The 461,373-nt window shown below is 27.6% G+C and carries 477 protein-coding genes, 1 other RNA gene and 1 pseudogene (2 of these 479 cut by a window edge); 174 read left to right on the forward strand and 305 right to left on the reverse strand.

What is annotated here, in order from left to right; translation table 11 throughout:
• The 5 genes in view from ACNI3D_RS08960 to mobB are tightly spaced (at most 13 nt apart) and all read right to left on the reverse strand, a layout consistent with a single transcriptional unit that may run on beyond the window.
• On the reverse strand, positions 1–469 hold the beginning of the coding sequence (locus tag ACNI3D_RS08960; RefSeq protein ID WP_375723793.1) for a peptidoglycan synthetase. Its footprint begins 521 nt before the window's first position; only the first 469 of its 990 coding nucleotides appear in the window; the start codon lies at positions 467–469; the stop codon falls past the left edge of the window.
• 8 nt (positions 470–477) lie between these two features.
• Entirely contained in the window at positions 478–2,421 is a 1,944-nt protein-coding gene (gene metG / locus ACNI3D_RS08965; RefSeq protein ID WP_419766751.1) for a methionine--tRNA ligase, read from the reverse strand.
• Between the two features lie 13 nt (positions 2,422–2,434).
• Positions 2,435–2,635, reverse strand: coding sequence for a hypothetical protein (locus ACNI3D_RS08970; protein WP_419766752.1), 201 nt, complete (start codon positions 2,633–2,635; stop codon positions 2,435–2,437).
• Entirely contained in the window at positions 2,625–3,470 is an 846-nt protein-coding gene (locus ACNI3D_RS08975; protein ID WP_419766753.1) for a class 1 fructose-bisphosphatase, read from the reverse strand. The genes ACNI3D_RS08970 and ACNI3D_RS08975 overlap by 11 nt, the downstream gene beginning before the upstream one ends.
• Positions 3,470–3,973 carry a molybdopterin-guanine dinucleotide biosynthesis protein B gene (mobB, locus tag ACNI3D_RS08980; RefSeq protein WP_129099280.1) on the reverse strand — a complete coding sequence of 168 codons (504 nt, stop codon included), beginning with the start codon at positions 3,971–3,973 and terminating at the stop codon, positions 3,470–3,472. Before mobB ends, ACNI3D_RS08975 begins: the two co-directional genes overlap by 1 nt.
• A gap of 78 nt (positions 3,974–4,051) precedes the next feature.
• On the opposite strand from mobB, the gene ACNI3D_RS08985 reads away from it, so the two are divergent.
• On the forward strand, positions 4,052–4,561 hold the full coding sequence (locus ACNI3D_RS08985; RefSeq protein ID WP_419766754.1) for a hypothetical protein: 510 nt from the start codon (positions 4,052–4,054) through the stop codon (positions 4,559–4,561).
• On the opposite strand, the gene ACNI3D_RS08990 is transcribed toward ACNI3D_RS08985, so the two are convergent.
• Genes ACNI3D_RS08990 through bamA form a run of 6 tightly spaced genes read right to left on the reverse strand, consistent with a single transcriptional unit; the run spans position 4,527 to position 12,135 of the window.
• A complete protein-coding gene (locus ACNI3D_RS08990) occupies positions 4,527–5,918 on the reverse strand; it encodes a transglycosylase SLT domain-containing protein (RefSeq protein WP_419766755.1) in 1,392 nt (463 codons plus the stop codon). The two genes, ACNI3D_RS08985 and ACNI3D_RS08990, sit on opposite strands and share 35 nt — an antisense overlap.
• A 9-nt stretch (positions 5,919–5,927) precedes the next feature.
• Positions 5,928–6,206 (reverse strand): YggT family protein, encoded by a 279-nt coding sequence (locus tag ACNI3D_RS08995; RefSeq protein WP_013135523.1) that lies wholly within the window; start codon positions 6,204–6,206, stop codon positions 5,928–5,930.
• Positions 6,203–7,492 (reverse strand): glutamate--tRNA ligase, encoded by a 1,290-nt coding sequence (gltX, locus tag ACNI3D_RS09000; protein WP_419766756.1) that lies wholly within the window; start codon positions 7,490–7,492, stop codon positions 6,203–6,205. Before gltX ends, ACNI3D_RS08995 begins: the two co-directional genes overlap by 4 nt.
• A 1-nt stretch (position 7,493) precedes the next feature.
• Complete coding sequence (locus ACNI3D_RS09005) at positions 7,494–8,732, reverse strand: M16 family metallopeptidase (protein WP_419768986.1); 1,239 nt, start codon at positions 8,730–8,732, stop codon at positions 7,494–7,496.
• 52 nt (positions 8,733–8,784) lie between these two features.
• Positions 8,785–9,855: a dehypoxanthine futalosine cyclase gene (locus ACNI3D_RS09010; RefSeq protein ID WP_419766757.1), complete on the reverse strand. Its 1,071-nt coding sequence runs from the start codon at positions 9,853–9,855 to the stop codon at positions 8,785–8,787.
• Between the two features lie 18 nt (positions 9,856–9,873).
• On the reverse strand, positions 9,874–12,135 hold the full coding sequence (gene bamA / locus ACNI3D_RS09015) for an outer membrane protein assembly factor BamA (protein ID WP_419766758.1): 2,262 nt from the start codon (positions 12,133–12,135) through the stop codon (positions 9,874–9,876).
• 108 nt (positions 12,136–12,243) lie between these two features.
• On the opposite strand from bamA, the gene ACNI3D_RS09020 reads away from it, so the two are divergent.
• Complete coding sequence (locus tag ACNI3D_RS09020; RefSeq protein ID WP_419766759.1) at positions 12,244–13,074, forward strand: prephenate dehydrogenase; 831 nt, start codon at positions 12,244–12,246, stop codon at positions 13,072–13,074.
• On the opposite strand, the gene folP is transcribed toward ACNI3D_RS09020, so the two are convergent.
• The 5 genes from folP to ACNI3D_RS09045 are packed head-to-tail and all read right to left on the reverse strand — an operon-like array spanning position 13,071 to position 16,815.
• A complete protein-coding gene (gene folP / locus ACNI3D_RS09025) occupies positions 13,071–13,880 on the reverse strand; it encodes a dihydropteroate synthase (RefSeq protein ID WP_419766760.1) in 810 nt (269 codons plus the stop codon). The genes ACNI3D_RS09020 and folP overlap by 4 nt on opposite strands.
• A gap of 25 nt (positions 13,881–13,905) precedes the next feature.
• Entirely contained in the window at positions 13,906–14,529 is a 624-nt protein-coding gene (locus tag ACNI3D_RS09030; protein WP_129099288.1) for a DNA polymerase III subunit delta', read from the reverse strand.
• Positions 14,530–14,531: 2 nt separating this feature from the next.
• Positions 14,532–15,083 (reverse strand): HobA family DNA replication regulator, encoded by a 552-nt coding sequence (locus ACNI3D_RS09035; RefSeq protein WP_129099289.1) that lies wholly within the window; start codon positions 15,081–15,083, stop codon positions 14,532–14,534.
• 2 nt (positions 15,084–15,085) lie between these two features.
• On the reverse strand, positions 15,086–16,294 hold the full coding sequence (locus ACNI3D_RS09040) for an aspartate kinase (RefSeq protein WP_419766761.1): 1,209 nt from the start codon (positions 16,292–16,294) through the stop codon (positions 15,086–15,088).
• 17 nt (positions 16,295–16,311) lie between these two features.
• Positions 16,312–16,815 (reverse strand): RNA pyrophosphohydrolase, encoded by a 504-nt coding sequence (locus ACNI3D_RS09045; RefSeq protein ID WP_419766762.1) that lies wholly within the window; start codon positions 16,813–16,815, stop codon positions 16,312–16,314.
• A gap of 55 nt (positions 16,816–16,870) precedes the next feature.
• On the opposite strand from ACNI3D_RS09045, the gene hemW reads away from it, so the two are divergent.
• From hemW to ACNI3D_RS09225, 36 genes are all read left to right on the forward strand, one after another.
• On the forward strand, positions 16,871–17,932 hold the full coding sequence (hemW, locus tag ACNI3D_RS09050; protein ID WP_419766763.1) for a radical SAM family heme chaperone HemW: 1,062 nt from the start codon (positions 16,871–16,873) through the stop codon (positions 17,930–17,932).
• 59 nt (positions 17,933–17,991) lie between these two features.
• Entirely contained in the window at positions 17,992–18,816 is an 825-nt protein-coding gene (gene prmC / locus ACNI3D_RS09055) for a peptide chain release factor N(5)-glutamine methyltransferase (protein ID WP_419766764.1), read from the forward strand.
• A gap of 10 nt (positions 18,817–18,826) precedes the next feature.
• On the forward strand, positions 18,827–20,794 hold the full coding sequence (locus ACNI3D_RS09060) for a M3 family metallopeptidase (protein ID WP_419766765.1): 1,968 nt from the start codon (positions 18,827–18,829) through the stop codon (positions 20,792–20,794).
• Between the two features lie 46 nt (positions 20,795–20,840).
• Positions 20,841–21,317: a hypothetical protein gene (locus tag ACNI3D_RS09065; protein ID WP_419766766.1), complete on the forward strand. Its 477-nt coding sequence runs from the start codon at positions 20,841–20,843 to the stop codon at positions 21,315–21,317.
• A gap of 20 nt (positions 21,318–21,337) precedes the next feature.
• Positions 21,338–21,613 carry a hypothetical protein gene (locus tag ACNI3D_RS09070; RefSeq protein ID WP_419766767.1) on the forward strand — a complete coding sequence of 92 codons (276 nt, stop codon included), beginning with the start codon at positions 21,338–21,340 and terminating at the stop codon, positions 21,611–21,613.
• A gap of 4 nt (positions 21,614–21,617) precedes the next feature.
• Positions 21,618–22,673 carry a tyrosine-type recombinase/integrase gene (locus ACNI3D_RS09075; protein ID WP_129099297.1) on the forward strand — a complete coding sequence of 352 codons (1,056 nt, stop codon included), beginning with the start codon at positions 21,618–21,620 and terminating at the stop codon, positions 22,671–22,673.
• A gap of 244 nt (positions 22,674–22,917) precedes the next feature.
• Complete coding sequence (tssA, locus tag ACNI3D_RS09080; protein ID WP_419766768.1) at positions 22,918–24,396, forward strand: type VI secretion system protein TssA; 1,479 nt, start codon at positions 22,918–22,920, stop codon at positions 24,394–24,396.
• A gap of 11 nt (positions 24,397–24,407) precedes the next feature.
• Complete coding sequence (tssB, locus tag ACNI3D_RS09085; RefSeq protein WP_129099299.1) at positions 24,408–24,896, forward strand: type VI secretion system contractile sheath small subunit; 489 nt, start codon at positions 24,408–24,410, stop codon at positions 24,894–24,896.
• 9 nt (positions 24,897–24,905) lie between these two features.
• Positions 24,906–26,381 carry a type VI secretion system contractile sheath large subunit gene (gene tssC, locus ACNI3D_RS09090; protein ID WP_419766769.1) on the forward strand — a complete coding sequence of 492 codons (1,476 nt, stop codon included), beginning with the start codon at positions 24,906–24,908 and terminating at the stop codon, positions 26,379–26,381.
• Position 26,382: 1 nt separating this feature from the next.
• On the forward strand, positions 26,383–26,799 hold the full coding sequence (tssE, locus tag ACNI3D_RS09095; protein ID WP_419766770.1) for a type VI secretion system baseplate subunit TssE: 417 nt from the start codon (positions 26,383–26,385) through the stop codon (positions 26,797–26,799).
• A complete protein-coding gene (gene tssF / locus ACNI3D_RS09100) occupies positions 26,789–28,561 on the forward strand; it encodes a type VI secretion system baseplate subunit TssF (RefSeq protein WP_419766771.1) in 1,773 nt (590 codons plus the stop codon). The genes tssE and tssF overlap by 11 nt, the downstream gene beginning before the upstream one ends.
• 9 nt (positions 28,562–28,570) lie before the next feature.
• Positions 28,571–29,560: a type VI secretion system baseplate subunit TssG gene (tssG, locus tag ACNI3D_RS09105; RefSeq protein WP_129099303.1), complete on the forward strand. Its 990-nt coding sequence runs from the start codon at positions 28,571–28,573 to the stop codon at positions 29,558–29,560.
• 2 nt (positions 29,561–29,562) lie between these two features.
• Entirely contained in the window at positions 29,563–32,097 is a 2,535-nt protein-coding gene (gene tssH, locus ACNI3D_RS09110; RefSeq protein ID WP_419766772.1) for a type VI secretion system ATPase TssH, read from the forward strand.
• Between the two features lie 12 nt (positions 32,098–32,109).
• Entirely contained in the window at positions 32,110–32,241 is a 132-nt protein-coding gene (locus ACNI3D_RS09115) for a hypothetical protein (protein ID WP_258238581.1), read from the forward strand.
• Positions 32,242–32,244: 3 nt separating this feature from the next.
• Positions 32,245–33,519: a type VI secretion system-associated FHA domain protein TagH gene (gene tagH / locus ACNI3D_RS09120; RefSeq protein ID WP_419766773.1), complete on the forward strand. Its 1,275-nt coding sequence runs from the start codon at positions 32,245–32,247 to the stop codon at positions 33,517–33,519.
• 10 nt (positions 33,520–33,529) lie between these two features.
• The gene (gene tssJ / locus ACNI3D_RS09125) at positions 33,530–33,979 is read left to right on the forward strand and encodes a type VI secretion system lipoprotein TssJ (protein ID WP_419766774.1); all 450 of its coding nucleotides are present in this window, start codon (positions 33,530–33,532) and stop codon (positions 33,977–33,979) included.
• Entirely contained in the window at positions 33,979–35,310 is a 1,332-nt protein-coding gene (tssK, locus tag ACNI3D_RS09130) for a type VI secretion system baseplate subunit TssK (protein WP_129099307.1), read from the forward strand. The genes tssJ and tssK overlap by 1 nt, the downstream gene beginning before the upstream one ends.
• 17 nt (positions 35,311–35,327) lie before the next feature.
• The gene (icmH, locus tag ACNI3D_RS09135; protein ID WP_419766775.1) at positions 35,328–36,194 is read left to right on the forward strand and encodes a type IVB secretion system protein IcmH/DotU; all 867 of its coding nucleotides are present in this window, start codon (positions 35,328–35,330) and stop codon (positions 36,192–36,194) included.
• Positions 36,191–39,658, forward strand: a complete 3,468-nt coding sequence (tssM, locus tag ACNI3D_RS09140) for a type VI secretion system membrane subunit TssM (RefSeq protein WP_419766776.1) — start codon at positions 36,191–36,193, stop codon at positions 39,656–39,658. The genes icmH and tssM overlap by 4 nt, the downstream gene beginning before the upstream one ends.
• Positions 39,658–40,335, forward strand: coding sequence for a PP2C family protein-serine/threonine phosphatase (locus tag ACNI3D_RS09145; protein WP_129099310.1), 678 nt, complete (start codon positions 39,658–39,660; stop codon positions 40,333–40,335). The genes tssM and ACNI3D_RS09145 overlap by 1 nt, the downstream gene beginning before the upstream one ends.
• The gene (locus tag ACNI3D_RS09150; RefSeq protein ID WP_129099311.1) at positions 40,332–41,210 is read left to right on the forward strand and encodes a serine/threonine-protein kinase; all 879 of its coding nucleotides are present in this window, start codon (positions 40,332–40,334) and stop codon (positions 41,208–41,210) included. Before ACNI3D_RS09145 ends, ACNI3D_RS09150 begins: the two co-directional genes overlap by 4 nt.
• A gap of 48 nt (positions 41,211–41,258) precedes the next feature.
• Entirely contained in the window at positions 41,259–41,783 is a 525-nt protein-coding gene (locus tag ACNI3D_RS09155; RefSeq protein ID WP_129099312.1) for an Hcp family type VI secretion system effector, read from the forward strand.
• Positions 41,784–41,907: 124 nt separating this feature from the next.
• The gene (locus tag ACNI3D_RS09160; RefSeq protein WP_419766777.1) at positions 41,908–44,835 is read left to right on the forward strand and encodes a type VI secretion system Vgr family protein; all 2,928 of its coding nucleotides are present in this window, start codon (positions 41,908–41,910) and stop codon (positions 44,833–44,835) included.
• On the forward strand, positions 44,832–45,929 hold the full coding sequence (locus ACNI3D_RS09165; RefSeq protein ID WP_419766778.1) for a tetratricopeptide repeat protein: 1,098 nt from the start codon (positions 44,832–44,834) through the stop codon (positions 45,927–45,929). The genes ACNI3D_RS09160 and ACNI3D_RS09165 overlap by 4 nt, the downstream gene beginning before the upstream one ends.
• Positions 45,922–48,576, forward strand: a complete 2,655-nt coding sequence (locus ACNI3D_RS09170; protein ID WP_419766779.1) for a T6SS phospholipase effector Tle1-like catalytic domain-containing protein — start codon at positions 45,922–45,924, stop codon at positions 48,574–48,576. The genes ACNI3D_RS09165 and ACNI3D_RS09170 overlap by 8 nt, the downstream gene beginning before the upstream one ends.
• A gap of 83 nt (positions 48,577–48,659) precedes the next feature.
• Complete coding sequence (locus ACNI3D_RS09175) at positions 48,660–49,805, forward strand: hypothetical protein (protein WP_419766780.1); 1,146 nt, start codon at positions 48,660–48,662, stop codon at positions 49,803–49,805.
• Between the two features lie 10 nt (positions 49,806–49,815).
• The gene (locus ACNI3D_RS09180; RefSeq protein WP_419766781.1) at positions 49,816–50,352 is read left to right on the forward strand and encodes an ankyrin repeat domain-containing protein; all 537 of its coding nucleotides are present in this window, start codon (positions 49,816–49,818) and stop codon (positions 50,350–50,352) included.
• Positions 50,353–50,372: 20 nt separating this feature from the next.
• The gene (locus ACNI3D_RS09185) at positions 50,373–52,901 is read left to right on the forward strand and encodes a type VI secretion system Vgr family protein (RefSeq protein WP_419766782.1); all 2,529 of its coding nucleotides are present in this window, start codon (positions 50,373–50,375) and stop codon (positions 52,899–52,901) included.
• Between the two features lie 27 nt (positions 52,902–52,928).
• Positions 52,929–54,764 (forward strand): hypothetical protein, encoded by a 1,836-nt coding sequence (locus tag ACNI3D_RS09190; protein ID WP_419766783.1) that lies wholly within the window; start codon positions 52,929–52,931, stop codon positions 54,762–54,764.
• Positions 54,761–55,786 (forward strand): leucine-rich repeat domain-containing protein, encoded by a 1,026-nt coding sequence (locus tag ACNI3D_RS09195; protein ID WP_164969697.1) that lies wholly within the window; start codon positions 54,761–54,763, stop codon positions 55,784–55,786. The genes ACNI3D_RS09190 and ACNI3D_RS09195 overlap by 4 nt, the downstream gene beginning before the upstream one ends.
• A gap of 80 nt (positions 55,787–55,866) precedes the next feature.
• Positions 55,867–57,177 (forward strand): bacteriophage T4 gp5 trimerization domain-containing protein, encoded by a 1,311-nt coding sequence (locus tag ACNI3D_RS09200; RefSeq protein ID WP_419768987.1) that lies wholly within the window; start codon positions 55,867–55,869, stop codon positions 57,175–57,177.
• Positions 57,167–57,556: a hypothetical protein gene (locus ACNI3D_RS09205; RefSeq protein WP_419766784.1), complete on the forward strand. Its 390-nt coding sequence runs from the start codon at positions 57,167–57,169 to the stop codon at positions 57,554–57,556. The genes ACNI3D_RS09200 and ACNI3D_RS09205 overlap by 11 nt, the downstream gene beginning before the upstream one ends.
• Positions 57,471–58,118, forward strand: a complete 648-nt coding sequence (locus tag ACNI3D_RS09210; RefSeq protein WP_419766785.1) for a hypothetical protein — start codon at positions 57,471–57,473, stop codon at positions 58,116–58,118. Before ACNI3D_RS09205 ends, ACNI3D_RS09210 begins: the two co-directional genes overlap by 86 nt.
• Positions 58,119–58,189: 71 nt before the next feature.
• The gene (locus ACNI3D_RS09215) at positions 58,190–58,498 is read left to right on the forward strand and encodes a hypothetical protein (RefSeq protein WP_419766786.1); all 309 of its coding nucleotides are present in this window, start codon (positions 58,190–58,192) and stop codon (positions 58,496–58,498) included.
• A gap of 162 nt (positions 58,499–58,660) precedes the next feature.
• The gene (locus ACNI3D_RS09220; protein ID WP_419766787.1) at positions 58,661–58,852 is read left to right on the forward strand and encodes a hypothetical protein; all 192 of its coding nucleotides are present in this window, start codon (positions 58,661–58,663) and stop codon (positions 58,850–58,852) included.
• Positions 58,853–58,923: 71 nt separating this feature from the next.
• Entirely contained in the window at positions 58,924–59,232 is a 309-nt protein-coding gene (locus tag ACNI3D_RS09225; protein ID WP_419766788.1) for a hypothetical protein, read from the forward strand.
• Positions 59,233–59,308: 76 nt separating this feature from the next.
• Here the strand turns inward: ACNI3D_RS09225 and ACNI3D_RS09230 are convergent, their stop codons facing one another.
• Positions 59,309–59,992, reverse strand: coding sequence for a hypothetical protein (locus tag ACNI3D_RS09230; RefSeq protein WP_419766789.1), 684 nt, complete (start codon positions 59,990–59,992; stop codon positions 59,309–59,311).
• A 131-nt stretch (positions 59,993–60,123) separates the two neighbouring features.
• On the opposite strand from ACNI3D_RS09230, the gene ACNI3D_RS09235 reads away from it, so the two are divergent.
• Both ACNI3D_RS09235 and ACNI3D_RS09240 read left to right on the forward strand, forming a co-directional pair.
• Entirely contained in the window at positions 60,124–61,194 is a 1,071-nt protein-coding gene (locus tag ACNI3D_RS09235; RefSeq protein WP_419766790.1) for a hypothetical protein, read from the forward strand.
• Between the two features lie 12 nt (positions 61,195–61,206).
• The gene (locus ACNI3D_RS09240; protein WP_419766791.1) at positions 61,207–61,605 is read left to right on the forward strand and encodes a hypothetical protein; all 399 of its coding nucleotides are present in this window, start codon (positions 61,207–61,209) and stop codon (positions 61,603–61,605) included.
• 96 nt (positions 61,606–61,701) lie between these two features.
• Here ACNI3D_RS09240 and cheB read toward each other — a convergent pair whose 3' ends face one another.
• The 18 genes from cheB to ACNI3D_RS09330 all read right to left on the reverse strand — a co-directional run bounded on the left by cheB (position 61,702) and on the right by ACNI3D_RS09330 (position 83,411).
• On the reverse strand, positions 61,702–62,778 hold the full coding sequence (cheB, locus tag ACNI3D_RS09245; protein WP_419766792.1) for a chemotaxis-specific protein-glutamate methyltransferase CheB: 1,077 nt from the start codon (positions 62,776–62,778) through the stop codon (positions 61,702–61,704).
• A gap of 10 nt (positions 62,779–62,788) precedes the next feature.
• Entirely contained in the window at positions 62,789–63,466 is a 678-nt protein-coding gene (locus tag ACNI3D_RS09250; protein WP_419766793.1) for a chemotaxis protein CheD, read from the reverse strand.
• Complete coding sequence (locus ACNI3D_RS09255; protein WP_419766794.1) at positions 63,463–64,305, reverse strand: CheR family methyltransferase; 843 nt, start codon at positions 64,303–64,305, stop codon at positions 63,463–63,465. The genes ACNI3D_RS09250 and ACNI3D_RS09255 overlap by 4 nt, the downstream gene beginning before the upstream one ends.
• A 2-nt stretch (positions 64,306–64,307) precedes the next feature.
• Positions 64,308–66,356: a chemotaxis protein CheA gene (locus ACNI3D_RS09260; RefSeq protein WP_419766795.1), complete on the reverse strand. Its 2,049-nt coding sequence runs from the start codon at positions 66,354–66,356 to the stop codon at positions 64,308–64,310.
• A 12-nt stretch (positions 66,357–66,368) separates the two neighbouring features.
• Positions 66,369–66,737, reverse strand: coding sequence for a response regulator (locus ACNI3D_RS09265; protein WP_013135570.1), 369 nt, complete (start codon positions 66,735–66,737; stop codon positions 66,369–66,371).
• Positions 66,738–66,807: 70 nt separating this feature from the next.
• Positions 66,808–68,985: a polyribonucleotide nucleotidyltransferase gene (locus ACNI3D_RS09270; protein ID WP_419766796.1), complete on the reverse strand. Its 2,178-nt coding sequence runs from the start codon at positions 68,983–68,985 to the stop codon at positions 66,808–66,810.
• Positions 68,986–68,987: 2 nt separating this feature from the next.
• Positions 68,988–69,659, reverse strand: a complete 672-nt coding sequence (locus tag ACNI3D_RS09275) for a phosphoribosyltransferase (RefSeq protein WP_129099327.1) — start codon at positions 69,657–69,659, stop codon at positions 68,988–68,990.
• On the reverse strand, positions 69,660–71,753 hold the full coding sequence (locus ACNI3D_RS09280; protein ID WP_419766797.1) for an LPS-assembly protein LptD: 2,094 nt from the start codon (positions 71,751–71,753) through the stop codon (positions 69,660–69,662).
• On the reverse strand, positions 71,746–72,189 hold the full coding sequence (locus ACNI3D_RS09285; protein WP_419766798.1) for an RDD family protein: 444 nt from the start codon (positions 72,187–72,189) through the stop codon (positions 71,746–71,748). Before ACNI3D_RS09285 ends, ACNI3D_RS09280 begins: the two co-directional genes overlap by 8 nt.
• 4 nt (positions 72,190–72,193) lie before the next feature.
• Positions 72,194–73,462, reverse strand: a complete 1,269-nt coding sequence (gene purD / locus ACNI3D_RS09290) for a phosphoribosylamine--glycine ligase (RefSeq protein WP_419766799.1) — start codon at positions 73,460–73,462, stop codon at positions 72,194–72,196.
• A 240-nt stretch (positions 73,463–73,702) separates the two neighbouring features.
• Positions 73,703–74,335, reverse strand: coding sequence for a uroporphyrinogen-III synthase (locus ACNI3D_RS09295; RefSeq protein WP_129099331.1), 633 nt, complete (start codon positions 74,333–74,335; stop codon positions 73,703–73,705).
• Positions 74,328–75,911, reverse strand: coding sequence for a SulP family inorganic anion transporter (locus ACNI3D_RS09300; protein WP_419766800.1), 1,584 nt, complete (start codon positions 75,909–75,911; stop codon positions 74,328–74,330). The genes ACNI3D_RS09295 and ACNI3D_RS09300 overlap by 8 nt, the downstream gene beginning before the upstream one ends.
• 16 nt (positions 75,912–75,927) lie before the next feature.
• Positions 75,928–77,370, reverse strand: coding sequence for a ribosome biogenesis GTPase Der (gene der, locus ACNI3D_RS09305; RefSeq protein ID WP_129099333.1), 1,443 nt, complete (start codon positions 77,368–77,370; stop codon positions 75,928–75,930).
• Positions 77,371–77,463: 93 nt separating this feature from the next.
• On the reverse strand, positions 77,464–78,006 hold the full coding sequence (gene hpf, locus ACNI3D_RS09310; RefSeq protein WP_129099334.1) for a ribosome hibernation-promoting factor, HPF/YfiA family: 543 nt from the start codon (positions 78,004–78,006) through the stop codon (positions 77,464–77,466).
• 84 nt (positions 78,007–78,090) lie between these two features.
• Positions 78,091–80,292, reverse strand: a complete 2,202-nt coding sequence (locus ACNI3D_RS09315) for an FtsK/SpoIIIE family DNA translocase (RefSeq protein WP_419768988.1) — start codon at positions 80,290–80,292, stop codon at positions 78,091–78,093.
• Positions 80,246–81,187: a UDP-3-O-(3-hydroxymyristoyl)glucosamine N-acyltransferase gene (lpxD, locus tag ACNI3D_RS09320; RefSeq protein ID WP_419766801.1), complete on the reverse strand. Its 942-nt coding sequence runs from the start codon at positions 81,185–81,187 to the stop codon at positions 80,246–80,248. Before lpxD ends, ACNI3D_RS09315 begins: the two co-directional genes overlap by 47 nt.
• A gap of 39 nt (positions 81,188–81,226) precedes the next feature.
• Positions 81,227–81,724, reverse strand: coding sequence for an acetolactate synthase small subunit (gene ilvN / locus ACNI3D_RS09325; RefSeq protein WP_013135582.1), 498 nt, complete (start codon positions 81,722–81,724; stop codon positions 81,227–81,229).
• A complete protein-coding gene (locus ACNI3D_RS09330; protein ID WP_129099336.1) occupies positions 81,717–83,411 on the reverse strand; it encodes an acetolactate synthase large subunit in 1,695 nt (564 codons plus the stop codon). The genes ilvN and ACNI3D_RS09330 overlap by 8 nt, the downstream gene beginning before the upstream one ends.
• Before the next feature lie 147 nt (positions 83,412–83,558).
• Here ACNI3D_RS09330 and ACNI3D_RS09335 point away from each other — a divergent pair, with 147 nt between their 5' ends.
• Positions 83,559–84,368 (forward strand): flagellin family protein, encoded by an 810-nt coding sequence (locus ACNI3D_RS09335; protein ID WP_129099337.1) that lies wholly within the window; start codon positions 83,559–83,561, stop codon positions 84,366–84,368.
• Here ACNI3D_RS09335 and ACNI3D_RS09340 read toward each other — a convergent pair.
• From ACNI3D_RS09340 to ACNI3D_RS09350, 3 genes are read right to left on the reverse strand one after another with little or no spacing between them, the layout of a single operon-like run.
• Positions 84,357–85,274 (reverse strand): Ppx/GppA phosphatase family protein, encoded by a 918-nt coding sequence (locus ACNI3D_RS09340; RefSeq protein WP_419766802.1) that lies wholly within the window; start codon positions 85,272–85,274, stop codon positions 84,357–84,359. The two genes, ACNI3D_RS09335 and ACNI3D_RS09340, sit on opposite strands and share 12 nt — an antisense overlap.
• On the reverse strand, positions 85,274–85,831 hold the full coding sequence (locus ACNI3D_RS09345; protein WP_129099339.1) for a CDP-alcohol phosphatidyltransferase family protein: 558 nt from the start codon (positions 85,829–85,831) through the stop codon (positions 85,274–85,276). Before ACNI3D_RS09345 ends, ACNI3D_RS09340 begins: the two co-directional genes overlap by 1 nt.
• A gap of 9 nt (positions 85,832–85,840) precedes the next feature.
• Positions 85,841–86,938 carry a diguanylate cyclase domain-containing protein gene (locus ACNI3D_RS09350; RefSeq protein WP_129099340.1) on the reverse strand — a complete coding sequence of 366 codons (1,098 nt, stop codon included), beginning with the start codon at positions 86,936–86,938 and terminating at the stop codon, positions 85,841–85,843.
• 104 nt (positions 86,939–87,042) lie between these two features.
• Here ACNI3D_RS09350 and ACNI3D_RS09355 point away from each other — a divergent pair, with 104 nt between their 5' ends.
• Positions 87,043–87,291 (forward strand): hypothetical protein, encoded by a 249-nt coding sequence (locus tag ACNI3D_RS09355; protein WP_129099341.1) that lies wholly within the window; start codon positions 87,043–87,045, stop codon positions 87,289–87,291.
• Positions 87,292–87,295: 4 nt separating this feature from the next.
• The gene (gene trxC, locus ACNI3D_RS09360; protein WP_258238585.1) at positions 87,296–87,727 is read left to right on the forward strand and encodes a thioredoxin TrxC; all 432 of its coding nucleotides are present in this window, start codon (positions 87,296–87,298) and stop codon (positions 87,725–87,727) included.
• Here the strand turns inward: trxC and ACNI3D_RS09365 are convergent.
• Positions 87,724–88,476 (reverse strand): tRNA 2-thiocytidine biosynthesis TtcA family protein, encoded by a 753-nt coding sequence (locus tag ACNI3D_RS09365; RefSeq protein WP_129099342.1) that lies wholly within the window; start codon positions 88,474–88,476, stop codon positions 87,724–87,726. The genes trxC and ACNI3D_RS09365 overlap by 4 nt on opposite strands.
• Positions 88,477–88,624: 148 nt before the next feature.
• Between ACNI3D_RS09365 and ACNI3D_RS09370 the strand changes: the two genes are divergently transcribed.
• Positions 88,625–88,813: a hypothetical protein gene (locus ACNI3D_RS09370; RefSeq protein WP_129099343.1), complete on the forward strand. Its 189-nt coding sequence runs from the start codon at positions 88,625–88,627 to the stop codon at positions 88,811–88,813.
• Between the two features lie 44 nt (positions 88,814–88,857).
• Here ACNI3D_RS09370 and ACNI3D_RS09375 read toward each other — a convergent pair whose 3' ends face one another.
• The 11 genes from ACNI3D_RS09375 to ACNI3D_RS09425 all read right to left on the reverse strand — a co-directional run bounded on the left by ACNI3D_RS09375 (position 88,858) and on the right by ACNI3D_RS09425 (position 102,735).
• Positions 88,858–90,726 carry a methyl-accepting chemotaxis protein gene (locus tag ACNI3D_RS09375; protein ID WP_375723838.1) on the reverse strand — a complete coding sequence of 623 codons (1,869 nt, stop codon included), beginning with the start codon at positions 90,724–90,726 and terminating at the stop codon, positions 88,858–88,860.
• A gap of 13 nt (positions 90,727–90,739) precedes the next feature.
• Positions 90,740–92,437, reverse strand: coding sequence for an FMN-binding glutamate synthase family protein (locus ACNI3D_RS09380; RefSeq protein WP_129099345.1), 1,698 nt, complete (start codon positions 92,435–92,437; stop codon positions 90,740–90,742).
• A gap of 96 nt (positions 92,438–92,533) precedes the next feature.
• A complete protein-coding gene (locus ACNI3D_RS09385; RefSeq protein ID WP_419766803.1) occupies positions 92,534–96,100 on the reverse strand; it encodes a proline dehydrogenase family protein in 3,567 nt (1,188 codons plus the stop codon).
• Positions 96,101–96,258: 158 nt separating this feature from the next.
• Positions 96,259–96,981 (reverse strand): ABC transporter ATP-binding protein, encoded by a 723-nt coding sequence (locus ACNI3D_RS09390; RefSeq protein ID WP_129099347.1) that lies wholly within the window; start codon positions 96,979–96,981, stop codon positions 96,259–96,261.
• On the reverse strand, positions 96,981–97,760 hold the full coding sequence (locus tag ACNI3D_RS09395; RefSeq protein WP_129099348.1) for an ABC transporter ATP-binding protein: 780 nt from the start codon (positions 97,758–97,760) through the stop codon (positions 96,981–96,983). The genes ACNI3D_RS09390 and ACNI3D_RS09395 overlap by 1 nt, the downstream gene beginning before the upstream one ends.
• Entirely contained in the window at positions 97,760–98,716 is a 957-nt protein-coding gene (locus tag ACNI3D_RS09400; protein WP_129099349.1) for a branched-chain amino acid ABC transporter permease, read from the reverse strand. The genes ACNI3D_RS09395 and ACNI3D_RS09400 overlap by 1 nt, the downstream gene beginning before the upstream one ends.
• Positions 98,716–99,618, reverse strand: coding sequence for a branched-chain amino acid ABC transporter permease (locus ACNI3D_RS09405; protein ID WP_129099350.1), 903 nt, complete (start codon positions 99,616–99,618; stop codon positions 98,716–98,718). Before ACNI3D_RS09405 ends, ACNI3D_RS09400 begins: the two co-directional genes overlap by 1 nt.
• A gap of 18 nt (positions 99,619–99,636) precedes the next feature.
• A complete protein-coding gene (locus ACNI3D_RS09410) occupies positions 99,637–100,758 on the reverse strand; it encodes a branched-chain amino acid ABC transporter substrate-binding protein (protein ID WP_129099351.1) in 1,122 nt (373 codons plus the stop codon).
• A gap of 24 nt (positions 100,759–100,782) precedes the next feature.
• Positions 100,783–101,445, reverse strand: coding sequence for a hypothetical protein (locus tag ACNI3D_RS09415; protein WP_129099352.1), 663 nt, complete (start codon positions 101,443–101,445; stop codon positions 100,783–100,785).
• Positions 101,438–101,677, reverse strand: a complete 240-nt coding sequence (locus ACNI3D_RS09420; RefSeq protein WP_129099353.1) for a hypothetical protein — start codon at positions 101,675–101,677, stop codon at positions 101,438–101,440. The genes ACNI3D_RS09415 and ACNI3D_RS09420 overlap by 8 nt, the downstream gene beginning before the upstream one ends.
• Before the next feature lie 176 nt (positions 101,678–101,853).
• A complete protein-coding gene (locus ACNI3D_RS09425) occupies positions 101,854–102,735 on the reverse strand; it encodes a DMT family transporter (protein WP_419766804.1) in 882 nt (293 codons plus the stop codon).
• Positions 102,736–102,870: 135 nt separating this feature from the next.
• Between ACNI3D_RS09425 and ACNI3D_RS09430 the strand changes: the two genes are divergently transcribed.
• Positions 102,871–103,719 (forward strand): universal stress protein, encoded by an 849-nt coding sequence (locus ACNI3D_RS09430; protein WP_164969699.1) that lies wholly within the window; start codon positions 102,871–102,873, stop codon positions 103,717–103,719.
• A 23-nt stretch (positions 103,720–103,742) separates the two neighbouring features.
• Here ACNI3D_RS09430 and ACNI3D_RS09435 read toward each other — a convergent pair whose 3' ends face one another.
• The 14 genes from ACNI3D_RS09435 to soxC form a co-directional block, all read right to left on the reverse strand.
• Positions 103,743–104,903, reverse strand: coding sequence for an HD-GYP domain-containing protein (locus tag ACNI3D_RS09435; RefSeq protein ID WP_419766805.1), 1,161 nt, complete (start codon positions 104,901–104,903; stop codon positions 103,743–103,745).
• Positions 104,903–105,691, reverse strand: coding sequence for an alpha/beta hydrolase (locus tag ACNI3D_RS09440; RefSeq protein ID WP_129099357.1), 789 nt, complete (start codon positions 105,689–105,691; stop codon positions 104,903–104,905). Before ACNI3D_RS09440 ends, ACNI3D_RS09435 begins: the two co-directional genes overlap by 1 nt.
• A gap of 23 nt (positions 105,692–105,714) precedes the next feature.
• The gene (locus ACNI3D_RS09445) at positions 105,715–106,152 is read right to left on the reverse strand and encodes a DsrE family protein (RefSeq protein ID WP_129099358.1); all 438 of its coding nucleotides are present in this window, start codon (positions 106,150–106,152) and stop codon (positions 105,715–105,717) included.
• A gap of 1 nt (position 106,153) precedes the next feature.
• Positions 106,154–106,603, reverse strand: coding sequence for an MOSC domain-containing protein (locus ACNI3D_RS09450; RefSeq protein WP_129099359.1), 450 nt, complete (start codon positions 106,601–106,603; stop codon positions 106,154–106,156).
• A complete protein-coding gene (locus ACNI3D_RS09455) occupies positions 106,600–107,007 on the reverse strand; it encodes a thioredoxin family protein (RefSeq protein WP_129099360.1) in 408 nt (135 codons plus the stop codon). The genes ACNI3D_RS09450 and ACNI3D_RS09455 overlap by 4 nt, the downstream gene beginning before the upstream one ends.
• Before the next feature lie 90 nt (positions 107,008–107,097).
• Positions 107,098–108,867: a thiosulfohydrolase SoxB gene (soxB, locus tag ACNI3D_RS09460; protein ID WP_129099361.1), complete on the reverse strand. Its 1,770-nt coding sequence runs from the start codon at positions 108,865–108,867 to the stop codon at positions 107,098–107,100.
• Between the two features lie 20 nt (positions 108,868–108,887).
• On the reverse strand, positions 108,888–109,529 hold the full coding sequence (locus ACNI3D_RS09465; RefSeq protein WP_129099362.1) for a rhodanese-like domain-containing protein: 642 nt from the start codon (positions 109,527–109,529) through the stop codon (positions 108,888–108,890).
• A 76-nt stretch (positions 109,530–109,605) separates the two neighbouring features.
• On the reverse strand, positions 109,606–110,037 hold the full coding sequence (locus ACNI3D_RS09470) for a hypothetical protein (RefSeq protein ID WP_419766806.1): 432 nt from the start codon (positions 110,035–110,037) through the stop codon (positions 109,606–109,608).
• A 12-nt stretch (positions 110,038–110,049) separates the two neighbouring features.
• Positions 110,050–110,976, reverse strand: a complete 927-nt coding sequence (gene soxA / locus ACNI3D_RS09475) for a sulfur oxidation c-type cytochrome SoxA (RefSeq protein WP_129099364.1) — start codon at positions 110,974–110,976, stop codon at positions 110,050–110,052.
• A gap of 45 nt (positions 110,977–111,021) precedes the next feature.
• Positions 111,022–111,321 carry a thiosulfate oxidation carrier complex protein SoxZ gene (soxZ, locus tag ACNI3D_RS09480; RefSeq protein WP_129099365.1) on the reverse strand — a complete coding sequence of 100 codons (300 nt, stop codon included), beginning with the start codon at positions 111,319–111,321 and terminating at the stop codon, positions 111,022–111,024.
• A 60-nt stretch (positions 111,322–111,381) separates the two neighbouring features.
• Positions 111,382–111,834 (reverse strand): thiosulfate oxidation carrier protein SoxY, encoded by a 453-nt coding sequence (gene soxY, locus ACNI3D_RS09485; RefSeq protein WP_419766807.1) that lies wholly within the window; start codon positions 111,832–111,834, stop codon positions 111,382–111,384.
• 18 nt (positions 111,835–111,852) lie between these two features.
• Complete coding sequence (gene soxX, locus ACNI3D_RS09490) at positions 111,853–112,209, reverse strand: sulfur oxidation c-type cytochrome SoxX (RefSeq protein ID WP_419766808.1); 357 nt, start codon at positions 112,207–112,209, stop codon at positions 111,853–111,855.
• Positions 112,210–112,220: 11 nt separating this feature from the next.
• Positions 112,221–113,309, reverse strand: a complete 1,089-nt coding sequence (locus tag ACNI3D_RS09495) for a c-type cytochrome (RefSeq protein ID WP_419766809.1) — start codon at positions 113,307–113,309, stop codon at positions 112,221–112,223.
• Entirely contained in the window at positions 113,290–114,612 is a 1,323-nt protein-coding gene (soxC, locus tag ACNI3D_RS09500) for a sulfite dehydrogenase (protein WP_419766810.1), read from the reverse strand. Before soxC ends, ACNI3D_RS09495 begins: the two co-directional genes overlap by 20 nt.
• A gap of 303 nt (positions 114,613–114,915) precedes the next feature.
• On the opposite strand from soxC, the gene ACNI3D_RS09505 reads away from it, so the two are divergent.
• Together ACNI3D_RS09505 and ACNI3D_RS09510 are read left to right on the forward strand one after the other, a co-directional pair.
• On the forward strand, positions 114,916–116,136 hold the full coding sequence (locus tag ACNI3D_RS09505; RefSeq protein ID WP_419766811.1) for a molybdopterin molybdotransferase MoeA: 1,221 nt from the start codon (positions 114,916–114,918) through the stop codon (positions 116,134–116,136).
• Positions 116,136–116,657: a hypothetical protein gene (locus tag ACNI3D_RS09510; RefSeq protein ID WP_419766812.1), complete on the forward strand. Its 522-nt coding sequence runs from the start codon at positions 116,136–116,138 to the stop codon at positions 116,655–116,657. The genes ACNI3D_RS09505 and ACNI3D_RS09510 overlap by 1 nt, the downstream gene beginning before the upstream one ends.
• Before the next feature lie 2 nt (positions 116,658–116,659).
• On the opposite strand, the gene ACNI3D_RS09515 is transcribed toward ACNI3D_RS09510, so the two are convergent.
• The 7 genes from ACNI3D_RS09515 to ACNI3D_RS09545 all read right to left on the reverse strand — a co-directional run bounded on the left by ACNI3D_RS09515 (position 116,660) and on the right by ACNI3D_RS09545 (position 123,481).
• Positions 116,660–117,199 (reverse strand): hypothetical protein, encoded by a 540-nt coding sequence (locus ACNI3D_RS09515; RefSeq protein ID WP_419766813.1) that lies wholly within the window; start codon positions 117,197–117,199, stop codon positions 116,660–116,662.
• A gap of 9 nt (positions 117,200–117,208) precedes the next feature.
• Positions 117,209–118,333 (reverse strand): SO_0444 family Cu/Zn efflux transporter, encoded by a 1,125-nt coding sequence (locus ACNI3D_RS09520; protein ID WP_419766814.1) that lies wholly within the window; start codon positions 118,331–118,333, stop codon positions 117,209–117,211.
• Positions 118,334–119,584 carry a DNA recombination protein RmuC gene (locus ACNI3D_RS09525; RefSeq protein ID WP_419766815.1) on the reverse strand — a complete coding sequence of 417 codons (1,251 nt, stop codon included), beginning with the start codon at positions 119,582–119,584 and terminating at the stop codon, positions 118,334–118,336.
• The gene (locus ACNI3D_RS09530; RefSeq protein ID WP_419766816.1) at positions 119,577–120,824 is read right to left on the reverse strand and encodes a M48 family metallopeptidase; all 1,248 of its coding nucleotides are present in this window, start codon (positions 120,822–120,824) and stop codon (positions 119,577–119,579) included. The genes ACNI3D_RS09525 and ACNI3D_RS09530 overlap by 8 nt, the downstream gene beginning before the upstream one ends.
• Positions 120,825–120,895: 71 nt before the next feature.
• The gene (locus tag ACNI3D_RS09535) at positions 120,896–121,375 is read right to left on the reverse strand and encodes a phospholipase D-like domain-containing protein (RefSeq protein ID WP_419766817.1); all 480 of its coding nucleotides are present in this window, start codon (positions 121,373–121,375) and stop codon (positions 120,896–120,898) included.
• Positions 121,368–121,736, reverse strand: a complete 369-nt coding sequence (locus ACNI3D_RS09540) for a YbgC/FadM family acyl-CoA thioesterase (protein ID WP_375723879.1) — start codon at positions 121,734–121,736, stop codon at positions 121,368–121,370. Before ACNI3D_RS09540 ends, ACNI3D_RS09535 begins: the two co-directional genes overlap by 8 nt.
• 32 nt (positions 121,737–121,768) lie before the next feature.
• Positions 121,769–123,481 (reverse strand): cation:proton antiporter domain-containing protein, encoded by a 1,713-nt coding sequence (locus ACNI3D_RS09545; RefSeq protein ID WP_419766818.1) that lies wholly within the window; start codon positions 123,479–123,481, stop codon positions 121,769–121,771.
• A 153-nt stretch (positions 123,482–123,634) separates the two neighbouring features.
• Between ACNI3D_RS09545 and ACNI3D_RS09550 the strand changes: the two genes are divergently transcribed.
• Positions 123,635–124,783 carry an iron-containing alcohol dehydrogenase gene (locus ACNI3D_RS09550; protein ID WP_419766819.1) on the forward strand — a complete coding sequence of 383 codons (1,149 nt, stop codon included), beginning with the start codon at positions 123,635–123,637 and terminating at the stop codon, positions 124,781–124,783.
• 528 nt (positions 124,784–125,311) lie between these two features.
• Here the strand turns inward: ACNI3D_RS09550 and ACNI3D_RS09555 are convergent.
• The 3 genes from ACNI3D_RS09555 to ACNI3D_RS09565 form a co-directional block, all read right to left on the reverse strand.
• Positions 125,312–127,855, reverse strand: a complete 2,544-nt coding sequence (locus ACNI3D_RS09555; RefSeq protein ID WP_419766820.1) for a methyl-accepting chemotaxis protein — start codon at positions 127,853–127,855, stop codon at positions 125,312–125,314.
• A gap of 135 nt (positions 127,856–127,990) precedes the next feature.
• Entirely contained in the window at positions 127,991–129,010 is a 1,020-nt protein-coding gene (locus tag ACNI3D_RS09560; RefSeq protein ID WP_419766821.1) for an aldo/keto reductase, read from the reverse strand.
• 47 nt (positions 129,011–129,057) lie between these two features.
• Positions 129,058–130,029: an SLAC1 anion channel family protein gene (locus tag ACNI3D_RS09565; protein ID WP_129099383.1), complete on the reverse strand. Its 972-nt coding sequence runs from the start codon at positions 130,027–130,029 to the stop codon at positions 129,058–129,060.
• A gap of 31 nt (positions 130,030–130,060) precedes the next feature.
• On the opposite strand from ACNI3D_RS09565, the gene ACNI3D_RS09570 reads away from it, so the two are divergent.
• Positions 130,061–130,273 (forward strand): hypothetical protein, encoded by a 213-nt coding sequence (locus ACNI3D_RS09570; protein ID WP_129099384.1) that lies wholly within the window; start codon positions 130,061–130,063, stop codon positions 130,271–130,273.
• Between the two features lie 43 nt (positions 130,274–130,316).
• Here ACNI3D_RS09570 and ACNI3D_RS09575 read toward each other — a convergent pair whose 3' ends face one another.
• The 8 genes from ACNI3D_RS09575 to bluB are packed head-to-tail and all read right to left on the reverse strand — an operon-like array spanning position 130,317 to position 137,002.
• Positions 130,317–131,057 (reverse strand): adenosylcobinamide-GDP ribazoletransferase, encoded by a 741-nt coding sequence (locus ACNI3D_RS09575; protein ID WP_419766822.1) that lies wholly within the window; start codon positions 131,055–131,057, stop codon positions 130,317–130,319.
• Positions 131,050–132,444: a cobyric acid synthase gene (locus ACNI3D_RS09580; RefSeq protein WP_419766823.1), complete on the reverse strand. Its 1,395-nt coding sequence runs from the start codon at positions 132,442–132,444 to the stop codon at positions 131,050–131,052. Before ACNI3D_RS09580 ends, ACNI3D_RS09575 begins: the two co-directional genes overlap by 8 nt.
• Positions 132,445–133,431: a hypothetical protein gene (locus ACNI3D_RS09585; protein WP_419766824.1), complete on the reverse strand. Its 987-nt coding sequence runs from the start codon at positions 133,429–133,431 to the stop codon at positions 132,445–132,447.
• Entirely contained in the window at positions 133,432–133,926 is a 495-nt protein-coding gene (locus ACNI3D_RS09590) for a bifunctional adenosylcobinamide kinase/adenosylcobinamide-phosphate guanylyltransferase (protein WP_419766825.1), read from the reverse strand.
• On the reverse strand, positions 133,926–134,525 hold the full coding sequence (locus tag ACNI3D_RS09595; RefSeq protein WP_129099389.1) for a MarC family protein: 600 nt from the start codon (positions 134,523–134,525) through the stop codon (positions 133,926–133,928). The genes ACNI3D_RS09590 and ACNI3D_RS09595 overlap by 1 nt, the downstream gene beginning before the upstream one ends.
• A 4-nt stretch (positions 134,526–134,529) precedes the next feature.
• Entirely contained in the window at positions 134,530–135,588 is a 1,059-nt protein-coding gene (locus tag ACNI3D_RS09600) for a nicotinate-nucleotide--dimethylbenzimidazole phosphoribosyltransferase (protein WP_419766826.1), read from the reverse strand.
• Between the two features lie 8 nt (positions 135,589–135,596).
• Positions 135,597–136,379 (reverse strand): phosphotransferase, encoded by a 783-nt coding sequence (locus ACNI3D_RS09605; RefSeq protein WP_164969701.1) that lies wholly within the window; start codon positions 136,377–136,379, stop codon positions 135,597–135,599.
• The gene (gene bluB, locus ACNI3D_RS09610; RefSeq protein WP_419766827.1) at positions 136,379–137,002 is read right to left on the reverse strand and encodes a 5,6-dimethylbenzimidazole synthase; all 624 of its coding nucleotides are present in this window, start codon (positions 137,000–137,002) and stop codon (positions 136,379–136,381) included. Before bluB ends, ACNI3D_RS09605 begins: the two co-directional genes overlap by 1 nt.
• Positions 137,003–137,068: 66 nt before the next feature.
• On the opposite strand from bluB, the gene ACNI3D_RS09615 reads away from it, so the two are divergent.
• A complete protein-coding gene (locus tag ACNI3D_RS09615; RefSeq protein ID WP_419766828.1) occupies positions 137,069–138,094 on the forward strand; it encodes an aminotransferase class I/II-fold pyridoxal phosphate-dependent enzyme in 1,026 nt (341 codons plus the stop codon).
• The gene (gene cbiB, locus ACNI3D_RS09620) at positions 138,091–138,978 is read left to right on the forward strand and encodes an adenosylcobinamide-phosphate synthase CbiB (RefSeq protein WP_419766829.1); all 888 of its coding nucleotides are present in this window, start codon (positions 138,091–138,093) and stop codon (positions 138,976–138,978) included. The genes ACNI3D_RS09615 and cbiB overlap by 4 nt, the downstream gene beginning before the upstream one ends.
• Here the strand turns inward: cbiB and ACNI3D_RS09625 are convergent.
• The 6 genes from ACNI3D_RS09625 to ACNI3D_RS09650 are packed head-to-tail and all read right to left on the reverse strand — an operon-like array spanning position 138,947 to position 144,660.
• Positions 138,947–140,206 carry a cobyrinic acid a,c-diamide synthase CobB gene (locus ACNI3D_RS09625; RefSeq protein WP_419766830.1) on the reverse strand — a complete coding sequence of 420 codons (1,260 nt, stop codon included), beginning with the start codon at positions 140,204–140,206 and terminating at the stop codon, positions 138,947–138,949. The genes cbiB and ACNI3D_RS09625 overlap by 32 nt on opposite strands.
• A gap of 4 nt (positions 140,207–140,210) precedes the next feature.
• On the reverse strand, positions 140,211–141,167 hold the full coding sequence (locus ACNI3D_RS09630) for a FecCD family ABC transporter permease (RefSeq protein WP_419766831.1): 957 nt from the start codon (positions 141,165–141,167) through the stop codon (positions 140,211–140,213).
• The gene (locus tag ACNI3D_RS09635; RefSeq protein WP_419766832.1) at positions 141,164–141,862 is read right to left on the reverse strand and encodes an ATP-binding cassette domain-containing protein; all 699 of its coding nucleotides are present in this window, start codon (positions 141,860–141,862) and stop codon (positions 141,164–141,166) included. Before ACNI3D_RS09635 ends, ACNI3D_RS09630 begins: the two co-directional genes overlap by 4 nt.
• A complete protein-coding gene (locus ACNI3D_RS09640) occupies positions 141,846–142,673 on the reverse strand; it encodes an ABC transporter substrate-binding protein (protein WP_419766833.1) in 828 nt (275 codons plus the stop codon). Before ACNI3D_RS09640 ends, ACNI3D_RS09635 begins: the two co-directional genes overlap by 17 nt.
• Before the next feature lies 1 nt (position 142,674).
• Entirely contained in the window at positions 142,675–144,456 is a 1,782-nt protein-coding gene (locus ACNI3D_RS09645) for a TonB-dependent receptor domain-containing protein (RefSeq protein WP_419766834.1), read from the reverse strand.
• Positions 144,457–144,471: 15 nt separating this feature from the next.
• Positions 144,472–144,660, reverse strand: a complete 189-nt coding sequence (locus tag ACNI3D_RS09650; RefSeq protein ID WP_419766835.1) for a hypothetical protein — start codon at positions 144,658–144,660, stop codon at positions 144,472–144,474.
• A 127-nt stretch (positions 144,661–144,787) separates the two neighbouring features.
• On the opposite strand from ACNI3D_RS09650, the gene ACNI3D_RS09655 reads away from it, so the two are divergent.
• From ACNI3D_RS09655 to ACNI3D_RS09665, 3 genes are all read left to right on the forward strand, one after another.
• Positions 144,788–145,207: a hypothetical protein gene (locus ACNI3D_RS09655; RefSeq protein ID WP_129099401.1), complete on the forward strand. Its 420-nt coding sequence runs from the start codon at positions 144,788–144,790 to the stop codon at positions 145,205–145,207.
• 152 nt (positions 145,208–145,359) lie between these two features.
• Positions 145,360–145,989: an HAD family hydrolase gene (locus ACNI3D_RS09660; RefSeq protein WP_129099402.1), complete on the forward strand. Its 630-nt coding sequence runs from the start codon at positions 145,360–145,362 to the stop codon at positions 145,987–145,989.
• Between the two features lie 10 nt (positions 145,990–145,999).
• Positions 146,000–146,428: a GNAT family N-acetyltransferase gene (locus ACNI3D_RS09665; RefSeq protein WP_419766836.1), complete on the forward strand. Its 429-nt coding sequence runs from the start codon at positions 146,000–146,002 to the stop codon at positions 146,426–146,428.
• A gap of 9 nt (positions 146,429–146,437) precedes the next feature.
• Here ACNI3D_RS09665 and ACNI3D_RS09670 read toward each other — a convergent pair whose 3' ends face one another.
• The 7 genes from ACNI3D_RS09670 to ACNI3D_RS09700 form a co-directional block, all read right to left on the reverse strand.
• Positions 146,438–147,124, reverse strand: coding sequence for a pseudouridine synthase (locus ACNI3D_RS09670; protein ID WP_419766837.1), 687 nt, complete (start codon positions 147,122–147,124; stop codon positions 146,438–146,440).
• Positions 147,125–147,157: 33 nt separating this feature from the next.
• Positions 147,158–147,820 (reverse strand): energy transducer TonB, encoded by a 663-nt coding sequence (locus ACNI3D_RS09675; protein WP_419766838.1) that lies wholly within the window; start codon positions 147,818–147,820, stop codon positions 147,158–147,160.
• A complete protein-coding gene (exbD, locus tag ACNI3D_RS09680; RefSeq protein ID WP_419766839.1) occupies positions 147,820–148,200 on the reverse strand; it encodes a TonB system transport protein ExbD in 381 nt (126 codons plus the stop codon). Before exbD ends, ACNI3D_RS09675 begins: the two co-directional genes overlap by 1 nt.
• Positions 148,181–148,609 carry a TonB-system energizer ExbB gene (exbB, locus tag ACNI3D_RS09685; RefSeq protein WP_419766840.1) on the reverse strand — a complete coding sequence of 143 codons (429 nt, stop codon included), beginning with the start codon at positions 148,607–148,609 and terminating at the stop codon, positions 148,181–148,183. The genes exbD and exbB overlap by 20 nt, the downstream gene beginning before the upstream one ends.
• 14 nt (positions 148,610–148,623) lie before the next feature.
• Positions 148,624–150,726, reverse strand: a complete 2,103-nt coding sequence (locus ACNI3D_RS09690) for a TonB-dependent siderophore receptor (RefSeq protein ID WP_419766841.1) — start codon at positions 150,724–150,726, stop codon at positions 148,624–148,626.
• Positions 150,727–150,881: 155 nt separating this feature from the next.
• Positions 150,882–151,730 carry a sensor histidine kinase gene (locus ACNI3D_RS09695; RefSeq protein ID WP_419766842.1) on the reverse strand — a complete coding sequence of 283 codons (849 nt, stop codon included), beginning with the start codon at positions 151,728–151,730 and terminating at the stop codon, positions 150,882–150,884.
• A complete protein-coding gene (locus ACNI3D_RS09700; protein WP_258238588.1) occupies positions 151,720–152,376 on the reverse strand; it encodes a response regulator transcription factor in 657 nt (218 codons plus the stop codon). Before ACNI3D_RS09700 ends, ACNI3D_RS09695 begins: the two co-directional genes overlap by 11 nt.
• Before the next feature lie 90 nt (positions 152,377–152,466).
• Here ACNI3D_RS09700 and ACNI3D_RS09705 point away from each other — a divergent pair, with 90 nt between their 5' ends.
• The gene (locus ACNI3D_RS09705; protein WP_129099410.1) at positions 152,467–154,230 is read left to right on the forward strand and encodes a Na/Pi cotransporter family protein; all 1,764 of its coding nucleotides are present in this window, start codon (positions 152,467–152,469) and stop codon (positions 154,228–154,230) included.
• Entirely contained in the window at positions 154,217–154,450 is a 234-nt protein-coding gene (locus ACNI3D_RS09710) for an exodeoxyribonuclease VII small subunit (RefSeq protein ID WP_129099411.1), read from the forward strand. The genes ACNI3D_RS09705 and ACNI3D_RS09710 overlap by 14 nt, the downstream gene beginning before the upstream one ends.
• On the opposite strand, the gene ACNI3D_RS09715 is transcribed toward ACNI3D_RS09710, so the two are convergent.
• From ACNI3D_RS09715 to pgeF, 4 genes are all read right to left on the reverse strand, one after another.
• A complete protein-coding gene (locus tag ACNI3D_RS09715) occupies positions 154,443–154,907 on the reverse strand; it encodes a tRNA (cytidine(34)-2'-O)-methyltransferase (RefSeq protein ID WP_129099412.1) in 465 nt (154 codons plus the stop codon). The genes ACNI3D_RS09710 and ACNI3D_RS09715 overlap by 8 nt on opposite strands.
• Positions 154,907–155,740 carry a formyltetrahydrofolate deformylase gene (purU, locus tag ACNI3D_RS09720; RefSeq protein ID WP_419766843.1) on the reverse strand — a complete coding sequence of 278 codons (834 nt, stop codon included), beginning with the start codon at positions 155,738–155,740 and terminating at the stop codon, positions 154,907–154,909. The genes ACNI3D_RS09715 and purU overlap by 1 nt, the downstream gene beginning before the upstream one ends.
• 59 nt (positions 155,741–155,799) lie before the next feature.
• Positions 155,800–157,059 (reverse strand): malic enzyme-like NAD(P)-binding protein, encoded by a 1,260-nt coding sequence (locus ACNI3D_RS09725; protein ID WP_129099414.1) that lies wholly within the window; start codon positions 157,057–157,059, stop codon positions 155,800–155,802.
• A 149-nt stretch (positions 157,060–157,208) separates the two neighbouring features.
• Entirely contained in the window at positions 157,209–157,880 is a 672-nt protein-coding gene (gene pgeF / locus ACNI3D_RS09730; RefSeq protein WP_419766844.1) for a peptidoglycan editing factor PgeF, read from the reverse strand.
• A gap of 99 nt (positions 157,881–157,979) precedes the next feature.
• Here pgeF and ACNI3D_RS09735 point away from each other — a divergent pair, with 99 nt between their 5' ends.
• Positions 157,980–158,786 (forward strand): shikimate dehydrogenase, encoded by an 807-nt coding sequence (locus ACNI3D_RS09735; protein WP_419766845.1) that lies wholly within the window; start codon positions 157,980–157,982, stop codon positions 158,784–158,786.
• A gap of 9 nt (positions 158,787–158,795) precedes the next feature.
• Here the strand turns inward: ACNI3D_RS09735 and ACNI3D_RS09740 are convergent, their stop codons facing one another.
• The 6 genes from ACNI3D_RS09740 to ACNI3D_RS09765 all read right to left on the reverse strand — a co-directional run bounded on the left by ACNI3D_RS09740 (position 158,796) and on the right by ACNI3D_RS09765 (position 164,239).
• Positions 158,796–159,443 (reverse strand): helix-turn-helix transcriptional regulator, encoded by a 648-nt coding sequence (locus ACNI3D_RS09740; protein ID WP_129099417.1) that lies wholly within the window; start codon positions 159,441–159,443, stop codon positions 158,796–158,798.
• Between the two features lie 48 nt (positions 159,444–159,491).
• Entirely contained in the window at positions 159,492–160,586 is a 1,095-nt protein-coding gene (locus ACNI3D_RS09745; protein WP_419766846.1) for a threonine synthase, read from the reverse strand.
• Between the two features lie 11 nt (positions 160,587–160,597).
• Complete coding sequence (locus tag ACNI3D_RS09750; protein ID WP_129099419.1) at positions 160,598–160,975, reverse strand: RidA family protein; 378 nt, start codon at positions 160,973–160,975, stop codon at positions 160,598–160,600.
• 382 nt (positions 160,976–161,357) lie between these two features.
• Complete coding sequence (locus ACNI3D_RS09755) at positions 161,358–162,254, reverse strand: peptidylprolyl isomerase (protein ID WP_419766847.1); 897 nt, start codon at positions 162,252–162,254, stop codon at positions 161,358–161,360.
• A 64-nt stretch (positions 162,255–162,318) separates the two neighbouring features.
• Positions 162,319–163,668: a multiheme c-type cytochrome gene (locus ACNI3D_RS09760; RefSeq protein WP_419766848.1), complete on the reverse strand. Its 1,350-nt coding sequence runs from the start codon at positions 163,666–163,668 to the stop codon at positions 162,319–162,321.
• A 25-nt stretch (positions 163,669–163,693) separates the two neighbouring features.
• The gene (locus ACNI3D_RS09765) at positions 163,694–164,239 is read right to left on the reverse strand and encodes a cytochrome c3 family protein (RefSeq protein ID WP_419766849.1); all 546 of its coding nucleotides are present in this window, start codon (positions 164,237–164,239) and stop codon (positions 163,694–163,696) included.
• 420 nt (positions 164,240–164,659) lie between these two features.
• Between ACNI3D_RS09765 and ACNI3D_RS09770 the strand changes: the two genes are divergently transcribed.
• Both ACNI3D_RS09770 and ACNI3D_RS09775 read left to right on the forward strand, forming a co-directional pair.
• The gene (locus ACNI3D_RS09770; RefSeq protein ID WP_129101959.1) at positions 164,660–165,298 is read left to right on the forward strand and encodes a UPF0323 family lipoprotein; all 639 of its coding nucleotides are present in this window, start codon (positions 164,660–164,662) and stop codon (positions 165,296–165,298) included.
• Positions 165,299–165,301: 3 nt separating this feature from the next.
• A complete protein-coding gene (locus ACNI3D_RS09775; RefSeq protein ID WP_419766850.1) occupies positions 165,302–166,480 on the forward strand; it encodes a glutathionylspermidine synthase family protein in 1,179 nt (392 codons plus the stop codon).
• Positions 166,481–166,497: 17 nt separating this feature from the next.
• On the opposite strand, the gene ACNI3D_RS09780 is transcribed toward ACNI3D_RS09775, so the two are convergent.
• The 8 genes from ACNI3D_RS09780 to ACNI3D_RS09815 are packed head-to-tail and all read right to left on the reverse strand — an operon-like array spanning position 166,498 to position 171,284.
• Entirely contained in the window at positions 166,498–166,980 is a 483-nt protein-coding gene (locus tag ACNI3D_RS09780; protein WP_129101957.1) for a hypothetical protein, read from the reverse strand.
• Positions 166,977–167,936, reverse strand: coding sequence for a tetraacyldisaccharide 4'-kinase (locus ACNI3D_RS09785; RefSeq protein WP_419766851.1), 960 nt, complete (start codon positions 167,934–167,936; stop codon positions 166,977–166,979). The genes ACNI3D_RS09780 and ACNI3D_RS09785 overlap by 4 nt, the downstream gene beginning before the upstream one ends.
• A 3-nt stretch (positions 167,937–167,939) precedes the next feature.
• Positions 167,940–169,076: a DegT/DnrJ/EryC1/StrS family aminotransferase gene (locus ACNI3D_RS09790; protein ID WP_129101955.1), complete on the reverse strand. Its 1,137-nt coding sequence runs from the start codon at positions 169,074–169,076 to the stop codon at positions 167,940–167,942.
• Between the two features lies 1 nt (position 169,077).
• Positions 169,078–169,836: an NAD+ synthase gene (locus tag ACNI3D_RS09795; protein ID WP_375153690.1), complete on the reverse strand. Its 759-nt coding sequence runs from the start codon at positions 169,834–169,836 to the stop codon at positions 169,078–169,080.
• 20 nt (positions 169,837–169,856) lie between these two features.
• Positions 169,857–170,072, reverse strand: a complete 216-nt coding sequence (locus tag ACNI3D_RS09800) for a SprT family zinc-dependent metalloprotease (RefSeq protein WP_013135675.1) — start codon at positions 170,070–170,072, stop codon at positions 169,857–169,859.
• Complete coding sequence (locus ACNI3D_RS09805) at positions 170,072–170,305, reverse strand: (2Fe-2S)-binding protein (RefSeq protein WP_129101954.1); 234 nt, start codon at positions 170,303–170,305, stop codon at positions 170,072–170,074. Before ACNI3D_RS09805 ends, ACNI3D_RS09800 begins: the two co-directional genes overlap by 1 nt.
• On the reverse strand, positions 170,298–170,528 hold the full coding sequence (locus ACNI3D_RS09810; protein WP_129101953.1) for a (2Fe-2S)-binding protein: 231 nt from the start codon (positions 170,526–170,528) through the stop codon (positions 170,298–170,300). Before ACNI3D_RS09810 ends, ACNI3D_RS09805 begins: the two co-directional genes overlap by 8 nt.
• Positions 170,529–171,284 carry a TerB family tellurite resistance protein gene (locus tag ACNI3D_RS09815; RefSeq protein ID WP_419766852.1) on the reverse strand — a complete coding sequence of 252 codons (756 nt, stop codon included), beginning with the start codon at positions 171,282–171,284 and terminating at the stop codon, positions 170,529–170,531.
• An 82-nt stretch (positions 171,285–171,366) separates the two neighbouring features.
• Here ACNI3D_RS09815 and tatB point away from each other — a divergent pair, with 82 nt between their 5' ends.
• From tatB to ACNI3D_RS09845, 6 genes are read left to right on the forward strand one after another with little or no spacing between them, the layout of a single operon-like run.
• Entirely contained in the window at positions 171,367–171,831 is a 465-nt protein-coding gene (tatB, locus tag ACNI3D_RS09820) for a Sec-independent protein translocase protein TatB (RefSeq protein ID WP_419766853.1), read from the forward strand.
• Positions 171,831–172,562 carry a twin-arginine translocase subunit TatC gene (gene tatC / locus ACNI3D_RS09825; RefSeq protein ID WP_129101950.1) on the forward strand — a complete coding sequence of 244 codons (732 nt, stop codon included), beginning with the start codon at positions 171,831–171,833 and terminating at the stop codon, positions 172,560–172,562. The genes tatB and tatC overlap by 1 nt, the downstream gene beginning before the upstream one ends.
• Positions 172,549–173,586, forward strand: coding sequence for a tRNA preQ1(34) S-adenosylmethionine ribosyltransferase-isomerase QueA (gene queA / locus ACNI3D_RS09830; protein ID WP_419766854.1), 1,038 nt, complete (start codon positions 172,549–172,551; stop codon positions 173,584–173,586). The genes tatC and queA overlap by 14 nt, the downstream gene beginning before the upstream one ends.
• Positions 173,587–173,602: 16 nt before the next feature.
• Entirely contained in the window at positions 173,603–174,361 is a 759-nt protein-coding gene (locus tag ACNI3D_RS09835; RefSeq protein WP_419766855.1) for an exonuclease domain-containing protein, read from the forward strand.
• Positions 174,348–175,028, forward strand: coding sequence for a response regulator transcription factor (locus ACNI3D_RS09840; RefSeq protein WP_419766856.1), 681 nt, complete (start codon positions 174,348–174,350; stop codon positions 175,026–175,028). The genes ACNI3D_RS09835 and ACNI3D_RS09840 overlap by 14 nt, the downstream gene beginning before the upstream one ends.
• Complete coding sequence (locus ACNI3D_RS09845; RefSeq protein WP_419766857.1) at positions 175,021–176,337, forward strand: ATP-binding protein; 1,317 nt, start codon at positions 175,021–175,023, stop codon at positions 176,335–176,337. Before ACNI3D_RS09840 ends, ACNI3D_RS09845 begins: the two co-directional genes overlap by 8 nt.
• A gap of 1 nt (position 176,338) precedes the next feature.
• Here the strand turns inward: ACNI3D_RS09845 and ccoG are convergent, their stop codons facing one another.
• Positions 176,339–177,643: a cytochrome c oxidase accessory protein CcoG gene (gene ccoG / locus ACNI3D_RS09850; protein WP_419766858.1), complete on the reverse strand. Its 1,305-nt coding sequence runs from the start codon at positions 177,641–177,643 to the stop codon at positions 176,339–176,341.
• 199 nt (positions 177,644–177,842) lie between these two features.
• On the opposite strand from ccoG, the gene ACNI3D_RS09855 reads away from it, so the two are divergent.
• A complete protein-coding gene (locus ACNI3D_RS09855) occupies positions 177,843–179,177 on the forward strand; it encodes a sodium-dependent transporter (protein WP_419766859.1) in 1,335 nt (444 codons plus the stop codon).
• A 21-nt stretch (positions 179,178–179,198) separates the two neighbouring features.
• Here ACNI3D_RS09855 and ACNI3D_RS09860 read toward each other — a convergent pair whose 3' ends face one another.
• The 6 genes from ACNI3D_RS09860 to ACNI3D_RS09885 form a co-directional block, all read right to left on the reverse strand.
• A complete protein-coding gene (locus ACNI3D_RS09860) occupies positions 179,199–180,434 on the reverse strand; it encodes a ComEC/Rec2 family competence protein (protein ID WP_419766860.1) in 1,236 nt (411 codons plus the stop codon).
• Between the two features lie 48 nt (positions 180,435–180,482).
• Positions 180,483–182,576, reverse strand: a complete 2,094-nt coding sequence (ovoA, locus tag ACNI3D_RS09865; protein ID WP_419766861.1) for a 5-histidylcysteine sulfoxide synthase — start codon at positions 182,574–182,576, stop codon at positions 180,483–180,485.
• Between the two features lie 88 nt (positions 182,577–182,664).
• The gene (locus tag ACNI3D_RS09870) at positions 182,665–183,735 is read right to left on the reverse strand and encodes an ADP-ribosylglycohydrolase family protein (RefSeq protein ID WP_419766862.1); all 1,071 of its coding nucleotides are present in this window, start codon (positions 183,733–183,735) and stop codon (positions 182,665–182,667) included.
• A gap of 73 nt (positions 183,736–183,808) precedes the next feature.
• The gene (locus ACNI3D_RS09875) at positions 183,809–184,288 is read right to left on the reverse strand and encodes an RraA family protein (RefSeq protein ID WP_419766863.1); all 480 of its coding nucleotides are present in this window, start codon (positions 184,286–184,288) and stop codon (positions 183,809–183,811) included.
• Between the two features lie 12 nt (positions 184,289–184,300).
• Complete coding sequence (gene ltaE / locus ACNI3D_RS09880) at positions 184,301–185,323, reverse strand: low-specificity L-threonine aldolase (protein WP_419766864.1); 1,023 nt, start codon at positions 185,321–185,323, stop codon at positions 184,301–184,303.
• 12 nt (positions 185,324–185,335) lie between these two features.
• On the reverse strand, positions 185,336–186,028 hold the full coding sequence (locus ACNI3D_RS09885; protein ID WP_419766865.1) for an alpha/beta fold hydrolase: 693 nt from the start codon (positions 186,026–186,028) through the stop codon (positions 185,336–185,338).
• Positions 186,029–186,127: 99 nt separating this feature from the next.
• Here ACNI3D_RS09885 and glmS point away from each other — a divergent pair, with 99 nt between their 5' ends.
• The 7 genes from glmS (at position 186,128) to ACNI3D_RS09920 (ending at position 193,864) form a co-directional block, all read left to right on the forward strand.
• Complete coding sequence (gene glmS, locus ACNI3D_RS09890) at positions 186,128–186,538, forward strand: methylaspartate mutase subunit S (RefSeq protein ID WP_129101936.1); 411 nt, start codon at positions 186,128–186,130, stop codon at positions 186,536–186,538.
• On the forward strand, positions 186,535–187,899 hold the full coding sequence (locus ACNI3D_RS09895; protein WP_419766866.1) for a methylaspartate mutase: 1,365 nt from the start codon (positions 186,535–186,537) through the stop codon (positions 187,897–187,899). The genes glmS and ACNI3D_RS09895 overlap by 4 nt, the downstream gene beginning before the upstream one ends.
• The gene (locus tag ACNI3D_RS09900) at positions 187,896–189,086 is read left to right on the forward strand and encodes a glutamate mutase L (RefSeq protein ID WP_419766867.1); all 1,191 of its coding nucleotides are present in this window, start codon (positions 187,896–187,898) and stop codon (positions 189,084–189,086) included. The genes ACNI3D_RS09895 and ACNI3D_RS09900 overlap by 4 nt, the downstream gene beginning before the upstream one ends.
• 10 nt (positions 189,087–189,096) lie before the next feature.
• Positions 189,097–190,674, forward strand: coding sequence for an AMP-binding protein (locus ACNI3D_RS09905; protein ID WP_419766868.1), 1,578 nt, complete (start codon positions 189,097–189,099; stop codon positions 190,672–190,674).
• A 133-nt stretch (positions 190,675–190,807) separates the two neighbouring features.
• Entirely contained in the window at positions 190,808–191,083 is a 276-nt protein-coding gene (locus ACNI3D_RS09910) for a c-type cytochrome (protein ID WP_129101932.1), read from the forward strand.
• 147 nt (positions 191,084–191,230) lie between these two features.
• Positions 191,231–191,506, forward strand: coding sequence for a c-type cytochrome (locus ACNI3D_RS09915; RefSeq protein WP_419766869.1), 276 nt, complete (start codon positions 191,231–191,233; stop codon positions 191,504–191,506).
• A gap of 78 nt (positions 191,507–191,584) precedes the next feature.
• Positions 191,585–193,864 carry an EAL domain-containing protein gene (locus ACNI3D_RS09920; protein ID WP_419766870.1) on the forward strand — a complete coding sequence of 760 codons (2,280 nt, stop codon included), beginning with the start codon at positions 191,585–191,587 and terminating at the stop codon, positions 193,862–193,864.
• Here the strand turns inward: ACNI3D_RS09920 and ACNI3D_RS09925 are convergent.
• Complete coding sequence (locus ACNI3D_RS09925; protein ID WP_129101028.1) at positions 193,850–194,692, reverse strand: GGDEF domain-containing protein; 843 nt, start codon at positions 194,690–194,692, stop codon at positions 193,850–193,852. The two genes, ACNI3D_RS09920 and ACNI3D_RS09925, sit on opposite strands and share 15 nt — an antisense overlap.
• A 121-nt stretch (positions 194,693–194,813) precedes the next feature.
• On the opposite strand from ACNI3D_RS09925, the gene ACNI3D_RS09930 reads away from it, so the two are divergent.
• Positions 194,814–196,121, forward strand: a complete 1,308-nt coding sequence (locus tag ACNI3D_RS09930; RefSeq protein ID WP_419766871.1) for an SH3 domain-containing protein — start codon at positions 194,814–194,816, stop codon at positions 196,119–196,121.
• A gap of 4 nt (positions 196,122–196,125) precedes the next feature.
• Here ACNI3D_RS09930 and ACNI3D_RS09935 read toward each other — a convergent pair whose 3' ends face one another.
• Genes ACNI3D_RS09935 through rsmH form a run of 3 tightly spaced genes read right to left on the reverse strand, consistent with a single transcriptional unit; the run spans position 196,126 to position 200,355 of the window.
• Positions 196,126–199,209 carry an efflux RND transporter permease subunit gene (locus tag ACNI3D_RS09935; protein ID WP_419766872.1) on the reverse strand — a complete coding sequence of 1,028 codons (3,084 nt, stop codon included), beginning with the start codon at positions 199,207–199,209 and terminating at the stop codon, positions 196,126–196,128.
• Positions 199,206–199,460, reverse strand: coding sequence for a hypothetical protein (locus ACNI3D_RS09940; protein WP_129101031.1), 255 nt, complete (start codon positions 199,458–199,460; stop codon positions 199,206–199,208). The genes ACNI3D_RS09935 and ACNI3D_RS09940 overlap by 4 nt, the downstream gene beginning before the upstream one ends.
• Complete coding sequence (gene rsmH / locus ACNI3D_RS09945; RefSeq protein ID WP_129101032.1) at positions 199,453–200,355, reverse strand: 16S rRNA (cytosine(1402)-N(4))-methyltransferase RsmH; 903 nt, start codon at positions 200,353–200,355, stop codon at positions 199,453–199,455. Before rsmH ends, ACNI3D_RS09940 begins: the two co-directional genes overlap by 8 nt.
• Positions 200,356–200,415: 60 nt before the next feature.
• Here rsmH and ACNI3D_RS09950 point away from each other — a divergent pair, with 60 nt between their 5' ends.
• Both ACNI3D_RS09950 and ACNI3D_RS09955 read left to right on the forward strand, forming a co-directional pair.
• A complete protein-coding gene (locus ACNI3D_RS09950) occupies positions 200,416–200,997 on the forward strand; it encodes a class II aldolase and adducin N-terminal domain-containing protein (protein ID WP_129101033.1) in 582 nt (193 codons plus the stop codon).
• 121 nt (positions 200,998–201,118) lie between these two features.
• On the forward strand, positions 201,119–201,394 hold the full coding sequence (locus ACNI3D_RS09955; protein WP_129101034.1) for an HU family DNA-binding protein: 276 nt from the start codon (positions 201,119–201,121) through the stop codon (positions 201,392–201,394).
• Positions 201,395–201,456: 62 nt separating this feature from the next.
• On the opposite strand, the gene ACNI3D_RS09960 is transcribed toward ACNI3D_RS09955, so the two are convergent.
• The 6 genes from ACNI3D_RS09960 to ACNI3D_RS09985 all read right to left on the reverse strand — a co-directional run bounded on the left by ACNI3D_RS09960 (position 201,457) and on the right by ACNI3D_RS09985 (position 204,811).
• Positions 201,457–202,020: a glycine zipper 2TM domain-containing protein gene (locus tag ACNI3D_RS09960; RefSeq protein ID WP_419766873.1), complete on the reverse strand. Its 564-nt coding sequence runs from the start codon at positions 202,018–202,020 to the stop codon at positions 201,457–201,459.
• Positions 202,021–202,058: 38 nt separating this feature from the next.
• Complete coding sequence (locus ACNI3D_RS09965; RefSeq protein WP_419766874.1) at positions 202,059–202,364, reverse strand: c-type cytochrome; 306 nt, start codon at positions 202,362–202,364, stop codon at positions 202,059–202,061.
• Positions 202,365–202,436: 72 nt separating this feature from the next.
• Positions 202,437–202,769: a hypothetical protein gene (locus ACNI3D_RS09970; protein ID WP_419766875.1), complete on the reverse strand. Its 333-nt coding sequence runs from the start codon at positions 202,767–202,769 to the stop codon at positions 202,437–202,439.
• On the reverse strand, positions 202,763–203,785 hold the full coding sequence (locus ACNI3D_RS09975) for a sensor histidine kinase (RefSeq protein WP_419766876.1): 1,023 nt from the start codon (positions 203,783–203,785) through the stop codon (positions 202,763–202,765). The genes ACNI3D_RS09970 and ACNI3D_RS09975 overlap by 7 nt, the downstream gene beginning before the upstream one ends.
• A 124-nt stretch (positions 203,786–203,909) precedes the next feature.
• On the reverse strand, positions 203,910–204,581 hold the full coding sequence (locus ACNI3D_RS09980; protein ID WP_419766877.1) for a response regulator transcription factor: 672 nt from the start codon (positions 204,579–204,581) through the stop codon (positions 203,910–203,912).
• A gap of 2 nt (positions 204,582–204,583) precedes the next feature.
• On the reverse strand, positions 204,584–204,811 hold the full coding sequence (locus ACNI3D_RS09985; RefSeq protein WP_129101040.1) for a DUF1104 domain-containing protein: 228 nt from the start codon (positions 204,809–204,811) through the stop codon (positions 204,584–204,586).
• A 196-nt stretch (positions 204,812–205,007) separates the two neighbouring features.
• On the opposite strand from ACNI3D_RS09985, the gene ACNI3D_RS09990 reads away from it, so the two are divergent.
• Both ACNI3D_RS09990 and ACNI3D_RS09995 read left to right on the forward strand, forming a co-directional pair.
• On the forward strand, positions 205,008–205,781 hold the full coding sequence (locus ACNI3D_RS09990) for a hypothetical protein (RefSeq protein ID WP_419766878.1): 774 nt from the start codon (positions 205,008–205,010) through the stop codon (positions 205,779–205,781).
• Positions 205,782–205,818: 37 nt separating this feature from the next.
• Positions 205,819–206,109, forward strand: a complete 291-nt coding sequence (locus ACNI3D_RS09995; RefSeq protein ID WP_129101041.1) for a hypothetical protein — start codon at positions 205,819–205,821, stop codon at positions 206,107–206,109.
• Here the strand turns inward: ACNI3D_RS09995 and rnpB are convergent.
• Positions 206,105–206,427: RNase P RNA component class A (gene rnpB, locus ACNI3D_RS10000), an RNA gene on the reverse strand. The genes ACNI3D_RS09995 and rnpB overlap by 5 nt on opposite strands.
• Before the next feature lie 28 nt (positions 206,428–206,455).
• Positions 206,456–206,983: a LolA-like outer membrane lipoprotein chaperone gene (gene lolA, locus ACNI3D_RS10005; RefSeq protein ID WP_419766879.1), complete on the reverse strand. Its 528-nt coding sequence runs from the start codon at positions 206,981–206,983 to the stop codon at positions 206,456–206,458.
• A gap of 57 nt (positions 206,984–207,040) precedes the next feature.
• On the opposite strand from lolA, the gene secA reads away from it, so the two are divergent.
• Positions 207,041–209,653, forward strand: a complete 2,613-nt coding sequence (gene secA / locus ACNI3D_RS10010; protein WP_419766880.1) for a preprotein translocase subunit SecA — start codon at positions 207,041–207,043, stop codon at positions 209,651–209,653.
• A 1-nt stretch (position 209,654) separates the two neighbouring features.
• Positions 209,655–210,863 (forward strand): ABC transporter permease, encoded by a 1,209-nt coding sequence (locus ACNI3D_RS10015; RefSeq protein WP_419766881.1) that lies wholly within the window; start codon positions 209,655–209,657, stop codon positions 210,861–210,863.
• A gap of 4 nt (positions 210,864–210,867) precedes the next feature.
• Here the strand turns inward: ACNI3D_RS10015 and ACNI3D_RS10020 are convergent, their stop codons facing one another.
• On the reverse strand, positions 210,868–213,660 hold the full coding sequence (locus ACNI3D_RS10020; RefSeq protein WP_419766882.1) for a YhdP family protein: 2,793 nt from the start codon (positions 213,658–213,660) through the stop codon (positions 210,868–210,870).
• Position 213,661: 1 nt separating this feature from the next.
• Here ACNI3D_RS10020 and mltG point away from each other — a divergent pair, with 1 nt between their 5' ends.
• The 4 genes from mltG (at position 213,662) to ACNI3D_RS10040 (ending at position 218,570) form a co-directional block, all read left to right on the forward strand.
• Entirely contained in the window at positions 213,662–214,750 is a 1,089-nt protein-coding gene (gene mltG / locus ACNI3D_RS10025; RefSeq protein ID WP_419766883.1) for an endolytic transglycosylase MltG, read from the forward strand.
• A gap of 120 nt (positions 214,751–214,870) precedes the next feature.
• Positions 214,871–217,063 (forward strand): NADP-dependent isocitrate dehydrogenase, encoded by a 2,193-nt coding sequence (locus ACNI3D_RS10030; protein ID WP_419766884.1) that lies wholly within the window; start codon positions 214,871–214,873, stop codon positions 217,061–217,063.
• A gap of 71 nt (positions 217,064–217,134) precedes the next feature.
• Entirely contained in the window at positions 217,135–218,082 is a 948-nt protein-coding gene (gene mdh, locus ACNI3D_RS10035; RefSeq protein WP_419766885.1) for a malate dehydrogenase, read from the forward strand.
• 107 nt (positions 218,083–218,189) lie between these two features.
• Positions 218,190–218,570, forward strand: a complete 381-nt coding sequence (locus tag ACNI3D_RS10040) for a SpoIIAA family protein (protein WP_419766886.1) — start codon at positions 218,190–218,192, stop codon at positions 218,568–218,570.
• A 31-nt stretch (positions 218,571–218,601) separates the two neighbouring features.
• Here the strand turns inward: ACNI3D_RS10040 and ACNI3D_RS10045 are convergent, their stop codons facing one another.
• From ACNI3D_RS10045 to ACNI3D_RS10065, 5 genes are all read right to left on the reverse strand, one after another.
• Complete coding sequence (locus tag ACNI3D_RS10045; RefSeq protein ID WP_419766887.1) at positions 218,602–219,663, reverse strand: ADP-ribosylglycohydrolase family protein; 1,062 nt, start codon at positions 219,661–219,663, stop codon at positions 218,602–218,604.
• Positions 219,664–219,750: 87 nt separating this feature from the next.
• Positions 219,751–220,326 carry a superoxide dismutase gene (locus ACNI3D_RS10050; protein WP_129101051.1) on the reverse strand — a complete coding sequence of 192 codons (576 nt, stop codon included), beginning with the start codon at positions 220,324–220,326 and terminating at the stop codon, positions 219,751–219,753.
• A gap of 139 nt (positions 220,327–220,465) precedes the next feature.
• Positions 220,466–221,056 carry a hypothetical protein gene (locus ACNI3D_RS10055; protein ID WP_419766888.1) on the reverse strand — a complete coding sequence of 197 codons (591 nt, stop codon included), beginning with the start codon at positions 221,054–221,056 and terminating at the stop codon, positions 220,466–220,468.
• A gap of 67 nt (positions 221,057–221,123) precedes the next feature.
• Entirely contained in the window at positions 221,124–222,281 is a 1,158-nt protein-coding gene (locus tag ACNI3D_RS10060; protein ID WP_419766889.1) for an NAD(P)/FAD-dependent oxidoreductase, read from the reverse strand.
• Positions 222,268–222,615 carry a hypothetical protein gene (locus ACNI3D_RS10065; RefSeq protein WP_419766890.1) on the reverse strand — a complete coding sequence of 116 codons (348 nt, stop codon included), beginning with the start codon at positions 222,613–222,615 and terminating at the stop codon, positions 222,268–222,270. The genes ACNI3D_RS10060 and ACNI3D_RS10065 overlap by 14 nt, the downstream gene beginning before the upstream one ends.
• A 133-nt stretch (positions 222,616–222,748) precedes the next feature.
• Here ACNI3D_RS10065 and ACNI3D_RS10070 point away from each other — a divergent pair, with 133 nt between their 5' ends.
• Together ACNI3D_RS10070 and ACNI3D_RS10075 are read left to right on the forward strand one after the other, a co-directional pair.
• On the forward strand, positions 222,749–223,627 hold the full coding sequence (locus tag ACNI3D_RS10070; protein ID WP_129101054.1) for a DnaJ C-terminal domain-containing protein: 879 nt from the start codon (positions 222,749–222,751) through the stop codon (positions 223,625–223,627).
• 11 nt (positions 223,628–223,638) lie between these two features.
• Positions 223,639–224,019, forward strand: coding sequence for a heat shock protein transcriptional repressor HspR (locus ACNI3D_RS10075; protein WP_375723980.1), 381 nt, complete (start codon positions 223,639–223,641; stop codon positions 224,017–224,019).
• 7 nt (positions 224,020–224,026) lie between these two features.
• Here ACNI3D_RS10075 and ftsZ read toward each other — a convergent pair whose 3' ends face one another.
• From ftsZ to arsC, 6 genes are all read right to left on the reverse strand, one after another.
• Positions 224,027–225,163: a cell division protein FtsZ gene (gene ftsZ, locus ACNI3D_RS10080; RefSeq protein ID WP_419766891.1), complete on the reverse strand. Its 1,137-nt coding sequence runs from the start codon at positions 225,161–225,163 to the stop codon at positions 224,027–224,029.
• Positions 225,163–226,551, reverse strand: coding sequence for a cell division protein FtsA (gene ftsA / locus ACNI3D_RS10085; protein WP_419766892.1), 1,389 nt, complete (start codon positions 226,549–226,551; stop codon positions 225,163–225,165). The genes ftsZ and ftsA overlap by 1 nt, the downstream gene beginning before the upstream one ends.
• A 3-nt stretch (positions 226,552–226,554) precedes the next feature.
• The gene (locus tag ACNI3D_RS10090; RefSeq protein WP_419766893.1) at positions 226,555–228,021 is read right to left on the reverse strand and encodes a peptidylprolyl isomerase; all 1,467 of its coding nucleotides are present in this window, start codon (positions 228,019–228,021) and stop codon (positions 226,555–226,557) included.
• Between the two features lie 68 nt (positions 228,022–228,089).
• Positions 228,090–230,372 (reverse strand): AAA family ATPase, encoded by a 2,283-nt coding sequence (locus ACNI3D_RS10095; protein ID WP_419766894.1) that lies wholly within the window; start codon positions 230,370–230,372, stop codon positions 228,090–228,092.
• Positions 230,372–230,728, reverse strand: a complete 357-nt coding sequence (locus ACNI3D_RS10100) for a hypothetical protein (RefSeq protein WP_258238681.1) — start codon at positions 230,726–230,728, stop codon at positions 230,372–230,374. The genes ACNI3D_RS10095 and ACNI3D_RS10100 overlap by 1 nt, the downstream gene beginning before the upstream one ends.
• Entirely contained in the window at positions 230,728–231,075 is a 348-nt protein-coding gene (gene arsC, locus ACNI3D_RS10105) for an arsenate reductase (glutaredoxin) (protein WP_419766895.1), read from the reverse strand. The genes ACNI3D_RS10100 and arsC overlap by 1 nt, the downstream gene beginning before the upstream one ends.
• Positions 231,076–231,153: 78 nt before the next feature.
• Between arsC and fliK the strand changes: the two genes are divergently transcribed.
• The 3 genes from fliK (at position 231,154) to mrdA (ending at position 236,041) form a co-directional block, all read left to right on the forward strand.
• Positions 231,154–233,478, forward strand: coding sequence for a flagellar hook-length control protein FliK (gene fliK / locus ACNI3D_RS10110; RefSeq protein WP_419766896.1), 2,325 nt, complete (start codon positions 231,154–231,156; stop codon positions 233,476–233,478).
• Position 233,479: 1 nt separating this feature from the next.
• Positions 233,480–233,755, forward strand: a complete 276-nt coding sequence (locus tag ACNI3D_RS10115) for an EscU/YscU/HrcU family type III secretion system export apparatus switch protein (RefSeq protein ID WP_129101062.1) — start codon at positions 233,480–233,482, stop codon at positions 233,753–233,755.
• Between the two features lie 501 nt (positions 233,756–234,256).
• A complete protein-coding gene (gene mrdA, locus ACNI3D_RS10120; protein WP_129101063.1) occupies positions 234,257–236,041 on the forward strand; it encodes a penicillin-binding protein 2 in 1,785 nt (594 codons plus the stop codon).
• Positions 236,042–236,079: 38 nt separating this feature from the next.
• On the opposite strand, the gene ACNI3D_RS10125 is transcribed toward mrdA, so the two are convergent.
• Positions 236,080–236,829 (reverse strand): substrate-binding periplasmic protein, encoded by a 750-nt coding sequence (locus ACNI3D_RS10125; protein ID WP_129101064.1) that lies wholly within the window; start codon positions 236,827–236,829, stop codon positions 236,080–236,082.
• 135 nt (positions 236,830–236,964) lie between these two features.
• On the opposite strand from ACNI3D_RS10125, the gene fliP reads away from it, so the two are divergent.
• The 6 genes and pseudogenes from fliP (at position 236,965) to ACNI3D_RS10155 (ending at position 244,569) form a co-directional block, all read left to right on the forward strand.
• Entirely contained in the window at positions 236,965–237,693 is a 729-nt protein-coding gene (gene fliP, locus ACNI3D_RS10130; protein WP_129101065.1) for a flagellar type III secretion system pore protein FliP, read from the forward strand.
• A 311-nt stretch (positions 237,694–238,004) separates the two neighbouring features.
• Positions 238,005–239,780, forward strand: a pseudogene (locus ACNI3D_RS10135) (methyl-accepting chemotaxis protein); the annotation flags it as partial.
• Between the two features lie 9 nt (positions 239,781–239,789).
• A complete protein-coding gene (locus ACNI3D_RS10140; RefSeq protein ID WP_419766897.1) occupies positions 239,790–240,194 on the forward strand; it encodes a PAS domain-containing protein in 405 nt (134 codons plus the stop codon).
• A gap of 94 nt (positions 240,195–240,288) precedes the next feature.
• Positions 240,289–241,638 (forward strand): TolC family protein, encoded by a 1,350-nt coding sequence (locus ACNI3D_RS10145; RefSeq protein WP_419766898.1) that lies wholly within the window; start codon positions 240,289–240,291, stop codon positions 241,636–241,638.
• Between the two features lie 123 nt (positions 241,639–241,761).
• A complete protein-coding gene (locus tag ACNI3D_RS10150; RefSeq protein ID WP_419766899.1) occupies positions 241,762–243,078 on the forward strand; it encodes a tetratricopeptide repeat protein in 1,317 nt (438 codons plus the stop codon).
• A gap of 9 nt (positions 243,079–243,087) precedes the next feature.
• Positions 243,088–244,569 carry a FecR family protein gene (locus ACNI3D_RS10155; protein ID WP_419766900.1) on the forward strand — a complete coding sequence of 494 codons (1,482 nt, stop codon included), beginning with the start codon at positions 243,088–243,090 and terminating at the stop codon, positions 244,567–244,569.
• A 5-nt stretch (positions 244,570–244,574) separates the two neighbouring features.
• Here the strand turns inward: ACNI3D_RS10155 and ACNI3D_RS10160 are convergent, their stop codons facing one another.
• The 14 genes from ACNI3D_RS10160 to ACNI3D_RS10225 all read right to left on the reverse strand — a co-directional run bounded on the left by ACNI3D_RS10160 (position 244,575) and on the right by ACNI3D_RS10225 (position 254,156).
• On the reverse strand, positions 244,575–245,036 hold the full coding sequence (locus ACNI3D_RS10160; protein ID WP_419766901.1) for an N-acetyltransferase: 462 nt from the start codon (positions 245,034–245,036) through the stop codon (positions 244,575–244,577).
• Positions 245,026–245,634: a ribosome biogenesis GTP-binding protein YihA/YsxC gene (yihA, locus tag ACNI3D_RS10165; RefSeq protein ID WP_129101071.1), complete on the reverse strand. Its 609-nt coding sequence runs from the start codon at positions 245,632–245,634 to the stop codon at positions 245,026–245,028. Before yihA ends, ACNI3D_RS10160 begins: the two co-directional genes overlap by 11 nt.
• Entirely contained in the window at positions 245,634–246,161 is a 528-nt protein-coding gene (gene lptA, locus ACNI3D_RS10170) for a lipopolysaccharide transport periplasmic protein LptA (protein WP_419766902.1), read from the reverse strand. The genes yihA and lptA overlap by 1 nt, the downstream gene beginning before the upstream one ends.
• A complete protein-coding gene (gene lptC, locus ACNI3D_RS10175) occupies positions 246,158–246,688 on the reverse strand; it encodes an LPS export ABC transporter periplasmic protein LptC (protein ID WP_129101073.1) in 531 nt (176 codons plus the stop codon). Before lptC ends, lptA begins: the two co-directional genes overlap by 4 nt.
• A complete protein-coding gene (locus ACNI3D_RS10180) occupies positions 246,679–247,176 on the reverse strand; it encodes a KdsC family phosphatase (protein WP_419766903.1) in 498 nt (165 codons plus the stop codon). Before ACNI3D_RS10180 ends, lptC begins: the two co-directional genes overlap by 10 nt.
• A complete protein-coding gene (gene hisB / locus ACNI3D_RS10185; protein ID WP_419766904.1) occupies positions 247,173–247,745 on the reverse strand; it encodes an imidazoleglycerol-phosphate dehydratase HisB in 573 nt (190 codons plus the stop codon). Before hisB ends, ACNI3D_RS10180 begins: the two co-directional genes overlap by 4 nt.
• A gap of 11 nt (positions 247,746–247,756) precedes the next feature.
• A complete protein-coding gene (locus ACNI3D_RS10190; RefSeq protein WP_419766905.1) occupies positions 247,757–248,572 on the reverse strand; it encodes a septal ring lytic transglycosylase RlpA family protein in 816 nt (271 codons plus the stop codon).
• Complete coding sequence (locus tag ACNI3D_RS10195) at positions 248,553–249,929, reverse strand: lytic transglycosylase domain-containing protein (RefSeq protein WP_129101076.1); 1,377 nt, start codon at positions 249,927–249,929, stop codon at positions 248,553–248,555. The genes ACNI3D_RS10190 and ACNI3D_RS10195 overlap by 20 nt, the downstream gene beginning before the upstream one ends.
• A 37-nt stretch (positions 249,930–249,966) precedes the next feature.
• A complete protein-coding gene (locus tag ACNI3D_RS10200) occupies positions 249,967–250,755 on the reverse strand; it encodes a TatD family hydrolase (RefSeq protein WP_419768989.1) in 789 nt (262 codons plus the stop codon).
• Complete coding sequence (locus ACNI3D_RS10205) at positions 250,752–251,054, reverse strand: hypothetical protein (protein ID WP_375724005.1); 303 nt, start codon at positions 251,052–251,054, stop codon at positions 250,752–250,754. Before ACNI3D_RS10205 ends, ACNI3D_RS10200 begins: the two co-directional genes overlap by 4 nt.
• 55 nt (positions 251,055–251,109) lie before the next feature.
• On the reverse strand, positions 251,110–252,438 hold the full coding sequence (gene hslU / locus ACNI3D_RS10210; protein WP_375724006.1) for an ATP-dependent protease ATPase subunit HslU: 1,329 nt from the start codon (positions 252,436–252,438) through the stop codon (positions 251,110–251,112).
• Positions 252,439–252,443: 5 nt separating this feature from the next.
• Positions 252,444–252,980 (reverse strand): ATP-dependent protease subunit HslV, encoded by a 537-nt coding sequence (hslV, locus tag ACNI3D_RS10215; protein WP_375724007.1) that lies wholly within the window; start codon positions 252,978–252,980, stop codon positions 252,444–252,446.
• Positions 252,981–252,983: 3 nt separating this feature from the next.
• Positions 252,984–253,430 (reverse strand): 50S ribosomal protein L9, encoded by a 447-nt coding sequence (gene rplI / locus ACNI3D_RS10220; RefSeq protein ID WP_375724008.1) that lies wholly within the window; start codon positions 253,428–253,430, stop codon positions 252,984–252,986.
• Positions 253,431–253,514: 84 nt separating this feature from the next.
• Complete coding sequence (locus ACNI3D_RS10225) at positions 253,515–254,156, reverse strand: recombinase family protein (protein WP_375724009.1); 642 nt, start codon at positions 254,154–254,156, stop codon at positions 253,515–253,517.
• A 236-nt stretch (positions 254,157–254,392) separates the two neighbouring features.
• Between ACNI3D_RS10225 and ACNI3D_RS10230 the strand changes: the two genes are divergently transcribed.
• From ACNI3D_RS10230 to ACNI3D_RS10260, 7 genes are read left to right on the forward strand one after another with little or no spacing between them, the layout of a single operon-like run.
• Positions 254,393–254,953: a UbiX family flavin prenyltransferase gene (locus ACNI3D_RS10230; RefSeq protein WP_375724010.1), complete on the forward strand. Its 561-nt coding sequence runs from the start codon at positions 254,393–254,395 to the stop codon at positions 254,951–254,953.
• Positions 254,946–255,440: a pantetheine-phosphate adenylyltransferase gene (gene coaD / locus ACNI3D_RS10235; RefSeq protein WP_375724011.1), complete on the forward strand. Its 495-nt coding sequence runs from the start codon at positions 254,946–254,948 to the stop codon at positions 255,438–255,440. The genes ACNI3D_RS10230 and coaD overlap by 8 nt, the downstream gene beginning before the upstream one ends.
• Positions 255,431–255,997 carry a dTMP kinase gene (gene tmk / locus ACNI3D_RS10240; RefSeq protein ID WP_419766906.1) on the forward strand — a complete coding sequence of 189 codons (567 nt, stop codon included), beginning with the start codon at positions 255,431–255,433 and terminating at the stop codon, positions 255,995–255,997. The genes coaD and tmk overlap by 10 nt, the downstream gene beginning before the upstream one ends.
• Positions 255,990–257,213, forward strand: coding sequence for a histidine--tRNA ligase (gene hisS, locus ACNI3D_RS10245; RefSeq protein WP_419766907.1), 1,224 nt, complete (start codon positions 255,990–255,992; stop codon positions 257,211–257,213). Before tmk ends, hisS begins: the two co-directional genes overlap by 8 nt.
• Complete coding sequence (speA, locus tag ACNI3D_RS10250) at positions 257,213–259,021, forward strand: biosynthetic arginine decarboxylase (RefSeq protein ID WP_419768990.1); 1,809 nt, start codon at positions 257,213–257,215, stop codon at positions 259,019–259,021. Before hisS ends, speA begins: the two co-directional genes overlap by 1 nt.
• Positions 259,014–259,778, forward strand: coding sequence for a serine O-acetyltransferase (gene cysE, locus ACNI3D_RS10255; RefSeq protein ID WP_375724014.1), 765 nt, complete (start codon positions 259,014–259,016; stop codon positions 259,776–259,778). The genes speA and cysE overlap by 8 nt, the downstream gene beginning before the upstream one ends.
• A complete protein-coding gene (locus tag ACNI3D_RS10260; protein WP_419766908.1) occupies positions 259,778–260,512 on the forward strand; it encodes a sulfite exporter TauE/SafE family protein in 735 nt (244 codons plus the stop codon). Before cysE ends, ACNI3D_RS10260 begins: the two co-directional genes overlap by 1 nt.
• On the opposite strand, the gene ACNI3D_RS10265 is transcribed toward ACNI3D_RS10260, so the two are convergent.
• Together ACNI3D_RS10265 and acnA are read right to left on the reverse strand one after the other, a co-directional pair.
• Positions 260,505–261,743: a DEAD/DEAH box helicase gene (locus ACNI3D_RS10265; protein ID WP_419766909.1), complete on the reverse strand. Its 1,239-nt coding sequence runs from the start codon at positions 261,741–261,743 to the stop codon at positions 260,505–260,507. The two genes, ACNI3D_RS10260 and ACNI3D_RS10265, sit on opposite strands and share 8 nt — an antisense overlap.
• 37 nt (positions 261,744–261,780) lie before the next feature.
• Positions 261,781–264,273: an aconitate hydratase AcnA gene (acnA, locus tag ACNI3D_RS10270; RefSeq protein ID WP_419766910.1), complete on the reverse strand. Its 2,493-nt coding sequence runs from the start codon at positions 264,271–264,273 to the stop codon at positions 261,781–261,783.
• A gap of 101 nt (positions 264,274–264,374) precedes the next feature.
• On the opposite strand from acnA, the gene ACNI3D_RS10275 reads away from it, so the two are divergent.
• The 3 genes from ACNI3D_RS10275 to ACNI3D_RS10285 all read left to right on the forward strand — a co-directional run bounded on the left by ACNI3D_RS10275 (position 264,375) and on the right by ACNI3D_RS10285 (position 269,577).
• The gene (locus tag ACNI3D_RS10275; RefSeq protein ID WP_129101092.1) at positions 264,375–266,294 is read left to right on the forward strand and encodes a mechanosensitive ion channel family protein; all 1,920 of its coding nucleotides are present in this window, start codon (positions 264,375–264,377) and stop codon (positions 266,292–266,294) included.
• A 167-nt stretch (positions 266,295–266,461) separates the two neighbouring features.
• Positions 266,462–269,275 carry an excinuclease ABC subunit UvrA gene (gene uvrA, locus ACNI3D_RS10280; RefSeq protein WP_419766911.1) on the forward strand — a complete coding sequence of 938 codons (2,814 nt, stop codon included), beginning with the start codon at positions 266,462–266,464 and terminating at the stop codon, positions 269,273–269,275.
• Complete coding sequence (locus ACNI3D_RS10285) at positions 269,272–269,577, forward strand: DUF309 domain-containing protein (RefSeq protein WP_419766912.1); 306 nt, start codon at positions 269,272–269,274, stop codon at positions 269,575–269,577. The genes uvrA and ACNI3D_RS10285 overlap by 4 nt, the downstream gene beginning before the upstream one ends.
• On the opposite strand, the gene ACNI3D_RS10290 is transcribed toward ACNI3D_RS10285, so the two are convergent.
• Positions 269,570–269,926 carry a flagellin gene (locus tag ACNI3D_RS10290; RefSeq protein ID WP_129101095.1) on the reverse strand — a complete coding sequence of 119 codons (357 nt, stop codon included), beginning with the start codon at positions 269,924–269,926 and terminating at the stop codon, positions 269,570–269,572. The two genes, ACNI3D_RS10285 and ACNI3D_RS10290, sit on opposite strands and share 8 nt — an antisense overlap.
• Before the next feature lie 190 nt (positions 269,927–270,116).
• Here ACNI3D_RS10290 and ACNI3D_RS10295 point away from each other — a divergent pair, with 190 nt between their 5' ends.
• Complete coding sequence (locus tag ACNI3D_RS10295; protein ID WP_419766913.1) at positions 270,117–271,178, forward strand: CNNM domain-containing protein; 1,062 nt, start codon at positions 270,117–270,119, stop codon at positions 271,176–271,178.
• Here the strand turns inward: ACNI3D_RS10295 and ACNI3D_RS10300 are convergent.
• Entirely contained in the window at positions 271,175–271,891 is a 717-nt protein-coding gene (locus ACNI3D_RS10300; protein WP_419766914.1) for a hypothetical protein, read from the reverse strand. The two genes, ACNI3D_RS10295 and ACNI3D_RS10300, sit on opposite strands and share 4 nt — an antisense overlap.
• Positions 271,892–272,027: 136 nt before the next feature.
• Here ACNI3D_RS10300 and ACNI3D_RS10305 point away from each other — a divergent pair, with 136 nt between their 5' ends.
• A complete protein-coding gene (locus ACNI3D_RS10305; protein WP_419766915.1) occupies positions 272,028–272,654 on the forward strand; it encodes a tRNA-uridine aminocarboxypropyltransferase in 627 nt (208 codons plus the stop codon).
• 3 nt (positions 272,655–272,657) lie between these two features.
• Here the strand turns inward: ACNI3D_RS10305 and ACNI3D_RS10310 are convergent, their stop codons facing one another.
• The 7 genes from ACNI3D_RS10310 to ACNI3D_RS10340 form a co-directional block, all read right to left on the reverse strand.
• Positions 272,658–273,782, reverse strand: a complete 1,125-nt coding sequence (locus ACNI3D_RS10310; protein WP_419766916.1) for a protein kinase family protein — start codon at positions 273,780–273,782, stop codon at positions 272,658–272,660.
• Positions 273,783–273,864: 82 nt separating this feature from the next.
• Positions 273,865–275,103, reverse strand: coding sequence for an L-lactate MFS transporter (locus ACNI3D_RS10315; protein WP_419766917.1), 1,239 nt, complete (start codon positions 275,101–275,103; stop codon positions 273,865–273,867).
• 55 nt (positions 275,104–275,158) lie between these two features.
• Positions 275,159–275,377 (reverse strand): cysteine-rich CWC family protein, encoded by a 219-nt coding sequence (locus ACNI3D_RS10320; protein ID WP_419766918.1) that lies wholly within the window; start codon positions 275,375–275,377, stop codon positions 275,159–275,161.
• Complete coding sequence (locus tag ACNI3D_RS10325) at positions 275,370–276,290, reverse strand: class I SAM-dependent methyltransferase (protein ID WP_419766919.1); 921 nt, start codon at positions 276,288–276,290, stop codon at positions 275,370–275,372. Before ACNI3D_RS10325 ends, ACNI3D_RS10320 begins: the two co-directional genes overlap by 8 nt.
• 89 nt (positions 276,291–276,379) lie before the next feature.
• Complete coding sequence (gene rbp, locus ACNI3D_RS10330; protein WP_129101103.1) at positions 276,380–276,658, reverse strand: RNA-binding regulator; 279 nt, start codon at positions 276,656–276,658, stop codon at positions 276,380–276,382.
• 191 nt (positions 276,659–276,849) lie between these two features.
• Complete coding sequence (locus tag ACNI3D_RS10335) at positions 276,850–277,815, reverse strand: polysaccharide deacetylase family protein (RefSeq protein WP_419766920.1); 966 nt, start codon at positions 277,813–277,815, stop codon at positions 276,850–276,852.
• A 64-nt stretch (positions 277,816–277,879) separates the two neighbouring features.
• Positions 277,880–278,233, reverse strand: coding sequence for a DHCW motif cupin fold protein (locus ACNI3D_RS10340; protein ID WP_419766921.1), 354 nt, complete (start codon positions 278,231–278,233; stop codon positions 277,880–277,882).
• 95 nt (positions 278,234–278,328) lie between these two features.
• Here ACNI3D_RS10340 and ACNI3D_RS10345 point away from each other — a divergent pair, with 95 nt between their 5' ends.
• A complete protein-coding gene (locus tag ACNI3D_RS10345) occupies positions 278,329–279,177 on the forward strand; it encodes a YitT family protein (RefSeq protein ID WP_419766922.1) in 849 nt (282 codons plus the stop codon).
• A 105-nt stretch (positions 279,178–279,282) separates the two neighbouring features.
• Positions 279,283–280,518 carry a dicarboxylate/amino acid:cation symporter gene (locus tag ACNI3D_RS10350; RefSeq protein WP_129101107.1) on the forward strand — a complete coding sequence of 412 codons (1,236 nt, stop codon included), beginning with the start codon at positions 279,283–279,285 and terminating at the stop codon, positions 280,516–280,518.
• Positions 280,519–280,528: 10 nt separating this feature from the next.
• Here ACNI3D_RS10350 and ACNI3D_RS10355 read toward each other — a convergent pair whose 3' ends face one another.
• From ACNI3D_RS10355 to ACNI3D_RS10370, 4 genes are all read right to left on the reverse strand, one after another.
• Positions 280,529–281,419 carry an EamA family transporter gene (locus ACNI3D_RS10355; RefSeq protein WP_419766923.1) on the reverse strand — a complete coding sequence of 297 codons (891 nt, stop codon included), beginning with the start codon at positions 281,417–281,419 and terminating at the stop codon, positions 280,529–280,531.
• 60 nt (positions 281,420–281,479) lie between these two features.
• Complete coding sequence (locus tag ACNI3D_RS10360) at positions 281,480–282,439, reverse strand: C-terminal binding protein (protein WP_164969770.1); 960 nt, start codon at positions 282,437–282,439, stop codon at positions 281,480–281,482.
• A 121-nt stretch (positions 282,440–282,560) separates the two neighbouring features.
• Positions 282,561–282,848 (reverse strand): cupin domain-containing protein, encoded by a 288-nt coding sequence (locus ACNI3D_RS10365; RefSeq protein ID WP_419766924.1) that lies wholly within the window; start codon positions 282,846–282,848, stop codon positions 282,561–282,563.
• Positions 282,849–282,893: 45 nt separating this feature from the next.
• The gene (locus ACNI3D_RS10370) at positions 282,894–284,189 is read right to left on the reverse strand and encodes an APC family permease (protein WP_419766925.1); all 1,296 of its coding nucleotides are present in this window, start codon (positions 284,187–284,189) and stop codon (positions 282,894–282,896) included.
• A gap of 101 nt (positions 284,190–284,290) precedes the next feature.
• Between ACNI3D_RS10370 and ACNI3D_RS10375 the strand changes: the two genes are divergently transcribed.
• Together ACNI3D_RS10375 and ACNI3D_RS10380 are read left to right on the forward strand one after the other, a co-directional pair.
• Entirely contained in the window at positions 284,291–284,683 is a 393-nt protein-coding gene (locus ACNI3D_RS10375; RefSeq protein WP_419766926.1) for a hypothetical protein, read from the forward strand.
• A gap of 74 nt (positions 284,684–284,757) precedes the next feature.
• Positions 284,758–286,125 (forward strand): dihydrolipoyl dehydrogenase family protein, encoded by a 1,368-nt coding sequence (locus ACNI3D_RS10380; protein WP_419766927.1) that lies wholly within the window; start codon positions 284,758–284,760, stop codon positions 286,123–286,125.
• A 19-nt stretch (positions 286,126–286,144) separates the two neighbouring features.
• Here the strand turns inward: ACNI3D_RS10380 and ACNI3D_RS10385 are convergent, their stop codons facing one another.
• The 13 genes from ACNI3D_RS10385 to ACNI3D_RS10445 all read right to left on the reverse strand — a co-directional run bounded on the left by ACNI3D_RS10385 (position 286,145) and on the right by ACNI3D_RS10445 (position 293,765).
• Positions 286,145–286,762 (reverse strand): MarC family protein, encoded by a 618-nt coding sequence (locus ACNI3D_RS10385; protein ID WP_419766928.1) that lies wholly within the window; start codon positions 286,760–286,762, stop codon positions 286,145–286,147.
• A gap of 20 nt (positions 286,763–286,782) precedes the next feature.
• A complete protein-coding gene (locus tag ACNI3D_RS10390; RefSeq protein WP_419766929.1) occupies positions 286,783–287,121 on the reverse strand; it encodes a DsrE family protein in 339 nt (112 codons plus the stop codon).
• A gap of 27 nt (positions 287,122–287,148) precedes the next feature.
• A complete protein-coding gene (locus ACNI3D_RS10395; RefSeq protein WP_419768991.1) occupies positions 287,149–287,772 on the reverse strand; it encodes an NAD(P)H-dependent oxidoreductase in 624 nt (207 codons plus the stop codon).
• A 256-nt stretch (positions 287,773–288,028) separates the two neighbouring features.
• Complete coding sequence (locus tag ACNI3D_RS10400; protein ID WP_129101116.1) at positions 288,029–288,319, reverse strand: putative quinol monooxygenase; 291 nt, start codon at positions 288,317–288,319, stop codon at positions 288,029–288,031.
• Positions 288,320–288,342: 23 nt separating this feature from the next.
• A complete protein-coding gene (locus ACNI3D_RS10405) occupies positions 288,343–288,951 on the reverse strand; it encodes a LysE family translocator (protein ID WP_419766930.1) in 609 nt (202 codons plus the stop codon).
• Positions 288,952–289,008: 57 nt separating this feature from the next.
• Positions 289,009–289,767: a class D beta-lactamase gene (blaOXA, locus tag ACNI3D_RS10410; protein ID WP_419766931.1), complete on the reverse strand. Its 759-nt coding sequence runs from the start codon at positions 289,765–289,767 to the stop codon at positions 289,009–289,011.
• A 22-nt stretch (positions 289,768–289,789) separates the two neighbouring features.
• Positions 289,790–290,569: an AraC family transcriptional regulator gene (locus tag ACNI3D_RS10415; RefSeq protein WP_419766932.1), complete on the reverse strand. Its 780-nt coding sequence runs from the start codon at positions 290,567–290,569 to the stop codon at positions 289,790–289,792.
• Between the two features lie 10 nt (positions 290,570–290,579).
• On the reverse strand, positions 290,580–291,164 hold the full coding sequence (locus tag ACNI3D_RS10420) for a LysE family translocator (protein ID WP_419766933.1): 585 nt from the start codon (positions 291,162–291,164) through the stop codon (positions 290,580–290,582).
• 151 nt (positions 291,165–291,315) lie between these two features.
• Positions 291,316–291,558: a GlsB/YeaQ/YmgE family stress response membrane protein gene (locus tag ACNI3D_RS10425; RefSeq protein WP_129101121.1), complete on the reverse strand. Its 243-nt coding sequence runs from the start codon at positions 291,556–291,558 to the stop codon at positions 291,316–291,318.
• A gap of 141 nt (positions 291,559–291,699) precedes the next feature.
• Positions 291,700–291,984 carry an encapsulin-associated ferritin-like protein gene (locus ACNI3D_RS10430; protein WP_419766934.1) on the reverse strand — a complete coding sequence of 95 codons (285 nt, stop codon included), beginning with the start codon at positions 291,982–291,984 and terminating at the stop codon, positions 291,700–291,702.
• Between the two features lie 176 nt (positions 291,985–292,160).
• Positions 292,161–292,478: a thioredoxin gene (gene trxA, locus ACNI3D_RS10435; RefSeq protein WP_419766935.1), complete on the reverse strand. Its 318-nt coding sequence runs from the start codon at positions 292,476–292,478 to the stop codon at positions 292,161–292,163.
• A gap of 9 nt (positions 292,479–292,487) precedes the next feature.
• Complete coding sequence (locus ACNI3D_RS10440) at positions 292,488–293,084, reverse strand: peroxiredoxin (RefSeq protein WP_419766936.1); 597 nt, start codon at positions 293,082–293,084, stop codon at positions 292,488–292,490.
• A gap of 114 nt (positions 293,085–293,198) precedes the next feature.
• Positions 293,199–293,765: a pentapeptide repeat-containing protein gene (locus tag ACNI3D_RS10445; RefSeq protein WP_419766937.1), complete on the reverse strand. Its 567-nt coding sequence runs from the start codon at positions 293,763–293,765 to the stop codon at positions 293,199–293,201.
• Positions 293,766–294,033: 268 nt separating this feature from the next.
• Between ACNI3D_RS10445 and ACNI3D_RS10450 the strand changes: the two genes are divergently transcribed.
• Positions 294,034–294,252, forward strand: a complete 219-nt coding sequence (locus ACNI3D_RS10450) for a cold-shock protein (RefSeq protein WP_013135808.1) — start codon at positions 294,034–294,036, stop codon at positions 294,250–294,252.
• A 72-nt stretch (positions 294,253–294,324) separates the two neighbouring features.
• On the opposite strand, the gene ACNI3D_RS10455 is transcribed toward ACNI3D_RS10450, so the two are convergent.
• Together ACNI3D_RS10455 and ACNI3D_RS10460 are read right to left on the reverse strand one after the other, a co-directional pair.
• Positions 294,325–295,410, reverse strand: a complete 1,086-nt coding sequence (locus ACNI3D_RS10455) for a methyltransferase (protein ID WP_419766938.1) — start codon at positions 295,408–295,410, stop codon at positions 294,325–294,327.
• Between the two features lie 130 nt (positions 295,411–295,540).
• Complete coding sequence (locus ACNI3D_RS10460) at positions 295,541–295,678, reverse strand: hypothetical protein (RefSeq protein ID WP_419766939.1); 138 nt, start codon at positions 295,676–295,678, stop codon at positions 295,541–295,543.
• A gap of 230 nt (positions 295,679–295,908) precedes the next feature.
• Between ACNI3D_RS10460 and ACNI3D_RS10465 the strand changes: the two genes are divergently transcribed.
• Entirely contained in the window at positions 295,909–296,511 is a 603-nt protein-coding gene (locus ACNI3D_RS10465) for an HD-GYP domain-containing protein (RefSeq protein WP_129101129.1), read from the forward strand.
• Here ACNI3D_RS10465 and ACNI3D_RS10470 read toward each other — a convergent pair.
• The 5 genes from ACNI3D_RS10470 to pnuC form a co-directional block, all read right to left on the reverse strand.
• Complete coding sequence (locus tag ACNI3D_RS10470; RefSeq protein WP_129101130.1) at positions 296,508–296,975, reverse strand: HAD family hydrolase; 468 nt, start codon at positions 296,973–296,975, stop codon at positions 296,508–296,510. The genes ACNI3D_RS10465 and ACNI3D_RS10470 overlap by 4 nt on opposite strands.
• Positions 296,972–297,847, reverse strand: a complete 876-nt coding sequence (locus ACNI3D_RS10475) for a DMT family transporter (protein WP_419766940.1) — start codon at positions 297,845–297,847, stop codon at positions 296,972–296,974. Before ACNI3D_RS10475 ends, ACNI3D_RS10470 begins: the two co-directional genes overlap by 4 nt.
• 147 nt (positions 297,848–297,994) lie before the next feature.
• On the reverse strand, positions 297,995–298,276 hold the full coding sequence (locus ACNI3D_RS10480) for a high-potential iron-sulfur protein (protein ID WP_419766941.1): 282 nt from the start codon (positions 298,274–298,276) through the stop codon (positions 297,995–297,997).
• 188 nt (positions 298,277–298,464) lie between these two features.
• Positions 298,465–299,226 (reverse strand): choline kinase family protein, encoded by a 762-nt coding sequence (locus tag ACNI3D_RS10485; RefSeq protein WP_419766942.1) that lies wholly within the window; start codon positions 299,224–299,226, stop codon positions 298,465–298,467.
• Positions 299,189–299,803, reverse strand: a complete 615-nt coding sequence (pnuC, locus tag ACNI3D_RS10490; protein ID WP_419766943.1) for a nicotinamide riboside transporter PnuC — start codon at positions 299,801–299,803, stop codon at positions 299,189–299,191. The genes ACNI3D_RS10485 and pnuC overlap by 38 nt, the downstream gene beginning before the upstream one ends.
• Before the next feature lie 198 nt (positions 299,804–300,001).
• Between pnuC and ACNI3D_RS10495 the strand changes: the two genes are divergently transcribed.
• Both ACNI3D_RS10495 and ACNI3D_RS10500 read left to right on the forward strand, forming a co-directional pair.
• Positions 300,002–300,823 (forward strand): phosphate/phosphite/phosphonate ABC transporter substrate-binding protein, encoded by an 822-nt coding sequence (locus ACNI3D_RS10495; RefSeq protein WP_419766944.1) that lies wholly within the window; start codon positions 300,002–300,004, stop codon positions 300,821–300,823.
• Positions 300,824–302,320, forward strand: coding sequence for an ATP-binding protein (locus tag ACNI3D_RS10500; protein ID WP_419766945.1), 1,497 nt, complete (start codon positions 300,824–300,826; stop codon positions 302,318–302,320).
• A gap of 14 nt (positions 302,321–302,334) precedes the next feature.
• Here ACNI3D_RS10500 and ACNI3D_RS10505 read toward each other — a convergent pair whose 3' ends face one another.
• The 3 genes from ACNI3D_RS10505 to ACNI3D_RS10515 all read right to left on the reverse strand — a co-directional run bounded on the left by ACNI3D_RS10505 (position 302,335) and on the right by ACNI3D_RS10515 (position 303,965).
• Complete coding sequence (locus ACNI3D_RS10505; protein WP_419766946.1) at positions 302,335–302,619, reverse strand: YrhK family protein; 285 nt, start codon at positions 302,617–302,619, stop codon at positions 302,335–302,337.
• 72 nt (positions 302,620–302,691) lie between these two features.
• A complete protein-coding gene (locus tag ACNI3D_RS10510) occupies positions 302,692–303,255 on the reverse strand; it encodes a pseudouridine synthase (protein ID WP_129101136.1) in 564 nt (187 codons plus the stop codon).
• Between the two features lie 140 nt (positions 303,256–303,395).
• Positions 303,396–303,965 (reverse strand): hypothetical protein, encoded by a 570-nt coding sequence (locus tag ACNI3D_RS10515; RefSeq protein ID WP_419766947.1) that lies wholly within the window; start codon positions 303,963–303,965, stop codon positions 303,396–303,398.
• 198 nt (positions 303,966–304,163) lie between these two features.
• Here ACNI3D_RS10515 and ACNI3D_RS10520 point away from each other — a divergent pair, with 198 nt between their 5' ends.
• Together ACNI3D_RS10520 and ACNI3D_RS10525 are read left to right on the forward strand one after the other, a co-directional pair.
• A complete protein-coding gene (locus ACNI3D_RS10520; RefSeq protein WP_419766948.1) occupies positions 304,164–304,595 on the forward strand; it encodes a MarR family winged helix-turn-helix transcriptional regulator in 432 nt (143 codons plus the stop codon).
• Positions 304,588–306,834, forward strand: a complete 2,247-nt coding sequence (locus tag ACNI3D_RS10525; protein ID WP_419766949.1) for an ATP-binding cassette domain-containing protein — start codon at positions 304,588–304,590, stop codon at positions 306,832–306,834. The genes ACNI3D_RS10520 and ACNI3D_RS10525 overlap by 8 nt, the downstream gene beginning before the upstream one ends.
• A gap of 52 nt (positions 306,835–306,886) precedes the next feature.
• Here the strand turns inward: ACNI3D_RS10525 and ACNI3D_RS10530 are convergent, their stop codons facing one another.
• From ACNI3D_RS10530 to ACNI3D_RS10540, 3 genes are all read right to left on the reverse strand, one after another.
• Positions 306,887–307,261 carry a DUF6622 family protein gene (locus tag ACNI3D_RS10530; protein ID WP_419766950.1) on the reverse strand — a complete coding sequence of 125 codons (375 nt, stop codon included), beginning with the start codon at positions 307,259–307,261 and terminating at the stop codon, positions 306,887–306,889.
• Positions 307,262–307,390: 129 nt separating this feature from the next.
• On the reverse strand, positions 307,391–308,191 hold the full coding sequence (locus ACNI3D_RS10535; RefSeq protein ID WP_013135826.1) for a sulfite exporter TauE/SafE family protein: 801 nt from the start codon (positions 308,189–308,191) through the stop codon (positions 307,391–307,393).
• Positions 308,192–308,316: 125 nt separating this feature from the next.
• Positions 308,317–309,315 carry an Lcl C-terminal domain-containing protein gene (locus ACNI3D_RS10540; protein ID WP_419766951.1) on the reverse strand — a complete coding sequence of 333 codons (999 nt, stop codon included), beginning with the start codon at positions 309,313–309,315 and terminating at the stop codon, positions 308,317–308,319.
• A 182-nt stretch (positions 309,316–309,497) separates the two neighbouring features.
• Here ACNI3D_RS10540 and ACNI3D_RS10545 point away from each other — a divergent pair, with 182 nt between their 5' ends.
• On the forward strand, positions 309,498–312,023 hold the full coding sequence (locus ACNI3D_RS10545; protein WP_419766952.1) for a glycosyltransferase family 2 protein: 2,526 nt from the start codon (positions 309,498–309,500) through the stop codon (positions 312,021–312,023).
• Positions 312,024–312,031: 8 nt separating this feature from the next.
• Here the strand turns inward: ACNI3D_RS10545 and ACNI3D_RS10550 are convergent, their stop codons facing one another.
• The 16 genes from ACNI3D_RS10550 to nadB form a co-directional block, all read right to left on the reverse strand.
• Positions 312,032–312,379, reverse strand: a complete 348-nt coding sequence (locus tag ACNI3D_RS10550; protein ID WP_419766953.1) for a hypothetical protein — start codon at positions 312,377–312,379, stop codon at positions 312,032–312,034.
• Positions 312,380–312,381: 2 nt separating this feature from the next.
• Complete coding sequence (locus ACNI3D_RS10555) at positions 312,382–312,771, reverse strand: hypothetical protein (protein ID WP_419766954.1); 390 nt, start codon at positions 312,769–312,771, stop codon at positions 312,382–312,384.
• A 93-nt stretch (positions 312,772–312,864) separates the two neighbouring features.
• The gene (locus tag ACNI3D_RS10560; RefSeq protein WP_419766955.1) at positions 312,865–313,212 is read right to left on the reverse strand and encodes a rhodanese-like domain-containing protein; all 348 of its coding nucleotides are present in this window, start codon (positions 313,210–313,212) and stop codon (positions 312,865–312,867) included.
• Between the two features lie 26 nt (positions 313,213–313,238).
• Complete coding sequence (locus ACNI3D_RS10565; protein WP_419766956.1) at positions 313,239–314,051, reverse strand: DUF1853 family protein; 813 nt, start codon at positions 314,049–314,051, stop codon at positions 313,239–313,241.
• A 168-nt stretch (positions 314,052–314,219) separates the two neighbouring features.
• Positions 314,220–316,484 carry a methyl-accepting chemotaxis protein gene (locus ACNI3D_RS10570; protein WP_419766957.1) on the reverse strand — a complete coding sequence of 755 codons (2,265 nt, stop codon included), beginning with the start codon at positions 316,482–316,484 and terminating at the stop codon, positions 314,220–314,222.
• 420 nt (positions 316,485–316,904) lie between these two features.
• On the reverse strand, positions 316,905–317,651 hold the full coding sequence (locus tag ACNI3D_RS10575) for an acyl-[acyl-carrier-protein] thioesterase (RefSeq protein ID WP_419766958.1): 747 nt from the start codon (positions 317,649–317,651) through the stop codon (positions 316,905–316,907).
• The gene (locus tag ACNI3D_RS10580; protein ID WP_419768992.1) at positions 317,618–317,845 is read right to left on the reverse strand and encodes a transposase; all 228 of its coding nucleotides are present in this window, start codon (positions 317,843–317,845) and stop codon (positions 317,618–317,620) included. The genes ACNI3D_RS10575 and ACNI3D_RS10580 overlap by 34 nt, the downstream gene beginning before the upstream one ends.
• 220 nt (positions 317,846–318,065) lie before the next feature.
• Positions 318,066–318,539: a hypothetical protein gene (locus ACNI3D_RS10585; RefSeq protein ID WP_419766959.1), complete on the reverse strand. Its 474-nt coding sequence runs from the start codon at positions 318,537–318,539 to the stop codon at positions 318,066–318,068.
• Positions 318,529–318,891, reverse strand: a complete 363-nt coding sequence (locus ACNI3D_RS10590) for a hypothetical protein (RefSeq protein WP_419766960.1) — start codon at positions 318,889–318,891, stop codon at positions 318,529–318,531. The genes ACNI3D_RS10585 and ACNI3D_RS10590 overlap by 11 nt, the downstream gene beginning before the upstream one ends.
• A gap of 85 nt (positions 318,892–318,976) precedes the next feature.
• The gene (locus ACNI3D_RS10595) at positions 318,977–319,987 is read right to left on the reverse strand and encodes a hypothetical protein (protein ID WP_419766961.1); all 1,011 of its coding nucleotides are present in this window, start codon (positions 319,985–319,987) and stop codon (positions 318,977–318,979) included.
• A gap of 742 nt (positions 319,988–320,729) precedes the next feature.
• Complete coding sequence (locus ACNI3D_RS10600; RefSeq protein ID WP_419766962.1) at positions 320,730–321,287, reverse strand: hypothetical protein; 558 nt, start codon at positions 321,285–321,287, stop codon at positions 320,730–320,732.
• Between the two features lie 209 nt (positions 321,288–321,496).
• On the reverse strand, positions 321,497–321,748 hold the full coding sequence (locus ACNI3D_RS10605) for a hypothetical protein (RefSeq protein WP_419766963.1): 252 nt from the start codon (positions 321,746–321,748) through the stop codon (positions 321,497–321,499).
• 131 nt (positions 321,749–321,879) lie between these two features.
• Positions 321,880–323,415: a glutamine-hydrolyzing GMP synthase gene (gene guaA, locus ACNI3D_RS10610; protein ID WP_419766964.1), complete on the reverse strand. Its 1,536-nt coding sequence runs from the start codon at positions 323,413–323,415 to the stop codon at positions 321,880–321,882.
• Positions 323,416–323,514: 99 nt separating this feature from the next.
• Positions 323,515–323,703, reverse strand: a complete 189-nt coding sequence (locus ACNI3D_RS10615; protein WP_129101602.1) for a hypothetical protein — start codon at positions 323,701–323,703, stop codon at positions 323,515–323,517.
• A gap of 80 nt (positions 323,704–323,783) precedes the next feature.
• A complete protein-coding gene (gene nhaD, locus ACNI3D_RS10620) occupies positions 323,784–325,175 on the reverse strand; it encodes a sodium:proton antiporter NhaD (protein WP_129101603.1) in 1,392 nt (463 codons plus the stop codon).
• On the reverse strand, positions 325,175–326,626 hold the full coding sequence (gene nadB / locus ACNI3D_RS10625) for an L-aspartate oxidase (protein ID WP_419766965.1): 1,452 nt from the start codon (positions 326,624–326,626) through the stop codon (positions 325,175–325,177). The genes nhaD and nadB overlap by 1 nt, the downstream gene beginning before the upstream one ends.
• A 95-nt stretch (positions 326,627–326,721) precedes the next feature.
• Here nadB and ACNI3D_RS10630 point away from each other — a divergent pair, with 95 nt between their 5' ends.
• On the forward strand, positions 326,722–327,138 hold the full coding sequence (locus tag ACNI3D_RS10630) for a DUF721 domain-containing protein (RefSeq protein WP_129101605.1): 417 nt from the start codon (positions 326,722–326,724) through the stop codon (positions 327,136–327,138).
• Here the strand turns inward: ACNI3D_RS10630 and ACNI3D_RS10635 are convergent.
• Positions 327,125–327,712, reverse strand: coding sequence for a M48 family metallopeptidase (locus ACNI3D_RS10635; RefSeq protein WP_129101606.1), 588 nt, complete (start codon positions 327,710–327,712; stop codon positions 327,125–327,127). The two genes, ACNI3D_RS10630 and ACNI3D_RS10635, sit on opposite strands and share 14 nt — an antisense overlap.
• 79 nt (positions 327,713–327,791) lie before the next feature.
• Between ACNI3D_RS10635 and ACNI3D_RS10640 the strand changes: the two genes are divergently transcribed.
• From ACNI3D_RS10640 to ACNI3D_RS10655, 4 genes are read left to right on the forward strand one after another with little or no spacing between them, the layout of a single operon-like run.
• Positions 327,792–328,964, forward strand: coding sequence for a pyridoxal phosphate-dependent aminotransferase (locus ACNI3D_RS10640; protein ID WP_129101607.1), 1,173 nt, complete (start codon positions 327,792–327,794; stop codon positions 328,962–328,964).
• 4 nt (positions 328,965–328,968) lie between these two features.
• The gene (locus tag ACNI3D_RS10645) at positions 328,969–329,865 is read left to right on the forward strand and encodes a cation diffusion facilitator family transporter (protein ID WP_419766966.1); all 897 of its coding nucleotides are present in this window, start codon (positions 328,969–328,971) and stop codon (positions 329,863–329,865) included.
• A 14-nt stretch (positions 329,866–329,879) separates the two neighbouring features.
• Positions 329,880–332,054 (forward strand): CHASE2 domain-containing protein, encoded by a 2,175-nt coding sequence (locus ACNI3D_RS10650; RefSeq protein ID WP_419766967.1) that lies wholly within the window; start codon positions 329,880–329,882, stop codon positions 332,052–332,054.
• Between the two features lie 49 nt (positions 332,055–332,103).
• Positions 332,104–332,256, forward strand: a complete 153-nt coding sequence (locus ACNI3D_RS10655; protein ID WP_419766968.1) for a hypothetical protein — start codon at positions 332,104–332,106, stop codon at positions 332,254–332,256.
• 6 nt (positions 332,257–332,262) lie between these two features.
• Here the strand turns inward: ACNI3D_RS10655 and ACNI3D_RS10660 are convergent, their stop codons facing one another.
• Entirely contained in the window at positions 332,263–332,886 is a 624-nt protein-coding gene (locus tag ACNI3D_RS10660) for a CBS domain-containing protein (protein WP_419766969.1), read from the reverse strand.
• A gap of 104 nt (positions 332,887–332,990) precedes the next feature.
• On the reverse strand, positions 332,991–333,512 hold the full coding sequence (locus ACNI3D_RS10665) for a hypothetical protein (RefSeq protein ID WP_375724088.1): 522 nt from the start codon (positions 333,510–333,512) through the stop codon (positions 332,991–332,993).
• A gap of 148 nt (positions 333,513–333,660) precedes the next feature.
• Here ACNI3D_RS10665 and abc-f point away from each other — a divergent pair, with 148 nt between their 5' ends.
• Genes abc-f through ACNI3D_RS10680 form a run of 3 tightly spaced genes read left to right on the forward strand, consistent with a single transcriptional unit; the run spans position 333,661 to position 337,377 of the window.
• Positions 333,661–335,619 carry a ribosomal protection-like ABC-F family protein gene (gene abc-f / locus ACNI3D_RS10670; RefSeq protein ID WP_419766970.1) on the forward strand — a complete coding sequence of 653 codons (1,959 nt, stop codon included), beginning with the start codon at positions 333,661–333,663 and terminating at the stop codon, positions 335,617–335,619.
• 45 nt (positions 335,620–335,664) lie between these two features.
• Positions 335,665–336,108 carry a GatB/YqeY domain-containing protein gene (locus ACNI3D_RS10675; protein WP_013135871.1) on the forward strand — a complete coding sequence of 148 codons (444 nt, stop codon included), beginning with the start codon at positions 335,665–335,667 and terminating at the stop codon, positions 336,106–336,108.
• A 12-nt stretch (positions 336,109–336,120) separates the two neighbouring features.
• The gene (locus tag ACNI3D_RS10680; protein WP_419766971.1) at positions 336,121–337,377 is read left to right on the forward strand and encodes a diguanylate cyclase; all 1,257 of its coding nucleotides are present in this window, start codon (positions 336,121–336,123) and stop codon (positions 337,375–337,377) included.
• Between the two features lie 53 nt (positions 337,378–337,430).
• On the opposite strand, the gene ACNI3D_RS10685 is transcribed toward ACNI3D_RS10680, so the two are convergent.
• From ACNI3D_RS10685 to ACNI3D_RS10725, 9 genes are all read right to left on the reverse strand, one after another.
• Positions 337,431–339,098, reverse strand: coding sequence for a ShlB/FhaC/HecB family hemolysin secretion/activation protein (locus ACNI3D_RS10685; protein ID WP_419766972.1), 1,668 nt, complete (start codon positions 339,096–339,098; stop codon positions 337,431–337,433).
• Complete coding sequence (locus ACNI3D_RS10690) at positions 339,095–343,354, reverse strand: beta strand repeat-containing protein (RefSeq protein WP_419766973.1); 4,260 nt, start codon at positions 343,352–343,354, stop codon at positions 339,095–339,097. Before ACNI3D_RS10690 ends, ACNI3D_RS10685 begins: the two co-directional genes overlap by 4 nt.
• An 83-nt stretch (positions 343,355–343,437) precedes the next feature.
• Entirely contained in the window at positions 343,438–344,868 is a 1,431-nt protein-coding gene (locus tag ACNI3D_RS10695) for a TIGR03032 family protein (RefSeq protein WP_419766974.1), read from the reverse strand.
• Positions 344,865–345,473: an adenylyl-sulfate kinase gene (cysC, locus tag ACNI3D_RS10700; protein WP_419768993.1), complete on the reverse strand. Its 609-nt coding sequence runs from the start codon at positions 345,471–345,473 to the stop codon at positions 344,865–344,867. The genes ACNI3D_RS10695 and cysC overlap by 4 nt, the downstream gene beginning before the upstream one ends.
• Positions 345,474–345,516: 43 nt before the next feature.
• The gene (locus tag ACNI3D_RS10705; protein ID WP_419766975.1) at positions 345,517–346,344 is read right to left on the reverse strand and encodes an alpha/beta hydrolase family protein; all 828 of its coding nucleotides are present in this window, start codon (positions 346,342–346,344) and stop codon (positions 345,517–345,519) included.
• A 24-nt stretch (positions 346,345–346,368) separates the two neighbouring features.
• A complete protein-coding gene (locus tag ACNI3D_RS10710; protein WP_419766976.1) occupies positions 346,369–348,756 on the reverse strand; it encodes an autotransporter family protein in 2,388 nt (795 codons plus the stop codon).
• Positions 348,757–348,856: 100 nt separating this feature from the next.
• Positions 348,857–351,919: a two-partner secretion domain-containing protein gene (locus ACNI3D_RS10715; protein ID WP_419766977.1), complete on the reverse strand. Its 3,063-nt coding sequence runs from the start codon at positions 351,917–351,919 to the stop codon at positions 348,857–348,859.
• Positions 351,920–352,055: 136 nt separating this feature from the next.
• On the reverse strand, positions 352,056–353,369 hold the full coding sequence (locus tag ACNI3D_RS10720; RefSeq protein ID WP_419766978.1) for a hypothetical protein: 1,314 nt from the start codon (positions 353,367–353,369) through the stop codon (positions 352,056–352,058).
• A 61-nt stretch (positions 353,370–353,430) separates the two neighbouring features.
• Positions 353,431–355,311 carry a 7TM diverse intracellular signaling domain-containing protein gene (locus ACNI3D_RS10725; RefSeq protein WP_419766979.1) on the reverse strand — a complete coding sequence of 627 codons (1,881 nt, stop codon included), beginning with the start codon at positions 355,309–355,311 and terminating at the stop codon, positions 353,431–353,433.
• 90 nt (positions 355,312–355,401) lie between these two features.
• Between ACNI3D_RS10725 and ACNI3D_RS10730 the strand changes: the two genes are divergently transcribed.
• Positions 355,402–356,088, forward strand: coding sequence for a response regulator (locus ACNI3D_RS10730; RefSeq protein WP_419766980.1), 687 nt, complete (start codon positions 355,402–355,404; stop codon positions 356,086–356,088).
• Between the two features lie 12 nt (positions 356,089–356,100).
• On the opposite strand, the gene ACNI3D_RS10735 is transcribed toward ACNI3D_RS10730, so the two are convergent.
• Together ACNI3D_RS10735 and ACNI3D_RS10740 are read right to left on the reverse strand one after the other, a co-directional pair.
• Complete coding sequence (locus ACNI3D_RS10735) at positions 356,101–356,961, reverse strand: nucleotidyl transferase AbiEii/AbiGii toxin family protein (RefSeq protein WP_419766981.1); 861 nt, start codon at positions 356,959–356,961, stop codon at positions 356,101–356,103.
• Positions 356,954–357,367 (reverse strand): hypothetical protein, encoded by a 414-nt coding sequence (locus tag ACNI3D_RS10740; protein ID WP_419766982.1) that lies wholly within the window; start codon positions 357,365–357,367, stop codon positions 356,954–356,956. The genes ACNI3D_RS10735 and ACNI3D_RS10740 overlap by 8 nt, the downstream gene beginning before the upstream one ends.
• Before the next feature lie 281 nt (positions 357,368–357,648).
• Here ACNI3D_RS10740 and ACNI3D_RS10745 point away from each other — a divergent pair, with 281 nt between their 5' ends.
• Complete coding sequence (locus ACNI3D_RS10745) at positions 357,649–358,833, forward strand: tyrosine-type recombinase/integrase (protein WP_419766983.1); 1,185 nt, start codon at positions 357,649–357,651, stop codon at positions 358,831–358,833.
• A gap of 86 nt (positions 358,834–358,919) precedes the next feature.
• Here the strand turns inward: ACNI3D_RS10745 and ACNI3D_RS10750 are convergent, their stop codons facing one another.
• From ACNI3D_RS10750 to ACNI3D_RS10805, 12 genes are all read right to left on the reverse strand, one after another.
• Positions 358,920–361,796, reverse strand: a complete 2,877-nt coding sequence (locus ACNI3D_RS10750; RefSeq protein WP_419766984.1) for a KGGVGR-motif variant AAA ATPase — start codon at positions 361,794–361,796, stop codon at positions 358,920–358,922.
• Between the two features lie 9 nt (positions 361,797–361,805).
• Positions 361,806–362,255, reverse strand: a complete 450-nt coding sequence (locus ACNI3D_RS10755) for a hypothetical protein (RefSeq protein ID WP_419766985.1) — start codon at positions 362,253–362,255, stop codon at positions 361,806–361,808.
• 637 nt (positions 362,256–362,892) lie between these two features.
• Positions 362,893–363,342 carry a hypothetical protein gene (locus ACNI3D_RS10760; protein WP_419766986.1) on the reverse strand — a complete coding sequence of 150 codons (450 nt, stop codon included), beginning with the start codon at positions 363,340–363,342 and terminating at the stop codon, positions 362,893–362,895.
• A gap of 4 nt (positions 363,343–363,346) precedes the next feature.
• Complete coding sequence (locus ACNI3D_RS10765) at positions 363,347–363,766, reverse strand: hypothetical protein (protein ID WP_419766987.1); 420 nt, start codon at positions 363,764–363,766, stop codon at positions 363,347–363,349.
• 29 nt (positions 363,767–363,795) lie between these two features.
• Positions 363,796–364,566 carry a hypothetical protein gene (locus ACNI3D_RS10770; RefSeq protein WP_419766988.1) on the reverse strand — a complete coding sequence of 257 codons (771 nt, stop codon included), beginning with the start codon at positions 364,564–364,566 and terminating at the stop codon, positions 363,796–363,798.
• 190 nt (positions 364,567–364,756) lie between these two features.
• Positions 364,757–365,950 (reverse strand): hypothetical protein, encoded by a 1,194-nt coding sequence (locus ACNI3D_RS10775; protein WP_419766989.1) that lies wholly within the window; start codon positions 365,948–365,950, stop codon positions 364,757–364,759.
• Between the two features lie 247 nt (positions 365,951–366,197).
• Complete coding sequence (locus tag ACNI3D_RS10780) at positions 366,198–368,741, reverse strand: hypothetical protein (RefSeq protein ID WP_419766990.1); 2,544 nt, start codon at positions 368,739–368,741, stop codon at positions 366,198–366,200.
• The gene (locus tag ACNI3D_RS10785) at positions 368,738–369,532 is read right to left on the reverse strand and encodes a hypothetical protein (RefSeq protein ID WP_419766991.1); all 795 of its coding nucleotides are present in this window, start codon (positions 369,530–369,532) and stop codon (positions 368,738–368,740) included. The genes ACNI3D_RS10780 and ACNI3D_RS10785 overlap by 4 nt, the downstream gene beginning before the upstream one ends.
• Complete coding sequence (locus ACNI3D_RS10790; protein WP_419766992.1) at positions 369,529–369,738, reverse strand: hypothetical protein; 210 nt, start codon at positions 369,736–369,738, stop codon at positions 369,529–369,531. The genes ACNI3D_RS10785 and ACNI3D_RS10790 overlap by 4 nt, the downstream gene beginning before the upstream one ends.
• Positions 369,735–370,460: a Lin1244/Lin1753 domain-containing protein gene (locus ACNI3D_RS10795; protein WP_419766993.1), complete on the reverse strand. Its 726-nt coding sequence runs from the start codon at positions 370,458–370,460 to the stop codon at positions 369,735–369,737. Before ACNI3D_RS10795 ends, ACNI3D_RS10790 begins: the two co-directional genes overlap by 4 nt.
• A 157-nt stretch (positions 370,461–370,617) precedes the next feature.
• Positions 370,618–370,893: an excisionase family DNA-binding protein gene (locus tag ACNI3D_RS10800; RefSeq protein WP_419766994.1), complete on the reverse strand. Its 276-nt coding sequence runs from the start codon at positions 370,891–370,893 to the stop codon at positions 370,618–370,620.
• A gap of 543 nt (positions 370,894–371,436) precedes the next feature.
• Positions 371,437–372,216: a TIGR02757 family protein gene (locus tag ACNI3D_RS10805; RefSeq protein WP_419766995.1), complete on the reverse strand. Its 780-nt coding sequence runs from the start codon at positions 372,214–372,216 to the stop codon at positions 371,437–371,439.
• Between the two features lie 65 nt (positions 372,217–372,281).
• Here ACNI3D_RS10805 and ACNI3D_RS10810 point away from each other — a divergent pair, with 65 nt between their 5' ends.
• On the forward strand, positions 372,282–373,103 hold the full coding sequence (locus tag ACNI3D_RS10810) for an SDR family NAD(P)-dependent oxidoreductase (protein ID WP_419766996.1): 822 nt from the start codon (positions 372,282–372,284) through the stop codon (positions 373,101–373,103).
• A gap of 23 nt (positions 373,104–373,126) precedes the next feature.
• On the opposite strand, the gene ACNI3D_RS10815 is transcribed toward ACNI3D_RS10810, so the two are convergent.
• From ACNI3D_RS10815 to rsmD, 4 genes are all read right to left on the reverse strand, one after another.
• Positions 373,127–374,794, reverse strand: coding sequence for a Na+/H+ antiporter NhaC family protein (locus ACNI3D_RS10815; protein ID WP_419768994.1), 1,668 nt, complete (start codon positions 374,792–374,794; stop codon positions 373,127–373,129).
• Positions 374,795–374,882: 88 nt separating this feature from the next.
• Positions 374,883–375,434 carry a manganese efflux pump MntP gene (locus ACNI3D_RS10820; RefSeq protein ID WP_419766997.1) on the reverse strand — a complete coding sequence of 184 codons (552 nt, stop codon included), beginning with the start codon at positions 375,432–375,434 and terminating at the stop codon, positions 374,883–374,885.
• Positions 375,435–375,442: 8 nt separating this feature from the next.
• A complete protein-coding gene (locus tag ACNI3D_RS10825) occupies positions 375,443–376,243 on the reverse strand; it encodes an ABC transporter permease (RefSeq protein ID WP_419766998.1) in 801 nt (266 codons plus the stop codon).
• A gap of 1 nt (position 376,244) precedes the next feature.
• Positions 376,245–376,835, reverse strand: coding sequence for a 16S rRNA (guanine(966)-N(2))-methyltransferase RsmD (gene rsmD / locus ACNI3D_RS10830; protein ID WP_419766999.1), 591 nt, complete (start codon positions 376,833–376,835; stop codon positions 376,245–376,247).
• A gap of 209 nt (positions 376,836–377,044) precedes the next feature.
• Between rsmD and ACNI3D_RS10835 the strand changes: the two genes are divergently transcribed.
• The gene (locus ACNI3D_RS10835) at positions 377,045–377,878 is read left to right on the forward strand and encodes a hypothetical protein (RefSeq protein WP_419767000.1); all 834 of its coding nucleotides are present in this window, start codon (positions 377,045–377,047) and stop codon (positions 377,876–377,878) included.
• Positions 377,879–377,934: 56 nt separating this feature from the next.
• Positions 377,935–378,747 carry an aldo/keto reductase family protein gene (locus ACNI3D_RS10840; RefSeq protein WP_419767001.1) on the forward strand — a complete coding sequence of 271 codons (813 nt, stop codon included), beginning with the start codon at positions 377,935–377,937 and terminating at the stop codon, positions 378,745–378,747.
• A gap of 22 nt (positions 378,748–378,769) precedes the next feature.
• On the opposite strand, the gene rny is transcribed toward ACNI3D_RS10840, so the two are convergent.
• Positions 378,770–380,311: a ribonuclease Y gene (rny, locus tag ACNI3D_RS10845; RefSeq protein ID WP_375153689.1), complete on the reverse strand. Its 1,542-nt coding sequence runs from the start codon at positions 380,309–380,311 to the stop codon at positions 378,770–378,772.
• A gap of 17 nt (positions 380,312–380,328) precedes the next feature.
• A complete protein-coding gene (locus ACNI3D_RS10850; RefSeq protein WP_129101628.1) occupies positions 380,329–380,871 on the reverse strand; it encodes a 5-formyltetrahydrofolate cyclo-ligase in 543 nt (180 codons plus the stop codon).
• Positions 380,872–380,930: 59 nt separating this feature from the next.
• Here ACNI3D_RS10850 and ACNI3D_RS10855 point away from each other — a divergent pair, with 59 nt between their 5' ends.
• The 6 genes from ACNI3D_RS10855 (at position 380,931) to ACNI3D_RS10880 (ending at position 386,102) form a co-directional block, all read left to right on the forward strand.
• Complete coding sequence (locus tag ACNI3D_RS10855; RefSeq protein WP_419767002.1) at positions 380,931–381,473, forward strand: TlpA family protein disulfide reductase; 543 nt, start codon at positions 380,931–380,933, stop codon at positions 381,471–381,473.
• Positions 381,474–382,406 (forward strand): signal recognition particle-docking protein FtsY, encoded by a 933-nt coding sequence (ftsY, locus tag ACNI3D_RS10860; RefSeq protein WP_419767003.1) that lies wholly within the window; start codon positions 381,474–381,476, stop codon positions 382,404–382,406. It begins immediately after the preceding gene.
• A gap of 22 nt (positions 382,407–382,428) precedes the next feature.
• Positions 382,429–383,313, forward strand: a complete 885-nt coding sequence (locus ACNI3D_RS10865) for a cache domain-containing protein (RefSeq protein WP_419767004.1) — start codon at positions 382,429–382,431, stop codon at positions 383,311–383,313.
• The gene (locus ACNI3D_RS10870) at positions 383,310–383,972 is read left to right on the forward strand and encodes a response regulator transcription factor (RefSeq protein ID WP_129101632.1); all 663 of its coding nucleotides are present in this window, start codon (positions 383,310–383,312) and stop codon (positions 383,970–383,972) included. Before ACNI3D_RS10865 ends, ACNI3D_RS10870 begins: the two co-directional genes overlap by 4 nt.
• The gene (locus ACNI3D_RS10875) at positions 383,959–385,092 is read left to right on the forward strand and encodes a sensor histidine kinase (protein ID WP_419767005.1); all 1,134 of its coding nucleotides are present in this window, start codon (positions 383,959–383,961) and stop codon (positions 385,090–385,092) included. Before ACNI3D_RS10870 ends, ACNI3D_RS10875 begins: the two co-directional genes overlap by 14 nt.
• 83 nt (positions 385,093–385,175) lie before the next feature.
• Entirely contained in the window at positions 385,176–386,102 is a 927-nt protein-coding gene (locus ACNI3D_RS10880) for a c-type cytochrome (RefSeq protein WP_419767006.1), read from the forward strand.
• Between the two features lie 40 nt (positions 386,103–386,142).
• Here the strand turns inward: ACNI3D_RS10880 and ACNI3D_RS10885 are convergent, their stop codons facing one another.
• The 6 genes from ACNI3D_RS10885 to ACNI3D_RS10910 form a co-directional block, all read right to left on the reverse strand.
• A complete protein-coding gene (locus ACNI3D_RS10885; protein ID WP_129101635.1) occupies positions 386,143–386,772 on the reverse strand; it encodes a LysE family translocator in 630 nt (209 codons plus the stop codon).
• 11 nt (positions 386,773–386,783) lie between these two features.
• Positions 386,784–387,248 (reverse strand): ribonuclease HI, encoded by a 465-nt coding sequence (locus tag ACNI3D_RS10890; RefSeq protein WP_419767007.1) that lies wholly within the window; start codon positions 387,246–387,248, stop codon positions 386,784–386,786.
• Positions 387,245–387,796: a YqiA/YcfP family alpha/beta fold hydrolase gene (locus ACNI3D_RS10895; RefSeq protein WP_419767008.1), complete on the reverse strand. Its 552-nt coding sequence runs from the start codon at positions 387,794–387,796 to the stop codon at positions 387,245–387,247. The genes ACNI3D_RS10890 and ACNI3D_RS10895 overlap by 4 nt, the downstream gene beginning before the upstream one ends.
• A 43-nt stretch (positions 387,797–387,839) precedes the next feature.
• The gene (locus ACNI3D_RS10900; RefSeq protein ID WP_419767009.1) at positions 387,840–388,469 is read right to left on the reverse strand and encodes a LysE family translocator; all 630 of its coding nucleotides are present in this window, start codon (positions 388,467–388,469) and stop codon (positions 387,840–387,842) included.
• 15 nt (positions 388,470–388,484) lie between these two features.
• Complete coding sequence (locus ACNI3D_RS10905; protein WP_419767010.1) at positions 388,485–389,108, reverse strand: LysE family translocator; 624 nt, start codon at positions 389,106–389,108, stop codon at positions 388,485–388,487.
• A gap of 115 nt (positions 389,109–389,223) precedes the next feature.
• The gene (locus ACNI3D_RS10910) at positions 389,224–391,137 is read right to left on the reverse strand and encodes a methyl-accepting chemotaxis protein (protein ID WP_490715538.1); all 1,914 of its coding nucleotides are present in this window, start codon (positions 391,135–391,137) and stop codon (positions 389,224–389,226) included.
• 165 nt (positions 391,138–391,302) lie between these two features.
• On the opposite strand from ACNI3D_RS10910, the gene ACNI3D_RS10915 reads away from it, so the two are divergent.
• Positions 391,303–392,169 (forward strand): aldose 1-epimerase family protein, encoded by an 867-nt coding sequence (locus ACNI3D_RS10915; protein WP_419767011.1) that lies wholly within the window; start codon positions 391,303–391,305, stop codon positions 392,167–392,169.
• Position 392,170: 1 nt separating this feature from the next.
• Here the strand turns inward: ACNI3D_RS10915 and ACNI3D_RS10920 are convergent, their stop codons facing one another.
• The 3 genes from ACNI3D_RS10920 to ACNI3D_RS10930 all read right to left on the reverse strand — a co-directional run bounded on the left by ACNI3D_RS10920 (position 392,171) and on the right by ACNI3D_RS10930 (position 394,119).
• Entirely contained in the window at positions 392,171–392,608 is a 438-nt protein-coding gene (locus ACNI3D_RS10920; protein ID WP_419767012.1) for a nucleoside deaminase, read from the reverse strand.
• A gap of 11 nt (positions 392,609–392,619) precedes the next feature.
• A complete protein-coding gene (locus tag ACNI3D_RS10925; RefSeq protein WP_419767013.1) occupies positions 392,620–393,540 on the reverse strand; it encodes a sialidase family protein in 921 nt (306 codons plus the stop codon).
• Between the two features lie 129 nt (positions 393,541–393,669).
• Entirely contained in the window at positions 393,670–394,119 is a 450-nt protein-coding gene (locus ACNI3D_RS10930; protein ID WP_419767014.1) for a DUF2059 domain-containing protein, read from the reverse strand.
• Positions 394,120–394,318: 199 nt separating this feature from the next.
• On the opposite strand from ACNI3D_RS10930, the gene ACNI3D_RS10935 reads away from it, so the two are divergent.
• Positions 394,319–395,419: an SPM autocatalytic domain-containing protein gene (locus ACNI3D_RS10935; RefSeq protein WP_419767015.1), complete on the forward strand. Its 1,101-nt coding sequence runs from the start codon at positions 394,319–394,321 to the stop codon at positions 395,417–395,419.
• Between the two features lie 115 nt (positions 395,420–395,534).
• On the opposite strand, the gene ACNI3D_RS10940 is transcribed toward ACNI3D_RS10935, so the two are convergent.
• The 6 genes from ACNI3D_RS10940 to ACNI3D_RS10965 all read right to left on the reverse strand — a co-directional run bounded on the left by ACNI3D_RS10940 (position 395,535) and on the right by ACNI3D_RS10965 (position 397,784).
• Positions 395,535–395,774, reverse strand: coding sequence for a type II toxin-antitoxin system RelE family toxin (locus ACNI3D_RS10940; protein ID WP_419767016.1), 240 nt, complete (start codon positions 395,772–395,774; stop codon positions 395,535–395,537).
• Complete coding sequence (locus ACNI3D_RS10945; RefSeq protein WP_419767017.1) at positions 395,771–396,019, reverse strand: hypothetical protein; 249 nt, start codon at positions 396,017–396,019, stop codon at positions 395,771–395,773. Before ACNI3D_RS10945 ends, ACNI3D_RS10940 begins: the two co-directional genes overlap by 4 nt.
• A 146-nt stretch (positions 396,020–396,165) precedes the next feature.
• Complete coding sequence (locus tag ACNI3D_RS10950) at positions 396,166–396,459, reverse strand: type II toxin-antitoxin system RelE/ParE family toxin (protein ID WP_419767018.1); 294 nt, start codon at positions 396,457–396,459, stop codon at positions 396,166–396,168.
• Positions 396,453–396,632 carry a hypothetical protein gene (locus tag ACNI3D_RS10955; RefSeq protein ID WP_419767019.1) on the reverse strand — a complete coding sequence of 60 codons (180 nt, stop codon included), beginning with the start codon at positions 396,630–396,632 and terminating at the stop codon, positions 396,453–396,455. Before ACNI3D_RS10955 ends, ACNI3D_RS10950 begins: the two co-directional genes overlap by 7 nt.
• 86 nt (positions 396,633–396,718) lie before the next feature.
• Entirely contained in the window at positions 396,719–396,886 is a 168-nt protein-coding gene (locus ACNI3D_RS10960) for a YodC family protein (RefSeq protein ID WP_419767020.1), read from the reverse strand.
• Between the two features lie 334 nt (positions 396,887–397,220).
• The gene (locus ACNI3D_RS10965; protein ID WP_419767021.1) at positions 397,221–397,784 is read right to left on the reverse strand and encodes a hypothetical protein; all 564 of its coding nucleotides are present in this window, start codon (positions 397,782–397,784) and stop codon (positions 397,221–397,223) included.
• A gap of 297 nt (positions 397,785–398,081) precedes the next feature.
• On the opposite strand from ACNI3D_RS10965, the gene ACNI3D_RS10970 reads away from it, so the two are divergent.
• A complete protein-coding gene (locus ACNI3D_RS10970) occupies positions 398,082–399,044 on the forward strand; it encodes an integron integrase (RefSeq protein WP_419767022.1) in 963 nt (320 codons plus the stop codon).
• 9 nt (positions 399,045–399,053) lie between these two features.
• Positions 399,054–400,403 (forward strand): DNA repair protein RadA, encoded by a 1,350-nt coding sequence (gene radA / locus ACNI3D_RS10975; RefSeq protein WP_419767023.1) that lies wholly within the window; start codon positions 399,054–399,056, stop codon positions 400,401–400,403.
• 14 nt (positions 400,404–400,417) lie between these two features.
• On the opposite strand, the gene ACNI3D_RS10980 is transcribed toward radA, so the two are convergent.
• Entirely contained in the window at positions 400,418–400,822 is a 405-nt protein-coding gene (locus ACNI3D_RS10980; protein ID WP_419767024.1) for a thioesterase family protein, read from the reverse strand.
• 117 nt (positions 400,823–400,939) lie between these two features.
• Here ACNI3D_RS10980 and ybeY point away from each other — a divergent pair, with 117 nt between their 5' ends.
• Positions 400,940–401,359 (forward strand): rRNA maturation RNase YbeY, encoded by a 420-nt coding sequence (gene ybeY / locus ACNI3D_RS10985; protein WP_419767025.1) that lies wholly within the window; start codon positions 400,940–400,942, stop codon positions 401,357–401,359.
• On the forward strand, positions 401,360–402,280 hold the full coding sequence (locus ACNI3D_RS10990) for a calcium/sodium antiporter (protein ID WP_419767026.1): 921 nt from the start codon (positions 401,360–401,362) through the stop codon (positions 402,278–402,280).
• A gap of 1 nt (position 402,281) precedes the next feature.
• Here ACNI3D_RS10990 and ACNI3D_RS10995 read toward each other — a convergent pair whose 3' ends face one another.
• On the reverse strand, positions 402,282–402,686 hold the full coding sequence (locus ACNI3D_RS10995) for a Fur family transcriptional regulator (protein ID WP_419767027.1): 405 nt from the start codon (positions 402,684–402,686) through the stop codon (positions 402,282–402,284).
• 160 nt (positions 402,687–402,846) lie between these two features.
• Here ACNI3D_RS10995 and ACNI3D_RS11000 point away from each other — a divergent pair, with 160 nt between their 5' ends.
• The 13 genes from ACNI3D_RS11000 to ACNI3D_RS11060 all read left to right on the forward strand — a co-directional run bounded on the left by ACNI3D_RS11000 (position 402,847) and on the right by ACNI3D_RS11060 (position 415,599).
• Entirely contained in the window at positions 402,847–403,284 is a 438-nt protein-coding gene (locus ACNI3D_RS11000) for a Dps family protein (protein WP_419767028.1), read from the forward strand.
• Between the two features lie 78 nt (positions 403,285–403,362).
• Positions 403,363–404,016, forward strand: coding sequence for a ferritin family protein (locus ACNI3D_RS11005; RefSeq protein WP_419767029.1), 654 nt, complete (start codon positions 403,363–403,365; stop codon positions 404,014–404,016).
• 80 nt (positions 404,017–404,096) lie between these two features.
• Entirely contained in the window at positions 404,097–405,650 is a 1,554-nt protein-coding gene (locus tag ACNI3D_RS11010) for an endonuclease/exonuclease/phosphatase family protein (RefSeq protein WP_419767030.1), read from the forward strand.
• Positions 405,640–406,941, forward strand: a complete 1,302-nt coding sequence (gene murJ, locus ACNI3D_RS11015; RefSeq protein ID WP_419767031.1) for a murein biosynthesis integral membrane protein MurJ — start codon at positions 405,640–405,642, stop codon at positions 406,939–406,941. The genes ACNI3D_RS11010 and murJ overlap by 11 nt, the downstream gene beginning before the upstream one ends.
• Positions 406,942–407,007: 66 nt before the next feature.
• On the forward strand, positions 407,008–408,717 hold the full coding sequence (locus ACNI3D_RS11020; RefSeq protein WP_129101890.1) for an ABC transporter ATP-binding protein: 1,710 nt from the start codon (positions 407,008–407,010) through the stop codon (positions 408,715–408,717).
• 55 nt (positions 408,718–408,772) lie between these two features.
• Positions 408,773–409,834 (forward strand): quinone-dependent dihydroorotate dehydrogenase, encoded by a 1,062-nt coding sequence (locus ACNI3D_RS11025; protein ID WP_419767032.1) that lies wholly within the window; start codon positions 408,773–408,775, stop codon positions 409,832–409,834.
• Positions 409,835–409,904: 70 nt separating this feature from the next.
• Positions 409,905–411,185 carry a M16 family metallopeptidase gene (locus ACNI3D_RS11030; RefSeq protein WP_419767033.1) on the forward strand — a complete coding sequence of 427 codons (1,281 nt, stop codon included), beginning with the start codon at positions 409,905–409,907 and terminating at the stop codon, positions 411,183–411,185.
• On the forward strand, positions 411,166–411,630 hold the full coding sequence (locus ACNI3D_RS11035) for a globin domain-containing protein (RefSeq protein WP_419767034.1): 465 nt from the start codon (positions 411,166–411,168) through the stop codon (positions 411,628–411,630). The genes ACNI3D_RS11030 and ACNI3D_RS11035 overlap by 20 nt, the downstream gene beginning before the upstream one ends.
• 9 nt (positions 411,631–411,639) lie before the next feature.
• The gene (gene dapA / locus ACNI3D_RS11040; RefSeq protein WP_419767035.1) at positions 411,640–412,527 is read left to right on the forward strand and encodes a 4-hydroxy-tetrahydrodipicolinate synthase; all 888 of its coding nucleotides are present in this window, start codon (positions 411,640–411,642) and stop codon (positions 412,525–412,527) included.
• On the forward strand, positions 412,527–413,306 hold the full coding sequence (locus tag ACNI3D_RS11045) for an enoyl-ACP reductase (RefSeq protein WP_375724166.1): 780 nt from the start codon (positions 412,527–412,529) through the stop codon (positions 413,304–413,306). The genes dapA and ACNI3D_RS11045 overlap by 1 nt, the downstream gene beginning before the upstream one ends.
• Complete coding sequence (pgsA, locus tag ACNI3D_RS11050; protein WP_375724167.1) at positions 413,306–413,848, forward strand: CDP-diacylglycerol--glycerol-3-phosphate 3-phosphatidyltransferase; 543 nt, start codon at positions 413,306–413,308, stop codon at positions 413,846–413,848. The genes ACNI3D_RS11045 and pgsA overlap by 1 nt, the downstream gene beginning before the upstream one ends.
• Positions 413,849–413,857: 9 nt before the next feature.
• On the forward strand, positions 413,858–414,910 hold the full coding sequence (gene rseP, locus ACNI3D_RS11055; RefSeq protein WP_419767036.1) for an RIP metalloprotease RseP: 1,053 nt from the start codon (positions 413,858–413,860) through the stop codon (positions 414,908–414,910).
• An 8-nt stretch (positions 414,911–414,918) separates the two neighbouring features.
• A complete protein-coding gene (locus tag ACNI3D_RS11060; RefSeq protein WP_375724169.1) occupies positions 414,919–415,599 on the forward strand; it encodes a YggS family pyridoxal phosphate-dependent enzyme in 681 nt (226 codons plus the stop codon).
• A 7-nt stretch (positions 415,600–415,606) separates the two neighbouring features.
• Here the strand turns inward: ACNI3D_RS11060 and ACNI3D_RS11065 are convergent, their stop codons facing one another.
• The 6 genes from ACNI3D_RS11065 to ACNI3D_RS11090 form a co-directional block, all read right to left on the reverse strand.
• Entirely contained in the window at positions 415,607–416,155 is a 549-nt protein-coding gene (locus tag ACNI3D_RS11065) for a hypothetical protein (RefSeq protein WP_419767037.1), read from the reverse strand.
• A 79-nt stretch (positions 416,156–416,234) separates the two neighbouring features.
• The gene (locus ACNI3D_RS11070; RefSeq protein WP_375724171.1) at positions 416,235–416,942 is read right to left on the reverse strand and encodes a ZIP family metal transporter; all 708 of its coding nucleotides are present in this window, start codon (positions 416,940–416,942) and stop codon (positions 416,235–416,237) included.
• 1 nt (position 416,943) lies between these two features.
• Positions 416,944–417,735, reverse strand: a complete 792-nt coding sequence (trpC, locus tag ACNI3D_RS11075) for an indole-3-glycerol phosphate synthase TrpC (protein ID WP_419767038.1) — start codon at positions 417,733–417,735, stop codon at positions 416,944–416,946.
• The gene (locus tag ACNI3D_RS11080) at positions 417,732–418,991 is read right to left on the reverse strand and encodes a tetratricopeptide repeat protein (RefSeq protein WP_375724173.1); all 1,260 of its coding nucleotides are present in this window, start codon (positions 418,989–418,991) and stop codon (positions 417,732–417,734) included. Before ACNI3D_RS11080 ends, trpC begins: the two co-directional genes overlap by 4 nt.
• A complete protein-coding gene (locus tag ACNI3D_RS11085; protein ID WP_419767039.1) occupies positions 418,967–419,350 on the reverse strand; it encodes a YkgJ family cysteine cluster protein in 384 nt (127 codons plus the stop codon). The genes ACNI3D_RS11080 and ACNI3D_RS11085 overlap by 25 nt, the downstream gene beginning before the upstream one ends.
• Positions 419,347–420,057, reverse strand: a complete 711-nt coding sequence (locus ACNI3D_RS11090) for a tRNA1(Val) (adenine(37)-N6)-methyltransferase (protein WP_419767040.1) — start codon at positions 420,055–420,057, stop codon at positions 419,347–419,349. The genes ACNI3D_RS11085 and ACNI3D_RS11090 overlap by 4 nt, the downstream gene beginning before the upstream one ends.
• A 157-nt stretch (positions 420,058–420,214) precedes the next feature.
• On the opposite strand from ACNI3D_RS11090, the gene ACNI3D_RS11095 reads away from it, so the two are divergent.
• The 4 genes from ACNI3D_RS11095 to ACNI3D_RS11110 are packed head-to-tail and all read left to right on the forward strand — an operon-like array spanning position 420,215 to position 423,064.
• The gene (locus ACNI3D_RS11095; protein WP_013135938.1) at positions 420,215–420,529 is read left to right on the forward strand and encodes a 4Fe-4S dicluster domain-containing protein; all 315 of its coding nucleotides are present in this window, start codon (positions 420,215–420,217) and stop codon (positions 420,527–420,529) included.
• A 2-nt stretch (positions 420,530–420,531) separates the two neighbouring features.
• Positions 420,532–421,662, forward strand: a complete 1,131-nt coding sequence (locus ACNI3D_RS11100) for a 2-oxoglutarate synthase subunit alpha (protein ID WP_419767041.1) — start codon at positions 420,532–420,534, stop codon at positions 421,660–421,662.
• A gap of 1 nt (position 421,663) precedes the next feature.
• On the forward strand, positions 421,664–422,497 hold the full coding sequence (locus ACNI3D_RS11105) for a 2-oxoglutarate ferredoxin oxidoreductase subunit beta (RefSeq protein WP_375724177.1): 834 nt from the start codon (positions 421,664–421,666) through the stop codon (positions 422,495–422,497).
• Between the two features lie 9 nt (positions 422,498–422,506).
• Entirely contained in the window at positions 422,507–423,064 is a 558-nt protein-coding gene (locus ACNI3D_RS11110; RefSeq protein ID WP_419767042.1) for a 2-oxoglutarate:acceptor oxidoreductase subunit OorC, read from the forward strand.
• Positions 423,065–423,234: 170 nt separating this feature from the next.
• Here ACNI3D_RS11110 and ACNI3D_RS11115 read toward each other — a convergent pair whose 3' ends face one another.
• The 5 genes from ACNI3D_RS11115 to rpe form a co-directional block, all read right to left on the reverse strand.
• Positions 423,235–423,894 (reverse strand): hypothetical protein, encoded by a 660-nt coding sequence (locus ACNI3D_RS11115; protein WP_419767043.1) that lies wholly within the window; start codon positions 423,892–423,894, stop codon positions 423,235–423,237.
• A 388-nt stretch (positions 423,895–424,282) separates the two neighbouring features.
• A complete protein-coding gene (locus ACNI3D_RS11120; protein ID WP_419767044.1) occupies positions 424,283–424,825 on the reverse strand; it encodes an HD domain-containing protein in 543 nt (180 codons plus the stop codon).
• The gene (locus tag ACNI3D_RS11125; protein ID WP_419767045.1) at positions 424,825–425,673 is read right to left on the reverse strand and encodes a 3'-5' exonuclease; all 849 of its coding nucleotides are present in this window, start codon (positions 425,671–425,673) and stop codon (positions 424,825–424,827) included. Before ACNI3D_RS11125 ends, ACNI3D_RS11120 begins: the two co-directional genes overlap by 1 nt.
• Positions 425,663–426,253, reverse strand: a complete 591-nt coding sequence (locus tag ACNI3D_RS11130) for a phosphoribosylanthranilate isomerase (protein WP_419767046.1) — start codon at positions 426,251–426,253, stop codon at positions 425,663–425,665. The genes ACNI3D_RS11125 and ACNI3D_RS11130 overlap by 11 nt, the downstream gene beginning before the upstream one ends.
• Position 426,254: 1 nt before the next feature.
• Positions 426,255–426,896, reverse strand: coding sequence for a ribulose-phosphate 3-epimerase (gene rpe, locus ACNI3D_RS11135; protein WP_419767047.1), 642 nt, complete (start codon positions 426,894–426,896; stop codon positions 426,255–426,257).
• A gap of 136 nt (positions 426,897–427,032) precedes the next feature.
• Between rpe and ACNI3D_RS11140 the strand changes: the two genes are divergently transcribed.
• From ACNI3D_RS11140 to ACNI3D_RS11150, 3 genes are all read left to right on the forward strand, one after another.
• Positions 427,033–428,643 (forward strand): hypothetical protein, encoded by a 1,611-nt coding sequence (locus tag ACNI3D_RS11140; protein WP_419767048.1) that lies wholly within the window; start codon positions 427,033–427,035, stop codon positions 428,641–428,643.
• 48 nt (positions 428,644–428,691) lie between these two features.
• Positions 428,692–429,705, forward strand: a complete 1,014-nt coding sequence (locus ACNI3D_RS11145) for a phospholipase A (RefSeq protein WP_129101866.1) — start codon at positions 428,692–428,694, stop codon at positions 429,703–429,705.
• A gap of 62 nt (positions 429,706–429,767) precedes the next feature.
• Positions 429,768–430,004 (forward strand): restriction endonuclease, encoded by a 237-nt coding sequence (locus tag ACNI3D_RS11150; protein ID WP_129101865.1) that lies wholly within the window; start codon positions 429,768–429,770, stop codon positions 430,002–430,004.
• Between the two features lie 47 nt (positions 430,005–430,051).
• Here ACNI3D_RS11150 and ACNI3D_RS11155 read toward each other — a convergent pair whose 3' ends face one another.
• Genes ACNI3D_RS11155 through ACNI3D_RS11170 form a run of 4 tightly spaced genes read right to left on the reverse strand, consistent with a single transcriptional unit; the run spans position 430,052 to position 432,408 of the window.
• Positions 430,052–431,086 carry a sensor histidine kinase gene (locus tag ACNI3D_RS11155; protein ID WP_419767049.1) on the reverse strand — a complete coding sequence of 345 codons (1,035 nt, stop codon included), beginning with the start codon at positions 431,084–431,086 and terminating at the stop codon, positions 430,052–430,054.
• Positions 431,073–431,717, reverse strand: a complete 645-nt coding sequence (locus ACNI3D_RS11160; RefSeq protein WP_419767050.1) for a response regulator transcription factor — start codon at positions 431,715–431,717, stop codon at positions 431,073–431,075. The genes ACNI3D_RS11155 and ACNI3D_RS11160 overlap by 14 nt, the downstream gene beginning before the upstream one ends.
• Positions 431,714–431,971 carry a hypothetical protein gene (locus ACNI3D_RS11165; RefSeq protein ID WP_419767051.1) on the reverse strand — a complete coding sequence of 86 codons (258 nt, stop codon included), beginning with the start codon at positions 431,969–431,971 and terminating at the stop codon, positions 431,714–431,716. The genes ACNI3D_RS11160 and ACNI3D_RS11165 overlap by 4 nt, the downstream gene beginning before the upstream one ends.
• Positions 431,968–432,408, reverse strand: a complete 441-nt coding sequence (locus tag ACNI3D_RS11170) for a hypothetical protein (protein ID WP_419767052.1) — start codon at positions 432,406–432,408, stop codon at positions 431,968–431,970. The genes ACNI3D_RS11165 and ACNI3D_RS11170 overlap by 4 nt, the downstream gene beginning before the upstream one ends.
• A 246-nt stretch (positions 432,409–432,654) precedes the next feature.
• Here ACNI3D_RS11170 and ACNI3D_RS11175 point away from each other — a divergent pair, with 246 nt between their 5' ends.
• A complete protein-coding gene (locus tag ACNI3D_RS11175) occupies positions 432,655–432,897 on the forward strand; it encodes a hypothetical protein (protein ID WP_419767053.1) in 243 nt (80 codons plus the stop codon).
• A gap of 70 nt (positions 432,898–432,967) precedes the next feature.
• On the opposite strand, the gene ACNI3D_RS11180 is transcribed toward ACNI3D_RS11175, so the two are convergent.
• On the reverse strand, positions 432,968–433,543 hold the full coding sequence (locus ACNI3D_RS11180; RefSeq protein ID WP_419767054.1) for an NUDIX hydrolase: 576 nt from the start codon (positions 433,541–433,543) through the stop codon (positions 432,968–432,970).
• Between the two features lie 95 nt (positions 433,544–433,638).
• On the opposite strand from ACNI3D_RS11180, the gene ACNI3D_RS11185 reads away from it, so the two are divergent.
• Entirely contained in the window at positions 433,639–434,229 is a 591-nt protein-coding gene (locus ACNI3D_RS11185) for a hypothetical protein (protein WP_419767055.1), read from the forward strand.
• A gap of 8 nt (positions 434,230–434,237) precedes the next feature.
• Here the strand turns inward: ACNI3D_RS11185 and ACNI3D_RS11190 are convergent, their stop codons facing one another.
• The 7 genes from ACNI3D_RS11190 to ACNI3D_RS11220 form a co-directional block, all read right to left on the reverse strand.
• Positions 434,238–435,410: a sensor histidine kinase gene (locus tag ACNI3D_RS11190; protein WP_419767056.1), complete on the reverse strand. Its 1,173-nt coding sequence runs from the start codon at positions 435,408–435,410 to the stop codon at positions 434,238–434,240.
• Positions 435,397–436,062 carry a response regulator transcription factor gene (locus ACNI3D_RS11195; protein WP_129100608.1) on the reverse strand — a complete coding sequence of 222 codons (666 nt, stop codon included), beginning with the start codon at positions 436,060–436,062 and terminating at the stop codon, positions 435,397–435,399. The genes ACNI3D_RS11190 and ACNI3D_RS11195 overlap by 14 nt, the downstream gene beginning before the upstream one ends.
• A gap of 13 nt (positions 436,063–436,075) precedes the next feature.
• Positions 436,076–436,576, reverse strand: coding sequence for a YajQ family cyclic di-GMP-binding protein (locus ACNI3D_RS11200; RefSeq protein WP_129100609.1), 501 nt, complete (start codon positions 436,574–436,576; stop codon positions 436,076–436,078).
• Between the two features lie 82 nt (positions 436,577–436,658).
• On the reverse strand, positions 436,659–437,060 hold the full coding sequence (locus ACNI3D_RS11205) for a DUF423 domain-containing protein (protein ID WP_129100610.1): 402 nt from the start codon (positions 437,058–437,060) through the stop codon (positions 436,659–436,661).
• Positions 437,061–437,107: 47 nt separating this feature from the next.
• Positions 437,108–437,377, reverse strand: coding sequence for a hypothetical protein (locus tag ACNI3D_RS11210; protein WP_129100611.1), 270 nt, complete (start codon positions 437,375–437,377; stop codon positions 437,108–437,110).
• A gap of 75 nt (positions 437,378–437,452) precedes the next feature.
• Positions 437,453–437,902, reverse strand: coding sequence for a phosphoribosyltransferase (locus ACNI3D_RS11215; RefSeq protein ID WP_419767057.1), 450 nt, complete (start codon positions 437,900–437,902; stop codon positions 437,453–437,455).
• Positions 437,903–437,905: 3 nt separating this feature from the next.
• Entirely contained in the window at positions 437,906–439,204 is a 1,299-nt protein-coding gene (locus ACNI3D_RS11220; RefSeq protein ID WP_419767058.1) for an NCS2 family permease, read from the reverse strand.
• A 166-nt stretch (positions 439,205–439,370) separates the two neighbouring features.
• Here ACNI3D_RS11220 and ACNI3D_RS11225 point away from each other — a divergent pair, with 166 nt between their 5' ends.
• Positions 439,371–440,228 carry a damage-control phosphatase ARMT1 family protein gene (locus tag ACNI3D_RS11225; protein ID WP_419767059.1) on the forward strand — a complete coding sequence of 286 codons (858 nt, stop codon included), beginning with the start codon at positions 439,371–439,373 and terminating at the stop codon, positions 440,226–440,228.
• Here the strand turns inward: ACNI3D_RS11225 and ACNI3D_RS11230 are convergent, their stop codons facing one another.
• Positions 440,229–440,576, reverse strand: a complete 348-nt coding sequence (locus ACNI3D_RS11230; protein ID WP_419767060.1) for a DUF6172 family protein — start codon at positions 440,574–440,576, stop codon at positions 440,229–440,231.
• 81 nt (positions 440,577–440,657) lie between these two features.
• Between ACNI3D_RS11230 and aat the strand changes: the two genes are divergently transcribed.
• A complete protein-coding gene (gene aat / locus ACNI3D_RS11235; protein ID WP_419767061.1) occupies positions 440,658–441,323 on the forward strand; it encodes a leucyl/phenylalanyl-tRNA--protein transferase in 666 nt (221 codons plus the stop codon).
• Between the two features lies 1 nt (position 441,324).
• Here the strand turns inward: aat and pdxR are convergent, their stop codons facing one another.
• Positions 441,325–442,692, reverse strand: coding sequence for a MocR-like pyridoxine biosynthesis transcription factor PdxR (gene pdxR / locus ACNI3D_RS11240; RefSeq protein ID WP_419767062.1), 1,368 nt, complete (start codon positions 442,690–442,692; stop codon positions 441,325–441,327).
• Positions 442,693–442,780: 88 nt separating this feature from the next.
• On the opposite strand from pdxR, the gene ACNI3D_RS11245 reads away from it, so the two are divergent.
• The 4 genes from ACNI3D_RS11245 to ACNI3D_RS11260 are packed head-to-tail and all read left to right on the forward strand — an operon-like array spanning position 442,781 to position 446,166.
• Positions 442,781–444,358 carry a molybdopterin-dependent oxidoreductase gene (locus ACNI3D_RS11245; RefSeq protein ID WP_419767063.1) on the forward strand — a complete coding sequence of 526 codons (1,578 nt, stop codon included), beginning with the start codon at positions 442,781–442,783 and terminating at the stop codon, positions 444,356–444,358.
• A 13-nt stretch (positions 444,359–444,371) separates the two neighbouring features.
• Positions 444,372–444,953 carry a DJ-1/PfpI family protein gene (locus tag ACNI3D_RS11250; protein WP_419767064.1) on the forward strand — a complete coding sequence of 194 codons (582 nt, stop codon included), beginning with the start codon at positions 444,372–444,374 and terminating at the stop codon, positions 444,951–444,953.
• Positions 444,954–444,962: 9 nt separating this feature from the next.
• On the forward strand, positions 444,963–445,562 hold the full coding sequence (locus ACNI3D_RS11255) for a pyridoxamine 5'-phosphate oxidase family protein (protein WP_419767065.1): 600 nt from the start codon (positions 444,963–444,965) through the stop codon (positions 445,560–445,562).
• Positions 445,563–445,593: 31 nt separating this feature from the next.
• Positions 445,594–446,166: a class I SAM-dependent methyltransferase gene (locus tag ACNI3D_RS11260; protein WP_419767066.1), complete on the forward strand. Its 573-nt coding sequence runs from the start codon at positions 445,594–445,596 to the stop codon at positions 446,164–446,166.
• A gap of 9 nt (positions 446,167–446,175) precedes the next feature.
• Here the strand turns inward: ACNI3D_RS11260 and ACNI3D_RS11265 are convergent, their stop codons facing one another.
• The 13 genes from ACNI3D_RS11265 to ACNI3D_RS11325 form a co-directional block, all read right to left on the reverse strand.
• Positions 446,176–446,955: a precorrin-3B C(17)-methyltransferase gene (locus tag ACNI3D_RS11265; RefSeq protein ID WP_419767067.1), complete on the reverse strand. Its 780-nt coding sequence runs from the start codon at positions 446,953–446,955 to the stop codon at positions 446,176–446,178.
• Positions 446,955–447,971: a cobalt-precorrin 5A hydrolase gene (locus ACNI3D_RS11270; RefSeq protein ID WP_419767068.1), complete on the reverse strand. Its 1,017-nt coding sequence runs from the start codon at positions 447,969–447,971 to the stop codon at positions 446,955–446,957. Before ACNI3D_RS11270 ends, ACNI3D_RS11265 begins: the two co-directional genes overlap by 1 nt.
• Entirely contained in the window at positions 447,965–448,708 is a 744-nt protein-coding gene (cobM, locus tag ACNI3D_RS11275) for a precorrin-4 C(11)-methyltransferase (RefSeq protein ID WP_419767069.1), read from the reverse strand. The genes ACNI3D_RS11270 and cobM overlap by 7 nt, the downstream gene beginning before the upstream one ends.
• Complete coding sequence (cbiT, locus tag ACNI3D_RS11280) at positions 448,705–449,877, reverse strand: precorrin-6Y C5,15-methyltransferase (decarboxylating) subunit CbiT (protein ID WP_419767070.1); 1,173 nt, start codon at positions 449,875–449,877, stop codon at positions 448,705–448,707. The genes cobM and cbiT overlap by 4 nt, the downstream gene beginning before the upstream one ends.
• Positions 449,871–450,893 (reverse strand): cobalt-precorrin-5B (C(1))-methyltransferase CbiD, encoded by a 1,023-nt coding sequence (gene cbiD, locus ACNI3D_RS11285; protein ID WP_419767071.1) that lies wholly within the window; start codon positions 450,891–450,893, stop codon positions 449,871–449,873. The genes cbiT and cbiD overlap by 7 nt, the downstream gene beginning before the upstream one ends.
• Entirely contained in the window at positions 450,893–451,360 is a 468-nt protein-coding gene (locus ACNI3D_RS11290) for a (2Fe-2S) ferredoxin domain-containing protein (protein WP_419767072.1), read from the reverse strand. Before ACNI3D_RS11290 ends, cbiD begins: the two co-directional genes overlap by 1 nt.
• Complete coding sequence (locus ACNI3D_RS11295) at positions 451,332–452,042, reverse strand: precorrin-8X methylmutase (protein WP_419767073.1); 711 nt, start codon at positions 452,040–452,042, stop codon at positions 451,332–451,334. Before ACNI3D_RS11295 ends, ACNI3D_RS11290 begins: the two co-directional genes overlap by 29 nt.
• Positions 452,042–452,734 carry a precorrin-2 C(20)-methyltransferase gene (locus ACNI3D_RS11300; protein WP_419767074.1) on the reverse strand — a complete coding sequence of 231 codons (693 nt, stop codon included), beginning with the start codon at positions 452,732–452,734 and terminating at the stop codon, positions 452,042–452,044. Before ACNI3D_RS11300 ends, ACNI3D_RS11295 begins: the two co-directional genes overlap by 1 nt.
• Positions 452,724–453,542, reverse strand: coding sequence for a sirohydrochlorin cobaltochelatase (locus ACNI3D_RS11305; protein WP_419767075.1), 819 nt, complete (start codon positions 453,540–453,542; stop codon positions 452,724–452,726). Before ACNI3D_RS11305 ends, ACNI3D_RS11300 begins: the two co-directional genes overlap by 11 nt.
• Complete coding sequence (locus tag ACNI3D_RS11310; RefSeq protein WP_419767076.1) at positions 453,529–454,227, reverse strand: energy-coupling factor ABC transporter permease; 699 nt, start codon at positions 454,225–454,227, stop codon at positions 453,529–453,531. The genes ACNI3D_RS11305 and ACNI3D_RS11310 overlap by 14 nt, the downstream gene beginning before the upstream one ends.
• A 307-nt stretch (positions 454,228–454,534) precedes the next feature.
• Positions 454,535–455,188: an amino acid ABC transporter permease gene (locus tag ACNI3D_RS11315; protein ID WP_419767077.1), complete on the reverse strand. Its 654-nt coding sequence runs from the start codon at positions 455,186–455,188 to the stop codon at positions 454,535–454,537.
• Complete coding sequence (locus ACNI3D_RS11320) at positions 455,189–455,914, reverse strand: transporter substrate-binding domain-containing protein (RefSeq protein WP_419767078.1); 726 nt, start codon at positions 455,912–455,914, stop codon at positions 455,189–455,191.
• Complete coding sequence (locus tag ACNI3D_RS11325; protein ID WP_419767079.1) at positions 455,911–456,462, reverse strand: CD3072 family TudS-related putative desulfidase; 552 nt, start codon at positions 456,460–456,462, stop codon at positions 455,911–455,913. The genes ACNI3D_RS11320 and ACNI3D_RS11325 overlap by 4 nt, the downstream gene beginning before the upstream one ends.
• Before the next feature lie 509 nt (positions 456,463–456,971).
• On the opposite strand from ACNI3D_RS11325, the gene ACNI3D_RS11330 reads away from it, so the two are divergent.
• Positions 456,972–459,095, forward strand: a complete 2,124-nt coding sequence (locus ACNI3D_RS11330; protein ID WP_419767080.1) for a methyl-accepting chemotaxis protein — start codon at positions 456,972–456,974, stop codon at positions 459,093–459,095.
• 39 nt (positions 459,096–459,134) lie between these two features.
• On the opposite strand, the gene ACNI3D_RS11335 is transcribed toward ACNI3D_RS11330, so the two are convergent.
• Together ACNI3D_RS11335 and ACNI3D_RS11340 are read right to left on the reverse strand one after the other, a co-directional pair.
• Complete coding sequence (locus tag ACNI3D_RS11335; protein WP_419767081.1) at positions 459,135–459,965, reverse strand: bifunctional helix-turn-helix domain-containing protein/methylated-DNA--[protein]-cysteine S-methyltransferase; 831 nt, start codon at positions 459,963–459,965, stop codon at positions 459,135–459,137.
• 51 nt (positions 459,966–460,016) lie between these two features.
• Positions 460,017–460,511 (reverse strand): protein disulfide oxidoreductase, encoded by a 495-nt coding sequence (locus tag ACNI3D_RS11340; protein ID WP_419767082.1) that lies wholly within the window; start codon positions 460,509–460,511, stop codon positions 460,017–460,019.
• 162 nt (positions 460,512–460,673) lie between these two features.
• Here ACNI3D_RS11340 and ACNI3D_RS11345 point away from each other — a divergent pair, with 162 nt between their 5' ends.
• Both ACNI3D_RS11345 and ACNI3D_RS11350 read left to right on the forward strand, forming a co-directional pair.
• The gene (locus ACNI3D_RS11345; RefSeq protein ID WP_419767083.1) at positions 460,674–461,135 is read left to right on the forward strand and encodes a MarR family winged helix-turn-helix transcriptional regulator; all 462 of its coding nucleotides are present in this window, start codon (positions 460,674–460,676) and stop codon (positions 461,133–461,135) included.
• Positions 461,136–461,189: 54 nt separating this feature from the next.
• Positions 461,190–461,373, forward strand: the beginning of a protein-coding gene (locus tag ACNI3D_RS11350; protein ID WP_419767084.1) for an NAD(P)H-dependent oxidoreductase. The gene runs 416 nt beyond the window's last position; only the first 184 of its 600 coding nucleotides appear in the window; its start codon is at positions 461,190–461,192; the stop codon falls past the right edge of the window.

Consider the following 461,373-nt stretch of genomic DNA (forward strand, 5'->3'; position numbering starts at 1 on the left):
AATTTGGATATATTTTTTTGATAAGCTCTTCATCTGCACAAAAAAATATCTCTTCTTCACTTAGATTTTCCATAATTTTTGTACTTCTTAATAAATTAGAAGAGATAAGATGAATCTCTTTTTTTGAAGACTTATATATGTTTATTAAGTCATAAGTAACTTTATCACAATAATAAACTTCTAAATTAAGCGTAGAAAACTTAAATCTAAAAAGTTTGACTAAAGCTTGATAAACTGAGGGTACTTTTATCCAAGCAATTTCTTTATCTAACACTTCAATTTCAAAATCATAAACAATAGCAAAAGCACCATTTTGCATAGCAATTTCTATATCATCTTTATTTTTAACTAAAAATAAATCACCTTCAATTACTTTTTTTGGATCAGTTTTAATATTGTATATAAAAGAAATAGATGGAGAGTTTTGAAGCTCGCCATCTATAATATCAATGATAGAAGAAATATTCACAATATTTCTTAAGAGATTTTCGTTCCAGAAACTTTTGGTTTTTCAGGACGAACTAAATTTAAACCATTTTCATCACGAGCAGCTAGAAGCATACCTTCACTTATCATTCCCATTAGTTTTGCAGGTTTTAAGTTTGCTACAACACAAGCTTGTGTTCCCACAAGCTCTTGAGCACTGTAAGATTCTTTTATTCCAGCTAAAATTTGTCTATTTCTTCCTTCTCCTAAATCAACTTGAAGTTTTAAAAGTTTTTTAGATTTGGGAACTTCTTGGGCTTCTACTATAGTACCAATTTTTAAAGTAGTTTCAAAAAACTTATCAATTGTAATTAAATTATTTTCTTCTATAACTTCTTTTACTTCCTCTTTTTTAGTAGGTTGTGTAGCTACATCAGCAGGTTTTGCTTGCTCTAATAATAACTCTTCAATTCTTGGAAAAAGCTGTTCTATTTTTGTAATAGTAACATCTTCAAGTAATTCTTTATTTTCTATAATTTTTGTATAGTTTTCAGTATTTATTTCTACTCCTATACATTGAGCTATCTTAGAAATCTTTTCAGGCATAACTGAGTCTAAAAGTAGGGCAACTTTAGCCATAATATTAGTAATCAAAGCAACTAAAGCCATAGCTTCATCAACTTTTCCTTCTTTCATTTTACTCCAAGGTTCATAATCAGCAATTGCTTTGTTTGCAATAGTTAAAACCTTCCAAATTTCTTCAAGATATCTATTTAATTGCATATTGTAAATATAATCTTTAAGTCCAGCTAAAATCTCATTTACTTCATCTAATTCTTTATTATGAAATTTAACTACATCTTTTGAAGTAACTTTATGTTCAAAATATTTTCCACTCATACCAATGATTCTATTAAGTAAATTTCCTAAGTCATTTCCTAAATCAGAGTTAATTCTATCCATCAAAGCTTTTTGAGAGAAATCACCATCTTGACCAAAAGGTACTTCTCTAAGCATAAAGTATCTAAAAGCATCAAGACCATAAGCATCTGCTACTTCTTTAGGATTTACCACATTCCCTTTTGATTTTGACATTTTATCACCATCTCTTGTCCACCAACCATGAGCTGCAATGTGTTTTGGCAATGGTAAATCTAATGACATCAAAAATGCTGGCCAATAAATAGCATGAAATCTTAAAATATCTTTTCCAACTAAATGAATATTTGCTGGCCAATATTCCATATTTTTATCATCTGTCCCATATCCAAGTGCTGTAATATAATTCAATAAGGCATCTAACCACACATACATAACATGTTTTGGTTCATTTAATGATTCTGGTAATTTAACACCCCAATCAAATGATGTTCTAGATATAGACAAGTCTCTTAGTCCACTTTTTACAAAATTTATAATTTCATTCTTTTTAGAACGAGGTAAGATACAGTCTGGATTTTCTCCATACCATTTTAGAAGTTTATCTTCATAAGCAGATAATTTAAAAAAATAACTCTCTTCTTTTACTATATTTGTAGGTTTTCCACAATCAGGGCAGAACTCATCTTCTATTAATTGTTTTTCAGTAAAAAATGTCTCACATGACACACAATAATAACCTTCGTACTCACCCTTGTAAATATCACCTTTGTTAAACATCTTTTCAAAGGCAAATTGAACACCAGTTTTATGTTCTTCATCAGTTGTTCTTATAAACTTATCATAAGAAATATCAAAATCATCCCATAAAGCTCTAAATTTACCAGAAACTTCATCTGCATACTCTTTAGAAGTTTTACCTCTTAATTTTGCACTCTCTTCGATTTTTTGTCCATGTTCATCAGTACCTGTAAGTAAGAAAGTTTTATTACCAGTTAATCTTGAGTATCTAGCCAACATATCAGCGATGATTGTAGTATATGCATGTCCTATATGTGCAACATCATTCACATAATAAATTGGAGTAGTAATATAAACATTTTTATGACAATTCATTTTTTACCTTTAATTAAAATTCAAATCCACCTGTAGAACCTTTGTTCATAGATTCATACACGGCTATAACATATTTTTTTCTTATTTCACAATCGAAAAACTTCTCACAAGGATTACAAGAATCTAAACCAAAAGACTTTTGACACTCTTTTAATCCAACTATTCGCTCTTCTAAAGCTTCTTCCCAATGATCAGGATTTTGATTATTTTCCATTTTCACTATAAACTTTTAAAACTCTATTAATCTCTTCTTTTGAACCAAAAAAACAAGGAGTTGTATCATGAATATGAGTAGTAGAAACTTCTAAAACTCTTTTAAAACCATCAACTGCTCCACCACCTGCTTTTTCATAAGTAAGGGCAAAAGGGAAAACTTCAAAAAGTTGTCTTAGTTTTCCTTTTGGTCTATCAGTAGTTCCTGGATATGAGAAAAGTCCACCACCTTTAAGAAGTATTTGATGAAGATCAGGAACCATTCCACCACTATATCTTAATCTATAACCATCATTAAAAATATCATCAATCAATTGTTTATGAAAAGGAGCCCAGCAATTTTGTGTAGAACCTGGAGCATTTAATTTCCCTTTTTCATTCAACTTAATATCTTGAATAAATTTAAATTCCCCATTAAGTAATCTATACATTTTTACATCATCTGTTGTAATTACCATTTCAACTCTAGGTCCAAACACTACATAAACAGAAGCTACTATATTAGCAGCATTAAACTCATTTGAATAAATACCAAAAATAGAACCAACTGATAAGTTAACATCAACTAAAGAAGATCCATCTAAAGGATCATAAGCAATTAAATACTTACCATCATCATGTAGATTTACAATATTTTCTTGTTCTTCGCTAACTATCGCTTTTATTGATTTAACTTTTGAAAATATCTTTTCAATAATTACATCACTTTGGATATCAAGTTTTAATTGAGTATCTCCAGTTGAATTTTCTTGTTCACTTTTTCCTGTATCACCTGTCTCTATAAGATATTTTATCTTTATAGCTGATTCTTTTATAGCATCAAAAATTTCATTCATCACTTTACTCTTTTCGCATTTTGTTCAATCCATTCAATTATCTCTTCTGGATTATTTAAATCTAATTTTTTCATTCCTTCAGGAATATCTTTTATACTCTCATCAGTTGCAATTACATCTGTTACTTCAAAATAAGATTCTTCAATTTTATCCCTAAATATTGCTATTCTTGGAAGAGGTAAAGTCTTAAGACCTTCAACTAACAAATAATCAAATTCTTCAAACATATTTATAATCTCTTCCAATGAAGAAGTTGTCTGTTTAAACATTGTAGTTCTAGTAGGCCCTACAACTGCAACATCTGCACCTGTTTGAAAAAACTTGAAAGAATCTTTTCCTTCTCTATCAAAGCTAGCCTTATCTTTAGGATCATGCTTTACTATGCAAACTTTGTATCCCATATCTTGAAGAATACTTGATACTTTTATTACTAATGTTGTTTTCCCACTATTTGAGGGACCTGTAAATGCTACAGCCAAATGTTTTTTTGTATTTAATTTCATTTTGGGATTTTATCTAAATGATGGTTAAAGTATCTTTAGTGTAAAATCACGAACTTATTATATAAATTTGGAGAATTTATGAACAAACTTTTGTCGATTATTTTATTTACTTATTTACTTTTTATAACTGGTTGTAGCTCTTATTCTATAACAAAATATTTTAATAAAGATGAATTTTTTCTTAAATCATTACAATATACAAAGAAAGCAGATGTTGTTGAAAATAATGAAGTTATATCTATATTTACTGCAACATATTTAAATAAAGTTGATGATAAATATGATGATAAGTACGAAAATTTCATAGTTTCTGTTTATGTTGCAAATAATAAAAAAGCTGGAACACCTAATATAACTTTAGATAAACAAAGTTATTCAAAAGAGGAAGAAGAAAATAATATAAGTTATAAAGAAAATTATATAAAAATGGAAGAGATAAGAAAAGGTTCAAAAATCATTGAATCAATACCTTTAAAAAATCCATGGGCAAAATATTATTTAATCAAATTTGAAAAAAATAAGAATATAGAAAGTCCAGTATTAACATATAGTCTTAATGAGAAACAGAAAGTTGAGATAAATTTTTAAAAAACTCATCTAAACTTAGTTCTTTTTTATCTATAATCTTAGTATAAACAATAAAGTTTACAATAAAATCTTTTGCTTTTTCACTATCCATAAGCTCTAAACTTAAGTATGGTTCATACAAATTCTTTGTATTAAACAAATCAAATTTTAATTTATCTTTTAAATATTCTTTATTATTAGAATATGAATAAAAGTACATTAAAGGATGAAAAAAATCAGTTTTTAAATCATCTAATATATAAGTAAAATAATCAATATTTATCTTAGTGTCAAGAAGTTCTTCTTTTTTTGTAGATAACTTATTTAAAACAATTATCTTTTCAGCTTTTTTTAGATTTATTTGCATTAAACCTAAGTTAAAATCAGGTGAAACTTTATTTTCATCAAAAGAGCTTAAAGTCTTAGCAAAGGAGTTAATCAACACTTTTTTATCATCAGGATATTTTTTTAAAAAATCATAATCTAATACTTTAAAATCATCACCAAATTTTATTTTCTCTTTCAATTGTTGCTTTATATATAAAGTATAAATATTTAAGTCATTTGATTCTTTTAGTGCATTTAAGCTTTTCTCATCTTTGTTTAATAAATAAAGCCAAAAGTTAGCTTTGTCTTTATCTTTTTGATTAATAGCTTTTAATAGAGCATTCTCAAAGTATATATTTGTTTTAAGATCATACTTTTTATTTAAAACTCTATTTAAACCCAATAAAAAGGATACTTCATAATTATAATTTGAATCATCAAATTCTAAAAAAGTAGATTGTAAGAAGTTTAACTTGGGATTTGAAATAACTACTGATAAAAACTTTTTAAACCTTTTGTCATCTTTTATCTTTTCTATAGTCCTAGGGGGAAGTCTATAGTTTAGTTTTTCATTTAAAAAATTATTAGTAACATTTAAATATAAATCATAAATTATATCCTTAGAAGAGGAAACAACTTTAGTAAAAGGAATAGGGGAATTTATTATTTTTAACTCTTTTGCTAAAAGAGGATAAGTACCTTCTATCTTTTGTATTATTGAATTTAACTCTAAAGCATTTAATTTAAGAGCTTTTTTTAGAGTAAGTCCAACAGCAATACAATCACTATATGAATCAACTAACTCTTCTACTTTTGCATTTAGGCACTGAGAGACAGCTAGCGTCTCATCAAGATCTATTTTCTTTGCATATTCATCAAAAATAATTTTATTCACATTTGAGATATGTTCTAATATATTTATAGTATTTTCATATGATTTTTCACTATTTGATAGTTTGACATAATTGTCAAAATCATTTTTTAAAATATTCTCAGAGGAATAGACATAAGAATTTATGAGAAAAAAGCACAGAACAGTCTTAAATCTCATAAAAAATCCTTACATTCCCATAAATAATCTTCCTAAAAATGTTTCTAGGAAAATAAGTACTAAAATAAGAATCATTGGCGCTAAATCCATACCACCAAATACTGTAGGAATATACTTTCTTATTAAAGCATAAGCAGGTTCTGTTAGTCTATATAACATTTGAACTATTGGATTATAAGGATCTGGTCTAACCCAAGAAATAAGTGCCGAAATAATCACAACCCATTTATATAAAAATATAACGCTCATAACAACTGTAGCTATTGAACCTATTAGTGCATCTGTCATTTTATAATCTCTCCCATGTAGTTTTTAATATGTAAATAAATATCTGATAAATCTGGACCATTATTTGTACCTGTTAAGATATATCTCAAAGGTTTAGATAATGATTTATCTTTTAATTTTGTATTTTCTATAATATATTTTTTTAATTCTTCAAAATATTCTATAAAAGGAGCAGTTGATAAACACTTCTTTACTTTAGAAAATTCATCTTCAAATCCTTCTAAAGAATCTTTTGAACTAAAGATTACATCTATTTTAGATTTAATCTCATTTATTGTACTTGCTTCTTCTAAATAAAGTTTCCCAAGTTTTCCAATATCAGTATCTGCAAAACCTAATATTTTAGATAATCTCATTTCATCTAAATTAGCAATATGTTTTTTGTTGATATATCTTAATTTTTCCATATCAAAACTAACGGTAGCCTTTGATACTTTTTTAATATCAAACCACTCAATAGCTTCTTCAATTGTAAAAATTTCACTTGGAGTTTCACTTCCTAATAATACTAAATAATTGGCAATAGCACTAGGTAAAAAGCCTTGTTCTATAAGCCATCTAACACTATTCTCATCATCATCTTTATTATTATTTACATTTAAAATACTAGGAAGATGTATATAATCAATATTTCTAGTATAACTTAATTGATTTCTTACATGTATTTGTTTTGCTGTATTTATAATATGTTTTTCATCTCTAATTACTAAAGAAATATCATAAAGCATATCATCAACTGAAGAAGCAAAGTTGTAAGTTGGTGTTTTATCATGTTTTAATATAATAAACGAATCAACATTAGAAGGTTCATACGAAAAACTTCCCTTAAGTAAATCAGAAAATTCAATAGCTTTTTCTGGCTTTTTAATTCTAACTGTAAAGGGTGCATTACAGTTTAAAACTGTTTCATCAGATAAAGTTTCGCAAAAGCCATCATAGCTATTTGCTTTTCCTTCTTCTTTACATTTAGCGCTTATCTCTTCTAACTTTTCATCAGAACAAAAACAAACGAAAGCTTTTTTTGAACTCAATAATTGCATCGTTAATTTTTGATGATATTTAAAATTCTCACTTTGATAAACAACAGCTTTATGATCAATAGAAAAAAGAGTTAAAAGTTCAAGGATTTCTTTATCATTTCCCTCAATGATTTTTTCTTTATCTAAGTCTTCTATTCTTATTAAGAGTTCTTCATTTAATTGTTTAGCAACAATGTAGTTAAATAAAGCAACTCTTAGATTTTCTAGGCTCATAACCTCTGTAAGACTTTGTGAGAACCTTAACAAATTATTTCCTTACTATTGAAAATGATAAATTTTCTATCTCTGCATGAGATTTAATATAACTATTAATTTGTTTTAAACTTAATTTTTCTATTTTTTCTAACTCTATAGTTGAATAATCTTGATTTAATCCTCTATAGTAAAGAGTAAAAGCTCGATTTAATCTTTGGCTTAGAGTTTCTACTCTTAAAGGCTCACTTCCTGTTAAGAAGTTTTTAGCAGCTTCTAATTCATCTTTAGTGATACCTTTATTTACAAATTCATTTACAATTTTAACTACTAAATCTTTTGCTTCATTTGCTGTTTCATTTTTTGTTTGTAAATAACCTGTAAAGTATGTATGAGATTTATTTATAGAAATTTGACCATAAGCACTATAGGCTAGACCTCTTTTTACTCTTATCTCTTCCATTAATCTAGAACCAAAACCACTTCCACCTAAAATAAAAGAAGCTACTTTTGCAATATAATTATTTTCATCATCTACTTTTACATTAAAAGGACTTCCAAAATAGATATAGGCTTGTTCAGTCTCTTTTATTTGCTCTTTTACAATTTTTTTGTCAGAAGCTTCAATATCTATCATTTTTGATTCTTTTCCATGCTTTAAAGAGCTTAAAATAGGTTCTAAATTAGTTTTTAACTCCTCTAAAGAGATATCTCCACCTGCAACAATAATTAAATTCTCTAAAATCAAATTTGAATTAATAAAATTTTTAACATCTTCAAGTGAAATTTTTGAAATAGACTCTACTGTTCCATTTGATGGATTTTCTAAAGCAGTACCTTTAAAAAGTATTTTATTTAATTCATTTCTCGCTACATAATCATAATCATTCTCTTTTCTTTTTAAAGAACCTGTTAAAATTGTTTTTATTTTTTCTACTGTTTCATCTTTATAATTAGGTGATTTTAATAATTCACTTAATAATTCTAAACCATTTTTATAAACATCTTTAATAGATGATAATTCAATAACAAATGTTTCAAATCCATGAGAAACATTTAATGAAATTGCTAAGTTTTCTAATTTTTGTGCAAACTTTGTACTTCCATCTTTTAAAGTACCTTCATTTAATAATCTTGCAGATAAACCTGCTAAACCATTTTTATCATTATCTTTTATTGAACCACTATTTTTGAAAACTAATTGTAAATTAAAAGTTGGTAAAGAGTGTTGTTCTTCAAAAATAACTGGTATATTTGTATTTTCTATTTTAATATGCTCTATTTGGGCACCCATTAAAAATCCTTGTATTATAAATAAAATTAATGCTATTTTTTTCATATTAGAATTAAAACCTTTCTAATATCTCATATGCAGTATTTCTTTTTGCTGGGTTTTCACCTATATCTCGAATTAATTCAATCATCTCATCTTGATTCATACAATTACTAGCACCTGCAGCAGCAACTACATTTTCTTCCATCATTGTACTTCCTAAGTCATTTGCACCAAATTTAAGTGCCATTTGACCGATATAGCTTCCTTGAGTCACCCAAGAACTTTGAATATTAGGGAAGTTATCTAAAAAAATTCTTGAAACTGCTAAAAGTCTTAAATATCTATTTGATGATTGAGGTTTCAAATCAGGAATATCTTCTAATAGTTTAGTATTACTACTTTGAAAAGACCACATAATAAAAGCTCTAAAACCACCTGTTTCATCTTGTAGTTGTCTAATTAAATCCCAATGTTCTATAATTTCTTCATCTGTTTCAACAGTTCCAAACATCATAGTAGCAGTTGTTTTCATACCAATTGAGTGAGCAAGTCTATGAACTTCTAACCATTTACTTGCATCTATTTTTTTAGGAGCAATAATATCCCTTACTCTATCACTTAAAATTTCAGCTCCAGCTCCAGGAATAGAACTTAATCCTTTTGCTTGCAATCTTTTTAAAACTTCTAAAATAGTTATTTTAGAAACCTTTGCAATATAAACAATTTCTATTGCAGAAAAAGAGTGTAGGGTGATTTGCGGGAATTTAGTATGAATATGTTCTACTAAATCTTCATAATAATCAATTTTCAATTTTGGATGAACTCCACCTTGCATAAGTATTTGAGTTCCACCAATTTCTAATAATTCTTCTATTTTTTTGTCAATTTCTTCATATGTTAATACATATGAATCACCATCTTTTCCATGTCTATAAAAAGCACAGAACTTACAATCTACCCAACAAACATTTGTATAGTTGATATTTCTATCAACTACAAATGATGTAATTCTATCTGGATGTAATTGTTCTTTAATTTTAGAAGCCATTTCTCCTAATTCAACTAAAGAGATATTTTGAATTAAAGCTAAAGCCTCTTTTTTTGTAATTCTATTATTTATTGTACTCATTTTTTTTACCATAATTTACTCTTTATATTTTTAAAAAGATGACCCTAAAGCAAATTCAAATGAAGATGTTTTATCCCCAGCTTCATCATCTAATGCTTGAGAGAAGATAAATTGAAGTGGCCCAAATGGAGATATCCATTCAAATAAAGCTCCAGCACCACTTCTTTTTATTTCTGAAAAGGAATCTTTCCCTATCATACCATAATCATAGAAAACTCCCCATCTCATTTTAGACTTAGGGATTAAAGGGAATGACAACTCTATACTATTTGTAAACATTTGTTTATAAACTGTTTCATTTATTAAATTATCATCTGGACCAAAGGCATATGATTCATATCCTCTTAATGATTTTGGTCCACCCATATATAAAGAATCCCCTCTATTTAGATGTCCATTATCAATTAAGAAGTTTAAGTTTGCTCTATATCTAAAAATCCAGTCATGATTAGTCAAATCTTCCAATGAATGAAAATATTTAAAGTTTGTTAAACTTTTCATATATTCAGAATCACCACCAAGTCCTGCATATTCAAAAGAAGTTCCAGCTTTAATACCACTTCTTGGTATTAAATAGTCATCAGTATTATCAAAATTTAGATATGGAGTAATTGAACTTGTAATATATTCTTGATCAACATCGTCTGGTAAAGGCTTTCCATCATTTTTATCTTCGTCAGAATATTCTTCTTCAATCATGTCAAATCTATATCTTGCACCTGCATATAAATTTCGGACAATTTCTCTACCAGCTGATACAGAAAAACCTTTTGAAGTTTTATTTAATTCATAATCACCATCATCTGTATCTCTATAATCAATTTCATCTTCAGATTGATGTACTTCTATTTTTCCATTATATTTACTATCTTTTATAGCTGGATTAGAGACTGAAACACTAAAATTATGATTTTTTTCTGAAAAATCAACATTTACACCAAGTGCTAAACCAGATCCAAATACATTTTTTTCATTAACTCCTGCACTAACTAATAATCCATCATAAGAACCATATCCACCACCAAGAGTAATATTTCCAGTTGGAGTCTCTTTTACATTTACTATTAAATCCATTGTTGTATCAGTAATTCTTTTTTGTTCAATTGTTACATCATCAAAGAAACCTGTTCTTTTTAATTTATTTTTAGATTCTGTTAAATCTGTAAGTGAAAATAAATCACTAGGTGCTAGATAAACATCTCTTCTTATAACTCTATCTAATGTTCTACTATTTCCTGAAATAATTACATCATTTATATAAACTTTTTTACCAGGAATTATGTTAAATATTACATCAGCTGTACCATTTTTTTCATTTTTGTTTATATCATACTTAACTTGTGTAAATGCATATCCTAAATCAGATACCTTTGTTTTTAAGAATTCAACATCTTTTCTAAGTTTTTCAATATTAAAAATATCATCTTTTTCAAGTTTTAAGTCACTATATAAAGTTTTAGGATCGATTATTGAAGCATCAACATATATTTTAATATCATTTGTTTTGTACTGTTCACCTTCATGAATAAAGAAATCTAAAACAGCATCATTTGATGCAAAATTAACTTTCATAAAAGGATCTTTTACCACAGAATCTAAATAACCATTTTTAAAATACTGATCTCTAATTCTTGGAGCATCATAATCTAGTTGTTCTAAATTAACTTCTCCACTATTATTTCCAAACCACCAAGGAATAAAATCCCGTTCATTATTTGCAGTTACTTCTGTAAAATCATCTGAGTCTAATTTAGTTGCACCATAATAATTTACTTTTTTAATTAGAATTTCATCACCAACATTTACATCAAAAGTAACTGCCACTGCATCATTATCTAAGTTTTCAACATTAACTTCAACAACAGAATTTACATATCCTTCTCTTTCTAAATTTTTGAGTAAAATTTCTTTTGCATGCTTAATTTTAGAAGGAGTATACATATTCCCTTTTTTTATACCCATTCTTGAATATAATTCCTCTTTATCTTCATCTCTACTTTTGTAGTTATTCATTTCTATATTAGCAATAGATGGTTTTTCTTTAAATATAAACTCAATATTTCCATTGTTATTATTAACTTTTATATCATCAAAGTATCCAAATTTATAAAACTTTTTAATTGCATTATTAATTAATTTATTATTTATATCATCACCAACTCTGAGGTCTATTGTTTCATCCGCGATATCTTGAGAAATTCTAGATAAGTTAATATATTTTATTGACTGTATCTCTTGCCCATGTAAAAATGTAGCAAGCATTAAAGATGTATATAAAGCAGTTTTTTTCACGTGTATCCTTATAACTATTCTTATTAAAGCAGATAATATAACTAAATAAACTTTATAGGATGATTAAGATATAATCTTTTTTCATAATAAATAACAAGAGGTAATATAGTGAATATTGGAATTATTGGTTTAGGTCTTATGGGTGGTTCTATTGCGAAAGCTGTAAAAAAATATGCAATTGCAAAAAATGTATATGGTTATGCAAGAAATGAACAAACTGCAAAAGAGATAGAGGATTTAAAACTAGTCGATAAACTAATGAGTTTAGAAGATTTAAAAAAGAACTCAGATGTAATTATTTTAGCTATTCCAGTTGATTCAATAATTTCTATGTTTGGTGAACTAAAAGATACATCAAAAAATACTACTATAATGGACTTAGGTTCAACAAAAGAGTATATTGTTAAAAATATTCCAAAAGAAATAAGAAAAAACTTTATTGCAGCACACCCTATGACTGGAACTGAAAATTTTGGTCCTAAAGCTGCAATTGATGGTTTATATGAAGGTAAAACTGTTGTTTTGTGTGATTTAGAGGAAAATGATGAAATACATAAAAATAGAGCAATAAAAATATTTCAAAATATTGGTATGAGACTTGTATTTATGAAAGCCTCTGACCATGATATTCATGCTTGTTATATGTCACACTTGCCACATGCCATATCTTACTCTCTAGCTAATACAGTGATGAGTCATGAAGATCCAAAATCAATTATTGCCTTAGCTGCTGGTGGTTTTAAAGATATGAGTAGGGTAGCAAAATCAAGTCCCAGTATGTGGACTGATATTTTTAAACAAAATAGAAAAAATCTACTTAAATCAATAGATTTATTTGAAACACATATGAAAGAAGTAAGAGATATGGTTGAAAAAGAAGATTATGAAGCATTAGCTCTATGGATGAAAAAAGCTAATAGCTTACATGAGATACTTTAAAGTCTCTCTACAGCGTTAATAGCTTCTTGAACTTTTATCGCTTGAAAATGTTCTTTTACATCATGACATCTCACAATTGAAGCACCATTTTTAATTGATTCCAAGTGAATAGCTAAAGTACCAGGAAGTCTATCTTCTGGAGTTGACTCTACAATAGAATTTATCATAGACTTTCTACTTGCTGCCATTAATAACTCAAATCCAAAATGACTAAAATAATTTAAGTTTTTGATAAGTGATAAATTGTGTTCTAAATTTTTTCCAAAGCCAATACCTACATCTAAAATAATATCTTTTATTCCAAAACTTTTTGCTTTTTCAACTCTTTTTTTAAAAAAATTATCAATATCCAAAATCACATTTTTGTATTTTGGACTTTGTTGCATATTTTCTGGATTATTTTGCATATGCATGATAATTACCTCTGCATTATATTTTGAAGCTACCTTACAAACTTCATCATTTTCTAGTCCTGTAATATCATTAACTATACTAAAGCCTTTACATAATGCATAATCTAACACTTTAGGTTCATATGAATCTAAAGAAAACTTAACTTTTTCATATAACTTTTCTTCATAGATTAAATCAATAATTGGTTTTACTCTACTTAATTCTTCTTCAACTGAAACGGCAATACTTCCTGGACGACTTGAAACTCCACCTAAATCAATTATATTTGCTCCATCACTTATCATTTGTTCTATTTTTAAAATTGCACTTGAACCGTAAAATCTACTATTTTTGAAAAAAGAGTCTTCATTAGCATTAATAATACCCATAATTTTTGTTTTATTAGTTTTCATGAAATCTCACTTTTTTGAAGTTTTATTATCTGTGTTTTCTATGAATAATTGTAAGAAGTAGAGTAGTTAAGATGTTAATGGGTCTTGAGTTTAACTCCAAAAGTTTTATTCCATTTGAGAAAACATCTAACTCTTTTTGAGTTAATTTTATTTTTTGTAAATTAATTTTAATCATTACTGATTCTATAATAGCTTTTGCTTCTTTTTTACCAATTTTTTGATTATCCTTTAAAAATTGATATAAACTTTTTAAATCCATTCGAAAAAAATCAAAATCAATATCAACTCTATCTATTTTACTTTTAAGATATTTATGTGGCATTCGTGAAAGAATAGTAGGTAAAATATTAGATTTTGATGTTGTGATAATAACAAAAACTATATTTCTGGGTGGTTCTTCTAATACTTTTAGTAAAGAGTTTTGAGCCTCAACTCTAAAACTATTGCCACAAAGAACTATATATTTTGTTTCATTTGATGAAATATAAGCTTCTTTAATAACTTGTTGAGCTTGAGCTGTTAAAAAATCATCTTTTTCTTCATTTCTTACAATCCTATAACTATGTGAAGGAAAGGAAGGAATTAGACTATTTAAAGTTTCATCTATATTATTAACAATTAGTATACTTGAACTATTAATATTAATCAATTTTAACTCTCAACATTAATCTCAGCAAAAAGAGCTGCACTTAAGGTTTTATTATATAATCTAAACATCTGTAAAAGTTTCATATCTAAAGCTATATCGCTACTTTTTAAATTAAAAGCATCTTGTTTTTCTTCATCAAAAAGCCAAAGAAAAGAGTATTTAGAAACTTTTGGTATAAAAGCTCTTGCATCTTGACTTCTTCCTATATACCAAAAACAATATCCATTTGGAAAAGAGATATTTAACATATCTTTTAAATAATTTACATCATCTTCATTTTGAACATTGTCCATTAATTTATAAAATGATTTAAAATCATAAAAAGGCAAATATGGCCTATTTAAACTTTTTTTATTTATATTTGTAAGAATGTACTCTAAAAACCAATTTCTCTCATCATCACTTATAACAATAACAGAACAACCTTTATCTAAAATACTTAATACAGACTTAGCAACTAAAGGTGTCCATTCATATTTTTTTTCTTCTAACCAAGGAGATAATAACTTATCATCCCTGATTGTATCAACAGTCCAATTTAAAAACTCTTGCACTTCTATTTATCCAAATCATATGCATCATGTAAAGCACGAACTGCTAACTCTGCATATTTTTCTTCAACTATCACTGAAATTTTTATCTCACTAGTTGAGATTATTCTTATATTAATATTTTCATTAGCTAATGCTGTAAAAGCTTTAGAAGCAACACCCGTATGAGACTTCATACCAACACCCACTATTGAAACTTTACAAATTTTTTCATTGTAATCAAATTTTTCAACTTCATCTTCAAATTTATGCATAATCGTTTTACAAATTTCTAAATCAGTTGTTGGAATTGTAAAGTCCAAAGATGTTTTTCCATCTACTGCAACTGTTTGAACTATCATATCAACATTAATATTTGCATCTGCTAGTGCTGTAAAAATATATGATGCAATTCCAGGTCTATCTGTAACTCCATACATACCAACTCTTACTTGATTTTTATCCAAAGCAATACCACTTACTATTGGCTGTTCCATTATATTCTCTTCCTTTGTTATTAAAGTACCTTCTACTTCTGGAGTAAAACTACTTCTTGATATTAAATTTACATTTAATTTTTTTGCCATTTCTACAGATCTATTTTGTAAAACTTTTGCACCTAAACTTGCTAACTCCAACATCTCATCATATGAAATTTTATCAAGTTTTCTGGCTTTAGGCTCTATTCTAGGGTCTGTAGTATATATACCATCAACATCTGTATATATCTCACATACATCTGCTTCTATTGCACCCGCAATCGCAACGGCTGTCAAATCTGAACCACCCCGTCCAAGTGTAGTTACTCTACCTTTTTGCGTAACACCTTGAAAACCAGCAACTACAACAACTTTACCTTCAGATATTGATTCTTTCATATTTTTTGTATCTATATACTCAATTCTAGCTTTTGTATGTCTTTCATCTGTTACGATTCCAGCTCTCCCACCACTCATTGAAATAGCACTATAACCAGCTTCATTTAAAGCAATAGATAGTAAAGCTGATGTGACTCGTTCACCTGAACTTAATAACATATCCATTTCAGAAGGACTAGGCATTTTTGAATAACTTTCAGCATATTCAATTAACTTATTAGTTTCACCACTCATTGCAGAAACTACTGCAATAACATCATGACCTTCATCTTTTATTTTTTTTATAATTGTTGCAACATTTTGAATTCGCTCTAAGGTACCAACACTCGTACCACCAAATTTTAATACTTTTAACATTTAATTCATAATCCTTTTTAAATATAACCTTCTTTTTTAAAATACTTCAATACTTGCTTATAAACTGTTCTTTTGAAAAAAGTTATATAATCATAAATATTTTTTGTTGGAACAAATTTATATTCACTAAATTCAGGTGTGTGATGTGTATAAATATCTATTTTCGCACCGTCATTTAATTTTACTAAATAATACTTTTGTATTTGACCATCATATGGTTTCATTTTCTCAGCAATTGCTGGAGGGAAATCATAACTTACCCACTCAGGATACTCTGCAATTATTTTAATATCATTAGTACCAATTTCCTCTTCTAATTCTCTAAATAAAGCTTCTTTAGCTGTTTCACCATCATCAATTCCACCTTGAGGAAATTGCCATGCATTTTCGACATCAGTTCTTGAAGCTATGAAAAGTTCGCATTTTTGAGGATACTTTGCTGATAAAACAATTGCTGCTACATTAGGTCTATAATTTTTACCACTCACATTTGTAGGTATATTCTCACTTTTATCAATCATAAATATCTTTTCCCTTATAATAAGGGAAATATTATAATAAACTTAGGATTAAAAATTGCTTTTATACATACATATTCCATTTTGTGATAGTAAATGCTTTTATTGCGCATTTAACTCATATGTAGATAGATTTCACTTGAAACAAACTTATATGAAAGCTATTGAGAAACAACTAATTTACGACATTGAACACTATTTAAAAGATGAAAAGATAGAGACAGTATTTATAGGTGGGGGGACTCCTAGTTGTGTAGATTTTAAAGAGTATGAAAATATTTTTAGAATCATATCACCATATTTAATTGAAAACTGCGAAATAACAAGTGAAGCCAACCCAAATTCTGCAACAAAAGAATGGCTTCAAGGTATGAGAGATTTAGGTGTAAATAGAATCAGCTTTGGAGTACAAAGTTTTAATGATAAAAAACTAAAATACTTAAATCGAGCGCATAATAGTAATAGTGCTATAAGTGCTATACAAAATGCTAAATGTATAGGTTTTAATAGTATTAATTGTGATATTATTTACGGTGTACAAGGTGATAACTTTGAAAAATTAAAGTACGATTTTAATATGATAAATGAACAAAATATTGATCATATAAGTGCATATTCTTTAACCTTAGAAGAAGGAACAAAGTTCTTTAATAAATCCCATGTAAAAATAGATGATGAAGAGCTATCTTACAAGCTATTTGAGTATCTAAAAGGCTTAGGCTATGAACAATATGAGATTTCTAACTTCTCAAAGTCTAAAAACACTCAATCTAAACACAACTTTGGCTATTGGGAGTATACAAACTACTTAGGAATTGGAACAGGTGCTGTTGGCTTTGTAGATAATTTCAGATACTATCCCAATAAAAATATAGAAAAATATATAGAAAACCCTATTTCTTATGAAAAAGAGTATATGGATGAAGTAGATATTAAAACAGAGAAAGTACTATTAGGTCTTAGATCTAATGTGGGAGTAAATTTAGCTATTTTTAATGAAAATGAATTAAAAAAAGTAGAAATATTAATCGAAGAAAAAAAGCTATACAAAGTAGATAATAAAATCTATAATTACAATTTTTTACTCTCAGATGAGATATCTTTATTTATATTAGATTAGCTTCTATTAAAGAATAATTTATACTCTATATGTATAATACGGTTTTCAAAGGAGTTTAATTGACAATAAAAGAGACCATTAAAAAATATTCACAAGAGCTAAAAGAAGTAACACATATACCAGCAAAAGAAGTAGAAATATTGATTATGTTTCTACTAGAAAAAAATGTTATCTGGATGCATTTAAATGGTAATATGGAGTTCAAAAAAGAGGAAAAGCTGAAAGCTTTAGTAAAAAAAAGATCCACTCATTTTCCTTTAGAATATCTTACAAATAGGGTTTCATTTTATGGTGAAACATTTATTATAAAACAGAATGTTTTAATACCTAGACCAGAGACTGAAATATTAGTTGAAAAAGCATTCGAAAAATTAAAACAAATAGAAAATCCAAAAGTAGTAGAAATTGGAACAGGAAGTGGAATAATTTCAGTAATGCTTTCTAAACTACTTCCCCAACTAAAAGTTACTGCCGTTGATATAAATGATGATGCCTTAGAATTGGCAAAAGAAAATGCAAAAAAACACTCTGTAGAAAATCAAATTTCTTTTATAAAATCTGATTTATTAAAAGAGGTAAGTGGAGATTTTGACATGTGTATTTCAAACCCTCCCTATATTTCAAATAATTATGTTTTACCACATAATGTTAAATATGAGCCTAAAAATGCCCTTTTTGGAGGAGAAATTGGTGATGAACTTTTAAAAGATTTAATTGAAGAAGTTACATCAAAAAATATAAAATATCTATATTGTGAATATGGATATGATCAAAGAGAATCTATAAATAATTATATGAAAAAATTCAATGTAAAATCACTAGAGTTTTATAAAGACTATTCTGATTTTGATAGAGGATTTTTGATTGAATTTAATACTAAATAAAAGGAATAATATGTTTGAAGAATTTAATGTAAATAATTTAGATAAAACGAAAGAGTTGTTAGAAATAAAATTAAAAGAGTCAAAAGAGCAAATAGAAAAGTTTTTAGAAATAGAAAATAAAACTTACGATAACTTTGTAAAGCCATATCAAGAAATAGGGGAGTGTATAAATGAATTCTTAACTCCTATGTTTCATATTGATTCTGTAAAAAATACAGAAATAACGACAAAAGTGCATGAAGAATGTCTTCCCTTGATTTCTAATTACTCAACTGAGATAAGCCAAAATGTAAATATTTATAGAGCATTAAAAGATATACAAGATAATGGTAATACCTCTTTAAATAATATACAAAAAAAAGTCTTAGAAAATGAAATTAGAGACTTTGAATTATCAGGTTGTCATTTAAATAATAATTTAAAAAATAGACTTAAAGAGATAAATTTAAGACAAAGTGAGTTATCACATAAGTTTTCTCAAAATCTATTAAATGCAACAAACTCATATGAAATGATAATTGAAGATTATGAAGATGTAAAAGAAATACCAGAGTCTGACCTAGAACTTGCCAAATTTGAAGAAGATGGTAAAATAAAATATAAATTTACTCTACAAATGCCTTCTTATATCGCTTATATAACATATGGTAGTAATAGAGATAAAAGAGAAGAGATATATAAAGCATACTGCACTAGAGCCCCAGAAAATGGAAAAATCATTGAAGAAATACTTACATTAAAAGATGAAAAATCTAAAATACTGGGATTTGGCTCATATGCACAGTATTCACTAAGTACTAAAATGGCTAAATCAGAGGATGAAGTAATAGATTTCTTATATGAATTAGCTAAAAAAGGAAAAGAAGGTGGTAAAAATGAAGTTGAAGAGATAAAAGAATTCGCTAAAAAAGATGGAATTGAAGAATTAAAATCTTTTGATTTATCTTATTATTCTGAAAAATTAAAAAAAGAAAAATATGATTTAGATGAAGAATTATATAGACCATATTTTGAAAAAGAATCTGTTTTAAAAGGATTTTTTGAATTTCTAAATTCTATATTTGATATTGAATTTAAAGTATCAAATACTCCTACTTGGGATGAAAAAGCAACTGCTTATGATATCTATGAAAGTGGAAAATTATCTTCTAGAATTTACATAGATTTAGAATCAAGAAAAGATAAAAGAGGTGGTGCATGGATGAACAATTGGCACTCTTATTATGTTGATAAACATAATAATATTCATTTACCGACTGCTTACATTGTTTGTAACTTTCCTCAATCAACAAAGGATACCAAATCACTGTTAAGACACTCAGATGTTGTAACACTTTTTCATGAAATGGGACATGCTTTACATCACTTATTAAGTAAAGTTCCTGAACCTTTTGTTAGTGGAATTTCTGGTGTTGCATGGGATACAGTTGAGTTCCCTTCACAGTTTTTAGAATACTTTTCTTATGATAAAACTGTATTAAAACAGTTTGCAAAACATTATAAAACAGGTGAAATATTATCAGATGAAGCAATAGATAAAATCATAAAAGCTAGAAATTTCCAATCTTCATTAAATATGATTAGACAAGTAGAATTTGCTCTTTTTGACTTTAAACTTCATCAAAAATTATACAAAAATGAAGATGATGTGCAAAAATTATTAAATGAAATTAGAGATGAAATCTCGATCATAAAACCACCAGTTTACAATAAATTTCAGAATGGATTTTCCCATATTTTTGGAGGAGGATATGCAGCTGGATATTACTCTTATAAGTGGGCAGAAGTTTTAAGTGCAGATGCTTATTATATGTTTATAGAATCAGAAAATACATTCAATAAAGAACTAGCTTTAAAATATAAAAAAGCAATTTTAGAAAAAGGGGGTTCTTCTGATATGAATGAACTTTTTTATGAATTTGCTCAAAGAGAGCCAAGTGTTGACTCTTTATTAAAAATTGATGGAATTATTAGCTAATTTTTGGCACAATACGACTTGATATAATATCAGATAAGGATAGTTAATGAGTAATAATAGTGATACAATTTCTAAATTGAGCGATGCTCTTTCTAATTTAATAAATGCATATGAAACTTTACAAAAAGAAAAAGAAGATTTAGAAAAAGAAAACCAAGGATTAAAAAATACAATTGAAGATTTAGAATCTTCAAATGGAGATTTAAAAAGTAAATTAAATGATATAAACTCTACAAATGAAAAACATGGAAGTAATATAAATTCAATGTTACATAAAATTGAAAATATACTAAAAGTAGGTGATAAGAAAAAGGATAATTATTCTAGTAATAACTATAATAATGATTCTTTATCAAAGGATGAAGATGAAGAATTTTCAACTACACCTACTATTTCTAGCGACACCTTTCCTAAACAAAAGGCAGAATCAGTTAGTGTTGATGATATTCAATTGGAAAAAAAATCAGATGATAAAATTGATTTAAATAGAATGGCTTCATTACTAAATGGATTTAATAAATAAAGGTGATTTAATATAATAATATGACACTACTTCTAAATAAAATATCTTTATATTCTACTTTTGGGGTAGATGATTTTAATTCATTAGATAAGGCAATAAATAATATGGCACCATCTATGGTAGAATACTATTTATCTGATTTATCTGATGGCTTTGAAAATGTATATTTAAATAAAAGAAATATACAAAATAGTCTAATAATAGGTGACTTTGCCATATATTTAGATTATGCAGATGAAGTTTATTTAGAAATTGATGATAAAAAAGAAGATTTAGAAACTTCAAGTTTATGGTAAATAGATGAGATATCCTTTAGACTGTGAAATATCTTTTAATAAAACCTTTTTATTTTGGCTAAGTAGATTTGTTAGAAATAAGATTACATCTCTTTCAAATAGACAAGTTACAAATAAAGATCGGCTTGCAGAAATAATTCAAGAATTAATTAATGGATTCAATGATATTAATGATTTAAAAAACTTAATTAAAGAAGTCAGAAATATCGGGATGAATGGTATTTCTGTTTATTATTTGCCCTTAGAAAAACTATATTTTTATCTAATGAAATTTGGTGCTTCTTCAATGCGTGAAATAGACGAAGAAATATTAAGTGATTTTTTAGCATCACAAACTGCAAATTTATCAGATGCGAGTAAAAAAAATCATAGAATTGCATTAATTTCTTTTTTTGGATATATAGATAAACAAAATGAAGAAGAAAATGGTAATGCATATAGATATGGAATAGAATTAAAAAACTGGGGTGGATTATCAGGTAAAAGTGGAACAAAACTGCCATCTTATATGAATAAAGAAGAAGTTAACAAATTTATAAATGCTATTGAAGAATTCCCTTTTAAAAATCCTATTATTGGTAGCAGAAATAGGTTAATTATAAAAATCATTTTATATACAGGTATTCGAGTAGGTGAAGCAATTAGTATTAAAATAAAAGATATTAATAAAGATGGTGATGCTTATATTGTGCAAGTTAGAGGAAAAGGTAACAAGCCAAGAATTGTTATGATAAAAGAACATATAATAAAAAATGATCTTTTAATTTGGTTGGAAAACAATTGTTGTGAAGAAAATTTACTTTTTTGTAATCAAAAAAACAAAAAAATCACTCAAGCGTACATAGGTCGATTGGTTGAACAAATCTTAATAAGTTGTGGAATAAGAAAAGAAAAAAATGGACCACATATGTTAAGACACTCATTTGCTACATTACTATATCAAAATAGTCATGATTTAATACTAGTTCAAGAATCACTTGGTCATGCAGATATTAATACTTCAAGAATATATACACATTTTGATAAAAATAGGTTAAATAGGACTACAGATATATTTTAAATATTGATATATACATTCATATACTCTTTTTTACTACAAATCTAATTTATAATAAGTCTCTTTTCATCATAAAATTTTTGCCCAAAATCTTTAAATGTCATATTAACACATTTTAAAATGTCATAAAAGTTTCAATAAATTTTAATATTATAATAATAATGAAATAAATTATTCATTTTAAAGTACTATTAAAGAATTAAAATAGTAGAATCCGAAATTATAAAAATAATAAAGGGAAACTATATTGAACTATTTAATTCTAAATCAAATTAATTCTTCTTTTGTTTGTGGTCAAGATTGCAAATATGATGACACCTTTTTATTAATTGAACAAGAAATTGACAAAAGTCATAGTGCAAATCAAGAAGAAGGTACTAATTGGGAATATGTAGTAGAACACTGCGAAAAAATTTTATTAGAAAAAACAAAAGATATAAAAATTTCCTCATGGTATTTATATGGAATTATTAAACAAAATTCATTTAATAATTTTGAAAATTCTTTAAAAATTTATATTGAACTTTTAGAGACTTTTTCAACTCAAATGTATCCAAGTTCTAAAAAAGCAAAAAAAAATATTTTCTTATGGATTGAAGAATTACTTAGTACCGAGTTATTAAATAATATAGGAAAAATAAAAAAAGAAGATTTTTCTAATTTTTCTAATTATTTTATCAGATTAGATTCTGTTATTAAAATAATACTAGAAGATAATTCAGAAAGTTATTTTAAAAAGATTATTAGATATTTAGAAGATAATAAAATAAAAGAAATTTCTCCTATTACTTCTAATAATAAAACAAGTTCTACAAAAGAACAAGAAATTAAAGAAATAACAAATAAAGATGAAGAACTAAAAGTTATGAGAAGCTTTAAAAAATATGCTTCTTTGTTGACAAAATATTATAGAGATAATGATATCTCTGATTTAAAAGCTATAAGAATCACAAGACTTTTATCTTTTTTAGAAATAGAGGGTTTACCGCCATCTGAGAAGAATATTACACTTTTAAATCCACCTTCAATATTAGAGATAAATGAAATAGAAGATAATTATAAAAATAAAAATTATGAAGAGGCTTTTGTACTAGTAGAAGAGATTTTAGAAGTGTGCCCCTTTTGGTTAGATGGACATTATTATGCTTTCAATATTTTAGAAAAAACAAATAATAATTTAGCATCTTTTGAAATAAAAAAGACTTTCTTAAACTTTATAGAAATAAATGAGAATATCGAAAAATTATATTTTAATGATGAGACTCCTTTTGCTTCAAATAAAGTAAAAAATTGGTTAAAAGAAAATCTAGTATGCAAATTAGAAGACTCTGAAAATATATTAATTCAAACCTCGAAAAATCAAAATGATTTGGATAAAGCTTATGAGTTGGCAGAAGAAAATAAAATAAAAGATGCAATGCGACTATTAGAAGAAAATTATAATAATGCATCATCTTTTGAAGATAAATTCAATTGGCGTTTAAATCATGCAAAACTATCTTTGCAATATGATAAAAATGATATTGCATTAATTTTATTAGAAGATTTGGAAAAAGAAATTGATAGATTTTATCTATATGAATGGAACCCAAAATTAGCTGCAAATGTCTATTCTTTAATTATAAATTCTTTTAACAATACAGATATAGATACTGAAAAAATAAATACTATTTATACCAAACTATGTAAAATTGATATAAATAGTGCATATGAACTTAAAATTTAATAGGAGAAAAAATGAATAAACAGTCAGAATCACCAAAAGAGAGAATCAATGTCACATATAAACCTGCAACAGGAGATGTGCAAGAGGATGTAGAAATTCCTTTTAAAATAACATTATTAGGTGAATATAATCCAAATGAAGAAAAAAAACCAGTTGAAGAAATAAAAGCGATAAAAGTTGATAAAAATAATTTTAATGATGTATTAAAAGGACAAAATTTATCTGTTTCATTTAATGTTGAAAATAAATTGGTTAAAGAAGAGGATAGTTCTTTAGGTGTAAATTTAAAAATTAATACAATTAAAGATTTTTCACCAGAAAATGTTGTTGAAAATGTTCCTGAAATGAAAGTTTTAATGGAATTAAGAAAATCATTGATGGCACTAAAAGGGCCATTAGGTAATGTTCCAGCATTTAGAAAAGCTATTGAAAGTGCTATTTCTAACAAAGAAGAAAGAGACAAATTAATGTCTGAATTAAATTTAGATTCAAAAGAATAAAGGAATTTTATGTCAACAAATGAAATTTTAGAACAAAATAATAATAGTACTACAAATAGCTTATTAGATACAATTGTTGCACAAACAAAATTAACTCAAGATGATGATACATATGATGTGGTCAAATCAGGAGTAGGTGCTTTAATAGAAGAACTTATAAGTTCAAACAATGATGATGAAAAAGTTAATAAATCAGTTATTGATAAAATGATTGCAGAAATTGATAAAAAAATATCTGCACAAATGGATGAAATTCTACATAATAAGCAATTTCAAGCATTAGAATCAAAATGGCGTGGATTATATATGTTAGTTGAAAGAACTGATTTTAGACAAAATATTCTTATGGAATTTATCAATGTTTCAAAAGAAGATTTAATTGAGGACTTTGAAGAAAGTTTAGATATCACTCAATCTGGTTTATATAAACATGTTTATACATCAGGGTATGGTCAATTTGGTGGAGAACCAGTTGGTACAATAATCGCAGATTATGAATTATCACCTTCAAATGTTGATATTAAATTTTTAAATAAAGTTGCATCGATTTCGGCAATGGCTCATGCCCCATTTATAGGAGCAGCTGGCCCTAAATTTTTTGGATTAAATAGCTTTGAGGGTTTACCTGATTTAAAAGATATAGAAGATGTAATGAGTTCTCCTCAATTTGCAGCTTGGAGAGGATTTAGAAAAAATGAAGACTCAAGATATGTAGGTCTTACTTTACCTAGGTTTTTACTAAGAGCACCTTATGATCCAGAAGATAATCCAATCTCTAACTTTGTTTATAAGGAAGATGTATCAAAAGATCATGAAAATTATTTATGGGGGAATACTGTTTATGCATTTGCAAGTAAATTAACTGATAGTTTTGCAAGTTTTAGATGGTGTACAAATATTATTGGTCCTAAAGCAGGAGGAGAAGTAAGAGATTTACCTGTTCATACTTTTGAAAGTATGGGAGATATTGAGATGAAAATTCCTACAGAAGTTTTAGTGTCTGATAGAAGAGAGTATGAATTATCTGAACAAGGCTTTATTCCTTTAATTATGAGAAAAGGAAGTAATACTGCTGCATTTTTTGCTGCAAGTTCTGCTCAAGAACCAAAAATTTTTCCAAATACTCCAGAAGGAAATGAGGCTCAACTAAATTATAAATTAGGAACTCAGTTACCATATTTATATGCAATTACAAGAATGTCTCACTATATAAAAGTTTTACAAAGAGAACATATTGGTTCATGGAGAGAAAGAGCTGATTTAGAAAGAGAATTAAATAGATGGGCTAAACAATATGTTGCAAATCAAGAAAATCCTACTGCAGAAATAAGAAGTAAAAGACCATTTAAAGATATTGCAATTAATGTTGAAGATGTGAGTACTGATCCAGGTTGGTACAAAGTAAGAATTTCTTTAAGACCTCATTTTAAATATATGGGTGCAAGTTTTGAATTATCTTTAGTGGGAAAACTAGATAAAGAATAATATGTATAGTGGTAGTTTATTTGAAAGATTATCTTCTAATTTTAATCCTAATGATTATGACAATGAAGATGAAGCGATATATGCATCAATAGCTAATAATTTATCAAAAATATTTTCAACAAATGCTGGAAGCTCAGAAATATCAAAAGATTATGGGCGTCCAGATTTAAACAATATTGATTTTAGTATGAATGATTCTATTGAAATTATTGAGAAAAGTTCAGAATTGTGTATAAAAAAGTATGAACCTAGACTTTATAAAGCAAAAGTTGCGGTATCAAAGCAAAAACTAATTTTAAATGAAATGAATATCTATATAGAAGGTCATGTATTTATTAACGGAAAAAGTAAAAGAATCAATTACAGAGCAGATTTATTAAAAAATGGAAAAGTGAAGATATATAAAGATGGCATTTAACGATTATTATAAAGAAGAATTAATAAAACTTAGAAATGATGGTGCAGAATTTTCCAAAAAAAATCCTGGACTATCAACTTATCTTTCAAAAGAAGGGCAAGATCCTGATGTAGAAAGGTTATTAGAAGGGTTTTCATTTTTAACAGGAAGATTAAAACAAAATTTAAATGAAGAACTACCGGAAGTTGCACATACTTTAGTTCAATTGCTTTGGCCAAATTATGTAAAGCCAATACCTTCATATTCTATTATCCAATATGACGCCATAAAAGACTCAACTGAAAATGTTCAAATTAAAAAAAATACTGAAGTTTTAAGTAAACTTAATTCAAGTAAAACTCAATGTAAATTTAGAACTATATATGATATTGATGTGATGCCATTTATGTTAAAAAATATTAATTATTTTATTCATGGTAAAAAAAGTACATTAGAATTAAATATGAATATGACTGCATCAGGAACTTTAAAAGATTTAATTTTTAAAGATTTAAGAATTTATTTAAGTGGTTCTAAGTTTATTGCACAAAATTTATATTTATTTTTAACAAAATTTATCGAAAGAATAGAAATATCAATAAATAATGTCGATAATAAATCTATTTATAATATCAATATAGATAATAATTCAATTGTACCTGTTAGTTTTGATTTAAAGAATAATATGACACCTTATTCTTCAAATTTATTTGATGGTTATATTCTGTTGCAGGAATATTTTTCATATAAAGATAAATTTCTTTTTTTAGATTTTAGAAATCTTTCACAAATAGAGAATATTCCAACCGAAATACTTGAAAATAGCAAAAATTTTACAATAAAAATTGAATTTAAAGAATCACTTTCTAGATCAGAGATACCAGATAAAAGTAACTTCTCTTTGTATTGTACTCCAATTATAAATTTATTTGAAACAGATTCTATACCTATTCGAAAAAATGAAGAAATAGAAGAGTTTTTAGTTGTACCTTCAGATTTAAATAAAGATGCATGTGAAGTCTTTTCTATACAAAATGTAAGAGGATGGATTAGTAATAAAAAAACTTACCAAGACTACTTACCTTTTGAATCATTTGAACATATAGATGAAGAAAATGAATACTATTCATCAAGAGTAAAATTAACTTCTGATGGAAAAAGAACAAATACATATCTTCGTTTTTCAACAGCACAAGGAAGAGAAAACAGTTTTTTAACTAGTAACTCTACAATTTCAGTAAAAATATTATGTACAAATTTAAATATACCATCTTCTCTTTTGTTAGGAGATATTTGTGTTCCAAGTGCTTCTTCATCAAATAGTTTGGCTTTTAAAAATATAACCATACCGACAATAAGTTATCCTCCTCCAATAAAGGGAGATTTTTTATGGAAAATTATTTCAAATATGTCATTAAATTATTTATCTCTAAAAGATATTAAAGCACTTAGAACGATACTTGAAACACATGACTTTTTTGGTGCATTTGATGTAAAACAAAAAGATAAAACAAATATGATTTTAAAAGGAATTGAGTCTATTTCTTTTGATACTGCAGAACTTATAGATAAAGGATTACCAATAAGGGGAATGAATATAAATCTTATTATTGAACCAAGTAATTTTTCATGTATAGGGGAAGCATATTTATTCTGTTGTGTATTAAATGAATTTTTTTCATTATATGGAAATATAAATTCATTTCATAGATTAACAGTTAATATGAAAAATGAATATTTGATTGAGTGGGTACCTAGAATGGGTAGCTTAACACTAATTTAAAGGTTATTTATGAGAATTGATGAAATAAATTATAATATAAAACCTTCTACTTTTAAATACACTTTACCTCAAGCAATAAGAATTTGTTATGGATATTTAAAAATAATTTACAAAAATAAGAATTCTGATGATTTATATGACAATCATATAGTTTTTAAATCAAATCATAGTTTATCTTTTCAAAGATCAGAATTATCAAATATTGAATTTATAGAAACAAAAGAAAAAATATATGTAGAAATCACATTAAACTTTTTAGGAATATTTGGAAGTGCATCTCCTCTTCCTGTTCATTATAGTGAATTAGTATTAGAAAGTTTTGATTCAGATAGAGTTTTATATGATTTTTTAAACTTATTCAATCACAATTTGCAAAAATTCATTTATCCAATTTGGGAAAAACATAGATACTATGTTCAATACAAAAAAGGACTAAAAGATAGATTTTCAAAATATATTTTGTCTTTTCTAGGCTTGTATGGACATCTTGAAAACTCATCTTCTTTAAACTTAGAAAAATTAATACCTTATATGGGTATTTTAATAATGAAACACAAATCTGCAGGAACATTAAAATCAATACTAAGACACTATTTATCTCATAATGAAATTGAAATTATTCAATGTATACCTGCAAACTATAATATACCTTCATTTCAATATTCTTCACTAGGAGAAAAAAACATATCTCTTGGAAGTGACTTTCTAATAGGGGAATCAATTCTAAGCAAAAATATTAAATTTAGAATACTTTTGGAAAATGTCACTTCTGAAGATTTAATAAAATTTAGTATCAAAGGGGATAAATTAACTCAGATAAATGATTTAATATCTTTTTCTCTCAATGAACCACTTGAACACGAAATTTGTTTGAAAATAAAAAAAGAAAATAAGGTTAAATTTTTACTGAATAAAAAACAAAATAGATACTTAGGTATAAATACTTGGTTAGGAATATCTGATTATGATGAAGAAATTATAATGGCACAAGAAGGATAATAATGAAAATTGAATTAAATGAAATAATAAATGCACTAGATGTTCAAACAAAGTTTTATATAGAAAGTTCTGCACAAAGATGTATAGAAAGAAGTGGAAATGAAATATTAATAGAAGATATTCTATATACAATGTTAGAAAAAGAGGATAGTCTTTTCAATAAACTATTAGAACATTATGAGATAGATGTGCAAGAAATGCATAATCAATTACAAAAAAGTTCAAAAACAACAAATACAGAAAGTACAAACCCTATCTTTTCTACTATGTTAGTACAATGGTTAGAAGAGGCATTTTATACTTCTAAAATGTCATTAGCTTTAAATAAAATAACAGAATCATCTTTAATTCTATCATTATTTGATAACTCTGTAAAGTATTCAAATACTTCATATTTTAAACTTATTAAAAATATAAATACTAATGAATTAAAAGAATTGATTTTAGGATTAAATGAAAAGAAAAGAAAAAATACCACTAAACAAAAAATTGAAACAAATGAATTAGATAAATACACAACAAATCTAACTAAACTAGCAAAAGAAGGGAAAATTGACCCTGTTTTATGTAGAGATGATGAGATAAAACAAGCAGTTGATATCTTATTAAGACGAAGAAAAAACAATCCTATTTTAGTAGGAGAAGCAGGTGTTGGAAAAACGGCAGTAGTTGAAGGGTTAGCTTTAAAAATCATAAATAAAGAAGTTCCCAATTATTTATACGAAGCACAAATTTTATCTTTAGATTTAGGAGCTTTACAAGCAGGAGCAAGTGTAAAAGGTGAATTTGAAAGAAGATTACAAGCTGTAATAAAAGAAATACAATCAAGTACTCAAAATATTATACTATTTATTGATGAAGCACATACACTTATAGGTGCAGGTGGAAATGAGGGAGGAGGCGATGCAGCAAATTTACTAAAGCCTGCTTTAGCAAGAGGTGAGTTAAAAACAATTGCGGCAACAACTTGGCTTGAATATAGAAAATATTTCGAGAAAGATCCAGCATTATCAAGAAGATTTCAAAAGATAAACCTGCTTGAACCAAGTGTAGAACAAGCAATTACAATATTAAGAGGTCTTTCAAAAAAATATGAAGATGTTCATAATGTCTATATAGAAGATGATGCTTTAAAATCTGCTGCGATTCTTTCTGCTAGATATATCACAGGGAGACAATTACCAGATAAGGCAATCGATGTTTTAGATACTGCTTGCGCTAATGTAAAAATAAGTAAAACAAATATACCTCATACATTACAAAAAATCAATACAGAGATTATAGAAAAACAAAGGGAAATTGATTTTCTAAAAAGAGATCATGAAAATGAAATTAAAGATTACCAATCAGTTATTTTAATACTTCAAGAAGATTTAAAAGAATTAGAAAGAGAGCGTGAAGTTATAACAAATTTATGGAATGAACAAAAATTATTATTAAACAAAATATACGAAACAAAAGATAAAGAAGAGTTAAGTCTTTTAAATATCAAATTAAATCAATTGCAAAAAGAATATTCATATATTTATAAAAATGTTACAAAAGAACAAGTAGCTGAAGTTATTGCTTCATGGACAGGGATACCTTTAGGAAATATGGTTCAAGAACAAATAAAGAATATTATGAAACTTGAAGATAATATGAAAGAGAGAATAATAGGTCAAAATGAAGCAATATCTTATTTAACTACATTCTTACAAATATCAATGGCAGGATTAAAAAAAGAGGATGCTCCAAATGGAGTGTTTTTGTTAGTTGGACCAAGTGGTGTAGGTAAAACTGAAACTGCAAGAGCAATTGCTGATTTAATGTATGGTGGCGAGCGCTTTATCACTACTATAAATATGACAGAATTCCAAGAAAAGCATACTGTTTCAAGGTTAATTGGTTCACCTCCTGGTTATGTTGGATATGGAGATGGAGGCCAATTAACAGATCCCGTTAGAATTAAACCATATTCTGTTGTATTATTAGATGAAATTGAAAAAGCACATCCTGATATTTTAAATCTTTTTTATCAAATATTTGATAAAGGAGTGGCAAATGATGGAGAGGGTAGAGTAATAGATTTTAAAAATACAACTATTATAATGACTTCAAATTTAGCAACAGAAAAAATAACTGAGTTATGCGTAAATACACCTAATTTAACTATGGATTTTTTAACAAAAGAAATTGTACCAACTCTTTCTTCTTATTTACAACCCGCCTTATTAGGAAGAATGAATGTAATTCCATATTTTAATTTAAAAGATGAATCTTTATTAAAAATTGCAAATCTAAAATTGGATGTAGTAAAAAAGCAATTAATGAAAAAAAACATCTCATTACAAATAGATAATAAACTTTTAGAGTACATTGTTACCCTAAGTAATGCAGTAGATACTGGTGCGAGAAATATTGATTTAATAATTAATATCAATATTATGCCAAAACTATCAAAATATATTTTAAATTGCATAGTTAACAATATACCTATTGATAAATTAAGTGTGTCAATTAATTTAGACAATGAAATATTAATATCTCATGATTAAAAAGGATACAAAGTGATAAAAAAAAGTTTAATTATTTTAAATATTATAATCGTATTAATGGCAAGTGGTTGTGCTTCTTTTAAAGAAACATATAAACCTCTATATCAAGTAAAACCAGAAACAGAAACAATTGATGGATTTTAATAAATGAAACTTACTTTTGACATAATAAAAAGCGGAAGAGATATCCCAAGTAGAAATAACTTTCATTTTGATAGAAATGATGGAATTATAGGTCGTTCTAGTGAATCTGATTGGCAATTACCAGATAGACAAAATTATATTTCAAGCAAGCATATTTTAATAAAATATATTGATGAATCTTATTTTATTCAAGATGAAAGTACAAATGGTACATACCTAAAAGAGCCTTATAGAAAGCTGCCAAGAAACAAGCAAATAAAAATCAATCCTAATGATATTTTTATCGTAGGTGAATATGAAATTCAAGCTAGATTTATTGATAATGATTATTCAAAAAAAGATATTTTGCAATCAAACTATAATAACTCCTCTTCTAGTAAATCCATGGGAACAATTATTCCTGACGATTTTGAAATAATTGAAGATATGAATAGTTCTTTTGTTAAAGAAGATTCTAAAATAGAAATAAATGATAGTCTTTTTAATATATTTGATCAAGAAAATAAGCATAATTCAGAAGTAATTTATGATTTTGAAAAAGAAGAAGTTTTATTTACTATTGATGAAGAAGATAGTGTAACTAGAAATCCGATGCAAGAGCACATTATTGTTCCTTCTTTTAACAAAAAAGAAGAGCAAAAAGAAAATAAAATTGTAGAAGATATTCAAATAGAAGATACTATTCAAGATCATAAAAAAAATAATAATATTATGAAAGAAGATAAAAGTTTAAAATTTTTGGAAGAAAAATTAGGTATTAAGCTCTCTTCTTTAAGTGATATTGAACAAAAAAGAATACTAAATGAAATAGCTAATATCGTCACCTTTTCCCTAGATGGATTAAAAAATTCATTAAAATTAGTTGATAAAGTAAAAAATGATTTAAATATTGAAGATTCTTTTTCACATCAAAATTCTAATAATCCCGTTTTATTAGGGCAGTTTGCATTAAATACAGATAATAAAATAAGTTTATCAGATGCTGTTAAAAAATCATTTAAACAACTGGATAATCATAACATTGCACTACATATGTCAAGTAAAAACCTTGTAAATATTACATTAAATAAATTTAACCCAAAAAGCTTAGAACATCATTTTAACAAGCAAGGTGAAATAAATTCAATTCTACCTAAAAAGCCTCAATTATGGGATTCATATGAAAGAATGTTTGACAAATTAACTAATAATTCTACTCTTGGCATAGATTTAATTTCTGAAGATTTTTCTAAAGAGTACAACAAAATTGTTTATACAATTAAATTAACATCAATTTAAAAGGAAAAAAATGAATATTAAATTTAGTATATTTATGTTAATAAGTTTTATTATACTTATTACAGGGTGTGCCTCTAAACCTACTCATTTAGAGTTAGTAATAAAATCTGCAAAAGATTTAAATCCAGATATTGATACTGTCTCTTCTCCTCTTATGTTAACTTTTTACGAACTAGAGAGTGCTGAGAAGTTCTTAAAATATGATTTTTGGAGGATAGTAGATGATTCTGGTAAAAATCTTGAACCTGAATTGATTTCACAATCAAAACAAATCATTACTCCTTTACAAGAACAAACTTACAATATAGTTTTTGATAATAGAGCAAAATTTTTAGGAATTATTGCAAAATTTAGAAATATTGATGGAAATAATTGGAGACAAGTAATCAATTTAGAAAAAGACTCTTACAATTTTTCTGAGTTTGAAATAAAAAAATTTACTATAAAGAGAGTTGAATAATGCAAAATAATGTTGTATGGAAAGAGGGATTATTTATTAGACCCCAACATTTTCAACAAAGTGATAGATACTATAATAATGAGATAATAACAAGAACGTTGAATGCAAGACCTAATAATTGGGGTTTTTATAATTTAGAAATTGATGAACATTTACTCAATACAGGGAAAATTGTTATAAAAAGAGCATCAGGAATAATGCCAGATGGTACACTTTTTAATATAGACCCAAAAGTTAATAGTCTGATTTTAAATATTGAAAAGATAGACAGTGGAAAAAATGTTTACTTGGCTTTGCCAATATTTATTGACAGAAGCGATACTGTGCATTTTGAAGACCAAAAAAATTTATCTACTCGACTAAAAGCTGTAAATAGTTCAAATATACCAAATACCAATGCAGGTGAGAATAGTAGTTGTGATATTTTAACAGCAGAATTAAATTTCAAACTTTTATTAGAAGATGAATTAAATGAAAATTATACATTTTTAATAATAACAAAAGTAGGTTCTGTTTCTACAAGCAATATTGTTTCTTTGGATACAAATTTTACTCCTACATTTTTGCATTTAGATTCTGCATCAGTGTTATCATCAAAAATAAAAGAAATAATATCTATGATTTCATATAGAATTAAAAAGTTATCTGAAAAAATTAGTGATTCTTCTTTACAAGCAACTGAACTCTCTAATTATTTGATGCTTCAACTATTAAATAAATCAGAAAATAAGTTTCATTTTTTAATTTCACAAAATAAAGTTCATCCTGATATTTTATTTTATGAATTAAGTAATTTAGTAGCTGAACTAGCTGTTTTTATGAAAAAAGAAAAAAGAATCATCAATCACATTACTTATCTTCATTTAGAACAAAATGAATCCTTTGATAAAATAATTGCAGAACTTAAAGATATGCTTACTTTAGTTCTTGATGAAAATAGTATTTCTTTACCTATTGAAAAAAGAAAATTTGGTATTTATATATCTGCTTTAAAAGATAAAAAAATTATTCAAGATTCAACATTTATTTTTTCTGTTTCGACAAGTATACCTTCTAATAAAATCAAAGAAATACTAGTTGCAAGTCTTAAATTAGGGACAATTGAAACAATAAAAAACCTTGTAAATTTTCATTTAATTGGATTTAAAATCAAGCCTCTTTCTACACCACCAAAAGAGATTCCATATAGAGTAAATTTACTTTATTTTAAAATCGAATTAACTCAAGAAAATAGAGATGAATTAATGAAATCTGCTGGTTTTGCTTTTCATTTAGGTTCTGAAATACCAGATATAAGTTATTCACTATGGGCAATAAAAAACAACAATTAAAGGTTTAATGAATATTTATGAATAATAAAACAATATTAATATCAAATAATCAAAATAGAAATTTTTCTAATAATTTGACTTCAAATCAAAGAAAAACTATCAATAGGGATAATATAAATAATTATCAAAGTAGGTTTAAAAGATCAAAACAATCAAAATTTAAGAATTATGAAATAAGTTTTAATCCATTTATTACAGCAGCAATGCCAATCTTCAAATTAGTCTTTGAAATTAAAGAAGATATAGAAGATGCAAGTATAAATGATATAAGAGAAGAGTTTATAGACAAAGTAAATACTTATACAGAAACTGCTTCTTCTCTTGACATAGATGAAAATGAAATATTAGTAATTCGTTATGTTCTTTGTTCTTTTGTCGATGAATTTATGAATTCACATTTTTTAAGTAAAGATTATAATTGGTCAAATAATAGTTTGCTAAGTATATTTCATAATGAGACTTATGGTGGAGAAAATTTCTTTCATCTATTAAATAGATTTTTAAAAACTCCTGCAAAATATATCCACATACTTGAATTATTATATGCTTGTCTTGCATTAGGGTTTGAAGGGAAATATAGAGTAATAAGTAGAGGAGAAGTTGAATTAAACAATATAAAAGATAGTCTATTTAAACAAATCAAAATTGTACAAGGGAGAGAACCTTTCCCTTTTTATAGTAAACAAACACCGGCACAAGAGAGTTATAAATTATTTAATAAAATCCCTTATTCAACTTTATTTTTTAGTGTGTCTGTATTAGTATTAATCATTTATTCTGGATTAACTTTTAGTTTAGCTAGTCAAAATAATGAATTTATTGATTTAATTAATAATAAAACAACTATAGAAATAGATGATTTATATGCAGGAGATAAAAAATGAAAAAACCTTTTTACAAAAATATTATATTTTGGATAATATTTATTTCATTTATTATTTCATTGTTAATTATATTTCTATTCCCTTATTTATTTGATTCTTTTAAAGAATTAAATTTTAGATTATTACTCTCTTTTAGTCTATTTTTTGGCACAATAATAGCAATATTACTTTATATTGTATTTAAAAAAGAAGAAACCCAAGAAATACTAAAAGAAAGAGCTGAACAAAAAGAGTTAGAAAATGAATACAAAAAAGTCATTTCAGAAAAAGTCAAAGATTTAAAAACAAAATTTAAAGATGCAGTAAGAATAATCAAAAAATCTTCTCTTTATAAAAATAGAAGCAAAATTAATTATGAGTTACCTTGGTATCTTGTAATAGGTGATAAAGCAGAAGGAAAATCAACATTATTAGAATCTTCAGGATTAAACTTTCCTTTAAATGTAAATTTTGAAAAAAGAATAGCAATAGAAGAGACAACTACAAAAGCTTTTCAATGGTATTTTTCTGAAAAATCTGTTTTTGTAGATATTCCAGGAAATTATATTGAATTAAATGAGAATCCAGAAGATAAAATCATTTGGAAAGAATTTTTAAAACTATTTACAAAAAAAAGATGGAGAAGACCAATCAATGGAATCATCTTAACAATTAGTGTTGATAGATTATTAAAAAATGAAAAAGAACTAGAAAAATATGCGAAAGACTTAAGAGATAGATTTGATGAGTTATCCGTATCATTTATGTCTAGTATCCCTATTTATTTGATGATAACAAAGCTAGATAAAATAGAAGGATTTAGTGAATATTTTATTAATTTATCAGAAAATGAAAAAGATGAAATATTAGGAGTTACATTTGATGAAAATAAAAAAAATATTGATTCAAATACTTCAAAAATTGAACTTGAAAGTCTACTAAAAAAACTAAATAGTTCAGTATTAGAAAAGATGCATTTTGAATGGGAAAAAGAAAATAGATCTAAAGTATTTTTATTTACAGAATATTTATCTGACTTATTTGATAAAACAAACCTTTTTGTTGATATTTGTTTCTCACAAACAAGATATAGAAAACCGTTACTTTTAAGAGGTATTTATTACACAAGTACTCCGTGTAGTGATAATCATCAACAATTAGTTTCAATTGACAATTTAGAATCTGCAAGAGATAAAAAAGGTCTATTTATTAGAAAAGTCTTAAGTGATATTATTTTCCCTGAATCAGAAACAATAAAAATGGATGATAACTATCGAAAAAAAGTAAAAAAGAATCAAACTATTGCGTTGATAGTTTCATTTGTATTTACAGCACTTGTTAGTACTTTTTATATTAATGATTTCCTCAATCAAAATAACAGTTTAAGAAAGATGGAAAAAACCTTTGAAGTATATAAAGTCGCTAAAAATAAATTTCTACCTTCAGATAAAGTTGATGATATTTTAATTTTATTAAATAATATAGAAAGAATTAGAAAATATAATGATATTCAAGATAAAAATTTTTGGAATTTGTTATTTTATAAATCAGAAGAGAGACATGATGAACTAACAAAAATTTATTATAATGATCTATTAACTTTTTTACTACCAAGAATAGCTACAGTTATGGAACAAAATATTTCAAAAGACTTAAATGATTTTGATTCAACTTGGGATAATACAAAAGCATATGTAATGCTTGAAAATAAACAACATCGAAATAGTAAGTTCTTATCTAAATATATGGCAGAAGAGTGGAGTAACCGATACCCTTATAACACTAAAGTACAAAGTGAATTAAACTATCACTTCTCACAATTATTAGATTTTGGGTTTAGTCCTTATTCTCTAAATGTAGATATATTAAAAGTAGCAAGAGATAGACTTACAAAAATAGGCGCAGAGAGGTTAACATATAAAGAATTAATTTTAAAATCAAAAGAGATGAAACTAGAACCTTTTAAATTTTCTTCTGTTATGTTAAATAATATAAATGAATTCAAAAGAAATGACTATGAAATACCTGGTTTTTATACAAAAAATGGGTTTAATATTTTGATGAAAGAGGGTATGTCTCTGACAAAAAACATATTATTAAATAATTGGGTTATAGGTAAAAAAACAAATCTTAGTCCTATTGAGATTAGTAAACACTACCAAAAAGTTTTAGGTTTGTATTTTTTAGATTATAAAGAATACTGGCTAAATGCACTTAGTAATCTTGCTATTCCTATTAAGACTAATACCTCAAGTTTAAATGCCCAATTAGCTGTATTTTCATCTTCAGATTCACCAGTATTATCTGTATTAAAAGCTTTAAAAGAAAATACTGATATTTACACTCCAAGTGAAATTATAAAAATGAAATCAAGTAAAAGTAATGTTTCTAGTCAAATTATAAATGCAACGGTTAGTGGTCAAATTGGAAAAACTATTGCAAAAGAAGCACTAACTGATATTGAAAATGATATAGATAATAGAAGCATAGAAAGCATGAGAAACTTTTTCAAAGATTATACAGCCTTAATAAATAAGGAAAATTCACCTGATGCTATTTTACAAAATTCAATTAATAAATTAAGTAATATTTATCAATTGATGTCGTCAATTTATAGTAGTATAAATCCAGATTTTGATGCTTATAAAATAATAAATAATAGGATAAATGGAAATACTACCTCTTTTACAAATGATTTAAATAAACTGCCTTTATATGTTAAAAACTGGTATTTACAATTACTTCGTTCAAATTGGGATAATATTTTAAGATATGGTAAAAACTACATCGAAAAAAGATTTAAAGAGGATGTCTATTCTTTCTATAAAAATAACTTAATAAATAAATATCCAATAGATAGGAAAAGCTCTACTTATGTAAGATTAGATGACTTTAGTGAATTCTTTAAACCAAAAGGAATTCTTGATTCATTTTATAATGATTATATTTCAAATATGGTTTCTATTAATTCTCAATTTAATAGTTATTCACCTAAAGTCTTAGATGGAAGTATCATGAATTTCAATAAAAGTTTCATGATTGGATTATTAAAATCGCTTAAAATAAGAAATCTATTTTTTACAAACTCAGGTATTCTAAAAATAGAAGGGAATATTAAACCTTATGTTTTAGCTTCTAATTTAGCCACTATGGACTTCTTTTACGATGATGACTCTATTATTTATGAACATGGACCAATAAAAACTACTAAAATTGTTTGGCCACCAAAATCATCAAATTATATTGTGAAGTTTGATTTATTTGATTTATCAAATAATTCTGTTGTTGAACACTATTTAGATAATGAATGGGCTTTATTTAAAATAATAGATACATTTAGAATTTCAAGAAATCTAAATAATTCAATAATATTGAAATATTCAAATAAAAAATTCACAGGTTCATATTATTTAAGTGGAGATTTAAGTAATATATTTGGTACAAGCAATTTATTGTCTAACTTTAATTTAAGTGAAAAACTATAATGGGTTTTAAAAGTTATTGCTTTACTCACCCTGGACACTTGAGAACATTAAACGAAGATTCTTTTTATATAAATGATGAAAAAAAACTTTGGGTTGTATGTGATGGAATGGGAGGACATGAAGAAGGAAATTTTGCAAGTCACTTAATAACTGATATTTTTGAGTACTTTCCCTTAGAAGGCAGTTTTGAAAATAAAATTGAGATGATAAACAAACAGATAAAAATTATTCATAATTTGTTAGAAAATAAAGTAGAAAAAATGGGTGGAAATATAACTATTGGTTCAACTTTAATGTTATTACATATTGAAGATGATAAAGGTGTTTGTATTCATATGGGAGATACTAGATGTTATTGTTTACAAAATGGCACTTTAAGAACTATTACTAAAGATCATGCTATTCAAATAAATGATTTTTATGGATCAAGAAGATATTTAACATCTGCACTTTCTGCTCCTGGAAATTTGATTATTGAAACTACCAGATTTACTGTTTATAAAGAAGATGTTTTTTTAATTTGTACTGATGGATTATATGATTATATTTCAAATAAAATTATAAAAGAAGCAATGTCTCAAGAGAATAAAGAAGAGGCTTTGTTCAAGCTAAAACAAAGTGTTTTAATAACTTCTGCAGAAGATAATATTACAGTAACAATAATTGAGAATATATGAAAAGTACATTCAAGAAAAACTTAACATATATAAAGAAAGAAAAAATATTTATATTAAATAATAGATATATAATAGAAGAAGAGATAGGAAGAGGGGGATTAAGTATTGTGTATAAATCATTAGATTTATACAATGAATACTTTAATATAAAAAGTAATATTGCAATAAAAATGCCTACAAAAGAGTTATTATCAAAAAATCATATAGAAGACTTTGTATTTTCTGAATATTTATTCTTAAAAGAGATTGACAATGAAAATATTGTAAAAGTATTAGATTTTGGAATTGATAAAAAGTCTAATATCCCATATTTAGTCCTAGAGTACCTCGAAGGAAAACTATTAAGTCAAATAACAATACCTGATTTAAGTAAAAAATTTAAAATAAATCTATTCTTAGATTTATTTACTTCTTTATTATATATTCATAAAAAAGGAATAATTCATGCGGATATTAATCCTTCAAATATAATAATTAATGAAAATCAAAAATCAAAAATTTTTGATTTTGGAATATCTCAATATCTTGATGCAACAGATAAAATTCAGCTTGATTATAAACAATTTAAAGGTTTTAGTCCTCAATATTGTGCACCTGAAATTTTAAATGGAGATAAACCTTCTTTTGAATCTGACATTTTTTCTTTTGCGGTTATGATGTATGAACTTTTCACACTTAGATTACCTTATTCAAAAAACTCATTAGAATTAATAAATCATAAATTTACAAATAAAGAACTTCTTGGAATTCCATTTTTTTTAAGATTTTGGTTTAAAAAAGCACTAAATAGTAATCCACAAAAAAGAAATAATAATAAATTTATTTATTATTTAGCAAAAAACAAATTCTTAAGTGATTTTTTAATTATTATTTAATTATCTTTTAGATATTATTTTGTGCATTTAAAATAATAAGGAAAAAAAATGAACAACCCAATATTTATTTCGATTGAAGGCAGTACTCAAGGATTAATTACCGAAGGTACATTCACACCAGAGTCTGTTGGAAACTCTTATCAAAAAGGCCATGAAAATGAAGCTTTGTTAAAAGGTTTTTCTCATAATATCAGAATCCCAAGAGATCCACAGTCTGGTCAACCATCTGGACAAAGAGTACATGAACCAGTTGTTATCACTAAATTAATTGATAAATCTTCACCTCTTTTATACAATGCACTAACGAAGGGTGAAACACTTACAAATGTTGAATTAAAATGGTACAGAACAAGTTATGCAGGTAAACCTGAACATTACTTAAGTATTGTACTTGAAGATGCTGTAATTGTTGATATGCATACTTCTCTTGATACTGAAGAAGGTCTAGCAAAGACTCAAGTTGCTCCTTTAGAAACAGTTTCATTTGCGTATAGAAAAATCACATGGAGACATGAGATTGCAAGTACTTCTGGAGAAGATGATTGGAGAATTGGAGTAGGATTAAACGCTTAATCTTATTTTCTACTAATAGTGACATATAAGTTACTTTTATATGTCACTATTTATATTTAGTTTATTCTAAAAAGATTAATACTTATTAATTATTTTAGAGTAAATTCTAACAAAAAGAGAATCAATGTCAAAAGAGATAATAAAAAAGAATGTAGAAGAGATAGAAGAGGCAATAAAAAGTGGATTAAACTTAAAAGAGCTTAGACGTGAAGTTAAACAAGATATAAGTGCAAGGATAAAACTATTAAATTATAAACCAAATGCTACAGTTGGCATTACAGATGGAAGTTTTAATGTTTATAAACTTTTAGGTTCTAGTAGTGTTAATACTCCTTACTCTTTTACTATTACTTTTGTTAGTGATGATTTTATTAATATTGAAGATATTGTTGATACTGATATTGAGTTAAGTATTAAAGATAATGTTAATCCTTTAATTAAAAAAACAATATATGGTAAAATATTTAAAGCTAGTGAAGATTCTATTGTTGCAAAGAAACATCTTTATATTATAGAAGTTGTATCTCCTATTTATTATCTTAGTTTAAATAATAAATATGAGATATTTCACAATAAAAAAACATCTGATATTATTGTTGAGATAATAAATAGATATAACCAATTATTAAATTTAAAAATAGATATTAAATTAGATTTAATTAAAGCTCCAACTAAAGAGTATACAACTCAATATAATCAAAGTGATTTAGAGTTTATTCAAATGCTTTGTGAGAAGGAGGGTTATAGTTTAATTCTTGATTACTCTTCTAATGATCCATATACTATAACTCTTTGTGAGTTAAATGAGCATGCTATTGTAAATACTTATTCTTCTACTTGTAGTTTTAATCATAGTAAAGAGTTTAAATCTACAAACTATATACAAGATTTTTATGATAAAGATAAACCAAGTTTACAATATAAAATCCAAACAGGTTCTAGTATAACTTCTAGTGTTGAAGACAATGAAAGTACTAGACAGTTAAGAATGGATATAAAAAGAGAGAAATTTAGAGATAAACTAAATATATTAGATGAGTCTTATTATAAAGACTTAAATAGATACAGTAAAATAGACTCTCAAAGGGAATATGTAAAATCAAATATTATAAAAGGAACTTCTGAGGAGTTAAATATAAATGACTCATTATGTATAACATTAGAAGATGAAAAAGCAAATAAGCATATTGATTCTATTATCTTAGAAGTAAAATATGAAGGCTTCTTTCCAAATGCTTTAGATGAGTATAAACAAAATATAGATGAGAGTAAAAAGCATCAACTTCAATATGAAGTTGAATTTACAGCCATTCCAAAAGATATAATATATAAACCACCATATAAAATAAAAAAGCCTAAAATAAACTCAATACAAACAGCAATAGTATCTAATGGCAATTCTAATACAAAAGATTATACTAATACAATAGATGTGGATGAACAAGGTAGAATAAAAGTATTGTTTCACTTTGAGAGTAATCAAATAACTTCTTGTTATTTAAGATTATCAAATATGTTTAGTGGTGATGGATATGGTTCTCAATTTCTCCCAAGAGTTAACTCTGAAGTAATAGTAAGCTTTATAAATGGTGATCCAGATTTACCTATTATAATAGGAACTTTACATAATGGTGAAAATAAAAATCCATATAACCTTCCAAAAGAGAAAACAAAATCTTTTATAAAAACCCATTCTATTCCACAATATGAAGACAAAATAGGGTACAACGAAATAGCCTTTGAAGATAAAAGAGGAGATGAGAATCTCTCTTTAAGAGCACAAAAGGATATGAATACCCTTGTACTTAATGATGAGTTTAAACATATAGAGAATAATTCAAAAACAATAATAGATAATGATAAAGAAGAAACTGTAGAAGCTAATTCTATTTTAACAGTAAATAAAGACTATACACAAAATATAAAAGAAAACCAAATAAATACTGTAGAAAAAGAAAAACTTACTACTGTTAAAGAAGATTATGAAATTCACGTACTTAAAGATTTGAACACTATTGTTAAGAATGACATTAAGACTATTGTGGAAAAAGACATGATAACAAGAGTAAAAGGAACTTCAACAGAGTATATAGAAAAAGATGTAAAGAAAAAATATTTAGAAAATCTCTTTACTCAAGTAGGAAAAGACTATAGACTTGATGTTCAAAATAACTACCATCTTAAAAGTAATAATATAAAATTAAATGCAGATATTATAGAACTAATAGCAGAAACAGGAGTTACTTTAAGATGTGGGGGAAATGTATTAACAGTAAATCAAAGTGGAATACACCTAAAATCAGGAAATATCGATACAACTTCAAGTAATGGTGGAGTAAATGCACAAGATGTTGCAAAACCACTTATTAAAAAACCATTGTATGAAAAGATAAGAGTAATCTCTTTAGATGCTACAGTTACAAAACAAAATACTATAGATGAAGTATTGACTTTCACAGCAACAGTAGAAAAATATGAAAATGATGCATGGAGTCAAACAACTGATTTAAACGAAACCCAATTAGCTCAGCTGCAATGGTACTTCATAAAAAACAATGATGAAAGTGATACTGACATCATAACAGATAATTCAACAAATGATAATATCACAATAAATGGTCTTACTCTTACTGTAAATGTGCAAGAAGACAACATATATAAATGGGGACATGGACATTGTTATGTTGTAAATAGTGAAGAAGAAGGTTATGCAATAAGTGAACTTAAAAGATATTTAGAAGTTGAGGATATAGTAAGTTCTCATATATCAAAAAAAGAGGGTGAATGTATTGCTGTATTAAATATAGAAGAACCAAGATCTGAAGAGTTATCACAAATAAGATGGACAGTTGAAGGAAGAGAAGAATCAAAATATGATGGGAAAGAAACCATTGTCCATAATCTTAAAGAAGAAAAAGTACATGAAATCAACTTTGTATCATATATAGATGGTAGACCTGAAGATGGTGCAAATGCAAGATTGACTTTTGATGAAAGAAAAAATCAAAAAGTAAAAAATAATACAAAAACAAATGAACAGGAATCGAAGTGAAATATTTAATAAAACTTATACTCTTAATATCGTTTTTAATTAATTTAAATGCCCAAGAGCTAAAGAAAAGTGATTATGACATAACCCAATGTATAAAAGTAAAATATACAAAAGATGATATAAATGACTATAAAAAACTAATAGAAGAGGGTGAACTACAAGGATATAGTTGTGCAGGTATATACTATATGCGACAAGGGGATTTTAAAAAAGCAATAAACTACTTTAATAAAGGGAAAGAAAAAGGAAGTATAGAAGCATATGCACAATTAGGAAGCTTATATTCTAGCTTTTTACATGATGATAAAAAAGCAGTAGAGAATTATAAAGTAGCAGCAAATGCTGGAGATGGAAAATCAGCACATAATTTAGGTGTATATTATTATAAAAACTTTAAATATGATAAAGCATATAAATGGTTTATGAAATCATATGAAACGGGTGATTTGAATTCACTATTATCAATTGGATTGATGTATATAGATGAGAAAAAATATGATGATGCAATAAGTACTTTTAAAAAAGTTGGAGAATTAGGTGAGCCAAGAGGATATCGTAGTTTAGGAATTTTATTTATAAAAAATAAAGATGTAAAAAATGATATAGAAGGAATAAAGTATTTAAAAAAATGTTATGAGATGGGATATGGAAAATGTGCTTCATCTATTGGTGAGTATTATGAAGAAGATAAGAAAGATTATAAAAAAGCAATAGAGTGGTATAAAAAAGGTTTTAATCTTAAATATAAAGGAGCTGTTCAAAAATTAGGTTTATTATATGAAAAAATATTAAAAGATTATGATAAAGCAATTTATTGGTATGAAAAAGGATTTAATAAACTTAATTGTATGAATTGTGCTTTTAATTTAGCTATGTTATATAATATTGATATAAAAGATTATAAAAAAGCTGAAGAGTGGTACAAAAAAGCTGCTGATTTAAAAGATATAGATGCAATGTATAACTTAGCTTATATGTTCGAGTATGATTTAAAAAATAAAAAAAATGCAATTATATGGTATCTAAAAGCTGCTAAACTTGGTGATAATGGAGCAAAAAGAAGACTAAAAAAATTAGGAGTATCATATGAGTAATGATATAACTAAAGGAAATGCATTTCATAAAGCAGGTGAAGTAGTACACTTAAATGAATATTGTACCAAAGAAAATGAAGCAATAGAAGAAGATATAAAAACTAGAATTGCTTATATGGTTATATCAAATAAAGATATAGAAGAGTTATTAAACTCAAATGACGATAAACAAATAATCTTAGATAAAGTAGTAGAAGAATATAAACCTTACTTGATAAAAGCTGTAAAAAAAGAGAGTATTAAAAATAATAAACCCTTAATTTTTGATGACTTAAGTGGTGTAAATGAAGAGATAATTGATAAAAAATTGGTAAAACTTTGTACTACACAATTGTATAATTCAAAATCTTATGGAAGTGTATTAAAAGCAAAAAAATATCATCATGCATATAAAAAAGTACTAAATAAAGACTTTAAAATAAATGATGAAAAGAAAAGTACTTCTGCTTTGACTTTTACTAAAGATAGTTGTAATGAAATTATAAAAAAAGAAGTAAATAATACTTCAAAAAAATTAGCTGAAGATGAACAAGCATATATAGTCCTATCTATGCCATATGTTTATAATATAAAAGATGGTTATAAAACAAAAGAGTTAGAACTAATATCTTATGAAGATAAGATAATAGCATCTTTTATGCCCGAACTAATAGTTGAATATGGAATATTTTTTGATGGTACAATGAACAATATATATAATGTAGATTTTTATACAAATTTTGTAGCGTTTTTAAAAGAACCTGCAAAAGATATAGAAGATGGATTAAATGAATTATCTTCAAGAAGAAAAACAAAAACATTAAAAGAAAATGAACAAGAAACTATTCAGTACCATATCCGTTCAACAGATAATCCAGAATTTACTGACAAAACAAAAAAAATGATAATAAAACAAATGAATAATGCTTCAAAAGAATTAAGATACTTTGATAGTAAATTAGTTCTTAAATTAGATCATGATGAAATTATAACTACTAAAAAAGCAGAAAAAGATTCAAAAAAAGTATTTGATTATTTACTTGATGTAAAAAACAAAAAAAAAGATGCCCAAGAAAAAACAATTTCTGAATATATAATAAAAGAAATACTTCCAGATGATGACGAAGATAGTAGCTTTACAAATGGTGAAACAAATGTTAGTAGATTATATAGACTTTATGATGGTGATGATGTAAAGAAAAATGTAGATAACCTTCCAAATACAAGATTTAAACTTTATGAAAGTGGTTCTGGTACATTTAATCCTTTTCTACAAAAAGATTATGAAGATGATTCTGTAATAGGATTAGGTCTTGGAATGGGAGTAAGTGGTGTTATAGGGCATTGTATATTTGCTTGTGTAAAAATAGCAGAACAATTAAGAAGTTCATCAATTTCTCATATAGATGAACTTGTTTTAGATGTTTTTGGTTTTTCACGAGGTTCTACAAGTGCAAGGCATTTTATTTGTTCAATATTAAATAATGCAGAACTAATCAAATGTGTAAAAAGAGATTATACTGTAAAAATGAAAGATAATAAGGATATTTTTTCTGCTTTATATGGAGATAAGGGTTATATATCAATCTCTGATAAAGTATTTTTCAATCCACTAAGAACAGATATAAAATATATACATAGAAATAAAAGAAGAGTAGAAAATCCATATTACAATATGAAGAGAATAATTATTGATTCTTTATCTTTTAGATTTGTAGGAATTTATGACACTGTAACACACTATGGACTTAAGCAATCAAATGATTTTGAAGATTTAAATATCAACTTTTTTAAAAATGAAAATAACACAAAAGTAGGTCATATAGTTCATCTAATGGCAGATGATGAGTTTAGATATAACTTTGAAGCATACTCTATTTTTACAAGTATAAATAAGCATTATTATAAAGATAGTACAGAAAAAAGAAAAGATGGTGGTGCAAAATTTGAAGAATTTTACCTTCCTGGCGCTCATGCAGATGTGGGAGGAGGGTATAATGAAAAAGCGGAAACTATATATTTAGGTAAGTTTTTTGTTGAAAATAGAAAACTGCCTAAAGAATTAGAAAATAAAATAATAAAATGGAATGAAAAATATAATTGGATAGAGACTAGTACTATAAAAGAAATAAAATCAAAAGATGAACTTGAAAATGTAAAAGAAGAAGGTTTTTATTATTGTATAAAAAAAGAATACAGTCTTGAAGCAAAAGAAGATATTTTTGGAAATAGAACTAATTGGCTTGATTATTTATACCTTTATATGTATAAGCCAAAAGTATCAAATAAATATGAACATGTAACAATGAAAATAATGTATGACAAAGCTATATATGTGGATTCAAAAACTCAAGAAAAGAAAAAAGATGAATTTGAGATGGTTCCTCTTGGAAGTTTTAAACCTTACATGTTTAATAAAGAAAATGATACCTTAACCAAAGAAGATGTTGATACATTAACTAACGCATATAAGTGTTTAAAAAAACATGAAGTTTTAAAAACATCAAATAAAGAAGCTTATAAAAAGTTAAAAGACAAATATATCCATCATTCTGCACAAAAAGGCAATTTTGTAAATGATGCATCATATAAAGACAATGATAAAACAGATTTTTATGGTAAGAGAGTGATTTATAATGCAATAGGAAAAGAATTTATTAGATCTTAATAAAAACTTAAAAAAGGCAGAACATTACACTAGTTCAGTTATTAAATTTATTTTAAAATTATAACAAGGAGTTTACTTATAAAATGAGACGATTAATACTTTTAATTAGTGCAATAATTTTTTTTAAAGGTTCTATTTTTGCAGCTTGTGAAAGAAATATTCACAAAGAATATTTGTCTATAGATATTCTAAAACAATCTTCACATGAACAAAATTTCAGAGCACATGATTGTAAACATTTAGATTCAAGTATCTTTATAAAAGAAAAAGACAAAGCTATATTGAGAAGTGAACAATTTTTTAAATATTTTAAAAATGATAATTTAAATGATGCATGGATTTTAATTTATGAAAATAATATGTGGTTAGATATTGATAAGGAAGATTCTTTTATAAACTATAATAAAGAAGATAATCGATGGGAATGTATTCAAAACTTAGGGTATGATTTTTTTGAAGCTTATGAACGCAATCCAAGTTTTATCGATAAAATAATATCTGTAGATAGTAATTTTAAATTAGAAAAATTTCGTCAACCTTCTATTTATTATCTTTTAAGTGAATTACCTTCGTATAACAATGAATTCAAGTTGAAAAATATTAATGGTACTTCAATGAGGCACCCAATGCTAGGTAAAGTATCAGGATGGGAAATATTAGCCCATTATAAAAAATTTAAAAAACTTGAAAAGTATTATATAGAATATTTGAAATCTGACTATAGACAAAGGCCTGCAAATCCATATAAAAGTGCTATTTATTATAACAATGAGAATGAAATTAAGAAATTAAAAGAAATTGGTTTTGAATTTTATAATGAAGATAATTTATTATATGCAATAAAGGTTAAATCTAAATATGTAGAAGATATATTAAATAAGTTAATTGAGTATAAAGTTGTAACTAATAAATATGCATTAAGTGAGTACATATATTTAGCAGCAAAATACAATAATTTGAATGCAGTTAAAGTTATTTTAGAACAAGGGATAAATATTGAAGGTAACTATAAAAATAAAGCAGATACAAACAGTTGTAATGCGGATTATTTAAATCCAATGGGATATGCTAAAAAATACCATAATGATAAAATGTATGATTTATTAAATAAAAATGGCTTTGAAATTCCAGTAATGGCAAAAGTTCATGATGCTGGAAAATCAATAAGTGATGTAACAAGTGGCATTCTATATTTATTCGGAATTGCTACTGAAGGATATTCTAATTAAAGGTTGTATATTGATTAAAATAGTAATAATTTTTATATGTTTAGTTGTAAGTTTAAATGCATTTGAGCGTGAAGTTTATGACAATATACATAATGCAGTAAAATATAAGAAGCTAGAGGTATTAAAAAAATTATCTTCTGAAGAATTAACTGATTCATTGGTGTATGCAGTAAGAGCTGGTGATTTTAATGTGGTTAAATCACTTGTTAAAGCTGGATCTAATATAAATGCATATAATGATAGTGACACTTCTGCACTTTATGAAGCTTTTAGAAGTGAAAGATTTAATATAGTTGATTATTTACTAACTAAGGGTGCAATACTAAATATAAAAGCTAACTATACTGGTGAATATCATAAAATTGAACCTTATTTATTTAAAGCCATTCACAATAATAATATTAGGTTAGTGAAAAACTTACTTAAATATGGAATTAATATAAATGTCAAAAATAAGTATAACAAAACTCCTTTAGAGTATGCAATTGAAAGAAAAAAAATAAGTATTAGTGAATATTTTAAGAAATTAAAGAATATGAATAAATAGATAATAAAAAAAGAGAATCAATGTCAAAAGAGATAATAAAAAAGAATGTAGAAGAGATAGAAGAGGCAATAAAAAGTGGATTAAACTTAAAAGAGCTTAGACGTGAAGTTAAACAAGATATAAGTGCAAGGATAAAACTATTAAATTATAAACCAAATGCTACAGTTGGCATTACAGATGGAAGTTTTAATGTTTATAAACTTTTAGGTTCTAGTAGTGTTAATACTCCTTACTCTTTTACTATTACTTTTGTTAGTGATGATTTTATTAATATTGAAGATATTGTTGATACTGATATTGAGTTAAGTATTAAAGATAATGTTAATCCTTTAATTAAAAAAACAATATATGGTAAAATATTTAAAGCTAGTGAAGATTCTATTGTTGCAAAGAAACATCTTTATATTATAGAAGTTGTATCTCCTATTTATTATCTTAGTTTAAATAATAAATATGAGATATTTCACAATAAAAAAACATCTGATATTATTGTTGAGATAATAAATAGATATAACCAATTATTAAATTTAAAAATAGATATTAAATTAGATTTAATTAAAGCTCCAACTAAAGAGTATACAACTCAATATAATCAAAGTGATTTAGAGTTTATTCAAATGCTTTGTGAGAAGGAGGGTTATAGTTTAATTCTTGATTACTCTTCTAATGATCCATATACTATAACTCTTTGTGAGTTAAATGAGCATGCTATTGTAAATACTTATTCTTCTACTTGTAGTTTTAATCATAGTAAAGAGTTTAAATCTACAAACTATATACAAGATTTTTATGATAAAGATAAACCAAGTTTACAATATAAAATCCAAACAGGTTCTAGTATAACTTCTAGTGTTGAAGACAATGAAAGTACTAGACAGTTAAGAATGGATATAAAAAGAGAGAAATTTAGAGATAAACTAAATATATTAGATGAGTCTTATTATAAAGACTTAAATAGATACAGTAAAATAGACTCTCAAAGGGAATATGTAAAATCAAATATTATAAAAGGAACTTCTGAGGAGTTAAATATAAATGACTCATTATGTATAACATTAGAAGATGAAAAAGCAAATAAGCATATTGATTCTATTATCTTAGAAGTAAAATATGAAGGCTTCTTTCCAAATGCTTTAGATGAGTATAAACAAAATATAGATGAGAGTAAAAAGCATCAACTTCAATATGAAGTTGAATTTACAGCCATTCCAAAAGATATAATATATAAACCACCATATAAAATAAAAAAGCCTAAAATAAACTCAATACAAACAGCAATAGTATCTAATGGCAATTCTAATACAAAAGATTATACTAATACAATAGATGTGGATGAACAAGGTAGAATAAAAGTATTGTTTCACTTTGAGAGTAATCAAATAACTTCTTGTTATTTAAGATTATCAAATATGTTTAGTGGTGATGGATATGGTTCTCAATTTCTCCCAAGAGTTAACTCTGAAGTAATAGTAAGCTTTATAAATGGTGATCCAGATTTACCTATTATAATAGGAACTTTACATAATGGTGAAAATAAAAATCCATATAACCTTCCAAAAGAGAAAACAAAATCTTTTATAAAAACCCATTCTATTCCACAATATGAAGACAAAATAGGGTACAACGAAATAGCCTTTGAAGATAAAAGAGGAGATGAGAATCTCTCTTTAAGAGCACAAAAGGATATGAATACCCTTGTACTTAATGATGAGTTTAAACATATAGAGAATAATTCAAAAACAATAATAGATAATGATAAAGAAGAAACTGTAGAAGCTAATTCTATTTTAACAGTAAATAAAGACTATACACAAAATATAAAAGAAAACCAAATAAATACTGTAGAAAAAGAAAAGCTTACTACTGTTAAAGAAGATTATGAAATTCATGGTTTGAAAGATATTAATACTATTGTTAAAAATGATATGAAAACTATTATTGAAGAAAACCTATCTTTATCAATAAGAAATATACTCTTAAAATATGTAGAAAAAGATGCAAGTGATAAATACCTAGAAAACCTTTTTATCCAAGTAGCAAATGAGATGGGAGTAGATATAAAAGATAGCTTTCATCTAGATACCACAAATGCTTTGTATGAAGCTTCAAATGAGATAACACTAGAAGCAAAAACAGGTATAAGCCTAAGATGTGGAGGAAATGTAGCTACAATAGATAGTTCAGGAATATTCTTTCATACTCCTAATTATGTTAAGAATTCTACTGATAACGGGGTTGATGGAAATATAGTTGGTAAAGAAGGAGATGTTATAAATATACGAATCAATAATATTAATAATGAATTTATAACTAAAAAGATTGCAAAAGATATTGTTCTAAATGCAGATACAAGTTTAAAAGAGGGGACTAGTGTAGAAACAACTATTTTTATTTTAGATAATAATGAAAAAGAGTTAATAAAAGAAACAAAAACTACAACTGTTAAAAACTCTAAAATATCTCAGGAGTATGATATTGATAAATTGATAGAACAATACAATATTTCTATTGAGGATATATATGAAATAGAAGGTGAAATGCAATGGTAAATATTTTTGATGAAAAAGGCTTGTTATATGGCTGCTAGTGGAAAAACATTAAATAGAGTAAAACAACCAAATGATATTTTAAATATATTGGTTTTAGTAGCTGGAACTACTGATCCTGTTAATGCATCTACTGCAAAAAGTAAACATGCAAATAGTTATACAAAAGACACTTCACAAGATTTAGCTTTACAAAATCATGAGAGTTATACTCAAGTACCAGTAAACTATTGGGATAAAAAGTTTAAAGAACAAATAGAAGCTTTTGATGATAAGTATGTAAATTTAGTGTTGTTTTCTTTTCATGGATGGAGCGGAGACAATTCTAAAGAAAATAGAGAAATAGCTGGGGCATATTTAATTAATAGATTTTGTGGTGCAAATGGAGAAAAAGCATATTATGAAGAAACTTGGCAAAATAAGCCTATACATTTTCATCTTTTAGGGCATTCTCATGGTGGAAATGTTATCAATGAGATGACAAAACAAATAGAAGCATTAGGTTCTAAATGGCCAAAAGAATGGAAGATAAAATCTCTTACTTACCTCTCAACACCATTTTTTAAAAAACTTCATCAAGTAAAAGTGAGTGAAAAATTTTTTCATAAAGATGCAGAAGTATTAAGTTTATATAATGACTTTGATATGACACAAAGAATGTTGGCAGATTTTTCGATGGAAACACTTTCTGCTGAGTTCGAGAAATTAAATACTAGTGCTTTATCTGAAGTTATAAATAAATTTAAGACCTATATTGAGTCTTTTCCCATTGAGAATCTTACTGGTGGGTTTAGTAAACTTAAAACATTTATAAGTCCAGCTTGGGGAATTTCAGATTATAATCAAATGGATTATAAAGAAGGACTAGAACTCTATACCTTTACTACAGAAAAACTTTTACTAGAATTGAAAAAAATTTTAGCTGAAATTATAAACATAATAGACCAACTCTCAGAGCAAAAAACTTACGAAGTAAATCATAAAGATTTAAAAAAGAAGATTGATAAAAAAGAGCATACGATTATAGAGGCAACTGAAAATAAAAACTTAAAATCTTTTATAAAGAGTATTGATAAAGATGTAGATAAAATCATTAGAGACCTTAATCAAATTGTGGCTAAAAATACAAATCAATCCAACTTTTCTAAACTAGAATATTTACTTTTATTATTAAATGAAAATGAACTTATTCCTCATCTAATAGCATTTTTAAATATCAATCCTGAAACATTACAAGGTACAGGCAATCCTTTATGGAATATTCTTTATAAAATACTACAACATAATATTGCTTATTATGATAATACTTATGCTAAGCCAAATATTCAGTTTGAAAATAGTTTTTTAAAAGATAGAATAAAAAATGTTGCTGTAACAAGTGATGATATATATAGCTCTAAAAAAGAAACTAAAAACTATTATGAGTTTATAAAATATATTGAAGATGTAGAGGAGAGATATGAAAAAAACAAAACTCAATTTAATCTATTAGATTTACTCTTGACTCTTATATCTAATGATAAAAAAGCTCAAGAACTACGAAGTACCTTACCAGATATTATATCTAAAATAGATAAGGCAGAATATATTGCGACAGGTGAAGTTGATGTGAAATTAAAACTTCTTAGAAATTTATTGACTAATATTAATTCAGTGTTTGAGTTTAGAAATTTTGGAGAGCTAGAAGATAGTACTCATAAACTTACCCCTAAACAAGAAAAATTTAATGAAGATAAAAATCCTTATAATGATACTCTCAAAAGGGGAAGTTTAATGTATCTTCTTATAGAATCCCACTCCACAAGTAGAAGATGGCTACACAAAGAAGTAAAAGATTTTTTGCAAAGATTAGGAGCAAAAAGATGAAAAAAATACTATTAGGATTTTTTATAACAAGTAGTTTTTTATTTGCAGGAGAATTGGCAAATGAAGAAGATTTTATGAAGATGTGTAATAATCCAACACCTTCTCAAAAAATTACATTTGAAGCTATTGCAAAATATAAATCTATAAAACATGATAAAGATATGTGTGCGTATCTTTATGCTCGAACTGGTAGTAAATATTTTTCAGCAGATGCAGATATTTACAATGTTACAGATTTATCTCCTTTAAAATTTTTTGTAAGTCTTACCTCTCTTTCCCTACCAAGAAGTAAAGTAAAAGATATTTCAATTTTAAAACATCTTACAAAACTAAAAGAGTTAAATTTATCAGATAATCCAGTCAGTGACTTGAGTGCTTTAAAAGATTTAAAATATTTAGAGGAGTTAGATCTTTATAATACACAAGTTAAAGATTTAAGCCCAATAAATAATATTAATGCTTTACAACAATTATCTTATGGTTACATTAAAAATATTGATACTATAGATATATCTCAAATAAAAGATTTAACAAATTTAGAGTTTTTAGTATTAGGAGGTATCAAAGTTAAAAATTTTCATATGATTAATAATTTTAAAAATCTAATAGTATTTCTTCCTCCTAAAACTACTACTATGCAAGATATGAATTCTTTAACAAATCTTAAAAAACTAGAAAGATTAAGTTTAAGAAATAACAAGTTTATAACAAACGTTGACTTTATACTTAACTTTCCAAATATGCAAGAGTTATTTATTAACAATACAAGGATAAAAGATATATCTGTTTTAAAAAAACTATCTAAGTTAACTATACTCAATATATCAGGTACGCAAGTTACAGATGCAAGCGGAGTAATGGCAGACACAGATAGAGATCCAAAGTATTTAACATTTACTGCAAGTAATACACCACTAAGATGGTGTTCTCCAAAAAACACTCAAGATATACGAGACCGTAAATCATGCTTTGAAAAAGATGGCACTTTAAAAACTTTTTGGAAAAGATGGTTAGGGTTATAGAATTTATATAATAAAATCTCACAATTTCTATAAAGACCCATTCTATTCCACAATATGAAGACAAAATAGGGTACAACGAAATAGCCTTTGAAGATAAAAGAGGAGATGAGAATCTCTCTTTAAGAGCACAAAAGGATATGAATACCCTTGTACTTAATGATGAGTTTAAACATATAGAGAATAATTCAAAGACTATTATTAATAATGATAAAGAAGAGACAGTAGAAGCTAATTCTATTTTAACAGTAAATAAAGACTATACACAAAATATAAAAGAAAATCAGATAAATACTGTAGAAAAAGAAAAACTTACTACTGTTAAAGAAGATTATGAAATTCACGTACTTAAAGATTTGAACACTATTGTTAAGAATGACATTAAGACTATTGTGGAAAATAATGTAATAACTTCGATTAAAAATATACTTTTAAAATATGTAGAAAAAGATGCAAGTGATAAGTACTTAGAAAATCTTTTTATCCAAGTAGCAAATGAACTAGGACTAGATATAAAAGATAGCTTTCACTTAGATACAACAAACGCTTTGTATGAAGGTTCAAATGAGATAACACTAGAAGCAAACTCAGGCATAAGTTTAAGATGTGGAGGAAATGTAGCAACTGTGGATAGTTCAGGGATATTCTTTCATACTCCTAATTATGTTAAGAATTCTCCTAATAATGGGGTTGATGGGATAGATGTTATCAAACCACTTATTAAAAAACCATTGTATGAAAAGATAAGAGTAATCTCTTTAGATGCTACAGTTACAAAACAAAATACTATAGATGAAGTATTGACTTTCACAGCAACAGTAGAAAAATATGAAAATGATGCATGGAGTCAAACAACTGATTTAAACGAAACCCAATTAGCTCAACTGCAATGGTACTTTATAAAAAACAATGATGAAAGTGATACTGACATCATAACAGATAATCCAACAAATGATAATATCACAATAAATGGTCTAACTATGACAGTAAATGTTCAAGAAGACAATATATATAAATGGGGACATGCACATTGTTATGTTGTAAATAGTGAAAAAGAAGGTTATGCAAAGAGTGAACTTAAAAGGTATCTTGAAGTGAAAAATATTATTTCAAGCCATTCTTCACAAGAAGAAGGTCAATGTATCGCAATATTAAATGTAGAAAATCCAAGAAATGAAGAATTAGCACAAATTAGATGGCATATAGAAGATACACTAAGAGAAAATTATAATGGAAAAGAAATAATAACTCATAATCTAAAAGAAGAGAAAGTACATGAGATCAATTTTTTTGCATACATAGAAGGCAAAACTCAAGATGGGGCTAATGATAGATTAACACATAATGAAAAAGGAAAATATATAAGTAGTTTAGGATTTGAAGATGATAACTAAAAAGCTAAATGATAAAATAAAACTAACTGCAAGAACAGTAAATGTACCAATAGGAATAGAAGTAAAAGTAATCCTAAAACTTTATGATGAAAATAAAAAAGTATTAGCACAAAAAGAGTATAAAGAGAAAGTACAAGAAAACACAAAAATAGAGAAAAAATTTACAGTTTTACATTTAACAAATGAGTTAAATGTAGATTCTTCAAAAGTTAAATATGTTTCAGGATGGATTGATGCAGATAATGATGGTGAAATAACAAGAGAGTATGAAAAAGAAGTTTGGATAGAAGTAATTGAAGGGGAAGAGAAAATTACTATATTCAAAAGAGACAGGATGGGGAGCAAAAGGTTTAGCTGGACATACGGCAATGGCAATTGAAAACCAATTTTTTGATTATGGTCCTGATTACGATAATAGCAAAATATTTGATGAAAGAAAATATCAAGCAGATTTAAACCAAGATGGAGATATGGAAGATAAAGTTAAAATTAATAATATACCAAATGCTGGATTTTATTTTGCTCCGGGTCGTCCATGGTGGGCTGAAATGATTTCAAAAGAACCTAAAAATGTAACTTTATCTCAAGTGTTAAGTTTCATATCCTCAAATTGGAGAAATAATAATGTGTATGGAACAGTATATAAAATAGAGTTTTATGTAAAAAAATCTCAATCAGATAAAATACTTGAATGGTGGGAAGATAGATATAAACATTTAAAAATATATAGTGTTAAACCTTGGATAGGAGAACAGTGTACAACAACGGTTAAAAAAGCTTTAGCTTATGGGGGTATTGATGATATTGATTGGGATACTTTAACTCATGATGGAATTCTTGAAGATTTACAAACAGAGATAAAAAGTACATCAATACAACATAAAAATGAAAAAGCTATAATAACACTTGTTAAAAAGGAGGCAGAAGATTGGAAGCCATAAAATTAAAAAGCTATTTAGCTATAATATTAATAGTTTTAATACTAGCATCTTGTACTAAAGGGGAAGACAAAATGGAAATAATCGCATATGGGACACCAGAGTTTGAAGAATTTGTTAAAAAAGCTCCTATTAGTTTAGAAAAGGCTTGGGAACTGCAATTAAAATATTATATAAAAAAAGGAGAAGAAGTTATTGGTTCTCCTCTATTTTTTATTATAAATGGTAAATATATTTTTACTCCATATTATAATTCAAAGATTCCAGAAGTAAAACTTTCAGGAGTAAGTATTGATTCTCAAACAGGTGAATCTATTTATGTGGATATGAAAGATAAACTTAAACCAAAATCTCAGTTTGGTTGGCGAAAACCTAATAATTAAAGAATAAAAGAAAAGGTTGGTGGAAAACAAAATGGAAAATCATCTGGTGGTAATGTTAATTGGAGAAATGATAATGTGTATGGAACAGTATATAAAATAGAGTTTTATGTAAAAAGATAAAATACTTGAATGGTGGGAAAATAGATATAAACATTTAAAAGTTTGCAGTGTACTACAACAGTCAAAGAAGCTCTAGCTTATGGAAATATTGACGATGTTGAGTGGAATACCTTAACTCCTGATGGATTACTAGAAGATTTAAAAACAGAGATAAAAAGTACCTCAATACAACATAAAAATGAAAATGCTATAGTAACACTTATTAAAAAGGAAGCAGAAGATTGGGAACCATAACAATAAAAAATTATTTAACTATTATATTATTAATTTTAACATTAACATCTTGTGGTAAAGGAGAAGAGAAAATGGAAATAATAGCCTATGGAACACCTCAATTTGAAAAGTTTGTAAAAAATGCTCCAATTAGTTTAGATGAGGCTTGGGATATACAACTTAAGTTTGCTAAGAAAAATACTGATAATGATTTAGCATATAATATTCATATTTTCGTACTTGATAGATATTATATCTTTACAATGGCTCACATTAATAATAAGGCATTAGAAGGATATTTTCTTGACGGTATTTGGGTTAATGCAAATACCGGTGAGGTTTTAGAGAAAAACATACATGTTAAAATCAAATCACAAAAAGCATGGAGTAAAATTAAATAAAGTTAATTTATAATAAATGATTTAAGAGGTTCAAAATAAACTATATTAGATATAGTTTATTTTTTCTATTTTCATATTATTTTTTTTCAATTCTTAAATTAATTTCTTTTATTATATTTGTCCAATCTTTTGCAAATCTTTTATATTCTTTCTTTAAGTCATCATTTAAAGATAGATATGTTCTTAGGTATGTCCTTTTTTTTGCGAAAGACTCTGTGATAATTTGATTACACTTTGATAAACCTAGTACTTTTAGTTTTTCAAAATTTGGGTATTTACTTTTTATTTTATTAAACTCAAACATTGTATCTTTTAATCTATCATTTTCTACTCCAGTTGTAATAAATAATATATTTGGATTCAAATCATACAGGTTATTTGCTGTAATTAAACAACCTGTGTGATCTAAATATGGATTTTCGCCAGTAGGCAAAATAATTAAGTTTGATTTTTCTATAAGTCTTAAAATAGTTCTATCTAAAACAAAACACCCCGCTAAATCAATCATTACGATATTTGATTTAGCAAGTTTTTCATCTACTTTATAATCATAAGTATAATATGTATTTTTATAAAACTGAATACCACCAGATAGGGCAGAGCCTTCATCATTTGTAATATAGGGAATATCAAGTTCTTTTGCTATTCCTAATGAAATTATAGTTTTACCTATACCACCTTTATATCCTGCACTAAAAATTACAAACTTATTTTTTAGTGAATTTAATAGTTTTGTATTAGTTCTAAAAAAATCAATCAAAGGAATCCTTAAATTATATAATATTAAAATAACAATTATATAATTAATTTGATTATATTTTACTTTATTTAAACTAACTTTAACTAATTTTAAGCAATAATTTCCCTATTATTTTAAAGGAGTAAACTAAAGTGAATTATGAAAACTATAATAATATTTATAAAGAAATACTCGAAGATAAAGAAGGGCAGTTGTCTGCAAATTATTTATTAAATAAATACAACATAATTCATGATGAAGAATTAATCAATATTCTAAATCAAATTAAAAAGAATGAATATATTAATAGTGATAATGAATTAATTAGTAAGTTAATAAATGAATTAGATGAAAATGAAGATATTTTAAATATTAATGAAATAATTGATTTAAAAAATAAAATTATAAATTTAGAAGAGTTAAATGAAAACTATATAGAAAAATATGAGTCAATAAAAATCAATGAAAATAAAAATGTAAGTGAAAATGATAGAGAGAAGGGTAGAGATAAGGGTAGAAAAAATCAATATCTTGATAAGATTATAAAAAGTATTAGTCAATTTATAAAAAACCTTAAAATGATTCTTTTTAAATATTTTTCCAAAATCAATTACAAAGAAATAAAAAAGTATTTTTCTAAGATTGATATAAATTATATAAATAGCTTAGGTACAAAAAAATATATTTTGCTAATAATTCCTATATTTATTTTATTAGTTTCTTTCATCTCTTTTAATAACAAAACATCGAATCCTTCTGATATTCAATTAGCAAATAAAGATATTATTTCTTTACCAATTGTAGAAGAAACATTTGAGAAAAAAGAGATTGAATCATCTCCTAAAGATAAAATTATCATGCCAAAAGAAAAAAATCTAGCAAATTCAGAAAAAATTCTTAATGCACTAGATGAAACAACAGTAGATGTAGTAAATAATGATGAAACAACAATAGATGAAACAATTAGCCAAGAAGATAACATATCAAAAGAGCAAAATCAAGAACAAGTTGCTTCTAATGCTACTGTAAAACTTGAAGATTTAAATGACATATCAAAATATATGAAAAATATAACATATAATGATAATAGTATTATTTATAAAGATAAAATATTCAAAGAAGGAGAAGATATGTTTGGATTTACTATCTATAAAATATCTTCAGCATATGTAAAATTTGAAGATAAAATAACAAAAGTAAGAAAAAGATACTTATATAAATAGAAAGAGGGGAATATGAAAAAATTTAATTTATTAGTATTATTATCAGTTTTAATAATTTCAGGTTGTGCAAATGTATTTCAAGTTAAAAAAGATAAACCAAAAGAAGAAGTTGTAACTACAAATGTAGAGGAAAAAGACAATAAAAAAGAAGAAGCAGAAAAAAAACTTAATGAAAAATGGATATATTACACAATGATAAATCCAAAAACTGAAATATTTGTTTATAATGGTAATTATTCAAAAAATAATAGTTTACTAGAAGATAGACAAATAAAGAGTTCATTTTATTTGAGTGGTAAATCAGTTAGAATTTCAAAAATATTTGACACTAAGCTTGGAGATAGATATGGGAAAATAGCTAATAAGTCTCTTTTTATTTCTATGGATGACTTAACAACATACAAAAAGTAAGGTTTTCTTTTTGTATGATATAGCTTAGAAGTAAATATACAATTAGTTTGAAAATTATAGTTTTCAATACTAAATAATATAAGTATATTATTAAATCTATCTTTTTAAGTTCTTAGAAAAATCTACTATATATTGAGCTATTTCATCTAAATGTACAATATCTTTTACAGCACCAACTTCGATTGCTTTTTTAGGCATTCCAAAAACTACACAGCTTTCTTCATTTTGAGCGATTGTATAAGCACCATTGTCAAATAACTCTTTTATCCCTATCATTCCATCATCTCCCATTCCTGTCATCATCACAGCCATAGCAGAACTTCCTATAACATTATTAACGGATCTAAACATAATATTTACACTTGGTTTATGATGTGATATTCTTATTCCATCAATAAGTTTTGTATAATATTCATTCCCTCTTTTTTCTATACTTAAATGCATATTACCAGGAGCTAAAAAAGCTTTTCCTTTCTCAAGTTTCATTCCATCAGTAGCTTCAAAAACTTCAAGAGCTGATTCAGTATTTAATCTTTGGGCAAAAGACCTTGAAAAACCATATGGAATATGTTGTGTAATAACTATTGGAGGTAAATCATTTGGCAAAGATTTAAAAACTTTAAGTAGTGATTCAACACCACCTGTTGATGAACCTATTGCAATAACTTTAGAACCTCCTAATCTTGCTGGACTTGAGAGAAGTAACTCATCAGGATGATTTTTTGTATTTGTTTCTATCTTTGTTTTGTTCTTTTGGATAAATTGTGCTTTAGGCTTTTTAAGTGTATATTGTTTTAATAAAAAAGTAAGATTTAGTAAATTGTCTTTTACTCTTGATTGAAATGACATCATTGATTCACCATTCGCAGGCTTTTCTATATATCCAACAGCACCATCATCAAAGATATCATTTCCTCTTGCACCCTCACCTGATACTACAACAGCTGGCATAGGATGAAGTCTCATTAGGTTTCTTAAAAAAGTAACTCCATCCATTTTTGGCATATTTATATCAATAGTTACCATATCTGGTTCAAACTTCTTGATTTTTTCTCTTGCATCAAAGGCATCAACTGCTTCATCAATAACTTCAAATTCATCAATAGAATTAATAATATCTTTTAAAATTCTTCTCATTGATAATGAATCATCAATTACTATTACTGTATACATTTAAATAGCCTTAAAATAGTTCAATATCCATCTCAGGAGCTGGTTCTGGATCATTGCCAAATAAATCCACACCACCAACATACTCTTTGAGAACTGGTGCTTTTGTAATTTCCACTTGTAAAGATTTTTCTTCTTGAATAACTTTTGAATCTGTTTCATTTTTATTTGTAACTTTTATAAATGTTTCAAAATCATTAGTCATCAAAATTAATCTTGCATGATCACCTCTTGTATGTTCAGAAAGTATTTTAAAACCTTCTGATTTACAAAAATCTTTAGCGAATTCAACATTTCTATGTCCAATAGAATTAATACTACTAGCCATTAATTGCATAATATCTGCACCACCAGAAATCTTTGCTCTTAAATCTTTCTTTTGGCATCCTAATTTATACATTTCATTTAACATAGCCTCAACTGAATAAAGCCCATATTTCATATCTTCATTTGAATTATTAGTCGTCGGAAGTAAAAAATGGTTCATAGCTTTTATTTTTTTAGCTGTATCATAAAACATAATAGCAACACAAGAGCCAAGTAAAGTCTTAAAAGCTATATTATCATTATCTGAACTAACTGCAAATTCTCCACCAATTACAGTATGTGCCCGATATCCTTTTATTACTTGAGTAGAAAGGTTATTAGAAATTTTTTCAATGCTTCCATCTTTATGACCTAAAATTATCAAGATACTTCCTTCTCTTTAATAAAAATATTTTGCCCTATTCTTCTAACATAAGCCTCAAGTTTACCAGGACTTTCGGAATGCCCAATATATAGCGTTCCTCCAATTTTTAGATGTCTAAACAACCTAAATAAAATCTTTTCTTGGTCTATTGCAGAAAAATAAATTAGTACATTTCTACAAAATACTACATCAAATTGATTTTTTGCAAAAGGATAATTTGCATCATTTAAATTCATAACTTGAAAAGTAACCATTTTTTGAAGTTCTGGTTTTACTTTTATAAGAATCTCTTCCGATGCTAAATTTTTTTCAACTCTTTTTTTAAAGTATTTTTGGGGTTTTAACCAACTGGGAAACTCTTTTGAACTTTTTGAAAATCGGTATATCCCATTTGCTGCATATTGTAGTACATTAGTATCAATATCTGTTGCGATTATTGATGCATTTATTCTTTTACCTAATTCTTCTTGAGTTTCTAAAATTGTCATCGCCATTGAATAAGGTTCTTCTCCAGTTGATGAAGCAGAACAATATAATTTTATATCCTGACTATGCTTTAACAACTCAGGTAAAACCCTATTTTTCAAATCAGCAAAATGGAATTCTTCCCTAAAGAAATGTGTTTTATTAGTTGTAAAAGCATTTATAAATTCTGTTTTATAATTACCCTCTTTAATAGCATCCAGTAAATCATCTAAAGAACCTTGAAATGAAGCATTCCTCTTTAATTTATGAAGTCTATTTGAAATCATAATATCTTTATTTTCAGTAAGAGTTATCCCAGTAAAAGAGTATAACAACTCTTTTACTTTTTCATGTAAATGTAAAGTATCATCCATTTTTATGAAGCTTTAACTATACCTAATTCTTTTTCTTTTTTGATTTGTGCATTTATTATTCCTAATACATCTAAAATCAAGCCAATACTTCCATCACCTCTAACAGTTGCAGCACCTATACCTTGAACTGGTCTAAAATTTTTATCCAAAGGTTTAACAACTACTTGATATTGATTTAAGAATTCATCAATAGCAATTGCAATTTTTGTGTTACCTTGTTTAACGACTATTAACATTCCATCTTCAAGTTTAGGATATCCTGGTTCTACTCCAAAAAGTTTATGAAGTTTTACAATTGGAATGAATTCTTCTCTTAACATTAATAAATCTTGCGCACCATCACCAATCTTTTTAATCATTTCAGAAGTTGGTTGTAATGATTCAACAATAGAGTTTAAAGGTAAGATATATCTTTCTTCACCAACTGCTATATCAAGACCATCAAGAATTGCAAGTGTTAATGGCAACATAATAGTAATAGTTGTACCACCACCAATTGTAGTATCTAAATTAATTGCTCCACCTAATTTATGAATATTAGTTTTAACAACATCCATCCCCACACCACGTCCTGAGATATCTGTAACTTGATCTGCTGTTGAAACACCTGCTCCAAATACTAACATTGCTTTTTCATTATCTGTCATTTTTGATAATTGATTTTCATCAATCAATCCATTTTCTAGAGCTTTTTGAGCAACTCTTTCTCCATCAATTCCTTTACCATCATCTTCAATTGTAATAATCATTTGACCATTAGCTTGTTCTGCAGAAATAATTATCTCACCCATTTCATTTTTTCCAGAAGCTACCCTATTTTCAGGAGTTTCAATACCATGGTCTAGTGAATTTCTAATAATATGCATTAAAGGATCTGTCAACCCCTCAATCATAGCTTTATCAATCTCAACATTATCACCGAAATGTTTGAAATCAACTTTTTTATTTAATTTCTTAGAAATATCTCTTACAACTTTTGGGAACTTAGAATAAATTGATTCCATAGGTACCATTCTTATACTCATAATAGAATCTTGCATATCTCTAATATGTCTTTCAAGTTGTTCTAATCTTTCATATACTGAATTTTGTACTTTATTATCTTCGATAGAAGAAGTAAATTGTTTTAACATTGCATTTGTAATAACTAAATCACCAACATTATTCATTAATAAATCAATTTTGTCAAGATTTATTCTAATGTTATTAGTTGCAGCTGCAGGTTTTTTTTCTTCTCTATTTCGTGCAGCAGCAGCTGGTCTAGTAGCAGTTGGTGCACTTGCAGGAGCAACTGCTTTTGAATTTGGTGTTGAAGACTCTTGTTGTTTTTCTACTATTGGTGTTTCTTCTTTTTCTGGCGCTTTTATAGTTGCAGTTGGTGTAATCTCTTGGGCATCATCAAAAAATCCAAAATTCTCATTATCTAAACTTTCAGTAGATACATTTGAAATTTTAATATTATCATTGAAAAATCCAAAAGAATCATTTTCCAATGAATCTTCAACATCAATATCATCTTCAAATATTCCATAAGAATTAGAATTTAAGTTAATTTTTTCACTAGAAGATTCTATTGGAATAACTTCAGGATGTATCTCTTCTTGTTGAATAACCTCAATTGGTGTTTCATTTTGTTGAGAAATAGATTCTCCATTAATATATGCTCTTATTTGGATTAAAAGCTCTGAAGTCATTGATTCAAAAGTATTTCGATCAATATCTTCTGCAACTTCTAATTCCAAAATCTCTTTCATAACATCCATGCAGTCAATTAAAACACCTGCCATTTCAGGAAGATATTCTATTTGATGGTTTCTCAATTTATCCATCATATTTTCAACATCATGAGTAAATTCTGCAAATATTGGAAGTTCTACAGAAGCTCCACTTCCTTTTAGAGTATGTACATCTCTAAAAAGCTGACCCATTTCTTCTTCAGTAAGTGAGCCATTTGTCTCAGCTTCTAATAAAACATTATCAGCTGATTCAAAAAGTTCTACAGCTTCTTCTAAAAACATTTCTCTATATTTTGATATATCAAAACCAGACATAATAACACCTTTCTATCTATTTAAAACTATATTAACAGCTTTTAGTAATTGATCTGGAACAAATGGTTTTACAATCCAACCAGTAGCTCCTGCCGCTTTCCCTTTTGCTTTCATGTCATCACTTCTTTCAGTTGTTAAAACTAAAATAGGTTTTGTTTTATATTTATCTACTTTTCTTAGTTCACCAATTAATGTCAATCCATCCATATTTGGCATATTAACATCAGTAATAATTAAATCAAAGTTATTTCCATTTGCTTTTTCTAAACCGTCTACACCGTCTACTGCTGCAATTACATCACTATATCCACCCTCTTTGAGAGCGTATGTTAACATGTCTCTTAACATAGTCGAATCATCCACTATTAAAAGCTTTGCCATAGTATTTCCTTAATACGAAAAAATAATATTCATAAATAATAACTAAAGAACTATTAAATTAGTATAAAAATTAAATATTAGCCGAAGCTAATTCAATTCTATCTCTACTAACTTTTAATACTTTTAATTCAACTTTATCACCAACACTTAAAACATCAGATACATTTTTAACTCTTTCTTTTGATATTTTAGAGATATGTAATAAACCTTCACCACCTTTTGGTAGTTTCATAAATGCACCAAAATCAACTATTCGCTCAACAATCCCCTCTAAAACTTCTTCTTCTTTATATAAAGAATCAAAAATAATTTTCTCATTTTGTTTTCTTGAAGGAGCATTATCTGAAATTGTTTTAATATGTGCACAAGCGTCTAATACATTTTGTTTATTATCACCAGCTACTTTTACATTACCACTATCTCTATCTAAATCAATTGAAACAGAAAATTTTTCTATAATCTCTTTTATTGTAGACCCTGCTTTTCCAATCACTACCATAATTTTGCTAGGATCAATTGCAAATTGTTCCATTAATGGTAAAGCTGGGCTTGGAACGATTTCAACGGCTGCTTCTTCCATAAGAGTTAAAATATGCTCTCTCCCCTCTTTTGCTTGTAAAAGAGCTTCTTTTAAAACACTTAATTCTATTCCACCAAGTTTTATATCCATTTGTAAAGCGGTAATTCCTGTTTTTGGACCAGCAACTTTAAAGTCCATATCTCCATCATGATCTTCTAGTCCCATGATATCAGTTAATACACAATATTTATCACCTTCAACAACCATACCCATAGCAACACCTGCAACTAATCCTGATATTGGTATTCCTGCTGCTTTTAAGGCTAAAGAACCACCACATACTGTTGCCATAGAAGAAGAACCATTTGATTCTAAAATTTCAGATACTAATCTAACAGTATCACCAAAATCTCTATCAATAGTAGCTTCCAATGCTCTTTTACCTAAATTACCATGTCCTAATTCTCTTCTTCCTACACCAAACATAGGTTTTGCTTCACCTACAGAAAATCCAGGGAAATTATAGTGAACCATAAAATTTTCCATAGAAGTTGATTTTTCATTTAATGTTTCAAACATTTGTCCATCTTTAGCACCTGCTAAAGTTGCCACAACCAAGGCTTGTGTTTCACCCCTTGTAAATAAACAAGAAGAGTGAGCAGATGGCAGAATATTTGTATCAATAGATATAGGTCTAACAGTTTTTAAACCTCTCCCATCAGCTCTTACATGCTCATTTACGATCATTGCTCTTACAACTTCTTTTTTTACAATTGAAACAGCTTCATAAACATTTTCAAAAGGAAATTCATTTGAAGTACAATATTCATCTTTTGCAATTTTTTTAGCCAAATCTTTTAATTCAGTTGCTCTTTCACTTTTAGCTAATTTTTTAACAGCACCTTTTACATCATCTAAATATGTGTTTTTTACATGTGTTATCAAATCTTCTGGAATTGTAAATTCTACTAATTCAACATCGAATTTTTCTTTACAAACATTTTCAAATCCAGTCTCATATGTTGAATTAGCTTCTTTTAAAGCAGTTTGGGCAACTGAAATAGCCTCAACTAATTCTTCTTCTGTCATTTCATTTGTTTTATGAACTTTTGAAAAAGCTTCAATATCTACTTCTACCATCTCTTCAGATGAAATAGATCTCATTTCAATCATAAGAAGCTCATCTTTTGATCCAGCTACATATAAGTCTAAAGTTGAATTTAGCATATCTGTAACATTTGGATTAACTACATATTTACCATCAATTCTAGCAACTCTAACACCAGCAACTGATTTTTTCACAGGAATATTAGAAGTATATAAAGCAGCACTTGCCGCATTTAAAGCTAAAGTTTGTAAGTCAACATCTTTATCCGCACTTAAAACCATTACTGTAATTGTAGTAGGATAAACATAACCTTTTGGGAAAAGTGGTCTTAAACTTCTATCTATAATTCTTGATGTTAAAGTTTCTAATTCACTTGGTTTACTTTCTCTTTTGAAAAATCCACCAGGTATTTTTGCTGCTGCGTATGCTTTTTCTATATATTGTACTGTTAGTGGAGTAAAATCTTCAGAAACAGGATTATCAAACTCACTTACAACTGTTGCTAAAACAACTGCATTACCACATTTTGCTAAAACTGACCCATTAGCTTGTTTTGCAACTTTATTAAACTCAAAAATCTCATCTTTTCCATTTAATTCAAATTCGCATACTGTTGACATAATTATTTATCCTTTATATTTTTAATATCTTCAAATGTTACCTCTTCTAATTCATTATAATAATAATTAATGGAGATAAAATGATCTAAACTCTCTACATAATACAAATCATCAGCAATAGATTCAATCGTTTGTATACTAGCATTTGGTAGTATAGGAATTGCAACTGAAACTGATTTTGCACCTAAATTAATAGCTGTTTTAATACAAGCCATCATGGTAAGTCCTGTATTTAACCCCTCATCAACAAGAAGAATATTTTTATCTTTTATATCTTTTATTCTTTCTCCTGATCTAAATTTACTTAGTTTATTTAAAATCATACTCTCATAAATATATTTTGACTTTGAATAAATAAAATCTAAACTTAAATCAAAAGAACGAGCTAGTTCTTCATGAATTACAACCTCTTCACTTTCTGTTACAATTGCAATTTCACACTCTTCATTATTTGGGGCTAATACTTTTTCTGTAAAAAGTATTTTAAATTGAGCATCTAGTTTTTTAGCAATTATTTTAGCAATTGAAAATCCACCAAAAGATGAGGCAACAACTGTCCAATCTTCTAACCTCATTTTTTCTATTGGTAAGATTTCTATTAATTTATTTGCTGCATCTTCTCTATTTTTGAAATATATTTTACTACCACTGCATCTTACTTCAAAATCATCCAACTATTTATCCTCTTTAACTGTATATTGTTGTTTAAACCCACCAATTGGTTTTAGTGTTAATTCCAGAAAAACTATATCTTGTTTTTTTGAGTTAACTCTTGTTGAAGAACTTGGTTTAATCTCTTTTATATAACTTAAATTTAAATCCCAACATTTATCAAAAATACCTAAAATAAAAGATTGTTTATTTCTAAGTTTTTCTTTTATATTATAATCTTCTTGATATGTAAACTTATAATCCTTATAAAAAGTAAAACCAGTATTTATAGTATATGATTCTAAATCTTCTTTACCTGAATTAGGAGTATCTTTTGACATATAATGTGTTGCATTAAAAAAATAATTTTCATAGTTAAATGAAAAACTTGTAGATGATTCTGTCAACTTATTATCTAAATTACCATATACAATTCTATTTGAAATAGATCCTAGAAAATAATTATATCTTATTTCATTTTCCAAATCACCTAATTCAGTATTATTAAAATCATCGTAAATTATTGATTGGCTAATCTTATGATTAATTATCTCTTTTAAATCTTCAATATCAGTCCAAGATTGATTTACTGAAAAAGTTATAGTTTTAGTTGTTTTTGATAAAGGAAATGAAGATAATTCTGTTGATGTTGAATTTAATGGATATATATCACCTTTTGACTTAACAACATTTGGTATAACAAATGCAGTGTCAAAATTAATTGTATGTATTCCTGTATCATATTTTTTTACTAAATTGGTATTAAAAGTTACCTTATGTCTATTTTCAATAAAAGTTGCATTTTTATAATTAGCATCTCCTTTTGAATAATCAATTTTTGATAAAGAAACTTCTTCTTCCAAAATCACTTTAATATAATCATCAAACATTGAAAAGCTATAAGAGATAGGAATATTTAAATCTGTTTTTACAGCATTTAGTCCTGTATCTCTTGTATAGTTTGTTGTTTGCAAGTCTGTTGAATATAAAAGTTTATCAAAAAATAAATTATTAGAAAAAGAGTGCAACTGCACTTGTGGTAATTGTTGAAGAGTAGTTTTATTTGATTCTAAAGAAGTATCAATATAGTGTCTTAAATATGTACCAAAATAATAATCATTATTTTTATAGTAATAATTAATTTTTGATTCAACTTTTTTTTCATCAGAGTTATTTTGACTATCATCTTCTAAATTATAATATTCTATATCATTTAGCCATTTGATTGATGCATATAATCCATCATCACTATTATTTCCACTAAATAATTTATTTCTTGAATAATCAATATTCCATCCAAAATGGCTATCATTTTCTAAAGAATTTTCATCAGCATAATCATTTTTTTCTTTAAAATAACCACTTCCTATTTTTAAAATAGAATCTGGAGAATCAGCATATCTATAATATGCATACATTCCATAACCTCTAGTTGTTCTTATTTGAGGAATAAGTTCAACATCATAATTATCAGCAGGAGCTATAAAAATTGGTTGAGAATAAACAAAGCCCTCAGATGAAGAATATCCAACCGTTGGTCTTAAAAGTCCAGTTCTTCTTGTGGTATCGGTTGAAAATCCTATATAAGGAGTATACATTACGGGGATATCTTTTATATAAAGTCTAGCATTATATGCATTTAACCATTGATCTTTTGTATCATAATCTGCACTAGAAAATCTTATATTCCAAGCTGGATCAATACAATCACAACTTGACATAATTGAATCTTGGAAATGATAAGAATCCTTTTCTTTGTTTGCTTCATGAGAAGTTACCCATAATTGTGATTTATTATCTAAAAGAAGTATTGGATTTTCTGTTACATTTTCATCATTTAAATCAACAAAAGCATAATCACTTTGAGTTTGAATTATATTATCTTTTAATATTACAACATCATCAAACAGTTCTAAAGTACCCTTTTCCTTATCATAAATTACTTTTTGTGCAGATATATAATACTTAGGAGAAAATATTACTACATCACCATTTGCTATTACTATATTATCTTTACTATTTAAATCATTAGACAATATCTGAAGTTTTTCTTTTTGAAAATCTTTTGAATATAAACTACCAAGAAGTATTGGCAAAATTAGAAGTGTTTTATGCATTTACAACCAATGTTTTTGAAATTTTATCATGAAATGTTTGTTTACCCTCGTTAAAAAATGCGAATATAAAGCCAATATAAAAAAACATTTCACTTAAAATTCTACCAAATGATCTTAACGCAGATTGTACCAAACTAACTTTAGAAAAGTCATCATAATCGATAACTCTTATCTTTGCTACTATTTTACCAAGTGTAGCACCATAATACCACACAAAAAATGTTTGATAAACAAATTTTAAAACTAAAACTTGAAAAACAAATTTATTCATTAAAATTAAAACTGTAGTTAAATCACTTCCATTATTAGTAATTGTATCCCAAAATATGGCTAATACAATAAAGGTAATTAGCATATCATCAATTATAAATGCTATTATTCTCGAATTAATTGTTGCAAGTTCAAAATTATCGTTATTCGTTTGTTCATCTATCATCTAACTACTTTAATGCTTGATAAGCGATATCTGTTCTACATTTTTTGCCAGCAAAGTGAACTTGCCCACAAAGTGCATAAGCTCTATCTCTTGCTTGTTTTATTGTTGTCCCAAACCCCACACAAACTAAAACTCTTCCACCTGTTGCAAAAAGTTTATCATCTTCTTTTTCAACTCCAGCATATGAGATATGTGTATTATTTAAAATATCTTCATCTACTATTTCATCTACTATTATTTCAGCAGGCTCACTTGAACTATATGGATAATTTTTACTAGCCATAACAACACCAACACTAAACTCATCTTTTATTTTAATATCAAGTGATTTTAAGTTTTTTGTTGCACCTTTATAAAAAAGTTCAGAAACAGGAGTTTCTAATAATGGCATCAAAATTTCACACTCAGGATCACCAAATCTTACATTATATTCTAAAATAATGGGTTCACCTTTTACTACCATAACACCTATAAAAAGAACACCTTCATAAGCAGCTCCTTCTTTTTTCATTCCTTCTAGAGTTGGTTTAATAACTCTTTCTTCAACTTTCTTATAAATGTCATCATTTACTAAAGGAGTTGGAGCATATGCTCCCATTCCACCAGTATTTGGTCCTGTATCACCATCCCCTATTCTCTTATGATCTTGGGCAGCTGGTAATACTTTATAGTTTTCTCCATCACAAATAGCAAAAATTGATAATTCATAACCATCTAAAAATTCTTCTACAACAACACAATTCCCAGCATCTCCAAAAGATTCACCACTTAGCATATCAGAAACTGCTTTTTTTGCTTCATCTTTTGATTGGGCAATTATTACGCCTTTTCCAGCACATAATCCATCAGCTTTTACTACTATTGGTGTATTTTCCATGTTATCAATGAAACTATAAGCTTCATTTTCATTACTTGTTTCTATAAATGCAGCTGTTGGAATATTATATTTTTTTAATATATTTTTCATATAAACTTTTGAACCTTCAAGTCTAGCAGCTGCTGCACTTGGTCCAAAAATAGTTAAATCATTCTCTTTAAAAATATCTACAACTCCATCTACTAAAGGAGCTTCTGGTCCTACAATTGTTAAATCTATACTATTTTCTTTTGCCCATAAAGCTAATTTTTTATAATCTTTAATATTTATATTAGTACCTAAATTCTGCGTAGCCCCATTTCCTGGCATAAAATATATATTGTGTTTATTCTCTTTAGATATAGCTAATCCAATAGAGTATTCTCTACCACCGCTACCAAGTATTAAAATATTCACTATGATTTTCCTTAATAATTGTAAGTTATCCAAGTAGCCGTTAACCATCAAACCGGCCCTAAAAGCCAACTCTAGCACATAAGAACTGATACTTTAGGAGCAGAAATACTAAAAGTAAACGCTGCACACCATATCGTTACATTACGCACAAAAAAACAGTATCGGACCCTCAACGATGGAAATCCCGAACTACTTAGATAGTATTATTTTACCTAATTATGATTGAATTAAAGATTAATTTTATTGAAATGTTTTTGCAAGTTCAATACATGCTTCAATTGATTGAGTAGGAGAGACTTTATATTTTACATTTTTTGGCATATATTTTGCAGTTGTATTTCCTATTACTATAGCTTTATAACTCTCATCCCAAGCTATTTTGTCAAAAAAACATTTTATACAAGAAGGTGAAGTAAAAATAATAGTTGAATTTAAAGAAGGAACTTTTAGCTTATTTTTATTACAAATAGTTTTATACACTATTAATTCATTAATATCTATTTTATTCTCTTTTAAAATATCAAATAGTTTTGATACACTTTTCTCACCTTTTACATATAATACTTTTTTATTTTTCAAATAAGGAATTAATTCATAAGCAAAAGCATCTCCATGAGAAGAGATACCAGAATAAACTACATTTGAGTTATATTTTTTTAAAATATCAGAAGTCTTTTTTGCAATAGCATATGAATCTAAATTAGTCCAAGGCAAAGAATTTTTATCAAGGGCATAAATAGCATTTTTTGATGTAAAGATCAAAGAATCATACTTTTTTAAATCTATATTTATATCTAAATATTCTATATCAAATACAGGAAGATTTTCTATTCCTTTATATTTTGCATTTGAAAGTAAAACTATATTATTCATTTATTTGTAGCTTCTCTCTTTGAATTTTATTTATTGCTAAATCCATATTTTTATATATATGTGTATTTTTAAATATCGCACTGTCTTCTATTTTTGTAATTCTTCTTCTATCTCTTTCTTTTAAAACTAATGAAACATCAATATTATAATCTTTTAATAAATTTATAATTTCTTCAATTGTAATAATTGCAGAAATATCTAAAAAAACTATATCTCTACAATCAATAATAATATATTTAGCTTTTAAAACTTTTTTAATTCTTCGTTCAAGTATCATTGCACTTCCAAAGAAAAAAGCTCCATCAATTCTTAATATTCTTATTTCACTATTATCTATATCTATATCAAAAGGGCTATCTTTAAAGGCTTTTATTGTTTGAATTCTGGTCTCTTTTGATATTTTATAAACAGCTGATATTGCAGCAAAAGTGATACCTGCACCAACTGCCATTATTAAATCTACAAATACAGTTAACAATAAAACTGTAACCACAATAAGTAAATCATTTTTATGCAAAACTTTCATGATTCTAAAAAATCTATAATCAATAATATCAACACCAACTTTTATCAAAATTCCAGATAAAACAGCTAATGGAACTTGCGAAGCATATTTAGCAAAAAATACAACAGTAATTAAAAGCATTATAGAATGAGTCATTCCAGAAATTCTACTAACTCCTCCACTTTTTATGTTAATTACAGTTCTCATTGTAGCCCCAGCACCTGGAATTCCTCCAACAAAAGAACATAAAGAGTTACCAATTCCTTGCCCTATTAGCTCTTTATTTGGTCTATGTTTAGTTTTTGTCATGGAATCTGCTACTAATGATGTTAATAAAGTATCAATTGTTCCTAATAAAGCTAATGTTAATGCATATACAAAAATATCTTTTAACTTTAAAATGTCAAAATTAAAAGGTAAAACAAAATTAGGCAAAGATGTCGGAATCTCACCTATTACTTTTATATCATACCCATAATAGATACTAAAAGATGTCATAACAATCAAAGCTACCAAGGCAGAAGGTATAATTTTTGTAATAAATTTAGGAGTAAAAAACATAATTATTAGAGTAATACAAGCAATAACTAAAGAGTCATTATTAACTAAATGAAAAGTATTGGGGATCTCAATTAAAGTATGAAGTACAGAACCATAACCATCAACTCCTAAAAAAGGGTTGATTTGTAAAATAATTATAATTATTCCAATTCCAGTCATAAATCCAGAAATAACAGGATAAGGAATAAATTTAATCCACTTCCCAATACCAAAAAGACCAAAAGAAATTTGAATTATTCCTGCTAAAAATATCACTGTCATAACAGAGGCTAAGTCATCTTTAAAAGCTACTATAGCAGCAGCTGTAATAACTGTCATAGGACCAGTGGGTCCTGATATTTGAGTTGGTGTTCCACCAAATAAAGCTGCAAAAAAACCAAGTATAATGGCTCCATAAATACCAGCTTGAGCCCCAGCTCCACTTGCAACCCCAAAAGCTAAAGCTAGTGGTAAAGCAACAACTGAAGCTGTTACTCCACCTAAAATATCATTTTTTATATTTTTAAACAAAAAGTTCCTTTGTTTATTAATTTGTCTCTTCGTCTTCTTCTCTTTGACCTTTTTTTCGAGTTAAAATATGAATAGGTGTTCCCTCAAAATTTAATTGCTCTCTTAAAATATTGATCAAATATCTTTTATATGAAAAGTGTAATAAATTTGGTTTATTCATAATAAGCGCAATTCTTGGAGGTTTAGTCTCAAATTGAGTTGTATAATATATTCTTAAATATGCACCATTTGGACTTGGAAGAGCATGTCTAATTAGTGCATATTCTATAATTCTATTTAATTCAGATGTAGATATTCTTTGACTATAATTTTCATAAATTTCAATTAATTTATCTTTTAATTTATCAATACTTCTACCTGTTTTTGCAGATACTGCAATTATTGGTGCATAATATAGAAATTTAAATTTACTTCTAATTGTTTCTTGTATTTTTTGGAATGTATCCATATTTTCATCCCATTTATTTAAAACAATTATTGTTCCTAATCCATATTCATCAACCAACCCAGCAATTTTTTCATCTAAATCAACTAATTCAGAAGAAGCATCTAAAACAACTAAAGCTAAATTTGCTTTTTGTAGCATTTCTTTAGTTCTCATTAAAGCAAACTTTTCTATCCCTTCAATACTTCCTCTTCTTCGTAAACCTGCGGTATCAACAAAAGTAATATTCTTATCTTTATATTCAAATGATTCATCTACAGGATCTATTGTTGTTCCTGCTATTGGAGAAACAACTGATCTTTCTTGACCAATTAAAGCATTAAGTATAGATGATTTACCAACATTAACTCTACCAATAATTGCTACTTTAATATTATTATCATCTACTTCTTCTTCAACTATCTCTTCTTCTAAAGGATATTCACCTTCTTCATATTCAGAATCATCTTCATCTAAAATTTCTCTATTTATAATTACTTCACTCTCCGGTAATTCAGGTAAAACATTATAAATCCAATCAAATAAATCTTTTGTTCCTCTATTATGAGAAACAGATATTCCAAAAAGATTTTCATCCTTAATACCAAACTCAAAAAAGTCCCAAAGTCTTTCTTTCTCTTTGTCATTATCAATTTTATTTACAACTAAAGCTAATTTCTTTCCTAAAGCTTGAAGCTCATAAAATAATTCTTTATCTTTTTCATCTGGAAGCTTTTTACCATCTACCATAAAAAGTATTATATCAGCCTCTTTTGCAGTCTCAACAGCTTTTCTTTTTACTGTTGAAAAGATTGCATCATTTGTCTCATCAATACCGCCTGTATCTAACATCAATGCTTTTTTATCAAATATTTCTACTTCATGTTTTCGAATATCTCTTGTTGTTCCTGCTTGATCTGATACTATGGCTATTCTTTGTTTGGCTATTCTGTTAAATAGTGAACTTTTACCAACATTTGGTTGTCCCACTAATGCTATTTTTTTCAATTCATCTTTATTATTAATTACTTGCATCTATTTCCTAATTTTTTCAATTTTGTATTATAACAAAAAAAAGGGCGTTAGCCTCAAGACTAACACCCTTTTTTAATAATTCTTTAAAAAATTTTAGTATAAACCAAATTTTCCTTCATCACTTGTTTTGTATAATACTCTCATATTATCATCTTTATCATAGAAAACTTTAAATGCAGAACCAGATGATTTTAGATCAATTAATGCTTCTTCAATATCAATTGGTTTGTATGAAGTTAATCTAACTGGAACTATTTCAGCTTCAAGTCTATCTAATTCATTTGCAATTGCATCTTCAATTTCTGTAGAAACAACTTCAGAAAGTTTAGTAGCTTTGTGAGTACTTACTTTATCATGATGTCTTCTTAATACTTTTGAAACTCTATCAACTGCAATATCAACCGCAGAATATAAATCTTTATCTTTTTGTTTTACAACAATTGTATCTAAATGTGCTACATTGATTGTAAATTCGAAAACGAATACAGGTTTACTATTTCTCTCTTCTTTATCAATAATAGAATTAACTGAAATAATATCTAAGTTATACTTTTTAAAAATTTCTACTGAACTATTTACATAGTCTTTTATCGCATCTGTTAATTCTATGTGTCTTCCTACAATACTTGTATTCATAACATACTCCTTAGTCTTAATATAATTAATATAATAACACAATGATTATTAAAATAATAATAAATTTCAATTATTATTTAATAATTAAAGTAATATCTCACGATTACCTTTTGCATTAACTTCTGATAAGACACCTGTCATTTCAAGTTGTTCTACAATTGTAGCTGCTCTGTTGTAACCAATTCTTAGTTTTCTTTGTATATATGAAATAGAAGTTTTTTTATCTGTTAATACAACTTGTTTTGCATCTTCATAAAGTTCATCTAAAGATGACATATCACCACTTGAAATTGCAGTTCCATTTCCATCTTTATCTTTTACAAAGTTCATATCATATTCAACTTCTCTTTGTGATTTTAAGAAATCAACAACTTTTTCTATTTCATCTTCTTTTGACCATGGAGCATGAAGTCTTACAAGCCCTGAACTTCCAGGAGGAGTAAATAACATATCTCCTCGTCCTAGTAAAGACTCTGCACCCATTGCATCAAGTATGATTTTAGAATCTACTTTTTGCCCTACTTTGTATGAAATCCTACTTGGTAGGTTTGCTTTAATTAAACCCGTTACAACATCTACAGATGGTCTTTGGGTTGCAACAATCAAGTGAATTCCACTAGCTCTTGCCATTTGTGCAAGTCTTGCAATAGAAAGCTCAACATCTTTTCCACTTGTCATCATAAGGTCAGCTAACTCATCAATAATAACTACAATATATGGTAAAGGATCAAATATTTCTTTTTTTGATTTTTCATTATAGTTTTCGATATTTTTAGTTTTTGTTTGAGACATTAATGTATATCGTCTTTCCATCTCTAAAACCATATTAGATAAAGCGGTAATTGCCTCTTTTGGTTTTGTTATAACAGGAGTTAATAAATGAGGAATATCATTATAAATAGAAAACTCTAACATTTTTGGATCTATCATAATTAATTTCAAGTTATCAGGTGAATTTTTATATAAAAGTGAAAGAATCATTGCATTTAATCCAACTGATTTTCCAGAACCTGTAGTTCCAGCAATAAGTAAATGAGGAAGTTTCTTTAAATCTGTAATAAAAGGTTTACCAACTATATCTTTCCCTAAAATCATAGTTAAGGGAGAAGTTGCTTTATTAAATATTTCGCTATCCAATAACTCTTTTAAATAAATTACATGCATGTTTTCATTTGGAACTTCTATTCCAATTACATCTTTTCCAGGAATTGGAGCTTGGATTCTTATAGTTTCAGCTTTAAGAGCCATTGCTAAATCATCTTGAAGATTTAATACTTTTGATACTTTTACATGGGGTGCAGGTTTAAACTCAAAAGTTGTAACCACAGGACCTGTATAAGTTCTAACGACATCACCCTCAATTTTGAACATCAAAAGTTTTTCTAATAAATCAGCAATTTTTCTATCAATTATCTCTTCATTAATTTTTGAAGTTGAAATTTTAGGAGGTGTTTGAAAGAAGTTACTACTTGGAAGTTTAAAGTCCTTTGGTTTTTCTGATTCTCCAACTTCTATTTCATCTTGTAATTTTTTATTTTCTTCTAATTCATCAACCATTATAGAGTGTTTTTCTTCTATATTCTCATTAACTTGTGGTTCTGTTATATTTTCAACATTATCATTTTTAGATTTTTTATCTTCTTTATTATCTTCTTCAATAATTAAAATTTCAGCTGTATCACCTACTTCTTTAACTGTTATTTTTTCTCTTCTTTTTTCTCTTCTAGAATCATTAGTTTTGGGTTGAAATAAGACTACATCTTTTTTTATATTTGAAGCTATTTTTTGTACATTGACTGTTTTAATCTCTTTTCCATCTATAAATATTAAAAATGTAATCAAAAAGCCTATTAGAACTAATAGCCATAAACCTGCAAAACCAATAAAAGGGAATAATACATCAATAATCCCATCACCGATTAAACCTGAGAGTCTATCTGCTTTTGTGAAAACTAAAGATTGAAAAATAAGTGCAGATAAAAGAAAAATAAATATTCCAAAATACTTCAAGTATTCTTTTGTTGGTTCATGTTTAAAATTAATTTTATATATAGGATATAAAATCAAGAATAAATAAACATAAGATAAATAACCAAAATATAGATGAGAATATGAAGCGAAAATAGAGCCTACTTTTCCAACAGTAACCTTATCAGATACAATTGTTGCATACTCAAAATATACTATTAAAAATAGTGATATTAAAGATAATATTTTCTTAACTATTTGAGACCCTTTATTATAATAATTTAGAAATTTTAGCTTGTACTTTAAGCCAAGTTTTATGTTCAAACAAAGGGAACCCTGCCCATTGTTTTTTTGGTTCTTTTATACTTTTTGTAACTCCACCACGAGCAGCAATTGTAGTAAAAGGTGCAACTTCTAAATGTCCTGCCGTTGCACTTTGTCCACCCATAATAACATATTCATTTAATGTTGTTGTTCCTGATAACCCAACTTGTCCTGTTAATATACATCCAACTCCCAGTTTACAGTTATGAGCAATATGTACTAAATTATCAATTCTTACCCCATCACTTATAATTGTTGATTTAAAAGCAGCTCTATCAATAGAAGTATTTGCACCAATTTCAACATCATTTCCAATTTCAACATTACCATTTTGATAAATTTTTATATATTTACCTTTACTTTGGGCAAAACCAAAACCATCACTACCTATTACAGTTCCTGCGTGGACTATACAATCATTGCCTATATTACAATCTCTATATACAGAAACATTTGGATAAATAATAGTATTATTTCCAATAGTAACATTATCTCCAATATAAGCACCAGTCATAATAGTACAACCTATACCAATACTAGAGCCTTTACCTAAATATACATTTGGCATTATTGTAGTATTTTCACCTACAATACAATCTTTCCCATCACTTTCTACAACTTTAGGTGCAAATAGTTTTGAAGCAAGAGCTAGCTTAACATAAGGTTCATCACATACAAGAGCAACAGTATTTGTAGGAACTCTTGAGATAAAATCTTTTTTAACTAAAACAGCTGCTGCTGTAGTTTTTTCTAAATCATTTGCATATTTATTATTTTCTAAAAATGTTAGTTCTTCTGAAGTTGAATCAAGTAATGTATTTAATCCACTTATCTCTATGTCGCTGTTGCATTTTATATCTAATGCTACTGCTATATCTTTTAATTTCAAATCATTATCCTTTATTCAAAAAACGAAAAGAGAAAACTCTTATCGTTCCATTGCAACTACACCACTTTTAACTATTTCTATTGGGTTGTAGTTTTTGATAACTTTTACAAAGTTTGCAATTCTGCTTGGTTCATCTGTTGCAGAGATAATAATACAATCTTGAGTTACATTTTGAATTGAACCATTATAAGCACGAGCGAGTACATCTACATCACTTAAATTTTGATCAACTGGTATTTTTACAAGAACTGTCTCTTTTTCTACAACATCAAAATGCTCATTTACTCTTAAAACAGGAATTAATTTATTCAATTGCTTAACAATTTGGTCAATCACTCTTCTATCACCTGTTGTCACAATTGTCATTCTTGAGTATTCTGAATCACTAATAGGGGCAACGGTTAAAGAGTCAATATTATATCCTCTTGCAGAAAAAAGACCTGCGATTCTAGATAAAACATTATTTTCATTTAAAACAATTACAGAGATAACTTTTCTTGCATTTTCTGAATCATAGTAGTGATTAAAATTATTCATTGTTATCTCCTAAAAGCATCATTTCATTTAGTGCATGTCCATTTGGAACCATTGGTAAAACCTCTTCATTTCTATCAACTATAACTTCTATCATTGCAACTACTTTTTTCTTCATTGCATCTTTTAATGCTTCATCAAACTCTTTTTTAGTAGTAACTCTATACCCTATTCCACCAAAAGCTTCAACAAGTTTTACGAAATCAGGTTGTGCACTTAAATCAGTTTCAGATAATCTATTTTCATAAAACATTGTTTGCCATTGTCTTACCATTCCAAGATAATTATTATTTAAAATAATATTAATAACTGGAAGTTTTTGTTCAACACAAGTCATAAGTTCTTGAATATTCATCAAAATAGAACCATCACCTGTAAAATTTATAGAAACTTTATCAGGTCTTGCTTTTGCAACACCCATAGCACCTGGTAATCCAAATCCCATAGTTCCTAATCCACCTGAAGTATTCCATTGTCTAGGATAAGAGAATGGATAAAATTGAGCTGACCACATTTGATGTTGTCCAACATCAGTTGAGATAATTGCTCTATCTCCAACAAGTTCACCAACTCTTACTATTGGCCATTGTGGTTTAATTTTTACATCAGAGTCTTTAAATGCTAAGGGATGTTGAACTCTATAATCTTGTAATAGGGCTACCCAATTAGTATAATCATTAAATTCGAATTCCCCTATTGAATCAATCATTCCTTGAACAGTAACTTTTAAATCTCCAACTATTGGAAAGTTTGTATGTACAAGTTTTGCAATAGAAGCTGGATCAATGTCCACATGAATAACTTTTGCTTTTTTAGCAAATTCATCAAGTCTTCCAGTAACTCTATCGTCAAATCTTGCACCTAAAGAAATAAGCAAATCTGTTTCATGTGCTGCCATATTAGCTGCATATTCTCCATGCATTCCTAACATACCAAGTAGTAATGGATTTGTATGTCCCATAACTCCTCTTGCCATAAGAGTTTCAACAGCAGGGATATTTAGTTTTTCTGCTAATTCCCTTATCTCATATGCACAATTTGATAAAATGGCTCCACCACCAATATAAAGCAATGGTTTTTTAGCTTTTGCAATAGCTTGCATTGCTCTTTTTAGTTGCTTTTTATTGTAATTAACTGTTGGTTTATAAGTTGGTAAATTAACCTCTGCTGGATATAAGAAGTCCCCAACTTCAGCTGTAATATCTTTTGGAATATCAACATGAACTGGCCCTGGCCTTCCAGTACTAGCTATATGAAATGCTTCTTTAATAATTCTTGGTAAATCTTCAAGTTTATTAACTAAATAGTTATGTTTAGTACAAGGTCTAGAGATTCCAACTGCGTCAATTTCTTGAAAACCATCAGTACCAATGATTGTTGTTGGTACTTGTCCTGTAATTACAACTAAAGGAATAGAATCCATATAAGCATCAGCTAATCCTGTAACTGCATTTGTAAACCCAGGTCCAGAAGTAACTATAGAAACACCTACTTTTCCTGTTGCTTTTGCATATCCTTCAGCTGCGTGAATAGCTGCCTGTTCATGTCTAGTCAATATATGTTCAAAATGTGTTTGTTTGTAAATTTCATCGTAGACATTCATAATAGCGCCGCCAGGGTAACCGAATACAACTTCTACCCCTTCATTTTTTAATGATTCTGTTACCATTTTTGCGCCTGTCATTTTCATTATAATTTTCTCCGTTGTAAAATAGGTATTTATTCTACAAAAATTTAGTTTAATACATCTTTAAAGCGCACTTTCTAGCACTTTTGTATTTAATGGCAAATTTATTATTTTTCTAATATAATTTACAATAATCTAAGGAGTCTAAAAGTGGATGTAAATAATCTTACTAATGTAAGTAATGTTGGCGTAAACAATATACCTAAACAATATGTTGATAAAGCACGGTTTAATGGTTCAGTTAATGCAGTTGATAATGAAGATGCATTAAAAGTCTCTATCCATGAAGTTTACAATAAAAAAAGAGATGAATTATCTCATTCACTTAGAAATTTAAATGAAGGTATCGCAATTACTCAAATTTCTATGAACTCCCTCTCAAAACAACAAGACAACTTAAAAAATATCGGAAATGCTTTAGTAAAACTAGATAGTAGTGGAGATTATGAAAATAAAAGATTTGAAACAGCAGAAGAGATTTCAAATCAATTAAATAGTTATAATCAAGAAGCAGAAAAAGCAAGATTTAATAAAAAACTACTTTTAGATGACCAATATGGTGATGAAATAATAAATGTAGTTACAGCAGAAAAAGATTTTAAGATAACTGGCGTAAATACAAAAGAAATATCTCAAACACTAGTTAATAGTTTGCAGTCTAATTCTTTATCTTCAAGTGAAGATGTAAATAGTGCCTTGGAAAATCTAGATACAGCATTAAGTAAAAGTGAAGCATTTACAGAAAATTTTTCAAAAATGAATAATGAGATGAAACAAGTGGCAAGAGGGACATTAAATGAACAAATAAATTTACTAAAAGAAAATAGTAAATTAAAAGATTTGAGTTTTGGCTCTGATTTTAATAATTTTTCAAAAACAAATATAATGAGCCAATTAGGAAATTTAGCAGCATCACAAGCACATATTATTCAAGAACAAACTTCAAAATTAATTGGATAATTTTAAAGCATGATCTATTGCTACACCTTCTCTTAAACCATCGTCAAAAACTATTGACTTGTCTTTATTCAAAATAGTATAAAACAGTTTAAAAATAAATACTCCAGACTCAATAAAATCGATTCTTCCACCACCTACTAAATCAAATATTTCTTCTTTTGATAATGTTCTAAATTTATATAAAAAATCTTCTATTTCTTCAAGTGATAATTGGGTTCCATTTATAAGATTTCTATCATAATTATTAAAATTAAGTCCCAATTTTACTGCAGCAATAGTTGTAGGTGTTCCAGCAGTTGCCACAAAATTAAACTTATCTAAGTTGATATTTAAACTTTTTATAAAAAGAGAAATCTCTTTTTTTCTTCCATCTAATTCTATTAATAATTTATTTTGATTATTTTTATACTTTTGAGATAAAGTTACAATTCCAATATCAAAACTTTTTGCAAAGTATTCGTTCCCATTATTAACAATTAACTCTGTAGAACCACCACCAATATCAATTAAAGCAAAATGTTCAGACTCTTTTTTTTCTCTTTTTAAAGCATATTTAACAGCTAGAAGAGTCAATCTTGCTTCTTCATCACCATTTATTATTTTAAATTCAAGACCACATTCATCTTTAAATCTTTTTAATACTTCTTTAGAATTATCTGCTATTCGCATAGCTGCAGTTGTTACACAAATTGCATCTTTTGGATTAAATTTTAGCTTTTCAATCGATCTTTTAACAGCTGCTATTACTCTATTTTGAGCTTCAATTGAAATTTTTCTAGTATCAATCAATCCATCAGCCATACCTACAACTTCTTGATATTCATCTATGATTTTATGATTTAAACCATCATAAAGTAAGGTTCTAAAAGAATTAGAACCCAAATCTACGGATACAATATTTCTCATTAAGGATGTGGAATTTTAATTTTTGAATTAAGTAAATAACCTATAATAATCATAGATATTAAAACTATAGTTTCAGGTAAAATTCCTGTTAACCAAATAAGATACACAACAAAAAGTAAAATAGCACCAAGGGGTGTAGGAATACCTGTAAAATATTTTTCTACTTGACCTTCTTGTGCATCGATATTAAATTTTATCAATCTTCTAAGTCCTGAAATAATGTAATATATAAAAGTAAATAATACAAGTATTGTATTTAACTCTAATTCTTTACCATCAATTATCGCAAAATAAATAAACATACTAGGCACAATAACAAAAGATAAAAAATCAGCATAAGAATCTAACTGTATTCCAAACTCTGTTGATAAGTTATATTTTCTTGCGATTTTTCCATCAACGATATCAAATGCTCCTGCAATCCAAGCAAAAAGCGCCGCACCAAAAAACTGTCCATGTGTTATAAAATATATTGCTAATATACCAGCACCTATATTAAAAAATGTAGCTAAATTAGCTAGATTAAAATGATTATATTTATTAAATAAAAAACCCAAAATTTTCCTTTATATTGTATATTGGTTTCTACCATTTTGTTTAGACTTATATAACTTTTCATCAGCAAGTTTATACAATCTATTTGTAGATATATTTGAACCTGGTTCATAAATAACAGCTCCAATAGATACTGTTACATATTTATTTGCTTTACTCTCTTTGTGTTCAATTTTTAAAAACTCAACTAGTTTTAAAATTGCACTTAAACAATTTTCTAAAATTTCTTTGTCAACATCAAATAATATAGCACCAAACTCTTCTCCACCTAACCTAAAAACATACTCATACTCTTTGTTAAAGTATTTTTTCAATTCATTTGCAACAGCTTTTAGGGTTTTATCTCCCATATCATGACCATAAGTATCATTATACTGTTTGAAAAAATCAATATCAAACATTATAAAAGCAGTTTGCCATTTATTTGAATTTGATACAACTGGAATACTATCAAATATTGTATCAAAATATCCTCTATTATATAACAATGTCATTGAATCTGTTATAGATTCTATTTTATATTTTTTGTTCAATATTGTTAGATGGTTATCTTTTTTTATAATACTATATGTTAAATAAATAAAAATAGCAAAAGAGAAAATAACTAAAGCAATGATATTATAAAAAAGTAGTTTTTTCATATTCTCATATCTATTTAAAAACTCTTTTCTTTGTTTTCTAGCATTATTTATTTCATATTCAATTAAAAAATTTATTTTTTGAATCATAATTGTATATTTCATGTTATTCTTATCCATAAATGAAACTTTTATATCTTCATCTATAGAATCAACAACTTTTCTCTCTTGTATAGTTTTATAAGCTTTAAAATATGCATTCCAATTTGATTGAATTATTCTTTGACTTTTTTTGATTGAACAAAGTTTTTCTCTATTTTGAAGACAGATAATCATATCTTTGTAACTTGAAGATATGTTTTGAAGATTTGTAACAGGAATAAAGTTGCCAAAATATATTTTATCTATTTGTTTTTTTAGGTTTTCAATTTGTGAGTTGAATATAAAACTAGCCATTACGAGCATCATTATTATAGTTATTAACAATAATACCAATTTAAAACTAACTGAGTCAAAAATACGTTTTTTCATTATTTCTATTATATTAAAATAATTATTAAACCAAGTAAAAATTATATTTGCTATTTATTAGAAAATTTAGATAAAATTAAGAATATCCTTCGAAAGGACACATTATGGAAATAAATAGCAATCTTGGGGCAATGAAAGTAGAAGAACTTAAACTTAATGATTCTGCTAAAAATATTGCAAATCCAAGAACTAATGCAAAGTCAAGCAATGAAGAAGTTACACAAGAAGTTACTCCTGATTTAATAAAATCTATTACAGAACAAATACCTATTCCTATAGCATATCAAGCAAATGCTACTAGTATAAAAGTGCAAAATGAGATTTTTGCATCAATAATAAATATAAAAGCATAAAATAATGGATAAGATAAAAGTAGTTTGTTCTTTTTGTAATAGTGTAAATTCTATTCCCAAAAAAGATAGTTATAAAGTAGCTAATTGTGGTAAATGCAAAGAATCACTTCTAAATACAAAACCACTTGATTTAAATGACTCAAACTTTGATTTACAAATTGTAAATTCTGATATTCCTGTAGTTGTAGATTTTTGGGCACCTTGGTGTGGACCTTGTAAAATGTTTGCACCAACATTTGAAGAAGTTAGTAGTAAATACCCTTTAAAAGCAAAGTTTGCAAAAGTAAATACAGAAGTTGAACAAAAATTAGGCTCTAAGTATCAAATACGCTCAATTCCTACTTTAATTATTTATAAAGCAGGAAAAGAGATGGAAAGAGTATCAGGAGCATTGGATTCTGCAAGATTAAATATGTTGATTAATAAATATATTTAATCTAATAACTCTTTATCAAAAAAAGTTGAAGTTTGGATGTTTTTAAATGCTGCTTTCATAGAAACAAACATTTGAGGATTTTCTTCTTCCATTTTTTCCAATAATTCTTTTGTTGCAGCTCTTGCATGTGGCATTTTAATATCAAATCTCATAGCAGGACAAGCTTCATCACCTATTACACTTATTTCATTTGTTGTTGCAAAAGCTCTTAATTGTCTCTCTCTACAAAAAATAAGAGGTCTTATTACTTCTAGTCCATTCTCAGCTTTATATCTAGGAGGCATAGATCTCAAAGCTCCATTATATAAGAAATTCATAAAAAATGATTCCATTGCATCATCTAAGTGATGTCCTAAAGCCAATTTATTATATCCTTGTTCTTGTGCAGTTGAGTATAAATACCCTCTTCTCATTCTTGAGAAAAATGAACAAAAAGAAGAGTTTTTTCTTATTTTTTCTTTTGATAATTCAAAAATTTCTGTATCAATAATCTCATGTTCTATTCCATGCTTGGCACAATGTTTTGACAAGAACTCAACTTGTTCTCCCATACCATAAGTTACAGTAACTGCTTTAAATTCAAAATCAAATGGTGTAACTCTTTTTATATGATTTAATGCATGAATTAATGTAGTAGAGTCTTTTCCACCTGAAAATCCAACTAAAACTCTATCACCTTCTTTTATTAAACCATACTCCGCATTTGTTCGTCCAACTACACTTGAAATTTTTTTACTTAATTCAATCAATTTTTTTTATCCTAAACTTTTTTCGCGATTATATCATAATTTATATTTATTTATATATTTAATATTCATCGATAAAATATATAAAAATTAACTACAATTTTAGAAAAAGTTACTATAATTTGAATATAATTTAAAATAAAGATAAAAAATGACAACAGAAGAAATAAGCCAATTTAGACAAAAAATAAGTGAAACAATCATGCCTCTTGCTGCAAATATGAAAGATGTCGATATAAAAGAGTTAATAGAACATATTGAAAAAGAAAATCCCGAACTTCCTGAAGGCTTTGGAAATATGCTTTATGAGCAAGTTCTTATATTAAAATATAAAAAATAAATTTATTTTTTATATTTTAACCTTCAATATCCTAAATACAAATATCAAATTTCTTCGTGAAATTCTTTTTTATTTGTATTTTCTACAACTTTCTCTGCTATTTTATTTACTTCATTAGCTACATGATTAGCCTCAGATGCAACAACTGCATTTTGTTGAGTTACTTGATCTAATTTGTTAATCGTACTATTAATTTGTTCCATCGCACTAAATTGTTCTTTTGAAGCATTCGAAACTTCTGAAATAAGAGATAAGGTATTATGAATATTTTTATTTAATCTTTCATATCCATTTATCATATCAGTTGATATTTTTTTACCTTCATTTGTTTTTTCTGTTGCATTTTCAACCAACTCTTTTATTTCATGTGCTGCTTCAGCGCTTCTTGAAGCTAAATTTCTAACCTCTTGCGCAACTACAGCAAAGCCTTTCCCCGCTTCACCAGCAGTTGCTGCTTCAACTGCTGCATTAAGACTTAAGATATTTGTTTGAAATGCTATTTGATCAATTATTGTAATTGCTTCTGCTATTGATTGAGTTTGTTCATTTATTTTATCCATAGAAGAAGCTGTTCTTGAAGCTAATTCTTCTCCTTGTGTTACTGAATCAGAAACTTCATTTGCATAAGTGTTCATTTGTACTATATTATTTGAACTATTTTTCATATTTGATGTTATCTCTTCAATTGCAGCAGCAGATTCTTCTAATGATGCAGCTTGGTTATTTGCTGAAATAGTTAAGCTATCTACACCTTTTGACAATTTATGTGCATTTGTTGATAAATCTACTCCCATCTTTTTATTTTCAATTAACATAGTCGTTATTGCAAGCCCTAAATTATTTATATCATCACAAAGTGCTTTTAAATCACCTTCCATATGAGTTGTATCTATTTTAGCTCTATAATCATAATTTGTATAAGAAGATAATACATTCATTGCATTTTGAATATTCTCTTTTACTACAAAAAGCATTTGGTTAATAACTTCTTTTAACTCATGTAAAGTAGGGTTTGGAGTATCTCCACTAATAGATACATCTAAAATACCTTTTTTTGCCTCATTTGCACAATGAATTGCACTATCAACTAATACTCTATCTTTTTCAATAGTAATTTTTGTTTTTGTAATACTATTATTTATAATCTTAGCCATAGTTCCTAACTCATCAGAAGAATTTAATTGAATCTCTTTTGCATCACTTTTTTCTTGGTTTAGATACTGGAAAAAATCTAATAATCCATCTTGAAATATAACAAGAGGCTTTTTAATTGAATTAGTAACTCCAATAATAATAAAAAATAATAAACTTATAACCACAGCAACAAGTGTATATAGAGTATATCTAGTCTTTTCTATCTTCTTTAAAGCCAATTCATAACTTAAATTATTTTGTTTATATGCAAATTCATTGATACTATTTAAATCTTTAGAAATTTTAGTAAAAGGAATATCACTCTCTAAAATTTTATCTAAGTAAATATTCATAACATCATTCATTGCATCAGTAATTTGTCCATTATAATCTTTTAAATTAACATCAATGTCTTTAATTAATTTTTTTATTTTTTCATCATGTACAACTGATTTTAATAGTTTTTTATAATCTTCATCAACTACTTTTCTAATATCATTTAGTTTTTTTATTTCTGCATTAATTTCTGGTTCATCATATGCACCAGTTACATAATTAAAAACTTTGTATAAAATTCCATTATATAACTCAATATCAGCCAAAAACTTACTACTTGTTTGATAAAGTTCAAATTTAACTTCAACAATTTCTTTTAATGTATTTTTATTTGAAGTTAAAGAGTTATTTGCAAATATTGCTAATGTTAATAAAAATAGTAAAGCAATACTTGGTGCAATTAGAACTTTAGAACCAATTTTTAGATTTTTTAGTCCAAACATAAAAATTTCCTTCTTATTTTTTGATTAATATTCTTCTCTCAAATAAAGCATCCATATCATCATGAATAATTGAATCTTTATCTAAGAAAATTAATTTATCTTTATTTAGTTGATTGACATTTTTCAATCCCATTACTGCAAGTAAACTTTTCATACTTTTTAAAATATTTTTATGATAGTTTTTAACATTACTAGCATGTTTTTTTACAAAATAATGCTTTCTTTTTTTAATGTCTTGTGTTGCTAATCCAACAGGACATTGATGTTCTCCAGCACCTGAACAATATCTTGCACGAATACACCCTGCACTCATCATAAAACCACGAGCAATTTGTACAAAATCAGCACCTAAACAAAGTGTAATTATTACATCATCCGGAGTCAAGATTTTACCACTTGCTGATAATTTAACTTTGTCTCTAACTTCATAATCTTTTAAAACTTTATCAACTAAGTATAAAGCATCTCTAATATCCATACCAATTCTTTCCATCATATCTAATGGTGCAGTAGCACTACCTCCACTTCCACCATCAATAGAGATATAATCAGGATAAGGTAAACCTAACTCTTCTCTTCTTTTTATCTCTTTTGCAATTGGAACTATATTGTCATAATCAGAAATAACTATTTTTATTCCTACTGGTTTTTTTGATGCTTCTTGTAGTTCACCTATAAAATCAAATAACTCTTCAGTAGTATTAGCATAAGGAAATCTATTAGGAGAAAAAGCATCTTTGTGTGCTTCAATATTCCTATAATAAGCAATTGAAGGAGTTACTTTTTCAGCGATTAATTTACCACCTGTTTGTTTAGCACCTTGAGCAATTTTTATCTCAGTCATTTTACAAAAACTCATTTGTTTTTTATAACGCTCTTTATCAAACTTTCCATCTCTTGATCTAACACCATATAAACCTGAACTTATTTGTAAAATAATATCTGGCATATCTTCAGGTACTTCATTTGGGAAAGCTTCAATAGGTGCCTCCCAATTAGGTCTAAAAAAACACTCTTTATCTTTATTAAAAACATAAGTATCTGCTTCTAAGTCCTTTTTAAATAGACCTCTTCTATAAAAATCAATAGCTACTGGTTCATTGAATAAGATTTTCGATAATCTAAAAATCTTATGCTGTAAAGCATTACCAGTAACTTCTTTCATATACTTTGTATCATAATTATAATGTGTTACGAAAAAGTTTGAAGTCAATCCACCCTCACCTGAATTTATTGGAAAATCACCATCTTTTGCTCCATAAACAAAAGCTCTAGTCCCCTCAGGAGAAATAGACCCATCACTCATCGGCCCACGACCTAAAATCGAATTTGCCACAAAGGGTTTTTCTCTATTTTCACCAAATGTAACTGAAAACTCATTATCAATTTCATCTTCATTTAATACAATGTTCGTGTGTCTTAACATAAATTTTGGTTTAGGTAATGGCTGAGAAGGTGAAAAAGATGCAAAATTGACTTTATCCCTTGAAGCACTATATACCCAATCTAGTTTATCCATTGATTCATAAAATTTTTCATCACCAAAATATTGTCTAAAAGGTTCTCTAAACTCTTGGAAAACAAATCTCAAACGGCCAACAATTGGATAATTAACTAAAATTTGATGTGTTCTTTGAACATATTTATCATGGACATACCACATAAATATACCTAAACCAAAAACTACTAATACTATAAACCAAGTTTCCATATATAATTCCTATTATATTTTTTAGGGCTTTAACATCACGAAATGTATAAAAGTGGGGTTAAAATTAAAAGTGGCAATAAGAAGGAAAATTCCTTCTTATTTTAAACCTCTTGCACCAATATTTCCATATCTATGGAAAGAGTGAGAGATTGATTGCTCAATGAAATAGTTAAGAAGTTCTAGTCTTCCTTCCATCATTGGAGCTTGTCTTACTATATATGTAAGAGATTTTGATGCAGCTTCAAAAATTGAAGAAGGAACTTTACTAATATTTGAGTAAATAACTCTTTGATAATCTTTTATTGTATTTGCAAAAGATTTATCATCTTCTTCAACAACTTTATTTGTTCCTAATAGAATAGCAGATTTAGCTAAGAAATCTTTAATAGTATCATTGCCATTAATTGAAACAGTAAAGCTTACATTTGAAATTCTTGCTCCTAAGATTCTAGATACTACTTCAAAAATTGTATCATCAGAGCTTACTCTAATCACAATTTTATCCAATGGTAAATATCTAAAGTGATTATCTTCACCTCTTACTTCACAATAATCTTTTGCTTTACTAAATTCATTTTCATAGTTTTCATAATATGATTGAACAGCAACTGCTAATTTTTCGAACTCTTCTTTATTTTCACCTTTTGATTTACAAGATTCAATAAATTTAACTAAATCAGAGTTGTATTTTTTACTAACAGTTGGATTTGATTTTTCAGTAAAATTAACAAATTGAGTAACATAGTTGAAAATACCAACTTTTCTTCCTGCTCCAATTGCAGATTTACCCATACCACCAAATGGTTGTCGCAGAACAATCGCACCAGTTGTTCCTCTATTTACATAAAGGTTACCAGCTTTAAGATTTGCTTTCCAATAAGAAACTTCTCTTTCATCAAGAGATTCAATACCAGAAGTCAATCCATAACCTGTATCATTTACAATTTTTACAGCATGTGCTAAATCTTTTGCTTTAACAACGGCAAGAACTGGTCCAAATAACTCATTCATATGAATAAAGTTACCCTCCTCTACGCCCCATTTAATTGCTGGTTTTAACATATACTCATTACCCTCTGCATATTCAGGAGCAACCAACCACTCTTCTTTACCTTCTAATTCACTAATTGCTTTTTTAAGATTTCCAGATACAGGATTTGCTAAAGTTCCAATTCTATTTTTTAAATCCCAAACAGAACCAACACTCATAGACTTAGCAGTATCAATTAAAGCTTTTTTAAATGACTCATCATTATAAACTTCTTCTTCTAATACTAAAAGTGATGTTGCAGAACATTTTTGACCTGAGTTTGCAAATGCACTTTGACAAACATTTTTAACAGCTTGTTCTCTATCAGCCATATTTGTTACAATTGTTGCATCTTTACCACCAGTTTCAGCAGTCAATAATAAATCAGGTCTAGTTTTTAACATAGCAGCAGCTGTATCTTCACCACCTGTTAAAATAACAAAATCAACATCTTTATTAGCAATTAAATGCTCACCTGCAAGTGCACCTGGACAAGGAACAAATTGAAGAACATTTTTAGAAATACCAGCATCCCAAAAACATTTACACATCTCATATGCTGTTAATGCTGCAGCTGATGCTGGTTTAATAATAACTGTATTTCCAGCAGCTAAAGATGAAGCAACTCCACCTAAAGGAATAGCAACTGGGAAATTCCATGGTGGAATTACAACACCTACACCTTTTCCTGAAAACTCTAAGTTTTGATATTTTTCAAAATAATGTGTACTATATGGATAAAATTCTAAGAAATCAACCGCTTCAGAAACTTCAACATCTGTTTCAGTAAATACTTTACCAACTTCAGCAGCAGCAACACCGATTAAATCATCTCTTCTCTCTCTCACCTTTATAGCTACAAGTTTAAGTGCAGCATGTCTTTGTTCATGAGTTAAACTTCTCCAACCATCTTTGTCAGCCTTTGCAACTTCTACAGCTTTTTTAAGATCATCAGCATTTGCATTTGCAAATTTACCTGCTAAAACACCATCTTTAATTTGAGATTTATCAATTGCATCTACTACTTTTCTATCTTCTGAAATATCAACTCCCCCAACAACTATTGGAGTAATTTTGTGTTCTGTATCTTTAGAAAATTGCCATTTTTTAATAATATTTCTAGCCCACTCTTGATTAGCTGCTAATACGAAATCTGTATCAGCTTCAGCATGATACTCTTTTGTATCATATGATGAGTGTGAAAAATCATCCCATTTTTCTGTAAGTCTATTTTGTGTTCTATGAGCACCTACAAATGAAGTTTTTTCATTTTCAAAAGATTTTAAAAATAATTCTTTTTGCATATTCCAATCTTTTGAACCAACTGTAAGACCAAAAGAGTATCTAATAAAGTTATTTGGACCTGTATTTTCATCAAGTCTTCTCACTAAATATGCAATTGCATTTGTGAATTGTTCTTTTGCAGCAGTTGGTGCATATAAAATAACAGATTTAGAAATTTCTCTAATTGCTAATCTTGCAGCTTCACTCATACCTTCTAACATCTCTAAAGTATGATATTCGCTTGTTTTATTTTCTTGAGCTAATGTTGTAGCAAATGCTAATTCAAATAAGTTATGAGAAGCAGTTCCTATATGCATAAATGGAGCATTATCTGGTTGTAATGCAAATCTAGCCATTCTTTTATAATTTGAATCTGTATCACTTTTATCTGTATAAGTTACCATTTCCCAGTGTTTTTGGCTTGCTTCAGTTTCTTCCATCTCCATATTAGCACCTTTTACAAGTCTAAACTTCATAGGAGAACCACCATTTTCTACTCTTTTTTTAGCCCAAGCTAATAAGTCTTTTTGTACCAAAAATGAATCAGGAATATATGCTTGTAATACAATACCAGCATAAAAATCTTTAAACTGTGGTTTATCCAATGTTCTTTTGAATACTTCAACTGTAATAGCTAAATCCCTATACTCTTCCATATCAAGATTTATAAATTTATTTGATTTAGTTCCATCTGGAGCTATGTAAGGATACTTAATTGCTTGTTCATATATTTTAGTTAATTTTTCAACAAGCACTTCAACTGTGTGCTCAAAATTCAAAGGACTGATTTGAGAATAAATAGTTGATATCTTAATAGAAATATAGTCAATATTTGGATTAGATAAAGCTTTTAAATATTTTTCCATTCTCTCACTTGCTTCTTCTTCACCAAGAACAACTTCACCAATAAGGTTAATATTGACTCTAGTACCCTCTTCTTTTCTCATAATTAAGTGTTTATTAAAAGGCTCTTCTTCTCCTTTAATAACTACTGTCTTAGTATCTTCTCTTATTTGATTTACAAACATAGGAACAGATAAGTTTGGTAAAAATTTTCCAAAATTTTGGAATAACCATAAAAGTGTCTTATCTTTTGTTGTAAAAAAGTGAGCCATCCCATGCTTTTCTAATAAGAAAATAATTTGATCAGCGACTCTTGCATTTGAATCACATCTAAAACATTGATCCATTAATTCTATTAAAAGAGCTTTATCTTTTGGATGATCAAGCATTTTATTCATTTTTACATAAAATTCTCTATCCCAATCGCTAACAAGTTCTGTTGCTCTATTTTGCCATTTTTCAGCTAGTTTAACTGCTGATTCTACAATTTCTGTTTCATTTTTCATTTATTGTCCTTAAAATTTATTGTTTTTTAATTAATTTTGAGTAGTTTTGAGCACATTATTAATTGTGCTCAACTACTAACTTGCTACTTTAATTAAGGATTCCCTGGCCTTTATGTAAATCTTGTACTTTTGATTGCAATCTACGTTTATGTCGCATATTAATGCTTTTTACCCAAGTAAGCTTCTTGTATAGTCTTAGAATTTAATAGTTCTTCCGCTGTACCTTCGTGTGTGATTTTCCCAACTTCTAGTACATATGCTCTATCTGCTAATTTAAGAGCTGCTTTTGCATTTTGTTCAACTAATAAAACTGTAACACCATTTAAGGCAATCTCTTTTATAGCTTTAAAAATCGCTTTAATTAAAATTGGTGCTAAACCTAATGAAGGTTCATCCAAAATTAAAAGTTTGGGTTTACTCATAATTGCTCTACCAATTGCAAGCATCTGTTGCTCGCCACCACTTAAAGTTCCAGCAAGCTGTTTTTTTCTTTCTTTAAGTCTTGGTAAAATATCATAAATCCAATCCAAAGTCTCTTTATCATGTCCTTTTAATGTATATGCACCCATCATAAGATTTTCTTCAACAGTTAATGTTCCAAAAACTCTTCTTCCTTCTGGTGAGTGAGACATACCAAGTGATACAATATCATGTGCTTCACATTTTGTAATATCATTTTTATCAAAAATAATATTCCCTGATTTTGGTTTCAAAAGTCCAGAAATTGTTCTTAAAGTTGTAGTTTTACCAGCACCATTAGCACCAAGAATTGTTACAACTTCCCCTTTTAATACTTTTAAATCTATACCTTTAATAGCAGATATTGCTCCATATGACACATGAAGATCTCTAACTTCTAGTAATATTTCATTATTTACCATTATTCATCCTCCTCATCATCATCTGTTCCAATATAAGCTTCAATAACTTTTGGATCATCTTGTACGAATGATGGAAGACCTTGTGAAATCTCTTTTCCAAAGTTGATAACAGTGATATAATCAGTTAACTTCATAACCATATCCATATCATGTTCAATCATCATAATTCCAAGACCCATTTCTTTTATTTTCAAAATTATGTTAGTAAGTTCTATGGTCTCATTTTCATTAAGTCCGGCTGCTGGTTCATCTAAGATTAAAAGCTCAGGTTCAGCCGCAAGTGCTCTTGCCATTTCAATTTTTCTTTGATTTCCATAAGATAAATCTCCCGCAGGAGTTTTAGCATATTTTGTTAAACCAAAAAAGTCCATAAGTTCTCCAACTTTTTCCCATTGTTTCTTTTCATCTGTTCGATAAAAAGGTGTATGAACAATAGCGTGATACCATTTTTGTTTTGATTTTGTATGACATCCCGCAATAATATTCTCTGCAACACTCATCTCTTTAAAAAGTCTAATATTTTGGAATGTTCTTAAAACTCCCCTTTGGGCAATTTTATGTGGCTCCATTCCTGTAATATTCTCACCTTTATATTTTATACTTCCTTGCTCAGGAGTATAGATACCTGTTACACAGTTAAAAAGTGTAGTTTTACCAGCACCATTAGGACCAATAATTCCATATATTTGACCAGGCTTTACTTTAATAGTTAAATCATCAATTGCAACTAATCCATGGAAAAACTTTGAAACATTTTCTATTTCTAATACATATTTCATTATTTTGCCTCCCTAGCTTTCTTTTTAAGAAAATTTGGAATATTTCCAAAAGTTGCAGGCCATACACCATTTGGTCTTAAAATCATAGTAAGAACCATAGCGGCACCAAAAATTAAGTATCTTGATTCTTTAAACTCTGTAAATAGTTCAGGTAATACAAACATAACAAATGTTCCAATAATAATTCCAGGAAGTGAAGCAGATCCACCAACTAAAACGATTGCAAAGAACATAACTGATTGCATAAAGTTAAATGATTCAGGACTTACAGCTGAATACTGAATAGCAAAAACACATCCAGCAGCACCTGCAATAGCAGCACCTAAAGCAAAAGCAAAAAGTTTATAATATGAGATATTTATTCCCATAGATTTTGCTGCAATTTCATTTTTGTTTATATAATATAAAGCTCTTCCATATCTTGATGTATCTAGATTTCTAATTATTAATAAAGTAACAATTAATAAAGCAAAGGCGATATAATAAACACCCGTATCACTAGTTATTTCATATCCAAAAACCCTAAAGAAATCAATTCCAAAAATACCATTAGGACCACCAGTTAACCCAAATACATCATTAGATAATACTTGTTCAAATATGATATTAAATCCAATAGTTGCAACAAGTAAATAATCACCTCTTAAATGGATAATTGGACCAGCAAGTAAAACTGAAAAAACAACTGGAACTAAAATTGCAAAAGGAATAGTTTCAATAATTTCAAGCCCAAAATGTACATTTAAAATAGCTGTTGTATATGCACCCATCCCAAAGAAAATTGCATGTCCCATATTAAATACACCAGCACGACCAAGAATAATATCTTGAGAGAAGGCAACAACGGCAAATACTAAAAATGTAATACCAATACTTAACCAAGCAGAATCAACTAAAAATGGGAAAACTGCCATAACTACTAAAAATAAAGTAGCAATAATTGTAGTTCTATTCATTATACTTTCTCCGCTGTGTTTTCACCAAGAAGTCCAGTTGGTTTTACAATTAAAATTATAATTAATAAAATAAATGTAAATGTCTCTGCCCATTCTGTTGAAATATATCCTGATATTAGTGCATTAAATAATCCAAGTAATAATCCACCAAGCATAGCTCCTGGAATACTCCCAATACCACCAATAATTGCTGCAATAAATGCATTTAAACCATAAAGCCATCCCATGTCAAATGTCAAACCTCTATAGTAAAGCCCAATAAATAAACCACCAATAGCACCTAACATAGACCCTATTATAAAAATAGTCATAATTACTCTATTAACATTGATACCCATAAGCTTTGCAGCATCTTGATCTATAGCAGTTGCTCTAATGGCTGTTCCCATTTTTGTTTTATTGATGAAAAGATAAAGTGCAACCATTAACACACCTGATAATGCTAAGATTACCAATTGAGTAAATGAAATTATAACTCCACCAAAATTCCATGAAGTAGCAGGGAATACATTTGCTGGGAATATTTCCATATTTGGTCCCCAAATTAACATTATTGCATTTTGTATTACAAGTGATGCACCAAGAGCAGAAACAACTGCACTTAATCTTGGTGCCGTTCTTAAAGGTCTATAGGCTAGACGCTCAAGAAGAACACCTACAAAAGCCACAACGATTGCTGTTAAAGTAAATACTATAACAATATTCACTAACGTCAATGCATTTGAACCATAAAACTGTGTAAACAAAGTAAGTCCTACATAAGCAGAAAAGGCAACAAGGTCACCGTGTGCGAAGTTGATTAACTTCATCACACCGTAAACCATTGTATAACCTAATGCTACTAATGCATACAGACTTCCTACTGTTAAACCATTAATTAACTGTTGAAGAAGAGTATCCATTATTTTAAAACCTCATTATTATTCAGTAACAACTTGTTTTGTACCATCATTTTTCATTTTGTAAACAACAAATTTAGCACCAACTCTCTCACCATCTTCTCTAATATTAAATGGTCCAGTAATTCCTGGAAAATCTTTCATAGATCTAATGTATTCAGCAATTTTTTTGGTGTCAAAAGATTTTGTTTTTTCAACACCTTCAATAACTGCTCTTAAACCATCTGCATTAGTTACTGGCCAAATTGATGGAGGATCCATTTTAAATCTAGCTTTGTAAGCTGCAAGATATTTTTTAGCTTCAGGGTATGGTAAAATTTCAGGTGTGGGGAAGTTAATTAAAACTGTTCCAGCAGCTGCTTTACCTGCTAATTTATAGAAATCAGGGTTATCATTTGAATCACCACCAACAAAATCTGCATCTATTTGTAATTGTTTTTGTTGAGCTCTTAATAATCCACCATCAGTATAATAACCTGAATAATAAATTACATCTGGGTTCATTTCTTTTATTTTTGTTAAGATTGCTGAAAAGTTTTGAGTTCCAGATTTAATTTTCCCTCTATAAATAACATTTCCACCAATAGCTTTGATTGAAGCTTCAGTTGCGTCACCAAGTCCTTCTGAGTAAGAAGAATAATCAGATAAAACTACAATTTTTTTGTATTTTTTAGTTTTCACCATATACTCTGCTGTAAAATCACTTTGAGAAGAGTTTGGAAAAGAGTTTCTAAAGAAAGTCCAATATTTTTTAGCAATTAAAGAATCACTTGTACCATCAGAAGTTTGTAAAACATTTTTTCTATAATATGTAGTTTGAGCAGCTTCTGTAGCACCTGAAGTATAAGAACCAATTACAGCAATAACACCTGCATTAGTTAATTTTTTAGCACAAACAGCAGCTTTTTGAGCTTTTGCTTCATCATCACAAGTAATAACTTCGATTTGTTTACCTAAAAGCCCACCTTCTGCATTTTTTTCATCTGCAATAAGTCTTACAAAGTTTTCTATACTTTGACCTTCATTAGCATATTGTCCTGTAATTGGCGCTTGTACACCAATCTTAACTGTATCAGCTGCAAACAATAGTGTTGAAACAGCAGCACTAAGTGCTAATGCACTAGCAATTTTTGTTAATTTCATTCATTCTCCTTTTTTTTGATAAATCTATTTTAAAGCAGGTTCAATTACATAGCAACCCACACACCATTCTCCGATGTTTTGAACAACGTGTATCTCTCCTCCTTTAAAATAAGATTTTAAATTATTATAATCACTTACTATATTATCAAATGTTTCAATGATTTCATCAAGTCTTTTTTGTGTCTTTTTTCTTGCACTATTTGAAATATCTAAATAAAATGCAAAAAGGCCATAATCTAAAGTTGAGTCCTCTATTTTATCTCTATCTAACATTTTGCACATTTTTTCAATTTCACTTTTATACTCTTCTTGAACATTTCGTACACCATTTTTTATACTCATAATTACTCTTGATATAGAATCATTATCTGATTTATGTTCAAATCTTTCATCAAGTGTTAAAGATAAAATATCTTGTGTTAAATATTTTTCTTTCATAAAGCTTCTAAAATCATCTCTTTTTGGTAATGAACACCTTAATATATCTGCAACTGTTGCATCTATATAAATTTCTGGTGCATTTTCTAATTTAGCAATTTCTTGAGAAACATGAATTGATAAAAACTTTGGTGGTGCATAAGATAAATATAACTCATCTGCTGTCCAAAATGAATAGTTCTTTTTAGCAATGTAAATACCACTTATAACAGCATTTATAACATCAACTTGTAAAGGAAAATTAGTCATTTTTTATTCCTACAAAATTTTCATCCACTTCTTCTAAAATACCACTTTCATATAAAATATCTTCAATAAGTCTGTTTTTTGATATGCTAAGTTGAGTTGATAAAACAACTAAGGCTTGATCCAATTTTTTATCAATCTTAATTGTTAGTTGTGAAATCTCTTTTTTTGAGCTATTAGTATGTTTATTTATTACATTCTTTATTATTGTTCTATTGTTTTTTTGCTTAGCCATCTTTTCTCTTTTTATATTTCTTTTTTAGTAGTATAAAAGGTACTACTAAATTATAGTTATAAATTATTGCATGCGAAAAATTAAATTAAACTTAAGATTTCACTAAAAACTGTATATTTTTTATACAATTTTAAATAATAATGAGAATTGCTATGTTAATGCTATTTTAGAGAGAATTATTTGAGTTTTTGTTGAAAAACAAGACCAAAAATTATTAATATTAATCCTACTATTGTAGATAACAAAATTGGCTCCCCTAATATAAAGTAAATAAAGATTAAAGACAAAAATGGTGAAATAAAAATTAAATTCGCAATTTTAGAAGTATTTATAGTACTTTGCATAGCTTTTAACCAAAATAAAAATGTAATTCCCATTTCAAATAGTCCTACATAAATTGCACTTAATAAGCCTGAAATATCAGGTAATGTTAAAGGTTGAGTATAAATAAAATAAATAATTATCAGTGGAAAAGAAAATAAAAAGTTACAAAATAAACTTACTGTAGAGTCAGATTTAGATTTTGTATTAAATATCCAATACAAAGACCAAAGAACAGTACTGGCAAGTGCTAGTATCAATCCCTCGATATTTGAGAAATTTAAACTAAAAGGTGCACCTTTTGTAGCAATTATTAAAACACCAAAATAACAAATTATTCCAGCAATTATGTCATATTTACTTAATTTATGTTTTAAAAAAGGAACTGATAATAAAGATAACATTAAAGCCCATGTATAATTTATAGATTGTGCTTCTTGTGCAGGTAAGAGATCATAAGCTTTAAATAGTACTAAATAATATAAAAAAGGATTAATTGTACCTAAAACAACTATTAATAAAGAATTATTTTTTATATGAACAATAACTAAAGGTAATTTTTTTTCAATAACTAATATAACAAAAAGTACAATTAATGATGTAGTTGATGCATATAACACAAGTGCTTCTGGGGTTAAATAAGATAAGGATACTTTAAATGCTGTTGCAACAGTTGACCATAAAAAAACAGAAATAAGTGCATATTTGTATGCTGAAGTTAAATTATTTTTATACATTTACCAATTCTAACATCTATTAATATAATATATCTTAAATACAAACAGAAAATTTAATATAATTAAATTCTGCACTTTTAATTTTGATGTATTTGTGTTAGAATCTATATGTAAAAATATACAAAAGGAATGATGATGGAATATAAAAGAATATTTTTCCCTCTTGGGGGAGGTGGAGAACTTAGATCTAGAATTCATGGAGCATTACTAATAGGAAAATACTTTAATGCTCATTTGGAAATCTTTAAATCTCAAGCAAGACCAAGTCAAATAATGAAGTTTGATAATAGTTTACCAGATACTGTACTAAAAGAGTTAAATGCAATGACAAAAGATAGATTAAAAGAAGAGATAAATGAACATGAAACTATTTTTAAAGAAGAAATTAAAAAAGTTGGAAGTTCATCTTCATCAAAATCTAAAAAGAATGCAGCAACAGCTACTATTATAACAGGAGAAGGATTTAGGAGTAAATTAGTGGAAGAAGAGTCTAAATATTGTGATTTAGTAATAGTTTCAACTCCACATGAATCTAGAATAACAGCTACATTTGAAACAGCTGTTACAAAAAGTGGGAAACCTGCTTTAATGTTCCCAAGAAAGATGAAAAAATTTAGTGCTGAAAAGATATTAATTGGTTGGAATAATTCACCAGAAGCTGCAAGAGCAGTATCTGAGTCTATACCTTTATTAAAAAATGCAAAAAAAGTACATATAATTTCATCTAAGAAGTATGGAAAAGATTTAAATCAAGTTTCAAAATTACAAAACTATTTAGAAGATCATGGTATTGATACAAGTTATGAAATTGTTAAAACTACAAAAACACCAGGACAAGCACTTTTAAAATATGCAAAAGATGGTAAATTTGATTTGATAGTTGCAGGTGCATTTGGACATAGAGGCTTAAAAGAATTAATGTTTGGGGGAACAACTAAATATATGTTAAAAAATAGTGATATTCCAATATTTATGGCACATTAATAAAGAAGGTTTTAATTCCTTCTTTATAAAACTTTTTTTAAATCTTCAATAATAGACAAATCATAACTATCATCTTTTTTTGCACTATTTTTCAATATTTCTATTGCTTCTTCTTTATTATATGCATTTCTATAAGTTTTATTAGAAGTTAAAGCAGAAAAACTAACAATTACTTCTAGCAGTCTATCTTTTAAACTTAAATCTTTACCTTTTAAACCAAATGGATAACCTTTTCCATTTGGTTTTTCTTGCACTTTAGATGCCCAAGAAGCTATCTCTGAAAAGCCCATAATATTTGATAATACTTTTTTTGTATAGTATGGATAAGATTTTATCTCTTCATATTCCCAAACTTCCAACTTGGCTTTTTTCTTAATAATTGAAGAAGGCACACATAGTTTTCCAATATTACATAAAGATGCAGCAATAAGTAGTGTAAATTTATCTTTATATTCAAAATTATAAAAATCAAGCATTTTTTCCAAATTAATGAGCAATTTGGAATCTATATTATCTATCAAATAAAAAGAAGAAGTGATTTTAAATAACTCTTCATACGTTAAAATAGTTGTAAAATCATGTAAATTAGTAAAGATAAAAAATAATATTTCATTTTCATTTTGTAAATCAAGCCAAAAACTAGTTTTTTGAGATATTTTAAAAAATATTTCTGCTAACTCTTCAGAAAAAAGTTCATTTTTACTATTCTCAATGAAATTTAAAACATTATTTCTATCTTGAACTTTAATAGTTGAAAGATTAAATCTATTTTCAATAGCAATAGCAATAGATAAAATTTGTGAAAATAGTGGTATTTCTTGAGCTTTTAATCCAAAAAAACCACTTCCGTCATAATATTCATTTTGATATTTTAAAATATCTTCTTTTTTTTCATCTAAAAAAGGCAATTTTATTGCAATTTTATTAGAAGATTCACAATACTCTTTTGATACATGTGAAATATTAAGTAAACCTATTGAATGAACCAAAGAAAAAGAACATAAATCACTCATCTCTTCAGGAGTGAACTCTAATTCTTTTGCTATATTTAAAGCAATATATGCAATTCTTTTTGAATAGTTTAAACTATTTGAGTACTTATCTTTTCTCAAATAATCTAAACTAAAAGATACTGCCAATAAAAAATTATTAAGATTAAAACTAATTTCTCTTTTTTTATCCATTATTCTTCTTCAAGAAGTTTTGTAATAGCTTCCAGAGAAGTATCCGTCATATCTAAGTCTAAATGCACTCCTTTTTTTACTTCTACAAGTTTCGCATCAAGACCTTTTTTTATAGCTAGTTTATAAAAATTTTTTGTAATTTCAGGAGGTGAGATCTTATCATTTTCTCCATAAATCAATATAAACTTAGTTTTTTTACTAACTTTATTGATAACATCAACCATCGAAATCAACCCAGGAGATTTATCTTCTTCATGAATATCATATCTTCCACCAACTAAAACAGCATTATTTATCAATTTTGGTTCAATACCTGTAAGAGTTGCTCCCATCATTGCTCCAGCACTGTGACCAATGTAGGTTATTGTTTTGGCTTCAAATCTATCTTTTAATTCACTTATTAACTCACCCAAAAACTTTATATATTCTTCTTTTGCAGCTAAATTTTTAACACCTTCATGGGCTAATGCTGTAAAATTATTTGTAGAAGATTCTGAATACCCAGGAAGAGCAACAGCAACTGTTGTAATATCTGTATTTAAAGTAAGAGTTTCAGCAAAAGTAGAATATCTACCTAATGTATTTGTACCATCTGGCCAAGTACCATGAACAATTATATTTAAATAACCACCTCTATCACCATTACTTTTAAAATATTGAATACACTCTCCACCTGCAAATATATAATTATCACCTTTTTCTAAGCACTCTTCATGACTTACTTTTTGTCCATATAAATTTAAAGTTAAAAAAATCAAACTTATAAATATAAAAACTTTATTCTTCATTTTTCTATCCCCCTTTTATTTTATTAGTATGCTAGAACTCCAACATATCCAGCAATTTTTCTTTCAATCAACTCTACTATTCCAGCTTGAACATAACTTACATCATCAATAAAATCATCTTCTTTCCAATGCATACTTTCCATAGTATTTTTACAACCTATAAACTCTACATCATATTCCATCAATGATGATATTCTTATCAATGTTTTTTTATCATAATCCTTTTTTAATGCCCTCATTCCATTTCCATATACAACTACTGCTATTTTTACAGTATCACTTGGATACTCTTTTAAAATATTATAAATTCCATTTAAATTATTATTAACAACAACCAAATCAGAATTATATATTTGAAATACTACTTTTCTAGGCTTATCAAAAGTAGGTTGAGGATCGCTAAAAGTTGAATTTGCATAAGAAAAAACAGTTAATAAAACTACTAAAATAATTTTTTTCATATTACTCCTTTATATATACATCAAAGTCTATTTTAATTGTACCATTTTTTAATATTTTACAATACAATCCTCTACAATCTTTTACAATTTTGGGTAATCGTTTGTGGAAAATACTCAAATGATCACACATCGTACATTTTTGCATTATTTGGATTTGACACTCCCCTATTTGCAAAACTGTTCCTATGGGTAAAATATGTGGATTAAAATCAAAAATGATATTTTCGCCTAAACTACCAAACTTTAAATTAACACCATTTTGAAATGATATTTCATAACTATTTAATCCCAAAATCATAACGGTTTTATCCAAATCTTTTTGTGCAAACTTATCATTTTCAATACCAAAATCTTTTATAAGATTTAAACTTTCCACTTTCGGTCTTGGAGTACTACTTTTTGATTCTTTTGTTGCACTAAAAGTACCAATTACTTTCCCTATTTTCTTCATTTTTTAATATTCTCATTTAAAATAAATATAAAATCTTTTTTTGTCCAAGCACCTAAATATCTATTTAGTATTTTTTTATTCTTTGAGATAAAATAAAAAGTAGGAGTCATTCCTTGAAAATTTTTATCTAATCCAAAAGGTAAAGAAGCATGGTCAATATTAACTTCTAAAAATATGAAATTATTATCTATTATATTTTTAACTTCTACTGTTGGAAAAACTTTTTCTTTCATTATTTCACAATATGGGCAATCATCCCTTGAAATAAATACAAGTATTTTTTTATCCGATTTTTTTACTTCTTTTAAAATCTTATTTTCATCATAATTATTTTTGGATATATTTTCTGCTAATAAATTTGAAGTGAATAAAAAAATAAAAAATATCAAAAGTCTAAGTATCATTGGAACTTCCTAATTTCTTAATTTAAAATAGAGTTCAATAACTCTATTTTAAATTGAGAAAAGTACAGTTTAACTGTACTTTTTCAATTTTTATGAAACAATTCCAGGATTGCCTTTTATTCCTATGATATCGGGAGTATCAATTTTTAAGTTTTTCACATGTTTTACACTATTTAAATATGTTTCAACTGTTTCCCATACTGGCTCACCTGGTGATTTAGCACCAACAGTTGACCAACCAGCAACTTGGTACTCTTTACCTGCTTGAAGTTTTTCACCATTTCTTGTAAGTGTAATATCTGAAATTCTATTACCCATTTGGGCTGTAGGATTGATTTTATAAGAGATTCCACCTGTTCTTACCATATCACCACCTTGTTGATAGAATGGATCTGGATTAAACAAGTTATCAGCAACATCTTCTAAAATAGCTTTAATATCTTTTCCTGTGATTCCTCTTCTATAAGTTTCAGGATAAGTCATAGCAGTTTGAGTAGCTAAATCATCAAAAGTAATTGCTTGACCAGGCATAACAGATGTTCCCCATCTAAATCCAGGAGATAGTGCTATCTCAGCATCTTTTACATCAACTAATGCATCACAAATAATTTGATCCCAAGAACCATTAAAATTTCCTCTTCTAAATAGAGTTTCATCAGTAGTTGCAATTTCTCTAGTTAACTCTTTTTTAAATGGAGCTCTTACATCTTCGATATATTTTTTCATCTGTTTATCTTCTGGAATCAAATCAGAAAAAATAGGTAATAAAGTAAATTTGAAATCTTTAATTTTACCATTTTGAATATCTAAATCTAAAACATTTAAGAACTTACCATTACTTCCTGCGTTACAAACATAAGTTGTACCTTCTTTATTTTTAACAGGAACAGCTTCAGGAACACCATCATGAGTATGTCCACCCATAATAAAGTCAATCCCTGTACAAACTTGTGCCATTTTTCTGTCTGTATCATAACCATTATGAGATAATACAATTACTGCATCTGGTTTTTCGCTCTCTTTTATTTCATTAACTAACTCTTGCATTCCATCTTTATTAATAGAAAAAGTCCAATCAGGAATAAATCTTTGAGGATTTGCAATCGTTGTATAAGGAAAAGCTTGTCCAATAATAGCAACTCTTGAACCATTAATCTCTTTGATTGTATATGGTTTAAAAGCATAACCTTTATCTTCATCATAAGCTTCTGCCGTACCATTAAATAAAGCATCTTCTTTTACTTTTACATTTTGAGCAAGGAACTCTGCATTTAGAAGTTTTACATTTTCTAATACTTCTTTAGCAGTATAAGTAAACTCCCAATGCCCAACAGCAATATCAACACCAAGTAAATTCATAGCACCAACCATATCTTTACCTCTTGTTTGTAAAGCTGTCCATGAACCTTGCCAAGTATCGCCACCATCTAATAAAAGAGTTTTATCAGCCCCAAAACTATTTTTCAAAAAGTCAACAACAGTTTTTATTTGAGCAAAACCACCTGTTCTTCCCATAGCTTTCGCATGTTTTTCAAAATTAACACATGTGTAAGCATATTCTAATCTTGGATTATCTTTTATTCCATAGTAATCTAAAAATTTTTCACCTACTATATGTGGTGGTTTACCTAAATTATCAAAAAAACCAAGATTTACACTTGGTTCTCTAAAATATACAGGTACTAATTGTGCATGACAATCTGTCAAATGAAGAAGTCTAGTATTCCCAAATGGTTTTAACTTATAATAATCTTCTAACTTATTTGTATTTGTCATTCTTGTGTGAGAATTAGCAAATACAGGAGCAGCACCTAATACTGCCATCATATAAACAAATTCTCTTCTACTTAGCTTACTCATATACCCCACCCTTTATATATTTATTTACCATCACCAATTACAGTGAATCCTAAAGAAGTCCATGCTTGCATTCCACCTCTATAGTATTTGATTTTTGAAGCTGGATAGCCCATTTTCAATAATGAATATTTTGCATTATTTACCATTGCAGGAGTTTGTCCACACCAATATCCATTACAATATAAAGCCAAAGTTTTTGCATTTGAAAAATCAAGTGTCCCATTATCTTTTTGAACAACTCCCATTTCATCTTCCATCATCTCAATTGCACTTTCTTTTTCATTAAAATTTGTATATGGAACATTTACAGCTCCTGGTATTCTTAATCTTACAAACCATCCTGGAGTTCTTGTATCAATAATTGCAATACTTTTATCAGTTTGTGCTTTTTTCATATAATCAATAAGTTCTAACTCTCCCAAAGTCTCTACCCCTTCTGATAAAATCATCGGTTGAGGCACTCCATTATCTGTTCTATTATAAAGTGATGTAATTTTATTTCCAACAGTTTGATTTCTCATTAGAGTAAATTTTTCACCATTTAAATTCATCTCAATAGATTTTACACCCTTTGAAATAGGCACAACACTTTCTGCAAATACCGAACTTATACACATAGTTGAAACTAGTGTAGCAATAGTTATTTTTTTTAAAATTGTCATACTACATTCCTTTGTTATTAATTAAATGAGAATACTAAAAAAAGTCAAGAAAAACTTGACTTAATTTATTTGAGAATTAATATTTAAGTCCATCACCTGGAACAGCTTTTCTCCAAGTTGATTTAGCTTCAACTGATTCCATTAAAGGAACGATTGCAAATCTACAAGCTCTCTCTGCTGCAAAATTTGTATCTAATACAGTTTTAGAAACTTTTCCTTTAAAATCTTTAGGATTAACTTCTTTTGCACCTGTTTTAATTGCTTCTTCTACTGAAGTAATTAAAGCACTATTATTAACATCTAATCTTCTAAATTCTAAGCCATTTGCTTGTGCAATAGGATTATAAGTAGCAGCTGTTTTAATAACACTCTCAATTCCACTTTTTTCAACACTACAAACACTATTTAAGTCTATTTTTGTAGCTGTTGCAATACTTGGTTCAGATGTACAACCACCTAATATTGCAGCAATACTTGCCATTACAATTAATGTTGTTAATTTTTTCATAGTAAATACCTCCTACTTTCTTATATCTGGACCATCTAATTTCATACCATTTGACATGTATGACATAAAGAATAGCAACTCTTTCATATCTTTACTTGTATCTCCTGGTGGAACTTGCCCTTGATCTTTAATACATCCAGACATTCTTCGCTCTAAAGTTCCTACGCCTTTCCATTTTAATCTATAAACTGGGAAATGAGTAACTTGTCCTAAAAATGGAGATAACTTTTCATTTCTAACTCTTTTACCTGATCCAGTCACATGACATTCAGCACAATTAAGTTTTAAGTAACCTCTTTGTGTATAATAATATTCTTTACCTCTTTCATATGCATCAGCTGCAGCTTGGCTATCAATTTTTACATCAATAATTTTATCTTCATCTTGAGCCGATTTTGCCATATAAGCCTGAAGTTTAGCCATATCACCTTTTTTTGTATTCCATGCTTTTTCACCATTTGAAGTTAGACATTCATTAACAGCTTGTGTTAGTGTAACAACTTGATTTCTTGCATCATCAAAATATGGATATTTAGATAAAGCATCAGGAGTTCCAAAACATGTTGAAAATGATTTACCATTTGCAAATGCCTTATTCCACAATACTTCACCTGCATCTATATCATAATCATAAGGTGGCATTTCTCTTAAGTCTTCATATTGAGCTTTTCCATCGATATTATAAGAGTAATTTCCTTTTGCAAAATCTTGAAACTTCAAATTTTTTGCAATTCCATGTTCCAGCTCATCATCAGTTGCATAAGGAAAGAATTCTGCTCTATTTTGTAATGGATCTTTAAATTTAGTTTCAAAATATTTAACTAATTCTATTCTATCTTTCTCAGCTTGTGCAGAAAAACTTGTTGCACTTAAAGTACTTTGAAATGTACCAACAGTTAAAGCAACTAAAGCTGTAGTTTTTGCAATTTTTAATAACATTTATATCTCCTTGTCATTTTTGATAACTACTCAGAAGAGTAGTTATTATTTAATCTCAACTGTATCAGTTTGTGTTTTACCTTTTAAATCAATCCATGTAAAAGTCAAATCATCCCCTGCTTTACCTTTAAACATAAATTTAACATATGGATTTTTAGATAAAAATTGACTTGTTGATACTTCATATACAACTTTTCCATTTGAAGTTGCTGTAATATTAGTAATAAAATTCACCTCTTTTTTAGCATTTTTTGCTTCTATATAACTTAACATTTCATGTTTAGCCATAGCTTTTACAGTAACTATACCGTTTTTCTCTTTTGCTTTTATTCTAGTTTTAGCCATTTTAATTCCTTTGAATCTTTTTATATTTTTTTATTTATTATTTGTGTAGTTGGAATAAAATCACCCACCACATCCACCAATAGTTACTTTAACTTCTTTAGAAGCAGAATATAATTTTCCACCAGATTCTACAACAGCTTTAACAGTTCCTGTTTTAGCTAATTTTATTCTAATTGAATAGTCAATAATACCACCTTCTGGTACAGTAAATACAGCAACTGTTGTTTCAGGATTTGCATCTTGAAATATTGCAACTTTTGAACCAGCTAGTTTTGAAGAAACTGTTACAGGAATTACCGCCCCATTTTCTGCAATATCAGGAGCTTTAAGTTTAACTTTTCCTTCAGTAGTTGAACTTGTTCCAAAAACTTCTTTAATCCCCTCATCTAATTTAACAGCAGTCCATGCTTTAGGTAGCGTTTTTCTAAAATCAACTGCACTTAATGTACTTGGTGCTAGAGAAGCTACAGCAACGGCACCAAATCCTAAACTTAAAAAATCTCTTCTATTCATGTTATTTCCTTTTAAATACTAATTAATTGTTTTTAAATAAGCAACTACTGCTTTTATTTGAGTATCACTTAACCACCCAGCTTTTCCAAATGCTGGCATTGATGTATTTGTTAATCCCCTTGCACTATAAATGTCAAATACTGTATCGTAAAGTGTTTTATCATCCCAATAAGATAATCCAGTCAATTTCGGCCCCATACTCCCTGGTCCATCAATATTTTTACCATTAACAGCATGACAGGCTAAACAATTTCCTAAATTCTTAGTATTAAAGATTTTTTCACCTTGTTCTACTAAATCAGCATTAGCAAGTACACTTGAAGCAAGTATACCAGTAACAGCTGATGCCATTAAAAAATTTCTAATTAATTTCATCTATTCTCCTTTTATTTACTTGAGTTAACCATATAGTCAACAACTGCTTTAAACTTTTCATTAGATAAGTCAGTACCACCTTTTGGAGGCATTGCATTTATTCCATTGATAGCATTTTTATAAACAGCTTCCATACCTTTTTTCATAACATTTGTCCAAGCTTCTTTGTCGCCAAGTAATGGAGCACCTATAGCTTCATTACTATGACAAGTACTACAAGAAGTTTCATAAACAGTTTGTGCCACAGATTTTTCTTTTCCTTTTTCTTCAGGTAAAGACTTTTCTGTAGAGATTGGTGGAACAAAGCCTGTAATATTTTGTTTTATATGAACAGGTTCTGGTTGTATACAGTTTGACATACATCTCTCCCCTTGTGCTAAAGGGGGTCTTTGCTCTTTTAAGTCATGTCTGTCTGGACTAACAGGATAAAAGCCATCCGTATTGTTCATTTTAATACCATTAAAGTTATGTTTACCTAAAATAAATTCATCATCCATTTCTTTTCCACTAACTTTAATATCATTAACTGATAATAAATAAGCAGTGATAGCATAAACTTCATCATTACTTAAACTTTTTGGAGCTGGAAATGGCATAGCCGTTTTTATATACCAAAATAGTGTACTAGCATATGGCCAATAAGAACCAATTGTTTTTCTTGGAGCTTCATTACCCGTTAATCCTAGTTGGTATTTTAAAGTTCCCATTCCACCTTGTAATGGAGGATAACCTTTTCCACCCACACCAAAATCACCATGACAAACAGCACATTGAGAATCATAAAGTTCTTCACCTTGAGAAACTGAACCCTCACCTTCGGGTAAATCTTTATTATCCGGTTTAATATCAACATTCCATGCTTTTACTTCATTTACACTTGGAGTTCTTCCATACTTTGAAAATCCACTTTCATCTTGAGGATTTATATGATATTGAGTATATTTATTATTAACAACTGGATAAATAACTGCACCATCTACATTCTTTTTTAAAGTAGTAGAATCAGAACTTGGAGTATCTAATTCTACACATCCTGTTAAAATTACTGCAGTTGCTACGCTTAATCCTATTAATGTTTTTTTAACTTCTAATGTGAACATTATTAACTACTCCTTTTGATGTAACTTCCCAACCTACAATAGGATTTCTGTGATAAATTCCTTCAACGCCAACTTTTGATACTAATTTATCAATAGAGGGTTGAATATGTCCAGAATCATCAATTGCTCTACTTAATAAAACTTTCGGATTTCCATCCCAAGTTATGATATAAGAAAATCTTGTCCAAGATTTAGGCAATATCAATCCTTTAAAATGAGCTTCCAGCCAATTTTTACCACCATCTAATGAGATATCAACAGTTTTTATTGTCCCTCTTCCTGACCATGCAATACCAGTGATTTCTACTTTATCACCTATCTTTAAATCAGTCCAAGGAACCTCAGGACATGGAGAAGTTATTATTGAATTTACTTCCATTGGCCAGAAAAATTCAATTGCCTTACCACTTGGTTGTAGCATTGTATATTTAGAAGTTTCTTCTTTTGAATGCCATGGTTTACTATCGAACTTAAGTCTTTTTAACCATTTAACATTTAGATTACCTTCCCAACCAGGAACTAATAATCTTACTGGATAGCCTTGTTCTGGTCTTAAAGGTTCACCATTTTGTCCCCAAACAATCATTGCATCATCTAAAACTTTTTCAATAGGAATACTTCTTGCCATCTCAGAGTCATCACTTCCTTCAGCCAACATCCATTGTGCTTCAGGTTTTAAACCTAAATCTTCTAAGATAACAGATAGTCTTACTCCCGTCCATTCGGCACTACTCATCATACCTTTTACAAATTGTAAATTATTAAATTGTGGTCCTCTCCATCCTGTAGATCCATTTGCAGGACACTCAATAAAATAAATTCTTGACTCACTTGGATATCTTTTTAATTGTTCTAAAGTTAAAACTAATGGTTTTTCAAGAAGACCATGGAGCATAAGTCTATATTTACTTGGATCAACTTGTGCAATACCACTATGACTTCTACAAAAAAATAAACCGTTTGGAGTGATTATTCCTTCTTGTTGATGTAATGGTGACATTGAAACTGTTGCATACCTATCACCTGAAGATAATAAATCATGAATTCTTCTAATATTATTATGTTCATATGGTGAAGGAAAACCATAAAGATTTTTATCAAGTCTATCCCCTAATTTTGTTCCCCACTCTACTTGATTAACTATATTCAAATCATCAGCTTTAAGTTTAACTGGAGCTAAAACATTAGCAGCAGTAATTGCACTAGCAGAATATATAGCAGTTTTTTTAAAAAAATTCCTTCTACTTATTTTATCATCTTTTTCAAATGGAATTTTTTCTAAACTGTCAGTCTTAGTTGTCATTCATACTCCTTAATATAATTATCAAGTATAAATAATAATTATCTATAAATAAAATTTATAAATAAAATTACTTAACCTTATACATATCGTAAATAATAATTATATAACTTTTGGTTATATAATACTTATCACATTATTGCTCATTTTTTTTGCTATGTCAATTATTTTTATGGAATTTCATAAAAAAATGTAATATGCTATGCTAATGCTATGTTCGGGCTTAAAAACAACTATTTTTCGACTTATAAAGTTGTTTTTTCTCTTCATTATGTTACTATTTCTTTTCAAAATTTGGAGGGATAAATGAAAAATATAATAAATTATGAAGATTCTTTAAATACATTAAATAATATTTTTTTAGAAGAAAAAATTAAGGAAAAATTATTTTTAACAAACTCATTAGGAAGAATACTAGCAGAAGACATCATTGCAAGTGAAAACTCACCAGCTTTTGTTACATCTGGAATGGATGGCTATGCCATCAAAAGTGAAGATCAAAAATTAAGCACTATCAAAATAACAGATGATAACCCAGCAGGAAGTGTTATTGAATCAAAAGTTGAAAATGGAACTTGCATAAAAACGTTTACTGGCTCTTTGATGCCAGAAGGTGCAGATACTCTTATACCAGTTGAAAATATTGAAGTAATAAATAATTCTATAAGAATCAATCAAAAAGTACCCAGAGGTTTTGCAGTAAGAGATATTGGTGAAAATTATAAAGAAAATGAAGTTTTATTAAAAAAAGGTACTCAAATAGGTTTTGCAGAGATTGGAGTAATAGCTTCACTTAATATATCACAAGTAAGTGTTTATTCTCAAGTGGTAGTAAGTATTGCAAGTACAGGAAGTGAAATACTAGATATTGGAGAAGTTCAAACAAATATATCACAAATAAGAAGTTCAAATCATCTTACCGTTGAAGCCTTAGCTAAAAGAGCTGGTGCAAAAACTATTCAAATGGGAACAATTAAAGATGATATGGATTCAATTACTCAAATGATGAAAACAGCTTTAAATAATTCTGATATAGTTGTTACCACGGGTGGTGTATCAAAAGGTGATTATGACTTTGTACAAGATGTTGTAAAAGAAAAACTTGGAGCTGAAGTTTTATTCCATGGTGTAACTATTAAACCAGGAGGTCCAATATTAATAGCTAAAAAAGACAATAAGCTAATTATCTCTCTTCCTGGATTTGCATATAGTTCAACTGTATGTGCTATTTTATATCTACTTCCTATGATTTATAAATATGAAGGTTCTAAAAAAGAACTTCCTATAGTAAAAGCCAGAATAAATCAAGACTTTCCTGTAAAAATAAAAAAGACTGTGTTTACAGCTTGTAATGTAAAATATGAAAATGGTGAATATCATATTGATTTTGAGGGAAAAAAACAAGGAACTAGTGCTATATTAACAAATCTTTTAGGTAGTCCTGCTTTACTTATACAAGCAAAAGATAGTGAGGATATAAAAGCTGGTGATTTGGTTGATATATTATTATTAAATGAGTTGAACTAATGTTTGAGCACTTAATAATTATACTAATGGGAATAGTATTTTTAATAATACTTCCTATCATGTCAACAATTAAATACTGGAACCACAAGCCATATATGAAGTATGCACTCTCTTTAATATGGATATCATATATTGTTATATCTTATGAAGTTTTTTTTCCAAGAGAAAGTTATTATATTAATAATCTAAATAAATTCTCAAATATAACATTTAGTAAAGAGATAAAAGTAATCAAAAAATACACTTCTTTTTTAAATATAGAAGGTGAATATTCTTCTTGTGCAATATTTGAAATACCAAATAATGATAAAGCACTTTTAAATAATCTAATAGAAGATAAAGTAACTACTTTACCAAATATGAACAATAAATGCTCTAACATTATAAATAAAGAGTTTAAGAATAATAATCTAGTAACTTTTAAATCAATTGATGAAAAAAATTATAGACAATGGGGTTTTTTGAAAAACTCTAATAAAGCCTTTGTTTATTACAAATCATTTGGGATGACTAAAAAATAACTCTACTCCAACTCTATCAATGCTTCTATTAAAGAAGCATTGATAATCGAACAAATAAATTTAACTGTACCACTCCAACCTATATATTCAACCAAATCATCCACTTTTTCATATTTTTCTTCAACACTTGGGTCAGAATTTATTAATTTAAGTATCAAATTGAAAATATCATTATCATTTATTTTACAAAGTTCTAAAATATTTGTTTGAACTTCTAAATTCCCATATGCATTATTCTCTTCTTCTTTTGTAAAGTTTTCAACCAGATTTCCAAAAATTTGTAAAGTTCTTCTTAAGGCACTTTTTATTAATTCCATTTTATAACACAAATCAACTTTTGAGGAATAAGACATTTGAGGTAGTTCAGCTTTTGCTGATACTTGTGCTAATTTAACTTTGAGCAATTTATCCAAGGTATCTTCCAAAATATCCACAGATACAATCATAACCTCTCTATCGTTCTTATTTGCTATTTTTTTTGTATATATTTTCATATTTTGTGCAAATCTTCTATTTACATCTAAGCCCTTGTCATATATCATATTATTTTACTATGAGCAACATGTTGCTCCTTTTTTAGGAAACTTGATTCTATATAAATGATAAACTATTAATATTAACATAAATAAAGAAGCTAAAGATTTCAAAAGGCTTGTCTCATCCACATCATTAGAAATAGATAGTAATTCTAAGTGTTCAAAATAAAAATCAAAAGCAAATCCAAAAACTAATGATAATATTGCAATAACACTTACATAAATTATCAATGATCTTCTACCTAACATTTTATAAACTATACTCATAGTAACAGCACTAGTAGCAGGCCCTGCTGTTAAAAATATAAATACAGCTCCTGCACTCATTCCTTGAAGCATAAGTGCAGCTGCAATTGGTAAAGATGCTGTTGCACAAGTATATAAAGGAATAGCAAAAAGTAAAATCACAAAATAAGTCAATATTTGATTGTCAAACAGAAGTTTTGCATACTCTTGAGGAATAAATGTTGTAAAAAGAGCCCCTAAAATCAATCCAATCAATAAGGATTTTGCCATATCAGAAAAAAGAGTTCCATATCCATAAGAGAAGGCTTTTTTCACAGAAAAACCTTCCTTAGTCTTTGATGAACTAGAACAACAACTAGAACCACTACAACAAGAACTTTCACTCTCCTTCATTTCTTGTGCTTTAAAAGTAGGATTAACTGCAAAACTTGAGTTTGGAGTAAAAGCTTGAAATTTTGGTTTCTCAATAACCGCTTCCTCTTTTTTCTCAAAAAAGTTTTGTATAAGTCCTACAATTATGGCGATAACTACAGAAGAGACAACTCTAAAAATAGTAAATACAATACCAAAAAAAGAAAAAGTAGCTAATATAGAATCAACACCAGTTATTGGAGTTGAGATTAAGAAACTCTGAATTGAGCCCTTACTTGCACCCTCTTTTTTTAATCCTTGTGCCAAAGGAATAACAGAACAAGAACAAACAGGTAATGGTATTCCAAAAATTGTTGCTTTTATAACTGACATAGTTGAGTTTTTACCCAAATGAGAAGATATAAAATCATCAGGGATTAATTGTTTTAAAATCCCTGCTATAAAAAGTCCAACTATTACATAGATACTCATTGCATCTAATAGTTTTAAAAAATTTGTTGTAAATTCTAATATTAAGTCCATTTATTCACCTAACAGTTTACTTTCATCAATAGTTTTCTTAGCTTTTACACCCAGCTCCTCAAACTCTTGAGCCCTTCTTAGAAGATTTCCTCTTCCAACACTTAACTTATTGATAGCTTCATCATAAGATTTTTTACTTCTATCGATATGTATACCTATATTTTCTATATCTTTTACAAAAGAGGCAAATTTATCATATAAATCAGCTGCTTTTTTTGAGATAATTAAAGCATTTTCATTTTGATGCTCATATCTCCAAATATTCTCTATTGTTCGTAAAGTCACAAACAAAGTTGAAGGAGAAACAAGCATAATATTACTTTCAAATGCTACTTTAAAAAGATTGCTATCTTTAGAAGCTGCTAACATAAAAGCCCCCTCAATAGGAATAAAAAGCAAAACAAAGTCTAAAGTTTTCAAATCACTTATTTCATCATAGTTTTTAGAACTTAGTCCTTTTATATGAGCATAAATAGATTTTGTTAAATCTTTTGCATATTTCTCTTTTTCTATTTCCTCTTCACTTTCTACATAATTTGTATATGCAAGAAGTGAGACCTTTGAGTCAATTATTACATCTTTATCCTGAGGAAGATGCACTATTACATCTGGTCTTAGCCTTTTTCCCTCAACATTTGTAAAACTTCCTTGTGTTGAGTACTCTACTCCTTCTCTAAGCCCTGTTTGTTCTAAAATCTTGGATAAAATCATCTCACCCCAATCACCTTGGGTTTTATTTTCACCTTTTAATGCTTTGGTTAGATTAACTGCATCTTGGGATATCTGATTATTTAAATCTTTTAGATTTTTAATCTCTGTTAATAATGTAACTCTTTGTTGTGTTTCATCATTATAAATATCATTTACCCTCTTCCCAAAACTATTCAGTTGTTCTTTAAAGGGATTTAATACTTGATTTAGATTTAGTGATGACTTCTTTGAATTCTCTTCAAAAAGCTTATTTGCCAAAGATTCAAACTCTAATTTCATTTGTTTTTTAGAATCTTCCAAAAGCTGAAGTTTTTCATCATAAGACTCTACTCTTATTTTAAACTCACTATTCATAGCCTTTTTAGACTCTTCATATCTAATCTTTTCGAACTCTAATCTTTGAAGTATCTCTTTTTGCATAGACTCTTTTTCATAAACTAAAGTTGATAATCTTTTCTCATAAACTAATCGCACTACAATGTATGTGATTAGTATTGATATAAAAACTACAGTCAAAAAGATTAGAATTTCATTAGACATTTAAATTAAATTCATCTTTCAAAGCACTATTGGATTCTGAATGTACATCATAACCCAACTCTTTAAATCTCTCTACCAATGGTGGATGAGAATAATAAAAGAAGATATATAAAGGATGAGATAAAGGAAATGACTTATTCTCATTTGCAAGTTTTAATAAAGCACTTACTAAGTCCTCTTTTGTTTGAAGATTTGAACCAAACTCATCAGCTGCATATTCATTATGTCTAGAAATCAAAGACATCAAAGGCATAAGGAAAAACGAAAGTATAGGTGAAAACATCAAAAATACTGTAATAATCGCATATGGTTCATTTGAAATATTAAGCCCTAAAAAGATTTCATCTCCAAGATTTCCAAATATTGCAAAAAATATAAACATAATAAAGCCCATAATTCCAATATTTTTCAAAATATCACCATTTTTAAAGTGTCCTAATTCGTGACCTAAAACTGCCAATAATTCATTATGAGAAAGTTTTTCAATCAAGGTATCAAATAAAACTACCCTTTTAGTACTTCCCAAACCTCCAAAATAAGCATTTAGTCGATTGTCTCTTTTACTTGCATCAACTGAAAATACACCAGAACTTTTAAATCCTACTTCATTTAGAAGGTTATTGATTTTTTCTTCTAGTTCTTTATCTTTCAAAGGTTCAAATTTATCAAACATCTTATCTCTAATCACTGGATAAAGCATATTTATTAAAATAATTACTGCAAAAATAAAAATAAAACCCCAAATCCACCACATAGGAAAAGATTGGATTATAAAAGAAATCGCAGCAATAACAATAGATCCAAAAACTAAAAATAAAACACCTGTTTTAAGCGTATCCATAATATATAATTTTGCTGTCATATTAGAAAAACCATATTTTTTATTTAATTTAAACGTTGAATATAAGTCAAATGGCAAGCCTAAAATCCAATTTATGATAATAAACGCATCCACAAAAATAATAGCTTTTAACCAAAGTTCTTGAGTGGTAATGATTGAATCTAAAAATCCTAATCCAAACTTTATCCACAAAAAGAAGATGACAAAGTCATATAAAGTAGAAAGAATTGCAACTCTTTCTTTTTCAATAGTATAGTTTGCTGCTGTTTTATATTTATCATCTGAAAGTATTACAGGTTTCAGATTCTTTGCATTTTGTACAAATCCAACTTGCATAAATGAAGTATAAATATTAAATAAAAAATAAAAACAATAAGCAATAACAAAAGTTCCTAACACAAAATATCCTTTTATAATTTTAGATATTTTATCTACTTGTAACTTGCATAGTAGTAAAAAAAATATAGTAGTTAATAATTTTTTTCCAAGCTATTAAATATCTCATTTATTTGATTTATATCTTTGTGTTCATCAGTCATATAAATAATTTCAAAATTGTCTCCAAAAGACTCTTTTGTCCAATTTGCACTTCCGAAAACTGCTGTACTTTTATCAAACAATGCCAGCTTTAAATGATTCTTTTTCTCTAATACTTTGTATTTAATACCACTATTTTTCACTAAATTATTGATTTTATCACTTTTCTTAAATTTAGATTTATCTAAGTACAAGTTTATAACAACTCCTCTTTTTGAAGCTTTATTTAAGCTATTTATAAGCTTTTTATACGACAAATTATACATAGAAATATCTATCGAACTCTTAGAATTATCTATTAATGAGATAATTTTTTCACTTGATATTTTTGCATCTTTAGGCAAAAAATAAATTTTACTACTAGCAAAACTAGAAGAAAAAAGAAGAAATAAAACTAAAAATATCTTACTCATTTTTAAATACCTCATACATTTCATTTGGAATTTTTGATGGCTTTTTATTTTTTAAATATACAACTTTTACATTCATTTCAAATATGATTTTTTCATCTCTTATTATCTCTTGATGTAAAACTAATGATGCAGATTTTTGTTCAATAAGTTTAGTTTTAACAAAAAGCTCATCTCCAAAAACTGCTGAACTTATGTAATTAGCTTCAAGTGATTTTACAACAAAATATTCCGTTTCCTGATGAGGAGTCAAACCCTTTTTAAAAAACAACTCACTTCTAGCTCTTTCACAAAAGCTTAAATAATTTGAGTGATAAACAACCCCACCACAATCCGTATCTTCATAATAAACTCGTATTTTCAATTTTACTTCCTTATTTTATTTTCATGCTCTATTTACTTTTTCTCATCTTTTTCATGAAGTTCTTTGATTGTTTCATAATCATTTTTTCTAAAGTAAGTTAAGATATCAATTACATCTTCTCTTGTTCTTCCAAGACCTAGTAAAGTTTCTGCCCCTAGTCTTAGAGCTCCTTCAGAAGATACTGGCATTGCCCAAGATACTCCATGTTTGACTAATAAGTCTCTTGTTTTCATACTTTTTGTTCTTGAAAGTATACGTAAATATGGATATTCATTTCTAATATGCGAAATAATTTTTACTGTTGTATGGTGATTTTCGATTGTAAGAATAACTGCTTTTGCATTTTCTAAGCCTATCCTTGTAATAAAGTCTAAATCACTCAACTCCCCATAATATACAGCTCTTCCCTCTTTTTCACCTATTTCGACTCTTTTTGCATCTATATCAAAAGCCACAAAAGGTATATTTGCATAATCAAGCATAGTAGCAGTTAATCTTCCAACTTCTCCATATCCTGCGATAATCACACCTTCCCACTCTGTTTTAGGCACATATGCTGATTTTATTTTTATAGGAGATGTATCAAATTTAAGTGCAAGTTTTTCACTTAAATTTACAAGAAGAGGAGTTAAAAGCATACTAATAGAGATAATTGTAATACTTGCTACAAAAAGTTCATCACTTATTCCCCCAACTGCTTTCATTGCACCAAATACTACAAAGCCAAACTCTCCACTTTGTGCTAAGAGAAAGGATACTGATATCGCAGTTGATTTTTTATATCCCATAAAAACCATAAAAGCAAAAAGTGCTACAATCTTTATTGACATAATAACAACTAAATGTTGTAGTAAAATTAAAGGTTTATCAACCATAGCTTCTAAATCTATAGACATACCAACAGCAACAAAAAACATAGCCATAAGTAACCCTTTATAAGGCTCCACATATGCTCTAATTTGATAATGATATTTAGAATTTGATAAAATCATACCCATAATAAATGCCCCAAGTGACATAGAAAGACCAGAATGTTCCATAGCCCAAGCTGCAAATACTACAGCTGTTATCACAAAAAAGAAAAAAGCATCTTTATTTTGATGTTTTGCCAAATAATCTAATAATTTTGGTACAACATATTTACCAAATAAAGTTAAAGCAACAATTGAACCAATCGCAATCAATACTTCTATCCAAATTGACTCACTTGATGATACTTGATTAACTGCTACAATAGGAACTAAGGCTAAAAGAGGAACCACTGCTAAATCTTGCATCAGTAAGATAGAAAAACTAGTTTGCCCTTCTGGAGTGTGAGTTATCCCTTTGTCTTGTAATATTTGCATTACAAAAGCTGTTGAGGAAAGAGCAAATGTAGGAGCAATAAGTAAAGCTATTTGCCAAGACTTTGCGTAAAAAATAGAATATAAGAATATAAAAAAAGCTGAAAATAATATTTGTGCACTTCCTAATCCAAAAACCTCTTTTCTCATACTCCAAAGTTTTTTAGGTTGCATTTCTAAACCAATGACAAAAAGTAAAAGCACTACACCAAATTCTGCGATATTACGAACAGATCCTACTTCTTTTGTCAAAATTGGTCCAGGAGAAAATGGTCCAACAATTATACCAGCTATTAATAGACCTAAAATACTACCAAGCCCTAGTCTTTTGGATAGAGTTACTAAAATTGCAACTATAGTAAAAAGATATAGAAGAGAGCTTAATAAATGACCATTTGACATTAATTTCCTTATTAAAATTTTTATTTTTTTTCTTATTTAATATTTAGGTATTGTATTATAAATAAAGTTTCTTCAACTTTAAAATATATTCTTATTATATACATATATTTTAGTCATGATATAATAAGAATATAATTTTTTATAGGAGATTTTATGGAAGACTTTAGTTATTGCAATCCTACTCAAGTTGAGTTTGGCAAAGATAAAGAAAAAAATATTGGTGAATATATTATTTCAAATAATGTTAAAAAAGTATTAATATGTTATGGAAGTGAACGAATAAAAAAAGATGGTTTATTTGACCTAGTAGTAATTAGTTTAAAAGAAAATGGTATTGAGTATATTGATTTTAGAGGAATTATTAGTAACCCAACTTTATCAAAAGTAAAAGAAGGAATAAAAATTACTAAAGATAATTCTATTGATGGTATTTTGGCTATTGGGGGAGGTTCTGTTCTTGATAGTGCTAAAGCCATCGCAGCAGGAGCTTTTTATGATGGAGATGTTTGGGATTTTTTTATAAAAAAAGAAGTTATTAAAAAGGCTTTACCTGTATTTGATATTATGACATTAGCAGCAACGGGTAGTGAAATGAACTGTTTTGCTGTGATTACAAATGAAGAGACAAAAGAAAAGTATTCAATTTTTTCTTCACATGTTTACCCAAAAGTATCAGTTATAAATCCATTACTTATGCAATCAATTTCAAAAGAATACTTAGTATATTCAGCAGCTGATATCATAGCTCATAGTATAGAAGGATATTTTACTGCAAGTGCTCAACCAGCTTTTTTAAATAGACAAATAGAATCTATAATTAAAACAGTTATTGATACAACAGAAGTTTTAATAAACAATCCAAAAGATTATGATACAAGAGGGGAATTTGCTTGGGCAGCAACTAATGCATTAAATGGTACTACTTTTTTAGGAACAGCGGGATATACTTTTCCTAATCACATGATTGAGCATACTTTATCTGCACTTCATAATGTGCCTCATGGAGCAGGATTGTCTGTTGTTATGCCAGCATGGATGAAATGGTATTATAAAAGAAATGAAAACCAATTTACTAGATTTGCAAAAGAAATTTTTGGTTTATCAACTGCAATTGAAGGCATCGAAGCCTTAGAAAATTGGTTTAATAAAATTGGAACTCCTACCAAATTAAGTCAACTAAATATTAAAGAATCTGATTTAGAGAAAATCATAGAAAACACTAATAAAAGTGCAGAACATTTTGGCCTTGGCGATATTTATACAAAAGAAGCATTAAATAAAATAATGTCTACTGCATTATAAAAAAGGGGGAAGGGATAATATTCCTTTCCAAAATTTTCACCTAAATACTTTTAATTAAATTGAGTTTATAATTTATTTGAGTCAGAATAGACTATAAGTCTAACTTTATAGTGTTGTCTTTTAAGATTTTATATTTAATGCTATTTTCGTGTAGTACATTAATGATTTTTTTTACTTCATCCATAAGTGAATTAATATCAGTTTTAAAGTAATTACTGATTTGGAAACATTCTTTTGCGTAGCTGTATTTATAAATGTCACAGTCTAAAAATTCTAAGATTTTTTTGTCTAACATGAATAACTCCTTTTTTGATTTTTTACTATTTAATTTTAATACAATAACAAAAAGAAAGCAAATTTTTTAATTAATTTTCAAGATATATTTTGATTTTTATATTTATATTCTGTTAATAATATAGCAAATAAGTAGAAGTTATGTATAAAGTATTATATTTTTTACATAATTTAACCTTTTTTGATTTTATAAAACTTATAATAATCAAAAAGGTTAAATATTATTTTTTAAGTCTAATTGTTTTTACAATTTTCTTCTCTTATAGTATTAAGAGATTCAAATACTATATTAATATTATTTTCTACTGATTCAGTTACTTCGAAAATCTCATCATTAGATGCACCTCTAGCATATAAGTCTACTGTTTTTTGTACAAGTTCATGAACATGTTTATGCGCTTCTTTTAAATTAGCCCAATCTTTCGTCTGATTAAAAGAGGTATCTTCATGTTCATCAATCCATTTTCCAAGATTACATTCATGATGGGTTTTAACTTTAAAATCATTACCTTTTCTACACTCTGAAAAATTAATATTTTTAAATACCAAATGGTCAGATTTTAATTTATTTACATCAAAAATAAGGTTTTCATCACAAATCCTTTTACTGGCATTTTTGTCAAAACTAGTTCTATTAATAGCATTTTGTAATTGTGAAGCAAGGTCTGATGTCACTTTTGACATCTCATTTATTGATGTTGCTAAAGCTGCATTTTGTTGTGTTGCTTGATCTAAAGAGTTAACAGTATCACTTATTTGACTCATAGCTGATTCTTGCTCTTTTGTTGCAGTTGCTACATCTTCAATAAGTTCTATTGTATAAGTTATGCTCTCATTTAATTGATTATAACCAGTAATCATTTGATTTGAAATATCTTTACTTTGACTTGCTTTTAAAGTTGCATCTTCCACTAAAGTTTTTATCTCTTTTGCTGCTTCTGCACTTCTTGAAGCTAAGTTTCTAACCTCTTGAGCAACTACTGCAAAGCCTTTTCCTGCTTCACCCGCAGTTGCTGCTTCTACTGCTGCATTTAGACTTAAAATATTTGTTTGAAAAGCTATTTGATCAATTATAGAAATTGATTCATTAATCGCACTTACTTTAGAACTTAACTCTTCCATTGCTGCAGCTGTTTTAAAAGCAAGTTGTTTTCCATTCTCATTTGATTCACTTACATTTTTTGTATATTGTGACATTTTAGTTGCTGTTTCACTACTGCTTTGAATAGTTGAAGATATCTCTTGAATAGCAGCTGCTGTTTCTTCTAAAGAAGCTGCTTGTTCATTTGAAGAAGTACTAAGTTTACTTGATGCACTTGATAATTCAAAAGCACTTGATGTTAATTTATTATTTGCATTATCAATTAAACACATTACTTCATTGATTGTTGATTGAGTTACTTTTATTCCATCAAAAATAGAACTAAGAGTTCCTGTTAGTTTTACATCTGGTATTTTTGCATCATAATTAGCATGTGAAAGATTAATCAAAACATCAGAAACCATCAATAAATTAGTTTGAAATACACCAATCATTGAATTCACTTCAGCTACAAGCTTATTAACTGATGTTGAGTGAGCTTTTGTTAATACTCTTTCATTCAATAAACCTCTATTAACTTTTTCGATGATTAAATTAGTTTCATCAATTACTTTAATATCAAGTTTATTACCCCTATCTAAATCGTCTAAGTAGTTATTGAAACTAGTTACAACACTTCCAATTTCATCATTTGATTTAACTTCTATTCTTGTTGTTTCATTTGTAGTATGATTAACTAAACTATCAATAGAATTTTTTAAATTACTTATAGGAGAAAGAACAGTATATCTCAAAGTAAAATAACTTCCTATCATTGATAAAAATAAAGAAATAAACAATAAAATTAAAGCTTGCCAAATAATATCAGAAGCTCCATCTATTGATACATTAACTACATCATGTTTTCTACCAAGTAAAGCTATTCCTAAATCTTTGCCTTTGAAATCCTTTATTTGACTAAAAGTATAAAAATACTTTGAGTCATCATAATAACCATTTTTAAGAAGTTTGTTAAAATCTATATTTTTAGAATCTTTATAAAATTCTTCATTTAAGAATTTTTGAGAAACTATGTAATTACTTATTTTTTGTAATTTCGAAGTATCTGCAACTGCTAATTTTGAGTCCATAAGTAAAATAAAAGCATCACCATTTTTATCAAAAGCTTTTGCAACAGAGTTAATTCCCTGCATAAATTCTAATGAACCAACATGTTCATTATCTTTTGTAAAAATAGGAACAACAGATCTTATGCTTAGACCAGCTTTCCCTACTTCTAAAGTATTTACAACTTTTTTATTTTTATTTACTTCGACAACACTATCTCTAAAAGAAGATAAGTCGTCTCCAAATTTATTTGGAACCCAAGATCTTACAAAAGATTTATTATCTTTTGTATGAATATGTACCTTTATATTTTTAAAAGGTGTTGATTCTTTCATCTTTTTTGATAGACTTGATAAGGCACTTATTGCTAATTCTCGATTATTATCAATAAGTGACTGTTGAATCATAGAATCATTTGCTATTGATATCGCATTTGAAATACCAACTTCTAACTTTCCTTCAATTTTTAAATCAGAGGTTTGTCTCAAATCACTTATGGTCGTATTAAGTACATCATCTTTTATAGAGTTTTTCTTTATATTCAAGATGAAGAAACTAATACTAATCATAATAATAGCTAATCCAATCGTCATAAATAAGAATTTTTTTGAAATTGTCAACTTATTCATTATTATACTTCCTTTAAAAAATTATTTATTTGGATTGTACACTTTTTAATAATAATTATTACTTATAATACTAACTAATAATTTTAATTTTTTTAATTCTTTTTAATTTTTTTTCAATAATAATCTCTTATATTATTATCCCATTGGATATAAAATATCACTTTGAATTGTTTTGATTTCTTCTAAAGTATTATTATCTAAAACAATATCTAATGCTTTTAAGGAATCATCTAATTGTACTAGTTCTCTTGCACCTATAATAGTTGAAGCGACAAAATCATGTTGTTTTGACCAAGCAACTGCAAGTGTTACTGGACTCATACCAAGTTTTTTTGCTAAATCCATATATTTAGCTGTTGCTGCCATAGTTTTATCATTTACAAATCTATTTGCCATTGCTTGTACTCTTTTATTCTTATTTTGAATATATGAAGAGAATCTAGCACCTTCAGGGTAAAATCCTGCATTATACTTACCACTTAGAACTCCACCAGCCATTGGAGAATATGGAAGTAAAGAGATTTGTTCTTTTCTACAAATTGTGCTAAGTTCATCTAAAAATCTTGGATTTAGAAGAGAAAAATTATTTTGAATTGATTCAAATCTAGTTAAATTATTATACTTTGAAGCTTCATTTGCTTTTGTTAAACCATAGGCACTATCATTTGAAGTTCCTATATATCTTACTTTTCCTTCTTTAACTAACTCGTCAAAAGCCTTTAAAGACTCTTCAATAGGTACAATAGTATCTGGCCAATGCATTTGATAAAGATCTATATAATCAGTTTGAAGTCTTTTTAAACTTCCCTCTATTGCTTTTTTAATATGAAAAGAATCAATTGCTGTTAAACCATGTCTTGTAGGTGGGACAAACCAACCAGAAGCTGCTCCTGCAACTTTTGAAGCTAAGATAACAGAATCCCTAGGTTTTGTTTTTAACCATTCCCCTACTATCTCTTCAGTTAATCCACCTAAATCAGCGGTTGGTGGCACAGGATATATTTCTGCTGTATCAAAAAAGTTTATTCCTCTTTCATAAGCTTTATCCATGATTTTAAAAGCTTCTTCTTTATTAGTAGTTGTACCAAAAGTCATAGTTCCTAAACAAATATCAGTTACTCTAAGTCCTGTTTTTCCAATGTATTTATAATTCATAGTAATACCTTTTAAAATTTTAAACTATTATATTACCATTAAAATTACTATTCCATTATGCATATCTCATTTTTAACAATATCTTTGATGGTATTTATCGCTACAATGCCTACAACACAAGTAGTACAAACAATGAAAAAATATGATAAATAATAATAAATAATCTCTTTGTTTATAGAATAAAGTAACAATGTAGAAATTGTCATAGAAGCAAGAGGAAAAGTAAATGCCCACCATGAGATAAAAAACTTTATTTTTAAAAAATTTTTATACATAAAAAAAAGTAATAAAGTAAAAAATAGTCCTAAATTGAATAATACAATAGAAAAGACATCTAAACTACTAGTCAATTTATAATAGGCTAAAAATCCTACACTAGGAGGAGCTATAAGTATAAAAAGTGTTGGCATAAACTTCTGAGTAAATTTGTCATGAAAAATGATTCTATTTAGTATTATAGAAAACATGATTATCCAGAAAAAAATCCCAATAGAGAAAAAATACATTAAAACATTTTCACTAAGAAAATCAATTCCTGCAATAGGAATTACTAAATTTCCAATAATAGGGATAAACCAAGCTGGACTTGAGTGTTTTATATTTAAAGGTGTATTTATCCAAAACTTGAAAGTATAAAATGTAAAAAATAGTTGTAAAACTGTTCCAATAGTAAATAAACTATGTGAAACTTGAATATTAAAAGGTTTAAATAACATAGATACAAGAATAAAAGATATAGAAATAGCTGTAAAAAAGTTTATTCTAGTGGGATGTGAAAATTCTGCTTTAACTTCTTCATCATATTTCATCATTTTTATAAAATATATAATTAATATTATAAAAAAAATTATAATTGTAAAAAATGAAAATATTTCATAAAATATTTTGTTTATTCCTAAAACTTCATTTGCTTTGCTATAAACTAAACTTAGTCCCGATAAACCCATAATAATGGCAAACATTGTTACAGGAAAAGACTTCAATCTGTTTGGAACAAATTTTATAGTTTCATTATCCATTTTTAGCTACCCTTCTTTTTAAGGAATGATTATGGCAAAGAAAAAAGAGATTATAGATTTTCGAAATAAAGATATAACTTATAATATAGAAGGTATAAAATACAAAGTTTTACTTCTAAATAAAGCTAATATGAATGTTGAATTATCTTGTTTTGAAAAAGAAAAACTTACACAAAATAAAACAATCCCTTTCGCTCATCTTCCAAAATCTATTAAGTCCTTAATAAAACCAAATAATAAATAATTATAATATAATTATAAGATAATTACAAGGTTATTACAAATAGTCATTTAATAATAAGAATGATTATTAAAAAAAGTTCAGATAGCTCTAAAATTGTACCTAATGCATCACCATTTAAAAAACCTACATTTTTTCTTATAAATAGCGCAATTAAATATGAAAAAATAAAAGCAAAAAGAGTAAGAGATAAAGTTTTAAATCCCACGAGTATAATATTTGTCAAAGTAAAAACTAAAAGTGCTACAAAAAAAATGTTTGTAGAGAGTGAGTCTTTTAGTTGATTTACAAATGAAGATTTAAATTCAAAGTTTTTAATCACAAACAAAAGCATCAATCTACTTATGACTATAATTGATACGAACTCTAGAAGATAGCCATTTAAAAACAGATATACAATCCCAGCAATTTTTAAAGTAAAAAAAGCAAAAGCATACAAAACTCCCATGGCACCAATAGTTGGTTCTTTGATAACTTCATAGGCATCTTTCCCACTATGTTTTGCATAAATAGCATCTACCACATCTATGATAGCTTCTGTATGAATAAATCCATAAAGAATCATATAAAACACAGCACATATAACAGCTCCAAACCAAGATAAATCAGATAAAAAATGGTATAAAACAAGAGTAATAAAACCAAGTATTAATCCAATTAGAGGAAAAGAAAAAAGCATAAAAGATAAAATCTCTTTTTTTGATAAGTCATCATCTTCTTTAAACTTCACAGGAAGTATTGTAAAATAGCTAAGAGCAAATTTAAAACCTAAGATAAAATTATTCATTTATATTTTCCAATATTTTATTTACATCAAGTCTATTTCTCATATTTGAAATAAAACTATCAATTGTATCTTTTTTATATACTTTAAAATCAAACTCTTTATAATCACTATTTATTGTTTTAAACAGTTTGGTTCTGATATTGTCATTGTCAAATATAGCATGGATAAAAGTACCTTTTATATTATCTGTTTCATATGATATTTCATATTTTTTTGAAACTCCGTGGTGTATTTCAAAACCTTCAATTTCACAATTAAAGATTTTATAACTAGCTTTTTTAAGAACTTTCTCTTTTTCAAAGATTATCTCATCATCAATAAAACCAAAACCCTCTTCTATACAAGCTTCACTATTTTCCAATGCATACTTATCATCAAGTGTTTTAAACATCATCTCATAACCACCACAAAGCCCTAAAATAGTTTTTTGGTACTCTTTTATTCTATCAAATAAGCCGTTTGATTTAAGCCACTGGAGGTCTTTTATCACTAACTTTGAGCCTGGCAAGATTATCATATCAAACTTATCAAGAGAAATACTGCTTTCTATAAATTCTAAGTTTATATTACTATCAGCAATCAAAGGTTCGAAGTCATTGTAATTGCTCATATAAGGATATGAAATAACCCCTACTCTTATAATACTATCTTTGCTATTTTGAGCATAATTTTTCAAACTTTGTGAATCTTCAAAACCTAGATTAAATGGCACATAAGGAAGCACTCCAAGAACTGGTATCTTAAAATCATTTTCTATGATTTTTATGCCCTCATCAAAAAGGGATAAATCCCCACGAAACTTATTTACAATCACACCGATTACATTTTTTTGTAACTCTTTTGGAAGAAGATTATAAACCCCATAAATCGAAGCAAAAACTCCACCTTTTTCGATGTCTGCTACGAGTATGATTTTTGTATTGTATTTTGTAGCGATGTAGATATTTGATAAATCTTTATCCATAAGATTAAGTTCCACAGGACTTCCAGCTCCCTCACAAACAAGACAATCATACTTCTCATCAAGATAAGAAAAACATCTATCAACTGCTGGTTTTAGTAGGTCTAAATCTTTATAATAAGTAAGTACATCCTTAGAAGCTACTACTTGCCCCTCAACTATTACAGAAGCATTACTTCCTCTCCCTGATTTTAATAGGACAGGATTAAGATGATAAGAAGTAGGCACACCCAAAACCTGAGCTTGAAAATACTGAGCAACAGCAATCTCACTACCATCATCACATACATAGGCATTGTTTGATACATTTTGAGCTTTAAAAGGTGCTACATTTACACCTAAGTCTTGTAAAATCTTAGCTATAACAAAAGTAATAGTAGATTTTCCAGCATCACTTGATGTTCCAAAAATAGAGATATTATTCATCTAATTATTATCCTTGTAGTCAGATATGCCATTATTTGAGATATTATTAATAATTAATTTATCAAAAGGTCTTTTTAAATTCTTCATACAAAAATCATTTATTTTATTTTTTGCAAATTCTACTACTTTTAATATTTCATCTGTATAGTAATCTTTATTTAAATTTTCAAACCAAAGGATAAAATGAGCAAAAACTCTCAATTCCATTTCTTCAATATACGACTTCTCCGTTGGACAAATCTCTTCCATTATATATTCTACTATATAATATAAATACAACATAAGATAAGGTAATCTACTATATAAATAAGCCCATTGAGTTAATTTAGAATCCCAACCCGAAAAAATAAAGTTTACATTTAATTTTTCTGTTCTTATTGCCTCATGTTCTGTAAACAAATGCATAGCATGATTACAAATACCATCAAAATTATCATCACATTTTTTGTTGTATCTTAAATTTGTAAGATATAAAGAAGAAAATAAATCAGATAGTCCAAGTTTATTAAGTACAGTATTTATTCTTTTTTGATGTCCTTCAATTCCACCTGCATTACTCGGTCTTAACTTTAAAGGATTTTCAGACATACTTTCTCCAAATGTAAATTCATCAATAACTATTGATTCTAACAAATATAGAGTTTCTTGGATTGGCTTCCTTATCAACATATATGTAACATTTAGTTTTGCTTTTTTTGATGAAATCAAAGCTTCATAAATACAATGTAATGTATCAGATAAAAGTGCTGGTAAAATAAAAGTTTTTAATACTTTATTTCGCTCTTCATATAATTTATATTTAGATAAAAAACTTAAAATATCTTCATCATCTGTAAGATTATTAGCAATTTCTTCTTTTAAAGCAAATTCATAATTAAAAATATTTTCTTTTTCTCCATACACTAAAACATTTGCCAATATATCATGAATAAAAAAACATAATTCATGACCTGATTCAAATTCTCTTGGCAAAAAAACATTTTTCACTTATTTCAACCTTTGAGCAAGTCCAAGTTTCACTTCATAAACTTCATCACAGATACTTGCTAACTTTTGTCCTATGATTCCACTTAGGTCTACATATTTACGGCTAACTTTTTCAAAAGGTATAACTCCACTACTTACGTCATTTAGTACAAAAACTATATTTGCATTTATTGATGCTAGTTTTTCTATTTCTTCTAAAAGTTTTTCTTCTTCTTTTTCAAGTCCATTTAAAAGCCACATGGAGATACAATCTATCAAATAAGTATTATCATCTTTGATGACTTTTGATAAATCAAATTTCTCTTCTATGGTTTCAAACTTATCTTTTCTTTGATTTTGATGTTTTAAAACCCTGTTTTGCATCTCTTTATCGCCATAACTATTATCATAGGTTGCTATATAATATGGCTTTTTATTTTTTGAGAGTTCTATTGCTTTTGCTTCTGCAAGTTTACTTTTTCCTGATTTTTGTCCGCCGTAATATAGTATCTTCATTATAGTCCTAAGAAGTTTTTGATACCAGTAAATACAATCTGTGCTGCAAGTGCTGATAAAAATAGACCTGTGATTTTTGATATTACTAATAAACCTTGTTTCCCAATGATATTTTCAATGATACTTGAGGTATAAAGCATAATTCCTATAACTAAAACAGCACTTATCAATGCTAAACTTCCCATTATCATTGATGATGTGCTATCAAAAGTTGCACCCATCACAAGTAAGATACCAATAGTTCCTGGTCCTATTGTAACAGGAATTGCTAAGGGTACTACTGCAAGCTGAGAGATATCTTTAGTCCCTACTTTGCCACTATCTTTATTACCTTTTATTAAATCAACTGCTGATAAAAATAATAAGGCACCAGCACCTATTCTAAAAGCATCTAAAGTTATACCAAAAACTGCAAATATATGTTTTCCAAAAAAAAGTAAAATCAAACTCATAATAATCACTGAAATTGTAACTTTGATAGCTAAAGCTTTTCTCTCTTTTGCTGTTGCCTCATTTGCTACGGTTAAAAAAACAGACAATACAAAAAATGGTGTCATAATAAAAAACATTTTTAAAAATGTTGCTATAAAAATATCCATACTATTATCCTAAAAAGCTTTCAACTTGTTTGGTTATATCAGCTTTTGACAAACCATTTAAAAGCCCATACATTAAAGCTGCTCCTGCACCAACACCCTCTTTTGCTTCACCTTCATCATATAATTTTAAAGCAGGATGAGATGAAAGTGAGAAATCAAAATCCACATAATAAGCATCAATTTTAAAATCAAGTAGTTCTAATAGTGCTTTTATATCACTTTTTTCATCTTCTTGAACCCATTTTGTAGTGCATATTGCTAAGTTTGAAGTTTCAAATTCTCCACCCATGGTTCTTAAAATTGAGTTTACTATTAGAAGTACTGAAGCCATCTGAGTTCCACCTGCTAGGACTACCTTTATTTTATTATTTAATCCTAAAATAAAACCAGCATTAAATATTTGCATATTGTCTGACACTCGTCCAAGTTTTGCAAAGATATCATCGTCACTTCTTACATAAGATAATGCATTTTTAACTGTTTCATCTCTTATTGTTGTAGGAGAGTCTTTAAAAGAACTTGAAAAGAACTCTTTACAATCATAATCCAAAGCTTGGCAAGTAGCTCTAGCTGTTGTAGTACCACTTGGAACACTTTCACCTAAAATTATATAGTCATCTTGGCACTCATAAGTTTGACCAAAAGCTAATCCCTTTTGAAAAATATCAAGTGCATCTATTTTTGCATCAAGAGCGATTGATTTTGAGGGAGATATTCCAAAAGTATGTGTTTTAAAATAATCTACTTTGGGAGAGACTTCAAGTCCTAAATCTAGAAGTTCTATATTTGAATAAGGCTTTAAAAGATGCACAGCTCTTGTAATAAGAGCAGGAGTTGGAACTCCACTTGGAGTTGTAGCTATTTCACCTAAACTTCGTAGTTCCCCTGTACATAAAAACTCACTATCAAGGGTGGGAGTTAAGTGTATCTTTCCTGGGATTCCAGCTTGTGTTAGACCAGCTATATTTACCGTTTGTGTATTGCTAAGGCTTAACATAAAAGTAGCCTTTTTGCCCCTTAAAAATTCTGCAAAATCAATCTTACCTATAATATTTTTTACCAAGTTCTTTCCTATATCAAATCTATAAATTTATTTTTGAAAATAATGTTATCATAATCTCTATTAGTCAAATGCCTTTTAACACAATAATAAAGTGAAGCATATCTTAAATAGACAATAAAATCATCTAGTTTTATCTCTTTATTATAAGCATTTAAAAGTATATTTATCTCTTCTTTATTGCTACACCAAGATAAAGCTACAACTGCCAAATCAAAGATAAAGTCGCCCTCACAAGCATCACTAAAATCAAAGACACAAGTTAGTTTATCTTCACAAAAAGTTGCATTATCTAAAAAGAGATCTCCATGAATAATACCATCATTTTTAAGCTCTATTTTTAAAGAATCAAACTCCTCTTGAAATGCTTTGTTTCCAGTTTTTTCTATCAATACTCTTAATTGCGACTTACCAAAAGCAGAGAGATTATTATGTTTTTTATTTTTTGTCATTTTGTGAAAAGAGCTTAAAAATTGCCCTATTTGCTCCAAATGAGTTGATTTTACAAACTCCACTACACTCTCACCCTTTGCTTTAGAAAAAACAAGACCTCTTTTTCCTTTTATGAAAATATTATCTTTTATGACTTTTGGCACACAAAGATTTCTTGTGTAGTTTAAAAGTTCGATTTCAGCATCGATATTAAAAAGATTTTCTTCTTCATATATCTTTAAAATATAATCATTATCCAAAATATAGACAGTATGACTTTCACCATTTTTTGTCTCTTGTAAAGATTTTATATCAAAAAAAGGTTTTATATCTTCATAAAAAAGTTTAGTTTTTACTCCCACTATATGACCTTGATATCTTTCATTGATTTTCTTTTTTCCCACTCTAGGGTTAAAAGTTCTGGCTCATCTAAAAACTCATCAACATAACCAACTGTCAAATAAGCTATAAGTTTATGATTTTTTTCTATATTTAAAATCTTTTTTACTTTTTTTGGTTTTAAAATACTCACCCAACCAACACCAATATTATGAGCCCTTGCCATCAACCAAAAGTTTTGGATGGCACAAACTACACTATACTCACCCATCTTTTTTTGACTTGTTTGCCCTAATACTCTTTTATCACTTTTTTCATATAAAACTGCGATATTTAAGTAAGACTCTTTTATACCTTCAAGTTTTAGTTTACTATAGAGTTCTTTATCTTTAAAAATCTCTTTTGCTTTTTCATTCTCTTTTAGGAAGTCTTGATATATCTCATCTCTTTTTTTAGCATCTATTACTATCACAAATTTCCAAGGTTGTGAGAAACCAACTGAGGGAGCATCGCAAGCAGCTTGAAGGAGTTTATCGAGGGTTTTATCATCTATTTTTTTATCTAAAAATCTATTTCCTCTCACATCTCTTCTAGCTTTTATAATCTCATCTAAACATGCTATATCAGCAGATGTAAACTCTCTCATAACTCTTTTTTCCTCTTATTTGTTATATATAAACTTTATAGTACCATTGCATAAAAAAGAGAACTTTTGAAATCAAATAATCAATTTAGTCATGGTGGTGATATTTTAGCTTTTAGCAAAAAAATAGGCTCAAAACCAAAAGAAATAATAGACCTATCTTCAAATATCAATTTTCTAAAACCAAATATAAAAACAGACCTAAATAATTTAGATATTTCAAACTATCCAACATATGAAAAACTATATAAAATAATAGCAAAAAAATATAGTGTAAAAGCTGATGAAATAGAACTTTTCAATGGTGGAAGTAGCGCAATTTTTTCATTCTTTAGATATAGCGATTTAAAGCACTGCACAATATATTCTCCTGCTTACTTAGAGTACAAAAAAGCAGCACAAACTTTTGGATTCAAAATTGATTTGATAAATAGATTTGAGCAGATAAACAAAAAAGTAAAAAAGAACTCTTTAGTTATCTTTGTAAACCCCTCAACTCCTGATGGGGAATATTATGATTTGGACAAACTATTTAACTCTTGGCTTGAAAAAAACTGCACTATTTTTGTAGATGAAAGTTTTTTAGACTTTACAAATAAAAAATCTATCATAAGTAAATTAAAAAGCTATGATAAGCTATATATTTTAAAATCCATGACAAAAATATATAGTAGTGCAAGTATAAGAGTTGGTACTATTATTTCAAACTCTGAAAATATAAAAAGACTAAAAGAAAAAGAGCCTTTGTGGAAGCTATCTCACTTTGATTCTATTTACTTGCGAAATGCTATCAAAGACAAAAATTTTATTAGTAAAACTATTAAAATAACTCAAAAAAACAAAGAATATACTATCAAACACTTGGAAAGATTTAATTTCATAAAAAAAATATATAAAAGCCAAGCAAACTATTTATTACTAGAGCTTCAAGACTGTGATGCTCAGACCTTACAAGAGAAGCTAATCCCTTACAAAATCATGATAAGAGATTGTTCTAACTTTGATTTTCTAAATAAGACTTTTGTAAGAGTTGCTATAAAAGATAAAACTGCCATGCAAAAATTTATAAAAGCTTTGAAAAAAGAGTTTAGATGATGCATTTTACCACTGTCTTAGTTGCATATTTTATTGATTATTTTTTTGGAGAATTAGAGAAAGTAAAATTCTTCAAACACCCTGTTATTTTCATGGGTAATTATATAAAATGGTTTGAAAAAAGTTTTTATAAGGACTCTATTGTAAGAGGTGCTACTTTGACACTTTCATTGATTAGTATAGTTTTTATTATCACATATTTTCTAAGCCTTTTTGATAATATTTTAGTTCAAGGGTTCTTATGTTCTTTTGCCATCTCATCAAAAATGCTTTATGATAGTGTAAAAGAAATTGTTCATTCCAGTGACCCTAAATACGCTATTTCTATGTTGGTTAGTAGAGACACAAAAGATATGAGTGAAAGTGATATAAATAAAGCTGCAGTTGAGACTTATGCTGAAAATTTAAGTGATGGAGTAATAGCTCCCATGTTTTATATCTTGCTTTTTGGTGTCATTGGGGCTTTTGTTTATAAAGCAATTAATACTCTTGATTCTATGGTTGGATATAAAAATGAGAGATATGAAAACTTTGGTAAGTTTTCTGCAAAACTTGATGATGTGGTAAATTATATACCTTCTCGAATAACTGCTGTTTTGATAGCTTTATTTTTTAACTCATTTAATGCTTTAAAAAACTTTAATTCATATGGTAAACTTCATGATAGTCCAAATGCTGGGCACCCTATTTCTGCTATGGCTTTAGCTTTAGGAGTAAAACTTGGAGGTCCGACTTCTTATTTTGGTAAAATAAAAGAAAAAGCTTATTTTGGTGAGGGAAGAGAAGAGATATTAAAAGAAGATGTTCTAAATGCACTTAATTTTAAATCAAAATTTGATTCACTACTTTTACTTATGGCAATAATCTTTTTTTTATTAGTTTAGCATTTCCTCTAAACATACAATGTAAATATGTACCAAAGACTTTGTTCTTTTCCCAAGAACCATATTTCCCAATAAGCGCTTTTGATTTAGACAATCTATCAAACCCACTATTTTCATCAAGGGGTTTTGTATAGTGAAAAGCATGACCATTTATGCCATCTTCATTGAAATAGTAACCCATCCTTTGAAATCTTTTCTCTTTTGTAAAACTTACACCTAGAATAGAGCTCATAGGTTTATCATCAACAGCAACTCCCAAATATAAAAGTCCAGCACACTCAGCATATATGGGCTTTTCTTGTGCATGTTTTATAAGTGATGCTTTAAAATCATGAGAGTTTTTAACTCTTTCATAAGCACTATCTGTTTCCACATATCCCCCACAAATATAAACAATATCTGCATCACTTGGAATAACTTCATCCTTTGTAGAATCGACGATAACTACTTCCTCAAATACCTCTTTTAAAAAAACTAAATTATCATGATACAAAAAAGAGAAGTTTATATCATGTACTATGGCTAATTTTTTATTCTGTTTTGGTATTTTTTCAAAGGGATAATTAGATTTGACCTTTTTATGGACTTTTGATATCTTTTCTAATCTTTTCATATCAATATATTCTAAAACATCTTGGCTTATTTTCTCTATCTTTCCTAAATCTTTTAAATCAAGTCCCAGATGTGTCTCATCTAAGGATTCCAAACCTTTTTTTATCCAACCTAAAACAACAATATCTTTAAAATCTTTTTCTATTATCTTTTTTATTAGTTCATAGTGGGATTGTGAAGAGATTTTATTTAAAATTACAGCTTTTATTGTATTGTGTTTTTTATAGGTTTTTAATCCTTGTAAAAGGGCACTTACGGTTATATAACTTCCACTTCCATCAAGTAAGATAACTGTAGGAATTTTTAAAAGTCTTGATATATCATAAGCACTACTTTTTTTATCATGTCCATCATAAAAGCCCATAACACCTTCACAAATAGAGATTTTTTTATCACTATATTTTTCAAAAATCCATTTTATTTCATCTTTGCTCATCATATATCTATCAAGGTTTATACTAGGAGTTTGGCAAACTATTTTATGAAATTGAGGATCTATAAAATCAGGTCCCATCTTAAAAGGTCGAACTGATTCTTTGAAGTGATATAATAAAGCTGTCGTTAGGACTGTCTTGCCTTGGTTTGAAGCACTTGCACTGATACATAAAGCTTTCATCTTATTACCTTTTATTTCTTTTTAACAATAAATACACAAAAAATGGAGCTCCAATAAAAGCAGTCACAACTCCAATAGGTAAAGTTGAAGCTGTATTTAAATTTCTTGCAATCAAATCAGAAGCTACTAGAAAAACTCCCCCATAAAAAAATACTGGGAAAATAAGCTTATCTGCACTCTTTTTATAAATCAGTTTAATAATATGGGGAATCACCAATCCCACAAAACCTATTGGTCCAACAAAACTTATACTTATCCCCACACTTAAAGATATAACTATTAATAAAAGAAGATTTAACTTATGTACATTTAAGCCTTTTAAAAAAGCTGTATCATTTGATATAAGCAAAAGTTTTATTTCTGATTTTTTCCAATAAATAATACCATATAAAATCACACTTACAAGTAACAATATTGTTACACTTGTAAATCCAACAGTATCTAAACTCCCTAAAGTAAACCGAACAATAGAATAATTTTGTTGTAAATTACTCATATAAAAAACTAACATCAAAGCCGATGAATAGAAATATGATAAAGCAATACCTATAAGTAAAATAGAGTTTGTAGAGACTGAGATGGAGTTTTTATTTATTCTTTTTGAGATAAAATACAAAATTATAATCGTCAAAAGTGAACCAAAAGCTGATGAAATAGACATAATAATAGCTGGAAAAAATACAATAGAAATAGCTGTAAAAAGTGTGGTTCCACTTGCTATTCCTAGAGTATAAGGAGTAATAAGTGAGTTTTTAAATACTATTTGAAAAATCAAACCACCCAAAGCTAATATTCCACCAACAAAAAATGCCAATAAAACCCTAGAAACTCTCAAGTCCCAAAAAACTTGGTTAGTCATAGTATTACTATTAAATATATCATTTATATTTAGAGTTATTTCCCCTAAAAATGGAGCTATTAATAAAATAACTAAGGCTAATAGAAAAAGTAGTTTTTTCATAGATTAACTACTAAGTGTTCGTTGATTTTTATAATTGAATTATTATAAAATTTTTCTAAATTTTCATTTGAAAAAAACTCGTCATTTTCTCCAAAAAACTCAATTTTTCCTGAATCCATATATAAAATCTTGTATTTTAAAGCATGAGCTAAATCTAAATTATGAGTTATGATAATTTTTTGTTTCAAAAAGTCAGATTTAAAGATATCAAAGACCTCTTTTATTCTACTTATATCTAAATTTGCTGTTAGTTCATCAAAAATTGTAATTTGTGCATCATGCATAATACTAGAACCCAATAATAAAAGTTGTTTCTCTCCTGAACTAAAAGTTGTACAATATTTATTTTCTAATTTTTTTAAATTTAATAGTTCAATGACCTTGTCAATCTTTTCATTATCCACATAAGCTATACAAGAAAGTTCTAAAAATTCTCGTAAGGTTATATACTCATCAAATATCTCAAATTTTGGTGGAATATAATTTATTAGAGTTGCTCTTTGTTTATCACTTATATCTTCAAGATTTTGATTAAAGATTTTTACACTATTATTTTCTATTAGAGTAGACAATACTTTTGCTAAAGTTGATTTTCCAGCACCATTGTGTCCAAGAATTATTAAGTTTTCATTCTCTTTTATATGAAAAGAGATATCTTTTAAAATAGAACTTGTGTAGTTATTTATCTCTAACATTCTCTAATATCTTCTTAAAATCTTGTATAAAATAGACAACCCTTTGACTAGGAATTCCTGCATATAGTTTATCTACTGTATATACATTTTTATTTTTTGCTGCATTTATTGGTAAATCTAACCATAGTTTTTTCACCTCTTCTAGCTCTTTAGTTTTACCTTCAAAAAATGGTGCAAGTAAAACTATAATATCAGGGTTCATTTTGATTATCTTTTCTGTATTTACAACTGGTTGTGCTTTGCTTTTAGATTGAAAAGCATTTACATTTCCACTAGCTTTTATAATATCTTCAAAATACAAATAATTACCTGATACATAGATTTGATTTGAAAGGGTTTTTTTAGGACTTATTACTATTAATATTTTTTTATCTTTTATTATTTCTTTTAATGAAGCCAAAGAGTTATTTATATTTGAAATCAACTCTTTGGCTTTTTCTTGTTTATCAAAATAATTTCCTAAACTAAAAATAGTATTGTTTATATCTTTTATACTATCTGTTTTGAAACTCAAAGTTTTGATATTAAGTCTTTTTAGATTTGAAAGTAGTTTTTCATCATAATTTTGAGCAATCACAACACTAGGATTTACCAATAAGATTTTCTCCAAAGAAATAGAAGCATATCCTCCTACTTTTTTAACCTTTTTTGACTCTTTTGGAAAATCACAATATCTAGTATTTGCAACAACATCTTTACCAACACCTAAGGCATAGACTATTTCATTTATAGAAGGAGTTAGAGTAACTATTCTCTCTTGTGAATACAAATTTACTGCTAAAACAATAAGTATTGATAAAAACTTTTTCATATTAGAAACTAACCTTTAAACCAATATATGCACTTCTTCCAGGTGTAGCATAATTGTAAACTGTTTGATAATATTTATTAAATATATTATCAACTTTTACATAAGTAGTTATATTTCTTTTAATCTCATAGTTAATTACACCATTCCAAATAGTGTAATTCCCAGTTTCTTTTGTTTTTTCTGCATCATCATATCTTTTTCCAATATATGAACTATTTAAATTGATATGTGTATTTTTAATTCCATAATAATCAACAGATGCATTAAACTCATTTTTTGCTCTTCTTGGTAAATCATTTCCTTTATTATCTTTAGCAGATAAATGAGTATAATTAAATCCTAATAAAATATTCTCAAATATATTTTTAATATAACTTACTTCATAACCTTTAAAAGTTGACTCACCAGTAAGATTTTCATACCGTGTATTTGGATATGAATTTGGAACATATCTAATCATATCTTTAATTTTATTTTCAAAATAAGTAATCTTAAAATCTTTATATTCAAAATTAAAATCAAAAGATTTTGTAGTTTCAGGAGATAAGCTAGGAGTATAATTTAAATTCCCTAATGTTGGAGCATTATAAGCTGTACCATAATTTGAAGAAACGGCCATATCATTATTAATATTATATTTAATACCTATTTTACCTGTAAATTTATCATCGAACTTACTATTATCATCATACCTTAAAGTTTCATTGATGATAAACTTATCAAAAGTATTTGTATTTGAAACAAAAATTGCTTGTGTATTATATTTATCTTTAGAATCTATATTTTCAAAATTTTGTTTGTCTAAACCCAAAATTATTGCATCACTTTTTCTATATGAATAATCACCTTGAACAGAGAATTCATTTACTAAACTTTTATAAATAGAATTGTCTTGATTTCTGTCAAATTTTGATTGTTGTGCATTTAATTTTAATTTATAAGAATCATCTTTATGTATATAATTTGCAGATTTGAAATAATGTTTAATTTTTGTTAGTTTATCATCCCTATCTTTAGTTGAACTATCATAATCATATTCTGAACCAATTTTCTTAAAAGTCAAACCTAATTCATCAGAATCAGTTAAATATACGCCACCTGCAATATTATAAGTATTATTGGAATATCCATCTCTTTCATATCCTAAATCTTTCCATTTTGATCCATTTGGTTCATAAGAACTTATTCCATCTGTAGATATTCTACTTGCATCAAATTTTAAATAACCCAATTTATTTTTATTTGAAACTGAACCATATAATTTTTTTGTATTATAACTTCCAGCTTCCATACCAATATTTCCATGAAATCCTGCCTTGGCTTTAGATGTAATTATATTTATTACTCCACCACTAGCATCAGCTCCCCAAATACCAGATTGAGCCCCTTTAACCACTTCAATTTGCTCTATATTTTCTATATTTAATTGAGCTAGTGGAGCACCACTTAATCCAGCTGGTTCATTATATCTTATCCCATCAATTAAAATTAAAATTCTTTTTGAATCTATACCTCTTACGAATAATGAGTCTAATTGTCCAACTCCCCCATTACTTACTATACTTACACCAGATATAGTTTTTAAAGCATCACTTACATTTGTAAAATGTCTCTCTTCAATCTCTTCTTTAGTAATAACATCAACATCTGAAGTTACATCTTTGATTGATTGTTCTGATTTTGTAGCACTTACGACTGTGATTTGTGATAGTTCTTCTGAATGAAGATTGGATGTTGCTATTAGAAGGCTTGCAACTAAGCTTGTAGTTAATTTCTTGTTCATATTTTATTTTCCTAATTATTTTATTTTATTTGTTGAATATAGTTTTGCAGGTTTTAACTGTCTTGATATAAGTATATTTACTATTTTTGGCATATCAATAGATATTAAAGAATGAATTAAACTATAAATAGATGAGATTTTTCTATCAACAGTTGCAGCTAACATTCCAAATAGTGTAAAATATTTTTTGTTCTTACTAATCATAAACTCTCCTTTCTTTGTATTGTTTGTATTATAATTCGCGTATTATAATCAAAAGAATATAAATCTTTTATTTCAAGGTAAATTAAAGCTATTTTAATACAATACCCCCAATTTTAAAGGAGATACTTTGACTTATAATGAATGGTTTGAGAAGCATGCCACAAGACATCAAAATATCATGGAAAGATTAAAAGACTTGAGTGATGAAGAAGTTATAAAGTATTTTAGGTTTGATAATATGGTTAAAAAAGAGCCTGATTTCTGTCCACTTTATAAAGATAATAAGAAGTGCCATGATTATGAAGAGTTAAATTGTTACTTATGCGCCTGTCCAAACTTCAGATTCGATGACAATGGATTTAAAAAGATCGAAGAAAAAACTCTTTACTCATACTGTAATATAGATAGTAAAGATGGAGCTCAATATAAAGGTGATGATTATATTCATCAAAACTGTGCTGGATGCTTAGTACCTCATAAAGAAACTTATATCAAAAAACATTTTTCGAGAAATTGGAAAGAGATTATGAGGGATGTAAGACCATAAAAAAAGTTCAACTTCTGGTGTTTGAAGTTGAACTTTAGTGGTGTTGTGTTATTCTTTTGTATAAAATGTAGGAGAAATACAAAATGTGTATTGGAATTCTACCTATTCAGTGTTAATTGATTGTTAATCAAAAAATTTAGTTTGGAGAATTTATGAAACTTATAATGTTTGATATGGATGGAACCTTAATCAATAGTGGTGGAATGATTGCAAATACTATTAATTATGTTAGAGAAAATTTAGGATTTGAAACCTTAGACAAAAAATATATTTTAAAAAATGTAAATGATCCAAATATAAACTCATCTGAATTTTTTTATGGAACAAAACACTTTACAGAAGAACAAGGTAAACTTTTTGAAACTTATTATTATGACCATTGCTTAACTGACTTAGAAATTTATGATGGAATAAAAGAGTTATTGGAAGACTTAAAAAGTGATTATATTTTTACAGTTGCCACAAATGCCAATAGTGAATTTGCAAATAGAATGTTAAATCATTTAGAAATAGGCAAATACTTTAAAACAGTAGTTGGTTATAACGATGTATTAAAACCTAAACCACACCCAGAGATGGTTTATAAAATACTTGAAGAGATAAAAACTACAAAAGAAAAATCCCTTTTAGTAGGAGACAGCCACAAAGATGTCCAAGCAGCAACAAATGCAGGGATAGAATCTGTTTTAGTAAATTGGGGATTTTCAGACCATGAAGAAAATGCAATAGAAAATGTAAAAGAGTTAGAACAAAGAATATTTAAAAAGTTTTCAATATTTTAAAAGAGTTAAGATGAATATACGTCTGGCAAAAATTGATGACTTAAAAGATATTTATGATTTGATTTGTGATATGGAAAGTACCCAATTAGATTATAAAAAATTTGAACAAATATTTATTAGATATTTAGAAAATGAAAACTTTTACTCAATTGTTGCAGAAGAAGATGATTTAACAATTGCTTGCTTAAATTTAAGAATAGAATACCAACTTCATCATGTGGAAAAAATAGCAGAGATTATGGAACTTGCAGTTAAAAAGGGATACCGTTCAAAAGGTGTGGGTAAAGAACTTTTAGACAAAGCAAGAAAAATATCAAAAGATAACAACTGTTTACAAATGGAAGTTTGCTGTAATCAAATAAGAGAAAAAGCTCATATGTTCTATCAAAGGGAAGGTATGAAAAATTCACACTTTAAGTTTACTATAGATTTAAATTAGCATAAGCCTTTACAAACTTATCTGTTTATATTCACCCTCTTTTAAATCTTCAACCGTAAAGTTATCAAAACTTATTCTATGAAGTTTTACAACCCTATTATCAACTGCTGCAAACATTCTTTTTACCTGATGATATTTGCCCTCAACAATCTCTAATCGGACACAAGTAGGAGAAAGAACTTCTAATTTTGCTGGAAGTAAGGGTTTATCTTCTCCATTTAAAAGAAGTTCTCCACTAGCAAAAATTTTTTCTTCATCACCTTTTAAAGGCACTTTTAAATGTGCTTCATAAATTTTAGAAATCTCTTTTTTAGGATTTGCAAGTTTATGATTTAAAGTTCCATTATCAGTCAATATTATTGCACCTGTTGTATCAACATCAAGTCTGCCAACAGTGGAAATTTTTGGATTTCGTTGAGTCCATCTATATGGAAGTAACGAGTATATCAATACTCCTGCATCATTGTGAGAGCATATAACACCAGAGGGTTTATTAAGTAGTATTGTTAAAGTTTCAGGATCAAGTTTTTCACCATTGATTGTTATGTCATCATGATAGGCTTTTGTTGAGGGATTAAATACTCTATTTTCATTTACTAAAAGCTCATTTATTTTTAAAAACTTTTTAGCATCACCTCTTGTACAATAACCTAAACTTGATAAATGTGCATCTATTCTTTTATAACTATTTTTCATGAAGCGCATAGTAGCATTTTTTTATTAATAAACTTATGTAAGAGTATATTCTATTGGAACTTTTATGACTATCTCTTTTTTGACCTTTGGGAACTCTTTTGATGCTTTTTCAATAGCCTCAAGTGATGATTTTATAAGTAATCTATGTCCAGAGATAGAGGTTACATCTTTAATTTCACCATTAATTAAAATTTTAAATTTTACTAGTACTTTTCCTTGAATATTTAATCGTTTTGCTCTTTTTGGATAATTTATATTTTTTTGAATTAGTGCTACTATTTGTTTAAGATGTTCTTCTAAAAAGTCTTGCTCATAAGTTCTTTTTACACTTTTTTGTATAAATTCTTGCTCTTTTTTTACTATCTTTTTTTCTTCTTTTTCAGTTTTTTTTCTAATAGTCTTTTTTTCAACTACTTTCTTAACTGCTTCTTTTTTAGGCACTTTCTTTTTTGTGGCTTTTTTTGATATCTTTGTTTCTTTTATTTCTTTTTTAGGAACTTCTTTTTTTACAGCAGGCTCTTTTTTTACTATCTTTTCTTGTTCAAATAGAGAGACAAAATTTAGATTTATAGATTTTTCTTTTACTTTATTTTTAATAATTAAACTATCATAACTATATAATATCCCTGTAAAAACCAATCCATATAAAAAACTTGTCAGAAAAAAAGAATAAAAATATCTTTTAAAGTTTAACATTAGTTTTTCTTTGTGATTATAGAGATATTAGAAAAATCATTTGATTTTAATAAATCAAGAACAGTAACAAAAGATTCAAAATCAGCTTTTTTATCGCTTTTAATAAAAATATGAGAATCTTTATTTATCTTATTTACTTCCAAACTAAGGTTTTCAAAGCTTATATGTGATTTATTTAAATATAAGCTATTATCCTCTTTGATTGTAATAATAAACTCTTTTTTTATCTCTGATTTTTTTGCACTTGCTGCTTTTGCCAAAGATACAGCAATATCACCACGGGCTATAAAAGTTGAAGTCAATAATACAATAGCTAATAATACTAATAACACATCAATAAAGGGAATTACATTTATTGAATTAAATTTCTGTAATTTCATCAAATTTACTTTCAATTACTTCTGCATATCGAGCTAATACATTATAAAAAACTTGAGAAAGAATTGCCACAACTAAACCAACAGCTGTTGCTTTTAGGGCTAAGGCTAAAGAACTCATTATCATAGTTGCTTCAATATCACCTTCACTCATAGTCATAAAAGTAAGCATAATAGCTAATACAGTTCCCAATAAACCTATATAAGGAGCATTTGAAGCAATTGTTCCAATAACAGATAAATGTTTTGTAACAGCTATCTCTAATGTTTTTTTTGATTTGTAAAACTTCACTTCAATATTTTTGTAAAAAAATATTCTCTCAATAAAAAACCAAAAAGATAAAAAACTCATAAAAACTAAAAGAGCTATCACTCCATAATCAACTAGATTTTTTAATAATTCAATGTTCATTTATTCTTCTCCTTTTAAAACTTAACATTAAAATTAATTAAATATGTTCTTTCCATTCCAGCAGTCACTCTTCCACCGTAATAGTCTAATCTTTCATAGTAATCTTTATCTGTCAAATTTTTAACTACAAAAGATGTTTCATAAGATTTATGTTTATATCCAATTTTTGCATCGTATGTATAATAACTTGGTATTTTATATTTATTTTCACCATCTAGCTGAGTTGATGATTGTGCATAAATTCCAGCTCCTACACTAAAACCCTTTAAAGCAAGTTGATTAAATTTATAATTTGCCCAAATTCTAGCTGAATGATTAGGAACTCCACCCAATTTATTACCTGCAAATATTTTACTTGAAGCATTTTTTGTATAACTAGCATGTGTATTTGTATAATTTGACAATAAACTAAAATTTGTTGTTGGTTGCCAAAGTAAATCTAATTCTATTCCTTTACTCTCTTCTTCTCCATTTGGTATAGTAGTTAATCCATTAGTAGCAGGATTAGCAACACTAATATTTTTTCTTTCTATTTTAAATACAGCCAAAGAACCTGATAATTGACTATTCGTATCAAATTTTATCCCTGCTTCATATTGCTTTGATTCCATAGGTTTTGGAGATTTCTCATAATTAGACCATCCTGGAGCTTTCATTCCCTCACTGTAACTTGTAAATAGTGTAATATTGTCATTTATATCGTATGCAAATCCACCTTGTAACAATAATTTTGTTTTATCTGTTTTATTGTCACCTCCATAAGTGTCTTCAAAATCTACAACAACTTTTGATAATTTTGTACCAATTAATAAATGTAATTTATCAAATAAATTTTGTTGAATTTGTGCATAAATACTTGATGTTCTATTTCTCACTTCTCCTGACCAAATCCCTCTTTTCTCATCTTTATAAGGAATTGAATATATTGGATTTAAAAGATCAATAGATTGCACACCAGAAGACATATTCATATTATCCATAAATCCTTTATCATTTAAAGAACTCATTTCTGCTCCAAAAACTAATTTTGTATTCATAGAAAATTCTGCTTTTACATCTGCACTTAAACTTCTAGCTTGTTGTTCTTGATACATTCTTGTATTTAAAAGCATAAAAGTTGAACCAAACATAGGTTCATTACCTAAATTTAATTGTAATCTTTCATCAAATTCACTATTTGCTGCATATAATTTTGTATTTACAGACCAAATATCATTAAATCTATGTTCAACATTTGTAGCAATACTATCTAGTGAAGTTTTAGAATCTGGTAAATTTTTTTCACCTACAAATAAATCTTTATCAATTTTAAAATCACCAGCAATTGTACCAACTGCTGGTAATCCTTGATAGTCTTGACCTTTCCATCTTGATGTTTTACCTTGAAATATGACTGTAGTATCATCATCAATTTTTAATTTTACAGTTGGATTAATATTGTAATTATTTCTTTCAATTACATCATTTTGACTTTTAGTTTTTGTATATTCACCTGTAACTCTTAATAATACTAATTCAGCTATAGGTTGGTTAATATCAAATGAAGGCTTAATTAAATTATTACTTCCAATAGTTATTCCTAATTGTGAAAAAGATATAGGCTCTGGTAACTTTGATATTAAATTTACCGAACCTCCAACGGGTGTTCCAGAGTTACCACCATAAAGAATGGCATTTGGACCTTTTAACACTTCAATTCTTTCAATATTAATTGTACTTTCTCTATCTCCTGTATTGTAAACTAAACTTGTCCCATCTTGTAATTGTTCAGCAGCAAATCCACGAACTAATGTTCCATCCCAACCTGAAGTAGTTAATGGATTATTAGTAACTATGCCACTTGAGTTATGAAGTGCTTCACTAACTGATTGAACTTGTTGATCATTCATAATTTCACTATTTATTACTTGAATAGATTTTGGTATTTGTTTTAGAGGTGTTCTTGTTTTAGTTGCACTATCAGCAGTTAAAGATTTATATCCTTTTGTTTCTCCAGCTGTTGTTTCCATAGAGTTATCACTAGTTACTAAAATACTTTCTAGATTGATACTATCAGTTGCATTCAAATTTACTAAAACAGTACAAGTAGTTATAAATATCTTACTTATTTTTCTCATCTTTATCCTTCTTTTAACACCAATTTTAAAAGAAAAATTTAGTGTGAGAGTAATAAGTTTTCTTTATATCCAAACATTTTTCAATAGAAAACTTTGATTATGAATAATATAACTTTAATGTTAATTTTTTGTTAATTTATATTTTTAAGATATTTTTAAGATATTATTTTTGAGAGATTTAATTTTATTTGTGTTCCATTATCTTTTGGTTCAATTTTAATATCAATTTGATTTTTATCACAAAACTCTTTTACAATATTTAAACCTAAACCAAAACCAGTTTTACTTGAATCTTCTTGAAAATATTGATCAAATACAATAAAAAGATTTTTTGTATCTATTATATTTCCTGTATTAAATATACATAAAAGATTATCTTGCATATTTATTTTGATAATTCCATTTTCGCAGTTATATTTTATAGCATTTGACAAAAGGTTATCAAAAACTTTTTGAAACCCATTTTTATCACTTATAATAGATATATTTTTAATATCATTTTCTATCGTGATATTGCCTTTCATATCTTCAAATTTATCAATTGAATCCTCAATTATATCATCAAGCAGGAATTCAAACTTATCGATCCTTCCAATCTCTTTTTTTATCTCATATTCCATTTGTTCATAAAGCTTTAAAAGTTCATTTGTAGCTAATTTTATTCTATTTAACCTTCTTATATCTTTTTCATCTTTTAGATTCTTTTCTAACATTTGAGCATTAGATTGTATTGTAGAAGCAGGAATATTGAGTTCATGGATAGTCTCCTTAATAGCTTTTTCTAAATTATTGTCACTTTCAAATAAAGGATCAAAAAGTGGTTTACTCAAGAAATAGTTTAAAACAACAGCAAAAATAATAAGTACTAAAGTAATAACTATGAAAGTATCTTTATTAAAACCCAATAATGCTACTAAATAATAATTTGCAAGTAAAACCATAATCACAATAAATGATACTAAAATAGAATTAGAGATTATAAAGTTCTTTTTTTTAATATTCAAGCTTATAACCAACTCCTTTTATATTTACTACTTTTTCTTTTACAAATATTTTCTTTACAGCATTTATATAGACTCTAATTGAACCTTCACTATAATCTTCTTCACAATGCCAAAGTCTATTAACTATCATCTCTTTTGTTACAATTTTATCTTTATTTTCTAAAAATAATTCCAATAAATCCACTACTTTCATTGGCAAATTCATATCTTTGTTATTTTCATATACTCTTTTATCATTTGGACTAAAAAATAGATTTTCCCCTAATTGTATTTTCTCAATTTGTTTTCCAGATCTTTTTAAAAGCGATTTTATTCTCAAAATAAGTTCATCTAAGTCAATTGGCTTTTTCAAATAATCATCGGCACCTGATAAAAAGCCTTGTTCTAAACTCTCTTTATCTTTATAAGATGTTAAAAACATCGTTGGAGTATTATCCCCTGATTCTCTTAAATCTTTTAAGAGTTCTAATCCATTTATTTTAGGAACATTTATATCAAACAGATATAAATCATAATTCTTTTCATAATTTAAAGCTAGTGCTTCTTCTCCATCTTTAGCAATATCAACTAAAAAGCCCTCTTCATCTAGAAAATCTTCAATTGTTTGTGCAAATAGTTCGTCATCTTCAAGTAGTAATATTCTCATTATAAATCAAGTTTCCAATGTTTTTTGCAAAATTTTACACTAATATATATAAAAATGTTGTTTTTCCAAAATTTTTATATATAATTACTTATGATAAAAAAACTACTTATACCAATTATTTTACTTTTTTTAGCCTATTTTATAATTTCAAGCGAAAATATAAAAACAATATCTGCAGGAATTGCCATATTTATTATAGGCATGTATTTTATGGAGAATGGCTTTAAACTTTTTTCTGGGGGATTATTAGAAAAAGTTTTAGAAAAGTTTACTTCTACTAGTTTAAAATCAGTAATTACAGGTTTTATTAGCACCTCAATAGTTCAAAGTTCATCATTGATTTCTGTTATTGTTATATCTTTTTTAACAGTTGAAATTATATCCTTAACTCAAGGTATGGCAATAATCTTTGGAGCAAATCTAGGAAGTACAACAACAGCATGGATAGTATCATCTTTGGGTGTTGATATTAAAATATCTTTATATGCAATGCCAATGATCATTTTTGGAGTTATTTTTAGATTCTCAAAAGAACAAAGGTATATAGGTCTTGGGAATATTTTATTAGGTCTTGGTTTTATATTTTTAGGTATTTCATACATGAAAGATGGCTTTGAGACTTTAAAAGATTCTATTGATTTGGCTTCATACTCTGTTGGTGGGTTTTTAGGTATTTTTGTTTATATCTTAATAGGAGCAATTGCTACAGTTGTAATACAATCAAGTGGTGCAACTATGGCAATTATTATTACTGCACTTGCAGGGGGAAATATAATTTACATTGATGCAATAGCTTTAGCTATTGGAGCAAATATTGGTACAACAGTAACTGCTATTGTAGGCTCTTTAACATCAAATGAAAATGGTAAAAGACTTGCTTTTGGACATCTCGTTTTTAACATGATTACAGCTTTAATTGCGGTTATTTTTATATATGCTTTAAAAGATTTTGTTGATTATCTTGCACCACTAGTTTCAATTGATAATAATAACTACAGTATGAAATTAGCTCTATTTCATACTATATTCAATATAGTTGGAATAGTTGTTTTATTTCCTTTTATTCCTCTTATTGTTTCCATGTCAAAAAAAGTAATAAAAGATAAAATAAAAAAAGCATCAAAACCTATATATTTAGATGAATCAAATATAAAAATACCATATAATGCAATGGTTTCAATCCAAAAAGAAGTAATACATTTATATGAAAATGCCCAAAAGGCAATATTACACTCTATGTCAATTCATACTTCTGATTTAAAAGAAGAAAAAGATATAGATAATATACTTTCAACCCCTGCAAAAATTGATACAAATTTAGATGATATATATCATAATGACTTAAAATCCTTATATAGTGAAATCATTGATTATCTTTTAAAATCACAATCTCATATGAACTCAAATCAACTCTTTTATATAGGTCAATTAAGGCTCTCATCAAATATTATTGTAAAAATATTAAAAGATACTAGAGATATTCAAAAAAATATGAATGCATACCTTTATAGTAAAAACGAAGATATAAAACAAGAGTATTTAACCTTAAAAAAAGAGTTTGCACTAAATATTTTAAGAACAAATTTACTGAGAAATAAAGATATAGATGATGTAGAAACTTCAACGCAAATTCAAATGTATAAAGACAATATTGACGCTTTAGAGATTCAAACCAATAAAAAGATTGATGAGTTAATTAGAAATGATAAAATCACACCTAAAATGGGAACCTCTCTAATCAATGATTCCACAAGTATTTTTAATATGAGTAAAAATTTATTTAGAATTGCAAATATCTTATTTGTAAATGATATTAAACTAAGATCACTAGGAGAATTAAATGAAACTGTCTAAACTAGTAAAAACATTCGAAAGTTTCCTTCTTTGGGACAAAGAAGAGATAAAAGAAAATGAAAATGAAATTAATGAAATTATAGAAAAACTCTATGAAAAAAGAACTAAAATTGAAGAAAAAATAAGAAGATGTGATGATAAGAAAGAAGAAGATAAATTAAAAGAAAAATTAAAAGCTGTAAAAAAACTTATAAAAAAAGCAAAAAAAGAGTTTATTTAAACTCTTTAAAATTTTGTCGTAAAGCCTCATAAGCTACGATTGATACAGAGTTTGCCATATTTAAACTTCTTGCATCATTTGTCATAGGAATAGTAATGCATCCCTTTTCATTTTTTGCTAATAAATTTTCAGGTAAACCAGCATCTTCCCTACCAAAATAAAAATAATCTCCTACTTCATACTTAGCATCAAAATATACTTGTTTTGTTTTGGTTGTCGCAAAAAAATGTCTATCATTTAAAGGATTTTTTGACCAAAAATCTTCTATATTTTCATATTCAGTTACATCTAAATCAAACCAATAATCAAGCCCTGCTCGTCTTACTTCTTTTTCAGTAATTTCACCAAAACCATAAGGCTTTATCAAATGTAATCTACAATTCATAGCAAAGGCAAGTCTTCCTATTGTCCCAACATTTCCCGGAATTCTTGGTTCTAATAAAACAATATTAAACATTACAAAATTACCGTCTTATTTCCAAAAACGAAAACTTTATCTTCTAGTAACAGTTGAAGGGCATTTGATAATACTACTTTTTCAACATTACGCCCTGCAGTTCTCATATCTTGCCAAGAAAAGTTATGGTCAATTCTTACAACTTCTTGAGCAATAATTGGACCTTCATCCAAATCATTTGTAACATAATGAGCAGTTGCTCCTATAATTTTTACACCTCTTTGATGTGCTTGTTTATAGGGGTTTGCTCCAATAAATGCTGGTAAGAAAGAGTGGTGAATATTTAAAACTTGTTGTGGAAATTCTTGAACAAATTTTGAAGTTAATATTCTCATATACTTAGCTAAAACAATAAGTTCTGGTTCATACTCTTTTATTTTAGCAATAAGTAAGTCTTCATGAGGTTCTCTTTCCATCCCTTCTGCACTAATACAATGGAAAGGTATACCAAATTTTTCTACTAAATCTTTCAAATAATCATGATTTGCAATTACAGCTTTTATATTTGCTTCTAATTCACCATCAAAATATCTAATAAGCAAATCACCTAAAACATGTGATTCTTTTGTCACAAGTATAACTATGTCTTTTTTTGATTTTTCTCTTAATTTAACTTGTGTATCTTTAGGTAAAACTTCAGTTAATTCTTTAAGAAGTATCTTATCATTTACATTACCACTGATAACTGTTCTCATAAAAAATTTATTTGTTTCCACATCCACAAATTCAGCATTTTGTTCGATATTAAGATTATTTGCAAAAAGAACCTTTGATACATTGTATACAAGTCCTTTTGAGTCAGAAGTATTAATTAATAGTATGTATTCTTTCATTTTTTATCCATATAATAGTATTATTCCAATTTAAAAGTGGAATAATACCATTATTTTGATTAAATCATTTGTGATAACTCTTCTTTATAAGCTGTTAAATCAAAATCTTTTATTCTTGCAACCCCAGATTCTACAGCCGCATTTGCAACTGCACTAGAAATTTCAACAATAAGTCTTTTATCAAATGGTTTAGGAATAATATAATCTTTTGAAAATGCTAAATGATCTCCAAATATTGCTTTTACTTCAGCAGGTACTGTTTTTTTAGCTAAATCAGCAATAGCATATGCTGCTGCTTTTTTCATTTGCATATTTATTTTTTTAGCTTGAACATCAAGTGCTCCTCTAAAAATAAATGGAAAACCAAGTACATTGTTTATTTGGTTATTAAAATCACTTCTTCCTGTTCCAACAATTGCTTTATCTCTGATTTTTAATATATCTTCAGGAAAAAGTTCAGGTGTTGGATTTGCTAGGGCAAATACAATTGGTTCATCAGCCATAAGAGCAATATGTTCTTGGGTAAATGTTCCAGGTTTAGATAAGCCTAAAACAACATCCGCATCTCTAAAAGCTTCTAATTTAGTCATTGATTCTTTTATAGAAAATTCTTTTTTATACTTATTTAAATCACTTCTACCATCATGAATAACTCCTTTAGAATCACACATAATAATATTTTGTACTCCAACTGCTTTATACATTCTCGCACAAGAAATAGCAGCTGCCCCAGCTCCCATAACTATAACTTTTAAGTCTTCTAGTTTTTTATCAATAATTTCACAAGCATTTATTAACCCAGCTGTTGTAATAATAGCTGTTCCATGTTGATCATCATGCATTACAGGAATATCAACTTCATCAATAAGTCTTCTTTCTATTTCAAAACACTCAGGTGATTTTATATCTTCAAGATTTATTCCCCCAAAAGTTGGCGATATAGCTTTACAAATAGATACAAACTTTTCAACATCAGTTTCATCAACTTCAATATCAAATGAATCAACAGCTGCAAATTTTTTAAATAATACAGACTTTCCTTCCATTACTGGTTTTGATGCAACTGCCCCAATGTCACCAAGCCCAAGTACAGCTGTACCATTTGATATTACAGCTACAAGATTCTTTTTAGCTGTATATTTAAATGCATTATCTGGATCTTTTTCAATTTCCAAACAAGGAAAAGCAACTCCAGGTGTATATGCTAAAGCCAAATCTCTTTGTGTCCCAAGTTTTGTTGTAGTCCCAATTTCTAATTTTCCTGGTTTAGGAAATTGGTGGTAATCTAAAGCTTCCTCTTTAGTTACAGGTTTACTCATAAATAACTCCTTTATCTATTTCGATGAAATTGTAACCTATCGAAACTTAAAAATTATATTTTCTAGTTCTTAATATGATTTTTATCTACAATTAAGCTATTTTTACATTATTTATACATAATTACTACATTATTTTTACACATTCAGTTTTATTTTATAATTCCGATTATTGAAAACCTTCCACAATTTTTATCTTTTCTATATGAAAAAAAATCTTCTCCGGAACACTTTGTACAAATATTTGATACTTCAATATTAAAAATTCCAATATCATTTAATTGTTTTATATTTATTCCTTGTAAATCTAGATATCTATTTTGGCAAAATTCTTTTCCAAAAGATTTTATGGCAATAGTTTCTAGTTCTTCTGATACTTCATAACAACATTTTTGTATAGAAGGTCCTAAATATACAAAGATATCTTTAGCCTTGCAACCTAACTCTTCTATCATCTTAATTGCTGTTTTTTGAACTATATTTAAAAAAGTAGAATTTCTTCCAGCATGTACAACTGCTATTATTTTTTTATTTTCATCACTTAAAAATATAGGAATACAATCAGCAACCATAACCATAATTGGGAGATTTTTTTCTTTTGTAATCAACGCATCACAATTATCAATTAATAAAGGAGAATTCAAATCTACAATTTCAATATTATCTGCATGCACCTGATTCATATATCTAAGTTTTGAGATATCGAAATTATGTTTTTTAGATAATTTTAATCTATTATTATCAACACAGCTTTTTTTATCATTTACATGATATGCCATATTCCCGTCTATTATTGTAGTTGTAAACTTTAAAATAGTGTTCATATTTTCCCCAAATTCTTTTTATATCAATTTATCATAATTTTTTTAATATCCTCTTATTTTTCTTTGGGTAGAATGTCCCTCTTTATTTTAAGGAAATCAATGTCACAAGAAAAAGAAAAATTTTTAATATTTGGTAACCCTGTTGAACACTCAAAATCTCCTCAAATGCACAATAGTGCTTTTGACCATCTAAACATTAACTCTTATTATGATAAATATTTATTAACAGATGGAAAAAAGATAAAAGATACATTCAACCACGAAAATGCGAAAGGAGCTAACATAACAGTTCCCTTCAAAGAAGAAGCATTTAGACAAGCAGACGAAGTTGTTGGAATAGCAAATGAAATTGAAGCTGTAAATACTTATGTAAAAAAAGACAATAAAGTATTTGCTTACAATACAGATGCTCCTGGATTTATGAAAGCCATAAAAGATTTTGGTAAAATCAATTCTGTTCTTATTTTGGGTGCAGGTGGCACGGCAAAAGCCATTGCCATGGCTTTAAAAGAAGAAAATATAGAAGTTAGAATTCTAAATAGAAGTGCAGAAAAACTTGTATTTTTTAAAACACAAGGTTTTAAAACATATACGTGGGGTAACTTTCAAATGAATCATTATGATTTAATTGTAAACTCAACAAGTGCTGGATTAAAAGATGAAGATTATCCAATCAAAAAAACTACCTTAGAAAGTATATTTTTAAATGCAAAATTTGCTTTTGACTGTATTTATGGAAAAGAAACTCCATTTTTAAAACTTGCACAATTAGAAGGATTAAAAGTAAAAGATGGTGAAGATATGCTTCTTTATCAAGGTGTTTTAGCCCTTGAACTTTTTACTGATACTACTTTAGATAATCAAACTATAGAAATTATGAGAAAAGCACTTAAAGAAGAAAATTAGTTTTCTTCTTTATCTTTTCCCTTTTATAGTATCTAAATAACTATATACGGTTACTTTTGAAACACCCATAAAGTTTGCAACTTTATCTATAGAGCCTTTTACTAAAAAAATACCTTTCTCATCCATAAATCTAATAATTTCTAAGCTTTTTTTTCTTGTTAGTTTTTCATTATTTTTAACTGTGTTTTTAAATATTTGTTCTATGATATTATCAAGTGTACTCATAATATCTTGATCAAGTATATATTCTTCTTGTTTTTTCATATTTTCAGTTGAAGATGTATTTCCCAAAAATCCTTGTAACTCTTCTTGTAAAAGATGAGATAAAGTCAAATCATAATTAAGACATAACATACCTATTACTGCATCTTTTTCATCGCGAATCAAGGCTGATGAAGATTTGATCTTTTTCCCATCTTCTGTTTCAAAAAAATAATTAACTACATAATCATCTTTAAAATCTTTATTAAGCAAAACCATTTTTATAAGGTGGTCAAAACTTTGACCAACTTTTCTACCTGTAACATCTCCATTTGCTGCATAAACTACAGAATTTTGAGGTTGTGTTAAATCATGTAACACAACTTCACAACTTTTTCCAAAAGTTTTTACAATTAAGTTTGCGATTGGTATATAAGCTTTAAGAATTAAATTCATAAAAGTCTCCTTCTCAAAATGTAATATATCAAAAAAATACTAAATTATTTAATGATCAGATTTTAAACCAGCACCACACATAGAGATTAAACAATCACTTAAAATTTCATTATCTTTACAATATTGTAAATAAGCAGCATATGAAGCAGCTGTTGTGTGCTCACAATAAATTCCTTTTGATGCAAGGATTTCTCTACTTCTAACAATCTCATCTTCTGGTGCAATAATTGTCTTTACGTTATACTTATAAATGTATTCCAAAACTTCTTCTCCTCTCATTGGTACACCAATTGCTATACCTTCCGCTAATGTAGACTTTGGAACTATTTTAGAAGGTTTTGATTCACTATTTTTTGTAGCTAATACAAAAGGGGGACAATACTCACTTTGTATAGCATAAATATTTGGCATTGATTCAATCAACTTACTTTCAAATAATTCTTCTAAAGCTTTAATCACACCAATAAATAAAGTCCCATTTCCTAAAGGAACAAATATATTTTTAGGAATTCTATTTAATTGTTCATATACTTCATAAATATATGTTTTTGTTCCTTCATAAAAAAATGGATTATAGACATGATTTGCATAATATTTCTTCTCTTCACTAACTTTCTTTCTACAAATGTCTGCACAATCATCTCTTGAACCAGGTGTTATATTTACTTTTGCATTATGAGATTTAATCATATTTATTTTTTTAGGTGAAGTTCCTTTGGGAACAAATATTTCACACTCTATATCAGCTTTTGCACAATAAGCAGCCACACTATTTCCTGCATTTCCACTACTATCTTGAACTACACTTTTTACTCCAATTGATTTACAATGAGCTATTAACATAGCTGCACCTCTATCTTTAAAAGATAATGTTGGCATAAAATAATCCATTTTTAATAATACATTTTCATCAAATTTAATTACAGGAGTCATTCCTTCACCAAGAGTGATATCTTTCCAGCTATCATCGATTATTGGCATAAACTTTCTATAACGAAATAGTCCCCATGTATTTTTATCTACAAGTTCCAAATCAAATTTAGGTGCGTTAAACTGCAACTTCCATAATCCACCACAATCGCATTTTGATTTTTGAGATGTTACATCTTCTATTTTTTTACATTTGCTACAAATATATTTCATTAAGTACTCCTTTATTTACAAGTAGCTATAACATCAACTTCAACTTTAAATCCAAAGTGAAGTCTTGGCAAGGCAATAATAGTACGCGCTGGTGTATGCTCTGCAAAGAAATTACTATAAATTTCATCAACAGTAGACCATTTGTCTAAATCATTAATATAAACATTCACTTTTAAAACTTTTTCTTTACAAGAACCTGCTTCTTTTAGAATTAATTCTATATTACTCAAAACTTGTTTTAGCTCTTCAGACATTGTTCCAAATTTCTTTTCACCAGTATTTGGATCAATTGAAAATTGTCCTGATAAATATACTCTATTGTCTTCTATTAAGCTCAAAGCATAATGACCATTTGCCTTTAAACTTTTAATTTTATTTATAGTTTTCAAAATAATTCCTTTTAAATTTTATTCTAATTGTATAATTTTTTATACAAAATGTCAATTTTATATAAAAAATTATACATTAAATAAATAAAATAGGATGTAAAATGTTTGATTTAAATTTGACTTAAATCTAAAAAAATTTGGACAATAATTTTAGATTGATTTATAGTATATCTGCAACAACCAGTTATATTATAATGGGATGGAATATTAAAAATCTATCAATTTAATAAACATGTTATATCTTAATAACTGTATTGCTTATATTATTTAGTTAGTGTCAAGGAGAATGTTTTTACACCATATGGAGTAAAATTAGCTTATAAATTAAATATAAATAGTTAAAATGGTATTAGGTTAAACCCAATACCATTAAATATTTTTACTAATTTAAGATCTTTATAGTTGCGCTTTCTTTAAGTTCTCTTATTTTATTCATTGCCCAAGCTTTTACACTTTTTTGCACATATTCTTCTTTTACTTTATCTTTTACCCCTTCAAAAGTACTATTATATTCAGGGATATCATTTAATACATAAAAGATTTCATAACCAAATTCAGTTTTTACTGCATTGTCAGTGAAAAAACCTCTTTTCTTATCTTTTAAAATTGGACTTAATTCACTATTTAATACAGACAAAGGTATTTTTCCAAAATAACCACTATTTTTAGCAGTTGGAGCCAATGAATATTTTTTTGCAAGTATTGAAAACTCTTGAAGTATATCTTTTGCATTTTGTAATTTTTTTATAATTTCTTTAGCTAAAGATAGTTTTTCAACTACTATACTTAAAAGTTCAATTTGTGCTGGCGTATCATATTTATATTTTGTATCCATGTAATATTTTTCTAGTTCTTTATCACTTGGTGCTAATTGTTCAGCTCTTTGAGTGAGTAAAAAATCAAATGCCAATAAACCTTTTTTACTGTTTAGTTGCTCTTGAGTATAACCTTTTACATTTTTTTGTTTAATTACATCTGCAAGATTGTTATTATCTTTTTTATTATCATTCTCATCTGACATTTTTAAAATATGATTTAGTACTTTTTTAAACTCTTCACTTTTTATAATATCAGTTTTTAGGGCATAATCACTTGCCAATCTTTTTTCAATTAGTTTATTGACAATATTTTTTTGTGTTTCTTTATCTAAAGTTTTAAAATTACTTGGAGCAACTTGTGTTGTAACATTTTCTCCATTTACAACAGCCAAAATATCATTTCCATAAGTTGATGATATAAAAGACAAAATTATAGCTATAATATATATTAATTTTTTCACATTTTACCCTTTTAGAATATGTAGAAGGAGAATTTTCATCCTTCTACACTAAATAAAAATCAATTTATTCTTCGATTTTACCTGATTTAATTCTTTTTTCATAAATAATTTTAAGTTCTCTTATATCTTGTTGAACTTCAAATACTCCATGCCAATGAGCATAATCAGGAGCTCCCATTAGTGCACCTTGTCTCATTCTTCTACCTTCATGATGCCATAAATGATACCAAATTTTAAATGCTTTATCAGACCATTTATCTTTATGCATTAAACCTTTTTTAGTTAATTCATCTATCATTTTTTTAGCATCAATTGCATAAGTGTTATATAACTCAACATGTTTATCTGCCATATTGAAAAAGTTTTTAGTATGTGTTTTTGTATGACAAGAGACACAAACTTGTTCCATTTCAGTACGCGCAGCAGTACTTCCATCTGGATTACCAGCTAAAGGATTACCTTTTGTGATTTTTCCATTCTCAAAATCTTTTACAGCAGTTTCATATCCACCTTCTCTTGTTTTAGAAATTGGCATCCATACATTCCATTTAAGTCGTTTACTCACATTATGAGTTGTTTTTAAATTACCAATACCACTCATATGACAAGTAGCACAAGTAGGTGCTCTATAATCACCTGGTTCCCAAGCATCTGGTGCTGAATCATATTTCCATTTACTACCTTCACTATTAAAGATATGTCCATGCATTGAATTATTATATATTTCTATATCTGGATGATCAGGCCCTAAGTGACAAGATGCACAAGCGGCTGGTTTTCTTGCTTCTTCGATAGAAAATTTGTGTCCTGAGTGACAAGATTTACAATTACCTACACCACCATCTGGATAAACATTTCCAATACCATAATTTGGCCATGTTTCAGCAGTTGGTCTTTTATCTTTTCCAAGTTTAATAATTGAACCATGACATTGCATACAACCTGTTGCTTCTGGAGAGTGTTTTAAATCTGGATGATTTCTACCCTCAAAGTACTCCATAAGTGATTTCATACCTTCTTTAGCTTGAATCTGAATAGCAGCTCTTGCATGACCACTTTGTTGAAACTCTTTTACTTCATTTGGATGGCATCTTTCACATGTTTTTGGACTTACCAATGATGATACAAAAATATCAGTACCTTTTATACCTTCACAATTTTGTGCTGCCATTGGATTATCTTTTTTAACACCATGACAGTCAATACAGCTCACACCTACATGTCCATGTCTACTCTCTTTCCAGTCATTTATATGACCAGGAGTTATTTTTGCATGACATTCAACACAACTTTTTCCAGTCTCTGTTAAACCACGATCAACTTTTAAAGTTTTAACATTTGTTATATCTCCAACATTTGCTGCAAATGATAATAGTCCAAATGAAAGAAATATAAATAACATTCTTTTTAACATTTTACTTCCTTTTTGTGTATCAAATTTATTTTTTAATATAATCACCTAAAATATGATGACCAACATTTTTATGACATTCAACACATTTTTTATCTGTTCTTTTTTCAAAATACTCTTTATGTGCAATAAAAGCTTTTGTATTACTTGATGTAGCATTTTGTAAATTTGTATGACAATTCATACACCCCGAATCAAAAACAAATCTTTTTGCGTGTTTTCTTTTTTCTTCCCAATCAATTGATTCTAAGTCTCCAAAATTTTGTACTCTAACATCATGTAAACCAGTTTTTGCTTTTTCAAAAAGATAATTAGCAAGTGAGTCATGAGGCAAATGACAATCAACACATTTAGCTCTCACACCGTTAACATTATTACCACCATGAGCATCACGATAATATGAATTGGCCATTGGTTGCATCGTATGACACATTGTACAAAACTTATCATCTGAAGTTTTGTGTACTCCAACTGCTACACCAAAGGAGAAAAGTAGACCTATAATTCCACCTAAAACAAATATTCCTATAATTAACCATAAAGACTTAATTTTTTTTTCTTTATTACAGGACATAAAAACTCCTAATTATTATAACTTTGATTAATCAAAGTAAAGATGATAATTAAATCATCTGACTCAAAATTTATTCATTTCAAAATGAATAATGTTTGCATTTATATACCTAATTTACGAAATTTAGTTTTATAATAGTAAAGGGAAACTAATCAATTTAAACTCCTTTTATTTATTATAATCTTAATAATAATTAATCAATTTTATTTTATAAGTATAAAATTTATAAATTAATATTATTATTAAAGAATATTTTAACTAAATGAAAGAGTGAAAAAATTGACCAAGGTCAAGAAATGAATAATAATTCACTAAAGTTAAATTTTTTAAAATATAAAATCTGTTCACCTATTATTAACACAATTTCGATAAAATGACTACACTACTATAAATAATTTTTAAATGATGCGAAGGAACTAGATGAAACATATAAAAAAAATATCAGACTATGCAGTTGTTGGTGGATTAGGTGCTATACTAATCACTGGGCTAGTAGGATGTGGAGATAATTCAAATAATAATCAAGAGGGACAAAACAGTGCTTTTACAAATGCTAGCCAAAAACAAGCTGCCTTTGTAGTTATTGAAGAGAGTAAAGAAGGAAAATATAAGATTGTAGATGAATTTCCCTCTTCAAAAACAACAATTGTATTAAGAAAACCAGATGGAAGTGAAAAGATTCTTAGTCAAGCGGAAATACAAAAACTAGTAAAAGAAGAAGAAATGAAGATTGACAATGGAACTTCTGCTTTAACAAATCCTGAAATGTCAAGTGGGGGAATGGGACTTGGTGGAGTTTTATTATCATCAATTGCTGGAGCAATGATTGGTTCATGGATTGGAAATAAACTATTCAATAACCAAAACTTTCAATCTCAAAGAAGAACACAATACAAATCTCCTCAAACATACTCTAAAAGTCAAAGTTCATTTACAAAAGCTGCGAATACAAGCAAAACTTCAACTTCAAGTAAAAAAAGTGGTTTTTTTGGTGGAGGAAGCTCTTCAAAATCTAGTTCATCTTTTGGCTCTAGATCTTCTGGCTTTTTTGGTGGTTGATAAATGAAATTACAAAAACTAAAACCTCTTACAAATGAATACTTAGAATCAATAGGATTTGTTTGGCATACAGATGAAGATGAAACTTCATATATATCAGATGAGATAGTTCAAATAAGTGAAGAAGAAGCTAATGCTTACTACGAAGCTACAAATGAACTATATGACATGTTTTGTGAAGCTGGGGATTATGTTATAGAAAATAATCTATTTCATGAGATAAATATTCCATTTAACTTAGTAAATCTTATAAAAGAATCTTGGGAAAATGATGTGCATTGGCATTTATATTCAAGATTTGATTTAGCTGGTGGAATAGATGGGAAGCCTATAAAACTAATCGAATTTAATGCAGATACTCCAACTGCTGTTTTTGAAACAGCTATTATTCAATGGGCTATGCTCAAAGCCAATAATTTAGATGAAGCAAGTCAATTTAACAACTTATATGATGCACTAAAAGACAACTTCAAAAGAATCATTACAATGGAAGATGATATAGAGAAGTTTGAAGAGTTTTATAAAGATTTAGGTTGGAAAATACTTTTTTCTTCTATTGCTTCTATCAGTGAAGATATTAATACAACCAAGCTTTTACAGCATATTGCAACAGAAGCTGGCTTTAATACTGATTTTGAATATATTGACAAAGTTCAATTCAATGATGAAGGTATTTTCAAAGATGATGTAAATTTTGAATTTTGGTTTAAACTTATACCTTGGGAAAATATTGCCATAGATGAAAGTGAATTAGCTTTGATTTTAGAAGATATAGTTGCTAACAAAAAAGCAATTATTTTCAATCCTGCTTATACTTTAATGTTCCAATCAAAAGGTTTTATGAAAATTCTTTGGGACTTATACCCAAATCATCCACTTTTACTTGAAACTTCATTTGAACCACTTATTGGTAAAAAACAAGTTGAAAAAAGATGTTTTGGAAGAGAAGGTGCAAATGTTGCTATTATTAATAGTGACAATTCACTAGATATGAAAACTGATGGTGATTATGAAGGTTTTAAAGCTATCTATCAAGAGTATGTAGAACTTCCAGTAGATGAAAGTGGAAATTCATACCAAGCAGGAGTATTTTATGCTTATGAAGCTTGCGCATTAGGATTTAGAAAAGGTGGCAAGATTTTAAATAATATGTCAAAATTTGTAGGTCATATTATAAAATAAACAAGAATTTTTCTTGTTTATTTAAAAGAACTTTTATTATCTCTTTCTTCCATATATTCTAATAGAATCTTAAAACTTTTTTCTATATTGTCAAAAACTTTTAACAACAAAACAGGAGTATGAGAAAGCTTTTTACTTAAGTCTTCTTTTCTAGCACTATCATCTCTTATATCTATTTCCCCGTTTGTTAAAACAATATCATATTTTCTTTTTCCATCTGTAAAACAAATACTAAAAGGAATATAATAATCATCTTCATCGTCACAATACCAACTAGGATCTCTTCTTAAAAAAACATAAGGTAAATCTCCATCAATTTGACAATGTAAGAGTTTACTTTTATTAAAAACTATTTTTCTCATATTTACTATATTTATTATAGATTTTTTTAGCCTTTTTTGTACTCTTTTATGTAACATTTTCCAAAGAAATGAATTAATCTTTTTTGAACCATCAAGATGTCCTAAATTATCTTCATTCATATAATATATATTTGTCATCGTTGTTCTTTATAGTTTATATAGTTTTCTAAAGTAGAAAAATCAATCTCATTTTTAAATTCTATTTCTAAATCCATCAAAACTAAATTTTTAATATGAAATTTTTCTAATTTAACAAAGTCTTTTGCAGTAGTTAAAATAGTAAAATCTTTATAAGACTTTTCAACTACCTCAATATCTAGTTTTGTGAAATTGTAATGGTCAGGGAAAGAGACTAATTCACAAGTAGTTGGAACAAAGTCTAAAAGTCTTTTTGCCTTTGAAATTGCTGTTAAAATAACTATTTTGGAAGGTAGTTCTTCTAATAACTTATCTTCTTTTTTAAATTTTACAACTCTTTTAAAATCAACACCCTCTTTTAAAACCATATTAGCAGTTGCATACATCATTTTAGGTTCTCTATAACCACCACTTGGCAGACAAAATATATTTTCAGGCTCTTTATAAGGTCTTAATAATATATCAAATTTATTTATATGATATTTTGAAAAACCATCATCTAAAAAAACTAATTTACATCCAAGCTCTTTTGCTTTTAAAATAGCTTTTACTCTATCTTCACTAACTATTACTGAAGCCTTTGTTAAAGAATTTGCTAAAAGCATAGCTTCATCGCCACTTACACTTACATCTTCTAAAATTTTTCCATTCTGACTTATTACATAAAGTCCTTGGGATTTTCTTCCATAGCCTCTTAATATAACTGCTACATCTTCTTTATCTTTTGCAAGGGCAATTGTTATGGGAGTTTTTCCACTTCCACCTACTACTATATTTCCAATTGAAATAATTGATATACCAAAATCTAATTTTCGAGAAGATGACATACGCTTAAAAGCTATAATTATCATATAAATTAAAGTAAATGGAATAAGTAAAAAAGAGATGATTTTTTGAAAAGGTGTTGGAAAGAAGAGATACTCTTCTATCCAAATATTAAATTTTTGTTTTATCAACTATTAAATCCAAGAAGAAGCAATATCAATGATTTGATCACAGATATAATTTACCTCTTCATTTGTAAGTCCTGGATAAATAGGAATAGATAAAATTTGTTGATAAGATGTTAAAGCACTTCCATAAGTAGTAATTTTAATATTATATTTTTGTTTATAATAATTTAATAGATGTAAAGGAATATAATTTAATCCAGTATTAATACCTCTCTCTTTTAACTCTCTAGCAAAAGCATCTCTATTTCTTGAGATTTTAATGATATAGTGAGTAAAGATATGTTCTTCTTTTTGTTTAGGTATTTCTATATGTTTTACACCTGTAAGTCTCTCTTTATAGATTTTTGCAATCTCTTTTCTTCTTTTTATAAAACTATTTGTTTTTTTTAGTTGCGCCAAAGAAAATGCTGCATCTAGTTCACTTAAGTCATATTTATGTCCAATATCAACAACGTCATAAATATAATCTAAATTTCCATAATCATCATATGTAGTTGTAACAGCATGCGTTCTAAGTAATTTAGCACGAGATGCTAATTCTTCATCATTTGTAACAATAACTCCACTATTACTTACATCTGTTTTACCATTTGATGGATTTGTTGAAAAAACTGTCATATCAGCATTTAAAGAACCAACTGTTTCATCATTGTATGTAACTCCAAGAGCTGAAGTACAATCTTCTATTAAGATTATTTCATATTTTTTACATATAGCATATAATCTATCTAAATCAGGAGTTTGTCCTGCAACAAAAGAGATAATAGCACCTCTTAGTTTTTTAGAATTATTCTCTTCCAATGCTTTTTCAAACTTATTTAAATCGATATTCATATCATCTATATTTATATCAATAAAAATAGGCTCTGCATCAAAGTGTCTTACAACTTCAGGTACATTTACAAAAGAGTTTACAGACATTAATATTTTGTCACCTCTTTTTAACTTAATCGCACTAAGAGCTAGATGCAAAGCAGATGTTCCATTACATGTAGAAATAGCATACTTTGCACCAATAAATTTAGCCATATTCTCTTCAAATTCAAGTACCTTTGAACTATCTTTTTTAAGTTCCAAAACTGTTTTTAACTGTGCTAGTTCTTCTTCACCAACCGATGATTTATAAAATGCTATTTCTTTCATATTAACTCCATTTAATTTTTGCTATTGTTGGAAGCTTACCTTTGAATGCGTTAGCTTTCATTCTATAAATAATCATGTCAATAAGTTCTTTATCAACACCATTGTTTATTAACTCATCAGCTGAGATTTCCTCATCAACTAATTTTTTAAGTACTTCATCCATCTGTTTATAAGAGTATCCTAGTTCATCTTCATCACTTTGACCTTCCCATAAATCAGCACTTGGTCTTTTTCCTAAGATAGATTCAGGAACTCCTAAAAATTTACCAAATTCGTATTCATCACTTTTATACATCTCCCCTATTGGATTAATAGCACAAGCTACATCTCCAAATATAGTTCCATACCCTAAAAGAATTTCACTTTTGTTTGAAGTACCAACAACTAAAGATTTATCTCTAGCACTTACATCATATAAAACTGACATTCTCATTCTTGCACTAAAGTTACCAATTCTTAGTTTATCACCATCCATAAATTTTTCATGGGCTTCAACCATAGGAGCAATTTCAACTATTTCATAAGCTATGTCAAACTTTTTGCATACTTCTAAAGCATGGCTTACACTTCCTTCACTTGAATAATGAGAGGGCATAAGTACACAACTCATATTTTTTCCAAATGCTTCTTTAGATAAAATAGCTACTATTGCAGAATCTAAACCACCAGATAATCCTACAGTAACTCTTTGTAGACCAGCTTTTTTGACTTCGTCTTTTAGAAATACTATTAATTGTTCTTTTATATTATTCCATTCCATAATCATTATCCTTTAATAAATTATATCTCATTTATTTTTGTTTTTTCATAAATTTGTTCAAGAAAATCCTTATTATTTTCCCTAAAATTCTCTTTTTTACTTAATAAATTTTCTTTAATATCATATAGCTCTTCTAAATCAAAATAATCTAAAAACTTTGGGTTAATATCAATTTTTTCACCAGTAGATGAAATAAGAGTTTTTATTTCATCTATAACATACTCTTTTTCTTCCATTAATTTACTTTCACAAACTTATCTAATATTGTAGTTAAATATAGTTCCATTTTTTCTTCTCCAAAATCTTTTTCTTTACTTACACAACAACCACAACAAGTTCCTGCATCAGTTAATTGACCTATTTTTTCAATTGTATCAGCATTTTTTTCTTTAATGGCATACAAAATTTCTCCAAGTGATACATGCTTACAAGCACAAACTTCATAAGAGCGAGAAAAACTCTTAGCCATTAAAAAATTCTCCTAATATATCTTTACAATAAATCTTTTTTTTGACTTTCCCAAAATCACCTTCGTTCATTAAACAGTATCTACACTCAGTACCTGCTCTAGTTTTTTCTTGCAAATCCCCCAGTGATTTTATACCTTCATTTATAATCGAATTTTTTATATCACTAATTGTAACTTTAATACAATTACAAACTTCATAATTCTTATCAAAATTTTCTAACAATTATATATTCCTACTTTTTTTAATCATTTCATATGCTTCATTTATCTCTTGTAACTTTTTAGTTGCTTCATCAATAATATTTTGACTAGCACCCTGCCCTGATATAATATCAGGATGATGTTTTTTTACCAATCTTCTATAATTATTTTTAATTGTCTTATCATCATCTTCTTTTTTTGATTCTAAAACTTCATATGCTTGTTCAAGCGTAGTTGCTTGATTTTGAGCCTGAGAAGCATAAAAGTTTTCAAAGGCATTAATCATATGATTAAAATCATTAGTTTTAATTTGTAAAGCATTTGATATATCTTCACAAATCATTTTCTCTGCATCGCTAAAAGTTTTATCAATAAAAGCAAGATTTAATAGGTATTCTAAAATTTTGAGTCTTTTTTGGTAGTCACTTTTTGTTAGTTTATAAAGTTTTTGGGAAAGCTCCATTGTATTATCAAAACTTTTTTTCTCTTCATTATATATATTTTTTAACTTTTCTCTTATATCTTCACTATTTTCAAAATGACTAGAAATATCAGTAAAGGTGTGTTTTAACATTTCTGCTTCTAATTCACACACACTTCCATCAGCTTTTGCAACTTTTGCCATAAGGGCAATTAAAAGACCTGCTTCATGATGGAGTAAATCTCCTTGAAAATTTTCTTTAATATTAAATTTAATATTTTCAAACTTTTCTGTTTTATAACCTCTTGCTATAAAATATAAAATAATTCCCACAAAAAGTAAAACTAATAATTTCATTTAACACCTTTTTAAATAATTAGATAGATTTTATCAAAAATAAGGTAAAATCTTTCCTTTAATAATTAAATGGAGACATTATATGTTTGGAATGGGATTTATGGAAATTATGCTAATCGCGATTATTGCGATTATTGCACTAGGCCCTGAGAAGTTACCTGATGCTATGGTATCAGTTGCACGATTTTTTAAGAAGTTTAAAAGTGGTCTTGAAGATGCAAAATCTACTCTAGACAATGAATTAAATATATCAGATATGAAAGAAGAAGCTAACAAATTTAGAAATCAAATAGAAGATGCGAAATCATCAGTTACAAAGTTTGATGATTTTGATTTAGGTGTGAAAGATATTTTAAAAGATGATAAAAATGATAAAGATAATAAAAAATCTAAAAAAGTATCATTTAAAGATGAAAAAGTAGAAGATGAAATAGAAGAAATAAAAAAAGTTGAAGAAGAAGATAAAGAAACTACTTCTGAGATAAAACCAAGTGATAAATTTAAAATTAAAAAAGAAATAAAAGAAAAAGAAGGGGATAAAGCCTAATGTTTGAAGACTTAAAACCCCATATTGCTGATCTTAGAAAAAGATTAATAATTTCAGTATTAACTTTAGTTGTTGCATTTTTTGCTTGTTTTACATTTTATGAACCAATTTTAAATTGGATGATGGTTCCAATAGAAGCTGTTCTTCCTGCAAAATCACAAATGGTTGCAGTAGAGATTCAAGAAACATTTTTTACAGCTTTAAAAGTCGCTTTTTTTAGTGGTTTTATTTTATCTTTACCTGTAATATTTTGGCAATTATGGCTATTTTTAGCCCCTGGACTTTATGATCATGAAAAAAAGCTTGTTATACCTTTTGTATTTTTTGCTACACTAATGTTTTTATCAGGTTCTGCTTTTGCTTATTATGTAGTTGTTCCTTTTGGATTTGAATTTTTAATTAACTTTGGTTCAGCAGTTGTTACAGTATTACCTAGTATTGGTAAATATGTAGGCTTCTTTACAAAACTTTTATTTGGTTTTGGAATTGCATTTGAACTTCCTGTTATTACTTTTTTCCTAGCAAAAATTGGACTTGTTGATGACAAGATGTTAAAAGATTTTTTCAAATATGCCATTGTAATAATTTTTATTGTTTCTGCACTTTTAACTCCACCTGATGTTTTAACTCAATTTTTAATGGCCGGACCACTTATTTTACTTTATGGCGCATCAATTTACATTGCCAAAGTATTTAATCCTGCGGATACTTCTTTAGATGATGAAGAGTAATTTAGACCCATTAAAAACATCTAGCTATGATTATTTTTTACCAAAAGAACTCATAGCTAGCAAACCTTTATACCCTGCTGATAGTGCTCGTCTTTTGGTTTATGATAGAAATAGGGATACAATAACTCATACTACATATAAACACTTACTTGATTTTTTGCCTAAAAATTTAAATATCTTTTTAAATGATACTAAAGTAATAAAAGCAAGAATTTACGGCAAAAAAGACAGTGGGGGGAAAACAGAATTACTATTTAATAAACCACTATTTATGAATAGATATCAAGTTATGATAAAAGGTAAAGTTCAAAAAGGAACAAAACTATTTTTTAATGAAAACTTAAGTGCTGAAGTTCTTGAATTAAATAATGAAGATGGTACAAGAACAGTTAAATTTTTCAAAGATACTAAAGAATTAGACTTTTTATCTTTAATTGAAATATTAAATGAAATAGGTCATTTACCTCTTCCTCACTATATGAATAGAGAAGATGAAAAAGAAGATGAAAAAGATTATCAAACTTTATTTGCAAAAAATTATGGTGCAGTTGCAGCACCAACAGCATCATTACACTTCACAGATGAACTTTTAGAAAATCTTAATAATAATCATAATATCAACTATCTAACACTACATGTAGGAGCTGGTACATTTAAACCAGTTGATGCAGAAAATATTTTAGAGCATCCAATGCATAGTGAATATTTTGAAATTTCAAGAGAAAGTTTAGAATCTTTAAAAGAAAAAAACAAAACCCTTGCAGTTGGAACAACAGTTACCAGAACGATAGAATACTATGCCAGAACGAACAAAATCCAAGGTGAATGTGATTTGTTTTTAAATCCAGCAAATAAACCAATAAAAGTAGACCATCTACTTACAAACTTTCATTTACCAAAATCAACTCTTATTATGTTAATAGCCTCTTTTGTAGGTTTAGAAAAAACTTTAGAGATATATGAAACTGCTGTAAAAGAAAAATATAGATTTTTTTCATACGGTGATGGAATGTTAATAATATAAAAGAAAAGGAAATTTTATGCCAAAATACGTACTATTTGATACAGAAACAACAGGAAACCAAGAAGAAGATAGAATCATACAACTAGGAGCTATGATTGTAGATGCAAAAGCTCCTATAGAAGTTTATGATGAATTATGTTTTTCTGATGTTGAAATAAAACTTGAAGCTATGGAAGTACACAATATAACACCTGATATGATTATAGGAAAACCAGAAGCTACTCAAACAAAATTTTATCAAAAACTTCAAGAGTACAATAATCCATCAAACTATTTAATTGCACATAATATAAATTTTGATTTAGGAATGATAAAAAAAGAAGGGTTTGAATCAAAATATCAAATATTAGATACATTAAGATGTGCACAACACCTCTTTCCAGAACTTCCATACCACAGACTTCAATACTTAAGGTATGCCCTTGATATTTATATGGATGAAGAGGAAGAAGCAGCAAAACATAATATAACTATAAAAGCCCATGATGCTATTGGTGATGTTTTGGTTATGAAGCTATTTTTATCACAACTTGTTGCAAAATGTAGAACTGTTTATCCAGATTTTAATCCTATGGAGAAATTAGTTGAACTTACAAAAACTCCTGTATTTATACAAACATTTAAATTTGGAAAATATAAAGGAAAAGAGACAACTCAAGTTGCAAAAGAAGATCCAAGTTATATTATGTGGATGATGAAAAATATGGACATGGATGAAAATTTAAAATACACTTTAGAAAAACTAACATCTACGGCAACAAATGATTACTACTAAAAATGATAAAGTCAAAATTCTTTATGTAGAAGATGATGATATAACAAGAGAAAATGCAATAGAGTATTTAGAAAACTACTTTGTAAATATTTATGAAGCAAAAGATGGTTTAGATGCTTTAAAAAAATTTGAGCAAATAAACCCAGATATAATTATTACAGATATTCAAATGCCTAAAATAGATGGTTTGGCATTTGTTAAAAATATAAGAGCAAAAAACAAAGAAGTTCAAATCATAGTTATAACAGCATATAACCACAAAGAATATCTTTTAAAAGCAATTGAACTTCAACTAGTAAAATATCTAATGAAACCAATAAAAGAAAATGAATTTAAAGATGCTCTTGAAGTTTGTATCGATAATCTAAAAAATAGTAAAACAAATATAATAAAATTAAATGAAGTTGCTATTTTTGACAAATATAATCATTCTCTTGTTGTAAATGATGAATTAATAAAGTTAAGAATAAAAGAGATTGATTTATTAACTCTACTTTTAAACAATAAAGATAGATATGTCACATACGAAGAAATAGAAAATTATGTTTGGAAAGATTTTCCTATGACCAAAGATGCTTTAAAAACTTTAGTTAAATATCTCAAACAAAAAATCTCAAAAAATATAATCTCTAATCATAATGGAGTTGGATATAAAATAAATGTATGATTTAACTACTGTTTTATCCTATGGAATAACTTTTGGGATTCTAATGATGACAATAGTATATACATTTATTAGATACATTTATTCAAAAGAACTTTTTTATTTAAGTTACTGCTTTATGCAAGTTTTTTCATTATCATATATAATTTTATATAGTAAGTTCTTTTTTTATGAGCTTTTTTTTCAAGACTTTTCCCTTTTTTTTGCGACTCTTTCAGCCTTAGTATTTGCAGTAAGATTTTATGAAGGTAAATTTATTCCTAAAATTACAAATAATAAAGAACTAATATTAAATACCTTATTACTTATTTTTATAATCTTGACTGCATTTTATCATTATTTATTATTTGAATACTTACCATACACAATTATTTATGCGATACTTTTTGTATCAATAGTATTTAATTTAAACCAAGGGTTTAAAGCTACAGCAATCTATGTTATAGGATGGTCTGTAATTTGTCTTATTTTATATATTTTAAATTTTAAAACTTATTTTAAAATGCATACTCATTTGGATTTAGTATTACTAGCTTTTGCAATGGAAGCTATTTTATTTACAATTTCTGTTGCATATAAATATAATCTATTAAAAAAAGAGAATGTAGAAATAGAATCAATGCTTTTACAGCAGTCAAAACTTGCTCAAAGTGGTGAAATGATTGCAAATATAACACATCAATTTAGACAACCTTTAAATAATCTTTCATATATTTTAATAAATTTAAAAAACAAATATAAGAATAATAATTTAGAAAAAGACTACTTTGAAAGAAAAACTTCCCAAGCAAATGAACAAATAGAATATTTATCTAATACAATTGAAAATTTCAAAAATTTTTACACTGAATCAAAAGAAAAAGAAGATTTTGAGATAAGAGAAGTTATTCAAAACTCTCTTTCAATTTTAAATAGTGATATAAAAAAGATAGAAGTAAATATTGATTTAATTTTTAATACAAATGAACATGTAAAAATATTTGGAATAAAAAATGAATTAGCCCAAGTTTTAATTGCAATAATTTCTAATGCACTTCATGCAGTAAAAACCATTGAAAATAGAAAAATAACAATTGAAATAAACTCAAATACTGCAGATGTGATGTTAACAATTAAGGATAATGGAGAAGGAATAAAATCTAAATTATTAGATAAAATTTTTGAACCATATTTTACTACAAAAAGTACTGGGACAGGACTTGGTTTATATTTATCAAAAATGATTATTGAAAAAAGTTTTAAAGGAAAACTTAATGTAAAAAGTAACCCAAAAGGAACTACTTTTTACATAAATATTGAGAAATCAGTTTAAACTATTTAGGAGAGAAAAATAGTATTTTTTTCTCCATTTTTACTTCTTTATTCTCTTTTGCATAAAATAATAAATTTATTTTTGAAGTATTAGTTTTATTTTTACTAACTAAAATCAACACAGTCTTTCTTGTTTGTTTTGGATTTAAAGTTATTGGATTATATCTTTTAATACTAATATTTTTATCTAAAACTTCAATATCAAAAGTATATCTTTTATCAGCACTATTATAAATAGTTAATAAATAATTATTTACAACTTTTCCATTTTCATCAATTTTATATAACTCTGTGTTTTTATTTATATTTACTAAAAATGGCTCTTTTTCAGACATAAAATAAGCAGTAAATAGTATACAAACAACTAAAGATAACATATAGACAAGATTTCTAGGATTTAGGAATTTTTCAAGTTTTTCTAATAAAACACTATTAGTACTTCCCCAATAAATAAGAGATTTTTTACCAAGTTTTCCCATTACACTGCTACAAGCATCAGAACACTCTAAACAGTTTATACACTCAACTTGTAACCCTTTTCTAATATCAATATGTGTAGGACAAACTTTTACACAAGCTTCACAAGTAGTACATTCTTCATTTCCTGACCATTGTTTTACATTGAAAATAGATTTTTCATTGTTAGGATAAATTTTTCCACCTCTATTGTGGTTGTAAACAACTTGTTTTGTATTATTATCATATAAAACAGACTGAATTCTAGAATATGGACATACATAAGTACAGAAGTGTTCTTTCATAAAAACAATATCATATACTAAAAATACAACAATAGTAAGAATAAACATCACTAAGAAAAAATGATCTTGTGGTGATTTCATGTATTCAATAAAATCTTCAGGTGGTACAAAATAAAGCATAAAATTTATTGCGATAACAAAAGATAAAATTATCCATAAAAGCAATCCAATATATTTTTTTATTTTTGTAGAAGTTTTATTATAGTTTATATCTTTTTGTTTATTTTTAATTCTTCGCAATTTTAATAAAAAAGTTTCTATCAAATCTCTATAGATAACTCTAAAAATAGTTTGAGGACATCCCCAACCACACCAAACCCTACCAAACATAGATGTCATTGCAAATATTCCAATGAACAAAAACATCAATAAAAATGGCATAATAAAAAACTCATTCATATTATATACATTTCCAAGGAAATGAAAATCATATGTAACAAATGACAACAATAACAAATGATTACCATCTATTGTTATAAAAGGTGTCCCCATTATAAAAATAGTTAAAATCGCATATGTAATATATCTTTTTTTCGAATAACTCATATTTTCTCCTTTTTATAAAGCTAATTGTAAAAATATTAAGTGGTATATTTGTGGTATATAAATTGAATATTTAAAAATATTAATAATTTATAATTAATTACTTTTATTTATAAAAAATAAAGCTTAAGAAACTAACTTATAAGAAAGTTATAGCTAGAATTAACCCTTATTAAATAGAAAAATCACTAAAGGAATATGTTTGAATAAATTTACAAGAATTGGGTTTATTTTAGCAGCAGCTGGTTCAGCTGTTGGATTAGGTAATATTTGGAAGTTTCCATATATCACAGGAGAATATGGAGGTGGAGCATTTGTTATTGTTTACCTCTTAGCAATACTTTTTATAGGATTAACAATATTTATTGCAGAAACGGTTATTGGGCAACATGGAGAAGCTAATGTTTCTACATCATTTGTGAAAATGTCAAAATCTAAAAATGAAAATTGGAAGTTTGCAGCATTTATGATATTTGCTGGACTTGTGATTCTTTCTTTTTATTCTGTAGTATTAGGTTGGATTTTAAACTATATTGTTACATCTTTTCAAACACTTCCTTCTACTTCTGAAGTTGCAGGAAAAACTTTTGATAACCTTATTTCAAATGAAATTTCTTCTGAAATCTTTTATCATACAGTTATAGCATTAGCAGTTATTTTTATTGTGTTAAAAGGCGTAAAAGATGGAATAGAAAAAATAAATCTTATTTTAATGCCACTATTAGGTTTAATATTAATTGGGCTTTTAATTTATGCCTTGACTTTAGATAGTTTTTCACAAGCTCTTAGTTTTATGTTTATTGCTGACTGGAGTAAAATAAATAGTGATGCCCTATTAGCTGCACTAGGACAAGCATTTTTTACTCTATCAGTAGGAATTGGTACTATTATTACATATTCAGCCTCTTTAGACAAAAATGCAAACTTTTTTAAATCATCTGTTTTAGTTGCTTTAGTTGATACAGTTATTGCAATAATTGCTGGGTTGATTATCTTTTCTTTTCTTTTTGATGCGGGAGCAAAAAGTGCAGCAGGACCAGGACTTGTATTTATTTCTCTTCCTGTTATTTTTTCTCAATGGGGAGTTTTGGGACATATTATTGCTATCTCGTTTTTCTCTGCCCTTGTTTTCGCCGGAATTACATCTGCTGTTTCTATGATAGAGCCGGCATTGATGTTTTTTATTGAAAGATATAAAATGACTAGATTAAAGGCAACAATAATTTGTGGATCTACTTTTTACATCCTTGGAATCATTGCCCTACTTTCTATGTCTTCTGTATATGGTACATCATTAACATTTTTTGGGAAAAATGCCTTTGATTGGATGGATTTCTTAACATCATCTATATCAATGCCAATTGCAGGAATAGTAACTTGTATCTTTTTGGGTTATTATGTAGACAAACAACTACTTCAAGACAAATTTACAAAATTTGTATCTTTAACAGTATTTAATATTTGGTATGCTTTGATTAAATATATTGTTCCAATTGCTATTGCAATTTTATTATTAAATAAATTAGGTCTTATCTAAGTTTTATAGGAGATTATTCTCCTATAAATATAAGTATAAATTAAAAGCTACAACTAAAATATTTAAAACTACAAAAGCCTCTTTTCTTATAACAGCAAATAAAGAAACTACAATATAAGTTATAAAAAACCAAAGAGGAGTAATCACTTCAAAAATATAAAACTTCATATTTATTGCAATGACTAAAAAGGAGTCTAACAAACTTCCATATCCAATTAAGTGTAAAAATAACTCTAAGGGATAGAAAATAGTAAAAAGTATTGTAATAAAGGGAGAAAGCAATTGGACCCAAGAAGTTACTCCAAAAAAGTAATGAACTATGGGATTAAAGCTTGCAAAAATCCAAATATTAAAAAATAGAAATAGAAATACTTTATTAAGGTTTTGAAAATATTTTATAAATAAAAATATATAAAATACTCCAATAACAGAAAACCACAAAGACAATGAAAACAAAAATTTTGGGAAAAGTACAAGTATAAATAATAATGTAAGTAAAAGTGTCTCAAAGGAGATTAACCTTATGTTTGACCTTAATAAAAATATCCCAAAAACCATCATAATAAAAGCTCTTAAAAGTGAAGGTACTAAATTTGTAAAAATCAAATATACAAATAATAAAGATAAAACAATACATAAAATATCAAACCTTCTATTTCTATATGGAAAATATCTATTATGAAAAAAGTTGTATGGATAATAAAATATAAAATAAAGAATAAACGATAATACACCTAAGTGAAATCCAGAAATTGCTATTAAATGAGAGATGGAATATACAGCAAAAATATCTCTTAAATCAGTGTTTGTAGGAAGGGCTAAAAATATAGCTTCATATATCTCACTAATATTCTTATTTACATGTTGGGATTGTATTTTTTCTTTTAAATCTTTTTTTATACTATTCTTTTGATATTTAAAAATATTGAAACTCTTTACATAAAAGCCTTTTAAATACTGTAGAAAAGATACTTTTCCACTAAGTATAGACATATCTACATAATCAAGTCTTTTTAAATCTAAGCCCTTAGGAGTAGATGTAAAAAAAGAGAACTTAGTACCTTCTAATTTATAGATATCAAAATCATCTTTTTCATACTTATTTATAACTTGCGCTTGTAGTTTATATATAGGATTATCAATAAAATCTTTATAATTGTTGTATTGAAAGAATAGTGTAACAAAAGAAATAAGTATCAAAAAGAGAGAAAAGTAAAATAACTCTTTTTTGTCATTTATCAAATTTAATTTTTGCATTAATTATTCTACTAAATAATGATTTAATTTATTTAGTAGAATATGGTTTTATTTAATTTTTTTCCAAATACTCATTTGAGAAATTGTATGTTGATGTTTTCTTGCCGTCTCTTTTATCACAAAAGGTACATCTATCGTATCAAGCAGTTCAAATCTATCACTTAAATTTTCTTTTAAAGTATCTAAAGTTTTTACTTCTTTATTATCTCTTACAAATCCACCTAACCAGTTTTGTTTTGGAGTATAATCTTCAAGCCAAGTATATGGACTCAAGATTACTAAAAGACCATCTTTATTTACCCTATTTGGAATATCATCTAAGAACTTTTGAGGATAATATAATCTATCTATCAAGTTTGAACAAAATATCAAGTCATAGGCTGTATACATATCTTTTAAATTACAAGCATCACCTTGCATAAAAGTAACTCTCTCTTTTGTCTCTTCAAGTCCAAAGTCATCTAAAGCAACAATTTTTTCTTCATATAATTCACCCTCTGTTGCAACTTTATAAGTCAAGCTATCATATTTTTTCAGTTTTATTCCAACACTTATAAAGTTAGCACTAAAATCTATTCCTAATACCTCATCAAATATCTTTCCTAGCTCAAATGAACTTCTTCCTACACTACAACCCAGATCAAGTGCTTTTTCTTTTTTTACACCTTCTAAATATGGTTTTAAGACATCAACAGAATTTTTAGGGAAGTTTTTAACTCCATAAATCTCTTCACCATAATGGAATTCACAATATTGAGAGATCTGCTCATCTGTTTCATATACATTATCATTTAGTTTAGTTCTATATTCATTATCACTTTTTACATATCTAAATCCGGCATGTTGGAAGAAGTGCTTTCTAAAAGCATATCTTGCACTTCTTAAAGTCTCATTTCCTAAACTTATAAATGAACCACCTTTTATAAGGGCATGTCTATCATCAAAAGTAGGAGTTGTAAAGTCATCATATACAGGATGAGTTTCAAATCCATCAAGGGGATACATAGGAGTTATACTCCATTGCCATACATTACCAACTACATCATAAAATTCACCCATAGGATATTTATCTACTGGTGTTTGATTAAAATACTTTAATCCTATATTTGCATCACACTCTTGGGCTTTTGCATAATCATTTAATCTATAAAACTCATCTTCACTTGGAAGTCTTACTTCAAAGCCAAGTTTTTCACTCTTATATTTACAAAATGCTTCTGCTTCATATACGTTTATATCAACTGGATAATTTAAAGGTAAAGGAACTACTCTATTTATCTCTCTTAAATAATACTTATCACCATCTTTTAACCAAAAAGTAGGGATTTTAGTTTGTGTAAAGTCTAACCACTTCAATCCATCTTTACTAAAGTAATGTAATTTATTATAACCACCCTCTTTTACAAACTCTAAAAACTCTCCATTTGATACAAGATACTTACTAGCTTCAAAATCTTTTATACTTGCTCTATGAAAAGAAAACTCATTATCCCAACCATAGTAGTTTGGCTTTTTATGATCTTTTTGAAGTATAACTTCTCCACCTTCTACTTTTACTAATTCATTTTGTGGATAAGTTTGGCTTCTTTCATTGTTATATTCAAATAACTCATCCTCTTTAAAATATTTTATGTCAAGTTCTCTTAATAATACAGATGATGTTTCTATATGAATATTTTCATGTTCTATTCCCATAAGTATAACCCACATAGGAGAATTCCAATTTATAGGTATAGAGAACTCAATACTATCAATAATATCCAATACTAAAGCTTTTACTTCATCTCTATATGCTTTTGTCTCTTCATATGTTGGCCATTGGTAATTTTCATCATTTAAATCATCCCAACTCATTTCATCAACACCAATTGCAAATAGAGACTCAAGTGTTTTATTTACTCTTTTAGTTGTTATATTTGATACATTTAATTTATTCATAAAAAATGTAGCTGTATGTCCAAAATAAAATATTAAAGGATGTCTTAACCTATTTGGTTGTTCAAGTATATGTTTTTTATCTTTTAATAAATCAAAAAGTTTTTCATCTAATTCATAAGTTCTTAAAAAATATTCTCTTATCTCTTCTCTTTTTTCTTCAACTGTTCCGTTATTTAAATCTATCGTTTTCCAATTATAATTCATAGCTACCCCAAATTTTTCTATCTTGTTATTCTATTTATATTTATTGTACATTTGTATACATATAAAGACATCTCATACTTTGTTAATATTACTCTTCAATAATATCTGAAAGTTTTTTAGCCAACTCTAAAATCTCTTCTTTTTCATTTAAACCATCAATAAATCTTTGTGGAATATTTTTCAAGCCAACTTGTGCACCAACTAAGGCACCAGTTAATATTGATCTAGCTTGATTTTGTCCTCCACCATTAAGTGCATGTAATATTGCACTTTCAAAATCATCATTAAATCTTGCCGACAAATAGTAACATGCTGGTAACATATGATAAATAGCACATGGCATTCCATATACTAAAGATACTTTCCAAGCTGGCTCTATTTTTATATCTTTGTCATTTGCTGCTTGTGCCATAAAAGATGGAGACAATAAAGCATCAGGAGAAGCAAATAAGCCTATATTTGATGGATCTTTAGCACCATCTTTTGGTGGTTTTAAATTATCTGAAGTAACTGCATGAAAAGGCAATTCACCTTTTTTGACTAGTTTCATTAATTTTGTAGATATATCTTTATCTAACTTTTCACCTTGAATTAACTGAGCCAACACTGCTCCATAAGCAACAGTCATTGAACCTACTATATCATCAACTTGTGTTAAAAAGGTATTATGGGAAATACTTTTTGCTAACTCTTTTGTATTTAGTGCATATAGTACAGCAAGAGCTAAAGTTCTCTCTATAGCTTCAGTTGTATCTGCTCTACTTCCTACTTTATCCCATGGTAGTTTTTGCTCTACTCTTTGTCTATATACTTCCCTAATAGATTGAGAAGTATAACCTCCAGGTCCATGTGTTGGAATACCATCTATTTTTGTAAATAAATCTTCATCTAGTTTTTTGCAAAAATCTTCTTGATTGTAAGCTTTATTTTCTATAAGGGATTTAATCATAAGTTTTAGGATATATCCTGATTGGGATTGATTACCTTTTTCTTCATGTTCATGGTATCTTCCCTTTTTAGGAGTTGTATATGTTGTAATCCACTCACCATAATCTTTATGTTGTTCATCTAAATCATAATACCAATGTGGTCCTAATGCAATTGCATCACCAATAAATGCTCCTACTATAGCACCTTGTGCTCTATCTTTTAAATTCATATCGATATCCTTTATTTACTACTAATTAGTAATTTATTTTAGAATTATACTACTAACTAGTATTAAAGTCAAGTTATATTAATAACTCTTTTGAAAGTATAACTCCATCCATATCAGCATAAACAATATCACCTTGAGAAAAATTAATACCACAAAAAGAGACATCAACCCCTACTTCACCTCTTGTTTCAATAGCATATTTTCTACTACAAGTTCCCCTTGCAAATAATATTAAGTCCATATCTTTTGTAAAAAAAGTATCTCTAACATAACCATTTACAATTAAGCCCTCATAGTTATTATCAACTGCAAATTTTGCAAGGTTATCTCCTACTACTGCAAAATACTCATCTTCCACATCTACTACAACTATTTTACCAGTACCATCTACATCTTTTAACAAATTTTTAAGATCTGTATTATTTCTATCAAGCTTTATAGTTACTACTTCTCCATAGGCCTTTTGTTTTCCGCCATAATTTTTAAACTCATTATCTAATACATATACTTTATCTGGGTGTGCATCACTTATATCTGCTGTAAAAAAATCCATTTATTTTCCTTTTTATAATTTATTTTTAAAAAACTCTTTGAAAGCTTCTATTACATAATCAATATCTTCACTTGTAACATCTCTATGAGTTACAACTCTTAACTCATCATAAGTTCCTGATATATTTATACCTTTATTTTTTAAATAATTTATTAATAAACCTACATTAGTATCTTTTAATTCAATAAATATCATATTCGTATCATTTGATAAAATTTTTATTTGATTAATCTTTTCTAATTCTAAAGCTAGTTTTTTTGCATTTTCATGATCGATTTGTAAATCTTTTATATTATTATCTAAGGCATAAGAACATGCAGCTGCTAAATAACCAGATTGTCTAAGTCCACCTCCTAGCATCTTTCTATATCTTCTAGCTTTATTTATAAACTCTTTACTTCCAACTAATACAGAACCGACAGGAGCACCTAAACCTTTTGAGATACATATTGACATAGAATCAAAACAAGCACTTATATCTTTAATATCTATACCTAAATCAATAACTGCATTAAAAACCCTTGCTCCATCAAGATGTAATAAAAGATTTTTATCATGTGTAAATTTTCTTGCTTCTTGCAAATATGAAAGTGGCAAAACTTTTCCATCATGGGTATTTTCCAAACATAAAAGTTTAGTCATAGCAAAGTGAAAATCATCAGGTTTTATTTTTTTATTTACCTTATTTAAATCCAAAGTTCCATCTATTTCAAACTCTATTGGTTGAGCAACTATTCCACCAAGAACAGATGAACCTCCTCCTTCATACTTAAAGATATGAGAATCTTGTCCACAGATATATTCCTCACCCCTTTGACAATGGGAAAGCATCGCTAATAAATTTGCTTGTGTACCACTTGTAGCAAATAAGGCTGATTCTTTATTTGTAAGTCTTGCTACTTTTTCTTCAAGTGCATTTACACTTGGATCTTCACCATATACATCATCTCCAACTTGTGCATTAAACATATAATCTTTCATCTGCTTTGAGGGCATTGTAAAGGTATCACTTCTAAGTTCTATTATTTTATTCATTTTGCACCTTTTTTAAAACCACTGTATAATTTTCTCTTTTACCTCTTTTGTTCTTTCAAGTGGTAACATATGTGTTTGAGCTTCTATTTGTGTAACTTCAATATTTTTTGCTTTTAAAGAAAAGTTTTCCATAAATTTTGAACTAACAAGTCTATCTTCATTGGCATATAAAAAAGCTAAATTCAAATCACTATTTATAAGTTTTTCACTTAAATCTTCTCTTATTATTGTGGCATTAAATTGAGAATAAAAAGCTTCTTCTCCCACATCTATATACATTTGAAGTATTAAATTTATTAATTCTTCATCCCCTTGATTTTTTGGTTCCACTAAACTTAAAACCTTTTTTCTACTAAGACCTTTAAAGCCAAACTTTTTAGTTAGTTTAATAGTTTCTCTTCTTCTTTGACACTCTACTTCATCCAAATTTGCAGGAGTACAGGCAACAGCTAAAATTTTATTTACCCTATCTGGATATTTTAATCCAAAATAACATGATATATAACCCCCAAGGGAAAATCCCAAAAGATTTATTTTTTCATCTTTTATTTTATCATTTAACACTTCTACTATTTCATCAAAACTATTTCTTAATGGAATCTCAAGATGAATAAACTCATAAGTATCATCAAAAAGAGGGATTAACCTACTCCATAATTTTTCATCATTCATAAAGCCTGGTATTAAATATATTTTTATTTTCATTAAATCACTTCATTTTTTTGTTCTATTTTATCTAATAAAAGTTTTACATACTTTTAGATATTCTAATCTCCTTTATAAAATGAATAAATAGGCAATTAAATGAAAGTAGTAACAGGTGTTGTAGGAAACGATATACACGTTGTAGCAAATAGATTAATTGATCTCTCATTACAAGCAAGGGGATTTGAAGTATTTAACCTTGGAGTTAATACTTACTTAGAAGAATTCTTTGATGCTGTAATAGAAACCAATGCAGATGTACTTTTAATCTCTTCTTTAAACGGTGAAGCAGAAGGTTGGTGTAGAGAAGTAAAGATACTAAAATCAAAATATAAAAACTTAGATAATGTGGTTTTTATGATTGGTGGAAACTTAGTGGTTGGAACAGGTGATGCTTCAATTATCGTGCCAAAATTCAAAAACTACGGGTTTGATTTGGTATTTCATCAAGTAGATTTAAATACAGGGTTAGATGAATTAGAAAAATATTTAAAGACGAGAGAATCATGAGTTTATTGCAAGAGGAACGAGAGATAATTTTAAGTAATGAATATGTAGAGCATTTTGACTTTGCTGAGGTTGAAGAGTTTGTAAAAAATGCTTCAAAAGATCTATTTATTTCACATAACTTTAGAACAAAAAACAAGATGTTAGTTCAACCACGAGGTGGATTTCCTACATACAATAAAATGTATGCACTTTATGAATTTTTTGTAAATGCAAATGTTGATGTATTACCTTGTACTATTGATTCAAATACAAGACTAAATGACTATGCAACATCTAAGAAAATGCTAAGACTTTCAGAAGAGAGTGAAGTTGATATGTTAAATGGTTATCCTTTAGTTAATCATGGATATAGAACTACTAGAAAGATGATTACTCACTTTAACAAGCCTGTATCACTTAGACATGGAACACCAGATGCTAGACTTTTAATAGAAACAGCTATTGCTTCTGGTATTTTTGAAATAGAGGGTGGTCCTATTACTTACCTTTTACCCTACTCTAAAAACTTTCCATTAGATAAAGCATTTTTATATTGGAAGTATGTTGAAAGAGTTTGTGCAAAATATTCAACACTAAATGAACCAATAAACAGAGAATCATTTGGACCACTTACAGCAACACTTGTTCCTCCTTGTATTACTATTGTTATTCAATTAATTGAGATGCTTTTATCACTTGAAGAAGGAGTTAAATCATTTTCTGTATCTTTTTCACAAAGTGGAAGTGTAAACCAAGATATTGTAACTGGAGCTGTTATAAGAAAACTTGCAAAACATTATGCCAATGAAATTGGCTGTGGAGATGCGGAGGTTCATTTAGTATATCACCAATGGATGGGTGCTTTTCCTATGGATCAAAACTTTGCATCACAACTTATTTCTATGTCAACAGCCATTGCAGCTATGGTTGGTGCTGATAAGATTATTACAAAAACAAAAGAAGAAGCTTCTGGAATTCCTACAAAAGAGGCAAATGCTGAAACAGTTGCAAATACCCAATACCTTCTTAGAATTTTAAATGGTCTTCCAAATGTAGTAGACCAAGAAGAAGAAGAGAATTTAACCTTAGAAGTTAAAGCTATCATGGAAGCCATATTCAATGATAGTGCTGATACTTTGTGGAGAAAAGCATTTAATAGTATCAAAAATGGAATAATAGATGTGCCTTTCTCTCCTCATATTATAAATCATAATGAGATGATTACAATAAGAGATGCAAATAAAAATATAAGAATAATGCAAAGAGGAAATGTTCCAATTCCTGATAAGTGTTTTGAATATGAAAAATCAAAATGTGATCTTAAAAAAGATACTACATCTATAGTAAATGATATTATCCATGATATAGGAATTATGCAATGAGCCAATTAACTAACAAACTACTAATAGATGTAGGAAGTACTTATTTTAAAGTTAGTTCATCAAAAGGTGTTGAACAACATTTTAGAGACTTCAATAAAGATATATACGATGACTTAACATATAAGTGTGGAGATACAATTAAAACATACGAAAAAGAGAATGTTTATATTTGTTCCTCTGCAAATGGAGGGCTTAGTACACTTATTATTGGTGTTACAAATTCTTTTTCACTTAAATATGCTACAAATATAGCATTTAACTCTGGCATTAATATCATTGATACTATTTTATACCAAGATATTGAAAGCTCTTCTATTCCTAGTGATTTGATTGATGTTGTTATTGTTGTAGGGGGAATTGATTCTGTTTGTGACATTTTTGGAAAAGAATTATTTGATTATTTAGAAAAAATAAAATACTCAAACATTGTTTATGTAGGAAGTTCAAAAGATAGAGACATGCTTCAAAAAAACATACAAGACTTAGTTGTATTAGCAAATATTATTGATGATAAGCTTCATATTGTAGAAGAAAACTTAAAAGAGTATTTAACTAATCTTTATCAAGCTGATATTATGGGAAAAGAAGACATCAAACACCTTTATGAAATAACATCAAATCAAATATATTCTACTCCATATATAGTAAATAAAACTTTGCCATTTATTAATACTAAGTTTTCAGTTGTAAATCCATATATTTTAATAGATATAGGAGGAGCAACTACTGATATTCATTATTCAAAAGATTTAGTGGATGAAAATATTGTTACAACAAATGAGTATGATAGACTTGTATTTAAAAAACTAGGTGTTTTTAAATCAAAAGAGTCTTTAATCTTTAGTGCAAAAAACAATGAATTTGTGTATGAGTTATTATCTCACTTAAAAGTTACAGAAAATATCTTTGAAGAACAAAGTGAGAAAGCCTTAAAAATATTAATGCAACTTGCGATATTCTTAGTTTTATGTAAAGTATCACACTATAGAAAAGCTTATGTAAACTTAAAGCTATTATCACTTAATACAGTAGTTTTAACAGGTGGTATTACAAAGGTTTTATCACAAGAAGAAATTGAAGATATCATCTCATTTTTTTATAAAAAAATTCTAAATTCAAACCATAACCCAAGTGTTGTAATGGATTCAAATTACGATATCTGGACTATTGGTTTAACTCAAAATTAAAGGATAAAAGATGTCTATAAATTGTATTAGAAGATTAATTGAAGATGCTGCAATCTCACATCCAAATAAAAATGCTTTAATCCTAAGTGAAAAAAGTTTAACATATAAAGATTTATTAACAAAAGTAAATCAAGTGGCTTTTTATCTAAATGAGTTAGATTTACCAAAAGGTAGTAGAGTTGGTATTTACTCAAATAAATGTATGGAACAAGTTATTGCTATACTTGCTATTTTATCAACTGATTATGTCCTCGTACCTCTAACAAAACTACTTAAACCAGATCAAGTTAAATATATAATAAAAGATTGTGACATAAAATGTATCATAACAGATAAGATAAAAGAAAATTCTATTGAAGATATTGATTTTGATGGTCATATTATTTCATATATTACAGTACACAAAAATGTACCATCATTTGAAGAGATTTTCAAATACTACAACAAACCATATATTTGTGAAATAAATGGACATAGCAATGCTGTAATTACCTACTCTTTTGGAATAACTGGAACTCCAAAAGGAATTGTTATATCTCATAGAAATCTAATAGATAGTGCAAGGGTTGTCTCGCAATACTTAAGTTTAAAAGAAGATGACATAATATCTGGAATTTTACTATTTAATTTGGATTATGGATTAAATCAAATTTTTTGTTCTTTATATAAAAGAGCTACTTTAGCTTTACATAGATTTATTCTTGCAGGTGATTTTTTCAATCACCTAATAAATGACAATGTAACAGTTATTCCTCTTATGCCAATTAGTATTACTCAGATGTTTGATGAAGACTTACATAGACTTCCTAGTGTTGAGTTATTAAGTAATATTAGAATTATCACTTCTTCAGGTGGGAATTTAACACCTAAAATGTTAAATGATGTGCAAAAATATTTTGCAAATGCAAAAATATTTTCAATGCATGGTTTAACAGAAGCCTTTAGATCAACATATTTAGACCCATCTCAAATAAACATAAGACCAACCTCAATAGGAAAATCAATTCCAGATGTTGAGTTATATGTTATAGACGAAAATGGTAATGAGTGTGCTCCAAGAGTTGTGGGTGAATTAATTCACAGAGGTGGATATATTTACAAAGGTTTTTGGAATGCTCCTGAAGAGACAAGTCAAAGATTTAAATCAGTTAGTATCCTTAAAAATGTAATCAATCTTGAAGGGCAATTAAGAGATGAAGTTGTTGTAAAAACAGGTGATTATGTTTATAAAGATGAAGAAGGTTATTTATACTTTGTATCAAGACATGATGATATGATTAAAACAAGAGGTTTTAGAGTAAGTCCATATGAAATAGAATCAGTTACTATAAATAATATTCCACAAATAGAGCAATGTGCAGTTTTTTCAATAGAAAATGAAGAGATAGAAGAAGAGATAGTTTTAGTATATAGTGCTAGAAGTGAACTATCTTCTAAAGAAATAACTTTTGAGCTGAAGAAGCATCTAGCTTCGTATATGATTCCCCTTAGAATAATTTACAAGAAATCATTACCTTTAATTCCTAGTGATAAAAATAAAATTAACAAAAACCAACTTAAAACAGAATTGCTTGATTTTTTAAAATAGATTTTATGTAATACTTAAATTTAGGTATTACATAAATAATTTTTGAAAATTTTAAAATTTTTGACTAAAATCAACTAAATTTACACTTTTTTTTCCTATAATACTTAAAATAAAAAAATCAAAGGAAAAAATAATGAAAAAAGTTCTACTTTTAACTTCAATCTTAGCATGTGTTGCATTTGCTAATCCATATGCAAAATGTGTTGCTTGTCATGGAGCAAATGGTGAAAAAGCTGCTTTAGGAAAATCAAAAATAATGAAAGACATGACTAAAGCTGAAATTGTTTCTGCTTTAAAAGGATATAAAGATGGAACTTATGGTGGACCAATGAAAGGTTTAATGAAAGGTCAAGTTGCTTCTTTAAGTGATGCTGATATTCAAGCAATCGCTGACAAAATCGGAAAATAATAAAAGTAAGAAGACTCTCTTCTTACTTTAAGTAATGTAACTCTTCTCCTCAATTTAATTTCTTTTAACGAATTATTAACAAACTAATCAACTTAAAAGTTTAAGTACTATAATATTTTAATATTACATTAATAATAAGGAAAAACAATGAAAAAAATTATACTACTATCTACAATTTTAGCATGTACAGCTTTTGCTAATCCATATGCAAAATGTGTTGCATGTCATGGAGCGAATGGGGAAAAAGCTGCAATGGGAAAATCTAAAGTTATAAAAGATATGACAAAAACTGAATTTGTTGCAGCATTAAAAGGTTATAAGGATGGTTCTTATGGTGGACCACTAAAAAGTCTAATGACTGGACAAGTTACATCTTTAAGTGAAGCTGATATGGAAGCACTTGCAAATCAAATAGTTAAATAATTTTAATTATGATAAAATTGGTACTTTTAAAGTTCTTTTTTGTAGTATAACAATAAGAAAGAGTTAAGGGTATCAATTTTGAAATCAAGTTATAAAGCTAATTTTTTATTTTTTTATTTCTTATCTGTACTTATTTTGGTAAGTGCAATTTATATTTATGATTCTATAACAAATAAATCAAATATTGATAGCATCTCAAACAAAAATTTTGATATCGTTTTTTTAGAAAAGAAAAGATACTTAACTAATATAATAAACTCAAACAAAGTTACTTTAAATACTCTATCAAACAATCAAACCTTTCAAGACTATATAAATAATAAAGAAAGTGTAAAAAATAGTGACAATTTATTTTCAGCACTTATAAATACAGATTCCTCTATTTTTCAATTAAGTTATATAGATTTAAAAGGTAATGAAAGAATTAAAATCAAAAAAGATTTATCTTCTAAAAATAAATCTATAAGTGCAACACCTAAAAATCAATTAAAAAATAAAGCCAATAGTGATTATTTTAAAACCTTTATTAATTTAAATAATGGAAAACTTGGTATTTCAAATATTAATAAATCATCTAAATCCAAAATGACAACAATAATAGTAGCAAAAACTGTTTATGATAAAAATGATAATAAAAAAGGCTTTATCATGATGAATATTGTTATAGATGAAGTTTTTAACTACTTAATGAAAAATGAGTTCTTCAATATTTATTTAGTTTCAAGTAAAGGAGACATAATACTACCAAAGAGTGAAAAAAATAAAGAAATTTATTCTATAAATTTCAAAGAGTACTTATTGAATTCACACTTTAAAAAAGCAGATATAAATTCAATTTTAAATAACAAAGCATTTTCAAATGGAAAGTATTTTTCAAGAAAAATAAAAAGTTTTAATGAAGGCGACAATATAACACTTCTTTTTGAATCTAAATATACTACTCTAAAAGAAGAATTAAATAAACAAAAGTTAGAACTTATATTTGTATTAATTGCTATATCTATTTTAGCACTTCCTATTGTATTATATTTTGCAAGCATACCAGAAAAACTAGAAAAAGAGATAATTAAACAATTCATAACAGATGATTTAACAAAACTACCTAATTTAGAACATCTATTAAATGATTTAAAAGAGAAAGAATTTAAAAACTGTTTAATAATTCTATTAAACATAACAAATGATAAAAATATACAAAATATTTATGGATTTAATGTTACCAAAGAATTATTAAGAAGTTGTGCCAATTTTTTCCTTGAGTATAAAGAAAAAGACAAAAGATTTTTAAAAATATACAAAGTAAAACATAATGTTTTTGCTTTTAAATATTTATATAAAAATAGAGAAACTTTAAATGAATCATTAAATCAAATTCAGAACTTATTAGAAAATAAAGAATTTTTAATTCTAAATAAATATGAGATAACAATAGATACTACTATTGGTGTAAGTGGGATAGATATACTTAATAATAATATAAATGAACTAAAAGAAGCTGAAATAGCATTAGATGAAGCATTGCAGTTAAATCATGACATTTCTATTTATAATAATTCTCATGTAGAAAACCTTGAAAAATACAAAGCAAATATTGAAAAAATTAAAATTATAAAAGATGCAATTTTAAACAATAATGTAATTATAGCTTTTCAACCCATTTTTAATAATTTTCAAGGAAAAGTTGAAAAATACGAAGCACTTGTAAGGTTAAAATATAAAGATAAAATATTTTACCCTGATGAATTTCTACAAATCTCAAAAAAAATAAAAAAATATAAAACTTTGACTAAAATTATTATAGAAAAAACATTTAAATTTTTTGAAAATAAAGATTTTGAATTTTCTATTAATTTAAGCATGGAAGATATACTTGATGATGAGATAAGAGAATATCTTTTTAAAGAAATTATTAAGTATAACTTTCAAAATAGACTTGTCATTGAGCTTGTTGAAACAGAAGCGATAAATAATTATGAAGCATTTACTAATTTTATAAAAGAAATTAAAAAATTAAATTGTAAAATTGCAATAGATGATTTTGGAAGTGGATACTCAAACTACGATTATATAATTAAGCTTTCTGATTACATAGATTACTTAAAAATCGATGGAACATTAATTACTGATATTGATACAAATCAAAAAACACAACTTCTTGTAGGCACTTTAAAATTCTTATGTGATAGTCTAAAAATAAAAACCATTGCAGAATATGTTGAGAACAAAGAAATTTTTGAGTTCATTAAAGCAATGGGTATTTCTTATTCTCAAGGATACTATATTGGTAAGCCAGAATTTGAACTAAGAGAAAATGAATGGATTAAAAATGAAAAGAAAAAAGATTTAAACTACTTCTAACCTATCTCTTCCATTTATTTTTGCTTCATAAACTTTTTCATCAGCCATTTTTATAAATTCATCTATAGAATTTGCTTTACTATAAAAAGATACTCCAATAGAAACAGTTATAGAAATCTCTTTTAAAGGATGAAATATCATTTGAGACTTTATGTCTTCTCTTAAAACATTAAGTTTTTTTATTAATTCATCTTTTTTTTCAAAACACAAAATTATAAACTCTTCGCCTCCATATCTATAAGCTTCACCATTTAAGCCATATGCATGGGATTGAATCTTATTTGCTAAATATTTTAGAACCCTATCCCCAGTATCATGTCCAAAGCTATCATTTATGCCTTTGAACCTATCCGCATCAATAAATACAGCACAAAGCAAGGAAGAGTGTTTTTGTTTAGTAAAAAGTTCTAAATCTGCTTCCATCTTTCTTCTATTATACAAAGAAGTTAAAGCATCTTTATTCATCATATCTTTTAGTAGTTCTTTCTCTCTTAAGAGTTCTTCTATTAAGTTATCTTTAAAATTCTCATTTGTAGTTATATTCTTTTGTTCTACAATTTTTCCTAACTTAAATTCAAATTTATTTAACTTTGAATTATAATCTATTTCTTTACACTCAATTTTAATAGATGGTTTCTCTTCTCCTAACCCATTTGTCAAAATCAAATTATCTACTTTTTTAATATCATATCTAATTTTATCATCTACAATTTTTATATCTAAAAGTTCACTTCTCCAATATTTACTAATATCTTTTGATAAAACTCTTAGTTTCATATTCAAAATATCTTCAAATATATCTTTTCCAACAGAAATAGTAATAGTCACTTACTTTTAGCCTTTAAAATTCTTTTTGATATGATATAGTATTACAATTTACAAAGACATAAACATCAATTTAAAATTCATTATGATAAAATCAAAAAATTCAATAAATACTAGGATTATTATGAAAAATATTTACTTAATTTTATCTATATTTACTATTTCTTTTCTTTTTATAGGCTGTTCTTCAAAACAATTAGATACAGAAGTAAATGACTTAAGAATATATAAACAAGAACCATTAGAATACACTTCTAATATTCCAACATTGGATAAGAATATCCAAGAACAATTAAATAAAGAGTTTAATGAGAGGTATTTTTCCCCTTGGCATAAAGAAAAATTTGAAGCAAGTTTGAAAGATGTAACTTGGCAATTTAGCTATAAAAATAAAAAAGTTTATGGAGATAATAATAGATTAATCAAAAAAGAGTGGTTTGATGAACAAATAGATAATTCAAATTTCGAACAATATAACACCTTTTTAAAAAAGGCAATTACTGTAAAAAATTCAAATTTAAGACTTTTCCCAAGTGATAGCAAAATCTTTTATAATCCATCAATTGCAGGGGAAGGTTTTCCTTTTGATTATAATCAAAATTCTGGTATAAAAATTAACTCACCAATTTTAATTTCTCATTTATCTAAAGATAGAGCTTGGGCATATGTTTTATCTTCTTTTGCAAAAGGTTGGATAAAAGTAAGTGATTTAGCATATATGAATGATGACCTAATGAATTTTTTTGAAAATGGAAACTACTACGTTGCTATTAAAGATAATTTTCCAATATATAAAAGAGGCATCTTTGTAGAATATATAAAACTAGGAACACTATTTCCTGTAAAAAATAATAAAGCAATTACAATTGGAAGATATGGGAATAATGAAGGATATAGTAGAGTAATAGAGATTCCAAATGTCTATATTGCAAAAAAACCAATTGACTTTAATAGTAAAAATATTACAAAGATCATGAACCAATTAATTGCAGAACCTTACGGTTGGGGTGAAATTCTAAATCATAGGGATTGTTCTGCTTTGACAAAAGATTACTTTGCACCCTTTGGAATAAACTTAAAAAGAAACTCTTATGGTCAAACTTTAGATTACAAATATTATGATGTAAAAAATCTCTCAAATGAAAAGAAAAAAGAGTTTATTATAAAAAATGGAATTCCTTTTTTAACTTTAGCATATCTAAAAGGTCATATTATGCTTTATATTGGTGAAAAAGATGGAGAGCCTCTATTTTTTCATAATGTTTGGGGTGTAAAAACAAAAAGTTTCTTTGGAAAAGATGGTAGAAAAATTGTAGGGAAAGCTGTAATTACTTCACTAAATATGGGTGAAGAGTTAAACAATTTTGATGAAAAAAGAAGTTTAGCTTCAAGAATACTTGGAATTGTAAATGTTACTCAAAAAAAAGAGTAACCTTTTACAATTTTCTTAAATAAACAATTCTATACAACATAGGTACATAATATAAATTTAAAACCGTAGCCCACAATACCCCAAAACCTAAAGATACAGCCATTGGTTGTAAAATAAGAGCTTGTCCAGAAGCAAAAAACATCAAAGTAAACAAACCTAAAATAGTTGTAATTGAAGTAAGTAAAATCGGTCTTAATCTCAAAAGTGCAAATTCTAAAAGCTCATCTAATGTTTTTGCTTTTTTAATAAAATCCATCATGATAATTCCATCATTTACAATAACTCCTGCAAGCCCAACCATACCAATTAAACTGGCCATTGTAATATTTAATCCAAGAACAAAATGTCCAACAAAAACACCTAAAATAGATAAAGGAATAGTTGAAAGTATTATCAATGATTTAAGCATAGAGTCAAACATCCAAACAAGAGCAATAAAAATAAGTATAATTGCAATTAAAGCTGCTTCTCCCATCTCTTTTTGTACTTTTTTATTCTCTTTTTGTTCACCTTTTATATCAATAGTAACTTTAGATTTATATTTTTCTAAAATTGGATTTAACTTCTCAAAGACTTCTGCTGAAGTCATTTTCCCACTAATAGAACCTGTTACAGATACTATTCGTTCTCCATTTTCTTTGAAAATTTGAGAATAGGCATTTTTTCTAACAATATCAACCACATCTTTTAAAAATACTTTTTCATTAGTATTTGGAACTATTATTTCAAAAGCATTTAAACTTTTTAAATAATCTTTATTTTTACTTTGAAAAACAACATCAACTATGCCCTTTTTATCAAACATCTTTGAGTATGTACCTTTAAAATAAAAAGGTCTAATTGATGAAATAATGTAATTTTCACTTATTCCTAAATCTTGACCATAGGCATTAACTTTAAACTTTAGTTCAATATTTCCCATCATAAAATCATCAGCTACATTTAACACACCATCTATATTGTTTAAAGCTTTTTTTATATTTGTAACAGCCGTACTTACCTCTTTTTCATTACCACTAATTGATAATTCTAAATCATTTTTAACTATTCCAGCTTTGGGAGTAAAGACTTTAAGATCTTCAAATTGTCCAGATTTAATCTCTGGCTTTAAAAGTTTTTGTAACTCTTTTTCTATTGTTTGTGATGATTTTTCTCTTATCATGTTTGTATCATCATACTTAGGAGAAAGATAAGGATTTATATATTTATCAAAGAAATTTTGGGGTGCTCTTTCATTTAGATTAACAAATATTTGGAAATAGAACTCTTCAGTCTCAGGTTGATTTTTTCCATCAAGTTTTAAACCAATTACAGAAGATACGGATTGTAAATTATTAGCAAAATCATAATTCTTTAGAATCTTATTCTCAATTTTTTTTACAATCGCTTCTGTTTGTTCTATTTTTTTACCAACACCAACTGATCCACTTATATACACTTGTGTAGTATCAAAATCAGAGAGAAATTTAAACTTTGAACTCATAACAATAAAAATTGTTAAAGTAACAATTGTTAAAACCATAATAATAAGAGATGTATATCTTTTTCTTAATAAAAAGCTTAAAATCTTTTTGTATAACTTTTTATTCCAAGCCCATATTTTATCTGCTTTTTGCTCTTGTTTATTTACTCTTAAAATCTGTTTTGCATGTAAGGGTAAAAAGAAAAAGGCTTCAAGCAAAGATGAAATAAGAAGAATAGTAATCATAATAGGAAGTATTTTCATAAACTTTCCTATTTCTCCTGTCATAAGTAAAATTGGCAAAAAGGCAAATATTGTTGTTGCAGTTGCAGTTAATACAGCTGGATAAACTTCAACAGAACCATCAATAGCAGCTTGTAATCTATCTTTTCCCATTTCCATGTGTCGATATATGTTTTCACCCACAACAATAGCTTCATCCACAAGCATTCCTAAAGCAATCAAGGCTCCTAGTAGTGAAAGCATATTTAAACTGTATCCCATAGCTTCCGCACTAATAAGTCCTATCATAAATGAAGTTGGGATTCCAATAGCTATTACTATTGCAATTCTTGCATTTATAAAGAAAAACAAGGCTAAGAAAAGTAAGCACAATCCAAAAAAGATATTAGAAAAAACAGTATTTAATCTATTTTTTATCCAAACAGAAGTATCAGTATGTGTTGCAAAGTTAAGCTCTGGATATATTTTTTTATACTCTTTTAGTTTCTCTTTTATTTGACGAACTAGTTCAACTGCATCGCCACTTTCTCCCTTGTTTATACCAATAGAAACATCTCTACTACCATTAAAATGTGAGATAGTATTAACATCTGCCAATTCATATTTGATTTTTGCAATATCTTTTAAATAAACTTTTTGATTTGATATTTTCAAAATTGTATCTTTGATATTATCAATATTTTTTTCACCATTAAAAGTACTCAAATAATAGTGTCTTGAAGTATCTTTTATAATACCTGCTGGAAAAATAGAACTTAGGTTTTCAACTGCTGTTAGTACTTCTTGTAAATTAAGTCCATAAGCTAAAATTTTCTTCTCATCAAACTCTATAAGTAACTCTTTATCACTATCTCCCCAAATAGAAATATCACTTAAATCACCCATTTTTGAAAATGTTGATTTCAAATCTTTTGCTATTTCTAAAAGTTGGGTTTTAGTCTTTTCCCCATAAACTACAACTGTAATAAGAGGTATTGCGTTGATTTTTTCTTTTACTGTTGGTTCATCCATATCTGTTGGAAAGTTTGTTTTTACTTTAGTAATAATATCTTTAATATCGCCAATTACATTTTGTGCTTTAAAACCCTTTTTTAGTTTAACTGTAATTGAAAAATTTCCATTTTTTATTGTAGAAGTAACATCTGCAGCCTCTTTTACAGATGATAGTTCATCTTCTATATCTTCAACAGCCATTTTATCAAGTAAATCGGAACTAGCTCCTGCATAAGAACCATTTATAACAACAGCATCAAGAGCAGAGGGAGGAAATATCTCTTTTGGGATATTGTTATACGCAAAGACTGATAAAATCAATAAAAATAATAAAAGCATATGATTTAACATAGGCTTTCTAAGTCCAAACTCTATTATGTATTTAATCACTTATTATTGTCCAAAGTATTTATTAAAAGAGAATCTATAATTTGATTTTTAAATTTCATATCTTCTAATTGTTGTTGTAAAAATCTATTCTCTTCTTTTAGAGAGATATAATTGGCATATAATTTATTAATATCTTTACTAACATAATAAATATTATTTGCTAAATATATTTTAGGAAAACATAAAATTAATGATACTGCTAGGACTGATAGAACTATTAGTAATGAATTCTTTGCATTTAATCTAATCAAATTTAAAAACCCTCAATTTTGAACTTCTACTTCTTGGATTTACTTTTATCTCTTCATTTGTTGGAATAATAGGTTTTTTAGTAATAATTTTTCCTAAAGCGTTATTATTTCCACAAGTACAACGCATAACATCACTTGGACAAATACAATTTTTGCTCCACTTTTTAAAGTAATTTTTTACAATCCTATCTTCTAAGGAGTGAAAAGAGATGATTGCTATCAAACAATTTTTTGGTTTTAGCTCTTCAATTGAATCAAAAAGTCTTTCTAAAACTCCTAATTCATCATTTACTTCTATTCTAATACCCTGAAAAGGAAGAGTTGCTGGATGAAGTTTACCTTTATGCATATTTTTAGCTATAAATGTTGATAACTCTTTTGCACTAGTAAAAGGCCTATTATTTACTATCAAAGAAGCTACTTTTTTATATTCTTTTACTTCTCCACACTCTTTAAAAACTCTCTCCAACTCACTTTGAGAGTAAGTATTTACTACAACTGAGGCATCTAAAGATTGTTCTTGATTCATTCTCATATCTAATGATTCACTATCAAAACCAAAACCTCTGTCTTCTTTATCTAATTGTAAAGATGAAACACCAATATCTGCTAATATACCTTTTATATCATACTCTTTAAAACTATTTAAAACAGTTTCAAAATTTCCTTTATTGAAGGTTACCCTATTTAAAAATGGTTCTAATCTCTTTTTAGAAAACTCTAAAGCTTCATTATCTTGGTCATTACATATTAACTTTACATTAGAATTTTGTTTTAATAAACCTTCTGAATGTCCAGCATATCCTAAAGTACAATCTATTATATACCCAAAATCAATATTTTCGAAGACTCCTAGTGTCTCTTTATACAATACTGGGATATGTGGGATATTCATTAAAAGGGTCCTTATAATTTTTTATATATAATATCCAAAATAATATTTAAGGCATTTAAAATGATCGATCAAAATCATGTAGACCAACTAAGTAAACTATCATTGACACTATTTAGAAAAAACTTTTTTGGAATATATCACGGTTCCATTTCTACAAAATTAGATCATAATACATTTATGATAAATACATCAGATGCAATTTTTGATGAAATGAACGAAAAATCATTTTGTGAATTAAGCATGACTACTCAAGATTATAGATGGAAACTAGCAAGTATAGAAGCTCATATACATGCAACTATATATAACAATATACATGAAGCAAAATATATTGCCTTTGGAGTACCAATATATACAACAGCATATACTTTTGAGCATGATGAAATTATATTAGATGATTTTTTTGGGAAAACATCTTTTGATAAAATCAAAATATTTGACCCAGGAGATTTTTCAACTTGGTATGATAGAAATGCTTTAGAAATAACAAAATATTTAAAAGAGACAAATAATCATGTCATGGTTATAAAAGGAATTGGTGCTTATGTGTATGATAGAGATATAAATGAGTTGGTAAAAAAAGTTGCAATTTTAGAAAATAGTTGTAGATTATTGAGCATAAAATCTAGTTTTAGAGCATGAAAAGTCATTTTTTTGCAAATAAACCTCTATTTAGGGGAAAAACAGCAATACTTTTAGCTATTTTAAAGTTTAAATAGTATAAAGTTTTGGTAACTTTAAATCTTAAACAAGGAGTTCTTCAATGAACAAAGCTGAATTTATCGACGCAGTAGCAGCAAAAGCTGGATTATCTAAAAAAGACGCAAAATGTGCAGTTGATTCTGTATTAGAAACTATTACTGAGACTTTAGTAAAAAAAGAATCTGTAAGTTTCATAGGATTCGGAACATTCTCTACAGCTGCTAGAGCTGCTAGAACTGCAAAAGTGCCTGGTACAGATAGAACTGTTGATGTTAAAGCTACTACTGTAGCTAAATTTAAAGTTGGTAAAGCTTTAAAAGAGGCTGTTGCTAAATAATTTATTAAATTATTGAATTACAGATTAGAAGGTAGGTTATTTTTAACCTACCTTTTTTTTATTTAAAAATTTATATTAGTTTCGATATTTATGTAGTTTTCTCGATATGGGGAAAACTTTGAGTATGATTTTCCATTATAAGTAAAATAATTCTCATAACCTTTTAAAACACTTTTATTAATCACTCTATTATTACAAATATTTCTTCTTTTTGTTTCATAGTAATACTCTGTATTATTTCTATTATTATGTGAATAATCGCTATTTCTTATTCCATTTGCAAGAGTTGCACCTAAAAGTCCACCTACAATTTTTGCAGCAACTTTTCCATTCCCTCTTCCTATTTGATTACCTATAATTACACCTGTTGTAGCACCTATAATAGTATCTACTCCAATAATATTCTCATTTCTATTAGAAGAATAAGTTCTATTATGTACAGGTGTTCGAACTTCATACTCTTCATAACAACGAGAAGCATGATTAGGAATTACTTCTTGAATATTTTCATAAACTGGTTTTGAATAATTTACTTTTACACGTTGGGTAAATCTATCACCCTGTGCAAAAAGAGATGAAGAAAGAATTGTTAATCCTAAAATTAAACATGCACTTTGTTTTTTCATAACTTGCTCCTTGGTAAATAATAGATTATAAAAATCTATTATTTTAATGTTGAAATATAGCTAGCAACTGCTTGTATTTTTTCGTCATCAAGTCTAGCAACTTGGCCTTTCATAACGCCTTTCATTGCTCCACCATAAGTTCCTGCTTTATAACCTTTTAAAGCATCAACTATTTTTTGTTTATCCCAGCCTTTTATAATTTGTGATTTTCCTAAAGCTACTTTTTCTGCCTTTGCACCATGGCAAGAAGCACAAGCTTTATAAATAGTTTCACCCTCATTTGCCAGTACTGATGTTAAACTCAAAATTGAACTTATTACTAAGATTTTTGTTAAACTTCTCATTTTAACTCCTTTTATTGTTTTGATAGAAGAAGTATAAAATATAAAAGTGGAGGGATTGTGAATTTTAAAAAATTATTTTAATTTGCCAAAAACTTTATAAATATCCCAGTATTCTTCTAAAGCTTTTTTTAATTCATTATCATTTAATATGGTCTTTTGCTTTATTCCAAATCTGCTGATAAATGCATCTGGCATAATAGTTGTATCTTTACTTGGATTCTTAAGATATTTGATCATAGCTTCATTTACAGCTCTTTTAGAACTATATTTAAGTAAATATCTATAAAAATATTTATCAATTGATACAGGAAGCTTATTATGACAAGATACACAGTCTCTTTCATATACACCTGCAAATAAAAATGAGTTAAATAAAAGTGAAAATATAAGGATTTTTTTTACCATGTAAGCTCCAACTGAGTCCCTATTTCTAGTTCTGATTTTATATTTATATTTATATTATACTCTTTGGTAATCATATAAACTATATTTAGCCCTATTCCAAAGCCTCCAACATTTTTGTCAAATCTTGCATATCTTTCAAACATAGATGGTATTTTATCTTTGGGAATACCTTTTCCACTATCTTTTATGATTAATTTATTATTTTCAAGAATTACTTCTATTGTTCCACTAATTTTATTATATTTAATTGCATTTGATAAAAGATTGTCTATTACTTTTCCTATTTTTTTTTCATCACAAAAAATTCTTACACCAGAATTTATATTTTTTATAAAAGATATTTTTTTGACATCAGCTAAGGTTTTAAAATAATCGATTCTATTTAAAACTATTTTTGATAAATTTAAATCTTCATTTTTTGAAATAATTTTGTTTTTTAGTGTCAAATATGTTAAATCTTGATAAATATTTGAAACTGTTTTGGCTCCTGTATCTATTCTTTTTAGTTTCTTTTGTAATTTTGCATCTTCTAATCTTGAGATATCTATCATCTCTATATTTGTTATAATAGCGCTTATAGGTGTATTTAACTCATGTGTTGTATCTTTTATAAACCTATCTAAAAGATGTAATGAATCACGCATTGGTTTTAAAAATAATTTCAATAAAAAATATCCACAAATAAACATAAAAGAAAAACCACAAATCAAAAAAATAAAAACATTATTTATAACAGCATTTACCCAAACATTATCTTCAGGTACCTCAAGAAGTACATATTTTGCTCCTAAATAGTATGATTCTGGCTCTTTTATATAATGAATGTAGTTGTTTGTAGTATAAGTTATCTCATCAAGTTTTACTTTTGCAGATGCAAGTGTAGAGAAAATAAGATTTTTATCACTATCATAAATAGCAGAATTAAATCTCTCGTCCCTAGGATAAAATTTATATTTGTCAAAATTTATATGCAAGTCTTTTAATCTTGCAATTAAATCATTTGAATATTCTTGCAAAATTATTCTTTTATTTTGAAGCATCAAATCTTTTTTAAAGTTATAATACAAAAATGATATAAATAGCAGTATGACAATGCAAAGTAAACTATATAATGTCAAAAAGCCCCATAGAGTCTTTTTTTCACTCTGTGGTAAATCTATATCCAAGCTTTTTAACACTTATGATTCTCTCTTTCCCAAATATTTTTCTCAAATTCTTTATATATGTTCTTAGTGAAAAATCACTACTTTCTTCATTATAGTCCCAAACATACTCATAAATTTGATCATGTGACAAAATTTGCTCTTGATTTTGTAAAAATAGTTTTAAAAGTTTTGTTTCTTTGTTATTTATTTTTATTTGTTCATCTTTTTTAAAAAGTAAATTAGAACTTGTATCAAAAAAGATATCATCAACTATATTAACTTTTGTATCAACACTGTGAAAATATCCTCTTTTTAATATTGATTCTACTCTTATTATTAACTCCTTTAGTTCAAAAGGCTTTCTAATATAATCATCACAACCCAAATTAAAACCTTTTTCAAAGGATTCCATTGAATTCAATGAAGTCATAAATATAACAGGAGTATTTATATTATCAATTCTTAGATTCTCTAAAAGTTCAAAACCACTTAAAGTAGGAACATTTACATCTAATAAAAGTAAATCAAACTTTTCTTCATAAATTTTTGCATATGCTTCTTCTCCATCATACAAAGAAATAACTTCAAAATCATTATCTTCTAAATATTCAACAATAGTTTCATTTAATGTAATATCATCTTCTAAAAGTAAAATCTTTCTTTTCATATTTATCTTTTTTCTTTTGTTTTTTGTATATTTCTTTTGTATTGATTTTTTTCTTTTGAATTCATAGTTGAAACTCTAGATTTTAATTCTTTTTCAAATTTTGCTCTGTTTTCTTTTTTTACAAAACCTATAATTTCTATCAACTCTTGAGTAGACATTTCAGAATAATCAACAGCAAAAAGTGGTGTTACTATAAATAGAGCTAGAAATATTAATACAACTTTTTTCATATTTTTTCTCTTTAAATTTTTAATTTATCATACCATAAATTTTGTGGAAAAATTGTAAAACAATCATTTTTAAGCTTTCTTAAATTAAGATAAAATTAATACTATTAATCAATATATCATTATTTAATATATAATATTTCAAGTATATATTGTATATAATACAACATTTAATAAAAGTTCTAAAAAAGGTTTATATATGATTCAAGTAGGAAAACTTTTTCAAAAAGTTCCATATTATGTTAGAGATTTAGAGTGCGAATATAAAATAATTCATGACATAGAAGAAATAGTAGATGAATTCCTTTCTAACTACATGATGACAACTGCTGATTTATATAGTGTGTTTTCAAACAATAGAGATTCATCTACAAATTTACACTTGGTATTTAATGATGGAGCTATGCCAAAAATTTCAATCCATCCTGATTTTGAACATGATGTGTTTGATATTACTTTTGAAGAGTTGAAAGATTCTAAAAATAAAACTACTAAAGTAAACTCGCTGATGTTTATTGAAGAGTTTCAAAATAGAAAAGAAGAAGCACTAGCAAAAACCTTTGATGAAATAATGGGTTGTGATGGTGAAGAGTTATTTATCTCACTGAAACAAGAAAAATTAGATATGTTTAATCCAAGTTCAGCAAACTTTGATCATAGAGTAAATTTAATTACAAAAAAAGAATTAATCCTTGAAGTTTGTAAGCTATTTGACATCTCTTCTATTCGTTTATATAAACAATTAAATCCAAATATTGTAAAACATGTATGCAAAGACCTAAATATCACATATAAAATCCTAGCAAAAGAGATAGGATATAAACCTGATACTATAAATAAAGCAGCCTCATTGGGAAAAGTTTCAGAACAACTTAACAAAGCCATAAATATGTACCTTGAAAACTTACGATTAAAAGAGTTTTTAAAAGACTTTGATGTTATGAAATCTACACTAAAGAAAATTTTAGATTGATTATATTAGAATCAAATCAAAATAACAAAGAGAACAAATGATAAAAAATATTTTACTTATATGCCTTACCTTAAGCATATTTACTGGCTGTTTTTTTGGTGGAGAGACAAAAGAAGAATGGACTTCTTATATCTACCCTGATAAAACCAACACAAAAAGAAGCATGATTTCACCTACAAAGTTCCCTACTTTTGCAACTTGTAAAGATGTATCATTGGGTGTTTTAAAAGAAAAAGGTCTAGAGTCAACTGGAACTTATAAATGTGGTAAAAACTGTAGTTACCATGAAGGAATGAAGGTTGATATTTGTGAAGAGATGAGACAATAAAGGTACAACTATAAGCCGCGTTTTGTATTAGACAATAATTTATCTAGTTGTTAAATTACTTAAACAATCCTGCGAAGAGAAAAACTGTGAAGCTAAATACCGTCTCTTCTTGCTGCGAGTTGGGTTTACAAAGCTGTTAAGATTACTCAAAACACTGGTAAGCTCTTACCTCACCGTTTCACCCTTACCATAAATGGCGGTTTAATTTCTGTTGCACTATCCCTTAGGTCTCCCTAGCCATCCTTTAGATGGAACCCTGCTTCACTGCAGCCCGGACTTTCCTCTTGAATTACTTCAAGCTATTGTCTGTTGTACCTTTAAGATTGGAATTTTAGCTAAAAAATAATTACTTTCTTATTATGTCATAATTTTCAGGTGGCAAAAATTTAAATAAGTCATCGTCAATATGTCCATTTTGTTTTACATTGAAGAAAGTAATAATAACATTATTTTCAAGAGCATCTTTATATTCAATCTTACTTATTCTATTATCTTTTGTAAAAAGATTATATTTTACATCATAAATATCTGCTTCATACCTATTTTTTGAGATTTCTTTAGCATTTTTTATTAGATTAAGAATATCAATTTCATTTTTAAGTTTAGTTAATATTGCTTGTTCTAATTCTGGTTCATCAATAATTGCAAAATCATTTACAATATATACACTTTTTTTGATAGGTTCTTTGTATTGCCATAAAATATAATACGGATCTTTTAAGTATAAATGTCCACTATATAAAATTTCTTTTTTTGATGGATTAATAATTTTTTGTTCAAAATCTGCATCAAAGGACTTTATATTATTCAAAGGAGATGCTTCCAAAAATACAGATAATACAAACATTACAACAAAAATCACTTTATAAAACATAATTTAACCTTCTTTTTTATATAATCATCGGATTATAACGGAAAAGGACTATATTTTATGTTAAATATTTTTTCAAAAATTTTTGGTACGAGAAATGATAAAGAAGTAAAAAGATATAAGAAAAGAGCTGAAACTATAACTCTACTTGAACCAAAGTATGAGCAAATGAGTGATGATGAACTAAAAAGTACATTTGAAACCTTAAAAAGTGATGTTCAAAGTGAATCAGTAAAATTAGATGATATTTTAAATGATGTATTTGCGATAATTAGGGAAGCTAGTAAAAGAGTCCTAAATATGAGACATTATGATGTTCAATTAATAGGTGGTATGGTTTTACATGATGGAAGAATAGCAGAGATGAAAACAGGTGAAGGTAAAACTTTAGTTGCTTCATTACCCGTTATATTAAATGCTATGACAGGCAAAGGGGTTCATGTAGTTACAGTAAATGACTATTTGGCTTCTAGAGATGCTGCTGAACTATCTCCTTTATATAATTTCCTTGGATTTACTGTTGGTACAATATTAGGTGATATTAGAGATGAAGAAGAAAGAAAAGCGCAATATGCTTGTGATATCACTTATGGAACAAATAATGAGTTTGGATTTGACTATCTAAGAGATAATATGAATTACGATTTAAATGAATGTGTGCAAAGACAACATCATTTTGTAATCGTAGATGAAGTGGATTCAATCTTAATTGATGAAGCAAGAACTCCTCTTATTATATCAGGACCTTCAAATAGAAAAGGTTCAGATTATGCAAAAGCTAATCAGATCGCCAAACAACTTGAAAAAGGTGAAAAAATTGAACCAAAAAGAGCAGATGAACATGCTGTTACAACTGGTGATTTTATTGTTGATGAAAAAAGTAAATCTGTACTTTTAACAGAACAAGGTCAAAAAAAAGCAGAAGAGTTATTTGGAGTTGAGAATCTTTATTTACTTGAAAATGCAACCCTATCTCATACTTTAGACCAAGCACTTAAAGCCAATTATGTATTTGAAATAGATGTTGATTATGTTGTAAAAGACAATGAAGTAATCATTGTAGATGAATTTACAGGAAGATTGAGTGAAGGTAGAAGATTTTCTGAAGGTTTGCACCAAGCACTTGAAGCAAAAGAGAATGTTTCTATTCAAGATGAATCACAAACTCTAGCAGATATTACATTCCAAAATTACTTTAGAATGTATGACAAACTAGCTGGTATGACAGGAACTGCACAAACAGAAGCAACAGAGTTTGCAGAAATTTATAATCTAGATGTTGTATCTATTCCTACAAATGTTCCCGTTCAAAGAGATGATAAAAATGACCTTATTTACAAAAGTGAAAGAGAAAAATTCAATGCAGTTTGTGACAAAATAGCAGAACTTCATAAAAAAGGTCAACCAGTACTTGTAGGTACTGCTTCAATTGAAAAATCAGAAAAATTACATGAAATATTAAAACAGAAAAAAATACCTCATACAGTTTTAAATGCAAAACAACATGAAAAAGAGGGAAAAATCATTGCTGATGCCGGACAAAAAGGTGCAGTAACGATTGCTACAAATATGGCAGGACGGGGAGTTGATATTAAATTAACCAAAGAAATCCTAGACCTTGGTGGATTAGCAATTATTGGAACGGAAAGACATGAAAGTAGAAGAATTGATAATCAGTTAAGAGGAAGAGCTGGTCGTCAAGGTGATGTTGGTGTTTCTCAATTTTATTTATCATTAGAAGATAATCTTTTAAGAATCTTTGGAAGTGATAAGATAAAAGGTATTATGGAAAGATTAGGTATTGAAGAAGGTGAACATATCGAATCTAAAATGGTAACAAGAGCTGTTGAAAATGCACAGAAAAAAGTTGAAACGATGCACTTTGAGAGTAGAAAACATCTTCTAGAGTATGATGATGTTGCAAATAAACAAAGAAAAGTAATCTATAGCTTTAGAAATGATTTATTAGACCCTAATTTTAAAATTACTGAAAAACTTGATGAAAATAGAGCTGAATATATAACAAACTTACTTATTCATGCAAATATCATAAATGGTATGGCAGCAGAAGATTTTGATTATGACTTTATTATTAACAAAGTAAAAGAAGAATTAAACTTAGAACTTACATTAGAAAATATCAAATCAGAATCTTTTGATGATTTACAAGAGAAACTACTTACAATCATAAAAGAAGTATATGAAGAAAAAATGAGTATGGCAGCTCCTGAACAAAAAGCTGAAATAGAGAGAATTCTTTACTTACAAATTCTAGATAATGCTTGGAGAGAGCACTTATATTCAATGGATAACCTAAAAACTGGTATTGGTCTACGAGGATATAATCAAAAAGACCCATTAGTTGAATATAAAAAAGAATCTTACAATATGTTCTTAGAACTTATTGCAAATATTAAAAATGAGATTATCAAAATATTATTCACAGTTCAATTAAGAGATTCTCAAGAAGAAGAGAAAGAAAAAGAAGCAATTGAAGCTATGAAAGCAAAAATGATAGAAGCTTCTGAAAATATTTCAACTAACTTTGAAGAAGCTCCAAGAGCAGAAAAGAAAATAGCTAGAAATGATCCTTGTCCTTGTGGAAGTGGTAAAAAATACAAACAATGTTGTGGAGTAAGTGGTCCTAAAAGAGGATTAATAGCAGGTAAATAATTTGAATAATCAACTTATTAACTTTATTGTCAAAAAATACTTAAAATTTGACAAAAAAAATCCTTTTATATCAATAAGTGCAATTTTAGCATTTGTTGGTGTAGCTGTTGGTGTTATGGTACTTATCATAACAATGGCTATTATGAATGGAACAGAAAAAGAGTTTAAAGATAAACTTTTTACAATGAATTATCCTTTATCTGTATATGCAAAGTTTGGTAATGGGATAAATGATGATTTACTTAATAAACTTGAAAAAAAATTTCCAAATTTAAAATTTTCCCCTTATATATCTTCTCAAGCAATAGTGCAATATGATGAAAAGATATCAGGCGGTCTTATTTTTGGTGTTGACCCTAAAAGAGAAGCTAAAATAAACTCAATATATGAAAAAGCTACAAAAAACTTAGTGTTAAATAAATATGATTTAATTACAGGAATTGGAACATCTGATAAACTTTATTTATATGATGATAGTAAAGTAACAATGTATTTTACTTCTTTAAATCCAAATGGCTTTTCAATGATGCCCAAAATGAAAAGATTTAATTATAAGGGTTCTTTTAGTTCAGGGTTAAATGCATATGATAATTCATATATGTACACATCAGCTGCTGCTTTAAGAACAATACTAAGAAAGAGTGATAATTATTATGATGGTATTCATATCTATTCAGATGATGCATTTAATGACATAAAATTATTAGAAAAAGAACTTCAAAATTATCCAGGTGTTGGAGTAATTGGTTGGTGGCAACAAAATGGAAACTTCTTCTCTGCAATGGCATTAGAAAAAAAGGCACTTTTTGTTGTTTTGATGTTGATTATATTAGTAGCTTCACTTAATATTATTTCATCATTACTTATGACAGTTATGAGTAGAAGAAAAGAGATAGCCCTACTTTTATCAATGGGTGCAACAAATAAAGAGATAAAGAAAATATTTTTAAAACTTGGTATTGTAATTGGTTTTTCTGGTATTACAATTGGTACATTTTTAGGTTTTTTTGGTATTTTTATACTTGATAATTTTAATATTATTTCTCTCCCAGCTGATGTTTATGGAACTAGTAAACTTCCTTTGGATTTAGATATGATTGATTTCATATCAATTATGATTGGTTCAGTACTAATCATATTATTATCTTCTTATTACCCTGCATCAAAAGCTACTAAAATTGATGTTATTGATGTTTTAAGAAACGAATAAACTTTTACTTTTCAAATAACTTTGCAGGTGAAGTAATTATTCTTTTTAAAACATCAACTGGTGCAGATATAGAATCTTTTGCTAGATTTGTATTTATTTGAGGATCATTTAAATTACCTGTAATATCAACTTTTGTAGAAACTCGTTTATCATCCCCTAAAAAGATATAACTTAATCCTGGTATAAAATTAACAATCTTACTATAATCTTTCATGAAAATAAGATCAACACTTGAATCCACAGTCGAGTCTTTTAAGTTAATCGTTGCATAGCCATCAAAATCAACCGAATTACCAATTGTATGAATCTTAAGTAAATTTAAAATTCTATTATCAAAATCATAAGTAAAATCTACATATCCTTCATTTACTGCATATCCATTTAAATTAAATCCACCGTTTGTTACCATCCCAAAAACTGCAGGGATAGCTAATAAAGGGTTAATAAGAGCAGGACTTGTATTCACTAAAGTAATTATATTATTTAATATATTTAAATTTAATATTCTATTTTTATCAAAAAGCATTTTCCCACTCATGAAATTATCTTTTCCATCAGCAGTTAAAGAAAATGTTCCACCTTTTATTAATTCTTTATCAAAAAAGGTATTTACAAAGTTATCATTAATATCTTTTGCATCTAAACTAATATTATCATTAATATCTTTTATATATTTTATTTTTCCATTTAAATAATTTAAAGCAAATATAGCTTTGTTCTCATTAGCCGTTATATTATATTTATCTGATAAAACTTTGTATTTACTATTAACAATTATATTTGAATTTTTACCTTCAATCTTTACATTTTTGTATTTGTCAACACTTGTAGTTTCGGTATCATACATCAAATCAAAGTTTTTTAATTTTAAATATAAATCATCATCATTTTTTAAAGTTAAATCAATATTTTTATCTTTTGAAATAACTTTTATTAAGTCTTTTTTAGAATATCCTTTTATATTTAATGTCTTAATTTTATTTTTTCCATCAGTAATTGGAATATCAAGTTTCCCAAAAGTCCCATCAAAGAAAACATTATCTTTGATTAAATCTATATTTGAATCCATAGAATAAAAACTATTGTCTTTTAACAATATATTGGAATTTATTAACCTAATACTTAAATCTTCTCCTATGTTGTTTTTATTTTTATCATCAGATAAATCAATATCATAAGAATTAATTATCAAATTAATTTTATCTTTAATAATATCGATTTTAAGGTCATTTGAATATGTATTAATAGTAGTTTGTTTATCATTAATCAATCCAAATAGTCTTAAACTATCTATTTTTCTTCCTTCTTTTTTTAAAGGCAGATTAAGTTCATATAAATTTGCTAAAAAGCTAATATTACTTTTATCATCTAGTTTTATAGATATATCGCCTTTTTTAATATCTAAATCTTTTAAGAGTTTCGAATACGGATATATTTTTCCTATATCTTTGATATTTATATCTGTACTATTATTTTGAAATAAAATTTGAGTATCCACATCATCAATAGTAAATTTTGTATTTTCTTTAAAATCTATAGCAAAATCAATTTTTTTATTTTCAAAATTTACAATTTCTTGATTATCACTTTTAATTAAAAGTTTGTTTAATAAAGCATTACCTTTTGAATCCATAGTTTTAGTATTGATTTTTAAATTTACTTTTGCATCTATCATATCTTTATGTACAAAATCAGTATCTTTTATAATTACATCACTATTTATTAAATCAACACTTCCTTGTTTTGAATAAAACTCAAAATCATTTATCTTAAAAGTTGAATCTTTACTTTTAAATACCCCAAAAGTCTTCATAGGTGCATCATAAGGTATATATAAATGAACATTAGCATCGGTTGAGCCTGATAGTTGTTTTATGGGAAGATTTATCTTATAAGCTTTTAAAATGCCTAAGACATTATCATCAAGCATATGAGTAGCTTTTAAGGTTACATCAACATGCCCATATTTCAAACTTGTCATATCTTGTATATTTACAAAACTACCATCAATGTTTATACCTTTGAAAGTTGGTTTTTCTAAATTAATAAGTAAACCATCATTTTCATATTGCAAATTTATAAGAGGTGTTTCTACAGCATCTAAATCACCATGAAATTTTACTTTTGCATCTGTAACTCTTGCATATCCTTTGATACTTTTTAAAATGGGAGTAAGAGTTTTTAAATTAAATTTTCCATATAAATAATCTAAATAGATTTTTCCATTTACATTATCATACATCCATGACTCAGCTATTTTGTCTAAACTTACATATTTTTTTAAAAATTTAATATCTTTCATTTCACCAGAATTTATAAAAAAGTCAAGTTCTTCTTTATTTGTCTGAATATTTAATTGACCATTTACTAAATTTTTATAATCATATTTTCCTAAAAAAACTAAAATATTATTAGATAGATCTAATTTTATTTTTCCCAAAAGCAATAAATCAATATCTTTTAAATAAATAGAATAAATATTTAAATTTAAGATATCGCCCTCTTTTGAATACTGTGAAGCTATATTTACAAACTTATTGTCTATATAAATATAATCATCATCTAATCTTATTTTAAAAGTGTTGTCTGCTATTTTCATAGTTTCTATATTAATGCTTTGAAAGAAATCCAAAATCATAGGAGCTTTACTTATCATTGATTTTATATCTTCAAAAGAACTATGAACTTCTGTTTTTTTATCTTTTATAATTATTTCATCTATTCGTACAATGAGTTTCTTATCAATTTTAATATAGAATTTCGAAACTGAAAAATTACCAAAAGAGAATGAATCCAAATTGATACCATTAATTAAGAAAAAAACTAAAAATGACATTAGTGATAAAAAGAATAAAATAAAAGCAATAATTTTTTTTAGTAACATTATAGAAGTAATCCTAGTATTTAGTATCGTAATACTTTTTTATATAACAATTCCCTTATCATCTTCAAAAGTAATTTTTATACCTAAAGGGAGTACGAATTATATTATAACATACCTAAATAAATCAGGCTATGACTTAAATATTATTGATAAAATAATTATTAAAGCAAAAGGTTATCCTCAAAGTGGTTGGATTGATTTAAAAGCTACAAAAATGACTAAGGCTGACTTTATAAGTAGACTTCTTACTTCAAAAGCAGCTTTAAAATCATTAACATTGATTCCAGGAGAAACAGCATATTACTTCTTACAAGAAATTTCCAAAAAATTAAAACTATCTTTTCCAAAACTTCAAGAAGCTTATAACAAATATGCATACAAACTTGATGGTAATATTTTAGCAGAAACATATAATCTGCCAATAGGAATGGATGAAGATCACATTGTTTTTTATTTAATTTCATATACAAATAATAAGTATAAAGAGTTTTCAAATAAGATATTTGGTCATTATATAAAAAAAAGCTGGTACAAATATGTAATAATCGCTTCAATAATACAAAAAGAAGCAGCAGATGTTACTGAAATGTCAACAATATCTAGTGTGATTCAAAATAGACTTAAAAAAAGAATGCCCTTGCAAATGGATGGTACTTTAAACTATGGAGCTTACTCACATACTAAAGTAACATCAAAAATGATAAGAGAAGACACTTCTTCATACAATACATACAAATATGCTGATTTACCTGATAATCCAGTTTGTGCAGTTAGTTTAGATGCTATAAAAGCTGCAATTTTTCCATCAAAAAGTCAATACTTATATTTTTATAGAGATAAAAGCACTGGAAAACATCTTTTTACAAATACTTATAAAGAACATATAAATAATATAAACAAGTTAAAAAATGTAAAAAGAGTAGAAGAAAAAAAAGTATTTCCAAAAAAAGATATGCCAGAATCAAAAAAAACTATAAAAAATCTTTGGAAAACAGTTAATTAGTTGAGAAGTATTGAAACAAGAAATTTAAACTGTTTCTTTCTTGGTAGTTATTTAAAATATTATGTATAAAATAATGATAATATGACCTACACGAAAACTTAAATAAACCAAGGAACAAAAATGTCAAAAATTATTTACACAAAAGTTGATGAAGCTCCAGCTTTAGCTACTTACTCATTTCTACCTATTATCAAAGCTTTTACAAAAAGTTCTGGCATAGAAATGGTAACAAAAGATATCTCACTTGCAGGTAGAATTCTTGCTAATTTTCCAGAGAATTTAAAAGAAGATCAAAAAATTGGTGATCATTTAGCTGAACTTGGTAAATTAACTCAAGATCCAACTGTAAATATTGTAAAACTTCCAAATATTTCTGCTTCTATTCCTCAATTAAAAGCAGCAATTGCTGAATTACAATCAAAAGGATACAATGTACCTAATTATGATGAAAGTGATGAAATCACTGCTAGATACTCAAAAATCCTAGGATCTGCAGTTAATCCAGTACTAAGAGAAGGAAATTCAGATAGAAGAGCTCCAAGTGCTGTTAAAAACTATGCAAAAAACAACCCACATAGAATGGGAGAATGGACAAAAGATTCTAAAACTGAAGTTGCACATATGGATCATGGAGATTTTTATGGTTATGAACTTTCTAAAACTTTTGAAAAAGAAGACGATTTAAAAATATCTTTCTTTGACAAAAATGGTTCTCAAACAGTATTAAAAGCATCTTTACCTGTACTTGAAGGTGAAATAATTGATGCAACAATTATGAGCGCAAAAGCTTTACAAGAGTTTTATGCAAAAACAATTGAAGAAGCAAAAGAAAAAGATGTATTATTATCTTTACACCTTAAAGCTACTATGATGAAAGTTTCTGATCCAATTATGTTTGGATTTGCGGTTAAAGTATTTTTCAAAGATTTAATTGCTAAACACGGAGCTTTATTTGATGAATTAGGAGTTAACTTTAATAATGGTTTAGGTGACCTTTACTCTAAATTAGACAAAGTTGATGCAGCTAAAAAAGCTGAAATCGAAGCTGATATTGCTGAAATTTATAAAAAACAACCAAGACTAGCAATGGTAAACTCTGCTAAAGGAATCACAAACTTACATGTACCATCTGATGTTATTATTGATGCATCTATGCCTGCTATGCTTAAAGGTGGTGGAAAAATGTGGAATGCTGATAATAAAGAAGAAGATACAATCGCTATGATTCCAGATAGATCTTATGCACAAGCATTTAAAGCAGTTATTGAAGACTTTAAAGAAAATGGAAAATTAGATGTTACAACTATTGGAACTGTTCCAAATGTTGGTCTTATGGCTCAAAAAGCTGAAGAGTATGGTTCACATGATAAAACTTTCCAAGCTCCAAGTGATGGACAATTTAAAGTTACAGATAAAGAAGGGAATACAGTATTCTCATTTGATGTTGAAGTTGGTGATATTTTCAGAATGTGCCAAGCTAAAGACGCTCCAATCCAAGATTGGATTAAACTAGCAGTTTCTAGAGCAAGACTTTCAAATACTCCAGCAATTTTCTGGCTAGATGCAAATAGAGCACATGATGCCCAAATGATTAAAAAAGTAAATAAATATCTACCTGAACATGATACTAGTGGTTTAGATATATCTATAATGGCTCCATTAGAAGCTACAAAAGTATCTTTACAAAGAATGAGAGAAGGTAAAGATACTATTTCTGTAACTGGAAATGTATTAAGAGATTATAATACTGACTTATTCCCAATTTTAGAACTTGGAACAAGTGCTAAAATGTTATCAATCGTACCATTGATGCAAGGTGGTGGATTATTTGAAACTGGGGCTGGTGGATCTGCTCCTAAACATGTACAACAATTCACAGAAGAATCTTACTTAAGATGGGATTCATTAGGTGAATTTATGGCATTAGCAGCTTCTTTTGAACACTTAGGGAATACTCAAAATAATGCAAAAGCAAAAATTTTAGCTACAACTTTAGATAAAGCTACTGGAACTTTCCTTTTAAATGACAAATCACCATCAAGAAAATTAGGTGGTGTTGATAATAGAGGAAGTCATTTCTATTTAGCTATGTATTGGGCACAAGAGTTAGCAGCTCAAACAGAAGATAAAGAATTGGCAGTAGAATTTACTCCTATTGCAAAAGCAATGGCTGAAAATGAAGATAGAATTATGTCTGAATTAGTAGCTTCTCATGGAAAAGCTTCTGATATTGGTGGATATTATTTACCAGATGAGGAAAAAGCAAATGAAGCATTAAGACCAAGTGCAACATTAAATCTAATTATTGGTTAATTTTTATTAAGTATAATTTAAAGGTAGGTCAATTGATCTACCTTTTTTTATTTAAATTTTAAAGGAACATTATGAAAAATAAAAAAGTTGGGATTATTGGAGTTGGAAATGTAGGTTCAACACTTGCATATACTTTAGCTTCAAAAGGAATTTGTGAAAAAATAGTTTTAAAAGATATTAGAGAAAATATTGTAAAAGCAATGGCCCTAGACATTTCACAAGCTGCAAATGCTGCAAGTTCTAGTACACTTGTAATTGCTGCAAAAAATTCAACTGACTTAAAAGATTGTGATGTTATTGTTATAACTGCAGGAATACCAAGAAAACCAGGTATGAGTAGAGATGATTTACTTCTTACAAATGCAAAGATTATGAAAATAGTTGTAAAAGATATAGAAGAGCAAGCTCCAAATGCAATTATAATAGTGGTATCAAATCCTCTTGATGTGATGGTTTACACAGCACTAAAAGTTTCAAACTTTCCTAAAAATCAAATCATAGGAATGGCAGGTATTTTAGACAGTGCAAGAATGAGCCACTTTATTCTAGAAAAACTAGGATATGGAGCAGGACAAATAAATGCTTCTGTTATGGGTGGACATGGAGATGATATGGTCCCCCTACCAAACTTCTCAACAGTAGCAGGCGTACATTTAAGTGAAGTTCTTAGTTCTCAAGATATAGAAGATATAGTAGAAAAAACAAAAAATGGTGGAGCTCAAATAGTAAAATACCTAGAAACAGGATCAGCATACTATGCCCCTGCCCACTCTACTTCACTTATGGTAGAAGCAATCTTACATGATAAAAAAGAAGTTTACCCTTGTGCTGTTTTACTAGAAGGGGAATATGGTTATGAAAATATAGTTTCAGGAGTTCCAATAATGCTTGGAAAAAATGGAGTTGAAAAAATTATAGAACTAAATCTAACAGTTGAGCAAAAAGAACTATTTAAAAAATCAGTATCCTCAGTTAAAGAATTAGTTGATACCCTAAATAAAAACAACTTTTTTGAATAGGAAATAACTTAAGCCCTTCCTTTATCAACTTTGTAATTTATTTCTTTAAATTCATCAAAAATTAGAGTAAAATAATAGTAGTAAAACTTTTATAAAAGGAATATACTATGAAAACTAGAAAACACGAACTTACAGTTGGTATACAAAAAGTTGATAATAGTTTTTTACTTACCATAAAAGCAATAGGAACACTTACTCATGAAGATTATCAAACAATAACTCCAATGATTGATTCAGCCGTTGAAGGTATTACAAACCCTAGAATTAGAGCAATTGTTGATTGTACTGAACTTGATGGTTGGGAATTAGAAGCTGCGTGGGATGACTTAAAGATTGGTCTTAAACATGGAAATGAGTTTGAGAAAATAGCTATTATCAATAGTAAAACTTGGATAAAAGTTGGCTCAAAAATTGCTTCTTGGTTTATACAAGGAGAAGTAAAAAACTTCGAAAATGAAATAGAAGCTTTTGAATGGTTAAATGAATAAGATACAGAGAAATTTTATTCTCTGTATTGCTTTATTGTAAAAGTGGTAGTTTATTTAATAACTCTTCACAATAATCCCATTGGTCTAAACTTTCTTTCCACTCTTTAGGAATAGTATTTACTCCAAAATAAGCACCAAGTACCATCCCAATCATAATACCTCTAGAAGCATTATCACCACCAACCATGGCATTGGCTTGAAGTGCTTTTTTAAGACCATCTTCTTTGTTGGCATATTTCAAGATAAAATAAATACTTCCAGGCATAGTTCCTTCAGTAGGACTAGCTTTCCCTACTTTTATAGGTTCACTTCTCCCCACATCCCAAAGTCTTGCCATTGAGGTAAGTGCTAAATCATCACTAAACTGCTCTTTTGATAAATCAGATTGGGGATTTGATTCTTCTTCATATTTTGCAATTGCCTGATTAACTTTATCTTGATAAAAACCACCCATAAGTTTTCCAACCTCTTCAATGGCAACTCTAGGTTCTGTCCCATTTATAACTCGATTTGTAACTCTAGCAAAAAATTCTGCCCCACCTAAAGCATGAGATTCTTTATGGGTAAACATAGCTTTTTTTGCCACATCTACTAAGACTTCTTCATCATCATAATAAGCATGAGCTGCCACGTGTCTTATGGCTGTTGCATTTGAATATCCACCTAAGTCTTCAACTCTAACACCTCTTTTTACTTGAGCATAAGTCTCTCTACTCATAGTACAAATCCAAGAACCCCAACTATTTTCTAGTCTATTCATCCAATGGGGAATAATCGTTTTTACATCGAACTCTTGGATAGGGTTTACAGTTTTGGCTAAATGTTCTAATATAAGAATATTATAATCCCCATAATCAGTAGTTCCACCAGCTTTTTTACCTGGATGATAGTTTTGTTCACCCCAACCTATTCCATGTGTCATTCCACCCATCATTTCACCTGGACTCATAAATTTTTCTATAGGTTTTTGACCATATGCTTTATATATTTTTTTTGCATCATATTCATAATGACTACCCAAACATAAAGCATCTGCAACAATAGATGCAAAAAAAGCACCTCTAATTGAGTCTTGTTTTGTGATATTGTTCATTTTTTCACCTATTTAATTTTTGATGAATATTAAAAAAGGGCCATATAAAATATGACCCTTTAAATAAATTGATTAATAAAATTCTAATTATTTAAGATTTTGAGCTACAAAATCCCAGTTAACTAGTTTCCAGAAGTTTTCTAAATAAGCAGGTCTTGCATTTCTCGTATCAATATAATATGCATGTTCCCACACATCACAGGTAAGAATTGGAGTTAAACCATCAGTTAATGGAGTTCCTGCATTTGAAGTAGAAACAATTGATAATTTACCACTTGAATCTTTAACTAACCAAGCCCACCCTGAACCAAAATGAGTTACAGCTTTGTTTGTAAATTGAGTTTTGAATTCTTCAACTGATCCAAAGGCTTCAACTAAAGCAGCTTCTACATCACCAGAGATAGTAGATCCACCAGGAGTTAAACCATTCCAAAAAAAGTCATGATTAAATACTTGTGCAGCATTATTAAAAAGACCACCTTCAGCATCTTTTACAATTTCAACTAAAGATAAATCTTCAAATTTAGTTCCAGCTATTAAATTATTTAAATTATTTACATATGTTTGATGATGTTTTCCATAGTGAAATTCTAAAGTCTCTTTTGACATTAATGGTTGCAATGCATCCATTTCATAAGGTAGTTTCATTAATTCGTGTTTCATTTTAATTCCTTTAAAAAATATTGTTGAGTAATAATGATACCCCTATTTAATTAAAAAAGAATAATAAGTTCAAATTAGTTTTATATTTAAGAGAAGTTTTTTTGTAATATTAGATTAAAAAGGGGATTTTACCCCTTTTTTATTTTAATAAATCAACTAGTGGTTGTAAAGAAGCTTTCTTTTCTTCTTCATTCATTGAACCTTCCATTGCATCTTCTTTGACTTTTCCAGTGTAAATATTTGTAATATTTCCATCTTCCTCAATCAAATATGCAAAAAATCCAGTTTTTGAAGTATCATATTGATTTAAAGATTTTACCATAGAACCATCATAATCATAAACCATAGGTATATTTGAACCCTTTGTCAACTCTTCTAGTTTTCCAGGAATTGCCCACTTTTTAATAAACCATGGGGCAGCTGAAATATTTGCAACCATTACATATGGGATATCAATAGTAAAATATTTTTTCAAATCTTTTATAACAGATAATGAATCATGGTTTCCAACAATAACTAAAGTTTTAGTACCTTTTTTAAATACTTCACTAGAAGAAATAATATTCTTACTTCCTACAAGCTCAATATTTTTTGGCAAATTTTCTAAAGTTAACTTACTTTTTACAATAACATTTGGATTTGCTTGTTCTGGTTTTTCAGCAGTAAAATAAACAAGTAATCCAAAACCTATTAAACCTAAAACTGCAATTTTTAAAATATTTTTAAACAATTTTTTTCCTTTTATAAAATTGTATGAGTTTAACTATTTATTATAAATATTAGATTAATAAACATTATCATTTTATTCTTCTAACCCATTTTTTAAATAATCTATCTACTGTAATTTCATCTTCTAAAGTGTCATTTTTTTTAATAAAATCTACAAGTTTTTTTGCTAAATATGGAGATAAGACAAAACCTCTTCCTCCTATACCATTTAATACAAAAAGGTTTTCATATCTTACAAATCTATCACTTTTTACAGGCGTTCCATTTTTTAAATATGGAAACATATTTAATGTAGATTTAGAATCAATCAAACTTCCTACTAATGGAAAATAATCAAAACTACTAGCTCTTGCTCCAAAGTAAGTTTTGAGCACTTTTACATCATTTAAAGTTTTTATATTATTAGCTTTATTTAAAAGTTCTAATGTATCATTTTTGTATAAGTCATTTGTATAACCAATATTAGCTAAATTTGTTAATTCTGGATTTTCAAAAGCCTTATAATCCTTTTCTAAGATATTATCAAACCTATGGTGTGTAGCACCTATTGAGACTTTATAAGTTTTATTATCTAGCTTTTCATGAGAAGTTGATATTGAACACTCTTTATGGTAGTTAAAATCTATACAACTTGTAGTAGAAATATCAATTCTTTGTCCCCATACAGCTCTTATTTTTATATACTCTTCATCTATTAATTTTATGTCAGAACCAGTGGTTAAAATAAGATTTTTTGTCTTAATTTTATCATTAATAATATAAAAATTATCTATTTTTTTTATATGTTTTACATCATAATTAAATTTTTTATCAATATTGTTAGTGAGCTTTTTACACATATCATAAGAAAATACTTGTGAGCCTATTTTGAAAAAAAAGCCACTATCTTTCTCTTCACATTCAAAATCAAAGTGCTTTTTGTACTCTTCAAAACCTACCCTATCTTCATCATCTTTTGGAACTCTTAAAACACCTTTTTGCACAATCAAATCTTCATCTAATTCTTTATAAAACTCAACTGCAAACTTTAAAGATGTAGTAACTAAATCCTTAAACTTATTTGGCTTTCCAAGCAAAGGAGATAAAAATCCGCCAGCTACTCCTGAAGCAAATTGTGCAACATCATCAAATCTATCTATTAAAAGAGTCTTCTCATCTTTTAAAAAATGTGCCACACAAGATCCTGCAATCCCTGCTCCAATAATTACATAATCATAATTTTTCATTTTCATCTTTTTTATTTAATAATTTAAAATTTGGTCTCCAATACCCTCTTCCACCATGTAAACTTACACATTTAAAACCTGGTAATTTGCCTTTATAAAATTCTAATCTACTTTTAGTAGTTTTACCAGTATCACAATAAAATACAAATACTGTTTTATCTTTTGGTAAAAGTTTCATTTCGTAAGGGTTATAAGTAATATATTCAGCTCCAACAATTGGCTTTAAAATCGTATCTACTAAAATCACATTTATACCATCTTTTTTAAGTTGTTCTTTGAAGTTTAAGTACTCTTCTTGAGTCCATTCATCTTTTTCAAATATTTTGTTATTCATACAATGATTTTAGTATATATTTACTTTTTTAGCAATTAATTTACTTTTTTGCTATTAATTATTTCAACTTGATTGACTACGACTCAAGTTTGTGCTATAATTAGAATAAAAATTAATATTATATGGAGTTTTAATGGCAAAAAGTTTATATGAAACTTTAGAGGTGAGTGATAGTGCCTCAAGTGATGAAATAAAAAAAGCATACAGAAAATTAGCAAGAAAATATCACCCTGATGTAAACAAAGATAAAGATGCAGAAGAAAAATTTAAAGAAATTAATGCAGCTTATGAAGTTTTATCAGATAAACAAAAAAAACAACAATATGATCACCATGGTGATTCTATGTTTGGAGGACAAAACTTCCATGACTTTGCAAGAGGTCAAGGTGGGAATGTCGATTTAGATGAGATTTTAAGACAAATGTTTGGTGGCTCTAGTGGCTTTGGAGGAAGTGGTTTTGGAAACCAAGGTTTTGGGGGACAAGGTTTTGGCGGTTATAGTGAGCCAGATTTAGATATGAGTGCTCAAATAACTATTGCCTTTGATGTTTCTATTCTTGGAGGGAAACAACAAGTATCTTTCAATAATGAATCTTTTGATATCAAAATACCTGAAGGTATTAGAGATGGACAAAAGATAAGAGCAAAAGGAAAAGGAAAATCATACAATGGGAAAAGAGGTGATTTAATTATAAAAATCAATGTTGCACCTAGCCCTGAATATACTCTTGAAGCAGATACCTTAACAAAATATTTTGATGTACCACTAAAAACAGCTCTTTTTGGTGGAAAGATAGAAATAAAAACAATACATAAAACTATAACTTTAAAAGTCCCAGAAAATACTAAACAATACCAAAGATTTAGAGTTAAAGAATTGGGAATTTTAAATAGAAAAACTGGAATAAAAGGTGATTTATATCTAAAAGCAAATATTCTTTTACCAAAAGTTGAAGATTTAGATGAAAATTTAGTTAATTTATTAAAAGAGAAACTACCAGAAACTATTTAAAAGAGGATATTATGGAAACAAACTCATACACAGAACCTGTATATTTAATCTCAGTTGTTGCACAGATTCTAGAAATCCATCCACAAACTTTAAGGCAATATGAAAGAGAGGGGTTAATAACCCCCTCTAGAACAAATGGTAAAATTCGTTTATACTCTCAAAAGGATATTGACCATATAAAATATGTATTAAGACTTACTAGAGAATTAGGAATAAATCTTGCGGGAGTTGATTTAATACTTCAGTTAAATACAAAAATAAAAAATTTAGAAGAAGATGTTCAAAAATATAAAACACAATTAAAACAAATAGATAAATTTGGAGTTGTCCCATCATCAAAAGCTTTAGTAATTAAAAAAAGCTCTTATGATATAGTGATTTTTGAAGAGTAGAAGTTTTCTACTCTGATAAGTGATATTGAACTACGTAGTCTCTCATTAATGGTGGCACATCTAAATAGTTATCTTTGTCTGTAATTATATTTTGTTTAGCACCATCAGAAGGAATAGATTCTTGTTTTTTAGGCTCTGGTTTAGACTCAAATCCAGTAGCAACTATAGTAATTTTTACTTCATCTTTTTGTAAAGAATCATCTGAAGTTGTACCAAAAATAATCTCCGCATTTGAATCAATAGTTTCGTGTATTTTTTCCATAACATTGTTAATTGCAAACATAGAAATCTGAGGATGAATATTAAAGTGGATTAAAATACCTTTTGCACCGCTTAATGACATTTTATCAAGTAAAGGAGAGTTTGTAGCAGCATCTAAAGCTTTAATAGCTGCATCTTCACCTTTTGCTCGCCCTATTCCCATAAGCGCCATACCTTTATGTTGCATAATTGTTCTTACATCAGCAAAGTCAGTATTAATATCACTATTTCCTGGATTTAAAATAACTTCACTCATACCATTTACTGCTTGATATAAAATATTATCGATGATTTTAAAAGCATCTTTCATACCTATATCTTTATCAACAATATCAAGAAGTCTATCATTTGGTACTACGATTATAGAATCACTTACTTTTTTAATCTCTTCAAGACCAAGATTTGCCAATCCTGCTCTTTTTTTACCTTCCCATGTAAAAGGCTTAGTTACAACAGAAACAGTTAATGCACCTATTTCTTTAGCTGCTTTTGCGATAATAGCAGCAGCTCCTGTTCCTGTACCACCTCCTAGACCAGCAGCAATAAAAACAATATCAGCACCAGTTAAAGTACTTTTTATCTCTTCATAACTTTCAATTGCAGAATCTCTACCAACTTCTGGCTTCATACCAGCCCCTAACCCTTTGGTTAGTTTTGCACCTAATTGTATTTTTTTAGGAGCTCTTGAGATATTTAAAACTTGTAAATCTGTATTAGCTGAGATTAAGTCAATTCTTCGAGTACCCTCTTGAATCATATGATTGACCATGTTACAGCCACCACCACCAACTCCAACAACTGTGATTTTTGCTACATTATCTGACAAAGTTTTGTTTGGCATTTCTACTGTTATATCGTCCACTCTAAATAATCCATTATCCATTAAAACCACTCCGAAACTTTATTCCAAAATCTTGCCATACCTTTACCTTTGTTTGTTTTCGATATTTTAGGTAATTGAGTAGGATCTTCAGTTTTAAGTTTTATATCTACATTTGACTTGTTTTCAGTCTGTCTAACATCTCTTTGTATCTCTCTTGCTTCTTCTTTAGGAATAGCTTTTTTCTCTATTATTTTTCTTCTAAGTTTTTTATTTGAGTCTAACTCAAAATTTCTATTTTTATCTAAAGAATAAAAAAGAAGTCCTACAATTGTAGCCATAGTTGAATCATCAAAATTCATATATCCATTTTTGATATTTTTTGGATTTGCTACTTTTACAGGTTGGTTTTCAAAAACTAAAGTTGCTAATTCTCTAATGCCTTTTAATTTACTCATACCACCTGTTATAACAATTCCTGCATCTAAATTATCAGCAATTCCACTTCTACTTAATTTTTGTTTTACAAGGGTTAAGGTTTCTTCAACTCTTGCATGAATTATATTTCTAATATCAACCAATGATATTTCTTCAGTTACTTGTTCATCCCCAATTCTTGGGATTTTTATCTTTTTAATAGCTAATTGATCATCTTCACTATTATTTGAAAGTAAACTTCCATATTTTATTTTTATCAGCTCTGCTGCATTATGGGGAGTATGAAGCATCACTGATAAGTCATTTGTTATATGATTTGAACCAACTGGTATAAAATCAGTATATAAAATGGAACTACCTTTATAACAGACAAATTCTGTAGTTGTGCTTCCAATATTTATTACTAAACTTCCAAATTTATTTTGTTGTTCATCTAAAACTGAAATTGCAGTTGCATATCCATTTAAAACAAAATTAGTAATTTCTATATTCGATTCTTTAAAAGCTGATTTTAGATTAGTTAAAGCAGTTCTTTTTGCAGTTACAATATAAACTGATACTTCAAGTCTTGCTCCATTCATATTCAATGGATTATCAACATCTGCTGAATCATCTACTTTAAAAAATATTGGGAGAACATGTACCACTTCATATTCAGGCACGATAGTTGCATTATATAAAGCCATTTGCATAACTTGATTTATCTCATGTTCAGTGATTATTCCATTTGGAACATTTACACTTCCCATACTTCTTATTCCTTTAGTATAAGAACCAGATATTGCAACTACTGTTGACTCAATAGGCTCAGAGGTACTTCTTCTTGCTTTTAGTACAGCATTTTGTATAGACTTTGAGGCTAACTCAATATTTGTAATAAGCCCCTTATTTATTCCATCACTCGCTTCAATTCCTGTACCTAAGATATTAATTTTATAATCTAAATCATTTTTAGCAATAATTGCCGTAACATCAGTAGATCCAATATCTATTGCGAGAAGAGTGCTACCCAATTTCTACTCCTTTGAATCTGAAGAAGAGATAACTTCATATTTACTTTTAAGATTATTTATCAAATTATTCATTAACTCTGTTCTTTCTAATTTTGATAAAATATCATTTACAGATGAGTTTTCTTCTTTTGTTATATTATCAGCTAATTTACTTGAATTTACTTTGTAAACTACTACTTTACCACCTACTTCAATTTTTCCTTCTTTTTCAGAAGTTGTAAAAAGTTTATTTAAAAAAGTATAAGCTTCATTACTATTTAAACCTTTGATCTTATTAATTGATGCTCTATTAACAAATCCTAAGTCTTCACCTGTAAAGTTTTTTAATTCATTTGTTACTAAAACTTTCATCTCTTCACTTCTTTTGATATCTAAATAATCAGCTTTTACCATATCTTTTGATAATTCGTAAGAAAGAGGTTTTGGATCATTTTTCTTAATTACTTTTACTATTGTAAAACCATCTTTATCTTCAAAAGGTTTTAAAACAACACCTAGTTTTGAAGTTTTGATTTCATTTATATTTTCAGCAGAAAAAGGCAATTTATCTTCATAAATTGTTTTAGTTTCATCAAATTTGATTTCATCTTTTTTAAGAGCTAAGTATTTTTTTAAAGCATCTTTTTTTGATTCTTTTAAACTAATTACTTTTATCATATCATCTTTTGCTTCATCAAAAGTTTTTAGTTTGCCATCTTCTTTTTTATAATCCGTTTTAAATTTAGCATAATGCTCTTTTAATTCATCTTCAGTTGGAGTAATAATTTTTAATGGTAATTTAGAAATTTCTAAATCATAAGAGTCTGTTGATAAATATTTTATTTTATTTATTGTCCAATACTCTTTTAACTTTTCATCAGTAAGATCAATTTTAATTGATTTTGGATCTAATATTTTAATAGATACATCATCTTGTGCAAATAATAGTTTTGCTAAATTATTTACTTCATTAGCTGTTGGAGTAAAGTCTAATAATGATTCAACTTTTTGTAAAAGTAAATCTCTTTTTAAAGATTTTTCATAAGCAACAGGTGTAGTACCATTTTGAGATAAAACTTTTACATAAAGTTCTTTATCAAATTTTCCATCTTTTATAAATGAAGGCATTTGAACTAACTCTTTTGCAATATCTTTATCAGTTACAAGTAAACCCAAATCATCAGCATAAGATAAAATAAGATTTTTTTGAATAGTTAAACTTAAAGCAGCATCAGGAAGTCCAATTTTTTTGGCCATCTCTTGATTGAATTTATTCCCATAAACTTGAGAATACTGTCTATACAAAGAAGAATATTCTCTTTGATACTCATCAACACTTATCTTTCTATCACCTACAACAGCTACAGAACCAGAAGAACTTCCATATTGATAACTTCCCCAACCAACGAAACCAGCGCCTACAAACGCTATCACACTTATCCAAATTGTAATTACTAACCACTTTTTATGTCTTTGCATCCAAGTTAACATTCTATTAAAATCCTCGATAAAATTTTAGTTATATTACTCAAATGTAGCTTTTGAAAATGTTAAACTACTTAGCTTAATAGGTCATTTATCACAGATTCTCGTTTTGTAGTCTCTATTCTTTTACAAGCACCTTTAAATGCATCTTCTTCTCCTACGATATAACACATACTTTTAGCCCTTGTAATTGCTGTATATAAAAGTTTTGTATTATGCATAATATAGTGAGAAAAACTCATAGGAATAAGAGCATTATCATACTCCATACCTTGTGTTTTATGAATAGTCAAACAATATGCAAGGGATAAAAGTGAATCTAAGTCATCAAAGTCATAAAATACTACCATATCATCATTTGGATATAAGACGATACATTTACTCTCTTCAAAATCAAGTTTAATTATAAGACCCAATTGTCCATTAAAAACTCTTCTTTCTAAATAATCACTAGAACCCGTTCTATACATTTGCATAGTTTGAGCTCTCATATTTTCGTTTTTTATATGAATTACTTTATCACTTAGTTTATATTCATAAAGTTTAGTTTGTTTTGACTCTTCTCTTGAGCTATTAAATACTTTTTGCAATTGTATGTTTAGATTCTCAGCTCCTAACATACCACCTTTCATAGGGGTAATTATTTGAAAAAGAATAAGCGCTTTTGATATATCTTTACCTTTAATTAGTTTGTAAAATTCTTTAATATAAGCACTTGATATATTTAATATCATACTTAATATCTGCTCAGAATTTTGTCCCCTTAGATTTGAGAATTCACCTTGGCCTAAAGAGTTTTTAGATGCATAATAATTTGATATAGATACATCCATAAATTTGAAATCTTCATAATTACCATTATACTCTGGTACATTTCCTTGTCTTATTTCATTTGCAATAACCGCAATTGCTTGATTTTCATTTTGTCTATATATTTTTGTAAGTTTACAAATTGGAGCTAGTTCATATTTTATAGAATCACTTAATATATTTCCAGCACCAATAGCTGGTAACTGCCCATCATCACCTACTATTATAAAAATAGTGTCTTGGCCAATTTTTGAAATGATTTGATAAAACATAACAGAATTTACCATTGAAGCTTCATCTAATAATATTACTTTATAGGGAAAATGTTCATTTTCTTTATGTTTTACAAAAAGAGATTGTATAGTTGAGCTATTATATCCTGTGGTATCTGCTATTCTTTGAGAGGCAATACCACTTAAAGCAATAGCAAGAATATCATCATAAGAGTTTATTTCTTGAAGAAGTTCAAGAATTGCCCTACTTGATGTTGATTTCCCTGTTCCTGCATAACCTATTAAAAATAATGTTTTATGACCTTCATTTATAAGTTCTACTGCTTTTCTTTGTTCAGGACTTAAAGTAAATCCTAGCGTTTTCTCTTTTTTGTCTAAGTATTCATTTATATTAGAAACTATTTTTTTCAAATATATATCATTTTCTCTTGCTTTAAAAAATTCCAAAATTCTTTTTTCAGCAAAATAAAGCATAGAAGGAGAATACCTATTCTCTTTTGTCTTATAAATATCTTCATCAAGTTCCATTTTTGCTATTGCATTTTCATATAGCACTTCTTCATTTTGGAACCTAAGAGCTTCATCTAATAACCTAAAAAGATGATACTTATCAATAGATGAATTTCCATTATTGTCACAATACTCTCTTAAAGTATAATTCAAACAAGCCATAATTCTAAAATCAGACTTTTCATCTATGCCTAAGGCTTTTGCTATTTCATCAGCTCTTTTAAATCCTATACCTTTTATACGAATCAAAACATAGGGGTTTTCTTTAATAACTTCAATTAAATTCTCAACTTCACTAAACTCTGAGTAAATTTTTGTAATAAGATTTGAAGTAACTCCAAACTTCGATAAAAAAGAACCAAGTTCTCTTAAATGCTTAAACTTTTGCCATGATGATTTAATAGTTATTAGTTTTTTTTCTCTTATACCTTTGAAATTTAAAAGTTCTTCTGGTTTATTGGTTAAGACTTCTACTAGTTCTTCTTCTGAATACTTTTCTAGTAGTTCTAAAGCTGTCTTTCGCCCTATTCCTTTTACTATTTTTGTCAAAAAGAAATAAAGTTCTTGCTCTTTTAACTCTAATGTATCAAAAGCAAATTGGATTCCATATTTTTTGTGAGTTACCCAATTCCCATTTAAAACTATATTTTCACCAACAATTTTTTCAATATCAGTATCAAAATATGTACCACATATTTTTTGGTCATTATCCAATACTGCTATACAAAATCCAGTATCTTTGTTCGAAAATAGTACTTTTTTTAATATTCCTGAAAGTTTAAAACTTTTATTCTCATCCTGCATTAATATCCATCATCAAATTTTTTATGTTTATGTTTGTCTTTTTTATAAGCATTTTGGTTTTTATCTTTTTGAAGTAAATTTGCCTCTTTTAAAAGTCTATTTCTCTCTTCTTCAAAATCATCGCTATGATTTTCCAAATATAAAAGTGTCAAATCTATAAATTTTTTTAAATTAAGTAAATAAGCAGAAGTCAATTCCACTTTTTTTACTCTTTTCGTATCTTCAAAGTTTTTTAATGTTCTTTGTTTAAAAATCTCAAAATCAAAATCTTCTAGTTTTAATAGGGAAACAGTTCTTGTAAAAAATTTTTCTAAAACTCTTATATATCTTATTCTTAGTTGTTTGTCGTGTATCATTAAAACAATTCATTTATTTTTTCTAAAGGTCTTGCAATAACAGCGCTCCCATCTTTTATAATAATTGGTCTTTCAATTAGTTTTGGATTATTTATCATTGCTTCGATTAACTTTTCTTCATCATTTTCATCTTTTAAATTCATTTCTTTATAAATATCTTCTTTTGTTCTCATTAGTTCTCTAGCACTCATACCTAGCATTTGAAGAACTTCTTTCATATCTTCTTTTGTTAGTTTTGCATCTAAATATTTAATAACACCTAAAGCTATTTTTTTCTCTTGTAAAAAATTTAAAGCATCCCTTGATTTTGAGCATCTAGGATTGTGCCAAATAATTATTTCGTCCATGGTATCTCTCCTATTATTATTTTTACTTTATTATACCAAAAAAGATTTATGATTTAATTTTATGATATACTTTGTAGTATGTTAGTCTCTACAAATACACAACTTAATATACTAGTAGCAAATAGTACAAACAAAGTCTTAAAAGAGGTTTTGAAAGAAGCTGATGTTAAAACTTTGATAACTAGTCAAAATAAAGACTTAAATGTTTCTACCTTATTAAAAAGTCTTTTTAGTAATATCCAAAATAATTCAAAATCAAATGAGACCATACTAAACTTACTAAAAAATTCAAATTTGAATAAAGATTTAGGTTCCTTTACCTCAAATTTACAATCTCTTGTAAAAGCTCTACCAGATGATAAAAGTACAGAACAATTAAAAACATTTTTACAAAAGTTTTCAATCACACCTGAACAAACCACCTCAAAAGAAGTAAAAGAACAAATACAAAAAAGTGGTATATTTTTAGAATCAAAACTTTTAAATCAAGCAACTAATCCAAGCAGTAAAAATGAAAATAGCCTATTAAATGATATGAAAGCTGTTTTGCTTAAAACAAAAGTCCAAATTGAAGCACAAATTAACACTCAAAGTAAAACACAAGTACAAAATCAAAATAAAGTAGAAACAACGCCACAAAATAGTAATCAAGCTATTACCCAAAATGTAAATAAGGAAAATATAAATATTCCCCAAACACTTAAACAAATAGATAATCTTTTAACACAAATCAAAAACCTTGAAACTTCTAATATTAAAGAACAAGTTGCAAAACCTAATATAAACAATGAATCAAAACCTATACAGCAAGCGAATCAACCAACTGCCCAAAGTATCAAAAGCGATTCTGCATTATTAAATGACATCAAAGATATCTTAACTAAAGTTCAAGCTCAACTTCAAGGACAAGTCTCTAATCAAGGTGTTAGTAAAGAAAATAGTAATATTCCCCAAACACTTAAACAAATAGATAATCTTTTAACACAACTAAAAAACCTTGAAACTTCTAATATTAAAGAACAAGTTGCAAAACCTAATATAAACAATGAATTAAAACCTATAAAGCAAGTAAGTCAACAAGCAAATCAACCAGCAAATCCAACAAATGATCAAAGTATCAAAAGCGATTCTGTTTTATTAAATGACATTAAAGATATCTTAACTAAATTTCAAGCTCAACTTCAAGGACAAGTCTCTACTCAAAGCAAAGTAGAAAATACATCACAAAATAGTAATCAAGTTATTACTCAAAGTGCAAATAAAGAAAATATCAATATTCCCCAAACACTTAAACAAATAGATAACCTTTTAACCCAAATAAAAAATCTTGAAACTTCAAATATAAAAGAACAAGTTACAAAACCTAATATAAACAATGAATCAAAACCCACACAGCAAGTAAGTCAACCAACAAATCCAACAACTGTTCAAAGTATTAAAAGCGATTCTATTTTATTAAATGACATCAAAGATATCTTAACTAAAGTTCAAGCTCAACTTCAAGGGCAAGTCTCTAATGAAAAAACACAAAGTACTGTTGACAATCCTTCTAAACAAATAGAAACTTCACCCCAAGGGAAAGAATCACAAATAAAAAGCACTCTTCAAAGTACTTCTCAACTCTTGCAAATGAAAGTACAACTAAAAGAAGAAGTTCAACCTCAAAATCAAAGCTTAAATAAAGAAAATATCAATGTCAAAGATACTTTAAAACAAATTGATAAAATATTAACTGACATAAAAAATATAGACTTACAAAACCCAAAAGATGCAGCTGTAAAAATTACCACAAGCTTAGATGCAAAAACAGCTCTTCCTTCAAATACTTTTTCAATAAGAACAGACTCCCCTATTTTTAATGACATAAAAACAGTTTTATCAAAAGTACAAGAGCAACTTCAAAATCAAATTCAAAACCAAGCTAAAGATATTGATGACATAAAATCTCATATTTCTAAAGATGCTAATCCAAAAGAGATATTTAAACATGTTGATAAACTTTTGACCCAAATTGATTACCATCAACTTTATTCAATAGCAAATTCATCAAACAACGTATATATACCTTTTTTATGGGACTTACTTGAAGATGGTTCGATTGATATAAAAAAAGCCGATGATGAAAAGTTTTACTGTTTGATTGATTTGACACTAAAAGACTTAGGAAAAATAAATTTACATCTTTATTTATATGAAGATGACAAGTTAGATATTTCAGTTTTTGTAGAAAAAGAAGACACCAAACAATTAATAAGACAAAAAGCGACAAGTTTGAGAAGAGAGTTAAATGGTACAGGGATAAGTGTGATTGGGCTAAATATACATACATTAAAAGAAGATACAAAGCAAAATTTTTATAAACAAAATGACGATTTTGATTTTGGTGTAAATATCAAGGTATAAGATGGATGAAGAAAAGAAAATATTAAAAGTTGCAGCTTTAAAGTATAATATACAAGATGATACTGCACCCAAAGTTGTAGCAAAAGGAAGTGGTGAACTTGCATCTAATATTATAAAAATAGCAAAAGAGAATAATATCCCAATAAAAAAAGATGAAGATTTAGTTGAACTTTTAACAAAACTAGATGTAAATCAACAAATTCCAAATAACTTATATAAAGCAGTTGCAGAAGTTTTTGCTTTTATTTATGACTTATCAAAGCAAAATAAAACTTAATGATATCCTAGTATAAGACTATTTATAATATAATCAGCAAAAAATATACTAAGACTGCTAATTAATGAAAAATATACTTTTACACAATCCTTACTTTATATTCTTTTTAGGACTTATTACAGTATTTGTTAATATTATTTCATCAGTACACTTTTTCCCAATTTTAATGGCAGGTATAATTTTTTTAGCTTTTTTGAAATCTATTAAATACCAATATTATTACTCTTTAACATATTTGATAATAATCTTTTTATTTATAGAATATAATAATGGCTTTTTACCTTTTTCTTTTACCTTTCTATCTTTATTTATATATACTTTTATATTACCCAGTTTAAATAGAGTTATTTCATTACATAATCTAAATAATTATATTTATATATTAACTTTTTATATAGGTGTTCTTTTAGTTTGGGTTTTTTCCAATGATTTAAATTTTAACTTAGTTAGATATGTTATATTAAATATTGTAATTGATTTCTTAATTTACGGACTATTTTTATGAAAAAACGGCTCAATTTAATTCTTATCTTTATTGGTGTTGTATGCTTACTTTTAGTATATAGATTATATTATTTAAGTATAAAATCAAATACATATTATGAACAATTATCAAAACAAAACTACATCAAAAAAGTCTTTCAAGCACCTTCAAGAGGACTGATAAAAGATAGAAATGGTATTGCTTTGGCAATCAATGAACTTGGGTTTTCTTTAAGTATTAAACCACACTTGCGTTCATATAAAAATAAACATATTTTAGAAGAGTTAGTTAATACTATAGTTGCACATTTCCCAGACTTCGAGAAAGATAAATTAATTAAAAAATACAATAAATTAGATTCACCTTATAAACATGATTTTGTTAAAATTATTGATTATATAGCTTATGACAAATTCTTTGATAAATATACTGTTTTTAACTCATTAGATAATTTAAAAGTAGAATCAGCAGTAAAAAGAAATTACCCATTTAAAAAAGTTGCAGCACATATTATTGGATATGTAGGAAAAGCTTCTAGAAAAGATATTGAGGGAAATCCCATTTCTAGATATAGTGGAATAATTGGTAAAAATGGTTTAGAAAAATATTATAACAATATTTTACAAGGTCAACTTGGATATAAAAAAGTAAAAGTAAATGCCTTAAATAAAGAGCTTGAAGTATTAGAAGAAAAAGATGTAACAATTGATAATAATATCACTACAACTATTGATATTAAATTAGAACAATATATTCATGATATTTTTAATCAAAAAGCTGGTGCAGTAATTGTAATGAATGTAAATAATGGTGAGATAATAGCGGCTGCTTCTTTTCCAGAATTTGACAATAATGTTTTTGTAAATGGGATCTCATATAAAGAGTGGGATGATTTACAAAATGATATAAATAAACCATTTACAAATAAAATTACAAATGGGATGTATCCTCCTGGAAGTGTATGGAAGATGGGTGTAGCCTTAGGCTTATTAGAAAATGGAATAAGTAGAAATTTCAAAGTAAATTGTACAGGAACATATGAATTTGCAAATAGAAAATTTAGATGTTGGAAAAAAGACGGACATGGAATAGTTGATTTTGTTAAAGCTATTAGAGAGAGTTGTGATGATTTTTTCTACAAAGCTAGTCAAAAAGTTGGTATAAACAAAATTAGTGAAACAATGGCAAAATTTGGATTTGGAGAAAAAACAGGTGTTGACCAAATGTATGAATTTATTGGAATCAATCCAAATGAATCTTGGAAAAGAAAAAAATACAATAGAGCTTGGTTTACAGGAGAAACGCTTATTTCATCTATTGGGCAAGGCTCAGTATTAGTAACACCTATGCAAATTGCAAGATATACTTCTTTTTTGGCAACTGATAAATTAGCCACACCTCACTTTTATAAAGATGCCTATGTTGAACCTAAAAAAATTGATATAGATCCAGAAAATTTAAAACTAGTTCAAAAAGGCATGTATGAAGTTGCAAATGATAAACATGGAACTGCGTATTGGCATTTAAGAGGTATAAATCCTAAAATAAAAGTTGCTGCAAAAACGGGAACGGCTCAAGTTATTGGAATAGATCAAGATGTGAAAAAAAGAGCATTAGAAAGTGAATTAGAGTATTTAAAAAGGTCTCATGCTTGGTTAACTACTTATGGTCCTTTTGATAATCCTCAATATGCGGTTACAATATTAGTAGAACATGGGGGACATGGGGGAAGTGCAGCAGGAGAGATTACAACTAAGATATATAATAAATTAATAGAATTAGGCTACATAAAAGTAAATTAATTCTAATTAAATTTTTATTTTAAATATTTTATCTTTTATTATTTAAACCACTTCTTATAGATTTTTTCATATGTATTATCTTTTGTAATTTCAGTAAATAATGAATTTAACTTTTCTTTTAGGTTTTCATTATTCTTTTTTAATGCTATTGAGTATCTAATTGTACAAATAACATCACTTAATATTCTAAATTCATTTTGGTGACTTTCAACTTGCTCTTTTGCCCATGTTGAACCAGCAGTAACAGCATCAATATTATTAAAAGACAAAGCTTTCGTTAATTGTGGATATTGAGAAAAACTAATTGTTATTACATTTGGTTGTATCTTTAACAAATTATTTAAATAATTTGTTCCTTTTAAAGAACCTACATGCATATTGTTCATCTCTTTTAAGCTATTTACACTATTCTTACTATTTAATAAAATAACTTGTTCGTCCAAATAATAGGGTTTAGTAAAAATTATATTTTTATTACTTTGTTTATCTTCTATCATTCCTGCAAAAAGAATATCCAAATTATCATTTAAAAGCATTCTTTCTTTATTGATAGAATTAACCTCTATAAATTGAACTCTCAATTCTAGTTTATTCATCATAATTTTTATTAAATCAATATCGAAACCATCTAGCCTACCATCATTATTTATAAAACCAAAAGGTTTATAATCATATTTGACTCCAACTCTTATATATCCATCATCAAGAATATCTTTTAAATCTTTCGAAAAAGAACATTGAACTATCAATACCAAAATTATAAAACTTTTCATAATGTATGTTTGCAAAATTCATTCCTTATTATCCAATTATTAAATTTATCTTAAATAATTTAATTCATTATAATATACTTTTGCTGAATTATCTTTAGAATTTAAACTTTTTTTAGTTATCATTCCTTTTTACTTTTTTAAGGATCTTATTTGAAAATTTTATTAGCACTTTTTATATTTTCTATTTCACTTTTCGCTGCTGATAATTTACCAGTAATAAATCTTTCAATTGCATCAATAGATCAACCTGCACAATTTGTAAAAACAATAAATATTGCTATTATTCTTATACTGTTAGCAATGGCTCCAACTTTGCTACTAATGGTGACAAGTTTTACAAGACTTATAATTGTATTATCTTTGTTAAGACAAGCAATGGGACTTCAACAAGCTCCTCCAAATCAAATCGTAATATCTATGGCACTTATTTTAACTATATTTATTATGGAACCATATGCTAAAGTGTCCTACAATGAAGGTGTTAAACCTTATATGGAAGAAAAAATTGGATATGAAGAAGCTTTTACTAAAAGTGTAAAACCTTTTAAAGAATTTATGATAAAAAATACAAGAGAAGAAGATATTGCTCTTTTTTATCGTATAAAAAAAGAAAAAAATCCTAAAAATATAGATGATGTCTCACTTACTCTTTTGATGCCTGCATTTATTGTAAGTGAACTAAGAACAGCCTTTGAAATAGGTTTCTTAATATTTTTGCCTTTTTTAGTTATTGATATTATTGTTGCATCTATTCTTATGAGTTTAGGTATGATGATGTTACCTCCTGTAATGATATCCTTACCTATAAAGGTTATCTTTTTCATTATAATTGATGGTTGGCAACTTATTATTGGGAATCTTGCACAATCCTTTAAATAGAATTAAAACACTCCTTCTCAAAAACTTAATCTTAATCTTAAATAAATAAATAATAGTATTTTTTTGTTCGATTATAAATAATAAGTAACTTTATTATAATATTAACACTATATTAATATAATATAAAATTAATATAATATTGTATTAATCTAAACATTTAGTTCCGAAGGGGAGAGACAATGAAAGATCTAACAATAAAGACAAAGACTCTAGCACTTATTACTATTATAATTATTATTATGTCAATAATAATTTCTCAAATAGCAATTTATGAAATAAATACATTAACCCAAGTACAAGCTAATCAATTTAAAACCAATGAATATAAAAAGAGAACAGAAGAACTAAAAAAACAAATTGAAGTTATTAGTAATCTTATTTCTCAATATGAAAAAGAGTATAGAGACGAAGGAAAGAAAAAAATAATAGATAAGATTAGAAATATAAGATATGGTAAAAATGGATATTTCTGGATTACTAATACAAATATGGAAATGGTAATGCACCCTATTAATTCAGCTCTTGAAGGAAAAAACTTAACAAAAGATGTTGATTTTGTAAATAATAAAGTTTTTGACCAAATGAGTAAAATAATTAAAAATAAAGGTGAAGGAAGAATAGACTATGAATTACAAAAAGCAAATGATTCAGAATCAATTGCAAAGTTTTCTTATATCAAATTGTTTAAACCTTGGGGATGGATAATAGGAACGGGAACAAATGTAGATGATGTTGAAAATACTATTTTACAAATGAAAACACAAACGAATGATCAAATAAGTGCAATCATATTAAAAGTATCAGGATTTACTCTACTCACTGTTATTATTTCTTATATTTTAGTAATATTTGCATTTAACAATATTGTTAAAAAACCATTAGAATTATTTAAAGATAACTTTAAAAGATTTTTAGATTTTATTACAATGATTGATAATAAATATACACCATGTGAAGTTAGTACTTCTGATGAAATAGGAGAATTAAATTTATTATTAAATGAAATAGCACTAGAAATAGACAAAAAATTAAAAGATGACATAAGAGTTATGGGAGAAGTTGTACTAACAGCAGACAAAGTTGAACAAGGTATTTATAAATGTAGAATTCATGGAAATTCTGAAAATCCAATGATATTAACATTAAAAAATACATTAAATAAAATGTTAAATATTCTTGAAAAGAATATGTCAAATGTAAAAGAGACTTTAGATGAATATATAAATGGAGATTTTAGAAATAGAGTTATTATACATGAAAGTTTAAAAGAAGAAATGCTTGCAGTTATGACAAGAGTTAATGGACTAGGTGATGCATTAAGTCAAAGTGCAAAAACTAACTTAACAAATGGACAAGCCCTAGAAAAAAATTCTTATAATCTAACTAAATCTATGGAGAACCTAGCAAATAAAGCTACTGACCAGGCAGCTTCATTGGAAGAAACAGCTGCAGCAGTAGAAGAAATAACATCAATCACTAGAAGTAATGCAAGCAATGCTTCAAAAATGTCAGAATTAGGTAAAACAGTTAAAATGTCTGTTTCAAAAGGACAAGAGCATGCAGCAAATACAGCCTTAGCAATGGAAGAAATAAATGAAAAAGTTTCTGCAATCAATGAAGCTATTAATATTATTGATCAAATTGCATTCCAAACAAATATCTTAAGTCTAAATGCAGCAGTTGAATCAGCAACAGCAGGAGAAGCAGGAAAAGGATTTGCAGTAGTTGCACAAGAAGTAAGAAATTTAGCTTCACGAAGTGCAGAAGCAGCCCGTGAGATAAAAAACCTAGTTGAAGATGCAAATAATAAAGCCATTGAAGGTAAAAAAATATCAGATGGCATGATTACTGATTATCAAGAATTAAATGAGCACATAACAAAAACAATTCATATAATAGAAGATGTTTCAGATGCTTCAAAAGAGCAAATGAATGGAATCGAGCAAATTAATGATGCAGTAGGGAAACTTGATAGTGTAACACAAGAAAATGCAAGTGAAGCAAATAAGATTAAAAATATATCAAGTGAAGTTTCAAATATGGCAAATGACTTAGTAGAAGATGCAAAAAATAAAAAATTTAATTAAGGAGAGAATATGTCAGCTGGAAAAGAAATAGTTTTAGATAAATCTGCTTTCTTAGTGAGTGAAACTGATGAAAAGGGTATCATTCGATTTGCAAATGACACCTTTTGTAAGATTGCAGGATATACACTTGATGAACTTATTGGGCAACCTCATAATATTGTTAGAAATAAAGAAATGCCTAAAAAAGCTTTTAAATCTCTGTGGGAAAAAGTTCAAAATGGAGATATTTGGACAGGTTATGTAAAAAATGCAACTAAAGATGGAAACTATTATTGGGTTTATGCAACAGTATATCCTTTTAAAAGTTGTAATGGCTCAAAGGGATACCTTTCTTGTAGAAGAAAACCCTCAGAAAAAGAGATAGAAGAAATTGAAAAACTATATTTTATTTGGAATAAAGAGGAGGGAAAATAATGTAATTTTATTATAAGTTTATATTATAATTTGTTTTAAATTATTTTAATATTAAAGGAGATATAATGCCCTATTTTAAATAAGGAATAATTATATGTATAAACTTTTAATCCCTTTACTAATCACCTCACTTTCTCTATTTTCTAAAGAGGTTACATTTGATGAGGCTTTAAACTTATTACTTAAAAATAATAAAGAATTAAAATTAAAACAATTAGATATTAAAGAATCTCATGCAATATTAGATGAGATATCTGCAAATAATTATGGAGCATTAAATTTTAAAGAGACTTATACAAATACAAATCATGCAGGTTATGCATTTAATTCAAAACTAAGTTCGAGAAAAGCTACCTTTGGAGATTTTGGATTTAGTTCATATGAAGGTCCTAATTCTATTAAAGTTGCTCCTAACGATTTAAATTATCCAAAATCTACAGAAAATTATGAGACAAAATTAACTTATGATATTCCTTTATTTACTGGCTTTAAAATTTCTAATTCAAAAGATATAGCAAAACTTCAAATTGAAGCAAAAAATAAAAAATATAAATATGATCAGAAACTTCTAACACTAGAATTATTGAGAGCTTATAATGCTTGTGTTGCAGCAAAAGAGTATTTGAAGTCTACTCAAAAAGCAAAAAAAGAAACTACTTCTTTTGTAAATTTTACAAATGAAATGCATAAAGAAGGATTAGTTACAAAAATAGATCTAAATGAAGCCCAAGTACAAGACTTAAATACAAATGTAAGATTAAAAGAAGCACAAAATAAGGTATCTCTTTCTCTCTCTTATTTGAGTTTTTTAATAGGTGATGATATATCGGATGTAAAAAGTTTTGAAGAAGTAGGTATTTCAAAAATTGATTTAAAAAGTATTCAAAAAGAAGCTATAAATAAAAGAGAAGATTTTAAATATATTGATTTAAATGTAAAATCATCAAAGAAAAATATAAAAATAGTACAATCAGATTATTATCCTAAAATTGATGCACATATAGAATATGGATATAGTAATGATAAATTAAAAAATTTTGATGAAACACAAGATTTTTACTTAGCAAAAGTTCAATTAAATATGAAAATATTTGATATGACAAGAGAATCAAAACTAGAACAAAGTAGAATTAAATATAATAAACTGATGATACAAAAAGCACAGGTTGAAGACTCTATTAAACTTGAGATAAAACAAAATTATTTGAATTATTTATCAAATCAAGAAACTTTGACAGAAAAATTAAAAGCTTTATCTTTAGCAGAAGAGATTTTACAAAAAGCAGAAAATATGTATAAAAATAAGCTTATTAAGATGACAGATTTATTAATACACCAAGCATCTTTACAAAAAGCAGAAGCTGAAGTAATTATGTCAAAATTTGACCTTACTTTTATAAAAGCAAAATTAAAACTTTCAATAGGAGAGTCTTTATCAGAATAATAATATAAAATTATTACTTTAAATTATTTTTAATCTATTCTTATTATTTTCTTAAGAAACAATAATATAATATAAAGATTAAATAAAATATAATAGATAAAATCTACTAAAAAAAGTTCTATTATGATAAAAAAGCTATTATTCTTAACACTTTTATTAACATCCTTTTTATTAGCTAATAAGGCAGTTACTTCTTATGACCAAGCAGTAAAACTGTTTAATGAAAAAAACTATGAAAAAGCTTACAAAATATTTCTTTCTTTATCAAAAAATGATTTGGAAAACCAAAATCTAAACTTCTATCTTGGAAGATGTGAATATGAACAAGGGAAATATGATATAGCAATAAGTTATTATGAGAGAATACTTTTTGCTCAACCAAATAATTTAAGAGCAAAAATAGAAATAGCCCAAAGTAATTTGATGCTTAAAAACTATACTCAAGCAATAAAAGACTTTAATGCTGTTTTAGTAAATGCAGATACTCCACCAGATGTAAAAAAAAGTATTGAAGAAAGACTTGCTTACATAAAACAAACTATGCAAAAACACTTTATAAGTGGAGCTTTAGTATTTGATTTAAGTTATGATTCAAATGTAAATAACTCAGCAACAGCAGGTGAATACTCAGTTTTTGTACCCCAATTAGGAACTGATTTAAAATTATCAAATGATACAAAAGAAGAATCAGATTACTATTATGATGCAATTGCTGTTATAAACCATGTATACAGATATAATGAAAAGTTTTCTTTAAATAACAATCTTGTAGTTTATACCCAAGATTATGATACTAAAAAAAATAGTAATATTGATGTTATATCATTTACTTCTACTCCTACTTTTTATAAAGAGGAAAATAAATATAGTACTGGAATAGGAATAGATTATGTTAGATACAATGACAAAGACTATTTAAAAAACTATAACCTAATACTTTCAAACTCTCATATCTTTACTCAAACAACTTTAAATGATATTACTTTTAAACTAAGTAAAAAACTCTATGACCAAGAAGAAGATAAACAAAAAAGTGCTTATGTATTTGATTTAACAAATAGCTTAAAATATAAAACAGAAAACTTTGGACTTTTTACTTTAGATACTTCATATAGTAAAGAAATAGAAATATATGAACAAAGAACAGATGTAAGTAAAGAATCATTTGAAATAGGTTTAGAAAATAGTTTAGCTTTACCATATAAATTTAATCTAAACACAAATATAAATAGTAAAAAAGTAATCTATAGAGATACTGATGTTAACTTTCTATCTAGAAGAGTTGATAAGATAAATAGTGTCTCACTTGGAATAAGTAGACCCTTAAGAAAAAACTTACTCTTTGCCTTAAAAGCAACAGCTACAAACAATATATCAAACCAAGCACCCTTTGATTATAAAAAACAAGTTATTAAATCTTCATTGATTTATACATTTTAAGGATTTAACATGAAAAAGATACTTTTATTACTTTTTATACTTATTAGTTTTTCCTTTGCTAGTATAGGACAAATAACAGCCTTAGTTGGTGATGTTAAGATATCTAGGGATTCAAATACTATCTTAGCTAAACTTGGAGAGAAATTAGAAAAGAATGATGTTATAAATTCTTCTAAAGGTTCTAAAGCTCAAATTACCATGAATGATAATACTATTATTACTATTGGACAAAATTCTACGTTAAATATCTTTGATTATGTTTATGATGAGAGTAAACCAAAAGACTCTAAGGCTAGTTTTGGGTTTATTAAGGGGTCTTTTAAGTCTATTACGGGAAAGATTGGGAAAATAAACAAAAAGAGATTTAAATTAAAAACAAAATCTGCTTCTATTGGTATTAGAGGAACTACTATTATTGGGAATCAACAAATCATTATTTGTACTGATGGTGCTATTAGTGTAACTGCAAATGGAGTGACTGTAGATGTGGCAAAACAAGAGTTAACTAGAACTCTACAAGGTGAGGCTCCTACTCCTCCTGAACCTTTGAAACAAGATACTTTAGATAATTTAGAACAACAAACTGGTGGTGGCAATAATGATAATACTCCACCTCAAAATGATGATACTCCACCGGAAGCTCCTCCTGTTATAAGTAGTACTCCACCTAGTGATCCTCCTAAACCGGACATTCCTACAACAACTACTACTATTAAAAAAGAGCATTCTACTTTATCTAATTTTAGTACTCTAGGATATGTAAATACAATAATTAAGGATGGTTCTACTTTTAAATCTTTTAAAAATGGAGAAATGGGAATAAAAGACTTTGACCCAAATATACAACCAACTCAAAATAATACTAAGCCTCAAATAGGTAGTTCTTCTCAAATAAATATTGATAATAAAAAAATATATAATTCTACACTAAAAGAAGATACTAGCATTGATTCATTAACTGATCAAAATAATGATGCATACTTATCATGGGGAGAATGGGAAGGAACAGTTGAAGGTGTAACTTATACAGGAGGATGGATTGCAGGAACAAAAACTGCAAAAAGTATTGTAGATAATTTAATTAAAGGGGTAAATGATACAGTAAATTTTTATGGAAATGTTATTCATGGTGATATATATGATGGGACAAGTACACATGAATATGAGATAGACTCAGCTAGTGAGGTAGATTTTGCATTTGATTTTGGTGGAGGAAGTAGCTCTTTTACAGGAAGTATGAACTTAATATATACTAATAATTCCCAACAAACTATTACTTATAATATAGCTATTGGAAATAATGGAATCGTAAACTCATCAGGTTTCTCTTCATCTGATTTAACTCATAATTCTAACAGTATAACGGGAAATGTAAATGGTTCATTTTATGGAACTGAAGAGATTAAAGCAATAGGTGGAAAATTTAACTTTGAAGATGGTGTAATAAAAGGAAGTGGTTTATTTAAAGCTATAGAAGGTACTCGGCCATAAAGTGGCTAAAGGTCAAAGACCATCGCCACTTCATCACAAACGGGGAAATGTTTACATCGTATACAATCAGCCCAGATTTTGTGTTCTGGTATTTGATCTTTTTCTATTATTCTAAAACCACAGCTTTCGAAAAAACCTGCTTCATAAGTCAAAGATAGAAGCTGTTCTAGTCCATAAAACTTAGCTTCTTTTATACAGGCATCAACTAGTTGTTTTCCTAGTTTTAATCCTCTAAACTCTTTTGATACTATTAAACTTCGCACTTCTGCTAGTCTTATTGAGTGAATATGAGTTGCTACAAAACCTGCTAGTTTTCCATCAACTTCAACAACAGTATATGACCGTATTGTATTAGCCATTTCATCTTCTGTTCTAAGTAAGATAGTCCCCTTCTCTACTTCACCTTTTACAAGGCTTTGCATAGGAATAATATCTTTTGTTGTTGGTTTATAAAATCTAATTTCCAAATAAATATCCTGTTATTTTATTTTGGAGGTCACTTATACCTCTTTTTTTAAGATTTGATATAAAAATACCTTCTGGGTACTCTCTTTTTAATTTTGCTAAATCATTTTGTTTTAGCTTATCTGTTTTTGTAAAAGCATGAACAATAAGTTGATCACCTCTTTTTATTTTTTCTAAAAATTCATCAACATTTTTATCTATTGCAAGTTCTGGGTGTCTAGCATCAATTAAATGTATAAACATCTGTAAATTTGGTCTTTGTTCCAAATAATTTGTTAAATTTTTATTCCACTCTGCTTTTAAAGTCTTAGATACTTTGGCATATCCAAATCCAGGTAAATCTACAAATCTAGCAAATAGATCAGGTGGCATACCATTTTCTTCATCTGTTTTAAACTTTATATTAAAATAATTAATAAGCTGAGTCTTTCCAGGAGTAGAAGATGATTTTGCTAGACCTTTTCTATTTGTAAGAGTATTTAATAAAGAACTCTTACCAACATTACTTCGTCCTAAAAATGCTATTTCAGCTACATCAGGACCTGGTGAATCACTTATACTTTGAGCTGATTGCATAAATGATGCATCGACTATTCTCATTATTTTGCCTCAACTTTATTTGAATTTTCCTCAGTAGGTGAAACTTTTTTATCTTCTTTTTTTTCACCTAAATCTATTATAAACCTAACAGGTTTATCTTCACTTCCTGTGACTTTTGCTTCACCAGTAATTTGATTAATAACAATTTTATTTCCAAAAAGTCTTTTATCTTCTGTTACTTCTTTTAAAAATCCATTTCCAGTAATTACATATTTTAGTTTTTTAGGTTCATAAACAACTTTATCACCCTTACCTTCATATACTTTATCTGCTGTTTTAACTTTAAATTTAACACTACCAGTTGCAATATATTTTAGAGGTTCTCTTTTCGTATTAGGTTTTTTCTTACTTAAATATACTTCTAACCTATCAGATTCTAATTCATCACTTGATTTTACCATTTTTACATCACCTGTAAAAATAGATAATCCTTTTTCATCATATGCTTCAAAATTCTTTGCATCTATAATTAATTTTTCTGAAAATAAAAAACTAACTAAAAAACTAAAAACTAAAAAAATTCTCATTTATTACCCTTGTTACTATTTAATAAAATTTCAAAGTGTGTATTTTTTGCTTTAAAAACTTGTTTATTTGTATCATAATACAATGCTATTCCCTTTATACTACTATTATTGTATATACCATCAAATGCTATAGTATTTGTAGCTATTTTTTTGATTCCATCATAAAACATCTCATCTGTATTTAAAAGTATATTATTCTCTCTATTATATTTCACATCGTTTAAAAATTTATATTGTTCAAGTCTTTTAATAATAATATCAGCTTGAATATAATCTGTTCCATTATCAGTTCTTCTTAATATAATCTTCCCATCATACATAACATCTTTTGTTTTGTATTTCATCGCTCTTGTTGAATTTACAATTCTTTCTAAATTGTCTTCATTAAAAGTGTATAAAGTAGAATTCTCAAAAACAATTTGAGGTTGTTCTTCTATATTTTTATCTTTTTCTCTAGGTGCAATTACAATTATAGTTGATATAAAAGAACAAATTAACAAAATATAAGCAAAATATTTTATAGCCATAAGTTTAAAAATTCCTCTTCTAAACCATCTTCTTTGAAAATATACTCCATCATTTCTCTAACAGCACCTTCTCCACCTTTATTTTTGCAAACTACATTAACTATTTCTTTTATGTATTTTGAACCATTTTGTGGAGTAAAAGATAATCCTGCTTTTTTAAGCATCTTATAATCATTTAAATCATCACCAATGGCAGCTACTTCACGCCAAGAAATATTCTCTTTTTTTAAAATCTCTTCTAAAACTTCATCTTTATTGTGTACACCTTGATGAAGATGTTCTATATTTAAATCTTTTGCTCTTTTTTCTACTAAAGAAGATTTTCTTCCAGTTATAATAGCTGCTTTTTTGCCAAATTTTTTTGTCCATGCAGCAATTGCTAAACCATCAGATACATCAAAAGATTTTATTTCATCACCATTATTTGTATAAATAATTTTTCCATCAGTTAAGGTTCCATCAACATCAAGAACAATTAACTTAATCATAAAACCCCTTTAGTACTAGGAATTCCCAATCTTTCATTTTTTGCTAGTGCTCTTCTTAAAGCTACTGCAAAAGCTTTAAAAGAAGCTTCTAAAATATGGTGTTTATTTCTTCCTCTTTCATTTATAATATGAGTAGTTAATCCTGCATTCATAACAAGTGCATGGAAAAATTCTTCAGCAAGTTCAACATCAAACTCTCCTACTTTACCACTAACATTTACCTCATATATTAAATATGGTCTATTTGATAAATCTAAAGCACAGGTAGTTGAAGCTTCATCCATAACTACAGTTGCATTTCCATATCGCTCGACTGCTTTAATTGGGAAAATTTCATCTTTTAATGCTTTTCCTAATACTATTCCACAATCTTCAACCGTATGGTGAGCATCAATGTGTAAATCACCCTTACAAGTTAATTCTATATCTACTCCACTGTGTTTTGAAAGAGCTTCTAACATATGATCAAAAAATCCAACACCTGTATTTATAGTTGATTTACCACATCCATTAATATCAATCTTACAATATATATCTGTTTCTTTTGTTTTTCTATTAAATTCAGCCATATTATTTCCTATTACTCTGCAATTATCATTGTTCCAGGTAGAGAGTTTTTCTCTTTGAAGTCTTTTACTTCTTCTTCTGATCTAAAGCCACTAATCCAAACTCTATTTATCTCTTTATTGTTAAAAATACCTTTTTTAATTATAACATCATATTCATCATTTAACATTATTTTAAATTTATGTTGAGTGATTTTAGCCCCTGCATACTTACTAAAAGCTCCAACTTGTAAGTAGTATTTTCCTACACTTGCAACTTCTTCTTTTTCTTCTTTAGTTTGAGCAATTTTACCATGAAAACCTATAACAGTAATTTTAACTTTTGCAGTTCCTTTTGCTACCATATCTATATCACGTGCTGCTTTATTTGATAAGTCAATTATTCTAGTACCAACAAAAGGTCCTCTATCGTTTACTCTTACAATAGTTGATTTTCCATTTTCTAGGTTTTCAACTTTTAACATTGTATTCATAGGCAATGTTTTATGTGCAGCTGTTGCTTTATACATATTATAGATTTCGCCATTTGAAGTAGGTTTTGCATGAAAGTTTGGTCCATACCATGAAGAAATTCCAGTTTGAACATCTCCTACTTTAGCTACAGTTGGATAATACCATTTACCAAACACTTGATACGGTCGCATTGTAGCTCTATGCATCGCTTCTGAGTTTTTCATTTTTTGTTCAGGTACATTTATACTACTTCTATCTTTTTTAAATACATTAAAATTACTATAATTATAAGATGATGATGAAAAACAACCACTAAAAAGAAGTGAAAATACAAATATAAAAACTAATTTAATTAAATTATCTATACGTAATAACAAGTTTATCTCCTCTTTTTATAAGACTATTTTTTAAATTATTATCTGTCATTAATTTACTGATTTCCACTCTAAACATTTTTGCTATTGATAATAGTGTATCACCAGTTTTAACATAATAATCTTTCGTTTTTAATTCAGTTCCTTCCACAAAAGGAATAATTATTTTTTGTTTTAATGCTAATCTATTACTTTTAAGTTTATTAAAACTTTTAATAACTTTATAAGAGATACCATATTTTTTGCCAATATCATAAAGGTTATCTCCTCTTTTTACAATATGTATTTGATATTTAGTTGGTTCTATATTCATTTTATTTTGATTAAATATAGATAATCTACTATATGGAATATATATTTGATAATCTTTTTTATAAGTAGGAATAATATTTCTGATAAGTTGTTTATTTAGCATTTTTAAATCTCTATAATCCATTCCTATAGCTTTAGCAATATTTTTTAAATGCAATCCACCTTTTACTCTAACAGTTGCAATTGGCGAAGTTACACCTATGTTTCTGATATGAGAATGATCATTTTCAGTTACAAAGCTTTGATTATTCATCATGGCAAGTGAAATAATTTTTCTAATATAATTTCTACTCTCTTCAGGTAGATATTGTCTTCTAACATCTTTTTGTTCCATTAAAAGTTCATAAATATCTGGTTTTACATCCCAAGTTAAGATTTCTTTATAGATTTTATTTAATTGACTAAATCTAACTCTTTTTTGTTGATATAAAGTTATAGTATGTCTATACTCTTTTATCTCTTTTGATTTATCATTATTTTTACCATTTTCATCTTCATATAAATCAAGAGTTGCTCTTGTAATTGCTTCAATAACTCTTCCTTGTCCACAGTTATAAGCTACTGCTGCAAGATACCATTTACCAAACTCTCCATGTAAATACTTTAAATATTTTGCTGCTGCATATGTAGATTTAACGATATCCATTCTTTCATCAACATAAATATCATTTTTTAAACCAAGGTTTCTACCAGTTGCTGGCATAAATTGCCACATACCTGTAGCTCTTGCTCTTGATTTTGCATCTAAGGTAAAACTTGATTCTGCCATTGCAAGATATAAAAAAGTCTCAGGTAAACCCTCTTCTCTTAATATATCTTTTACTTTTGGAACAAATAGAGATGCTCTATTAAATCTTTTTACATATTTGTCTTGAATATTTTGTAAATATCTATTGTATGTTTTTTGTAGTTTATAATCAGTAATATAAGCGGGGTCAATGTCTAGTTCTTTTAAGATTTGTAAATCCCGCTGTGAGAAGTTACTTCCTATTAACGATGCATTAGCACTCAAAAAAAGAGTTATGATTATCAGAAAAATTTTAAACAATTATCAATCCTATTTATGTAAATAGTTGAGATTTTATCTAAATTATGCTAGAAAACTCTTTAAATAGTTTTTTTGCATTATTTGTAGTCAAATTTTGAACTTCTTCATCGCTAATATTTAAGAGTTCTGCTATCTTTTGGGATACAAATTTTGTGTAAAATGGCTCATTTCTTTTTCCCCTATGAGGATGGGGAGTTAAATATGGAGCATCCGTTTCAATTAACAGTTTATCTAAAGGAATTTTTGGCAAAACTTCCACTAATTTTTTCGCATTTTTAAAAGTTAAGACTCCACCAATTCCAAAATAAAAACCATGTTCACGCAAAGAGAGTAAATGTTCACTTGCATTATAACAATGTAAAACTCCACCAACTTCTTTTGCTCCATATTTTTCTAAAATAGTTTTAGAATCATCAGAAGCTTCTCGAACATGTACAATAAGAGGTTTTTTCACTTTTTTTGCAAACTCAATTTGTGAAATAAAAACTTCTTTTTGCAACTTTTTTTCTTGAAGTTTTTCTTCCTCATCTTCAGGTAGCCTAAAGTAATCTAAACCGCACTCTCCAACAGCAATACATTTTGGATGATTAATGTACTCTTTCATGATATTTTCATCATATGATAGAGCATCATAAGGGTGAATCCCAACTGCAAAATAGACTTCTTTGTATTTTTCAGCCAATTTTATAGATTGTGGTAAATCTTTAAAATCAGCACCAGGGATTAAAAATCCCTTAATACCATTTTCAATTGCAGTTTGGATTACCGAATCTACATCTTCATAAAATTGATTGTTATCTAAGTGACAATGTGTATCTATAATTATGACAAAAACCTTTTCTTTAAAACTGCAATTAATTCATTTATTTTAGATAAATCCTCATGTTTAATCCAAGCATCAATACCAAAGTTTTTAAATGCATCATAATCATCTTGATCATCAAGAATTGCAATAGAAACATATTTAGCTTTACAAGAGGCTGCTTTGTTTTCTTCAAAATCAAATATTGAATTAATATCTATAATTGCAATATCCGCTTCACCTGATGTTTCTTCATATCCCTCTACAGTAAAACTAGAGTCCAATAGTTTCTCATCAATATTGCAAAATGTTACTATTTTCATGGGTCCGCCTTTTAAATTACTTATTTACCTTATTTTAGCCAAAAAAAAATAAAAACTACAATATATATCTTGCAGTATCTTCATCTTTAACAATATCTGACAATTTATCTTCTACTAATTTTTTAGTAATGATAATAGTTTCTCCACTTTTTTCATCAGCATCAAAACTTATATCTTCTAAAACTTTTTCAATAACTGTATGCAATCTTCTTGCACCAATATCTTCAGCTTTTTGATTTGCTTCAACTGAAAGGTGTGCAAATGAATGAATTGCTTCATCATCAAACTCTAAAGTTACACCTTCTACTTCTAATAAAGCTTTGTATTGTTTTAATAATGAATTCTTAGTATTTGTCAATATTTTATATAAAGCCTCTTCATCAAGTGCATTTAACTCAACTCTTAAAGGAAATCTCCCTTGTAGTTCTGGTAATAAATCACTTGGCTTGCTAACATGAAATGCCCCAGCTGCAATAAATAAAATATGATCAGTTTTTACTTGTCCAAATTTAGTTTGAACATTACTTCCTTCAACTATTGGAAGTAAGTCTCTTTGCACACCTTCTTTACTTGGGTCTTGATTTTGATTACTTTTTCCAGATGCAATTTTATCTATTTCATCAATAAAAATAATTCCACCATTCTCAACTCTTCTTATGGCTTCGTGTTTAATAGATTCTTGATCTATTAATTTTTCACTAGCTCCACTTCTTAAAAGTTTTCTTGCATCTTTTATTTTTACTTCTTTTTTTATTTTATCTTTATTTAGAGAACCTAACATATTATTTAAACTCTCTTGCATAGAAGTCATATCAATAGGAAATGATGAATCTATAACTTCAACATGAGCTTTTTTAGGAAGCTCTATTTCAATTACTTTATCTTCTAATTCACCTTTTAAAAGTTTTTCTTCCATTTTGTTAAAAGTTTTAATAAAAGACTCTTTTGAACTCTCACTAGCACCTTCAGGTAAATGAGGAACAAGTTTTTCAATTATTTGTTTATTTACTTCTTGGTCTATGCCATCTTGAATTTTTTCTTCATACTCTTTTGTTACTAAGTCCATTGATGCAAAAACTAAATCTCTAATCATAGATTCAACATCTCGACCTACAAAACCAACTTCAGTGTATTTACTAGCTTCTACTTTTACAAAAGGAAGACTCATCATTTTTGCTAATCTTCTTGCAATCTCAGTTTTCCCAACACCAGTACTTCCTATCATAAGAATATTTTTTGGCATAATCTCTTCTTGAATATCTGGTTCTAATTGCATTCTTCTATATCTGTTTCTTAGTGCCAATGCTATTGTTTTTTTAGCATCATTTTGACCAATTACATAATCATCTAGAAATTTTACAATCTCTTTAGGAGTCATATTCATGTGTATTAATCCTCTATTTTTAATAATTTTATATTTTGATTTGTATAAATACAAAGTTCTCCTGCAATCATTAGTGATTCTTTCACTAAATCTTCAGGGTCTAAATTTGAGTGCTTTTGAAGTGCCCTTGCAGCAGAAATAGCAAAGTTCCCACCACTTCCAATAGAGGCTATCATTCCATCTTCTGGTTCAACAACATCACCAGTACCTGATAATATAAATATATGTTCTTTATTTAAAACTATCATCATAGCTTCAAGTCGTCTTAGAACTTTATCTTTTCTCCACTCTTTTGAAAATGCAATTACAGCTTTTAATAAATCACCTTTTGTATTTTCTAAATGTGTTTCAAACATATCAAAAAGATTAAATGCATCTGCAGTACTTCCAGCAAAACCAGCTAAAATTTTATCCTTATAAAGTGTTCTAATTTTAGTAGCATTACCTTTTAAAACTGTATTTCCAAAAGTAACTTGACCATCTCCACCAATAACTGCTTTATCTTTTGCCTTATAGGCTAATATCGTAGTAGCATCAAACATATTTTACTCAGCAATTACATCAAATTTAACTGTTCCATGGATTCCATGACCTAGTTTACAATCTGCTTCAAAGATACCTTCTGTTTTTACTTTTGAATTTAATGTTATATTTTTTTTATCTAAATCAATATCTGCTTGCTCTTTTAATATTTCAGCAATCTCTTTATTTGTAACAGAACCAATCAAGTGTCCATTAGCTCCAATTTTATGTTTTATTGTAAATTTTTGAGAATCAAGTATTTTTGCAGTCTCTTTTGCAGTTTCTATTTCTTCTGCTTCTTTTTGGGCTTCTCTTCTCATTTGAGCTTTGTGTTTATTTAAAACTTCATTTGTTGCAAGTAATGCTAAACCTTTTCCAATTAAAAAATTTTTCCCATAACCATCAGAAACTTCTTTTACTTCACCAGCTTTACCAGTACCTTTTACATCTTTTAATAATAATACTTTCATAATATATTCTCCATATTTTAAATAGCTAATATGATACTATAATATTTTTGAAGTAAATATAAATATGAAAGTAGAGATATAAATTTAACTTGCTAATTCTTCTAAAGAAGTACTATGTTCTCTAATATTTCTTTTTTTTACATAGTTATTTAAACCAATGTGATTGTTATATCCCAAAAGTTTTGCTATTTTTCTAACAGATAATCCCACACTTAAAAGTTCTTCTATTTTATCTCTTTGTTTATCAAATTTTGATTTTTGGATAGTACCTTTTGGTTTACCTAAACTTTGACCACTTAGTTTTTTTGCACTTAGAGCTTCTTTTGTTCTTAAACTCATTAAGTCTTTTTCCAAAGCAATTGTCATAGATATCATTCCTAAAACCATTTTTGTAAGCATGTCATCATTATCAACTAATTCTAGGTTTTGTTTTATCACTAAAATTCTTACTTTATTTTCCAATAAAAATTTAACAATTTCTAAAATTGTTTCAATCGTTCTTCCAAAAACATTTAAATCATATACGATTAAAGTAGAGTTCATTTTACATGATTTTAATAATTCTAAAATATTTTTTTCTTCAGATGGAGTGTTGATTTCTACCTCAATATTATGAAAAATTTCCATATTATGTTTCTTGACATAATTAATAATTCCATTTTCTTGTTCTTCTGTATAGTTTTTATTATTTTTATTTATTCTTAAATAAGTGAAATTTTTAGACATAATTATCCTTTAAACATTTAGTATAACTTAAATTAATAAAATTATACAAAATGATTGCTTTATCTTAATTTATAGTAATACAAAATGTTAGCATTCCAATGATTAATATTAGCTTAAATTTAAGCTTTTAATAAGTTTTTAACTTTTAAATTCTGAAACATAATACATAATTGTTTGAAAATAAAGATTTTTTAGGCTAATATCACTAATTTATCTAAAGAATATAAGGATCTAAATTGAGATTAGTTGTAGCAATTAGCGGTGCTAGTGGAGTAAATTTAGGAATTAAATTTTTAGAGCTTTTACCTCAGGACATCCAAGCTTTTGTTGTTATTTCAGAAAGTGCAAAAATTGCATTAAAATATGAACATAATTCAGCATTTGAAAAACTGAAAAATCAAGAAAATATCAAACTTTTTAAGAATAGTGACATAGCTGCACCTATTGCATCAGGTTCATTTAAAATTGACAAGATGGTAATTATCCCATGTTCTATGAATACTTTAGCAAAATGTGCATATGGTTTTGCAGATAATCTAATTACAAGAGCATTTGCTGTATCCTTAAAAGAAAAAAGGGAAGTTTTAATAGCTCCCAGAGAAATGCCTTTTTCTCAGATTCCTTTAGAAAATATGACCAAATTGTCATCATTGGGTGTTATTATTTCACCTCCTATATTGGGTTATTATTCAAATAACACAACAATTGATGAAATGGAAAACTTTATTATTGGAAAATGGTATGACAGTTTAGGAATAGAAAATAGTTTATATAAAAGATGGAAAGAAGATGAATAAAGAAAATAAAGAACAAATCTCATCATACAAAAGTGCTATATATTCAGGTACATTTGATCCAATTACAAATGGACATATGGATATTATAAAAAGAGCAGCAAATATTTTTGATGAAGTAATTATAGCAGTTGCAAAAAGTGAAAGAAAAAAACCTATGTTTTCCCATGAAAAAAGAGTTGAATTCGCAAAAGAAGCCACAAAAAATATTAGTGGTGTAAAAGTTGTAGGATTTGATACTTTATTAGTTGATTTAGCAACTAGTTTAAGTATTACAACTATTATTAGGGGTTTAAGAGCAGTAAGTGATTTTGAATATGAACTTCAAATGGGATATGCAAACTCTTCAATTAATAAGACAATTGAGACTTTATATCTTATGCCAACGCTTGAAAATGCCTTTGTTAGTTCTACAATTGTTAGAGAAATTATATTATTTAAAGGTAAGTTTCAACACTTAGTTCCAAAAGAGGTTATAGAATGTATGTAGTTATAGAAGGAATTGATACAGCTGGAAAATCTACTCAGCTTGAAATTCTATCAAAAAAGTTTAGTGAGGCTATTTTTACAAAAGAGCCAGGGGCGACAAAACTTGGTAGTAAACTAAGAGAAATGGCACTTAATGGTGAAGCCAAATCAAAAATTGCAGAGATGTTTTTATTTTTAGCAGACAGAGCTGAACATATAGAAGAGGTAATAAAACCAAATATTGACAAAATGATTATTTCAGATAGATCAGTTATTTCAGGTATTGCTTATGCTTCAAGTTTGCCAATTGAAGTTGTCACAACTTTAAATTTGATAGCTACGGAAAATACTTTGCCTAGCCATACTATTTTATTAGAATTGAGTAAAGAAGAGTTAACAAAAAGATTAGGAAATAAATCAAATGATTCAATTGAATCAAGGGGAATTGATTATTTAATTGATATTCAAAATAGAATGAAAAAGACAATTGATTTGTTAAGTTTAAACTACATCTTTATAGATGCAAGTTTAAGTATAGAAGAAATTGCAAAAAAAATTGAGGATTTTATAAATGGGTAAACAAAATATTCAAAGTCTAAGAGGGATGAATGATATTTTAGGAAAAGAGAGTGAACTTTTTACATATTTTGTTGAAAATGCTTCAAAAATAGCTAAGAACTATGGATTTACATACATGGAGACTCCTATTTTAGAAGAGACTGCACTTTTTAAAAGAAGTGTTGGAGAAAGTAGTGATATTGTAAATAAAGAGATGTATCAATTTATCGACAAGGGTGAAAATGATGTATGTTTAAGACCAGAAGGAACAGCAGGGGTTGTTAGAAGTTTTGTAGAAAACAAATTTGACCGTGCTGGTGGAACATATAAATGGTACTATTATGGTCCTATGTTTAGATATGAAAGACCACAAAAAGGAAGACTTAGAGAATTTCACCAATTTGGCTGTGAAGTTTTTGGCATAGATTCTGTTTATGAAGATGCAAATATTATCATGATGCTAAAAGAGATTTTAGATTTCTTTGGTATTGGCTTTACTTTACAACTAAACTCATTAGGTTGCCCTATTTGTATGCCTCCATATAAAGAAAATCTTGTAAAAGTGTTAACAAATATAAAAACAGAACTTTGTGAGGATTGTAATAGACGAATAGAAACAAATCCTATAAGAGTTTTAGACTGTAAAAATGAAAAATGTCAATCACTTTTAGTCAATGCTCCAAAGATAACAGATAATTTATGTGAAAAATGTGATAGTGATTTTGAAAAATTAAAAGAGATTTTAGATTTTAATAATGTAAGTTATGTTATAGATTCAAACTTAGTTCGAGGTTTAGATTATTATTCTCAAACTGCCTTTGAATTTACATCAAATGAAATTGGTGCTCAAAGTGCAATTGCAGGTGGTGGAAGATATGATAGACTTGTAGAGTTTTTAGGTGGAAGAGCAACTCCTGGAATTGGATTTGCTATAGGAATTGAGCGATTACTTGAACTAATAAAACAAAAAGATATAAAAGAAGATACAATTTATTTAGGTGCGATGAGTGAAGATGCACTAAATACAATAACAAAAGTTGCTCTTAAAAAAAGAAAGACAACAAAAACTATTATAGAGTATAGCCCAAGAAGTTTTGGAAAGCATTTCAAAATAGCTGAAAAACATGGTGCAAATATTGTCGCATTGATTGGTGAGACAGAACTAGACAATGGAACAATTTATATAAAAAATATAGATACACAAGAAGAACAAAATTTAAAATTAGAGGATTTTTAATAGTGAATGATTATGGTATTGACATCTGGAGTGATGATAATTTTATTATTGAAGATGGATTAGCAAAAGTTAATTTTGACTGTAAACCATCACTAATATCTATTGTAAAAGATATTAGAAAACAAGATTTTAAAGGCCCTTTGCTTTTAAGATTTCCACATATAACAAAAAAACAAATACATACACTTTATGATGTATTTAATGCAAGTATAAAAGAGTATAACTATCAAGGAACATTTAATGCAGTGTTTCCTTTAAAAGTAAATCAATTACCTAACTTCATTCACCCTTTGATACATGAAGGAAAAAAATTCAATTATGGATTAGAAGCTGGGAGTAAAGCAGAACTTGTTATTGCAATGACATATAATAATATAGGTTCTCCTATTACTGTAAATGGATTTAAAGATAAAGAGATGATTCATTTAGGTTTTATTGCAAAAAAAATGGGACATAATATTACTTTGATTATTGAAGGTTTAAATGAACTTGAGATGATTGTAGAAGTTCTAAAAGAGACAAAACTTGAATGTCCAAATATAGGATTAAGAGTAAGACTTCATAGTGGTGGAAGCGGATTATGGGCTAAAAGTGGAGGAATAAACTCTAAATTTGGTCTTACATCAACTGAAATCCTTGAAGCATATGAATTAATGGAGGAGTGTAATATTGTTGATTATCTTACTATGATTCACTTTCATATAGGTTCAGCAATGAACTCAATAAAACCATTAAAAAAAGCACTAAGAGAATCTGGACATATTTATGCAGAACTTAAAAATTTAGGTGCAACTAACTTAAAATCAATTAATATTGGTGGTGGTTTAGCAGTTGAATATAATGCCTATGAAAGAACAAGATTTTATTCACTTAGTGAGTTTGCAAGTGATGTTATATTTACATTAAAAGATATTGCTAAGCAAAAAGGTGTTGATGAACCAAATATCTTCACAGAATCAGGAAGATTTATTTCAGCTGCTTCAACAGTACTTATAACTCCTGTACTAGAGCTTTTTTCATCTGAATATGAACTTGATCAATTAAAACTAAAAGAAAAAAATCCCCCACTAATTCAAGAGTTATTTTATTTACATAGAGATATGACTAAAAAAACTGCTTATGAGTATATGCATGATAGTACAGATCACATGGAATCACTTTTAACACTTTTTGATTTAGGTTATATTGATTTACAAGATAGATCAAATGCAGAAGTTCTAACCCACCAAATAATAAAAAAAGCTATTTCATTTTTAGAAATTAATGATTATGGAGAGTTAAAAAAACTTAATGAAAGTATTCAAGAAAAGTATTTATTGAATTTTTCTCTTTTCCAATCACTTCCTGATTATTGGGGTATCGATCAAGAATTTCCAGTAATGCCTTTAACACATTTAGACAAAAATCCTACAAGAAGTGCTTCTTTATGGGATATTACTTGTGATAGTGATGGGGAAATTCCTTTTGACTCAAAAAAACCACTTTATTTACATGATATAAATTTAAATGAAGAGGACTATTTCTTAGGCTTTTTTAATGTTGGAGCATATCAAGATACTTTAGGAATGAAACATAACCTCTTCTCACACCCAACTGAAGTTAATGTAGTATTTAAAGATGGGAAAGTTGTATTAGAAAAAATATTAGAATCTCAAAAAATAATTGATATCCTTGAAGACATTGATTATGATACAGATAATATGAAAAATATTTTAAGAAAGAATCTGGATCCAGAAATTTATAAAGATTTGAAAAAATATTTAAATGAAAATAGTTATTTAAAAACTATATGGAGTTATTATGAGTGATGAAATAAATAAAGAAACAATTAAACCAGAACCAAATACTGAAAAAATCTCTCTTTGGAAACAGATAAAAGAAGACTTTTCTGTTCCAAAATTAAATGACCCAGCACTAAACTCTAATATTGAACTTATTTTTAATTACCCTGGAGTTTGGGCAGTTATCAATCATAGAATTGCAAATAGACTTTATAAAAAGAATTTCAAACTAACTTCTAGAATAATAATGGGACTTACCCAATTTTTATGTAATATGGATATTCATCCAGCTGCAACCATTGGGAGAAGAGTATTTATAGACCATGGAATTGGTGTAGTTATTGGACAAACTGCAATTGTGGAAGATGATGTACTAATTTACCAAGGTGTAACTCTTGGAGGAGTTAGTTTAAATAAGGGTAAAAGACACCCTACTATTAAATCAAACTCTGTAATTGGAAGTGGCGCTAAAGTTTTAGGAAATATTACTGTTGGTAAAAATAGCAAAATTGGAGCAAATTCTGTTGTAATTTGTGATGTACCAAAAAACTCAACTGCAGTTGGAGTACCTGCTAAAATTATCAAAAGAGATGATAAAAATGGTAGATTAAATCATGGAGATTTACCAGATATAAATAAAGAGATGTTTGAATATCTATTAAAAAGAGTTGCTGTTTTAGAACATGCAATTAAAAAACATGATGGAATTGATTTGACTAATGAAGATACAGATCTTGAATGTATTTACAAAAAATTTATTTCTGCAATGAACTCTATTAGATAATGATTTTTGAACTTCTATTTTTAGGACTTGTTACAGGTTTTGTTTCAGGTTTTTTTGGTGTTGGAGGAGGAATGATACTTGTTCCAATGCTTTTATTATCTGGATTAGTTATGAAAGAAGCCATATCTATTTCAGTTGTTCAAATGGTATTTAGTTCAATTTTTGGTTCATTTTTAAATAGTAAAAAACAATCAGGTATATTAGTTGATGGAATAGCCATTGGAAGTGGAGGCTTCTTAGGAGGTCTATGCTCAGGATTTGTAGTTGCTACATTTTCAAATCTAACTTTGCAATATATATTTATATTAATTATGCTAGCTTCAATTTTAAAACTTTTTGTTACTCCTGCTGAACATGACAAAAAAGAAAAAAATCAATCTATATTATTACTTGTATTAATTGGTGCGATTTCAGGTGCGATTGCCATGAGTGTGGGTGCTGGTGGTTCTATTATTATAACTCCAATTTTAGTTGGATTTATGAATTACAATTTAAAAAGAGCAACAACCCTAGGACTATTTTTTGTAATCTTTTCTTCAACTGCTGGATTTATATCTTTAAGCTTCAATGGTCATATGATGTATTCTCAAGGTATAATAGTAGGTTTAGCCTCTTTAGTTGGTGTATATTTAGGTATAAAAATAAAAAATATGATTAATCTAGTCTCTTATAAAAAATACATTCTTATTTTGTATACCTTAACTTTTTCAATAATGATTTATAAGACTATTTAGTCTTTTTTAAAGCTTGCTCTCTTAATTTATCTTTTTTACTTTTTCTTTTACCTTTTACGGGAGCAGTTCCTTTTGTTTTTTCTATAGGAGCTCCTGTTAGTTCAAACCCATTTATTTGCTCTTTTTCAAGATTAATATCACTTCGTTTTTCAATTAAATCAAAATGTTCTTTATCTTCATGGGATATAAAAGAGACTGCAATACCACTCTTCCCTGCTCTTCCTGTTCTTCCTATTCTATGAATATAATCAGCAGCAGCCCTTGGTAAGTCATAATTAACCACACATGAAATATTATCTATATGCAATCCACGGGCAGCTATATCTGTAGCAAATAGTACTTTTATTTTATTTGATTTAAAATCTTCTAAAGTTTCATTTCTCTCTTCTTGAACTAAATCACCATGAAAAGACTCAGCCTCAAAACCATATTTTCTGAATTTAAAAGCTAAATTGTCACATGAGCGTTTATTTGCCATGAAAACTAAAACTTGTTGCCAATTCTCTTCTTTTATCAAATGTCTAAGTAAAGCACTTCTATTCTCTTTATTTACTTCTATTACCCTTTGATTTATACTTTGAACTGTTGTTTCTTCATTTTCAATAAATATTTCAATAGGATTTTGTGTTATTTTTGAGGCAATATTTAACATCTTTGTAGGATAAGTTGCAGAGAAAAGAAGATTTTGACGCTCTTTTGGTAGAACTTCTAATAAAAGTTCTAACTCTTCTTCAAAACCAAAATCAAGCATTTTATCGGCTTCATCTAAAACAAAAAAGTCAAGATTTGATAAATCCATCTGTTTTTTCTTTAAAATATCAAGTAATCTTCCAGTAGTAGCGACAATAACATCACACCCTTTTTGAATACTTAATAACTGTTCACCAATACTTTCCCCTCCAATAACACTTACAACTTTTGGTTTCTTATTCATATATTTACTAAATGTTAAAAAAGCAGTAGATACTTGTAATGCCAACTCTCTTGTTGGAGTTAAAACCAAGCATCTGATTTTTGGCTTTCCTTCATAATTTTGATTATTCCAAAGATTTAATATGGGTAAAACAAAACTTGCAGTTTTTCCACTTCCAGTTTGTGCTCTTGCAATAATATCTTTATGTTCTAATATTAAAGGAATTACTTTTTCTTGAATTGCAGTTGGTTTAATATAGGTACTTTCAGTAAGTGATTTATTTATCTTATCTGATAGTTTTAATTTTAAAAATGACATATTGTCTAATCCCTTTTATGATTTTTATACTTTATTATTATTTTGATATCAAGTCATTTAATAATAAACTTAAGTTCCTATTATTTTTATAATTGCTTTTAGTAATACTATTATTTAGCTTAGTTTCAATAATTCCTCTATTTGAACTTATTGTTAAATTATATAAACTATTTGTTTTTACTTTTTCATCTAAATTAATATCAATGACCTCATCACCTTTTATAGCTAATATATTTATATCTTCACCTTCTGTGAATTCTAAAGCCAATATTCCAAGACAGTGCAAATCAAATTTATACTTTTTATGAAAAGACTTTGCAATTATAGCTTTTATTCCAAGTGATTTTATTCCTTTAATTGACCACTCTATTTCTTTACCCATTCCAAAGTTTTCACCAGCAAACAATACTGAAGGTCTTTGTCTTTGTTTAAATCTTTGAGATAGTTCATAAATAGATACTATTTCATCTTTTTCAAAATCTTTTGTAAATCCACCCTCTTTTGAAATTATTTTGTTTTTAAGCCTTACATTGTCAAACATTCCCCTTGACATAATTTCAAAGTTTCCACATCTAGTTTCAAAAGTATTATAATCAAATGATTTTATACCTTTTTGTTCTAAATAATTACCAGCTTCTGAATATAAAGATATTTGTCCTTGAGCAGAAATATCTTTAGTCTCTATATTATCTCCTAAAAGTGCTAGTATACCTGCATTTTCAATTTGATTATTTTCATCTTCAACACTATTTATAAAGTTTGATTGTTTTATATCTATGGAGTTTGTATCCCAATCAAAAGTTTTATTATCAGATATTTGTATATTTTGCCAAAAGATATCTCCTAAAAATATATTTTTATATATGTCATTATAAAAACTAAAATCTAATTTATTTAAATATTCAATTACTAAATCATTCTTTGGCCAAAATTCACAAGTCTTCATTTCTTTAATAATATTGCTCTTTATTGTTTGTGTTAATGTATACGCTACAACTAAAGATGGAGACATAAGATAACTTGATTTTATCAAAGGATGAGTTTTTTCTTTTAAATGTCTATTTCCAGAACTTATTGAAACAACATTTAAATTATATTTTCTAATCTCTTCTTCTATTCTCTCATCTAATGAATAAATAGTATCACACTCATTAGCAATAATATCAAAACCTAAATATTCAAAGTAACTCAATAATTCTAGTTTTGTTAAATAATTTTTTACAATATGAGATTTTATTATCAATACTTTTTTTATATTTTCATTAACTTTAACTCCTAATTCATAAGCCTTTTTTGCCACAAGTCCAGCATGTATCAATAAATAAGGATTTGACACCATTGTACAAGTATTAATAGAAGCTAATACAATAGATGTGTCCTTTAGAGTTATTCCCTTTTTTGTTATATGTAGATTATCTAATTCTTTTACTTGTACTTTATTTTCTACATCTTTATAGTCAAAAATAATAGGTTCTAACTCACTTAAGTTTATCTCAATAGTTTCATCAAATGACAACTCTTTGTTTTCAAAGAAAAGTTCTTGATTTTTCAGGTATATCTTAATAAGTTCTGAGAATTCATTACTATTTTTTGTATTACTAAAATATAATAGTGTTTTATCTTCTATTGGGAAATAAAAAGAAATCGCACCATATTTTGAGGCCATATTAGATAAAAAAGATCTATCTTCTAGTGTTAACTCAGAAAGTCCATCACCTAAGAACTCAACTATTTGATTATCTATTCCATGTTCTTTTAATCTAAATTTTAAATATAAGACTAAATCAGATGATGTAATCCCTTTTCGTAGTTTTCCTTTTATATTTACACCTAGAACTTTGGGTAACTTAAACTCTATAGGATATCCTAACATTGATAATTGGGTATCTATTCCACCCACAGAATAACTTAATACTCCTAATGAGTTTGTAATAGAAGAATTTGAATTACTACCTAAAACTGTTTCAGGAAACAAATAATTTTTTCCATCTTTTTGTTCTAGATGAATAATTGTAGATAAATATTCTAAGTTTAATTGATGACAAATTCCAGAACCAGGGGGAATAACACGAAAATTACTAAAACTATTTTGAGCCCATTTTATAAATTTATATTTCTCTTTATTTTTTTCTATTTGGAATTGGATATCTTCTTGCGAACAATTGTGTTCTAAATCATAATCAAAAAGTAAATCAACCATAAGCTTAGGATTGATTTTATCTATTTTCTCTGAAGTGTCTTTTAGTTCTTCTCTTAAGGTAGCCAAATCAATCAAAGAAGGAAGTATTGTAAAATCTTGGGTAATCATTCTTGAAGGATAAAAATTAATTAAAGAGTTTTTTCTAGTTAAAAAAGTATCAATTATATACTCTATTTCCTCATCATTTGATGCTTTTCTTAAATTCTCTTCTAATAGTATTTTTAAAGAAATTGGAAGTTCTTTTAAGCTTTCATATATTGAAAAAACTTTTTTCAAGTCATAATAATAAAAAAGTTCATTTTCTATTTCAAAACTATTAAGAATATTCATTCTACTTAACCTTTATAATTAATAATAGGTAAAATACCAAATGATTGTTTAATCTTTTATTATGGTATAATGGCTGCTTTAATTTTTACAATGGATATCAAATGCACAATACAAAAAAATACAATTTATTGAAAATTATTTTACTTTTACTACTAACAATAAACCTCTTTGGAAATAATCTTCCCATAGCAGATACTGAGGTAAAAAATCAACAAAGTGATCAAACTACAGATGAGATACAAACAGATGAAAACAATACAACTAATGAAGTAGATCCTTATGATTTGGGTTTTATTATTAAACTTATTCAAAGTAAAAATTTTAAATTAAATACAGATACTCAAATTGAAAAAATCGATAATGAAATGGAAAAAATTGTAAAAAATATAAATAAAGAGATTCCTTATACTTTCGATGAAAAAAGTTACAATGAAAAAACTAAATTTTTAAATAGTAAAATAAATGTTAACTCTAAATATGACAACAATTTAGCTGTCTCAAGAGACCTCTTAAAAATAACCATATTAGAAAATAAAAAAGACTTTGCTCAAACAATCAATTCAATAATAGATGGAAAAAATTCCTTTAAAGATAAAAAGTATTATATTTCTTTAATTAATGATTCTATAGAAAAATTAAAGAATATTGATCTAAATATATTTAAAAAAACTGCTTCTCAAATAAGTGATTTAAATGATACTCTTTCTACTGATTTCAAAACTTCTTTGAAAACATTGGAAGCTCAAATAAAAGCAAATTTACTTGTATTTAATTACCTCAAATCAAATATGAATGAATATAGACCTAGTAATTTTATTTTAGATGAATTAAGTTTAAAATATGTGATTAAGAAAATTGATTCTACTAGTTATATAAAGAATATATCCGAAATATTTGATTATTACTTTCATATTTCAATAGGTAAAATTGTTATTCTAATCTTTATTTTTATACTTTTCTTTATAGCTAATAGAAAAATATTACCATTTTTTACAAGTTTATTTAATAAGAAATTATCAAAAAAAATAAAAACTCTTGATATCTCTATTTTAGATATTATTCCAAGTAGTTTTAGTTTTTCTGTTTCTATTCTTATGTATATTTTTGCTTTGCAATTATCTCTTTTTTTACTTATTGATAATGCAAGTATAGTAAATAAACTTGTTCCTTGGTTCACTACAGTTTATTTAGCACTTTTATCTTATATGTTTTATAGAATATTAACAAACTATATAAATCTTTCATCGGATAAAATATTTAATGATTATCCAAATATGCGAAAAGAGATGGTAGATTTTATTTTAAGAATTCTAAAAATATTAATACTTATTTGTCTACTTCTATTTTTATTAGTCCAATTAGGTTTTGATATTAAAGCTATTATTGCTTCACTTGGTATTGGTGGTATAGCAGTTGCACTTGCTGCAAAAGATACACTTACAAACTTCTTTGGATCATTAAATATTATTACTGATAATTCCTTTTCTCAAGGGGATTGGATAGAAGCTGGAAGTGTTGAAGGAACTGTTGTTGATATAAGAATGAGAACAACAAGAATTAGAACCTTTGCAAATGCAATGATAACAGTACCAAATGCTCAATTAGCAAATATGTCAATATTAAACTGGTCAAAAAGAGTAATTGGAAGAAGAATCAAAATGGCAATAGGAATTACTTATGGAAGTAAAATGAGTGATATTGAGAATCTAGTCATTGACATTAGAGAGATGTTACAAGAACACCCATCAATTGCAAGTACAAAGTTAAATATTGATAAAAAACCTTATTTATTAAAAAAAGAAGATTTAATTGGTATAAAAAACACTACTTTAGTTTACATTGATGAATATGCAGATAGTTCAATAAATATATTAGTATATTGCTTTAGTAGAAGTCCTGACTGGGAAGATTGGCTAGAAACAAAACAAGATGTTATCATAAAGATTTCACAATTAGTAGAGAAAAATAATTGTTCGTTTGCTTTCCCTACTCAAACTATACATTTAGAAAAAGAAATTTAAATGAATGAAAAGAAAAAAAATAGTAGATTTTAGTTATTAATACTAAAGCTACTTTAGTTATGAGTTTATAGTCAAACTTCCAAAAACTAGGTACTAAATATCAGTTTCTTTTGGTAGAATGACTAAAATATAACTCAAATAATTTATAATAAAATGGATAAACAATTATGACAGATTCAATAAAAATATTTAATGCAAAAGAAAATAATTTAAAAAATGTAAATTTAGAAATACCAAAAAATAAACTAATAGTTTTTACAGGTCTTAGTGGTTCTGGTAAATCAACTCTAGCTTTTGATACACTTTATGCTGAAGGTCAAAGAAGATATATAGAATCACTATCTGCTTATGCTAGACAGTTCTTAGATAAAGTTGGGAAACCTGATGTTGAAAGAATAGAAGGATTAACTCCGGCTATTGCAATTGACCAAAAAACAACTTCTAAAAATCCAAGATCAACAGTTGGAACAATCACAGAAGTTTATGATTACTTTAGACTTTTATATGCAAGAGTTGGAACCCAACACTGCCATAAATGTGGGAAACCTATTTCAAAGATGAGTGCTTCAGATGTAATTGAGCAAGTATTACAATTACCAGAAGAGTCAAAAATAGTAATTCTTGCACCTTTAGTAAATAGAAAAAAAGGTTCCTTTGCAGATATGCTTGAGAGTCTACGAACTAAGGGATATGTAAGAGCTATAATTGATGGAGTAATGGTTAGACTTGATGAAGAAGTTGAACTAGAAAAAAATAAAATGCACACTATCAAAGTAGTAATTGATAGAGTTGTTGTAAAAGCTGAAAACAAAGATAGAATTGCACAAGATGTTGAAAAAGGGCTAAAAGAGAGTTTTGGAGAACTAGAAGTTGAAATTATGAACCATGAAGAAGTAGGTACTGAAAAACATATTCATTACTCTGAACACATGGCTTGTTTTGATTGTAAGATCTCTTTTGAACCTCTTGAACCATTAACTTTCTCTTTTAACTCACCAAAAGGTGCTTGCCCATCTTGTGATGGTTTAGGAATTAGATATGCCCTTGATATGAAAAAAGTAATTAATGAGAGTCTAAGCATTGATGATGGAGCAATTAGAGTAATTTATGGTTTTAACAAAGGTTATTACTTTAAGATGTTAAAAGCTCATTGTGAGGCAGCTGGTATTGATACTTCAGTTCCTTTTGATACATTAGAAGAGCATCAAAAAAAATCTATACTTCATGGTGGAGTTGAAGATGCTGTATTTACATGGAAAAGACACCAACTTACAAGAAAATGGGAAGGTATTATTAAAATTGCCTATGACATGATAAAAGATGAAAAAGATTTAGGCGAGTATATGACTGAAAAAGCTTGTAGTGATTGTGGAGGAAATAGATTAAAACCTTCATCTCAAGCAGTAAAAGTTGCTAATAAAACTATTTCAGAAATTATTACTTTACCAATTGATGATGCATTTAAATTTTTCCATGATGAAGAAAACTTCAAATATTTTTCTGACCAATCAAAAATGATTTCAGCTCCAATTTTAAAAGAGATAAAAGAGAGAATCTTTTTTCTAAATGATGTTGGGTTAGGATATATAACTTTAGGAAGAGATGCAAGAACAATTAGTGGAGGAGAAGCACAAAGAATAAGAGTAGCTTCTCAAATTGGTTCAGGACTTACAGGGGTAATGTATGTATTAGATGAACCATCTATTGGATTACATGAAAGAGATACAAATAAACTTATAAAAACACTTAGAGCTTTACAAGAAAAAGGTAATACAGTAATAGTAGTTGAACATGATAAAGAGACAATAGAAGCTGCTGATTATATTGTAGATATTGGACCAAATGCTGGTAAATATGGAGGAGAGATTGTATTTGCAGGAACATTAAAACAGATGATGAAAGCAAAAACTTTAACTGCCCAATATGTAACTGGGAAGAAAAAAATAGATTATGTGCATAATAGACCTCAAGAAAAATTTATAGAAATAAAAAATGTAACAATAAACAATATAAAAAATCTTGATGTTCAAATTCCACTTAAAAATCTATGTGCAATCACAGGAGTAAGTGGAAGTGGTAAATCATCACTTATTTTACAAACCCTACTTCCAGTTGCAAAAGAGCTTTTAAATCATGCAAGAAAAGTAAATAAAGTGGATGGTGTTTCTATTGAAGGACTTGAAGATCTTGATAAAGTTATCTATCTTGACCAATCACCAATTGGAAGAACACCAAGAAGTAATCCAGCAACTTATACAGGATTAATGGATGAAATTAGAGTTCTTTTCTCAAAAACAAAAGAGGCACAACTTAGAGGTTATCAAATAGGAAGATTCTCATTTAATGTAAAAGGTGGAAGATGTGAGAAATGTCAAGGTGAAGGTGAAATAAAAATAGAGATGCACTTCCTACCCGACATTATGGTTAAATGTGATGAATGTCATGGTAAAAGATACAATACCCAAACATTAGAAATATTATATAAGGGTAAATCAATATCTGATGTATTAAATATGAGTGTTGATGAAGCAATTGAATTTTTCAAAAAAGTTCCAAAGATATTTGCTAAATTAGAAACTTTACAAAATGTTGGTTTAGGATACATTACTTTAGGGCAAAATGCTGTGACACTTTCAGGTGGAGAAGCACAAAGAATAAAATTAAGTAAAGAGCTAAGTAAAAAAGATACGGGAAATACTCTTTATGTACTAGATGAACCAACAACTGGATTACATTTTGCAGATGTTGATAGACTTACAAAAGTATTACATCACCTTGTTGATTTAGGAAATTCAGTGCTTGTAATCGAACACAATCTTGACATTATAAAAAATTCTGATTGGGTTATTGATATGGGACCTGAAGGTGGAAGCAAAGGTGGGCAAATAGTTGATATGGGTACACCAGAACAAATAGCAACAAACCATAAAAGAACAGGTTCATATACAGGGTATTATTTAGATAAAGAACTTAATTCTTGAGTATAGATGGATTTATAAAAGCAGTTAAAGAAGAGAAATTTGTGGAAGCCCATGAATTATTAGAAGAAGAGTGGAGATATTACAAACGAATAGAAGAAAAATCTAAAGCAAAAGCAGTTCAAGGTCTTATTAATGGAGCTACTGCCTTGGCTTTATATAGAAAAAAAAGAGTTAATGCTTATAAAAGAGTTTGGGAAGTATTTAAAAAATATAATTATTTGTTAGAAGAATTAGATAACAATAAAAAATATTATGAAGCAAGTAACTTATTAGAATTGAAAAACAATTCTATAGTTAACTAGCTTCATTTTCATTTGAGCTTATCATAAATGCTTTTAATCTCATCATCTCATCTGTAGGATATTGAGCTTCAAAATCACCTCTTTGTACTTTTACAAAAAAATCTTTTGATTCTTCATTATAGCCAAAACTTAAGTTGGTCAAAGTTACTTCATTATATGTAGAGAAGTCTCCTTTTTTAACTTTATTTGTTTTAACTTCTTCTGCTATTTTATCTTGAACACTTTGAACTTCTTTAGGTTGTTGGTCATTATCAACTTTTTTAGTAGGATTTATTTCATTTACTATTTCATATTTTTTAACACTATCCATCTGAAATTCATTCAGTGCTGGTATTGGTCCAAATTCCATAATAACCTCCTTTATAAAATCTAGTTATTCTCTAACATTAATTATACATCTTTTTTAATATTTTTGTCAAATTTATAGCATTTTTCAAAATTTTTTGCTATTATATGATGTTAATTATATTAAAAAGGAGCGGTATCTTGGAAGATAATTCCCAGAGGAATAACTTAAAATTACAAAACAGTAGGATAATATGGAACTTCTAATATTACTATTTGTTTTAGTTATCGGTGTTTCATTTTTGTGCTCTGTCTTAGAGTCAATTATTCTTTCGTTAAATGTTTCTTATATTTCTGTTATAGAAAAAGAAAAACCAAAATCTGGTAAACTTCTAAAAAGTCTAAAACAAGATATAGATAAATCAATTGCATCAATTCTAATCTTAAATACTATTGCAAATACACTTGGGGCAACAGCTATTGGTGTACAGGCAAATGCGATATTTGGTGGTGAATCATCTTTTGTCATTATTATTTCTATTATTTTGACATTCTTAATACTTTTTGTTGCAGAAATTATTCCAAAAACAATTGGAGCAGTTTACTGGAAACAATTAGCACCTCTTGCAGCAATTATTATTAGATTCTGTATTTTTATAACTTATCCAATAATTATAGTAACTCAATTTGTAACAAAGAAAATTGCTAATGGTGATTTTTCTAGTGATTCCATTTCAAGGGAAGAATTAATTCACTCAACTCTTTTAAGTGAAGAAGAAGGTATTATTGGAGATTTAGAATCTGATATTATTGAAAATACTTTAACACTACATAGTATAAAAGTAAAAGAAATTTTAACACCTAGATCTGTAATGTATGCAATTGAAAAAAATACAAAAATAAAAGATATTTTAGAAGATAAAAGAACATACAAATTCTCAAGGGTTCCAATATATGATGGAACAATTGACAATGTGGTAGGAATTGTTCTAACTAAAAAAATATTTAAACAAGCAATTAGAGATAGCGAAGTGACAATAGATTCTATTATGGGACCTGTTTTTGCTTTAAATGAAAATATTCCAGTCTCAAAAGTATTAAATACTTTTATCAAAAAAAGAGAACATATGTTTGTTGTACTTGATAATTATGATCAAACAGAAGGTATAGTTACCCTTGAAGATTGTATTGAGACATTGCTTGGATTAGAAATAATGGATGAATCAGACACTATTGCTGATATGAGAAAACTTGCTTTAACAAAAATGAAAAACAAAAGAAAAGAGAGAGAAAAAAGAAGAGCTAATTTAGCTTAGCTCTCTTTTGTTTTCTCTTTAGCTGATTTCTCTTCTTTTAGGGCTTCAGCAGGGCTATCTCCCAATTGGCTAGTTTCATCTTCACTAGAATTTTTATCTTTATTTAATAGTTCTGCTATTCTTTTATCTACAAGTTCTAAAGTTTTATCTTGAGTTTGATAAGATATTTCAGGAAGTTTTCCTCCCCAAAGTTTTTCAGCTTCTTCAAAACCTTGTACAAGACCTTCTCGTGATTTTTTTAAAAGCTCAACATCATTATTACTAATACTAAACGCAAAAGTTGAAACTCTTTCTGAAGTTTTTGATACACCAAAGAAACCTTCATCTGAAACTAAATCTTTAGCTTCTTGAGCAGTTAATTGAGTGATTGGTTTTCCTTCATAACCTAAATCTTTAAGATTTAGACCATTAGAACTATCGCTACCATCTAAAAAATGGAAAACCTCTTTGTTATTAAATATATTATGTAACATGTCTTGAGCTTCTGTATTTGTTTGAACAAACTCTAAACTTCTAACTTGTACATAAACAAGCATACTTTGCATCGAAATCGATACATTTACTGCTTGATTATTTATATCATTTTCAGAACTATTTTCAACTTTTGGTATGTTTTTATCTGTATTAGTACTTGCATTAATTTCTACATTTTGATTCATATTTGAACTATGAGCCATAAATGCATTCATTTGAACATTGTTAATACTATTCATTACACACCTCCCCTACAATAAATATACCAATCTTATCTATACAATTCTTAATAGTAGCTTAATAATACTACCGATTAGCATAAAAAACCTTTGTTACTATTAATTTCTTTATAATAAAGTTACAATATAATACGAAATGATAAATACTAGAGAATATTGTTATGATTGTAATAGAGCAAAAATGAGTTGCCTTTGTGGTTTAATTAAACCATTTAATACAAATACCAAGTTTGTATTTTTGATGCATCCAAAAGAGTTTAGAAAAACAAAAAATAATACAGGTAAAATAACTCACAAATCACTTACAAACAGCAAAATTTTTGTTGGTATTGATTTTTCTTTAAATAAAGAGTTGAATTCAATAATTAATGATACTAATAACTCGTGTTATATTCTTTATCCAGGAATTGATTCCATAAACTTGAGTAAAAGCAAAATAGAAGAGAAAAAACAAAAAGTAATATTTCTAATTGATTCTACTTGGGCTTGTTCTAAAAAGATATTAAAATCAAGTACAAATTTAAGTTTATTGCCTAAAATAAGTTTTAATTATGAAAATAGTTCTGCCTATGAATTTAAGAAACAACCATCTGATTATTGTTTATCTACAATTGAGTCTACTTTAGTTCTTTTAAAACTATTAAATAAACATAATATAGAGAATATAGATAAAAATTCTTTAAATAATTTTTTAGTTCCATTTAAACAAATGGTAAAATTTCAAGTTACTAAGTCTCTTGAAAAAAGTATAAGATATAAGTAGTAATTAAAAAGTTTTTATTATTGAAATGTTTTTATTTATGTGATTTATGTCATTTAAAGTCAAAACAAATTTTTCATCTAAGACATTCAGCATAAATTTTATTTCAGCATTAGTAAAACCTTCTGCTTCTTTATCTTTTATTTTAATAGTTGTTTCATCAATTTTTACTCGTTTTAATTGGCCATTTTTATTTTTGGGATAATAAACTATTCCATAAGTTTTTTGATTTATTTTTTCAATACTTACTATTACTTTATCATCTCGCACTTCATAATCATAATCTTTTACAATTTGTCTAAAATCTTCTATTTTTAGATAACCAATATAAAGTTTTGTATATATATCAAAATATAAATTTAAATCTTTGCTATTAAAAAACCCTAAATCTACACTGAAATTCTTATGAGATCTAGCTTTATAAAGTATCCATTTTAATGTTTGAAAATATTTAAAATTTGAATGAGAAATTGTATTTGCTTCTGTGAATTTTGAGTCTTTTTTTTCACTAGGAAAAGTAATCTTTTTCTGTCTTTTTCTCTCAATAAGCTCTTTTAAAAAATCTTCATCTTCAAAATCATTTGTAACCCAAACAGTACAGTATGAAGGGAAATTATTAAGTCCAACCGAACCTTTAGTTAAAACAATCAAAGCCTTTACTTCTAAATAAGGAAATAATACTTTTAATAAAGCTTGCTTTTTAAATAATCTTTTGTTTAAACTTGCAGTTTTTTTAGAAGTACTCATTTCCACAAAATATATTTCATTATTTGTAAAAAAAAGTGCATCAAATTCACTTATATCTTTATACGAAGCTTTATAAACTATTTGATTACTATTATCAATCAATAGCCCACTTTTATTTTGAATCAAATCTCTTTTTTGGTGAGGACCTTTTAAAATAAATTTTTTTATTTCAGGGGCAGTTTTTGCATATTCTAAAAGTAGTTCATAAATTATATTTTCATAAACTTCACCTTTAAAACTACTATAAAAATGTTCTAGTTCTTCTGTAGGATTTTGAAAATAAGCAGATAACCTTTTTATATCATATTTATAGCTAAAAAGGTTATCTTTTATATTTGTTAAGTTTAGATTTTTTAAATCATCAGATATTGAAAATTGACTCACTACTCTTCTTGTTATTTTATTTAATTTCATTATAACTAAAGAGTTCTATTTTATAAATTAAAATATTAAAAATATTATTTTATTAATTTTTACTCTTTCTTATTTTATTTATATTTACAAGCATTGCCAATGAAATAATTAATGCCACAATAAAAAATCCTGCAAATACATAAAGTGTTTGAGAATAACTTCCAGTCATATCTTTTACAATTGAAATAATCAATGGACCCACAAGTCCTGCAGCTGCCCATGCAGTTAAAATATAACCATGAATAGCACCTAATTCTTTTGTTCCAAATATATCTCCGATATAAGCTGGAATAGAAGCAAATCCTCCTCCATAACAAGACATTATAAAATATAACACAAATTGGAATATAATAACTTCAGTAATAGAAGGTAACATATAAAATGCAATAGCTTGTGTAAAGAAAAAGATTATATAAACTACAGGTCTTGTTAAATAATCAGATAATGAAGCCCAGGCAATTCTTCCTGCTCCATTAAATATTCCCATAAGACCAACAGCTGCTGCAGCAGATAAAGCAGATAAACCTATCACTTCTTGTAACAAAGGAGAAGCCACACCAATAATAGCAATTCCACAAGTCACATTTATAAATAACATTAACCAAAGACCATAAAACCTTGGTGTTTTCATAGCTTCATTTAATCCAAGACTTTGTAAATCTTCTTTTAGTTTTTTCTTCCCTTCTTTTAACTTTTTCTTAAAATATTCAGGCATATAATCTTTTTGTGGAGCTTGTAAATATAAAGCAGATAAAGACATGATTACAAAATAAGCAAAACCTAGTATAAAAAAAGTGCTGGAAATCCCAACTTTACCTATAAGTATTTTAATAGTTGGTCCCCAAATAGCTGAAGCAAAACCAAATCCCATAATAGCAAGTCCTGTTGCCATACCTCTTTTATCAGGAAACCACTTAACCAAAGTAGAAACAGGAGAAATATAACCTATTCCTAAACCACAACCACCTAAAACTCCATAAAAAAAGTATAAAAGCAGTTTTGATTCCATCATTATTGCAAGACCAGAACCCATTGTTCCTAATCCAAATAAAGAAGCAGCAATTAATGCAGAAACTTTAGGACCATTTCTCTCAACAAATTTACCCATCACAGCAGCAGATAATCCTAAAAAAAATATCGCAATACTAAAGGCAATTGTTACATCAGTTAGATTCCAAGACATTTGTTCTTGAATTGGTTTTACATATACACTCCATGCATATACAGAACCAATACATAAATGAACACCAACAGCAGATAATGCCATAAGCCAACGGTTTTTTTCAATCATTTTATTCCCCACTATTAAAGTATATAGGATTCTATCAAATATTATTTGAACTTATCTATATTTTATAGTGTACTTTAATAAATTTCTTTTTATTTTCTTCAAAAGCTAAAATGCATTTTTTGCAAATACAAGCTTTCATTCTTTTTTCTTGAGGTATTAAGTCTCTTAATTCTATAGGTATTTTTATATTATTGCACCAACAATTATTATTTGGAATATTTGATTCACACAAGTTTTCTTTGCCACAGAAGGGACATAACTTAGAATTAATCAATAGATTTCCTTTTAAAAACCATATTTTTTAAGCTTTTTTCTTCATTATTACTTGGAAAAGTATCTAAGTTATCCAATCTATTTATAAATTCAAATTCATTAGCATTTTTTTTAAATATATCTTTTATAAAATTTGTATCAAGCTCTGGGGCATTTAAACAAGATAATACTATACAATTATCACTTGCTAATTCTTTTAATCTTCGAATAATTTTTTCATAATCTTTACTCGCTGCAAAACTTCCCTTTTGAAAAGATGGAGGATCAATAATGATAATATCATATGGAGCAAACTTTTTTATTCGACTCCAAGATTTTAATATATTATATGGTAAAAACTTTACATTTTTAGTATCCAAATTATTTATTCTATGATTTTCTCTTCCAGTACTTAGTGCACCCTTTGACATATCTACATTTACAACTTGTTTTGCCCCTGCACTAATTGAGACTACTGAAAAAGCACAAGTATATGAGAAAAGATTTAAAATATTTTTATCTTTTGATATTGATTTAATAAATTCTCGCCCTATTTTCATATCAGGAAATAAACCTATGTTTTGATTTGAAAAATTAATATTATATTTAAGAGTATTCTCTATTGCATATGCATAATTTGGTAAACTACCTCTTAATACTTCATAAGAGTCTTCTTTTAAATATCTTTTTTGAATAATCAAAGAAGAAAAACTGATTTCTTCAAATATTTCATTAAACATTTTCTTTAAATCATATTCTAATCCTTCATCAACACTTTGAAATAAGCTTACAAGTAAAACTTTATCAATTCTGTCAACACTCAAATAGTTGAAATCTTCATAAAAGTTGCCTCTTCCATGAAAAACTCTTTTAAATTCGTTTGTGCTATTTTTTAAATTCTGCAATATTAATTCTTTTAATTGAGTGATTTGCATGAAATACCTTATTTATAAAAATAGTTTGGAGATTTTGTATGTTTAAAGGAGGATTTAAAAAGGGATAAGACCCTTTTTAAAGTTTTAGATTAATATCTATTGTTGAATTCTCTTCTTGGTTTATCTTCTTTTGGTTTAGCTTCATTAATTCTTAAAGTTCTTCCATCATACTCTTTACCATTTAATTCTTCAATAGCTTTTAGTGCTGCGCTATCATCATTCATAGCAACAAAACCAAAACCTTTTGCTCTACCAGTATCTCTATCTGTTATTAATTTTACACTACTTACTTCCCCATATTGTGAAAACAAAGTAGTTAAACCCTCTTCTGTTGTACCGTAAGACATATTACCCACATAAATTTGCATTTTTCTTTTTTCCTTTAAATATGTATATTTCCAATGAAAATTATACATACAATGAAAATTTCAATAGTCAGTATAAAGTCATCAAAAAATATTTACAATTATACAATAATAATTTATAGTTTTGTCATTTTTATGAATTTTTTGGAAATTTTAAAAATTTAACATCCATTTTTTACACAATCTATAAACATCTATTCTTCCACAATTAAGAATGGATTATATATAGATTTAAATAATTTTACATCTTTTACATCTTTAAATAACTTCTTTATCCCCTCATGTTCATTTAAATTTCCATGTATTAAGATTATATTTCCATCTATTGCAACTTTTTTTGATTTTACTAGCCAGTTATTAGTGCCAAGAGGAATTAAGGAAAATTCCTTTATCACTCTTTTATTGATTTTTGCGCTTGATATTAGACCTGGAAATCTAAAAAATATAGATGGTACTTGATTATTTAGTAATAACATTTTTTCCACATCTAAAATTTCAATATCTAGATTAGTTTTAAAATAAAGCATAAAGTTTTTTTCTAGTACTTTTTGATTTTTATCATAATAATGATTTCGAGAATGATTTATCCAAGTTATATCTAATTTTTTATTATTCAAAAGTGATAAAAACTCTTTTTTATGTGCTTTTACCCATCTATATGTTATAGAAATAGCAATTGGAATCTTTTTATCTACTTCTTTCAAATCCAAAAACTTTTCAAATAATTCTTTCTCATAACCTTTTTTAGAAGAAGGACACATATCAATTGTAAGATACATTTCATGGGGCTTCTTTTTTATACTATCACTTATACCTGCATTTGATAAAGAGAAGATATTTTCCAATGCTTTTTTTGACAAAATATCATAATTAGTATTTTTTAAAATGGACTTATCTGCTTTTTTTAATTTTACTTTTTCTTTTTGAGTTATTATGGATGTTTTTAAGCTATTAAGATTGATACTTAAAAAGAAAGATTTAGAATTATATCTATATGACCTTATAAGTAAAAATTTGTTTTGAGAGTCAGTATAAAAAGATTTTATAACTTTATAATTTTTTATTTTTGAAGTATTTAATTGAACATTTGCTTTTAAAGGAATAGAAACAAATAGCAAAAATAAAATCAAATAACACAAAGATATTTTATAGCTTTTCATATAATCTCAATAATTAATTTTACACATTATATGTAAAAATATATTAAAATAAATACTATTTTGTTCAACTTTTTAGTTTTAAAAAATCACCATCTATTATTAATAGTTTTACACCATCTTTTGTAACTGAACGATGTGAGCTTAATTCATCTGAAACTATATATGACATACCAGGTTTCAAAATAGAACTTTCTCCATTTTTTTGTTCATTAATAACTTCACCTTCTAAACAATAAACAATATGACCCTTTTCACACCAATGATCAGCTACATAATTTGCAGAATATGTTACAACTCTTACTCTTAAACCTTGAAATTCTAAAGTTTGCCAATAGGCAACTCCAGACTCACCTTTATGCTCTATTTTTGGTATATTTGACCAATCTATTGTTTGAAATGGTATATTTTTATTATTCATTTTCTCTCTTTACATTTAGTATATGAATTATACTAAAATAACCATTATATTAAATAGAAATGGCTAAAATTCAATAATTCAAAAATAGGATTAATATGAATACTTTTTTTTCAATACATGAACTAAAAAATTATGCCTTTATAATAGTAGGTTCTGTATTTTTAGCACTAGCAGTTGTTGGATTTTTTGCTCCAAGTGAACTAATTACAGGAGGAACTGCTGGACTTGCTTTATTAATTCACTATATAACGAACTTAACTATTGGTTCGATTATTGTTTTAATTAATTTGCCTTTAATCTTACTTAGTATTAAATTCCTTGGAAAAATGTTTGCTGTTCGAACTATCATTACTATCATCTTAATTTCAGTATTTATTGACTTTCTAACTCAAATAATTCATTTAAAACCTTTTATTATAGACGATGCTTTAGGTGCTATTTTTGGTGGTATTTGTGTAGGTATTGGATTGGCTTTTATTATAAAGGGAGAATCAACAGCTGGTGGTTCAACTATCTTGGCAAAAATAATTTCATCAAAAACAGAATTAAAACCTGGACAAGTTATTTTAGTAATCGACTCTATGATTATCTTTTCATCACTTTTTATTCTTGAAGATACAGGAAAAGTATTATGGAGTATCATAAGTATTTACATTACAGCAAAGGTTATTGATGTAATGTTAACTGGTAATCTTAATAAAAAAGTTGTCTATTTAGTTACTCAAAAAACAGATCTTTTTAAAGAATTAATTAGAAATGAGTTAGGACCCCAAGGAACTATAATAAAAGGTGATGGTCTTTTTGATAATGAAGATAAAAAAATGATTTTGATAGTTGTAAAAGTTGATAAGTTACAAAAATTAAGAGAGCTAGTAAAAAAGAATGACCCTGAAGGATTTTTAATCATCACAGAAGCTACAGAAATGCTAGGACGAGGGCATTAACCATTAATTTAAACTTTTATTTTTATCTAATATAAAAATAAAAGCCACTTTTAAGACACTTAATAAAGTTATAGTTTATGACTAAAACATATAAAAAGGAAATATATGGCTAAGAAGTCGTTATTAAAAAACATAGGATTTCAAATCTTGATTGCTATGATTTTGGGTACTGTTATAGGTATCATTATGGGAGAAGAGGCATCAATATTTGCTCCTTTAGGTACTATTTTTATTCATTTAATAAAAATGCTAGTTATTCCATTGATAGTTATTTCTATTATTTCTGGTGCTGCTAACTTAAGTGATAGCCCAAGTGCAGGAAGAGTAGGAATGGGAACAATTGTATTTTTTCTTGCAACTTCTGCAATTGCAGTTGCCCTAGCTCTTCTTGCAGGTGAAATATTTAAACCAGGTGTTGGTTTAGATTTAAGTAGTGTTCATCATATGTTCTCAAACCAATATGCAGATAAAGGTGAATTACCAACTGCAATAGAGACAGTTATAGGAATGATTCCAACAAATATTTTCCAATCACTTCTAGATGCAAATATCTTACAAATCTTAGTATTTTGTCTATTTTTTGGTATTGCTCTTTCAAAAGTACCAAAAGAAAAAAGTGCTCCAATTATGAATAGTTTAGAAGCTACAACTCAAGCACTAATTTGGATGGTAACAATGGTTATGTTCTTAGCACCAATTGGGGTATTTGGACTTATGGCTGATTCTGTTGGAACATATGGTTTTGAGATGCTTAAACTTGTGGGGAAACTATTTCTTGTGTATATGGGTGCTTTATTGGTTTATGGATATGGATTTTATCCTTTACTTATTAAGTTATTCTCAAAAATGTCAATACTTAAATTCCTTTCTGCTATGAAAAAACCTCAAATAGTAGCCTTATCAACAGCTTCGTCTATGGCAACACTTCCTGTTAATATGAAAACATGTGAAGAAGAACTTAAAATTTCTAAATCAACTTGTTCTTTTGTACTTCCATTAGGTGCAACTATCAATATGAGTGGAAATGCTATTTATTATGGGTTAGTTGCAATTTTCTTTGCTCAAGTTTATAATATAGACCTAGGTCTTGGTGGGTATGTAGCTATTATCTTTACAGCGACAATTGGTGCTATTGGTCAAGCTGGTGTTCCTGGTCCGTCATTCTTAGTAGTTGCTGTATTAATTGCAGCTGGTATTCCAATAGAAGGTTTACCTTTACTTATTGCCTTAGATAGAATGTTTGATATGACAAGAACTGCTTTAAATATCACAGGTGATGCAGCTTGTGCTGTTATTATTGATAATTACAACACAAAAAAAGATAAATTAAAAATGATATAAAAGAAGAGTTTTAAACTCTTCTTTTATCCCTTCTTAAAACCAATTTATAAATCTTATTCCCTAAAACAGAAATAGACAATCCAAATAAAATTAAAACCCCTCCTATTGTCTCAATATAACTCAATTGCTCATTAAGTAAAATATTTGAACTAACGATTCCCACAACAGGTATGACTAAAGCAAAAGGAGTAACAACAGCAGAGTTATAATTTTTAAGTAACCATCCCCAAATAGCAAAAGCAACCAAAGTTGAGATATATCCAGTGTAAGCTACAGAAGCCCAAGTTTTAACACTAGAGTTTAATAATAAAGTTAAAGGTTCGTGTGACTCATAAAAACAAGAGAGTATAAACAAAGGAAGTGGTGGAATTAAACTTACCCAAACCATAAAATGTAAAAGATTTACATCTTTTATTTGTTTCATAATTACATTTGATACTGACCAAAAAATAGCAGCACTTAGTATCAAAACAAGTCCCAATAATGTAATATTTGAATTTACATGAAAAAAGAAAAACCCAAAACCAGTAAAAGCAATCAACATACCTATTAATTGTGCTATTGAAACTTTTTCTTTAAAAATAATCACACTGAAAATTATTGTAAATATAACTTGTGCTTGTAAAAGTAAAGAAGAAATTCCTGCACTTGCATCTGATTTCATAGCAATAAATAAAAATGAAAATTTCAAAACACCTAAAAATACCCCTACTCCCAAAACATTCCAAACAGATGTTTTAGGAAAAGGTATAAAAAATACAGCAGGAATAGCCACTATAAAAAATCTTAAAGATGAAAAAAGTATAGGAGGCAACTCTTCTAATCCAAACTTTATAACTGAGAAATTAACTCCCCAAATAAAAACAACAATTAATGCTAATGAAACACTTTTAAAATTCACTCTCTCTCCTTAAAATGAGAATTATAGAAAATGAATTAAATTATGTATAGTAAAAAATTGCTATTTTAATCCATTAACAATATTTATCGGTTTTTTTCCATCTAATACTCTTTTAGCATTTAATGCAGCTTTTTGCCTCATATCAAAATATGCTTTATCACTATAAAAAGCAGAATGTGGATTTATAAGAAATCTACCATCAAGCCAATTTTCCTTTGCTCTCCAAGCATCTAACATCAAACCATTTTGAGGAGGTTCATTTGGAATAACATCAAGATTTACGCAGTTTAAATGTCCAGATTTTAAAGGCTCATAAAATACATCTAAATCTTTTACAATACCTCCACGAGCTGTATTTACTATAGAAGCACCCTTTTTCATTTTTGATATGAATTTTTCATCAACTAAGGCACTTGTTTCAGATGTTAATGGACAATTTATAGAAATAATGTCACAAGTTTCTAGTAATTCATCTAAAGACTCAACTCTTTTTGCACCTAACATTTTCTCAGTTCCACTTGATAAATAAGGGTCATAAAAATATGTTTGAAATCTCAAAGCATTTGCTTTTAAAATAACACTTCCACCTATTCTTCCAGCACCAATTACTCCAAGCTTATAATCACTAGTTCTTTTGATATTATCTAAAGTATTGATTTGCCAAGTACCATCTCTGTGATCTCTACATCGATAATCATATCTTGTGATACCTCTAGCAATATTCATAATCATCGCAATTGCTGTATCACTAACCTCTTCCGTTCCATAATCAGGAGTATTAGCAGCATAAATTCCCTTTTGTTTGATATACTCTAAATCTAAAAAGACATCATAACCGACCCCAAACCTAATTAATGCTTTTAGATTTGGCAACTTATCAATATACTCATTTGTTATTTTTTTGTGCCAAACTAAAAGAACTTCTATATCTTCATGTAATTCAGTTGATAACTCATCGCCTAAAACCTCTTTTTCTATATAAGGATCAGTTATCTTATCTGTTATAAATACTCTATTCAATTTTTTTCCTTGTGATAATATTGAATATAGAATACTATTTCATTTATTACAATCAGATAATATTTTGAAGTATACAAAGAAAAAAAGCTTTGTCATTAACATAGGTTAATTTTGATATTAGTTATTTAAATTCTACTTCAATTAGTGTAATATCTTTATTGCTTGGATTGACGACATTATGTTCAACACCTGCATCTTTGTAATAACATTCTCCTGATTTTAAAGTAATACTTTTGAATCCTTCCCCATTATCCATAAGAAGTTCACAATCTTGCATTGGAACAATTACATAATCTCTTTCATGCTTATGCCAAAGAGTTTCACATTGCGCAGGAAACAACAAGTGGTTAACACAAGTACGCTCATTATTGATTTGTTCAGTTAATTCAAAAAGTGGTCGAGATGTCATGTTTTTCCTTTAAATATATTTCTTTATTATATATTATTTATTCTATTAATAAGGTCTATTAAGCATATATTTTCTAACCAATCGTCCATAAATAGCTTCAAACAGTATTGACACAATAATAAAAGCAAAAAATATGATTATTGATTGTTTATTTGTAAAAAAAGTATGTATAAGCAGAGTTAATAATGCCACAAAACTAATAAGACAAGAGATAAATAGAATAATTCTATTTGCATTTATTTGATTATATAGTTTAAATGCAGCAATATTTACAATAAAAAATATAAGTAAAAAACTAGCACTTCCTATTATTGCAATTTGCGATAAGTCAATACTATTTGCCAAAATTAAACTAAAAAAGGCAGTTACTAAAATACTTACACTAGGAATACTATTTTTCTCTTTATTAAGCTCTTTTGGAAGTTCACCCTCCATTGCAAGGATAAATCCTAATCGTCCGTTTCCATAAATTGTTGCATTTATAGCTGAAAAAGTTGCTAATAGTGCAGCAATAGATACAATAGTAAAACCTATTTGTCCTAAAGCTGGCTTTGCAGCAACTGCTAAAGCATAATCTTTTGCTTTAAGCAATACACTCTCATCCACAGTTCCCACAGTAATATAAGCAATTAACACATAAAGAATAATTACTAAAATAACAGAACCATAAAAGGCTCTTGGTAAATTTGATTTTGGATTTTTTATATCTTCTGCTGCATTTGCGATAAGTTCAAACCCCTCATAAGCAACAAAAATAACCATTCCTGCAACTAAGATAGAAAAACTATCTTTCCAATTACTTGGATTGAATCTTTGTGTATCTACAAATGAAGCACTTGAAGCAATAATAACTATTAGTAATATTACTTTTATAATCACAATAATTGTCTCAGACTTACTTACAAACGAAGCACTTATTAGATTTATAATTAGAGGCAAAATAATAGCTAAGCTTATAAATAAATGCTTCATAAAAAATGTAGATTTATCTAAAAATAAAACTTCTGCATAAGAAGAAAAGGCTGCTGCATACAAGGAAATAGTTACTAAATAACTTAACCAAAGTATAAAATTAACACTTCCTGATAAAAAATTATGACCAAAGGCATTATCAATAAAACTTACCGTTCCACCTTTACTTTGAAATTTTACAGATAGTTTTGCATATGAGTAAGAGGTAAGTATTGCTACAAAACCAGCTAATAAAAAAGCAACAACTGTAGCTCCATGAGCTAAAGATACAGCCTCACCTAAAACAGCAAAGATACCTCCACCCACCATTCCACCAACACCAATGGCAATAGCTCCAAATAATCCAACACTTCTATTATTATCATTCAATTATAAAACCTTTTATATTTATTATTATAGTTTACTAAATTATTTAGTTTTATATCCTTAATGTTTTTTTTGATAAAATCACAAAAATACAAGGAAATATTTTGAATAAACCAATTAATCTTTTTGCTTTAACTTTTATTGCTATCATAGCAGTTTATCTATTTGTATTAGGTGAGAATAAAACAATACAAATACTAAAAGAGGACTATTTATATATAGTTGGATTGATTCCAATTGCTTTTGCATTTTTATATTTTAAATATAAACTAAAAGATTATGAAATAATAAATTTCAATAAAAATAATGATATCTCTTTAAAATCAACTGTTCTATTTTTTTTAGCATTTCAAGTTTATGATTATTATTCTGAAGGTGGATTTATTGGTATGATTTCACAATGGTTCATATACTGGATTATGGGAATAATTGCTCTACTTTTGATGGAAACTATAAATTACTACAAAAATTATGAATTATTACAAAAAACAAAGTAATTAATATTAAACTCTAATCAAGCCATTAATATTTCTTGTATACAATAAATATAATAAATATTAAAGGCTAAAATATGAAAAAGTTCGATTTAATCATAATTGGAGCAGGAAGAGCAAGTAATTTAGCTGCAACTGCTGGAAAAGCCGGTAAAAAAGTAGCCATTATAGAAAAATCAAGCTTAGGTGGGACATGTTCAAATAGAGGTTGTACCCCTTCAAAACTTTTAATAGGTTATGCTCATGTTGCAAATGCTGTAAAAGAATCAAATAGACACTTTATAGACTCAACAATTAATGAAATAGATAGTAAAAAGATATTTAAACAAACAAACGATTTCATTTCACAAGTTGATGAAATGTATAAAAATAAATTTAACGAAAATGTAGAGGTTTTTAGAGGGGTGGGTTCTTTTATTTCCAATAATATTGTAGAGGTTAATAAACAACAATTAACTGCCCCAACTATAGTAATAGCTACAGGAACAAAGCCAAAAGAACCAGAACATGAAAAAGCTTGGACTAGTGATGATATTTTTCCATTAAAAGGGAAAATTCCAAAATCAATCTCAATAGTTGGAGCTGGTTTTATAGCTTGTGAATTAGCTGGATTCTTTTCAGCTATAGGGATAAAAACAAAACTCTTAGTAAGAAATGAAAATGTTTTAAGTAAAGAGGATGAAGATATCTCTAAGATATTTAAAGAACAATTTAGCAAAAAAGTTGATATTGAGTTTAATACAACAATCAAAACTATTGATTATAAAAATAATCAATTTGATTTGATCTTAGAAAATAAAGATGGAACAAGTAAAAAACATAATTGTGATGCGGTACTTTATGCAATAGGAAGAAAATCAAACTCTTCTAGTCTAAAATTAGAAAACACCTCTATAAAAACAGATAAAAGAGGTTTTATACAAAAAAATGAATTCTTTGAAACTGATGCAAAAGGTGTTTATGTTGTAGGTGATGCTACTGGCGAATATATGCTACAACACGCAGCAGCATATGAGATAAATTATCTAGGAAAAGTTTTATTTGAAGATTGTAAAGAACCGTTAAAATTCAAATATATGCCCCATGCAGTTTTTACAGAACCTGAAATTGCAAGTGTTGGAATAACAGAACAAGAAGCCCAAAAACAAAATATAGAATATGTAGCTACAACTACAGATTGGCTTGCTAGTTCAAAAGCTATGTCAACAAAACTAGAATACCCTGTAACAAAATTTATAATAAATCCAAAAAACTATGAGATACTAGGATGTCATATGATAGGTCCTGAGAGTTCTACAATGATACATCAAGTCTTGGCTGTGATGCATATAAACAATGATATAAGACATCTAAAAGAAATGTTATACATCCATCCAGCACTTAGTGAATCCTTACTTCCAGCAGCTGTTAAAGCAGTAAAAGAGATAGAAAAATATAATAAATAATTTATATTTTTCTATCAAGCTAAGATAAAAATTTAAATGTTGAATTAATACCTATTATTAACATCTGTACACCAATAACCGCTAAAATTAAACCCATCAATCTTGTAACTAGACTAAGCCCATGTTCACCAACAGTTGATACAATTTTAGAACTAAATATAAAACAAATATAAGTAATAATACACAAAATAGCAAATACAGCAACAGTAATAATAATCTCAATCCAACCACCACTTGCAGAATAATTCATTGCTGTTGCTATAGTTCCAGGACCTGCTAATAGTGGTACAGCTAAAGGAGATATAGCTACATCTGTATCTTCACTCTCTTTTGCTGTATGCATCTTAGAATTTGAACCTTGAAGCATATGATAACCAACTAAAAATATCAAAATACCCCCAGTTATTTTCAAAGCAGGAAGAGTTATCCCAAATAGATGAAAAATCGATTTACCTAAAATTACAAACAAAACTATTATCACAAAGGTTATAATTAAAGATTTTCTAGCAATCATTTTTTGTGTAGCTTGATTTTCGCTACCAGTAAGCGCTGCAAAAACAGTAGTATTTGCAATTGGATTCATAATTGCAAAAAAAGCCATAAAAACGGTAAGGGCATGTTCTATTTCTAAATTCATTAGTTCACTTTATTTATTAATTAAGGTTTTATATAAGCATAACCTTCATGTTGTTTTACAATTATCTCTTTGACACCTATTGGCACTATTTTTATAAATGAGTATAACATCTCATTTCCAATATTGAGATTTTTTAAAGCATTGTTACATGCAATTATATCCACTTTATTAGAAGCTAGTTTTTCTAATTTTTCACTTATATTAGAATCTTTTTTATAAGCAAGTACAGCCTTAGAATTTGCAACAATTTCTATATATGAATTTTCTATATCAATGCCTTTTAAAAGATTTTCAACATTTACCAAAGTTAAATCCCATTTTTCTATTTCATCAATATGAAAAACTGCTTTTATTATCATTTACTTTTTCCTTTTACATACTCAAGACTATAATTTTTCAATACCAAATTCATCCCAATCATCCCATCCTGGAAAGTTTAAGGGCTCTTCTTTATCTAAGTTTTTAAGATGTTCTTCCAATTTGTTCATAGTTTCTTGTAAATGTAAATCAAATTTATCAGGAGACATGTATGTAAATCCTTTATTTTGTATTTCAGTTGACAAAAATGGTGGAAGTACTGTAAAGCCCATATAATGGAGTGAAAAATTCATAGATTTTAGTAAAACTTCAATTTTTCCTCCACCTCTACCATTTTTTGTAAAGGTTGCTTTTGGTGCTCCTGAAGTGACTGAACAAATTGCTTTTTTTCCTTTAAAATAGCCTTTATCATATCTCATTTTACTAGTATATAAGCCTCCACTAACAAAAACACTATCAAACCAACCTTTTAGCATTGCTGGTTGTTGGTGCCACCACATAGGAAATTGAAGAATAAGTAAGTCACATTTTTCTATTTTTTCTATTTCTTTTTTTACATCATCAGGAAGAGTATCAGTTTTGTATGCATTTCTTTGTTCAGATAATGGATCAAACTTATCTAAATCTATTCTATTTTTATAATGCTCAGCTTTTTCAACAGGATCAAAATTTTCACCATATAAATCAGAAATTTCAACTGTATCACCTTATGCCTCAAATGTCTCTTTTGCAACATTTTTTAATGATCCATTAAATGATTTGGATTCAGGATGACAATATACAATTAATACATTCATCTTTCACTCCTACTTTTATAAATTTGTCGCACAATCCTATACAAAAGATGATAAAAGGAGCTTTTCATATTCAATTAGGAAAAAGAAAAAAGATACTATTAAGTAGCAAAGCAATCATCAGCAAACTTTCTATACAAATCTTTTATTTATTTTAAATATCAAAAAGCTTTAAAACAGTTGTTTTCTCCCTAAATAGTGAACTTTTTGAATCTGCTTCTATCATATGAACAGTTTTATCATGTGCTAAAAGTGCCTCTTTGGAAGCCCATTTTTCAAGGATAATAAATCTATTTTTATCTCCTTGTACTTCTTTTAGTTCATATTGAATACATCCTTCTTCTTTTAATACAAAGGGAGCCAATTCTTTAAAGGCTTCAATTTGTTTATCTCTTAGCCCATTTTTTACTACGATATCAATGATTAATGATATTTCCGAATTCATTTAATTTTCCTTTTGTATATTTATTATTGTTGATTTGCAAAAGCTAATTTTATCCCTAATAAAGCAAATGTTCCAGCAAAAGCTCGCTGTATAAATCTACTAATTTTTTGAGAATTAATTAAATAATTTCGAATACTATTTGCGAGCAATCCATATAAAATAAAAACAATAAAAGTCATAAGCATAAAGATTGCACCTAAGCTTAGCATATCACTTGTATAAGAGGCATTATTTATTGGTAGAAATTGTGGTAAAAAAGCTAAGAAGAAGATTGTAAGTTTAGGATTTAATATATTAATCAAAAATCCTTTTAAGGCTATTGATAACACTCCTTTAGCATTAATTTCTTCATTTAAAGATAAAGAATCATTTGATTTCCACATCAAGTATGCTAAATATAATAAATAAACAACTCCTGCATATTTTACTATTTGAAATGCAAGAGCACTAGTATGAATAATAACAGCCAATCCTAAAATACTTGCTAAAAGGGAAGGAACAATACCTAAAGTACATCCAAGTGAAGCAAAGAAGCTAGCTCTTTTACCAAAAAACAATCCACTAGAAACAGTATATAAAACACCTGTTCCAGGTATTAAAACTACAACTAAAGAAGTAATTAAAAATTCCATACTTATCATTTATTTTCTCCAACTCCACTAATTTATTAAAAGTATATCAAAATAAGACTATATTATTTTTTTTGCCTTTAAAGCTTGCAATACTATTTCTTTTCTAAATTTTAATTGCTTATTTGAGATATCAGCATTTAAAGCAAAAAACCAAACACCCTTTTTATTTTTCACATAACCAACATACCAGCCAATTTTTCCTGACCAACCAGTCTTTGCCTTGATTGTATACTCTTTTGTTTTTTCTACTGTTAGTATTTTTTTAGTTATATCTATATATTTTTGTTTAAAAGGCAAATCATTATTATAAAGCCTTTTTAAAAAGTCAATTTGTTCAAATGCAGATATTTCCAAATCACCTTCTAACCAAAAAGTTGTCACATCTGAACCTGTTTTTTCATTACCATAATGTAGTTTTTTTAAATAAGCTAAATATTTATCATTACCAATTTTTTTTGCAAATCTTTGATAATACCAGACACAAGAAATTGAAATAGCACTTTGCAGAGTTTGGTCTTTGTTCCAAGGTTCATAAGACCTTACAACTCCATCCCATTTTATTACTTCATTTTCATCTTTTATCACTCTTTCCTCAAGTACAATAAGTGTATTTGGTATTTTAAAAGTAGAAGCTGGAATATATCTAGTCATTGCTCTTTTTTTATTATAGATATACTCTTTTTTACCATCTAATGATGAAATAACTAAGGTTCCATTAACTTCTGTTTTATCAAATATATTTTTCAACTCCTTATCCTTGGCACATAATAAATTAAAAAACAAACTTAACAAAATAATTATTTTAAAAATTCCCATTAATTTCCCTTTTACCTTTTACTCAAACTAAAGATTGAATATACTCATAAGCTGTCAATCCATATACTCTTTTGAAGTGTCGATTTAAGTGAGACAAGTCACTAAAACCATACTCTACAACTGTTGCATATAAATCTTTTGTATGTTCTAAATATATTTTAGCATGAATCAATTTACAATTTAAAAAGAATTGATAGGGAGTTATTCCTGTATTTGCCTTAAACATTCTTATAAATTGAAATTTGCTTAAGTTTAACTCTTTTGATATTTCAGCTATATTTAAAACATCACCCAACTCATAATAAATCATCTCTTTAGCTTTTTTGACAATTAAATTCTCTTTTTTATAATCTAAAATAAAATCACTAGTAGAGAAATTATCTGTAATATTTAACAATAATTCAGAACATAAAGACTCATCTTTTTCAAATAAAATAGCAGATGATAGATTAATAATATCTTGCTTTAGTTTTTCATTATATACAATAGAAGAAGAAAACTTGACGATATCTTTTTTACCTAATGCTTCTAAAAAAAGTTCTGGTTTAATATATAATATCACATAATCTAAAGACTCATCATTACATCCTGATTCTCCATCATGTAGTTGTTCCGGATTGAAAAGCATTACTCCATTTTTATATGAAGATTGGGAAACCCCATCTAAGTTATATTTTTGAACTCCATTTAAAGTAACACCTAAAGCATACTCTTCATGGGAGTGTTTTTTGTATGAGAACTTTTCCATTTTTGCTTTTAGTGCTGTTATATCTACTCTATTTTTATAAGTAAACTTATCCATAATAACTCATTTAATTAAATACCCCTGAAATTACAACAGCACATATTATTAAAAATATTGCCATTATGTTATTTACTAACTTATTATACTTATCCAAAAAAGATTTTAATACTTTTCCAAATAAAATCCATGATAAAAAAGCAACACAAGCAATAATTGTAATCAATACCACAAAAAGTGCCAAATGCCAAAAAGAGGTATAATAAGGCAAAATAAAACTTGGGAAAACAGTCAATGCAAACAATACTGGTTTTGGATTAACAAATTGCATAAAAAAACCTGTTTTAAAAGATGAAAATTGATTTTCTTTTTTGGAAGCATTATTTATCTTTAAAATTTGATATGCTAAATATAACATATACATAGCTCCAACAACTTGTAAAATAACTATAATATTTGGCAAATAATTTATCAATAAAGAATTAAAGATAACAGATATACTTAATAATACAAAAAATGCAAATGATGCACCAATAGAAAATTCAAAAGCTCTTTTAACTCCATAATTATGTACAGTTGTAAGAATCATAATATTTGTAGGACCTGGTGTTATTATCATTAAACTACAATATAGTAGAAAAAATACAAAATTCATAATTTACCCTTCTTTTTGGTAAATTATACTTTTTAAAATTTATTAAGCATAGTACATTATTGCGGTTACTTTTAAATTAATATAAAATTTATCCTCAATAGTTACATTTAGCCAAAAAACAGGCTTACCTAACCGAAAAGTTGAATTTATATTAAACTTTTTTGACTATTTTTACAATATATAGTAATACCACAGCACCTATTGTAGACATTACAATAGAACCTATAAATCCACCTGCACTTAGTCCAACAAAAGCAAATACAAAACCACCAACAACAGCACCAACAATACCAATAACAATATTACCTATAAGTCCAAAGCCACCGCCATTCATTATTTTGCCTGCTAACCAACCTGCAATTGCACCTATTAATAAAAATACTATTATATTCATCTTTTAATTCCTTTTTATTTCATAACTTATTTAATATTAACTGAATTATATTTAAATTTAGAAAATAAAAAACTATTTATTTTAATTAAAGAGAAAAGTAAAATTAAAAAATTTTACTTTTGTATCCCTTATATTTTTTTATTAATGTGCAATCTTTTTTTCTGTAAAAAGGTAATCTTTTAACTCTTTATCAAAAGTTGCATCTTTTCGACGAATCCATTCTAAAACCATAGCGGCATGCTCTTTTTCTTCATCTCTATTATGAGCTAAAATAGCTTTTAGTTCTTCATCTTTACATGCATCTACTCTTTGATTATACCAATCAACAGCTTCTAATTCTTCCATCAAAGAAACTATTGCTCTGTGCATATCTCGTGTTTCAACACTTAATTCTTCGATTGGTTCATGATAACCTTCGCTTGCCATTTTTATCTCCTTTTTTTAATATACTTTTTATTATATTTTTTTAAACTGTAAGAGAACTTATATTTTTGAACTTATTAATTCATTATTTTTTGTATATAAAGAATAGATATAATAGTTGGATTTCGCAAGTTATGGTAGTAGTAAAGAAGCAAGGGAAGACCTTGCTTTTTTATATATTATAAATATTTATTTATTTTTTCTTCAAGAGCACCTTTTGTAGTTGTTCCAATTAATTGGTCAACTATTTCACCATCTTTAAAGAAAAGAATAGTAGGTATTGATCTTACTTGATATTTTACTGTTAAATCTTGCTCAACTTCTGTATTTACCTTACATATTTTTGCTTTACCTTCAAACTCTTCAGCCAACTGTTCAATAACAGGAGCAATCATTCTACAAGGTCCGCACCATGGTGCCCAAAAGTCAACTAATGACACACCCTCTTTTACTGTATCTTCTATATTACTTTGATCTAATTCTAAATATTTTGCCATTTTTATCTCCTATAATTTACTTTCATTTTTTCCTAAGTACTCAGCAACACCCTCTTTGTTTGCTTTCATACCTTCATCACCTTTGTTCCATCCTGCTGGACAAACTTCACCATTTTCATTTGTAAATATCATTGTATCTACCATTCTAATCATTTCATCAATGTTTCTTCCTAATGGTAAGTCATTGATTACTGCATGTCTTACTGTTCCATCTTTATCAATTAAGAATGATCCTCTAAGTGCTACAGATTCATTAAATAATACATCATAGTCTTTTGCAATTTGTTTTGTAATATCTGCAACCATTGGGAATTTAACTCTTCCAATTCCACCCTCTTCTACTTTTGTCTCTCTCCAAGCAAAGTGAGCAAACTCTGAATCAATTGAACAACCTATAACTTGTACACCTCTCTCTTTAAAATCATCTACTCTTTTTGAAAAAGCAATAATCTCTGATGGACAAACAAATGTAAAATCTAAAGGCCAGAAAAATAATACTGCACCTTTTTCACCAATATTTTCATATAAATTAAAATCTTCTACAATTTGACCATCTGCTGTTACAGCTGTTGCTGTGAAGTCTGGAGCTTTTTTTGTTACTATCATTTTATTTCCTTTTTTTCTTGTTTAATTTTTTGATAGTGGAAGTATATATAAAAAGTTTTAAAGTAAAATTAATAAATTTTATTAAAGGAAAAAAATTATCCTTTAATAAAAAAGCTATCTTAGTTTTATTGGAAGAAGAGTTAAAAAACTCAAAGCCTCAGGAAGAGAAAATGTAGCATTTTTTATATCATTTTGTTTTGGGTCAATTAAATAGTTTTTTGAAGTTTCAAAATTGGCTTTTTGTAGATTGTTTTTTACAAATACAGATTGTTCTAAATCACAAGTTTTAAAAAGTGCCTTTTCAAGGTTGCACTCTTCAAACCCAGTATCTTTAATAAGTGAATTTACAAATTTAATTTGTCTCAAATCCAAAAGATGAAAAGAGTTTTGTGAAATATTGCAAGAATCAAATTCTACATTAAAAGGTTCTTCACAAGAGCTCCAAGATATTCCAAGAAGTTTTGAGTTCTCGAAAGTAACATCATTAAATACACAATTTTTCAAAACACTCAAAGACAAATCACAAGATATAAAAGTGCACTCAGTAAACTTACAGCCTTGAATAAGACTTTTAGAAAAATCACATTTTATAAAGGTGCAGTTATCAAAATAGATAGAATCAAAGTGTTTATCATCATACTCAATAAACTCTTCTTCCCAATAATCATTTGTTTTAAACATATATAATATTCTTTTTAATTTGATTTTATAGTATTTGCTAATAAAAATAACTGAAAACTCCTAAAATAACACATCTTTTCTTCTTTACCCTAGCTTTTTAAAATAATTCAGGTATACTGAATTTAATTGAAAGATGATTTCGAATTTCATCTATGGCATGCTTTATATTGATAACCTTTCGTTGACAGTAAAATCACTCCACAAGATAGCTTCATAATTAGATTTTATATAGCACAAGTAAAATTGTGTATCAACAAAAGGAATTACAATGGCAGAATTAGTAAATGGATCAGTTAAATGGTTTAACAGCGAAAAAGGTTTTGGATTTATCGAACAAGAAAATGGTGGGAAAGATGTATTCGTACATTATAGAAACATCAACAGTACTGGATATGGTAGAGTTTCATTAGAAGATGGTCAAAAAGTTACTTTCGAGGTTGCTCAAGGTGATAAAGGTCTTCAAGCAGAAAACGTTACTGCTCAATAATAATGTTATTTTATAAGCGGTCTTTCCGCTTATAACTCTTCTAATATACTTTAAAATATCAATCTATCTATTTTACTTCTCAGATTTTTGTGCTAAAACCCATAATTCAACTTTTTCATTCTCTCTTGAATCAGTTCGTTGTGTTTTTTTCGATGAAGCTCTTACATCTCTTCGTAAGTGTAACTCTTTTCTAAAACGATTATTATTTCGTAACTCTTCTATTATAGGATGAGTACTTTCTGTATCAACCACTTGAGCTAAATTTGAAAATATTAAAACTATTTTTCCTTCAGCCTTAAGATGCTTTTGTGCCTGTTCAAAAAATCTAGGAAATAACTCCTCTTCAAAATATATAGCTTTGTCAAGCCCTTCTTCTAGTTTATGTTTTGCAAGTAACCAAGGAGGATTAAACACAATCAAATCAGCCATAACATCACAATTATCAAATAAATCACCATGATTAAGTGTTATTTTATCTTCATAACCCAATCTTTTACTCTCTTGCTCTACTCCAATAATTGCATTTTTATTTGTATCTGTTGCAAAAATATTTTCAAAACCATTTTGAATCAATTGAAATGATAAAACACCACTTCCAATTCCGATTTCGATTACTTTTTCTTTTGAACCTTCATATTTTTTTAGCCACTTATCAAATAACTTTAAATGATCAAATCGTGTTGGGAAATATGTTCCATAAAAAGGATGAAGATTTATATCTAAAGTTTTAACTTCAATTCCTTTTTGATACCACTGCCATGAACTATTCATTCCTTGAACTTCAGGAAAAGAGATATAAAATTCTGAAACCTCTGGATATAATAATTCTAACCAACCAATATGGGGAGCTTTTTTTACAAGAAGTTTATTATCTTTTACTTTTAATAACAATCTATGTGAGGCTTCTCTAAATGCACTTCGATAGTCTCTTTGTCCTTGAAAGCTTTTATCTTTATATTTTTTTAAAAGATTTTTTTTTAGTTCAGATAAAACTTCTAATCCATTGCTGTAATACTCTTCTACAAGAACATACTTTCCTGTAAGCATCTCTTCAACAGTCGCCTTTGTATCCATCTTACGATAGAAATGTATAGCTTCAATTTCTGAAGTTATAATACTTGGTCTATCGGGTTTGATAGATGATAAATCGTTATTCATATGATTATGCCCTTTATATAGTATCGCAGTTTATTATATAAAGGCTTTGTAATAGTTTGTTTTTTCTATATTGGTGTTTTTTATTGGAAAATATAATTAAATAGCTTATAAAAAGCTATTATTTTTAAATTTATTCTTCATTAGTAGGAGGAGTTTCTTCTACTGTTTCATTATTAGATGCTTGTTTTTTCTTCTGTTTTTCTTCTTTTTTCTTCTTTTTTTCTATCTCACGCGCTCGTTTTTCGTAATTGTAGTTTATTTTAGCCATTTATCATCCTTATTTTTTTATAAAAGTATTCTTAGTACATAAAAATACTATTTATCGCTTGTAGGCCTATCTTATCATATTATTTTGTCTATAATATTAAAAAGTGCATAGACATTATTTTTTCTATTAATATCTAAGTACTTTTTAATTAAAGATTAACTAAAAAAGTAAAATAAATGTCTTGTTTTAGATTTTTTATTTTTATGTTAGAATAATAATAAGGATTTAAAATGGGAATATTTGAATTAGAAGATAAAGTAATTTGTGAATGTTCAAAAGCACTTTTATTGGCTTTAGGGCAAAAAGATGAGCATACTCAACTACACTCTGAAAGAGTTGTAGCTATTTCTGAAGAATTAGGTATTTGTATAGGATTAGATGAAACTCAAATAAAAATTCTACGTATTAGTGCTGCATTTCATGATATAGGTAAAATTGGTATACCTGATAGAATATTGTTAAAAACTACTCCTTTTGATAATGAAGAATGGAAAGTTATGCAAAGCCATACTCTAAAAAGTGAAGAATTAGTAAAAAGTATGCATTTTGAAAATAGTGAAATAATAGCCAATGCAGTCAGACATCATCATGAATATTATAATGGGAAAGGATATCCTGATAAACTCAAAGATAAAGAGATATCTATATATTCTCGTATACTTTCACTAGCAGATAGTTATGATGCTATGGCATCACCTAGACCTTACCATGACAAACGAAGCCATAATGAAATCATGTCAATTCTAGAAACAGAAAATGGAACAAAACATGACCCAGAGTTATTTAAAGAGTTTAAGGAACTTATTGAAAAAAGCAAACAAAAAGTAGATTAATTTCTTAGTGTGGCTATTAATTTATTTGAATCTTTCAAATAAGAGAATACATCAAAAATCGATTTTACTAAAATATCACTATTCAACAAAGTTTCAGTACATAAGCCCTCATCTTGTAAAACTGCAATGCCCAAAATAGACTCTTTTAACATCAATTTATCATTTCGTCCATTTCCCACACTTAATGTTGTAGAAGACCCTAGATTTTTGATAAACTCTAACTTGCTAACATCTTGAGAAGACTTTGCTATTTTTATAACTTCACAATTTGTATCTCCAAGCTCTTTTTCTACACTTCCATAAGTATCAGCAGTAATTACATAAAAATTAAAAGAGTTGGAAAGTTCATTTATGCTTTTTTCAATACCTTCAATTAATTTACCATCAATAGCGATTGTACCATTATAATCAAATACAACATTTAAAATCTCTATCTCTTCTCTTGAGGGAATATTTACTTTCATTTTTTATCCTTTTTACTTACTAAAATACCACCAATTACAATAAGTATAATACCCAAAAAAGTATACATATCAGGTAGTAAATCTCCTAACAAATACCCAAAACCAATAGCAAAAGGAATATTTGTATAACTTACAACTCCAATAATACTTGCACGACTAAGACTATAAGCGCGAGTAAGAAACCATTGTGAACCAGTTGAAATAATAGCCATCAAAATTAAAAGTGCCCAAATATATAGTTCCAAATGTACTTTAAAGTGAACATAAGAAGTGAATAAAAAAAGCCCTATTGGAATAATAATTCCAACTCCCATAAATGAAAGCATAATAACTCTTGCATCATAAATATCTTTGATTTTTTTGATAGTGGCATATGTAGCTGCTGCAAAAAAACCACCTAAAACTCCCAAAATATGCTCATAAAATATCTCAATACCAAAAGGCTTCATTATAAAAACAATTCCAATAAACCCAATAATAAGAGCAAAAAAAGTATTAAGATTGATTTTTTCTTTCATCAAATAATAAGCAAGTATTGTCACAAAAAAAGGTGAGGTTTTATTTAAAACTACAGCTTCTCCTAAGGGAATAGTAGCAATTGTATAAAAAAACAATAACATAGCTACACTTCCAAATAATCCTCTTAAAAAAAGTAAATGTAACTTTGACATATCAATTGATACATGATATTTTTTTATAGTAAATAAGATAATTATAATCCCCATTAAGTTTCTATAAAATACTATTTCAATAGGATCCATACTTTCAGATAACATCTTTGCTAATGCTCCATTAACAGCTCCAAGTAATGCACTTAAAAGCATAAATAAAACACCTCTATCTATAAATAAAGATTTTTGTTCACTTGACATTAAATTCCTTTATAAACGCAATTGTATATAAAATATATAAAAAAGATTTTAAAGGTCTCTAAAAAAATAAAATATAGAATTTTGTGAGTTAAGTAATAATTAAAAAGATATAGATATTAACTCTATACCTTTTCTTCTATGTTAAAGTTATTTAGGAGGTTCTTTATATAAAGTACACCAACCATTAGCATCAATTGAGCCTTTTACAATTTTACAGGTATTTGTTCCAGGTTCAAAATGCATACAATCTTTACATGCTTTTCCATTTTTGGGTGTATCTTGATATTTGAATTGTTCTTTAGAGCCTTTTGCATGAAGTGGAGTTGTTGAAAAAGTTATCAAACTAAGAAAAGCTATACTTTTAAAAAACTCTCTTCTTTTTAACAAACTACTTATACTTTTGCTGTTTTCTTTAGATTCATGTATCATTATTCATCCTTTCTTATGATTACATTATTTTTTTGATTCTATTGAACACTTAACTTCTAATCTTTTATATAGTCACATAATTATTCTTAAATAAAAATTTTATACCAAATTTAGTTATTAAATAAAAGATAATGAACTATTTTATAAAGATAAAATTGCATTCAAATTAGTTAAGAAAAGTAAGTATTCTAATCTTTTTTTAAATCCATAAACCACAACTTGCAGATATTTTTGTATATATTAATATAAGAATGAAGTTTTATAATATCTTTTTTATTTGCTTTTTTTTGATAATTTATCAATAAAATTTTTTCCTCTTTTTTATTTAATCCAAATTCAAAACATAGCGTTGCCAAATCAAAATAACAATCATTTACTCCTGCATATTCCCAATCAATAAATCTGATATCTTTTTTGTTAAAAAGTATATTCATTGGGTTTAAATCATGATGAGTAGTTACCAATGTTTTTTTATATTTTTGTAATACTTTTAGTTCTTTTTCACAAATACAAATGCTTTTTCGTGCTTCTTTACTTTTGAGAACTTTTTTATATAACATCAATGTTTTTTGAAAATCATACGGACTACCATCACTTTTTATAGTGTGAAGTTTTTTAATCATCTTTGCTAATCGCTTTATTTCTTGAGTATTAAGGCTATTTTTATGCTTACCTTTTAAAAACTCACATATCATAAAGTTCTCAGAGGTATCTAAAAATAAAGGTTTTGCAGCAAGCTTTTTTTTATAAGCGATTTTTTGAATTTTAAACTCAAACTCTCTATTAATATTAACTGTTTCATCACTTATAAATTTTCGTATTAGATAGATATTCTTAGATGTTTTAAGTTTATAATTTATATTACAATAGCCTTGATTTTTAAGTAGTTTAAGGCTAAAAAGAGTTTCGTCTTTAAAAATTTTGCATCGTTGTAACTTTTCTATAGTCATATTCTTCTTTCCAATTTTTGTAAGCTATAAAAGCTAAAATAGTGTAAATAATAAATAATAAAGCTGTCAAGTTCAAACTTTTTTGAATATATATATAAATAGATACAGCATCAATAACAATCCAATAAATCCAGTTTTCCAACGCTTTTTTGGCAAGTAAAAAAGTAGCAAAAATAGCAAAAACAGTAGTAAAAGAATCCATATAAGCAAAACTTGCAGTAGTATAATTTGTCATAATATATCCAAGGACTAATGAAACCGCACAAAGAAGTATAATAATCTTGATATTCTGAGTTACCCCATAAGTTACAACTTCCAACTCTTGTTCTTCTTTACCTCCATATTTCCAGGAATACCAACCATATACAGCCATGATAAGATAATAAGCATTTAAAAAAGAGTCCATAAGTAATGAAACATCAAAAAATAAAATAGTATAAATCAATGTAGAAAGAAATGCAGCAGGCCAACACCAAAGACTTTGTCTAATTGCAAGAAAGATATAAGCAATAGCTAAGAACATCGCTATAGCTTCATAAGTTGTAAGTACATTAAAGGATTCAATATTATTTTGCAAAAAATCTAAGATAGTGTATCCTTTAAAAAATAAAGTAGTATTTATTCGCGAATTATAGCTTTATCTCTTTTAACTTTTATAAATTTTGTCTATTACTATGAGGTTCTAAATTTTAGAAAAAGTATAAAAAAGCACTTAATAAATAATATTAATATTATTTGTTATAATTATATTATATTTTTATAGGTGAAATACAACATGAAACTAATAATATTAATACTATCAATTTTTCTTATTACAAACTTTTGTGTTGCCCAAGAAAATTCAATCAAAATTGGTATTGCTCCTCACTCATCTACTAGAGTAATTTTACAGTCTCATCAAGATTTGAGACTTTTTCTACAGAATTATTTTAAAAGGCCTGTTCAAATTCTAACAGCAAAAAATTTTAGTGAATTTACTAAGCGTTCTAATATGGGAATATATTATGATTTGATTTTAACCTCACCAAATCTTGCAGTTCTTGCTCAAAGATTAGGAGAATATACACCTATAATGACTTACACTAAGGGCTTATCAACTATTCTTTTAGCTACTAATAAAGATATTTTAGAAAGTAAAAATCTACCACTTCATGTCATAGGATTAGACCCTGTTTCTTTTCCAACATTAGATGCGCAAGAATGGTTAGATAATAAAGGCTTTATTGATGGAGATAAAGTAAAATATACATATACAAGTGCAACAGATAGTTCAATATCTATACTTCTAAATAATAATGCAGACATGATAATTTTATCTTTACCAAATTATATAAAACTTATGACAAAAAAAACTAAAGACTTAGTACATGTAATATATCAAAGTAAACCAAAGCCAAGTAGAATATATCTAGTAAAAAGTGCAGATGGTATTACTTTAGAAGAGTGGGAAAAAGCATTAGATGCTTTTTCAAAATCACCTGAAGGTAAAAGGCATTTAGAGATCACTAAACTTGAAGGTTTTAAAAAAATTCAAGCAAATGATTTAAACAACTTGAATTCAATAGTGGATAAAACTATGGAAAGGTTATACAAATAAATGAAAATATCATTATCTTGGAAATGGGTAATTGCAAGTTTAATAATTGAAGGGTTAATGCTAACTTTAATGGTAATTAAAAATGTAAATCAGTTAGAAACAAACCTATCTACCCAAACGAATATAAGATTGGATGAACAAAAAATATTGTTAAAAAGTGCCTTAGTAGCACCTTTTGTTCAAATGGATTATGCCACAATTAATGCGATTTTAAATGAAACAAAAAATATCCCAACTGTAGATTATTTGGTAGTTGTAGATAATCAAAATAATTGTATTGCCAATGTTGGGTGGAAGGATTGTTCAAACTTACCAACAAAAGAGTTAGATCCTTTTAGTAAAAAATCATTGGAAGATGAAAGATTTGATACAAGTATTCCTATAAGTTTATTTTCCCAATCATTAGGTAAAGTCTATTTAGGTCTTTCTACAAAATTTTATATTCAAGCAAAAAAAGAGATGATTACTCGTAGCATTATTATTGCATTGATAGAATTAATATTATCAGCAATTTTACTTATAGCAATAAGTAAATGGATTACAAAAAATTTAGTTAAATTGACCCATAGTGCAAATGCAATTGCACATGGAGATTATTCACAAAGAATAAATTTGGGAGATAGTAAAGAGACATTTGAACTACAAGAATCTTTTAATCTTATGGCTAAAAATATTGAAAAAAACATAATCGACTTAAAATATTTAAATAAAAAAGAAAAAAAATTATTTGAAAATCTCAAATCCCAAGTAGAAAAAAATCATGAACAAGATATTCTTCTAAAACATCAATCAAGAATGGCAATTATTGGGGAGATGCTTAATAATATTGCTCATCAATGGAGACAACCTTTAAGTGCTATTACTATTCAAATGAGCAGTTTAAAACTAAGAAAAGAATTAGAACTTTTAGAAGAAAATGAAATAGAAAATACAGCAGATAGTGTAATGAAATATGCAAATTATTTAAGTAGTACAATTGATGATTTTAGAGATTATATAAGAGATAATAATGATAAAAAAGAGTATTTCAACATAGAAATTTCTTTAAATAAAGCCATTGATATAGTATCTGCTTCTTTAAAAAACCATTTTATCACACTAAATATTATACACTGTGAAGATGAATTATTCGTAGATGGTGTAATAAATGAATTAACACAAGTTTTTATAAATATTCTTAATAACTCAAAAGATATATTAAATGAAAATGATATAAAAGATAAAGTAATTGAAATAGAGTTTTTTAAAAAAGACAATGAAATAACTATTACAATACAAGATAATGCAGGTGGAGTTAGAGAGGATATTATCGATAAAATATTTGACCCATACTTTACTACAAAATATAAAAGTCAAGGTACTGGAATTGGGTTATATATGAGTACAAAAATTATTCATGAACATTTTTCAGGTGAGATACTTGTAAAAAATGAAAACATAACATATAATAATAAAACTTATAAAGGTGCAAAATTTTATGTAATTTTACCAATATAATTTTTTATTAATATTTAATTTTTATATTTTTTTTGTTCTTCATTATATATTCGTGATACATGAATCAAACTAAGTAGCTTTATTAATGGCTTTATTAAAAACTGTGCACTACCCACTATAAACAACCAAGTACCACTTTGCATAAGAGAATCATTTAAAAAGAAAATACTTCCAATTAAAAACCAAATGGCAATAAGTAAATCATTTATAACACCTAATGCTTCATAACGACGCTGAATTACAAAATGCCGACTTCCTATATCTAAATCCAATTCATTGTTTTTTTCATAAAAAACCACTAAGTTCCTCCAGATAATACTTTTTCTACATACATTATATGAAAAAACTCTAATAAGAAGATAAGATAAGATTTAAAATAATGTTTTCTCTTCCTCCAAAGAAAGATAACGCCATTTGCCAATCTCTACGTCAAGTTTAAAGTTTCCTATGCTGATTCGATTTAAGCTTAAGACTTTCAAAGGTGTTCCAAATTTTGGATCTTTTAGTGCGCCAAAAAGCCTACGAATATGCCGATTCTTGCCCTCTTCAAGTTCCACTAAGAGTTTTGTTTTAGCACCACCAATACCTACTTTTACAACTTTTGCCTTTAATAGACCATGAATACTTTCCACTCCCTTACTGGCTTGAAAAATATGCTCATCAGTAACATAGCCCCTAACCCAAATCTCATATATCTTAGTACAATTGCCAGGTTTAGTTAAAGCATCACCTATCTTGCCATTAGTTGTAAATAACAAAAGCCCTTTAGACTCTAAATCAAGACGCCCTATTGGCATCCAGCCATCGTGAAAAGCCCAATCAGGCAATAAGTCATAAACTGTCTTTCTCCCAAGGTCATCAGTTCGAGTGACCAAATATCCCTTTGGCTTATTAAGTACTAAGAGTATCTTAGAATCATTTGCTGTAATATTCATCAGGTATATCCTTTAGGTATTTTGATAAGCCCTAAATTAAGATTTTGCAAATAAACTTTAATTGTGAGATTCTCTATTTTAAAATATTTGTTGACATTATAGCCATTAAATTAGCAATGACAGGAAAATAAAATCTTCTTTTATAATTGATTAGTATTTTGCCCTTGAAATTTTGAAAGTAAATAATTTAATTGTTCCAGATAAGCTACTTTATTATAATTAGTTGAGTCAGAATTCATAAAACCATGTAAATAGTCTACTTTTGAAGTTTTTACATTTTCTTTTTTGCATAAGTCAGATTGCAATTGTAAGACATCAAAATGCTTTTCCATTTTAGGAAAAATTAACTCCACTTCAAATAAAGGATTTACCTCTTTAAACTTTCTAATTTGAGAACCATAATAACAGACTCCATAGTTAATATTTTTAACTAATGGATTTTCAGATAATTTCCAAATCACAGAAGCCCCAACACTAAAGCCAATCAAGATAGTATCTAAAGAGATAGATGTAATTACTTCCAGTAATTTAAACAAATACTTATCAAATCCTACCTTATCCATAAAATAAGAATAGGCTTCTGCTTCATTTTTAAAGTCCATATTTATCCCATCATATGGATCTACAATAAAAGTAGTATTTAGCTCTTCACCTAATTTCTCTAAAGCAGGTGTTTTGCCAAATACATCTGAAATTAAAATTATATTCATGAAGCTCTACTTTATTTAATAAATTATCATATTTTACACAAAGAATCTATAAGTTATATTTTATTTCTTTATTTTTTTAAATTTATTGGTAAAGAAAGAGTAATTGATGTATCTTTATTTTAATTATCAAAGAAAGTTATTATAAATAATTTCTTTTATGATATAATTTCTTTTTAGAAACTATATTAAGGATGAGTTATGAAGAAACTAAAAACTGCTTTAATAAACTTACAATGTGAAATGGTTGCCCAAAGAAATATTGTCAACCCTGATTACATCTCTTGGTTACAATACGATATTTTGTATCAATTAAATAAGCAAAAAGAGATATTACCTTCAGAGTTAAGTATTTTACTAGGAACATCCCGTACAAAATTATCAAAAGCCTTAAAAGAATTAAAAACTTTAGAATATATTCAACAATATCCTAATAAATTAGATGGTAGAGAGTTATATACATCAATTAGTAAAAAAGGTGGAGATTTTTTAAACAATGTCTTAGAAAAGCATAATTCTTTATACCAAACAGCAAATGAAGTTTTATCACAAGAGGAACAAAACAAATTTGAAGAACTTGCAAATAAAGTCTCAAATGCTTTAAAAGAAAAAAGAGTTAATAACTATGAATAAAAATATAGTTATTAAAAATGCAACAACTAATAATCTTAAAAATATATCTATAGATATTCCAAAAAACAAAATAATTGCAGTTACAGGAGTATCTGGTTCTGGAAAGTCTTCTTTTGTATTTGATACAATCGCAAGCCAATCCCAACGCTTGTTAAATGAATCTTATTCAAGTTATATTCAAGATTTATTACCAAAATATAAAAAACCTACTTTTGATTCTATTTCTAATCTTCCAGTATCTTTAGTAATAAATCAAAAAAGAATTGAAGGTAATTCTAGATCTACAGTTGGAACTATCACTGATATTTATACAAACCTTAGATTACTTTTTTCTAGAATTGCAATACCATTTATTGGATATTCGATGAATTATTCTTTTAATAATACTGAAGGTATGTGTTCTATTTGCAAAGGTTTAGGAGAGATAAAACAGATAAATATTGAAAGACTGATTGATTTTGATAAATCGTTAAATCAAGGAGCAATTCTATTTCCAACTTTTCAAAATAATGGCTGGAGATTATCAAGATATACTGAATCTGGTTTTTTCAACAATGATAAAAAAATATCCCAATATTCAAAAGAAGAACTTGATTTACTTTTATATTCAAAAGAGATAAAACCTGTAAATCCAACTACAAAATGGCATAAAACTGCCACATACCTTGGTGTAGTGCCTAGAATAGAAAATGTATTTATTAACTCTGAAACAACTCAATACAAAAAAGAATTAAATAATATATTAGATGTAAAGGTATGTTCTCAATGTAAAGGAACAAGATTAAACAACAAAGCTTTAAGTGCAAAGATTATGAATAAGTCTATTGCAGATTGTTCTAGTATGTCTATTAATGAACTATTTGATTTTATAAATAAAATAGATGATGAAAAAGTAAGTATTATTATAAATGATTTAAAAAAGAAATTAAAAAGTCTACAAATTGTAGGACTTGATTACTTATCTTTAAATAGAAATACAAATACTTTATCAGGTGGGGAATCACAACGTATTAAAATGACAAAATATCTTAATAGTTCATTATCAGATGTATTATATATTTTTGATGAACCAACTATAGGTTTACATCCACATGATATAAAAGGAATTGCCAATATATTTAAAAAAATTAAAAATAATGGAAATTCTATTTTATTTGTTGATCATGACAAAGATATAATATCAATTTGTGATAAAGTAATAAATTTTGGAGAAAAAGCTGGAATAAATGGTGGGAATATTACTTTTTACGGTACATATGAAGAGTTATTAAACTCAAATACAATAACAGCCAAAGCTTTTTTAAAAAAGCACAGTATCAATGAAAAAGAAAAAGATTTTTCATCTTTTTATACACTTGATAATGTCTCAAAAAATAATATCAAAAATCTTTCAGTAAAGATACCTAAAAATGCACTAACTTTAGTAACAGGAGTTGCTGGTTCTGGTAAAAGTACATTAATCAGATATCTTTTTAAAAATAAATACCCAAAAGCTGCAATTTTAGATCAAAGTTTACCCCATACAAGTGTTCGTTCAAATATAACAACATACTTAAATATATACAATGAAATAAAAAAACTATTTGCAAAAGCAAACTCTGTAAATGCAAATATATTTTCTGCTACAGGAAAAGGTGCTTGTTTGGTTTGTAAAGGCAAGGGTTTTATAAAACTTGATTTAGCTTATTTGGGAAATTCTACGCAAGTATGTGAGAAGTGTAAAGGGAAAAGATTTAATGATACAGCTCTTTCGTATTATTACAAAAATAAAAATATAAGTGAGATTTTTGACTTATCCGTTCAAGAAGCATTAAAGCTATTTTTTGATAATTCACTTATTAAAAATAAATTAGAATCTATGGTTAATGCAAACTTAGATTATATTAAATTAGGGCAAACCCTTGATACTTTTTCTGGTGGAGAATTACAAAGATTAAAAATAGCCAAAATGTTAAGTGAAAACATAGATGAAATAATAATCTTAGATGAACCAAGTACAGGTTTACATGAAGCAGATATAGAAAACTTGATAAAACTATTTAATGTTTTAATAAAACAAGGGCATACTTTAATTGTATTAGAGCATAATTTATCAATAATAAGCCAAGCCGATTGGATTATTGACCTTGGCTTAAAAGGTGGAAGTCTTGGAGGTAAACTATTATATCAAGGCTATTTAAAAAACTTTTTAAATAAAGAAAACTCATTTACTGTTAAGTATTTAAAAGATTTTTTATAATATTTAACTAATATTTTTTTATTTAAAAAATAAGAATAAACCTCTACTTTACTTATTTTATTATATATTTTGACTTTATTGTTACAATACTTCGAGATACAAATATTCCACATAAAATTCCATATAATAAACTAATAATAGCAATAAATTCTATTTCACTAGCAATAGGTAATTTTCTTGCAATAACAACTGCAACAAAATATTTAATAAAAAAAATAACTAATATAAGAATCATTGGTATCCAACTACCAGGAATATTAAAGCTATCGTCAGATTTATTATATTTGACATTTTTTGGAAAAGAGAGTTTTAATCCTATAACTAAAGATATAACTCCACCAATAAAATATAATATTAATGCATACTTTATTGTTCCAAAAGCAGAATAAATGCCAGATATTGATAATAAAATCATAACAATAGGCAAAATTAAAATTCTATTAATTTTTTTCTTCTATCTTTTGTTTGAGAATAACCTAAAACAACTAATCCTATAAATAATATAAAAACCCAGTTTGGTGTATGTTTAATTATTTCAACTATCACATTTTTCCTTTTATAATACAGATATTATCATCTTAATACTCAAAATTACTGCCAATACTCCAAAAACTTTTTTAAGCTTTTGGGTGGGAAGTATAGATGCATATTTTACACCTAAAGGAACAGTAAAAATACTACTAATTGCCACTATTATTACAGCTGGCATATAAATATAACCGATGATATAATTTTGTAAATCACTATTACCAAAACCATTGATTGCATAACCAATAGTACCAGATATGGCAATAGGAAAACCAACAGCTGCTGAAGTACCAATAGCCCGCTTCATATCAAAGTTTTGATGTACCAAATAAGGAACAGTTAATGACCCTCCTCCAATTGAAACTAAGGCTGAAATTGCTCCAATTAAAGTTCCAGTAAATATATTTCCTACTTTTCCATGTGGAGTTGGGTTTGATTCATAATGGGGTTTACTAAACATCTTAAAAGCGACATAACTCATAAATACTCCAAAAAACAGTGCCAAATAAACACCTTTAAGATAAGAGGCTAAAAAAGTAGCACTAAATGTTCCTACCAAAACTCCTCCAGCTATTTTAAGAGCCATAGATGTTTCGATATTATCTTTTTTATAATGAGCACGCATACTTGAAAATGAGGTAAAAATAATTGTTGCCATTGAAGTTCCCAATGCCAAATGCATGATTTTTTCATGTTCAAACCCTTGCATGGCAAATAAAATAGTAAAAATAGGAACCATAATACCTCCACCACCAACACCTAATAATCCAGCTAAAAATCCAACTAATAGTCCTAAGGCAACATAATCAATTAAAAATATTACACTCATATTTTTCCTTATTTTTTATCATAATTTTATAATATATATACAAATTAATGTACAAGAAAAGTTACATTAGATATCGGAATTCTTGGGACACTAAAGTATAAGTCTACTTGGATTAAAAATTCCACTTATAAATCTCCTCCATTACGAATACATCGAACATAATTATAAGCATTTTTTAAATCACTATATCCATCTCCATTATCAAAGTATATACTCCAAGCACGTTCACCGTTATTATTATTTGAAGTGATGCTCCAATACCAATTAGAACTGACATTTTTCAATTTATTTTTTTGAGTAGAAAGATATTTTAATTCGTCTTTTGTAGGTAATCTCCAATCTTTAAAATTAGCAAGAGTTAAATTTTTACAATAAGTTATAGCTGTATCACCAACTGTATTGAGATAGTTTTTAGCATCATAGTTTACTTTTGTTAACCATGGTTTTTTAGTTTCTAATACTGCATTATTATCTTGCCACATTAATTTTTGTTTTTTATCTATATAAATACTCTCTTTCCTCTGTCTTTCTATTCTTTCTCTTTGAAGCTTCTCTCTTTTTATTCTTTCTTTTTCCAATTTTTCTTTGGCTATTTTATCTTTTTGAGCCTCAATATCAAAATCTAAAATAATCTCTTCTTTTACATCTTTATGTATTTCAATTTTTATACTTTTATCTAAAAAGTTATCAGCACTTATATCAACTTTATAAATTCCACTGGGAACTCTAATATTAGATTCATATTCTTTACCATTTAAGAGTATTTTTGCCTTAGGTACATTAACAATTAGTGTTATGAAATATGTTGGTTCTGTTTCTATCTCATCTAGAGTAACCCACACATCACTTTTTAGATTATTATTCTTTGTTTTAGCAAGTCGAGCATAATTCTCTTTAATATCAACAATATCATACTCTTCTGCTCTTTTTAGGACTTGTAAAACTTTTTTATCTTTTCCATAATCATCATAAGCATTTACATCGTCTTTTATATAGATTTTTTTAGTAATATTATATTTATTTAACATAACTTGTAACTCTTTTTGATGAGGCAAACAAGCACTCATAATAAACATCATAAAAATAGATAAAAAGAGTTGCACAATATTTTTTCTTTCTTTCACAATAAAATCTCCATTCACATTTTCAACATTATAAATTTTTAAAAGATTAAGTTCGAAATTATAGCAGATATAAATTAATCAGCTATTATTGCATATCAGATTCATAAGCTAATAAGTAGCAATATTTTTATACAATTCTTATCTTATAAAAGCTATCAATTATCATAATACAAAGGATAAATTTGAGATATATTATATTTAGTATTATCATTGCAGTCTTATTTCAAATATTTTTTTGGATTTCGCATAATACTTTAGTCTCACTAATTGAATCACCATCAAAAAAAGTTGAATCACTCTCGTACACCCCATACTATGGTTATGAAAAAAAAGTTTTATCACCTAAACAAATAGAAAATGATTTAAATATATTAGCCCCCATTACAAAAAAAATCCGAACTTACTCTTCAATAGATGCAGAGATTATTTTAGAAGCCACAGCGCAAACAATAATACCTATTGATTTAGGTATTTGGTTAAGTGGTGATTTTAAGCAAAATGACATAGAAATTCAAAAAGCTTTAAAGTTACTCAAAAAATACCCAGATAGAATTGAAAATATTATTGTTGGAAATGAAGTTCTACTAAGAAAAGACTTAAATAAACATGAACTCTTTGCCTATATTGACTACATGAAAGAGTTTACTGATAAACCAATCACTAGTGCTGAGACTTGGGATATTTGGGAAAAAACTCAAGATTTATCTAATCATGTTGATTTTATAACTATACATATCTTGCCATATTGGGAAGAAGTACCTATAAAGAAATTTACAAGTTTTGTTATGGACAGATACAATAAAATTCAAAATCTTTTTCCAAATAAAAAAATATATATTGGAGAGATAGGTTGGCCAAGTAATGGTTATAATAATGTTAATGCTGTACCTAATTTAAAAAATCAAGCGACAGCAATAAGAGAATTTATAAATCTTGCTAAAAACAATGCTTGGTCTTATAATATTATTGAAGCCTTTGATCAGCCTTGGAAAGGTTATGCAGAGGGAAATATAGGACAATATTGGGGGATATTTGATGCAGATAGAAATTTAAAATTTAAATTAGTCGGGGATATAGAATTAAATCAATTTTGGTTTTATCAAATGATTGCTGCAATTATAATAGGGTCTTTATTAACAATTTTAGGACTAAGAAATAAAAAGTTAAATATGTATCATGCTTTAGCTTATGCCATTGTAGCTCAAGGCATGGCAGTGGGTATTGTGATGGCATTTATGTATCCTTTCATCAATTATATGAATTTTGGGATGTGGGGAATGTGGGGAATAGGAACATTCTTAATGATACCTCTTGTCATTATGACCCTTACAAAAGCAAATGAACTATTTAAATCTTCAATTGGGACAGCTCCTACAAGACTACTTCCCCTTAATTTAACATCTGATAATATCCCTTTTGTTTCTATTCATGTACCAGCATATAAAGAGCAACCTCATGCCTTAGCTGAAACTTTACAAGCTCTATCTAAGCTACAATATCCAAACTATGAAGTTCTCGTAATAATTAATAATACACCAGAAGAGTTTTATTGGAAACCAATTGAAAAACTATGTAAAGAGTTAGGTCATAAATTTATATTTATGAACATAACTTGTACAGGCTTTAAAGCTGGGGCATTAAATAAAGCCTTAGAACAAACAAACAAAGAGGCTGAAATCATAGCAGTAATCGATGCAGATTATGTGGTTGAACCTGCTTGGCTAGTTGATTTAGTTCCTTTATTTGATGATCCTAAGGTTGCAATTGTACAAGCCCCACAAGATCATAGAGATGGGGATGAATCCATAATAAAAACCGCAATGAATGAAGAATATGCAGGTTTCTTTGATATTGGAATGATTGATAGAAATGAAGAAAATGCCATAGTTGTACATGGAACAATGGTTATGGTTAGATTAAGTGCAATGCTAGAAGTTGGTGGATGGGGAACAGATACCATCGTAGAAGATAGTGAACTTGGGCTTAGGTTATTTGAAGCAGGTTATATAGCACACTATACAAATAAAAGATATGGTTATGGTCTTCTTCCTGATACTTTTGAAGCATTTAAAACTCAAAGACATCGATGGGCTTATGGAGCTATACAAATTCTAAAAAAACATTGGAGAGAGTTTAAACCTTCATCTAATAAATTAAGTTCCAGTCAAAAGAAAAAGTTTATTACCGGATGGATTTTTTGGCTAAGTGATGCCATGGGACCAATAATGGCTATTATGAATCTTATTTGGGTTCCTGTTATTGTTTTTGTTGGTGTTACAATTCCTACTATTCCACTAACAGTTCCAATTATTACTGCATTTTTAGTAAATGTTTTACATACTTTTATTTTATATAGGATCAAAGTAAAAGCTAGTTTTAAAGAGACTTTCTTAAGTTCTATTGCCTCTATGAGTCTACAACTTATTATTTTTAAAGCAGTTTGGGATGGATTTGTAAAAGATGGGTTGCCTTTTAAAAGAACACAAAAAGGTGGAAAAGTTAAAAAGAGTGATAACCCAATAATATATGAAACTATTTTATGTTTATTATTACTAATCTCTTTTTTCACACTAATTTATATAAATAAAACAAGAATAATAGAAATATATGTATTTGCAATAACTATATTTATTCAAAGTATCCCCTATATCTCAGCAATTATTATGAGATATTTAGAATTATACTCTATAAAAAACCAGAAAAATTAGTTATTATTTTATTCACCATTTAAAACAGACAGAACTGTTGCTCTTGAAGTACCTAGTTCTGTTGTTATCTTTGATATATTTATATCACCATTTTCATTGTAATACTCTTCATCATCTAGCATTTTTAATATAGCATCTTTTTTATCAAGTATCTCTTGAGATGTTTGCCTAGTTTGAAAAGTAAAATCTTCTTCCCTCATAGTTTGAAGTGCTTCTAAATCTTTTTTTATAGTTGGAACTGTAACTTTTAACTCTTTTGCTAAATCTTTTGGGTCTTCAATACCACGCAAAATCAAATCTCTTAAAGCTATTCTTCTAGTTTTTATTTTACGCCTACGATGATAAGATATTTTCATAACTATTCTTCAAAATTAGCAAAAGCACTTTCAACATTTGGAATACTTTTATAGCTAGTTTTAGTTAGTTTTACCTTTCCTGTTTTTATATCACACACTGCAAGTCTAAAGCTAGCTCCAATAGATGGCTCGATAACGCAAACTATTTTGCCATCTATTTCTCTTGTTGTATAAATAGTACCTTGAAGAGAATTAAAAAAATATTTTGGATAAGTTAATGGTGTTATTTCAACAATATCTATAGCTTCCCTATTTTCAAGAGTTTCTAATATAATCATGGCATCATCATAATTATCAAAATGAATACACCAATCATCAAATCTCTTATTAAAATTTTCTAAATCCTCGTCTAGAAATCCACCAGCTAAAGATTGTAAAGCAAATATAGACACAAAACACACCTTAAATATATAAATTAAAAACTAATTTTAGCATTTTAACTTTAAATATAAAAATAGTTAAGTGTCCTAATATCAAAATTATAATTAAACCTTTAGAAGAGAACTCCATGTTCCTGCATTGTGAATATTTTCAAATCCTTCTGCCACTAAAGTACGCTTTGCTAGTGCACTTCTACTACCACTAGCACAACAAAGTATTATGGGCTTAGTATTATCTAACTCTTTTATTCTATTTTTAAGTGAATCCAAGGGAATATTTATACTTCCATCTTTGTGAGCCAAGACATATTCTTCTACACTTCTAACATCAACAATTTGACCACCTTGAGAAAGTAAAGATGGAACAAGTTTTAAGACCTTATATTGACTATACTTTTTATAAGCTATAAAAACTAATATTGCAATAAATGCATAAATTATATTTTCGTTCAAAACTATCCTTTAAATATTAAGATTTATTACCACCAAGTAACAAAAAAACTTTGACTTTTATTTTTTCTATCTTTTAACCAAACAAGAGAAGATTTTTTATAACTTAATAAGAGTTCAATTTCACTTATCACTTCATCAAAACTTTTCCATATTTGGTTTGAGCTACAATCACTAACCCAATCATTTCTTGAAGGTAAAAAGTATTCAAACTCTCTAAAATGTTTTTGATTTACAAACTCTTTATAGTCTATATAAAAACCTTTTATACAAGCGTTATTTACAATAGGTATCTCTTTACCTAACAAGTTTAGAGGAACATAAATATTTCCTTTGAAACAAACCTTTTGTTCGATATTATTTATATCTATTTTATCTAAGTACTTTCTAGTCTCATTTTTATATAACAAAGGAAGTTGCTTGTTTTTTAGCTTTTTTATTTTCTTTGAAAAAGAATCATCTCTATTTGGACCAATAACCCTATCAATCTCATTTTTAAAAGAAGTATCATACAAATAATATTTATAAATATGCTCTATGTGCAAATATTTCTGATTTATTTTATCATAGATTAAAAAATCTAACTCCCCTAGTGTTTCTTTATCATGGATGATTTGAATATTAGATTTTATCAATTCATAATTTGCCGATTGCTTTATATAAAATTCAAAAAAACGCTCTATTCTTTTGCCTAAAGGAAGTTTTTCAGTAATATTCAGTTTGCTAAAATCAAACTCATTTATTTCATTTATATCTAGTTCTATTTGAGCTAAACCATAGAGTTCTTTGAATAAAGAAGGTGTGTTCATAAAGCCTAAAAATTGAGTTTTTAAATTATTCATTTAATATGATACTAAAAATAGTATAAATAGGAAGAAAAGTTTCTTCTTGACTTTTTTATACATAAAATTAAGAATCAGGTGAAAATAACAACCTTAACTATTTCGCTTTTTTATCTACACTGAGTTGTCTTTATCACCTGACTTCTATTTTCGTCTTTATTTTACTAATTAAATATCATCTTTCCCAATAAACTCTTTTTCATCTACATTTTTTACAATCACTTTAGCTATCTCATCTGTTTCATCTGCAACAGTTTTTGTTTGATTTGAAATATTAGCATTTTCTTGAGTTTTACCATCTAATGAATTGACTGCATCATTAATTTGTTCAATTCCTGATTGTTGTTCTTTTGTTGCAACTTCTACTTCTGAAATAAGCTCAATGGTTTTTAAAATATTTCCATTTAAACCTTGGTAACCATCTATCATCCTTGTAGCAATCTGTTTTCCATTGTTTGCTTTATTTATTGCAGACTCAACTAAAGATTTAATTTCATTTGCAGATTCAGCACTTCTTGAAGCTAAATTTCTTACTTCTTGTGCGACAACTGCAAATCCTTTTCCAGCTTCACCTGCTGTTGCTGCTTCAACTGCTGCATTTAAAGATAATATATTTGTTTGAAATGCAATTTGATCAATTATAGAAATAGCCTCACTAATAGCAGAAACTTGATTGTCAATTTCATTCATTGAAGTAACTGTTTCTTCGGCTAAACTTTTACCTTCATTTGCAGATGTAGTTAATTCTTTAGCATAATCTGCCATCTTTACAACGTTTGTAGTATTTTGTTTGATATTACAGGTAATCTCTTCTAAAGAAGCTGCCGTTTCTTCCAAAGAAGCTGCAGAAGTATTTGAATTTGTATTTAAAACATTTACATTTTCAAGTAGTACTTTACTACTTTGGGCAAGAATTAAACCTGTTTTTTTATTTTCAACAAGCATTTCATTTATTATATTTGCAAAATTATTTAATCCTTTCTCTACTTTTCCTGTATCATTTTGAATTCTATGTCTAAAATCTAAATTTTGATATGAGTTAAGTGCATCTAATATTTTATTTAAATCATCACTAATATTTATAGACATAATTTCAAGCATTTCATTAATAATGACTTTAAGCTCATTTAAACTTTCATCTTTTGAGTTTTTAGTAATAGTTTGTTTAATTCTACCCTCTTTTACATGCTCAACAACATCTTTAACTTCATCAATTAAAGCAATATCTTCATCTAGTTTAATTTTAATAATTGATATATTATCATTAATCTGTTTCGACATGACACCAAATTCATCATTAGAATTGATTTTAATTTGTTCAGTTGATGATGTTTCTTTATTTAAATAGCTAAAAAAAGAAGTTAATCCATTTGTGATATTTTTTAAATTTCTATCTAAAACTCTTGTATTAAAAGCAATAACAATACCAATTAAAATAAAACTAATAATGCCTGAAATGATTGAAAACCATTTAATATAAATAGTATTTTCTAGATATTCTTCAATAGGAACAGATATAATTAAACCCCAGAAAACACCAGTTTTTTCAATTTGAAAAGGAATTACAACAAACTCAGACATAAGACCATTTCGCTCATCTATTCCTTTATAAAATAGCTTTTTATTTTCACGTAGTTTTTTAGGTAAATCAAGAAAAAATTTATTTTTTGAAATCTCATTTATATTTCTACTTAAAAATTTTAAATCTGGATATCCAACAATTGTACCCTCTTGTGTAATTAAACTTGCATAACCATTTTCAAATATTTTAAGGTCTCTTATTCTCTCAGACATTTTCTTTAAAGCTATATCAACTCCAACAGTACCAATAAATTCACCTTTATAATATACTGGATGCGCGGCAGCTGTTATCAATGTTTGAACGCCATTTATTGGATAAAAATATGGTTTAGTGACAAACTCTTTTCCAGATTCTCTTGGTCCATCTACCCATGGTCTATCTGGATAGTTTTCATCTGCACCAGGAAGTACACTTATCTTACCATCTACATTCACAATAAAAGGTGCAAATCTTCCATCTTTATCATGTCCATCTATATTTGCTAATGTTGGATCTGTTTTAAATAATATTCCCCCATTTATTTCTACCCATAATCCAAATACTTCAGTATTTTTCAAAAGTATGTTTTTCATTACTTCTCTAATATCTTCTTTTTTAAGATCTTGCTTATTTTTCAATGCAACTTCAAAAGTTGAAGCAAACCCACGAGAAATAACAACAGCTTTATTTAATAAATCTTTTGATTTTTGAACATTAATATCTGCAATGCTATCCATATATAACTCAGCAGTATTTTTACTATTTTTAAACGACTTATCTTGTATTAAATATGTAGAAATCGTTGATGAAACTAAAACTACTCCCATAATACTCAAAAATAAACGTTTTGAAAAACTTAGACCCTTCTTCATTTTAATCCTCTTATTTATAAAAATCATATTTTATTTACTATATTGTAAATTTTAAATATTATAAAATACAACTTAGTAAAAATAGTAATATTATAAAACTATATCTATAGTTTACTTAATTATTATATATTTATATTATATTATAAATTTAAGCCTATTATAAAGGATAATCCAACAAAAATAAAATTATTTTATTAGAATTAATCTTCTTTTTTAAAATATTTAACAAATTTTTTTGTCTTTTAAATAAAGAAATAAGTAACTTTTTTATCTATGTAAAAATCAGAAAGTGGAAATTCAACCTTTGAGGTGTAGTTTTTAATATGAGATTAAGTGAATTTTAAAATTCTTTACTTAATTATATATCCTGTCTCAGAATTTCAGAGTTAGCGTTATCACCTGCCCCTATTTTCAGAATTTTCAAATTTTTTTCCAGATAGTTTTACCCGTGGCACAAACTTTATTTGTGCTTTTAATTTGAATAGTATGTACAAAAGAGTTTTCAGAACTATCCTTTTTTGTTGAAGATAAAAGCACATCACCATATTGAGCCTCTGATATAAAATGCCCATCTATAAAGTACAAATAATAGTTATTTAGTATCTCATTAGGTATTGATTCTATTAGCCATTGTAAATATCTAAGGTTATTAACATGTTTGTTAGTATCAGTATCATACATATTAACTTTAAACTCTTTTCTATATTCAAAAGAATCAAGAGCTTCTATTTTATTACTTATATCATGTTCATGAGATACTGATTTGTCTGATGACCATCTTTTTAAAAAGTCTGGATGTATTCGTGTAGGTCTTCTTTTTTTTATATCATAAAAAAGCCATAAACCTCTAGCTCTTCCTATAATATTATAATTTTCATCATAAATGATATTTTCTCTAAATCCTCTGATAGTCTGATATTTTGATATCCAAGTTCTAATAATTATTTTTTCTTTGTATAAAGGATAGCGTTGCATTTGCATCATACCAGATAGCAATACCCATCCAAGATTTTCTGACATCAAAGATAAAAGATTATGCCCAGCATAATGACAATGCTCAGCAGCAGTTTCTTGAAGCAAAGTCAATATAGCAATAGGAGAAGCTTCCCCTAATCTATTCATCTCAAAAAATCTCAATTCAAACTCTTTATCAAAATAGTTTTCCACAAAAACTCCTTTAGTAAATAGAATATATGCAATTTAATAAGTATTGTCAAGGGTAAAGAAAAAATCCCTAGATTTTCAATTGCTTTAGATAATAATTCTGCATTTTTTGGCATAACGATTAAATGCACATGATTTGTCATAAGACAGTAAGATATTATTTCTAATCCATACAGTTTGGATTGTGTATATAGTATCTACTATTCTTCTTATTCTTGCCATTTTTAATCTCCTATATTTTAGATATTAAAAATGATACAACAATAAAATTTACTTATTTAAAAATATTACATTTTGCAATTAATTAGTATCCTGTCCCCGGAATTTTACCCAGAATTTTTTTCTAAATATAACGTTTGAGTTGAGAAATATTTGAGCTGCAGGGCCAAATATTTCTCTCCAATGATTTGTTAGACCTTAGTTTATAGTTATTTCTTTTATCGATCCATCTTCAAATTTCATAATTTTTATTTTTTTACTAAAATTACCATCTATTATTATTGTCTGATTAGTAATTGAAATTTGATTAGCTTGAATTGTATTTTTTTGATTTGAACTTGATAAGTTGAATAAAAATATAATACCAAATACAATCCCTAAAAATAAAGTTATTGTTACACAGGTAAAGGTGCTTTTTGTATCTTTTTGTTTTATGGCATCTTCTTCACTTCTATACACTTTATTAATTAGTAGATTTAAATTTATTATCGACCAAACTAAAGTAATTAACCAAAAGAAGATTGAAATATAGAAATAATACTTATTTGAAGTATTAACTTGATCATGGAATGTTAATAATCCAGTCATCAAAATAGTAACAACAACTACAATTAATTTTAGAGATTCTATCAAATAATCAGTTGCTTTAATTTTATCTTGATCAATAGGCACTTCCAAATCCTTTCTTCTCACAAGGGTAAATGTCACTATTACATTTTAGTAATGCTTGGCTTTCTAATGCGCTAGATTCTGTCATCATCATTGTTCTTGAATATTTCCTATAAATAAGTTGTGCATAATTTTTTGTTAATGCACTTAGTATCATTTTGTGTTTAGAAAGTTTTCTATTTCTTATTGCTTTACCCAATCTAGTATTAGATTCTAAATCTTGATTAATTGTTAATTCAATGGCATCAAAATCAAATATATCTTGGAGTGTTTGAATTTCTTGATTGCTTAATTTCATTCCAAATTTTCGTAATTCATTTTCAAAAATACCTGTTACAAAACTTTTTACATTCATAATATTCCTTTGTTTTAGTAGTATAACGCTTAGAACAGTTGCAAAATATTTGGCACTACATTTTGCGAAGCGAAATTCGTGACAATTATTTTGTCAATTGATTCGTCTTGTTATGTTTATCTGAACTAATTTCTGAAATTTTATTTTCAATAATTTTAAGGCTATCTTCACCATCGTCATAAGTGAATTTTTTGCTTTTTATTCTTTCAATGAGTTTCATTAGCGATATAAGTTTTTTCATTTGATATATTATAATATTAGCTCTAAAAACATTATGTTCACCAGCTATAGCCCAAGTTAATTTCTTTTCTCTCATTTTAGTGTAGCTTTCTTCAGAATCTTTTATTGTTGATCTTGAAAATATATCTGATATCACTTCACTTTTCTTTTTTCCTATATTTAAAAAATACAATAATAAATCAGGTTCTATACCCACCTCTTCCATACAAGATTGCTCAACTATATTATTTCTCTCCCAAATATCATTTGAGCCTGACGACACACCAGATTCGTATCTTAAGATGTCGTTCAAGAAATCATATGTCTTTTCTATGTGCATAGTTAGTACACAATCGTTGCTAATAGAATCTGGATTAATTAACAAAGTAGAATGAATATTGCAAAGTAATGACTCTATAAAAGTATCTATCTCAATAATTATTTCATTTAGTTTATTAGTCTTACTTTCCTCTATCAAATATTGCTCATGAATAGCTGATTTATCTCTACGTTTATTTTCCATCTCGTTCAATCTGGTATGAATCCAAGTTAAAACCTTTTCAGACTCATTCATAACTTCTAATGTTGCTTGACAGAGTAAAGTCTCATTGGTGAAAGATTTAAGCCTAGTCCAATTGTTAAACATAGCGCTATGCTTTCTCTTTAATTCATCATTTTCATATTTCGCAAAGGCTTCTGTGATAGATGAATGAATGGCAGTAATAACTGGGCTGAAGTTATAAATTACAGGAAGTTCTTTTTTATCTTCTGAAAGGAGTTCAATAAAGCTACCGATACCTCGATCATCAATCTGTTTTATATATTTATTATCATTGTCATTATAAATTAGAGATCTAACCCTAAATGAACTTTTCATATTATCTCCATTTTGTAAACATAACTATTTATTAGTAATACATTATGTATTAATTACATCTAAAACTACCTAATAGTTTTACACTTACAATGTTAACCTATTAAATATAAATAAATACCTAAAATAAAGTCTTTTAAATAAAAACATTGCATATTGCAATACTTTTTACAATATTTCTGAACTCTTTATATAATTTTTATGTTAGATTATTGCCGTATATCCTTAATAGTTTATCACTTTATATATCTATTAAGCAAAAATCGTAATAGTTTAACAATATGTTAAATATATCAGAAGAGTATTGTGGGTAAAAAATTACTTGATATTATGAGAGAAAAAATAAGATTTTATAAAAAGAACTATATAAAAATCTACGCGAAAAGTTTGCCTTGTGCTAAAAAGCACAAGTTTTCCTTTTCTTCTATGCCCTTTCAGGGTCACGCTTTGTTACTTTTTCCAACGATAAAATAAGTAACCAAAAAATCTGTTTTTCAATTGCTATCGCTAAAGTTAGCTTTCAATTGTTTTGTTATTTTTCTATGAGATTAAGTGAACTTTTTCTATTTAGAGTTTTAATACAGAAAACTTAATTTTAATTATATATCCTCGTATCTCTATGATGTAATAAACTAAGTTTGATTTCAGAAAAGTTACCATATGGGGTCTAAGGCCTATTTCTAGCCATCAATCATCTACTTATAGCGATAATTCTCCCGCAAAGTAAATTATTACCTCGTAGTTGTTATGTGCTTTTTCTATCATACAATACATTATTTCTATGGTCCCAAAAATCATATAAATTAGACCTAGTTCTAAGTATCAGTTCTATAATTTTCTGTAAAGATTCTTCTGTGAATTGTACGTACTCTTGTTGCATGCCTTTTTTTGACATTTTAAGTCTAACAAAAGCATATCCTTCTTCATTAGTACTTTGCCAATTAGCATGTGCAACAAGATTACGTAATCTAGCAGATTCTTTTAAATCATTTATAAGTCTTTCATATCCTTCAAGTTCCTTACCTAAAGAAAATTGAAAGTCATCACAAAATCTTTTTAATAAATCTATTTTTGCAGAAAATCCCATTTTATTTAAAACAATTAAGCCTGTTGAATCTGTACGATCTGTAAAGTTTTCACAAAGCACTGAATCTAATGAACTTTCAAGAGAATTGAAATACATTATAATTAATCCAATAAATGGAATTGCATTTTCTATGTATTCTTCAGCTTTTTCTTCATTATCAATTTCATGAGAAAGGTGTTGCATAAATTCTGTTAGTTTTGTTTTTGTATAGTTCACAAACTTCCTTCTGTCACATAACTATTTATTGATTCTGTATTATATAAATAAAGTACTTAAATCCACTAGTTTAGTATATATTGATATAAAGAGCATATTTTAGGCATGTTTATAAATAAAGATTCTGGGGATAGTATATATAATTAACTATATAGTCAAAAATGTTTCTAATTGCTATTGCTAATGTAAGCTTTTATTTGTATTTAAAATTATCGGTGTAAAATCAGCTCATTATCAGTAGGATTTAATTTTATTAAAATAATATCATAAAAATAAGCTAGTGCCTCAAGCAATGAACCAATTATAAGAAAAATAAATGGCAAATTAATTGGAGTATTGTCTAAAAAGAAAGTCATAATAAGACCTAAAATACATAAACCTGCCAATAAATGAACAATTCTCAAAAATAATCCTCTTATTAACATCATAGGGTAAAACAATAACGATTTAAGTATTTTCATATTTATTTCCTAATTTATATTCTTTTTCTAAAATTAAAAGTTTGCTTTAGATTGTGCTGGATTTAGATGAAGATGTACAACTAGTACCTCGAAATCTAAATCCAGTGCAAGATGAAGTAAAATTTAAATTTTTACTCCCATTCGATTGTTGCAGGTGGTTTGCTCGAAATATCATACACAACTCTGTTTATTCCATCAACCTCATTGATGATTCTTCTACTAATCGTCTCTAATATATCATGTGGAATATGTGCAAATGTTGCTGTCATACCATCTGTTGCTTCTACTATTCTTACACAAACCGTGTTGTCATAAGTTCTGTTATCACCCATAACTCCTACTGATTTTACATTTAGTAGTACTGTAAAGGCTTGCCATGTTTTATCATAATATCCAGTTGCTCTTAGAACATCTAACATGATAACATCTGCTTTTCTTAAAAGCTCTAGGTCTGGTTTATTTACATCTCCCATGATTCTAATAGCAAGTCCAGGTCCAGGGAAAGGGTGTCTTCCTATCATATCTTTTGGAATACCAAGTTCAAGTCCTAGAAGTCTTACTTCATCTTTGAAGATTTCTCTTAATGGCTCGATTAAATCAAATGTCATCCAATCTGGAAGTCCACCAACATTGTGGTGAGATTTGATAGTTTTTGAAGGACCTTTTACTGATACTGATTCGATAACATCTGTATATAAAGTCCCTTGTGCTAAGAATTCTATACCATCATGTTTTTTTGCCTCTTCATCAAATACTTTGATAAATGTTTCACCGATGATTTTTCTTTTAGTTTCTGGGTCTGTTACACCTGCTAGTTTACTTAAGAATTGTTCACTTGCATCAACTGTGATTAAAGGAACACCTCTTGCTTTAAACATAGCTTCTACTTGTTCTCTCTCATTTGCTCTTAAAAGTCCATTATCAACAAAAACTGGGATTAATTGATCTCCTATTGCTTCTGCTAAAAGAGTAGCAACTACAGAAGAATCAACTCCTCCTGATACACCACAAAGAACTTTTTTATCTCCAACTTGATCTTGGATTTTTTTGATTTGTTCTTTTGCAAAAGAACCCATGTTCCATGTGCTTTCACAATCACAAATATATTTTGCAAAGTTTTTAAGTAGTTTTGCACCCTGCTCTGAGTGATATACTTCTGGATGAAATTGGAAAGCGTAAACTAATCTATCCAAGTCAGCAATAGCTGCATAAGGTGAGTTTTCACTTGTTGCGATTTTTTCAAATCCTTCAGGAATAGTTTCTACTCTATCACCATGGCTCATCCATACAGTTTGCCCATCTATAGTATCTCTAAAAATATCACTTTGTTTTTCAAAATTTAATTTTGCTTTTCCATATTCATGATGATCAGCTGGTATTACACTTCCACCAAAATATTGAGAAATAAGTTGCATACCATAACAAATACCTAAAATCGGTAATCCAAGCTCAAAAATTTTGCTATCTGGATGATATGAATCTTTTGCATAAACAGATGCTGGTCCACCACTTAAAATTATACCTTTTGGAGTTCTAGCCTTTATATCTTCTATACTTTCACTATATGGAACAATTTCAGAGTAAACTCCTGCTTCTCTTAGTTTTCTTGCTATGATTTGAGTATATTGACTACCAAAATCTAATACAACGATTGGTACATGTTTCATTTATTATTTTCCTTCATATTTTACACTTCTTGGTGTTTAGATATTACAATTTTTAATGAGGGATTTTATCTAAATAGTTGTAAAAAATTGGTTAAGCGATTATTTCATCTTTTTTTCTTGAAGATTTGTTTTCCCACATTTGGGACAAGGATTTCCAGGGTTGCTATAACAAGAGTAACAAAACATAGCATCACAACCTTCACAAGTATGTTTACAATGCTTACAGACATAAGTTCTTGCTCTTTTAAATTTTTCTTTTTTAGAAGTTCTAAAAATCCAAGAAAACATTGAAACTCCTTTTAATAAAAAAAGGCTACTAAGAAAAAACTTAGTAACCTTTTATTTTGTTTATTGATAAACTATATAGTTTATCCTGCGTGATAAAAACCTATAATTTCGTATTGTAAATACCAAATAGCTACAGATGTAAAGTATCCAATTAAGATAGTCCAAGCATATTTCATATGTGAACCAAAAGTATAAATACCATGTAATTTACCCATAACACCAACACCAGCAGCAGAACCAAATGAGATTAAAGAACCACCAACACCAGCTGTTAAAGTTACAAGCATCCATTGGTCAAGTCCCATTTCTGGTCCTGCTTTTAAAACAGCACTCATAACAGGTACATTATCAACTATAGCTGAAAGGAAACCAACACAAATATTTGCAATAGTTGGACCTAAAACAGAAGGTTGATAAACATGAACTGCTAATCCTAACCATCCTATAAAATATAATGCACCAACTGCTGCTAAAATACCAAAGAAGAATAATAATGTATTATTTTCAATTTTAGCCATTGAATGGAAAATATTAAAGTGGTCTTTCCCATATTTTTTCTTTAAACCATAAGAATAAACTTTAAGTAAAGCTAAACCAAACATCATACCCCACATAGCTGGTAAATGTAATACTTGGTGTCCAACAACTGCAGAAAAAATCGTAAATATACCAAGTCCCATAACTACTTTTGCACCTTCAGCCATAACTGGAACTTTTTCAGTAGAAACATCAAATGCTGGAACTTCATTTGGAACAAATCTTGATAAAATAATCGCTGTAACTAAATATCCACCAATAGCAGCGGGGAATAAGAATAAGAAATCAGAAAAATCACCTTTTCCTGCTGTCCATGCCATAAGAGTAGTAATATCACCAAAAGGAGACCATGCACCACCTGCATTTGCAGCAACAACAATATTTATAGCACCTGGAACTAAAAAGTCTTTTCTAGTCTTTTCAATAGTGATAAGAACTGTTGATAAAATCAAGGCAGTTGTTAAGTTATCAGCAATTGGTGAAATAAAGAAAGCCAAAAGACCAGTTACCCAAAAAAGTTTTCTATATGTATAACCTTTTGATACAAGATTATATTTTAACTTATCGAATACACTCATATGAATCAAAGATTCAATATATGTCATTGCAACAAATAAGAAAAAGAAAATACCAGCAATCTCTAAAATAAGATGTGATGCTTCATTGTGTACAGCATCCATATCTAAGCCATTCATTGCGTAATAAACAGCAACTAACATGAACATCAATGTACCTATTAGTAAAGCAGGTTTCGCTTTATCAATTTCATATTTCTCTTCTGCAGCTACAAAATAATAACCTATAACAAAAATAAACAAACATGAAATACCAACCCAAGTCATAGTAAGATCAGGGTTTACTTGTGCTTCTCCTCCACCACTAGATGCAAAAGATGCAACAGTAAGTAAAAGTAATGACACCAAAACTTTTAACATTAATTCTCCTTAATAAAATGTGCACCCAACGATTCTTTTCGTCCAAGGGCACTAGTTAATATAGATTTTGCCGTAAGCAATCTTAAAAACAACAGCCTACCAACATCTTCTTTTAAAAATATTTCTATTTGATTTAAAGCAGTGCGTAAATCTGACTCATTTCGTACAATAGACGCACTTTCCCACATAAGTTTTCTTAATAAATCTTTTATATCTTTATCGATAATTTTATTTCTTATATGGGTATTTATTTTTTTATCATATGATTTTGAATCTATTTCGAAGTGATTTTTCATACTATGCTCAACTGCAATTTTTGAGAAAACAATTCCTTCTAATAAAGAGTTTGAAGCCAATCTATTTGCCCCGTGAACACCAGTACAAGCACATTCACCTATTGCATATAGGTTTTTCATACCTTCTACTTGTGCATCTAGATTTGTAGGAATTCCTCCCATTGTATAATGAAAAGCAGGAGAAATTGGAACTTTTTCAAATGGAAGTTCAAAACCTAGATCTTTTAGGTTTGCATATATATTTGGGAATCTTTTTTTGAAAAATTCTTTTTCAAAGTTTTTAAAAGAGAGAAATACACCTTTGCCAGTTTTTGTAGCATAATCAAATATTGCACGACTTACAATATCCCTTGGTGCTAACTCTCCATCTTCATGGTATTCAAATAAAAATCTTTTATCATCATCATCAACTATATGTGCACCCTCACCTCTTAAAGCTTCACTTAAAAGTGGTTTTCTAGCAAAGTGAGTTCCCCTTACAACCGTTGGATGGAATTGAATCATCTCCATATCTTTTAGTGAAATACCTTTTTCCAAACATATACCTTGTAACTCACCAGATATTGAAGTTGAATTTGTATGATATTTATATAAAGAACCTACTCCTCCACTTGCTATTATTGTATTATGGGCATAGGCAACTTTTTCTTCTGTCTCATTTACAAAGTATTGAACTCCATAACAAACATCATCTTTGATAAGTAAATCACTTACAACAACATTTGTAACTAGTTCATGGGGAAAGTGTTCTATTAAGAACATATGTATCATTCTTCCTGTTGCATCACCATCTGCATGTAAAATTCTACTTCTACTATGGGCTGCTTCTTTTGTAAGTGCAATTTGTCCTTTTGCATTTAAGTCAACTTTTAAACCAGCTTTTATCATGTCATTTACTGCTTCATTTGACTTTTCACTTAGAAGTTTTACAGCAGCTTGATTATTATGATGAACACCCGCATTTAAAGTATCTTCTATGTGAGCTGGGATATCTTCCCTATCAACAGCAAAAGCAACACCACCTTGAGCCCAAAAAGTATTGCACTCCCAAGGAGATTTTTTAGACAACAAAAGTACTTTTTTATCTTTAGGAATAAGTCTTGCTGCATTTAAACCAGCAACCCCAGAGCCTATAATTACATAATCATAGATCACTTCTTAATTACCTCTTTTGTATTGTCAACATACTTAGGAGCAGCCTTAAAACCACATCCTGACAAACTTAATAAAAATAGTGTTATAATGATTGCATGAAAAATGCTAGCGAAATTCTTACTCATTTGAAATATTATCCTGAATTTAAAAAAATTAATACCAATATTACAATAGAAAGATTAATTAAGTCCTTACCTCTAAAACTAAATAAAGGCATAAAATTTGGTTATATAAAAAACCAAACTCTTTTTTTCGTATTAAAACATCCTGTTTATAAAATGGAGTTTGAGTATAACAAGAGTTTGATAAAATCACTTTTAAAAAAAGCAAATATTGCAAATGTAAATGACATAAAATTTTTCGTAACCAATGTTATTGAAAAAAAAGAAGAAGTAAAAAAGGATGAAGATTTTTACAAAGAGCGTTCTTATGGTATCTTTGAAAACTTTTGTGAAAATGAAGATTTACGAAAGAAATTTGAAGATATTAGAAAGATAATTAAAAAGTCTTAAGTACTTTTTCGCAATTTTTATACTCAGGGCAGTATATTTCCACCAAATCCCAAAACTTTTTAGAGTGATTTTTATGTTTTATATGAGCCAATTCATGAATTACAACATATTCTATGACATTTGCTGGAAACTTTAGTAAGTTTAAATTTAAATTTATAGTGTTGTCATAAGAGCAAGAACCCCATCTTGACTTGTTGTTTCTATATTTAATATTTTTGGGGAAAAGTTGCATAATTTCTGCTTGATTATTTACTATTGGAGTTATGATTGAAGAGGCTTTACTTTTATAAAAAGTAATTAAATCAAAATCAGTAAAATCTTTTTTTTCAAAAGCTTCACCCAAATAATAAAATTTATCAGCAGAAATTTTTGTCGATTTTTTATTCAAATGCTTTAATATCCACATTTCTTTTCTCTTAATCAAATCTTTTGCTTCATCTACGGAGAAGTATTTATTAGCTGTAATTTGAATAGAATTATTCTCTATTATTCTTAAATAACAATGTCTTACATTTCTTTTATTTATTAATTTTGCATCTACTTCTTTTTCCTGCAATAAAACTTTAAATTTCAATATTATCCTTAAGTATTTTTTTGATAAAATCCGACAACTATTATATTCAAATATAATAAAAAATACATTGAGGAAAATAATGAAAATTGCAAAAAGAATGGAGAACCTATCTCCGTCGGTTACAATGGCTATTACTGCTTTAGGAAGAGAGCTTAAAGCACAAGGTAAAGACATTCTAAGTTTTAGTGCTGGTGAACCAGATTTTGACACGCCTGATATAGTAAAACAAGCAGCAATAAAAGCGATTCAAAATGGTCATACTAAGTATACGGCTGTTGAGGGTATCACAGAAACTAAAAAAGCAATCATTAATAAACTAAAAAAAGACCATGGATTAAATTATACTTTAGATGAAATAATAATCTCAAATGGAGCAAAACACTCTTTATTTAATCTTTTTCAAGTATTAATTGAAGAAGGTGATGAAGTTATTATTCCTTCGCCTTATTGGGTAACTTATCCAGAACAAGTTAAATTTTCAGATGGAGTACCTGTTTTTATTGAGACAGATGATACTACAAGTTTTAAAGTAACTGCTGATCAAATAAAAGAAGCTATTACTCCTAAAACAAAAGTGTTATTATTAAATACTCCTTCAAATCCAACAGGAGCTGTTTATACTAAAGAAGAATTAACTGCTATTGGAAAAGTTTTAGAAGGTACTGATATTTTAGTTCTTTCTGATGAAATGTATGAAAAAATTATATATGATGGGAAAAAGTTTTGTACAGCAGCTGAAGTAAGTGAAGATATGTTCCAAAGAACAATTACTATCAATGGACTTAGTAAAGCAGTTGCTATGACTGGTTGGAGATTTGGATATCTTGCAACTCCACAAAAAAACTTAGTAAAAGCTATGATAAAACTTCAAGGTCAAGTTACATCAAATGTAAACTCAATCACTCAATATGCTGCAATTCCTGCACTTGAAGGTGAAGCTGATGATACAATCGAAATCATGAGAAAAGAGTTTGAAAAAAGAAGAGATATAGCTGTTGAAAGATTTAATGCTATTAAAGGGATCACTTGTCTTAAACCAGATGGTGCTTTTTATCTGTTTATAAATATCAAAGAACTTACATTTGATTCTATGAAGTTTTGTTCAGATTTATTAGCAGAAAAAGGTGTAGCAGTGGTGCCAGGTCTTGCATTTGGCACAGAAGGATATTTTAGATTTTCTTTTGCTACAGATTTAGATTCTATTTTAAAAGGTATCACAAGAATAGAAGAGTTCGTAAACGAGAACTACTAATATTATGTCTCCACAAAGGAAAGCAACCGTTATATCATCTAGCGTTGCAGCAATTCTTACACTAATAAAATTAGCTGTAGGAATTGCAAGTGGATCTGTGGCAGTTTTAGCTTCTGCTGTTGATTCAATCTTAGATATGTTTGTATCTGTTTTTAACTACTTTGCTATTTCAAATGCAGAAAAACCAGCTGATAAATATTTCAATTATGGAAGAGGGAAAATTGAAGCCCTAGCTTCCGTTATTGAAGGTACAATTATCACTCTATCTGGATTTTTTTTATTATATCAAGCCATTGAAAAAACTATAACAGGAGAAGTTTCAAAGTACTTAGAAGAGTCTTTAACTGTGATGATAATTTCTTTAATTATCACTACATCTTTAGTTATTTATCTTAATTATATAGCTAAAAAAACAAATAACATGGTTATAAAAGCTGATTCTTTACACTATAAAACAGATGTATATACAAATGTTGCAGTATTGTTATCTTTAGTTTTAGTTAAATTTACTGGATATGAAATAATTGATATATTTATTGGTGCTTCAATTTCATTATATATCATATATTCGGCCTACGAACTAATCCAAAATGGAGTATTAGTATTATTAGATAAAGCTGTTTCTCAAAAAATAGTAAAAAAAATTGAAAATATTTTTATTGCAGAAGAGAGGGTAAATAATCATCATCTACTTAAAACAAGAGAAGTTGGAAACAAAATATTTGTTGAAGTTCATTTAGTATTTGATTGTCTTATTACTTTAATGGAAGCACATAAAATTTCAGATAAAATAGAAAATAAAATTAGAAAAATTGATAAAAAGAAAAAATGGGTTATCAACATACACATGGATCCATATGATGATTTTGATTCAAATGACGAAGGGAATGAGTTACATTAATGTAAACAAATATAATGAAAAATAAAATTATAAAAAAAGTATTATTATACTCTTCTATCTCGATAATTCTTTCTTTATTTTTATCCTTTACATATATTTTCTTTCCACAATTACCTCAAACTTTTGATAATAGCTTAAGAGATACTCTTTTTAAAATAAGAGGAGAAATCCCAAATAATGATAATGTATTTATTGTAGATATTGATGAAAAATCCATACAAACTTTAGGGCAATGGCCTTGGTCTAGAAATAAAATAGCTAAAATCTTAGAAAACCTTACAAACGCAGGGATTGGACTCATCGCCTTTGATGTTGTTTTTGCTGAAAGTGATAGAAGTTCCCCTAAAAGAATTTTGGAAAAGTACAATATAAAAAGAGATGATGTTCCTGATTATGATGAAATATTTGCAAAGACTATTGCAACTACACCTACAATCTTAGGTTATCAATTTGAATTAGAAAAAAACAATAAACACATAAGTAAAAAAGCGCCCTCTATCCCTGCCATATTTGTAGAGAAAAACAAAAATCCTGATGAAAACTATCTAATCAAAGCAACAGGAACTATTTTAAATATTCCTATGGTTCAAGATAATGCATACTCAAGTGGTTTTTTTAATAATGTTCCAGATGAATCAGGAATCATAAGAAGTGTACCCTTAATCATCTCATATAATGATATTATTTACTCTTCACTTGCTTTAGAAGTAATAAGAGTAATTACTGATACAAAAAGAGTTATCATAAATTATGACGAAGATGGTGTTGAAAGTGTAAAATTAAATGACATAACAATTCCAACAGATAGACACGGAAGAATATTAGTAAACTTTAGAGGTAAAGAAAAAAGTTTTAAATATATCTCTGCCCTTGACATATATAATAATAAATTTGATAAAAAATTTATTGAAGGCAAAGTAGCATTAGTTGGAACTTCTGCAGCTGGATTACTAGATCTTCGAGCTACTCCTTTTGAATCTGTTTATCCGGGAGTTGAAGTTCATGCAAATGTTATTGATAATATTTTAACTGGTGATTTTATTTTCAAAGCATCATGGATGGATGGAGTAAATTTAGTATTAATTTTTACTCTATCTTTAATAGTTACACTTGCAATCACATTTACACCGTTTTGGTATAACCCATTTATTACAATAGCATTTTTAGCAACTACAGTATATGCTTCATATTATTCCTTATTTACTAAAGGTTTAGTATTTAATATATTTTACCCCATTCTTACTATAAGTACAGCAGCTATAATTGCTACCTTACTTGATTACTTTTTTGAGATAAGACAAGAAGAAGCTATCAAGAAAAAATTTGCTTCTAAAGTATCAAAAGATGTAATGGATAACTTACTTAAGAACATGGATGACAGTGGTTTTCAAGCTATGGAAAAAGAAGTTACAGTATTTTTTAGTGATGTAAGAGGTTTCACTCAAATATCAGAAAAGATGGGAGATGCCAAAAATTTAATTAAATATTTAAATCAATATATGGAACCTATGAGTAATATAATTACAAAATACCAAGGAACTATTGATAAATATATTGGTGATGCTATCATGGCATATTGGAATGCCCCTGGAAATGTGGAAAATCACCCAGATAAAGCTGTTCTTGCAGCACTTGAACAAATAGCTCACCTAGAACCTTTAAATAAAGAGTACGACAAAGAAAACAAACCTCATATCGATATAGGAATTGGTCTAAATACAGGTATGGCAATTGTAGGAGAGATGGGAAGTAGTGGAAGAAGTGATTATACTGTTATTGGAGATGCCATAAATCTTGGTGCAAGATTAGAATCCCTATGTAAATTTTATAACTCAAAACTAAATATCTCAAACTTTACAAAAGATGCTTTAAAAGAAGAGTATATCTTTAGGTTTTTAGATTTAGTAACAGTAAAAGGTAAAATAGAACCCGTAGAAATTTGGCAAGTATATGGAAAAGGTCAAGTACAAGGGGCACAAAAAGAAGAGTTAGAAAAACACCATGAAGCAATTGAACTGTATAAAAACTCACAATTTAAAGAGGCTTTAGTGATTTTTGAAGAGTTAGAAAATAGTGAGATAAAAACTAATAATAATATCTATAAAATCTATATCCAAAGATGTACAGAGTTTGTAAAACACCCACCAGAAAACTTCATTGGAGTTTACGAGCACACAACTAAAGGCTAAATTTTTAATTTCTTATCAATTTTGTTATACTAAATAAAAAGGATAAAAAATGAAGATATTTATAACATTGATCTATGTTGTTATGTTTATAATAGCCTTTATTTTAAGTCTTTCTAGTGTGAGATATTTTATTACTATGTGGAAGTATAAAAATAGAAAGAAAGATGGAAGTGAAGATAAGGATTTTAAAAAGTTTGATTAAACTTTTTTATGACCATAATTGCAATTTTGGTAAGTGAGAAACTGCTTTTAAAATATCTGTTTTAGAGATAATTCCAATTAAAATATCATCATCAACGACAGGAATAGCATCAAGTTTATAGTCAATCATAACTTTAGCCACTCTTCTTATATCAGAAATTGGATCTGTTGTTATAACTTCAGGTAAAAATATATCCTCTAATGTTCTATTTAATATTGCAGTTGAATTATCCATATCAGCCATCAAAAGGTTTAGTATTATTTTTTTACTTATCAAGCCTATTATTTTTCTCTCAGTTGAGATTACGGGTATTTGCATTACTCCATACTCTTTTAAAAGGTTATATGCTTCTTCTATACTTGCTTTTGTATCAATAGTAAATACATCTTTTGTCATGATATCTTTTACTTGGTAAATAGGTTCAGATGTATCCATATTTGCTATTTTTTTATAGGAGTTTATTCGTTCATCATTGTTTTTAGAGTTCTTTCTTTTGTGAGAGAAATACTCAACAATTTCATCATCTGGTTTAAATTTTGCATCAGTTGATTTATCGATTGGTTTAACTTTGTATAAATTATCAGCTGTAGTTTGAACACCTACTATTCCATTTTCATATATTGTAAACATTGTATTTCCTTTTGAAAGTTATTAATTGTAACATCATTTAGAGATTAAATACAAATTATTTAATAAAAACTTTATCATGAAGACCGAAAGGTGTTCATGATAATTTACTTAAATAAAGAACCTTCATCTATTATCTTTCTAAATTTCTCTTTTGTCCAAATTAAATTATAATATACATGTTCACTATATTGAATTGCTTTATTATAAGATTTTTCATCTTTTGATATAAATAAAGCTCTTACTTTATTTATACAGACATCTTTAAATATTTTATTATCACTTGTCATAAAAATTGCATTATTTATCTTTGATAACAAAGCAATAAATCTATCATTTCTATGTTTTTCTGATGTATTATTTATAAAGTCATCATATTCATTTGAATAAAAAGAACCTTGCCCAAAACTTAATGCATTTGGGTTATCAGCAAAACCAAAAAAACCAATTCTTTTAAATTCTATTTCTGATAATTTATTTATAAGTTTTTCTTTTTTAGAATTTAAAATTTCATTCTTAACATAAGTTGGAACCCAAATTTCAATATCTAGGTTTTCAAAAAAACTTTTTGTCAAACCTAATTCAGAACAATAATCTATTATATTTGAATCAATAACTAATCTATTCATTAATATTATTTCCTATCTTTATTTAATTATAACCAATAAGTTTTAATGTAACTAATATCTCTATAAATATTAAAAGCAGGATATAACAGATATTTAGATACTATATCTACCCAAATTAATAAATAATATATAGGATTTTAAAACTCATATGGCACTAATAGACTTACAAAACATCTCAAAACAATACGACATCAAAGTAATACTTAAAAATGTGAACTTTACACTAAACCAAGGACAAAGAATCGCTGTCATTGGACAAAATGGTCAAGGGAAATCAACCCTTCTTAAAATCATCACTGGTGAAGTGGAAGTTGATAGTGGGGAAATGGCTATTGATAAATCTCTTAAAATAGAGATGCTAGCCCAACAACCAAAGTTCAAAGACAATCTGATGGTAAGAGATGCTATTGAAGAGCAACTTGTGGAAGTAAAAAGTGCAAAAGATGAGTATGAAGAGATATCTCACAAACTAATGACTGATTATGAAAATGAAGCACTTCTACATAGACAAAGTGAACTAGCTACATTTTTAGAGTTTCACAATGCTTGGGACTTGGATAACCTAATTGAGCGAGTATTGATAGAGTTCCACTTAAAAGAGTTTGAACATAAAGATGTAAATCTTTTGAGTGGAGGAGAACAAAGACGAGTTAGTCTTGCTGGATTGCTTTTAAGAAAACCAGATGTTTTACTTCTAGATGAGCCTACCAATCACCTTGATGTTTATATGGTAGAGTTCCTTGAAGAACTACTTATTAAAAACAACTTTACACTTATTTTTATCTCACATGATAGATACTTTATAGATAATATTGCAACTGAGATTATAGAAGTAGAAAATGGTGATATAAAAAAATTCAAAGGTGGATATACTGACTACCTAGAACAAAAACAACAAATGCTTGAAATCATGGAAAAAGAGCATCACAATCTAATAAGAATGGTAAAAAGAGAAGCCCATTGGATGCAACATGGGGTTACAGCAAGAAGAAAAAGAAACGAAAGAAGAAAATCAGAATATTTTGACCTGAAAAAACAAGCAAAATCAAACCCAGCACTTATAAAAAAGATGAGTGTAGAACTTCAAAGAGAACAAAAGGCATTTAATAGCGAAGATGTAAAAATTCAAAATAAAAGAAAGATGCTCTTCGAACTTGATGACATATCAAAAACACTTGGAAATAAACTTCTTATCAAAGACTTTACAGCAAGAATCCTACAAAAAGATACTATAGCAATAGTAGGACCAAATGGTACTGGAAAATCAACTATGCTACGAATCTTTATGGGTAAACTTCAAATCGATAGTGGTAGCTTTAAAAAAGGTGATTTTAAAATCGGATATTTTGACCAACATAGAGAAATGCTAGATGATAACAGAAATCTTTTAGAAACCTTTTGTCCAAATGGTGGAGATAGAGTTGTACTTCCAGATGGAAGAAACTTACATGTATTTGGATACTTGAAAAACTTTTTATTTCCTAGAGAATACTTAGATAAAAAAATCGGAGTATTAAGTGGTGGTGAAAAAAATAGAGTCGCTTTAGCACTTTTATTTACCAAAAATATTGATTGTATGGTTTTAGATGAACCTACAAATGACCTTGATATCCCCACAATCAATATCCTAGAAGAGTATTTGCAAAACTTCCAAGGTGCACTTATATTTGTATCACATGATAGATATTTTGTAGATAAGATTGCAAAAAAACTTTATGTTTTCAAAGGTAAAGATGGTGAGATTTTTGAATCTTTACAGCCATATACTGAGTATCTTGAAATAGAAAAAGAGATAAAAGAGTTAGAAGCTTATGAAAAAGAGTTAGCAAAAGAAGAAAATGCAAAAGCAAAACAAACAACTAACACTAAAAAACAGACAAAACTAAGCTATAAAGACCAAAGAGATTATGATAATCTCCCAAAAGAAATTGAAGGATTAGAATCAAAAATAGAAGAGATAAACAAGTGTTTATCAAATCCTTCTTGTTATGAACAAAAAGGAATAGTAGCAATTTCACAAGAGTTAGAAGAGGTAAATACAATCTATGAAAAAAAAGTTGAACGCTATTTAGAACTTGAAGAATTAATAGAAAGTTTTAACGCATAGTTTGCTACAATAAATAAATTTATAAATTATAAAAGGATTATGAACATGAGTTTAAAAGAACAACTAAAATCAGATTTAAAAGATGCTATGAGATCAAAAGAGATTGTAAAAAGAGATTCTATAAGAGCTATTAATACTATGATAAAACAAATCGAAGTAGATGAAAGAAAAGAGTTAAATGATGAAGATGTTATTAAACTTGTACAAAGAGGTATCAAACAAAGAGAAGAAGCCTCTATGCAATATAAAGATGCGGGAAGAGATGATTTAGCTCAGGTAGAACAAGAGCAAATCGAAGTATTTAAAATATATTTACCACAACAAATAAATGATGAAGAACTAGAAAGTGGAATGAAAGAAGTAATAGCAGAAGTTGGTGCAACAACTATAAAAGATATGGGAAAAGTAATGGGAACTGCAAGTAAAAAATTTGCAGGTGTAGCTGATGGGAAAAGAATAAATGAGATGGTAAAAAAACTTTTAGCATAAAAAAGGAAACTCATGACAAGTATTGAGAAAATAGCGGCCAAGACATTAGAAGTATTAAAAGAACGAAATGTTCAACCAACTCCTAATGAATACAACAAAGAGTTTTGTAATCTTGCAAAAGAGCAAAATGAAAAAATAGAAGAATGTAATTTATTTAAAAACTTAGTTAGTAAACTAACACCCCAAGAAAGGGATGAATTAAATGCAAATGATATTCAGACATTTGAAGAACTTATTGCCCTATTTTTAAAAAGAGTTCATATTAATAATGTCTCGACATTGGCTTCTATTATCAAACAAGCTTTATCGCCATCTATCAATATTCACCTTGATGAACAGCTTACAAATTTTTCTATTAAAATCGGTGATTCTCCAGAACTTATCTTCGAAGAAGATATACAAAAAGAGATGCAAAAACTTTTAGAAAAAAGATTTACAACAGATCAAACCCTACTAAAAGAAAAAACTGCTGATATTGCCAAATTAGTAACACTTATGGGCAAACACCTAAAAGAAGCAATCAACAGTAATCAAAATAGCTCAATCAATGTAACAAGCATAAAAGATGAACTAACATCAATAGATTTAGAAGATAGTAATATTTCTGAACTAGTAACCTTACAAAATAAACTTATAAATTCCGCTTCTAGTATCGAAACAGAGATGAATGAAGTAAATAAAAAATTATCTTCTGGTGAAAACCATGTAAAAGATTTAGAAAACAAGGTTCAAAATTTAGAATCTCAATTAAAAAAAGCAAAAGAAGAAGCGATCATAGACCACCTTACTGGGCTTCTTACAAGAAGAGCTTATGATACAGAGATAAAAACTATAGATAAAAATTTTGAACGAGAAAATATACAATACGCAATAGTCTTTTTTGACTTAGACCACTTTAAAGATATAAATGATACTTACGGTCATGAAGGTGGAGATACGGTATTAAAAACTTTCTCAAAAATACTAAAAAGCCAAACTAGAGAAAATGATATCTTAGCTAGATATGGTGGTGAAGAGTTTGTAGCAACTGTTGAATATAAACTAAGAAGAGAAGTTTTACAATACCTAAAAAGAATAAAAAATATCGTAAATGAAAATAGCTTTAATTATAAAAATAATAAAATAAAAGTGACCTTCTCAGCTGGTGTAGTTCTAAGAAATGACCATAAAACTTACCATGACGCAATACAAAAAGCAGATATACTTCTATATCAAGCAAAAAATGATGGTAGAAATAAAATAATGCTAGAAGATGGATTAGTAATATAAAACTAAGTTATGGTTAAATCATCATCAAAGATGATTTAACCCATAAAAATAAATTAAAATGTCATACCAAGTTGTAACATAAATCTAGTACTATAATCATCTCTACTAGTAACTTTAGCAGCTCCAAGCTTATGTGATAAGTTAGTATTCATAAAAAATCTTTTATAAAAAGCACTATAACTTAGTCCAATATCTTGCAAAGTTCTACTTTTCTCATTTGTAATATTTCTACTCATATATACTCTTCCCACATCGTAAAAGATACCAATTTTTGAATTTAGATTTTGAAATGTTGGTAAAGTATAAGTTAACTCTGTACTATAAATATATCCATTTTCAGCACTCTCTTCTCCTGAAGGATATACCTTTACCCCATTGATACCACCTAAACTCAAATCTTCACTTCCATCTAGATTTTTATTTCCAAGAGCATATTGAAGTTGAAGTTTATTTTTCCAATTTATTTTCTCATTAAGTAAAGTATTGTTTTCTAATTCAATATTTATTTTTGAGAATCCTCCATTTGTATTTGCTCCTGCTTCATCATCTGCTTTATCAACTGAATTATTAAAATTCAATCTACCAAGACTAAGAGAAGTATCTATTTTTGTTTGTGAATATTTACCAAAAATAAGATGGTTTTTTGAATAATCAACTCCAACTTTAGAAACTACTGTATTCTTTTTTACATTTGATGAAGTAGCTCTAATCTCATCATTCATTTTATTATATGATGTTCTTAAGTATGTATTTAAATTCTCACCGTTTGAGCGAATAACTGGATAAGTAAATAAAGCTACAAAACTATCAGCACTTCCTAAAGCATCAAGATTTTCATATTTATCTCCTAACTCATAAGTAGTTTTAGAGTAACTTACTTCTCCCCTCAATCCATTTTCATATATGGGAAATCCATACCCTACTCTTCCATTTAATAAACCCATATTTTCAGAACTCAAAGCAGACAAAGAGATTTTATCTCCTATTTTAAAAGGGGAGTTGATATCAACTCCTGCCATAACTCTATGTTTACCTGTATAATCTGAACCATAATTATCCCCAATAACATAACCATTATATGGTTCAGTCGATTGTGTTCCTATTATAAAGTCACTAGAACCAACCTCTTTTCCTGCAGCAATTTTTGTACTACTTACTTTTACCCCAGGAGTATCATTGATTAAAAGCAATGCTCTTTGTAAGTCTTTTATAGCTATTGCTTCTTTGTTTTTTGCAGTATCAAGTTTGGCTTGTAAGATAGAATCTTTGACTAAGGAACTGTTTTCTAGTTTAAACTCTCCATAGCTCCCTTCGATAATTGCTATTTTAAGTACTCCATCTTGTGCTTGTAAATCTTGAGTAGGTATATAAGCTCTTGCTACAAAATACCCCTCATCTCTATATGCTTTTGTAATAAGAGTAACTATCTCTTGTATCTCTTTAAAACTTAACTCTTTTGATTCATAAGGCTTTAAAATAGTTTGTAGCTTTTTGGTACCGATTTGAGTATTTCCGCTCAATGAAAAACTTTTAATAAATACTTTTCTACCATCTTCAAAACTTTTCTTATACTCATCACTCTCTTGTTGTAAAGGAGGTAAAACCTCTTTTTTCTTTTCTACCTTTGGAGGTTTTACTTCCTTTAAAACATCACCGATATTTGGTATAGGTGCTGAATACAGACTTAATGTTGTTGCTAATAGTATTGATGTTTTTTTCATATTGTATTTTCCTCTTCTTCACTTTCTTGATTTAAGTTAAATTGTTGTTTACTTCCATAAGGAAGATTTATCCCACCATTTAATACTTGCATCACAATTCCAGGAATAAGAGCAAGTTCATTAGTATCTAGTTGTTGTAAGATTGTTTTTATATCTATTCCACTTTTTAGTAAAGTATCTATATCTTTATTTGTTAATACTGTTTTATTAGCAATTGGGGTGATAACTGTACTTAAATCAGGTGTTGTAGTTGTTTCAACAGGAATATTTCCAATTTGAACACTATTATTAGCTGAATATGCTAACAAAGAAGGAAGTTCATAGTTACTAGCTAGTCCACCGTTTGTTCCATCTTGTAAAGTTATCTCTTTTATAAAGTTATCTGCTATTGGATTACTTGAATTAGCTTTTGCTTGTGTATACTCTAATGTCTCAGCTCCTACAAGATTTCCAAAGTTTACAAAGCCTGTGAGGTTATCTGTTCCATCATAATCTTTTTTTGCTTCTAAGGTTAAGGCTCTTTTATTGATATCTAAACTACCATCTACAAAAGTGATGTTGTAGTTTTCATCTGTACCACTTAGGTTTGTATTATAAGTTCCTGCATTTTTACCACTTACACTATCTCCTGTAACTCCATCAAGTACAGCAACAGTTTCTCCACTTACTAAACCATTTGCAGTAAATCCACTTGTATTTTGTACAGTTCCATTATAAGTAGTTGTATTTGAGTTTGCAGTGACTGTGATATCTTTTTTATTTGTAGTTAAAGTTCCTGTATCATAGTTTATAATATACCCTTGTTGAGAAGAGTATAAACCATCTACATTTATTGTAGCTGTTCCTGCATTTTTTAAACCAGTACCACTATAAGACAAAGTACCATTTACTAAAGAGTTATCGTAAGTTGGATTTGAGTAAGTTACACCTGCGATTCCATTATAAGTTGTACCATCATAAGTTCTTGTAGCATCATTTGCTTTTACAGTAATTTCTGTCATAAATGCTCTTAAAAGTGGTCTTGTATGACCTTCATAGATTATCCAATCGTTTGTAAAATCAAAGCCTGTGTAAGTATCTTTACTAAAAGCATTTACTGTGTTGGTTGAGCTGTAGATTCCTGTAGTACCTGTGGTAGCTCCATCTCCAACTCCATTTGTTTGACCTGTGGTGTCTCTATCCCAGTATGAGTTTGTAATTGAAGCAGTAGAAGTTAAAATTCCAACTACTCCTCCTACTCTTGAAACACCTGTTATAGCTCCACTTGCATAAGAGTTACTTATCGTTCTATATCCATCGTAGGTACCGACTAAACCACCAACATTATTATTTCCAGTAACATCTCCTGAAGAGTAGGAGTTATTTATTGTGGTACTAGATACAGAACCAACTAAACCACCAACATTATTATTTCCAGTAACATCTCCTGAAAAGTAGGAGTTATTTATTTGTCCTTTGTCAGCATAACCAACTAAACCACCAACATTATTATTTCCAGTAACATCTCCTGAAAAGTAGGAGTTATTTATTGTGGAAGTATCTCTCTGTTGTCCAACTAAACCACCTATATAATTTCCACTTCCAAATACAGAAGCTGTTGAGTAAGAGTTACTTATAGAGATAGAAGATGCCGACCCCATTAATCCTCCAACACTATTATTTCCATTTATAGTACCTGTAGTATATGAATTACTTATGGAAAAAATAGTACCGTCATTAGCTTTACCCAATAATCCACCTACACCATCATTTCCAGTAATATCCACAGAAGTATAGGAGTTTGTTATAAAATTATTATTATATCCATATCCAATTAACCCCCCAACATTATCATGTCCATTTATAGTACCTGTGACATAGGAATTGTTAATTGTTAAACCAAGTGCATCTCCTACTAGTCCTCCAACATAATTCTTCCCAGTAATATCTACATTAGTAAGTCCTAAATTGGAGATACTTTTTGAAGACCAATTCTGCCCAAATAACCCTACATAATTTTCATTACCTCTATTGATATAAAGACCATCTATAACATAACCTTTACCATCAAAGCTTCCTTGAAAGAATGTAGCACTATCTCCTATAGAATCAAACCCTTTAGAGCTCCACATATCGCCTGTGTATTTTATATTATTTGCTAGAACATAATCAGCTGTTAAATCCATAGCCATAAGTTGGAGTTGGTGGTCATTTGTGATAGTAGTAGAGTATTCACTTCTTAAAAAAGGTCTTGTCTCTCCCTCAATCATAAACCAAGTGTTTGTAAAATCAAAGCCTGCATAAGTTGCTTCATCAAAAGCATTTTTCGTATTTGTTGAGCTGTAGATTCCTGTAGCCCCAGCTGAACTTCCAAGTCCTACTCCACTTGTTTGTTCTGTGGTGTCTATATCCCAGTATGAATTTGTGATGGTTGAAGATTCATAGTCTCCAACTAATCCTCCAACATTGTTATTTCCACTTACCTTTCCTGTAGCATATGAGTTTGTAATTGACGAATTAGTATTATTATCCCCTCCAACTAATCCTCCAACATTAAAATTTCCACTTACAGCTCCTGTTGCATATGAGTTTGTAATGGTAGAAGATTCATGTACTCCAACTAATCCTCCAACAAAAGTATCTCCACTTACCTTTCCTGTAACATATGAGTTTGTGATGGTAGAAGATTCATTCCATCCAACTAATCCTCCAACACCATACTTCCCTGTAATATCCACATTGGTAAGTCCTACATTTGATATAGTTGCTGCATTAATTGTTATACCAAACAACCCTACATAATTTTCACCACCTCTATTGATATAAAGACCATCAATGATATAGCCTTTACCATCAAAGACTCCTGTAAATCTTGTATCTATATTATATGTAGAGTTATCTCCTATTTGTTTAAATCCAGCTCCACTATTCCAAGTAGTAGTATCACTTGCATCTATGTTTGAACCTAATTCATATCTACCATTTAAAGCTTGAGTTATCCATTGGAGTTGATTGATATTATTTATGATTACTTTTCCCGTAGTTGGGTCAAACTTTATTGCTGCATTTCTATTAACTGCATTAAAGTAAACTCCACCATTAGTGTTGTTAGTATTTTCAATAATAGCATTTACATATATCTCATTACCTGCAGTTAAAGTAAGCTTTGTAGCTTCACCCCAAGTGATATCTTCATTTACAGTAATATCATTATCGGCTTTTAGTTCTATATCTGTTGTAGCTAAGTTAGACTCTATAGCAGTTGCACTTACACTAGCTCCTGTTATATCACTTCCACCTGTTGATTCTATAACAATATCTGTAGGATCTAGTAGCCATTTAGAAGCTTCTACTAAAGTTGTAGAAGCTACACTTAGCTCTTTTCCTGAAGTCTCTACAAACCCACCTTTAGCTTTTATAGTTCCAGCTATATTTGCAGTTCCTCCATGGGCATATAGTTCCACATGTCCGTTTATTCCATCTAGTGAGTTTGCTTCTATGATCCCTGTATTATTTACTACACCTCTTAGTAGTTCATCTACTGCATGAGTAGTAAGATATACTTCTCCACCATCTGCAAGAATAGTTCCTGAATTTTCTACTAAGGCATCTAAAGTTCCTTTATCTATAGATAAGTCTATTAAAGAGTTACCATTTAGATTTATTGTATATTCATCAGCTGATGTGAGTTGTACTCTTCCTTTTACTGCTTCTATAGTTCCACTATTTTTAGCTTCATTAGAAGCAAAGATTACATAACCATTATTTTTAACTTTTATAGTACCTTGGTTGATAACAGATTCTATAGAACCTCCTGTAAAACTATAGTTACCTTTTTGAAAGTTAGTATCTGAGATATCTTTAGTTGTAGCTAAAAGTCCACTTGTATTGATACTTGCATTTTTACCAAAGAGTACACCATTTGAGTTTAATATCCAAACTTGACCATTGGCATTAAGTGCACCATCTATAATACTTCTTTCATTTCCTATTACTCTATTGAGAGTTATACTATTTACATTTGGTTGATTGAAGTTTACTGTTTCATGGGAAGCTATATTAAACTTATTCCAATTTATACTAGCTTTGGAGGTGGATTGATTTATATTTGTTGTATTTCCATTTTGAGAAATAGTAGCAGTTCCACTTGTTACAACTCCACCACTAGGAGCTGCAAAGCTTAGAGTTACACCTCCTAATAAAGCGCTTACTACTAAGCTTATCTTTCCACCTTTTAGGATTCTAAAACGGGAACTATAATTTACATTTGCTTTCATAATATTGTCCTTGTATAAAGAAAAGAGAACTCTTTTCTTTTTCTATATACAAGTATTATATTTAGCTATCGTTATATCCACCGTTACTTTTTTGATTTTTTTAAAATCTTCAAAGAGTTCTTTGCTTTTTCATTATCTGGATCAAGTTCAAGAATCTTTTTGAAGTTTTTTTCTGCTTTTTTTAAGTCACCTTTTTTATAATAAATAAAACCCAATGACTCATAGCTTTGTAAGATAGAAGCATCTTTATCTATCACCTCTTGCAAAATAGCTTCTGCTTCATCATATCTTTCTAAATCACCCAAACAAATAGCAAGATTAAAAGTAGCTGGGAGATAATCACTTTGCACAGCTAAGGCTTTTTTGAAGTGGATAATAGCTTCTTCCTTTTTATTTTCATTAAAAAAATCATTTCCTTTTTCAAAGTGAGGAGCTGCTTGTTCTAGTTTCGTTTCTGGCATCTTTATTTGCTCACAATCTTCAGGGGATATCATATAGTTTTCTTTTGATTGTTCACTATCAAAATTTAACATCTCTACTTTTTTATGTGGAAGAACTGTTATAGCAAATACTTCATCAAGTCCACTTGTAAACTCTACAAATGAGATGATTTGTCCTGTTTTTATATTGACTATCCATACTCCACTGACTCTTTTAGGAAGTTTTGTGATTTCAAGCCCTGAAAAGGTTGCACTTTCTCTCACCTTTGAAACTCCAATAAATGCAAAATCTCCCACTATATCAAGACCTCTTGTAAAGCCTGGAACTTTTGCTATTTCAATTACTTTTTTCTTTTTAAAATCAAAATAACTAATAGTACCTTTTCCTGATTCTAGTAAATAAAGTTTTTTATTGTACCATCTAGGAGAGTGAGGCATAGATAATCCCTCATAAAGTATCTTATTTGTTTTTATATCTATAAGTAATCCACCATTTGCTTTATTTGCTCTCCATCCAAGTGGTTCATCTGTTTTCCCTAAAGCTGTAACATATCGAGGTTCCCCATCTCTTGTACAAAAACCATTTAAGTGGCATTTATCAACAGGTTGTAAAAGTGAGATGAAAGCTGGTTTCCAAATAGGTTTAAAGCTATTATCAGGTTCTTTGATACAAAGGCAAGAAAATTTTGTATTGATAAAATATAATTCATCTTTACAATACTCCATCTCATGAATATCTATATCTCCCGTAAAGTGGATATTTTGTGGCATATAGCACGCATCAAAATTACCTTCAATATTTTGTGCAACACCTGTGTAGTTGCTAAACTGATATATTCCATGCCCTAAACCAGCAAAGAGCTTTCCATCTTTTTTACACATCCCCATAGGTCTTGGAAACTCTTTATATCGTATATCAAATTGGTCATTTTCTTGACCTATTATCATTATTTTATTTGTTTGATAAGTTGAAAGTAAAATAGTTGTGTTAGTTTCTTTAAAAAATTTTACAATATTTTGTGAATAGGTAAAGTCTATTTTTTGTTGCATATTCTGTTTATCATTGTTATTCATTCTTTTAAATCCTTTAAATAATTGAATCTTTTTAAATAGTTAATCACTTCTTCACTGGCTTGTTCTATTGTTAACTCATTAGTTTTTAAGTGTATCTCTGAATTTATAGGTACTTCATAAGGACTATCTATCCCAGTAAAATCTTTAATCTTTCCCTCTTTAACTTTTTTATATAATCCCTTAGGATCCCTTTGTTCACATATTTCTAGTGAAGTATCTATAAAAATTTCTATAAATTCATCTTCTTTCACCAACTTTCTTGCCAATTCTCTATCTCTTTGAAAAGGAGAAATAAATGCAGTAAGTACAATACTTCCACTATCAACAAAAAGTTTTGCAACTTCACTTATTCTTCTAATATTTTCCGTTCTGTCTTTTTTACTAAAGCCTAAATCTCTATTTAATCCATGTCTTATATTATCACCATCAAGAAGATATGTTTTTATACCCATTTTATAAAGCTTTACTTCAAGTACATTTGCAATTGTAGATTTACCACTTCCACTAAGTCCAGTAAACCACAATATACATGGCTTTTGAGAAAGTTGTTCAACTCTATCTTCTTTTGTAATATGACTATCGTACCAGATTATATTATTTGTCATTAATTCTGATTCAAGTTGTTTTAAAGGTTTTATTTTTTGTTCACTATTTTTCAAGAATACTATCCTTTAAAAATTCCTTATATGATTTTTCCCAACCTTTTGAATGGCTTGCATCATAAATTTTATATTTTATATTTGTTTTATTATGAAATTTACTTTTATATGAGAAAAAAATCTCTTTAGGGATTATCCTATCATTTTTTCCTATGAGATGATACTGCTTTATATTCTCAAGTTTTGAAGTATAATCAATGGGATTTAATGAACCATTAAGTGGATAAATATTATGAATATCCACCCATTTTGTAGGATTTAAATTCCCAGCTATTGTGATAAGTTTATTTATATCATCTCGTTTTGTAGCTATAAGTGTAACTATAGCTCCGCCACCAGAATATCCAATAAGTGTAAAAGAAGTATTATCATATTTTAATTTGACATTATTAAGTACTTCATCATAACTTTGTATTACTATGTTACTAAACCTATGACTTGTCCAGTATTTATTATCACAATTTTTTTTACTAAGATATTGGCAAGGACGAGCAAGATATATTTTGCAAGAAGAATTATCCATATTCATCAGTTTTAGTCCAAGAGGATTTATAGGTGTTGGATTTTTAGAAATTCTATTTCTACTTATCCAAGCTAAGCCATCCCCTTCTATGTAGACTTTTATATTTTTGCACTCTTTAATATTTGTTTGTAATGAAAAAATATCAAATTCTTTTGTATTATATATTTTTTCTTTCAGATTATATTTATTTCCAAGAGATAAAGCAGTTGCTTTTCTCTCTTGAGGTGTTGGTACATTTTGTGAGCAACCTACGATAAAAAAAGTTAAAAAAAATAGATATGTAAAAAGTTTCATAATATATTATAGTCTAAATCCATTTTAAAACTTCAATACATACTTTGCTGAAAAGGTATTGTTTGTAAAATCACTTCCTTGACCTTGCCGATTGTAAGAAAAGTTAATATTTGAAGTGTCATTGATATCCATTTCATATCCAACTCCTAAGTCATAAGACCATCTTCCATTATCTATTCCTGTTGTATCAAAGCTTACTCCTGTTGCACCTTGATAAGATGCTGTTACACTTTGTTGTCTATCATGTAAATTATATCCAATATTTACACTTCCAACTATTCTTGAATCATTATTAAGTTTATAATTTGCAAGAGTTCCTACTCCTAAAAGTAGTTCAGTAGAGGTAAACTTTTTAATAGCAAGATTTAAAGCACCTGCTCCTGTTTCACTATATGATGGATTTGTAAAGTGTCTATAAGTTGTGCTTATCATTGGTTGTAAAAGCAAGTCATCATTGATTTTATAATCTCTTACTAGTTTTAAATCTAGTGATGCTGTTTTTGATGTATATTTAGATCTTGCAGTATCTCCTGTAAAAATACTTCTCTCACCATTCGTTTTTTGCCAAGAATAACCCACTTGATAAAGAAGATTTGTTTTTTCATCTAGTACAGGTACATTTCCATATACCAGTGTTGTAAATACATCTAAATCAGATTTTTGAGAAACATTATTCACATCGACATTAGCATTAGTATAAAAAAATCCAAATCCAAGTGTTTGGTTTGGTTTATATTCTCCATCTATACCCACACCTATACCATGTGCTTTTAAATCAAATCCATTTAATCCATCTTTATCATTTTGAGAACCAAATGACCCAAATGGTTTTATCCAAACAGATTTTTGGCTAAACATTTCATCCCCTGAATTTAATCCACCCATAGTGATATTTTGCCTTTGGTCTACGATACCTGTTATTGTATTTGATATTTGTCCTACTGCACCTACGGTTGAACCTGCATTTTGTGGTGTAGTTGACTCTACTGCGTTGGCTACTTCTTTGTTTGTTGAAAGTTTATTAAGTGCTGTAAACACTTGTGACATTGCTGTATTTGTACCTGCATTTTGAATAGTTTGTAAGGCAGATGCTGCTGCTTTTGTTGTACTATTTCCTCCTCCTGTTGATGTTGCATTAAGAAGTGTTGTTCCTTCAACTACATTTAAATCTAGCGTTTCTCCATCTTTTACATATTCAAAATTTAAAAGAGCTGAATTATCTGTAACATTTAGTGTACCATCTAGTGTTAAACTATTGGATGCAGTTACAATATCATCAAGCTTTTGTCCTATCAATAGTTCACTATTTGTAGAAGAACTCAATACATTGACATCTATTGTACTTCCATCTTCAAAGGTTGCATCGTCTGTAGTTAACTGAGAATAAGTTGTTGTTGAACCATCTGTGAAAAGACCTATTTGTAGTTTTCCTGTTTGTGTTTGAGTAAAGTCACTTATCTTAGCACTGTCAGTTCCTGTTGCATTATATGGCAAAGAGATAAGACCTTTATTTGTAAACTTTAGACCTTCTATTTGTATATTTCCATAGAGTTTTCCACTAGTATCATTAAGAGCAGTTGATGTAGAAGTACTATCGAATAAAGATAAAGAATATGCGTTAGCATCTGCTTTACCGTTTATTGTTGCCATGATGGTTCCAGAATTTATGATAGAACTTTCATATTTACTATCACTTTCAATACCAACATTCCTACTAGAAGTATCGACTGTTATACTTCCAGTATTTTCGATGCTACCATGATAGTTATTCGTATTATAAATACCTGCTGCATATGTACCAGTTGCCGTGATAGTTCCAGAATTTACGATGTTACCATAATAGTTATCCATATTAGAAATACCTGATGCATATTTACCAGTTGCCGTGATAGTTCCAGAATTTACGATGCTACCATAATTGTTATCCATATTAAAAATACCTGATGCATGTTTACCAGTTGCCGTGATAGTTCCAGAATTTTCGATGGTATCACTATTCTCATTAGTGTAAATACCCATAGCATCTCCATTTCTTGATTTAGAGGTAATTCGTCCAGAGTTTAAGATATTACCTTCATTTAATCCATCTACCTGAATAGCTGTAACATTAAGGTCTCTTTCTATCTCTATTATTCCTGCATTAGATATAAAGTGTTCTTCATTTATCTGCCCGCTATCATTTGCTATAACTGCAAACTCTGTGTCATCTACAATTGTAATAGACCCAGTGGAGGTTATATCTATATCTGTAGTTGATAAGTCATGCGACTGTGTTGTTGTAACAGCAGTAGATATTGTTGCAGCATCACTTAGGCTAATTACACTCCCTAACAATAAAGCACTTACTACTAGGCTTACTTTTCCACCTTTTAAAATTCTAAATCTTGATTTATAATCAATACTATTTTTCATAACTCTTCCTTAAATACGGAGAAGATATCTTCTCCTTTTTCTTTTATTCAAGTATTATATTTAGCTTGCGTTACTTTCACTGTTACTTTTTTATATAAAATTAACTTTCTTTCTTTTTATCATTATCATCATTGTTATTATTCTCTAAATTAAACTCTTGTTTACTTCCATAAGGAAGATTTATCCCACCATTTAGTACTTTCATTACAATTCCGGGGATAAGGGCAAGTTCATTAGTATCTAGTTGTTGTAAGATTGTTTTTATATCTATTCCACTTTTGAGTAAAGTATCTATATCTTTATTTGTTAGTACTGTTTTATTTACTATAGTTGAAACTATCGTACTTAAATCAGGTGTTGTTTGAACAACAGGGATATCACCAATTTGAACACTATTATTAGCTGAATATGCTAAAAGTGATGGAAGTTCATAGTTACTAGCTAGTCCACCATTTTCTCCATCTTGTAAAGTTATCTCTTTTATAAAGTTATCTGCTATTGGATTACTTGAATTAGCTTTTGCTTGTGTATATTCTAATGTCTCAGCTCCTACAAGATTTCCAAAGTTTACAAAGCCTGTTAGGTCATCTGTTCCATCATAATCTTTTTTTGCTTCTAAGGTTAAGGCTCTTTTATTGATATCTAAACTTCCATCTACAAAAGTTAAATTGTAGTTTTCATCTGTACCACTTAGGTTTGTATTATATGTACCTGCATTTTTACCACTTACACTATCTCCTGTAACTCCATCAAGTACAGCAACAGTTTCTCCACCTACTAAACCACTTGCAGTAAATCCACTAGTATTTTGTACAGTTCCATTATAAGTGGTAGTATTTGAGTTTGCAGTTACTGTGATATCTTTTTTATTTGTAGTTAAAGTACCTGTATCATAGTTTATGATATAGCCTTGTTGAGAAGAGTATAAACCATCTACATTTATTGTAGCTGTTCCTGCATTTTTCAAATCACCTGTTGTTGTAAAATTAGGAGTACCTAAAACAAGTGAGGTATCAACCTCTTTTGAATAGTTTAACTTATCAAAAGAAGGAGTATATACCTCGCCATTATAATCTCTTGTAGCACCTGCATTTACAGTCACTTCTGTCATAAAAGCTCTTAAAAGTGGTCTTGTATGACCTTCATAGATTATCCAATCATTTGTAAAATCAAAGCCTGCATAAGTTGCTTCATCGAAAGCATTTTTCGTATTTGTTGAGCTATAGATTCCTGTAGCCCCAGCTGAACTTCCATATCCCACTCCGCTTGTTTGTCCTGTGGTATCTATATCCCAGTATGAGTTTGTGATGGTTGAAGTATCATTGTATCCAACTAATCCCCCAACTTTATCATTTCCACTTACAGCTCCTGTAGCATAAGAGTTTGTGATGGTAGAAGAATCATCCCCTCCAACCAATCCCCCAACAAAAGAATTTCCACTTATATATGCTGTAGCATAAGAGTTTGTGATGATTGAGGCATAATTTATTCCAACTAATCCTCCAACTCTAGTATCTGCACTTACCTTTCCTGTAACATATGAGTTTGTGATGGTAGAAGATTCATTCCATCCAACTAATCCTCCAACATAATCCCTTCCTGTAATATCTACATTAATAAGTCCTACATTTGATATTGTTCCTTTATTAGCTCCATAAGCTCCCGTATAACCAAATAATCCTACATAATCTTCACTACCTCTATTGATAAACAAGCCATCTATAACATAACCTTTACCGTCAAAGATTCCTGTAAATCTTGTATCTATATTACCTGTAGAGTTATCTCCTATTTGTTTAAATCCAGCTCCACTATTCCAAGTAGTAGTATCACTTGCATCTATGTTTGAACCTAATTCATATCTACCATTTAAAGCTTGAGTTATCCATTGGAGTTGATTGATATTATTTATGATTACTTTTCCCGTAGTTGGGTCAAACTTTATTGCTGCATTTCTATTAACTGCATTAAAGTAAACTCCACCATTAGTGTTGTTAGTATTTTCAATAATAGCATTTACATATATCTCATTACCTGCAGTTAAAGTAAGCTTTGTAGCTTCACCCCAAGTGATATCTTCATTTACAGTAATATCATTATCGGCTTTTAGTTCTATATCTGTTGTAGCTAAGTTAGACTCTATAGCAGTTGCACTTACACTAGCTCCTGTTATATCACTTCCACCTGTTGATTCTATAACAATATCTGTAGGATCTAGTAGCCATTTAGAAGCTTCTACTAAAGTTGTAGAAGCTACACTTAGCTCTTTTCCTGAAGTCTCTACAAACCCACCTTTAGCTTTTATAGTTCCAGCTATATTTGCAGTTCCTCCATGGGCATATAGTTCCACATGTCCGTTTATTCCATCTAGTGAGTTTGCTTCTATGATCCCTGTATTATTTACTACACCTCTTAGTAGTTCATCTACTGCATGAGTAGTAAGATATACTTCTCCACCATCTGCAAGAATAGTTCCTGAATTTTCTACTAAGGCATCTAAAGTTCCTTTATCTATAGATAAGTCTATTAAAGAGTTACCATTTAGATTTATTGTATATTCATCAGCTGATGTGAGTTGTACTCTTCCTTTTACTGCTTCTATAGTTCCACTATTTTTAGCTTCATTAGAAGCAAAGATTACATAACCATTATTTTTAACTTTTATAGTACCTTGGTTGATAACAGATTCTATAGAACCTCCTGTAAAACTATAGTTACCTTTTTGAAAGTTAGTATCTGAGATATCTTTAGTTGTAGCTAAAAGTCCACTTGTATTGATACTTGCATTTTTACCAAAGAGTACACCATTTGAGTTTAATATCCAAACTTGACCATTGGCATTAAGTGCACCATCTATAATACTTCTTTCATTTCCTATTACTCTATTGAGAGTTATACTATTTACATTTGGTTGATTGAAGTTTACTGTTTCATGGGAAGCTATATTAAACTTATTCCAATTTATACTAGCTTTGGAGGTGGATTGATTTATATTTGTTGTATTTCCATTTTGAGAAATAGTAGCAGTTCCACTTGTTACAACTCCACCACTAGGAGCTGCAAAGCTTAGAGTTACACCTCCTAATAAAGCGCTTACTACTAAGCTTATCTTTCCACCTTTTAGGATTCTAAAACGGGAACTATAATTTACATTTGCTTTCATAATATTGTCCTTGTATAAAGAAAAGAGAAATCTCTTCTTTTTTTATATACAAGTATTATATTTAGCTATCGTTATATTCACCGTTACTTTTTTATATAAAATTAACTTTTTTTCTTTTTATCATTATCATAAAAATCTATATTCCGAAATTCGTTATTGTAAGTCTATATACGGGACTATATTCTTTTCCATCAAAAACTTTATATTCTAAATATGCATCAGTGGTAAGCCCAGGAGGTGAACCTGCAGAGATTGAAAGGGTAGCGATGGTACCTGATATTGTAGATGTCTGTATTGAGGAACCCCAAGGGCTTCTTATCACTCCACTACCAACATAAATCACAGTTAAAGTATCTCCATCCACATCTTGAATATGTGAAGCTAAGTCTACAGATTTTGTAAATCCATTGCCTGGTATATTAACTGTAAAACTTTCTCCTGTAGGTTTTGTATTTGGAACGGATGTTTTTTCGGTATTTGTATTATTATCACGATTTAAACTCTTTTGAATTCGTTGGTTAAATTCACTTGATGCTAATTCTTGTGCTTTAAGAGTTCCTGTTCCTATTTGATTTTCAAAGAAATCTCTGTTACTCAAGGGCTCATTTTCTATGTCTTCATCATACACCAAACCATACGAGACTGAGTTTGAAGTATTAGCAGTTGCTTTAAATATAGGAGACCATTTTTGTGAGGCAAAGGCATATTTAACTCCCAGTATTACTCTATAATTATTCTCATCTACAACTTGTGCATCATCATATTGCACAGAAGTTCTGATATCTTCGATAGGATAATAAGCTGCTTCTACAATCATTCCAGAATAATTTTTATGATATAGATGTGAGTTTTGATAAGTACCCACAGCTTCAAGCGTTCCCCAATCTTTTTCATAATCCATCTCATATTGAGCCAAAGTTTCTACATACACAGTATTGGTATACCCATTTGCATCATATGCATTGCTTAGTTTATTTCCAAGATATCCTATTTCAATATTATAGTTTGAATCATCTCCATAACCAAGAGAAGTTCCTAGTGTATATTGTTTGATATCAATCAACTCAGAATTAAAAGGTATTTCTTTATTTAAATATCCCACTCCACCTTTTAAATAGAAGTTTTTTGGCAAGGCATATTTATAAACTCCATAAAGTTTATTATAATCATTTCCATACTCAATACCTGTTTTGATATTGTCATCTTTATACTCTATTCCCATTCCTGAGTAGGTTTTATCATCTAATCTTTCACCTGCTCCAAATATTCTTAACTCAGATGAGTTATCTTTAGTCTCTTTATTACTTTGACTAATAGTATTGAGTTCATTATTATTAGAATCTGCAAATATAAATGTTGTACTACATAAAAGTACACTAACTATTAAACTTATCCTCATATCTTTTTGTAAGATTTTTAAACGGGAACTATAATTTACATTTGCTTTCATAATATTGTCCTTGTATAAAGAAAAGAGAAATCTCTTCTTTTTTTATATACAAGTATTATATTTAGCTATCGTTATATTCACCGTTACTTTTTTGTATTTTATTTTTAAACCATAAAGAAATATGTGTTCCCTTATCAACTACTACTTGAAGGTTTCCTTCTAGTTGGTCAGTTGCAAGTGATTCTACCATCATCTCTCCAAAGTTTGCTTTTGTGTTAGCACCTTTTCCAATACCATTATCAGAAACTTCTAGTAAGGTTCCATTATCTACATTATTTAGTGAAATTTTTATGATTCCCCCACTTGAATCAAAAGCATGCTTTACAGCATTTGTAACTAACTCATTTACTATAAGACCACAATATATAGCCTCTTCTGTGTCTAAAAAAGAGTTTATATCAAGTTCAAATGTGATATTTTCTAGCTCGAAACTATCTTTTATATTTTGTAAAACTTTTTCAAAATACTCTTTTGCATCAATATTTACAAGATTTTTTTGATTGTAAAGCATCTGGTGTACGATACTCATAGCATGGATTTTTCTCTCTACATCGTAGAGTTTTTCTTGAATGAATTCATCATTGTTATCATTGAGTTTAAGTGCGTAGAGAGAAGTGATAAATTGCATGTTGTTTTTTACTCGATGATGTAGTTCTTTTAGCAGGAGTTCATTTTGTTTTAATTCGTTGTTTAACTCTTGAGTTCTTATGTTTACAATTTTTTCTAAACGGTTAGATTCATTTTGTTGTTGTATTAAAAGTGACTTGGTTAAATCGTTTTTTTTCATCTCTAATCTTTTGATACGATACGCTAATGATATAGCAAATAAAATAACCTCTGCCATAATAAGAGTTTCAAAGGTATAAGTAAATACATACTTTTCAGGAATTAGTCCCAAAAATTTGAAAAATAGTGATAACCAAGCTAAAAGAGCAAAACTCCAGCCCAATAAGAAAAATTTTGCTTGAGGATTTTTCTTATAAAGAGCATAAAATCCAATCCCAAGAAAATAGTATGGGGTAACAAACTGAAAAAGAATTACCTGTGGAACAGTAAAGATATCAAAGATTTGTAAAACATAATAAACAGGTATTATACAAATGATGGTTTTTAAAGATAAGTCAATTTTAGGATAAAGTTTTGTATTCAAAAAATATCGAATAAAAAGAGTCATAGTAAAGGAAACGAAAACATTTGCATAAAAAAGATTAAAATATAAACTTTTTTTGACAAATTCAATATCATCCATAGGAAAAAAATAAAGTCTTATATATATAGAAAATTCGCTTTGTAAAAGTGTAGCAATAAGATATAAAAAGTAATACAAATAGATTTTGTCTTTTGTAAATATGAATAAAAAGATATTATATAAAACAAGAGATAATATCCCACCAAAAAAGAGTGCCCAAATTACTTGTTTAGCTGTATCTTCTTTACTGAACTCTTTTGTTTCATGAAGTATTGGATTGAACCACAAAGAGAGTTTTTCATTTTTCACATGAAGATAGTAATTTTGTGTACTATTTGGCTCAATAGTTGTAGAAACATTAAGCTTAACTCTTCCATCAAATTTTCCAAGGCGATAAAATCCAGTGGTTTTTTTAGATACTATTTTTTGGTTTTTTATTTCATAAAGCTCAATTTCTTCTAAAAAGATATTTCCGAAACTAATTTTCTTTTCTATTGTTTTTGATGTAGGATTTTGAAGTTGAAATTTTATCCATACACCTTCAGGAGCTAAAATACAATAATCAACAACTTTTTTATTTGTTGTAATAAATTTATCATTTTTATTTAAAATAGTATTTATGGTTTCGTAATTGCCTATATCATGGTATATTTTGGAGTTGGGGAGAAGGTCTATATTATTTGGTGTATTGACCAAAATAGTTGCTTGTAAATTTATATATAAAAAAACTAATAAAATGATTGGATAACGCATAAGACTCTTTTTTTCAAAAGTTTAACATAAAAAAAGTAATGTTTTTACAATATAACGATAAATATAACGCAGAAGTGATAAAATACTTACATGAAAAAAATTAACATATTAATCATAGAAGATACAACTTTAACTGCACAAAAGATGAAAAGAACATTAGAATGGGCAGGATACCATGTAGTTGCTATTGCAAGTAGAAGTGAAAATGCTTTAGAGGCAATGTTTAAAGAGCATGTTGATATTATCATCGCAGATATCAATATCAAAGGTGAACTAAATGGTATCGAAACAACAAAGCTTATTCAAAAAAACTTCAATGTTCCAGTTATATTTTTAACATCATACCACGATGATACAACACTAACTGAAGCTTCTAGCGTCAACTTTACAGGATATATTGTAAAACCATATTTAGATGCCCATCTTCTTAGAGAAGTAAAACTAGCCTCTCTTCGTTTTGGACTGAATAATAAAATTGAAGCAATTAAACTTGATAATGAATATGTTTATGATGTACAAAATAAAGTTTTATTGAAAAATAATAAAGAGATAACTCTAACAAAAAAAGAAGAACAATTTTTATATATGCTAATACAAAATAAAAACAGTGTAATATCCAATGAATATGTTGATTTAACATTATGGCATGACAATGCAACTTATGATGAGAATAGAAGACAATTACTTTTTAGACTAAGAAAAAAAGTACCAGAGTTAGATATTCAAACTATTAAAGGTGTAGGTTATATTTTAAAAACAAATACCCCTGATATATAGTATAAATTTTAACTATGAATGAGTATATAACCTATAGTGATTATTCCACTCTTCGACAATAAACTCATTATCTTCTACCACATCAATATAGTCATTTTCAACTAAATCAAACTTTTGTGCTTTTGCTCTAATTCTTGTTTGATAAGAAAAGTTAAGAATAGTATTATACTCAAAAGTATTTTTCAATTCTTCTTGAAAAGAATCAATTTCAATTTTTAACCCATGCAAGTGTTTTATGTGTTCTCCAATCTCAATATCCCAGTCCAACCTATGACTTAAGGCATTAACAATATTCTCTTTTGAATATTCTATACCAATTGCATCTTTAAATTTTCTATTAATATCTTTAATAAGAGAAGATATATTTACTTCTTTTAAATCTCTTAAAATAAAATATAAATCAAAAAGGTCTTTAATAGTATCAGGACGGTCACATAAAGCTTTTAATTTGTACAACAAAAGATTATATAAATTTTCAGTTCTAAATAATTCTTCATTTTTAAAAGTAACATCTTTTACTCTAGAACAAGTAAAATTTAGTATTTCTATTTTAACTATTTCATCATTATCTTCAAAGTCATAAAACATTCTCCAAGATAATTCATCTTTAATCCATTTTATATCAATAAGTTTTGCATCTGGAAGTTTTGACATTAATTCTACAATTTCATTCTTTATTTCATCAAGTTCAACTTTATCACATAACTTTTCCATAAAGAAATCAAGGTCTTCTGAATGTCTGTAAGAAGCAGGTAATACAAACCTTTGAAGCCCTGTACCACCTGCAAGAAAGATTTTATTATTTAAAGGTTTTAATTGTTCAAGTATTTTATCTTGATTTTTAAATACTGAACTCCAATCATTTCTATGCATTGATTAATTTACCTATTATCTCTCTTTGCACAAGAGAAGGAAGATTCTCCTCTAATCGTTTCAAAATCTTTTGATTATTTTCTTTTATCCCTTTAACAATATCGCTAATAGTATAATTTGTACCCCAAAATACTGATTTTAATCTTTTCTCTTCATTTTTAGTTAAGAGATATTCTACATTATTAGGTTTTTCAAAATTCTTCCTCAAATCTTGAACAATATCTAAATCAAGTTTTCTTCGATAATTCATGTCTTTTAATATAACCATAGCATAAGGAGGAACATAATTTCTTTTTTTCCATCCAACAACAGTATCATAAGGAATTTTTGAATATTCAGAAAAATCTTTTTTTGAAATATGATTATTTATCAATATTTTTTCAAATATTATATTATTAACTTCCATGACTAACCTTTCTTTATTAAAATTCTATCATTTTTTAGAATATATGTCAAAATGACAACTATTTAAATTTTAGATACAATTCTTTTTTTATCATTATTACAGTATTTTCTCCTGACCAATTCTATATAATATGTGTTAAATATATACCTCTTGATATATTTTAATACACATACCACAACTTAACCTATTTAAAGGATTCTTTAAAAATATTTTTCATATACTTTGGTACATTTATATATAAAAAAGTGTACTTTAAAGTGTACTTATTAAAAGGTGTACCTTTGGAAAAATATATTAGAGTAAAATTAGCTAACTCAAATTGTACTGGTATTTCACTTGCAGTTGACACAAATGATAATGTTAAAGAGATAACATCAGTTATTGAAGCAAATAAATATATTAACGGTAATTATAAACTTCAACTAAGACTTAAAATAAATGGTAAAGCAAGTAAAAAAGTATTTTATTTCAATACAAAAGATATAGGATTTAAGAAATCAATTGATTTTGTATCTGCATCAAGAGAATCATTAAAGAAAAAACTTGCAACAAAAGGTACACTTAGAGAAAAATATACTGAAAATACAACAGAAACAAATACATTTTTAGAACAAGCAAAATTATATATAAAACAAAAGAGCATATCTCTACGAGAATCATCAATCCAAAATTATTCGACTAACCTATTAACTCATGCTAAAGAACTTCATAATAAGCCTTATAATTCAATTACAGTTCATGATGTACAAAAGCAAGTCAATAAATTAATTGGTAAAAGACAACCTGCAACAGTAAAACTTTTAGCATTAAATTTAAAAACATTTTTAAAACCATTAAATTTGGACTGGTCTTTATTGGAAATACCAGAAGTAGATAATAAAATTGATTATACCCTTACATTAGATGATACAAGAACAATAATAAAAGCAATGAGAAATTATAGTTTAGTAAATGCAGATGGAAACAAATATTATCAATTTCCTGAAATAAAAAACATTTTCTTATTTTTACTTACTGGTCGTAGAATTTCAGAAGTATTAAATTTAAAATATTCAGATTTAAATCTATCTGCAAATACATTTAAAATTCCTGCGGGAAGAGCAAAAGGTAAAAAAGAGTTAGTATTTGAATTAGATGATACATTATTAAATGCAATCAAAGAACAAGCAACACTAAATCATATTGAATTAAATGATACTCTTGATATTAAAATTTTCAACTATACAAAAGAAACTCCAAGATGGCACTTTCAAAGACTATTAAATACACTTGGAAAACCAAGACTTAGATTACATGATATAAGACATATGTTAGCCACTACCCTACTTCAAAATGAAGTAGCAGTTGCAGATGTAAGTAGAATGTTGGGTCATAGTTCAATTATCGTTACAGAACAAAGGTATGTTACTAAATCTAAAGAGCAGGCTTCACGGGCAATTAAAGCTTTGGATAAACTTATTAATTAATATGATAAGTCTAATAAATTACTCTTTAAATAAACACAACTAATAAAATATTTATTCTAATATTTATGTTCTAAAATAATCTTTTATTATCCTTTTAAGTTCAAATAATATTTATATAAGAAAGCAAAAGCACAAACTTTTTTGTCCATACTATAATGATGTATAGAAATGGCTCCATTAAAAATCAACAACTCTTCAATATCTTCCTTACTTTTACTATCTAATGTTAAGTTTTCCAAAAAATATTCCAAAAATTTATCATACTGTTTACCTTTAAGTCTTCTAAATCTAAGTTCTGATGGAAAACGAGATGAATCTTTAATATGTTCAATTATTTTTTTAAAATCTTCATTACCCTTTTCATTAGCTAAATCTTCAAAATAATTCTGGATACAATTTTTCCTACTATCTCTATGATTATAAAAATAAGGATGTAAAATAGGCTTAGGATAAGTTGTTCCTTCTTTTTTATACATTCCAATTGCATATTTAATTAAATCTAAAAAAGGTCTAAGGCTAATTGTCTTATCTGAATTTGCCAAACTTTCATAAAACCAGTCATATGATTTGGAATATTTAACATGATTATTCTTCGGGTTTGGATTTGGATATTTTCCAAAAAAAGTATTAACCAAGGGTTCAATATTGTATTTATCAGTATCAATTTGATTATAATTATTTTTATATTGTATTTTTTTTCGTATTGTTTCAATTCTATCTTCTGAAATAGTATAATCCATTTTCATAACAGAAAAAAAATCTTCTTTTACAAATGCAAAAACAATTTTAAAGAAAAATGCAAAAATTTCTTCTTTTGACCATTCAAGATTAATAATTTTACTATCTAAAGATTTTTTATTGGTTAAATTTGTTAACTTTGTATATAAATCTCTTCTTAAAAAAAGTTTTGGCTGTATTTTTAAAAAAGGTAAACTTCTACAATAATCTATCAATGGAGCAACTATCTCAGACCATAATACAGGCTTAACAATATAATCTAGTTGGTCAAAAGTAATTAATAAATTTAAGTCATATTTTTTTAAGTGTAAATCAATATTTTTTAACTCTTTTTCAATTAAAATGAATTTATTATCATTCTTTATAAATTCTTCAAAAAACAACTTATTTTCAGTTGAATTTTCTAAATTTTGAGGAAGTATATTAGATAGAGAATCTGATATTTTATAATTATTTATACTATTCTTATCTAATAAAATTGAATTTAATATATATATCATCCAAAATCTATTATAAAAATATTCTTTATCTTGAATATCATTTTGGTCAAAATTAGTTATTTCAAAATATTTATTTTTATTTTGACTTTTAATAGAAATAACATCAATTACAGAAAATTTTATTTGACTTTTATTTGCTTTATTTTTCAAATTTGATAAAAAATCCCCATAACGTAAAGCAGAGTAAAATGCTGTTTTACCAGTCCCTTTACCCCCTATTAATAATAATTTATCAAAATTAAATATATCTTCCATACATTTTCTAAAATAAAATTTTTCTGTTAAAAAAGTATCATTATATTTAATATTTTCAGCATAACTTTCTGGATAATTTTTATATATGGTTTCTAAAATATTATTTCTCAAATGCATTTGTCTTTTATAATCATCATCTTCATCATTTCCAAAGTCTGATTGATTATTATCTAAACATTCTTTTTCATCTTTATCATTTTCAAAGTCTGATTGATTATTATCTAAACATTCTTTTTCATCTTTATCATTTCCAATATCTGATTCATCACTAAGATTATCAATCAATTCAACTAATTTAAGAAAAAATCTTTTGTAATCATTAGGCGTATTATTCTTTATAAAATCAAAATAATCTTCTTTTTCATCTTCAATAGTTCCTAAATTTCCTAAAATGTTTGATTTTCTTAAATCATATATGTCTGGTGCATAATTAACATCAGTTATAGATACAAGATAATCATTAATTTTTTCAGAAAAGCCTTTTAATCTTTTTATATAGCCATTATCTTTATGAACTAAAGAATTTATTAGTATTGAATTAATTTGATTTTCAGAATTATTATATATTTCTTTTAGAAATAATTTTACACCCGGCTCAGTTTGAATATTATCCTCAAATATTCCAATAATTACGTTACATATTTTATTTATTAAAAGTCCAAATATATCATTAAATCCTGTTCTAGAATCAATTAATATAACATCTGGAGACAATTCATTTTGAATATCATTAATTAAAGACACTATTTGATTAACAATAATATCTGTACTATTAAAATCAATTCTTGCTAATGCTTCAATATAACTATCTAAATTATCATCACCATATAAATTTCCTGCAGGCATAACATAAATTGAACCATCTCCTGAATATTCATTAGATACTTCTATCATATAGTTTTGCAATAAATTTAATTTCTCAGTTGAGGATTCTTTATCCAATATATATTCTAAAACACCATTTTTATAATCAAGTTCTTTCAATGAAAAATCAAAATAATTAGTTAACCCCGGTGCTTCAAAATCAAAATCTAAGATTACAACCTTTTTCTTGTAATGATATGCATAGTAATTTGCAAATGTAATTAAAGAAGTTGTTCTTCCGACTCCACCTTTATAACTATAAAATGATATGATTGGGATATTATTATTTTTACTTTTTAAATTCTTATTATCAATTAAATTTACTAGTCTTCTTCTATGTTCTTTATCTATAGTTACTTCAAATAACTTTTGATAATATTCATCATCATTATAAGTTTCAATACTAATCCATTCATCAATAGAAATATCAATTGGAGCAAATGTTTCTATTTCTTTTTTTATTTTTTCGTCTATATTTCCGACTAAATCTACTGAAATTGAGGTATTAAGATTCAGATATATTCTAAATTTATATATTTTTTTTTCATTTATTAGAGTATTTAAAAAATGTTCTAAATTATTTATTTCTTTTAAAGCAAGTAACACATATTCCCTTTATTTGTATTGTTGAAGTATTTCATAATTTTGCTTTGCAAATTTAAAAAATGATATTATATCATCTTTTTCATAATCTACTTTTTCTAAATATCTAATTTCTGAATTCCATGCATTAAATAAAGTTTTATGGGCATCATAATTATATATACTACTAATATTATTAGCTTCAATAGTTCTCTTTAATTTAACCAAACTATGTATTTGTATATTATCTAAATAACATAAGCCACATTGATTAAGTTTCTTAATATCTTTTTGTCTATCATATCCAACTGCAGAATAAATACTAAATTTTAATATTGTTTCAAATATATATCCACTTAAATAATATATATTTGTTAATATGTACTTTTCTTTTACTTTACAATTAACATCAAGTTTCTCAATCAAATGCTCACATGTAACTAAATGTTTTTTTGAAGCTCTTTTAAATTCAATATAAACCATAGTATTTTTTAGCTCCTAACATTAATTAAATAATTGTATAATAATAATTTTTAAAATACATAATAATTCAATAAAATTTAACTTTATGTGTAAATTAAGTCTATCAAATGTTCACAAACTAAAACTTAACTATCTTTCTTATTATCTTATTATCTTATTGTAAGCAAAAATTTGCCCTTTTAATAGGCTCTTATAAATGATTTTAGTCTATGATTGTCCATAAATAGTCTATGATTGTCCACATTTGGTCTATGATTGTCTATAAAAGGTCTATGATTGTCCACAAGATTTTATTATTTTAACTTTTATTTCAATTTAAGTTTTTTAAACTTAACTTAAAATATGTAGTTTAGTCAATAATTTTTACACATGTAGCATAGTAAATTCAATTTTTATTGGGATAACTACATATTTTAAGCTAGTATTAATTTTATGATATATTTTTAAAATTTGTACTATTTTTTAGACCTAAATCCATCCAATAACATTTTCATTCTGTCCAAATCTACTACATCAGTATAACAATCAGTACAAATAAACCTCAATGAGTTTTTAAGCACAGCATATTCACAACGACATTTTAAGCATGAAAATTTAATATATTTGCTATTTTGGTGCATGTTTATCCTTGCTCTAGTTATTTGTTTGTTTCATTTATAAACTTAACAATCTCATCAACTACTCTTTTAACAGAATATGCTTTATAGTCTGGAAACTCATATTTATCGCAACTATCATTATCTGTTTTTATTTTAATCAACTCTTTTTTATTTCGATATAAAACATCAACATCAAAATAATGAGTATCTACATAACAATTTTTATATTGATACATTCCATCTTTGATATAGATTTTCTTTTTATACTTTGAACTCTCTACATCATTTTTAATTACCTCTAAGCTCAAAATAGTAGTTGAAGTACTAGATACATTGAATCTTGATGAAAGTTCTTTCTTAATACTTAAAACATCGTTTGCAACGATTATTTTAATTGAATCATTTATTTTGGGTTGAATATTTACTGGTTGCATTACACAACTATTAAAAAATAATACAAGTATTATAATAGAGATAATTAATTTCATTTGATTAATTAGCTACTTTTTCAGCCCGATAATCTTCTAGCATTTGATTAATTGCTTTTTGGAATCTACGTGCATATTTTGAACCTATAAAATCAACAGTACCATAATTACCATTAGTTAACCAAAAAGTTACTCTTATTTTTGTATAAAAGAAATGATACAAAGCAGATATAACCAGAATTGGAGCTATTACATATGCTAATTCAGTTGGAACAACAGTGTTTCTTAAAGAGGGAACTATTGTAAAAACAAAGAATGCTCCAAATAAATGAATAAAAGCTTTTATCTTATTGCTAGGAATAAGAACATTATACTCAGTTGATTTTATTGTTTCTGGTGGAAATGTTTTATTAATCTCTGTATTTATATACCCAGCACCTGTAACCATAAAATCGTTTGACTTGTAATAAATTTTATCTTTCATGATACTTCCCTTTCAAATTATATTTTGAATTATTGTTTATTTTCTTCACTAGCTAATTTATTAGCTCTTTCAATTTTTTCTTTTTCTATTTGTTTTCTCTCTTGAGCTTTTAAAGTTTGCTCTATTTCTAGAGATTTTATAAGTTTCTTTTTATTCTTTTCATAATCTTTTTTCATTTTTTGTATTGCTTTTTGGAATTTACGTGCATATTTTGAACTTATAAAATCAACAGTAGCCCTTTTACCATTAACTAGCCAAAGTGTTACTCTAATTTTTGTATAAGAAAAATGATATAAAGCAGATATAACTAAAATTGGAGCTACTACATATGCCAATTCAGTAGGTACAGCAGAATTCCTTAGCGAAGGAACTATTGTAAATACAAAAAAAGCTCCAAGGAAATGAATAAATGCTTTTATCTTATTTGTAGGAATAAGAACATCATACTCAGTTGATTTTATTTCACTAGGTTGATATACTTTTCCTGATTTACTACTTTTATAACCTTCGTTAGTAACACTCAAATGATTTTCTTTGTAATAAATCCTTTCCCCTGTATTTTTATAATGAATTCTATTATAAATTACTCCAATGATTTTACTAATTATCATAATGATAATATAAAATACAAATGTAAAAAAAATAAAAGGTATATAAAAATCAGAAGTTTGAACTATTTTTAAAAGTTTATCTGAACTCATATTTGTATAGACAGTAGCTTTATCTGACCAAAATGGTGCTACACCATAAAATAACAAAGTAGTTGATATTGCCAAAAAGAGTAATTTAACATTTAACATTTATTTTTCCTAATAAAATAATCACAGATAAATCATATAAGTGATTTATCTGTTTATATAAAGTAACTATTTAAAGATAATAATAATATTATTATCTTCATATAATCTAACTTATTTTAAATCTAAATTTTTTAGAATTTAAAAAATATCTCGTAGACTACAAGAAAATCATAGATTAATTGTGAAGTAATCACTTAGGTCTTTGAATATTATTTATTCTCATCTCTTGTATTTTATTTTCCAAATCTTGTATTTTAATTGTCTGGATTTTATTTTGATATTCAACTTTTTTCAATTTTTTCTTTTCTCTTCTTATCTCACTTTCTACGTTATTTAATTCTAAATTCAAATTTCTTATCTCCTCTTGTAATTCTTTTTTATTATCATGTAAAAAACTAATCACATCATCTTTAGTTACCGCGGTATCATCATCAAAGATATATTCTGTTGAGTATTTATATTCCTCAACTTGCTCTTTTAAACTCTCTATTGTCAAATCTTTAGTTTTTATCTGTTCTTTTAACTGCCTATTTAAAGCTTCAATCTTTTCATAATCTTCTCTTTTTGCATTTGCTTTTAATAACTCAGCTCTAAGTTGTTTTATTTCATCAAGATGCTGTCTTTTTAAATCATTATCGTATTTATACTCTTGTTTCAATTGATGAGGATTTCTTCTTTCGTTTTTAGATTCACTTTTAAGTCTTCCTCTTTGCATATTTAAAGTTTCCGCTGTAATATCTTGAATTTTAGACATATCCTTTTTTGATAGTCTAAGCATCTTTCCAGTTTTATAGTCTAACCGATTATAAACTGCATGAGCATGATTATTAAAATACATTTGCATTTTAGGAGCTTTTTGCGTATATTCTTTATCAAAATACCATTCTTTAGTTTCTTTACAGTAATGAATATCTACATTTGGTGCATATGCAATTACCCTATGAGTGACATTTTGACCAGTAGGTTTATGAATCCACTCTTTTTTAGTTGAATTAAACCATAAGTCATCAGCTTTTAAAGTCACATCGACAAATACTCCCTCATCTTTATGTATTGCTATCTCAGATAGCTCAAAGCCACCTTTAAAAGCTTGATTTAAATTCTTAAAAAGCCTTTCAATATCCTCAAGTTTTGTATCAGGCATAATATTAATAACTGCTTCTTGCCAAAAAGTTTCTTTTGAACTTTTTTGCATAGCACGACCAGTTTTTTCTTTTACAAGCTTCTCAGCTTTTTCAAGGTGTACATTTCTATCCGAAATATATGACTTAAACTCATTATTTTGACATTCATGGTCTAATAAATAATGAGGTGGTCTTTCTCTATTGTTATGCTTAGTAGAATAAGGCTTAACTGTTTGTGTGTTGAATGATGCTTTGCTCATTGTAATTTCCTTTTTTTATCCCTTGCGGTAAAAAACAAATGCATTAGGGTCTCCTTAGTGTTAATTTGCAAATTAACACTATAAATAGATGTTATTTGCAAATTAACCCACGAGGAGTAAATTTGATATATTCCCACCATAAAAGTGGCTAAAATAACGATATAATAGTTATCTAAACAAAAAGTAAGAAAAATATTTCTTACTTTTTTTTGGTTTTGATATCGATATAGTCGCATCTGAAAATCATTTAGACTGGAAGATTATATTTTCCCCCTCTAGATTCTAAAGAAGATGTAATATCTTGACCAAAATTTGCTTCATCAGAATAGCCGAATTGTTTAAGAAATATCATCGAGCCAGTCAGAATCACAAAGAAAACAATAAAAGGAATAAATAATTTAACTGCAATTTCATAAAAACTTTGCTGTATTAAAGCAGTAAAGGTATTTATCATTCCTAATTCATTCAAGCCAAATAAAGCTGAAAAGTTTTTAGTTATTACAAATACAGATATAGCTTCGTAAAGAGAATTTAGAAGAATTGCAACAATTATGGAAAAGACAATTAATGTTGGTCTTGATGCAATAATTAATCCTCTAGCTAAGAACTTACTAACTGCTTGTCCTTGTGATTTCAACATTGCATAAGCCAACATAAATGGTATTACTAAATAATAAATAACTACTTCGGCTACCCAAAACAACACTACCATTAACCCCGCTGATAAAATTGCAAAAGGCACAAGTAATTGTAAGAAATAGTCATAAACCCACATAGAAACAAAAAGAACAATTGCATCGCCACCTATTTTCAAAAGCCCTTCAAAAACTGCAAAAGAGGGGCTTCTCTTTGCTATTCCAATAATAAAGTTTGCTACCATTCCTATTGAACTACCATTATCCGATTTCTCAGAAAAATAAACATCATTTCCAACTTCCCCATTGTTTTGTTTATCGGATTTCCTGAAAACTTTTGCTTTTCTTTTAAAATATTTCTTAGATACATCTGCTCCAAAACCAGACATGTTTTGAATACCCTGATAAATTTGAGGAAACACTGGCATCATAAAATAGGATAAGGTTTTAGGGAAAAAAGCCATAAAATCTGTTTCAAGTACATCAGACATATTTGTGTCTTGAGTATAAAATGCTTTTTGAGTCTCTCTTTCGATATAAGCTCTTTTATCTTCTATGTTATCAGTAAAATATTTATACTCATCTAGATTAGACAATGTAGTATTCATTGAAGCAGTAGTAAGAGCAGACAAGAATCCCATCTCTACCGTATTCTTATAAGCAACTTCTGCTATATTTAGGATACGTCTTTCCATTCCATCATCAATTGCTATTTTGCCACTTTCATATTCTTTTATTAAATCTTTTGTTCTCAAAGCAAGTAATGATTTTTGTCTATCAAGCTCATAACAATAGTCAACTGCATATAAATTATTTTTTATTATGTCATTTGGATTTACAAGATGTGTATAAAAAGATATACTCCCGTATGCTTCTGATGGGGGATATATTAAATCTAAATCATAAACATTGGAAACAACATTACGTAAAGTATCAACATTATAAATACTAGAACATGTTGCTAATCGTGAATTATAAACTTCTCTTAATTTGGCATAATAATCTAACTTTTGTTTTCTTTCATCTTGTGTAAGGTTTGGACTTACTGAGGCATTTCTAGCCATTTGATTGATATATACTTTATTAAATGTGGCATTAAAGGAATTTGCAATCTGAACACCATCCATTATTATAGATGATGAGGCATTTTGATAGAAACTTTGTTCAAGTTTCTTATCTTTACCAAAAATATCTTTTTGATTAGTAGTTGCAGATTCATGTGTCATAAACATTCCCAAACAAACAAGGATGGAAACAACTCCACCACCAACCCAGTTGCCACTTCCACCAGTACTACCAGTTGACAACTTATGAGTATATGATTCTCCCGCAAGAATAATTACAGAAAATGGTGCTAGAAGCATAACTATTAAGAAATTTGTTTCTTGATAAAGTGAATTACTTTCTGTCAAGAAGTCAATCCAAAGAACACCTATAGTTGATATTAATTGCGAAGTTGATGAAGTAAGTTCCCTAGGTAGTTTATCTGGTTCGTATGGTTTATCTGGTGTCCTATCAATACCAAATACCTTATTTATTTTGTTACCTATTGCATTCCATAAATCTTTTGCATCACTTGCAATTCCATCGTACCAATTTCTCTCGTAACCAACTTGTTCATTTGGATAAATAGTGTATTCAGGATTTAGAACAATCTGGTTAGACTCTATAGTTTCTTTTACATTTATTATCTTTGTATCTACTGTTAATACAGCTACCAAATATTCAGGGGCAGTTAAAAAGTGAACATCACCAGTACCTACAAAATTTTGGAAGTATTTAGTTTGTAACATTTTCAACTGTTCATCTAGTCTTAATGTATTAGGACTTTCAATGTTACGATTAGGAGAAAAGGTATATTCTTTTTTACAATAATCATTATAAACTACCCTAGTTTCCAACACTTTTAATGGATTTTTCACCGAATAAATATTACAAGTAATCAACCCTTTTTCTAGGATATTATTAGAAACTCTTGTAAAATAACCATCTTTTACTTCTTCACAAGTAGTTGAACAAGAAGTTGGTTTATAAGAGTATCCATCTTTTATGTATGGACTTTTATTCGTAGCTTGTGGTAACGCTGTAGTAGTATCTGCAAAAGAAATAACTGTAAAACTAACAATAAAAAGTAAAATTAATATTAAATTTCTCATTCAACTACCCTCATAAAAAATCCACCGATTCTAATTTTTTTTAAAATAGAGACCTTATCTCCAATTCCAATTTTACCTAGTAACCTTTTTCTATAAAAAACTTTACTTTTTGAGATGTCTGTTAAAGAATAATACTCATCAAAATGTCCATATAAATATACAAAATACATCTCCTTTACACTCCACACAAAAAAGAGTGCTACTAAAAGATTTCTATTTATATTCATAAGAAATGAAATCTTCATTGATAAATAAAATGCTCCAAAATACAAAACAAATAAAAGAAGAACAATAATAGTTTTATGTTCTCTCATTCTATACCCCAAATAAACTAATCCAATAGCTAGGAAGAATGCCAATATTTGTGAAATATTTATAACATCAGAGAAACCAACACTAGGATTAGAAATATCAAATAAATTACCAAAATTAATTGGCATTCTAAATGATAATAAAAACACTATAGCTAGAGGGAAAAATTTTAAAAACATAATCCAATATTTATTTGCTTTCACAAAATGTGATTGATTCTGTAAAAAGAGATTGATTTCATTAAAATAGTACACACCATCATAATCAATCAACTCTTCTTCTGGAACATACTGTTTAATGTTATTTGAGTCTATATAGTAATATCTACCACTATCTTCTTTATAACATCTTCTTTTTGTCTCTTGTTGTGAATATGATTTTATAGTTCTTTCATTCCAATCAAATTCTAGTTCTTTTTGGTAGTTTAATAAAAACATAAAAGGAGTTAAGTTGATTTCTGCTATTTGATTCTTAATCATATTGACACCTCTTGACCAGTTGTTTGAACATACTGTTCAATTATCTTTATAGGGCTTGTATCTACCCAACTCATGTCATCTTCTTTAGAACTCCATGGATATATTAATACTCCATGAATGTTCTGAGCCTTAATATTTTTACTTACATCATGCATTTCTAGTATTGCGTTAACTAGATCAGTTAATATTTTCTTATTTTTTTTCATTCAACTACTCCTAGAACATAATTTTGATTTTCAAACATCCAGTTCCAGACTTTATGTGCTTGTTCAGTTGTGAAGTCTTTTTCTATCAATGTGTTGAAGAGATAACCATTTGCTTTTACTTTTACACCAGTATTTTCTAATAATCCAAGTTCATTAGAATTAATGATTTTAAATTCTAAACTTCCTGCATATTTTTTAGTAATTATCTCCTTAAAATCTAGATAAGAGTCGATGAGACGTTTTTTCTTTTTTTCTTTTTTTATTTCTTTATTTATTAGTTCAGCATCCGTTGAACAGTTGTTCGAACACTCGTTCAACAATTGTTCTTCTTTTTCTATTCTTTCTTCTGTTTTTCTTCTTCTTGCTTTACCGCTTGCAATTCCTGCAAGACGACGTTGTTCGCGCAAATCAAAATATGGTTGAAGATATTGAATCTGTTTTGGAGAAAAGAAAAGTTTTCCATTTTCACTCTCTTCAATATCAAATAGCTTGTAATTAAAAATTAAAGTTGATAGTTTTGCTTCTGATGTCCCAAAGTCATCTGCCAGTATGTCTATATCTTCAACTGGTATTTTTAAGCTTTCTTCCTCTCGGAGACGTTCAAGGGTCATGAAGAAAAGGGCATAGCCCTCTATTCCAAAATCTTTTCTTACTCGTATTATTTTTCGGTCATTTCTTGACCCTACATAATGCGGAAAATAGTAGGATTCTTTTTTACTCATTATTTATCCTCGTATAATTTTATATAAATAAATAATCAAGATATGTACTACTATTGAAGATTATGTTCTTATTAAGTATAATGCTCTTGATTAGAACCTTTAGTCGGGATTTAATTAGCTCTCTCTTTATTTGCCTGAGAAACGATAAAGAGAGGGTTTATTTAATTATATTTTCTAATTCACATTTTTCTATCCTTATTGCACTTCCTATTCTCTTTACCTTTAGCTCTTTTTTTTCTATCATTTTTCGTATCATTATTTCTGATACATTTAGATATTGAGCAGATTGTTTTACAGACAATAGATTAAGAGTTGTTTCTTGTTCACTACTTTTCTCTATTGAAAGCAACTTATTGTTTTGCAGTATATGTAATATATCTGCTTGTATTTTGCTCATTTCATCTAATCTGTTTTCATCTACAGCTATTAGCATTTCTTTTCCTTTTTCACAATAATAATTTTTAGACAAAGAAATTTTAAGATATTTTCAAGAGAAAAGTCAAATGAATATTTTAAAGAAGTCCTATTTTATGGGGATACGATTTTTTCAACTTTTTTTAAACTTAAACAAACCTAAATTAAAACTTAAAAAAACCTAAATTAAAACTTAAAAAATAATTTTTTAGTTTTTGATTTCTATCTTAAATATTTAATATATTTTACATAGCATATACATATATAGAGATATACATTTTTGCCATTACATATATTTCACGGGGAAATATTTACATCTGTATTAAAAAAAAATTGAAAAATATTTGAAAAAATTTGAAAAATATTTGAAAAAAATATTTGTTTTAAAAAAAATTCTTAATAACTATACTGATTTTAGTAGTATTTTTTATAGTTTTTGAAGATATATACTTAATTTTTTATATTAATATAATTTTTTAAGTATTTTATAATAAAATACAATAATGTACTTAAAGTGTACTAATACAAGTATAGTTATTAAATAATACACCATAATATAGGACTATAAAAGTCTTTCCTGACCAATTCTATATAGTGCAAAATCATACTTTATAGGGTCGTTTTTATCAAACTGTTTTAATTTTGTAGTTAGTAAATATGAAGCATATAAATCGCAATTTTTTCTACTTATAAGTCCAAGTTTATTTGATACATTGAAAGTATGAGTATCTAGTGGCATTAGTAAGTCTTCACTTGATACACCTTGCCATAATCCCATATCTAAATTATCTTTTCGAACCATCCATCTTAAATACATAAACCATCTTTTGTATGCTGCATTTCCTACTTGTTTTATACTGTTTTGTTTATCTCTTTTAAAATTTGAACCAAGTAAAAATTTGTAGCCTTGGGAAGTATGGGGATTTATTTCATTTATTTTACTTATTATGTTATCTATTCCTTCACAGACATTATTATTTATTTTGTATTTCTCCACAAATAGTTCATTTAGTGTTGTTTGTTTTTTTAGTCTTGATAAGGCTATGAAAAACTCTTGGATATCTTTGCTATTTTGAAATCTATAATAGTGTTTTTCAAAACTTTTTCTAATACTCTGTTCATCTTTATTCAAAAGTGAAAAATCCAAACTATCTAAAAACTTTATTATTAATGATGCTTTTCCATAGGCAAATAGTGCACAAATAAGAGAGATGTATTCGTCATTGTGTCTTTTTGCTATAAATAGTGGGTCTGGTCGCTCTAGTATTAATTCACACTCATTATTTCTATTAGTAACTTCTATATCTAATAAGTTTTTTAGTTCTATATCTTTTTTGTTCATAGGCATCTTTGGAAGTAAAATCTTTTTCGATATAATAGCATCTTAGAAAAAATATTAGGTTAAAAATGGCAAATATATTAATAACAGGTTGTTCTTCTGGAATAGGATTAGAAACAGCAAAATTTTTAAAAAACAATGGATACAAAGTATACGCAACTGCACGAAAAAAAGAAGATGTTCTTATGTTGCAAGAGTTGGATTTCATAGCTTACAAACTAGATGTCACAAACCAAGCAGAGATAGCAGAAGTTTTAGAAAAGATCTTAAAACTAGACAGAACTTTAGATGCAGTTTTCAATAATGCAGGATATGGACAACCAGGAGCTATAGAAGATGTATCAACAGATACTCTTAAAGAACAATTTGAAACTAACTTTTTTGGACTACATGAAGTTACACTTCAAGTTATGAGAATATTTAGAAATCAAGGTTATGGAAAGATTATTCAACACAGTTCAGTTTTGGGAATCATCTCTTTGAAATTTAGAGGTGCCTATAATGCAAGTAAATATGCAATAGAAGGTATTGCTGATACCTTAAGACAAGAAGTTATAAATGATAATATTTTTGTAAGTACTATAAATACAGGTCCAGTAACTAGTAAATTTAGAGAGAATTCACTCAAAAAATTTAATGAACATATCAATATAAAAGATAGTTTTCATAGAAAAACTTATGAAAAAGAGTTAAAAACTAGACTAGAGAGCAAGGATGATGGAGGTTTATTTAATCTACCACCTTCAAGTGTGGCAAAGGTTGTTTTAAAAATCATGAAAAGTAAAAATCCAAAACCTAGATATTATGTTACAAAAGCAACTTATATTCTAGGTTTTGCAAAAAGAATACTTAGTACTAAATTACTAGATATGCTATTAAATAAAATTTAAAAGAGAAGTAATACTTCTCTTTTTTATGCCTCTTTAGGCAAATATGTTTTCCCATAAAACCTTACAGTCAAGGCTAAGACTACTAAAGCTATAGGAATCAAATAAGAGACTGAAATTCCAAGAGCTGCTGGGATATATCCAAATACTACAGAAACAACACCTACAAATACAGCATAAGGTAGTTGAGTAGAGATATGGTCCATATGATCACAACTTGACCCCATAGATGAAAGAATAGAAGTATCAGAAATAGGAGAACAATGATCTCCAAAAATAGCACCTGTCAAAACAGCTCCAATATTTAAAATAATATACTCATTTAAAGCATTAGTATCTAGTCCATAATTTATTCCAATGGCATTTGCTAAAGGAATAGTAAGTGGCATCAAAATCCCCATTGTCCCATAAGAAGTACCTGTAGAAAAAGAGATTAAAGAACCAAAAATAAAAATTGCAGATGGCAAAATAAATTGGGGCGTATCGTGTGATAAGATTGATACTAAATAAATAGAAGTACCTAACTCTTTTATAACAGCAGAAATAGACCAAGCAAGTATCAAAATAACAGCAGTAATCACTAATGCTTTTACCCCATGAACCCAAGTTTCTAAAGCTTCATTTAGGTCAAATATTTTTTGTTGCATTCCCATTGCTATAGCTACAATTGAAGCAAATAAAGCAGCTTCAAATAATACAATAGAAGCATCAGCTCCACCAAAACAATCTCTAATTGAAGCAAATGAATAAGGATCTGCTTGTACTGCTTTTAAGGCCTCACCTTCTAATGAGTGCAAACCGTTAAAGTAAAATCCTAAAAATGAAACTACAATCAAAACTGAAATTGGAATAATTGCATTCCAAATAGAATATTCTACATTTTTTTTAGGAGCCATAGTTGAAGACTCTTGATTTAAATGTTCTTCTTCATGTCTTATATGTCTTGATACTTTTCCTGTACTTGCAGCTCTAAGAGCTGCTTTATGCATAGGACCAAATTCTCTTAAAAAGTATGCTGTAAAAAATACAAATGCTAACATAAAAATATTATAAAATCTATAAGCAATCGTATCCACAAAGATTGAGTAAGCATTTATATCAACTTGCCCTATTGTTGCATAAGCATCTTTTATCAAAGAGATTTCATATCCAATCCAAGTAGAAATAAGAGCAATACCAGCTATTGGTGCAGCTGTTGCATCTATAATAAAAGCTAATTTTTCCCTTGCTATTTTTAATCTATCTGTAACTGGTCTCATAATAGGACCGATAATTAGTGAGTTTGCATAATCATCAAAAAAGATAAAAAATCCCATCACCCAAGTGTAAATTTGTGCACTTGCAGGAGTTTTTGCCTTTTTTGCAAGAGCTTTTGCTATAGCTCTTGGTCCACCCATTTTAGTAATAACAGCAATCAAACCACCGATAGTTAGAACTTGTAAAATAATACCTGCATTCCATGAATCTGCCATTGAACCAATCATTTTACTAACCATATCCATAAAACCGCCAACAAAAGCAGCAAAAATATCACCATTTACAATATTTACTAAAAATGTTCCACTAAATATTCCTATAAATAAAGAAAATATTACATTTCTAGTTATAAAGGCTAACAAAATAGCGACAACTGGTGGGATTAAAGTCCAAGCTCCAAAAAGCTCGGCATTTAACTTATTATCTGCAAGTAGCATAATTGGTAAAAATGCTAAAAATAATATACTATTTTTTAATTTATTCAAATTTTTCTCCGTATTAAATTTTATTTTTGATAGTTCTATTTTAAGAATAAAGATGTTCTAGAAGTATTTTAAGTCCAATACAAATCAATACAACACCTCCTAGTTTTTCAGCCTTGTCTTCTAAAAAGCTTCCACCTTTTGAACCCATATAAACACCTACAAAGCTAAACAAAAAGGTTACAATTCCAATGATAAACATAGATAAATAAGGATTAATATCTAACAGGTTTAAAGTAAATCCTGCAGCCATAGCATCAATACTTGTGGCAATAGCTAAGATAAATAAGACTTTATTTGAAATAATACTTATCTCATCTTCAGTATTCTCACCAAAACTTTCATAAAGCATTTTTCCACCAATTAAACTTAAAAGTAAAAATGCAACCCAATGATCAATTGACTCTATTAAACTCCCTACTCCTAAACTAGCCAAATGACCAATAAAAGGCATCAAGGCTTGGAAAAAACCAAAGAATAAAGCAGCTTTAAAAGCTAAAACTTTATCAAACTCTTTTTTCTTTACTCCAAGACCTATAGAAACAGCAAAAGCATCCATAGCTAAAGCAAATGATAAAAGTAAAACTTCAAACATATTATTTATTATCCTTTTTGTATCTCTTTTGTATTTATTTTACTTTGTAAGAAATCACTTATTTGCATCAAACAAAAAGTAACTATAAATATCATTAAACCAGGGAAAAAACTTACCCACCAAGCGATATCAAGCACAGCTTTTCCATCACTTAACAAACTTCCCCAAGACATTTCAGGAGAATTAACACCAAGTCCCAAAAATGACAATCCAGACTCAGCTAAAATAGCCCCACCTACTCCAAAAGTAAATGAAATAAGAAAGATAGGTGCTAAAAGTGGTGTGAAATATTTGAATATGATTTTAAGGCTACTTACATTGGCAAGATTTAGAACCTTTATATAAGGTTTTGTACCAATAGAAAAGCTTTCACTTCTTATCATTCTTGCCATTCCCATCCAACCAGTTATAGAAATAACTACTATCAAAATAATTGATGAAGCTTGGATATAAGATACTAAAGCAAGCAACAGGAAGAATGTTGGAAATGTCAAAAATAAATCGATGATTATGGTAATAGTTTTATCAACCTTACCCTTTAAATATCCAGCATTTATTCCAATAAAAAGACCAAAGATAGAAGAAATAGCAGCACTCAAAAATCCGATAATCAAAGAAGTTTGACCACCATTTAAGATTCTGGCAAAGATGTCTCTTCCTAACCTATCTGTACCCATTATATGAGATAAACTAGGAGCTTGTAATATTTTATTTGGATTTAATTCATAAGCAGATACATTATAAAAAAGTGGCATAAAAAAAATAATAGCTACAAAAAAAGCTAAAATATAAAATGCCACTTTATTCATACTAAGCTAGCCTAAAATATGTAAGTGTAGTTTTACCAAATTTTTTAGACTTATATTTTTCAAATTTACCTAAAACATCCGGTATTTCAACAGTTGAAACATGTTCAAAACAAATCATCATGATATTATCATTTTCAATCTCTTTTACCAATTCAAATGATTTTTCATAAATCTCTTCCATTCCATCTCTATAATCAAAAGGAGGATCAATATAAACAATCAACTCATCACTAGAATTTTTTAGTGAATTTAATATACTTGGTAATTGCACAAAAGTGTCACCCAACATTGTTTGACACTTATTTATATCTATAGATTTACAGTTATTTACTAAAATATTATATGAACTTTTATTTAATTCTATAAAATAAGATTTTTTTACATCCCTAGAAACTGCTTCTAAACCAATACTTCCACTACCTGCAAAAGCTTCTATAAATACTTTATCGATAATATCAAATTGAAGAACATTAAAAAATGACTCTTTAACTCTTGCTTTTGAACTTCTTGTTACATCTAAAGAAGGAAGCTCTATCTTTTTGCCTTTGTATTTTCCCGCAATAATTTGTGTTGTTAATATATTTTTTTTCATTACTCTTCTACTAATTTTTTGTAATTATAGTCAAAAGTTGTTTAGGGTTCTATTTTGATAAATAATATGCAAATAAATAATATATTTAATTATTAACATTGCTTACATTTAGTTTAAATGATAATTAATTAGTGCTTTTATTACTTTTTTACAACTAAATAGTTTTAAATTATTTTGTATAATAAACTATTATACTCTAAAGGAATCCTATGTACGTAAATACAGATAGCACAAATAATTGGTTGCATGTTGAAAACTCTAACAAAAATACAAGTTCTAATGAAGCTGTATCAAATAGTTTTCAAGGAATTTTAAATGAAGTACAAAATAAAATAGACAAAAATAACACAAGAACAGATGAAGAAATATTAGAAAATATGAAAAAACTTGTTGAAGATATTAAATCAGTTATGCAAACAGGTATGACTAAAGATGAAATAAAAATGTTAGAAGATATGATTAAAGAGATTAAAAAGGAAATGAAAGAAAAAAATCTTACTAAAGAAGAATTGAATGATATGATGGAGGAAATAGAGAGAAGAATTAGGGAATTTAAACTAAAACTTACAGGACAATCAATCACAAAAGCTGAAGATGTAAAAGAGATGAATGAAAAACCATCAATTGAGGATATTAACACTAGAATTGAAAAAGCACAAAAAGATGTAAAAGAGTTTAGCACACAATTACAAAAAAAAGATAGTGACAAAATTATTGAAGAAATAAAATCAATACTAAGAACAGGTATATCACCTGAGGAAGTAAAAGCATTTGAAACCTTGCTTGAGAGAATTAAAGATAAGTTAAAAGATAAGAATTATGATAAAAATGAACTTACTAAAATGATAGAAGAACTCCAAGAAAAAATATCAAAATTTAAAAGTAATATGGCAGGAGAATCTGTATTTAAAGCAGAAGATGCCCTAAAAGAAGCAAAATCAAATCTCAGTATAGAAGAAGTAGAAACTCCTCATAATATTGTTGCTAACAATCAATCACATAATCAATTGGAGTTTTTACAAAGAATAAAAAGTCACAATTAAAATAATTCCCATAAAATATATTTTTGTTATAATTAAATAAAAATATTGGATTTACCATGAATATACCAAAACTTATATATGGAACTGCCTGGAAAAAAGATGAAACAGCAAAATTAGTTGAACTTGCTGTAAAAAGTGGATTTAGAGCTATAGATACAGCTTGTCAACCTAGACACTATAATGAAAAAGGCATTGGTGATGCTTTGCAAAACCTTTATAAAGAGGGTTTTAAAAGAGAAGAGATATTTTTAGAAACAAAATTTACCCCAAAAGATGGACAAGATTTAAATAATATTCCTTATAATCCAGAAGATTCTTTAGAAAAACAAGTTTTAGACTCATTTGAAGTAAGTCTTAAAAATCTTCAAACAACATATCTTGACTCTTATATTCTACACTCACCTATTTTTCCTTTTATTCATTTGATGAAAGTTTGGAAGATTTTTGAGGGCTTTTATGAAGAAGGCAAAACTAAAAATATCGGTATAAGCAATTGTTATGATATAAGAGTTTTAAAAGCTTTATATAAAGAAGCAAAGATAAAACCAACAATACTTCAAAATAGATTTTACAAAGATAGTGATTATGACAAAGAACTAAGAGAATTTTGTAAAGAAAACAATATCACTTATCTTGGGTTTTGGACACTTAGTGCCAATCCCCACATTTTAGGCTCAGAAGAAGTTATAAATTTAGCAAGAAAGTACAAAAAAACACAAGCACAGATTTTTTATAGATTTCTCACACAAATAGGCGTTACTCCTCTAAATGGAACAACATCACAAGAACATATGAAAGAAGATTTGGATATTTTTTCTTTTGAGTTGGAAAAAAGTGATATAAAAATAATATCAACTTTTATAAACTAATAAATGAAGTTAACTTCATTTATTATCTAGCGTAAGATTCTGCTCTTATCTCTCTAATTACATTTACTTTTATCTCACCTGGATATTGAACTTTTTGTTCAATCTCTTCTGCTATTTCACTTGCTAGCAATATAGCTTCGTCATCATTTACAAGTTCAGCTTTTACTATTACTCTTACTTCTCTTCCTGCATTAATTGCAAAGGCATTAATAACACCTTTTTTAGATGTTGAGATATTTTCTACTTCTTCTACTCTTTTTAGGAAGCTTTCAAGTACTTCTCTTCTAGCTCCTGGTCTTGCCGCACTTAGAGCATCAGCAGCACAGACAGCAGCACTTTCTACATTTATAGGTTCTTCATGTCCATGGTGAGCATAAATAGAATTAATCACCGTTGCTGGTTCATCATATCTTCTACACATTTCTGCACCTAAATCCACATGGGATCCTGGTAAATCATGGGTCAAGGCTTTACCAATATCATGTAAAAGCCCTGCTCTTCTAGCTAAAATAGCATCTCCGCCCATTTGTGAAGCTAATAATCCTGCAAGATGTGCAACTTCTAGAGTGTGTTTAAGAGCATTTTGACCATAAGAAGCTCTATATCTCAATCTTCCTACTAAAATAGTAAGTTCAGGATGCATAGACTTAATTCCTAACTCCATTACAACATCTTCACCCTCTTTTAACATATTTTTGTCAAATTCAGTTTTTACTTTATTGTAAATTTCTTCTATTCGAGCTGGTTGGATTCTTCCATCTTCCAACAACTCTTCAATAGTCCTTGTAGCAACTGCCCGTCTATAAAGGTTAAAAGATGAGATAGTAATAGTATTTGGAGTATCATCAATAATAATATCAACACCTAAAAGCATCTCTAGTGCTTTTATATTTCGTCCTTCTTTACCAATAATTTTCCCTTTTGTTTCTTCGTCATTTATTGGAATATTATTGATAAGTCTTTCTGCTGCAAATTCTCCTGCATATCTAGTTACTGCATGAGAAAGCATATTATTTATCTCTTTTTTAGCGTTATCTTCTGCTATTTTATATTTTTTTCTAAACAGTGAAGCTATTTTTGCCCTAGAATCTTCTTCTACTTTTTCAAGCATCAATTCTCTTGCTTCTTCAACAGTTAATCCAGATGCATTTTCTAAAATTTTTAAAGTTTTTAAAATATTTTCTTCATAAGTTTTACTTTGTCTTTTCAATCCTTCTTTTAAAGAAGCAATTTTTTTATTATTTTCAACAATTTCTTCTTTTTCTTTTTTGATAGCTTGAAGTTCTGATTCTAGATGATGATTTAACTCTTTTTCTTTTCTTTCGATTTTACAGAACATCTCATCATATTCTCTTTTTGCACTTTTAAATTCCCTTTCGTAATCCCTCTTTGCCTTTAATTGGGCGTCTTTTAAGATAACTTCAGCCTCATGCTCTATGACATTGGCTTTTGCTTTTGCTTGTTCAATATAAATATCGATTTTTGCTTTATTTATCTTTTTAATCACGAAAAATGTAATTGCTGAAGCAAGAATAGCAACTACAAATCCTTCTATAAGTAACATATCCATATTATGACCTTTTATCTTTTACTAGAAATTATTATATCAGCTTGAATATCGTAGTTATTACTTAAAATTTTTGAAGTCTTACAAAGTTTTCTTTGAGTAAAAAGTATTGTTGGTTTATATTTTAGTTTATAAAAAAACCTATCATACATACCTTTTCCAAAACCAATTCTTTTATTTAGTCCATCAATCCCCACAACAGGAACTATTGCTAAATCTATTTTAACATTAGCAAAAGAATTATTAGGTTCTTTTATACCAAATTTTTTAGTTTTTAAAGGCAGTCTGTATTTGACTACTTTAAAACTAAGCCCTTCCATATATGGTACAAAAACTTGAACTTTTTTTTCTCTTCTTAATCTTTTTATCAAAGGATATATATCCACTTCTAAGTCAAGGGGAATATATAATAAAACATTCTTTTTTTTTAATTCACAAATAGTTTTATATATTTCATCTACTATTTTTTTATCTTTATAACACTTTGTAAATCTACTAACAAATTTTAATTTTTTAATACACGATTTTCTAAAATCACTCTTGTGATTTTCTAACATATTTAAGCCTTAGTTAGCTAAAATTCTTAGCTTCAAATATTTTACCAAAAGGAATTAAAATGCAGTTTAAAAAAATAGCATTTTTAACATTTTTTATAACAATATTTTTTGCAGCGTGTGGCTCAGATAATTCAAAAAATGATAAAAAAGTGCAAAATGTAGAAGTAAAAGATTTCAGACTTACTACTACAGATGCTCAAACACTCAATATAAAAAAGCTAGATGATGGCTTTGCTTTCCAAGAATACAATGGAAAAGCCGTACTTGTGAACTTTTTTGCAACTTGGTGTATGCCTTGCAAAGCTGAAATTCCAAATTTGATTCATCTAAAAGATAAATACAAAAATGATTTTGAAATAGTTTCTGTTTTATTAGAAGATAATAAACCAAATAATGAAGTAAAAGATTTCGTAAATGAGTACAATATTAATTATGTTGTAACAAATTCAAAACAAAATGCAACATTTGCAGATGCAGTTGGTGGAGTAAAAGCAATTCCGACTATGTTTTTATATGATAAAAAAGGTAAACTTATTCAAACTTATGTGGGGATAGTTCCAGAAGAGATGATAGATGTTGATATCCAAAAGGCAATAAAATAGATGTTTAGTTTTTTTAAAAAAGATAAAAAAGAGGAAACAATTGAAGAAAAAGAAGAGAATAAAAGTTTCTTTTCTTCTGCCTTATCAAAAACATTTGAAAATATAAAGTCAGTAGTTCCTCAAAAAAAAGAGAAAATCTCTTTTGAAGACATAGAAGAGTTGCTTATTGAAGCTGATATGGATTATTCTATTATCGAAAAAGCTATGGATGGACTTCCAGAGATGATAAATAGAAAGCAACTAAGACATAGACTTGTTATGCTTTTTGAACATGCACCTGATATTAATATGGAAAATCTACCCTCTCCTTTTGTTCAACTAATAATTGGAGTTAATGGTGCAGGTAAAACTACTACTATTGCAAAACTTGCAAATCTATATAAAAAAGATAATAAGTCAGTTATTTTAGGAGCTGGTGATACATTTAGAGCAGCTGCTATTGAACAACTATCTATTTGGGCTGATAAATTAGAAGTTCCAATTATAAAAACAAAACAAGGACATGATCCAAGTGCTGTTGCCTATGATACTATCTCTTCAGCAGTTGCTAGAAATATTGATAATGTTATAATTGATACAGCAGGAAGATTACAAACACAAACAAACCTATCAAATGAATTAAAAAAGATAGTTAAAGTTTGTAATAAAGCAAAAGAAGGTGCTCCTCATCAAAAGCTTATGATTCTTGATGGGACACAAGGTAATACTGCAATTGAGCAAGCAAAAGCTTTCAATGAAATGGTTGGAGTTGATGGTATTATTGTAACAAAACTTGATGGAACAGCAAAAGGTGGAGCACTATTTTCTATATCAAATAGATTAGAACTTCCAATTTTTTATATTGGTGTTGGTGAAACAATGAATGACCTAGTTGAATTCTCACCTGATAATTTTGTAGATTCATTATTGGACGAAATATATATTTCAGAATAAATCATAATAAAAAGGAAATACCTTGGATATATTAAAATCAAAGTCAAACAAGTATTTTCTTTTTATATCCTTGCTTGCTTTAGTTTTAATATCTTTTATCTTTTATATCTTACTAAATATCAATAATCAAAAAAAATTAATCTCAAGTCTTGAAAACTCTTTAGTAATAACAAAAAACCTATTAGAAGAAGAAAAAAGATATGCCCTTTCTTTATCAATTTTACTTTCACAAGATGAAGAACTTATAAATGCCTATGAAATTAATAATAGAAAAAAAGCCTTTGATATAGTAAATAAAAAAATAAATGGACTTAAAAAACTCCAAAATAGTCTTTTTGAAGTACAAATTCATACAAAAGAGTTAAATACCTATCTTAGAAGTTGGGATTTTTCAAAAAAAGATATTCCATTATCATCTTTTAGAGAAGGCTTGGTCAAAGTAAAAAAAGAAAAAAAACCTTTAGTCTCTATTGAATTAGGTAAAAGATTAAATATTAAAGCTATTTCTCCTATACTAAGAGATGGCAATTTTATAGGCTCTATTGAGGTAATTATTGGTTTTGATTATATAGAAAAAGAGTTAAAAGACAAAGGCTATAACCTAGATATTTTACTAAATAATAAATATCTAAATATCGCAACAACACTAAAAAATAATCCAAAAATTGGTGAATTTACTCTAGTAAATAAAAAAACACTTAATACAAATTTTATTACAAATACACTAGAAGGTTATGGATATTTTACAGATAATGATAATGCTTTTAGTTATTTTACCTATTATTCACTCAATAGAGAAAAGCTTGGATATTTCATTATTTCATTAAAAAATAGTTCAAAGATTCAATTAAATAATAATTATGAGAAGAGATATATTAATACAAATAGTAAGGTAATAATTCAATGAATATACTTTTATTAGAAGATGATTTTGATTATAAAATAAGTATCAAAGAGTATTTAGAATCACTTGATTATAAAGTAGATGATTTTGAAAATGGAGAAGAAGCACTAAATGCAATTTATGAAAAAAATTATCACCTTTTGATTTTAGATATAAAAGTTCCTAATATAAGTGGTTATGATTTAGTTAGAACTTTAAAAAAAGATGAAAAAAACATTCCAGTGATTTTTATCACTTCATTAACTGATATAAATAATCTAAGTATGGGTTATGAACTAGGATGCAATGATTATATAAAAAAACCTTTTTCATTAAAAGAGTTAAAATATAGAGTTGAGCAAGTAATAAAATCAGTCTATTTTAATGCTAATGAAAATATTCTCAAACTTGCTGAAGAGTTTTATTATAATACTAATAAAATGGAACTTCTAAGAAAAACAGAAGTCATAAACTTGACAAAAAAAGAGCATGAAGTGATTTTTTCTCTTTTAACTCATAAGAGCCAATTTGTAACCTTTGACACCCTAAGAGAAGAGGTTTGGGATAATAAATATATAAATGAATCTGATATTCGAGTATGCATAAAAAATATAAGAGCAAAAACCTCTAAAACATTTATTTTAAATCAAAGAGGATTAGGATATAAGATTGTTAGAGATTAATACAAAGAATTATATTTTAAAACTAGCCATTGGTTACTCTTTTTTGATTATTATTCTTATTTGTATACCTGCATATTTTTATACACAAAGTGAACTTGAAAGTTATAAATACAATCAAGATAAACTCTTAAACATACATACTTCAAATATACAAAGAAGTATAAGTGACTTTTCTGATTCTAAAAGCGATATTTTTAACTTTCCAAAATCTTTTAGTTTTGATAGTTTTTTATTTAATAAAAATAACCAATTAATCTATTCTACAACAAGTAAACCACTTAACATAAATAAAACACACCAACTTATAAAAAAAATATCACTAAGCCCAAATAGACTAAATGCAAACTATCTTGTAGTTACAAAAGCATTTGATTATGAAGAAATTTATATAAAAATAGCACTTTTAACTCTTATTCTCAGTGTATTTATATTTATCTCTTTATTTTTAATTTTAAAACAAAGCATTACTCCATACAAAAAAGCAAATGACTATCTTGATGCTTTTTTTAATGATGCAATGCATGAACTTAAAACTCCCCTTGGAGTAATACAATTAAATCTTGAAATGCTTCAAGAAAAACAAAAAGACTCAAAAGAAATATCCCGCTGTTTAAATGGTCTGAAAAACCTTCTTTTTGTATATGAAGATATAGAATATCTAATAAAAAACAAAAGAATAACTTTTTCAAAAGAAGAGTTAGATTTATCTTTATTTTTAAAACAAAGGCTTGAATTATTTGGCAGTTTGGCAAAATCAAAAAATATCACTTTTGATTTAAATATAGAAGATAATTTATTTATCATTATAAATCGTGCTCAAATACAAAGAATAATAGATAATACTCTTTCAAATGCAATTAAATACTCAAAAGAAAACAAAAGAATAATTGTAAAACTAAAAAAAGAATCTCAAATCATACTTAGTATTCAAGACTTTGGAAAAGGAATAATTGATACTTCTACTATATTCAATAGATACTACAGGGAAGACACTATAAAAGGTGGCTTTGGTATTGGATTAAATATAGTAAAAAATATTTGTGAAGAGAATGATATAAAAAAAGAAGTAATATCAAAAATAGAAGAAGGTAGTACTTTTACTTATTTTTTTAAATATTAATTTTTTCTTAATATATGCATTTAAAAACAAACTTTATACTTACATTCAATTGTTATAATATCTCTAAAATATAAGGAGACAATATGAAAAAATTACTTTTATTAATTGCATTTAGCTTAGTAGCTTTTGCACAAACACCAGAAGTACCTAAAAACTATCCAAGTGGAGAATTAGGAAGAATGGTAAAATTAGGTGAAGATATTATGAACGAAACTAATACTCACCCACTAACAAAAGATTTAGTAGGAAATAACCTACAATGTAAAAGTTGTCACCTTCCAGGGAATGATGGTAAACCTGGAACTATAACTACAGTAGGTACATTTAGAGGAACAGCTGCATCTTTCCCTGCATTTTCAAAAAGAGAAAAAACTGTACAAACTTTACAAGACAGAATCAATAACTGTTATATGAGAAGTATGGATGGTAAAAGACCAATTATTGATACAGAAGCATCTGTTGCTATGGCTGCATATATTACATGGCTTTCTACTGGTTTTGAAATCAATATGGATGAAAATAGACCATGTAGTGTACTTACAAGTAAAAGATGGGCAACTGAACAAAAAAAATTCGCAGCTATTCAAAAAAAAGCTACTCATGAAAACTACTTAGCTGGTAAAAAAATATTTGAAACAAAATGTGCATCATGTCATGGTATGAATGGTGAAGGTGTTGCAGTGTTTCCTCCATTATGGGGACAAGATAAAAATGGTAAATGGCTATCTTATAATACAGGTGCTGGTATGAGTAAACTTAACAAAGCTCCAGCTTGGATTAAAGAAAATATGCCATTAGGTCAAGGTGGAACATTAAGCGATCAAGAAGCTGCTGATGTAGCACTTTTTGTTGATGCACAACCAAGAGCTAGTTTTGATTTAAAAGACCATTTACTTCCAAAAGAAGAAATGGGACATTATAATTCAAAAGTACATGAAGAAAAACACTCAGTTGAATCAAACTTCAAAGCCTTTGGACTTGATTTACAAAAAATAAAAACAGGTAAATAGTACTTTAAATTAGGTGCTAAAAGATTTCTTAGCACCTATTTTATTTATTGGCATCAAAAAGAAGTTTAAATCCTACCAATGAAAAAGTAACTCCTACAAAACTATCAATATACTTTTTAAAATCAAAATACTTATTAACTACTCTTTGGTTAGAAAACATAAAAGCGTAAGCTATAAATATCACTATTCCAAAAGGTAAACAAAGTATTACAGGGAAATATATTGACATACTATTTTGTTCATTTGGCAAGGCTATTGCAATAATTGCAATCCATACTGCAATCGCTTTTGGATTTAGCAAATGCATCATTATGCCTGAGAAAAAATATTTTTTATAAGAATTTTTAGACTCTTTTATTTCAACTTTTTTATACTCTTTTTTTGTAAGCATTTTAAAAGAGTTATATGCCAAATAAAGAAAATATAAACCACCTAAGATTTTTAAAATATACAAAATATCAGAATATTTATTGAGAAGTGGTTGTAAACCAGAAGCTGCACAAATTCCCCAAAAAAAAGAACCAATAGTTACTCCAAGAGCAAAATAAACCCCTGCTTTTCTTCCTGCATATATTGAAGTTTGAGCAATAGCAAGATTGCTAGGTCCAGGACTTGTAATACCCAAAATATAAATAAACAGTGCAATTATAATATTAGAAAAAATTTCCATATAAATATCTCCTAGGATAAAAACTCTCTCAAAGCTTTTCTGGAAGCTTTATCAACCAAGTTAAAAAGTCTATCGATGTCATCTTTTTGACTTGAACTCTTATGACCTTTTACTTTTACAAATTTACAATCTGTTTTATCACATATTTCAAAAAATTTTTTATAAAGCTCTTTATTTCTTATCTCTTTTCCAGTACTGCTTTTATAAAAGTTTTCTTCTAGCTTTTCTCTTCTATTTTCTAAGCCTAAAATATTTTGGCAATCAGTATAAACAATTATATCATTACTTATGATTTTTTCATCTTCTAAAGCCCAAAGGAAAACTTCTAATTCTAACTTTGTAGAAGAGGTATTTTCAAATTTTTTTAATCTAATATTTTGGATATCTAAAGTTTCATCATATATAAAATAAGCCCCAAAACCTATTTTTGATTGAGGATTTACACTTCCATCACAAAATAGTTTTAAAGAACTCATCTAAAAAAAAGAGTTATTTTTCTAAAATATCTTTCAACCTCATCAAAACTATGACTACCACCTTGCTCAACTATAAGCTCTGCTTCTGGTAATTTTTCAACTGCATCATTGAAATCTAAAACCTCATCATCTTCTTGAAGCAATACCATAAAATTAGATTGTTCGTTTATTTCCTTTACTTCTATTGATTTTAAATATGTCAAATGCTCTTTTATAACTTCAAAACTTGAATAATCATAATAATTTGTAGCTGTCCCAATTTTATCTAAAGTATCATAGGCATGAACAGCAGGATTTATTAAAACAGCTTTTAAATCATATTTATTAGCTAAATACATAGCATAATATCCACCCAAAGAAGAGCCTACTAAATAAACCTCTTGTTCTAAGCTAAGATAAGATTCAATAAGTTGTTCTAAGGTATCAATAGCAAGTGAGGGAACATATGAAAGAGATGGAGAGATTAACTCTTCATCAAAATATTCTTTAAAAAGTGCTGCTTTGTCACCAAGTCCAGATGAGGCAAAACCGTGTATATATATAATCATTTCTACTCTTTTTTAATTGTTTTTAGCCTATTTTATTTTGTACTTAAGTTCTATTTGAAGTTGATAATAAAACTCCAGCACCAATAAAAACACTACCTGTGATTCTATTAAAAAACTTTGCTCTTCCTTTTTGTAAAAACCAATTTGAAGATTTATGTCCTAAATATGAATAAAACATCAACCAAGATAATTCTAATACAGCAAAAGTACTTACAAAAACTATGTATTGATTTAGTAGAGGTTCATTTGTATTTATAAATTGAGGAAATAATGCCACAAAAAATACGATAGCTTTTGGATTGCTACCACCAACTACAAAACCACTAAAAAAAGATGATAGCTTATCTCTTTTTTTTATATCTTTATTTTTGTCAAGATGATAATTTTCTTGTTTTGAAGTGAAGGCTTTATATCCAAGATAGATTAAGTATACAGCACCTATATATTTAATAATACTAAATACCAACTCTGAAGAGGCAACAACAACACCCAATCCGGTAAAAGATAATGTCATGATTCCAATTATGGCAAACAAACTACCTAAAGCACAATAAATAGCATAGTTAAAACCTTGACTTGCTGATTTTGTAACACAAAGTAGAACACTAGGTCCAGGAGAGGCAGTAAGTATTAAAATAGCTATTAAATAATATAACCAAAGATGAAAATCCATTATTATTCCTTTTTTTTAATTTCTTTGCATAGTTGCAGTAAATACACCAGCACCAATTAAAGCACTACCACCTACTTGATTTAATCTTTTTCTTGCTTTATAACTTTTTATTTTGTGTTGAATTTTTCCTGCAAGCATTGCAAAAGAAGTAATCGTCGTCATGGTTACAAGAGAAAAACTAAGCATCAAAATCAAAAATTGAGGAAGAATATTTGTTGAAGTATTTACAAACTGAGGTAAAAAAGCAACAAAAAATATAATATTTTTAGGGTTTAGTGCTGTCACTATTGCTGAGGACTTAAACATTTTGTATTTAGATACATTCATTTGTTCAAATAAATTAGGATCCACTTCAGGCTTTTCTCTAAAAGCTTTAATCCCTAAATATAATAAATAAAATACCCCAAACCATTTAAGAATACCATACAATATAGCAGAAGTAGCCAATATAACTCCAAGTCCTAATAAAGATATAACCATAGCAACTAAATCACCAAATACCACACCTAAAGCTAGTGGTGCTACTGATTTTTTACCATGTGTAATTGCTTGCCCTACTACAAATACTACAGTAGGTCCTGGAATAATTGCAAAAACAAAAACAGTGGATACAAAAGCTAGCCAAATTTCAATACTCATTGTATTTCTCCCTAAATATTATCTTAAAGATTATACTTTTATAAATTAAAAAATAACTTTGTTTATATATTTAACTTCTATATAAAAATATTAGCATGACTTTTAGTCATGCTATTTAGAATTTAGATTTTTGTACTTCTTCTACGACTTTATCAGCCATACTGTGTACACTTTTTACTACTTCATTGATTTCAGAAGCAATTGCAGCATTTTCTTGTGTTGTTTTATCTAATTGTCCCACTGCTGAGTTTATTTGTTCAACTCCTATCATTTGCTCTTTTGCATTTGTTGTAACAGTATCAACAATAGATGTGGTATTTATTATATTATCATTTAATTTTTCATACCCCTCATACATAATATTTACTATATCTTTACCTTCGTTAGAACTTTTAGTTGCACTTTCTACTAAAGCTTTTATCTCTTTTGCAGCTTCCGCACTTCTTGTTGCTAGGTTTCTAACTTCCCCTGCAACTACTGCAAATCCTTTTCCTGCTTCTCCAGCAGTTGCTGCTTCAACTGCTGCATTTAGACTTAAAATATTTGTTTGAAATGCTATTTGATCTATTATAGCAATAGATTCAGTTATGGCATTTACATTAACATTTATTTGCTCCATTGAACTACTAGTTTGTTTAGATAACTCTTTACCTTTATTTACTTCATCTCTTAGAGATACAGAATTTGAAGAAAGTTCATTTATATTATTTGAGTTTGCTCTCATAGTCTCTGTTATCTCTTCTAATGCTGCTGCTGTCTCTTCTAAACTTGCAGCTTGTTCATTTGCACTAACAGTTAGTCTATTCATATTAGATGTAAGATTATTTGCATTTTTATCTAATACTTCTGAATTCTCAAGATTTGTTTTTAGCATCATAGATATTTCTTGTCCAAGTTTATTCACTCCGCTTGTCAATGAACAAAGCTCACCCTTACATGAAATAGTTGTTTGCTTAGTAAAGTCTCTACTCTCATATGATTTTAAAACATCAATTGTATGATTGATAGTATTATAAAGACTTCCAATCATGATGTTTAAATCTTCAGTTAATTCATTTATTACTGCATTTGTAGTTTTTGCTTCTACTTTTTTAGTCAATATTCCAGAACTAACATCATTTACTACTTTTGTAACATCTTCAATAACTTTTTCATCTTGTTCTATTGTCTGTTTTACTTTTACTATATTTTCATTAATTCTTTTTGTCATAAGACCTATTTCATCTTTAGTTGTAACTTCTATCAAACTTACATCTTTTTTCTCTTTATTTAGAAAAGATAAAAAAGACAATAATCCCTCTTCAAATGTATTCAATGGATTTATTAGAGTTACTTTAGAGATAAAAGAGACAACAAATACAATAACAATCAATAACACAGTAATAATAGATATTAAAGTATATATTAAAGAGTTTACACCGCTATTTATTCTTTTTCTCTCTTTTGCAATATTTTTTTCTATATCATCAACATATATTCCTGTTACAATAGTCCAATTTAACTCTTTAACATATTTAGAAAAAGAGAGTTTTTTTATAATTTCATCACTATTTGGTTTTTTATAAAAATATTCTACAAATTTATTATCATCATTTGCAGTATCAATTAACTCTTTTCTAAATTGAAACCCTTTTATATCAGGTTTAGTAATATCTGTTATAGTGTCATTTAGTTTTTGATTAGTCCCATGAAATGCAAACACATAATCATCTCCTTTTTTTTCATATGCAAAAAAGTAACCACTTCCGTTTAAATATCTTGATTGAGATATCACACTTATAACTTTTCTTTTTGCCTCATCAATAGTTTTTGAATTTCCAATTATTGCTTCAATAATTGTATATACAGTTAGAACTTCATTTTTTAAAAGTTCTTTCTTTTCATAGAGTATACTTTTTTCAAATTCTACTATTATTTTTTCACTATTATCATAAGTTAAATTTATACTTACAATAGTTGTAATAATTACTATTAATAGAACTGGTAAAATTACCAGTGCTAATAATTTTCCCCTAATACTTTTAAACACCCATAAACTCCTAAGTTTTATTCTAATATTTTTCTTAAATAATAATTATAATATTATTATTTATATTAAAATAAGATAAACTAATAATTAATATTAGTATTATTTGCTTATTAATATGAAATAGTATAGAATCTACACATTATAAAAAGCACTAAGGTAAAAAGCATGAAATACAAGATTTCAAATAGTATTTTAGAAGTTTCAATAAAAGATTTTGGTGCAGAACTTTGTAGTCTAAAAAAAAGAAATGATTCTATTGAGTATCTCTGGCAAGGTGATAAAAAATACTGGAATCGTCATGCGCCTATTTTATTTCCTATTGTTGGAAAACTAATAGATAATGAATATATTTATAACAATAAAACTTACAAAGTGGGACAACATGGTTTTGCTAGAGATAAATTATTTGAAGTTTTTGCAAAAGAAAATGATTACATTTGTTTTAAACTTACAAGTTCAAAAGAAACACTTGAAATCTATCCTTTTAATTTTGAATTATATTTAAGTTATAGATTAATAAATAACTCTCTTAAAATATCATATAAAGTAGTAAACAAATCTCAAAAAAAGATGTATTTTTCAATAGGTGCTCACCCTGCTTTTAATTGGCCTTTGGAAAAAGGAAATAAAGGTGATTATTACTTAGAGTTTGAAAATACAAAAGAGTTAGAAAGATTACCTTTAACTGTAGATGGTATATCTGAGAAAAAAGAGATAGTTAATTTAAAAGATAATAAATTACATTTAAATGAAGAGCTTTTTAAAGATGATGCCTTAGTTATACAAAACCTAAAAAACAAAACAATCACTTTTAAAAACTCTAAAGATGATAAAAGTATAAAGATGTCATTTGAGGGTTTTGCTTATCTTGGACTTTGGTCAAAACCAAGTGGTGCACCTTTTATCTGTATAGAACCTTGGCATGGGATTGCTGATTTTATAGGACATAATAAAAAACTTGAAAACAAAAAAGGAATAATCACTTTATTAGAAAATGAGATATTTGAAAGTAGTTATACTATTTCGGTATAACTTATACTCCAATATCTTCATTCCAAAGTTCTGGATTATTTTTTATAAATGTTTCCATTAAATTGATACACTCTTGATTATCCATAACTTTTACATCTACTCCCCTTGATTTTACATACTCTTCAGGTCCTTTAAAAGTTTTATTTTCACCTATTACAACATTTGGTATTCTATAAAGTAAAACTGCACCACTACACATATCAAAAGGAGACAAAGTAGAATACAAAGTTGCTCTTTTATAATCACTTGCCTTTATTCGCCCTGCATTTTCTAAACAATCCATCTCAGCATGTAAAACTGCGCTTCCATTTTGGACTCTTCTATTATGTCCACGACCTACTATTTTATCATCAATAACAAGTACTGAGCCAATAGGTATTCCACCCTCAGCCATACCTTTTTTTGCTTCTTCGATTGCTGCTTGTAAGAATTTGTCCATAGTATTGCCTTTTATATTCTAACTTTAGCAAGATAAATAGATGTTTTCCCCTCATGTGAAGAATAATAACTTATCCACAAAATATTCTCTTCATATACCATTCCAGCATAACTTGTATCACCACCTGAAGGCAAAGTTAATACTTCTCTTAATTCTCCATTTTCATAATCAATCCAACATAGAGATGTTCTTGCACTTTGATTTCCATAAAGACGAACTGTAGCTAAAAACTTATCTTGCTTTTCCACATAAATCATCTTAGGTCCACCAATCGGAACATTTAAATCACTCCAAGACAATTCCTCATAAGGAAACTTAGAAAATCCAAGTACTGATGTATAACTTTGAGAATCTCGTCGTAAAAGTACATATAAATCTCCATTTTCTAAAAAGACTAGAGAGCTTTCACTCCAAGAAGAGTTTTTAGTAGGGAAAAGTTTATCTTTTACTATTTTCCATTTTTTACCATCTTTTGTACTATATAAACAGCCTAGTTTATCTTTCCCTGTATATCCTATACTATATGCTGTCTTTTTATGCCAAGTTGTACTCCATCTCCAAGTTCCAAGACCTGTAGGACAAGTAAAAACTTCACTCCAATTTTTACCATCATCTGATAACCAAGTTACAGAACGAGTATTTAAGCCATCAATTGATTCAACTAATCGCACCCCAGCATTTAGCATAAGTTCATTTTTAGGTGTAATTGAAAATTTACCATCGCGAACATCACCGCCATCAAATCCCAATAGTGCAACAGAAGACCATTTTTTACCATTTAATGAGCGTATGACTCTTAGCTTTCCATCCATAGACATGTGTTCATCAGCTTCTCTAAAAGTACAATACCAATATTCACCAAATTTTATCAAATCTGTAAATGCATTATGAGGTGATTTATCCCATATTTTTTTGACTTCTAAAAACTCCATTTGTGATTCCTTATTTGTCTATATGTCTAATTTTTTATATTATATAGAAAAGAAGAAAAAAAGAAGATGAGTTGAGGAAGGTAAAGTTACCTTCCTTGTTTTAAATTTTGAATATTATTTATAAATAGTTTATTTCATATTTTGTTTTATATATTCTTTTTCTTTTAGTTCACTTACAATTTTTTGAGCAATTTCACGTCCCCATTGTTGACCTGCTATCATTGATTCTTGCATTATTTGAGGTGTTTGTTTTATTAGTTTTCGTCCAGCTTCTGTTTTATAAAATTTATTTATAGCTTGGATATCTTCTTCATTTAAATATTTTTGATAAATAGGAATAGTTAACTCCACCATTTTATCCATATCAATTTCTTTTGTCATTTTATCCCAAAACTCTTCAGGTGCATCTGGTGCAAGTCTTTTCAAGTTTGGTAATAGTTGCTTCATAAATAAATTTCCTATATTTTTAGAACCTGATAAATCTATTAACTCTCTAACACTCTCTTCTTTTGCAGGACTTGCAAATAGTGTAGTTCCACATAAGAACATAACAACGATCATACCTATAATTTTTTTCATTTTTTCTCCTAGTTTTTTTAAAATAATGTTATGGATTGTATTGGAAATAAACTTTGAGATAATTTATAATCAATAAAAATAACTTTTATTCTCTTAAAGAGGTAAATCTTTCCTCTTTCTTACTTTTTTTAAATAAAATAATGTTGACAATTATTTTATTTAATGTTACAATTCTTATATTTAGATTAAAGGATTAATAATGATTATAGAAAATTCACAGGTTTCGCTCTATTCTAAAAATGATTTTGCCCTTAAACAAGTACAAAATAAATCTCTTGAAAATTCAATAAGTAGTAGTTATCAAAACAAAACCGCTTATGAACATTCTGCAATAGTCTCTACGAATAATTCTACTGGAGATAATGATTCAGAGAAAAGTAGTGTTCAATCCAGCTTAAAAATAGAAACCTCTGATTCTATTATGATTCAAAATAATCGTGCGATATATAAGTATGAAGATCATCTCAGTTTAGAAGACCGCATCAAAAAAATTATGATTGAAATACTTATACTAAAACTTGACCCAAAAATAGAAGCACTCCACTATCCCAATCAAACATCTACATCAGAACAATCAATTTCTGATTTTTCAAATCCTTATAACCCCCAACAAAAAACAAAAACAGTAATGACACTCGTTCAAACCCAAGAAGAGTACCATCAAAAACAGACCATTGATTTTTCTTCATCAGTTACAATAAAAACACCGAACAATACCTTTAATTTTAATATCGATATCTCTTTTTCAAAAGAATTACACGAATCACGAAATACAAAATTACTCACAGACCAAAAGATAGCCATTGATCCTTTGGTGATTAACTATGGTGAAGAGGTAAATGCTTTTGATAACATAAGTAATCTGCATTTTATGTTCGATTTGGACAATGATGGAAGCACCGAGATGATCCCTCAACTTATGAAAGGAGCAGGATATCTAGCTTTGGATAAGAATCAAAATGGAAAAATTGACAATGGCAGTGAACTGTTTGGACCAAATACCAACGATGGATTTGCAGAATTAAGACAATACGACAGCGATGGAAATAACTGGATAGATGAAAATGATGCCGTTTTTGACAAACTAAAAATATGGAGTATTGATGAGCGAGGACAACACTCTTTAGTCTCACTGCTTGATAAAAATGTAGGTGCCATTTATCTGGGAGATGTTCAAAGTGGATTTAAATATCAAACTGCCATCAATGAAACCATTGCCGTGCAAAAAAGCAATGGAATCTTTGTGAAAAATGATGGTTCAGGGGCAGGAGTTGTAAACTCCATTGATATCATGGCCTAAAGCTAAGTTTGCTTTTTGATAGTTAATCAGAGGAAAATTATCGGTTGACTTCAATGACACTTTGTGTTCACTGTTAGGTTTATTTATTCAGTGGAAAAATTTGTTAGACAATTTACTACTTGTAAATATCCCCTCTACTATCAACTTTTAATATTTGTATCTCTTCTTCATTCATGTTAAAAAGTATTCTGTACTTTGATACTCTGATTCTATAAATAGGAGGTATATCATTACCTGTTAATTTTTTCACATCCCCATCTGGTAAGTTTTGAATAGCTTGAAAGATTTTTTCTTGAAGTTTTCTATCATATTTTGAAAACTTCTTTTCAAAAGTTTTAGAATATGAAATAATCATAAATTAAATTTACTTTTAAAGTCTTCGTTTGAAGTAAATTCATCATTTGCTAATATTGATAAAATCTCTTTTTCATCATCAGCCTCAAGTATTAAATTCGCTTGTTGTTTAATTTTTGAATTTTTTTCAATGTATTCATTTAGGCTTTCCCTTACAATTTGAGAAATTGATTTCTTTTCTATAAAACTTACTGCTCTAGCTTGCTCATACAATTCTTCATCAATAGTTAAATTCAATCTATGCATAAATACTCCTTTATGTAGTGATGTATAAATGTATTGTATCATAAAAGATAGTAAAAGTCTATTTCGTCTTTTTAATGTCTAACGGTTTAGTTGAGAAATATTTGAGCCACAGGGTCAAATATTTTTCTCCAATATTTTGTTATATCCTACAAATATCTCTCTATATCTAAAGCTCCATGAAATACACCCAATATATCAATTGTATTTTCATCTTTAATTAAATATGCAATTCTGTAATGACCATAAAGCAATATTCTTATCTCTTTATGCTCATCATTTTCATATTCATAACCAATTCGTGGATAGGATTGTAGGATTTGAACTTTTTTGTAAATTTCTATTACAACTTTTTTAGCAATTGGCTTTTTATCTAAAGCAATATAGTCATATATATCTTTTAGCCAAAGTTCTGCTTCTTTGGTCCAGTGTATTTCTACCATTGTTTGATTCTATTACTCATCTCTTTATTTGAAATTGTTTTGTTTTCTTGTGAGTCTTTTAATCCTCTTTGAATCATTCTATCAAAAGCAAGCTCTTTTAAAATTTCATCATATGAGGTATCTTCAGGTAGTGAATCGATGATTTTTTTTGCTTCTTGTTTTGGTGCAGTCATAATAAACTCCAATCTTTAAAATATACATCATTTTAACAAAATTTAAGTGAAATTAACTTAAGTTTTATTTTATATTATAAGAACTCTTAAACTTTAATTAGCATTTTTGGATAAAAATTTTCCAATTTAAGTTTTTGATTTTCAAACCATTGACATTGAATTTGGTCATCATGAGGAAAACCAATGCTCTTAATTGTCATTTTCTCTCCTCCTGATTTCAACACAACAACATCCCCAATATTAAACTCTTCCATGTAAAACTCCTTAAATTAATTTCACCTACCATTAAATAAATAGGCATATTCAAAATTAGAGTTTTTTGCTAATCTTTGATATAACGTATAAATAGAGCTAATAAGTCACCGTTAGGCTACTCATTAGCTCCGATGATTTGTTATATCTTATCTTCTCTAGTATTAAATTTGTCTTTCCATTCTTTTATTTTATTGTCATTTATAAATCTTGATGGTGTTGGTAAGAACTCAAATTTTATATTATTGTCATTGCAATAGTTTTCAATTTTTGTTATTTCATTTTTTTTATTTTCTACAGTTTTATTAAATGATTTTCTTGTAAAATAAACTTCTTTTATTTTTCATTTTTTTTATTTAATAGATTCTTTTTTCTTTGTTCAAAATAACTTGTATTAGATTGATACTTATCTTTTATTATCGATACTTTAATAAGAGAATATATTAGTACGAATATAACTAAAAAAGGTAAAAATAGTTGCATCATATAAACAGTATAAAACTCTAATTCAGTACCAATAGTACTTAAATATAATGCAATTCCAAAAAGTGTAAAAATATAAAACCTTGAATAACGATACAAATCATTACAAGTATAATTTCTAAAATCTTTTTTAATAAAATATTTATAATACACAATAAATCTTAAAAATGCAAAGATAATTGCACTTAAAATGAGCACTACATATCCCACAAACGTAAAATGGTTAAATAATGGATCTTGTGATAACGTACTATTTGTAATAATTGCAATTATTAAAGATAAGCCAAAATACAATGGGTGCCCAAATACCATAATAAAAACTAAAAAATAATTAAATAATTTATTTGAAATTTTGTACTTTTTCAGCAATATGTCTAATAAAATACCTGAAAAAAATAAAAGAATAAAATACTTCAATCAATTTACCTTTATATAACTAATTATTAGTAATACATTATGTATTACTTACATCTAAACTACTTAATAGTTTTACATTTATTATATTAGTCTATTAAATATAAAAAAATACCTAAAATAAGCTCTTTTAAATAAAAGCATTGCATATTGCAATATTTTTTACAATATTTCTAAACTTTTTATATACTTTTCATGTTAGATTATTGATGTATATCCTTAATAGCTTATCAAAATGTATGGCTATTAAGCAAAAATCGTAATAGTTTAACAAAATGCTAAATATATCAGGAGAGTATCATGGGCAAAAAATTACTCGATATTATGAGAGATAAGATTAGATTTAAACACTATAGTATAAAAACAGAGCAAAGTTACATAGGATGGGCAAAGAGATATATACTTTATCATAATAAAAGACACCCTCAGGATATGGGGAAAACTGAAATCGAACAATTTTTAACTCATCTAGCTACTCAACTAAATGTATCTCCAACTACACAAAATCAAGCATTCAATGCTCTATTATTTTTATATGAACAAGTATTAAATATATCCTTAAAAAATCAAAATATACAAGCTTTAAGGGCAAAAGAGAGGAAACATATTCCAGTAGTACTTACGATTGAAGAAGTTAAAAGTATTATTTTAAATATGAATGGTATTTATCAATTTATGGTCAAACTTATGTATGGTTGTGGTCTCAGAATGAAAGAGGCTCAAAATATCCGTATAAAAGACATCGACTTTGGATTTGATAAAATTTATATTTGGGACAGCAAGTCTCTCAAAGATAGAACCTTACCACTTCCTTTGAAAATAAAAGAGGAGCTTAAAATACAAGTACAAAAAGTAAAAGAACTACACCAAAAAGATTTGCAAGATGGTTTTGGAAGTGTATATATCCCTTATGCGCTAGAGCGGAAATTTCCCAAAGCTAAATTTGAACCAAAATGGCAGTATGTTTTTCCTATGGATAAAATCTCAATAGACCCTAGAAGTGGGGAAAAAAGAAGACATCACATTTTGGATGTAACTTTAAGTAGGAATATTAAAAATGCTGTAGCAAAATCTAATATAGACAAAAGAATTACAGCTCATATCTTTAGACACTCTTATGCAACTCATTTACTTCAAAATGGCACAGATATTCGTTCTATTCAAGAATTACTTGGGCATAAATCCATAGAAACAACTATGATATACACACATGTTATAAAAGAATTAAACAAAAATGATATAAAATCACCTTTAGATTTTTAAGGAAAAAATATGGCTAAGAAAAAAACAACACTTTTTGAGTGTCAACACTGTGGCGAACAATCTACCAAATGGATGGGTAAATGTCCATCTTGTGGAGGTTGGGATAGCTTTGTTGAACTCAATACCGAACAACAAGAAGTATTAAAACAAACATCAAAGATAATAAACACAACATCAAAAGCAAAACCAATAACACAAATAGAACAAGACGATATCATTCGATTTTCATCAAATAACCATGAATTTGATTTAGTCCTAGGAGGTGGAATAGTTCCGGGAAGTCTTACTCTTATTGGAGGAAGTCCGGGAGTTGGTAAGTCAACCCTACTTTTAAAAGTAGCAGGTGACATCTCACAATCAGGTAAAAAAGTTCTTTATGTCTCAGGTGAAGAGAGTATGGGACAAATAAAACTTCGAGCAAATAGACTTGATGCAAATAGTGATAACCTTTATTTATTATCTGAAATCAAACTAGAAGAGATACAAGAAGAACTATTAAGACAAGATTATGAAGCAGTAGTTATTGACTCTATTCAAACTATCTATTCAAGCTCACTCACCTCTGCACCCGGCTCTGTTTCACAAGTAAGAGAGATAACCTTTGAACTTATGCGTAAAGCAAAAGAATCTGATATCGCTATGTTTATTATAGGACATATCACAAAAGATGGAAGCATCGCAGGACCTAGAGTTTTAGAACATATGGTTGATACTGTTTTATACTTTGAAGGAGAATCATCAAAAGAACTTAGAATGCTAAGGGGCTTTAAAAATAGATTTGGAAGTACAAGTGAGATAGGTATCTTTGAGATGACAGCAGAAGGACTTATAAGTGCTAAAGATATAGCCTCTAAGTTTTTTGATAAAAGTAAACCCCAAAGTGGCTCTGCTTTAACTGTGGTTATGGAAGGAAGTCGAGCACTTATTATAGAAGTACAAGCCTTAGTTTGTGAAAGTACCTATCCAAACCCAAAACGAAGTGCCACAGGCTTTGATGTAAATAGATTAAACATGCTTTTAGCCCTACTTGAAAAGAAACTTGACCTTCCACTAAATCACTATGATGTATTTATAAATATAAGTGGTGGTATTAAGATAAAAGAGAGTTCTGCTGATCTGGCTGTGATTGCTTCGATTATTAGTTCATTTAGGGATAGACCTATCTCAAAAGAGTCAGTATTTATTGGTGAAGTTTCACTAACTGGTGAGATAAAAGATGTATATTCTATAGATATGAGACTAAAAGAGGCTAGTGCGCAAGGTGTTACAAAAGCAATAGTTGCTCAAAAAACAAATTTAAAAACAAAACTAAAAATCTTCCCAGTGGATGAAGTAGTAAAAATGATTGAGCTATTTTAATAGCTCAAATCTTTTTACTTCCCTACTCTTTTATTAGCTCCACTCATAAGCCTATCTTTTGTCACTATTGCTCTTGTATGAGTACCAGTTCCTATTACTCCACCAGAATCAACAACTTCTAAACTAAACTTATAAAGTTTTCCTTCCATACCTTCAAAAGTTGCAGTTGAAATTGCTGTATCACCACTAAGTGTTGGTGCAAGATGTTTTATATTTACTTCAACTCCAACAGATAATTGCCCCTCTTCTAAAAATGGTATTAAAATTTTTGCAGCTGAACACTCCATAAGTGCAACCATTCTAGCCGTTGCAAACACTTCTGGAAAATTATCTTCAGGTGAGATTTGTAAATTTTTTGCCAAGTCTTTATCTTCTACTTTAAATTCAATACTATCTTTTGTACCAATTTCTAATTCCATATTTTAACTCCTTTGATTTTTTATATTTTATATTTTATTTACTTAAAGACAAAAAATGTCCTTTATTTACTAATTTACCTAATTTAGCTATAATCCGCCAAAAATAAATGGATAAAGATGATTGACTTTGATAATCAAACAAAAATTGATATAGATGTAAGTTCATTGGAAATAATAAAAAATGAACTTAGTTCAAAAGATATTGAACTAATACTTGTATACAATGATGAAATACAAACTTTAAATAAAGAGCATAGAAATATAGACAAAGCTACAGATGTACTGAGCTTCCCTCTTGACTATGATATGCCAAATATGCCCTTAGGTTCTATTGTCATTTCTGTTGATTTTGTGGAAAATAAAGCAAAAGAGTATAAGCACAGTTTTTTAGATGAATTAACACTTCTTTTTATCCATGGAATGCTTCATTTATTGGGTTATGACCATGAAGTAGATAATGGAAAGCATAGAGAAAAAGAAGAAGAGCTAATCAAAAAGTACAATCTTCCAGATAGTTTAATTGTAAGGAATTCATAAATGGATATTTTAATTTTCATTGTTTCAATGACAGCGTTAATTTTTGGGGCTGATTTTATAATACAACAAAGTGAAAAGATAGCACTTCACTATAAAATTTCACCTTTTATTATAGGAGCTACTTTAGTGGCAGTTGGGACTAGTTTACCTGAAATGGCAGCTTCAATTTCTGCATCATTAAAAGGAAGTCCTGATATTGCCGTTGCAAATGTTATTGGAAGTACTATTTTTAACATTTCTTTAGTTTTAGGTTCAGTATTTTTATTAGCTAAGAAAATACGTCCAGATAGAGACCTTTTTGCAAAAGATTCCGCTTGGTCATTATTTCCTATTTTTGTTTTTATACTTATGAGTATAGATGGAAAGCTAACTTTTTTTGATGGTATATTATTTTTATTATTAATGTGTGCCTTCTTACTTTTTTTAATCTCTTCAAATCAAGTAGATGTAATAGATGAAGAATTAAAAAAAGAACCTTTTGGATGGGGGAAATCAGGACTGTTTTTAGTTATAGGTTTTATTTTAACAATAGGTGGAGCTGATTTTGCAATTGAAAGTGCCTCAAATATAGCAAGAAGTTTTGGAATTAGTGAATGGTTAATTGGTCTATTCTTAGTTGCTTTTGGTACAAGTTTACCAGAACTTACAGTTTCTATAAAAGCTGCTTTAAATAATCAAGCTGATTTAGCAATAGGAAATATTATAGGTTCAAATGTTGCTAACTTTACGATGGTATTAGGTTTATCTGCAATAGTAAATCCATTGAATGTTAATTTAAGTGCAAACTTATTTGATATAGTGGCAGCTTTGATTTTATCAGTAATGTTAGTATTTATTACTGCTAATAAAATGTATAATAAAAGTGCAGGGATTGCGTTGTTGATTGTATTTGCATTAGTGGTACAAAATAGCTTTTTTTAAGCTATTTTGCACATTGTGAACATACACCTGTAAAAACTACATTTGCATGTTTTACATTAAATTTACTTTGAGATTCTAATTCTTTTAAAACACTAGAAGTATCTATAATTATATCTTCGATTTTTTTACACTTTTCACAAACTAAATGAGAGTGTTCCTCTTTTATCAGTTCATAAACAGATTTTTCATTAGGTATTTTTACCTCAGATATAAAAAATTTCTCTACCATCGAATTTACATTTTTATAAATCGTTGCTAGTGAAATTGAAGGGAACTTACTTAACATACTTGCATAAAGTTCATCAATATTTATATGACCTTTATGATAAAGTTCTTCAACTATAGCTAATCTTTGAGGTGTTACTTTCAAATTAAACTCTTTTAATAATCTACTAGAATTTTCCATGACGCCTCCTTTGTAATATGTATAATATTTTTATACTAATATTCGAATAGTAGTATAAGTAAGATAAACTTTAGTTAAAGAAAATAATTATCCTTTAAGCTTTATTCTATTAAACTTTCTAAAGGAAAAAAATTATCCACAAATAAAAAAAGGAATTAAAATGAAAAATTTAACAAAACAACTAAAAGTTATCCAATCAAGTTCTCTTGTAATGTTTACAAAAGTACATAATTACCATTGGAATATAAAAGGTATGCAGTTCTTTCCAATACATGAAATGACTGAAAAAATTTATGGTGAATTTAGTTCAATATATGATGATACAGCAGAAAGATTATTACAATTAGGAGATAAACCTATTGTATTATTAAGTGAATTATCGAAAACATCTTTAATAAAAGAAGATGAAAAAACTGATTTTGATGCAAAATATGTATTAGAAAATATATTAGCTGACTTTGAAATATTTATGAAAGAATTTAAAAAACTATCAACATTGGCAAATCAAAACAATGATACTACTACAGTAGCATTTGCAGATGAAAATGTTGCACATTTAGAAAAAAGCATCTGGATGATAAAAGCAACACTAAACTAATTCTTGCATTTAAGTTTGGATGAAATATAATCATTAAATGATTAAATTCATCTAAAACTTAATATTGAGGAAAAAATAATGAGACAACACGAATCTTATAAATGTAATAAATGTGGAAATATAATAGAAGTATCAAATGTTGGTGGAGGAGTTCTTTCTTGCTGTGGAGAAGAGATGGCCTGTATTACGACTGATTTAACATCAGTCGTTCTAATGAAAGCTTTTGCAGGTGAATCAATGGCTAGAAATAAATATGAATATTATGCAAAAGTTGCCCAAAAAGAAGGATACAGAGATATTGCTGAACACTTCCAAAGAGCTGCAAATAATGAAAAAATGCATGCTAAACTAGAATATAAAGCTTACAATGTTTTAAATTATGACAGAGAGTTTGCTAATACAAGTGAAAATCTTCAACTTGCAGCTGATGGTGAAAACTATGAAAATACAACTATGTATCCAGACTTTGCAAAAATTGCAAAAGATGAAGGTCATAAAGATATCGCAAGAATGTTAGAAATGATTGGTAAAATCGAAATAGAACATGAAAATATGTACAAAAGCTTAAAACAAAGACTTGATTTGGGTGCTGAATATGTTAGCGAAGATGAAGAAGAAGAGTGGATTTGTGAAGTTTGTGGACATGTGCATAGAGGTAAAAAAGCTCTTAAAATGTGTCCTGTATGTAAACACCCTCAAGAGTATCAATCAAGATTAAACTCTAAAAAATAAAATCTTATTTTAGGTTATTTGTTTAGTTCAAATAACCTAAATCTCAACATAATCTAATAGTATAAACTATATAATCCCATATGATAATAAAAGCCCTACTTCTAATATTTTTTACATATAATCTAAGCCTTGCAAAAGATTTCACAGTAGCTTCTTATAATGTAGAAAATTTCTTTGATTTAAAATATGACAAAACAGAATATAAAGAGTTTATTCCAAATACAAAATCAAATTGGAACCAAACAACATATAATACAAAACTAAAGCACATAGTAAAAGTAATAAATAATTTAGACAAAGATATTATTGCTTTACAAGAAGTAGAATCAAAACAAGCCTTTGAAAGCCTTGCAAAAAATTTGCCCCAATACAAATACACTATTTTTAAAAAATACAAAACTTCAAGTATAGGACTAGCAATACTAAGTAAATATGAAATTAGTGATTATGAACTCATTGATGTAAAACACTCGAAAGTCAATCGCCCTATTTTAAAAGTGACTTTAAATATAGACAACCACAAATTTATTGTTTTTAATAATCATTGGCCCTCAAAAAGAAAAGAAGAAAACCAAAGAGTTTTATATGCCCAAGCCATAAAAGAGTATATAAAAAATCTAAAGGAAGATATTGATTATATTATTTTGGGAGATTTAAACTCAAATTATAATGAATTTGAAACTTTCAAATACTCAAAACTAAATAATACCTATGATTTAACAGGCATAAACGATGTTTTAAATACTTCTATTAAAGGTAAGTTTATCTCTAAAAATGAAATTTTAAAATATGATAAAAAAGTACATTACAATCTATGGTTAGAGTTAAATTATAATCAAAGATTTTCTTATAAATTTAGAGGAGAAAATGAGACTCCTGATAATATTGTTTTACCAAAAGCTTTATTTGATGATAAAAATATCTCCTATGTAAATGATAGCTTTCAAGTCTTTAAACCAGAATATTTAATAAAAAATGGGAAAATATTTAGATGGGAGATGAAAAACAATATTCATCAAAACAGAGGTTATTCTGATCATTTACCTATTTTTGCAACATTTACAACAGACAAAGTAAAAAAACAAATACCAGCAAAAGCTGATTTGATAAGTGAACTTTACAATAAAAATAATCTCACTTTTCCTATTTTATTATCTGATATAAACTTAGTGTATAAAACAGATGAAATCGCCATCATAAAACAAAAAAATGACCGAGCAATATTTATTTATAAAGATGTGTCAAAATTAAAATATGACAAAAATTACACCATAAAAATAAATCAAACAAAAAGATTCAATGGACTATTAGAAATAAATGATTTCCAAATATTAGATGAAAAAAAAGATAAGTTAGATAAAAAATCTCTTTTTTTAGATGCTTCAAAATATGATATATTGGAATACAAGTTTCAAAATGAAATGATAAACAATATCTCAGGGATTATTCAAAACAACTATTTAAACTATATTTTTAAAAATGAAAAAAGAAAAATAAGAGTTTATGTAAAGAATAAAGAACTTTTACCAAAAAATGGGCAAAAAATTACTATAATAAATGCTCATTTAGGTTTTTATAAATCAAAACCACAAATTATACTCTATAAAAAAAGTGACTATAAATATGTTGATTAAATCTATTTTTACAAATAGTAGTGGAATTTTAGTATCAAGAATACTAGGCTTTGTAAGGGATTTGCTTACTGCTTCTATTTTAGGAGCAAATATATATTCTGATATATTTTTTGTAGCTTTCAAACTACCAAACCTATTTAGAAGAATCTTTGCAGAAGGTGCTTTTACCCAAGCTTTTATTCCAGCTTATGCAAAAACGAAACAAAAAATAAGATTTACTAGTGCAATATTTTTACAATTTTTAGCTCTTATTTTATTTCTTTCACTTTTAGTAACCCTATTTTCAAAGTTTATCACACATGTTATAGCTTTGGGATTTGATACTAAAACTGTAGATTTAGCAGCACCCCTTGTGGCAATTAATTTTTACTATTTACCTATGATATTTATAGTTACATTTATGGCTGCTCTTTTACAGTATAAACATCACTTTGCTACTACTGCTTTTTCAACAGCCCTACTAAATCTAGCACTAATAGCAGCACTTCTTTTATCAAAAGACTTGGGAAAATATGAGATAACATATTACATGTCTTATGGGGTTTTAGTTGGGGGATTATTACAAATTTTAGTACATCTTATTGCTATAAAAAAGAAAAATTTACTTAAAGTTTTCACTTTCAATAAAATAAATATAAGTGAAAATAAGTTTTACAAAAACTTTATAAGTGCTACAGTAGGAAGTTCAACTTCACATATCTCTGCATTTTTAGATACTTGGTTAGCTTCATTTTTAGTAAGTGGCTCTATTTCTTATTTGTACTATGCAAATAGAGTTTTTCAGCTTCCTTTAGCACTTTTTGCAATAGCAACTTCAACTGCACTTTTTCCTATGATTGCACGAGCTATTAAAAATAAAGATGAAAATAATGCCTTAAGACTAATGAGAAAATCAACTATAATATTAACAGCCTTACTTGCAATTTCAACTCTAATAGGAATTGTTTTTGATAATTTTATAGTTCAATTACTTTTCCAAAGAGGTGCTTTTACAAGTACTGATACTACAAATACAGCTTTGATACTTAGTATGTATTTAATAGGACTTATTCCCTTTGGAATAGCAAAGATATTTTCCCTTTGGTTATACTCACATGAAAAGCAATTTTTAGCTGCAAAAATCTCTATGAAAGCGCTTGGATTTAATATAGTTTTCTCACTTCTTTTAATCACTCCTTATGGAGCAGCAGGATTAGCTTTTGCTTCCACTTTAAGTGGATTTATTCTATTTTTTCTTACAATAAAAGAGTTTGGATTTAGAAAATTCAAACAACTTATTTTTAGCAAATAAAAATTTTATCTTTTTATTAAATATTTTAGATATAATCTGCCTTCATTACAAAAATTTAGGAATTTAATGAGAGAATTTTTTAAACAATACATACCCTATTATAAAAATTATATTTTAAAATTTTTCTACGCTTTTATTGGTATGTTATTAGCTGCTGGTGGAACTAGTGGGAGTGCATATGTTGTCAAACCCTTATTAGATGAAATATTTATTGCAAAAAATGCTGAAATGTTACAGATTATTCCTTTTATGGTTATAGCATTATATTTTGCTAAAGGTTTTGGGGGCTATATTCAAGCATATTATATATCTTATATTGGACAAGATATTGTAAGAATCGTTAGAGATAAACTATTAGCTCATGTATTAACTTTAGACATTGATTTTTTTCAAAAAAAACATGGGGGAGAATTAATTTCTCGTATCACAAATGATATAAATAGAATTCAATCAGCGGTTTCAAGTCAAATTGCTGAAATTATTAGAGAAAGTATGACAATTATTGCCTTAATAGGTGTTGTTATATACCAAAGCGCAGAATTAGCATTTTATGGTTTAGTTGTACTTCCAATGGCAATTTACCCACTTACAGTGCTAGCTAAAAAGATGAAAAAACTATCATTTAGATCTCAAGAATCAAATTCTGATATTACTTCTAATTTAAGTGAGACTTTTAACAACATAGAGATAATAAAAGCAAATTCAACAGAGTTTTTAGAAGCTAAAAAATTTCAAGCACATAATAAAAACTTTTTTAATATAAATATAAAAGCTGTAAAAACAAATGAACTAGTTTCTCCTCTTATGGAAACATTAGGTGCAATTGCACTTGCAGTAGTAATAATTGTGGGAGGGAAAGAAGTAATAGAAGGTGAACTAACAGTTGGTTCATTTTTCTCATTTATGACAGCATTATTTATGTTATACACTCCTATAAAAAGATTATCAAGTTTATATAATAAAATGCAAAATGCCTTAGCTGCGAATGAAAGAGTTAATGAAATATTTAATACAAAAGCAACAATTTTAAATGGAGAAGACTTATTCCCTCAAAATATTGAAACAATAGAATTTAAAAATACTCAACTGAAATATGATGGTTTTACAGCACTAAAGAATATAAATTTAAAAGCCTCAAAAGGTGAAAAAATTGCTTTAGTTGGAGATAGTGGTGGAGGAAAATCTTCATTGGTAAATTTAATTATTAGATTCTATGAAATAAGTGAAGGTGAAATACTTTTTAATGACAAATCAATAAAAAATATTGATATAAAATCATTAAGAGATCAAATATCAATTGTCACACAAAGAGTCTATATTTTCAATGATACAATTTCTCAAAATGTAGCTTATGGACAAGAACTTGATGAACAAAGAGTTATTGATGCACTTAAACAAGCCCATGCTTATAACTTTGTAATGTCACTTGAAAATGGAGTTCATACAAAACTTGATGAATTTGGAACAAATTTAAGTGGTGGTCAGAGACAAAGAATAGCAATAGCTAGAGCTTTATACAAAAAACCTCAAATACTTATTTTAGATGAAGCAACTTCAGCCCTTGATAATGAAAGTGAATCTATTATCTCAGAAGTTATTGATGAAGTAAGTAAAGACAAAATCACATTTGTTATAGCACATAGATTAAGTACTATTAAAAGTGCAGATAGAATTGCTGTATTTAAAGATGGAAAAATAGTTTGCCAAGATACAGAAAAAGAACTATTAAAAAATTGTAATGAGTATCAACGACTTCATAACCTAGCAAATATTTGATAAAGAAATATTTACAAAGTTTTAGATAAAATATCTGATTAGAAAAAGGAAAAAATTGTTTAGCTATAACACATTAAAAAAAGTATTATTTAAATTTCAACCAGAAACTGCACATCATCTTGCTGAATTTGGACTAACAAAATTGCCTTATTGCCGAAGTTTAAACAACTATATGGTTAATAAAAATTTTATATTTGACCATAAATTATCTCAAGATATTTTAGGCATTACTTTTAAAAATCCTGTTGGTTTAGCTGCTGGATTTGACAAAAATGCTACGATGATAGAATCAATGATGGCTTTAGGTTTTGGCTACACTGAAATTGGGACTATGACGCCAAGAGCACAAGATGGAAATCCAAAGCCTAGAATGTTTAGATATCCAGAACAAAAAACAGTTCAAAATGCTATGGGATTTAATAATAAGGGTTCATACGATGTAGCTAAAAATCTTAGAAAAGTTTTTCCTTATACTATTCCAGTGGGTGCAAATATTGGTAAAAATAAAACTACACCTGAAAATATGGCATTAAGTGATTATAAGATTTTAATAAATAAATTTAAAGATATAAGTGATTATTTGGTTATAAACATTTCTAGTCCAAATACACCAAATCTTAGAGATTTACAAAATGAAAAATTTATAACAGAACTTTTTACGATGGGGAAAAAGCTTACAAATAAACCTATATTTTTAAAAATAGCTCCAGATATGGAAGCTAAAACTGCTGTTGATTTATGCAAAACAGCTATAAAATCAGGAGCTGCTGGTATTATTGCCACAAATACAACTATTGATTATGATTTACTTCCTGGATGCCAAAGCTTTGGTGGACTAAGTGGTGCTGTTTTAAGTGAAAAGTCATATGAATTATTTAAAGAAATAGCTAAAGAGTTATTTGGGAAAACTATTTTAATATCTGTTGGTGGTATTTCAACACCTGAAGATGCTTATAGAAGAATCAAAGCAGGTGCTTCACTTATCCAAGTATATTCTGGACTTATATTTGAAGGTCCATCAATGGTTAGAAAAATAAATGAAGGAATTTTAAAACTGCTTGAAGAAGATGGTTTTTCAAACATTAATCAAGCAATTGGTGCTGATTTAAAAAAATAAAGAGGATTAATAAGTGATTAAATTGATATTGATACAATTCTCACTTCTATTTATATTCGCAGGAGAATTAATGAGTAATAGCTTACCAAAATATTTTACAAAAACTTTAGACAATGGATTACAAATAGTTGTAATACCTATGAAAAATGGTTCAAATGTTGTTTCAACAGACATTTTTTATAAAGTTGGAAGTAGAAATGAAGTTATGGGAAAAAGTGGAATAGCACATATGCTTGAACACCTAAACTTTAAATCAACAAAAAACCTAAAAGCTGGTGAATTTGATGAGATAGTAAAAGGATTTGGTGGAGTAAATAATGCTTCTACTTCATTTGATTTTACACACTATTATATAAAATCAAGTTCAAAAAACATGGGTAAATCATTAAAGCTTTTTGCAGATTTGATGGAAAACTTAACATTAAAAGATAAAGAGTTCCAACCTGAGAGAAATGTAGTAGCAGAAGAGAGAAGATGGAGAACAGATAATAATCCAATGGGATATTTACAATACAGACTTTTCAATAATGCCTATATTTATCACCCATATCATTGGACTCCAATTGGATTTACAGATGACATTAAAAATTGGACAATAAAAGATATTAGAGATTTTCATAGTACTTATTATCAACCAAAAAATGCAATTGTAGTACTTGCGGGAGATATATCTAAAGATGATGCTTTTAAATCAGTTAAAAAATATTTTAAAGATATAAAAAATAAAAAAGATATCCCATCAAAAGTTTATACAGTTGAACCTAAACAAGATGGTGCAAAAAGAATTATAATAAATAAAGATTCCCAAGTTCAAATGTTAGCTATGGCATATCATATACCTAACTTTGAAAATAAAGACCAAATAGCCCTATCAGCTCTTAGTGAGCTTTTAAGTTCTGGAAAAAGTTCTATTTTAGAAAAAAGACTAATAGATGAAAAAAGATTGGTAAATTCAGTATATGCATATAATATTGAACTAAAAGATCCTGGATTATTTATATTTATGGCAACCTGTAATGAAGGTGTAAAAGCCCAAGATGTTGAGAAAGAGATATTAGAAATAATAAAAGAGATAAAAGAGGGAAAAATTTCACAAGAAGATTTAGAAAAAATAAAAATAAATACAAAAGCTGATTTTATTTTTTCACTTGAAAGCTCTAGTTCTGTAGCTTCATTATATGGAAGTTATTTTGTTAAAGATAATATTAAACCTCTATTTTCATATGAAGAAAACATTCAAAACTTAAAAATAAAAGATATTGTAAAAGTTGCAAAAAAATATTTACAAGAAGACAATTCAACAACTTTAATTTTAAGAAAGGATGGCAAGGATGGATTACAAGATAAGTAAAACAACCTTTGGAGAAAAGCCTCATTTTGAGTTACCTAAGCCTTTGTTTTACAAAGAATTAGGAGAAAAGGGCTTAGTTGAGCTTTTTAATAGGTTTTATGACTTATTAGTGGAAAGTGACATCTCTAATTTTTTTCCTCAAGATGAAAAAGAGTTAGCAAAAGTCAAAGCACATAATGTAAAGTTTTTTATAGAAGCTTGTGGCGGTCCAAAGTATTATTCAGAAGAAGTTGGTCACTTTGATATGATGAAAGCCCATGAACCTTTTTCAATAACTGAAAAAGCAAGAACAGAATGGCTTGGTTGTATGCAAGAAGTACTAAAAGATGTTAAAATTTCAGAAGAAGCAAAAAAAAGTTTTTGGGAATACTTAGAAAAATTTTCAAAACATACAGTAAATGTAGATACTGGAATCAAATTACCAGAAGATATAGTAAAAGTATAAAGGAAGTAAATGAATATAATTACCGGGGCAATGACAGCATTAATCACTCCATTTAAAAATGGAAGAGTTGATGCTGTTTGCTATGAATATTTAATCAAAAGACAAATAGCTCAAGGAATAGATGCAGTTGTTCCTGTTGGAACGACAGGAGAAAGTGCAACTTTATCACATAATGAACATAAAGAGTGTATTGAAATTGCAGTTTCAGTTTGTAAAGGAACAAATGTAAAAGTTATAGCAGGAGCTGGTTCTAATGCTACACATGAAGCTTGTGATATAGCAAAACATGCACAAAATGTTGGAGCACATGGAATATTATCTGTTGCTCCATATTATAACAAACCTATGCAAGAGGGACTTTATCAACACTACAAAGCAATTGCCGAGTCTGTTGAAATTCCAGTTATGCTTTATAATGTTCCAGGAAGAACTGGAGTTGATATTGAAGCAGATACTGCAATTAGATTATTTGATGATATTAAAAATATCTATGCAATCAAAGAAGCAACAGGAAGTCTAGAGCGAGCAATTGAATTAAATGCAAAAAGAGCTGACTTTTGTGTAGTTTCTGGTGATGATCTTATTGATTTTCCTATGCTTGCAAATGGTGGGAAAGGTATTATTTCAGTTACTGCAAATTTACTTCCTAATTACAAAAGTAAATTAGTAAAAAGTGTATTTGAAGGTGATTATGAAACAGGAAGAGCTATAAATAATGAACTATATGCACTAAATAAACTTATGTTTTGTGAAAACAATCCAATACCAATAAAAGCGGCTATGTATATTGCTGGATTAATGGATACATTAGAGTATAGATTACCACTTACAAAACCAAGCTTAGAAAATATGAAAAAAATTGAAGAAATAATTAAAAATTATGAGGTAATAAAATAATGAGTAGTGAGATGAAGGGAAAAACATTAGTAATTTCTGGTGGAACAAAAGGTATTGGAAAAGAGTGTGTTTACAAATTTGCAAGTAATGGTATTAATGTAGCTTTTACATATAATTCAAACAAACAGTTTGCAGAAGATATTTGTAAAGATGTAGAAGAAAAATATGGTGTAAAATGTAAAGCATACCCTTTTAATATCTTAGAACCAGAAAAATATAAAGAATTATTTTTAGAAATCGATAAAGATTTTGATAGAGTTGATTTCTTTATCTCTAATGCTATGATTTATGGACGAGCAGTTGTTGGTGGATATGGTAAATTTATGAAACTAAAACCAAGAGGATTAAATAATATCTATACAGCAACAGTAAATGCTTTTGTTTGTGGTGCACAACAAGCTGCAAAAAGAATGCAACAAATTGGTGGTGGAGCAATAGTTAGTTTAAGTAGTACAGGAAATTTAGTATATATTGAAAACTATGCAGGTCATGGTACAAATAAAGCTGCTGTTGAAGCTATGGTTAAATATGCTGCAAATGAACTTGGTGAATATGGTATTAGAGTAAATGCAGTTTCTGGTGGTCCAATTGATACAGATGCGCTAAAAGCATTTACAAACTATGAAGAAGTAAAAGCAAAAACTGCTGAATACTCTCCATTAAATAGAATTGGTCAACCTCAAGACTTAGCACAATCATGTTATTTCTTATGTACAAGTGATGCATCATGGATTACAGGTCATACTCTAATCGTAGATGGTGGGACAACATTTAGATAATGACAAAAAAATTAAATCTGCCTAATGCCTTAGCACTTTTAAGAATAGCATTAGCACCATTAATGTTGTGGTTTTTAGTTGATAGAGATTCAGCAATCTTTTCTACTTGGCATCCCTCTTGGCTTGATTATTTTGCTGGACTTATTTTTGTAATAGCTTCAGTTACAGACTTTTTTGATGGATATATAGCAAGATCTTGGAATCAAATAACAAAACTTGGTGGTATATTAGATCCGCTTGCAGATAAAATGCTTATGCTTGCAGGATTTGTAGGGCTTGTAGCTATAAATAGAGCAAGTGCATGGGCTATATTTTTAATACTTTCAAGGGAGTTTTTTATAACAGGACTTAGAGTTGTTGCGATTGGTGAAGGTAAAGATGTAGCCTCAACAATGGCAGGAAAAATAAAAACCGTAGTTCAAATGATTGCTATTGGTTTTTTAATTATGAATTGGCCTTTTGGAACTGAGTTACTTTGGTTTGCAGTTATATTAACACTATATTCAGGATATGAATATATAAGAGACTATTTTAAAAACTAAAGGATATTTGTGGGTACTATAACTTTTTTACTTGTTCTTTCATTTTTGGTATTTTTCCATGAATTAGGACACTTTTTAGCAGCACGATACTTTGGAATAAAAGTGGAAGTATTCTCAATTGGTTTTGGAAAAAAACTTTATTCTAAACAGTGGATGGGAACATCTTGGCAGTTTGCATTAATCCCTCTTGGTGGTTATGTTAAAATGAAAGGCCAAGATGATACAAAACCAGGTCTTGTAGAAGCGGGAAATGATTCATATAACAACAAAAAGCCTTGGCAAAGAATTATAATACTTTTTGCTGGTCCTTTTGCTAACTTTGTACTTGCAGCTATTTTATATTTTACAATTGCAATGATTGGGGCAAATGCTTTAAGTCCGACAATTGGTCAAGTTGTAGCTAATTCACCTGCTGCAAAAGCTGGATTAAAAGTAAATGATGAAATTTTAAGAATAAATAATACAGATGTAAAACAGTGGAATGAAGTTGGAAAATATATTGTACAGTCAAAAGGTGCTCTTCAATTTTATATTAAAAGAGATGGTGCAGTTATTACAAGAATCATAAACCCACATATAAGTGATAGTGAAAATATATTTAAAGAAAAAATCAAAAAAAGAATGATAGGTATTGCCCCTGCTCCAAAAGTAGTAAAATTAAATTTATCTCCAATTGAAGCCTTAGGTTTTGCCTATGATACAACTGTAGAATCATCAAAAATGATTTTTAAAGGTGTTCAAAAATTAATCCAAGGTGTAATTCCAAGTAGTGAAGTTGGTGGAGTAATAACAATTGGAAAAGTAATTTCAGAAGCTAGTCAATCAAGTATTATTGCATTATTAACAATTACAGCTCTTATTTCAGTGAACTTAGGAGTTTTAAACCTTCTTCCAATACCAGCCCTTGATGGTGGACATATTATGTTTAACCTTTATGAAATAATTGCAAGAAGAAAACCAAGTGATAAAGTATTTATGTACTTGACTGTTGTGGGATGGGTAATTCTTGGTTCTCTTATGCTTTTGGGTATTTATAACGATATCAGTAGATTATTAAAGTAGGAGAATAAATGTTAACAAAACAGTTAGCTGTAGAAAATTTAGACAAATTAATAGAAAGAGTTGAGGCTGCAAGACTTCAAGTTTCTCATCATCACATAGTAAAAATCATAGCTATTAGCAAATATAGCCAATCAGAAGAAGTAGCAACTTTGTATGGTGCAGGTCAAAGAGCTTATGGTGAGAATAAAGTGCAAGATTTAAAAGATAAAATGGAAAAACTTGAAGAGTTACCATTGGAATGGCATTTTGTTGGAAGACTTCAAAAAAATAAAATCAATAATTTGATTGATTTAAATCCAACATTGATTCAATCAATTGACTCTTTAGAATTAGCAATTGAACTTAACAAAAAACTAGAAGCAAAGAATAAAAAGATAAATGCCCTACTTCAAATAAACTCAGCTTATGAAGAATCAAAAGCCGGTGTTATACCAGAAGAGGCAATTGAAGTTTATAAAAAGATAATTGATACTTGTCCAAATATAACTTTAAAAGGTGTTATGAGCATTGGGGCTCATGTTGAAGATGAAGATATTATAAAAAAATCTTTTGAAACAACTAAGAAAATCTTTGATGAATTAGCACCATTTGGAGCAAAATATTGTTCTATGGGGATGAGTGGAGATTTTGAATTAGCTATTGCATGTGGTTCAAATATGATTCGAGTAGGTTCAAGTCTATTTAAATAGACTTGAGTTACATTTTCTTATTTTTTATACTTAGAAATGATTTTATAACACACTTCATTCTCTCTTCTATATCACTACCATCTTCATCCATATAATCTGTTTGTATTTTGTAAACTATTTTTTTATCAATTTTAAATTCAAATACTAAATATCCAGCAAAAAAGTTAGATTTTGAACCTTTTTTATTTTTATCTTTTTTATCATTTTCCGAAATATAATAATCAATCAAAACTTTTTTATCTGTGTTTACTATTTTCTCTTTTGGGATATATTTTATTAAAATAGAATCTGCTTTTCTTACATCATAGAATTCTTTTAAAATAGAAGGCATAAAAACTGAATAATTTATCTCTGATTTGATTATATAATTATCTGATAGGAGTAAATCTTGGGCAAGTGATATTTTTCCAGGTGAATAAATTGATTCAAAAGTTACAGTTTTTTCTTGGCACTCTACCCTTTTACTTTTAGGATCATTTTTTGTCATATTTTCAAATATTCCATATGCAAAAAATAAGATAATAGTAGAAATTGTTAAAACTAATATTTTATTCATAAAAAACCCTATGTATTTAAATAAGGTTAATTATAAGAGTTTATTGTTAATTTAATGTTAAAAAATCTATAAGTTTTACTTATATTATAGATTCACCTAACATGCCAATTATAAATCCAAAGTTTACACCAATAGCAATTAATTTTCTTTTTTTATATTGCAATAATGGTGCAATATCTTGAAAGATAATATACATAATTCCACCCGCTGAAAAAAGCATCAAAGAAGAAGTAATCAAAATCTTATCTTCTAAAAATACATAACCTAATAGGGAAAAGATGAGTCCAACAAAACTTAAAATAAATAGTATTAAAAGTGCTTTATAAGATGAGTGTTTTAGTTTTTTTAGCTCAGTATATGAATTAAATGATTCTGGTAAGTTTTGTAAGGCTATAAAAATAGAGAGTAAAACTCCAACTTTATGGTTATAAACAAATACAGCACCTAAAGCTATAGATTCTGGAATAAAATCCAACAACATAGCTATTACTTGTGGTATTTTATATCTGTACTTTTCAATTAACTTATCAAAAAAGAAAAAAGAAAGTCCACCTAAAATAAAAAGTGAAGTACTTAGTAAAACAGGCAATTCTAACATCCCATCAGGGACTAAAACAAAAGAGATGGCAGAAAGCATTATTCCTGTTGAAAAAGCTATTAAGTAGTGAATAATAAGCTCTTTTAACTCTTTATTATGTACTCTATTTTCAAAATAGTATGAAATCAAACCACCAATAAAAACTGTAGAACCAGCTAATAGAGAAAATAGAATAATTTCATAAATCATGTTAGTTTAGTGAGTTTTTAAACTTTTTCAACTCTTCTTCTATACTTGGAACTCTCATAAAATGTTCACCTATTAGAAAAGCATCTGCACCTATTTCGCTTAGATTTTTTATTATTTCAGTACTACTTACTCCACTTTCTGCAACGATAATTTTTCCATTTGGAATCATAGGTATTAGTTTTTCACAAAGACTCATATCCATCTCCATCGTTTCGAGGTTTCTATGATTAATTCCTACAATATGTGCTCCACATTTCATTGCTTTTGTTAAATCTTCTTTATCATGAACTTCAACTAATACTTCTAATCCTAAGTGAAGGGCATACTCATATAACTCTTTTAAATCTTTAGTTGATAAACTTTTTGCAATAAGAAGTATAAAATCTGCTCCATAAACTAAAGCTTCCACGATTTGATACTTATCTAAAATAAAATCTTTTCTAAGAAGTGGTGTTGGTACATATCTTCTTATTTGTGTTAGATATTCTAAATTTCCTTGGAAATAGTGAGGTTCAGTTAAAACAGAAATAGCATTTGCTCCATTTTTTGAATACTCTTGGGCAATAGATACTGGATCAAAGTCTTCTCTTATAACTCCCTTACTAGGGCTAGCTTTTTTAACTTCAGCTATGATTCTAATTGGTTCTTCTTTAGTTGATGTAATATATGGTTTTACATCTCTTGGAGCATATGGATTAGAGCTTAAACTTCTTCCTAATAATTCTAAAGGTATCTCTTTTTTTCTTCTTTGTACATCTTCTAAAGTTCTCTTATTTATTTCATCTAAAATCATTTTTTACTACACTCCTTAATTTTCTTCCAATGTAATTTAATCTCACTATCACTTAGTCCTACTTCATCAACTACTTTTTTCATGAATTTATAAGCAATTTTGCAATTTCCTAATTTGTAATTTCCCCAAGCTTTTGAATCAATATATGCAATATTATTTGGTGCTTTTTCTAATGCCTTATCAACATAAATAAGACCTTTTTTTACATCAACATCATAATCAATTAGTATATATCCTAAATAGTTTTGATAAACATGATTATCCAAAACCGTCAATACATCATTGAATTTTCTAATAACATTATCTAAAACTTTTTTCTTATCTGGTGCTGTCTCAAATTCTAAAATAGCAATTTGAGCCAATAAATCAACATTACCATCTTGTTTATATAGTTTTCTCACTAATTTTAGGGCTTTTAGTGGTTGATCAGTTCTTTTGTATAAACTCACTAATTTTACATCATCTACTTTTTCTTTTTCTAAAAATTTTATTGCTTCATTTATATCTTTTTTCTCTAAATATGCAATTAAAACTTTATATGTTTTATTAGCCATATCTTCATCATCTTCATTTTTATATGTTTGATATGATCTTTTTAAAACTGAAATAATACCATCTACATTATTTTGTTCTTGATAAATAGATACTAATTTTGGGCAAACTGATGAATCACATCCAAATAATCTAACATGGGTTTCAAGATAAGCTAAAGCTTCTGGCTTTTTGTTTAGATATGCATATAAAATATTTACAAGATTAAGAAGTGTATTTGAACTATTATTCATAGAATATGAAGTTTCAAAATATGAAGCTGCTTTTGTATAATCTTTTTTTACAAAATAAACATTTGCCAAAACTTCATAGTTTAGAGCACTTTTATATTTAGTTAAAAGTTTTTGTGCCACTTCTAAGGCTTTGTCTGTTTGATTTAGATTAAGTAATGAAACACAATATATTCTTAAAATAAGCTCTTGTTCTTTTACATTATCGCCAAGATGATTTTGTACTTTTTTTACAATATCTTTAAAATGACCTGTTGCCAAAGATGCTCTTAAATATCTTATATAATATTCATAGTTATTAGTATTGTCATATAATTTTTCATACAAAAATCTAGCTTGATTTGTATTACCTTGTCTTTCATATTCTAAGGCATATACAATATATAAATCTTCATTAAAATCTTTATCTACTTCTTTTGCAAACAAAGAACTTAGAAAAATAAATATTATTAAATATCTTTTATAGCTGGACACTCTTCTTTTACCTCATTAATTCTTGTTTTAAAATAATCCCAAAAAGGGAAAGTTCTACACTGTTTTGGTCTTGCTTCATATACAGAACACTGTCTTTTTTCCAAATCAAAAAAGACACAAGCATAATTATTTTCAGCCAACCTTTTTTCATTGATTGTATACTTATACCCTACTTTTCTTAAAAACTTATGTACTAACTCATCTACTTCTATATTTAAAAGTTTTGCCAAATCTTCTTGTTCAGTTTTATTTATCCAAATATAACCGCTCTCACCTATGCAACAGTTTCCTGCACAAGTGTCACAAGCTTTTGGATTAAAACCATAGGGAAAATCATCTTGTTTTATTATTTCATTCATATATCAACTTTTATACTGTGTGTTGAAGATACTTTATAAATACCTTGAACCTCTTTTGTAAAATCTTTTTCATCAAATACAATAAGCGGACTTAAGATTCGCATCAAAGATTTTGAATTTTTTCTTGCATAAATCAATACTAAAGTAGCATCTTTTCCAAGCTTTGGATGCACAAACTGCATCGACTCAATATTTAACTTATACTCATTTAAAAGGTGCATAATATCATTTAACTGCTTAACATCATAACAGAAGAAAAACTTACCGTTTTGATTTAATACTTTTGAAGTTTTTGATATAAAATCAACCAAAGGCATAGAGTCATTATATCTTGCTATTTTTATATTTTCATTTTCTGTTTTTACAACATTTGTATGATAAAAAGGTGGATTTGAAACACAAATATCAAAAGTTTTATCAAAACTAATATCTTGATATTTACCTTTGTATATTTTTGATTCTATTTTATTATTTTTAGAATTAATCTTTGTTAATTCTTGAAATTTATCTTGAACTTCACATTGATTTAAATTTAACCTTGGATTATCCCTAGCAACTAAAAGTCCCAATATCCCACTTCCACTTCCTATATCTAAAAGTTCACCTTTTATGTTTTTAAAGATTTTTAAATTTGTATTTATAAAATGATGTAAAAAGTGAGTATCACTATTGTAACAATATCCATCTTGTGGTTGATATAGAAGCAAATAAAGCCTTTTTTATTTTTTTGTATTGTACTAAAAACTCTCTAATAATGCTTTGAATTAAAATCACAATTACTTATATAATATATTTAGCCTATATTAGATACCATTTTAATATATATTTTAATGTTTTTATTTAATAAAAACAAAAGGAGATAAAATGACTTCAATGGAAACTCCACTTAATACACCAGTTTGGATTGATGCAAAAAGGTGTAAAGCATGTGACTTATGTGCTTCTGTTTGTCCTGCAGGTGTTCTTGCTATGACATATGATTCTACTTCGACACTTGGTTCAAAGGTTAGAATCATATCAAAAGAGTCATGTATTGGATGCGGTGATTGTGAATATGCTTGTCCTGATTTTGCAATAAGTGTAGCTACTAAACATGAGTACAAGTTTGCAAAACTAACAGAAGAGTCAAAACAGCGAGCTAGAATACTAAAAGAAAACAATTACAGAATCAAGGATTAAGAATGTCAAGAGAACTAATATGTACAGGAAATGAATTAGCAGCTATTGCATCTGTTGATGCAGGATGTGAGTTTTTTTCTGGATATCCTATTACTCCCTCAAGTGAAGTTATGCATACACTTTCAGATTTGCTTCCAGCCTCAGGTGGTGCTGCTATTCAAATGGAAGATGAGATTGCAGGGATTTGTGCAGCACTAGGTGCTTCAATGAGTGGAAAAAAATCACTGACAGCTACAAGTGGACCAGGTATTTCACTAAAGGCTGAAAATATTGGTCTTGGATTTATAGCAGAAGTTCCCCTTGTAATCATAAATGTTATGAGAGGAGGACCATCAACTGGACTTCCTACTCGTGTGGCACAAGGTGATATTTTACAAGCAAAAAATCCTACACATGGGGATTATAACTCTATTACTTTATGTGCAGGAAATTTATCTGAGTGTTATACTGAGACAGTTCGGGCATTTAATTTAGCTGATAGATTTATGCAACCTGTATTTGTGTTACTAGATGAAACAATTGGACACATGAGTGGAAAAGCGATTGTTCCTACACTTGAAGAGATAAAAAAGAGTATCTTTTATAGAAAAACTTTTGATGGTAATCCAGAAGACTATGAGCCATACAATGTAGCAGCTGATCAACCAGCAGTTTTAAATCCTATGTTTAAAGGCTACAAATATCACTACACTGGACTTCACCATGATTTCAATGGACATCCAACTGAAGATGAAACAATGTGTGAAAATCTAATAGAGCGATTATTTAATAAAGTAAATGCCCATATGGATGAAATAGAATCATATGAAGAGTATATGTTAGATGATGCAGATATTATGATTATAGCTTATGGGTCACTTTCACTTTCAGCAAAAGAAGCTGTAAATAGACTAAGAGAAGAAGGTATAAAAGTAGGACTTTTTAGACCAATAACACTCTGGCCAAGTCCAGCTAAAAAAATCAAAGAGCTATGTGATAGATTTGATAAAGTATTAGTTTGTGAACTAAACCTTGGACAATATATTCAAGAGATACAAAGAGCAAGCCAAAGATTGGAATTCGATACTTTGTTTAAAGCAAATGGTAGACCAATAGCTCCACTTGAAATAATCAAAAAAATCAAAGGAATGTAAGATGGCTTTTAATTATGACAAATATTTACGAATAAATAAAATGCCAACTTTATGGTGTTGGGGTTGTGGTGATGGGGTTATTTTAAAAGCCTTAATTAGAGCTATTGATGAACTTGGTTGGGATATGAATGATGTATGTGTAGTATCAGGAATTGGTTGTTCTGGAAGATTTTCTTCTTATATGAACTGTAATACAGTTCACACTACTCATGGAAGAGCAATAGCCTATGCCACAGGTATCAAAATGGCAAATCCAGACAAACATGTGATATGTGTAACAGGTGATGGAGATGGTCTTGCAATTGGGGGTAATCACACAATTCACGGATGTAGAAGAAATATAGATATTAATCACATAGTTGTAAATAACTTCATCTATGGTCTTACAAACTCACAAACAAGTCCAACAACTCCTCAAGGAATGTGGACAGTTACTATGAAAAGAGGAAATATCGACCCTACTTTTGATCCTTGTAAACTTGCAATTGGAGCAGGAGCTTCTTTTGTAGCAAGGGAGAGTGTAACAGAACCTAAAAAACTAGAAAGACTACTAAAAAATGGTCTAAGTCATAAGGGATATAGCTTTTTTGATATCTTTTCAAACTGTCATATAAACCTAGGAAGAAAAAATAAAATGAATTCAGCTATGGCAAATCTTGATTGGATAAAAGATATAACCGTTCCAAAAAATAAATTTGAAAAACTAAGTGATGAAGAAAAAGTTGGAAAATTTCCAACAGGTATTTTAAAACAAGATGAAGATGCCAAAGAGTATACAGACCAATATGAAAAAGTAAAAACAGCTCAAAAAAACAAAACTGCTGTTGAATTTTAAGGAACTAATATGAGTAAAATATTGATGAGATTTACAGGTGTTGGTGGTCAAGGAGTTTTACTAGCAGGAGCAATCTTCGCAGCTGCAAAAATCAATGCAGGTGGATATGGGCTAAAAACTGCCACATATACTTCACAAGTAAGAGGAGGAGCAACTGTTGTTGATATAACACTAGATGACAAAGAAATCCTATACCCATACGCAAATGATGGAGAGATAGACTTCATGTTATCAGTTGCCCAAGTTTCATACGACCAATTTAAAAATGGCGTAAAAGATGGTGGAGTAATAGTAATAGAGCCAAACCTAGTAAAACCTACAGAAGAAGATAAAAAAAGATGGAAAATCTACGAAATTCCAATCATCACAATAGCAAAAGAAGAAGTAGGAAATGTAATCACCCAATCAGTCCTAGCCCTAGCAATTGCTAACTTCATGACAGGACAAAGTATAGATAACAAAATCTTAAGAGAAACAATGCTTTCAAAAGTACCAGCAAAAGTACACGAGATAAATAACAAAGCCTTTGATTTAGGCTTGGAGTATGCTAGACAAGTATCTAGTTAAATAATTTTAAGTATGTTAGATACTCTTATCTAACATACCAATTCAAGTATAGGTATATTTTTTATGCCAATTATAATGGCTTACCTATTCTTCAAAGTTTGGAGCTTCTTATGAGCTTGATTTATTTGTAATTAAATATCCTGTCCCTAGAATTTTCATAATATTCCTTTCTATTTACTTGGTATTAAAAATGCTTTTTTTTCAATTTTAGTAAAATCAGTATTCATATATTTTTTAAAATATAATTCAACCTTTTGTTGAGATTTATTATCTAATAACCTATAAGATATACTGGAAATTTTATCTCCGTTATGCATAATGAATAAAATATTATCTACTTTATTTTTTTTTGTTAAAATATATAGATATAAATTAGAACAACATACTGAAAATAAATAAATAGGGAAAAGTATTATTAAAAAAAGTTTATTATGAGCAAGCACTTTACCTGATACATTATTGCTTTCTAAAATATAAATTTTTTTTATTTTATTACATATAATTTTATAATTTAAAATCTCTACTAAAATATATTTTTCATAAAACTTAATTTTTCTTTTTTCTTTTTTTAGATTATAAATTATGATAAAAAATAGCTGATATATAAAAAAAGGTAAACTAATATAAACAGCTAATCGCCCTAGTCTTCCATCATCACTAATATTTGATAAACTAAATCCATTCCAAGCATAAAGAAATAAAAAAATTGTCAACATTAATATTGTTATATATAACCTAAAAATAATATACCCCTTATCTTCTATCTCAAATAAAAAACCATTTTTATCAGCTATCAATTCTATTTGTTTATTTTCAATTTCTTTATTCATAACACATTTCTTTTGTCATTTTCATAAAGTCTACTAATAAAAATTAACTCTATTTTATCTTCCAAAGTTTCCCTACCATAAATTGTTATTTGAAATTTAATAATTCTTGTTTTATACCTTCAAAACATAAAAGGATATAATTATTATATATAAATTATAATTTTTATTCATTAAAAAGCTATCACTAATGTATATAAAACTCATATTTTATTCAAGTTCAAGGCAGACAAAAGTTTTTTAAAGGAGCTTACTAAAGTAAGGAAGTAGGAGAAAACTTATGCCTAAAGGCATAAGGAAATTTCACGCGTGCAAAAAACTTGCAGTCGAACGCAGAAATGTGCAAGTATGGATTCCACTTCGTTACATGGATAAAAGATGAGTTTTAAACTTATTTTATGTATATTCTGTAGTTATTAATCTTATCTTCCAATCTCTTCGATAAAAATGGATTCGCATTTTTCAAACAGCTAAGTATAAACTTTGATTCTTGAAAATAGTTATATACTTTTTCATTATCCCAAGATTCTGGTGGTTTTTGTAAGTTTGTGATTCTATCTGCTAGTTTTACACATTGTACTGCATAGCTTTGAGTTAGTAGCCTATTTATATTTTCAGCCATTTGTTGTTTTTTAGACTCAATTGATGGGTCTTTTGTTAAGGCTTCAACACCACTTGCAATTTCATCTCCAAACTCTTCTATTAGTTCACTAATAGTTGCATTTGTATCTTCTAATACATCATGTAATAGAGCAATTTGTATTGCGAAATCTGCATCTTCTAGTTTTACTTCACCTTGTTCGCAGGCATGCATCATCTCCATTGCAACTGATGTCAAATGAGTAATATAAGGTAATCCTTTGGGAGTTTTTTGTTCTCCATGTACCTTAGCCGCATAATTTAATGCTTTTAGGTATTTTTCTTGTGAAAACATCAATCTTCCTTTTGTGTTATATTTTGCTTTTTTTGTCTATTTTGTTTTGCTTGGTTGTTTTTATTATTTATTATATTATCAGATTTTGAAAAAGCTATCAAATCTTCAGCTGTTAGAATTTTCTCTGGCAATTTTGAAAGTGATTCTTTTAAGATATAAGTTGTGCTTAGAGCATCACTATAGGCTCTATGTTGAGTATCTATATCTATATGTAATAAATCTTTTAAAAAGTCTAAACCATATCTTTGAGCTTCTATTGTTCTCTTTGACAAATCAATAGTACAAAGCTTTCTATTATGTAATTCACCTAAGTTATACTTTTTAAATGATTCTGAAATAAATCTATAATCAAACTTGATATCATGGGCAACAAAAACATCATCTTCTAAAAATATCTTAAACTCTTCAAGTACAGTTTTTAATACTGGTGCATCTTTTAACATACTAGGAGTTATATTTGTCACTTCTTGGATATAAGGAGGTACATCTTTTGCATAAACTAGGGATTCATAACTATCTATTATCTCACCATTTTTAAGTTTTACTGCACCTATTTCTATGACTTGCCCTTTGTTTACATTGCTTCCATTTGTCTCAATGTCTACGATACAAAAAACTTGGTCTTTTATTTGGTTTTCTTTTGTTTTTAAAAGTACTTTTTCATCAATAATATCTAGTGGAAAACCATTTGATAAAAGAAGTTCTAGTTCTAAATTGGCATCAGCAAAAAAAGTATTTTTCATAGACTCAATTAGCTTTAATAACTCATCTAAAGTATTTAGTCCTTTTTTAATCCTTGATGCGATTATATCACTGTTTGAAGGTAGAGTTTGTTTTTTAGATTTCATGGGCTACTTTTACAAAGTCAATCATTTTTTGATTATCTTTTTTGCCTTTGCTTTGTTCTACTCCACTACTCACATCTACACCATAAAAGCCAAAACCTTTTAGCTCATTTAGATTTTCAGATTTTAATCCACCAGCAAGTATTATTTTAGAGCAATCAAGTTCTTTAAACCAATCAAGGACTATTCTTTTACCCTCACCTCCAAAACCTGGAACAAAGGCATCTACTAATTTAAAACTATCTTCTAAGTCTTCTAAGTCTTCTTTTGATTCTATTCTTTCAACTTTTATGTATGTTACTTCAAGGTTATCAAACTCTGTGGTATCTTCATCATCTATTATTTGTGCCAATTGCATATGTGCAACTTTACAGATGTCATTTATATGTTTTGATGATTCATTTACAAAAAGTCCTACTGTTTGCACAAAAGGAGGAAGTTGCTCAACTATTTTTTTAGCATCAATTGGTCTTATATATCTAGGACTTGGCTCATAAAATACAAATCCTAAAGCATCAGCTCCTGCATTTATCGCATCAAGGGCATCTTCTAGATTTGTTATACCGCAAATTTTAACTTTCATATTACACCTGAAGAGATTTTATTGCTTTTGAGTAATCATCCTGTGAAAATACAAAAGAACCAGCTACAACAACATCAACTCCAGCAGCTTTTAATTCATGGATGTTTTTATCATTTACTCCACCATCTACTTCAATTAGACAGTTTGGATTTCTTTTATTTATAAGCTCTTTTAGTTTTATACTCTTTTCAACAACACTTGTAATAAACTTTTGTCCACCAAATCCTGGGTTTACTGACATTAGTAAAACCATATCTAAATCTTCCAACAGATACTCTATTGACTCAGGAGTCGAGTGTGGGTTTAGTACGATTGCTGGTTTTATTCCATAGTCTCTTATTTTTTGTATAAGTCTATGTGGGTGTTTTTCACTTTCTATGTGAAATGAGATATATTCAGGTTTAAGTGGAGCAAATAAATCCACAAAAAATGTATTGTTTTCTACCATCAAATGTACATCAAGTGGTTTTGTAGCAATCTTTGCAACAGGAGTTACAACAACTGGTCCTAAAGTCATATTTGGCACAAAATGACCATCCATAACATCCACATGAATCAAATCACAACCACCATCACAGATTGCAGTAATCTCTTCATTTAATTTACCAAAATCAGCTGATAGTATCGAGGGGGCAACTAACATAAAATACCTTTTTCTTTAATTGTGGCGATTATATCATTTTTTTTAAAAATATAAAATAAGTGCTTTAAAATAAAAGCGTAGTTTTCTAATAATAGTTTAGATAACATAAAAATTATAAAAGGAACAATAAAGAAAAATGACTAAAATAAGTAATGAAGAAAAAAAAATATTTCTGAAAATGATTAAAGACAAAGATCTAGAAGAATTAAAAAAGCTAAACCTAAAAGAACCCTTTTATCAATATGTAACAATATTATGGGAAAGAGATAATATTGAAGCTATTGAATATCTTAGAAACAATCAGCTTATAAGTGATAATGATATATTTTTACTTAGCTTTATGAAAGTAAAAGATGGTAGAAATTATGACTTTAGTTCACTTCTTAAAATGATAAAAAAATATTTACAAGATGCACCTTTAGTTATTGAAGATGAAATTATATTAAAAAATCTATCTAGGGATTCTGCACTTGAGTATGTGAAAGATTGGATTTCAGCTGGAACTGTTTTTGATTATGAAAGACTATTTGATTACTCTTTCTTAGGAAGTACTACTTCACATAAATTTACAAATTATTTACTTGATAACTTTGAATTAAGCACAGAACTTATTAAAAGTGTAGAATATCCTGCAAAAGTAAAATACAACAAAAAAGACCCACTGATACAAAAACTTATAAAAAAAGGTATGGCTTACGAAGAACCTACTTTAAAAAAGACAAAAATAACAAAAGAATTTGAACTAGCAAAAGAAGACTCTTTAGATAATATATCATTTATCAATAAAACCAAAGTAGTCCTTAAAATATATAATAAAGAAAAAAAAGAATCAAGACTTGATATTTTTTGTTTAGACACAAACAATACAATAAATAGCTTGACAATCAAAGATAACTCTTTGGTTTACTGTGCTTGGAGAGAGGGAATAGCTGTACTTACACTCCAAGGTGTCACATTTATGCCTTTATATGAAAATTCTAATCCTATTTATTATGAGATGAGTAATCCTGATGATTTAAAACATTTAACAAAAGATGAATTTTTAAGAATTCCCAGTTTCTCAAATGTAATAGCTATAAATGATGATACTTTATTAGTACATTTTTATACCCCTGCTAAAAAAGAAGGCAGAGCATTAAGTATACTAAAAATAAAAAATTCAACTTGCCAAATGCTAAACATTTATAAAGAAATAAACGAACCTGAAATCATAGACAGGCTAGGAATAAATGAACGTAGTCCCTCTTATATTTATTTACATGAGTGTACATATAGTCATGATAAAATTTGGTGCATAGTTGAAGGAAGTAGTATAAATAGGCAACTAGGAGGAGAACATCCTTATACTTTACTCACAAGTTATCATTATAGTGAAAATATGGATTTAGTAAGCCCTTCAAGTAAAACTAACATATTTAAAAAACTATTAAACTCTTTTTCTAATAGTGATGAAAAAGAGGAAAATCAAAATAATATATTTAAATGGGAAAAAACAAAAGTAAAACTAGAGGGTGCAAAAAGTTTCTTTAGTGATGATGGTTTGTATATTTGGAGTTTGATGAAAGGTAAAAACAAAATGTTTTGTCAAAAGATAACAGATACTAAGTTTTTATATGAGATAAGAATCACACCTTCTCAAAATCTAAATAAAATACCTTTTAATAAAGCATCAGTGAGTATGTATGATAAACAATACTTTATAGTATATGATTCTTCACGATGGAATTTATGTGAAGTTATAAACTAATAAAATGAAAATTACGCTAATATAACAAATATTTTTATAGGAAGACAAATGAGACAAATATTTATACTTATATTTTTAATAACAACAATTTTTGCAAATGAAAACAATGATGAGCTATATGCAAAAGCTAAAAAATACGAAGATGAGCATAACTACAAAGAAGCTATGCTTATATATAAACAAATAGCAAAAAATGGGCAAAAAAAAGTATCTACTTTAGATGCTCAAACAAAAACAGATGAAGCTACTTTATTTATAGATAAAGATAAACTAGCAGAAGTAAAAGCAACTAAAAAAGTATTAAATCCAATTGAAGACAAAGAGACAAACAATACTCTATCTCAAATTTTAGCCTCTTCTTTTGACCTTTATCCTTATGATGAAAACTATCTTTTGCCATTTTCTTATACTTCAAAATCTAATAAAGATAGAAAACATGTAGAAACTGTATTTCAATTAAGTGTAAAAAAACCTATTACTTATAACTTCTTTGGTTTAAAAGAGAGTATTAACTTTGGATATACCCAAACTTCATGGTGGCAATTATATTCTGAATCTTCTCCTTTTAGGGAGACAAATTATAGACCTGAAGTTTTTGTTACAATCCCTTATGGGAAAAAAGGTAAAACATATTTAAAATCACTTAAATTTGGTTTTTTACATGAATCAAATGGACAAGGGAAAGAAGATTCTAGATCATGGAATCGATTATATGCTCAAAGTTATTTCCAATTTTCAAGCTTGTTTTTTAGTCCAAGAGTTTGGTATAGAATTCCTGATGATTCAGATGATGATAACCCTGATATAGAAGATTATCTTGGATATGGAGATTTAACTTTTTATTTACCATATAAAACACACACATTTAAACTATTGCTTAGAAATAATCTAAAATTTGATGATTCTAATAAGGGTTTTGCACAATTCAATTGGAGTTTCCCATTATGGGGTTCAAAAAATACCTTTGGATTTGTTCAGTTATCTAGTGGTTATGGGGATAGTTTAATTGATTATAACAAAGAAGTAAATAGAATTAGTTTTGGAATTAGCCTTTCAAGATAAAACTTACACTTAACTAACACTTTATTTATATACTTTCACATCTTTAAAAAAAGGAGTGAAATATGAAGTTAGGTAAACAAATAGCAATTTTTGCAATATTAGGGGCAACGGGATTATTCGCTGCTGGAATTAATGATGTAAATGTATTAGTAGATAAAATCAATACAGCTACTAATTTAAATGAAAGAAGCCAACTATTGAAGAAACTTGATGCAAGGCTTTCATCAATGGGGCAAGAAGACCTTATTACCGCTCAGCAAATTATTAATACTAAACTAAAAATATCGAAAGTTCTTTAAGTAGTAAAAATCATCTTTGAGTTTTTCAAAGATGATTTTTACTCAACCTATTTAAAAGTAAGTTCTATCTTTGTACCCTTATCAATCACACTAGTTATATTTATATTTATATCCAAAATATCACAAAGTTGTTTTACAATACTCATACCAATACCAAGTCCTGTCTCATTCTCTTTATAATACCTTTGAAATACTTTTTTAACATCTTTTATGCCTATTCCTGTATCTTCTATTATAAGTTTTCGATTTTTTGTACTTATATTTACTTCACCATTTTTTTTATTATATTTACAAGCATTTGTTAATAAATTATCAATAATACGATCAAGGGCATTTTTATTGCTTTTTATTATTAGATTTTCCATATTTTTGTTAAATTTTATTTTGGGATATAACTTATGCAAAATCTCGATTTTAGCATTTACAAGCTCTTCTAATGATACATCTTCACTTTTTGCCATTTCATTTGGAGTTATTAGTTCTAGATTTTTATACAAAGAAGAGATACTTTTAGCACTAAGTTCTATTCTCTCAATCTCTTCAAAATCCCCTCTTCTTCTTAATAACTTAGAATTTAACAAAATAGAAGTTGCAGGAGTATTTAAATCATGGATTAAGTCTTTTAAAAAATCTTCCAAAAGACGCAAAGCTTCTTTCATGGGTCTTAGTGAATACATAGCAAAACCAACAGATAAAAAAAGAAGAAAGAAAGAGACTACAACTGAGAATTTGAAAATCTTAATTAAAAATTCTTGATATACTTTTTCATACTTCTTTTTGTCATAAATTACTTTTAAAAGATATGGTCCAGTTGTTGGGATTTGGAAATAGGCACAAAGTCCCTCTTCACAATGGTAGATTTTAAAAAGTTTTTTTTGTTTATCATCTTGTACAATATCTAATGAAAACTTATCACCTTTGAAATCAAAAGTATAATCTTTCATTTGGTATAAAATATTTTGTTCTATATCTTTTATTTTATCCACTTGATACATATACAAAACAATACTAGCAAGTATTAATAAAGGTATGAAAAAAAGAGCAATCGTAGTAAGAAGTGATTTTTTCTCATAATTTTTCAAGTCTATATCCTATACCTTTGATATTACTTATTTCTAAATCTAAAACTTTTTTTAATTTACTAATCAAAACTCGAAGTGCTGGTTCACTTGGTCTATTCATGCAATCAAAAAATGATGACTTATCAACTGTCATACCGATATTTCGCATAAGTAAAGAGAAAATATCTTTTTCAACACTTCCAAGTGTTACTTCTGTATTATCTTTTAAAACCCTACTTTCAAGTAAATCAAAAGTAATATCTTTATATTGAACAACAGGATTTTTTCTCTTTAAAGTAGCTTGAATACGAGCTAAAAGTTCATCTAAATCAAATGGCTTTTTAATATAATCATCACAGCCATAATCAAAGCCTTTAAGAGTTGATTTGATATCAATCTTTGCCGTGATAAAAAAAGTAGGAGTAGAGTCTTGAGCTTCTCTTAAAAGTCTTAAGGTCTCCATCCCATCAAGTAAAGGAACATTTACATCAAATAAATAAAGGTCATACTTATTATCATAGGTATATTCTAAAACCTCTTCCCCATCACTCACTAAAGTTACAGCATAGTTTTCTTGTTCTAAAATCTGTACCATAGTTTGTGCTAAGATTTCATCATCTTCAAGAAGTAAGATTTTTAGTTTTTTACTCATTGTTCAATTGCTTTTTCATCAAAAAATTTATTTGGCATCTTCTCTTTTGCTTTTATAATTGCATCAGATTCTTGTCTTGCTTTTATATTTTTAGTAGCCAATTCTTTTTTTAGTTTTTCTATTAATTCTTTTTTTTCTTGAGGTGTTGAAGCTTGATTTACTTTTTCAAGTAATTTATCTACTTCTTTTGTTTGAGCAAATAAACTTGTTGTTGAAAATAAAAAAAGAATAATCAAAGATTTAAAAAGAATCATTTTTTATCCTTTTTATCTTCAAGTATTTTTATGCTGTTTTTTAATTTTAAAAGTGGATTAGAAGAGAACTCACTTAAGTCACAATTACTCTTTTTAGCTAATTCATAATTTGAGTTATAAGAATCATTTGCTGTATTTATATTTTTTGCAAAAACTGTAGGAGAACTACTTTCTACTAAAAAAAGTTGTGCTTTTGCTCCAACTATATCATTTTTTGAAAAATATCCATCTTCAAACTCTTTTTCAATATAACTTGCTGCATAATTCACTACTTTTTTATATTTATTACAATACTTACTATTGATATTTTCTTTTATTTGTTTTTGCAAATCTTCATTTTTATTATTTGGAGATACTTGACTTGTATTTTGTAAACTGCATCCAATTAAAAATATTGAAAAAGCTATTATAAAAGGTATTTGTAATAGTTTATTCATTTAAATTTTTCCTTTTATTGTGAAACTCTATTTTATATAACTTAATATTATTTAGTTATATTACTAAATTACATGAGAAACTATTTTTTAATCATTATGGAATAAAACTATTCCAAAGGGATAGAATTATAATCTAATACTCATTAAACATCAACATTTACATATAAAATAGAAGATTATAGAACTAATACATAACTTACACTTTATTTATATACTTCCATACATTTAAAAAATAAGGAAAGAAAAATGAAATTAAATAGAAAATTAGCAGTTTTAGCGATATTAGGAATGACTGGATTATTTGCAAATGGAGTTAGCAATGTAAATACATTAGTAAATAAAATCAATAATACAGAAGATTCAAAAGCAAGAGGTGCCTTATTAAAAGAGCTTGATAAAGAACTTTCAAATATGGACAAAAAAGAACTTCCAGCAGCTCAAGAAATTGTTAACAATAAATTAAAATTTTCAAAAACACTTGAAAAATAATGCTGAATTATTTATATAAAAATTACCTAGCTATTAAAAATAGCTGGGTAATTTATATTTTTTAAAGATATTAATTAGATATCTTATTTTCCATAAACCAAACAAACGAAAACATCAATCCTGGTGTTTTCGCTTTACTTTCATCATAAATAAACTCTTTATACTCATTGATAGGAAGATACATAGTCTCTATTTGTTCATCATGGATTCCTCCGCCATTATGCACTTTCATGTTATCATTTATTTGGGCATAGTATAAGTTTTGTTTTCCTCCACTTATTCCAACATTTGTATAAAAAGAAGTGATTTTTTCTATGTTTTCTAACGGAACATCATAACCACACTCCTCATCAATCTCTTCTTTTACAATCATTTCCAAAGATATATCTTTATCAATAATCCCAGCACAAAGTTCATAAGTACACAAGTTTGATTTATCATTTAAATAAACAGGAGCTCTAAATTGTTTTACTAATAAAAAAGCATTTTTATCTATATTGTAAAGTAAAACAGCAACAGAATCGAAGCTTTTAACTGCTTCCCAAGTTTTATCTATTCCATTTTGATTATATGTTAACTTTACAGGATGCACAAATTTTGTATCTTCTAAAATAGATGTTTTAAAATTTTTAATTATATTATTCATTTATTAGCCTTTAATCAATTATTTTATACAAAATTTATTTAAAAAAAGTAAATATATAGTAAAATAAATTGAATAATAATTTTTTAAGGCTAGAAATGCAACTAAAATACATAGGACCAAAACCAATAATTTCAGAACATGGAGTAAGTTTCAAAGATGGGAAAGAAGACAAATATGTGTATATTCAAACTGCGATAGAAATTTTAAATGCAATCAATCATGAATATGTACAAGGCATAATTTATAAATATGATGCTCAAATTACAAAACCAAGTGATGAAGAAATAGAAAATATCATTATAGGATATAAGCCTGAGTTGAGAAAAACTATTGAAAAAGAGATTACTTCATATAAACAATACTTAAAAGAAGAGATTGAAAATAGCCCAATCTCTCACCCTTTATTAAATAAAGATGAATTAATGGCCTTGCAAAATAATTTAAAAATCATGCATGAATATAGAATACAAAGAAGTATAAATAAAATTTGTTATATGCATATCATAGAAATAATAGCAGACATAATAAAAGAGCACAAAATAAAAGATATAAGTTCACCTTTTAATGAAAAGTTTTGGCATGTAATGCAAACTATTCAAGGACAACTATCAAATAAAAGAAACTATGTTGATACCCAAATAAAAGAGAATAAAAATGGTACGATAGAATTAAGTATGAAGTTTTAGGATCCTTTTTATTTTGCAACAGATTTAAAATCAATAAAAAATGTAGAACCTTCATTTTTCCTTGATTTTAATGAAATTTTGAGATCATACTCTTTACAAACTCCATTTACAATATCTAATCCTATGCCAAATCCACCTTCAAAATTTTCACCTCTTTTGTATCTTTTGAAAATCTCTTCTTGATCTTTTTGTTCAATTCCTATCCCAAAATCTTGAACAGAAAAAATAGTACCTTTTAGTTTTACAGTTATTTGAGCATCTTTTTTTGAATATTTAATTGCATTTGAAATAAGATTATTTACTATTTTTTGAGTTTTTGTTTTGTCCATAAAAATATCACAAGGTTCAAGTTCTTCATTTATCCTAATACCTTTTGTAATAGCAATATCTTGAAAAAACTCAACACTTTCATTTACCAACTCAGCAAAATCAATATTAACATCTAAAAAAATATCTTGTTCATTAAAAGCACTATAATGCATGTCATTATATAATTGCGAAATTTGTTTAGCACTACTTATAATATACTTTAGCATCTTTTGGGCATTTCTTCCTTGTTTTAAAGCAGAAGTAGAAGTCATCAAAACTGCAATTGGAGTATTTAATTCATGGGCAGAATCTTTTATAAACTTGTCCATTTGTTCAACTTTTTCTCGAACAGGTTTTAAAAGTAATTTTGCAAGTAAATATCCTATACCTCCAATAAAACAAGTTGCCAATAGCAAAATAATACTTATATAGATTTTTAATTTTTGTGTATCACTAATTATTTGATTTGTTTCAATTACAATATATTTAATATCAATTTTTTCATCATGGTGCTCTTCAAGTTTTGCCACATGAAAAGAGTGACTTTCATTGTGAGAAGCCTCTTTATCAAAATCTATCTTACTATTTTCAAATTGAGAAAAGATTACTTTCCCATTTTTATCAAAAAGGCCATACTTTAGATTCTCATTTTTTAATGGAGTTGGAAGAAAAGGTACCTTTTCCATATAAGCATTTAAGATATTTGCTTTTAGCATATTTGCAGCACTACTCATTTCAATTGAACATCGACGATCTACCATATCAATCTCTTTTTTATAATAAGAAAGTAATAAAATAAAAAGAATTAAAACCGTCGAGCCTATATATATAAATAAAAAACTAAATAAAGCTTTTTTTTCATTTTTGTTCAAATTTGTATCCTATTCCTCGTATAGTCTCTATTTTTTCTTTTCCTAAAATTTCCCTAAGATTTTTTATATAAACCCTAATAGTTGCATCGGTTGGTTGTTCATCATATTTCCAAATATTTTGTAATAATTCCTCTGAGGATATAACTCTATTAGAGTGAGTTATAAAATATTTTAAGATTTCTTTTTCTTTTTGAGCTACTCTTATTTTTTTACCATTTGTTATAACTAAAGATTCAGAAGGTAAAAAAGAGATATTATCATCGATTTTCATTTCGTCAACTTTTCCAAGAGAAAAGTATCTACAAAGCTTATTTATTCTTTGTTCTAACTCTTCTAAATCAAAAGGTTTTTTTATATAATCATCACTCCCAAGTTCAAAAGCAGTTTTTAAATGCTTTGTATCTTGGTATGCGGTAATGATTATAATAGGAGTTTGACTTTTGTAGTCATTTCTAATATATTTTAAAACATCAAGACCTGACATAGTTGGAGTATTTACATCTAGTATTGCAAAGTCATAAATACTATCAATCAATTTTTCTAAAGCATCTTCACCCTTATTGCATAAAGTTACATCATAACCTTTGTCCATTAAATAGTCATTTAAAATATCACTTAATGCTAAGTCATCCTCTAATAATAAAACCTTCATGATTTATCATTTTTTATTTGAAGTTATCAAATACAAGTGGTGATTTGAAATCCATTGATTTTAAATGCTTCATTATAGTTTGTAAATCATCAATATTTTTTCCTGTAACTCTTATCTCATCACCTTGATTTACAGCTTTTACTTTTAATTTTAAATTTTTTATTTCCACTTGGATTTGTTTTGCTTCATCTTGTTTGATTGAATCTACTATTGCATAAACATATTTTCTATTTCCACCTGAACTATCATCTTTTTTTGCTTCATCAAGTGAATTTATAGAGAGCCCTCTTTTATTCATCTTTGAAATTAAAATATCATACATAGCATCAACTTTATTATCACTTGAAGATATTAAAGTGATTGTTTTAGCACCTTGGTTAAAATCAATTTCTGCTTTTAAACCTTTGAAGTCATATCTATTTTCTATTTCTTTTTGCGATTGAATAACTGCATTTTTAAGTTCTTGCATATCAAGCTTTGCTGAAATATCAAATGCGTGTTCTTTTACTGCCATATTGTCTCCTATTTTAATAATTTATTTATATATTATATAAAAACTTTATGTAATGATTATTAAGAGATTATATTTATCTCTTCTATTCTTTTATTTTAAGTTCATTAAGTACTGTAAATCCAATAATTATCCATGAAATAATCATAATAGTTCCACCAAAAGGTGTAATTGCTCCAAGCCAAGAAAGTTTCAGTATAACTAACATATATAAAGAACAAGAAAAAATTAATGTTCCTAAAATAAGTAAATAACCTGAAATAACAATTTGTTTTGAATTTGGTAAAAAATAAGTGATAAGTGCAACACCAAAAAGTCCAAGTGTGTTATAAAATTGATATTGAACACCAGTATGGTAAACTGCCATTAAGTATTCATCTGTAGTAGCTTTTAAACCATGTGCTCCAAAAGCACCAATAGCAATGCCAAGTGCCATCATAAATGAAGCAATGATTAAAAAGTTTTTTGTGTGTTTTGTAATAAACATAATATACTCCCAAATTTTTATTGGGAAGTATATCTAAAAAAAATTAATTAACTTTTTGATTTATCTTTTGAAGCAGAGAAGCCAGCACCTTTTTTCTCTTTTTTCTTTAAGTCTAACTCTTCTATGATTTCTTTAAAATCAACGCCATCTTGGTTCATCTTAGCAAAACATGCAGCTACAACAGCTATAGCGTTTGGAACTTCTTTTTTCTTTTTATATGCTTGTATGTTTTTTTCACTTACTTTAATAAGCGCTGTAAACTTCGGAATCGTTAATTCTGCATCCAAAAGAAGTTTTTTAAAATCTATAAAGGTCATATATTCTCCTATTTTATTAATGACGAAATTATACTAAAAATATACTAAATATACATATATTATATACTTAATATATTATATAATATCAATTTCCCAAAAAAACTCTATCCACTTATCTGCAATTTTTACTGAATAATCAGCACTTATACATGCAGTTGGTTTATAAAATATTGTAGCTAATCTAAATTCTGTATGAGGAAATTTTTCTCTTAATCTTTTTAAAATTTCTCTCATAGTTTCGCCACTATCAACAATATCATCTATAACTAAAACTCTTTTTGCATGTGATACATCAGGAATATTAAAAATATTAAATGTGTCTAGTTTCAACTCCCCTTCATAATGAATAGAATTAAGAGAAAAGACATTTCTCATATTCATTGCTTGTCCCATAAGATGAGATAATGTAAGCCCACCCCTTGCAACTGCCAACAAAATTTCAGGTTCATAATCCCTACACTTATTTACTAAAACTTGAGTATCTTCCTTGAACTCTTCATAACCATAATAATACTTTTCTTGCAATTTCTAACCTCTTAATATAAAAACTAATAAAGAAATAAATGTTAAAAGAATAATTCCAATATTTATATCTTTTGTCTCTTTTTTAACTAATTTTATAATTGTATAAACAATAAAACCTGCTGATATACCATTTGTAATTGAATAAGTCAATGGCATAAGTAAAACTATAAAAAAAGCTGCTGCTGAAGTTGCAAAATCCACTTTCTCAAAATTTATTTTTCCTAGTTCACTAAACATCAATACTCCAACAACTACCAAAATAGGATAAATTGCATTTGGTGGAATCGATTTAAAAAGTGGTAACATAAACAGAGTTGTTATAAATAAAAGAGCTGTAAAAACAGCTGTTAATCCTGTTCTTCCACCAGCTTCTACACCTGAAGCACTTTCAACAAATGCTGTAGTTGTCGAAACACCCAATAAACTCCCACCAACTGTTGCAATGGCATCTGCTTCAAGTGTTTTTTGTAAAGATTTATCTTCTTTATTATTCTCTTGAAAAAGATTAGCTCTTGATCCAACTCCTGTCAAAGTACCTAGAGTATCAAACATATCAGTAACTAAAAATGTAATAATAACAGGTAAAAGTGACAAACTAATTGCACTCATAATATCTAATTGAAAATATATTGGAGAAATTGATGCAGGAGCCGAAAATAATGATGTAGGAGCTGCTCCTATTCCAAAAATCCATCCAACTATTGAAGTTACAAGAATAGATAAAATAAAGGCACCTTTTAAATTATATGCAAATAAAATAAAAGTCAAAATCAAACCAAAAGTACCTAATAAAACAGTATCTTTTGTAAAATCACCTAAAGTAACCAATGTTGCAGGACTAGCAACTATCATACCCATTTGTTTTAAACCAATAAAAGCAATAAAGGTACCAATACCTGCACTAATTGCTCTTCTTAAATTAAGTGGAATAGAAGTCATAATCCAAACTCTAAAGTTTGTAAAAGATAAAATAACAAATAAAATACCAGAAAGGAAAACTATACCTAAACCTGTTTGCCAAGGTATTTTCATACCTAAAACTAAACCGTATGAGAAGTAAGCATTTAGTCCCATACCAACACTCATAGCAATTGGAGTATTTGACCAAAGACCTGAAAAAATTGTAGCTAAAATAGTAATTAAAGCAGTGGCAGTAATAACTGCATCCATTGGAAGACCTGCGTCTGCAAGTATAAATCCATTTACTGGGACGATATACATCATCGTCAAAAATGTCGTTAACCCAGCAGTAAACTCTGTCTTGACATTTGTATTGTATTTTTTTAATTTAAAAAAACCCACATCAAATCCTATGTAATAATTTTAAAAAGAGAGAAAAGAAGAAATATTTTCTTGCTTTTTTACCCTCGAATAATATCCAAAAATGAATTATTATTTATTAAAGCAATAAAATATTACCTTATATAAAGAAAGATTTTCTATAATAAGAAAAAACAAAAGTAAAAATATGAATATAACAAATGATTGTGTTGAGTGTATAGTTGGGCAAATAAATAAAGCTACGAAACTACTTAATCTAGATGAATCTCTTGCAAAAGAGATAAATAATGAAGTAGAAAAAAGAGCCTTAGACTTTGATTTTGAAAAATCACCTCCCTTTGTAGCTAAAGAAGTTTATGAATATCTTGGTTTCAAAACAAATTTAAAAGATCCATTAGAAACTTTAAAACAAGAATCTATCAAAAAAGCCACTACATACTTACCTCTAATAGAAGATAAAATCTCGTCAAGTGAGGATAAACTTTTTACAGCAATAAAAGCAGCAGTTGCTGGCAATGTAATTGATTTTGCAACAACAAAAGAGTTTAGTTTGGATGATGAGATAAACTCTATCTTTCAAACAAACTTTTCAATAAATGATTATGAGATATTTAAAGAGAAGTTAGAGGAAACTGGCTCATTGATAATATTAGCAGACAATGCAGGTGAGAATGTATTTGATAAAGTATTGGTTAAAATAATAGTAAGTTTATATCCAAATATTAAAATACACTATGCCACAAGAGGAAAAGCCATAATAAATGATATCACCACAAAAGAAGCTTTACAAAGTGGTATCGATAAATATTGCCAAGTTATTAGTTCAGGTGTAGACACTCCAGGATTAGATAAAAGTAGAGCCTCAAAAGAGTTCATGGAACTATTTGATAAAACACCGCTAATACTATCAAAAGGTATGGGTAATTTTGAGTGTTTAGAATCATACAAAGATAATAAAATCTTTTTTTTATTTAAAGTAAAATGTAATGTTGTAGCAAATACTATATCTAGAAACTTAGGAGAGATAGTCTTAAAAAGAGGATGATTAAATATCCTCTTCACTTATCTCTAATTCTTCAGAACTTGTCTCATCTAAAGATTGAACTCTTTGTTTCTCTTTTCTAAATTCTGCTCTTGCAATAATCTCTAAATAAAAAGTCTCGCAATTATCCGCTGCTGCTAAATCAATAGATTTTATAACATGAGAAAGTGGAATTTCAACTGGTGTTTCATCGCTTTTTCCAAATTTACAATCAAAAAACCAATAGTTTTTATCTTCTGGTAAAGCTTTTCTTTGTTCTCTTTTTATATATTTTCTTATCTCATTTTTTATTGATTCTACTACTCGTTCAGTTTTTTTATTTTCTACTTGTAGTTTAAAAGTTTTTTTCAAATTTTTCCTTTTTTTGCAATTATATCTAAATCTACTCTATTTGATGACAATTTTTAGTGAAATTGAGATAACATTTTGCTTATGAAACTATTAGATGATAAAGAAAAAATTTACCTTCTCGATGATAATAACTTTGATTTTCCAACTTTAAATATGATGAAAGATGATTTAATAGCTATTGGTGGTGATTTTCATCCCCAAAGAATAATCAATGCCTATCAAAATGGAATATTTCCTTGGTTTATTGATGAATACAATTACATACATTGGTTTAGTCCTAAAAAAAGAATGGTTTTATATCCAGAAGAGTTTAGACTAACTAAAAGCCTAAAAAGAGTTATCAATAACAAAGGCTTTTTAGTAAAGTCAAATGAACGATTTGAAGATGTTATAAAATCATGTGCAAATATAAAAAGAAAACATGAAGATAGTACTTGGATAAGCCATGAATTTATACAAGCATATACAAATCTTTTCCACCTTGAATACGCTTTTTCTATTGAGTGTTATTTAGATGAAAAACTTGTAGGTGGTCTTTATGGTTTACTCATTGGTGATGTATTTTGTGGAGAAAGTATGTTTGCCCTAGAAAAAGATGCTTCAAAAGTAGCCTTTTATCACTTATGCAACCAAGCAAAACAAAATGGTATCAAAATAATTGATTGTCAAGTTTATAATGACCATCTTGCTAGCTTGGGAGCAAAAGAGATACCTAGAGAAGAGTATTTTAAAACTTTACAAAACTAAATTATAAGATACACTCATGCCAAATCTTAGAAAAAGCACTTACTGCTTCTTCTATCTCGTCTTCTTTAAATCCACCAAACCCCATCATAAGTGCTTGCCATTCTCCACCACTTCTCTCTTTTGCATAATGAAGTTTTATTTTATTTTTTATTGCTAACTTTTCTAAGTTATTCCAATCAAAAGAAACTTTTGGACTAATATGTATAGCTAAACCTCCACCTTGATTTACTATTTTCATAGTTATTCCTAGTTTTTCTTCAAGTACTTTTTTCATGAGATTGTGTTTCTTTTTATTGAGGGTTCTTATTTTTCGCAAATGCCGTTCCCAATGACCTTCACTCATAAATTTTTCCAAAGTTTTTTGTGTAAATAGGCTTACTCTTGATTCAAAGGTATCATTAAATTCTTTTAACAAAAGTCTTGGAACAACTAAATAACTAACTCTAATAGCAGGTGAGAGTGACTTAGAAAATGTTCCCACATAAACAACCCTATCAAAACTATCTAAACCTTGCAAAGCAGGTATTGGTCTTGTTTCATATGTTAATTCACTATCATAATCATCTTCAATAATCAAAGCTTCATTTTTTTCTGCCCAATCTAAAAGTCTCAATCTATTTGATATGGGCATAGCAACTCCCGTAGGATATTGATGTGACGGAGTAATATAAACTAATTTTGCTTTTGACTTTTCTAATTCTTTTAAATCAATCCCATTTTTATCAACTGGTATTTTTTTTATTTTATACTCACTTGATTCAAAAACTTTTCTAGCTATATGATAACCAGGGTGTTCTATTGCTAAAGTATCATATTTCTTATTTAAAAGTCTAATTATTAATCCTAAGGAATCATCAAATCCATTGCAAACAATAACTTGGCTTGCATTACACTTTACACCTCTAGATTCTATTAAATATTTAGCAATCTCATCTCTTAAGCCATACTCCCCTTGCCCATCAGAATATCCACCAAAATCAATTGTCTCATCTATGGCTTTATTAAAAATTCTTTTCCATAATTTAAGAGGAAAAGAATCCTTTTCCAATCTTGCTGGATAAAAATTATAAATAAAATTATCAGCTTTTTGTTCATTTTCAATAGCAATAATACTATCATCATTAAAATTTTTATAATTTGTATCACTTACGAAGTATCCACTTTTTGGATAACTATCAATATAACCTTCTGCTACAAGTTGAGAATATGCACCTTCAACACTAGTTTTACTTAAGTTATATATTATGGCAACTTTTCTTATGGATTGGAGTTTATCACCAACTTTTAGATTATGGATTACTTCTTTTTTTATCTCTTCATATAACTGAATATGTAAAGGTGTCTTATTATTTTTATCAATAAAATACAAAACTGTCCCCTAATTATTTTAATTCATTGTCACTTGTCACAAGTACAGATAAATGATATATTATCACAAATAAAATAAAAGGCTCAAGATGAAATTAACAGCATGTCCAATGGATTGTTTTGATGCTTGTGAAGTTGTATATAAAAATGGTATTTGTAAACCAAATGATGATTATATTACAAATAAAAAGCTATGTAAAAATTTTGCATATCTTATACAAGAAAAAAATATTATTGATAAAGATTTAAATACTACATTAAAAAAAGTTGTAGCAAAATTAAAAGAACCCAATCAAAAAGTTTTGTATTATAAGGGTAGCGGTAACATGGGTGTTATGCAAAAAATTCCAATGGTTTTTTTTGAAAAAATTAGTGCTACATTTGCAAGTGGAAGTATTTGTGATGCAGGAGGAGAAGCTGGAATTGAGATGGGAAGAAAGTATAATGTAAACCCAAGTATAAAAGACCTTCAAAGTAGTGAAGTAATTTTGGTTTGGGGACGAAATCTTACACAAACATCAGCTCATATTTATAAATTGATAAAAGATAAAATATTTATTACAATTGATCCAGTAAAAACACCAATTGCTAAAAAATCTGAAGTATTTTTACAAATACCTCCAAAAGGAGATTATCTTTTAGCAAAGTTATTACAAAAAGCTTTGAATGATGAAAATATTGATATAAATGATTTAATAAAACTTAATATCACGCAAGAGCAGTTTAACCAAACAGTAAAACTATTGACTAGCAAAAAAGTATCTGTAATGCTTGGTGTTGGGGCTCAAAAATATAAAGAAGGGGCAGCTATATTTCATGAGATAGATAAGGTATGTGATAAACTAAATCTTTTCGATAAAAAAAATAGAGGTGTTTGGTACTTAGCTAACAGCGCCTATCCTTTTGATAACAAAATATCTATAAATCCTACTAAAACTTGTAGTTATGCAGATGTTAAATTTGATGATTATGATGTAGTATTTATACAAGGGGCAAATCCAGTAATATCTGCTCCAAATGCTAAATATATTGTAGAATCATTAAAAAACAGTTTTGTCATCTTTATGGGGACAACTGCAAATGAAACTTCCAAATATGCAGATATAATCATTCCTGCAAAAACATTTTTACAAAAAAAAGATGTAAGACTTAGTTATGGACATGATGAAGTTACATTTTGTGAAGTATGTGAAGAAAATGATTATGCTATAAGTGAATATGAGCTTACTTCTTATTTATTTAAAGAGTTTGGTTTTGAAGGGATTCTTAGTGAAGATGAATATCTTAATTGTTTTAAAACTAAAATAAATGATAAACCAGATATAAAATTTATCGAACAAGATACAAAAAATGTAGAATTATTAGATTTAAAAGATGATGAATATTATCTTTTAACATCAAAAAATACTGATACAATAAACTCGCAATTTAAATATGACGAATATGCTTATGTTCATCCAATCAGAGGTTTTATAGATAATCAGTTAGTAACAATCTCATCTAAAATAGATTCTATACAAATCAAAGTAAAAAATGATGAGAGAATATATTCAAATTCTATATTAATCTATGCAGGTAATAAACAAGTAAACAGACTCACATCCAATGAACTTAGTTTTTGCGGTACAAATGCAACTTTTCAAGATATAAAATTAACTATAATATAAAAGGAAAATTAAAATGAATGTTGGAATTTATATTTATGAGGATGCAGAGGTTTTAGATTTTTCTGGACCTTTTGAAGTTTTTTCTGTAGCTTCTAGATTTTTAGATGAAAATGAGAAGTTTAATGTTTTTTTAATAAGTGAAAAAGAGCCTACTATTACAGCACGAGGTAATTATAAAATCAACTCACACTATACTTTTGAAAATGTACCTCAAACTGATGTCCTAATTGTAGTTGGTGGAGTGCATACAGAAGAAGTAAAAAAAACAACTGTAATAAAGTGGATAAAAGAGCAATCAAAAAATACAAAAATAGTAGCCTCTGTTTGTACAGGTGCTTTTTTATTAGCTGAGGCAAGAATTATTACAAATCATACAGTAACAACACATTGGGAAGATATTCCTGATTTAAAAAAAGACTACCCTACTTTAAATGTTGTTGAAAATGTAAGATGGGTAGATGAAGAGAATATACTCACAAGTGCTGGAATTTCAGCAGGTATTGATATGAGTTTACATTTAGTTTCAAAAATAAAAAATCTAGACTTAGCTAATCAAACTGCAAAACAGATGCAATTTGATTGGATAAAAAGTTAAGGTAAAGAAATGCAAAAAATTGTAGAAATAACAGATAAAAAATTAATAAAAGAAGTTCTATCAAATGCAGAATATGGAACTCTTGCTTTATGTACAAATAACAAACCCTACTCCCTTCCTATTAATTTTGTAGAATATAACAATGAAATATTTTTTCATGGGGCAAAAAAGGGTAAAAAAATAGACTATATAAATAAAAATGCAAATGCAAGTTTTTCAGTAGTAGAAGCTTATTCTCTACTTCCATCTTATTTTAGTACAGATACGGAAAATGCAGCACCAGCAACACACCTTTTTAAATCTATAATTATCGATGGTAAAATTGAGTTTGTAGAAGATTATAATGAAAAAGCCCAAGCCCTAGAAGCCTTGATGAAAAAATATCAAAAAGAGGGAAACTATACACCACTACATGATTCTATGTATGAAAAAATCATCACTGCAACTTGCATATATAAACTTATACCTGAGCAAACAAAGGCAAAATTTAAATTAGGACAAGCCTTTACAAAAGAGAGATATGAAAGAGTAACAAACCATTTAAAACAGAGAGGCACCCCAAAAGATTTGGAAACGTTGAAGTTAATTGAAGAGTTTAAAAGAGTATAATATATTACGAAAAATATTATAAAGAGACAATATGGCACTAAATGACAAATTAAAATGGGACAAAAAATACGAAAATACGCCCTCTTTACTTGAAAAAAGAGAGCCTAGTAAAAAACTAATTAACTTACTTAAAAAAGTAAAAGGTAAAAAAGCTCTTGATGTAGCAAGTGGAGCTGGTAGAAATTCTATTTATCTTGCATCTAAAGGTTTTGATGTTGAATCAATAGATATTTCTCAAGTTGCCCTAAATGAACTTGATAAAAAAGGCTTTAGTAATATTACTTGTAAACTAGTTGATTTAGATGAATATGAAGTATCTAAAAATGCCTATGATCTTATCATCATGACAAACTTTCTTGATAGAAAACTAATACCCAAATTAGCCTCTGCACTCAAAACTGATGGTATACTATTTATTGAGACTTATATGCATGATGAGATAAATGAAAAACCATCATCAAATCCTGATTTTTTATTACAAAAAGATGAACTTAAAAGTTTTTTTGATGATAAATTTGAGATTTTGGATTATGACGAATTTGAAAATGAAGATTATGAATTATATCGAATGAAAAAACAATCAATAGAAGTAAAAAAACACTAATGTGTTTTTTTACTTTAACTCACCACTTGTCTCATACTTATTTAAATAGCCTCTTGGTGTAAGAACCAAACCATTTTTTGTAAGTTTTGTACTTGAATTACAAATTATGAGTATAGTATTCATTCCTACTTTTTCATGATTTATATCTTGTTCTATTAGCTCTGTTGTAGTTGTAATAGTTATATTTTCCTTTTCATCTCTTCCTACATTTTGAGCTATAATTGCTATTCGCTCTTCTACCTCATCAAGCCTAGCAAGAAAGTTTTGATATGGCAAAATTCTTTTTTTTGATTTTGGATTATATATACCCATAACAAAATCACACTCTAAAGAAGACTTGATTCTTTTATCTATTAAATTTATATCTGTTAATCTATCAGACAAAGAAATTATCGCAAAATCTTGAGATACAGGAGCTCCCACTTTTGAGGCTGCTGCCAAAAATGAAGTCACGCCAGGAAGAGAAATAAGCTCGATACTATCCCATAGATTCTTTTCATCTATTAACTCAACTATTAGTGTTGCCATACCAAATACATTTGCATCACCATTTGAGATTATGCATGTAGTTTTACCTTGCTTTGCATATTCTATTGCTTGGCTACATCGCTCAATCTCATGGGTCATACCAGAAGTATAAACTTCTTTCCCCTCCAATATACTTTTTAACTCCCTTGCGTATTTAGTATAAGATACTACTACCTCACACTCATCTATTGCTCTTCTTGCATCTGGAGTTATATAATGAACTCCCCCTGCTCCACTACTTACTATATATAATCTATTCACTAAACTGCCCCTGCAATTGTTATTTTTTTTTCATACACTTCTTTTGGTATTATTATCTCTTTGTATTTAGATACCAACACACTTGATGGTTCTGCTACACCTTTTAGTCCAAAGAACTTTTTAGCTTGTGAAGGGCTAAACTCACCTTCTAAACTATTTATTTGCGTTTCATCAAAAAACTTTATATCAAAGTTATATTTTTTTGCAAAAGTTAAAAGCCCTACTTCATCATTTTTTGCTTCAAAGGAAGCTATATTTTCTATTTGTTCTAAATCTAAGTTATGTTTATCTAAAAAGTAGAAAAAAGCTTTTTCTATATCTTCAAAACTTGTATTTCTATTACATCCCATACCTAAATATATTTTTGGTTTTAACTGTAACTTGTCACTTGATTTTAAAGGATTTATGATTACTGTATTTTCATCAATTTCATCAGCATTAATTAACTGCAAATTATTTTTATCCTCAATTGCATCAAAGATATTCTTATAAGTAAATACTTTAACTTTTTGTTTATTTATAAGTCTATTTGAGATATTTGCCAACTTGTTTAGATTTTCTATTTTCATATTATTTTTTTTGGCAAACATATCAAATGCAAATACCTTTACTTGGTCCGTTGCAGTTGATATAAAATTTATACAACCATCTATTTTATTAGCAATTACATCACTTAACTCATTTGCTCCACCAATATGTCCACTAAGTAATGGTATTACTTTTGACAAATCTATACTCATAACTAAAACTGCTGGATCTGTTGCTTTACTTTCAAGAAGTGGTGCAATCTTTCTTACAACTATTCCCATAGCAAGAATAAAAATAATAGCGTCATATTTTTTCCAAGCATTTGTTAAAACAGTATCTATCTTTTCATAACAAATAAGTTTGTCAAAATCATGTTCTAAATCTTTTTTTCCATATATATCAACTTCATACTCACTTAAATATTCATTTAATTTTATTGCACTATTTAGGCTTGGTTGATTTATAGAGATTATTGCTATTTTTAACATTTATTTTTCCCTAACTCTTTTATCAAAGGTTTCACATAAAGATGTGATTCTTCTGTCTCTTTTTGATTTAGGTACTCCCCAAAAAGTATAAGAGCTACCCCTTTTATATGCGATACTTTGTTTTGGATATCCAATATAGTTCCCTTATATATTTTCTCTTCTTTCCAAGTAGCTTTTTCCACTACCCAACAAGGTGTATCAGGACTATAACCTAACTCCAAAGCCTTCTTTTTTAACTTATTTAAAAGTAAGATTGATAAATAAAATGCCAATGATGAGTTTTTACAAGCTAGTATATTTTCTAGTTTTTCAGGATTTGGAGTTTTACCTTCTACTCTTGTTAGTATAATCGTTTGAGAAACTCCTGGAATAGTATATTCTATTCCTAAACTAGCAGCTGCACCAAAGGCAGCTGTGATTCCTGGTATTACACTGTATTTTATATTTTGCTCATTTAAGTATTCAATTTGTTTTGCAATAGTTGAATAAATAGATGGATCACCAGTATGAACTCTTGCCATTATTTTATCTTTATGCTTAGACAAAAACTCAAATATCTCTGGATATTTCATACCTTGAGAATCTACAACTAAGGCATCTTTTTTGCACCAAGAGAGTACTTCTTTTGGAACAAGGGAACCTGTATATAAAACTGCATCTGCTTTTTTTAAAATATTCATAGCCTTTACAGTTATAAGCTCTGGGTCACCAGGACCTGCACCTATGAAATATATCATTTGTTTTCCTCTTTTATTATCTTTATTTGGAATAATTGTCTTTCAGGTTCTACTAAATCAAGTTTTCCTTTATAAGTTGTAAGGCTTATTGAGTGGATTTCATAATCTATATTTGCTTCATTTAAAACTATATTCATCATTGAAAGATGTTTTAGGGTAATGGCATTTATTAGCATGATTCCTCCTTCTTCAAGTCTTTCATAAAGATAAGGAAGCCTTTTTATAACTTCTTCACCTCCACCACCTACAAATATTCTTTGTGGATTTTCTTCCAAGCTTTCAAATTTATCTTGGGCTTCACCTACAAAAAGTTCACAAGCTATCACTTTATGCTTTGTTAGATTTTTTTTGATATGTTCTATTCTCTCTTCATTCTTTTCAAAAAAGAGTGTTCTTGTTTTATATCTTGTATAAGCTTCTATACCACAACTTCCACTTCCAGCACCAATATCCCAGAAAAGCTGATTTGCTTTTAAATCAAGATTTTGTAAGCTTAGGTGTCGTTTGTATTTTTTAGTTATCATTCCCCTTTGGGTGTCAAACTCTACATCTTTACTTACTTCATTTTTAAGTGCAAAATTTCTTTTTATAATTAAAACATAAGGCTTTGATAAATCAAAAGATTCTACCTCCTTTGAAAAAATATCTATTTGTTTTATAATCTCATCTTCATATCCAAGTTTATATCCTATACTTACAGTAATATCCTCTTTATTTAAAAACTTGGTTGCTCCAATTATTTTTTTAATTGAATCCTTATCACAAAGCACAAAAGTATAACTGTTCGTCAAAAATCTAGATAAATCAAAATGTTCTCTACCATGTAAAGAAACAGTATCAATATTTGCATCACTAATAAAAAGCTTTTCCATCATATAATCTTTACTAGAAGTATTGTTTATAATCTTTACTTTTTCTTTTGGTAGAGTATTTGCTATGATTATCCCAGCGCTAAAGAATAAAGGACTTCCTGTAACTACATAAAGAATATTCTCTTTTTCATAGTTACTTTGTATATACTCTTTTATCTCTTTGAATTTTAGTTTTAGAATATTGTTTTGTTTTTCTTTAAAGTTTACATCACATAATATTTTGTCATATTTTGTTGTGTCAATATTGAGATTAGAAAAATCGTATTCACCCATTCCATTACCAATAATTGTTACCATCCTAAGACATCCTTTTGTTCTAATATTACGGCTTTGACATTTGAATTTTCATGCCAATGCTTTATTTGTTCATTTGCTTTTTTTGTTATCATTTTATAAAACTCTACTAAGAGCCCATACTTTTCTAGCTCTTGGGAGATTCCTTTTACTGTCAAAGTTGATTGAATATCCACTTTAAAGCCTAGTTTTTCTTCTATATCTTTTTGAAGTAGTTCAAAATCTATCACCCCAAAACGATTATGAGTATTTTTAAAACCTTGATAAACCTTTGTCATCTTTCCAATTCCACATAAAAAGATGACCTCTTTTGCACCTTCTTTTACTGCTATTTCAATAGAATCAAATACAAAATTTCCTATTTCTATAATAGCTTCTTCATTTGAGTATTTTTTTGCTACTTCTAAGGCTGAATTACCCAAAGTAAAATACAAAGTTTCATAACCATTTTTTATGGCAAACTCTATTTCAGTTTTTACTGAATCAATATAAGCAGAACTAGAAACTGGTTTTACAATCCCTTTTGTTCCTAAAATTGAAATACCACCTAGGACTCCAACTTTTGAGTTAGCAGTTCTTTTTGATATCTCTTCACCATCTGTCACAGAAATTGTGCACTTTAAGTCTAAATTCTGATATTTGGAACTTAACTCTTCAAAGGCTTTAAAAATGGCATCTCTTGGAACTGGATTAATTGCTGGAAAAGAAGGCTCTATCTTTAGACCTTTTTTTGTAACAACACCAACGCCTTCTCCCGCATAAATAGATAATTTGTTTGAATTCACTAGAAAAACTGAAGGGTTGTGGGTGATATTGTTCAAGTTTAATTCATGAAAATTATCACTAATGCATACCACTATTTCACACCCCTTTGTCACATCAAGGTCATCATTATCCATCTTATTTATTTTACAAATAGCTAGTTTTTCTCTCTCTAAAAAATCAGTTAAGGCTGAACAAAAAAGTAAAAATGCATGAGCACCAGTTGTTAAGCCTTTTCTTAATTCTTTTTCACCCATTACTCATCTATTTCACTCATAGGAACTTGAGCATATAAATCTTCTCTAAGCTCTTTATTTGTACTTAAAGCTAAAAATAACTCTTTCCATTTTGATTCATCATATTTATGAATATTTTTTAGCCAAATATTATTATTGGCCAAATTTCCATTTACTTTAGTATTTTCAAAAGTAACAGAAACCTGTCTAAATCTACAAGCTCCAAAACAGTTGGTTTTAGATATTTTTATACGATTTTTACCTTTATGAAGATCTAACTCTTTTATAATATCCCTTAGCTTTCCAGCTAAGTCATTACCTTTTTGTGTCTTTGAACATCTCTCTCCATCACAAATAAATAGTTGAGTTTTAAAATGCATTATGGGTTTATTTGGATCTAGTTTTTTAGGCTTACAAATAAAACCATCAGCCACTTCACTTCCCATATTATTATAGATTTTATTTTCCATTGTATTTATCTTTTCCATCAAAATCTTTGATTAGTTTATATGTAGCATGCAAAGTTGCAACTGTCATAGTTGAACTTCCAAATCTACCTTCCATAATAACAGCTGGCACATCAAAATGTTCACAAAATCTTTTCCCATATTTTTTTGATTCTACAACATTCACAAAACCAACAGGAAAAAGTAAAAATGCCACATTTTTAAGATCAACATTTTCATCAAGAAGTGTATTTATAGCTGCATATATAAATGTAGGAGCATTTCCACAAGCAAGAATCATAGGCTCATTTTTGTGTCTTTTTATTGCTTCTACTACTGCTGCATAACTTCTTGTTGTTTTATTTTTTTCTGCCCTTTCATAGGTAAAGGGCTCTTTTATATAACAAATCACTTCGTTGGAGTATTGTTTTAAATAAAAATCACTAAGTCCTACTTTTATCATATTTACATCAACTATTATTTTTGCTTGTTTTTTAAGTAGTTCTTGTATTCTAGGAATTGCATCTTTTGTAAAAAAGATATTTTCTAAAACTTCTTCAAAACAAGTAGTTGTATGAATAAGTCTACTTATAACTTCCATTTGATTTTCATCAAACTCTTTTGCTTTTTCGTAGTCTTGGAGTTCTTTACTTATCATCTCAAATGATTTTATTGAAATATCTGCTCCAATATTTACAGGAGGTTCTTCTTTTAAAAACTCCATTATTTTTTACCTTTTTTTGTTTTTAAAAAATCTATAAAAAGTGTCATGTATTTTTCTACTTTTTGTATTTTGCCTTTTTGGATATGTTCCCCTGCAAAATTTAGATTTTGGAATGTATACATTGTCCCATCTTCTTGCATATGTTTGGTGTCAAGTCCAACTTTTGGTCGCATATATACTTTTGTACTAGGAACATCTTTACCAACCAAAGGAATAATCTCAAATCTATTATCACCTAAACACAAGGGCTTTTTTACCCTTGAAGAGGCATAAGAAAATGATGTGATTCCTGCAATTACTTCACTTCTTTTATATAGTTTTTTATTTTGTTTTTTAATCATATCAAGTAAATAATATACTGTACTATATACAGCTGCATCTCCAAGTGTCACAAAAGATACACTTCCATATTTTTTTATTCCATCTTCTAAAATATCTACTTGATATTGCCAATCTTTTTTCTTAAAATGCATAGGTGCGTATACTGGAATAATAGGTTTTGAAAAACCATATTCATCCATCAAGTCTTTTATGATTTTATATGTAATTGACCTTGTAAAGCTATGATCCTTACTTTTAGTAGGGATACAAATAGCACCGCATGTTTGGAGTGCCTTTAAGGCTTTTATGGTCACAAGTTCCCAATTTGCAGGACCGAGTGAAACCATATATAATTTTATTTTAGTGTCCAAGTTTTATTATCTCTTCTTTTATATTATTAACAATAATCTCTTTTATTGTAGGCATTTGTAAAAGATTAAACTTCTCATCTTCACTTAGACTTTTTGCAATTTTTGTTTTAAAATGTTCACTTAACTCTTCACTTATTTCAGCCATATCATTTATATAGTGATTTCCACTTACTAAAAGCATAGGTACTATTTGAACTTTTTTAAAACCATCTTTTTTTATTCTTTTTATAAGTTCATCTTTAATAGCAAAAAAAGGAAAGGCTCCCTCTAGTGAGCAAGCATAATTTCCTTTTCTTTTTTGTTCTAAATACCTAGCACTATAAGTAACTGATTCTAATCCTCCAAGTTCTAACTTTGGAGTTCCATGTATCACATATAGATTTGCTGTCTTTTTTTTCGAAACTCTTTCATCAAGCTCTTTTAAAAAAAGTGTTGTATCTTTTGTTCTTGTAAAAATTGCATTTGACAATCTAATATTTGAAAATGAAAAATGTCTAAATCCTTCAACAGTCTTTTTCAAAAGCTCATGTTCGCAAGCTGGAAAAAGATTTATAGAAGCCACTATAATATTCTTATATCCATGCATATCAACATCTGCTATTGTTTGAGCTAAATTTTTATACTCAAATCCATGTTTAATCAAACCTTTTAAAACCATTCTAGAGCTAATAGCTATAAAGACATCAATTCCTTCAAATTGCTCTTCAATACTCTTTTTTAAGTCTAAATATTTTTGTTGTTCAATTATAGAACCAAAACACGATAAAATTATTGCTTTATCTTTTTTATAGTGTCTATATCTTTTCATTTTTCAGTGCAACTGCTTTATAAAGTCTTTTTTCTACAAAAGGACTATTTTCTAATTTTCCAAGTGTTTTTGCACCTGCAAGCACAGCTAAATCAATAAATGGTTCTAAAATTACAACACTCATATATGAGATTCCAAAAGTAGCAACTGCACTTAGATTTTCTATTCCAAAACCTTGTCCATAAAGTGCCCAAAAAGCAACCCAAGTTACAATTCCACCTTGGTAGGCAAGTGATAATTTTAAAGCATCTTTATAAGCGATATCTTTGTATGCAATATTTTGAGGAATAACTCTTTTTGCTAAATAACCCATTGCAAATAAAGGCATAAGAATAGTTGTTACATTCATACCATATTGTGGTAAATCAAATGGTGCGAAAAATACTCCTTGAATCAAAAGACCTAAAGCCAAACCAAAAGCAGCTGAACTAGCACCAAATATTAAAAATAGAGTTGAACCTAAGATTAGATGAACTTCTGAAACTCCTACTGGATGATGGGGAAGTACCTCAAAAAATATAAAAACTAAAATTGTAGAAATTATAGTTTTAACAATAAATGGAATTATCCCACTATTTTTTATACTATTTAATGCCATTTTTATAGCAATTCCAAATGAAACAGCAGCTGTTCCATAACTCAATAAGATTTTTGCACCTTGCACTACGCCTGCTTCTATATGCATGATTTGTCCTTGTATTATAAATATTTTAAATGTGTTTATAGATTTAACTATATGAAATGATTGTTTTGATTAGTAATTTAAAGTTAGTAAAGGAGGTGAAGTTTTATATTCTTGGAATTTTATAGCTTTAAGATGGTATTGTCTATTATTATCTATAGTACACAACTTAAATAAAGTCGAATACATTGCAATAATTGCTAACGAAAAGTATCGTTTTTTATAACCTCTTAAATGTTTCATAAAGAATTTTATCTAAATAATTATTAAACTATTATACTTAAGTATTATTTTAATATTTAGTTAAGTTTTAAAAAGAATAATTCATTCTTTTTTCAAGATACTTTGAAAAAATTGCAACTAAATAAGTCATTATAAAATAAAATACACCAAGAGTAAGATATATTTCAAAAGGTTCATATGTTCTCACATAAATCAATTGACCAGCTCTTGTCAACTCTGTTATTGAAAGAACTGAGACTAATGAACTATCTTTTAGAATCGCTGCATATGAATTTGTAATAGAGGGTAAAACAATACGCAAAGCTTGAGGATATATAATGTAAAATAACATATGCAAAGGACTCAATCCCAGAGATTTTGCAGCTTCATACTGTCCTTTTTCTATGGAAGTTACTCCAGAACGAACAATTTCAGACATGTATGCACCAAAATTTAGAGATAATCCTATTATTGCGGCTTCATGACTTGACATTGTAATGCCAATTTGAGGTAAACCATAATATATAAAAAAAAGTTGTATTAAAAGTGGTGTTCCTCTAAATATCTCAATGTAGATTGAAAAAATAGAATTAATTACTTTAGGTATTTTAAAACTTTTCAATGTCCCAATAATCAAGCCAATAAAAAAAGCTATCACAAAAGAGACAAAAGACAAATATATTGTCAGCCATGAAGCTTCTAGTAAAAATCCTAGGTTTTCATATACTACATTAAAATTCACTTATTTTACTGCCAACCATTTTTTAACTAGTTTGTCATAAGTTCCATTATCTTTTAGTGTTTTTAAAGCACTATTTATCTCTTTTGTTAAAGAGTCATTGCCTTTTTTCATTACAGCAACCAATTGAGATGGAGCTAAATTATCAACTATTTTGTATTCTTTGTTAAAATCTTTTTGAGTCAATGCATATGCATAACCTACTACAACAGCATCAATTCTTTTATGTTTTAAATCTAAAAAAGCTTCTGGATTGTAATTATATCTTGCCACTTTTCCTAAATCATTTAATTTATCAACTATTTGCTCACTTCCACTACCTAGTTGAACACCAACACTTTTACCTTTTAAATCTTCTTTTGATTTTATACTTTTATCATCTTTTCTAACAACAAGTACATCATTTAACAAATAATAAGTATCAGAAAGATTCACATTATTTGCTCCTGCTTCTTGACGACTCATAGCACTTATAATAACATCAAAATTATTGTTTTTTAATCCACCAAGTAATGCTTGCCATTCAGCATCTTTAATCACTATTTTTTTGTTTATAACTTTTCCTATTTCTTTGGCTAAGTCAATATCAAAACCAACAATTTTTCCACTCATTTCATCTCTTGATTCAAATGGAGGATAAGCAGCACAAAGTCCAACTGTAATACTATCTTTTTGGGCATGGGCAAAAATACCAAATACCAATAAAACAACTGCAATAATTTTTTTCATAAAAGTTCCTTTAATATATTCTCTACTGATGAACGTGGGTCTGCTTCATCTACAGCATAAAATTTTAAGTTTAAATTGTTTTTATCTAAAAGTTCAGAAAAAACTTCCATGTAAACACCCTTTTCATTGACACTTCTTGTAGAAGATAAGGTTTCTTCTAAGTTAAATGTATCATCTATTTCTCCACCCCATTTTCCACGAGATGTTTTTGTTATACCACAGTTAGGACTACCATCAATACCTATACAACCTGAAATTGTGTAACCATTATTTTTATAATCAAGAAGTTGAAAGATAATTGATTTTAATAAGGATTTATACTGTTCTTTAAAAAACTCAGTTTCATATTGTTCTTTTACTTGTCCCCATCGATTAACACCACAAGTAATTAGTTCAGGACAAGGAAGTTGAATAAAACCATAACCAGCTTTCATCAAAGGGGAAAGAAGAGACTCAAAGCAGCCTTCATAGTTTGCAAGTTTATAGACCTTTGCATTTACATTAAATAAACAATGACTTAAAAGAAGGATTCGTTTACTTCGAAGCATAAAAAACCTTAAAATAATAGTTTCCAAATAAAGTAGCTAAGACAATTATAATAATATTGTCGTTCCAAACCTTGGAATAAACTTAAAATTAGATATTAGTATTCTAATTAATTTTCTCTTAAATGGTGATGAAATTTTTTAGAATATTTATTAGCTATTTTTCACAATACTTTATTTAGACTATTAGGATATACTGAACTAATAACTTAAAGAAAGGAACTAAAATGGCAAAAGGAAAAGATGTACAGAAATCTGTTAAAACAGAACCTGCAAAATCACTAAAAGAAAAAAGAGCTGACAAAAAGGCTAAAAAAGCTTCAAAATAATAATATTTGAACTTAAAATAGGAATTATCCAGTTAGTAAATTGTTAACTGGATTTTCTTTATCTATGATACCTAAAATTTATTTTTCTTAATTTATCTAATCTCTTTATTAAATTCAACTATAAGATATTTAATGTTAAATTCAGATTATATTAATTTAGCATTAATATAAAGAAGGACTCACATGTTTAGTAAACTAAGTATAAGAATGAAACTTATAATTTCAACAATAATCAGTATGGTGGGATTAATATTTTTTCTTTCATTTTTTTATTTATCATCAATAAAAATTGAAAAACTAGATGAAGGTAAAATAATAATTGAAATATTAAAATCTGATATGTTAATGCTTAGAAGAAATGAAAAAGATTTTATTCTTCGTAAAAATATGAGTTATGTAGATAAATTTAATAAAAATATTTCAGTAATAAACTCACATATCAAATCCTTAGAATCTAACTTAGCTGAAGATGATTTTGATACAAAATATGTGGAAGACTTCAAAAAAGTAATAGTTGATTATCAATCTAAGTTTTCTAGTTTTGTAAAATCACAAGTTGAAATTGGACTCAATGAAAAAATGGGATTATATGGAAGTTTAAGAAATAGTGTTCATAGCGTACAAGATAGCGCTAAAAAAACCAAAAATCATGAATTATTATCTATGGTATATGACTTAAGAAAACAAGAAAAAGATTTTATGCTTAGACGTAATTTAAAATATGTTAATAATTTTAAAGAGAAGATTGACAAATTACTTACTAAAGAATTTATTACTGAAAATATTTCTACGGATTTAAATAATTATAAAAATGACTTCTTAGCTCTAGTTAAAGCAGAAGAACTAATAGGATTAACTAGTAAACAAGGAATTCAAGGTGATATGAGACAAACAATTCACCAAACTGAAGATATACTAAAAAAACTAGCAACTTATGTTAGTAGTGAGGTAAAATCAAAAATAAAAGCTTTAGAAAAACTCTTAATTATAATTGGCGTAATATTTATAATTGTTATTGCATTTTTCTCTATAATAACTATTAAATCTATCGTAAAAAATATTGAAACTTTTAAAGATGGCTTATTTAACTTTTTCAAATATTTAAGTAGAGAGGTTAACTCTGTAATTCCATTAAAAGTTGATTCAAAAGATGAAATTGGTCAAATGGCAGAAGTTATTAACAAACAAATCAAACTTATTGAAAAAGAGATTGAAGAAGATAGAACTCTTATTAATAATTCAATTAATATATTAAAAAGTTATGAAGAAGGTGATTTTACTCCAAAAATCAATCAGAAATCATCAAATCCTTCATTAAATGAACTAACATCTATAATGAATAATATGAGTATACATTTAGAAAGGAATATCGATGACATATTAAAAGTAATGTCTGATTATTCAAATTCTAATTATAAAACAAAAGTTTCTATAGATAATAAAAAAGCTCACCTAGAAAAACTTGCTAGAGGGGTAAATAGCCTAGGAGATAGTATCTCTGAACTTCTTAAAAAATCTTTAGAGATAGGTTTAACGTTAGGAGATTCATCAAACACTTTAATATCTAATGTTCATACATTAAATAACTCTTCAACATCAGCAGCTGCCTCGTTAGAAGAAACTGCTGCTGCCTTAGAAGAGATTACAAGTACTATTATAAGCAATGCTCAAAATATTGTTGAAATGAATAATTTTGCTACTAATTTAACTGATTCTGCAAAACAAGGTCAAGCCCAAGCAGCAAATACAGCAAAAGCAATGGAAGAGATTACAACACAAGTTACAATGATAAATGAAGCAATTACAATCATTGATCAAATAGCTTTCCAAACAAATATTTTATCACTAAATGCAGCAGTAGAAGCAGCAACAGCAGGAGAAGCTGGAAAAGGTTTCGCCGTTGTTGCACAAGAAGTTAGAAATTTGGCATCAAGAAGTGCTGAAGCTGCAAAAGAGATAAAATCTTTAGTAGAAAATGCTACAGCTAAAACAAATGAAGGTAAAGGCATTAGTGCTAATATGATTGAAGGATATAATTCATTATTAGAAAATATTGAAAATGCTACAAAAAAAATCAATGATATTTCAATATCAAGTAAAGAACAAGAAATTGGTATCAAACAAATTAATGATGCTATAAATCAGCTTGACCAGCAAACACAACAAAATGCTTCTATTGCATCAAAAACAAATACTATTGCAATAGAAACTGACTCTTTGGCAAAAGAGATTATCAATGATGCACAAAATAAAGAGTTTGAAGGTAAAGAAAATACTAAATTAAGAAAACATTTTTCTTATAAATAATCTAAAAAAGATATAGAAGATTAAACTTTATAAAGATGCTTAATCTTCTACTTCTTCATACGCTAATATAATTTTTTTTCTTTTTATCCCCCATCTATATCCAGCCATTGTTGCACTTTTTGAAATAACTCTATGGCAAGGAATTAAAAAGCCAATATGATTTGCACCAATTGCACTTGCTACTGCTCTTACTGCTTTTGGTTTACCAAGTAAATTTGCTACATCTGAATAATTTAAAACTTTCCCTTTTGGAATATTTAATAAAGCTTTCCAAACATTTATTTGAAAATTTGTTCCTTTTATAAAAATATCTGTTTTTTCATTATTCACAAAAATTTTATCCAATAATTCTTGAGCTTTTTTATCATCTTGGACAAATTTTGCACTCTTCCAAGAAGATTTGAATCTATTTAGAACCTCAGCATAACTATCATCATAGAACTCCAAAGCACATATACCTTTTTGGGTACTTGCAATCATAGTTTTACCAAAGGGCGAAAAACCAAATCCATAAGTTATATCAAGGTTTTCACCCATCTTTTTATATTCATGTGGTGTCACTCCTATAAAATTAACAAAGAGTTCATGCAGTCTACTAGAACTTGATAATCCCAAATCAAGAGAAGTATCTAAGATAGACTTTGAAGTTTGAAGTTTCTCTTTTGCATAAGAAAAAGTAGTTGCTTGTAAAAACTGCATGGGAGTTACTCCCACATACTCTTTAAATATTCTTGCAAAATGATGTTTACTCATTCCTATATGTTTAGCCACCTCATCTAAATTTGGTTGATTAGAGTAGTTTTTATCAAAGTATTCAATAGCTTTTTTAATATCTTCATAATATTTGCTTTTTTCTTCTAATTTATTCATAATAAAAGTATATTATTTAAAACAAAAATTTACAATCCGAATCTTGCTATTTTATTTGCTCAATAACATTCTTATATAAAGACCAACCGTACTTGTGTACCCTACTTCACTAAATCTTAGTTTTTTATCTTTGTCATAAATAAAAGTAGTAGGAAAACCTTTGATATTAAACTTTTGAGAATAAAATCCATCATCATCATTTACAACTTTAAAAGTAAGATTATTCTGCTTTAAATAATTTTGTATCTCTTCTTTACTTCCAGATTGAACGGCTATGGTTATTACTTCATACTCTTTAGAGATTTTTTCAATATTTGCAGCTTCAAGTTTACAAATAGGACACCAAGAGGCCCAAAAATGAATAAGTACGGGCTTATTTTTAGGTATATCAAAAGTTTTGCCATCAAGAAGAGTAAAGGTATTTATATCTAGTCTATCTTTGTTTAAATCAAGTGCTTTATAATAACTAATTCCATTCATAGCTATTATCAACATCAATACAATTATAATACCCTCTTTAAGATACTTTTTTATTTTGTCTTTCATCTTTTACCTTACTTGAAATTCTAAGAATAGTAATTATAGTTTTATATTGTTGGTAATGTGTTTAGGTGAAATTTTAGAATTAATATTTGTACATACAAATATTAAGCTTTATTTAATTTTTTTAATTATATCATTTGTATGTACAAATAACTAGGAGCCTTGATGTCAGAAAGTTGTGAAACTATTAAAAGTTGTGAAACTATTAATAATTATCTAGAATGTTGTTTGTTTTTTACTTCAAATACAATGAGTAGATTAATAAACAAAATGACAGAAGATGCATTTATGTCAACTGGACTTGCACCCTCATATGCATTTTTGATGATGGTTGTTATTGAAAAAGAATCAATTGGAATAGGTGAATTAGCAAATGTTTTAAAACTAGCACCCTCAACTGTTACACGATTTGTTGATAAACTTATTTTAAAAAATTATCTCAAAAGAGAGCAAGTTGGAAGAAATATGACAATAACTGCAACATCAAAAGGTAAAGCATTATTACCGAGTATAAAAGAATCATGGAAAAGACTTTTTAATACTTACTGTGACATACTAGGAGAAGAGTTTGCAATAGAATTAACATCTAATATGGCTAAAGCAAATAAATTTTTAGAGAACAAATAAGTTCTCTTTTTATTTGATTCAATTATTTGTATGTACAAACAATAAAGGAGAAGAATGATTAAAGAAAAAACCCTAATCATATTAAGTCACCCAAATTTAGAACTGTCAAAATTTAACAAAAGTCTAATTAATGGAATTAAGCACTTAAATAATTTAACAATTAGACACCTAGATTCATTATATGGAAGTGATACAAAAGCTTTTGATGTTGAAGCTGAACAAAATATGCTTTTAGAAC

Origin of the sequence: Arcobacter siniprincipis (SeqCode), assembly GCF_048571125.1 — a bacterium.
GTDB classification, from domain to species: Bacteria; Campylobacterota; Campylobacteria; order Campylobacterales; family Arcobacteraceae; genus Arcobacter; species Arcobacter siniprincipis.

What these genes read in the sequence shown, in the direction of transcription:
- metG (WP_419766751.1), bottom strand. Translation starts at nt 2,421, where the DNA reads ATGAATTGTCATAAAAATGTTTATATTACTACTCCAATTTATTATGTG.
- ACNI3D_RS08970 (WP_419766752.1), bottom strand. Translation starts at nt 2,635, where the DNA reads ATGGAAAATAATCAAAATCCTGATCATTGGGAAGAAGCTTTAGAAGAG.
- ACNI3D_RS08975 (WP_419766753.1), bottom strand. Translation starts at nt 3,470, where the DNA reads ATGAATGAAATTTTTGATGCTATAAAAGAATCAGCTATAAAGATAAAA.
- mobB (WP_129099280.1), bottom strand. Translation starts at nt 3,973, where the DNA reads ATGAAATTAAATACAAAAAAACATTTGGCTGTAGCATTTACAGGTCCC.
- ACNI3D_RS08985 (WP_419766754.1), top strand. Translation starts at nt 4,052, where the DNA reads ATGAACAAACTTTTGTCGATTATTTTATTTACTTATTTACTTTTTATA.
- ACNI3D_RS08990 (WP_419766755.1), bottom strand. Translation starts at nt 5,918, where the DNA reads ATGAGATTTAAGACTGTTCTGTGCTTTTTTCTCATAAATTCTTATGTC.
- ACNI3D_RS08995 (WP_013135523.1), bottom strand. Translation starts at nt 6,206, where the DNA reads ATGACAGATGCACTAATAGGTTCAATAGCTACAGTTGTTATGAGCGTT.
- ACNI3D_RS09005 (WP_419768986.1), bottom strand. Translation starts at nt 8,732, where the DNA reads ATGGGTGCCCAAATAGAGCATATTAAAATAGAAAATACAAATATACCA.
- ACNI3D_RS09010 (WP_419766757.1), bottom strand. Translation starts at nt 9,855, where the DNA reads ATGGTAAAAAAAATGAGTACAATAAATAATAGAATTACAAAAAAAGAG.
- folP (WP_419766760.1), bottom strand. Translation starts at nt 13,880, where the DNA reads ATGAAAACTAATAAAACAAAAATTATGGGTATTATTAATGCTAATGAA.
- ACNI3D_RS09040 (WP_419766761.1), bottom strand. Translation starts at nt 16,294, where the DNA reads ATGTTAAAAGTATTAAAATTTGGTGGTACGAGTGTTGGTACCTTAGAG.
- ACNI3D_RS09045 (WP_419766762.1), bottom strand. Translation starts at nt 16,815, where the DNA reads ATGATTGATAAAAGTGAGAATATACCTACAAATGTGAGTGGTAAAAAT.
- ACNI3D_RS09060 (WP_419766765.1), top strand. Translation starts at nt 18,827, where the DNA reads ATGTTTGAAGAATTTAATGTAAATAATTTAGATAAAACGAAAGAGTTG.
- ACNI3D_RS09065 (WP_419766766.1), top strand. Translation starts at nt 20,841, where the DNA reads ATGAGTAATAATAGTGATACAATTTCTAAATTGAGCGATGCTCTTTCT.
- ACNI3D_RS09070 (WP_419766767.1), top strand. Translation starts at nt 21,338, where the DNA reads ATGACACTACTTCTAAATAAAATATCTTTATATTCTACTTTTGGGGTA.
- ACNI3D_RS09075 (WP_129099297.1), top strand. Translation starts at nt 21,618, where the DNA reads ATGAGATATCCTTTAGACTGTGAAATATCTTTTAATAAAACCTTTTTA.
- tssB (WP_129099299.1), top strand. Translation starts at nt 24,408, where the DNA reads ATGAATAAACAGTCAGAATCACCAAAAGAGAGAATCAATGTCACATAT.
- tssC (WP_419766769.1), top strand. Translation starts at nt 24,906, where the DNA reads ATGTCAACAAATGAAATTTTAGAACAAAATAATAATAGTACTACAAAT.
- tssE (WP_419766770.1), top strand. Translation starts at nt 26,383, where the DNA reads ATGTATAGTGGTAGTTTATTTGAAAGATTATCTTCTAATTTTAATCCT.
- tssF (WP_419766771.1), top strand. Translation starts at nt 26,789, where the DNA reads ATGGCATTTAACGATTATTATAAAGAAGAATTAATAAAACTTAGAAAT.
- tssG (WP_129099303.1), top strand. Translation starts at nt 28,571, where the DNA reads ATGAGAATTGATGAAATAAATTATAATATAAAACCTTCTACTTTTAAA.
- tssH (WP_419766772.1), top strand. Translation starts at nt 29,563, where the DNA reads ATGAAAATTGAATTAAATGAAATAATAAATGCACTAGATGTTCAAACA.
- tagH (WP_419766773.1), top strand. Translation starts at nt 32,245, where the DNA reads ATGAAACTTACTTTTGACATAATAAAAAGCGGAAGAGATATCCCAAGT.
- tssJ (WP_419766774.1), top strand. Translation starts at nt 33,530, where the DNA reads ATGAATATTAAATTTAGTATATTTATGTTAATAAGTTTTATTATACTT.
- tssK (WP_129099307.1), top strand. Translation starts at nt 33,979, where the DNA reads ATGCAAAATAATGTTGTATGGAAAGAGGGATTATTTATTAGACCCCAA.
- icmH (WP_419766775.1), top strand. Translation starts at nt 35,328, where the DNA reads ATGAATAATAAAACAATATTAATATCAAATAATCAAAATAGAAATTTT.
- tssM (WP_419766776.1), top strand. Translation starts at nt 36,191, where the DNA reads ATGAAAAAACCTTTTTACAAAAATATTATATTTTGGATAATATTTATT.
- ACNI3D_RS09145 (WP_129099310.1), top strand. Translation starts at nt 39,658, where the DNA reads ATGGGTTTTAAAAGTTATTGCTTTACTCACCCTGGACACTTGAGAACA.
- ACNI3D_RS09150 (WP_129099311.1), top strand. Translation starts at nt 40,332, where the DNA reads ATGAAAAGTACATTCAAGAAAAACTTAACATATATAAAGAAAGAAAAA.
- ACNI3D_RS09155 (WP_129099312.1), top strand. Translation starts at nt 41,259, where the DNA reads ATGAACAACCCAATATTTATTTCGATTGAAGGCAGTACTCAAGGATTA.
- ACNI3D_RS09160 (WP_419766777.1), top strand. Translation starts at nt 41,908, where the DNA reads ATGTCAAAAGAGATAATAAAAAAGAATGTAGAAGAGATAGAAGAGGCA.
- ACNI3D_RS09170 (WP_419766779.1), top strand. Translation starts at nt 45,922, where the DNA reads ATGAGTAATGATATAACTAAAGGAAATGCATTTCATAAAGCAGGTGAA.
- ACNI3D_RS09175 (WP_419766780.1), top strand. Translation starts at nt 48,660, where the DNA reads ATGAGACGATTAATACTTTTAATTAGTGCAATAATTTTTTTTAAAGGT.
- ACNI3D_RS09185 (WP_419766782.1), top strand. Translation starts at nt 50,373, where the DNA reads ATGTCAAAAGAGATAATAAAAAAGAATGTAGAAGAGATAGAAGAGGCA.
- ACNI3D_RS09190 (WP_419766783.1), top strand. Translation starts at nt 52,929, where the DNA reads ATGGCTGCTAGTGGAAAAACATTAAATAGAGTAAAACAACCAAATGAT.
- ACNI3D_RS09195 (WP_164969697.1), top strand. Translation starts at nt 54,761, where the DNA reads ATGAAAAAAATACTATTAGGATTTTTTATAACAAGTAGTTTTTTATTT.
- ACNI3D_RS09205 (WP_419766784.1), top strand. Translation starts at nt 57,167, where the DNA reads ATGATAACTAAAAAGCTAAATGATAAAATAAAACTAACTGCAAGAACA.
- ACNI3D_RS09215 (WP_419766786.1), top strand. Translation starts at nt 58,190, where the DNA reads ATGGAAATAATCGCATATGGGACACCAGAGTTTGAAGAATTTGTTAAA.
- ACNI3D_RS09225 (WP_419766788.1), top strand. Translation starts at nt 58,924, where the DNA reads ATGGAAATAATAGCCTATGGAACACCTCAATTTGAAAAGTTTGTAAAA.
- ACNI3D_RS09240 (WP_419766791.1), top strand. Translation starts at nt 61,207, where the DNA reads ATGAAAAAATTTAATTTATTAGTATTATTATCAGTTTTAATAATTTCA.
- cheB (WP_419766792.1), bottom strand. Translation starts at nt 62,778, where the DNA reads ATGTATACAGTAATAGTAATTGATGATTCATTATCAATGAGAAGAATT.
- ACNI3D_RS09255 (WP_419766794.1), bottom strand. Translation starts at nt 64,305, where the DNA reads ATGGATGATACTTTACATTTACATGAAAAAGTAAAAGAGTTGTTATAC.
- ACNI3D_RS09260 (WP_419766795.1), bottom strand. Translation starts at nt 66,356, where the DNA reads ATGTCTGGTTTTGATATATCAAAATATAGAGAAATGTTTTTAGAAGAA.
- ACNI3D_RS09265 (WP_013135570.1), bottom strand. Translation starts at nt 66,737, where the DNA reads ATGGCAAAGCTTTTAATAGTGGATGATTCGACTATGTTAAGAGACATG.
- ACNI3D_RS09270 (WP_419766796.1), bottom strand. Translation starts at nt 68,985, where the DNA reads ATGTCAACAGTATGCGAATTTGAATTAAATGGAAAAGATGAGATTTTT.
- ACNI3D_RS09280 (WP_419766797.1), bottom strand. Translation starts at nt 71,753, where the DNA reads ATGCATAAAACACTTCTAATTTTGCCAATACTTCTTGGTAGTTTATAT.
- ACNI3D_RS09285 (WP_419766798.1), bottom strand. Translation starts at nt 72,189, where the DNA reads ATGATAGATGAACAAACGAATAACGATAATTTTGAACTTGCAACAATT.
- ACNI3D_RS09295 (WP_129099331.1), bottom strand. Translation starts at nt 74,335, where the DNA reads ATGAATAATATAGTTTTACTTTCAAATGCAAAATATAAAGGAATAGAA.
- der (WP_129099333.1), bottom strand. Translation starts at nt 77,370, where the DNA reads ATGCAAGTAATTAATAATAAAGATGAATTGAAAAAAATAGCATTAGTG.
- hpf (WP_129099334.1), bottom strand. Translation starts at nt 78,006, where the DNA reads ATGAATACAAGTATTGTAGGAAGACACATAGAATTAACAGATGCGATA.
- ilvN (WP_013135582.1), bottom strand. Translation starts at nt 81,724, where the DNA reads ATGAATAATTTTAATCACTACTATGATTCAGAAAATGCAAGAAAAGTT.
- ACNI3D_RS09330 (WP_129099336.1), bottom strand. Translation starts at nt 83,411, where the DNA reads ATGAAAATGACAGGCGCAAAAATGGTAACAGAATCATTAAAAAATGAA.
- ACNI3D_RS09340 (WP_419766802.1), bottom strand. Translation starts at nt 85,274, where the DNA reads ATGAGAAATATTGTATCCGTAGATTTGGGTTCTAATTCTTTTAGAACC.
- ACNI3D_RS09350 (WP_129099340.1), bottom strand. Translation starts at nt 86,938, where the DNA reads ATGAAAAAACGTATTTTTGACTCAGTTAGTTTTAAATTGGTATTATTG.
- ACNI3D_RS09355 (WP_129099341.1), top strand. Translation starts at nt 87,043, where the DNA reads ATGGAAATAAATAGCAATCTTGGGGCAATGAAAGTAGAAGAACTTAAA.
- trxC (WP_258238585.1), top strand. Translation starts at nt 87,296, where the DNA reads ATGGATAAGATAAAAGTAGTTTGTTCTTTTTGTAATAGTGTAAATTCT.
- ACNI3D_RS09370 (WP_129099343.1), top strand. Translation starts at nt 88,625, where the DNA reads ATGACAACAGAAGAAATAAGCCAATTTAGACAAAAAATAAGTGAAACA.
- ACNI3D_RS09375 (WP_375723838.1), bottom strand. Translation starts at nt 90,726, where the DNA reads ATGTTTGGACTAAAAAATCTAAAAATTGGTTCTAAAGTTCTAATTGCA.
- ACNI3D_RS09380 (WP_129099345.1), bottom strand. Translation starts at nt 92,437, where the DNA reads ATGGAAACTTGGTTTATAGTATTAGTAGTTTTTGGTTTAGGTATATTT.
- ACNI3D_RS09385 (WP_419766803.1), bottom strand. Translation starts at nt 96,100, where the DNA reads ATGAAAAATGAAACAGAAATTGTAGAATCAGCAGTTAAACTAGCTGAA.
- ACNI3D_RS09390 (WP_129099347.1), bottom strand. Translation starts at nt 96,981, where the DNA reads ATGGTAAATAATGAAATATTACTAGAAGTTAGAGATCTTCATGTGTCA.
- ACNI3D_RS09395 (WP_129099348.1), bottom strand. Translation starts at nt 97,760, where the DNA reads ATGAAATATGTATTAGAAATAGAAAATGTTTCAAAGTTTTTCCATGGA.
- ACNI3D_RS09400 (WP_129099349.1), bottom strand. Translation starts at nt 98,716, where the DNA reads ATGAATAGAACTACAATTATTGCTACTTTATTTTTAGTAGTTATGGCA.
- ACNI3D_RS09405 (WP_129099350.1), bottom strand. Translation starts at nt 99,618, where the DNA reads ATGGATACTCTTCTTCAACAGTTAATTAATGGTTTAACAGTAGGAAGT.
- ACNI3D_RS09410 (WP_129099351.1), bottom strand. Translation starts at nt 100,758, where the DNA reads ATGAAATTAACAAAAATTGCTAGTGCATTAGCACTTAGTGCTGCTGTT.
- ACNI3D_RS09415 (WP_129099352.1), bottom strand. Translation starts at nt 101,445, where the DNA reads ATGACTAATTTTCCTTTACAAGTTGATGTTATAAATGCTGTTATAAGT.
- ACNI3D_RS09420 (WP_129099353.1), bottom strand. Translation starts at nt 101,677, where the DNA reads ATGGCTAAGCAAAAAAACAATAGAACAATAATAAAGAATGTAATAAAT.
- ACNI3D_RS09425 (WP_419766804.1), bottom strand. Translation starts at nt 102,735, where the DNA reads ATGTATAAAAATAATTTAACTTCAGCATACAAATATGCACTTATTTCT.
- ACNI3D_RS09430 (WP_164969699.1), top strand. Translation starts at nt 102,871, where the DNA reads ATGGAATATAAAAGAATATTTTTCCCTCTTGGGGGAGGTGGAGAACTT.
- ACNI3D_RS09435 (WP_419766805.1), bottom strand. Translation starts at nt 104,903, where the DNA reads ATGGATAAAAAAAGAGAAATTAGTTTTAATCTTAATAATTTTTTATTG.
- ACNI3D_RS09440 (WP_129099357.1), bottom strand. Translation starts at nt 105,691, where the DNA reads ATGAAGAATAAAGTTTTTATATTTATAAGTTTGATTTTTTTAACTTTA.
- ACNI3D_RS09445 (WP_129099358.1), bottom strand. Translation starts at nt 106,152, where the DNA reads ATGAAAAAAATTATTTTAGTAGTTTTATTAACTGTTTTTTCTTATGCA.
- ACNI3D_RS09450 (WP_129099359.1), bottom strand. Translation starts at nt 106,603, where the DNA reads ATGAAGAAAATAGGGAAAGTAATTGGTACTTTTAGTGCAACAAAAGAA.
- ACNI3D_RS09455 (WP_129099360.1), bottom strand. Translation starts at nt 107,007, where the DNA reads ATGATACTTAGACTTTTGATATTTTTTATTTTTTTATTCACTTCAAAT.
- soxB (WP_129099361.1), bottom strand. Translation starts at nt 108,867, where the DNA reads ATGAGTAAGCTAAGTAGAAGAGAATTTGTTTATATGATGGCAGTATTA.
- ACNI3D_RS09465 (WP_129099362.1), bottom strand. Translation starts at nt 109,529, where the DNA reads ATGACAATTTTAAAAAAAATAACTATTGCTACACTAGTTTCAACTATG.
- ACNI3D_RS09470 (WP_419766806.1), bottom strand. Translation starts at nt 110,037, where the DNA reads ATGAAAAAATTAACAACATTAATTGTAATGGCAAGTATTGCTGCAATA.
- soxA (WP_129099364.1), bottom strand. Translation starts at nt 110,976, where the DNA reads ATGTTATTAAAAATTGCAAAAACTACAGCTTTAGTTGCTTTAACTGTT.
- soxZ (WP_129099365.1), bottom strand. Translation starts at nt 111,321, where the DNA reads ATGGCTAAAACTAGAATAAAAGCAAAAGAGAAAAACGGTATAGTTACT.
- soxY (WP_419766807.1), bottom strand. Translation starts at nt 111,834, where the DNA reads ATGAATAGAAGAGATTTTTTAAGTTTAGGATTTGGTGCCGTTGCTGTA.
- soxX (WP_419766808.1), bottom strand. Translation starts at nt 112,209, where the DNA reads ATGAAATTAATTAGAAATTTTTTAATGGCATCAGCTGTTACTGGTATA.
- ACNI3D_RS09495 (WP_419766809.1), bottom strand. Translation starts at nt 113,309, where the DNA reads ATGTTCACATTAGAAGTTAAAAAAACATTAATAGGATTAAGCGTAGCA.
- soxC (WP_419766810.1), bottom strand. Translation starts at nt 114,612, where the DNA reads ATGACAACTAAGACTGACAGTTTAGAAAAAATTCCATTTGAAAAAGAT.
- ACNI3D_RS09505 (WP_419766811.1), top strand. Translation starts at nt 114,916, where the DNA reads ATGAAAAATATAATAAATTATGAAGATTCTTTAAATACATTAAATAAT.
- ACNI3D_RS09510 (WP_419766812.1), top strand. Translation starts at nt 116,136, where the DNA reads ATGTTTGAGCACTTAATAATTATACTAATGGGAATAGTATTTTTAATA.
- ACNI3D_RS09515 (WP_419766813.1), bottom strand. Translation starts at nt 117,199, where the DNA reads ATGATATATGACAAGGGCTTAGATGTAAATAGAAGATTTGCACAAAAT.
- ACNI3D_RS09520 (WP_419766814.1), bottom strand. Translation starts at nt 118,333, where the DNA reads ATGGACTTAATATTAGAATTTACAACAAATTTTTTAAAACTATTAGAT.
- ACNI3D_RS09525 (WP_419766815.1), bottom strand. Translation starts at nt 119,584, where the DNA reads ATGTCTAATGAAATTCTAATCTTTTTGACTGTAGTTTTTATATCAATA.
- ACNI3D_RS09535 (WP_419766817.1), bottom strand. Translation starts at nt 121,375, where the DNA reads ATGAGTAAGATATTTTTAGTTTTATTTCTTCTTTTTTCTTCTAGTTTT.
- ACNI3D_RS09545 (WP_419766818.1), bottom strand. Translation starts at nt 123,481, where the DNA reads ATGTCAAATGGTCATTTATTAAGCTCTCTTCTATATCTTTTTACTATA.
- ACNI3D_RS09550 (WP_419766819.1), top strand. Translation starts at nt 123,635, where the DNA reads ATGGAAGACTTTAGTTATTGCAATCCTACTCAAGTTGAGTTTGGCAAA.
- ACNI3D_RS09555 (WP_419766820.1), bottom strand. Translation starts at nt 127,855, where the DNA reads ATGAATAAGTTGACAATTTCAAAAAAATTCTTATTTATGACGATTGGA.
- ACNI3D_RS09560 (WP_419766821.1), bottom strand. Translation starts at nt 129,010, where the DNA reads ATGAATTATAAATACATTGGAAAAACAGGACTTAGAGTAACTGATATT.
- ACNI3D_RS09565 (WP_129099383.1), bottom strand. Translation starts at nt 130,029, where the DNA reads ATGGATAATGAAACTATAAAATTTGTTCCAAACAGATTGAAGTCTTTT.
- ACNI3D_RS09570 (WP_129099384.1), top strand. Translation starts at nt 130,061, where the DNA reads ATGGCAAAGAAAAAAGAGATTATAGATTTTCGAAATAAAGATATAACT.
- ACNI3D_RS09575 (WP_419766822.1), bottom strand. Translation starts at nt 131,057, where the DNA reads ATGAATAATTTTATCTTAGGTTTTAAATTTGCTCTTAGCTATTTTACA.
- ACNI3D_RS09580 (WP_419766823.1), bottom strand. Translation starts at nt 132,444, where the DNA reads ATGAATAATATCTCTATTTTTGGAACATCAAGTGATGCTGGAAAATCT.
- ACNI3D_RS09590 (WP_419766825.1), bottom strand. Translation starts at nt 133,926, where the DNA reads ATGAAGATACTATATTACGGCGGACAAAAATCAGGAAAAAGTAAACTT.
- ACNI3D_RS09595 (WP_129099389.1), bottom strand. Translation starts at nt 134,525, where the DNA reads ATGGATATTTTTATAGCAACATTTTTAAAAATGTTTTTTATTATGACA.
- bluB (WP_419766827.1), bottom strand. Translation starts at nt 137,002, where the DNA reads ATGAGAGAGTTTACATCTGCTGATATAGCATGTTTAGATGAGATTATA.
- cbiB (WP_419766829.1), top strand. Translation starts at nt 138,091, where the DNA reads ATGATGCATTTTACCACTGTCTTAGTTGCATATTTTATTGATTATTTT.
- ACNI3D_RS09625 (WP_419766830.1), bottom strand. Translation starts at nt 140,206, where the DNA reads ATGAAAGCTTTATGTATCAGTGCAAGTGCTTCAAACCAAGGCAAGACA.
- ACNI3D_RS09630 (WP_419766831.1), bottom strand. Translation starts at nt 141,167, where the DNA reads ATGAAAAAACTACTTTTTCTATTAGCCTTAGTTATTTTATTAATAGCT.
- ACNI3D_RS09635 (WP_419766832.1), bottom strand. Translation starts at nt 141,862, where the DNA reads ATGTTAGAGATAAATAACTACACAAGTTCTATTTTAAAAGATATCTCT.
- ACNI3D_RS09640 (WP_419766833.1), bottom strand. Translation starts at nt 142,673, where the DNA reads ATGAAAAAGTTTTTATCAATACTTATTGTTTTAGCAGTAAATTTGTAT.
- ACNI3D_RS09645 (WP_419766834.1), bottom strand. Translation starts at nt 144,456, where the DNA reads ATGAACAAGAAATTAACTACAAGCTTAGTTGCAAGCCTTCTAATAGCA.
- ACNI3D_RS09650 (WP_419766835.1), bottom strand. Translation starts at nt 144,660, where the DNA reads ATGATTAGTAAGAACAAAAAATATTTTACACTATTTGGAATGTTAGCT.
- ACNI3D_RS09660 (WP_129099402.1), top strand. Translation starts at nt 145,360, where the DNA reads ATGAAACTTATAATGTTTGATATGGATGGAACCTTAATCAATAGTGGT.
- ACNI3D_RS09665 (WP_419766836.1), top strand. Translation starts at nt 146,000, where the DNA reads ATGAATATACGTCTGGCAAAAATTGATGACTTAAAAGATATTTATGAT.
- ACNI3D_RS09670 (WP_419766837.1), bottom strand. Translation starts at nt 147,124, where the DNA reads ATGAAAAATAGTTATAAAAGAATAGATGCACATTTATCAAGTTTAGGT.
- ACNI3D_RS09675 (WP_419766838.1), bottom strand. Translation starts at nt 147,820, where the DNA reads ATGTTAAACTTTAAAAGATATTTTTATTCTTTTTTTCTGACAAGTTTT.
- exbD (WP_419766839.1), bottom strand. Translation starts at nt 148,200, where the DNA reads ATGAAATTACAGAAATTTAATTCAATAAATGTAATTCCCTTTATTGAT.
- exbB (WP_419766840.1), bottom strand. Translation starts at nt 148,609, where the DNA reads ATGAACATTGAATTATTAAAAAATCTAGTTGATTATGGAGTGATAGCT.
- ACNI3D_RS09690 (WP_419766841.1), bottom strand. Translation starts at nt 150,726, where the DNA reads ATGAGAAAAATAAGTAAGATATTTATAACTACTTGTACTGTTTTAGTA.
- ACNI3D_RS09700 (WP_258238588.1), bottom strand. Translation starts at nt 152,376, where the DNA reads ATGAGAATATTACTACTTGAAGATGACGAACTATTTGCACAAACAATT.
- ACNI3D_RS09705 (WP_129099410.1), top strand. Translation starts at nt 152,467, where the DNA reads ATGATAAAAAAACTACTTATACCAATTATTTTACTTTTTTTAGCCTAT.
- ACNI3D_RS09710 (WP_129099411.1), top strand. Translation starts at nt 154,217, where the DNA reads ATGAAACTGTCTAAACTAGTAAAAACATTCGAAAGTTTCCTTCTTTGG.
- ACNI3D_RS09715 (WP_129099412.1), bottom strand. Translation starts at nt 154,907, where the DNA reads ATGTTTAATATTGTTTTATTAGAACCAAGAATTCCGGGAAATGTTGGG.
- purU (WP_419766843.1), bottom strand. Translation starts at nt 155,740, where the DNA reads ATGAAAGAATACATACTATTAATTAATACTTCTGACTCAAAAGGACTT.
- ACNI3D_RS09725 (WP_129099414.1), bottom strand. Translation starts at nt 157,059, where the DNA reads ATGAGTAAACCTGTAACTAAAGAGGAAGCTTTAGATTACCACCAATTT.
- pgeF (WP_419766844.1), bottom strand. Translation starts at nt 157,880, where the DNA reads ATGAACACTATTTTAAAGTTTACAACTACAATAATAGACGGGAATATG.
- ACNI3D_RS09735 (WP_419766845.1), top strand. Translation starts at nt 157,980, where the DNA reads ATGTCACAAGAAAAAGAAAAATTTTTAATATTTGGTAACCCTGTTGAA.
- ACNI3D_RS09740 (WP_129099417.1), bottom strand. Translation starts at nt 159,443, where the DNA reads ATGAATTTAATTCTTAAAGCTTATATACCAATCGCAAACTTAATTGTA.
- ACNI3D_RS09745 (WP_419766846.1), bottom strand. Translation starts at nt 160,586, where the DNA reads ATGAAATATATTTGTAGCAAATGTAAAAAAATAGAAGATGTAACATCT.
- ACNI3D_RS09760 (WP_419766848.1), bottom strand. Translation starts at nt 163,668, where the DNA reads ATGTTAAAAAGAATGTTATTTATATTTCTTTCATTTGGACTATTATCA.
- ACNI3D_RS09765 (WP_419766849.1), bottom strand. Translation starts at nt 164,239, where the DNA reads ATGTCCTGTAATAAAGAAAAAAAAATTAAGTCTTTATGGTTAATTATA.
- ACNI3D_RS09770 (WP_129101959.1), top strand. Translation starts at nt 164,660, where the DNA reads ATGAAACATATAAAAAAAATATCAGACTATGCAGTTGTTGGTGGATTA.
- ACNI3D_RS09775 (WP_419766850.1), top strand. Translation starts at nt 165,302, where the DNA reads ATGAAATTACAAAAACTAAAACCTCTTACAAATGAATACTTAGAATCA.
- ACNI3D_RS09780 (WP_129101957.1), bottom strand. Translation starts at nt 166,980, where the DNA reads ATGACAAATATATATTATATGAATGAAGATAATTTAGGACATCTTGAT.
- ACNI3D_RS09790 (WP_129101955.1), bottom strand. Translation starts at nt 169,076, where the DNA reads ATGAAAGAAATAGCATTTTATAAATCATCGGTTGGTGAAGAAGAACTA.
- ACNI3D_RS09795 (WP_375153690.1), bottom strand. Translation starts at nt 169,836, where the DNA reads ATGGAATGGAATAATATAAAAGAACAATTAATAGTATTTCTAAAAGAC.
- ACNI3D_RS09800 (WP_013135675.1), bottom strand. Translation starts at nt 170,072, where the DNA reads ATGGAAGAAAAAGAGTATGTTATAGATGAAATAAAAACTCTTATTTCA.
- ACNI3D_RS09805 (WP_129101954.1), bottom strand. Translation starts at nt 170,305, where the DNA reads ATGGCTAAGAGTTTTTCTCGCTCTTATGAAGTTTGTGCTTGTAAGCAT.
- ACNI3D_RS09815 (WP_419766852.1), bottom strand. Translation starts at nt 171,284, where the DNA reads ATGAAATTATTAGTTTTACTTTTTGTGGGAATTATTTTATATTTTATA.
- tatB (WP_419766853.1), top strand. Translation starts at nt 171,367, where the DNA reads ATGTTTGGAATGGGATTTATGGAAATTATGCTAATCGCGATTATTGCG.
- tatC (WP_129101950.1), top strand. Translation starts at nt 171,831, where the DNA reads ATGTTTGAAGACTTAAAACCCCATATTGCTGATCTTAGAAAAAGATTA.
- queA (WP_419766854.1), top strand. Translation starts at nt 172,549, where the DNA reads ATGATGAAGAGTAATTTAGACCCATTAAAAACATCTAGCTATGATTAT.
- ACNI3D_RS09835 (WP_419766855.1), top strand. Translation starts at nt 173,603, where the DNA reads ATGCCAAAATACGTACTATTTGATACAGAAACAACAGGAAACCAAGAA.
- ACNI3D_RS09840 (WP_419766856.1), top strand. Translation starts at nt 174,348, where the DNA reads ATGATTACTACTAAAAATGATAAAGTCAAAATTCTTTATGTAGAAGAT.
- ACNI3D_RS09845 (WP_419766857.1), top strand. Translation starts at nt 175,021, where the DNA reads ATGTATGATTTAACTACTGTTTTATCCTATGGAATAACTTTTGGGATT.
- ccoG (WP_419766858.1), bottom strand. Translation starts at nt 177,643, where the DNA reads ATGAGTTATTCGAAAAAAAGATATATTACATATGCGATTTTAACTATT.
- ACNI3D_RS09860 (WP_419766860.1), bottom strand. Translation starts at nt 180,434, where the DNA reads ATGCAAAAATTAAATTTGATAAATGACAAAAAAGAGTTATTTTACTTT.
- ovoA (WP_419766861.1), bottom strand. Translation starts at nt 182,576, where the DNA reads ATGAATTATAATTGGAAAACGATAGATTTAAATAACGGAACAGTTGAA.
- ACNI3D_RS09870 (WP_419766862.1), bottom strand. Translation starts at nt 183,735, where the DNA reads ATGAATTTAAAAGATAGAGCACAAGGTGCTATAGTAGGAGCATTTATT.
- ACNI3D_RS09875 (WP_419766863.1), bottom strand. Translation starts at nt 184,288, where the DNA reads ATGGATTTTTTTACAGCAGATATAAGTGATGCACACCCAGATAAAGTA.
- ltaE (WP_419766864.1), bottom strand. Translation starts at nt 185,323, where the DNA reads ATGAATAAAATAATAGAACTTAGAAGTGATACCTTTACAATGCCCTCA.
- ACNI3D_RS09885 (WP_419766865.1), bottom strand. Translation starts at nt 186,028, where the DNA reads ATGAAAATAAAAATATATTTAATACCAGGCTTTATGAATGATGAAAAA.
- glmS (WP_129101936.1), top strand. Translation starts at nt 186,128, where the DNA reads ATGAAAGTAGTAACAGGTGTTGTAGGAAACGATATACACGTTGTAGCA.
- ACNI3D_RS09895 (WP_419766866.1), top strand. Translation starts at nt 186,535, where the DNA reads ATGAGTTTATTGCAAGAGGAACGAGAGATAATTTTAAGTAATGAATAT.
- ACNI3D_RS09900 (WP_419766867.1), top strand. Translation starts at nt 187,896, where the DNA reads ATGAGCCAATTAACTAACAAACTACTAATAGATGTAGGAAGTACTTAT.
- ACNI3D_RS09905 (WP_419766868.1), top strand. Translation starts at nt 189,097, where the DNA reads ATGTCTATAAATTGTATTAGAAGATTAATTGAAGATGCTGCAATCTCA.
- ACNI3D_RS09910 (WP_129101932.1), top strand. Translation starts at nt 190,808, where the DNA reads ATGAAAAAAGTTCTACTTTTAACTTCAATCTTAGCATGTGTTGCATTT.
- ACNI3D_RS09915 (WP_419766869.1), top strand. Translation starts at nt 191,231, where the DNA reads ATGAAAAAAATTATACTACTATCTACAATTTTAGCATGTACAGCTTTT.
- ACNI3D_RS09930 (WP_419766871.1), top strand. Translation starts at nt 194,814, where the DNA reads ATGAAAAATATTTACTTAATTTTATCTATATTTACTATTTCTTTTCTT.
- rsmH (WP_129101032.1), bottom strand. Translation starts at nt 200,355, where the DNA reads ATGAATATCCCACATATCCCAGTATTGTATAAAGAGACACTAGGAGTC.
- ACNI3D_RS09950 (WP_129101033.1), top strand. Translation starts at nt 200,416, where the DNA reads ATGATCGATCAAAATCATGTAGACCAACTAAGTAAACTATCATTGACA.
- ACNI3D_RS09955 (WP_129101034.1), top strand. Translation starts at nt 201,119, where the DNA reads ATGAACAAAGCTGAATTTATCGACGCAGTAGCAGCAAAAGCTGGATTA.
- ACNI3D_RS09960 (WP_419766873.1), bottom strand. Translation starts at nt 202,020, where the DNA reads ATGAAAAAACAAAGTGCATGTTTAATTTTAGGATTAACAATTCTTTCT.
- ACNI3D_RS09965 (WP_419766874.1), bottom strand. Translation starts at nt 202,364, where the DNA reads ATGAGAAGTTTAACAAAAATCTTAGTAATAAGTTCAATTTTGAGTTTA.
- ACNI3D_RS09970 (WP_419766875.1), bottom strand. Translation starts at nt 202,769, where the DNA reads ATGGTAAAAAAAATCCTTATATTTTCACTTTTATTTAACTCATTTTTA.
- ACNI3D_RS09980 (WP_419766877.1), bottom strand. Translation starts at nt 204,581, where the DNA reads ATGAAAAGAAAGATTTTACTTTTAGAAGATGATATTACATTAAATGAA.
- ACNI3D_RS09985 (WP_129101040.1), bottom strand. Translation starts at nt 204,811, where the DNA reads ATGAAAAAAGTTGTATTAATATTTCTAGCTCTATTTATAGTAACACCA.
- ACNI3D_RS09990 (WP_419766878.1), top strand. Translation starts at nt 205,008, where the DNA reads ATGATTCAAGTAGGAAAACTTTTTCAAAAAGTTCCATATTATGTTAGA.
- ACNI3D_RS09995 (WP_129101041.1), top strand. Translation starts at nt 205,819, where the DNA reads ATGATAAAAAATATTTTACTTATATGCCTTACCTTAAGCATATTTACT.
- lolA (WP_419766879.1), bottom strand. Translation starts at nt 206,983, where the DNA reads ATGTTTTATAAAGTGATTTTTGTTGTAATGTTTGTATTATCTGTATTT.
- secA (WP_419766880.1), top strand. Translation starts at nt 207,041, where the DNA reads ATGTTAAATATTTTTTCAAAAATTTTTGGTACGAGAAATGATAAAGAA.
- ACNI3D_RS10030 (WP_419766884.1), top strand. Translation starts at nt 214,871, where the DNA reads ATGTCAAAAATTATTTACACAAAAGTTGATGAAGCTCCAGCTTTAGCT.
- mdh (WP_419766885.1), top strand. Translation starts at nt 217,135, where the DNA reads ATGAAAAATAAAAAAGTTGGGATTATTGGAGTTGGAAATGTAGGTTCA.
- ACNI3D_RS10040 (WP_419766886.1), top strand. Translation starts at nt 218,190, where the DNA reads ATGAAAACTAGAAAACACGAACTTACAGTTGGTATACAAAAAGTTGAT.
- ACNI3D_RS10045 (WP_419766887.1), bottom strand. Translation starts at nt 219,663, where the DNA reads ATGAACAATATCACAAAACAAGACTCAATTAGAGGTGCTTTTTTTGCA.
- ACNI3D_RS10050 (WP_129101051.1), bottom strand. Translation starts at nt 220,326, where the DNA reads ATGAAACACGAATTAATGAAACTACCTTATGAAATGGATGCATTGCAA.
- ACNI3D_RS10060 (WP_419766889.1), bottom strand. Translation starts at nt 222,281, where the DNA reads ATGAAAAATTATGATTATGTAATTATTGGAGCAGGGATTGCAGGATCT.
- ACNI3D_RS10065 (WP_419766890.1), bottom strand. Translation starts at nt 222,615, where the DNA reads ATGAATAACAAAATATTTGAAAAAGATGAATGGACTCAAGAAGAGTAC.
- ACNI3D_RS10070 (WP_129101054.1), top strand. Translation starts at nt 222,749, where the DNA reads ATGGCAAAAAGTTTATATGAAACTTTAGAGGTGAGTGATAGTGCCTCA.
- ACNI3D_RS10075 (WP_375723980.1), top strand. Translation starts at nt 223,639, where the DNA reads ATGGAAACAAACTCATACACAGAACCTGTATATTTAATCTCAGTTGTT.
- ftsZ (WP_419766891.1), bottom strand. Translation starts at nt 225,163, where the DNA reads ATGGATAATGGATTATTTAGAGTGGACGATATAACAGTAGAAATGCCA.
- ACNI3D_RS10090 (WP_419766893.1), bottom strand. Translation starts at nt 228,021, where the DNA reads ATGTTAACTTGGATGCAAAGACATAAAAAGTGGTTAGTAATTACAATT.
- ACNI3D_RS10095 (WP_419766894.1), bottom strand. Translation starts at nt 230,372, where the DNA reads ATGCAGGATGAGAATAAAAGTTTTAAACTTTCAGGAATATTAAAAAAA.
- ACNI3D_RS10100 (WP_258238681.1), bottom strand. Translation starts at nt 230,728, where the DNA reads ATGATACACGACAAACAACTAAGAATAAGATATATAAGAGTTTTAGAA.
- arsC (WP_419766895.1), bottom strand. Translation starts at nt 231,075, where the DNA reads ATGGACGAAATAATTATTTGGCACAATCCTAGATGCTCAAAATCAAGG.
- fliK (WP_419766896.1), top strand. Translation starts at nt 231,154, where the DNA reads ATGTTAGTCTCTACAAATACACAACTTAATATACTAGTAGCAAATAGT.
- ACNI3D_RS10115 (WP_129101062.1), top strand. Translation starts at nt 233,480, where the DNA reads ATGGATGAAGAAAAGAAAATATTAAAAGTTGCAGCTTTAAAGTATAAT.
- mrdA (WP_129101063.1), top strand. Translation starts at nt 234,257, where the DNA reads ATGAAAAAACGGCTCAATTTAATTCTTATCTTTATTGGTGTTGTATGC.
- ACNI3D_RS10140 (WP_419766897.1), top strand. Translation starts at nt 239,790, where the DNA reads ATGTCAGCTGGAAAAGAAATAGTTTTAGATAAATCTGCTTTCTTAGTG.
- ACNI3D_RS10145 (WP_419766898.1), top strand. Translation starts at nt 240,289, where the DNA reads ATGTATAAACTTTTAATCCCTTTACTAATCACCTCACTTTCTCTATTT.
- ACNI3D_RS10150 (WP_419766899.1), top strand. Translation starts at nt 241,762, where the DNA reads ATGATAAAAAAGCTATTATTCTTAACACTTTTATTAACATCCTTTTTA.
- ACNI3D_RS10155 (WP_419766900.1), top strand. Translation starts at nt 243,088, where the DNA reads ATGAAAAAGATACTTTTATTACTTTTTATACTTATTAGTTTTTCCTTT.
- yihA (WP_129101071.1), bottom strand. Translation starts at nt 245,634, where the DNA reads ATGAGAATAGTCGATGCATCATTTATGCAATCAGCTCAAAGTATAAGT.
- lptA (WP_419766902.1), bottom strand. Translation starts at nt 246,161, where the DNA reads ATGAGAATTTTTTTAGTTTTTAGTTTTTTAGTTAGTTTTTTATTTTCA.
- lptC (WP_129101073.1), bottom strand. Translation starts at nt 246,688, where the DNA reads ATGGCTATAAAATATTTTGCTTATATTTTGTTAATTTGTTCTTTTATA.
- ACNI3D_RS10180 (WP_419766903.1), bottom strand. Translation starts at nt 247,176, where the DNA reads ATGATTAAGTTAATTGTTCTTGATGTTGATGGAACCTTAACTGATGGA.
- hisB (WP_419766904.1), bottom strand. Translation starts at nt 247,745, where the DNA reads ATGGCTGAATTTAATAGAAAAACAAAAGAAACAGATATATATTGTAAG.
- ACNI3D_RS10205 (WP_375724005.1), bottom strand. Translation starts at nt 251,054, where the DNA reads ATGAAAATAGTAACATTTTGCAATATTGATGAGAAACTATTGGACTCT.
- hslU (WP_375724006.1), bottom strand. Translation starts at nt 252,438, where the DNA reads ATGAATATGACTCCTAAAGAGATTGTAAAATTTCTAGATGATTATGTA.
- hslV (WP_375724007.1), bottom strand. Translation starts at nt 252,980, where the DNA reads ATGTTTGATGCTACTACGATATTAGCCTATAAGGCAAAAGATAAAGCA.
- rplI (WP_375724008.1), bottom strand. Translation starts at nt 253,430, where the DNA reads ATGAAAGTATTATTATTAAAAGATGTAAAAGGTACTGGTAAAGCTGGT.
- ACNI3D_RS10225 (WP_375724009.1), bottom strand. Translation starts at nt 254,156, where the DNA reads ATGTCTAAAAATTTCACTTATTTAAGAATAAATAAAAATAATAAAAAC.
- coaD (WP_375724011.1), top strand. Translation starts at nt 254,946, where the DNA reads ATGAATAAAGAAAATAAAGAACAAATCTCATCATACAAAAGTGCTATA.
- tmk (WP_419766906.1), top strand. Translation starts at nt 255,431, where the DNA reads ATGTATGTAGTTATAGAAGGAATTGATACAGCTGGAAAATCTACTCAG.
- hisS (WP_419766907.1), top strand. Translation starts at nt 255,990, where the DNA reads ATGGGTAAACAAAATATTCAAAGTCTAAGAGGGATGAATGATATTTTA.
- cysE (WP_375724014.1), top strand. Translation starts at nt 259,014, where the DNA reads ATGAGTGATGAAATAAATAAAGAAACAATTAAACCAGAACCAAATACT.
- ACNI3D_RS10260 (WP_419766908.1), top strand. Translation starts at nt 259,778, where the DNA reads ATGATTTTTGAACTTCTATTTTTAGGACTTGTTACAGGTTTTGTTTCA.
- ACNI3D_RS10265 (WP_419766909.1), bottom strand. Translation starts at nt 261,743, where the DNA reads ATGTCATTTTTAAAATTAAAACTATCAGATAAGATAAATAAATCACTT.
- acnA (WP_419766910.1), bottom strand. Translation starts at nt 264,273, where the DNA reads ATGAATATTCTTAATAGTTTTGAAATAGAAAATGAACTTTTTTATTAT.
- ACNI3D_RS10275 (WP_129101092.1), top strand. Translation starts at nt 264,375, where the DNA reads ATGCACAATACAAAAAAATACAATTTATTGAAAATTATTTTACTTTTA.
- uvrA (WP_419766911.1), top strand. Translation starts at nt 266,462, where the DNA reads ATGACAGATTCAATAAAAATATTTAATGCAAAAGAAAATAATTTAAAA.
- ACNI3D_RS10290 (WP_129101095.1), bottom strand. Translation starts at nt 269,926, where the DNA reads ATGGAATTTGGACCAATACCAGCACTGAATGAATTTCAGATGGATAGT.
- ACNI3D_RS10295 (WP_419766913.1), top strand. Translation starts at nt 270,117, where the DNA reads ATGGAACTTCTAATATTACTATTTGTTTTAGTTATCGGTGTTTCATTT.
- ACNI3D_RS10300 (WP_419766914.1), bottom strand. Translation starts at nt 271,891, where the DNA reads ATGAATAGTATTAACAATGTTCAAATGAATGCATTTATGGCTCATAGT.
- ACNI3D_RS10305 (WP_419766915.1), top strand. Translation starts at nt 272,028, where the DNA reads ATGATAAATACTAGAGAATATTGTTATGATTGTAATAGAGCAAAAATG.
- ACNI3D_RS10315 (WP_419766917.1), bottom strand. Translation starts at nt 275,103, where the DNA reads ATGATTGAAAAAAACCGTTGGCTTATGGCATTATCTGCTGTTGGTGTT.
- ACNI3D_RS10325 (WP_419766919.1), bottom strand. Translation starts at nt 276,290, where the DNA reads ATGCAAATCACTCAATTAAAAGAATTAATATTGCAGAATTTAAAAAAT.
- rbp (WP_129101103.1), bottom strand. Translation starts at nt 276,658, where the DNA reads ATGCAAATTTATGTGGGTAATATGTCTTACGGTACAACAGAAGAGGGT.
- ACNI3D_RS10335 (WP_419766920.1), bottom strand. Translation starts at nt 277,815, where the DNA reads ATGAAAAGCTATAAAATATCTTTGTGTTATTTGATTTTATTTTTGCTA.
- ACNI3D_RS10340 (WP_419766921.1), bottom strand. Translation starts at nt 278,233, where the DNA reads ATGAATAATAAAAATATACCATTTCAAACAATAGATTGGTCAAATATA.
- ACNI3D_RS10345 (WP_419766922.1), top strand. Translation starts at nt 278,329, where the DNA reads ATGAATACTTTTTTTTCAATACATGAACTAAAAAATTATGCCTTTATA.
- ACNI3D_RS10350 (WP_129101107.1), top strand. Translation starts at nt 279,283, where the DNA reads ATGGCTAAGAAGTCGTTATTAAAAAACATAGGATTTCAAATCTTGATT.
- ACNI3D_RS10365 (WP_419766924.1), bottom strand. Translation starts at nt 282,848, where the DNA reads ATGACATCTCGACCACTTTTTGAATTAACTGAACAAATCAATAATGAG.
- ACNI3D_RS10380 (WP_419766927.1), top strand. Translation starts at nt 284,758, where the DNA reads ATGAAAAAGTTCGATTTAATCATAATTGGAGCAGGAAGAGCAAGTAAT.
- ACNI3D_RS10385 (WP_419766928.1), bottom strand. Translation starts at nt 286,762, where the DNA reads ATGAATTTAGAAATAGAACATGCCCTTACCGTTTTTATGGCTTTTTTT.
- ACNI3D_RS10390 (WP_419766929.1), bottom strand. Translation starts at nt 287,121, where the DNA reads ATGATAATAAAAGCAGTTTTTCATATTGATGAAATAGAAAAATGGGAT.
- ACNI3D_RS10400 (WP_129101116.1), bottom strand. Translation starts at nt 288,319, where the DNA reads ATGAATTCGGAAATATCATTAATCATTGATATCGTAGTAAAAAATGGG.
- ACNI3D_RS10405 (WP_419766930.1), bottom strand. Translation starts at nt 288,951, where the DNA reads ATGGAATTTTTAATTACTTCTTTAGTTGTAGTTTTAATACCTGGAACA.
- blaOXA (WP_419766931.1), bottom strand. Translation starts at nt 289,767, where the DNA reads ATGGGAATTTTTAAAATAATTATTTTGTTAAGTTTGTTTTTTAATTTA.
- ACNI3D_RS10415 (WP_419766932.1), bottom strand. Translation starts at nt 290,569, where the DNA reads ATGGATAAGTTTACTTATAAAAATAGAGTAGATATAACAGCACTAAAA.
- ACNI3D_RS10420 (WP_419766933.1), bottom strand. Translation starts at nt 291,164, where the DNA reads ATGAATTTTGTATTTTTTCTACTATATTGTAGTTTAATGATAATAACA.
- ACNI3D_RS10425 (WP_129101121.1), bottom strand. Translation starts at nt 291,558, where the DNA reads ATGAATATAATAGTATTTTTATTAATAGGTGCAATTGCAGGTTGGTTA.
- ACNI3D_RS10430 (WP_419766934.1), bottom strand. Translation starts at nt 291,984, where the DNA reads ATGGCAAGCGAAGGTTATCATGAACCAATCGAAGAATTAAGTGTTGAA.
- trxA (WP_419766935.1), bottom strand. Translation starts at nt 292,478, where the DNA reads ATGGCAAAATATTTAGAATTAGATCAAAGTAATATAGAAGATACAGTA.
- ACNI3D_RS10440 (WP_419766936.1), bottom strand. Translation starts at nt 293,084, where the DNA reads ATGATAGTAACAAAAAAAGCTCCAGACTTCACAGCAACAGCTGTAACA.
- ACNI3D_RS10445 (WP_419766937.1), bottom strand. Translation starts at nt 293,765, where the DNA reads ATGTTTAAAACAAATGATTATTGGGAAGAAGAGTTTATTGAGTATGAT.
- ACNI3D_RS10450 (WP_013135808.1), top strand. Translation starts at nt 294,034, where the DNA reads ATGGCAGAATTAGTAAATGGATCAGTTAAATGGTTTAACAGCGAAAAA.
- ACNI3D_RS10455 (WP_419766938.1), bottom strand. Translation starts at nt 295,410, where the DNA reads ATGAATAACGATTTATCATCTATCAAACCCGATAGACCAAGTATTATA.
- ACNI3D_RS10460 (WP_419766939.1), bottom strand. Translation starts at nt 295,678, where the DNA reads ATGGCTAAAATAAACTACAATTACGAAAAACGAGCGCGTGAGATAGAA.
- ACNI3D_RS10465 (WP_129101129.1), top strand. Translation starts at nt 295,909, where the DNA reads ATGGGAATATTTGAATTAGAAGATAAAGTAATTTGTGAATGTTCAAAA.
- ACNI3D_RS10470 (WP_129101130.1), bottom strand. Translation starts at nt 296,975, where the DNA reads ATGAAAGTAAATATTCCCTCAAGAGAAGAGATAGAGATTTTAAATGTT.
- ACNI3D_RS10475 (WP_419766940.1), bottom strand. Translation starts at nt 297,847, where the DNA reads ATGTCAAGTGAACAAAAATCTTTATTTATAGATAGAGGTGTTTTATTT.
- ACNI3D_RS10480 (WP_419766941.1), bottom strand. Translation starts at nt 298,276, where the DNA reads ATGATACATGAATCTAAAGAAAACAGCAAAAGTATAAGTAGTTTGTTA.
- ACNI3D_RS10485 (WP_419766942.1), bottom strand. Translation starts at nt 299,226, where the DNA reads ATGACTATAGAAAAGTTACAACGATGCAAAATTTTTAAAGACGAAACT.
- ACNI3D_RS10495 (WP_419766944.1), top strand. Translation starts at nt 300,002, where the DNA reads ATGAAACTAATAATATTAATACTATCAATTTTTCTTATTACAAACTTT.
- ACNI3D_RS10500 (WP_419766945.1), top strand. Translation starts at nt 300,824, where the DNA reads ATGAAAATATCATTATCTTGGAAATGGGTAATTGCAAGTTTAATAATT.
- ACNI3D_RS10510 (WP_129101136.1), bottom strand. Translation starts at nt 303,255, where the DNA reads ATGAATATTACAGCAAATGATTCTAAGATACTCTTAGTACTTAATAAG.
- ACNI3D_RS10515 (WP_419766947.1), bottom strand. Translation starts at nt 303,965, where the DNA reads ATGAATATAATTTTAATTTCAGATGTATTTGGCAAAACACCTGCTTTA.
- ACNI3D_RS10520 (WP_419766948.1), top strand. Translation starts at nt 304,164, where the DNA reads ATGAAGAAACTAAAAACTGCTTTAATAAACTTACAATGTGAAATGGTT.
- ACNI3D_RS10525 (WP_419766949.1), top strand. Translation starts at nt 304,588, where the DNA reads ATGAATAAAAATATAGTTATTAAAAATGCAACAACTAATAATCTTAAA.
- ACNI3D_RS10535 (WP_013135826.1), bottom strand. Translation starts at nt 308,191, where the DNA reads ATGAGTGTAATATTTTTAATTGATTATGTTGCCTTAGGACTATTAGTT.
- ACNI3D_RS10550 (WP_419766953.1), bottom strand. Translation starts at nt 312,379, where the DNA reads ATGAAAATATCTTATCATCGTAGGCGTAAAATAAAAACTAGAAGAATA.
- ACNI3D_RS10565 (WP_419766956.1), bottom strand. Translation starts at nt 314,051, where the DNA reads ATGAATAATTTAAAAACTCAATTTTTAGGCTTTATGAACACACCTTCT.
- ACNI3D_RS10570 (WP_419766957.1), bottom strand. Translation starts at nt 316,484, where the DNA reads ATGAAGAAGGGTCTAAGTTTTTCAAAACGTTTATTTTTGAGTATTATG.
- ACNI3D_RS10590 (WP_419766960.1), bottom strand. Translation starts at nt 318,891, where the DNA reads ATGAATGTAAAAAGTTTTGTAACAGGTATTTTTGAAAATGAATTACGA.
- ACNI3D_RS10595 (WP_419766961.1), bottom strand. Translation starts at nt 319,987, where the DNA reads ATGAAAAGTTCATTTAGGGTTAGATCTCTAATTTATAATGACAATGAT.
- ACNI3D_RS10605 (WP_419766963.1), bottom strand. Translation starts at nt 321,748, where the DNA reads ATGAAAATACTTAAATCGTTATTGTTTTACCCTATGATGTTAATAAGA.
- guaA (WP_419766964.1), bottom strand. Translation starts at nt 323,415, where the DNA reads ATGAAACATGTACCAATCGTTGTATTAGATTTTGGTAGTCAATATACT.
- ACNI3D_RS10615 (WP_129101602.1), bottom strand. Translation starts at nt 323,703, where the DNA reads ATGTTTTCTTGGATTTTTAGAACTTCTAAAAAAGAAAAATTTAAAAGA.
- nhaD (WP_129101603.1), bottom strand. Translation starts at nt 325,175, where the DNA reads ATGTTAAAAGTTTTGGTGTCATTACTTTTACTTACTGTTGCATCTTTT.
- ACNI3D_RS10630 (WP_129101605.1), top strand. Translation starts at nt 326,722, where the DNA reads ATGAAAAATGCTAGCGAAATTCTTACTCATTTGAAATATTATCCTGAA.
- ACNI3D_RS10640 (WP_129101607.1), top strand. Translation starts at nt 327,792, where the DNA reads ATGAAAATTGCAAAAAGAATGGAGAACCTATCTCCGTCGGTTACAATG.
- ACNI3D_RS10645 (WP_419766966.1), top strand. Translation starts at nt 328,969, where the DNA reads ATGTCTCCACAAAGGAAAGCAACCGTTATATCATCTAGCGTTGCAGCA.
- ACNI3D_RS10650 (WP_419766967.1), top strand. Translation starts at nt 329,880, where the DNA reads ATGAAAAATAAAATTATAAAAAAAGTATTATTATACTCTTCTATCTCG.
- ACNI3D_RS10655 (WP_419766968.1), top strand. Translation starts at nt 332,104, where the DNA reads ATGAAGATATTTATAACATTGATCTATGTTGTTATGTTTATAATAGCC.
- ACNI3D_RS10660 (WP_419766969.1), bottom strand. Translation starts at nt 332,886, where the DNA reads ATGTTTACAATATATGAAAATGGAATAGTAGGTGTTCAAACTACAGCT.
- ACNI3D_RS10665 (WP_375724088.1), bottom strand. Translation starts at nt 333,512, where the DNA reads ATGAATAGATTAGTTATTGATTCAAATATAATAGATTATTGTTCTGAA.
- abc-f (WP_419766970.1), top strand. Translation starts at nt 333,661, where the DNA reads ATGGCACTAATAGACTTACAAAACATCTCAAAACAATACGACATCAAA.
- ACNI3D_RS10675 (WP_013135871.1), top strand. Translation starts at nt 335,665, where the DNA reads ATGAGTTTAAAAGAACAACTAAAATCAGATTTAAAAGATGCTATGAGA.
- ACNI3D_RS10680 (WP_419766971.1), top strand. Translation starts at nt 336,121, where the DNA reads ATGACAAGTATTGAGAAAATAGCGGCCAAGACATTAGAAGTATTAAAA.
- ACNI3D_RS10685 (WP_419766972.1), bottom strand. Translation starts at nt 339,098, where the DNA reads ATGAAAAAAACATCAATACTATTAGCAACAACATTAAGTCTGTATTCA.
- ACNI3D_RS10690 (WP_419766973.1), bottom strand. Translation starts at nt 343,354, where the DNA reads ATGAAAGCAAATGTAAATTATAGTTCCCGTTTTAGAATCCTAAAAGGT.
- ACNI3D_RS10695 (WP_419766974.1), bottom strand. Translation starts at nt 344,868, where the DNA reads ATGAATAACAATGATAAACAGAATATGCAACAAAAAATAGACTTTACC.
- cysC (WP_419768993.1), bottom strand. Translation starts at nt 345,473, where the DNA reads ATGACAAATAATATAATCTGGTACGATAGTCATATTACAAAAGAAGAT.
- ACNI3D_RS10705 (WP_419766975.1), bottom strand. Translation starts at nt 346,344, where the DNA reads ATGAAACTTTTTACATATCTATTTTTTTTAACTTTTTTTATCGTAGGT.
- ACNI3D_RS10710 (WP_419766976.1), bottom strand. Translation starts at nt 348,756, where the DNA reads ATGAAAAATAGTATTGATTATAAATCAAGATTTAGAATTTTAAAAGGT.
- ACNI3D_RS10715 (WP_419766977.1), bottom strand. Translation starts at nt 351,919, where the DNA reads ATGAAAGCAAATGTAAATTATAGTTCCCGTTTTAGAATCCTAAAAGGT.
- ACNI3D_RS10720 (WP_419766978.1), bottom strand. Translation starts at nt 353,369, where the DNA reads ATGAAAGCAAATGTAAATTATAGTTCCCGTTTAAAAATCTTACAAAAA.
- ACNI3D_RS10725 (WP_419766979.1), bottom strand. Translation starts at nt 355,311, where the DNA reads ATGCGTTATCCAATCATTTTATTAGTTTTTTTATATATAAATTTACAA.
- ACNI3D_RS10730 (WP_419766980.1), top strand. Translation starts at nt 355,402, where the DNA reads ATGAAAAAAATTAACATATTAATCATAGAAGATACAACTTTAACTGCA.
- ACNI3D_RS10735 (WP_419766981.1), bottom strand. Translation starts at nt 356,961, where the DNA reads ATGCATAGAAATGATTGGAGTTCAGTATTTAAAAATCAAGATAAAATA.
- ACNI3D_RS10740 (WP_419766982.1), bottom strand. Translation starts at nt 357,367, where the DNA reads ATGGAAGTTAATAATATAATATTTGAAAAAATATTGATAAATAATCAT.
- ACNI3D_RS10755 (WP_419766985.1), bottom strand. Translation starts at nt 362,255, where the DNA reads ATGGTTTATATTGAATTTAAAAGAGCTTCAAAAAAACATTTAGTTACA.
- ACNI3D_RS10760 (WP_419766986.1), bottom strand. Translation starts at nt 363,342, where the DNA reads ATGAAATTAATTATCTCTATTATAATACTTGTATTATTTTTTAATAGT.
- ACNI3D_RS10765 (WP_419766987.1), bottom strand. Translation starts at nt 363,766, where the DNA reads ATGAAAGATAAAATTTATTACAAGTCAAACGATTTTATGGTTACAGGT.
- ACNI3D_RS10770 (WP_419766988.1), bottom strand. Translation starts at nt 364,566, where the DNA reads ATGTTAAATGTTAAATTACTCTTTTTGGCAATATCAACTACTTTGTTA.
- ACNI3D_RS10775 (WP_419766989.1), bottom strand. Translation starts at nt 365,950, where the DNA reads ATGAGCAAAGCATCATTCAACACACAAACAGTTAAGCCTTATTCTACT.
- ACNI3D_RS10780 (WP_419766990.1), bottom strand. Translation starts at nt 368,741, where the DNA reads ATGAGAAATTTAATATTAATTTTACTTTTTATTGTTAGTTTTACAGTT.
- ACNI3D_RS10785 (WP_419766991.1), bottom strand. Translation starts at nt 369,532, where the DNA reads ATGATTAAGAATCAAATAGCAGAAATCAACTTAACTCCTTTTATGTTT.
- ACNI3D_RS10790 (WP_419766992.1), bottom strand. Translation starts at nt 369,738, where the DNA reads ATGAAAAAAAATAAGAAAATATTAACTGATCTAGTTAACGCAATACTA.
- ACNI3D_RS10795 (WP_419766993.1), bottom strand. Translation starts at nt 370,460, where the DNA reads ATGAGTAAAAAAGAATCCTACTATTTTCCGCATTATGTAGGGTCAAGA.
- ACNI3D_RS10800 (WP_419766994.1), bottom strand. Translation starts at nt 370,893, where the DNA reads ATGCTAATAGCTGTAGATGAAAACAGATTAGATGAAATGAGCAAAATA.
- ACNI3D_RS10805 (WP_419766995.1), bottom strand. Translation starts at nt 372,216, where the DNA reads ATGAACAAAAAAGATATAGAACTAAAAAACTTATTAGATATAGAAGTT.
- ACNI3D_RS10810 (WP_419766996.1), top strand. Translation starts at nt 372,282, where the DNA reads ATGGCAAATATATTAATAACAGGTTGTTCTTCTGGAATAGGATTAGAA.
- ACNI3D_RS10815 (WP_419768994.1), bottom strand. Translation starts at nt 374,794, where the DNA reads ATGCTACTTGCAGATAATAAGTTAAATGCCGAGCTTTTTGGAGCTTGG.
- ACNI3D_RS10820 (WP_419766997.1), bottom strand. Translation starts at nt 375,434, where the DNA reads ATGTTTGAAGTTTTACTTTTATCATTTGCTTTAGCTATGGATGCTTTT.
- ACNI3D_RS10825 (WP_419766998.1), bottom strand. Translation starts at nt 376,243, where the DNA reads ATGAATAAAGTGGCATTTTATATTTTAGCTTTTTTTGTAGCTATTATT.
- rsmD (WP_419766999.1), bottom strand. Translation starts at nt 376,835, where the DNA reads ATGAAAAAAAATATATTAACAACACAAATTATTGCGGGAAAATACAAA.
- ACNI3D_RS10835 (WP_419767000.1), top strand. Translation starts at nt 377,045, where the DNA reads ATGTACGTAAATACAGATAGCACAAATAATTGGTTGCATGTTGAAAAC.
- ACNI3D_RS10840 (WP_419767001.1), top strand. Translation starts at nt 377,935, where the DNA reads ATGAATATACCAAAACTTATATATGGAACTGCCTGGAAAAAAGATGAA.
- rny (WP_375153689.1), bottom strand. Translation starts at nt 380,311, where the DNA reads ATGTTACTTATAGAAGGATTTGTAGTTGCTATTCTTGCTTCAGCAATT.
- ACNI3D_RS10850 (WP_129101628.1), bottom strand. Translation starts at nt 380,871, where the DNA reads ATGTTAGAAAATCACAAGAGTGATTTTAGAAAATCGTGTATTAAAAAA.
- ACNI3D_RS10855 (WP_419767002.1), top strand. Translation starts at nt 380,931, where the DNA reads ATGCAGTTTAAAAAAATAGCATTTTTAACATTTTTTATAACAATATTT.
- ftsY (WP_419767003.1), top strand. Translation starts at nt 381,474, where the DNA reads ATGTTTAGTTTTTTTAAAAAAGATAAAAAAGAGGAAACAATTGAAGAA.
- ACNI3D_RS10870 (WP_129101632.1), top strand. Translation starts at nt 383,310, where the DNA reads ATGAATATACTTTTATTAGAAGATGATTTTGATTATAAAATAAGTATC.
- ACNI3D_RS10880 (WP_419767006.1), top strand. Translation starts at nt 385,176, where the DNA reads ATGAAAAAATTACTTTTATTAATTGCATTTAGCTTAGTAGCTTTTGCA.
- ACNI3D_RS10885 (WP_129101635.1), bottom strand. Translation starts at nt 386,772, where the DNA reads ATGGAAATTTTTTCTAATATTATAATTGCACTGTTTATTTATATTTTG.
- ACNI3D_RS10890 (WP_419767007.1), bottom strand. Translation starts at nt 387,248, where the DNA reads ATGAGTTCTTTAAAACTATTTTGTGATGGAAGTGTAAATCCTCAATCA.
- ACNI3D_RS10895 (WP_419767008.1), bottom strand. Translation starts at nt 387,796, where the DNA reads ATGATTATATATATACACGGTTTTGCCTCATCTGGACTTGGTGACAAA.
- ACNI3D_RS10900 (WP_419767009.1), bottom strand. Translation starts at nt 388,469, where the DNA reads ATGGATTTTCATCTTTGGTTATATTATTTAATAGCTATTTTAATACTT.
- ACNI3D_RS10905 (WP_419767010.1), bottom strand. Translation starts at nt 389,108, where the DNA reads ATGAGTATTGAAATTTGGCTAGCTTTTGTATCCACTGTTTTTGTTTTT.
- ACNI3D_RS10915 (WP_419767011.1), top strand. Translation starts at nt 391,303, where the DNA reads ATGAAATACAAGATTTCAAATAGTATTTTAGAAGTTTCAATAAAAGAT.
- ACNI3D_RS10920 (WP_419767012.1), bottom strand. Translation starts at nt 392,608, where the DNA reads ATGGACAAATTCTTACAAGCAGCAATCGAAGAAGCAAAAAAAGGTATG.
- ACNI3D_RS10925 (WP_419767013.1), bottom strand. Translation starts at nt 393,540, where the DNA reads ATGGAGTTTTTAGAAGTCAAAAAAATATGGGATAAATCACCTCATAAT.
- ACNI3D_RS10930 (WP_419767014.1), bottom strand. Translation starts at nt 394,119, where the DNA reads ATGAAAAAAATTATAGGTATGATCGTTGTTATGTTCTTATGTGGAACT.
- ACNI3D_RS10935 (WP_419767015.1), top strand. Translation starts at nt 394,319, where the DNA reads ATGATTATAGAAAATTCACAGGTTTCGCTCTATTCTAAAAATGATTTT.
- ACNI3D_RS10940 (WP_419767016.1), bottom strand. Translation starts at nt 395,774, where the DNA reads ATGATTATTTCATATTCTAAAACTTTTGAAAAGAAGTTTTCAAAATAT.
- ACNI3D_RS10945 (WP_419767017.1), bottom strand. Translation starts at nt 396,019, where the DNA reads ATGCATAGATTGAATTTAACTATTGATGAAGAATTGTATGAGCAAGCT.
- ACNI3D_RS10950 (WP_419767018.1), bottom strand. Translation starts at nt 396,459, where the DNA reads ATGGTAGAAATACACTGGACCAAAGAAGCAGAACTTTGGCTAAAAGAT.
- ACNI3D_RS10955 (WP_419767019.1), bottom strand. Translation starts at nt 396,632, where the DNA reads ATGACTGCACCAAAACAAGAAGCAAAAAAAATCATCGATTCACTACCT.
- ACNI3D_RS10960 (WP_419767020.1), bottom strand. Translation starts at nt 396,886, where the DNA reads ATGGAAGAGTTTAATATTGGGGATGTTGTTGTGTTGAAATCAGGAGGA.
- ACNI3D_RS10970 (WP_419767022.1), top strand. Translation starts at nt 398,082, where the DNA reads ATGGGCAAAAAATTACTCGATATTATGAGAGATAAGATTAGATTTAAA.
- radA (WP_419767023.1), top strand. Translation starts at nt 399,054, where the DNA reads ATGGCTAAGAAAAAAACAACACTTTTTGAGTGTCAACACTGTGGCGAA.
- ACNI3D_RS10980 (WP_419767024.1), bottom strand. Translation starts at nt 400,822, where the DNA reads ATGGAATTAGAAATTGGTACAAAAGATAGTATTGAATTTAAAGTAGAA.
- ybeY (WP_419767025.1), top strand. Translation starts at nt 400,940, where the DNA reads ATGATTGACTTTGATAATCAAACAAAAATTGATATAGATGTAAGTTCA.
- ACNI3D_RS10990 (WP_419767026.1), top strand. Translation starts at nt 401,360, where the DNA reads ATGGATATTTTAATTTTCATTGTTTCAATGACAGCGTTAATTTTTGGG.
- ACNI3D_RS10995 (WP_419767027.1), bottom strand. Translation starts at nt 402,686, where the DNA reads ATGGAAAATTCTAGTAGATTATTAAAAGAGTTTAATTTGAAAGTAACA.
- ACNI3D_RS11000 (WP_419767028.1), top strand. Translation starts at nt 402,847, where the DNA reads ATGAAAAATTTAACAAAACAACTAAAAGTTATCCAATCAAGTTCTCTT.
- ACNI3D_RS11005 (WP_419767029.1), top strand. Translation starts at nt 403,363, where the DNA reads ATGAGACAACACGAATCTTATAAATGTAATAAATGTGGAAATATAATA.
- ACNI3D_RS11010 (WP_419767030.1), top strand. Translation starts at nt 404,097, where the DNA reads ATGATAATAAAAGCCCTACTTCTAATATTTTTTACATATAATCTAAGC.
- murJ (WP_419767031.1), top strand. Translation starts at nt 405,640, where the DNA reads ATGTTGATTAAATCTATTTTTACAAATAGTAGTGGAATTTTAGTATCA.
- ACNI3D_RS11020 (WP_129101890.1), top strand. Translation starts at nt 407,008, where the DNA reads ATGAGAGAATTTTTTAAACAATACATACCCTATTATAAAAATTATATT.
- ACNI3D_RS11030 (WP_419767033.1), top strand. Translation starts at nt 409,905, where the DNA reads ATGAGTAATAGCTTACCAAAATATTTTACAAAAACTTTAGACAATGGA.
- ACNI3D_RS11035 (WP_419767034.1), top strand. Translation starts at nt 411,166, where the DNA reads ATGGATTACAAGATAAGTAAAACAACCTTTGGAGAAAAGCCTCATTTT.
- dapA (WP_419767035.1), top strand. Translation starts at nt 411,640, where the DNA reads ATGAATATAATTACCGGGGCAATGACAGCATTAATCACTCCATTTAAA.
- ACNI3D_RS11045 (WP_375724166.1), top strand. Translation starts at nt 412,527, where the DNA reads ATGAGTAGTGAGATGAAGGGAAAAACATTAGTAATTTCTGGTGGAACA.
- pgsA (WP_375724167.1), top strand. Translation starts at nt 413,306, where the DNA reads ATGACAAAAAAATTAAATCTGCCTAATGCCTTAGCACTTTTAAGAATA.
- ACNI3D_RS11060 (WP_375724169.1), top strand. Translation starts at nt 414,919, where the DNA reads ATGTTAACAAAACAGTTAGCTGTAGAAAATTTAGACAAATTAATAGAA.
- ACNI3D_RS11065 (WP_419767037.1), bottom strand. Translation starts at nt 416,155, where the DNA reads ATGAATAAAATATTAGTTTTAACAATTTCTACTATTATCTTATTTTTT.
- ACNI3D_RS11070 (WP_375724171.1), bottom strand. Translation starts at nt 416,942, where the DNA reads ATGATTTATGAAATTATTCTATTTTCTCTATTAGCTGGTTCTACAGTT.
- trpC (WP_419767038.1), bottom strand. Translation starts at nt 417,735, where the DNA reads ATGATTTTAGATGAAATAAATAAGAGAACTTTAGAAGATGTACAAAGA.
- ACNI3D_RS11085 (WP_419767039.1), bottom strand. Translation starts at nt 419,350, where the DNA reads ATGAATGAAATAATAAAACAAGATGATTTTCCCTATGGTTTTAATCCA.
- ACNI3D_RS11095 (WP_013135938.1), top strand. Translation starts at nt 420,215, where the DNA reads ATGACTTCAATGGAAACTCCACTTAATACACCAGTTTGGATTGATGCA.
- ACNI3D_RS11100 (WP_419767041.1), top strand. Translation starts at nt 420,532, where the DNA reads ATGTCAAGAGAACTAATATGTACAGGAAATGAATTAGCAGCTATTGCA.
- ACNI3D_RS11105 (WP_375724177.1), top strand. Translation starts at nt 421,664, where the DNA reads ATGGCTTTTAATTATGACAAATATTTACGAATAAATAAAATGCCAACT.
- ACNI3D_RS11110 (WP_419767042.1), top strand. Translation starts at nt 422,507, where the DNA reads ATGAGTAAAATATTGATGAGATTTACAGGTGTTGGTGGTCAAGGAGTT.
- ACNI3D_RS11115 (WP_419767043.1), bottom strand. Translation starts at nt 423,894, where the DNA reads ATGAATAAAGAAATTGAAAATAAACAAATAGAATTGATAGCTGATAAA.
- ACNI3D_RS11120 (WP_419767044.1), bottom strand. Translation starts at nt 424,825, where the DNA reads ATGTTTTCACAAGAAAAATACCTAAAAGCATTAAATTATGCGGCTAAG.
- ACNI3D_RS11125 (WP_419767045.1), bottom strand. Translation starts at nt 425,673, where the DNA reads ATGAAATCTAAAAAACAAACTCTACCTTCAAACAGTGATATAATCGCA.
- ACNI3D_RS11130 (WP_419767046.1), bottom strand. Translation starts at nt 426,253, where the DNA reads ATGAAAGTTAAAATTTGCGGTATAACAAATCTAGAAGATGCCCTTGAT.
- rpe (WP_419767047.1), bottom strand. Translation starts at nt 426,896, where the DNA reads ATGTTAGTTGCCCCCTCGATACTATCAGCTGATTTTGGTAAATTAAAT.
- ACNI3D_RS11140 (WP_419767048.1), top strand. Translation starts at nt 427,033, where the DNA reads ATGACTAAAATAAGTAATGAAGAAAAAAAAATATTTCTGAAAATGATT.
- ACNI3D_RS11145 (WP_129101866.1), top strand. Translation starts at nt 428,692, where the DNA reads ATGAGACAAATATTTATACTTATATTTTTAATAACAACAATTTTTGCA.
- ACNI3D_RS11150 (WP_129101865.1), top strand. Translation starts at nt 429,768, where the DNA reads ATGAAGTTAGGTAAACAAATAGCAATTTTTGCAATATTAGGGGCAACG.
- ACNI3D_RS11160 (WP_419767050.1), bottom strand. Translation starts at nt 431,717, where the DNA reads ATGAGTAAAAAACTAAAAATCTTACTTCTTGAAGATGATGAAATCTTA.
- ACNI3D_RS11165 (WP_419767051.1), bottom strand. Translation starts at nt 431,971, where the DNA reads ATGATTCTTTTTAAATCTTTGATTATTCTTTTTTTATTTTCAACAACA.
- ACNI3D_RS11170 (WP_419767052.1), bottom strand. Translation starts at nt 432,408, where the DNA reads ATGAATAAACTATTACAAATACCTTTTATAATAGCTTTTTCAATATTT.
- ACNI3D_RS11175 (WP_419767053.1), top strand. Translation starts at nt 432,655, where the DNA reads ATGAAATTAAATAGAAAATTAGCAGTTTTAGCGATATTAGGAATGACT.
- ACNI3D_RS11180 (WP_419767054.1), bottom strand. Translation starts at nt 433,543, where the DNA reads ATGAATAATATAATTAAAAATTTTAAAACATCTATTTTAGAAGATACA.
- ACNI3D_RS11185 (WP_419767055.1), top strand. Translation starts at nt 433,639, where the DNA reads ATGCAACTAAAATACATAGGACCAAAACCAATAATTTCAGAACATGGA.
- ACNI3D_RS11195 (WP_129100608.1), bottom strand. Translation starts at nt 436,062, where the DNA reads ATGAAGGTTTTATTATTAGAGGATGACTTAGCATTAAGTGATATTTTA.
- ACNI3D_RS11200 (WP_129100609.1), bottom strand. Translation starts at nt 436,576, where the DNA reads ATGGCAGTAAAAGAACACGCATTTGATATTTCAGCAAAGCTTGATATG.
- ACNI3D_RS11205 (WP_129100610.1), bottom strand. Translation starts at nt 437,060, where the DNA reads ATGTTTATTACAAAACACACAAAAAACTTTTTAATCATTGCTTCATTT.
- ACNI3D_RS11210 (WP_129100611.1), bottom strand. Translation starts at nt 437,377, where the DNA reads ATGACCTTTATAGATTTTAAAAAACTTCTTTTGGATGCAGAATTAACG.
- ACNI3D_RS11225 (WP_419767059.1), top strand. Translation starts at nt 439,371, where the DNA reads ATGAATATAACAAATGATTGTGTTGAGTGTATAGTTGGGCAAATAAAT.
- aat (WP_419767061.1), top strand. Translation starts at nt 440,658, where the DNA reads ATGAAACTATTAGATGATAAAGAAAAAATTTACCTTCTCGATGATAAT.
- ACNI3D_RS11245 (WP_419767063.1), top strand. Translation starts at nt 442,781, where the DNA reads ATGAAATTAACAGCATGTCCAATGGATTGTTTTGATGCTTGTGAAGTT.
- ACNI3D_RS11250 (WP_419767064.1), top strand. Translation starts at nt 444,372, where the DNA reads ATGAATGTTGGAATTTATATTTATGAGGATGCAGAGGTTTTAGATTTT.
- ACNI3D_RS11255 (WP_419767065.1), top strand. Translation starts at nt 444,963, where the DNA reads ATGCAAAAAATTGTAGAAATAACAGATAAAAAATTAATAAAAGAAGTT.
- ACNI3D_RS11260 (WP_419767066.1), top strand. Translation starts at nt 445,594, where the DNA reads ATGGCACTAAATGACAAATTAAAATGGGACAAAAAATACGAAAATACG.
- ACNI3D_RS11270 (WP_419767068.1), bottom strand. Translation starts at nt 447,971, where the DNA reads ATGTTAAAAATAGCAATAATCTCTATAAATCAACCAAGCCTAAATAGT.
- cobM (WP_419767069.1), bottom strand. Translation starts at nt 448,708, where the DNA reads ATGATATATTTCATAGGTGCAGGTCCTGGTGACCCAGAGCTTATAACT.
- cbiT (WP_419767070.1), bottom strand. Translation starts at nt 449,877, where the DNA reads ATGGTAACAATTATTGGTAATGGAATGGGTGAATACGATTTTTCTAAT.
- cbiD (WP_419767071.1), bottom strand. Translation starts at nt 450,893, where the DNA reads ATGGGTGAAAAAGAATTAAGAAAAGGCTTAACAACTGGTGCTCATGCA.
- ACNI3D_RS11290 (WP_419767072.1), bottom strand. Translation starts at nt 451,360, where the DNA reads ATGGAAAAGATAAATACAATGGAAAATAAAATCTATAATAATATGGGA.
- ACNI3D_RS11295 (WP_419767073.1), bottom strand. Translation starts at nt 452,042, where the DNA reads ATGGAGTTTTTAAAAGAAGAACCTCCTGTAAATATTGGAGCAGATATT.
- ACNI3D_RS11305 (WP_419767075.1), bottom strand. Translation starts at nt 453,542, where the DNA reads ATGAAAAGATATAGACACTATAAAAAAGATAAAGCAATAATTTTATCG.
- ACNI3D_RS11310 (WP_419767076.1), bottom strand. Translation starts at nt 454,227, where the DNA reads ATGCATATAGAAGCAGGCGTAGTGCAAGGTGCAAAAATCTTATTGAGT.
- ACNI3D_RS11320 (WP_419767078.1), bottom strand. Translation starts at nt 455,914, where the DNA reads ATGAAAAAAATTATTGCAGTTGTTTTATTGGTATTTGGTATTTTTGCC.
- ACNI3D_RS11325 (WP_419767079.1), bottom strand. Translation starts at nt 456,462, where the DNA reads ATGCTTCGAAGTAAACGAATCCTTCTTTTAAGTCATTGTTTATTTAAT.
- ACNI3D_RS11330 (WP_419767080.1), top strand. Translation starts at nt 456,972, where the DNA reads ATGTTTAGTAAACTAAGTATAAGAATGAAACTTATAATTTCAACAATA.
- ACNI3D_RS11335 (WP_419767081.1), bottom strand. Translation starts at nt 459,965, where the DNA reads ATGAATAAATTAGAAGAAAAAAGCAAATATTATGAAGATATTAAAAAA.
- ACNI3D_RS11340 (WP_419767082.1), bottom strand. Translation starts at nt 460,511, where the DNA reads ATGAAAGACAAAATAAAAAAGTATCTTAAAGAGGGTATTATAATTGTA.
- ACNI3D_RS11345 (WP_419767083.1), top strand. Translation starts at nt 460,674, where the DNA reads ATGTCAGAAAGTTGTGAAACTATTAAAAGTTGTGAAACTATTAATAAT.